Origin of the sequence: Bacillus sp. JNUCC-21, assembly GCF_041222765.1 — a bacterium.
In the GTDB taxonomy this organism is placed as follows: domain Bacteria; phylum Bacillota; class Bacilli; order Bacillales; family Bacillaceae; genus Bacillus; species Bacillus velezensis.
In genome coordinates, this window is sequence record NZ_CP166019.1 from 2,614,917 (window position 1) to 3,072,158 (window position 457,242).

488 protein-coding genes, 3 tRNA genes, 1 other RNA gene, 13 pseudogenes, 2 riboswitches and 8 other annotated features (1 of these 515 cut by a window edge) are annotated in these 457,242 nt (G+C 46.1%); of the genes and pseudogenes, 93 read left to right on the forward strand and 412 right to left on the reverse strand.

Annotated elements, in window-relative coordinates:
• Window positions 1-9: 9 nt before the first annotated feature.
• The 14 genes from accC to JNUCC21_RS13020 form a co-directional block, all read right to left on the reverse strand.
• On the reverse strand, window positions 10-1,362 hold the full coding sequence (gene accC, locus JNUCC21_RS12955) for an acetyl-CoA carboxylase biotin carboxylase subunit (RefSeq protein WP_007408348.1): 1,353 nt from the start codon (window positions 1,360-1,362) through the stop codon (window positions 10-12).
• 14 nt (window positions 1,363-1,376) lie between these two features.
• Entirely contained in the window at window positions 1,377-1,856 is a 480-nt protein-coding gene (accB, locus tag JNUCC21_RS12960; protein ID WP_007408347.1) for an acetyl-CoA carboxylase biotin carboxyl carrier protein, read from the reverse strand.
• Window positions 1,857-2,009: 153 nt separating this feature from the next.
• Complete coding sequence (locus tag JNUCC21_RS12965) at window positions 2,010-2,660, reverse strand: SpoIIIAH-like family protein (RefSeq protein ID WP_025284989.1); 651 nt, start codon at window positions 2,658-2,660, stop codon at window positions 2,010-2,012.
• A 3-nt stretch (window positions 2,661-2,663) separates the two neighbouring features.
• Window positions 2,664-3,356, reverse strand: a complete 693-nt coding sequence (gene spoIIIAG, locus JNUCC21_RS12970; protein ID WP_033574142.1) for a stage III sporulation protein AG — start codon at window positions 3,354-3,356, stop codon at window positions 2,664-2,666.
• Window positions 3,349-3,969 carry a stage III sporulation protein AF gene (gene spoIIIAF, locus JNUCC21_RS12975; RefSeq protein WP_003153146.1) on the reverse strand — a complete coding sequence of 207 codons (621 nt, stop codon included), beginning with the start codon at window positions 3,967-3,969 and terminating at the stop codon, window positions 3,349-3,351. Before spoIIIAF ends, spoIIIAG begins: the two co-directional genes overlap by 8 nt.
• A gap of 16 nt (window positions 3,970-3,985) precedes the next feature.
• Window positions 3,986-5,194, reverse strand: a complete 1,209-nt coding sequence (spoIIIAE, locus tag JNUCC21_RS12980) for a stage III sporulation protein AE (protein WP_003153145.1) — start codon at window positions 5,192-5,194, stop codon at window positions 3,986-3,988.
• A gap of 32 nt (window positions 5,195-5,226) precedes the next feature.
• Window positions 5,227-5,616 (reverse strand): stage III sporulation protein AD, encoded by a 390-nt coding sequence (gene spoIIIAD / locus JNUCC21_RS12985; protein WP_071392571.1) that lies wholly within the window; start codon window positions 5,614-5,616, stop codon window positions 5,227-5,229.
• Between the two features lie 12 nt (window positions 5,617-5,628).
• Complete coding sequence (spoIIIAC, locus tag JNUCC21_RS12990) at window positions 5,629-5,835, reverse strand: stage III sporulation protein AC (protein ID WP_003153142.1); 207 nt, start codon at window positions 5,833-5,835, stop codon at window positions 5,629-5,631.
• Window positions 5,836-5,857: 22 nt separating this feature from the next.
• A complete protein-coding gene (gene spoIIIAB, locus JNUCC21_RS12995) occupies window positions 5,858-6,373 on the reverse strand; it encodes a stage III sporulation protein SpoIIIAB (RefSeq protein WP_216061740.1) in 516 nt (171 codons plus the stop codon).
• A complete protein-coding gene (gene spoIIIAA, locus JNUCC21_RS13000; protein ID WP_007408342.1) occupies window positions 6,367-7,290 on the reverse strand; it encodes a stage III sporulation protein AA in 924 nt (307 codons plus the stop codon). The genes spoIIIAB and spoIIIAA overlap by 7 nt, the downstream gene beginning before the upstream one ends.
• A 77-nt stretch (window positions 7,291-7,367) precedes the next feature.
• Window positions 7,368-7,649 carry a YqhV family protein gene (locus JNUCC21_RS13005; protein WP_003153124.1) on the reverse strand — a complete coding sequence of 94 codons (282 nt, stop codon included), beginning with the start codon at window positions 7,647-7,649 and terminating at the stop codon, window positions 7,368-7,370.
• A 145-nt stretch (window positions 7,650-7,794) separates the two neighbouring features.
• On the reverse strand, window positions 7,795-8,352 hold the full coding sequence (efp, locus tag JNUCC21_RS13010; protein WP_003153123.1) for an elongation factor P: 558 nt from the start codon (window positions 8,350-8,352) through the stop codon (window positions 7,795-7,797).
• Between the two features lie 24 nt (window positions 8,353-8,376).
• Entirely contained in the window at window positions 8,377-9,438 is a 1,062-nt protein-coding gene (locus JNUCC21_RS13015; protein WP_216061741.1) for a Xaa-Pro peptidase family protein, read from the reverse strand.
• Between the two features lie 131 nt (window positions 9,439-9,569).
• Window positions 9,570-10,100 (reverse strand): YqhR family membrane protein, encoded by a 531-nt coding sequence (locus JNUCC21_RS13020; RefSeq protein ID WP_108655007.1) that lies wholly within the window; start codon window positions 10,098-10,100, stop codon window positions 9,570-9,572.
• 221 nt (window positions 10,101-10,321) lie between these two features.
• On the opposite strand from JNUCC21_RS13020, the gene JNUCC21_RS13025 reads away from it, so the two are divergent.
• Window positions 10,322-11,278 (forward strand): DUF1385 domain-containing protein, encoded by a 957-nt coding sequence (locus JNUCC21_RS13025; protein ID WP_003153120.1) that lies wholly within the window; start codon window positions 10,322-10,324, stop codon window positions 11,276-11,278.
• Between the two features lie 34 nt (window positions 11,279-11,312).
• Window positions 11,313-11,708, forward strand: a complete 396-nt coding sequence (locus JNUCC21_RS13030) for an SA1362 family protein (protein WP_007408340.1) — start codon at window positions 11,313-11,315, stop codon at window positions 11,706-11,708.
• Here the strand turns inward: JNUCC21_RS13030 and JNUCC21_RS13035 are convergent.
• From JNUCC21_RS13035 to JNUCC21_RS13045, 3 genes are all read right to left on the reverse strand, one after another.
• The gene (locus JNUCC21_RS13035) at window positions 11,705-12,580 is read right to left on the reverse strand and encodes a patatin-like phospholipase family protein (protein ID WP_012117971.1); all 876 of its coding nucleotides are present in this window, start codon (window positions 12,578-12,580) and stop codon (window positions 11,705-11,707) included. The two genes, JNUCC21_RS13030 and JNUCC21_RS13035, sit on opposite strands and share 4 nt — an antisense overlap.
• A 114-nt stretch (window positions 12,581-12,694) precedes the next feature.
• Window positions 12,695-13,123 (reverse strand): transcriptional regulator MntR, encoded by a 429-nt coding sequence (gene mntR / locus JNUCC21_RS13040; protein WP_007408338.1) that lies wholly within the window; start codon window positions 13,121-13,123, stop codon window positions 12,695-12,697.
• A gap of 99 nt (window positions 13,124-13,222) precedes the next feature.
• Window positions 13,223-14,059: a biotin/lipoate A/B protein ligase family protein gene (locus JNUCC21_RS13045; RefSeq protein ID WP_003153114.1), complete on the reverse strand. Its 837-nt coding sequence runs from the start codon at window positions 14,057-14,059 to the stop codon at window positions 13,223-13,225.
• A gap of 193 nt (window positions 14,060-14,252) precedes the next feature.
• Here JNUCC21_RS13045 and JNUCC21_RS13050 point away from each other — a divergent pair, with 193 nt between their 5' ends.
• On the forward strand, window positions 14,253-14,633 hold the full coding sequence (locus tag JNUCC21_RS13050; protein ID WP_007408335.1) for a rhodanese-like domain-containing protein: 381 nt from the start codon (window positions 14,253-14,255) through the stop codon (window positions 14,631-14,633).
• Window positions 14,634-14,685: 52 nt separating this feature from the next.
• Here the strand turns inward: JNUCC21_RS13050 and gcvPB are convergent, their stop codons facing one another.
• Genes gcvPB through gcvT form a run of 3 tightly spaced genes read right to left on the reverse strand, consistent with a single transcriptional unit; the run spans window position 14,686 to window position 18,615 of the window.
• Window positions 14,686-16,161 carry an aminomethyl-transferring glycine dehydrogenase subunit GcvPB gene (gcvPB, locus tag JNUCC21_RS13055; protein ID WP_007408334.1) on the reverse strand — a complete coding sequence of 492 codons (1,476 nt, stop codon included), beginning with the start codon at window positions 16,159-16,161 and terminating at the stop codon, window positions 14,686-14,688.
• The gene (gcvPA, locus tag JNUCC21_RS13060; protein ID WP_072589379.1) at window positions 16,154-17,500 is read right to left on the reverse strand and encodes an aminomethyl-transferring glycine dehydrogenase subunit GcvPA; all 1,347 of its coding nucleotides are present in this window, start codon (window positions 17,498-17,500) and stop codon (window positions 16,154-16,156) included. Before gcvPA ends, gcvPB begins: the two co-directional genes overlap by 8 nt.
• A gap of 14 nt (window positions 17,501-17,514) precedes the next feature.
• On the reverse strand, window positions 17,515-18,615 hold the full coding sequence (gene gcvT / locus JNUCC21_RS13065) for a glycine cleavage system aminomethyltransferase GcvT (protein ID WP_032866432.1): 1,101 nt from the start codon (window positions 18,613-18,615) through the stop codon (window positions 17,515-17,517).
• A gap of 178 nt (window positions 18,616-18,793) precedes the next feature.
• A riboswitch (glycine riboswitch) is annotated at window positions 18,794-18,894 on the reverse strand.
• 144 nt (window positions 18,895-19,038) lie between these two features.
• Between gcvT and JNUCC21_RS13070 the strand changes: the two genes are divergently transcribed.
• From JNUCC21_RS13070 to sinR, 4 genes are all read left to right on the forward strand, one after another.
• Window positions 19,039-20,709: a DEAD/DEAH box helicase gene (locus JNUCC21_RS13070; RefSeq protein WP_031378948.1), complete on the forward strand. Its 1,671-nt coding sequence runs from the start codon at window positions 19,039-19,041 to the stop codon at window positions 20,707-20,709.
• 21 nt (window positions 20,710-20,730) lie between these two features.
• Window positions 20,731-21,525 carry a YqhG family protein gene (locus JNUCC21_RS13075; protein ID WP_014418368.1) on the forward strand — a complete coding sequence of 265 codons (795 nt, stop codon included), beginning with the start codon at window positions 20,731-20,733 and terminating at the stop codon, window positions 21,523-21,525.
• Between the two features lie 176 nt (window positions 21,526-21,701).
• Window positions 21,702-21,875, forward strand: coding sequence for an anti-repressor SinI (gene sinI, locus JNUCC21_RS13080; RefSeq protein WP_003153105.1), 174 nt, complete (start codon window positions 21,702-21,704; stop codon window positions 21,873-21,875).
• Window positions 21,876-21,908: 33 nt separating this feature from the next.
• Window positions 21,909-22,244: a transcriptional regulator SinR gene (gene sinR / locus JNUCC21_RS13085; protein WP_003153104.1), complete on the forward strand. Its 336-nt coding sequence runs from the start codon at window positions 21,909-21,911 to the stop codon at window positions 22,242-22,244.
• A gap of 47 nt (window positions 22,245-22,291) precedes the next feature.
• Here the strand turns inward: sinR and tasA are convergent, their stop codons facing one another.
• The 3 genes from tasA to tapA form a co-directional block, all read right to left on the reverse strand.
• Window positions 22,292-23,077, reverse strand: coding sequence for a biofilm matrix protein TasA (gene tasA, locus JNUCC21_RS13090; RefSeq protein ID WP_007408329.1), 786 nt, complete (start codon window positions 23,075-23,077; stop codon window positions 22,292-22,294).
• 64 nt (window positions 23,078-23,141) lie between these two features.
• Window positions 23,142-23,726: a signal peptidase I SipW gene (gene sipW, locus JNUCC21_RS13095; RefSeq protein ID WP_015240205.1), complete on the reverse strand. Its 585-nt coding sequence runs from the start codon at window positions 23,724-23,726 to the stop codon at window positions 23,142-23,144.
• Window positions 23,698-24,369 (reverse strand): amyloid fiber anchoring/assembly protein TapA, encoded by a 672-nt coding sequence (tapA, locus tag JNUCC21_RS13100; RefSeq protein WP_150941310.1) that lies wholly within the window; start codon window positions 24,367-24,369, stop codon window positions 23,698-23,700. The genes sipW and tapA overlap by 29 nt, the downstream gene beginning before the upstream one ends.
• Before the next feature lie 258 nt (window positions 24,370-24,627).
• On the opposite strand from tapA, the gene JNUCC21_RS13105 reads away from it, so the two are divergent.
• Entirely contained in the window at window positions 24,628-24,957 is a 330-nt protein-coding gene (locus tag JNUCC21_RS13105; protein ID WP_012117979.1) for a DUF3889 domain-containing protein, read from the forward strand.
• 40 nt (window positions 24,958-24,997) lie between these two features.
• Here JNUCC21_RS13105 and JNUCC21_RS13110 read toward each other — a convergent pair whose 3' ends face one another.
• The 9 genes from JNUCC21_RS13110 to JNUCC21_RS13150 form a co-directional block, all read right to left on the reverse strand.
• On the reverse strand, window positions 24,998-25,177 hold the full coding sequence (locus tag JNUCC21_RS13110; protein ID WP_003153093.1) for a YqzE family protein: 180 nt from the start codon (window positions 25,175-25,177) through the stop codon (window positions 24,998-25,000).
• A 56-nt stretch (window positions 25,178-25,233) separates the two neighbouring features.
• A complete protein-coding gene (gene comGG, locus JNUCC21_RS13115) occupies window positions 25,234-25,611 on the reverse strand; it encodes a competence type IV pilus minor pilin ComGG (protein WP_012117980.1) in 378 nt (125 codons plus the stop codon).
• Window positions 25,612-26,112: a competence type IV pilus minor pilin ComGF gene (gene comGF / locus JNUCC21_RS13120; RefSeq protein ID WP_257474763.1), complete on the reverse strand. Its 501-nt coding sequence runs from the start codon at window positions 26,110-26,112 to the stop codon at window positions 25,612-25,614.
• Window positions 26,021-26,335: a competence type IV pilus minor pilin ComGE gene (gene comGE, locus JNUCC21_RS13125; RefSeq protein ID WP_012117982.1), complete on the reverse strand. Its 315-nt coding sequence runs from the start codon at window positions 26,333-26,335 to the stop codon at window positions 26,021-26,023. The genes comGF and comGE overlap by 92 nt, the downstream gene beginning before the upstream one ends.
• Window positions 26,319-26,756 carry a competence type IV pilus minor pilin ComGD gene (comGD, locus tag JNUCC21_RS13130; RefSeq protein ID WP_007612572.1) on the reverse strand — a complete coding sequence of 146 codons (438 nt, stop codon included), beginning with the start codon at window positions 26,754-26,756 and terminating at the stop codon, window positions 26,319-26,321. Before comGD ends, comGE begins: the two co-directional genes overlap by 17 nt.
• A complete protein-coding gene (comGC, locus tag JNUCC21_RS13135) occupies window positions 26,746-27,054 on the reverse strand; it encodes a competence type IV pilus major pilin ComGC (RefSeq protein WP_003153087.1) in 309 nt (102 codons plus the stop codon). Before comGC ends, comGD begins: the two co-directional genes overlap by 11 nt.
• 4 nt (window positions 27,055-27,058) lie before the next feature.
• The gene (gene comGB / locus JNUCC21_RS13140) at window positions 27,059-28,096 is read right to left on the reverse strand and encodes a competence type IV pilus assembly protein ComGB (protein WP_218791295.1); all 1,038 of its coding nucleotides are present in this window, start codon (window positions 28,094-28,096) and stop codon (window positions 27,059-27,061) included.
• Complete coding sequence (gene comGA, locus JNUCC21_RS13145; protein ID WP_007408320.1) at window positions 28,083-29,153, reverse strand: competence type IV pilus ATPase ComGA; 1,071 nt, start codon at window positions 29,151-29,153, stop codon at window positions 28,083-28,085. Before comGA ends, comGB begins: the two co-directional genes overlap by 14 nt.
• 192 nt (window positions 29,154-29,345) lie before the next feature.
• Window positions 29,346-30,296, reverse strand: coding sequence for a magnesium transporter CorA family protein (locus JNUCC21_RS13150; RefSeq protein ID WP_007408319.1), 951 nt, complete (start codon window positions 30,294-30,296; stop codon window positions 29,346-29,348).
• 145 nt (window positions 30,297-30,441) lie between these two features.
• On the opposite strand from JNUCC21_RS13150, the gene JNUCC21_RS13155 reads away from it, so the two are divergent.
• The gene (locus JNUCC21_RS13155) at window positions 30,442-31,743 is read left to right on the forward strand and encodes a hemolysin family protein (protein WP_369878206.1); all 1,302 of its coding nucleotides are present in this window, start codon (window positions 30,442-30,444) and stop codon (window positions 31,741-31,743) included.
• Between the two features lie 37 nt (window positions 31,744-31,780).
• Here JNUCC21_RS13155 and JNUCC21_RS13160 read toward each other — a convergent pair whose 3' ends face one another.
• Window positions 31,781-32,611, reverse strand: a complete 831-nt coding sequence (locus tag JNUCC21_RS13160; protein ID WP_029326073.1) for an STAS domain-containing protein — start codon at window positions 32,609-32,611, stop codon at window positions 31,781-31,783.
• 71 nt (window positions 32,612-32,682) lie between these two features.
• Between JNUCC21_RS13160 and JNUCC21_RS13165 the strand changes: the two genes are divergently transcribed.
• Window positions 32,683-32,753: transfer RNA gene (locus JNUCC21_RS13165), tRNA-Gln, on the forward strand.
• Window positions 32,754-32,817: 64 nt separating this feature from the next.
• Here JNUCC21_RS13165 and JNUCC21_RS13170 read toward each other — a convergent pair.
• Window positions 32,818-33,198, reverse strand: coding sequence for a Spx/MgsR family RNA polymerase-binding regulatory protein (locus JNUCC21_RS13170; RefSeq protein ID WP_038459192.1), 381 nt, complete (start codon window positions 33,196-33,198; stop codon window positions 32,818-32,820).
• Window positions 33,199-33,434: 236 nt separating this feature from the next.
• Between JNUCC21_RS13170 and JNUCC21_RS13175 the strand changes: the two genes are divergently transcribed.
• Window positions 33,435-33,680 (forward strand): DUF2626 domain-containing protein, encoded by a 246-nt coding sequence (locus JNUCC21_RS13175; RefSeq protein ID WP_003153078.1) that lies wholly within the window; start codon window positions 33,435-33,437, stop codon window positions 33,678-33,680.
• A gap of 39 nt (window positions 33,681-33,719) precedes the next feature.
• Here the strand turns inward: JNUCC21_RS13175 and JNUCC21_RS13180 are convergent, their stop codons facing one another.
• A complete protein-coding gene (locus JNUCC21_RS13180; RefSeq protein ID WP_003153077.1) occupies window positions 33,720-34,358 on the reverse strand; it encodes an MBL fold metallo-hydrolase in 639 nt (212 codons plus the stop codon).
• Between the two features lie 154 nt (window positions 34,359-34,512).
• Between JNUCC21_RS13180 and JNUCC21_RS13185 the strand changes: the two genes are divergently transcribed.
• Entirely contained in the window at window positions 34,513-34,686 is a 174-nt protein-coding gene (locus JNUCC21_RS13185) for a DUF2759 domain-containing protein (protein ID WP_003153076.1), read from the forward strand.
• A gap of 32 nt (window positions 34,687-34,718) precedes the next feature.
• On the opposite strand, the gene JNUCC21_RS13190 is transcribed toward JNUCC21_RS13185, so the two are convergent.
• The 5 genes from JNUCC21_RS13190 to JNUCC21_RS13210 form a co-directional block, all read right to left on the reverse strand.
• Window positions 34,719-35,033, reverse strand: a complete 315-nt coding sequence (locus JNUCC21_RS13190) for an MTH1187 family thiamine-binding protein (RefSeq protein WP_003153073.1) — start codon at window positions 35,031-35,033, stop codon at window positions 34,719-34,721.
• A gap of 5 nt (window positions 35,034-35,038) precedes the next feature.
• A complete protein-coding gene (locus JNUCC21_RS13195) occupies window positions 35,039-36,076 on the reverse strand; it encodes a hypothetical protein (protein ID WP_039254477.1) in 1,038 nt (345 codons plus the stop codon).
• Window positions 36,077-36,148: 72 nt separating this feature from the next.
• On the reverse strand, window positions 36,149-37,276 hold the full coding sequence (locus JNUCC21_RS13200) for a M14 family metallocarboxypeptidase (RefSeq protein WP_369878207.1): 1,128 nt from the start codon (window positions 37,274-37,276) through the stop codon (window positions 36,149-36,151).
• Between the two features lie 82 nt (window positions 37,277-37,358).
• Window positions 37,359-38,321 carry a glucose kinase GlcK gene (glcK, locus tag JNUCC21_RS13205; RefSeq protein ID WP_015417825.1) on the reverse strand — a complete coding sequence of 321 codons (963 nt, stop codon included), beginning with the start codon at window positions 38,319-38,321 and terminating at the stop codon, window positions 37,359-37,361.
• A 34-nt stretch (window positions 38,322-38,355) separates the two neighbouring features.
• Window positions 38,356-38,565: a YqgQ family protein gene (locus tag JNUCC21_RS13210; protein ID WP_007612586.1), complete on the reverse strand. Its 210-nt coding sequence runs from the start codon at window positions 38,563-38,565 to the stop codon at window positions 38,356-38,358.
• A 197-nt stretch (window positions 38,566-38,762) separates the two neighbouring features.
• Between JNUCC21_RS13210 and nhaC the strand changes: the two genes are divergently transcribed.
• Entirely contained in the window at window positions 38,763-40,127 is a 1,365-nt protein-coding gene (nhaC, locus tag JNUCC21_RS13215; RefSeq protein ID WP_369878209.1) for a Na+/H+ antiporter NhaC, read from the forward strand.
• 75 nt (window positions 40,128-40,202) lie between these two features.
• On the opposite strand, the gene JNUCC21_RS13220 is transcribed toward nhaC, so the two are convergent.
• The 3 genes from JNUCC21_RS13220 to rpmG form a co-directional block, all read right to left on the reverse strand.
• Entirely contained in the window at window positions 40,203-40,376 is a 174-nt protein-coding gene (locus JNUCC21_RS13220; RefSeq protein ID WP_007408311.1) for a hypothetical protein, read from the reverse strand.
• Between the two features lie 70 nt (window positions 40,377-40,446).
• On the reverse strand, window positions 40,447-41,001 hold the full coding sequence (locus JNUCC21_RS13225; protein WP_085342193.1) for a 5-formyltetrahydrofolate cyclo-ligase: 555 nt from the start codon (window positions 40,999-41,001) through the stop codon (window positions 40,447-40,449).
• Between the two features lie 78 nt (window positions 41,002-41,079).
• Window positions 41,080-41,229 (reverse strand): 50S ribosomal protein L33, encoded by a 150-nt coding sequence (gene rpmG, locus JNUCC21_RS13230; RefSeq protein ID WP_003153056.1) that lies wholly within the window; start codon window positions 41,227-41,229, stop codon window positions 41,080-41,082.
• A gap of 346 nt (window positions 41,230-41,575) precedes the next feature.
• Here rpmG and JNUCC21_RS13235 point away from each other — a divergent pair, with 346 nt between their 5' ends.
• The gene (locus tag JNUCC21_RS13235; protein WP_003153047.1) at window positions 41,576-41,929 is read left to right on the forward strand and encodes a hypothetical protein; all 354 of its coding nucleotides are present in this window, start codon (window positions 41,576-41,578) and stop codon (window positions 41,927-41,929) included.
• Complete coding sequence (locus tag JNUCC21_RS13240; protein WP_007408308.1) at window positions 41,926-42,390, forward strand: endolytic transglycosylase MltG; 465 nt, start codon at window positions 41,926-41,928, stop codon at window positions 42,388-42,390. Before JNUCC21_RS13235 ends, JNUCC21_RS13240 begins: the two co-directional genes overlap by 4 nt.
• 99 nt (window positions 42,391-42,489) lie before the next feature.
• Here JNUCC21_RS13240 and pstB (JNUCC21_RS13245) read toward each other — a convergent pair whose 3' ends face one another.
• From pstB (JNUCC21_RS13245) to JNUCC21_RS13285, 9 genes are all read right to left on the reverse strand, one after another.
• A complete protein-coding gene (pstB, locus tag JNUCC21_RS13245; RefSeq protein ID WP_003153040.1) occupies window positions 42,490-43,272 on the reverse strand; it encodes a phosphate ABC transporter ATP-binding protein PstB in 783 nt (260 codons plus the stop codon).
• Window positions 43,273-43,283: 11 nt separating this feature from the next.
• Window positions 43,284-44,090, reverse strand: a complete 807-nt coding sequence (gene pstB, locus JNUCC21_RS13250) for a phosphate ABC transporter ATP-binding protein PstB (protein ID WP_369878210.1) — start codon at window positions 44,088-44,090, stop codon at window positions 43,284-43,286.
• Between the two features lie 18 nt (window positions 44,091-44,108).
• Window positions 44,109-44,993 carry a phosphate ABC transporter permease PstA gene (gene pstA / locus JNUCC21_RS13255; protein ID WP_032870589.1) on the reverse strand — a complete coding sequence of 295 codons (885 nt, stop codon included), beginning with the start codon at window positions 44,991-44,993 and terminating at the stop codon, window positions 44,109-44,111.
• Window positions 44,993-45,922: a phosphate ABC transporter permease subunit PstC gene (gene pstC / locus JNUCC21_RS13260; protein ID WP_012117997.1), complete on the reverse strand. Its 930-nt coding sequence runs from the start codon at window positions 45,920-45,922 to the stop codon at window positions 44,993-44,995. The genes pstA and pstC overlap by 1 nt, the downstream gene beginning before the upstream one ends.
• 48 nt (window positions 45,923-45,970) lie before the next feature.
• Window positions 45,971-46,873 (reverse strand): phosphate ABC transporter substrate-binding protein, encoded by a 903-nt coding sequence (locus tag JNUCC21_RS13265; protein ID WP_007408304.1) that lies wholly within the window; start codon window positions 46,871-46,873, stop codon window positions 45,971-45,973.
• A gap of 156 nt (window positions 46,874-47,029) precedes the next feature.
• The gene (gene pbpA, locus JNUCC21_RS13270) at window positions 47,030-49,177 is read right to left on the reverse strand and encodes a penicillin-binding protein 2A (protein WP_015240224.1); all 2,148 of its coding nucleotides are present in this window, start codon (window positions 49,175-49,177) and stop codon (window positions 47,030-47,032) included.
• 101 nt (window positions 49,178-49,278) lie between these two features.
• Entirely contained in the window at window positions 49,279-50,568 is a 1,290-nt protein-coding gene (locus tag JNUCC21_RS13275) for an MFS transporter (RefSeq protein WP_012118002.1), read from the reverse strand.
• Window positions 50,569-50,687: 119 nt separating this feature from the next.
• A complete protein-coding gene (gene sodA, locus JNUCC21_RS13280; RefSeq protein WP_003153025.1) occupies window positions 50,688-51,293 on the reverse strand; it encodes a superoxide dismutase SodA in 606 nt (201 codons plus the stop codon).
• A 165-nt stretch (window positions 51,294-51,458) separates the two neighbouring features.
• Window positions 51,459-51,941 (reverse strand): DUF456 domain-containing protein, encoded by a 483-nt coding sequence (locus JNUCC21_RS13285; protein WP_150941318.1) that lies wholly within the window; start codon window positions 51,939-51,941, stop codon window positions 51,459-51,461.
• 158 nt (window positions 51,942-52,099) lie between these two features.
• On the opposite strand from JNUCC21_RS13285, the gene JNUCC21_RS13290 reads away from it, so the two are divergent.
• The 3 genes from JNUCC21_RS13290 (at window position 52,100) to ispG (ending at window position 54,509) form a co-directional block, all read left to right on the forward strand.
• Window positions 52,100-52,864 carry a DUF1189 domain-containing protein gene (locus JNUCC21_RS13290; RefSeq protein WP_014418394.1) on the forward strand — a complete coding sequence of 255 codons (765 nt, stop codon included), beginning with the start codon at window positions 52,100-52,102 and terminating at the stop codon, window positions 52,862-52,864.
• A 91-nt stretch (window positions 52,865-52,955) separates the two neighbouring features.
• Window positions 52,956-53,258 carry a LysM domain-containing protein gene (locus JNUCC21_RS13295; RefSeq protein ID WP_007408299.1) on the forward strand — a complete coding sequence of 101 codons (303 nt, stop codon included), beginning with the start codon at window positions 52,956-52,958 and terminating at the stop codon, window positions 53,256-53,258.
• Between the two features lie 132 nt (window positions 53,259-53,390).
• A complete protein-coding gene (ispG, locus tag JNUCC21_RS13300; RefSeq protein ID WP_169510269.1) occupies window positions 53,391-54,509 on the forward strand; it encodes a flavodoxin-dependent (E)-4-hydroxy-3-methylbut-2-enyl-diphosphate synthase in 1,119 nt (372 codons plus the stop codon).
• 33 nt (window positions 54,510-54,542) lie between these two features.
• Here the strand turns inward: ispG and JNUCC21_RS13305 are convergent, their stop codons facing one another.
• Window positions 54,543-54,920, reverse strand: coding sequence for a DUF308 domain-containing protein (locus JNUCC21_RS13305; protein WP_087920773.1), 378 nt, complete (start codon window positions 54,918-54,920; stop codon window positions 54,543-54,545).
• 133 nt (window positions 54,921-55,053) lie between these two features.
• On the opposite strand from JNUCC21_RS13305, the gene JNUCC21_RS13310 reads away from it, so the two are divergent.
• On the forward strand, window positions 55,054-55,635 hold the full coding sequence (locus tag JNUCC21_RS13310) for a nucleotidase (protein WP_007408297.1): 582 nt from the start codon (window positions 55,054-55,056) through the stop codon (window positions 55,633-55,635).
• 30 nt (window positions 55,636-55,665) lie between these two features.
• Here the strand turns inward: JNUCC21_RS13310 and JNUCC21_RS13315 are convergent, their stop codons facing one another.
• Entirely contained in the window at window positions 55,666-56,076 is a 411-nt protein-coding gene (locus tag JNUCC21_RS13315) for a Fur family transcriptional regulator (RefSeq protein WP_003153018.1), read from the reverse strand.
• Between the two features lie 123 nt (window positions 56,077-56,199).
• A complete protein-coding gene (locus JNUCC21_RS13320; protein WP_007408296.1) occupies window positions 56,200-57,081 on the reverse strand; it encodes a YitT family protein in 882 nt (293 codons plus the stop codon).
• A gap of 118 nt (window positions 57,082-57,199) precedes the next feature.
• Here JNUCC21_RS13320 and JNUCC21_RS13325 point away from each other — a divergent pair, with 118 nt between their 5' ends.
• Window positions 57,200-57,454, forward strand: coding sequence for a DUF2624 domain-containing protein (locus JNUCC21_RS13325; protein ID WP_003153013.1), 255 nt, complete (start codon window positions 57,200-57,202; stop codon window positions 57,452-57,454).
• A 32-nt stretch (window positions 57,455-57,486) separates the two neighbouring features.
• Here JNUCC21_RS13325 and JNUCC21_RS13330 read toward each other — a convergent pair whose 3' ends face one another.
• The gene (locus JNUCC21_RS13330) at window positions 57,487-58,380 is read right to left on the reverse strand and encodes a deoxyribonuclease IV (protein WP_012118004.1); all 894 of its coding nucleotides are present in this window, start codon (window positions 58,378-58,380) and stop codon (window positions 57,487-57,489) included.
• An 11-nt stretch (window positions 58,381-58,391) separates the two neighbouring features.
• Window positions 58,392-59,708, reverse strand: a complete 1,317-nt coding sequence (locus JNUCC21_RS13335; RefSeq protein ID WP_015240227.1) for a DEAD/DEAH box helicase — start codon at window positions 59,706-59,708, stop codon at window positions 58,392-58,394.
• A 165-nt stretch (window positions 59,709-59,873) separates the two neighbouring features.
• Between JNUCC21_RS13335 and vrrA the strand changes: the two genes are divergently transcribed.
• A complete protein-coding gene (gene vrrA / locus JNUCC21_RS13340) occupies window positions 59,874-60,578 on the forward strand; it encodes a VrrA/YqfQ family protein (protein ID WP_043021624.1) in 705 nt (234 codons plus the stop codon).
• Window positions 60,579-60,700: 122 nt separating this feature from the next.
• A complete protein-coding gene (locus JNUCC21_RS13345; RefSeq protein ID WP_012118007.1) occupies window positions 60,701-61,645 on the forward strand; it encodes a 4-hydroxy-3-methylbut-2-enyl diphosphate reductase in 945 nt (314 codons plus the stop codon).
• 20 nt (window positions 61,646-61,665) lie between these two features.
• On the opposite strand, the gene JNUCC21_RS13350 is transcribed toward JNUCC21_RS13345, so the two are convergent.
• The 25 genes and pseudogenes from JNUCC21_RS13350 to rpsU all read right to left on the reverse strand — a co-directional run bounded on the left by JNUCC21_RS13350 (window position 61,666) and on the right by rpsU (window position 84,650).
• Window positions 61,666-62,787, reverse strand: a complete 1,122-nt coding sequence (locus JNUCC21_RS13350) for a Nif3-like dinuclear metal center hexameric protein (protein ID WP_015240228.1) — start codon at window positions 62,785-62,787, stop codon at window positions 61,666-61,668.
• Window positions 62,780-63,484 (reverse strand): tRNA (adenine(22)-N(1))-methyltransferase TrmK, encoded by a 705-nt coding sequence (locus JNUCC21_RS13355; protein WP_032866478.1) that lies wholly within the window; start codon window positions 63,482-63,484, stop codon window positions 62,780-62,782. The genes JNUCC21_RS13350 and JNUCC21_RS13355 overlap by 8 nt, the downstream gene beginning before the upstream one ends.
• Window positions 63,485-63,609: 125 nt before the next feature.
• Window positions 63,610-63,972 carry a cytochrome c550 gene (gene cccA, locus JNUCC21_RS13360; protein ID WP_003152999.1) on the reverse strand — a complete coding sequence of 121 codons (363 nt, stop codon included), beginning with the start codon at window positions 63,970-63,972 and terminating at the stop codon, window positions 63,610-63,612.
• A 350-nt stretch (window positions 63,973-64,322) separates the two neighbouring features.
• Window positions 64,323-65,444: an RNA polymerase sigma factor RpoD gene (gene rpoD, locus JNUCC21_RS13365; protein WP_003152998.1), complete on the reverse strand. Its 1,122-nt coding sequence runs from the start codon at window positions 65,442-65,444 to the stop codon at window positions 64,323-64,325.
• Between the two features lie 192 nt (window positions 65,445-65,636).
• Window positions 65,637-67,448 carry a DNA primase gene (dnaG, locus tag JNUCC21_RS13370; protein WP_007408290.1) on the reverse strand — a complete coding sequence of 604 codons (1,812 nt, stop codon included), beginning with the start codon at window positions 67,446-67,448 and terminating at the stop codon, window positions 65,637-65,639.
• Window positions 67,449-67,469: 21 nt separating this feature from the next.
• The gene (locus JNUCC21_RS13375; protein ID WP_014418404.1) at window positions 67,470-67,976 is read right to left on the reverse strand and encodes a YaiI/YqxD family protein; all 507 of its coding nucleotides are present in this window, start codon (window positions 67,974-67,976) and stop codon (window positions 67,470-67,472) included.
• A 255-nt stretch (window positions 67,977-68,231) separates the two neighbouring features.
• On the reverse strand, window positions 68,232-69,044 hold the full coding sequence (locus JNUCC21_RS13380; protein ID WP_003152991.1) for a pyruvate, water dikinase regulatory protein: 813 nt from the start codon (window positions 69,042-69,044) through the stop codon (window positions 68,232-68,234).
• 25 nt (window positions 69,045-69,069) lie between these two features.
• A complete protein-coding gene (ccpN, locus tag JNUCC21_RS13385) occupies window positions 69,070-69,708 on the reverse strand; it encodes a transcriptional regulator CcpN (protein WP_003152989.1) in 639 nt (212 codons plus the stop codon).
• A gap of 100 nt (window positions 69,709-69,808) precedes the next feature.
• Entirely contained in the window at window positions 69,809-71,848 is a 2,040-nt protein-coding gene (gene glyS, locus JNUCC21_RS13390; RefSeq protein ID WP_025285009.1) for a glycine--tRNA ligase subunit beta, read from the reverse strand.
• Complete coding sequence (gene glyQ, locus JNUCC21_RS13395) at window positions 71,841-72,728, reverse strand: glycine--tRNA ligase subunit alpha (RefSeq protein ID WP_003152984.1); 888 nt, start codon at window positions 72,726-72,728, stop codon at window positions 71,841-71,843. The genes glyS and glyQ overlap by 8 nt, the downstream gene beginning before the upstream one ends.
• Before the next feature lie 301 nt (window positions 72,729-73,029).
• Window positions 73,030-73,797, reverse strand: a complete 768-nt coding sequence (recO, locus tag JNUCC21_RS13400) for a DNA repair protein RecO (protein WP_012118014.1) — start codon at window positions 73,795-73,797, stop codon at window positions 73,030-73,032.
• A 36-nt stretch (window positions 73,798-73,833) separates the two neighbouring features.
• On the reverse strand, window positions 73,834-73,977 hold the full coding sequence (locus tag JNUCC21_RS13405; RefSeq protein ID WP_007408286.1) for a YqzL family protein: 144 nt from the start codon (window positions 73,975-73,977) through the stop codon (window positions 73,834-73,836).
• Between the two features lie 155 nt (window positions 73,978-74,132).
• Window positions 74,133-75,038, reverse strand: coding sequence for a GTPase Era (gene era / locus JNUCC21_RS13410; RefSeq protein WP_007408285.1), 906 nt, complete (start codon window positions 75,036-75,038; stop codon window positions 74,133-74,135).
• A complete protein-coding gene (locus JNUCC21_RS13415; protein WP_003152976.1) occupies window positions 75,019-75,429 on the reverse strand; it encodes a cytidine deaminase in 411 nt (136 codons plus the stop codon). Before JNUCC21_RS13415 ends, era begins: the two co-directional genes overlap by 20 nt.
• A gap of 123 nt (window positions 75,430-75,552) precedes the next feature.
• On the reverse strand, window positions 75,553-75,927 hold the full coding sequence (locus tag JNUCC21_RS13420) for a diacylglycerol kinase family protein (RefSeq protein ID WP_003152974.1): 375 nt from the start codon (window positions 75,925-75,927) through the stop codon (window positions 75,553-75,555).
• Window positions 75,908-76,381 (reverse strand): rRNA maturation RNase YbeY, encoded by a 474-nt coding sequence (gene ybeY, locus JNUCC21_RS13425; protein WP_012118016.1) that lies wholly within the window; start codon window positions 76,379-76,381, stop codon window positions 75,908-75,910. The genes JNUCC21_RS13420 and ybeY overlap by 20 nt, the downstream gene beginning before the upstream one ends.
• A complete protein-coding gene (locus JNUCC21_RS13430; RefSeq protein WP_007408284.1) occupies window positions 76,382-78,514 on the reverse strand; it encodes an HD family phosphohydrolase in 2,133 nt (710 codons plus the stop codon).
• Between the two features lie 80 nt (window positions 78,515-78,594).
• On the reverse strand, window positions 78,595-79,554 hold the full coding sequence (locus JNUCC21_RS13435; protein ID WP_007408283.1) for a PhoH family protein: 960 nt from the start codon (window positions 79,552-79,554) through the stop codon (window positions 78,595-78,597).
• Window positions 79,518-80,742, reverse strand: a pseudogene (yqfD, locus tag JNUCC21_RS13440) (sporulation protein YqfD). The gene JNUCC21_RS13435 and the pseudogene yqfD overlap by 37 nt, the downstream one beginning before the upstream one ends.
• 17 nt (window positions 80,743-80,759) lie before the next feature.
• Window positions 80,760-81,041, reverse strand: coding sequence for a sporulation protein YqfC (yqfC, locus tag JNUCC21_RS13445; protein ID WP_003152966.1), 282 nt, complete (start codon window positions 81,039-81,041; stop codon window positions 80,760-80,762).
• Between the two features lie 56 nt (window positions 81,042-81,097).
• Entirely contained in the window at window positions 81,098-81,532 is a 435-nt protein-coding gene (locus JNUCC21_RS13450; protein WP_015240235.1) for a hypothetical protein, read from the reverse strand.
• Between the two features lie 27 nt (window positions 81,533-81,559).
• The gene (floA, locus tag JNUCC21_RS13455) at window positions 81,560-82,552 is read right to left on the reverse strand and encodes a flotillin-like protein FloA (RefSeq protein ID WP_007408280.1); all 993 of its coding nucleotides are present in this window, start codon (window positions 82,550-82,552) and stop codon (window positions 81,560-81,562) included.
• Between the two features lie 24 nt (window positions 82,553-82,576).
• Window positions 82,577-83,893, reverse strand: a complete 1,317-nt coding sequence (locus JNUCC21_RS13460; RefSeq protein WP_015240236.1) for a nodulation protein NfeD — start codon at window positions 83,891-83,893, stop codon at window positions 82,577-82,579.
• A 122-nt stretch (window positions 83,894-84,015) separates the two neighbouring features.
• Window positions 84,016-84,462 carry a GatB/YqeY domain-containing protein gene (locus tag JNUCC21_RS13465; RefSeq protein ID WP_007408278.1) on the reverse strand — a complete coding sequence of 149 codons (447 nt, stop codon included), beginning with the start codon at window positions 84,460-84,462 and terminating at the stop codon, window positions 84,016-84,018.
• Between the two features lie 14 nt (window positions 84,463-84,476).
• Entirely contained in the window at window positions 84,477-84,650 is a 174-nt protein-coding gene (rpsU, locus tag JNUCC21_RS13470) for a 30S ribosomal protein S21 (RefSeq protein WP_003152957.1), read from the reverse strand.
• A gap of 171 nt (window positions 84,651-84,821) precedes the next feature.
• Between rpsU and JNUCC21_RS13475 the strand changes: the two genes are divergently transcribed.
• Window positions 84,822-85,748, forward strand: a complete 927-nt coding sequence (locus tag JNUCC21_RS13475; protein WP_015240237.1) for a Na/Pi symporter — start codon at window positions 84,822-84,824, stop codon at window positions 85,746-85,748.
• Between the two features lie 37 nt (window positions 85,749-85,785).
• Here the strand turns inward: JNUCC21_RS13475 and mtaB are convergent, their stop codons facing one another.
• The 12 genes from mtaB to gpr all read right to left on the reverse strand — a co-directional run bounded on the left by mtaB (window position 85,786) and on the right by gpr (window position 99,703).
• Window positions 85,786-87,141 carry a tRNA (N(6)-L-threonylcarbamoyladenosine(37)-C(2))-methylthiotransferase MtaB gene (mtaB, locus tag JNUCC21_RS13480; RefSeq protein WP_007408276.1) on the reverse strand — a complete coding sequence of 452 codons (1,356 nt, stop codon included), beginning with the start codon at window positions 87,139-87,141 and terminating at the stop codon, window positions 85,786-85,788.
• On the reverse strand, window positions 87,141-87,911 hold the full coding sequence (locus tag JNUCC21_RS13485) for a 16S rRNA (uracil(1498)-N(3))-methyltransferase (RefSeq protein WP_007408275.1): 771 nt from the start codon (window positions 87,909-87,911) through the stop codon (window positions 87,141-87,143). Before JNUCC21_RS13485 ends, mtaB begins: the two co-directional genes overlap by 1 nt.
• A 22-nt stretch (window positions 87,912-87,933) precedes the next feature.
• Window positions 87,934-88,869, reverse strand: coding sequence for a 50S ribosomal protein L11 methyltransferase (gene prmA / locus JNUCC21_RS13490; RefSeq protein WP_015240238.1), 936 nt, complete (start codon window positions 88,867-88,869; stop codon window positions 87,934-87,936).
• Window positions 88,870-88,892: 23 nt separating this feature from the next.
• Entirely contained in the window at window positions 88,893-90,020 is a 1,128-nt protein-coding gene (gene dnaJ, locus JNUCC21_RS13495; protein WP_003152895.1) for a molecular chaperone DnaJ, read from the reverse strand.
• A 186-nt stretch (window positions 90,021-90,206) separates the two neighbouring features.
• The gene (dnaK, locus tag JNUCC21_RS13500; RefSeq protein ID WP_007408273.1) at window positions 90,207-92,045 is read right to left on the reverse strand and encodes a molecular chaperone DnaK; all 1,839 of its coding nucleotides are present in this window, start codon (window positions 92,043-92,045) and stop codon (window positions 90,207-90,209) included.
• A 24-nt stretch (window positions 92,046-92,069) separates the two neighbouring features.
• Window positions 92,070-92,645 carry a nucleotide exchange factor GrpE gene (gene grpE, locus JNUCC21_RS13505; RefSeq protein WP_015240240.1) on the reverse strand — a complete coding sequence of 192 codons (576 nt, stop codon included), beginning with the start codon at window positions 92,643-92,645 and terminating at the stop codon, window positions 92,070-92,072.
• 59 nt (window positions 92,646-92,704) lie between these two features.
• Window positions 92,705-93,736, reverse strand: a complete 1,032-nt coding sequence (gene hrcA / locus JNUCC21_RS13510) for a heat-inducible transcriptional repressor HrcA (protein ID WP_003152889.1) — start codon at window positions 93,734-93,736, stop codon at window positions 92,705-92,707.
• A gap of 80 nt (window positions 93,737-93,816) precedes the next feature.
• Window positions 93,817-94,956, reverse strand: coding sequence for a radical SAM family heme chaperone HemW (gene hemW / locus JNUCC21_RS13515; RefSeq protein ID WP_151296354.1), 1,140 nt, complete (start codon window positions 94,954-94,956; stop codon window positions 93,817-93,819).
• A gap of 59 nt (window positions 94,957-95,015) precedes the next feature.
• Window positions 95,016-96,851 carry a translation elongation factor 4 gene (gene lepA / locus JNUCC21_RS13520; protein ID WP_025285014.1) on the reverse strand — a complete coding sequence of 612 codons (1,836 nt, stop codon included), beginning with the start codon at window positions 96,849-96,851 and terminating at the stop codon, window positions 95,016-95,018.
• 132 nt (window positions 96,852-96,983) lie between these two features.
• Window positions 96,984-97,319, reverse strand: a complete 336-nt coding sequence (locus JNUCC21_RS13525; protein ID WP_015240242.1) for a YqxA family protein — start codon at window positions 97,317-97,319, stop codon at window positions 96,984-96,986.
• Between the two features lie 16 nt (window positions 97,320-97,335).
• Window positions 97,336-98,529: a stage II sporulation protein P gene (gene spoIIP / locus JNUCC21_RS13530; RefSeq protein ID WP_007612673.1), complete on the reverse strand. Its 1,194-nt coding sequence runs from the start codon at window positions 98,527-98,529 to the stop codon at window positions 97,336-97,338.
• Window positions 98,530-98,596: 67 nt separating this feature from the next.
• Window positions 98,597-99,703, reverse strand: coding sequence for a GPR endopeptidase (gene gpr, locus JNUCC21_RS13535; RefSeq protein WP_007408268.1), 1,107 nt, complete (start codon window positions 99,701-99,703; stop codon window positions 98,597-98,599).
• Between the two features lie 202 nt (window positions 99,704-99,905).
• Between gpr and rpsT the strand changes: the two genes are divergently transcribed.
• Window positions 99,906-100,172, forward strand: a complete 267-nt coding sequence (gene rpsT, locus JNUCC21_RS13540) for a 30S ribosomal protein S20 (protein ID WP_003152876.1) — start codon at window positions 99,906-99,908, stop codon at window positions 100,170-100,172.
• A gap of 16 nt (window positions 100,173-100,188) precedes the next feature.
• Here rpsT and holA read toward each other — a convergent pair.
• Window positions 100,189-101,230, reverse strand: a pseudogene (holA, locus tag JNUCC21_RS13545) (DNA polymerase III subunit delta).
• Between the two features lie 39 nt (window positions 101,231-101,269).
• Window positions 101,270-101,421 (reverse strand): annotated as a pseudogene (locus tag JNUCC21_RS13550) (hypothetical protein).
• Window positions 101,422-101,461: 40 nt separating this feature from the next.
• Between JNUCC21_RS13550 and JNUCC21_RS13555 the strand changes: the two are divergent.
• Window positions 101,462-101,596 (forward strand): YqzM family protein, encoded by a 135-nt coding sequence (locus JNUCC21_RS13555; RefSeq protein ID WP_003152870.1) that lies wholly within the window; start codon window positions 101,462-101,464, stop codon window positions 101,594-101,596.
• Between the two features lie 18 nt (window positions 101,597-101,614).
• On the opposite strand, the gene JNUCC21_RS13560 is transcribed toward JNUCC21_RS13555, so the two are convergent.
• From JNUCC21_RS13560 to JNUCC21_RS13570, 3 genes are all read right to left on the reverse strand, one after another.
• Window positions 101,615-103,966, reverse strand: coding sequence for a DNA internalization-related competence protein ComEC/Rec2 (locus JNUCC21_RS13560; RefSeq protein ID WP_369878215.1), 2,352 nt, complete (start codon window positions 103,964-103,966; stop codon window positions 101,615-101,617).
• The gene (locus tag JNUCC21_RS13565) at window positions 103,967-104,536 is read right to left on the reverse strand and encodes a ComE operon protein 2 (RefSeq protein WP_003152868.1); all 570 of its coding nucleotides are present in this window, start codon (window positions 104,534-104,536) and stop codon (window positions 103,967-103,969) included.
• A gap of 66 nt (window positions 104,537-104,602) precedes the next feature.
• Window positions 104,603-105,217, reverse strand: a complete 615-nt coding sequence (locus JNUCC21_RS13570) for a helix-hairpin-helix domain-containing protein (protein ID WP_369878216.1) — start codon at window positions 105,215-105,217, stop codon at window positions 104,603-104,605.
• Window positions 105,218-105,275: 58 nt separating this feature from the next.
• Here JNUCC21_RS13570 and comER point away from each other — a divergent pair, with 58 nt between their 5' ends.
• Window positions 105,276-106,097: a late competence protein ComER gene (gene comER, locus JNUCC21_RS13575; RefSeq protein ID WP_015240246.1), complete on the forward strand. Its 822-nt coding sequence runs from the start codon at window positions 105,276-105,278 to the stop codon at window positions 106,095-106,097.
• Between the two features lie 68 nt (window positions 106,098-106,165).
• Here comER and JNUCC21_RS13580 read toward each other — a convergent pair whose 3' ends face one another.
• Genes JNUCC21_RS13580 through JNUCC21_RS13615 form a run of 8 tightly spaced genes read right to left on the reverse strand, consistent with a single transcriptional unit; the run spans window position 106,166 to window position 111,171 of the window.
• Window positions 106,166-106,903, reverse strand: a complete 738-nt coding sequence (locus JNUCC21_RS13580; RefSeq protein ID WP_015417856.1) for a class I SAM-dependent methyltransferase — start codon at window positions 106,901-106,903, stop codon at window positions 106,166-106,168.
• Window positions 106,900-107,256, reverse strand: coding sequence for a ribosome silencing factor (gene rsfS, locus JNUCC21_RS13585; RefSeq protein ID WP_007408260.1), 357 nt, complete (start codon window positions 107,254-107,256; stop codon window positions 106,900-106,902). Before rsfS ends, JNUCC21_RS13580 begins: the two co-directional genes overlap by 4 nt.
• Before the next feature lie 17 nt (window positions 107,257-107,273).
• A complete protein-coding gene (yqeK, locus tag JNUCC21_RS13590) occupies window positions 107,274-107,834 on the reverse strand; it encodes a bis(5'-nucleosyl)-tetraphosphatase (symmetrical) YqeK (RefSeq protein ID WP_014418422.1) in 561 nt (186 codons plus the stop codon).
• Window positions 107,824-108,393 (reverse strand): nicotinate-nucleotide adenylyltransferase, encoded by a 570-nt coding sequence (locus tag JNUCC21_RS13595; protein WP_007408258.1) that lies wholly within the window; start codon window positions 108,391-108,393, stop codon window positions 107,824-107,826. The genes yqeK and JNUCC21_RS13595 overlap by 11 nt, the downstream gene beginning before the upstream one ends.
• A 10-nt stretch (window positions 108,394-108,403) precedes the next feature.
• Window positions 108,404-108,694 carry a ribosome assembly RNA-binding protein YhbY gene (yhbY, locus tag JNUCC21_RS13600; protein WP_007408257.1) on the reverse strand — a complete coding sequence of 97 codons (291 nt, stop codon included), beginning with the start codon at window positions 108,692-108,694 and terminating at the stop codon, window positions 108,404-108,406.
• Complete coding sequence (gene aroE / locus JNUCC21_RS13605) at window positions 108,688-109,530, reverse strand: shikimate dehydrogenase (RefSeq protein ID WP_059368084.1); 843 nt, start codon at window positions 109,528-109,530, stop codon at window positions 108,688-108,690. The genes yhbY and aroE overlap by 7 nt, the downstream gene beginning before the upstream one ends.
• Window positions 109,531-109,549: 19 nt before the next feature.
• A complete protein-coding gene (gene yqeH / locus JNUCC21_RS13610; RefSeq protein ID WP_007408255.1) occupies window positions 109,550-110,650 on the reverse strand; it encodes a ribosome biogenesis GTPase YqeH in 1,101 nt (366 codons plus the stop codon).
• A 2-nt stretch (window positions 110,651-110,652) separates the two neighbouring features.
• On the reverse strand, window positions 110,653-111,171 hold the full coding sequence (locus tag JNUCC21_RS13615) for a YqeG family HAD IIIA-type phosphatase (protein WP_007408254.1): 519 nt from the start codon (window positions 111,169-111,171) through the stop codon (window positions 110,653-110,655).
• A gap of 357 nt (window positions 111,172-111,528) precedes the next feature.
• Here JNUCC21_RS13615 and JNUCC21_RS13620 point away from each other — a divergent pair, with 357 nt between their 5' ends.
• A complete protein-coding gene (locus JNUCC21_RS13620; RefSeq protein ID WP_003152850.1) occupies window positions 111,529-111,669 on the forward strand; it encodes a sporulation histidine kinase inhibitor Sda in 141 nt (46 codons plus the stop codon).
• Between the two features lie 132 nt (window positions 111,670-111,801).
• Here JNUCC21_RS13620 and JNUCC21_RS13625 read toward each other — a convergent pair whose 3' ends face one another.
• From JNUCC21_RS13625 to JNUCC21_RS13635, 3 genes are all read right to left on the reverse strand, one after another.
• The gene (locus JNUCC21_RS13625) at window positions 111,802-111,936 is read right to left on the reverse strand and encodes a hypothetical protein (protein WP_003152848.1); all 135 of its coding nucleotides are present in this window, start codon (window positions 111,934-111,936) and stop codon (window positions 111,802-111,804) included.
• A 75-nt stretch (window positions 111,937-112,011) separates the two neighbouring features.
• Window positions 112,012-112,743: an SGNH/GDSL hydrolase family protein gene (locus tag JNUCC21_RS13630; RefSeq protein ID WP_043021686.1), complete on the reverse strand. Its 732-nt coding sequence runs from the start codon at window positions 112,741-112,743 to the stop codon at window positions 112,012-112,014.
• A gap of 69 nt (window positions 112,744-112,812) precedes the next feature.
• The gene (locus JNUCC21_RS13635; protein WP_015240250.1) at window positions 112,813-113,547 is read right to left on the reverse strand and encodes a polysaccharide deacetylase family protein; all 735 of its coding nucleotides are present in this window, start codon (window positions 113,545-113,547) and stop codon (window positions 112,813-112,815) included.
• A 235-nt stretch (window positions 113,548-113,782) separates the two neighbouring features.
• Here JNUCC21_RS13635 and JNUCC21_RS13640 point away from each other — a divergent pair, with 235 nt between their 5' ends.
• Complete coding sequence (locus JNUCC21_RS13640; protein ID WP_012118035.1) at window positions 113,783-114,409, forward strand: TVP38/TMEM64 family protein; 627 nt, start codon at window positions 113,783-113,785, stop codon at window positions 114,407-114,409.
• A 15-nt stretch (window positions 114,410-114,424) separates the two neighbouring features.
• On the opposite strand, the gene JNUCC21_RS13645 is transcribed toward JNUCC21_RS13640, so the two are convergent.
• Window positions 114,425-114,772 carry a GNAT family N-acetyltransferase gene (locus tag JNUCC21_RS13645; protein WP_369878217.1) on the reverse strand — a complete coding sequence of 116 codons (348 nt, stop codon included), beginning with the start codon at window positions 114,770-114,772 and terminating at the stop codon, window positions 114,425-114,427.
• An 84-nt stretch (window positions 114,773-114,856) separates the two neighbouring features.
• Window positions 114,857-116,113 carry an MFS transporter gene (locus JNUCC21_RS13650; RefSeq protein ID WP_072589390.1) on the reverse strand — a complete coding sequence of 419 codons (1,257 nt, stop codon included), beginning with the start codon at window positions 116,111-116,113 and terminating at the stop codon, window positions 114,857-114,859.
• A 46-nt stretch (window positions 116,114-116,159) separates the two neighbouring features.
• Window positions 116,160-116,391 (reverse strand) — a binding site (T-box leader).
• Between the two features lie 178 nt (window positions 116,392-116,569).
• Here JNUCC21_RS13650 and sigK point away from each other — a divergent pair.
• The 4 genes and pseudogenes from sigK to JNUCC21_RS13670 all read left to right on the forward strand — a co-directional run.
• Complete coding sequence (gene sigK / locus JNUCC21_RS13655) at window positions 116,570-117,295, forward strand: RNA polymerase sporulation sigma factor SigK (protein ID WP_020956104.1); 726 nt, start codon at window positions 116,570-116,572, stop codon at window positions 117,293-117,295.
• A gap of 452 nt (window positions 117,296-117,747) precedes the next feature.
• The gene (locus JNUCC21_RS13660; RefSeq protein ID WP_069007156.1) at window positions 117,748-118,590 is read left to right on the forward strand and encodes a sialate O-acetylesterase; all 843 of its coding nucleotides are present in this window, start codon (window positions 117,748-117,750) and stop codon (window positions 118,588-118,590) included.
• The gene (locus tag JNUCC21_RS13665; RefSeq protein ID WP_072589393.1) at window positions 118,587-119,114 is read left to right on the forward strand and encodes a PadR family transcriptional regulator; all 528 of its coding nucleotides are present in this window, start codon (window positions 118,587-118,589) and stop codon (window positions 119,112-119,114) included. Before JNUCC21_RS13660 ends, JNUCC21_RS13665 begins: the two co-directional genes overlap by 4 nt.
• Before the next feature lie 650 nt (window positions 119,115-119,764).
• Window positions 119,765-120,109, forward strand: a pseudogene (locus JNUCC21_RS13670) (helix-turn-helix transcriptional regulator); the annotation flags it as partial.
• A gap of 675 nt (window positions 120,110-120,784) precedes the next feature.
• Here JNUCC21_RS13670 and JNUCC21_RS13675 read toward each other — a convergent pair.
• The 8 genes and pseudogenes from JNUCC21_RS13675 to JNUCC21_RS13710 form a co-directional block, all read right to left on the reverse strand.
• Window positions 120,785-121,321 carry an AAA family ATPase gene (locus JNUCC21_RS13675; RefSeq protein ID WP_060562647.1) on the reverse strand — a complete coding sequence of 179 codons (537 nt, stop codon included), beginning with the start codon at window positions 121,319-121,321 and terminating at the stop codon, window positions 120,785-120,787.
• A 164-nt stretch (window positions 121,322-121,485) separates the two neighbouring features.
• On the reverse strand, window positions 121,486-121,704 hold the full coding sequence (locus tag JNUCC21_RS13680; RefSeq protein ID WP_060562648.1) for a hypothetical protein: 219 nt from the start codon (window positions 121,702-121,704) through the stop codon (window positions 121,486-121,488).
• Between the two features lie 98 nt (window positions 121,705-121,802).
• Window positions 121,803-122,441, reverse strand: a pseudogene (locus JNUCC21_RS13685) (MFS transporter); the annotation flags it as partial.
• Window positions 122,442-122,568: 127 nt separating this feature from the next.
• Window positions 122,569-123,090, reverse strand: coding sequence for a streptothricin N-acetyltransferase SatA (gene satA, locus JNUCC21_RS13690; protein ID WP_043021660.1), 522 nt, complete (start codon window positions 123,088-123,090; stop codon window positions 122,569-122,571).
• A gap of 157 nt (window positions 123,091-123,247) precedes the next feature.
• Window positions 123,248-123,748 (reverse strand): DinB family protein, encoded by a 501-nt coding sequence (locus JNUCC21_RS13695; RefSeq protein WP_012118046.1) that lies wholly within the window; start codon window positions 123,746-123,748, stop codon window positions 123,248-123,250.
• A gap of 217 nt (window positions 123,749-123,965) precedes the next feature.
• On the reverse strand, window positions 123,966-124,319 hold the full coding sequence (locus JNUCC21_RS13700; protein ID WP_369878218.1) for a DUF2651 family protein: 354 nt from the start codon (window positions 124,317-124,319) through the stop codon (window positions 123,966-123,968).
• A 152-nt stretch (window positions 124,320-124,471) separates the two neighbouring features.
• The gene (locus JNUCC21_RS13705) at window positions 124,472-125,275 is read right to left on the reverse strand and encodes an HAD-IIB family hydrolase (protein ID WP_025285030.1); all 804 of its coding nucleotides are present in this window, start codon (window positions 125,273-125,275) and stop codon (window positions 124,472-124,474) included.
• A 32-nt stretch (window positions 125,276-125,307) separates the two neighbouring features.
• Window positions 125,308-126,120 (reverse strand): Cof-type HAD-IIB family hydrolase, encoded by an 813-nt coding sequence (locus JNUCC21_RS13710; RefSeq protein WP_059368072.1) that lies wholly within the window; start codon window positions 126,118-126,120, stop codon window positions 125,308-125,310.
• A 236-nt stretch (window positions 126,121-126,356) separates the two neighbouring features.
• Between JNUCC21_RS13710 and JNUCC21_RS13715 the strand changes: the two genes are divergently transcribed.
• Window positions 126,357-127,082, forward strand: a complete 726-nt coding sequence (locus tag JNUCC21_RS13715; protein WP_015417885.1) for a MurR/RpiR family transcriptional regulator — start codon at window positions 126,357-126,359, stop codon at window positions 127,080-127,082.
• A gap of 84 nt (window positions 127,083-127,166) precedes the next feature.
• Here the strand turns inward: JNUCC21_RS13715 and manA are convergent, their stop codons facing one another.
• From manA to JNUCC21_RS13745, 6 genes are all read right to left on the reverse strand, one after another.
• On the reverse strand, window positions 127,167-128,114 hold the full coding sequence (gene manA, locus JNUCC21_RS13720) for a mannose-6-phosphate isomerase, class I (RefSeq protein WP_015240265.1): 948 nt from the start codon (window positions 128,112-128,114) through the stop codon (window positions 127,167-127,169).
• Window positions 128,115-128,128: 14 nt separating this feature from the next.
• Entirely contained in the window at window positions 128,129-130,087 is a 1,959-nt protein-coding gene (locus JNUCC21_RS13725) for a fructose-specific PTS transporter subunit EIIC (RefSeq protein WP_072589396.1), read from the reverse strand.
• A 151-nt stretch (window positions 130,088-130,238) separates the two neighbouring features.
• Window positions 130,239-132,191, reverse strand: coding sequence for a BglG family transcription antiterminator (locus JNUCC21_RS13730; RefSeq protein ID WP_072589397.1), 1,953 nt, complete (start codon window positions 132,189-132,191; stop codon window positions 130,239-130,241).
• Between the two features lie 229 nt (window positions 132,192-132,420).
• Window positions 132,421-133,338: an MBL fold metallo-hydrolase gene (locus tag JNUCC21_RS13735; RefSeq protein WP_369878219.1), complete on the reverse strand. Its 918-nt coding sequence runs from the start codon at window positions 133,336-133,338 to the stop codon at window positions 132,421-132,423.
• 44 nt (window positions 133,339-133,382) lie between these two features.
• Window positions 133,383-133,865, reverse strand: a complete 483-nt coding sequence (gene ybaK, locus JNUCC21_RS13740; RefSeq protein ID WP_012118054.1) for a Cys-tRNA(Pro) deacylase — start codon at window positions 133,863-133,865, stop codon at window positions 133,383-133,385.
• A gap of 67 nt (window positions 133,866-133,932) precedes the next feature.
• Window positions 133,933-134,817, reverse strand: a complete 885-nt coding sequence (locus JNUCC21_RS13745) for a LysR family transcriptional regulator (RefSeq protein ID WP_015240269.1) — start codon at window positions 134,815-134,817, stop codon at window positions 133,933-133,935.
• Between the two features lie 124 nt (window positions 134,818-134,941).
• On the opposite strand from JNUCC21_RS13745, the gene JNUCC21_RS13750 reads away from it, so the two are divergent.
• The gene (locus JNUCC21_RS13750; RefSeq protein ID WP_251248292.1) at window positions 134,942-136,150 is read left to right on the forward strand and encodes an MFS transporter; all 1,209 of its coding nucleotides are present in this window, start codon (window positions 134,942-134,944) and stop codon (window positions 136,148-136,150) included.
• Between the two features lie 149 nt (window positions 136,151-136,299).
• Here the strand turns inward: JNUCC21_RS13750 and JNUCC21_RS13755 are convergent, their stop codons facing one another.
• The 7 genes from JNUCC21_RS13755 to JNUCC21_RS13785 all read right to left on the reverse strand — a co-directional run bounded on the left by JNUCC21_RS13755 (window position 136,300) and on the right by JNUCC21_RS13785 (window position 143,270).
• Window positions 136,300-139,461: a bifunctional cytochrome P450/NADPH--P450 reductase gene (locus JNUCC21_RS13755; RefSeq protein WP_042635378.1), complete on the reverse strand. Its 3,162-nt coding sequence runs from the start codon at window positions 139,459-139,461 to the stop codon at window positions 136,300-136,302.
• A 27-nt stretch (window positions 139,462-139,488) separates the two neighbouring features.
• Window positions 139,489-140,055 carry a TetR/AcrR family transcriptional regulator gene (locus JNUCC21_RS13760; protein WP_003152789.1) on the reverse strand — a complete coding sequence of 189 codons (567 nt, stop codon included), beginning with the start codon at window positions 140,053-140,055 and terminating at the stop codon, window positions 139,489-139,491.
• A 209-nt stretch (window positions 140,056-140,264) separates the two neighbouring features.
• Window positions 140,265-140,804, reverse strand: a complete 540-nt coding sequence (locus tag JNUCC21_RS13765; RefSeq protein ID WP_007408228.1) for a class I SAM-dependent methyltransferase — start codon at window positions 140,802-140,804, stop codon at window positions 140,265-140,267.
• Between the two features lie 172 nt (window positions 140,805-140,976).
• Window positions 140,977-141,132, reverse strand: a complete 156-nt coding sequence (locus JNUCC21_RS13770) for a hypothetical protein (protein ID WP_007408227.1) — start codon at window positions 141,130-141,132, stop codon at window positions 140,977-140,979.
• A 172-nt stretch (window positions 141,133-141,304) separates the two neighbouring features.
• On the reverse strand, window positions 141,305-141,445 hold the full coding sequence (locus JNUCC21_RS13775; protein WP_003152787.1) for a YrzI family small protein: 141 nt from the start codon (window positions 141,443-141,445) through the stop codon (window positions 141,305-141,307).
• 389 nt (window positions 141,446-141,834) lie between these two features.
• The gene (locus JNUCC21_RS13780) at window positions 141,835-142,635 is read right to left on the reverse strand and encodes a formate/nitrite transporter family protein (RefSeq protein ID WP_007408225.1); all 801 of its coding nucleotides are present in this window, start codon (window positions 142,633-142,635) and stop codon (window positions 141,835-141,837) included.
• 266 nt (window positions 142,636-142,901) lie between these two features.
• Window positions 142,902-143,270 carry a DUF2294 domain-containing protein gene (locus JNUCC21_RS13785; RefSeq protein WP_007408224.1) on the reverse strand — a complete coding sequence of 123 codons (369 nt, stop codon included), beginning with the start codon at window positions 143,268-143,270 and terminating at the stop codon, window positions 142,902-142,904.
• A 306-nt stretch (window positions 143,271-143,576) separates the two neighbouring features.
• Here JNUCC21_RS13785 and fdhF point away from each other — a divergent pair, with 306 nt between their 5' ends.
• Together fdhF and JNUCC21_RS13795 are read left to right on the forward strand one after the other, a co-directional pair.
• Complete coding sequence (gene fdhF, locus JNUCC21_RS13790; RefSeq protein ID WP_369878825.1) at window positions 143,577-146,519, forward strand: formate dehydrogenase subunit alpha; 2,943 nt, start codon at window positions 143,577-143,579, stop codon at window positions 146,517-146,519.
• A gap of 17 nt (window positions 146,520-146,536) precedes the next feature.
• Window positions 146,537-147,028 (forward strand): DUF1641 domain-containing protein, encoded by a 492-nt coding sequence (locus JNUCC21_RS13795; RefSeq protein ID WP_003152780.1) that lies wholly within the window; start codon window positions 146,537-146,539, stop codon window positions 147,026-147,028.
• Window positions 147,029-147,067: 39 nt separating this feature from the next.
• Here JNUCC21_RS13795 and JNUCC21_RS13800 read toward each other — a convergent pair whose 3' ends face one another.
• The 5 genes from JNUCC21_RS13800 to JNUCC21_RS13820 all read right to left on the reverse strand — a co-directional run bounded on the left by JNUCC21_RS13800 (window position 147,068) and on the right by JNUCC21_RS13820 (window position 150,854).
• Entirely contained in the window at window positions 147,068-147,298 is a 231-nt protein-coding gene (locus tag JNUCC21_RS13800) for a YrhC family protein (RefSeq protein ID WP_012118061.1), read from the reverse strand.
• 83 nt (window positions 147,299-147,381) lie between these two features.
• Entirely contained in the window at window positions 147,382-148,524 is a 1,143-nt protein-coding gene (locus JNUCC21_RS13805; RefSeq protein ID WP_032866647.1) for a bifunctional cystathionine gamma-lyase/homocysteine desulfhydrase, read from the reverse strand.
• 1 nt (window position 148,525) lies between these two features.
• Window positions 148,526-149,449 carry an O-acetylserine dependent cystathionine beta-synthase gene (locus JNUCC21_RS13810; RefSeq protein ID WP_015240277.1) on the reverse strand — a complete coding sequence of 308 codons (924 nt, stop codon included), beginning with the start codon at window positions 149,447-149,449 and terminating at the stop codon, window positions 148,526-148,528.
• A gap of 47 nt (window positions 149,450-149,496) precedes the next feature.
• The gene (gene mtnN, locus JNUCC21_RS13815) at window positions 149,497-150,192 is read right to left on the reverse strand and encodes a 5'-methylthioadenosine/S-adenosylhomocysteine nucleosidase (RefSeq protein ID WP_007612774.1); all 696 of its coding nucleotides are present in this window, start codon (window positions 150,190-150,192) and stop codon (window positions 149,497-149,499) included.
• Window positions 150,193-150,212: 20 nt separating this feature from the next.
• The gene (locus JNUCC21_RS13820) at window positions 150,213-150,854 is read right to left on the reverse strand and encodes a class I SAM-dependent methyltransferase (RefSeq protein ID WP_369878221.1); all 642 of its coding nucleotides are present in this window, start codon (window positions 150,852-150,854) and stop codon (window positions 150,213-150,215) included.
• A gap of 183 nt (window positions 150,855-151,037) precedes the next feature.
• Between JNUCC21_RS13820 and JNUCC21_RS13825 the strand changes: the two genes are divergently transcribed.
• Window positions 151,038-151,241, forward strand: a complete 204-nt coding sequence (locus JNUCC21_RS13825) for a YrzA family protein (RefSeq protein ID WP_007612782.1) — start codon at window positions 151,038-151,040, stop codon at window positions 151,239-151,241.
• A 39-nt stretch (window positions 151,242-151,280) separates the two neighbouring features.
• On the opposite strand, the gene JNUCC21_RS13830 is transcribed toward JNUCC21_RS13825, so the two are convergent.
• The 13 genes from JNUCC21_RS13830 to JNUCC21_RS13890 all read right to left on the reverse strand — a co-directional run bounded on the left by JNUCC21_RS13830 (window position 151,281) and on the right by JNUCC21_RS13890 (window position 164,566).
• On the reverse strand, window positions 151,281-151,997 hold the full coding sequence (locus JNUCC21_RS13830; RefSeq protein WP_014418462.1) for a YrrS family protein: 717 nt from the start codon (window positions 151,995-151,997) through the stop codon (window positions 151,281-151,283).
• A gap of 63 nt (window positions 151,998-152,060) precedes the next feature.
• A complete protein-coding gene (locus JNUCC21_RS13835) occupies window positions 152,061-153,815 on the reverse strand; it encodes a penicillin-binding protein 2 (RefSeq protein WP_029326055.1) in 1,755 nt (584 codons plus the stop codon).
• A 53-nt stretch (window positions 153,816-153,868) separates the two neighbouring features.
• A complete protein-coding gene (greA, locus tag JNUCC21_RS13840) occupies window positions 153,869-154,342 on the reverse strand; it encodes a transcription elongation factor GreA (RefSeq protein WP_003152766.1) in 474 nt (157 codons plus the stop codon).
• A gap of 253 nt (window positions 154,343-154,595) precedes the next feature.
• Complete coding sequence (gene udk / locus JNUCC21_RS13845) at window positions 154,596-155,231, reverse strand: uridine kinase (protein ID WP_003152763.1); 636 nt, start codon at window positions 155,229-155,231, stop codon at window positions 154,596-154,598.
• Window positions 155,232-155,237: 6 nt separating this feature from the next.
• Window positions 155,238-156,506, reverse strand: a complete 1,269-nt coding sequence (locus JNUCC21_RS13850) for a U32 family peptidase (protein ID WP_003152759.1) — start codon at window positions 156,504-156,506, stop codon at window positions 155,238-155,240.
• Between the two features lie 17 nt (window positions 156,507-156,523).
• The gene (locus JNUCC21_RS13855; protein WP_007408214.1) at window positions 156,524-157,453 is read right to left on the reverse strand and encodes a peptidase U32 family protein; all 930 of its coding nucleotides are present in this window, start codon (window positions 157,451-157,453) and stop codon (window positions 156,524-156,526) included.
• Window positions 157,454-157,459: 6 nt separating this feature from the next.
• Window positions 157,460-158,113 (reverse strand): O-methyltransferase, encoded by a 654-nt coding sequence (locus tag JNUCC21_RS13860; protein ID WP_007612793.1) that lies wholly within the window; start codon window positions 158,111-158,113, stop codon window positions 157,460-157,462.
• Between the two features lie 151 nt (window positions 158,114-158,264).
• Entirely contained in the window at window positions 158,265-159,356 is a 1,092-nt protein-coding gene (gene mltG, locus JNUCC21_RS13865; protein WP_007408212.1) for an endolytic transglycosylase MltG, read from the reverse strand.
• A 110-nt stretch (window positions 159,357-159,466) separates the two neighbouring features.
• Entirely contained in the window at window positions 159,467-159,748 is a 282-nt protein-coding gene (locus JNUCC21_RS13870) for a DUF1292 domain-containing protein (protein WP_003152751.1), read from the reverse strand.
• A gap of 12 nt (window positions 159,749-159,760) precedes the next feature.
• Entirely contained in the window at window positions 159,761-160,177 is a 417-nt protein-coding gene (gene ruvX, locus JNUCC21_RS13875; protein WP_003152750.1) for a Holliday junction resolvase RuvX, read from the reverse strand.
• Between the two features lie 8 nt (window positions 160,178-160,185).
• Window positions 160,186-160,452: an IreB family regulatory phosphoprotein gene (locus JNUCC21_RS13880; RefSeq protein ID WP_012118070.1), complete on the reverse strand. Its 267-nt coding sequence runs from the start codon at window positions 160,450-160,452 to the stop codon at window positions 160,186-160,188.
• An 84-nt stretch (window positions 160,453-160,536) separates the two neighbouring features.
• Complete coding sequence (alaS, locus tag JNUCC21_RS13885; RefSeq protein WP_369878223.1) at window positions 160,537-163,173, reverse strand: alanine--tRNA ligase; 2,637 nt, start codon at window positions 163,171-163,173, stop codon at window positions 160,537-160,539.
• Window positions 163,174-163,253: 80 nt separating this feature from the next.
• Window positions 163,254-163,461: a binding site (T-box leader), on the reverse strand.
• A 43-nt stretch (window positions 163,462-163,504) separates the two neighbouring features.
• A complete protein-coding gene (locus JNUCC21_RS13890) occupies window positions 163,505-164,566 on the reverse strand; it encodes an AI-2E family transporter (protein ID WP_007408210.1) in 1,062 nt (353 codons plus the stop codon).
• 219 nt (window positions 164,567-164,785) lie between these two features.
• On the opposite strand from JNUCC21_RS13890, the gene JNUCC21_RS13895 reads away from it, so the two are divergent.
• Genes JNUCC21_RS13895 through JNUCC21_RS13910 form a run of 4 tightly spaced genes read left to right on the forward strand, consistent with a single transcriptional unit; the run spans window position 164,786 to window position 167,744 of the window.
• Window positions 164,786-165,514 carry an amino acid ABC transporter ATP-binding protein gene (locus JNUCC21_RS13895; protein ID WP_369878224.1) on the forward strand — a complete coding sequence of 243 codons (729 nt, stop codon included), beginning with the start codon at window positions 164,786-164,788 and terminating at the stop codon, window positions 165,512-165,514.
• A gap of 20 nt (window positions 165,515-165,534) precedes the next feature.
• Window positions 165,535-166,362: a transporter substrate-binding domain-containing protein gene (locus tag JNUCC21_RS13900; RefSeq protein WP_007408208.1), complete on the forward strand. Its 828-nt coding sequence runs from the start codon at window positions 165,535-165,537 to the stop codon at window positions 166,360-166,362.
• Window positions 166,363-166,418: 56 nt separating this feature from the next.
• A complete protein-coding gene (locus JNUCC21_RS13905; protein WP_007408207.1) occupies window positions 166,419-167,069 on the forward strand; it encodes an amino acid ABC transporter permease in 651 nt (216 codons plus the stop codon).
• 18 nt (window positions 167,070-167,087) lie between these two features.
• Complete coding sequence (locus JNUCC21_RS13910; RefSeq protein WP_012118075.1) at window positions 167,088-167,744, forward strand: amino acid ABC transporter permease; 657 nt, start codon at window positions 167,088-167,090, stop codon at window positions 167,742-167,744.
• Window positions 167,745-167,779: 35 nt separating this feature from the next.
• Here JNUCC21_RS13910 and JNUCC21_RS13915 read toward each other — a convergent pair whose 3' ends face one another.
• The 8 genes from JNUCC21_RS13915 to cymR form a co-directional block, all read right to left on the reverse strand.
• Window positions 167,780-167,911 (reverse strand): YrzQ family protein, encoded by a 132-nt coding sequence (locus JNUCC21_RS13915; protein WP_003152741.1) that lies wholly within the window; start codon window positions 167,909-167,911, stop codon window positions 167,780-167,782.
• Window positions 167,912-167,932: 21 nt separating this feature from the next.
• On the reverse strand, window positions 167,933-168,124 hold the full coding sequence (locus JNUCC21_RS13920) for a hypothetical protein (protein WP_003152738.1): 192 nt from the start codon (window positions 168,122-168,124) through the stop codon (window positions 167,933-167,935).
• A gap of 12 nt (window positions 168,125-168,136) precedes the next feature.
• Entirely contained in the window at window positions 168,137-168,595 is a 459-nt protein-coding gene (locus tag JNUCC21_RS13925) for a PRC-barrel domain-containing protein (protein WP_007408205.1), read from the reverse strand.
• Between the two features lie 118 nt (window positions 168,596-168,713).
• Window positions 168,714-171,092: an ATP-dependent RecD-like DNA helicase gene (locus tag JNUCC21_RS13930; protein ID WP_007408204.1), complete on the reverse strand. Its 2,379-nt coding sequence runs from the start codon at window positions 171,090-171,092 to the stop codon at window positions 168,714-168,716.
• A gap of 18 nt (window positions 171,093-171,110) precedes the next feature.
• Window positions 171,111-171,761: a lipopolysaccharide assembly protein LapB gene (locus JNUCC21_RS13935; RefSeq protein WP_007408203.1), complete on the reverse strand. Its 651-nt coding sequence runs from the start codon at window positions 171,759-171,761 to the stop codon at window positions 171,111-171,113.
• Between the two features lie 57 nt (window positions 171,762-171,818).
• Window positions 171,819-172,934: a tRNA 2-thiouridine(34) synthase MnmA gene (mnmA, locus tag JNUCC21_RS13940; RefSeq protein ID WP_012118077.1), complete on the reverse strand. Its 1,116-nt coding sequence runs from the start codon at window positions 172,932-172,934 to the stop codon at window positions 171,819-171,821.
• Between the two features lie 36 nt (window positions 172,935-172,970).
• Window positions 172,971-174,110, reverse strand: a complete 1,140-nt coding sequence (locus tag JNUCC21_RS13945) for a cysteine desulfurase family protein (RefSeq protein WP_151280724.1) — start codon at window positions 174,108-174,110, stop codon at window positions 172,971-172,973.
• An 18-nt stretch (window positions 174,111-174,128) separates the two neighbouring features.
• Window positions 174,129-174,545, reverse strand: a complete 417-nt coding sequence (gene cymR / locus JNUCC21_RS13950) for a cysteine metabolism transcriptional regulator CymR (RefSeq protein WP_003152730.1) — start codon at window positions 174,543-174,545, stop codon at window positions 174,129-174,131.
• A 194-nt stretch (window positions 174,546-174,739) separates the two neighbouring features.
• Between cymR and JNUCC21_RS13955 the strand changes: the two genes are divergently transcribed.
• Complete coding sequence (locus tag JNUCC21_RS13955; protein ID WP_015240288.1) at window positions 174,740-176,008, forward strand: replication-associated recombination protein A; 1,269 nt, start codon at window positions 174,740-174,742, stop codon at window positions 176,006-176,008.
• A gap of 115 nt (window positions 176,009-176,123) precedes the next feature.
• Here JNUCC21_RS13955 and JNUCC21_RS13960 read toward each other — a convergent pair whose 3' ends face one another.
• The 5 genes from JNUCC21_RS13960 to JNUCC21_RS13980 form a co-directional block, all read right to left on the reverse strand.
• A complete protein-coding gene (locus JNUCC21_RS13960) occupies window positions 176,124-176,888 on the reverse strand; it encodes a ThiF family adenylyltransferase (protein WP_015240289.1) in 765 nt (254 codons plus the stop codon).
• 71 nt (window positions 176,889-176,959) lie between these two features.
• Window positions 176,960-177,151: non-coding RNA, 6S RNA (ssrS, locus tag JNUCC21_RS13965), on the reverse strand.
• Between the two features lie 62 nt (window positions 177,152-177,213).
• Entirely contained in the window at window positions 177,214-178,992 is a 1,779-nt protein-coding gene (aspS, locus tag JNUCC21_RS13970) for an aspartate--tRNA ligase (protein ID WP_020956140.1), read from the reverse strand.
• A 14-nt stretch (window positions 178,993-179,006) separates the two neighbouring features.
• Complete coding sequence (gene hisS / locus JNUCC21_RS13975) at window positions 179,007-180,281, reverse strand: histidine--tRNA ligase (RefSeq protein ID WP_012118082.1); 1,275 nt, start codon at window positions 180,279-180,281, stop codon at window positions 179,007-179,009.
• Window positions 180,282-180,344: 63 nt separating this feature from the next.
• Window positions 180,345-180,577 (reverse strand) — a binding site (T-box leader).
• Between the two features lie 60 nt (window positions 180,578-180,637).
• Window positions 180,638-180,808 carry a YrzK family protein gene (locus JNUCC21_RS13980; protein ID WP_020956141.1) on the reverse strand — a complete coding sequence of 57 codons (171 nt, stop codon included), beginning with the start codon at window positions 180,806-180,808 and terminating at the stop codon, window positions 180,638-180,640.
• Between the two features lie 130 nt (window positions 180,809-180,938).
• Between JNUCC21_RS13980 and JNUCC21_RS13985 the strand changes: the two genes are divergently transcribed.
• A complete protein-coding gene (locus JNUCC21_RS13985; protein ID WP_015240291.1) occupies window positions 180,939-182,501 on the forward strand; it encodes an SH3 domain-containing protein in 1,563 nt (520 codons plus the stop codon).
• 26 nt (window positions 182,502-182,527) lie between these two features.
• Here JNUCC21_RS13985 and dtd read toward each other — a convergent pair whose 3' ends face one another.
• The 8 genes from dtd to JNUCC21_RS14025 form a co-directional block, all read right to left on the reverse strand.
• Entirely contained in the window at window positions 182,528-182,971 is a 444-nt protein-coding gene (gene dtd, locus JNUCC21_RS13990; RefSeq protein WP_007408194.1) for a D-aminoacyl-tRNA deacylase, read from the reverse strand.
• 12 nt (window positions 182,972-182,983) lie between these two features.
• Window positions 182,984-185,188 (reverse strand): GTP diphosphokinase, encoded by a 2,205-nt coding sequence (relA, locus tag JNUCC21_RS13995; RefSeq protein WP_003152716.1) that lies wholly within the window; start codon window positions 185,186-185,188, stop codon window positions 182,984-182,986.
• Window positions 185,189-185,344: 156 nt separating this feature from the next.
• The gene (locus JNUCC21_RS14000; RefSeq protein WP_003152714.1) at window positions 185,345-185,857 is read right to left on the reverse strand and encodes an adenine phosphoribosyltransferase; all 513 of its coding nucleotides are present in this window, start codon (window positions 185,855-185,857) and stop codon (window positions 185,345-185,347) included.
• Window positions 185,858-185,862: 5 nt separating this feature from the next.
• Window positions 185,863-188,223, reverse strand: a complete 2,361-nt coding sequence (recJ, locus tag JNUCC21_RS14005; RefSeq protein WP_072589406.1) for a single-stranded-DNA-specific exonuclease RecJ — start codon at window positions 188,221-188,223, stop codon at window positions 185,863-185,865.
• Window positions 188,224-188,278: 55 nt separating this feature from the next.
• Window positions 188,279-188,605 carry a lipopolysaccharide assembly LapA domain-containing protein gene (locus tag JNUCC21_RS14010; RefSeq protein ID WP_014418528.1) on the reverse strand — a complete coding sequence of 109 codons (327 nt, stop codon included), beginning with the start codon at window positions 188,603-188,605 and terminating at the stop codon, window positions 188,279-188,281.
• A 63-nt stretch (window positions 188,606-188,668) separates the two neighbouring features.
• Complete coding sequence (locus JNUCC21_RS14015) at window positions 188,669-189,166, reverse strand: cation:proton antiporter regulatory subunit (RefSeq protein ID WP_012118088.1); 498 nt, start codon at window positions 189,164-189,166, stop codon at window positions 188,669-188,671.
• Window positions 189,167-189,297: 131 nt separating this feature from the next.
• Window positions 189,298-191,517: a protein translocase subunit SecDF gene (gene secDF, locus JNUCC21_RS14020; RefSeq protein WP_072589407.1), complete on the reverse strand. Its 2,220-nt coding sequence runs from the start codon at window positions 191,515-191,517 to the stop codon at window positions 189,298-189,300.
• Between the two features lie 36 nt (window positions 191,518-191,553).
• Window positions 191,554-191,850 (reverse strand): post-transcriptional regulator, encoded by a 297-nt coding sequence (locus JNUCC21_RS14025; RefSeq protein WP_007408189.1) that lies wholly within the window; start codon window positions 191,848-191,850, stop codon window positions 191,554-191,556.
• 115 nt (window positions 191,851-191,965) lie between these two features.
• On the opposite strand from JNUCC21_RS14025, the gene spoVB reads away from it, so the two are divergent.
• Window positions 191,966-193,522 (forward strand): stage V sporulation protein B, encoded by a 1,557-nt coding sequence (gene spoVB / locus JNUCC21_RS14030; protein WP_369878226.1) that lies wholly within the window; start codon window positions 191,966-191,968, stop codon window positions 193,520-193,522.
• A gap of 7 nt (window positions 193,523-193,529) precedes the next feature.
• On the opposite strand, the gene JNUCC21_RS14035 is transcribed toward spoVB, so the two are convergent.
• A complete protein-coding gene (locus tag JNUCC21_RS14035; RefSeq protein ID WP_003152699.1) occupies window positions 193,530-194,186 on the reverse strand; it encodes a DUF421 domain-containing protein in 657 nt (218 codons plus the stop codon).
• Between the two features lie 166 nt (window positions 194,187-194,352).
• Here JNUCC21_RS14035 and JNUCC21_RS14040 point away from each other — a divergent pair, with 166 nt between their 5' ends.
• Window positions 194,353-194,739 carry a TIGR04086 family membrane protein gene (locus JNUCC21_RS14040; RefSeq protein WP_003152697.1) on the forward strand — a complete coding sequence of 129 codons (387 nt, stop codon included), beginning with the start codon at window positions 194,353-194,355 and terminating at the stop codon, window positions 194,737-194,739.
• Between the two features lie 51 nt (window positions 194,740-194,790).
• Here the strand turns inward: JNUCC21_RS14040 and yajC are convergent, their stop codons facing one another.
• From yajC to nadB, 13 genes are all read right to left on the reverse strand, one after another.
• The gene (gene yajC / locus JNUCC21_RS14045) at window positions 194,791-195,051 is read right to left on the reverse strand and encodes a preprotein translocase subunit YajC (RefSeq protein ID WP_012118091.1); all 261 of its coding nucleotides are present in this window, start codon (window positions 195,049-195,051) and stop codon (window positions 194,791-194,793) included.
• 30 nt (window positions 195,052-195,081) lie between these two features.
• Window positions 195,082-196,227, reverse strand: a complete 1,146-nt coding sequence (tgt, locus tag JNUCC21_RS14050; RefSeq protein ID WP_007408186.1) for a tRNA guanosine(34) transglycosylase Tgt — start codon at window positions 196,225-196,227, stop codon at window positions 195,082-195,084.
• 27 nt (window positions 196,228-196,254) lie between these two features.
• Window positions 196,255-197,283, reverse strand: a complete 1,029-nt coding sequence (gene queA, locus JNUCC21_RS14055) for a tRNA preQ1(34) S-adenosylmethionine ribosyltransferase-isomerase QueA (RefSeq protein ID WP_032870552.1) — start codon at window positions 197,281-197,283, stop codon at window positions 196,255-196,257.
• Between the two features lie 25 nt (window positions 197,284-197,308).
• Window positions 197,309-197,509, reverse strand: a complete 201-nt coding sequence (locus tag JNUCC21_RS14060) for a DUF2905 domain-containing protein (protein ID WP_003152687.1) — start codon at window positions 197,507-197,509, stop codon at window positions 197,309-197,311.
• Window positions 197,502-198,506, reverse strand: coding sequence for a Holliday junction branch migration DNA helicase RuvB (gene ruvB / locus JNUCC21_RS14065; protein ID WP_007408185.1), 1,005 nt, complete (start codon window positions 198,504-198,506; stop codon window positions 197,502-197,504). Before ruvB ends, JNUCC21_RS14060 begins: the two co-directional genes overlap by 8 nt.
• A gap of 10 nt (window positions 198,507-198,516) precedes the next feature.
• Window positions 198,517-199,122, reverse strand: a complete 606-nt coding sequence (gene ruvA, locus JNUCC21_RS14070; protein ID WP_003152683.1) for a Holliday junction branch migration protein RuvA — start codon at window positions 199,120-199,122, stop codon at window positions 198,517-198,519.
• A gap of 134 nt (window positions 199,123-199,256) precedes the next feature.
• On the reverse strand, window positions 199,257-199,766 hold the full coding sequence (locus tag JNUCC21_RS14075) for an intercompartmental signaling factor BofC (protein ID WP_025285052.1): 510 nt from the start codon (window positions 199,764-199,766) through the stop codon (window positions 199,257-199,259).
• 132 nt (window positions 199,767-199,898) lie between these two features.
• A complete protein-coding gene (locus tag JNUCC21_RS14080) occupies window positions 199,899-200,018 on the reverse strand; it encodes a hypothetical protein (protein ID WP_369878228.1) in 120 nt (39 codons plus the stop codon).
• A 133-nt stretch (window positions 200,019-200,151) separates the two neighbouring features.
• Window positions 200,152-200,745 carry a YhcN/YlaJ family sporulation lipoprotein gene (locus JNUCC21_RS14085; protein WP_061582037.1) on the reverse strand — a complete coding sequence of 198 codons (594 nt, stop codon included), beginning with the start codon at window positions 200,743-200,745 and terminating at the stop codon, window positions 200,152-200,154.
• A 148-nt stretch (window positions 200,746-200,893) separates the two neighbouring features.
• Window positions 200,894-202,084: a SafA/ExsA family spore coat assembly protein gene (gene safA, locus JNUCC21_RS14090; protein ID WP_369878229.1), complete on the reverse strand. Its 1,191-nt coding sequence runs from the start codon at window positions 202,082-202,084 to the stop codon at window positions 200,894-200,896.
• A 126-nt stretch (window positions 202,085-202,210) separates the two neighbouring features.
• Complete coding sequence (gene nadA, locus JNUCC21_RS14095) at window positions 202,211-203,314, reverse strand: quinolinate synthase NadA (RefSeq protein WP_324636563.1); 1,104 nt, start codon at window positions 203,312-203,314, stop codon at window positions 202,211-202,213.
• Window position 203,315: 1 nt separating this feature from the next.
• Window positions 203,316-204,164, reverse strand: a complete 849-nt coding sequence (gene nadC, locus JNUCC21_RS14100; protein ID WP_033574179.1) for a carboxylating nicotinate-nucleotide diphosphorylase — start codon at window positions 204,162-204,164, stop codon at window positions 203,316-203,318.
• Window positions 204,146-205,711 (reverse strand): L-aspartate oxidase, encoded by a 1,566-nt coding sequence (gene nadB / locus JNUCC21_RS14105; protein ID WP_369878230.1) that lies wholly within the window; start codon window positions 205,709-205,711, stop codon window positions 204,146-204,148. The genes nadC and nadB overlap by 19 nt, the downstream gene beginning before the upstream one ends.
• 105 nt (window positions 205,712-205,816) lie before the next feature.
• Between nadB and JNUCC21_RS14110 the strand changes: the two genes are divergently transcribed.
• Together JNUCC21_RS14110 and JNUCC21_RS14115 are read left to right on the forward strand one after the other, a co-directional pair.
• The gene (locus tag JNUCC21_RS14110) at window positions 205,817-206,968 is read left to right on the forward strand and encodes an IscS subfamily cysteine desulfurase (protein ID WP_369878231.1); all 1,152 of its coding nucleotides are present in this window, start codon (window positions 205,817-205,819) and stop codon (window positions 206,966-206,968) included.
• Window positions 206,965-207,507 (forward strand): transcription repressor NadR, encoded by a 543-nt coding sequence (locus JNUCC21_RS14115; RefSeq protein ID WP_012118101.1) that lies wholly within the window; start codon window positions 206,965-206,967, stop codon window positions 207,505-207,507. Before JNUCC21_RS14110 ends, JNUCC21_RS14115 begins: the two co-directional genes overlap by 4 nt.
• A gap of 26 nt (window positions 207,508-207,533) precedes the next feature.
• Here the strand turns inward: JNUCC21_RS14115 and pheA are convergent, their stop codons facing one another.
• The 20 genes and pseudogenes from pheA to JNUCC21_RS14215 all read right to left on the reverse strand — a co-directional run bounded on the left by pheA (window position 207,534) and on the right by JNUCC21_RS14215 (window position 225,499).
• Window positions 207,534-208,391, reverse strand: coding sequence for a prephenate dehydratase (gene pheA / locus JNUCC21_RS14120; RefSeq protein ID WP_003152668.1), 858 nt, complete (start codon window positions 208,389-208,391; stop codon window positions 207,534-207,536).
• Window positions 208,392-208,404: 13 nt separating this feature from the next.
• Complete coding sequence (thrR, locus tag JNUCC21_RS14125; protein WP_007408173.1) at window positions 208,405-208,848, reverse strand: transcriptional regulator ThrR; 444 nt, start codon at window positions 208,846-208,848, stop codon at window positions 208,405-208,407.
• A 53-nt stretch (window positions 208,849-208,901) separates the two neighbouring features.
• Entirely contained in the window at window positions 208,902-210,188 is a 1,287-nt protein-coding gene (gene obgE / locus JNUCC21_RS14130; protein ID WP_007408172.1) for a GTPase ObgE, read from the reverse strand.
• Window positions 210,189-210,219: 31 nt separating this feature from the next.
• Window positions 210,220-210,798 carry a sporulation initiation phosphotransferase B gene (locus JNUCC21_RS14135; protein ID WP_007408171.1) on the reverse strand — a complete coding sequence of 193 codons (579 nt, stop codon included), beginning with the start codon at window positions 210,796-210,798 and terminating at the stop codon, window positions 210,220-210,222.
• Window positions 210,799-211,115: 317 nt separating this feature from the next.
• Window positions 211,116-211,400, reverse strand: coding sequence for a 50S ribosomal protein L27 (rpmA, locus tag JNUCC21_RS14140; RefSeq protein ID WP_003152662.1), 285 nt, complete (start codon window positions 211,398-211,400; stop codon window positions 211,116-211,118).
• A gap of 12 nt (window positions 211,401-211,412) precedes the next feature.
• Window positions 211,413-211,754 carry a ribosomal-processing cysteine protease Prp gene (locus JNUCC21_RS14145; RefSeq protein WP_012118103.1) on the reverse strand — a complete coding sequence of 114 codons (342 nt, stop codon included), beginning with the start codon at window positions 211,752-211,754 and terminating at the stop codon, window positions 211,413-211,415.
• Window positions 211,755-211,756: 2 nt separating this feature from the next.
• Window positions 211,757-212,065: a 50S ribosomal protein L21 gene (rplU, locus tag JNUCC21_RS14150; RefSeq protein ID WP_003152660.1), complete on the reverse strand. Its 309-nt coding sequence runs from the start codon at window positions 212,063-212,065 to the stop codon at window positions 211,757-211,759.
• Window positions 212,066-212,078: 13 nt separating this feature from the next.
• Window positions 212,079-212,152: a sequence feature (ribosomal protein L21 leader region), on the reverse strand.
• 58 nt (window positions 212,153-212,210) lie between these two features.
• Window positions 212,211-213,077, reverse strand: a complete 867-nt coding sequence (locus JNUCC21_RS14155; RefSeq protein ID WP_007408169.1) for a M50 family metallopeptidase — start codon at window positions 213,075-213,077, stop codon at window positions 212,211-212,213.
• Entirely contained in the window at window positions 213,070-213,873 is an 804-nt protein-coding gene (locus tag JNUCC21_RS14160) for a M23 family metallopeptidase (protein ID WP_072589419.1), read from the reverse strand. The genes JNUCC21_RS14155 and JNUCC21_RS14160 overlap by 8 nt, the downstream gene beginning before the upstream one ends.
• 126 nt (window positions 213,874-213,999) lie before the next feature.
• On the reverse strand, window positions 214,000-214,803 hold the full coding sequence (gene minD, locus JNUCC21_RS14165; RefSeq protein ID WP_016938784.1) for a septum site-determining protein MinD: 804 nt from the start codon (window positions 214,801-214,803) through the stop codon (window positions 214,000-214,002).
• Window positions 214,804-214,805: 2 nt separating this feature from the next.
• A complete protein-coding gene (gene minC / locus JNUCC21_RS14170; protein WP_003152653.1) occupies window positions 214,806-215,486 on the reverse strand; it encodes a septum site-determining protein MinC in 681 nt (226 codons plus the stop codon).
• A gap of 53 nt (window positions 215,487-215,539) precedes the next feature.
• Window positions 215,540-216,058 (reverse strand): rod shape-determining protein MreD, encoded by a 519-nt coding sequence (gene mreD / locus JNUCC21_RS14175; protein ID WP_007408167.1) that lies wholly within the window; start codon window positions 216,056-216,058, stop codon window positions 215,540-215,542.
• Window positions 216,055-216,918 (reverse strand): rod shape-determining protein MreC, encoded by an 864-nt coding sequence (gene mreC / locus JNUCC21_RS14180; RefSeq protein ID WP_007408166.1) that lies wholly within the window; start codon window positions 216,916-216,918, stop codon window positions 216,055-216,057. The genes mreD and mreC overlap by 4 nt, the downstream gene beginning before the upstream one ends.
• A 30-nt stretch (window positions 216,919-216,948) precedes the next feature.
• A complete protein-coding gene (gene mreB, locus JNUCC21_RS14185) occupies window positions 216,949-217,962 on the reverse strand; it encodes a cell shape-determining protein MreB (RefSeq protein WP_003152647.1) in 1,014 nt (337 codons plus the stop codon).
• Between the two features lie 91 nt (window positions 217,963-218,053).
• On the reverse strand, window positions 218,054-218,749 hold the full coding sequence (radC, locus tag JNUCC21_RS14190; protein WP_007408165.1) for a DNA repair protein RadC: 696 nt from the start codon (window positions 218,747-218,749) through the stop codon (window positions 218,054-218,056).
• Window positions 218,750-218,780: 31 nt separating this feature from the next.
• A pseudogene (locus tag JNUCC21_RS14195) lies at window positions 218,781-219,345 on the reverse strand (nucleoside triphosphate pyrophosphatase).
• A gap of 140 nt (window positions 219,346-219,485) precedes the next feature.
• The gene (locus tag JNUCC21_RS14200) at window positions 219,486-220,487 is read right to left on the reverse strand and encodes an SPOR domain-containing protein (RefSeq protein ID WP_012118106.1); all 1,002 of its coding nucleotides are present in this window, start codon (window positions 220,485-220,487) and stop codon (window positions 219,486-219,488) included.
• A gap of 126 nt (window positions 220,488-220,613) precedes the next feature.
• The gene (locus JNUCC21_RS14205; protein WP_012118107.1) at window positions 220,614-221,366 is read right to left on the reverse strand and encodes an A24 family peptidase; all 753 of its coding nucleotides are present in this window, start codon (window positions 221,364-221,366) and stop codon (window positions 220,614-220,616) included.
• A 139-nt stretch (window positions 221,367-221,505) separates the two neighbouring features.
• Window positions 221,506-222,798 (reverse strand): folylpolyglutamate synthase/dihydrofolate synthase family protein, encoded by a 1,293-nt coding sequence (locus tag JNUCC21_RS14210; RefSeq protein WP_069006956.1) that lies wholly within the window; start codon window positions 222,796-222,798, stop codon window positions 221,506-221,508.
• A gap of 58 nt (window positions 222,799-222,856) precedes the next feature.
• A complete protein-coding gene (locus tag JNUCC21_RS14215; protein ID WP_020956152.1) occupies window positions 222,857-225,499 on the reverse strand; it encodes a valine--tRNA ligase in 2,643 nt (880 codons plus the stop codon).
• Between the two features lie 58 nt (window positions 225,500-225,557).
• Window positions 225,558-225,779, reverse strand: a binding site (T-box leader).
• 172 nt (window positions 225,780-225,951) lie between these two features.
• Between JNUCC21_RS14215 and JNUCC21_RS14220 the strand changes: the two genes are divergently transcribed.
• Complete coding sequence (locus JNUCC21_RS14220) at window positions 225,952-226,143, forward strand: hypothetical protein (protein ID WP_003152639.1); 192 nt, start codon at window positions 225,952-225,954, stop codon at window positions 226,141-226,143.
• A 14-nt stretch (window positions 226,144-226,157) separates the two neighbouring features.
• Here the strand turns inward: JNUCC21_RS14220 and ysxE are convergent, their stop codons facing one another.
• The 8 genes from ysxE to hemA form a co-directional block, all read right to left on the reverse strand.
• Entirely contained in the window at window positions 226,158-227,180 is a 1,023-nt protein-coding gene (ysxE, locus tag JNUCC21_RS14225; RefSeq protein ID WP_012118110.1) for a spore coat protein YsxE, read from the reverse strand.
• Window positions 227,181-227,213: 33 nt separating this feature from the next.
• Window positions 227,214-229,055, reverse strand: coding sequence for a LysM peptidoglycan-binding domain-containing protein (locus JNUCC21_RS14230; RefSeq protein WP_369878232.1), 1,842 nt, complete (start codon window positions 229,053-229,055; stop codon window positions 227,214-227,216).
• Between the two features lie 132 nt (window positions 229,056-229,187).
• On the reverse strand, window positions 229,188-230,477 hold the full coding sequence (hemL, locus tag JNUCC21_RS14235; protein WP_021494394.1) for a glutamate-1-semialdehyde 2,1-aminomutase: 1,290 nt from the start codon (window positions 230,475-230,477) through the stop codon (window positions 229,188-229,190).
• A 28-nt stretch (window positions 230,478-230,505) separates the two neighbouring features.
• A complete protein-coding gene (gene hemB / locus JNUCC21_RS14240; protein ID WP_015240312.1) occupies window positions 230,506-231,480 on the reverse strand; it encodes a porphobilinogen synthase in 975 nt (324 codons plus the stop codon).
• A gap of 5 nt (window positions 231,481-231,485) precedes the next feature.
• Complete coding sequence (locus JNUCC21_RS14245) at window positions 231,486-232,265, reverse strand: uroporphyrinogen-III synthase (protein ID WP_032870754.1); 780 nt, start codon at window positions 232,263-232,265, stop codon at window positions 231,486-231,488.
• A complete protein-coding gene (gene hemC, locus JNUCC21_RS14250) occupies window positions 232,255-233,196 on the reverse strand; it encodes a hydroxymethylbilane synthase (protein WP_032870756.1) in 942 nt (313 codons plus the stop codon). Before hemC ends, JNUCC21_RS14245 begins: the two co-directional genes overlap by 11 nt.
• Before the next feature lie 34 nt (window positions 233,197-233,230).
• The gene (locus JNUCC21_RS14255; RefSeq protein WP_007408154.1) at window positions 233,231-234,061 is read right to left on the reverse strand and encodes a cytochrome c biogenesis protein; all 831 of its coding nucleotides are present in this window, start codon (window positions 234,059-234,061) and stop codon (window positions 233,231-233,233) included.
• 7 nt (window positions 234,062-234,068) lie between these two features.
• A complete protein-coding gene (gene hemA / locus JNUCC21_RS14260; RefSeq protein WP_015240315.1) occupies window positions 234,069-235,436 on the reverse strand; it encodes a glutamyl-tRNA reductase in 1,368 nt (455 codons plus the stop codon).
• 194 nt (window positions 235,437-235,630) lie between these two features.
• Between hemA and JNUCC21_RS14265 the strand changes: the two genes are divergently transcribed.
• A complete protein-coding gene (locus JNUCC21_RS14265; protein ID WP_015240316.1) occupies window positions 235,631-236,122 on the forward strand; it encodes a hypothetical protein in 492 nt (163 codons plus the stop codon).
• Window positions 236,123-236,154: 32 nt separating this feature from the next.
• On the opposite strand, the gene yihA is transcribed toward JNUCC21_RS14265, so the two are convergent.
• The 13 genes from yihA to ilvB all read right to left on the reverse strand — a co-directional run bounded on the left by yihA (window position 236,155) and on the right by ilvB (window position 253,255).
• On the reverse strand, window positions 236,155-236,742 hold the full coding sequence (gene yihA, locus JNUCC21_RS14270) for a ribosome biogenesis GTP-binding protein YihA/YsxC (protein WP_003152626.1): 588 nt from the start codon (window positions 236,740-236,742) through the stop codon (window positions 236,155-236,157).
• Window positions 236,739-239,063: an endopeptidase La gene (gene lon / locus JNUCC21_RS14275; protein ID WP_025285061.1), complete on the reverse strand. Its 2,325-nt coding sequence runs from the start codon at window positions 239,061-239,063 to the stop codon at window positions 236,739-236,741. Before lon ends, yihA begins: the two co-directional genes overlap by 4 nt.
• 199 nt (window positions 239,064-239,262) lie before the next feature.
• Complete coding sequence (gene lonB / locus JNUCC21_RS14280; RefSeq protein ID WP_025285062.1) at window positions 239,263-240,921, reverse strand: ATP-dependent protease LonB; 1,659 nt, start codon at window positions 240,919-240,921, stop codon at window positions 239,263-239,265.
• Window positions 240,922-241,071: 150 nt separating this feature from the next.
• Window positions 241,072-242,334, reverse strand: a complete 1,263-nt coding sequence (gene clpX, locus JNUCC21_RS14285; RefSeq protein WP_007408149.1) for an ATP-dependent protease ATP-binding subunit ClpX — start codon at window positions 242,332-242,334, stop codon at window positions 241,072-241,074.
• A 271-nt stretch (window positions 242,335-242,605) separates the two neighbouring features.
• Window positions 242,606-243,880 carry a trigger factor gene (tig, locus tag JNUCC21_RS14290; protein WP_003152618.1) on the reverse strand — a complete coding sequence of 425 codons (1,275 nt, stop codon included), beginning with the start codon at window positions 243,878-243,880 and terminating at the stop codon, window positions 242,606-242,608.
• Window positions 243,881-244,096: 216 nt separating this feature from the next.
• Window positions 244,097-245,101 (reverse strand): DNA damage checkpoint antagonist DdcA, encoded by a 1,005-nt coding sequence (ddcA, locus tag JNUCC21_RS14295; protein WP_012118117.1) that lies wholly within the window; start codon window positions 245,099-245,101, stop codon window positions 244,097-244,099.
• Window positions 245,102-245,220: 119 nt separating this feature from the next.
• A complete protein-coding gene (leuD, locus tag JNUCC21_RS14300; RefSeq protein WP_007408146.1) occupies window positions 245,221-245,820 on the reverse strand; it encodes a 3-isopropylmalate dehydratase small subunit in 600 nt (199 codons plus the stop codon).
• A 15-nt stretch (window positions 245,821-245,835) separates the two neighbouring features.
• Window positions 245,836-247,254 carry a 3-isopropylmalate dehydratase large subunit gene (gene leuC, locus JNUCC21_RS14305; protein WP_007408145.1) on the reverse strand — a complete coding sequence of 473 codons (1,419 nt, stop codon included), beginning with the start codon at window positions 247,252-247,254 and terminating at the stop codon, window positions 245,836-245,838.
• Window positions 247,255-247,303: 49 nt separating this feature from the next.
• Window positions 247,304-248,401: a 3-isopropylmalate dehydrogenase gene (leuB, locus tag JNUCC21_RS14310; protein WP_003152604.1), complete on the reverse strand. Its 1,098-nt coding sequence runs from the start codon at window positions 248,399-248,401 to the stop codon at window positions 247,304-247,306.
• 20 nt (window positions 248,402-248,421) lie between these two features.
• Window positions 248,422-249,978, reverse strand: coding sequence for a 2-isopropylmalate synthase (locus tag JNUCC21_RS14315; RefSeq protein ID WP_072589426.1), 1,557 nt, complete (start codon window positions 249,976-249,978; stop codon window positions 248,422-248,424).
• Window positions 249,965-250,993 (reverse strand): ketol-acid reductoisomerase, encoded by a 1,029-nt coding sequence (gene ilvC, locus JNUCC21_RS14320; protein WP_007408142.1) that lies wholly within the window; start codon window positions 250,991-250,993, stop codon window positions 249,965-249,967. The genes JNUCC21_RS14315 and ilvC overlap by 14 nt, the downstream gene beginning before the upstream one ends.
• Window positions 250,994-251,015: 22 nt before the next feature.
• A complete protein-coding gene (ilvN, locus tag JNUCC21_RS14325; protein ID WP_012118120.1) occupies window positions 251,016-251,534 on the reverse strand; it encodes an acetolactate synthase small subunit in 519 nt (172 codons plus the stop codon).
• The gene (gene ilvB, locus JNUCC21_RS14330; protein WP_032866714.1) at window positions 251,531-253,255 is read right to left on the reverse strand and encodes an acetolactate synthase large subunit; all 1,725 of its coding nucleotides are present in this window, start codon (window positions 253,253-253,255) and stop codon (window positions 251,531-251,533) included. Before ilvB ends, ilvN begins: the two co-directional genes overlap by 4 nt.
• Window positions 253,256-253,374: 119 nt before the next feature.
• Window positions 253,375-253,626, reverse strand: a binding site (T-box leader).
• A gap of 422 nt (window positions 253,627-254,048) precedes the next feature.
• Between ilvB and JNUCC21_RS14335 the strand changes: the two genes are divergently transcribed.
• Window positions 254,049-254,399 carry a DNA helicase gene (locus JNUCC21_RS14335; protein ID WP_169510427.1) on the forward strand — a complete coding sequence of 117 codons (351 nt, stop codon included), beginning with the start codon at window positions 254,049-254,051 and terminating at the stop codon, window positions 254,397-254,399.
• 39 nt (window positions 254,400-254,438) lie between these two features.
• Here JNUCC21_RS14335 and JNUCC21_RS14340 read toward each other — a convergent pair whose 3' ends face one another.
• From JNUCC21_RS14340 to JNUCC21_RS14400, 13 genes and pseudogenes are all read right to left on the reverse strand, one after another.
• The gene (locus JNUCC21_RS14340; RefSeq protein ID WP_007408136.1) at window positions 254,439-254,624 is read right to left on the reverse strand and encodes a hypothetical protein; all 186 of its coding nucleotides are present in this window, start codon (window positions 254,622-254,624) and stop codon (window positions 254,439-254,441) included.
• 251 nt (window positions 254,625-254,875) lie between these two features.
• Window positions 254,876-254,949: transfer RNA gene (locus tag JNUCC21_RS14345), tRNA-Arg, on the reverse strand.
• A gap of 124 nt (window positions 254,950-255,073) precedes the next feature.
• Window positions 255,074-255,147: transfer RNA gene (locus JNUCC21_RS14350), tRNA-Arg, on the reverse strand.
• Window positions 255,148-255,260: 113 nt separating this feature from the next.
• On the reverse strand, window positions 255,261-255,770 hold the full coding sequence (locus JNUCC21_RS14355; RefSeq protein ID WP_015240324.1) for a YfcE family phosphodiesterase: 510 nt from the start codon (window positions 255,768-255,770) through the stop codon (window positions 255,261-255,263).
• Between the two features lie 15 nt (window positions 255,771-255,785).
• Window positions 255,786-256,382 carry an XTP/dITP diphosphatase gene (locus JNUCC21_RS14360; protein ID WP_087920775.1) on the reverse strand — a complete coding sequence of 199 codons (597 nt, stop codon included), beginning with the start codon at window positions 256,380-256,382 and terminating at the stop codon, window positions 255,786-255,788.
• An 11-nt stretch (window positions 256,383-256,393) separates the two neighbouring features.
• On the reverse strand, window positions 256,394-257,131 hold the full coding sequence (rph, locus tag JNUCC21_RS14365; protein WP_007612934.1) for a ribonuclease PH: 738 nt from the start codon (window positions 257,129-257,131) through the stop codon (window positions 256,394-256,396).
• A 109-nt stretch (window positions 257,132-257,240) separates the two neighbouring features.
• On the reverse strand, window positions 257,241-258,326 hold the full coding sequence (locus JNUCC21_RS14370; protein WP_032870767.1) for a GerMN domain-containing protein: 1,086 nt from the start codon (window positions 258,324-258,326) through the stop codon (window positions 257,241-257,243).
• Window positions 258,327-258,431: 105 nt separating this feature from the next.
• Window positions 258,432-259,250 carry a glutamate racemase gene (racE, locus tag JNUCC21_RS14375; RefSeq protein ID WP_012118125.1) on the reverse strand — a complete coding sequence of 273 codons (819 nt, stop codon included), beginning with the start codon at window positions 259,248-259,250 and terminating at the stop codon, window positions 258,432-258,434.
• Window positions 259,251-259,257: 7 nt separating this feature from the next.
• The gene (locus tag JNUCC21_RS14380; RefSeq protein WP_003152580.1) at window positions 259,258-259,698 is read right to left on the reverse strand and encodes a MarR family winged helix-turn-helix transcriptional regulator; all 441 of its coding nucleotides are present in this window, start codon (window positions 259,696-259,698) and stop codon (window positions 259,258-259,260) included.
• 186 nt (window positions 259,699-259,884) lie between these two features.
• Window positions 259,885-259,971: pseudogene (gene gerE, locus JNUCC21_RS14385) on the reverse strand (spore germination transcription factor GerE); the annotation flags it as partial.
• Between the two features lie 31 nt (window positions 259,972-260,002).
• Window positions 260,003-261,529 (reverse strand): recombinase family protein, encoded by a 1,527-nt coding sequence (locus tag JNUCC21_RS14390; RefSeq protein WP_071347927.1) that lies wholly within the window; start codon window positions 261,527-261,529, stop codon window positions 260,003-260,005.
• Between the two features lie 140 nt (window positions 261,530-261,669).
• The gene (locus JNUCC21_RS14395) at window positions 261,670-261,897 is read right to left on the reverse strand and encodes a LexA family protein (RefSeq protein WP_369878233.1); all 228 of its coding nucleotides are present in this window, start codon (window positions 261,895-261,897) and stop codon (window positions 261,670-261,672) included.
• Window positions 261,890-262,117 (reverse strand): hypothetical protein, encoded by a 228-nt coding sequence (locus tag JNUCC21_RS14400; RefSeq protein WP_369878234.1) that lies wholly within the window; start codon window positions 262,115-262,117, stop codon window positions 261,890-261,892. Before JNUCC21_RS14400 ends, JNUCC21_RS14395 begins: the two co-directional genes overlap by 8 nt.
• A gap of 107 nt (window positions 262,118-262,224) precedes the next feature.
• On the opposite strand from JNUCC21_RS14400, the gene JNUCC21_RS14405 reads away from it, so the two are divergent.
• The gene (locus JNUCC21_RS14405; RefSeq protein ID WP_369878235.1) at window positions 262,225-262,413 is read left to right on the forward strand and encodes a hypothetical protein; all 189 of its coding nucleotides are present in this window, start codon (window positions 262,225-262,227) and stop codon (window positions 262,411-262,413) included.
• Between the two features lie 60 nt (window positions 262,414-262,473).
• Here the strand turns inward: JNUCC21_RS14405 and JNUCC21_RS14410 are convergent, their stop codons facing one another.
• The 3 genes from JNUCC21_RS14410 to JNUCC21_RS14420 all read right to left on the reverse strand — a co-directional run bounded on the left by JNUCC21_RS14410 (window position 262,474) and on the right by JNUCC21_RS14420 (window position 265,353).
• The gene (locus tag JNUCC21_RS14410; protein WP_369878236.1) at window positions 262,474-263,667 is read right to left on the reverse strand and encodes a ComF family protein; all 1,194 of its coding nucleotides are present in this window, start codon (window positions 263,665-263,667) and stop codon (window positions 262,474-262,476) included.
• A 13-nt stretch (window positions 263,668-263,680) separates the two neighbouring features.
• Window positions 263,681-264,907: a DNA-protecting protein DprA gene (locus JNUCC21_RS14415; protein WP_369878237.1), complete on the reverse strand. Its 1,227-nt coding sequence runs from the start codon at window positions 264,905-264,907 to the stop codon at window positions 263,681-263,683.
• 215 nt (window positions 264,908-265,122) lie between these two features.
• Entirely contained in the window at window positions 265,123-265,353 is a 231-nt protein-coding gene (locus JNUCC21_RS14420) for a helix-turn-helix domain-containing protein (RefSeq protein WP_369878238.1), read from the reverse strand.
• Window positions 265,354-265,823: 470 nt separating this feature from the next.
• Here JNUCC21_RS14420 and JNUCC21_RS14425 point away from each other — a divergent pair, with 470 nt between their 5' ends.
• Together JNUCC21_RS14425 and JNUCC21_RS14430 are read left to right on the forward strand one after the other, a co-directional pair.
• Window positions 265,824-266,699: a hypothetical protein gene (locus tag JNUCC21_RS14425; RefSeq protein ID WP_369878239.1), complete on the forward strand. Its 876-nt coding sequence runs from the start codon at window positions 265,824-265,826 to the stop codon at window positions 266,697-266,699.
• A gap of 15 nt (window positions 266,700-266,714) precedes the next feature.
• Window positions 266,715-267,092 (forward strand): hypothetical protein, encoded by a 378-nt coding sequence (locus tag JNUCC21_RS14430; RefSeq protein WP_369878240.1) that lies wholly within the window; start codon window positions 266,715-266,717, stop codon window positions 267,090-267,092.
• Window positions 267,093-267,131: 39 nt separating this feature from the next.
• Here the strand turns inward: JNUCC21_RS14430 and JNUCC21_RS14435 are convergent, their stop codons facing one another.
• The 36 genes and pseudogenes from JNUCC21_RS14435 to JNUCC21_RS14610 all read right to left on the reverse strand — a co-directional run.
• Window positions 267,132-268,103: an N-acetylmuramoyl-L-alanine amidase gene (locus tag JNUCC21_RS14435; RefSeq protein ID WP_369878241.1), complete on the reverse strand. Its 972-nt coding sequence runs from the start codon at window positions 268,101-268,103 to the stop codon at window positions 267,132-267,134.
• A 47-nt stretch (window positions 268,104-268,150) separates the two neighbouring features.
• Window positions 268,151-268,573, reverse strand: a complete 423-nt coding sequence (locus tag JNUCC21_RS14440; RefSeq protein WP_369878242.1) for a holin family protein — start codon at window positions 268,571-268,573, stop codon at window positions 268,151-268,153.
• Window positions 268,574-268,610: 37 nt separating this feature from the next.
• Window positions 268,611-268,805 (reverse strand): XkdX family protein, encoded by a 195-nt coding sequence (locus tag JNUCC21_RS14445; RefSeq protein WP_156476237.1) that lies wholly within the window; start codon window positions 268,803-268,805, stop codon window positions 268,611-268,613.
• Entirely contained in the window at window positions 268,802-269,218 is a 417-nt protein-coding gene (locus JNUCC21_RS14450; protein WP_369878243.1) for a hypothetical protein, read from the reverse strand. The genes JNUCC21_RS14445 and JNUCC21_RS14450 overlap by 4 nt, the downstream gene beginning before the upstream one ends.
• 12 nt (window positions 269,219-269,230) lie before the next feature.
• On the reverse strand, window positions 269,231-270,472 hold the full coding sequence (locus JNUCC21_RS14455; protein ID WP_369878244.1) for a hypothetical protein: 1,242 nt from the start codon (window positions 270,470-270,472) through the stop codon (window positions 269,231-269,233).
• A 14-nt stretch (window positions 270,473-270,486) separates the two neighbouring features.
• Window positions 270,487-271,116 carry a hypothetical protein gene (locus JNUCC21_RS14460; protein WP_369878245.1) on the reverse strand — a complete coding sequence of 210 codons (630 nt, stop codon included), beginning with the start codon at window positions 271,114-271,116 and terminating at the stop codon, window positions 270,487-270,489.
• Entirely contained in the window at window positions 271,113-272,297 is a 1,185-nt protein-coding gene (locus JNUCC21_RS14465; RefSeq protein ID WP_369878826.1) for a baseplate J/gp47 family protein, read from the reverse strand. The genes JNUCC21_RS14460 and JNUCC21_RS14465 overlap by 4 nt, the downstream gene beginning before the upstream one ends.
• Window positions 272,281-272,637: a DUF2634 domain-containing protein gene (locus tag JNUCC21_RS14470; protein ID WP_369878246.1), complete on the reverse strand. Its 357-nt coding sequence runs from the start codon at window positions 272,635-272,637 to the stop codon at window positions 272,281-272,283. The genes JNUCC21_RS14465 and JNUCC21_RS14470 overlap by 17 nt, the downstream gene beginning before the upstream one ends.
• Window positions 272,634-272,981 carry a Gp138 family membrane-puncturing spike protein gene (locus JNUCC21_RS14475; RefSeq protein WP_016938720.1) on the reverse strand — a complete coding sequence of 116 codons (348 nt, stop codon included), beginning with the start codon at window positions 272,979-272,981 and terminating at the stop codon, window positions 272,634-272,636. Before JNUCC21_RS14475 ends, JNUCC21_RS14470 begins: the two co-directional genes overlap by 4 nt.
• On the reverse strand, window positions 272,981-273,949 hold the full coding sequence (locus tag JNUCC21_RS14480) for a hypothetical protein (RefSeq protein ID WP_071347913.1): 969 nt from the start codon (window positions 273,947-273,949) through the stop codon (window positions 272,981-272,983). Before JNUCC21_RS14480 ends, JNUCC21_RS14475 begins: the two co-directional genes overlap by 1 nt.
• Complete coding sequence (locus tag JNUCC21_RS14485) at window positions 273,933-274,292, reverse strand: hypothetical protein (protein WP_161512398.1); 360 nt, start codon at window positions 274,290-274,292, stop codon at window positions 273,933-273,935. Before JNUCC21_RS14485 ends, JNUCC21_RS14480 begins: the two co-directional genes overlap by 17 nt.
• Window positions 274,293-274,306: 14 nt before the next feature.
• Window positions 274,307-274,864, reverse strand: a complete 558-nt coding sequence (locus JNUCC21_RS14490; protein ID WP_071347911.1) for a LysM domain-containing protein — start codon at window positions 274,862-274,864, stop codon at window positions 274,307-274,309.
• Window positions 274,865-279,478, reverse strand: a complete 4,614-nt coding sequence (locus tag JNUCC21_RS14495) for a transglycosylase SLT domain-containing protein (RefSeq protein WP_369878247.1) — start codon at window positions 279,476-279,478, stop codon at window positions 274,865-274,867.
• A gap of 158 nt (window positions 279,479-279,636) precedes the next feature.
• Window positions 279,637-279,933 carry a hypothetical protein gene (locus JNUCC21_RS14500; RefSeq protein WP_042635088.1) on the reverse strand — a complete coding sequence of 99 codons (297 nt, stop codon included), beginning with the start codon at window positions 279,931-279,933 and terminating at the stop codon, window positions 279,637-279,639.
• 100 nt (window positions 279,934-280,033) lie between these two features.
• Window positions 280,034-280,429, reverse strand: a complete 396-nt coding sequence (locus JNUCC21_RS14505; protein ID WP_334751294.1) for a DUF3277 domain-containing protein — start codon at window positions 280,427-280,429, stop codon at window positions 280,034-280,036.
• Window positions 280,430-280,445: 16 nt separating this feature from the next.
• Complete coding sequence (locus JNUCC21_RS14510) at window positions 280,446-281,480, reverse strand: DUF3383 family protein (RefSeq protein WP_014470554.1); 1,035 nt, start codon at window positions 281,478-281,480, stop codon at window positions 280,446-280,448.
• A gap of 4 nt (window positions 281,481-281,484) precedes the next feature.
• Window positions 281,485-281,955 carry a hypothetical protein gene (locus JNUCC21_RS14515; protein ID WP_014470555.1) on the reverse strand — a complete coding sequence of 157 codons (471 nt, stop codon included), beginning with the start codon at window positions 281,953-281,955 and terminating at the stop codon, window positions 281,485-281,487.
• Window positions 281,912-282,301 (reverse strand): hypothetical protein, encoded by a 390-nt coding sequence (locus JNUCC21_RS14520; protein ID WP_103042008.1) that lies wholly within the window; start codon window positions 282,299-282,301, stop codon window positions 281,912-281,914. The genes JNUCC21_RS14515 and JNUCC21_RS14520 overlap by 44 nt, the downstream gene beginning before the upstream one ends.
• Window positions 282,301-282,804, reverse strand: coding sequence for a hypothetical protein (locus JNUCC21_RS14525; RefSeq protein ID WP_103042007.1), 504 nt, complete (start codon window positions 282,802-282,804; stop codon window positions 282,301-282,303). The genes JNUCC21_RS14520 and JNUCC21_RS14525 overlap by 1 nt, the downstream gene beginning before the upstream one ends.
• 4 nt (window positions 282,805-282,808) lie before the next feature.
• Window positions 282,809-283,144 (reverse strand): phage head-tail connector protein, encoded by a 336-nt coding sequence (locus JNUCC21_RS14530; RefSeq protein WP_103042006.1) that lies wholly within the window; start codon window positions 283,142-283,144, stop codon window positions 282,809-282,811.
• 14 nt (window positions 283,145-283,158) lie between these two features.
• Window positions 283,159-284,028 carry a phage minor head protein gene (locus JNUCC21_RS14535; RefSeq protein WP_369878248.1) on the reverse strand — a complete coding sequence of 290 codons (870 nt, stop codon included), beginning with the start codon at window positions 284,026-284,028 and terminating at the stop codon, window positions 283,159-283,161.
• Between the two features lie 11 nt (window positions 284,029-284,039).
• A complete protein-coding gene (locus tag JNUCC21_RS14540; protein WP_014470560.1) occupies window positions 284,040-284,243 on the reverse strand; it encodes a hypothetical protein in 204 nt (67 codons plus the stop codon).
• A 13-nt stretch (window positions 284,244-284,256) separates the two neighbouring features.
• Complete coding sequence (locus tag JNUCC21_RS14545) at window positions 284,257-285,117, reverse strand: phage capsid protein (RefSeq protein ID WP_014470561.1); 861 nt, start codon at window positions 285,115-285,117, stop codon at window positions 284,257-284,259.
• Window positions 285,118-285,131: 14 nt separating this feature from the next.
• Window positions 285,132-285,851 carry a DUF4355 domain-containing protein gene (locus tag JNUCC21_RS14550; protein ID WP_369878249.1) on the reverse strand — a complete coding sequence of 240 codons (720 nt, stop codon included), beginning with the start codon at window positions 285,849-285,851 and terminating at the stop codon, window positions 285,132-285,134.
• A 266-nt stretch (window positions 285,852-286,117) separates the two neighbouring features.
• Window positions 286,118-287,551 carry a phage portal protein gene (locus JNUCC21_RS14555; RefSeq protein WP_369878250.1) on the reverse strand — a complete coding sequence of 478 codons (1,434 nt, stop codon included), beginning with the start codon at window positions 287,549-287,551 and terminating at the stop codon, window positions 286,118-286,120.
• Between the two features lie 3 nt (window positions 287,552-287,554).
• On the reverse strand, window positions 287,555-288,760 hold the full coding sequence (locus JNUCC21_RS14560; RefSeq protein WP_014470565.1) for a PBSX family phage terminase large subunit: 1,206 nt from the start codon (window positions 288,758-288,760) through the stop codon (window positions 287,555-287,557).
• On the reverse strand, window positions 288,747-289,475 hold the full coding sequence (gene terS / locus JNUCC21_RS14565) for a phage terminase small subunit (RefSeq protein WP_369878251.1): 729 nt from the start codon (window positions 289,473-289,475) through the stop codon (window positions 288,747-288,749). Before terS ends, JNUCC21_RS14560 begins: the two co-directional genes overlap by 14 nt.
• A 154-nt stretch (window positions 289,476-289,629) precedes the next feature.
• The gene (locus JNUCC21_RS14570) at window positions 289,630-289,848 is read right to left on the reverse strand and encodes a hypothetical protein (RefSeq protein WP_369878252.1); all 219 of its coding nucleotides are present in this window, start codon (window positions 289,846-289,848) and stop codon (window positions 289,630-289,632) included.
• A 200-nt stretch (window positions 289,849-290,048) separates the two neighbouring features.
• The gene (locus JNUCC21_RS14575; protein WP_369878253.1) at window positions 290,049-290,591 is read right to left on the reverse strand and encodes a hypothetical protein; all 543 of its coding nucleotides are present in this window, start codon (window positions 290,589-290,591) and stop codon (window positions 290,049-290,051) included.
• Between the two features lie 141 nt (window positions 290,592-290,732).
• Entirely contained in the window at window positions 290,733-291,104 is a 372-nt protein-coding gene (locus tag JNUCC21_RS14580; RefSeq protein WP_369878827.1) for a YrdB family protein, read from the reverse strand.
• A gap of 335 nt (window positions 291,105-291,439) precedes the next feature.
• The gene (locus JNUCC21_RS14585) at window positions 291,440-291,832 is read right to left on the reverse strand and encodes a hypothetical protein (RefSeq protein ID WP_369878254.1); all 393 of its coding nucleotides are present in this window, start codon (window positions 291,830-291,832) and stop codon (window positions 291,440-291,442) included.
• Window positions 291,833-292,001: 169 nt separating this feature from the next.
• Complete coding sequence (locus JNUCC21_RS14590; protein WP_369878255.1) at window positions 292,002-292,463, reverse strand: sigma factor-like helix-turn-helix DNA-binding protein; 462 nt, start codon at window positions 292,461-292,463, stop codon at window positions 292,002-292,004.
• A gap of 2 nt (window positions 292,464-292,465) precedes the next feature.
• Entirely contained in the window at window positions 292,466-292,669 is a 204-nt protein-coding gene (locus tag JNUCC21_RS14595) for a hypothetical protein (RefSeq protein ID WP_369878256.1), read from the reverse strand.
• A gap of 14 nt (window positions 292,670-292,683) precedes the next feature.
• The gene (locus tag JNUCC21_RS14600; protein ID WP_014470571.1) at window positions 292,684-292,812 is read right to left on the reverse strand and encodes a hypothetical protein; all 129 of its coding nucleotides are present in this window, start codon (window positions 292,810-292,812) and stop codon (window positions 292,684-292,686) included.
• A gap of 200 nt (window positions 292,813-293,012) precedes the next feature.
• Window positions 293,013-293,303: a hypothetical protein gene (locus tag JNUCC21_RS14605; RefSeq protein WP_127010311.1), complete on the reverse strand. Its 291-nt coding sequence runs from the start codon at window positions 293,301-293,303 to the stop codon at window positions 293,013-293,015.
• Between the two features lie 57 nt (window positions 293,304-293,360).
• Window positions 293,361-293,639, reverse strand: a pseudogene (locus tag JNUCC21_RS14610) (hypothetical protein); the annotation flags it as partial.
• A 108-nt stretch (window positions 293,640-293,747) separates the two neighbouring features.
• On the opposite strand from JNUCC21_RS14610, the gene JNUCC21_RS14615 reads away from it, so the two are divergent.
• On the forward strand, window positions 293,748-294,098 hold the full coding sequence (locus JNUCC21_RS14615; RefSeq protein WP_369878257.1) for an Ig-like domain-containing protein: 351 nt from the start codon (window positions 293,748-293,750) through the stop codon (window positions 294,096-294,098).
• A gap of 141 nt (window positions 294,099-294,239) precedes the next feature.
• Here the strand turns inward: JNUCC21_RS14615 and JNUCC21_RS14620 are convergent.
• The 20 genes and pseudogenes from JNUCC21_RS14620 to JNUCC21_RS14715 all read right to left on the reverse strand — a co-directional run bounded on the left by JNUCC21_RS14620 (window position 294,240) and on the right by JNUCC21_RS14715 (window position 304,316).
• Window positions 294,240-294,651 (reverse strand): annotated as a pseudogene (locus JNUCC21_RS14620) (hypothetical protein).
• Window positions 294,630-295,657 (reverse strand): annotated as a pseudogene (locus tag JNUCC21_RS14625) (DNA cytosine methyltransferase). Before JNUCC21_RS14625 ends, JNUCC21_RS14620 begins: the two co-directional pseudogenes overlap by 22 nt.
• A 4-nt stretch (window positions 295,658-295,661) precedes the next feature.
• The gene (locus JNUCC21_RS14630) at window positions 295,662-295,919 is read right to left on the reverse strand and encodes a hypothetical protein (protein WP_369878258.1); all 258 of its coding nucleotides are present in this window, start codon (window positions 295,917-295,919) and stop codon (window positions 295,662-295,664) included.
• Window positions 295,916-296,200, reverse strand: coding sequence for a hypothetical protein (locus tag JNUCC21_RS14635; protein WP_369878259.1), 285 nt, complete (start codon window positions 296,198-296,200; stop codon window positions 295,916-295,918). Before JNUCC21_RS14635 ends, JNUCC21_RS14630 begins: the two co-directional genes overlap by 4 nt.
• Before the next feature lie 31 nt (window positions 296,201-296,231).
• A complete protein-coding gene (locus JNUCC21_RS14640; protein ID WP_003155894.1) occupies window positions 296,232-296,435 on the reverse strand; it encodes an XtrA/YqaO family protein in 204 nt (67 codons plus the stop codon).
• Window positions 296,436-296,516: 81 nt separating this feature from the next.
• Window positions 296,517-296,693, reverse strand: coding sequence for a hypothetical protein (locus JNUCC21_RS14645; protein ID WP_369878843.1), 177 nt, complete (start codon window positions 296,691-296,693; stop codon window positions 296,517-296,519).
• Window positions 296,694-296,767: 74 nt separating this feature from the next.
• Complete coding sequence (locus JNUCC21_RS14650) at window positions 296,768-297,226, reverse strand: DUF1064 domain-containing protein (RefSeq protein WP_369878260.1); 459 nt, start codon at window positions 297,224-297,226, stop codon at window positions 296,768-296,770.
• Window positions 297,213-297,695 (reverse strand): YopX family protein, encoded by a 483-nt coding sequence (locus JNUCC21_RS14655; protein WP_369878261.1) that lies wholly within the window; start codon window positions 297,693-297,695, stop codon window positions 297,213-297,215. Before JNUCC21_RS14655 ends, JNUCC21_RS14650 begins: the two co-directional genes overlap by 14 nt.
• 145 nt (window positions 297,696-297,840) lie before the next feature.
• Window positions 297,841-297,984 (reverse strand): hypothetical protein, encoded by a 144-nt coding sequence (locus JNUCC21_RS14660; RefSeq protein ID WP_369878262.1) that lies wholly within the window; start codon window positions 297,982-297,984, stop codon window positions 297,841-297,843.
• Window positions 297,985-297,993: 9 nt separating this feature from the next.
• Entirely contained in the window at window positions 297,994-298,776 is a 783-nt protein-coding gene (locus JNUCC21_RS14665; protein ID WP_369878263.1) for an ATP-binding protein, read from the reverse strand.
• Window positions 298,766-299,740, reverse strand: coding sequence for a hypothetical protein (locus tag JNUCC21_RS14670; RefSeq protein ID WP_369878264.1), 975 nt, complete (start codon window positions 299,738-299,740; stop codon window positions 298,766-298,768). Before JNUCC21_RS14670 ends, JNUCC21_RS14665 begins: the two co-directional genes overlap by 11 nt.
• A 166-nt stretch (window positions 299,741-299,906) precedes the next feature.
• Window positions 299,907-300,806, reverse strand: coding sequence for a recombination protein RecT (gene recT / locus JNUCC21_RS14675; protein WP_369878265.1), 900 nt, complete (start codon window positions 300,804-300,806; stop codon window positions 299,907-299,909).
• Window positions 300,799-301,749 (reverse strand): YqaJ viral recombinase family protein, encoded by a 951-nt coding sequence (locus JNUCC21_RS14680; protein ID WP_369878266.1) that lies wholly within the window; start codon window positions 301,747-301,749, stop codon window positions 300,799-300,801. Before JNUCC21_RS14680 ends, recT begins: the two co-directional genes overlap by 8 nt.
• On the reverse strand, window positions 301,749-301,934 hold the full coding sequence (locus JNUCC21_RS14685) for a hypothetical protein (RefSeq protein ID WP_369878267.1): 186 nt from the start codon (window positions 301,932-301,934) through the stop codon (window positions 301,749-301,751). The genes JNUCC21_RS14680 and JNUCC21_RS14685 overlap by 1 nt, the downstream gene beginning before the upstream one ends.
• A gap of 101 nt (window positions 301,935-302,035) precedes the next feature.
• On the reverse strand, window positions 302,036-302,239 hold the full coding sequence (locus JNUCC21_RS14690) for a hypothetical protein (RefSeq protein WP_369878269.1): 204 nt from the start codon (window positions 302,237-302,239) through the stop codon (window positions 302,036-302,038).
• Window positions 302,236-302,493, reverse strand: coding sequence for a YqaH family protein (locus JNUCC21_RS14695; RefSeq protein ID WP_369878270.1), 258 nt, complete (start codon window positions 302,491-302,493; stop codon window positions 302,236-302,238). The genes JNUCC21_RS14690 and JNUCC21_RS14695 overlap by 4 nt, the downstream gene beginning before the upstream one ends.
• A complete protein-coding gene (locus JNUCC21_RS14700; protein ID WP_369878271.1) occupies window positions 302,490-303,062 on the reverse strand; it encodes a helix-turn-helix domain-containing protein in 573 nt (190 codons plus the stop codon). Before JNUCC21_RS14700 ends, JNUCC21_RS14695 begins: the two co-directional genes overlap by 4 nt.
• Window positions 303,063-303,204: 142 nt before the next feature.
• Window positions 303,205-303,828 (reverse strand): Bro-N domain-containing protein, encoded by a 624-nt coding sequence (locus JNUCC21_RS14705; protein WP_369878272.1) that lies wholly within the window; start codon window positions 303,826-303,828, stop codon window positions 303,205-303,207.
• A gap of 65 nt (window positions 303,829-303,893) precedes the next feature.
• Entirely contained in the window at window positions 303,894-304,019 is a 126-nt protein-coding gene (locus JNUCC21_RS14710) for a hypothetical protein (RefSeq protein ID WP_326365095.1), read from the reverse strand.
• 54 nt (window positions 304,020-304,073) lie between these two features.
• The gene (locus JNUCC21_RS14715; RefSeq protein ID WP_369878273.1) at window positions 304,074-304,316 is read right to left on the reverse strand and encodes a helix-turn-helix transcriptional regulator; all 243 of its coding nucleotides are present in this window, start codon (window positions 304,314-304,316) and stop codon (window positions 304,074-304,076) included.
• Window positions 304,317-304,460: 144 nt separating this feature from the next.
• On the opposite strand from JNUCC21_RS14715, the gene JNUCC21_RS14720 reads away from it, so the two are divergent.
• The 5 genes from JNUCC21_RS14720 (at window position 304,461) to JNUCC21_RS14740 (ending at window position 307,859) form a co-directional block, all read left to right on the forward strand.
• Entirely contained in the window at window positions 304,461-304,883 is a 423-nt protein-coding gene (locus JNUCC21_RS14720; RefSeq protein ID WP_369878274.1) for a helix-turn-helix domain-containing protein, read from the forward strand.
• Between the two features lie 442 nt (window positions 304,884-305,325).
• Window positions 305,326-306,363, forward strand: a complete 1,038-nt coding sequence (locus tag JNUCC21_RS14725) for a hypothetical protein (protein WP_369878275.1) — start codon at window positions 305,326-305,328, stop codon at window positions 306,361-306,363.
• Between the two features lie 143 nt (window positions 306,364-306,506).
• Window positions 306,507-306,983: an ImmA/IrrE family metallo-endopeptidase gene (locus tag JNUCC21_RS14730; RefSeq protein WP_071347872.1), complete on the forward strand. Its 477-nt coding sequence runs from the start codon at window positions 306,507-306,509 to the stop codon at window positions 306,981-306,983.
• Window positions 306,984-307,150: 167 nt separating this feature from the next.
• Complete coding sequence (locus JNUCC21_RS14735; RefSeq protein ID WP_071347871.1) at window positions 307,151-307,630, forward strand: DUF2975 domain-containing protein; 480 nt, start codon at window positions 307,151-307,153, stop codon at window positions 307,628-307,630.
• Window positions 307,631-307,640: 10 nt separating this feature from the next.
• Window positions 307,641-307,859, forward strand: coding sequence for a helix-turn-helix domain-containing protein (locus tag JNUCC21_RS14740; RefSeq protein ID WP_369878276.1), 219 nt, complete (start codon window positions 307,641-307,643; stop codon window positions 307,857-307,859).
• Window positions 307,860-308,001: 142 nt separating this feature from the next.
• Here JNUCC21_RS14740 and JNUCC21_RS14745 read toward each other — a convergent pair whose 3' ends face one another.
• The 5 genes from JNUCC21_RS14745 to sdhC all read right to left on the reverse strand — a co-directional run bounded on the left by JNUCC21_RS14745 (window position 308,002) and on the right by sdhC (window position 311,962).
• The gene (locus JNUCC21_RS14745; protein ID WP_016938666.1) at window positions 308,002-308,181 is read right to left on the reverse strand and encodes a LuxR C-terminal-related transcriptional regulator; all 180 of its coding nucleotides are present in this window, start codon (window positions 308,179-308,181) and stop codon (window positions 308,002-308,004) included.
• Window positions 308,182-308,301: 120 nt separating this feature from the next.
• Window positions 308,302-308,739: a thioesterase family protein gene (locus JNUCC21_RS14750; protein WP_012118126.1), complete on the reverse strand. Its 438-nt coding sequence runs from the start codon at window positions 308,737-308,739 to the stop codon at window positions 308,302-308,304.
• Window positions 308,740-308,798: 59 nt separating this feature from the next.
• The gene (gene sdhB, locus JNUCC21_RS14755) at window positions 308,799-309,557 is read right to left on the reverse strand and encodes a succinate dehydrogenase iron-sulfur subunit (protein ID WP_003152575.1); all 759 of its coding nucleotides are present in this window, start codon (window positions 309,555-309,557) and stop codon (window positions 308,799-308,801) included.
• A gap of 2 nt (window positions 309,558-309,559) precedes the next feature.
• Entirely contained in the window at window positions 309,560-311,320 is a 1,761-nt protein-coding gene (gene sdhA / locus JNUCC21_RS14760; protein ID WP_003152573.1) for a succinate dehydrogenase flavoprotein subunit, read from the reverse strand.
• Between the two features lie 33 nt (window positions 311,321-311,353).
• Window positions 311,354-311,962: a succinate dehydrogenase cytochrome B558 gene (sdhC, locus tag JNUCC21_RS14765; protein ID WP_003152571.1), complete on the reverse strand. Its 609-nt coding sequence runs from the start codon at window positions 311,960-311,962 to the stop codon at window positions 311,354-311,356.
• A 296-nt stretch (window positions 311,963-312,258) separates the two neighbouring features.
• Between sdhC and JNUCC21_RS14770 the strand changes: the two genes are divergently transcribed.
• Window positions 312,259-312,705, forward strand: coding sequence for a YslB family protein (locus JNUCC21_RS14770; RefSeq protein WP_063094611.1), 447 nt, complete (start codon window positions 312,259-312,261; stop codon window positions 312,703-312,705).
• 46 nt (window positions 312,706-312,751) lie between these two features.
• Here JNUCC21_RS14770 and JNUCC21_RS14775 read toward each other — a convergent pair whose 3' ends face one another.
• The 9 genes from JNUCC21_RS14775 to JNUCC21_RS14815 all read right to left on the reverse strand — a co-directional run bounded on the left by JNUCC21_RS14775 (window position 312,752) and on the right by JNUCC21_RS14815 (window position 323,383).
• Window positions 312,752-313,981, reverse strand: a complete 1,230-nt coding sequence (locus tag JNUCC21_RS14775; protein ID WP_025285071.1) for an aspartate kinase — start codon at window positions 313,979-313,981, stop codon at window positions 312,752-312,754.
• Window positions 313,982-314,106: 125 nt separating this feature from the next.
• A riboswitch (Lysine riboswitch) is annotated at window positions 314,107-314,286 on the reverse strand.
• A gap of 61 nt (window positions 314,287-314,347) precedes the next feature.
• The gene (gene uvrC, locus JNUCC21_RS14780) at window positions 314,348-316,120 is read right to left on the reverse strand and encodes an excinuclease ABC subunit UvrC (protein ID WP_369878277.1); all 1,773 of its coding nucleotides are present in this window, start codon (window positions 316,118-316,120) and stop codon (window positions 314,348-314,350) included.
• 141 nt (window positions 316,121-316,261) lie between these two features.
• On the reverse strand, window positions 316,262-316,576 hold the full coding sequence (gene trxA, locus JNUCC21_RS14785) for a thioredoxin (RefSeq protein WP_003152560.1): 315 nt from the start codon (window positions 316,574-316,576) through the stop codon (window positions 316,262-316,264).
• Between the two features lie 152 nt (window positions 316,577-316,728).
• Entirely contained in the window at window positions 316,729-318,219 is a 1,491-nt protein-coding gene (locus JNUCC21_RS14790; protein ID WP_020954259.1) for an alpha-N-arabinofuranosidase, read from the reverse strand.
• Window positions 318,220-318,432: 213 nt separating this feature from the next.
• Complete coding sequence (locus JNUCC21_RS14795) at window positions 318,433-319,410, reverse strand: electron transfer flavoprotein subunit alpha/FixB family protein (RefSeq protein WP_020956166.1); 978 nt, start codon at window positions 319,408-319,410, stop codon at window positions 318,433-318,435.
• 31 nt (window positions 319,411-319,441) lie between these two features.
• Window positions 319,442-320,215: an electron transfer flavoprotein subunit beta/FixA family protein gene (locus JNUCC21_RS14800; RefSeq protein WP_032866571.1), complete on the reverse strand. Its 774-nt coding sequence runs from the start codon at window positions 320,213-320,215 to the stop codon at window positions 319,442-319,444.
• A gap of 13 nt (window positions 320,216-320,228) precedes the next feature.
• Window positions 320,229-321,008: an enoyl-CoA hydratase gene (locus JNUCC21_RS14805; RefSeq protein ID WP_369878279.1), complete on the reverse strand. Its 780-nt coding sequence runs from the start codon at window positions 321,006-321,008 to the stop codon at window positions 320,229-320,231.
• Window positions 321,009-321,021: 13 nt separating this feature from the next.
• Complete coding sequence (locus JNUCC21_RS14810; RefSeq protein WP_007408119.1) at window positions 321,022-321,606, reverse strand: TetR/AcrR family transcriptional regulator; 585 nt, start codon at window positions 321,604-321,606, stop codon at window positions 321,022-321,024.
• A gap of 88 nt (window positions 321,607-321,694) precedes the next feature.
• Window positions 321,695-323,383, reverse strand: coding sequence for an AMP-binding protein (locus JNUCC21_RS14815; protein WP_369878280.1), 1,689 nt, complete (start codon window positions 323,381-323,383; stop codon window positions 321,695-321,697).
• A 105-nt stretch (window positions 323,384-323,488) separates the two neighbouring features.
• On the opposite strand from JNUCC21_RS14815, the gene JNUCC21_RS14820 reads away from it, so the two are divergent.
• Window positions 323,489-324,163: a DUF2711 family protein gene (locus JNUCC21_RS14820; RefSeq protein WP_072589436.1), complete on the forward strand. Its 675-nt coding sequence runs from the start codon at window positions 323,489-323,491 to the stop codon at window positions 324,161-324,163.
• Between the two features lie 138 nt (window positions 324,164-324,301).
• Here JNUCC21_RS14820 and JNUCC21_RS14825 read toward each other — a convergent pair whose 3' ends face one another.
• The 5 genes from JNUCC21_RS14825 to zapA all read right to left on the reverse strand — a co-directional run bounded on the left by JNUCC21_RS14825 (window position 324,302) and on the right by zapA (window position 329,717).
• The gene (locus JNUCC21_RS14825) at window positions 324,302-324,706 is read right to left on the reverse strand and encodes a DUF350 domain-containing protein (RefSeq protein ID WP_003152541.1); all 405 of its coding nucleotides are present in this window, start codon (window positions 324,704-324,706) and stop codon (window positions 324,302-324,304) included.
• Window positions 324,707-324,722: 16 nt separating this feature from the next.
• A complete protein-coding gene (locus tag JNUCC21_RS14830; RefSeq protein WP_072589437.1) occupies window positions 324,723-327,080 on the reverse strand; it encodes an endonuclease MutS2 in 2,358 nt (785 codons plus the stop codon).
• 20 nt (window positions 327,081-327,100) lie between these two features.
• The gene (polX, locus tag JNUCC21_RS14835; RefSeq protein ID WP_072589829.1) at window positions 327,101-328,813 is read right to left on the reverse strand and encodes a DNA polymerase/3'-5' exonuclease PolX; all 1,713 of its coding nucleotides are present in this window, start codon (window positions 328,811-328,813) and stop codon (window positions 327,101-327,103) included.
• Window positions 328,814-328,918: 105 nt separating this feature from the next.
• Entirely contained in the window at window positions 328,919-329,452 is a 534-nt protein-coding gene (locus tag JNUCC21_RS14840) for a CvpA family protein (RefSeq protein WP_025285079.1), read from the reverse strand.
• Window positions 329,453-329,459: 7 nt separating this feature from the next.
• Window positions 329,460-329,717, reverse strand: a complete 258-nt coding sequence (zapA, locus tag JNUCC21_RS14845) for a cell division protein ZapA (RefSeq protein ID WP_007408114.1) — start codon at window positions 329,715-329,717, stop codon at window positions 329,460-329,462.
• 133 nt (window positions 329,718-329,850) lie between these two features.
• Here zapA and rnhC point away from each other — a divergent pair, with 133 nt between their 5' ends.
• Together rnhC and JNUCC21_RS14855 are read left to right on the forward strand one after the other, a co-directional pair.
• The gene (rnhC, locus tag JNUCC21_RS14850; RefSeq protein ID WP_012118136.1) at window positions 329,851-330,792 is read left to right on the forward strand and encodes a ribonuclease HIII; all 942 of its coding nucleotides are present in this window, start codon (window positions 329,851-329,853) and stop codon (window positions 330,790-330,792) included.
• A gap of 113 nt (window positions 330,793-330,905) precedes the next feature.
• Window positions 330,906-332,056 (forward strand): IS3 family transposase gene (locus JNUCC21_RS14855; RefSeq protein WP_369878281.1). Its coding sequence is split into 2 segments (ribosomal slippage): window positions 330,906-331,179 and window positions 331,179-332,056, totalling 1,152 coding nucleotides; the frame shifts between segments, so codons are not numbered across the junction.
• A 62-nt stretch (window positions 332,057-332,118) separates the two neighbouring features.
• Here JNUCC21_RS14855 and pheT read toward each other — a convergent pair.
• From pheT to JNUCC21_RS14870, 3 genes are all read right to left on the reverse strand, one after another.
• Complete coding sequence (gene pheT / locus JNUCC21_RS14860; protein WP_012118137.1) at window positions 332,119-334,533, reverse strand: phenylalanine--tRNA ligase subunit beta; 2,415 nt, start codon at window positions 334,531-334,533, stop codon at window positions 332,119-332,121.
• A gap of 13 nt (window positions 334,534-334,546) precedes the next feature.
• A complete protein-coding gene (pheS, locus tag JNUCC21_RS14865; RefSeq protein WP_003152530.1) occupies window positions 334,547-335,581 on the reverse strand; it encodes a phenylalanine--tRNA ligase subunit alpha in 1,035 nt (344 codons plus the stop codon).
• A 361-nt stretch (window positions 335,582-335,942) separates the two neighbouring features.
• Window positions 335,943-336,689: an RNA methyltransferase gene (locus JNUCC21_RS14870; protein WP_015417960.1), complete on the reverse strand. Its 747-nt coding sequence runs from the start codon at window positions 336,687-336,689 to the stop codon at window positions 335,943-335,945.
• Between the two features lie 118 nt (window positions 336,690-336,807).
• On the opposite strand from JNUCC21_RS14870, the gene sspI reads away from it, so the two are divergent.
• The 4 genes and pseudogenes from sspI (at window position 336,808) to JNUCC21_RS14890 (ending at window position 341,009) form a co-directional block, all read left to right on the forward strand.
• Window positions 336,808-337,023, forward strand: coding sequence for a small acid-soluble spore protein SspI (gene sspI / locus JNUCC21_RS14875; RefSeq protein WP_003152527.1), 216 nt, complete (start codon window positions 336,808-336,810; stop codon window positions 337,021-337,023).
• A 61-nt stretch (window positions 337,024-337,084) separates the two neighbouring features.
• A pseudogene (locus tag JNUCC21_RS14880) lies at window positions 337,085-338,172 on the forward strand (CdaR family transcriptional regulator).
• A gap of 99 nt (window positions 338,173-338,271) precedes the next feature.
• Window positions 338,272-339,684: a glycolate oxidase subunit GlcD gene (gene glcD, locus JNUCC21_RS14885; protein WP_369878282.1), complete on the forward strand. Its 1,413-nt coding sequence runs from the start codon at window positions 338,272-338,274 to the stop codon at window positions 339,682-339,684.
• Window positions 339,681-341,009, forward strand: coding sequence for a (Fe-S)-binding protein (locus JNUCC21_RS14890; RefSeq protein WP_061890762.1), 1,329 nt, complete (start codon window positions 339,681-339,683; stop codon window positions 341,007-341,009). The genes glcD and JNUCC21_RS14890 overlap by 4 nt, the downstream gene beginning before the upstream one ends.
• A gap of 69 nt (window positions 341,010-341,078) precedes the next feature.
• On the opposite strand, the gene cstA is transcribed toward JNUCC21_RS14890, so the two are convergent.
• The 12 genes from cstA to JNUCC21_RS14950 all read right to left on the reverse strand — a co-directional run bounded on the left by cstA (window position 341,079) and on the right by JNUCC21_RS14950 (window position 355,868).
• Window positions 341,079-342,875, reverse strand: coding sequence for a carbon starvation protein CstA (cstA, locus tag JNUCC21_RS14895; RefSeq protein ID WP_369878283.1), 1,797 nt, complete (start codon window positions 342,873-342,875; stop codon window positions 341,079-341,081).
• A gap of 110 nt (window positions 342,876-342,985) precedes the next feature.
• Window positions 342,986-344,485 carry an alpha-N-arabinofuranosidase gene (locus JNUCC21_RS14900; RefSeq protein WP_369878284.1) on the reverse strand — a complete coding sequence of 500 codons (1,500 nt, stop codon included), beginning with the start codon at window positions 344,483-344,485 and terminating at the stop codon, window positions 342,986-342,988.
• A 21-nt stretch (window positions 344,486-344,506) separates the two neighbouring features.
• Window positions 344,507-345,334 (reverse strand): carbohydrate ABC transporter permease, encoded by an 828-nt coding sequence (locus tag JNUCC21_RS14905; protein ID WP_369878828.1) that lies wholly within the window; start codon window positions 345,332-345,334, stop codon window positions 344,507-344,509.
• Window positions 345,335-345,352: 18 nt separating this feature from the next.
• On the reverse strand, window positions 345,353-346,294 hold the full coding sequence (locus JNUCC21_RS14910; protein ID WP_007408105.1) for a carbohydrate ABC transporter permease: 942 nt from the start codon (window positions 346,292-346,294) through the stop codon (window positions 345,353-345,355).
• Window positions 346,295-346,335: 41 nt separating this feature from the next.
• Window positions 346,336-347,631, reverse strand: a complete 1,296-nt coding sequence (locus JNUCC21_RS14915) for an ABC transporter substrate-binding protein (RefSeq protein ID WP_369878285.1) — start codon at window positions 347,629-347,631, stop codon at window positions 346,336-346,338.
• Window positions 347,632-347,662: 31 nt separating this feature from the next.
• The gene (locus JNUCC21_RS14920) at window positions 347,663-348,847 is read right to left on the reverse strand and encodes a sn-glycerol-1-phosphate dehydrogenase (protein ID WP_369878286.1); all 1,185 of its coding nucleotides are present in this window, start codon (window positions 348,845-348,847) and stop codon (window positions 347,663-347,665) included.
• Window positions 348,844-349,650 (reverse strand): HAD-IIA family hydrolase, encoded by an 807-nt coding sequence (locus tag JNUCC21_RS14925; RefSeq protein WP_369878829.1) that lies wholly within the window; start codon window positions 349,648-349,650, stop codon window positions 348,844-348,846. Before JNUCC21_RS14925 ends, JNUCC21_RS14920 begins: the two co-directional genes overlap by 4 nt.
• The gene (araD, locus tag JNUCC21_RS14930; protein WP_003152509.1) at window positions 349,628-350,317 is read right to left on the reverse strand and encodes an L-ribulose-5-phosphate 4-epimerase; all 690 of its coding nucleotides are present in this window, start codon (window positions 350,315-350,317) and stop codon (window positions 349,628-349,630) included. The genes JNUCC21_RS14925 and araD overlap by 23 nt, the downstream gene beginning before the upstream one ends.
• Entirely contained in the window at window positions 350,310-351,995 is a 1,686-nt protein-coding gene (gene araB / locus JNUCC21_RS14935; protein ID WP_369878287.1) for a ribulokinase, read from the reverse strand. The genes araD and araB overlap by 8 nt, the downstream gene beginning before the upstream one ends.
• 1 nt (window position 351,996) lies before the next feature.
• Window positions 351,997-353,490, reverse strand: a complete 1,494-nt coding sequence (gene araA, locus JNUCC21_RS14940) for an L-arabinose isomerase (protein WP_032866712.1) — start codon at window positions 353,488-353,490, stop codon at window positions 351,997-351,999.
• A 182-nt stretch (window positions 353,491-353,672) separates the two neighbouring features.
• A complete protein-coding gene (locus JNUCC21_RS14945) occupies window positions 353,673-354,638 on the reverse strand; it encodes a glycoside hydrolase family 43 protein (protein ID WP_082998820.1) in 966 nt (321 codons plus the stop codon).
• A 144-nt stretch (window positions 354,639-354,782) separates the two neighbouring features.
• Window positions 354,783-355,868 (reverse strand): M42 family metallopeptidase, encoded by a 1,086-nt coding sequence (locus JNUCC21_RS14950; protein WP_163114039.1) that lies wholly within the window; start codon window positions 355,866-355,868, stop codon window positions 354,783-354,785.
• A gap of 183 nt (window positions 355,869-356,051) precedes the next feature.
• On the opposite strand from JNUCC21_RS14950, the gene JNUCC21_RS14955 reads away from it, so the two are divergent.
• On the forward strand, window positions 356,052-356,444 hold the full coding sequence (locus tag JNUCC21_RS14955; protein ID WP_007408095.1) for a hypothetical protein: 393 nt from the start codon (window positions 356,052-356,054) through the stop codon (window positions 356,442-356,444).
• Between the two features lie 13 nt (window positions 356,445-356,457).
• Here JNUCC21_RS14955 and JNUCC21_RS14960 read toward each other — a convergent pair whose 3' ends face one another.
• From JNUCC21_RS14960 to JNUCC21_RS14995, 8 genes are all read right to left on the reverse strand, one after another.
• Entirely contained in the window at window positions 356,458-356,724 is a 267-nt protein-coding gene (locus JNUCC21_RS14960; protein ID WP_025285088.1) for a DUF1294 domain-containing protein, read from the reverse strand.
• Window positions 356,725-356,781: 57 nt separating this feature from the next.
• Entirely contained in the window at window positions 356,782-357,141 is a 360-nt protein-coding gene (rplT, locus tag JNUCC21_RS14965; protein ID WP_003152495.1) for a 50S ribosomal protein L20, read from the reverse strand.
• 31 nt (window positions 357,142-357,172) lie between these two features.
• On the reverse strand, window positions 357,173-357,373 hold the full coding sequence (gene rpmI, locus JNUCC21_RS14970; protein ID WP_003152493.1) for a 50S ribosomal protein L35: 201 nt from the start codon (window positions 357,371-357,373) through the stop codon (window positions 357,173-357,175).
• Window positions 357,374-357,385: 12 nt separating this feature from the next.
• Window positions 357,386-357,907 carry a translation initiation factor IF-3 gene (gene infC / locus JNUCC21_RS14975; protein ID WP_071543361.1) on the reverse strand — a complete coding sequence of 174 codons (522 nt, stop codon included), beginning with the start codon at window positions 357,905-357,907 and terminating at the stop codon, window positions 357,386-357,388.
• A gap of 58 nt (window positions 357,908-357,965) precedes the next feature.
• Window positions 357,966-358,096: a sequence feature (ribosomal protein L20 leader region), on the reverse strand.
• Between the two features lie 182 nt (window positions 358,097-358,278).
• The gene (gene lrgB, locus JNUCC21_RS14980; protein WP_007408093.1) at window positions 358,279-358,962 is read right to left on the reverse strand and encodes an antiholin-like protein LrgB; all 684 of its coding nucleotides are present in this window, start codon (window positions 358,960-358,962) and stop codon (window positions 358,279-358,281) included.
• 12 nt (window positions 358,963-358,974) lie between these two features.
• Entirely contained in the window at window positions 358,975-359,412 is a 438-nt protein-coding gene (lrgA, locus tag JNUCC21_RS14985) for an antiholin-like murein hydrolase modulator LrgA (protein WP_007408092.1), read from the reverse strand.
• Between the two features lie 129 nt (window positions 359,413-359,541).
• Window positions 359,542-360,276, reverse strand: a complete 735-nt coding sequence (locus tag JNUCC21_RS14990) for a LytTR family DNA-binding domain-containing protein (RefSeq protein ID WP_007408091.1) — start codon at window positions 360,274-360,276, stop codon at window positions 359,542-359,544.
• Complete coding sequence (locus JNUCC21_RS14995; RefSeq protein WP_369878288.1) at window positions 360,254-362,035, reverse strand: LytS/YhcK type 5TM receptor domain-containing protein; 1,782 nt, start codon at window positions 362,033-362,035, stop codon at window positions 360,254-360,256. Before JNUCC21_RS14995 ends, JNUCC21_RS14990 begins: the two co-directional genes overlap by 23 nt.
• Window positions 362,036-362,221: 186 nt before the next feature.
• Between JNUCC21_RS14995 and JNUCC21_RS15000 the strand changes: the two genes are divergently transcribed.
• Window positions 362,222-363,016, forward strand: coding sequence for an HAD family hydrolase (locus tag JNUCC21_RS15000; RefSeq protein WP_015240354.1), 795 nt, complete (start codon window positions 362,222-362,224; stop codon window positions 363,014-363,016).
• A gap of 54 nt (window positions 363,017-363,070) precedes the next feature.
• On the opposite strand, the gene thrS is transcribed toward JNUCC21_RS15000, so the two are convergent.
• From thrS to JNUCC21_RS15045, 9 genes are all read right to left on the reverse strand, one after another.
• The gene (gene thrS / locus JNUCC21_RS15005; protein WP_012118154.1) at window positions 363,071-365,002 is read right to left on the reverse strand and encodes a threonine--tRNA ligase; all 1,932 of its coding nucleotides are present in this window, start codon (window positions 365,000-365,002) and stop codon (window positions 363,071-363,073) included.
• Between the two features lie 409 nt (window positions 365,003-365,411).
• A complete protein-coding gene (gene ytxC, locus JNUCC21_RS15010) occupies window positions 365,412-366,242 on the reverse strand; it encodes a putative sporulation protein YtxC (protein WP_014418606.1) in 831 nt (276 codons plus the stop codon).
• A gap of 65 nt (window positions 366,243-366,307) precedes the next feature.
• Window positions 366,308-366,949 (reverse strand): TVP38/TMEM64 family protein, encoded by a 642-nt coding sequence (locus JNUCC21_RS15015; protein WP_053573225.1) that lies wholly within the window; start codon window positions 366,947-366,949, stop codon window positions 366,308-366,310.
• Window positions 366,950-366,980: 31 nt separating this feature from the next.
• Window positions 366,981-367,916 carry a primosomal protein DnaI gene (gene dnaI / locus JNUCC21_RS15020; RefSeq protein WP_015417980.1) on the reverse strand — a complete coding sequence of 312 codons (936 nt, stop codon included), beginning with the start codon at window positions 367,914-367,916 and terminating at the stop codon, window positions 366,981-366,983.
• Window positions 367,917-367,940: 24 nt separating this feature from the next.
• Window positions 367,941-369,350, reverse strand: a complete 1,410-nt coding sequence (locus JNUCC21_RS15025) for a replication initiation and membrane attachment family protein (protein WP_150941346.1) — start codon at window positions 369,348-369,350, stop codon at window positions 367,941-367,943.
• Window positions 369,351-369,461: 111 nt separating this feature from the next.
• Window positions 369,462-369,920: a transcriptional regulator NrdR gene (gene nrdR, locus JNUCC21_RS15030; RefSeq protein WP_003152473.1), complete on the reverse strand. Its 459-nt coding sequence runs from the start codon at window positions 369,918-369,920 to the stop codon at window positions 369,462-369,464.
• A 248-nt stretch (window positions 369,921-370,168) separates the two neighbouring features.
• Complete coding sequence (gene speD, locus JNUCC21_RS15035) at window positions 370,169-370,549, reverse strand: adenosylmethionine decarboxylase (RefSeq protein WP_003152471.1); 381 nt, start codon at window positions 370,547-370,549, stop codon at window positions 370,169-370,171.
• Between the two features lie 238 nt (window positions 370,550-370,787).
• The gene (locus JNUCC21_RS15040; RefSeq protein ID WP_007408083.1) at window positions 370,788-371,810 is read right to left on the reverse strand and encodes a glyceraldehyde-3-phosphate dehydrogenase; all 1,023 of its coding nucleotides are present in this window, start codon (window positions 371,808-371,810) and stop codon (window positions 370,788-370,790) included.
• A gap of 207 nt (window positions 371,811-372,017) precedes the next feature.
• Entirely contained in the window at window positions 372,018-372,404 is a 387-nt protein-coding gene (locus JNUCC21_RS15045) for a helix-turn-helix domain-containing protein (protein ID WP_003152469.1), read from the reverse strand.
• A gap of 183 nt (window positions 372,405-372,587) precedes the next feature.
• On the opposite strand from JNUCC21_RS15045, the gene JNUCC21_RS15050 reads away from it, so the two are divergent.
• Together JNUCC21_RS15050 and JNUCC21_RS15055 are read left to right on the forward strand one after the other, a co-directional pair.
• The gene (locus JNUCC21_RS15050; RefSeq protein ID WP_015240361.1) at window positions 372,588-373,787 is read left to right on the forward strand and encodes an MFS transporter; all 1,200 of its coding nucleotides are present in this window, start codon (window positions 372,588-372,590) and stop codon (window positions 373,785-373,787) included.
• Window positions 373,788-373,845: 58 nt separating this feature from the next.
• On the forward strand, window positions 373,846-374,688 hold the full coding sequence (locus JNUCC21_RS15055; RefSeq protein ID WP_015240362.1) for an aldo/keto reductase: 843 nt from the start codon (window positions 373,846-373,848) through the stop codon (window positions 374,686-374,688).
• Window positions 374,689-374,726: 38 nt separating this feature from the next.
• On the opposite strand, the gene coaE is transcribed toward JNUCC21_RS15055, so the two are convergent.
• The 11 genes from coaE to JNUCC21_RS15110 form a co-directional block, all read right to left on the reverse strand.
• The gene (coaE, locus tag JNUCC21_RS15060) at window positions 374,727-375,320 is read right to left on the reverse strand and encodes a dephospho-CoA kinase (protein WP_015240363.1); all 594 of its coding nucleotides are present in this window, start codon (window positions 375,318-375,320) and stop codon (window positions 374,727-374,729) included.
• A gap of 15 nt (window positions 375,321-375,335) precedes the next feature.
• Complete coding sequence (ytaF, locus tag JNUCC21_RS15065; protein ID WP_003152461.1) at window positions 375,336-375,968, reverse strand: sporulation membrane protein YtaF; 633 nt, start codon at window positions 375,966-375,968, stop codon at window positions 375,336-375,338.
• Window positions 375,969-376,104: 136 nt separating this feature from the next.
• On the reverse strand, window positions 376,105-376,935 hold the full coding sequence (mutM, locus tag JNUCC21_RS15070) for a DNA-formamidopyrimidine glycosylase (protein ID WP_150123258.1): 831 nt from the start codon (window positions 376,933-376,935) through the stop codon (window positions 376,105-376,107).
• Between the two features lie 24 nt (window positions 376,936-376,959).
• The gene (gene polA / locus JNUCC21_RS15075) at window positions 376,960-379,599 is read right to left on the reverse strand and encodes a DNA polymerase I (RefSeq protein ID WP_042635413.1); all 2,640 of its coding nucleotides are present in this window, start codon (window positions 379,597-379,599) and stop codon (window positions 376,960-376,962) included.
• Between the two features lie 246 nt (window positions 379,600-379,845).
• The gene (gene pnpS, locus JNUCC21_RS15080; protein ID WP_369878289.1) at window positions 379,846-381,585 is read right to left on the reverse strand and encodes a two-component system histidine kinase PnpS; all 1,740 of its coding nucleotides are present in this window, start codon (window positions 381,583-381,585) and stop codon (window positions 379,846-379,848) included.
• On the reverse strand, window positions 381,578-382,297 hold the full coding sequence (locus tag JNUCC21_RS15085) for a response regulator transcription factor (protein ID WP_003152457.1): 720 nt from the start codon (window positions 382,295-382,297) through the stop codon (window positions 381,578-381,580). Before JNUCC21_RS15085 ends, pnpS begins: the two co-directional genes overlap by 8 nt.
• 215 nt (window positions 382,298-382,512) lie before the next feature.
• Window positions 382,513-383,451 (reverse strand): malate dehydrogenase, encoded by a 939-nt coding sequence (mdh, locus tag JNUCC21_RS15090; RefSeq protein ID WP_003152455.1) that lies wholly within the window; start codon window positions 383,449-383,451, stop codon window positions 382,513-382,515.
• Between the two features lie 45 nt (window positions 383,452-383,496).
• A complete protein-coding gene (icd, locus tag JNUCC21_RS15095; protein WP_007408075.1) occupies window positions 383,497-384,768 on the reverse strand; it encodes an NADP-dependent isocitrate dehydrogenase in 1,272 nt (423 codons plus the stop codon).
• A gap of 160 nt (window positions 384,769-384,928) precedes the next feature.
• Window positions 384,929-386,047 carry a citrate synthase gene (citZ, locus tag JNUCC21_RS15100; RefSeq protein ID WP_072589448.1) on the reverse strand — a complete coding sequence of 373 codons (1,119 nt, stop codon included), beginning with the start codon at window positions 386,045-386,047 and terminating at the stop codon, window positions 384,929-384,931.
• Window positions 386,048-386,484: 437 nt separating this feature from the next.
• Entirely contained in the window at window positions 386,485-386,634 is a 150-nt protein-coding gene (locus JNUCC21_RS15105) for a PhrK family phosphatase-inhibitory pheromone (RefSeq protein ID WP_164463356.1), read from the reverse strand.
• Window positions 386,635-387,747 carry a tetratricopeptide repeat protein gene (locus tag JNUCC21_RS15110; RefSeq protein ID WP_369878290.1) on the reverse strand — a complete coding sequence of 371 codons (1,113 nt, stop codon included), beginning with the start codon at window positions 387,745-387,747 and terminating at the stop codon, window positions 386,635-386,637.
• Window positions 387,748-388,034: 287 nt separating this feature from the next.
• On the opposite strand from JNUCC21_RS15110, the gene JNUCC21_RS15115 reads away from it, so the two are divergent.
• Window positions 388,035-388,559, forward strand: coding sequence for a hypothetical protein (locus JNUCC21_RS15115; RefSeq protein ID WP_016938736.1), 525 nt, complete (start codon window positions 388,035-388,037; stop codon window positions 388,557-388,559).
• A 13-nt stretch (window positions 388,560-388,572) separates the two neighbouring features.
• Window positions 388,573-389,511 (forward strand): hypothetical protein, encoded by a 939-nt coding sequence (locus tag JNUCC21_RS15120; RefSeq protein ID WP_234949317.1) that lies wholly within the window; start codon window positions 388,573-388,575, stop codon window positions 389,509-389,511.
• A 289-nt stretch (window positions 389,512-389,800) separates the two neighbouring features.
• Here the strand turns inward: JNUCC21_RS15120 and JNUCC21_RS15125 are convergent, their stop codons facing one another.
• From JNUCC21_RS15125 to JNUCC21_RS15135, 3 genes are all read right to left on the reverse strand, one after another.
• Complete coding sequence (locus tag JNUCC21_RS15125) at window positions 389,801-390,220, reverse strand: hypothetical protein (RefSeq protein ID WP_032871707.1); 420 nt, start codon at window positions 390,218-390,220, stop codon at window positions 389,801-389,803.
• A 348-nt stretch (window positions 390,221-390,568) separates the two neighbouring features.
• The gene (locus tag JNUCC21_RS15130; RefSeq protein ID WP_015240369.1) at window positions 390,569-390,979 is read right to left on the reverse strand and encodes a YjdF family protein; all 411 of its coding nucleotides are present in this window, start codon (window positions 390,977-390,979) and stop codon (window positions 390,569-390,571) included.
• A gap of 404 nt (window positions 390,980-391,383) precedes the next feature.
• The gene (locus JNUCC21_RS15135; RefSeq protein ID WP_003152447.1) at window positions 391,384-391,848 is read right to left on the reverse strand and encodes a DUF441 domain-containing protein; all 465 of its coding nucleotides are present in this window, start codon (window positions 391,846-391,848) and stop codon (window positions 391,384-391,386) included.
• Between the two features lie 97 nt (window positions 391,849-391,945).
• Between JNUCC21_RS15135 and ytvI the strand changes: the two genes are divergently transcribed.
• Window positions 391,946-393,061 carry a sporulation integral membrane protein YtvI gene (gene ytvI / locus JNUCC21_RS15140; RefSeq protein ID WP_007408071.1) on the forward strand — a complete coding sequence of 372 codons (1,116 nt, stop codon included), beginning with the start codon at window positions 391,946-391,948 and terminating at the stop codon, window positions 393,059-393,061.
• Between the two features lie 31 nt (window positions 393,062-393,092).
• On the opposite strand, the gene JNUCC21_RS15145 is transcribed toward ytvI, so the two are convergent.
• From JNUCC21_RS15145 to dnaE, 7 genes are all read right to left on the reverse strand, one after another.
• Window positions 393,093-393,476: an FxsA family protein gene (locus tag JNUCC21_RS15145; RefSeq protein WP_216061792.1), complete on the reverse strand. Its 384-nt coding sequence runs from the start codon at window positions 393,474-393,476 to the stop codon at window positions 393,093-393,095.
• 110 nt (window positions 393,477-393,586) lie between these two features.
• The gene (gene pyk, locus JNUCC21_RS15150; RefSeq protein WP_007613076.1) at window positions 393,587-395,344 is read right to left on the reverse strand and encodes a pyruvate kinase; all 1,758 of its coding nucleotides are present in this window, start codon (window positions 395,342-395,344) and stop codon (window positions 393,587-393,589) included.
• Window positions 395,345-395,383: 39 nt separating this feature from the next.
• The gene (gene pfkA / locus JNUCC21_RS15155) at window positions 395,384-396,343 is read right to left on the reverse strand and encodes a 6-phosphofructokinase (protein ID WP_007408068.1); all 960 of its coding nucleotides are present in this window, start codon (window positions 396,341-396,343) and stop codon (window positions 395,384-395,386) included.
• A gap of 191 nt (window positions 396,344-396,534) precedes the next feature.
• Window positions 396,535-397,512, reverse strand: coding sequence for an acetyl-CoA carboxylase carboxyl transferase subunit alpha (accA, locus tag JNUCC21_RS15160; protein ID WP_007408067.1), 978 nt, complete (start codon window positions 397,510-397,512; stop codon window positions 396,535-396,537).
• Entirely contained in the window at window positions 397,497-398,369 is an 873-nt protein-coding gene (gene accD, locus JNUCC21_RS15165) for an acetyl-CoA carboxylase, carboxyltransferase subunit beta (RefSeq protein ID WP_007613077.1), read from the reverse strand. The genes accA and accD overlap by 16 nt, the downstream gene beginning before the upstream one ends.
• 328 nt (window positions 398,370-398,697) lie before the next feature.
• A complete protein-coding gene (locus JNUCC21_RS15170; protein ID WP_038464145.1) occupies window positions 398,698-399,930 on the reverse strand; it encodes an NADP-dependent malic enzyme in 1,233 nt (410 codons plus the stop codon).
• A 139-nt stretch (window positions 399,931-400,069) separates the two neighbouring features.
• Window positions 400,070-403,408 carry a DNA polymerase III subunit alpha gene (dnaE, locus tag JNUCC21_RS15175; protein WP_369878291.1) on the reverse strand — a complete coding sequence of 1,113 codons (3,339 nt, stop codon included), beginning with the start codon at window positions 403,406-403,408 and terminating at the stop codon, window positions 400,070-400,072.
• Window positions 403,409-403,550: 142 nt separating this feature from the next.
• On the opposite strand from dnaE, the gene JNUCC21_RS15180 reads away from it, so the two are divergent.
• The 3 genes from JNUCC21_RS15180 to JNUCC21_RS15190 all read left to right on the forward strand — a co-directional run bounded on the left by JNUCC21_RS15180 (window position 403,551) and on the right by JNUCC21_RS15190 (window position 404,689).
• On the forward strand, window positions 403,551-403,892 hold the full coding sequence (locus JNUCC21_RS15180) for a YtrH family sporulation protein (RefSeq protein ID WP_003152438.1): 342 nt from the start codon (window positions 403,551-403,553) through the stop codon (window positions 403,890-403,892).
• Window positions 403,889-404,392: a sporulation membrane protein YtrI gene (ytrI, locus tag JNUCC21_RS15185; protein WP_007408062.1), complete on the forward strand. Its 504-nt coding sequence runs from the start codon at window positions 403,889-403,891 to the stop codon at window positions 404,390-404,392. Before JNUCC21_RS15180 ends, ytrI begins: the two co-directional genes overlap by 4 nt.
• Window positions 404,393-404,497: 105 nt before the next feature.
• Window positions 404,498-404,689 carry a hypothetical protein gene (locus tag JNUCC21_RS15190; protein ID WP_007408061.1) on the forward strand — a complete coding sequence of 64 codons (192 nt, stop codon included), beginning with the start codon at window positions 404,498-404,500 and terminating at the stop codon, window positions 404,687-404,689.
• 17 nt (window positions 404,690-404,706) lie between these two features.
• Here JNUCC21_RS15190 and JNUCC21_RS15195 read toward each other — a convergent pair whose 3' ends face one another.
• Complete coding sequence (locus JNUCC21_RS15195) at window positions 404,707-405,648, reverse strand: bifunctional oligoribonuclease/PAP phosphatase NrnA (RefSeq protein ID WP_003152435.1); 942 nt, start codon at window positions 405,646-405,648, stop codon at window positions 404,707-404,709.
• A gap of 116 nt (window positions 405,649-405,764) precedes the next feature.
• Between JNUCC21_RS15195 and JNUCC21_RS15200 the strand changes: the two genes are divergently transcribed.
• Entirely contained in the window at window positions 405,765-406,067 is a 303-nt protein-coding gene (locus JNUCC21_RS15200) for a YtpI family protein (protein ID WP_216061793.1), read from the forward strand.
• Between the two features lie 28 nt (window positions 406,068-406,095).
• Here the strand turns inward: JNUCC21_RS15200 and JNUCC21_RS15205 are convergent, their stop codons facing one another.
• The 14 genes from JNUCC21_RS15205 to sppA form a co-directional block, all read right to left on the reverse strand.
• Window positions 406,096-407,412 (reverse strand): CBS domain-containing protein, encoded by a 1,317-nt coding sequence (locus tag JNUCC21_RS15205; protein ID WP_012118175.1) that lies wholly within the window; start codon window positions 407,410-407,412, stop codon window positions 406,096-406,098.
• A gap of 138 nt (window positions 407,413-407,550) precedes the next feature.
• Window positions 407,551-408,237 (reverse strand): metal-dependent hydrolase, encoded by a 687-nt coding sequence (locus JNUCC21_RS15210; protein ID WP_007408057.1) that lies wholly within the window; start codon window positions 408,235-408,237, stop codon window positions 407,551-407,553.
• 60 nt (window positions 408,238-408,297) lie between these two features.
• Entirely contained in the window at window positions 408,298-409,065 is a 768-nt protein-coding gene (locus JNUCC21_RS15215; protein WP_012118176.1) for an SDR family oxidoreductase, read from the reverse strand.
• A 137-nt stretch (window positions 409,066-409,202) separates the two neighbouring features.
• Window positions 409,203-409,331, reverse strand: a complete 129-nt coding sequence (locus JNUCC21_RS15220) for a hypothetical protein (protein ID WP_007408056.1) — start codon at window positions 409,329-409,331, stop codon at window positions 409,203-409,205.
• A gap of 73 nt (window positions 409,332-409,404) precedes the next feature.
• A complete protein-coding gene (argH, locus tag JNUCC21_RS15225; protein ID WP_039254221.1) occupies window positions 409,405-410,781 on the reverse strand; it encodes an argininosuccinate lyase in 1,377 nt (458 codons plus the stop codon).
• Window positions 410,778-411,989, reverse strand: a complete 1,212-nt coding sequence (locus JNUCC21_RS15230; RefSeq protein ID WP_003152428.1) for an argininosuccinate synthase — start codon at window positions 411,987-411,989, stop codon at window positions 410,778-410,780. Before JNUCC21_RS15230 ends, argH begins: the two co-directional genes overlap by 4 nt.
• 152 nt (window positions 411,990-412,141) lie before the next feature.
• Window positions 412,142-412,654: a molybdenum cofactor biosynthesis protein B gene (locus JNUCC21_RS15235; RefSeq protein WP_369878292.1), complete on the reverse strand. Its 513-nt coding sequence runs from the start codon at window positions 412,652-412,654 to the stop codon at window positions 412,142-412,144.
• A gap of 100 nt (window positions 412,655-412,754) precedes the next feature.
• Window positions 412,755-413,942: an acetate kinase gene (locus tag JNUCC21_RS15240; RefSeq protein ID WP_007408053.1), complete on the reverse strand. Its 1,188-nt coding sequence runs from the start codon at window positions 413,940-413,942 to the stop codon at window positions 412,755-412,757.
• Between the two features lie 310 nt (window positions 413,943-414,252).
• Complete coding sequence (locus JNUCC21_RS15245) at window positions 414,253-415,239, reverse strand: class I SAM-dependent methyltransferase (protein WP_007408051.1); 987 nt, start codon at window positions 415,237-415,239, stop codon at window positions 414,253-414,255.
• A gap of 61 nt (window positions 415,240-415,300) precedes the next feature.
• Window positions 415,301-415,804 carry a thiol peroxidase gene (tpx, locus tag JNUCC21_RS15250; protein WP_007613091.1) on the reverse strand — a complete coding sequence of 168 codons (504 nt, stop codon included), beginning with the start codon at window positions 415,802-415,804 and terminating at the stop codon, window positions 415,301-415,303.
• A 113-nt stretch (window positions 415,805-415,917) separates the two neighbouring features.
• Complete coding sequence (gene ytfJ / locus JNUCC21_RS15255) at window positions 415,918-416,358, reverse strand: GerW family sporulation protein (protein WP_003152423.1); 441 nt, start codon at window positions 416,356-416,358, stop codon at window positions 415,918-415,920.
• A 12-nt stretch (window positions 416,359-416,370) separates the two neighbouring features.
• The gene (locus JNUCC21_RS15260) at window positions 416,371-417,060 is read right to left on the reverse strand and encodes a DUF2953 domain-containing protein (protein WP_174737996.1); all 690 of its coding nucleotides are present in this window, start codon (window positions 417,058-417,060) and stop codon (window positions 416,371-416,373) included.
• Between the two features lie 77 nt (window positions 417,061-417,137).
• Window positions 417,138-417,629 (reverse strand): RDD family protein, encoded by a 492-nt coding sequence (locus JNUCC21_RS15265; protein WP_007408048.1) that lies wholly within the window; start codon window positions 417,627-417,629, stop codon window positions 417,138-417,140.
• 13 nt (window positions 417,630-417,642) lie between these two features.
• On the reverse strand, window positions 417,643-418,650 hold the full coding sequence (sppA, locus tag JNUCC21_RS15270; protein WP_003152419.1) for a signal peptide peptidase SppA: 1,008 nt from the start codon (window positions 418,648-418,650) through the stop codon (window positions 417,643-417,645).
• A 181-nt stretch (window positions 418,651-418,831) separates the two neighbouring features.
• Here sppA and JNUCC21_RS15275 point away from each other — a divergent pair, with 181 nt between their 5' ends.
• The gene (locus JNUCC21_RS15275; RefSeq protein ID WP_041482462.1) at window positions 418,832-419,638 is read left to right on the forward strand and encodes an NAD kinase; all 807 of its coding nucleotides are present in this window, start codon (window positions 418,832-418,834) and stop codon (window positions 419,636-419,638) included.
• A 16-nt stretch (window positions 419,639-419,654) separates the two neighbouring features.
• Here JNUCC21_RS15275 and JNUCC21_RS15280 read toward each other — a convergent pair whose 3' ends face one another.
• The 5 genes from JNUCC21_RS15280 to JNUCC21_RS15300 form a co-directional block, all read right to left on the reverse strand.
• Complete coding sequence (locus JNUCC21_RS15280) at window positions 419,655-421,250, reverse strand: amidohydrolase (protein ID WP_369878293.1); 1,596 nt, start codon at window positions 421,248-421,250, stop codon at window positions 419,655-419,657.
• Between the two features lie 23 nt (window positions 421,251-421,273).
• Window positions 421,274-422,860 carry an acyl-CoA synthetase MbcS gene (mbcS, locus tag JNUCC21_RS15285; RefSeq protein WP_047936026.1) on the reverse strand — a complete coding sequence of 529 codons (1,587 nt, stop codon included), beginning with the start codon at window positions 422,858-422,860 and terminating at the stop codon, window positions 421,274-421,276.
• A gap of 148 nt (window positions 422,861-423,008) precedes the next feature.
• Complete coding sequence (locus tag JNUCC21_RS15290) at window positions 423,009-423,230, reverse strand: alpha/beta-type small acid-soluble spore protein (protein WP_007408043.1); 222 nt, start codon at window positions 423,228-423,230, stop codon at window positions 423,009-423,011.
• A gap of 80 nt (window positions 423,231-423,310) precedes the next feature.
• Window positions 423,311-424,516: a tRNA uracil 4-sulfurtransferase ThiI gene (thiI, locus tag JNUCC21_RS15295; protein WP_032871699.1), complete on the reverse strand. Its 1,206-nt coding sequence runs from the start codon at window positions 424,514-424,516 to the stop codon at window positions 423,311-423,313.
• A 3-nt stretch (window positions 424,517-424,519) separates the two neighbouring features.
• Window positions 424,520-425,665: a cysteine desulfurase family protein gene (locus tag JNUCC21_RS15300; protein ID WP_369878294.1), complete on the reverse strand. Its 1,146-nt coding sequence runs from the start codon at window positions 425,663-425,665 to the stop codon at window positions 424,520-424,522.
• A 193-nt stretch (window positions 425,666-425,858) separates the two neighbouring features.
• Here JNUCC21_RS15300 and brnQ point away from each other — a divergent pair, with 193 nt between their 5' ends.
• Window positions 425,859-427,199, forward strand: coding sequence for a branched-chain amino acid transport system II carrier protein (gene brnQ, locus JNUCC21_RS15305; protein ID WP_015240382.1), 1,341 nt, complete (start codon window positions 425,859-425,861; stop codon window positions 427,197-427,199).
• A gap of 113 nt (window positions 427,200-427,312) precedes the next feature.
• Here brnQ and ezrA read toward each other — a convergent pair whose 3' ends face one another.
• Entirely contained in the window at window positions 427,313-429,004 is a 1,692-nt protein-coding gene (gene ezrA / locus JNUCC21_RS15310) for a septation ring formation regulator EzrA (protein WP_369878295.1), read from the reverse strand.
• Window positions 429,005-429,199: 195 nt separating this feature from the next.
• Here ezrA and hisJ point away from each other — a divergent pair, with 195 nt between their 5' ends.
• Window positions 429,200-430,012, forward strand: a complete 813-nt coding sequence (gene hisJ, locus JNUCC21_RS15315) for a histidinol-phosphatase HisJ (RefSeq protein WP_020956206.1) — start codon at window positions 429,200-429,202, stop codon at window positions 430,010-430,012.
• Here hisJ and refZ read toward each other — a convergent pair.
• Entirely contained in the window at window positions 430,002-430,625 is a 624-nt protein-coding gene (refZ, locus tag JNUCC21_RS15320) for a forespore capture DNA-binding protein RefZ (RefSeq protein ID WP_007408038.1), read from the reverse strand. The two genes, hisJ and refZ, sit on opposite strands and share 11 nt — an antisense overlap.
• Window positions 430,626-430,750: 125 nt before the next feature.
• Here refZ and JNUCC21_RS15325 point away from each other — a divergent pair, with 125 nt between their 5' ends.
• Complete coding sequence (locus JNUCC21_RS15325; protein WP_007408037.1) at window positions 430,751-431,233, forward strand: GAF domain-containing protein; 483 nt, start codon at window positions 430,751-430,753, stop codon at window positions 431,231-431,233.
• Window positions 431,234-431,266: 33 nt separating this feature from the next.
• Here the strand turns inward: JNUCC21_RS15325 and JNUCC21_RS15330 are convergent, their stop codons facing one another.
• Window positions 431,267-433,015 (reverse strand): diguanylate cyclase domain-containing protein, encoded by a 1,749-nt coding sequence (locus tag JNUCC21_RS15330; RefSeq protein ID WP_369878296.1) that lies wholly within the window; start codon window positions 433,013-433,015, stop codon window positions 431,267-431,269.
• A 290-nt stretch (window positions 433,016-433,305) separates the two neighbouring features.
• On the opposite strand from JNUCC21_RS15330, the gene rpsD reads away from it, so the two are divergent.
• Window positions 433,306-433,908, forward strand: coding sequence for a 30S ribosomal protein S4 (gene rpsD / locus JNUCC21_RS15335; protein ID WP_003152406.1), 603 nt, complete (start codon window positions 433,306-433,308; stop codon window positions 433,906-433,908).
• Between the two features lie 141 nt (window positions 433,909-434,049).
• Here rpsD and JNUCC21_RS15340 read toward each other — a convergent pair whose 3' ends face one another.
• The 6 genes and pseudogenes from JNUCC21_RS15340 to hmpA all read right to left on the reverse strand — a co-directional run bounded on the left by JNUCC21_RS15340 (window position 434,050) and on the right by hmpA (window position 440,212).
• Window positions 434,050-434,190, reverse strand: a complete 141-nt coding sequence (locus tag JNUCC21_RS15340; protein ID WP_223254684.1) for a hypothetical protein — start codon at window positions 434,188-434,190, stop codon at window positions 434,050-434,052.
• 142 nt (window positions 434,191-434,332) lie between these two features.
• Window positions 434,333-434,889 (reverse strand): annotated as a pseudogene (locus JNUCC21_RS15345) (SMI1/KNR4 family protein).
• An 18-nt stretch (window positions 434,890-434,907) separates the two neighbouring features.
• A complete protein-coding gene (locus JNUCC21_RS15350; protein ID WP_324647714.1) occupies window positions 434,908-435,012 on the reverse strand; it encodes a hypothetical protein in 105 nt (34 codons plus the stop codon).
• A gap of 279 nt (window positions 435,013-435,291) precedes the next feature.
• Window positions 435,292-435,633, reverse strand: a complete 342-nt coding sequence (locus tag JNUCC21_RS15355; protein ID WP_230245820.1) for a hypothetical protein — start codon at window positions 435,631-435,633, stop codon at window positions 435,292-435,294.
• 853 nt (window positions 435,634-436,486) lie between these two features.
• Window positions 436,487-437,845 carry a collagen-like protein gene (locus JNUCC21_RS15360; protein WP_369878297.1) on the reverse strand — a complete coding sequence of 453 codons (1,359 nt, stop codon included), beginning with the start codon at window positions 437,843-437,845 and terminating at the stop codon, window positions 436,487-436,489.
• Window positions 437,846-439,021: 1,176 nt separating this feature from the next.
• Entirely contained in the window at window positions 439,022-440,212 is a 1,191-nt protein-coding gene (gene hmpA / locus JNUCC21_RS15365; protein ID WP_369878298.1) for an NO-inducible flavohemoprotein, read from the reverse strand.
• A gap of 236 nt (window positions 440,213-440,448) precedes the next feature.
• Here hmpA and JNUCC21_RS15370 point away from each other — a divergent pair, with 236 nt between their 5' ends.
• The 3 genes from JNUCC21_RS15370 (at window position 440,449) to JNUCC21_RS15380 (ending at window position 441,625) form a co-directional block, all read left to right on the forward strand.
• Window positions 440,449-440,676, forward strand: a complete 228-nt coding sequence (locus JNUCC21_RS15370) for a hypothetical protein (RefSeq protein WP_007613133.1) — start codon at window positions 440,449-440,451, stop codon at window positions 440,674-440,676.
• 169 nt (window positions 440,677-440,845) lie between these two features.
• Window positions 440,846-441,355, forward strand: a complete 510-nt coding sequence (locus JNUCC21_RS15375; RefSeq protein WP_007408760.1) for a type 1 glutamine amidotransferase domain-containing protein — start codon at window positions 440,846-440,848, stop codon at window positions 441,353-441,355.
• Between the two features lie 141 nt (window positions 441,356-441,496).
• On the forward strand, window positions 441,497-441,625 hold the full coding sequence (locus JNUCC21_RS15380) for a hypothetical protein (RefSeq protein WP_007613134.1): 129 nt from the start codon (window positions 441,497-441,499) through the stop codon (window positions 441,623-441,625).
• A 15-nt stretch (window positions 441,626-441,640) separates the two neighbouring features.
• Here the strand turns inward: JNUCC21_RS15380 and JNUCC21_RS15385 are convergent, their stop codons facing one another.
• The gene (locus tag JNUCC21_RS15385) at window positions 441,641-442,393 is read right to left on the reverse strand and encodes an SGNH/GDSL hydrolase family protein (RefSeq protein WP_216061801.1); all 753 of its coding nucleotides are present in this window, start codon (window positions 442,391-442,393) and stop codon (window positions 441,641-441,643) included.
• A gap of 208 nt (window positions 442,394-442,601) precedes the next feature.
• Between JNUCC21_RS15385 and JNUCC21_RS15390 the strand changes: the two genes are divergently transcribed.
• Entirely contained in the window at window positions 442,602-442,820 is a 219-nt protein-coding gene (locus tag JNUCC21_RS15390; protein ID WP_369878845.1) for a hypothetical protein, read from the forward strand.
• 21 nt (window positions 442,821-442,841) lie between these two features.
• Here the strand turns inward: JNUCC21_RS15390 and JNUCC21_RS15395 are convergent.
• Window positions 442,842-442,892 (reverse strand): annotated as a pseudogene (locus JNUCC21_RS15395) (hypothetical protein); the annotation flags it as partial.
• A gap of 170 nt (window positions 442,893-443,062) precedes the next feature.
• Window positions 443,063-443,932 carry a cation diffusion facilitator family transporter gene (locus JNUCC21_RS15400; RefSeq protein WP_007408764.1) on the reverse strand — a complete coding sequence of 290 codons (870 nt, stop codon included), beginning with the start codon at window positions 443,930-443,932 and terminating at the stop codon, window positions 443,063-443,065.
• 222 nt (window positions 443,933-444,154) lie between these two features.
• Here JNUCC21_RS15400 and JNUCC21_RS15405 point away from each other — a divergent pair, with 222 nt between their 5' ends.
• From JNUCC21_RS15405 to JNUCC21_RS15415, 3 genes are all read left to right on the forward strand, one after another.
• Window positions 444,155-444,961, forward strand: a complete 807-nt coding sequence (locus tag JNUCC21_RS15405; RefSeq protein WP_007408765.1) for a TrmB family transcriptional regulator — start codon at window positions 444,155-444,157, stop codon at window positions 444,959-444,961.
• A gap of 72 nt (window positions 444,962-445,033) precedes the next feature.
• Window positions 445,034-445,765, forward strand: a complete 732-nt coding sequence (locus JNUCC21_RS15410) for an AzlC family ABC transporter permease (RefSeq protein WP_038464177.1) — start codon at window positions 445,034-445,036, stop codon at window positions 445,763-445,765.
• The gene (locus tag JNUCC21_RS15415; protein ID WP_216061803.1) at window positions 445,762-446,085 is read left to right on the forward strand and encodes an AzlD domain-containing protein; all 324 of its coding nucleotides are present in this window, start codon (window positions 445,762-445,764) and stop codon (window positions 446,083-446,085) included. Before JNUCC21_RS15410 ends, JNUCC21_RS15415 begins: the two co-directional genes overlap by 4 nt.
• Before the next feature lie 40 nt (window positions 446,086-446,125).
• Here the strand turns inward: JNUCC21_RS15415 and JNUCC21_RS15420 are convergent, their stop codons facing one another.
• From JNUCC21_RS15420 to acsA, 3 genes are all read right to left on the reverse strand, one after another.
• Window positions 446,126-446,251 carry a hypothetical protein gene (locus tag JNUCC21_RS15420; protein ID WP_007408768.1) on the reverse strand — a complete coding sequence of 42 codons (126 nt, stop codon included), beginning with the start codon at window positions 446,249-446,251 and terminating at the stop codon, window positions 446,126-446,128.
• Window positions 446,252-446,370: 119 nt separating this feature from the next.
• Entirely contained in the window at window positions 446,371-447,636 is a 1,266-nt protein-coding gene (gene tyrS / locus JNUCC21_RS15425; protein WP_007613147.1) for a tyrosine--tRNA ligase, read from the reverse strand.
• Between the two features lie 50 nt (window positions 447,637-447,686).
• Window positions 447,687-447,919 (reverse strand) — a binding site (T-box leader).
• 53 nt (window positions 447,920-447,972) lie between these two features.
• Complete coding sequence (acsA, locus tag JNUCC21_RS15430) at window positions 447,973-449,691, reverse strand: acetate--CoA ligase (protein WP_369878299.1); 1,719 nt, start codon at window positions 449,689-449,691, stop codon at window positions 447,973-447,975.
• A 158-nt stretch (window positions 449,692-449,849) separates the two neighbouring features.
• On the opposite strand from acsA, the gene JNUCC21_RS15435 reads away from it, so the two are divergent.
• The 3 genes from JNUCC21_RS15435 to JNUCC21_RS15445 are packed head-to-tail and all read left to right on the forward strand — an operon-like array spanning window position 449,850 to window position 452,314.
• The gene (locus tag JNUCC21_RS15435) at window positions 449,850-450,482 is read left to right on the forward strand and encodes a GNAT family N-acetyltransferase (RefSeq protein WP_216061805.1); all 633 of its coding nucleotides are present in this window, start codon (window positions 449,850-449,852) and stop codon (window positions 450,480-450,482) included.
• Between the two features lie 24 nt (window positions 450,483-450,506).
• The gene (locus JNUCC21_RS15440; RefSeq protein ID WP_216061806.1) at window positions 450,507-451,151 is read left to right on the forward strand and encodes an acetoin utilization AcuB family protein; all 645 of its coding nucleotides are present in this window, start codon (window positions 450,507-450,509) and stop codon (window positions 451,149-451,151) included.
• A complete protein-coding gene (locus tag JNUCC21_RS15445; RefSeq protein ID WP_216062331.1) occupies window positions 451,148-452,314 on the forward strand; it encodes an acetoin utilization protein AcuC in 1,167 nt (388 codons plus the stop codon). The genes JNUCC21_RS15440 and JNUCC21_RS15445 overlap by 4 nt, the downstream gene beginning before the upstream one ends.
• Window positions 452,315-452,323: 9 nt before the next feature.
• Here the strand turns inward: JNUCC21_RS15445 and motS are convergent, their stop codons facing one another.
• The 6 genes from motS to JNUCC21_RS15475 form a co-directional block, all read right to left on the reverse strand.
• On the reverse strand, window positions 452,324-453,013 hold the full coding sequence (motS, locus tag JNUCC21_RS15450; protein WP_369878300.1) for a flagellar motor protein MotS: 690 nt from the start codon (window positions 453,011-453,013) through the stop codon (window positions 452,324-452,326).
• Window positions 453,003-453,818, reverse strand: coding sequence for a flagellar motor protein MotP (motP, locus tag JNUCC21_RS15455; RefSeq protein ID WP_007408775.1), 816 nt, complete (start codon window positions 453,816-453,818; stop codon window positions 453,003-453,005). The genes motS and motP overlap by 11 nt, the downstream gene beginning before the upstream one ends.
• A gap of 68 nt (window positions 453,819-453,886) precedes the next feature.
• Complete coding sequence (ccpA, locus tag JNUCC21_RS15460) at window positions 453,887-454,891, reverse strand: catabolite control protein A (RefSeq protein ID WP_012118209.1); 1,005 nt, start codon at window positions 454,889-454,891, stop codon at window positions 453,887-453,889.
• A 278-nt stretch (window positions 454,892-455,169) separates the two neighbouring features.
• A complete protein-coding gene (locus JNUCC21_RS15465; protein ID WP_003152383.1) occupies window positions 455,170-456,246 on the reverse strand; it encodes a bifunctional 3-deoxy-7-phosphoheptulonate synthase/chorismate mutase in 1,077 nt (358 codons plus the stop codon).
• A gap of 235 nt (window positions 456,247-456,481) precedes the next feature.
• Window positions 456,482-456,808: a bacillithiol system redox-active protein YtxJ gene (gene ytxJ / locus JNUCC21_RS15470; protein ID WP_033574218.1), complete on the reverse strand. Its 327-nt coding sequence runs from the start codon at window positions 456,806-456,808 to the stop codon at window positions 456,482-456,484.
• 25 nt (window positions 456,809-456,833) lie between these two features.
• Window positions 456,834-457,242 carry the 3' portion of a YtxH domain-containing protein gene (locus JNUCC21_RS15475; protein WP_003152380.1) on the reverse strand. It continues 5 nt past the right edge of the window, so only the last 409 of its 414 coding nucleotides appear in the window; its start codon lies off the right edge, out of view; it ends in the stop codon at window positions 456,834-456,836.

The following is a 457,242-nucleotide window of genomic DNA, read 5'->3' on the forward strand; positions in this document are numbered from 1 at the left end:
CCGCAAAAATTATGAGCCCATTACATCATATGTTTCTAAAAACTTTGTATTAAACTCTCCGCTGACAAATGTTTCGTGTTCAAGCAGTTTCAAATGGAACGGGATCGTCGTTTCAATACCTTCAATCACGAATTCGCTCAGCGCGCGTTTCATCCGTGCGACTGCCTCATCACGCGTTGTTCCGTATGTGATGACTTTAGCAATCATACTGTCATAGTACGGCGGGATCGAATAGCCGGGATATGCGGCTGAATCCACGCGTACGCCGAGCCCGCCCGGCGGCAGGTACATGTTAATTTTACCGGGTGAAGGCATGAAGTTTTTCGCAGGATTTTCAGCGTTGATGCGGCATTCAATCGCCCAGCCGTTAAATTCAACGTCTTCCTGTCTGAGCGAAAGCTCCTGTCCGGATGCCACTTTGATCTGTTCTTTGATCAGATCCGTTCCCGTCACCATTTCTGTGACAGGATGCTCTACTTGAATACGCGTGTTCATTTCCATGAAGTAGTAGCGCTGTTCTCTGTAGTCATAGATGAATTCTACTGTGCCGGCTCCCGTGTAACCGACGGCCTTCGCTGCTTTTACCGCTGCTTCACCCATCTGCTCCCTGATTTCAGAATCAAGCGCAGGTGACGGTGACTCTTCAAGAAGTTTTTGCAGACGTCTTTGGATAGAACAGTCACGCTCTCCGAGATGGATCGTGTTTCCGTAATTATCCGCAAGCACCTGAATTTCAACATGGCGGAAATCTTCTATGTACTTCTCGATGTACACACCCGGATTTCCGAATGCCGTAGCGGCTTCCTGCTGGGTAATCTCAATGCCTTTAATCAGTTCTTCTTCTGTGCGTGCGACCCGGATGCCTTTTCCGCCTCCGCCCGCAGTGGCTTTTATAATGACAGGATACCCAATTTCACCTGCAAGCGAAACCGCTTCTTCCGTATTTTTTATGATTCCTTTTGAACCGGGCACAATCGGCACGCCCGCCAGCTGCATCGTGTCGCGCGCGATATCTTTTGTTCCCATTTTTGAAATGGCGTCAGCCGTAGGGCCGACAAACGTTACGTTTAATTCCTCGCACAGCTCGGCAAAGTCGGCGTTTTCAGCTAAAAACCCGTATCCCGGATGAATCGCATCCGTGCCGGTCAGCTTTGCGACGCTGACGATGTTCGTTACATTTAAATAGCTTTCTTTTGATGTTTTCGGCCCGATACAAAAAGCCTCATCGGCCATTTGGACATGCAGGGCGTCTTTATCTGCCTCAGAATAAACGGCTACAGTTTCAATGCCCAGCTCTTTGCAGGCCCGGATGATTCTGACGGCGATTTCTCCTCGGTTGGCGATCAATAGCTTTTTAATCATAATAGCAGGTCTCCTTACTCAGCTTTTACAAGAAATAGAGGTTGTCCGTATTCGACCAGCTGGCCGTTTTCAACTAACACTTCAACGATTTCTCCTTTTACTTCGGCTTCAATCTCGTTAAAGAGTTTCATTGCTTCTACGATACAAACAACTGTATTTTCGCTCACTTTTGAACCTTGGTTTACGTAAGGGCCGGCTTCCGGCGATGAAGAAGCATAAAACGTTCCGACCATCGGAGACGTAATTTTGTGCAGGTTTTCATCTTGTTTCGGCGCTTCCTGTGCAGGAGCGGCTTCACTCGCTTCCGGTTTTGCAGCCTGCGGAGCAGGTGCGTAAGCGGCGGGAACGGCTTGGGCTTGTCCCGTTACATTCACTGCCGGCGCTTCATTTTTTTTCAGTTTGAGGCTTACGCCTTCAATTTCGTAAACAAATTCGTCGATGGAAGATTCATCGATTCTTTTTATCAGTTCATGAATTTCGTTGATTTTTAACATCAGTTTCCACTCCTATGTATAAAAAATAGAAATTTATGGGTTGCTACTAAAAGTACATACTATGTTTATCTTACAGGAGCGCTTGTGTAAATTCAACACTGATCTAAAATGACATCAGAAAAGCCCGCAGCGGGTGCGGGCGGTTCAGGTCTCTTACTTTGTCGGTTCAAACGTGACGGCGACGTCTTTCATCGTCTTGATTTCTTTTTCCACCAGGTCAATGATAGCGGAAGCTTTTGCGTTTGAATGTTTGTCAGACATGACGGTAATGTTGATTTTGTCTCCTTCAGCATCCACGAGCGCATCTTTGTAGCCTTGTGTTTTAATCAGCGTTTCCAGCTGTTTTTCCGTCCCTTCAGCATTGCTCAGCGCCGTCATTTTATCGTAGGCTTCGCTTTTTTCCTTTGCGGTCGCATCATCGCTTGAAACAATGCTGTTTAACTGTTCCCTTTCTTTGCTTCTCGCGTCTTCAAGCTCCATGCGGTATGCGGTAAATAAGTTTTCATCAGCTGTTTCTGTGGCGATCGTTCCGTCTTTGTCCGATGCTTCGGCTGATGTTTCTTTATCCTCTTTTGTGCCTTTAGAATCTTTCGTTCCTTTTGTGCCGTCTTCTTTTTCCGTGCCGCTTCCGCTCTTATCTTTCGTTTCAGGAGCCGGCGTTTTTTCAGTGGCGACTTCTCCGCTGCTTTTTTCGCTTTTCATCTGCACGGCATTTTTGCTTTCCGGCGACATAATATAATAAACACTTAATACCACAACGAGACTGAGCATTGTTAAAAGCCAAACCGTTTGTTTTTTCAGCATGATTTATGAATCCTCCTTGATTTTTTTAGGGGCAACCGCTACACGGTAGCTCGGAACATCAAGCACCCTTGTGACGGCATCAATGATGGTTTTTTTTATTTGAACGTTGTCCACTCCCTGAGCGACAACGAGTACACCGCGGATATCGGGCTTTTTCGTCTGGACGACGACCGGGGTTTCCTGATCCCCGTTTCGAATCATGACAATTTGTTCTTCAGAGGTTTGATCGGTTACGCTTCTTTTGCCGCCTTCTTTATCGGTTTCTTCAGTGGTGGTGTCTTTTTTCGTTTTATTTTTCTCAAACACTTTCAAAGATGTTGCGTCTACGTTTACGACAATTGAGACATCCTCCACGCCGATAATCGTTTCAAGGATTTCTTTCAGCTGGTTTTCATAGTCTCTTTCGTAATCATCGATCGTGGTTTTTGCGCTGCCGTCTTTCGATGCCTTAAAAACGGGTGCGCTTTTTTGCCCGCTTTTGTCTTCCGTTCGGCCGGACATGACGGTCTGCACCGCTTGGTCCTTCCCGGTTTTCTCCGGTGAAGAGAACAGCTGGCTGACCAGCATAAAAGATACCCCGAGCACAAACACGAACAGAAAGTAATGATATTTTGTCAGTTTTGGTTTTTCTCCGTCTTTCGCCTGTCCGATCATCAGCTGTTTTTTGAGTATGGTCCATAGTCCGTTTTTATTCATGGCCGTTTTTCTCCCCGCCTTCCATATAAACCGTAATTTTCTCACTGCCGATTTCCCATATATCCGCAAGTTTTTCTTTGATGTCTGCGGCCTCTTTTTTGTCGGCTGCGCCTTCCGGTTCGTATTTGCGGTCTGTGCGGATGTCGATCGGTGCGACGGTTTGCACGGTTTTTTCAGAAGATGGGGCCATATACACGCTGATCGTTTTTACATCTTCTTCTGAACGAACCTGTTCTTCCGCTGTAAGGCGGATGTCGTCTATTTTGTATTCGTCATGACTGAACATCTCCTCCGCTTTCTTTTTTAGTTGGACAGCCATTTCTTCTAAAACATATGCGCGGTTTGATGCTTGTATTTCTTTTTTTTCTGATTTAATTTGATTTTTTATATCAGCGGATTGAGATTGCTCTTGTTTTGTCAAATAATCGAAGATGATTTCCGGGTCTGTTTTGAAAAGTTTGAATATCGGGTTGAGCATGACAATGATTAACAGCAGGCTGACAACCATCTTTGCGTATTTTTGCATACTGGAGCTGGGCAGCAGCATGTCGATGACGATGGCGAATAAGATAAATAAAATAATGCTTGTCAGCCATTCTGTTAAAAAGCTCATATCCAATGGGCCTCCTTTATTTCATCATCATAGTGAGGTTGCCTGCTGTAATAATGACTGTGATGCTGAGGAAAAACATGAGAGAGACGATGGCGAGCGCCGCGAAAATATACAGTACGCTTCTGCTGATGACGCCGAGGCACGTAATGACGGGCCCGCCTCCGAGCGGCTGCAGAATAGCGGCCGCGAGCTTATAAATAAAAGCGAGCGAGAGCACTTTGATCGCCGGAAACGCGGAGATGCAGATCAAAATTCCGACTCCGAGGATTCCCACGGTGTTTTTTAATAGGAGCGAGGCGCTGATGACCGTATCCGTCGCATCCGTAAACATCCGGCCGAGTACGGGAATAAAATTGCCTGTTATAAATTTTGCAGTCCTGAGCGTAATCCCGTCCGTCACGGCAGCCGAAGCCCCCTGTACGGAGATGACGCCGAGAAACACGGTGAGGAATACGGCAAGCGCTCCGATCGCGATATTTCTGAGCAGATTGGCAAGCTGCGTGACTTTATATTGATCCGTCATCGTGCTGACGATGCTTAAAATCGCTGACAGGAAGATAAGCGGCATGACGATGTTTTGAATGAGAAGGCCGCTCGTATTCATCAGAAATAAAATAACGGGGTGAAAAAAAGCTGCGGAGACGGCTCCCCCGGAAGACGCCAAAAGCGCGAGTAAAAGCGGGATGAGCGCGAGAATGAAGCTTGTCATCGTCTGGATCGCTTCACTTGCATAATTGACGGCAACATGAAAGCTGTTTAAAGCGAGAATAATCAGCACCATGTAGACGATTGCATAAGCCACTTTGCTGACGGTGCTCTGCTGGAACGCATTTTGCAGGAGCTGCAGAATGACACAAAAAATGGTGAGAAGAATCAAAGTTCCCAGAAGCTTTCCGTTTGCGAGCACTTCATGAAACAAGTATGAAAATAAAGCCTTTAGCCATGCCTCCGGCGAGAACGTTTTTTCTCCGTTAATAAAGTCGATGATGCTTCCCTTTTGGCTTTCAGGCAGAAGACCGCCGTATTCTGTCATGATGTCGTCCCAAAACTTTCCGATGCCTTCTGTTTTCAGCGCTTCGGCCTGCTTTTTCGCCACTTCATCAGCAGATTCTTGGTGAACTGCGGTTTCCTGCGACGCACCGTCTGTTCCGGCAGCTTGTACACATTCAGTCTGAAAAAATAAGAGGATGAACAAAAAAGCTCCCGCCCACCGAAAGCGCTTCATTTTTTGTGCCCCCCTTTCCATTTTATTTTTGATCAAGAAGGAATAAGTCCGAGAATCGTTTCAATAATGACGGTGAGTATCGGCACGGCCATTACCAGTATCAAAATTTTTCCGGCCAGCTCTATTTTCGAAGCAATCGCTCCCTGGCCCGCATCCTTTGTAAGCTGCGCTCCGAATTCAGCGATGTAGGCGATGCCGATAATTTTTAAAATGGTTTCCACATAGACCATATTGACATTTGCATTGACGGCTATTTTTTCTATCATTCTGATAATGTCGTAAATCTGGTCGATGAGATAAAGAAAGATCACGCAGCCGCTGAAGACGACAATCATAAACGCGAAAGTCGGTTTCTGTTCTTTTACGATCAGGGAGAGAAATGTGGCGATCAGGCCTAAACCTACAATTTGAACAATCTCAATCTGTAAGCCCCCCTATCCTTGGAATAGAAACACAGCTTTGATCTTTTTGAACAGGTCATCGACAATCGTCGCCACCATAAATAAAATATAGATAAAGCCAAGCAGCGTCACCCATTGGGCGTATTCTTTTTTTCCCATTTGGTCAAGTATGGTGTGCAGAAACGCAACCACGATACCGACTCCGGCGATTTGAAAAATGACATTTACGTCGACTCCCATTTTATGTTTGCTCCCCTCATGTTTACATCAATAGAAGAATGAGTAACAGTCCGGCTAAAAATCCTAAGCTTTTCACCATTTTTTCATTTTTCGCCTGCGCCCGTCCGGCATCCGCTTCCGCCGCTTCCAAATGTGTAAGCGCAAGCTTGATATGTTTCTGCTGAGAAACACGGTCATGGAGCCCGAGCGTCTCTCCGAATTGCTTCAGCACATCATATTCGCTTTTTTTCATCGCCATGGACGACCAATTATGTTTCAAGCTCTGTTCCCAAGCCGTTTTGGCGGAATCGCATCCCTGCTCAAGCCTTCTGCTGAAAGCTTGAAACAATAACGATACAGGTTTGGAAAGCTGTGCAGCAATTTGTCCCGAGGCGGTATGCAGCGGTGTATGCCCGAACATGATTTCCGCTTCAAGCGATTGGAGCGCCGCGCGCAGCTGACGGATCTGCCTCGGCCTTTCTATATACATTTTGGCGATCTCAAATCCGGTCCAAGTCGTCGCTGTCAGAATAAACACGGCACCCAAAAGCTTCAGCATGTCATCACGCTTTCAGCATGTGGAACAGGTTCCCCATCCTTTCCGTACATCCTGCTGATCGTTCCCGGACCGCGGCGCCTTGACAGTTCAACATACCGGTCAAACACGTTTTCCTCCCAAAGCATTTTCAGCGACGGCCTCTTGACCAAGTCTTTCATATTCCACCCGTGCGCAGATACGATGACGGATACGCCCGCATGGAGCGCCTCCAGCAGCGCTTGTGAGTCTTCCATTCTCCCGATTTCATCCACAATTATGACATCAGGACTCATAGAGCGAATCATCATCATCAGCCCTTCCGCCTTCGGACAGGCATCAAGGACATCGATTCTGCGGCCGAAACTGTGCTGGGGAATGCCCCGCAGGCAGCCGGCAATTTCCGAACGTTCATCTACGATACCTGTCTTTTTTGCGGGAATGCGTTTTGATCCGGTGCTGGAAAGCCGGGCCAAATCACGAAGCAAAGTCGTTTTCCCCGTTTGCGGAGGACCGATGATCAGCGTATTCAGCCAGTTTTCTTTCCATAAGAAAGGAATGAGCGGTTCTGCGATTCCCAGCTTCTCCCGGGCGATTCGGATATTAAAAGAAGTAATATCCCGGAGTCCTTTGACGGCTCCGTTTTCGACGATGACTCTTCCGGCCAGCCCCACACGGTGGCCTCCTCTGATTGTGATATATCCTTTTTTCAGCTCTTCTTCCAGCGTGTACATACTGTAATTGCTGAGCCGGCTGAGGATCAGCTGTGCGTCGCCGGCCGTACAGACATATGACAAATACAAAGGTTGTCCTTTTTGGATCAGTTCAACCGGCCTGTCGACGCGGATTCTGATTTCTTCTGTATCCCGCCTCGCTTCTTCGGGCACGGCGGAGATGGCATCTCTCAATAATTCAGGGAGAACCTCTGTAATCTCATTCAATAGAGTCTCCTCCTTTTTTACCGATTGGCTTCTTTAAAATGTATGATCCGGGACAGACTTTATGACACCCCGGCCCTCTATTTATGCACACCGGCCAAAATCAGCACCACTCCCGCAAAAATCAATATTAATTTTGCATATGAGAGCTGTCCGGCAATCTGATAAATGCCGATCGTCATTGTGATGATAAAGATCAGCGGGCCGACGATTGCCAAAATACTATTCACCACAACCGCCTTTCTGATGTCGTTTGTCAAAAGCATGATAATAGCGGCCGATAATTCAATGAGCGAGGACAAAACTCGTAAACCGGCCATCGTTAAAACAGTAGAATTGATTGAACCAAACAAAAATTTCATTGCAATCCCCCAACTTCAAGCATTTTGTTACACTATATGCTCTAGCTGACGGAAGTAGTCTCACTATTTTCATATAGAAGAAAGATTCAGGCAGAACGCAAAAAAAGCCTGCCCCGTAAAAGGAGCAGACTCCGAATTTCTTTGACTACGCTCTTGACACGTAAGAGCCGTCTGATGTATTTACAACCAGCGTATCGCCTTCGTTCACGAAAAACGGTACGTTTACGACAAGACCTGTTTCCGTTTTGGCAGGTTTTGTGCCGCCTGACGCCGTGTCGCCTTTAATTCCCGGCTCTGTTTCAACAACTTTCAGTTCAACTGTGTTCGGCAGTTCAATACCGAGCGTTTCAGACTGATACATCATGATGTGCACAGACATATTTTCCAGAAGATATTTCAATTCTTCTTCGATTTGGTTTTCGTTCAATTCAAGCTGTTCATATGAGCTTGTATCCATGAACACGTGCTGATCGCCGTTGGCATAAAGATACTGCATCGTTTTTGTTTCGATTTGAGCTTTCGCGACTTTTTCACCTGCACGGAATGTTTTCTCCTGAATAGCGCCCGTGCGGAGGTTACGCAATTTAGAACGGACAAATGCCGCTCCTTTTCCCGGCTTTACGTGCTGGAAGTCAACGACGCGCCAAATGCCGCCGTCTACTTCAATCGTTAGTCCTGTACGAAAATCGTTAACTGAAATCATGTTTGATGTCCTCCTATATTCCGATCACAAAATAATTAATTCTTTAGGGGAATGCGTAATTGTCCGGTTGCCGTCGTCAGTGATGATGATATCATCTTCGATTCTTGCGCCCCCAACTTCCGGTATGTATATGCCCGGCTCAACCGTTACCGCCATGCCCGGCTCAAGAACGGCCGATGACCTGAGAGACAGCCCCGGTGATTCATGGACTTCCATTCCAAACCCGTGTCCTGTCGAATGGCCGAAATACTGTCCGTAGCCTTTTGCGGTGATGTGATCCCTCGTCAGGGCGTCCGCTTCTTTTCCCGTCATGCCGGGTTTAATATGCAGGACACCAAGCGCTTGGGCATCGTATACGACCTGATAAATCTCTTTCAGTTTATCACTTGGCTCTCCGACCGCGACGGTGCGTGTGATATCAGAACAATAGCCTTTATAATAAGCGCCGAAATCGAGCGTGACCAAGTCTCCCTTTTCAATCAATTTGCCGCTTGCCACTCCGTGGGGAAGGCTGGATCTGACTCCCGAGGCGACGATCATATCAAAGGAAGAGCCGTCTGCTCCTTGACGTCTCATATAAAATTCAAGCTCGTTTGCAACTGAAATCTCTGAGATGCCTGGTTTGATAAACGTCAGAATATGTTCAAACGCATCATCCGCAATCTTCGCAGCTTCCTCTAATATCTTAATCTCTTCACTTGACTTAATCAAGCGCAACTTTTCAACGGAATCCGCGACGGGAACCATCTCCGCTTCCTGCAGCACAGCTTGGTAGGATGCATATGTTCCGTACGTCATGCTGTTTTGCTCGAAGCCGAGTTTTTTAATGCCGTACTCAAGAATCGTATCCGCAGCCGTTTGGATTAAGCTTCCGCCGTGCTCGATAATGTCAAAACCCTTCACTTGCGTCTTCGCCTGCTCGGTGTAACGGAAATCCGTGATAAATGCCGCACGTTCTCTCGATATGACCGCAAGGCCTGACGAACCCGTAAATCCCGTCATATACTGCAGATTGGCGGAGCTTGTCACCAACATTCCGTCTATATCCAGCTGACCGAAAAGATTTCGCAATTTCTCAAGTTTCATTCCCTTTCTCCTCCTCGCCGATTCTTGACTGCCGCCTGACAACGCGGGAGCATCCCCGCCCGGTTTTCAGCATAAAAAATGTTCACTTCTCGTGAACATTTTACCATACCGGACAGGGATTATACACTTATTCACTTGTTGCCGAGCGCCCTTGCAAGCTTGTCTGACGTAAGTTCATTGTAGTTGAAGGAAATTGAGTAGCCGACAAACAAACCGTACAGAATGTAAAGGCAAAGCGTCGTCACGATTGTATCTGATTTCAATTCAGTGACGGATTTCACATCTTCGAAAATCGGATTGAATAAGAAAAAAACCGCACACCATAAAATGATGCCGTACACCATCCCCGGCCACATGGTTTTAAAACGTTTCAGGCAGACGAAATAAATGAACGCCCCGGCAATTGAAATGAATCCGATGACAACGATGCTGACCATCGTGCCGAGCCATTGTTTTTTCCATTCTCCGATCATAAACGGCTGAAGAATCATGTTGGGGCTGATCTCTGAAAAATGAAAGACATACCCGAGATAGCCGATCAAACTCCAAAATACACCGCCGGCAAATCCGATACCGCAAATTCTGCCGGTAAATGAAACAGGCTGCTGATCATCATCCTGCTTCTTTTTTTCTTCCTGTTCTGAATGTTTTTCGCTTGTCATCATGGCACCTCCAGTCATAGACTGCCCCAAAATTGAAAAGTCATAAAAAGCTGCGCCATATTTTCATTCAATGAGTAAAATCTAAAGAAACGGGGTATACTGCCTGTAGAAAAAGCATTGATTTTCCGGCTGTCTAACTAGAGGTTTACCGAGGTTTCCTGTACAATAGAGTGAAAGGAAATGGTTAGTAAATCCTAAGAAAACAGGCAGGTTGATAAACAATGTCCAAACAAAAAACGCCCCCTGCATACGGCGGGCAGGCTGTCGTTGAAGGAGTCATGTTCGGCGGCAGAAAAAATTATGTTACCGCCATCCGCAGGAATGACGGAAGCATTGATTTTTTCAAGCTTCCGAGAGTGCCGAACGCCAAGCTTTCGGCTTTAAAAAAGATTCCTTTTTTGCGGGGAATCGTCGCCATCATTGAGGCGAGCGCCAACGGCACAAAGCATTTAAACTTTTCCAGCGAACGATACGGGCTTGATCCTCAGGATGACGCCAAGCTGGAGCAGGAAGATAAGAAGGGTTCTGGCTTATCGATGTTTTTCAGCTTGGCGGTGATCGGCGTTCTGTCGTTTTTGTTCAGCAAATTCGTTTTTACGCTCGTCCCGGTCTTCTTAGCGGAGCTTGTAAGGCCCGTATTTTCCTCAGACGCCGCACAGATCGGAATCGAAAGTCTGTTTAAGCTTATTCTGCTTCTCGGCTACATTTATTTTTTATCAATGACGCCGTTAATTAAAAGAGTGTTTCAATATCATGGAGCCGAACATAAGGTCATAAACTGTTATGAACAGAATTTGCCAATTACAATAGAAAATGTTCAGAAGCAGTCACGGCTTCATTACCGTTGCGGTTCAAGCTTTATTTTATTTACGATCATTGTCGGCATGTTCGTCTATTTACTCGTTCCGACAGATCCTCTTTGGGTGCGGATTTTAGACAGGATTGCGCTTATACCGGTCGTTCTCGGCATCTCCTTTGAAGTGCTCCAGCTGACGAACAGAGTGCGGAATATCCCCGTTTTGAAAGTGCTCGGTTATCCCGGCCTGTGGCTGCAGCTTTTAACGACAAAGGAACCGGCGGATGACCAGGTCGAGGTTGCCATAGAAAGCTTTAACGAGCTTCTCAGACTGGAAGACATTTCAGAACAGAGCGAAAAACCGTCTCACAACGTAATCTGAACCGTTACCGTTATTATTTTGGAGGTGGGCAGTTATGAATCATCGTGTACAACCTTTTTTTGCTGTATTGATAGCGCTTGGCGCATTCGGTTTCATTTATGCGGCGGTAACCAACCCCGGGCAGATGATTTCAAGAGCGATCACCGTTATTATCGCAGGCATCATTATTTATTTTATCGTGAGGACGGTCCTGAACCGCCGCACCGGCCGTGACGGAACCGCTTTCAGAAAAGCGGCCAGACAATCGCGGCTCCGAATGAAGGAGCAAAAAGCGAAGCACCGCGCCGGACACAGAGGCCGGGTCAGCCATTTGCGGAGCGTGCCGAGCAGCAGCAGACCGAAGCCGATGATTCTTAAGAAAAAAAGCCAGACCCAGCTTACCGTCATAGAAGGCAAAAAGAATAAAAAGAAAAACAGAGCGCTTTTTTAATAGCTCCATTGCTTCAAAAATTGCTCTGTTCTGCTTTTTCCTAGCTCAATGAGAGCTAGTTTTTTTTGCGGTGTGAGATGAAACTCCGTCGCCATCACATGTTCCACCGGAATAAAAATAATATTCTGTTCGTACTTTGTCGCGATATGCCTGGCATCATGAGCGTCTTTCATCGTTTCAAACAAAGCCCCGAACAGCTCAAAAGCGTTGCGGATTGATTTTTTCGGGCGCTCTTTTTCGTTGGGCGAAAGCGAAATTCCGATGACCGGCCGTTTGCGTTCTTTTGAATACAGCCAAATCGGGAAATTGCTTAACACGCCGCCGTCAACGACCGTTGAGGTGCCTTTTTCTGTCTTCAGTTTTATCGGTTCAAAAAAATAAGGAATGCTGCAGCTCATTCTGACGGCTCTGGCAACCGGGAACATCTCCGGATTTAATCCGTAGCGGGGAAGATCGTCAGGAAGCACGATCATCGTTCCGTTCGTCAGATCTGAAGCGATGAGACGGAGCGAGCCTTTTTTCAAATCGCCGAACGCGATGATGCCCTTCGCTTTTAATTTATCCGCAATCCATTTTTCCAGCATATCGCCTCTGTATAGTCCGAGGCGCCAATATATCGACACCCACCGCAGGATTTTCAGCGGGAGGAATGAGTATCTCTGATCAAGCAATTGCCTTCCGTCAACCTCATCTATGATGGAATGAACCTCTCTGCTCGTATAGCCCGCAGCGATAAATGCGGCAATAATTGCGCCGGCGCTTGTTCCGGCGAGTCTTTCAAAGCGAAAGCCCTTTTCTTCCAGCGCTTCATAAGCGCCGGCAAGCGCCACCCCCTTTATCCCCCCGCCCGAAAATACGCCGTCAATCTGCATAGCGCGCCCTCTCCCTTCCATCTCAAGGTGTATTATTATTTTAAGAAACGGCTGGGCGAAATAGACCAAAGAATGAAGACATTAAAAAAAGGGCGCCCCATTTCGGGCTGCCCTTTATTCACCGGGATTTTCGGTTTTTTTCTGTACGGATTTCAATTCTTTTTTCCGGCTTTCGTCATCTTCGAAATACTGAACGAGGTCGCCGATGCGGTCAATGCTGTTCCAGCTAAGATGATGTTCGATTCCTTCAACATCATTGTAAATCTTCTCTTCATCAACACCAATGATTCTTAAAAACTGCTCAAGCAATTCGTGTCTGTATACGAGCCGTTTGCCGATCTTTTTGCCTTTTGACGTCAATACGAGCCCGCGATATTTTTCATAAATCAAATACTCGTCTTTATCTAGTTTTTGAACCATTTTCGTTACAGAGGAGGGGTGGACTGCCAAAGCTTCCGCGATATCAGAAACCCGTGCATATCCTTTTTCTTCTATCAGCATATAAATCTGTTCAATATAATCTTCCATACTTGGTGTTGTCATAAGTAACCCTCCCAAAAAGCACCTTAACTTTATAAACCATTACAAGTTTACACTAACGGTCATGAAAAAACAAGGATGCTTCCGGTCTGTCAAGCCTTATCAGCGCTTATAATTCCATTCATCAGACGCGTATTTCGTCTCAGCCAGCTCATTGACAAATGCAAGCTCTTCAGACGTGAGTGTGTAAGGCTCAAGATGAATGTTCAGCCCTTCCTCAAAACCGGCTTTAAAAGCGATTCTGGCCTCATCCATCGTTACCCGTTTCGGCGCTAAGGCGTTGATGGCTACCGCTTTGTTTTTGAAATTCCGCTGCATGCGCTCACGGACTCTGTCGCTCGGATATAAAAACAGATCAAACAGCTTATCCTCATCAATGTCAAGCAGGATGGAACCGTGCTGAAGAATGACGCCTTTTTGGCGTGTCTGTGCGCTTCCGGCAACTTTCCGTCCTTCGACGACCAGTTCATACCACGAAGGCGCATCAAAGCAGACGGACGAGCGCGGATTTTTCAAGCTTTCTTTTTCTTTCTCCGTTCGCGGAATCGCAAAGCAGGCATCAAGTCCAAGGTTTCTGAATCCCTGCAGAATACCTTCTGAAATCACCCGGTACGCCTCTGTCACCGTGGCCGGCATTTCCGGGTGATCCTCTGAAACGATTACGCTGTATGTCAATTCTTTATCATGCAGAACACCCCGTCCGCCTGTCGGTCTTCTGACAAACCCGAGGCCGTGTTTATGTACTGCGTCAAAGTTAATTTCCTTCTTAATATTTTGAAAATACCCGACAGACAAAGTTGCCGGATTCCAGCCGTAAAAACGGATCACCGGAGGAATTTTTTTTTGGCTGTGCCAATATAAAAGCGCTTCATCCAGCGCCATGTTAAATGCCGGGCTTTCATTCCCTGAGTCAATAAACCGCCATGTTTCTTTTTCCATACACTGAACCCTTCTTTATCGTTTTAATAAAATCAGTTTAACAAACTGCCTTGAAAATGAAAAATATTTCGTTTCATTAAGGATGACAATCGCTTCATGCTTTACTATAATAGTATTTGTCCCAAAACGTCCGGTAAGCCTTGTTTTCAGGAAGCGGGGCTTTGATTTTATAAGCTAAAGGAGTAGAATCGCATTGTCTAATATGATTGCTTTAATTATTGTTGCGGCGTTTATCGTTTATATGATCGTGTCGTATTTTTACCAGCAGCGTTTAATGAAAACACTTACGGAAGAGGAATTCCGCGCGGGCTACAGAAAAGCGCAGCTGATTGACGTCCGTGAACCGAATGAATTTGAAGGCGGCCATATTCTCGGCGCGCGCAACATTCCGCTGTCACAGCTGAAACAGCGCAAAAGTGAAATCCGTCCTGATAAACCCGTTTATCTGTACTGCCAAAACAATGTCCGCAGCGGACGCGCGGCACAGACGCTCCGCAAACACGGCTGTAAAGATATTTACAACCTGAAAGGCGGATTTAAAAAATGGGGCGGAAAAATTAAAGCAAAAAACTAATCATAAAAAAGAGCTTCCGTATAAAACGGACAGCTCTTTTTTTTACACCGTGTCAGCGGCTGCCGTCAAGTGTACGTTCGTATTTTAAAACGGGCTTTCTTGCCGCCTTGGTTTCATCCATTCTTTTGACAACTGTTGTATGCGGCGCCTCCTGAACGATTTCAGGCGATTCCTCCGCTTCCCGCGCAATTTGAATCATGGCATCTATAAACGCATCTAGCGTTTCCTTTGATTCCGTTTCCGTCGGTTCGATCATGATGCTTTCTTCAACATTGAGAGGAAAATACACAGTCGGCGGATGATAGCCGAAATCCAAAAGCCGTTTGGCAATATCAAGCGTTCGTACGCCGAGCTTTTTCTGCCTTCTTCCCGATAACACAAATTCATGCTTGCAATGACGGTCATACGGGAGATCATAATAAGGCGCGAGTCTTCTCATCATATAATTTGCATTTAAAACCGCGTTTTCGGTCACAGCTTTTAAGCCGTCAGGCCCCATGGACCGGATATACGTGTAGGCTCTGACATTAATGCCGAAGTTGCCGTAATAAGGTTTTACACGCCCGATCGACTGCGGCCGGTCATAGTCAAAAGTCAAACGCCCCTCTTTTTTCGTGAGAACGGGTTTCGGCAGATACGGAATGAATTCTTTTTTCACGCCGACCGGACCTGAGCCCGGTCCTCCCCCGCCGTGCGGCCCGGTAAATGTTTTATGCAGATTAAGGTGAACGACGTCAAATCCCATATCTCCCGGTCTTGCTTTACTTAAAACGGCATTTAAATTCGCTCCGTCATAATAAAGCTTTCCGCCGGCCTGATGGACGATTTCAGCCATTTCCGTAATGTTTTCCTCAAATAACCCGAGGGTGTTCGGATTCGTCAGCATCAGCGCCGCTGTTTCTTCGTTTACCGCTCTTTTCAAATCTTCAATGTCAACCAGCCCGTGCTCATTTGACTTAACGGTAATCGTTTCAAAACCGGCGACCGTGGCGGATGCCGGATTCGTACCGTGGGCTGAATCAGGGACAATCACCTTCGTCCGTCCGAAGTCTCCCCGCGCTTCGTGATAGGCGCGGATCATCATCAGGCCGGTCCATTCGCCGTGAGCGCCCGCCGCAGGCTGCAGCGTCACCTCGTCCATGCCCGTAATCTCCTCCAAGTGTCCGCTTAAATCGTATAAAAGCTCAAGCGCCCCCTGAACCGTGTCCTCGTCCTGAAGCGGATGAATGGCGGAAAAACCTGCGATCCGGGCAATTTTTTCATTTAATTTCGGATTGTATTTCATCGTACAGGAGCCGAGCGGATAAAAGCCTGAATCAACTCCGTGGTTCCTCTTAGAAAGAGCGGTATAATGCCGCATAATATCGAGCTCTGATACTTCCGGCAGCTTTGCGTCTTCATCGCGGATATAGTCACCGGGAAGAAGGCTTTCAAGCTCTGTTTCCGGCACATCAAGCTCCGGAAGGCTGTAACCGATACGCCCTTCGCGGGACATTTCAAAAATAAGCGCCTGATCTTGATTATTCATGTTGATCCCCCAATCCCGCAATAAGCGAATCGATCTCTTCTTTTGTTCTCAGCTCTGTGACGGCAATGAGCATATGCTGATTCAGTTCCGGATACGCAAGGCCTAAGTCATATCCGCCGATTATGCCGTCTTGCAGGAGCCGCCGGTTTGCTTCCTTGACGGGAAGATTCAGCCTGACGGCAAATTCATTAAATATCGGGCCGTCAAATGCTACGTGCAAGCCGGCTTTTTCCGCTTGGCGTCTCGCGTAATCAGCTTTCAATATATTTTGGCGGGCCATGTCTTTGACGCCGTTTTTTCCGAGCGCCGTCATCGCGGCTGAAGCCGCTAAAGCATTCAGCGCCTGATTTGAACAAATGTTAGACGTGGCTTTGTCTCTTCTGATATGCTGCTCGCGCGCCTGAAGAGTGAGAACAAAACCTCTTCGCCCGTTTTCATCCTCCGTTTGGCCGACAAGCCGGCCCGGCACCTTTCTCATCAGTTTTTTCGTTACTGCAAAATAGCCGCAGTGCGGGCCGCCGAACGCCGCAGGTATGCCGAAAGGCTGCGCGTCCCCGACGACGATATCAGCTCCGTATGCCCCGGGCGGTCTCAAAATACCGAGCGCGAGCGGGTTTGAAGAAACAATCAGCTGGCTGTTTCCTTTATGTGCGAGCGGCTCAATGTCCTTTAACGGCTCGATTTGTCCAAAGAAGTTCGGATACTGGACGATCACGGCGGCCGTTTCATCACAAACGGCATGTTCCAATGCTTCAAGATCTGTGACGCCGTTTTTCGCGGGCACCTCTACAACCTCAATATATTGGCCCTTTGCGTATGTTTTCAAAACATCCCGCGATTCCGGATGAACGGCTGCGGAAATGACGATTTTTTTCTTTTTCGTATGTCCCGACGCAAGCATCGCCGCTTCCGCCAGCGCCGTTCCCCCGTCGTACATAGAGGAGTTTGCGATATCCATTCCCGTTAATTCACAGATCATCGTTTGAAATTCAAAAATCGCCTGCAGCTCTCCTTGTGAGATTTCAGGCTGGTAAGGCGTATATGCCGTGTAAAACTCTGATCGGGATATCACATGATCGACGATAACCGGCTGGTAGTGATCGTACACTCCTGCACCCAGAAAAGATGCATATGTAACAGCGTCTTTATTTTTCGCCGCAAGCTTCGTCAGCTCTCTCGTCAGCTCTGTTTCTGATTTTGCTTTTTTAATTTGGTAGTCTTTTTGAAACCGTACATTTTCCGGAATATCGGCAAACAGTTCATCAATTGTTTCTGCGCCGATGGCTTTCAGCATTTCTTTTTTATCCTGTTCTGTCGCGGGCAAATATCGATGCTTCATATGACTCTCCTTTTTCAGCTCTGTTTTGGACGTTTATAAAACGGTGTGCGGACAATCTTCGCTTTTACCGTTTTTTTACGGATTTCCACTTCTACTTCCGTTCCGACTTCACTGAATTCCGTTTTGATTAAGGCAAGGCCGATATTTTTCTTTAAAGTCGGAGATTGCGTGCCTGTCGTGATTTCACCGATCGGAACACCGTCTTTTTTCACGGCGTACCCGTGTCTCGGAATCCCTTTTTCAATCATCTCAAGTCCGACCAGCTTTCGCGGGGCTCCTTTTTCTTTCTGTTCGCGCAATACAGACTTCCCGAAAAAATCGGAATCTTTCTTGTGTTTCACGGCAAATCCGATTCCGGCTTCAATCGGTGTAATATCTTTCGTCAATTCCTGACCGTATAAAGCAAGCTTCGCTTCAAATCTCAGCGTATCACGGGCGCCGAGGCCGCACGGAACGAGGCCTTCATGCTCTCCCGCTGCAAGTATCTCCTTAAATAGATGAACCGCATCTTCATTGCGGCAATATAACTCAAATCCGTCTTCACCGGTATAGCCTGTTCTTGAAAGCAGGACTTGTCGTCCGGCAACGTCCGCCCCATCAATAAATGTAAACGGCTTTAAGGAGGACAAATCACATTCAGTCAGCTTCGTAAGAACCGACTGAGCATTCGGCCCCTGAACAGCAAGCAGTGAAATCCCGTCAGACTGATTCGTCAGCGTGACATCGCCTTCCGCATGTTCCGTCAGCCAGGCGATGTCTTTTTCAATATTAGACGCGTTAATCACGAGCAGATAGCAGCTCTCGCTTTTCTGATAGATCAGCAAGTCATCGACCGTACCGCCGTCAGGATAACACATGGCGGTATAAAGCGCGTTTCCCGGCTTTAAATCGGCAACGTCATTTGTCATCATTTTTTGCAGAAAAGACAGGGCGTCTTTACCGGATACTTCAACTTCTCCCATATGGGACACATCAAACAGGCCCGCTTTTGTGCGGACGGCTTCATGCTCCTCTTTAATAGAAGAAAATTGAACCGGCAGCTCCCATCCTCCAAAATCAATCGTTTTTCCGCCGTATTCTTTATACACGTCATAAAGCGGTGTTCGTTTCAGCATCATCTTCCCCCTTCAGTCATTGGCGCATTGTAAAAACATATAAAAAAGGACAGAGAAACACCTCATGAAAATGAAGGTTTCTCTGTCCCGGCACCTGAAAGTTTACTTTATGAACATATCATAAAGACGTCCTCTTTGGTGGCCTGCTTCTTCTAAGTGCAGACACTCTCCAGAGTTGCGTCGAGCAAGAGTTCTTTTGCCTGAGAGATTCACTCCGCAGTTTGCTCCTTCGGCGCCCGGACGCCCATCTTTCGTCCGAGTCTCTCCCCTTGCTGTCATTCGCTCATATTTACCAATTTTATGGACATACTAAAGCAATATCTTTTAGTGAAATCATTACTTATATCCTACCACCCTCATTTACGTCCGGCAACAAAAATTATGATAAATCAGTTTTTTAAAAGAAAGGCGGTTTTGTTACATATGACAGCAGAGATCATATTTGATGCAAACTGGCCGGGAGAGTTTTCTGAGCGGCTGAAAACGGACGGTCCCTGGTCAAATTGGGAGATGTACAAACTGTCGGCTGAAGTCCAGCAGACCCTTGCCATTCCTGAATTTGAAGGATTGAGGGCTCCTTTATACCTGCCCGATTTCACTCCGCTTCCCCATCAGCTTGAGGTCGCGCAGAAAGTCGTTGAAAAAATGAACGGCAAGGCGATTTTGGCTGATGAAGTGGGGCTCGGAAAAACGGTGGAAGCGGGCCTGATTTTAAAAGAATATATGATTCGCGGGCTGGCCAAAAAAATCCTGATTCTTGTGCCGGCATCACTCGTTTCCCAGTGGGTGAAAGAGCTTCAGGAGAAGTTTTTAATACCCGCTGTTGAACAGAAGAAAAGCTATGTGTGGGAACAGTGCGATATCGTCGTTTCTTCTATTGATACGGCCAAACGCTCGCCTCACAAAGACATTGTGCTTTCTATTCCGTATGATCTCGTCATTATTGACGAGGCGCACAAGCTCAAAAACAGCAAAACGAAAAATTATGAATTTGCGAGAAGTCTTGTGAAGAAATACTGCCTGCTTCTGACGGCGACGCCGATTCAAAACCGGATCGAAGAAATCTTCAATTTAGTGTCACTGTTAAAGCCCGGCCATTTAGGAAACGAAAGCGGATTTCAAGAAACCTTCAATCAGAAGGACGGGATTGACGCTCATGAGCATTTGAAAGAACTCGTCAATAAGGTGATGATCCGCAACACGCGGAGCGACACCGGCCTTACATGGACGAAGCGCCATGTGGAAACAGTGCCGATCACCTTTTCACCGACGGAACAGGCGCTTTACGATGACATCGCCGCACTGAAAAACGGCACGGAAAAGCCCGCAAGCGCATTTTCCATTATGACGCTGCAAAGAGAGTGCTGTTCAAGCAGGGAAGCCGTGTATATGACGCTCAAAAAAATGCTTGACCAAAAAGACAAACAAGCGCCCGCATTCGATGATCAGACGATCGCTAATTTAATGGACCGCATCAATCAAGTCACGCAAAACTCAAAAGCGATTCAAGTTGTTGACTTGATCCAAAAGATTAATGATAAAGTCATTATTTTTACTGAATACAGGGCGACACAGATTTACCTGCAATGGTTCCTTCAGCAGAACGGCATAAGCTCCGTTCCGTTCAGAGGCGGATTTAAGCGCGGAAAAAAAGACTGGATGAAGGATCTCTTCCGCGGCAAAGTGCAGGTGCTGATCGCTACAGAAGCCGGAGGCGAAGGGATCAACCTGCAATTCTGCAACCATATTATCAATTATGACCTCCCGTGGAACCCGATGCGGCTTGAACAAAGAATCGGAAGGATTCACAGACTCGGTCAGGAAAGAGATGTCCATATCTACAATATGGCGACAAAACATACGGTGGAAGAGCATATTTTAAAACTTCTGTATGACAAAATTCATTTATTTGAAAATGTCGTCGGAGAATTAGATGACATTTTAACAAAAATCAAAGTGAGCAATTTTGAAGACCATTTGCATGATATTTTATGCCATTCGCTGACAGAGGAAGAAATGAGAATCAAAATGGACAATCTCACCTCTTTTCTGTCGTACGGTACGGAAAAGCCCGCCAGAAAAAAAGGATCTTAATCTAAAAGGAGGAAGCGCGACATGAGACAGCAGGAGGTTCACGAATTTTTACTGCGCTTTTTTGAAGCGAACCACTGTCCGATTACAGAACACGGGCCGGGTTTTATGACGGTTCAGTTGACGGTCGAGATGGACAAACAAATTATGAACCGCCCGTTTTATTGGCATTGGCGTGAAAAAACGGGCGGCGAACCGAACCCGATGAAGATCACGTTCATCACTGATAAAGAAACGGCTCCGGAGGATATGGACGGCGAATTTATTTACTTTGGAGCCCCGCGCCTCTTTCAAATCTTTCAAGCAGTTAAACAAAATGGGAGATTTACAAGAATATATGAGAAAATTGTATCAGCCGGAGCCAGAGTGCCGCTTCAGCCCTGGCTTGGATTAAATGTAGTGATTTCATACCAATCCGACATGAAAAAAGACAGACTTTTGTCTTTAGGCCTGCATCTTGTTTCTGGAACAATTATAGAAGGGTTTCAGCAGAAGCTTGCACCGCTTCCGCTGACCTCGCAAATATCAGACTATTGCTTTACCATATCGCCGATGATTAAGCCGGAAAGCGGAATTAAAAGAATGGAGCATTACTTAAAAGACGCTGCCGCCAAAGAGCCGTCAGACTGGGCTGACAGCGCGATCGCCAGATGGAAAAAGGACCTCAGGCTGCTCGATCAGTTTTATGAGCAGACAGAGGAAAAACCTGAGGAATACCATTTGGAAAAACAAGCGCTGAAAGCCTTATATCAGCCGAAAATTCACATTCAGATCGAAAACGGCGGTTTATTTTTCCTGCAAAGTAATTTTTCTGGATAAGCGTTATCCATTCGACACCTTTCCCGTTTTTTCTGGAAATTCTATATTATAATAAAAGTATATAGAAAAAATTTCTGGCGTTTCGCATGCGATGAATCACTTCCAGACATGTAAAGATAAGGTCATGGGCGGATTGGCTGAAATACATAAACAAGTATTTTAGGAGGAGAAAATGCATGAAAAATGCAAAAATGGAATTTTCGCAATTAGATAAGGAATGGGTTGAGCTGATATTAGAAGCCCAAAAAGCAAATATCAGCCTAGAAGAAATACGCAAATACCTGCTTTCGCATAAAAAGTCTTCTCAACATATCCAGGCAGCCAGAAGTCATACCGTAAATCCTTTCTGAATGTGCTATAATATCACAAGGAAGGTGATGACATTGATTGGCCAGCGTATTAAACAATACCGAAAAGAAAAAGGCTACTCACTATCAGAACTAGCTGAAAAAGCTGGGGTAGCGAAGTCTTATTTAAGCTCAATAGAACGAAATTTACAGACGAACCCCTCCATTCAATTTCTCGAAAAAGTCTCCGCTGTTCTGGACGTCTCGGTTCATACTTTACTTGATGAAAAACATGAAACCGAATACGATGGTCAATTAGATAGTGAATGGGAGAAATTAGTTCGCGATGCGATGACATCCGGGGTATCAAAAAAACAATTTCGTGAATTTTTAGATTATCAAAAATGGAGAAAAGCGCAAAAAGAGGAGTAGTGCCGCCATATGTGCACAACTCCTCTTTTAACTGTCCGACTTTCGGATTAGTTTTTATCCTCACTGTGAGCCTTTTCATTTTCCTTGACGTAACCGTCTTTATCCGTATGATCTTTCGTAATGGTCAAGCCGTTCCATTGCGTTGCTTCAAAAGAGAATTGAAGAGAAATCGCATTGCCTTGGAACTTGTTTTGCACACTTAATCCGTCCGCAGTTTTTGCGGTGTCATTTTTAAATTGGATTTCCATTCTCACCTGGTCATAATCAGCAGGCGTTTTCGGAACTCCGTCGTACTCAGGAGCTGTTTTGCCGTTAATGGTTGCTACATTGACTTTTCCGCTCTCACTCAGGAATTTCGGATCAATGTGCTTGCTGATCGCTTCGGCAGCTGCTTTATCCTGTTTTGTTGACATTAAGTATAAGTCTTTCAGGCTGGCCGCCTTCAAAATGATATTTTTAGGATAGCCGTTGCCCCCTTCTTTACCGACTGTCAGAACCGTAATTTCAAACTGACTGAGGAAATCCTCCGCAGATTCATTTCCTTTCTTTGCTCCTTTAAAGTCAGTAAAATTCAAAGCCATCAGCACTTCTTTAATAGCAAGTGAACCATTGTTTCTGAATTCAAAATCTTTCGTCAATTTATCACCTGGTTTTAAGTTTGACAAATTGACATTGGCTGATTGTTCTTTAGCCGATAAATCAAGTGTTCCTGACGCAAATGTAGCGTCTGTCGACTTCACATCATTAAATGCGGCCCATGTGCCTCCTCCTACTAATGCTAAACCGAGTGCGGCTGAGGCAACGCCCAAGCTTAATTTCTTTTTCATACCCATGTTTGTACTCTCCCCTTACTTTTTATTTTTGTTATCAAATCCTGTCGCCAGGTTGCAACCGTATTCATGTGGAGATGGTTCCCTTTTTCGCATGTTCTTCCAGCGCTTTCGTTTTCCGCTCAATATCGCGGAGGGCGCTGACGATGACTGTTATTGAGTAAATCAAAAGCATGACGCCGGGAACGATTAACAGAATCGCCGTTCCGATCGGCTGGCTGGCCAAATGGATGACATATCCGGCATACGGAAGCTGATATCCCGTATACTGGGCCGCCACTTTTTCAGCTTGAACGGGTGCGGCATCCGGGGCGGCATTATGGTCCCCTTTTGTCTCAAACAGCAGGTTCCCGTCCTTTTTTGTGATACCGATTATTCTGTGTGTGACGGCTGTTCCGTCATCTTGCGTAAAGGTGATCACATCCCCTTTTTCTAAGTCATTCACGTCAGAAATTTTCTTTACCGCTATGAGCGAACCCGTCTTAAATTCCGGGTCCATTGAACCCGACAGCACGGATTTCAGCGTATAGCCGAAGATGGCCGGCTCACCCCCGGAAGCCCGGGTCGAAATCACCGTTAACGTCAGCACAATAATCAAGCTGAAGATGACGGCATACAAAATATTACTGATCAGTTTCAGCGTTTTTTTCATGTTCTTCCCCGCTTTCTTTTACCGGCTCAGCCGGCTCTTTCTCCGTTTTCTTTAGATCGGAAACGGTCGCCTGTTCCCGGCATTTGACGAGTTTCATCGGTTTTGACCACTCAAATTTTTCTTCGTCCGCCGGATACCCTTCAGGCTTGTAAACCTTGAATGCGTATATGCCTGGCTTCAAAGACCGCTTTGACTTAATTTTATAAATCGTTTTGCTTTTTTTATCAGTAATAAGCCCTTTTTCCACAACATTGCCGTTTCGTAAAGGCTGCTGCTGAGAAGCGATTTTATGGAGCTCCCATTTCCAGTCAGAAACAGTCCGCTCTTTTCCCTTATTCTCCAGCTCGGCATAGAGCTGAAGCGGCGCACACACGGTGCCTGACGTATCAGTTTGATTTGTTATATGTAAATCACTTTGATCCCAGCGTTCGTCATAACGGCAATCGTCATCCGCATATTGAAAATCTCCGCACGTTTGAACCTGGAGACTGAAGCTTTTCACATCATTGAAGGAGGAACTTGTATCACCTGTGAACTGAGCACATATCGTCACGGACAGGCAAAAAATGAACGAAAGCCGTAAAAATAGCATCATCCGCCATCTCACCTTGCCCTTTTTTTCCATTCGCAACAATCGGAACATGCCTTACCCCCTGTAAAACTGTTAATAAATATGACAACCGTTCTCTTTAAAGAACTGTATGAACAAAGTATAATCAAGGATTATCGTCTTGAAAAATGTCAAAATCGGTCAAATTGTTCGTTTTTGAGAATGGTATCTTTTAAAAACAGCGTTTTGCTTCAAATTACACACCTTTTTGGAATTTTTTCTAATAAAACGTGAGAAAATAACGATGTGCCTAGAACAAAATGGAAAGTATATACAGCGAAAGGACGAAGAATGATGATCAAACAAAGTCTGATTTGCCTTTCTCTTCTTGTTTTCGGGGTTTCAGGAACAGCTCAGGCGGAAACGGTGCCTTATTATGCTGTTCACCATAAATCAAAATGGGAAAAGTTAGCAGAAAAGGAAGCTAAAAAAAGATATCCTCTCGCCCAAACGTTATTTATTCAAAAGGTGTGGGATCGGAAAAGAACGGACGAAGCAGTCAAGCAATACCACTTGACATTGCGGGATGGCGCAAAAGAATTTGGCGTGTTTGTTACGATTTCTTTTAATCCCTACAGCCAAAAGGTAAATAAAATTGCCGTCATTGAGGAATACCAATAAGGCCCTCCTGTATCAGGAGGACCTTTCGTGTGATTCAACTTTATTTTTTCCGCTGCATCCACAGCTTAAAACTATACGGCAATATTCCGAACCAGTGCTGAGAAGCCGGCACTTTCTTTTCTTTCCGCACTTCTTTTCGCTCTCTCCGTTCCTGTTTCGGCGTATCGAAATATTTAACGAATTGCTCAGTCATATATTTTACATAATCATTTGTTTTCACGGCTCTCACCTCATAGTGCTGTCTTTACTATGAAGTGTTGTCCCGCCGCCTCTTTTTTATACTTCCGTCCATTGAATCAGCTGTTTCTTCTTCTGATCGAACAAAAGGTGAGCCTCCCGTCTCGTTCCTGTCGTTGTTTCCGCCTGAATTGTAACCTGAACCGTTTCCCGGCGATCACTCCCCGTGATGTGAAAAGAAACGGTGCCATACGGAAAACGCTGTGTACCAGTTTGGACCTTTTGTCCCTGTGTCATATGGCGGCTTGACAGCAGCACGCCGTTTTGGAGCAGATTCTCTCCGATCCAGTACTCCCCGGCCTCTTTTGCAAATGTTTTTCGGGTGATGAAATCAGACGAAGTATAACTGATGACAAGTAAAACTGCGGCAGAAACAAACAGAACCGCGGGATATATAAAACCGTCAGATTTGTACATTTAATCACCTTTAAAAGAGCTGTAAACCGGAATGACCGCCTGATTCTTTTGACCTGCAACGCTTGAGATCTCTAATAAGAGCAGGCCGTTTTTCACATCAGCCGTTAATGATGCCGCGTTTTGAAGGATCGGCACGTGGCCTTTTCCGTTTACTCTTTTCCTTATCATCTTATGATAAATTTCAAAACGCACTTCTTCGCCTCCTGTTTTCCGGCATGCTAACGCCCGTCCGCCGTCCGCCGGCTTCACAGCCTCAGCCTGTTTACATTCGTTCATGATCTGCTGAACGGCAATTTGATGCTCCCGGCTGTCTAATCCGCCGTTATCGGCCCGGTTTGATAAAAACAGATGTAAAATCGGGCCCAAGGTGCCTGATAGGAAAAGACAGACTGCCAAGGAGAACAAAACATTAAGAAGCGTAAAGCCAGTCTGTTTTGAGAATGCTGAGGCACATTTCTTTTTCGCTGCGGTCAGCCGTACACACTTTGTAATACTCACCATCCTCCTTCCACTTCACACCGGGAGAGGGCGGCTTTTTTCCGGTCATCATATAAGTGCTGATATGTTTCTGAAGAAGCTGGTACGCTTCCTGGCGATCTTCTATTTTCAGACCATCTGTCAGCATGCCCGTCCAGACCGGAATGATAGACGTCATAAGGAACAGCCAAATGGCCATTGCTGATAGTGTTTCAATAGTAGAGAACCCCTTATTTCCGTTTAGCATGGACATTTCCGCTCCCTAAGTAAACTGTGATCTCATAGGTGAACCCGGCGCTCTTCAATTGAATCTTTCCTCCCGAATTCGGATGGCCTTTTTCGTTAAATTCAAGGCTCTCCGGTAAAGTCACAAGTGTAATGTGAAGCGAGTCAAAAGAACGCTCGACAATCCTTCCGCCTGACTGCAGTTTGTATTTATGCTCTTTTGGAAGAAAAGTGATTTTTGTTCTTTTATGTTCTGCGATAGCCGTTTCCTGAGCAAGCTGAATATCTTTTTGGAGCTGCTCTGTTTTTTGCCGCACGGCAAGGTGGGTGCAGACCGGCGGAACCGTCGTGAACAAAACCGTCAGCAGGACGGACGCCAGGCTTAACACAATCAGGCTTTCAAGAAGGGTAAACCCATTTTCTGTCCGCCTGTTATTGTTCAACTGTAACTTCTCCGCCACTAATTAAGATCTGTTTACCATTCGGGCAGGCTGTATTCTTTTTGATATACCCCTCTGATTGTAAATCGTTCATATCCGGCATTTTACCTTCATGATCGATTTCGTACGCCGTCACTTGGGCTTTCACCATATTCTGCAGTCCTTCACAGCCTTTATGCTGAATGCTTTGATTATGTTTTGTAACGTTAGGAATGGTGATTAAAAGCAGAATGGAAACGATAAATAAAACGATCAGCATTTCAATTAAAGTAAATCCATCTTGATTTTTCAGACGAAGCACTCCCTTACATTTGGTTCATCATCTGGTACATCGGCATCAGCATTGACATGTAGACAATTAAAATCATACCGGCCACAACACCGTAAATGACAGGCTGGAGAATGCCGGTATACTTCGCCGCGTTTTGTTCAAGACGCTCCATCATAAACTGGCTGTACGTATAAAGTTCGCGGTGAAGCCGGCCGTTTGCCTGTCCGTGGCTGACTGCAGCCGCAAGGTCTTTTTCATAACACGGATGCCCGGAAAGAGCGGATTCTATGGTTTCTCCGGCTTTCAGACGTGTAATGAGCATCTCTGCTTCTTCACGATAAAAAGGCAGAAAAGATTGTTCTTTAAAAGCTGTTAAGCTGTCATAGATAGATAGGCCGGATTTCAGAAGACTGCTGAGCTGTAAAGAGAAAAAGTAGCTGTTAAAAAGAACGGCCGCTTTTCCCAAGAGGGGTATTTTCACAACAATCAGCATTTTATCTTGCGGGGATTTTTTCTTACATAAGAACCAAACATACAAAAACAAGCAGAAAGCGGCGGACAGCGCCAGTGCGCAGGCTTCATGAAAATGCCCAAAAAATGCAAAGATGAAAGCAGTCGCACCGGATGTATTCATATTCATTGATTGATAAATCCCAGAAAACTGCGGAATAATTAAAGTTTGCAGGATATAAAACATGACGCAGACGGAAGATATTAAAAACATCGGATACCGGAGCATTTTTTTGATTTGATTCGTCTGCATAAGCTTTCTCTGTAACAAGTCGCCGCTTTGTTTCATCGCCCCCGGCAATTCCCCGTGTTTCTCCGCGAAATAGCAGATAGAGACGGCTTCTTTGTGAAAAGACAGTGCCTCAAGCACTTGGTAAAACGCATCACCTTCCCTCAGCCGGCGGATTCCGTCCGTCAGCTCTGCAAGCTGACGTTTATGCAGCTGGAGTTTCAGCAGCCTGAGCCCTTCAATCAGACTGTATCCTTTTTCTGTCATTTCACCGAGCCTTTTCAAAAAAGCCGCTTGATCCTTCAAGGGCCAGGTTCGTTTAATCCGCTTCATGATACACCCACCGATCGTAATTGTCGGTCGTGACATAGCCGAGTGCAATTCCTTTTCTGATCAGCCTGCGGAGCGTCTGATATTGAAAATTGGCGTGCTCTCCCTTTGCTTCCTGAAAGCATTGGGTGAGGTTTTTCCCGTAGAGCAGTTCATAAATGCCCGCACGGCGTGTCTGCCTGTACATCCGGCAGTACACGGAACAGTTTTCCTCTTTGCAGAACGGACATGTTAAATCAACCAGACGCTGAGCGGCAATGGCAATGACGGTTTGTTCAATTTCTGTCATGTTCACGCCGAACTCCAGCAGCCTGTATATGGCGCCCTTAGCATCTCTTGTATGCAGGCTTGAAAGAACGAGGTGTCCCGTCATGGCCGCGCGGACTGCGATTTCAGCCGTCTCGGCATCCCTGATTTCCCCTAAGATGATCATATCGGGATCATGTCTTAAAATCGCTTTTAAACCGGCGGAATATGTGACTCCGGCTTTTTCATTCACCTGAACTTGCAGCACATCCTCATCTCTTGTTTCTACGGGGTCTTCAAGCGTGACAATCCGCCGGTTGAAATGCCTTTTTGCATAGTTGACAAGCGAGTAAAGAGTGGTCGTTTTTCCAGATCCGGTGGGGCCGGTAAACAGAAGCAGACCGTGCGAATGCTTCAGAAAGGACAATAGTGCGGCGCCCGCCCCCCGAAATAAGGACAATTTATCCAGAGGGGGAATCTGCCGCTTAGGCAAAAGCCTGATGACAAGACTTTCATCATTCATTGTCGGCAAGGTTGACATTCTCAAATGAACGGTTTCCGTCGGAAGCGGCAGAGACAATGACCCGTTTTGCGGCTTACGTCTTTCTCCTATATCCATGGCCGATAAAAACTTAAAATGAGAAATTAGCCTTACGCATTCCTCTTTTTTTAAGACTCTTTTTTTCACAAGAGCATGGCCGATGCGAAAATGAATGAAAGCATCCTTTTCTCTCGGCACAATGTGTATATCTGAAGCCCTTGCCGTATAGGCCTCGTTTATGATGTTCCTGCTGTATGTTTCTATATTTTCCACAAGACTTCCCTCCTTCCGCACGTATTGTAAATCAGATACACAAAAGCCGGCAAAGGAGAGATTATGCGTTTTACAGTGTGTAAAACGTAAAAAAATAAAAAATAAGCCACCTGACATTGATTTACCGAATGAAATCCGGAACCATTCGGCCATTTTCAGCCATCAAAAAAAGCAGGCGTATGCCTGCTCTTCTTAGCGTTTCTTTTCTTTCCGCAAATATTTTTTTTGATGCTCCCTCAAAATGTCCCCTGTCCAGCCTTTCTGCCGCAGATAAATATAAATCAGCAGGGTTGATACAATAATGAGCACGATGGAACAGATATACGCATATTTCCAATGAAGCTCCGGCATGTTATCAAAGTTCATCCCCCAGAGAGCTCCAAGCGCCGTCATCGGTGTAAAGAGAGTTGTAAAGATTGTCAAGGCTTTCACAATTTCATTTCCTCTTTGGGAGGTAATGACTTCCTCGGCGTGCAGCAGATTGCTCAATTCCTGATCAAACTCATTGATATATGTAATTCCTCTTTCCATCTTTTGATGGGCTCTGAGGTAATCTTTCTGCCTGTCATTCTTCGGAAGAAAAGCTTCTTTTAAAGCCATTTCCACTTTTTTAGCCCCCAGTGTAAGGCCTTTCCAAATGAACAGCTCATGGCGCAGTTTATGCACATTTTCCAAGATTCCTTTGCTGTTGTCATCATGAATCTGCCATTTCAGCGTCCGCTGCTTGACTTCAAATTCATCCAGTCCGATCAGATAGGAATTCATCAGCTCTCCCAGCAGAACAAAAAAGCCTTCAATCGGATTTTCACAGGTTTGGATCTGCTGTGTGGCATGCTTTTCTTTTACACCGCGCAGCAGCGAAAAATCAAAATTAATTGTAAAAAAGAAGTCTCTCGTAATATAAAAGTGAAATACGGTATGGTTTTTTTCATCATCTAATCCTTGATGATAGATTAAAGAACCGAAAACCGCTTCATTATTCTGATCATTTGTATCTGAGCGCAGAAAGTTTATATGATTTTCATGTTCAAACCACTTTTCGCATTGCGGCCAGTGATTGTGATGAATCATTTTTTTCGCTTCTGTTTTTTCATGCGGCCCGAGCTGGTACCACAGCCAGTCCGCACCCGAATGTACCTTCATCTCTTGTCATCCTCCAGTATCGCTTTCTTGTTTTATTACCGTAAATGAAGCAGGCTAAACCAGGTTCGATGTTTGAGCAGCTTTCTACAGTGGTATTATTCCGAAAAAAGGGAGGTGCAAGCCTTCCTTCGCGGAAGGCGTTACATTGTATATCATCAAACTGTCTGCCATCGTACTATTTATTTTATTAACGGCGTGTTTTGTCGCCATAGAGTTTTCAATCGTTAAAGCAAGGCGCTCCCGCATTAATCAGCTCATTGAGGAAGATGTAAAAGGAGCAAAAGCAGCCAAGCATGTCATTACACACCTCGATGAATATTTATCGGCGTGCCAATTGGGTATCACCGTCACCGCTTTGGGAATCGGCTGGCTGGGTGAACCGACAGTCAAAGCAATGCTTCAGCCGTTATTTTTAAAGACCGGAGTTCACGAAGCGGTTGCCCAAGTACTGTCATTGATCATCGCCTTTCTGCTGGTTACATATGTGAATGTCGTCATCGGCGAACTCGCCCCGAAAAGTTTTGCTATCCAAAAAGCCGAGCGGATTACACTTTTGTCTGCCAGACCGATGATTTTGTTTTATAAGTTAATGTTTCCGTTCATCTGGCTGCTCAATCATTCCGCCCGCCTGATTACAGCTATGTTCGGCTTGAAGCCTGCTTCCGAACATGAAATGGCTTATACGGAAGAGGAATTGCGGGTGCTCCTTGCCGAAAGCTATCGAAGCGGCATGATCAAAAAAAGCGAGCTCCATTACGTAAATAACATTTTTACATTTGATAAGCGCACTGCCAAAGAAATTATGGTGCCCCGGAATGAAATGGTGAGCCTGCCGTTAGACAGCGGATCGGGACATATGCTCCGGGGCATTATTAAAACAAATAAATATACCCGGTATCCCGTAGTAAAAGGAGATAAAGATCATGTAGTCGGCATCATCAATATAAAAGAAGTTTTATTCAGATTCCTGTCAGAAGGAGCGGCGTTTACAAAACACGAACTCAGCCCTTACATCCAGCCGGCGATCCATGTGATTGAGACGATTCCGATTTATCAATTATTCGTTAAAATGCAGCGGGAACACGCCCATATGGCCATTCTCATTGATGAGTACGGCGGAACCGCGGGATTAGTAACGGCGGAAGATATCATTGAAGAGATCGTCGGCGAAATCCGCGACGAATTTGATACGGACGAAACACCTTCCGTTCAAAAGCTTGGGGAGAACCGCTATCTCCTGAACGCCAAATTGCTGATCAGTAACGTCAATGATTTACTCGGAACAGAGATTACGGCTGATCAAGTCGATACACTCGGGGGCTGGTTTCTTACTCAGCATATTGACGCGAAGCCCGGGAGCACCATTGATTTTGAAGGCTACACATTTACGGTAAAAGAAATCGACAGCCATCATATCATTACGATTGAAGCTGACAAAGCTGAATAGCTGAGGGAGAAATCCCTCCCGGCCATTCAGCTTTTTATCATCTTAATGATTCTTTTACGATAAATCCGTTTTTTGCCAGTGCTTTCGCCAGACTCTGCTCCGTTTTCACCTGAGAAAAATCGATGCCGAGCTTCACGACGGTCTGCGCGATTTCCGGCCTGATGCCTGAGATTGTCGTTTCTATGCCAATAAGTTTTGTGCTGTCAATCACTTTAAAAATCTGATAAGCGACCATCGTATCCACAATCGGCACACCTGATATATCTAAAAATAAATAAGAAAGACGGAGTGAAGAACATTGATCAAGCACCGATTCCAAAATCATTTTTGCCCGGTAGGTGTCAATTTCACCGACGAGCGGCAAAATTCCAATACCGTCGGCAATCGGCATAATCGGCGCGCTTAGTTCGTTAATCATTTCTTTTTGGGCGTTTAATTGTGTAACCGTCACTTTATAATATTCCTCTGTAAACACTTCAATCATATGGTCAATTGCTTTGTTCAGCTTCTCTCCCCAATGGAATACCGCATTCGCCCCAGGCTTCTCAGACATCGTTTCACAGCATGTCTGTATGCGGTTCCAGACCAATCTCCGGAATTCTTTAAAGCTCGTGACGCTTTCATAGACCGGTACTTCATGGACGGCCCGGTCCCTTGCGAACTGAAGCGCCCACTTTGTCAGCTCCTCTTCCCCGCCGTCTTTTTCGGATAGAATGCCGGCAACGATTTCAATTAACAAACGGTGCTGCATTTCCGCTTTCTGATCATCTGAAGGCCGCCCCGATTTTGGTATGAGCAGCCACTGGCGTGTGATTTCACCTGATTCTTCAATTAAGGTTCGAGATAATGTTTCATTCAAATGTTTCACAGGTCTCCTCCATTCAAATTCCTTTGTATGTATAAATCGGCGCCTGACGCACATACTGTAATTACATCCGATGGGCTATAGCCAAGCGGTAAGGCAATGGACTTTGACTCCGTGATCGTTGGTTCGAATCCAGCTAGCCCAGTCCCGCAACCGCAAAAAACGAAGATTAGCTGATAAATTTTGATCAGCGGATCTTCGTTTTTCTCTTATGATACAGATTGATGTATCGTTTTTTTCTTCGTCAGCTTCATCAGTTCTCCTGGATTGTATCCGATAACGAGCTTATTGCGATCGATCAGAATCGGACGCCGCAGCAGTTTCGGCTTCTCAGTCAAAAGCTTCAGCACTTCATTTACAGTCATTTCTTCAATGTTCAGGTTGAGATTTTTAAATGTTTGGCTTCTCGTCGCCAATATTTCATCAATTCCTTCGGTCGTTAATGATAGGATCTGCTTCAATTCATCAATTGTCGGTGTCTCCCTGAATAGATGGCGCTCTTGAAAGTCAACATTGTGGGCTTTTAACCAATGTTTCGTTTTTCGGCATGATGTGCAGCTCGGGTATGAATAAAAAATAAGTTCTTTCATTTTTAAAAATTCCTCCCTCGGATAATCCGTCTCTTTGTTAACATAAGTACCCTGAACTTTTTTTCATTAAACATATTTCAAAAAGATTTTTCGGATCTTTTTCAGAGAGCGGCATAAGATATAAAACACAGGGAAAGACATAAATTCCACAATAAATATAATCATGAAAATGTTTACATTTTGAGTGCCGATCTATTATAATAAACTTCAGATAGACTCTCGGGAGGGGATAAGGAATGAATCGCATGTTCCGGGTGTTAGGATTTTGGACGGGGATATTTGCAGTCATGTTTTTTTTAGGGGGCATGAAAGACGCTTCACTTTTGTTTTTTGGACAGACGATCTTTTTCGTATTTCTTTCTTATTTGAATCTGACTGAGCGGATGTATATTTATATTTTCGGAGCTTACTTAACCGTATTTTTCGCCGGATTTACATATTACTCTATTTTTATTATGACACCGGGCGGCGGAACCCACTGACAGAAAAAGACAGACCGATTATGGTCTGTCTTTTTTCATTTACAGTGAAAAACCATTGATAAACGGGTTTCGCTCCTGCTCTGTCTGGATATCCGTTTCCGGCCCGTGCCCGCTTAATACAAGTGTATGTCCGGGAAGCGTGAGCAGTTTTTGATGAATGGAATCAAGCAACACGTCCTGACTTCCGCCGTGTAAATCAGTGCGGCCGATGCCTCCCTGAAAGAGCACATCACCTGAAATCACCAGATCAGCGTCCTTCACATAATAAGAAACGCTTCCCGGTGAATGTCCCGGCGTAAACAATGTCTCCAAATGGAAAGGCCCGATGTCCAATATGCCGTCGCCTTCAATCAGCCGTTCGGCGGGCCGTGCCGTTACGGCGATGCCCCGCAATATGCCTGATCCGTTTAAGGAAGAGTCCTCCAGCCACTTTTCTTCATTTTTGTGAAGATATACGGGAACATCCCATCTGTCTCTTACTTCGTCAAGCGCGCCGATATGGTCAAAATGGGCGTGCGTCAGTAAGATGGCCAGCGGCTTCAGATTGTTTTCTTTTATGTAATTGTTGATTTTGTCCGCTTCTCCGCCCGGATCAAAAATAAGACAGGACTGATCCTCACTGACAAGAAAATACGCGTTTGCCTGAATCGGACCGGCCGGCATTCGTCTCCATTTCACTTTCATCACCTCTTTATGTATATGCCCTTATTATGAAGGTTTTCTGCGGAAGATTCAATGAATGCGGCCGGGAAAACGCTATCGACAAACAAAATGAAAACGGTTAAAATGAAATGGAAAGATTTTCAGGTTCCAATGACAAAGGAGGAGCATGATGTTACTTGTTGTAATCTTCGGCCTTGTCGCATTATTAGCTGTATTAGGAGTCCTGCGGGCTGTCAGACAGAGAAATATCCTGGGATTTTTGTTAGCCGCCGCCACGCTGGGCGTGTTTGGCTGGTTTACCGTAATGACCGTTGTAACCAGCGGCTATCCGACTGCACATTAAAAGCCTGTATCCAATGGATACAGGCTTATTTTTTATTGCTGCAAATGTTTGCTGACACTTTTGATTTTGCTCTCCAGTGTCGTTTCTTTATCACGTCTGTCATCAATGCGGATATTTGTCGCCACTCTGTGCAGCCCTTTTTGGAACGGGGCTTCGTGAATGTCCTGAATGACTGCGAATAAGTCGCTCAGCTCACCTTCAATCAAAGTGTTCATCGGCGTGAGCTGAAATTTGATTTTGCCGGCAGCTTTGTAACCCTCCAAAATGTTTTGCACATCCGCTACGTACTCACTGACGCTCGGTGTTTTTGTTCCGATCGGAATGATTGTCACATCTGCAATTGCCATTTGGTTCAAACTCCTTTTTCATTTGTTATGATTGGTTCTGTCATGCCTGTTTTCAGTGAAATCAGACGGTCATACGTAAAGCCGTATAAAGCGTATTCCCCGTTCGGAGAGATCTGAATCGGCTCCATTTCCGTGTTTTTGAGCACCGTCCGCTCCCGTTCGTCTCCTAAGTCAAAGCTGATCAGATTGTAAGAGCGGCCTTCAGGCTTAAATATGTAAAAACGCTTGTGTGTCTGATCGTAATCATATTCCATCGGCGCGAAGCTCTCATACTTTTTTTGGAGAGGAAAGCGGTGCGTCACGGATGCCGGCTTTTGGAAAAGGAACTCGCCGTCTCCGTCCGATTGATCCGTTTGTCTGACGGCAATCGTCATGCCCGGGCGGGAATCGGCCCAGATGACGTGATGAAGCACTCTTTTTTCTTTTTTCGTCTGCAAGTCATAAGAATATAAAGGACCCTCTTCCTCCGTTTTTCCTTGCTTGATATATTGGAATTCATCAGTGGAGGTCCAATGGACAAAAGGGGCCTGAACGGGACTCTTTTTTAAAATGCCGTTGTTCATATCGGCCGTATAGGCAGTGAAGTCCCATGTTTCAGTAAAAACGGTAATCATCATTTGATACGGGTCATACGGATTCCAAGCCGTCTCCAGCTCATAAGAGTTAAAGGCTTTGTGATAAAGTCTTTTCCCCTGCTTGTTCATAAGCACAAGCTCAGTCTGACCGCTGCTTGTCACCTGTACGAGAATCAGCTGTTTTTTCCGGCTGATCTTTACATTGACAATATTGCCCTTTGTTTCATAGAGCCGTTCGGATTTTCCGCTGAAAAGATCATATTTCATCAGCTGATGATGTGCTGTATACAGAATCGTTCTGTTATCCAGCCATCCTTCCGTTTTCTCCGCTTCCTTTTTACTGAGCGGAACGATTTTCTGTTCTGCCGATTTTGCCGAAACGCCTGTGTCTTGCTGCTGATGAGATGGTTCACAGGCCGCTAAACACAGAACGAATGCGGACAGCAGAACACAAACCAAGTATCTCACCAGCCTTCCCTCCATTCTTTTCTATTGTCCCATATTTGTTTATGTAAACAAATGAGAAATTTCACAGATGTCTCAAAAAACAAGCGACCTCCACAAAATACCTTCCGTCGCTTGATAAATATCAGCAAACTGATGAAAAGGCAAAGGGTTTTTTCCCTTTCCGAGCTCAATGGTATAGCCCTCTTTTCCATACTGCTGTATAAACCAATCCCTAAAACCCGCATGGCTGTCAATGGTTTTAACGCCTTGATAGCGGTTTCCGCTTATCGCTTCAAACTCCCGAATCATCCGGGATGATTGCTCCGGTTCACATCCTTCGTATCCCCAATAAATCTCTTCTCCCTGCGTATGAAGCGCGATCAGCCTGTCAGGCGGCTGCTCCGTTATCAGCCGGTGCATCGCCTGCGCCTCCGGTTCAGTGAGCGGCGCCGTCCCTGGAAAATCACGGTATGAAGGGGCCTTCGGTTTGCGCCTCTGTTCAATATCCCAATTGGATGGGAAATGTTTATTTAAATCCACACCGTTAATATTCGCCTTCCATTCGCGGAAATCCGGACGGTGTTCATTTAATCGATTAAAAAATTCATTTTTTTCTGATAAATCTTCACATCCGTAAAGTACGAGATCAACACCGTCGGGATTTACGAGCGGAACGAATGACAATGATGTCAGGCTGAATATATCAAGCGCAGAGTGCCCGAAAACGGTTTTATTTTCGCATAATGCCGCGCAATATTCTTTACACCATTTAAGCGCGACCGAGGTGGTGATCCATTCATTGGCATGAAATGAGGCGTTTACATGGACTTTTCTTTCAGCCGTATCCGCACCTATTTTCAGCTCATAAAGCGGCTTTCCCAATACGGAACTGCCGATTTTACGGCACGTGACAAACGGAAAGACATCCGTTATTTTCTCAATTTCTTCATAAACCGATTGGGACCCGTACACCTTTTCTTCCTTCACCCATTGATCAGCGGAAAGAATCCTTTCACAGTGCCGGATGTATCGCGAAAGCCCGCTCAGCGTCTCAAGCGGCGGACCCTCTGACTGCCCGCTCACGGCAAAGCCGGGGCAAAATAATTCATCGTTTTCCGCCGTTTTATCAGCGGCTTTCAACAGTTTTTCATCAATTGAAAGCACCTTTGCAATATCTTTCATATGCTGTTTCAATTCAGGTTTGACACGAATTCCCGCCATGTTCATCCCCCTTTTTTAAAAACTATATGACAGGGGAGATAAAAAAAGAAAGCCGCCCGCGATATGGGCAGGCAGACTTTCTTCAGCAGTTTTGATGTTTGAGCCATTCATTTTTGGCAATCCACGCCCCGCCGATGACTCCGGCGTCATTTCCAAGTGCCGCAATCGAAATATCCGCCGCTTCCGCAGAACGCGGGAATGCGGTGATTTTGAAAGTCTCTTCCACTTTTGACCGCAGGATTTCACCCGCTTTAGACACGCCTCCGCCGAGCACGATTTTCGTCGGATTCATGGCGCTTGCCAGATTTCCGAGCACGAGGCCTAAATGTTTTGCGACATAATCGACGACTTCAAGCGCTGTCTTATCCTGCTGTTTAGCCGCTTCGAACACGTCACGTGCCGTCAGATCATCCACTTGTAAGAGCGAAGAGTCGGAAACCGCCGCAAGCTTTTCTTTCGCGATGCGGACGATGCCGGTTGCGGACGCAATCGTTTCGATGCAGCCGGATTTTCCGCAGTTGCACGGAGCTCCTCCTTCCGGAATACTGCAAATATGACCGATTTCTCCGCCGGCCCCGTTTTTACCGTGAACGATTTCTCCGTTGACGATGATGCCTCCGCCGACTCCGGTTCCGAGCGTCACTAAAATGACATCTTTGGCCCCGTCACCTGCACCCTTCCACATTTCTCCGAGCGCCGCGATATTGGCATCGTTTTCAATGACGGCCGAAATACCCGTTTCCGCCTCAAGATGGTCTTTCAGCGGATAGTTTTTCCACCCCATATTTGTCGTCTCATAGACCATCCCCGTCGCCATTTCCACGGGTCCGGGCGCTCCCATTCCGATCCATTTTACGATCCGTTTCGGCTTGTTCAGTTCTTCCAGCTTCTGATCAAGCGCTTTGGCGATCGTGACCGTAATTGTGTTTCCTGATTTATCGGTCGGAACTTCCCATTTATGCTGAATTTCACCGTACATGTTGATGAAGGCCAGCTTGATGGTTGTCCCGCCAAGATCAATCCCCGCAAACCATGTATCTTCCATAATAATCTCCTTTTCTTATTAAAATCCTGCTTTGTTATCTGCCTTTGATCCGCTCCGATTCTCTCTGAAGAACACCGGCGGCTTTTTGCCATAATTCTCTTTCAATCACGTTTGACAAGTACATTTCCTTTAATTCATCTTTCATAAAGTCAATTTCGGCTTGTCTGTCACCGAAATAAACGATATGTCCGAATGACTTAAACAGCTGCTGCACGTCATAAAATGAATTCATCTGCTTCACCATTTCTATTCTTCTTAGTATAAGCGTATTTCATCACTGATCCGGGCGTCAAGCAAAAAACGATTGGAGAAAATATCCTTGTATTATTTTCATAAATTGTATATTCACAATTGTAAAAAAACACTCATTTAAGCGTTTTTCTGTTACAATACTTTCGTGCCCAAAAGCACAAAAGGATTAAAGTTTGATGGGGTGTTGTTTTGAAACAAGAAAAAAGGCTGACGTTCATCTCAGCCATCAGTTTATTTGTCTTGATGTTAGCAGTCATTATGTCCTGCCTGTTTTTCTTTCATACAGAGCCGCATATGCCGCTGTTCTTTTGCGTCATTATTCTGTCTCTGGCAGGTTTGTGGCTCGGTTTCTCGTGGGAGAGTCTTGAAAAAGGAATTGTCAGCGGATTGAAAAACGGTGTGCAGCCGATTATCGTACTGGCTTTGATCGGTATGCTGATCGGCGCCTGGATGTACAGCGGCGTCATTCCCACCGTCACCGTTTACGCTTTGTCAATTATACAGCCGAGTCAGCTGCTTTTGACCGCATTATTTTCCTGCATGATTATCAGCACGCTTGTCGGCTCAAGTCTGACAACTGTCAGTACAATCGGCGTCGCGCTGTTAGGGGTAGCAAGCGCGGCGGGAGTTCCGCTCGAATGGACGGCGGGAGCAGTCATTTGCGGGGCTTGTTTCGGTGATAAAATGTCACCGATGTCCGACACGACGAATTTTGCCGCCGGAATCGGCGAAATTCCGATTTTTAAGCATATTCGCCATATGATGGGCACTACCGTTCCGGCACTGCTGATCACGATTGTTCTTTTTTATATTCTCGGTTCATCGGTTTCAATAAATGCCGCTTCAACGCAAAATATTGATGCTGTCATTTCCGGAATGAAAGAGGCCGTGCACGTTACGCCTTGGTCGCTTCTTTCACCTCTGTTGGTGATCATTTTAGCTGTGAGACGGGTTTCCGTGATTCCGGTGCTTACCGCCGGTATTATTTCCGCAGGGCTTCTGACTGCTGTTTTTATTCCTGACAGCAGCATTCAAGGATTTATATCCGCCCTGCAAAGCGGGACGGCGTTTAAAACCGGCGACCAGGCTGTGGCCAGCATTATCAACAGAGGCGGGCTCCAATCGATGATGGGTTCAGTCTCTCTGATTATGATCGCCTTTGCGCTCGGCGGCCTGATGGAAAAAACGGGCCTGATCGCGGCGCTGCTTCAAGGATTGATAAAAGGCGTGCATACGAAAGGACGTCTTGTCATGGCGACCGTCTTCTCAAGTATAGGCGTAAACCTTGCGACAGGTGAGCAGTATTTGTCGATCTTAATTCCGGGTCAATCTTATAAACCATTATATGACAATCTCAGTATTAAGCGGATTCACCTTGCGCGGTCGCTTGAGGACGGCGGAACATTGATCAACCCGCTGATTCCCTGGGGAGTAAGCGGTGCTTTTATGGCAAGCGCATTAGGGGTTTCCGTCATCGACTACCTGCCGTTTACCTTTTTCCTGTACATTTCTCCTATGATCTCAATTCTGCTCGGTTTCCTGAAAAAAAGCTGACAATACGAGAAAACCTGCCGTTTTTTACCGGCAGGTTTTCTTATGCAAAAAATCCCGCTGAAAAACGGGATTGGTTTAAAATGCCTGCTGAATGAATTTGTTTCTGATAAACGGTATTTTTAAAAAGAAATGAATGAATGACCGTCTGATCCCCGGCTGGCTGAGCACGCTGTTCATCAGACGGTAGCGGTTTTGGTAAACGGCTAAAACAGATACGGCGCATAATGAGTAGATCAACAATTTTTTCATCTTATCCCTCCTGCCCCTATCGTTTGTCAAACAGCGAGAATTATACCGGTGCAAGAAGTTTTTTATGCGATTAAGCGATGGTTTCAGATTCAGTCACGATCATATCGACCGGAATATCGTGGGGCATGCGGGGAATGCGGTCTGTCAGCTGGCAGTCAAAGAGAAGCGACACGGTACGGCCTTTATAACCGGAGAGGTACCGATCATAATATCCTCCGCCGTATCCGATTCTGAAGCCTTCCCGGTCAAAAGCCACGCCGGGCACAATCACAAGGTCAATGTCTTTTTGGGCGGCTTTTTCCGTCTGGCTCTCGATCGGTTCACTGAGGCCCGCATATACGGTTTCCAGCTGATCATACGCAGAAAATGTACGGAACTCCATCGCTCCCGTCTGCGGAAAGCATTTTGGGATACAGACTTGTTTTTTCTCTTTCCAGGCCTGTTCAATAATCGGCTGTGTCGGAATTTCCAGGCGTGTCGAGATGGTAACGGCGATCACGCGGGCCTGTTTCCATTCTTTTAAAGAAAACAGCGTTTCACGCATGCTGCGGCATTTTTTCTCCCATTCACTTTCTGTCATGTCAGAAAGCTTTGCTTTTATAGCGGTTCTGATTTGTGCTTTCACGTTTCTCAAACCTCCCTGAAAGACAAAAAAGCCAGAACTTTATTGAAAGCTCCAGCTTTTTCCGCTGTTTTAAACAGCTTATTTTGTTTCACGGTGTAACGTAGATTTTTTATCACGTGGGCAATATTTTTTAAATTCAACGCGGTCCGGATTGTTGCGTTTGTTCTTTTTAGAAATATAGTTACGCTCACCACATTCAGTGCAAGCCAAAGTAATATTAACGCGCATTATTTTCCCTCCAAACTAAATATCATTTACTTATTCAGACTTATATATAATACCACTATAATGGACGGAATGCTAGAGTGATTTACATGAAATGTTGTTTAAGTACAGAAAACATCAGTTTATGCTTCTGATCCTCTGAATGAGCTTGCGTCAGATGAAGGGAAAATATGACGAAACAGGACAAAAAAGGACTTTCTGATACGAAATCTATAGAGAAATAACCGTTTGCTCCCCGAATAAAAAAGATTTCCCGACAAAATTCCGTTTTTTTCTCTATTTCCTTTAGAATGGCGGCGTTTTATGGTATAAAAAAGAAGGGCAAATTAATAATAGAAGGTGATGAAACGTGGAAATTGCTATTATTGCGTTGTTTATCGTCAGTATAGCGCTTATTGCATTCTCATATTCTCAAAGAGATCCGATGAAAGACGTGGAACAGGAGCTTGAAACGCTTCAGCTTTCCGCCATGCAGGAAATTTACAAGTTGAAAAAGAAAATGACGGTGCTTGAAGAAGAATTGCTGGAAACCAACCTCGTGATCCGCAAAGCCAAAAGCAGCGGCATTAACCAAAAAATCGCCAAACAAATCATTTCAAAATATAACAACGGAATGTCTGCGGAAGCCATCGCAAAAGCGGAGCACGTGTCTGTCGAGGACGTCAATACCATTATTAAAGATAATGAGAAGGTGCTCGTATGACAAAACGGGGCATTCAGGCTTTTGCAGCAGGCATGATTTTAGCGACGGCCGTTCTCGCCGCTGTCTTCTATTTGACTGACCATGACCAGGCAGCCGCCGTTAAAACCGAAAAAACAGCATTGACAGAAAAAGAAGTAAACAGCTACCTCGACGATCAGCAAAAAGTCTCCGTCAACCGAGATGACTATCAAAAACTGCTTGATTCTAAAGAAAAATCGTTAAACAACGACCAAAACACAGACGCCAAAAAGAAAAAAGTAACATACAAACTGACGATTAAAGACGGAATGAGCACTGCTGATGTGTCATCCATTCTTGAAAAAGAAGGGATTATTCCTTCAGCGAAGGACTTTAATGATTACGTCATTGACGCAGGCTACCATAAAGAAATCCGCGCCGGCCATTTCAAAGTCGACTCAGATATGAGCTTTAAAAAAATCGTCAAAACATTAACCCGCTAAAAAAGCTTGCAGGCATCGTCCATTCAGATGGATACGGCCGGCAGGCTTTTTTAATAGGCAGTATAAAACGGACCCGGTCAATGGCCGGGCCCGTTTTTTTCATCCGAATTTTCCGGTGATATAATCATGTGTTTTTTGATGATCCGGCTGAGAAAATATTTTGCCCGTATCGCCCCACTCTACCAGTTCGCCCATATAGAAAAACGCGGTTTGATCAGAGACCCTCGCAGCCTGCTGCATGTTGTGCGTCACAATGACGATTGTATACTTTTCTTTCAATGTCAAAATCAGCTCTTCTATTTTCCGCGTGGACACGGGATCAAGAGCAGACGTCGGTTCATCCATCAGAAGGACGTCCGGTTTTGTGGCGAGCGCCCTTGCGATGCACAGCCGCTGCTGCTGACCGCCTGACAGTGAAAGCGCCTGCTGGTGAAGGCGATCTTTCACTTCATCCCAGAGCGCAGCTGCCTTTAAAGATTCCTCGGCGATTTCAAGCAGTTTCTTTTTATTTTTTTCGCCGTGAATTCTCGGACCGTACACGACATTCTCAAATATTGACTGGGGAAACGGATTGCCTTTTTGAAACACCATACCGATCTGTTTTCTTAATTCTGCCGCATCCGTCTTTTCTTTCAGCAGATTGCGCCCGTTATAGATCATGTCGCCTGTCACTTTGACATTCGGGGCCATTTGCAGCATTAAGTTTAATGTTTTAATAAAAGTGGATTTCCCGCAGCCGGACGGACCGATGATCGCAGTTACCTTCCGCTCCTCAAAACCGATCGTAATGTCTTTTAAAGCCTGGTGGGCTCCGTACCATACGTTCATGCCGTGAATATCAAATAAATTCTGTGTGTGCACCGCTTCCTTCACAAGGCTCACAGTCCTTCCCCCTATCCGAACTTTCCGTTAATGTAGTCATCTGTCTTTTGCGCTTTAGGACTCGTGAAAATTTGTTCTGTCTGCCCGTATTCCACCACTTCCCCGTTTAAAAAGAAAGCCGTTCGGTCAGACACCCTAAGCGCCTGCTGCATGTTATGCGTAACGATAATAATCGAATAATCTTTTTTCAGTTCTGTCAAAAGCGTCTCGATTCTGGCGTTTGAAATAGGGTCCAGAGCTGAGGCCGGTTCATCTAAAAGTAGCACGGCAGGTTTCATCGCAAGCGTACGGGCGATGCAAAGACGCTGCTGCTGGCCGCCTGATAACGAAAGAGCCGATGAATGAAGCCGGTCTTTAACTTCCTCCCAAAGCGCCGCCTTCGTTAAGCTTTCCTCGACCGCATCATCCAAAACGGCTTTCCTGCGTTCCCCCGCATACTTCAGCGCATGTGTGATGTTATTGTAAATGGATTTCGGGAACGGATTCGGTTTTTGAAACACCATACCGATCTCCCGTCTGAGAGACACGACATTAATCGCTTCCCCCAAAATATTCAGCCCTTCATAAAGGATCTCTCCCTCGCTTCTTGCCGAAGGAATGGCATCGTTCATTCTGTTAATCTGTCTCAAAAATGTTGATTTCCCGCAGCCGGACGGACCGATCAGAGCCGTCACCGCATGTTTTTCAATATCCATGTTTACATCTTTAACCGCTTGTTTGTCACCGTAATAAATTGATAAATGCTTCACTTCCAAAATTGAAGACTCCGGCGAACGCTTTGTCTGTTCCGCTTGTTCCCTGATGATGTAATCAATCATGTTTTCGCCTCTTTCTGATTAATTTGCCGTAAGCTTTTTATAAATGACAGACCCGAGCCATCTTGCACAAAGGTTAAACAAGAGCACCGAAATCACCAGCACCGCCGAGCCGCCGTTTGCAATCGCTTCGGCGTCAGGGATGATTCCCTGCGTATTGACACTCCATATATGAACCGCCAGCGTCTCAGCCGGCCTGAAAATGTTGAAAGGAGATGATTCAGAAAACGGGTTCAAATCCGTAAAGTTCAGCCGCGGCGTTGTCAGTCCCGCTGTAAATAACAATGCGGCCGCTTCTCCGAATACTCTTCCGGATGCGAGAATGGCTCCGGTTAAAATCGAAGGAACCGCACTCGGAACCAGCACCGTTTTGACGGTATGCCATCTCGATACGCCTAAAGCGAGAGAAGCTTCTTTCAGCTCCTTAGGAACTGCAGTGAGCGCGCCTTCCGTCACCCGGACCATAACGGGAAGGTTAAAGACCGTTAATGCGAGCGCGCCCCCGATAATCGTGTAACCCCATCCGGTCAGGTTTACAAACATCAGCATGCCGAACATCCCGATGACAATGGACGGAAGCGAAGACAGCACCTCAATACACGTTCTGATAAAATTAGTGATTTTATTTTGGGGCGCATATTCAGCCATGAAGACGCCGCCTCCCACTCCAAGCGGTATTGTGATCAGCATGGTGATAAACAGAATGTAAAAGGAGTTAAAAAGCTGATCCCGTATTCCGCCGCCTGACGCAATGGCGCTCGATTTTGACGTAAGAAAATGCAAGGAGATTTCAGAGACGCCGTGAATAAGAATGTACAAAAACAATCCTGCCAAAATCGCCGCGATTACAGCGGCGCATAACCCGAATACACCGGTGGCCAATTTATCCGTTATTTTCCGGTTCATTACACTTTCCTCCTAGACGACAAGTAGCGTATGAGCAATATAAACAGAAACGACATGATGAGAAGAACAAGCCCCATAGACCATAACGTATTATTTTCAATACTGCCGTATGTGGTATGGCCCATGTTTAACGTAATAATCGTCGTTAATGTTCCCGCCGTATCAAGCAGGCTTTCCGGCAGAAGCTTTGTATTTCCGATAACCATCTGTACGGCGAGTGCTTCTCCGAACGCTCTTGCCATCCCGAGCACGACAGCGGTCAGCAATGTCGGAAACGCCGCCGGGATAAGCACCTTTCTGATTGTCTGCCACCTCGTCGCACCAAGCGCATATGAACCGTCGCGAAGGTGTTTCGGAAGTGACGCAAGCGCATCAGCGGAAATCGATGTCACAGTCGGCAGAATCATTACCGAGAGCACGATCGTCCCCGCCAGAAGGCTGTGACCCGTTCCGCTTGATTTAAATGAGCCGATAAACGGAACCAATACTGTAAGACCTATGAATCCATAAACGACGGACGGAATGCCGACAAGCAGCTCAATTACCGGCTGCAGCACCTTTTTTCCCCAAGTCGGCGCAATTTCCGTCATAAACACGGCACCCGCAATACCGAGGGGCGCTGCGATCAGAGCGGACAGAACCGTGACCGCAAATGATCCGAAAATAAAAGGCAGCGCGCCGAACTCAGGTTTTGCCTGGGTTGGATTCCAATTCAGACTTGTTAAGAACTCAATCGGGCTTACACCATTTACAAAAAAAGATTGCAGCCCCTTTATGCCGAGAAAAATTGTGATCGCCGCTGATGCCGCAATGATAATCGCGGCACACACAGACACAATCACCCTTCCGCGGACTTCATCCATTTGCCTGTTTTGTTTTGAGCTTATTAAGCGTTCGCTTACAGACTCTTTTTCTCTGTGATTTATCATTTGTTTACACTCCTATAAGGAAGAAGAGGCGGGGAGCCCGCCCTCCCCTCAGCTTTGCTTGCCGTTTGCGTCACGTGTGACTTTCATATCAGAGATCGGAATGTAGCCTTGATCTTTTACGATACTTTTCTGTACTTCATCGCTGTTCATATAGTCAAGAAACGTTTTTGTAAGGCCTGACGCTTCACCTTTCGTATAAGAGTGCTCGTAAGCCCAAATCGGATACTCGCCTGTGACGACGTTTTTCTCTTCCGGTTTGATGCCTCCGATCGATAAAGGCGTTACTTTGTCATCGTTTATATAAGAGAATGCCAGATAACCGATTGCTCCCGGCGTTTCCGCAATGATTTTTTTGACTGTATTGGAGGAATCCTCTGTGATGCCCTCTGCAGGATCTGCTCCGTCAAGCGCATATTTGACGAACGTAGCGCGCGTTCCTGATGAATCAGGACGGTTCACGAGTGTAATTTTTTGATCTTTACCGCCAAGCTCTTTCCAGTTTTTAATTTTGCCTGTAAAGACGTCTGTCAGCTGTTTTTTGGTTATATCCTTTACGCCCGCACCGGGGTTGACCGCAGCCGCCATCGCCACTACCGCGACTCGGTGGTCTTTTAGGGCTTTTGCATCAATGCCTTCTTTTTCTTCAGCAAAGACATCTGAGTTGCCGATTTGCACTGCCCCTTCAGACACTTGCGAAAGACCTGTTCCTGAACCTCCCGCTTGCACCTGCACATCAGCATCCGGATGTTTTTCCATAAACTTTTCCGCCGCTGCCAGTACTAACGGCTGCATGGCTGATGAACCAGAAATGGTTAAAGAACCTGATGCTTTTTTATCCTCACTTGCAGATTGACTGTCTGTCTTGCCGCTTTCCTTTGCATTTCCGCATGCTGCAGCAACAATCATAACAGCAGCCATCAGAAGCATAAGCATCCATTTGTTTTTTTTCATTTCCTGAATTCCCCCTGCATTTAATGTGTAATTTGTCCTACAGGTCTAGAGTAAAGGGTTCTTGTAAAATGCGTATAAATCAAGTGTTAAGGTTTTGTAAATCCGGATGTTTTTTTGTATATAAAAAAACGCTCACAAGTTGTGAGCGTTTTTCTGTTAGTGATTTGTATTGCCGTTTTCAGCGTCTTCCTGAATTTTATCTTCGTTTTTCTGCTTCGTATTATTATCTTCTTGTTTCTTTTTCAGCTCAAAGTATTTGTCCAGAGCTGCTCTCCCTATATCATTCGTAATCGAATATCGATCGCTGTAATCAATATAGGCCCAAGGAACGACTACAGAAATAGCCACTTCCGGATTATCCGCAGGTGCATAAGCGACAAGAGTCGTATTATACGTTCCTTCACCCGTCTCTGATTTGTCCGGACCGTCATAGAAAGATTGCGCCGTACCCGTTTTACCGGCAGGACTGTATGTCGCCGTCGCAAAATCAGTTGCGGCTGTCCCTTTTGTCATGACACGTCTGAAACCTGCCTGCACTTCTTTAATGTCTGCATTATTCATATCAATCTTGTTCAGTACTTGGGGCTGAACAGACTCTACAACGGCTCCGATTCCTTTTTTCGAATCAGGCTGCCTGACCTCTTTTACAAGCTGAGGCTTCAAACGATAGCCTCCATTGGCAATTGTAGATACATACTGCGCCATTTGCAGCGGTGTAAACGTATCATACTGTCCGATGGCAAAGTCTAACAGAAGACCGGAAATTCGCTGTGACCCTTGGTACCCGGTCGCTTCATTCGGGAGATCAATTCCCGTCTTAACTCCGAGTCCGAACTGATTGAAGTAATATCTGAAAGTATCGAATGCCTTCATATCAAGCGGCAGGGACTGGCCTTTTTTGTATTCCCCTTTACCGACGGCAATCGCCGTTTTGAACATGAACACGTTTGACGATTCCTGAAGCGCTTTTTGGATATCTACGGGACCTAAATTCGTCCATGATTTTTTCGGGTTTTTGCTTCCCTTGAAATACATAGGTTCATCCTGGAAAACGGTGTTCAAATTAATCGCGCCCGTCTGCAGTCCGGTCAACACCGTCGCTCCTTTGACCGCCGATCCCATTGCGTAGGAGGAAGTCATTGCGCCGAGGGCATAATCATTAATTTTGTACTTTCCATGGTCATTCGTAATCTGTTTGCCGGCCATCGTCAGCACTTCTCCGTTTTTCGGGTTCATCATGACGACGAAGGCCCGATCAAGAAGCTTCGTGCTCGGTCTCGCTTTTGCCGATCTTAAATTTTTCTCAATGATTTTTTCAACGGATTTCTGCAGGTCCATATCAATGGATAAAACAAGGTCTTTGCCGGCCTGTCCTTTTGAAATCACTTTGCTGCCCGTGACATTTCCGGATGAGTCGGTTAAGTTCTGCACTTTCTCTTTTTGACCCTGCAGCAGGCTTTCATATTGATATTCTAAATAGCTTTTTCCGACCCTGTCATTCCGGCTGTAGCCGAGTGACAGATAGTGATCCAGCAGGTTGGACGGAAGACCTTCGTTCGAACTGGATACACTGCCGAGCAATGTCCGGATCAGGCTTTTATAAGGATAAGACCGTTCCCAGTCAGACGTCACGTCAACTCCCGGCAGTTCATCTAAATGTTCGCTGACGACGGCCATTTCTTTTGCCGACACGCCTTCATTTTTGATGTATTGAGGCGTCAGGGAGTAGCCTGAATCCATCTGCCTTTTGATCGCAAGAATCTGCATGTCTTTAGAAGTGAGCTCATTCAGCTGTTTGTCTGTGATGCGTTTCAGCTGAAGCTGATATAAATCATCGTCAGACAGTTTTTTGTCTTCAGCTTTTTGCTTTTCTTCGGCCGTAATCAGTTTTTTCGCTTCATCAGGCCTCGTTAACATCCAATAGTCTTTTTTATCCCGCTCAGTCACCTTTTTGGTGCTTACCTTAATCATACCCGACAGTTTTTTTGCGATTTTCAAACGCTGCGCCTGGGTGGTTGAGGCTGAACGTGTATATGTAATCGCATTTAATGCTTTATTCGTTACGATGGGATTTAGGTTCCGGTCGTATATTTTCCCTCTCGGAACCGCCGTGCTGACATCAGACTCCTCTTGCTTATTAGCGGCGTTTTTATAATCATCACCCTGAACGATCTGCTTGATGCCAAGCTCGACGATAATCCAAGTGAAAATAAGAAACGCGGCCAAAAACAAAAAATTAAGCCGGATCGGCAGTGATTTTTTCTTTTCTTTGTTTACAGCTATTTTCTTTTTATTTCTCCTCATGACATCACCTTTTCTTATTTACAGAAAGAAATGACACCTTCTGTTCAGGTGCCATTTTTCATTCTAAAGGTTTTTTCGATATTTTTCTACAGATAACCCTTTTATCTTTCTCCTTTTATAAAATTCGGTTCCGCCGCCTGTTTTTGTCGGTCTTCTTCTACTGTTTCATCAGAAGTTTCCGTATCCAGTTTGATGTCTTTTATAAAGTAATAAATCAGCGGATGGCCGGCTCCGAGCAGCACGAGCGCCGCCGGTATTCCCACTTTTTCCTTGAACAATGTAACGATGACAAGGAAACAAAGGATGGAAACGATCCGGCCCGCATTTAAAAATAACTCCCTGAGCACAATGTATTCAATTCTGGCTTTTCTGGCAAGCCGCGCCCGGCCTATCACATCATATGTAAGCGAGACATACGGCACGAGCAGAACTGGATAGCCGATCGCAATAAACACTCCGTACAAAAGGAGCGTCGTGAAGCTCATTTTAAAAATTATGAGAAACAGGGCGCCGTACAAGATCAATCCGCCGATAAGAATCGCCTTTTTCCGCGCTCTTTTTTTGATGAGCCTTGATGCAAAATAATAGGCAAAAAAAGAAACCGCGGAATTGACGAGACCGAATGTTCCGAGCGCCAGCTCACTGTTTGTCGCAATGAATACAAATACGCTGATTAAAAAAACAAAAATCCCTTCTCTCAAGCCTTGAAAAAAGTGCGCGTTGGTAATCCGGCGCCAATTCAGATTCGTGTGGCGCTCATCAAAAACTTTTTTCAGCATAAACCGGCCTTTCGACTCCCTCCGCTTCAGAAAAAAGCTCATGACCACGGCAAGGGCAAATAAGCCGAGCGACAGGCTGAAAATGATTGTATAACCCGTATTGTTTTCAAGTCTTGAAATGACATATCCGGCCACAATCGGACCGATCATGCCCGCCGATGAAGACAAAATGCCTAAAAACCCGTTAAAAAAATCTCTCGTTTCCGGTTCCGTGATTTCGAAAGTCAGCACATTAAAAGCCAGCCAGTAAAAGCCGTATCCAACTCCAAGCACGGCCCCTATCAAAACGAGACGGGAAGCCGCAGTTTCTCCGGCAAGCAGCACACTTAAATAAAAAGCGGCCAAAAAGATAACGCCGAACCTGAGAATAAACACCCTGTCAATTTTTTTAGCCAGCCGGCCCGCCAGCAGAAAGGTAACCGGCTGCATCGTTACGACCGACAAATTGTATATGGCCAAATCAATAAATTTTCCCGACTGCTTCCACAAATACACGTTGACAAATGTATTTGACAGCGCGATGCCCAATGAGTAAAGGCCGCCAATCGTCAATAACAGCAGCAGCCCTTTATTTATTTCGATGTCGCCGATAATTTTTTTTATTTTGCTCATCATTGACTCCCCTTTACTACACATTAGTTTGTCTCACTCAAACTGAGATATGTAAAAGGAATCAAAGTCAATAAAAAAACAAGGCCTCCCGCGGGAGACCTTGTGATCATTCAACTCAATTATTTTGCTTCGCTGTAAAGACGGGCAACTTCATCCCAGTTCACAACATTCCAGAAAGCTGAAATGTAATCAGGACGGCGGTTTTGGTAGTTCAGGTAGTACGCGTGCTCCCAAACATCAAGACCGAGAACAGGTGTTTTACCTTCTGAAAGCGGTGAATCTTGGTTTGGCGTGCTTGTAATTTCAAGTTTGCCGTTGTTTACAACGAGCCAAGCCCAGCCTGAACCGAAACGGCCTGCAGCTGCTGCGGCGAATTTTTCTTTAAATTGATCGAAGCTTCCGAACGTGCTTTTGATCTCTTCAGCAAGCTCACCAGTCGGTTCGCCTCCGCCGTTCGGAGATAAAAGAGTCCAGAATAAAGAGTGGTTTGCATGTCCGCCGCCATTGTTGCGGACTGCCGTGCGGATGTCCTCCGGCACTGCATTCAAATCAGCAACAAGCTCATCTACAGATTTCTCTGCAAGCGCTGATCCTTCGATCGCTTTGTTGAGGTTTGTCACGTATGTGTTATGGTGCTTCGTATGGTGAATCGTCATCGTTTCCTTATCGATATGAGGTTCTAAAGCATCATAAGCGTAAGGCAATTCTGGAAGTTTGTAAGCCATAATTTTTTCCTCCTTTAAATATATGTACTGAAATGCCGCTTAACGCGAACTTTTCTAATCTCAATGTAACAAAAGAAAGCGTGGTAATCAATGAAAAAGCTCACAATCCGGCGATTCCAGCAGACATATTACACTTTATCCGTTCACGGCCGAAATTAAACCTTTCTAAAGCACCGTCCATAAGAAATATCCGATCATAAAGAGCTGAATGACGCCTTTTGCCGCCACGCTTGTTAAAAAGCCGATTAACGAGCCGAGCCCCACTTTTGCCGCGGACTTGATATCCTTTTGATGAACAAACACCTCAGCGCAGAGAGCACCGATAAACGGGCCTAATATAATGCCTGCCACGGGAATAACGAAGGGCCCGATCAATAATCCGATCGTGCTTCCCCAGATTGCCGCCCTGCTTCCTCCGTACCTTTTAACGCCAAATAAATTTGACACATAGTCAGCTGCGAATAAAACGGCCGCAAATACCGCCTCAATGAGCCAAAACAGGTAAGAATAAGGGCTGAAGGAAAACAAAAATCCGTAGAGAAGAAAACCGGCCACAATAAAAATAACGCTTGGAATCACCGGATATACAAGTCCGATAAAAGCAATGACGAAGACCGCAATGATAATCAGCCAATACAAAACACTCATGACAAAAACACCCTCCTTTGTTTTGCGGGCGATCACAGCTTCCCGCTTTGTCTTATTATGTATGATTCCTTATCACCGCTTTAAATACTCTCACTTGTGTTCATCCCCTGTGAACGATACAATAAGCAACATATACCAGTTTAGGCTAGGAAGTGAAGATGTTGAACATATTTACGGCTTTATTGAAAAGTACATACTCTCCGGCGGATATTGCAAAAACACGGTTTCAGGGGATAGGAAAAGCGATCCTTTATGTATTTTTGCTGTCTGTCCTTTTTACGCTGCCAAGCGCTTATTACCTTTGCTCCGGCACCGTAAACTCAATGAACGGTTTCAAAACCGTGTTAAAGAAAGATTTCCCTGATTTCAGCATTTCAAACGGAGAATTGCAGACGAAAGCGTCCGCCTCTAAGGAAACGGAAGCGAACGGGTTCGTCATCGTGTTTGATCCGACAGATGCTTACGGCGCGAAACAAATAGCGGCGAAACAAAACGCGATCGGCATTTTGAAAAATAAAATGGTGCTTGCTGTAGACGGACAGGCGACAGAAATGAATTATTCGCTGATGCCTGCTGATATCACAAAAAAAGAAATCATATCAGCATTAAACCAAAATAAAACAATGATCGTCACCGTCCTGTCCGTTCTGCTGTTCATCATGACAGCGGCCGGAAAATTCATTGAAGTATCATTTCTCGCCGTCATCGGACTGATATTGAAAAATGCGCAAAGAAAGACATTGAATTACCAGCAGCTCTGGAAGCTTTCGGCTTATTCCATTACACTTTCGACCATATTCTTTACAATCATGCGCGCGCTTGTTATTACGGTGCCGAGTGAATTTTTAGTGAATTGGTTTGTAAACTTTATCATCCTTTTCCTCGTCTTAAAAGAGATACCGCCAAGAAAAACAGCTGTGTAACAAAGACTGCCCCCGGCGGTCTTCTTTTTTGTCATGAACAAAATGGGACAAGCATACAATGAAGTAAAAATGTATGCGGGAGGCGGTTGGAATGAAGCGGCTTACTTTTGTATTCGGCAGTTTATTTGTGATATTCATTATCTTTTACGATCTTAAAATCGGTACGATCCCTTCTCAAGACCTTCCAGCATACGCAGCGGCGGCACAGCCAGCCCGACAGGAATCTTCATACAGAACGGTTACGGTCAAAAAAGGCGATACGGTGATGTCGATAGTCGGCGCACATAAAGCGCCAGATGATATTGCGCAAGATTTTGAAGCGCTGAATCCGAATGTAAAAGCAAACGCCATTCAGGCAGGCACCGCTTATAAATTCCCCGTCTACCGCAATTAAACGTTAATTTCTTGTCAGTTCGGCAAATACACTGTTACAATATAACATGTAAATAGAAGTTGCCTGACATGTAAAAGGCTCAGCCTGCAAAAGCGGTAACTACAATTAAGGAGCGATTGACAAGTGAGTGAAATCACACATCGTACAAAAACGCGTCCCGTCAAAGTGGGACCTTTAACAATAGGCGGAAATAACGAAGTCGTCATTCAGAGTATGACGACGACCAAAACACACGACGTAGAAGCAACAGTTGCGGAAATCAACCGTTTAGCCGAAGCCGGCTGCCAAATTGTCCGGGTGGCATGTCCGGACGAACGCGCCGCTAACGCGATTGCCGACATCAAAAAACAAATTTCCATCCCTCTCGTTGTCGATATTCATTTTGACTACAAGCTTGCATTAAAAGCAATTGAGGGCGGGGCCGACAAAATCAGAATCAACCCGGGAAACATCGGCCGCCGCGAAAAAGTGGAAGCCGTCGTAAAAGCAGCGAAAGAAAAAGGAATTCCAATCCGGATCGGCGTAAACGCGGGTTCTTTGGAAAAACGCATTTTAGAAAAATACGGCTATCCGACTGCTGACGGAATGGTTGAGAGTGCGCTTCATCATATCAAAATCCTGGAAGACCTTGACTTTCACGACATCATCGTCAGCATGAAAGCGTCTGACGTCAATCTAGCCATAGAAGCATACGAAAAAGCTTCAAAAGCATTTGATTATCCGCTCCACCTCGGAATTACAGAATCGGGCACGCTGTTTGCCGGAACGGTAAAAAGCGCGGCCGGACTCGGAGCGATTTTAAGCAAAGGAATCGGAAACACGCTCCGGATCTCTCTGAGCGCCGACCCGGTTGAAGAAGTAAAAGTAGCCAGAGAACTGCTGAAATCATTCGGTCTTGCTTCAAACGCGGCTACGCTTATTTCATGCCCGACATGCGGACGGATCGAAATTGATCTCATCAGCATCGCAAATGAAGTGGAAGAATACATTTCTAAAGTCAAAGCGCCGATTAAAGTAGCCGTTCTCGGATGTGCCGTTAACGGACCGGGCGAAGCAAGAGAAGCTGATATCGGGATTGCCGGCGCGCGCGGCGAAGGACTTCTTTTCCGCAAAGGCCAAATCGTCCGCAAAGTCCCTGAAGAAACCATGGTCGAAGAGCTGAAAAAAGAAATCGACAAGCTGGCAGAAGAACACTACGCAAAGCTTGAAGCGGAAAAAGCAAAAGCAGAACAAGAAACACAAAAAGCTTGACGGATATTCCGCCAAGCTTTTTTTTGCGTTGTGTTAAAAAAACGGTGTAATGAAGATGCCGAGGACAAGGGAAACAATACCGATTCCCATCGCCCATCCGCCTAAAGCGCCTGCTCCTCTTCTTCTGGCGATATAGCCGACGATAATGCCGCATGCCCCTAATAAAACAGGGAGCACAAACAGGGAAATGATAGAAATAGCCAATGCTGCATACCCTATCCCCCGGCCTTCACTTACTCCGTCCCGGTTATCATCACGGTCTGCTGCCCGGTCAGAAGCACGATATGGCTCTGAAATTTCGGCCGCTGTTTCTTCTGAATAAACATCACGCGTGATATCGGTTCCTTCCGATCCATGATCCACGTAGTAGTCGTTGCCTTTTCGATTTTCGTAATCGTATGCCACCTTCAATTCCCCCTTTTTCTTTTATGAAAGGAGCTTTTTTAGTTTCCGCGTTTTTTACGGATTCATGTTTGCTAAACTTTTCTGGTATTGTTAATTGTTTATGTTACACTTGAAGGGATGAATTTATAGGAGTGTGGACATGTTACGGTTAGGTATAGATATTGACGGCACAGTTACGGCACAGGATACATTTGTCCCTTATTTAAACCGCTCATTTCATCTTTCCATTACCTTGGATGATATGACTGATTATGATCTGACGAAGCTTTTGAACATTACAGACGAGGAATTTTGGGAATGGATGAACGTTCATGAAGCAGCCATATATAAAGAAGCGAAGCTCGCGGAATTTGCCAAGCAGGCACTGGACGGACTGAAAGAAGAGCACCGTCTGATCTACATTACGGCAAGACGCGGCCACTTAGAAGATGTTACGCTGGACTGGTTTGCAAACCGGGACATTCATTACGATCACATTGAGCTTGTCGGAGGCCATCACAAAGTGGAAGCCGTCAAAAAACACGGCATTGATTTATTTTTCGAAGATCACCACGGCAATGCGACAATGATCGCAAAAGAAGCAGGCATTCCGGTTATCCTTTTTAACTCCCCATATAATCAGCTCCCCATCGATTCCAATATTATCAGGGTGCAGAATTGGCTTGAAGCCGTCGCCTGGATTAATAAAAACAAACATAGCTTTCAGCATGTCAAAAGCTGAAAAAAACCTCCTGTATAAGCAGGAGGTTTTTTATCGGCACGCCGGACAGGTGCCGTAAATTTCAAACTTATGGCCGCTGATTTCATACCCTTCCAAATCATCGTGCAGCTTATCCATCGGACAGGACTCAATTTCCTTCGTTTTCCCGCAGGTTAAACAGATAAAATGGTGATGATGATGGGTATAAGAGCATGTAAAACGGAACAGTTTTTCTCCGGAAAGCTCCGTCGTTTCCAAAATGCCGAGTTCTTCATATAACGAAAGATTTCTGTATATGGTATCAAAGCTCAGACCCGGATAGTCGTCATTTAATGCGGCAAGCACGTTTTTGGCGGTCAGATATTTATCAGAATCAGCAAAAAGCTGCAGCATGTCTTCTCGCTTACTCGTATATTTATACCCTTTTTCTTTCAGCAGGTTCAACGCTTCTTGTACGTTCATGAGGACCTCCCCTTTACAACACGGTATCGCTCCAAAAAGAAAATGGCAGCTGTCTGAACAGCAGGCCATTTTCTTATGATGTATCAAATTATACCTATAAAATGATGAAAAGTAAATGAAAGCCTAGTGAATCGCGGTTTTGAACTTACCGCCCCTCGTTTCATGGGTATTCATGATCGTAATAAAGGCGTTTTTATCAATTTCAAACACAATGGATTTCAATTTAGTCACTTCAAGCCTTGTCACGACCGCGTAAATGACTTCTTTGGTTTCATCCGTATATCCGCCTTTCCCCTGAAGTTTGGTGGTTCCCCGCCCAAGCCGGTGCAATATTGCATCTGAGATCTCAGCATATTGCTCTGCAACAATAATGACCGCTTTTGTTTCATCAAGCCCCTGGATGACGGCGTCAATCGTTTTCATGGCAATATAATAAGTCATGAAAGAATACATTGCCTGCTCCGGACCGAACACAAAACCGGCCCAAATGAAAATAAACACATTGATGAGCATAACGAATTCCCCGACTGAAAAGGGCAGCTTTTTCGTGAGAAGGATACCGAGGATTTCAGTACCGTCCATCGAGCCTCCGTTTCGGATGACAAGGCCTACCCCGAAACCGAGCAAAAGCCCCCCGAATACCGTCGCCAAAATAGGCTGGGTCGTAATGGCCTCCACATGGTGCAATGAGGATTCAATCAGCGCTAAACCGACGATTCCGATAACAGTAGAGATGAGAAATGTTTTTCCGATATATTTATATCCGAAAATCATAAATGGAATGTTGAGTAACACAACGAATAAGGCAAAATTGAGGAGGGGATTGGACATAAAGAGGTGGTCTAAAATTAATGAAACACCGATAATGCCTCCGTCGATAAAATTATTAGGGACCAGAAACAATTCAATACTTACGGCGGCTGAACCCGCCCCGATCAGAATCATAATGACCCTGAAGATAAAGTGTAAAAATGATTCTCTTTTATGCTGTTTATTTGGGGTCATAAAATCTCCTTTCCTATAATAACTATTTTAAACAGTAAGCAACTTTATTTTACCATTAAAAGCTGTAACATTTTAATGATCTGCTCAATACATTATGTCTAAAGAGGTGAAAGTATCGATGATTTTAATACAAAGAATTATTTTGCAGCGGCTCAATCAAGTCACTGCGGACGATCTGCTGAAATATTCCAAGCAATACGGGATCAGCATTACAAGAAGTCAAGCGGCTGAGGTAGCGGCTCTGATGCACGGAAAAAACATCAATATTTTTGATGAACAGGAGCGGCTGCGCCTGCTGAAAAAAGTGGAAACGATAACCTCAAAAGAAACGGCGCGGAAAGTTGACGAACTTTTCAATCAATTCTCAGGGTAAGAAAGGAGGGACACCCGCCCCTCCTTTCTTTCTTATTGAGCTGATATTTTTTCAAGAAGCTCCTTATCAAACTGTTTTTCTTTCAGCATTTCGATTTCAAAACGGTACGGCGGCTTCTTATTTTTCTTGTCTTCGCCTACATACGGTGTTTCGAGGATTTTCGGAATATCGGCAAGCTGCTCGTGATGAACGATGTACTGCAGAGCGTCAAAACCGATCTCTCCGAACCCGATATTTTCATGGCGGTCTTTCCGGGCGCCTTTAATATTTTTACTGTCGTTAACATGAAGGACTTTTATCCGATCGATGCCGACGATTTTATCAAACTCGTTAAGAACACCGTCAAAATCATTAGCGACATCATACCCGGCGTCATGGGTGTGGCAAGTGTCAAAGCAGACGGATAGATGTTCATTATGCGTGACTCCCGCAATGATCTCGGCCAGCTCTTCAAAGCTTCTCCCGCATTCTGATCCTTTGCCCGCCATTGTCTCCAGCGCAATCTGCACGTTTTGCCCGGGAACAATCACTTCGTTTAAACCTTCAATGATTTTTTTGATGCCCGTTTCAGCTCCGGCTCCGACATGCGCCCCTGGATGAAGCACGATCTGTCTCGCGCCGATCGCTGCCGTTCTTTCAATTTCAGAACGCAGAAAATCAACGCCCAGCTCAAATGTTGCCGGATTTGTCGTATTTCCGATGTTAATGATGTACGGCGCATGCACGACAATCTCGTCGATACCGTTTTCCTTCATATGGGCGCGGCCCGCTTCAATATTCAAGTCTTCAATTTTTTTGCGGCGCGTGTTTTGGGGAGCGCCCGTATAGATCATAAATGTATTCGCCCCGTACGAAACAGCTTCCTTGCTTGCGGCAAGGAGCATATGTTTTCCGCTCATTGAGACGTGTGAACCTATTTTCAGCAACCCGATTCCCCCTACTTTCCTCTGTTAGATTGGTTTCTTCTCTGCTTCTTTTTAATTTTTTCCATTTCGTAGCTCATTTTCTTTTTATAGCCCGGCTTTACTTTTTTCGGCTTTTTTACGAGGCGTTTCGCAATTTGGTCAGCCTCATTTGCCGTCTTTTTGCGATTTTTACGGCGGTGGCGGTCATCGCCTTTCTTCCATTCCCCGTTTACAAGCTCCGCATAGTCAAACACAATGCCCATCTTTTCAAGTCTTGCGAGCGCATCTTCGTCAGAAAGCTCATAAATGGTCAGTGCTTGGCCTGATGAACCGGCGCGTGCAGTTCTTCCGACACGGTGAACATAAAAATCCAAATCGTCCGGAAGCTCGTAGTTGATGACGTGGCTTACGCCTTTAATGTCAATTCCTCTAGCCGCAAGGTCTGTCGCAATGACATAAGTGAATTCCAGATCATTAATCTGCTTCATTACCTTTTTGCGCTCACGCGGCGTTAATCCCCCGTGCAGAAGACCGACCCTCATTCCTTTTTCAGTCAGGTATTTCGCAATATGGTCAGCCGTGTTTTTCGTATTTGCAAACACAATGCCCAGATAAGGATTCAGATGAGACATCATATCAAAAAGCAGTTTGTCTTTATCACGCTGTTTAGAAGGAACCAACACATGTTCAATCTTTTCGGCTGTGATTCTTTTCGGCTCAACATGCGCGTACTTCGGATTTTCCATATACTTTTTCAAAAACGGCTTCAGCTTTTCCGGAATCGTAGCTGAGAACACAAGCATCTGCAGTTCTTCCGGCATACGCGATCCGATATAATCAACGTCTTCTAAAAAGCCCATATCAAGCATCAGATCAGCTTCGTCAATGACGAGAGACTGCGCTTTATAGACGTTCAATGCCTGCGCCTTAATCAGATCCGCGATCCGGCCCGGCGTTCCGACGACGAGATGAGGCTGTGTTTTCAGCTTATCAATTGATTTTTGCTTGTCCGTCCCGCCGATGAAGCATTTTGTCCGGATCGGCTCATCTTCCGCACCCTGTGTGATTTTGAGCGCTTCCTGATGAATCTGATTGGCAAGCTCTCTCGTCGGCGCCGTGATAACGGCCTGTACCGTATCAGAACCCGGATCAATCCGATTCAAAATTGGCAATAAATAGGCGTGGGTTTTCCCCGTCCCCGTCTGGGACTGCCCGATCACGCTTTCGTTTTTCAGTACGGCAGGTATCAGACGCTTTTGAATATCTGTCGGTTCATAAAAACCAAGGCGGTGAACTGCATCTATAATAAACGGTTTTAAGTTGTATCCATCAAATTTAGTTTCTTTCATTTTTCCCAGCTCCTTAAAGCGGCACATTCTGTGTCCATCATCACATTATAACCGATTTTACTTAAAAACACCATGTCTTGGGGGAATCCTGTTTTCGAGACAGAAAAGCAAATGCCCCCTCCGATGCATATTGTAATAGCAGAGAGACAGAAAGGAGGTACAAGTATGTTTCCACAGCAGCCGATGAGAAATATGGCGCAGCAGGGCCGGCCGTTTATGAATCCGCGTATGATGATGGGAGGAAGACCGTCATTGCCGGGACGGCAGCTAATGCAGCAGGGACGGCAGCTTTTCCCTCAGCAGCAGATTGCCGGAGCGGGCCTGAGAAACGCAGGCACGGGCGGCGGAGGGGGCTTAAAAGGGATGCTTTCCCGTTTTTTACCCGGTTCAGGAGGAGGAAGCGCTGCCGCGTCGGCACCGGCGGCGGCCAGCGGAGGAGCAGGTGCAGGACTGCAGGGAATACAGAACCTGGCAAGTCCGGCATCCCTGTCGAGCATGCTCGGCAACGTTCAGAAGGTGCTCGGCGTGGCGCAGCAGGTTACGCCGATGATTCAGCAGTACGGTCCTTTAGTACGGAGTCTGCCCGCCATGATGAAGCTTTACAGCCAATTAAGCAGCAGTGATGACGAGAATGAATCTGACGAGACGAAAGAAACAGACGAACAGAACAAAAAGGATGAAGCTGAAAAAACAGATGAAACAGATGAAACAGAAGATGAAAACAAATCAGACGCCTCATCCAAAACATCAAAGAAGACGTCTGAAAAAGCATCCGCTTCAAAAGAAAAAGACGCCGCACAGGCAGACTCAGCGGAACAGCCGCGTCCAAAAAGAACATCGGGCAGATCAAAGCCGAAATTATATATTTAACATTCTTTGATATCTCACGAAAGATTAGCTATAATGAGATCAGAAGAATGCAAGATTTGAGCCGTTTAACTACGGCTTTTTATATTGCCTCTACACTCACTTTTGATAGGAGGACATCTACATTGGACGTTATCAAAATATCGCCGCGCGGCTACTGTTACGGCGTTGTTGATGCCATGGTCATAGCCAAAAACGCGTCACTCGATAAAACACTGCCAAGACCTATATATATACTGGGAATGATTGTTCATAATAAGCATGTCACAGATGCGTTTGAGGAAGACGGCATTTACACGCTTGACGGCACAAACCGTCTGGAGATTTTAAAGCAGGTGGAAAAAGGAACCGTTATTTTCACGGCTCACGGGGTATCTCCGGAAGTAAGAAAAGCCGCTGAGGAAAAAGGGCTTGTTACGATTGACGCCACATGCCCGGACGTCACGAAAACACATGACTTAATCCGAAAAGTAAAAGCTGAAGGTTATCACGTCATATACATCGGTAAAAAAGGCCACCCCGAGCCTGAAGGAGCCGTCGGCGTCGCTCCTGAAATCGTTCATCTCGTTGAAACAGAGGAAGACGTGAGAAATCTCGATATTCAGGCTGAGAAATTAATCGTTACAAACCAAACGACAATGTCCCAGTGGGACGTCCACGATATTATGGAATCAGTCAAAGAAAAGTACCCGTACGTGGAATACCATCAGGAAATCTGCCTGGCCACACAGGTTCGTCAAGAAGCTGTATCAGAGCAGGCAAAAAAAGCGGACTTAACCATTGTTGTCGGTGATCCGAAAAGCAATAACTCCAACAGACTGGCACAAGTGTCAGAAGAAATCGCCGGAACAAAAGCCTACCGAATCGGAGACATCAGTGAACTGAAGCTCGAATGGCTGAAAGACGTCAATACCGTCGCCGTTACCGCAGGCGCATCAACACCGACACCGATTACAAAGGAAGTCATCCGCTTTTTAGAGCAGTTTGACCACAACGATGAATCGACATGGCAGCTTGAACACAGTGTGCCGCTAAAAAAAATCCTTCCGAAAGTAAAAATAAAAAACTGAGGCCGGGGGCCTCAGTTTTTTTATAAGAAAGTAAATGGGTTTGTATCTGTTTCGGAAGCGAAAATGCGCACATCATAGTTTTTCTCCCCGGCCATTGCCGTAAGCTTCTCAGCCGTGCCTTTTCTCATGATTTTTTCAGCATAATGCCCCGGGTCCACGACGTTTAACCCCATCATCATCGCATCATGCGCTACATGGAAATAAAGATCGCCCGTCACGTAAACATCTGCACCCTTCCGCTTTGCCTGATAAATATATTTATTTCCGTCACCGCCAAGAACCGCGACTTTTTTCACCTTGCTGTTTCGCTCTCCGACCATCCGGACTCCGTTAACGTCAAACTTTTCTTTCACAAACAGAGCAAACTCTTCAAGCGTCATGTCTTGCTGAAGTTTTCCGATGCGGCCGAGCCCTTTTTCAAGCGGAGACTGCTCCACTGGATAAATATCATATGCCACCTCTTCATACGGATGGCTTTTTTTCAGCGCTTTTACGACGGTTTTCTCCATACTTGCCGGAAAAACGGTCTCAAGTCTCACTTCATGGACGAGCTCCAGTTCTCCCGTCTGTCCGATAAACGGTTCTGCCCCGTCCAGCGGCTTAAAGCTGCCGATTCCCTCAGAGGAGAACGCGCAATGGCTGTAATTGCCGATATGTCCCGCTCCGGCGTTGCCAAGTGCAGTTCTTACAGCTTCTTCATAGTCTTTCGGAACATATACGGCAAGCTTTTTCAGCGGATCCGAATATGTCGGGACGAGCACTTCTGTGTCTGTCAGGCCGAGAGCTTCGGCAAGCAGATCATTCACACCGCCGTCCGCTACATCAAGATTCGTATGAGCCGCATATACGGCAATATCATGCTTTATACATTTCTCAATCAGTCTTCCGCCAGGCTGATCAGTGGTGATCTGTTTAAGCGGCCGAAAAATCGGCGGATGGTGGGCGATAATTAAGTCAACTTTTTTCTCAATGGCTTCATCTACCGTTTGTTCCAGAACATCCAGTGTCACCATGACATTTTTCACCGGCTTATTCAATGTACCGATCTGCAGGCCGATTTTATCTCCTTCCACCGCAAAAGCCTTCGGTGAAAATTGTTCAAACAGCTGGATGATTTCCTGTCCGTTTACATGTTTAGGCATGTCCGATTACCTCCTTCAGCAGAGAAATCCGCTCTTTCAATTCAGCTAATTTTTCATGACTTTCATGCTTTGCGCTGCGGCTGATCTGTTCATAAATTTGTTCAGTATGCTTAAGTTCCTGGCTCCATTTCCGAAGAAACACTTCATTCCTCTCTTTTAATAAAAACGGACCCGCAAGCATTCCGGCAGCCATCGGCACGTCCCGATACGGCGCATCACGGTCGCCAGTTTCCGCAACGAGGATTTCATAACACTTTCCGTCTTCTTCGAGAATCACTTCATCAATCAGTTCATAGCCTTCCTGATACAGCCACTCTCTTATATGAACGGCATGAATATTCGGCTGCAGAATCAGCCGTTCACGCCCCGTCAATTTCGTTTTTCCGGACTCCAAAATATGAGCGATCAGCGCTCCGCCCATGCCAGCGATTGTAATGGCGCCGGCTTCTCCTTTTTCAAGGACGCTCAGCCCGTCACCTTTCCTTACGGAGATAAGAGTGCTTAAGTCCAGTTTTTCCACCTGCTGTTTGGCGGATAGAAACGGTCCGTCTGTAATTTCACCGGCGATTGCCCGGCTTGCCAAATGATTCAAAACGGCATAGCAAGGAAGATACGCGTGGTCCGACCCGATATCAGCAACCAGGGCACCCGGAGGGATATATTCCGCCACAGACTGCAATCTTTTAGATAACTTCATTTCATTCACAATATCACAACTTTTCTCAGGTTCTTTTTCCTTTACTATCATATAAAAAAACCGCCCGGAATCCAAGCGGCGGATAGAGTTTTTCATATGTCTTTTATATAGGGACCGGTAAAGCTTTATTTAATGTCAGAAACCCATTTTGCCATGTCATCCAGCTTTTCGGCCGGCACAAGGCCCGCGGGCATCCCGTTGCCGCCTTTTTCAATTTTTGTTTTAATCTCAGCGACATCTTTTCTTTTGCCGACGCCTTTTAAGTTCGGCCCTGATACACCTTCATAGTTTTCCCCGTGACAGGTGATGCAGTTCGCTTTATAAATCTCTTCAGGTGAAGCGTTTGCAGTTTCCTTCTCGGCATTTTTGCTTTCACCGCCGCTTGCGATCTGATGCGCATCTCCATTGCCTTTTACAGCTAAAAAGAAAGTCAGCCCTATTCCCAGCACTGCAATGAGCAAAAAAGGAATCAGCGGATTCCACTTCATATCTCCATCCCCCTTTTTCATTCTCCCCCTATGTAAACACTTCTAATTCTAACTTATTTTTACAAAAAGTAAATGGTCTTGCTCAGCAATTTCATTGATTTCACAATTTATACAAAAAGCAAAAATAACTGTTTTGTTTATCACAAAATTATCTTTATTCTATTGTATAATGAATTGTATACGCTTACAATAAAGAATATAAATAAACTTATCTCATTTTCCCCCTTTCAGGACATGCCGCATTTTTTCCAAACTCATTTGCAAAACATATGCTTATCCAGTAAAATAAAGGTATATTATCCATATATCTTATACATAAAAAAGAACGGATCAAAAAGACCCGTTCCATTCTATTCGAGAAAATCCTTCAGACGTTTGCTTCTGCTCGGATGTCTCAATTTGCGAAGCGCTTTTGCTTCAATTTGGCGAATACGCTCTCTCGTTACTCCAAACACTTTGCCTACTTCTTCCAAAGTTCTTGTGCGTCCGTCATCCAGACCGAAACGGAGACGCAGCACGTTTTCTTCACGATCTGTCAACGTATCCAGCACATCTTCCAGCTGTTCTTTTAAAAGCTCATATGCCGCATGATCCGACGGAGATGTCGCTTCCTGGTCTTCGATGAAATCACCGAGATGTGAGTCGTCCTCTTCACCGATCGGCGTTTCTAAAGAAACAGGCTCTTGAGCAATTTTTAATATTTCACGGACTTTTTCAGGCGTAAGATCCATGTCTTCAGCAATCTCTTCCGGTGTCGGCTCTCTGCCAAGATCCTGAAGAAGCTGACGCTGCACCCGGATTAATTTGTTGATGGTTTCCACCATGTGAACCGGGATACGGATTGTTCTCGCCTGGTCAGCGATGGCGCGTGTAATCGCCTGTCTGATCCACCAAGTCGCATACGTACTGAATTTATATCCTTTACGGTAGTCAAACTTCTCGACGGCTTTCATGAGACCCATGTTTCCTTCTTGGATCAAGTCTAAGAAAAGCATGCCGCGGCCGACATACCGTTTAGCAATGCTGACAACTAAACGAAGGTTTGCTTCAGCCAGTCTGCGTTTAGATTCCTCGTCACCCTCTTCAATTTTTTGAGCGTAGGTGATTTCTTCTTTAGCAGAAAGAAGATTTACCCGTCCGATTTCCTTAAGGTACATGCGGACTGGATCATTGATCTTTACGCCAGGCGGTACGCTGAGGTCATTAAGGTCAAATTCTTCTTCGGCTTTGGCAAGCTGTTGAATATTAGGATCTTCCGTTTCTTCATTTTCACTAATTAATTCAACACCTTGTTCTCCTAAAAATTCATAATACTCATCCATTTGGTCTGATTCAATTTCAAAGCTGGACATGCGTTCAGCAATTTCTTCATATGTTAAAACGCCACGTTTTTTTCCAGTTTCAGTAAGCTGCTCTTTTACCTGGTCTAATGTAAGTTCTGTTTCTGTTTCGTGGGTTTGTTTATCAGCCATTATGGATCCCTCCTTCCAAAGCTTGCAACGAATTCTAAAAGCGGTATGTTTCTTATCCGACCCGGAAGCCTTCTCTCTTTTTCAGCATGCAGGGCTGCGGATAATAAATGACAATTCATGATGAGGTTAAGCGATCTATTTGCTCCTCCGCAAGGAATCATTGCCAATCAGAACGCAAGCCTCTTTGTGGTGTTACTTTAATGATCGGTTCAATGCAACAATTTCTTGAGCCAGAGACGCAGCTTTCACGAAGTCTTTCTGCCTCTCCGCATCCGCTCTTTCTGCTTCTTTTTCCTTTATCATTGACCATTTTCGGTGATCCAACACTTTTTTTACGTAATCGGATAACTCGGCCTCTGAGAGCTCCTCGTTTACTTGGAGCATCCCTATATCTGAAAGCAGCTGGCTGATTTCCTCATCCTGCATTCTCGCCATAAGATGCTGCGGCGTCATGTCAGCGCCCTCTTCATAAACAGCGTACAGGTATGCTGCCAGCGCACGATGTCCGTCAATGTTAAATTCAAAGCCGACACGCTCAATCACTTTCTTTATGACGTTTCGGTCTCTCAGCATATGAGCGAGCAGAAGTCTTTCCGCGTTCTCATAGGCGGGACGGAGACGGCGCCGTTTCGCTTTTGTCGTCACCCGGGCCCGCCTTGTCTGCGGTTCGGCGTTTTTGTCGCCGGGGGCGTTTTGTCTGGCGTAGATGGAAAGCTGTTCCGTCAAAGATTCTACCGAAAGAGAAAATTCTGAGGCGAGCTGCTTCACATACATTTCCTGCTCAAGCGACCCGGAAAGAGCGCTGATTTCTTTCAGCACTTCTTTCATGTAAGCGAGCCGGTCTCCTTCGTCAGATAAGTTTTTCCCTTTGCGGAAATACTGCATTTTAAAAGCCATGACCGTAACGCTTGCATCAATGATATCGGTCCGGAATTTTTCTCCGCCCCGGGTTCTGATATAATCATCAGGATCAAGTCCGTCAGGCAGCATGCTTACTCTTACCTTACAATCGGCTTTCTGGAGCAGGCCGGCCGCTTTCAGCGTAGCTTCGTACCCGGCTTTATCCGAATCGTAGCAGAGAATGACCTCCTGAACATTTCTCCTGAGGATTTTCACATGTTCTTCGGTGAGCGACGTCCCCATTGTGGCGATACTTTCTTTTACGCCTGAGCTGACGGCGGATATGACGTCAGCGAAGCCTTCAAACAGAACGGCTCTCTCCTCTTTCCTGATCGGCAGGCGCGCCTTATGAAAGTTATACAGCAGCTTAGATTTATGAAACAGCGGCGTTTCCGGGCTGTTCATATATTTCGGCTGCTGGCTTCCGAGCGCCCTTCCTGAAAAAGCCGCCACGGCTCCGTGGTGATCATGAATGGGAAACATAATTCTGTTTCTGAAACGGTCAAAATACCCGCTGCCGTCTTCCCTTCTGATCAGCAGACCCGCTTTTTCCATCAGTTCTTCCTCAAAACCGCGCTTTTTCAAGAATTTCGTCATGAAATCCCAGGAATCCAGCGCGTAGCCGATTTCAAACTCATCTATGAGCTCTTTCGTAAAACCCCTTGATAAAAGGTAATCTAACGCTTCCTGGCCTTCCTTTGTATTTATTAGCAAATGATGGTAAAATTTCTTCAGAAGCTCGTGGGCTTCCGCCATCTTCTGCTCTCCGGAAGATTCCGGCCTGGATGCAGAGTGAATCGTTATATCATCAGGAAAATCAATCTGATATTTATCCGCAAGGTGAGAAACAGCTTCCGTAAATGAATAACCTTCCATCTGCCGTAAGAAAGAGAAAACGTTCCCGCCCGCACCGCATCCGAAGCAATGAAAGATCTGCTTATCGCTGGAGACGGAAAACGAGGGCGTGTTTTCCCCGTGAAACGGACAGAGCCCAAAGTAGTTGCGGCCTTGCTTTTTCAATTGGACATAATCACCTATGACTTCAACAATGTCTGCTGACTGCTGCACCTGATTAACTACTTCATCTGGTATGCGGTTTCCCATCTTATAACACTCCGTCGTACATTATTCGATGTTTTGATTTGAAATCCCTTCATCATTCGACAGGATTTTTTTAAGCAGGGTAACAAATCGATTCCGATCTTCTTTATTTAATTTTTTAGGTCCTTTGGAATGAATGCCGCTTCTTCTCATTTTGCCTGACATATGACGGCTCATCAGAGCGAAGTCAATCGTGTCTTCAGTATAAGAACGGCCCCTTTCCGATAAGACGGCAATATTTCTGTTCAGCAAAAGAGAGGCTAAACCGATATCCTGCGTGACTACGACGTCTCCCGATCTCACATGGTTTGCGATATATAAGTCTGCCGCTTCTTTATGAGGGTCAACGTATACCCAGTTCTCGTCTTTGCTTCTGGAAAGCTGGTAGTGTTCAAATGATGCGACGAAAATAACCCGAACGCTGAATTGCGATGCAATGAGCATTATTTCCTCTTTTACGGGGCATGCGTCTGCATCGACAAAAATCGTCTTTTCTTTTTCATTTAGAAGACTAATTCTCCATCCCTCCATCAATCTCCTGCATAAAAACAAGCGAAATCGCATATGCTCCATGACTGCGGATCTATTTTGAGCTTTGTCGAAAAATTTCCGGGAGTTATTCTTGACATCTTACCCATAATAGTTTATTCGTATCACACGAAGCTTAAACCTAAAAATAAACATTTTATCACAATTTTTTATTATAATACAAACTTCGCGAAGATGCCATCCTTTTTGTTTATTCCCTATTTGCATACCCAAAAACCCAGGATAAAGCGTCCTGAGTTATCGGCCCTTTGTTTTGAGATGATGAATGATGTTCGCTGTTTCCTCGACCGCTTTATTCGAAACGTCAACGACTTGGCAGCCGATCCGGTCCACGATTTTCTCAAAATACTCCAGCTCTTCTTTAATTCTGTTGATATTGGCGTAAATGGCTTTGTCATTTAAGCCGAGAGATTTTAACCGTTCTTTTCGTATATGGTTCAGTTTATCAGGGCTGATTTTTAAGCCGATGCATTTTTTCGGATCAACGCTGAACAGTTCTTCCGGCGGATCGACCTCAGGAACGATCGGCACATTGGCCACTTTCAGACGCTTATGGGCAAGATATTGTGATAATGGGGTTTTAGACGTTCTGGATACTCCGAGCAGGATGATATCGGCTTTTAAAATGCCTCTTGGATCTCTGCCATCGTCATATTTGACGGCAAACTCGATCGCCTCGACCTTTTTGAAATAATCTTCATCAAGCTGGCGGACGCGGCCCGGTTCATATTTGGCGGTCAGACCGTAAGCCGATTCCATTTTATCGATGAGCGGACCGATAATATCGTAATACAGCACATTCGCTTTTTCCGCTTGTTCAACCAGGTATTTGCGCATTTCAGGAACAACGAGTGTAAAACAAATAATGCCGCCGTCCGCTTTGGCGAGAGACACGACTTCATTAATGGTGCCGATATCTTCCACATAAGGTATTCTTCTGATATGCGTATCATCGGCTGAGCCGTTAAACTGGCTGAGCGAGGCTTTTACAACGAGTTCGGCGGTTTCTCCGACTGAGTCTGATACTACATAAATGATGCGATTGTCCATGTTATCCCCCCGTTAGTTTTCAAGCTTATATGATTTCATTTTCTGATAAACTGACAAGTATCTTAGTCATATTCGTTTTGGTAAACCGGCCGATGACCTCAAAGCCTTTATCCGTATCTTTAATAACGGGCAGGGCATCGATCTGTTTTTCAATTAAATACTTGGCGATGTCCATCACATAATCGTCACGCCGGCAGACGGCGATATTCGGCATTCTTGTCATGATAATATGAACCGGTATTGAGGCAAGTTCCTGCTGGCCGATGCTCGCCCGCAGCAAATCTTTGCGTGACAGCACACCGACTAAGACAGCATCACGATCTACGACAAATAACGTGCCGACATCTTCTAAAAACATGGTGCAGATGGCATCGTATACCGAGACATTCTCATTGATGACAACAGGGATCGATTGAAAATCTTTCACTTGCAGCTTTTTCAGTTTATCCGCAAGCAGCTGATTTCCCGTTTTCCCCGTATAAAAATAACCGACCCGCGGACGGGCCTCTAAGAAGCCTGACATGGTGAGTATGGCCAAGTCCGGCCGCAGCGTGGCCCTCGTTAAATTGAGCTGTTCTGCGATATGCTCTCCGGTAATCGGGCCGTTTTCCTTTACAATCTGTAAAATTTGTTCTTGCCGTTTATTTAATTCGATCGTACTCACCACCTTTATGGAAGGGTTTCTTTATCTATGTTTTCATTCTGTGATGTTTATGTAAAAGGGGAAAAGACGATTGCCGATCACACAGCAACCGTCTTTTTCTTTATTTTACAATAAGATGATTCATATTAGCAAAAGACTTGATCACATCTGCAAGAGCGGTCATTTGCGCTAAACGGTTGGTTTTTAATGCTTCATCGTCCGCATTTACCATCGTGTGATTAAAGTAGTCTTCAATCGGCTCCTTTAATCCGCTGAGCACGGCAAGCGCCTGTTCATAGTTTTTGGAGGCAAAGCTTTCCGCGACACTGTCTTTTGTTTTTTGATAAGCGTCAAACAGCTTTTTCTCCTGTTCATTTTCAAACAGATCCGGATTGATATCGCGGCTCTCGCCTTTTTTGCTGATGGAGATGACCCGGCCGAGTGATTCAGCCGTTTCTTTAAAGCCGGGTGTGCCGAGGTGCTTCTCAAGCACTCTTGCCTTATGAACGGCTGCATACGGCTCAAGCTCTGTGCTGTCCAGAACGGCTTCAATAACGTCATGACGGATGTCTTCAGCGTTTAAGACGTATTTCAGACGCTGTGTAAAGAAATCGAGGAGCTCATTTTCTTTTTCCGTTTCTGTCAATGACAGCAGCTCTTTAAAAGAAATGCCCCAGTTGCGGTCGATCAGAATGGAAACGATGCCGCTTGCCTGACGGCGCAATCCGTACGGGTCCTGAGAACCTGTCGGAATCACGTCAATGCTGAAGAAGGAAGCAATCGTGTCTAGTTTATCAGCTAACGCCACAACCGCGCCGGTAAAGGTTGAAGGCACTTCTCCCCCGGCCGCTCTCGGCATATAGTGCTCATTGACAGCGGCAGCGACGGCTTCATCTTCACCGAGCATGCGCGCATATTTTTCTCCCATCACGCCCTGAAGCTCAGGGAACTCATAGATCATATGTGTAACCAGGTCAAATTTAGAAATTTCTGCAGCGCGCTTCACAAGTTTTTGCGTCTGTTCATCCGCTTTCAGGCGGACGGCAAGTTTGCCCGCAATGGCGGCCACTCTTCTTACTTTATCTCCAAGGGAGCCGAGCTCTTCATGGAAAACGATATTTTCCAGTTTCTTCACGTTTTCATCAATGTTCAGCTTTTGGTCTTCTTTGTAGAAGAACGCAGCATCTGAAAGCCTTGCTCTCAGCACTTTCTCGTTTCCGCGGGCAACATTTTCAATTGCATGGCTGTTCCCGTTTCTTACCGTAATAAAATGAGGCAGCAGATTCCCGTTTTCATCTTTTACCGGGAAGTAGCGCTGATGCTCTTTCATTGTTGTTACAAGCACTTCTTCAGGGATAGAAAGAAACTCGGATTCAAAAGATCCGTAAAGCGCCGTCGGGTATTCCACCAGATGGTTGACTTCGTTCAGCAGATCCTCATCTATCGGAATGTTCCATTTCTTCTCGGCTGCAAGCGCGTCCAGCTGGCTTTGGATCATTTGTTTGCGTTCTTTCGGGTCAGCAATGACGCTTTGTTCTTTCAGCAGCTTTTCGTATGATGACGGTGCATCAACAGATACTTCTTGGCCGAGAAAGCGGTGTCCCTGTGTGTTCCGGCCCGTCTCGACATTTGTGATTTTAAACGGAATGACGTCTTTTCCAAAGAGAGCGATAATCCATTTGATCGGACGGATATAGCGCAGATCCTGCGTGCCCCAGCGCATGTTTTTTGGGAAATGCATTCCGGCAATCAAATTTTCCAGCTGCGGTAAAAGTGTCTTCGTCTCTTGTCCCGCCTGGAATTTTTGAACGAAGACATATTCCGTGCCGTTTACATCTTTTATATACAGGTCATCCACTCCGGCGCCTTGGCCTTTTGAAAATCCGATAGCGGCTTTTGTCCAGTTTCCGTCAGCATCCAGAGCGATTTTTTTCGCAGGGCCTTTTGCTTCTTCCTGAATATCAGCCTGTTTTTCTGCTACGTCTTTTATATATACTGCCAGACGTCTCGGCGTATTAAAAAGTTTCACTTCGCCATGGGCGATATTTTTTTCAGCCAGCCAGCCGGTCAGCTTTTCACCGAGCTGCACCATGCTGTCATGTAAAAACCGCGCCGGCATTTCCTCGAGTCCGATCTCTAAAAGCAAGTCTTGTTTACTCATGGGAAGAGCCCTCCTCTTTAAGCATTGGGAACCCTAATTTTTCCCGTTCTTCATAATACGTTTTTGCCACTTTTCTCGCTAAGTTGCGGACACGGCCGATATAACCCGTCCGCTCCGTCACCGAGATCGCGCCTTTTGCATCGAGCAGATTAAATGTGTGAGAGCATTTCAGCACATAATCATAGGCCGGATGCACGAGCCCGTTATCCATTTGTCTGATCGCTTCTTTTTCATAGGTGCTGAACAAATGGAAAAGCATATCCACGTCAGATGTTTCAAAAGTATAAACGGAATGCTCATATTCAGCCATCATAAATAAATCTTTCACAGTAAATCCTGACGTCCATTCAAGATCAAAGACGTTTTCTTTATCCTGAATATATGACGCGAGACGTTCAATACCATATGTGATCTCAACGGATACCGGTTTACATTCAATTCCGCCCACCTGCTGGAAGTATGTAAACTGAGTAATTTCCATCCCGTCAAGCCATACTTCCCAGCCGAGACCTGCACAGCCTAAAGACGGGTTTTCCCAGTTGTCTTCTACGAAACGGATATCATGTTCAAGCGGGTCAATGCCGAGCGCACGCAATGAATCAAGATAAAGCTCTTGAATGTTATCAGGCGACGGCTTGATAATGACTTGGAATTGATGATGCTGATAGAGCCTGTTCGGGTTTTCACCGTACCGTCCGTCCGCAGGCCGTCTGGACGGCTCAACGTAAGCCACTCTCCACGGTTCCGGCCCGATGCTTCGTAAAAATGTATACGGGCTCATTGTGCCTGCGCCTTTCTCCACATCATACGACTGCATGAGCACACAGCCTTCATTCGACCAGTGCTTCTGCAAGGTTAAAATCATATCTTGAATGTTCATTTCAAGCACCTCCACTTTCTCCATTCTTTTACAAGTGCGGCGGCAACCAAAAAACTCCCGTCTCTATGCTTGCCGGCCGCAAACATAGGGACGAGAGTTCTCCCGCGGTTCCACCCTAGTTGCTGAGGATGTGAATCACTCAGCCTCTTTTTAAAGGGTTGCTCGAGAATGCCTTTCGTTGCGCGCTCATCCTTAGCTTACACTGCCCTAAGGTCGCTTGTATGAGTTGGACGCAAGTACTTCTTTCTGTCACTGCAACATATTTTATAATAAATGATCATATAAAAAGATGGGCAGAATGTCAACTTTTGTTTTCATCCAAAAGGTTCTTCATGCTTTCCATCTGATCTAAAAACCGTTTTGACTTTAAATAAAGTCCTGAATATTCCTCGTAATACAGATCAATGACCCGTTTAATTTCGTTTTTGGTTTCCTGTTTTAACGAGACGCTGCCGAGCCTTCCGATATCAAAGTAATAAAAAAGCCTTAGCAGCCTTGCCGTTTGCGGCGACATCGGAACTCTGTACGGATCCTTTTCAAAGCAGCGGTGGCAGATAAACCCGTTATCTCTTATCGAAAAATGAAACGTCCCTTCCCCGCTTTTGCAGTGGACACAATGATTCAGCTCCGGATACAGCCCCATGACGCCGAGCATTTTCATCTGCACGATGAAGGTGATCACGTCCGGGTCAGTCCCGTCATTCAGCCTCTTAAAGGATTCGAGAATCAATTCGAATAAATAGGGGTTCGGTTTCTTCTCTTCCGTTCCTTTGTCAGTGAGTTCAGCGATAAAAGCGGCATACGCCGTCAAAAATAAATCTTCTCTGATCGTTCTCATGCTGAGAATCATTTCACCCTGCTGGAGCGTGCCGAGTCCGGATGTTCTTTGCATTAAAAATGACCCGTACAAAAACGGCTGGCTGACTGCTGACAGCCGGCTGGCTGACTTCCTGGCGCCCCTTGCCATGACGCCGATTTTGCCGTGTTCCCTCGTCAGCAATGTCACGATTTTATTCGTCTCCCCGTAGTCATTCGTACGGAGCACGATTCCTTCACATTTAGTCAGCATTTCCGCACCTTCCAACAATGGGAGGGGCCAAGAGGTTTACAAAATTGGAAAATCAATTCGGGCTAGCTCATCTTCCGGTTCTTCGGGTCTTTCCAGGTTCTCTTTTTCCAGTTCTTTAAAAAGAAGGTACGTATCAACACTTCCTGTTTGAGAAAATACGTTCCAGGTAAAATTCAACACAAAAAACCCACCTTTCGTCATTAAACTAGCTTGCAAATCCAAATTCTTACCCTTATCTTGACCTGATGTCCTCCTTTTCATGTTAAACAAATTTTGCTAACGAATCCCTGCTTCTGTGAGGTAATCTCACACCTCAGACATGCGCCTTAGATGAATTAATATTCATCCTCTTTGAAGCCGAAATCACGCAGCTGAGACATTTTATTCCGCCAGTCTTTCTGCACCTTCACCCATAATTCCAGGTAAACGCGTGAGCCCAAAAGAGCTTCAATATCAGCCCGCGCTCTTTTGCCGACTTCTTTCAGAAGCGCTCCTTTTTTACCGATGACGATGCCTTTTTGAGAATCCCGCTCGACCACAATGGTGGCGGCGACATGGACGGAGCCGTTTTCCTGCCCTTTAATGGACTCGATGGCGACAGCGATGCTGTGCGGCACTTCTTCCCTTGTCAGATGGAGCACCTTTTCTCTGATCAGTTCAGAAATAATGAACCGCTCGGGGTGGTCAGTCACCTGATCGCTCGGATAGAACTGAGGCCCTTCCGGTAAATACGCTTCAATCTGCGCGAGAAGGGTTTCGACGTTGTTCCCTTCCAAAGCTGAGATCGGCACGATTTCTTTAAACGGATAGCGCGTACGGTACTCATCAATTAAAAGAAGCAGCTGGTCAGGGTGGATCTTATCAATTTTGTTAACGATCAGAAAGACCGGTGTAGACGTCTGTCCGAGCTTTTCAATGATAAACTCGTCGCCTTTTCCGTACCCTTCTTCGGCGTTAATCATAAATAACACCAAGTCAACTTCTTTCAGCGTATTCTGCGCCACTTTCATCATAAAGTCGCCAAGCTTGTGCTTTGGTTTGTGAATGCCCGGTGTATCAATAAAAATGGTCTGCGACGTGCCGGTTGTCAGCACCCCTTGGACTTTATTTCTTGTCGTCTGGGGTTTGTCGCTCATGATGGCGATCTTTTGACCGATGACCCTGTTTAAAAAGGTAGACTTTCCTACATTCGGCCTTCCGATGATAGATACAAATCCTGATTTAAAGCTTTCGTTCGTCATGTAAATCCTCCGATGAAAATGCGCCCGGTAATAATTCTTCCGCAGTCATTTCTTTTATTTGTCCTTGTAAGTTGGTCAGAATAACAAGCATATCCTTTGAGCACAGCTCGGAAATTACTTGTCTGCAGGCTCCGCACGGCGAAACCGGTCCCGGAGTATCCGCAGCCACGGCGAGCATCGCAAATTCCGTATCCCCCTCGGAAACAGCTTTGAATATCGCCGTGCGTTCAGCACAGTTGCACATGCTGTATGCCGCATTTTCGATGTTGCAGCCTCTGTACACTTTTCCGTCTTTGGTAAGAAGAGCGGCTCCCACTCTGAAATTTGAATACGGCACATACGCTGTGTCCCGCGCTTTTAATGCTTCTGCAATCAATTCTTGTCTGTTCATGTGTACTTAATTCCTCTCTTACCTTTATCCTGTATGATACCGCTGTCACTTTTATTTTACATAATTATGATTGGTTTTTCACGCCCATTTTTGGCAATGTAAAATAATTGTAAGAAATTTCTGCTAACATATCTTCGGCAAGAAGATGAGTAAACCAATGATACACGATATCACGGCAAAGACGCAAACGGCTCCGGCGGCCGCGTCCTTTGCCGCTTTTGCGAGCGGGTGATACTGATCGGTAACTAAATCCACAACATGCTCTATCGCCGTATTTAAAAGCTCCAAAGCAAGCATCCCTCCGATCAGCACCAAAACAACGGCCCATTCGGCTGTGCTCAGCCCGGTGAGAAAACCGCAAACGATAACGGCGCAGGCCGCGGTAATATGAAATTGAAAATTCCGCTCTGACCGCGCCGTTTTCCAGATTCCCCTCCATGCATGGACAAAGCTCTTCAGGAACCTGCTCCACTCGTTTTTATGATCTCGTGAGTCCATACTCATCCAGCAAATCCTTTTGCTTTGAAAACATTTCTTCCTCTTCTTCTTTTGTCATGTGATCATAGCCAAGCAAATGCAAAAAGCCGTGCACGGCCAGAAAACCGAGCTCTCTCATAAACGAATGGCCGTACTCTTCCGCCTGCTCTTTCGTTCTGTCTGCGCTGATGATAATATCTCCTAAAACAGGCGGCATGTCGGCGCCTACGATTTCAACCTCGTCTTCGCCTTCTTCTTCAAGCGCAAACGAAATGACGTCAGTCGGAGTGTCTTTTCCCCGGTAGTCTCTGTTGATTTCTCTGATTTCCTCATTTGTCACAATCGTGACCGATACTTCAGCCTGGTCCTGAACGCCTTCTTTTTCCGCCGCGAATTGGAGCAGCTTCTCCACTTCTTGGAGCGCATCAGCTGAGACGCTGTTCGTTTCATCAACAATATCTATGAGTAAACTCATTTATTTCACCTTCTTCGTAGCCTCCGGATATTCAATCCGGGAGTGGAAAATTCCTTTTAAAGTCGCACATAGTGTTTTTGCGATCGTATCCAGTTCTCGGAACGTGAGATCACATTCTGAGAATTGTCCGTCCTGAAGCTTATCGGATATAATTCCCCGCACCAGTTTTTCGATCCGCTCGGGATTGGGATTATGCATGGAACGGACGGCGGCTTCAACGCTGTCGGCCACTGAGATAATAGCCGCTTCTTTCGATTGCGGCTTCGGCCCCGGGTAGCGGAACTCTTTCTCTGTAATCTGGTCGCCCTTTTCTTTCGCTTTATAATAAAAGAATTTTAAAAGGGACGTTCCGTGATGCTGCTCCGCGATATCCACAAGCTCTTTCGGAAACTTATAGCTTCTGAGCATATTCGCACCGTCTGTCGTATGTGCGATAATGATATTTTTGCTGAGCTGCGGAGACAGCTTGTCATGCGGATTATCCATATTCATCTGATTTTCAATAAAATATTGCGGACGTTTCGTTTTGCCGAGATCGTGATAATACGCTCCGACCCGTGCTAAAAGACCGTTTGCCCCTACGGCTTCACAAGCCGCTTCCGACAGATTTGCCACCATGACGCTGTGATGATATGTACCGGGTGTTTCCGTTAAAATCTTTCGAAGCAGGGGATGATTCGGATTAGACAGTTCAATCAGCCTCATTGTTGAAAGAATGCCGAATCCCGTCTCAAAAAACGGCATCAGACCGATAATCAAAACGGATGAAGCAAGTCCCGAGACGACCCCCATCAGCATAAGCGTTCCGATTTCAACCGGTGACAGCGCCGTATTTTGTATTAATAAAAGCGACAGCACGATAATCATATTAATAAATGAGACGAACAGTCCCGTCTGCAATATTTTTGACCTCGCATTATGTTTTCCCAAAAACAGAATGCCTGAAATGCTGCTGATTAAATAGTAAATGCCGATGACGTAATTAAATGTTCCCGTCACACCCTGATTAAACATCATACTGCCGCAGATCGCCAGAATGATGCTTCCTAAAATGGCGAGCCTTTCATTGAGCAGCAGCCTGATTAAAATCGCACCGGCGGCGATCGGCACAAGATAGCCGATATTGGTGTATTCAATCTTCTGAAAGAGACTGACGACTTCCATAATGACGAGAATAAGCGTTGTAATGATAGAAAACAGCAAAAGAGATTTATTTTTCAGCTTAAGCTCCTGCTGCTGTTTCTCAAAATAGTAGACAAGCGTGGCAATAAACAGGCCGATCATCAGAAGAAGACCGCTGATCGGTTTTAACAGGTTGGAATTATTCAAAAGACCCGTCAGTTCAAGCTTCCTGTATACTTCCCGGTCAATCAGATCATTCTCTTCCACGAGAACCTGTCCCTGTTTGATCTGTACCGGCTGGACGCTGTCTGACGCTTCCTGGCGTTTTTCATCGGTCGCTTTCGGATCAAAAACGTAATTCGGGATGACCGCGTATTTTCCGATTTCAGTCGCAGCCGCTAAATATTTTGACGGCACAGAAGCACTTTTCAGCTCTTTTGCGACCTTATCCTTCGCTTCAGCAAGCTTTTCAGAAGGAATTTCACTGCTCATCACCGTATTCACCGCGGTAATGACGGAATCCCTCACAAATGAGAAATCTTCATTGTTTGCATGGAGAAGCGATTTAATGGCATCTTCCGAGACGGATTCATTGACATCCTGTGTCAGCTTGTTTTTCACCGATTTTACCAGTGATTTTTCCGAAGGTGACTTTTTGTCTTTTTCCGCATCTTTTTTCACTTCGCCGATGCTGTCAAAAATGGAAGTGATCAGGTCAAGCCGATTGTCGGTATAGCCTTTTTTCAGAGTGTATTGATCTTCCACCGCATCTTCGGCTGCCTGTTTTTTCGATTCCGTCGCCTGCTGATCTTCCACTGTGGCGGGCGCGTAAATCGTTTTATCACTGACTGCAAACAAATCCAAATTAAGTGATTCAGGTTTTACATGAATAAAGAGCAAACCAAACATGATCGCTGAAAGCAGCAGGTACAGCAGCACATGGGCTGAGCGGGCATGTCTGAAACTGCGGAACCGTTCCCGGGCGCTTTTGCCCTTTCCCTTCTTTTTCAAAACAAGAACCTCCTCCCTGAAACATCAGGAACACATCATATAAAAATGACCCGATAACGGGAGATCGGGTCATTTTTGCATTACTTTTGCTTATCATAAGCTTCAATAATTTTTGCAACAAGCGGATGCCTGACCACATCTGTCTGGTCAAGTTCAATCACGGAGATGCCGTTTACGTCCTTCAGCATGTCCTTCGCTACTGCAAGTCCCGATGTGACGCCTTTCGGCAGGTCAATTTGGCTTACGTCGCCCGTAATGATCATTTTAGAGCCAAAACCCAATCTCGTCAAAAACATTTTCATTTGAGCGGGAGTGGTATTCTGGGCTTCATCAAGAATCACATACGCGTCGTCAAGCGTCCGCCCTCTCATATAGGCAAGCGGGGCGATTTCGATAACCCCTCTTTCCATAAGACGCTCCGTATGGTCGCTTCCGAGCACATCATGGAGCGCATCATACAGCGGGCGCAGATAAGGATCTACTTTTTCCTTTAAATCTCCGGGCAGAAAACCGAGGCTCTCGCCGGCTTCCACAGCGGGTCTTGTTAAAATAATTTTTTTAATGTGGCCGTTTTTTAAAGCGTGCACTGCTTTTACGACCGCCAAATAAGTTTTGCCGGTTCCCGCCGGCCCGATGCCGAACACCATGTCGTTTTTCTTCATCGCCGCCACATATTCTCTTTGGCCGATGGTTTTGACACGGATCGGTTTGCCTTTTGCCGTTTTCGTTATTTCCTCTTCATACATGCTTTCAAAATAGTCCAGTTCATCTTTTTTTGCCATTTTCACGGCATACAGCACATCACGTTCCGAAATCTCGATCCCCTTGCGAATTAAAGTAAGGAGCGAGCCCAATAATCTGTCAGCGATCTCAAATGTTTCATCATTCCCGGAAACGTAAATGGTTTCACCGCGTGTGATGAGGCTAATGCCCAGATCCTTCTCCATTAAATGTAAAAAGGCATCTTGGCTGCCGAACAAAGAAAGTGCTTCGTCCGGGCTTTTCAGTTTGTGATTAATCGCAAGTAAATGTTCTGCCATTCTTTAGTCTCCCTGAACAATAGGTGTGGTTTGAACGATATCTTCTATAACTTGGTAGAGAATAATCAACTTTACTTTACCATTCTCAACGGATTGGTGCAAAACTTTTTCACTTTCCACCTCTCCGCTGCCGTTTAATCGCTTTTCTACATCTTGTCTTCCCATTTTGATACCGGCCTGAACCGCTTCGCCTTTCGTATAAGTCCGCACGGATGTTTCACTTTCTCTTGTCTGTTCTGAAACGTAAGAAACCGGAAGCTTCATCCCCAGAAATTGAAACGGATGCTTTTCTTCCTCTGTTTTCGGATGTTTCAGCGGCTCCTCATTAAACCCGAAGCCCCAAAAAGGCACCCCCCATGATCCGAAAGACAGCTTGTGCTTCGTCCTTACTTTACCCGTATATAGCGTAAATGATGTTTCAAGGGGCACGGTTACTTCTGACTTGTACCATGTTTCTCCGTAAATTTCCGCTTTTGAGGCGACTTTCCGGTCTTCATTTCCGATCAGTCCTGAGACGAGGAGCTGTCCTTTGTCAACATGATCGTTCACAAAAGCCATCGGCTGCCCCTTTTGCACGAACATCCTTTTGATGACCGCCTTCTTTTTGGCAACGATATGGCGGGGGCTTACGTACTTTTCTTTTGTCGGTTCGTTTTTTTCGACCACTTTCATATGAAGGGCTGTCCCGTTCAATTCCACACCGACCCACGTAATATTATCGATGCCGTTTGTTAATGATTTTTGAATTTTCTCCGGCGTCATCATTAAAAATTGCAAACGGCCTTTTTTCACACCGATTTCTTCAAGGTGCTTTACCATCTGATGCTCGGTTTCGGGCTTGGCCCCTTTAATATCAATTTCCCAAATCATGTTGGACAAAAGAAACAATATAACAAAAAATATCACAAATCCCGCAGTGAAGCCCAGATTTAATTTTGATTTGAGAAGCAGAAAGGGAAGACCCTTTCTTTTTGTAAAGCTTGCTTTGCATTCATGTTTTCTGATGACTCTTCTGAAAGCATGTACATCTTGAAGCTGAATCATCAGCAGAACACAGTCTTGCTTTTTTTTCACCGCAAAGATGGCGATTCCGTTTCTCGTGCATTCATTCAGCAGCCGTTCAATCCCTTTTCCTTTGACTTCCATTTGGACTTTACCCGAAAAAAATGACAGCCATTTGTTTTTCACATTATTTCCCCCCGGCTTTATGAATCGACATATCGTACGTGATCTATCGTGCCTTCCAAAAGGATTTCCTCAGGAAGGATTGCCTTAATGACCAAGTTTTTTCCTGATATGATACACTGCCCCTGCTTGAGCATCAGCCTGACTTCTTCTTCACTGAACAGCAGGAGGCCTCTGTGATTCTCTATGTAGATATGAAGTCTGCCGACCATCGTAATACGAGGCAGATCCATCATAACGTCCGGGGGAATTTCCAATGCTCTTGTCAGCCATGCCTTTACACGATTCTTTCTTTGCCCCATAAAAAAAGAACCCCCTTTCATCTCATATGTATGATTTGAAAAGGGGTTCTAACACTTTATTTTTTACCGATGTTCCGCATGGTCCGGTGCGGTTTTTTTGCACGGGGCGGACCCAAAACCTCACTGAATATAATGCCTTGGACCGCAGTTTCTTTATTTATTTTGAGGGCTGATTTCTTCAGAGACGCGTTTCGTGCGCGTGCGGATGTCAGCTTATGTTCGAGCCCGTTAAACATCTGCTCCGTCTTCGCTAGGCGCTTTTCAGCTTCCCTTCTTTTTTGCTCAAAAGGGTTCTCTTCTGAAACGGCAGGCAATTCTTCCGCTTCCGGCTTATGCTCTTTCTGCGGCTGTTTTTGATCCTGCTTTTTTGCCTGATTTCCGGGACGTGTACCCGGCGGACGTTTTTCATCTTTGTTTTTCTTGCCGAATATTGCCGATATAATGCCGATGACGGCGGCAATGACGAGCGGATTTGTCAGAATCTCGTGCATATAGCGGCTCCCTCCTTAATAGAGAGGTTATTGTTGGTCTTCATCTTGCTGGTCATTCGTCAGCTTGCCGATAGAATCCCTCATGTCCGTATCCGCGTCGATATTTTTTATGTTCATATAGTCCATGACGCCGATGTTTCCTTCACGCAACGCTTCTGCCATCGCAAGCGGCACTTCGGCTTCTGCTTCCACGACTTTTGCACGCATTTCTTCTACGCGAGCGCGCATTTCCTGCTCTTGGGCGACCGCCATGGCGCGGCGCTCTTCGGCTTTGGCCTGCGCAATGTTTTTGTCTGCTTCTGCCTGATCCGTCTGAAGAATCGCTCCAATGTTTTTGCCGATATCAACGTCGGCGATGTCAATCGAAAGAATTTCAAATGCGGTGCCTGAATCCAGCCCTTTGCCAAGTACGGTCTGTGAAATCATATCAGGGTTTTCAAGCACTTTTTTATGATTGTGTGAAGAACCGATTGTCGAGACAATCCCTTCTCCGACACGGGCGACAACCGTCTCTTCTCCCGCTCCTCCGACAAGGCGCTCAATATTGGCTCTTACTGTGATTCTGGCTTTTGCTTTTACTTCAATTCCGTCCATGGCGACACCCGCGATAAACGGTGTTTCAATGACCTTCGGATTAACGCTCATCTGTACGGCTTCCAATACGTCACGCCCGGCCAGGTCAATGGCTGCGCAGCGTTCAAATGACAGTTCAATATTGGCGCGCTGTGCCGCAATCAGGGCATTGACCACCCTGTCGACATTACCTCCGGCCAGATAATGGCTTTCGAGCTGATTTGTTGTTGCGGACAGGCCGGCTTTGTGCGCTTTAATTAACGGATTGACAACGCGGCTTGGTATGACGCGCCGCAGCCTCATCCCGACCAAAGTGAAAATGCTGATTCTGACTCCTGCCGCAAGCGCCGAAATCCATAGCATCACCGGTACAAAGGTGAAGAATATGGCTAACACAATAATGGCAGCAGCAACTAATGCTAAAATCGCCAAACTTGACAGTTCCATCTAATTCCTCCTCAAGGTTATCATCTATATTTCTCTCACGACAATGCGTGAGCCTTCCGCTTTCACTACTTTCACCTGTCTGTCTTTTTCAGTGAATGATCCTTCCGAGACGACATCCAGACGTTCATCATCAATAATGACGGTGCCTGACGGTCTGAGGGCTGTAGCGGTAACGCCGACTTTTCCCAACAGCTCCGTCCGGTTCTGATTTGAAACATAACCGCTCTCCGTGCTTGTTGAATCAGTTAATATTAATTTTTTAAAGAATTTCATTCGTTTCCCCAACACCCTTGTTAATATGATAAAGGCTGTAATAGACACAGCAATGGCGATCAAGAGAGAAACCGCCATTACGGTAAAGCTGCCCGCAGCGAGAAAGAGGCTCGCGATGACGCCTGCAATACCGATAAGACCGATTATGCCTCCGGGCAGAAATATCTCTAAAAGGATAAAAACCAAGCCCGCGCAAAATAAGAATACGCTGTCATAGCCGGCGAATCCGGCAGCGATATGCCCGGTGAAAAACAGCAGCATGGCCGTCAGTCCGACGGCACCCGGTATCCCGAGGCCCGGCGAGAACAATTCAATGGTCAAACCAAGCAAAGCAAGCGTTAATAAGACGGGGACAACAAACGGATTTGTCAGCCATCTGCCCAGTTTGCCGACGAAACCTTCTTTTGCATGGTGAACATCCGCTTTGTCAAAACCGAGCTTTGTATATAAAGCATCAAGGTCTGAAACCGTGCCCTCCGAATATCCGACTTCCTTGGCTTTTTCAGCGATCAGTGTCAGCAGTTTTCCCTTTGGGGCGCCCGCTTCCTTTGCATTAATGGCGGGATCTGCCATGGCCAGGGCGTATTTCGGATTTCGGTTGTTTTTAACCGCTGCGTCCTCCATTTCTGCATGCCACAGTGATTGGGCCTTTTTGTCTGCCGCGTTTCCCTTTCCGTCGATGATGGCTGCGGCACCCATTTTTCCGCCCGGCGCCATATAGATTTCATCTGCCTGAAGCGCTATATACGCTCCGGCAGAAAGCGCCCGTTTATTAACGTAAGCGGTAACAGGCACATCCGCGCGGCCGATGATATCAGCAATATCCAAGGCTGATTGAACGGCGCCTCCCGGTGTGTTGATGTCAAGAATAATGTGTGACGCGCCGGACTCCTTCGCTTCTTTGAAAGAACGCGATAAAAACGAGGCGAGCCCCTGTTCGACATTTTTCTCAACCGGGATGACATAAACCGATGGATGATCAGCTTTCGCGTTCAATTGAACCCCTAATAAAGATAATACAAATAAGCCCAATAGAGCAACAGCAATTCCGGTTTTTTTTCGGAACAAGGCAAATATACCCTCCTTCCCGTTTCGTTCTTCTTTATATACGTAACAAATGTACTTTAGTTTCATTTTTTTATGTATAAAAAAAGACATCTCTCAAGGAAAGATGTCTTTTTTCTTGTCAATTAAGATAATTGACTGCTGACAAGTCTGTTAATTACGCTGCCGTCAGCTTTACCTTTTACTTTAGGCATAATAGCACTCATCACTTTGCCCATGTCCGCTTTGGAGCTCGCACCGACTTCAGCGATGGTTTCATTTACGATTGTCTGCAGCTCTTCTTCAGAAAGCTGCTTCGGTAAATAAACTTCTAAAATGTCCAGCTCTTTTTGAACTTTATCTACTAAATCTAAACGATTAGCGTTTGAAAATTCATGGAGGGAGTCTTTACGTTGCTTAAGTTCACGAGATAGGACAGTAAGTTCCTCATCCTCGGTCAAACTGTCTTTCTTAAGCTTAATTGCTTCGTTTTGAAGTGAAGCTTTCACCATTCGAACGACAGTCAGTTTGTCTTTCTCACGGCTTTTCATATACAGCTTCATATCTTGGTTAAGTCGCTCAAGAAGACTCATAAATCCACCCTCTTTTAGAATTTGCGTTTTCTAGCAGCTTCTGACTTTTTCTTGCGCTTTACGCTAGGTTTTTCATAAAATTCGCGCTTTCTTGCTTCTTGCAAAGTACCTGTCTTTGATACACTGCGTTTGAAGCGACGAAGAGCATCTTCAAGCGATTCGTTTTTTCTAACGACCGTTTTTGACATTCTCTTTCCCTCCCTCCGAATACACCAATCGACTACCTTTAAAAAGATACATATATAAACATGTACTTTGACATTATAATATAAGCCATCAGTCAGGTCAACTAAGCGAGCTCACTTTTCCGTCATGAATAAAGCTGCTTGTCTATATAATGATGGAAAGGGGTGTTTCATTTGATGATACTGATTCTCTTTACCGCACTTATCCTGATTTTTTTACTCGGAATGAGCCTGCTCAGGCAGGGGCTGATCGCCTTAACGTATTCAAAAATTGAGAAGAGCCTGCTCTTATTTACCGACCACCCTTTGAAAGCTTTTCTCATAAGCATCGTATTCACTGGTTTTCTTCAGAGCAGCTCAGCCTTCATGGTCATTGTCATCGGCTTTGTCAGCGCAGGCGCTTTATCTTTTAAACGGACCATTCCGATGATTCTCGGCACGAATGTCGGCTCCACGTTTACGACGGAGTTTTTAGCCATAAAGATGGATGTGCTCATTTGGGTGCTTTTTATCGGAGGCCTTGTGTTTATCCTCCTCCGTAAATATCCGTTCAGGCAGATCGGCATAAGCTTCCTCGGTCTCGGCATCATCTTTTTTTGCATCACATGCTTCAGCCGGCTCGCCGTTCCGCTGACAGAAATGAAGGCGGGGGCGGAGGTTTTGCGACATGTGAATGATTCGAGCTGGTCCGCTCTTTTTATCGGTATGATATTGACGGCAATCATTCATTCAAGCTCCGTCTGTATCGGCATTTTGATGAGTTTTATGAACGAAGGGGTGATCGGCATTGAACAAGCGGTCAGCGTCGTTCTGGGATCTAATATCGGGACATGCGTCACGGCCGTCATGGCTGCTGTTTCAGGCGGTTATGCCGCCAGACAGACCGCCGGTGCTCACGTTGTGTTTAATATTCTCGGCGTGCTGCTCGTATTTCCCTTCCTGTCCGCATCAGCAGGTTTTACGGAGCGCCTGTCTGATGATCCCGCGCAGATGATTGCGCATTTCAGCCTGTTATTTAACGTAGTCACCGCCTTATTGTTTCTGCCGTTCACACATTTGTTTTACCGGCTGATTGACAGGCTGATTCCTCCGAAACCGTAAAAAAACCGATGCGGGAAGGCACCGGTTTTTTTATCAGTTATGAAGACATGCGCATGTTTCGGGTCATTTCATCCTCAACGACGCGGACGAATTGTCCTTCGTTATACGGATAGCCCGCTTTTTGAATTTTGACTTTGACAAGTTTGCCGATTACATCTTCCGTGCCTTTGAAGACGACTTTCATGTAATTGTCCGTATAGCCGACGAACATGCCCTCCTCATCAGACTCTTTAAACGCCTCTTCCGGAATGATTTCCAGAACCTCTCCTTCATAATCGGAGGCGTATTCTTTTGCAAGCTGGTCAGACAGCGCGATCAGCTTATGCACCCGTTCGTTTTTCACGTTCTCGTCAACCTGGTCTTCCATTCTGGCCGCAGGTGTTCCGGTGCGTTTGCTGTAAGGGAATACGTGAAGCTCTGAAAACTTATGTTCTTTAATGAACCGGTATGTTTCCATAAATTCTTCTTCCGTTTCTCCCGGGAAACCGACGATGACATCAGATGTGACGGCAAGACCCGGCAGCGCTTCTTTCAGCTTATTTAAACGGTCCGCGAAAAATTCCATCGTATATTTGCGTCTCATCCGTTTCAGAACGGTGTTTGATCCTGACTGAATCGGGATATGAAGGTGACGGACGATTTTATCAGACGCATCCAGCACTTCAATCACTTCATCAGTGATTTGGCTTGCTTCAATAGATGAAATTCTGATCCGCTTCAGTCCTTCTACACGTGTATCAAGCTCGCGGAGAAGCTTGGCGAAATTATAATCTTTCATATCTTCGCCGTAGCCGCCCGTATGAATCCCCGTCAGGACGATTTCTTTATAGCCGGCATCCACCAGCTGCTGCGCCTGTTTAATGACTTCTTCCGGATCGCGCGAACGAAGCAGGCCGCGCGCCCAAGGGATAATGCAGAACGTACAGAAGTTGTTGCAGCCCTCTTGGATTTTTAACGACGCTCTTGTGCGGTCAGTAAAAGCGGGAACATCCAGCTCTTCAAACACGCGTGCTTTCATAATATTGCCGACGCCGTTGATCGGCTGGCGCTCTTCCCTGTACTGCTCAATGTAACCGAGCATTTTTTCACGATCCTGCGTGCCGACGACGATGTCAACACCCGGGATGGCCATAATTTCCGCCGGAGAGGTTTGCGCATAGCACCCTGTTACGCAGATGACGCCGTCAGGATTTTGGCGGATCGCCCGTCTGATGACTTGACGGCTTTTTTTATCTCCCGTGTTTGTTACCGTACATGTATTAATGACATATACATCTGCTGTCTGTTCGAATTCTTTTCGTTCATAACCCGCATCTTTAAACAGCTGCCAGATTGCTTCTGTTTCATAATGGTTGACCTTGCAGCCAAGGGTATGAAAAGCAACAGTTGCCATTACTGATCACCTCTTAATAACTCTGTATGATAGGAAACTGCGCTTAACGCGTAAAGAGGCGCAGTTTCAGTCCGTAAAATTCTCGGTCCGAGGCCGCATAAGACGGCGCCTTTTTCTGAAAGCTGATGAACTTCAGACTCAGTTAGACCGCCTTCAGGGCCGAATACGATTAAAAGAGACGAACCTTGCGGAAGGCTTTTGAGCTCCGCAGCGAAAGCGCCCGTTTCTCCCTGCTTTGATGACTCCTCGTATGCAACGACACATTTATCGACATTCTCCGCCATTTCAAGCAGCTGCCGGAACGTATGAACGGTTTTCACTTCGGGAATTTCATTGCGGTACGATTGCTCCGCCGCTTCCTTCGCGATTTTCGCCCATCTCTCCCGCTTTTTCTTTGCCTTTTTGTCGTCTAGCTTAACGACGGATCTGGCGCCTTGAAAAGGGATGAACATACTTGCCCCCAGCTCGGTCCCTTTTTGGATAATCCATTCAAGCTTATCACCTTTCGGGAGGCCGCTGGCGATCCTGATCTTCAAAGGCAGTTCACGGTTTTCACCCGTCCACTCAGCAATGCTGCATGATATATGATCTTTAGAAACCTCTTTAAGCAGGCATAACGCTTCATGGCCGTCTTTCGAACAGCAGATAATCCGGTCTCCCGCACTCATTCTCATGACGTTCGCTATATGGTGGACGTCTTCCCCCGTGATTTGAAAATCAGGAGTTTCGTCCATCTCCTGCTTCGTGAGCTCGATAAAATATCGTTGCATACGCTGTGACACCTACTAACTGTTATTTTTTCGCGATGATGCTGACCCAATCTTCCATAGACAGAATTTCTATGATGGTAAAGCCGGCTTTTTCCAACGCTTCTTTTACTTCCTGTTTTTTCTGGCCGATAATGCCTGAAGTAATAAAATGGCCTCCGTCTTTGAGCAGGTCGTACGCCTGTGATGTAAAGCGGAGAATCACTTCCGCCAAAATATTTGCGACAATGACATCATGTTCGCCCGTGATGCCGTCTAACAAATTGTTCTGCTTCACTTCGGCCGTATCACTCACTTTGTTCAATTTCACATTCAGACGCGCGCTTTCAACAGCGACCGGATCAAGGTCATACGCATGAACCGATTCGGCCTCAAGCATGGCGGCCGCGATGCTTAAAATTCCTGAACCGGTGCCGACATCAATGATACGGTCGCCTTTTTGAACGATACGCTCAAGCGCCTGAATGCACAGAACCGTTGTCGGATGCGTTCCCGTACCGAATGCCATACCCGGATCCATTTCGATAATCAGTTCATCTGTATGAACAGGTGTGTACGTTTCCCAAGTGGGAACAATCGTGAACTTTTCAGAAATTTTCACAGGATGATAATACTTTTTCCAAGCTGTCGCCCATTCTTCTTCATTAACTTCAGAAATGGTGATTGTGTTTCTGCCCAAATCAATGTCGTACAAAAGCAGATTATTAATCGTCTCTTTTATGCCGTCCACCGTTTCGCCGAGGAAACTGTTGATCGGCAGATACGCTTTGACAATGACACCCTCATCGGGGTAATCATTGGGGTCGAGCTGGTAGATTTCCCCGTAAACATTCTCACGCTCTTTCATTAAATCAAGCGGATCTTCGATGACAACCCCGCTCGCACCAGCTTCATGCAAAATATTTGAGATGGGTTCGACCGCTTCATGTGTTGTGTGAATGCTGATTTCGGACCATTTCAAAACTACCAACTCCTATCCAATCATTACTCGCCTTTAAATGCGCGTTTTACTTTGTCAAAGAAACTCATTTCTTGTTCATCCGGCAGATTTCCGCTGACTTCAGCGAACTCGCGGATGATGTCTTTTTGTTTGTCTGTCAGATTCGTCGGTGTGACGACGCGGACGACAATGTGCTGGTCGCCTTGTCCGTAGCCCCGGACGTTCTGAACGCCTTTGCCTCTTAATCTGAATTTCGTGCCTGTTTGTGTGCCGGCAGGTATTTTCAATTTCACTTTTCCGTGAAGCGTCGGCACTTCCACTTCGTCTCCGAGTGCCGCTTGGGCAAACGTTAACGGCATTTCGCAATAAATATCGTCTCCGTCGCGCTCAAAGAACTCGTGGGCGCGCACATGGAATACGACAAACAGATCTCCCGCCGGCCCTCCGTTTACGCCCGGTTCACCTTGGCCCGGAACGCGCAGCTGCTGTCCGTCATCCACACCGGCAGGAATCGTGACATTGATTTTTTTCCGTTTTTTCACTTTGCCCGTGCCGCCGCAGTCAGAACACTTGTTTTTGATGATTTTTCCTGTTCCTTCACAGTGGTGGCAGACTCTGCGGTTAACCACTTTGCCAAACGGCGTGTTCTGTTCGACGTTCAGCTGGCCTGAACCTCCGCAGTGCGAGCACGTATCCGGCTTTGTTCCCGGCTTCGCGCCAGACCCTTTACATGTTTCGCAATTCTCTTCGCGCGGAATTTCAATGATCGTTTCTTTCCCGAAAGCCGCGTCTTCAAATGACAGGGTCATTGTATACTGCAGATCCGCGCCTTGCCGCGGCGCATTCGGGTCACGGCGTCTCGTGCCGCCTCCGAAGATGCTTGAGAAGATGTCATCGAAACCGAAGCCGCCGAAGTCTCCGCCGCCTCCGAAACCGCCGCCGAATCCCTGGTTAGGGTCTGTATGGCCGAATTGGTCATATTGAGCGCGTTTTTGGTCGTCTGAGAGCGCTTCGTACGCTTCTTTTACCTCTTTGAATTTTTCATCTGCTCCGGATTCTTTATTGATATCAGGATGATATTTTTTTGAAAGCTTCCGATAGGCTTTTTTGATTTCATCCTTTGAAGCGCTCTTACTTACCCCAAGCACTTCATAGTAATCACGCTTACTCATCTCGCTTCACTCTCCCGAATTTCTCACATAAATTAGATTGTATCATTTTGAATTATGTTTTTTCAATTCCTTTTATCCCGGGCAAGAAAAAAAGTCAAAGCCAAGAGATGCCTGACTTTGACTTTCTGTCTGTTGAATCAGAATATGCTGTGTGTTCTTCCGCCTATAGTCTGTGCGGGAAAGAACTTATTTTTTCGTTTCGTCGTCTTTTACTTCTTCGTATTCCGCATCGACAACGTTGTCGTCCGCTTTTTTGCCTTCAGCGTTTGCCCCGCCTTCAGCCTGCTGCGCTTTCGCCGCTTCTTCGTAAAGCTTCATAGAAAGCTCTTGAACGATTGTTTGAAGCTCATCTTTTTTCGCTTTGATGTCTTCAATTTCGTTTTTCTCGATAGCGGCTTTCAGCGCGTCTTTCGCGTCGTTTGCTTTTTTCACTTGCTCTTCGTCCACTTTGCCTTCCAGATCTTTTAATGTTTTTTCCGTTTGGAACACAAGCTGGTCAGCTTCGTTGCGGACTTCGATTTCTTCTTTTCTCTTCGCATCAGCGTCAGCGTTTTCTTCCGCTTCTTTTACCATGCGTTCGATCTCATCATCAGAAAGACCTGAAGAAGATTTGATTGTAATGTTTTGTTCTTTTCCTGTGCCTAAGTCTTTCGCTCTTACGTTTACGATACCGTTTTTGTCAATATCGAAAGAAACTTCGATTTGCGGTACGCCGCGCGGTGCAGGCGGGATATCAGTAAGCTGGAAGCGGCCGAGCGTTTTGTTGTCGGCAGACATCGGGCGCTCACCTTGAAGCACGTGAATGTCAACAGCCGTTTGATTGTCAGCTGCAGTTGAGAATACTTGAGACTTGCTCGTCGGAATTGTCGTGTTGCGATCGATCAGTTTCGTGAACACGCCGCCCATTGTTTCAATACCGAGAGAAAGCGGTGTAACGTCAAGAAGAACAACGTCTTTTACGTCTCCCGTGATGACGCCGCCTTGAATCGCTGCACCCAGCGCTACAACTTCATCAGGGTTTACGCCTTTATGCGCTTCTTTACCCGTTTCTTTTTTGATTGCTTCCTGTACGGCTGGAATACGTGTTGATCCGCCGACAAGGATAACTTTGTCGATTTCGCTCGCAGAAAGATCCGCATCTTGAAGAGCCTGACGGACAGGAGCCATTGTGCGCTCAACAAGGTGAGCGGAAAGCTCTTCGAATTTAGCGCGGGTCAGTGTCAGCTCAAGGTGAAGAGGACCTGCTTCTCCCGCTGTGATAAATGGTAAAGAAATTTGTGTGGATGAAACGCCGGAAAGATCTTTTTTCGCTTTCTCAGCCGCATCTTTCAAACGCTGAAGCGCCATTTTGTCTTTTGAAAGATCAATGCCGTTTTCTTTTTTGAATTCTGCTACGAGATGATCGATGATGACTTGGTCAAAGTCGTCTCCGCCAAGACGGTTGTCACCGGCAGTTGAACGGACTTCAAACACGCCGTCGCCAAGTTCAAGAACAGATACGTCAAACGTACCGCCGCCAAGGTCGTAAACAAGAATTGTTTGGTCTTCGTCCGTTTTATCAAGTCCGTATGCAAGCGCTGCTGCAGTCGGCTCGTTGATAATACGCTCTACTTCAAGACCGGCGATTTTACCAGCATCTTTTGTCGCTTGGCGCTCTGCATCGTTGAAGTATGCAGGTACCGTGATAACGGCTTTTGAAACTGTTTCGCCGAGGTAGCTTTCAGCATATGCTTTCAGATGCTGAAGGATAATAGCTGACACTTCTTGAGGCGTGTAGTCTTTTCCTTCGATTTCCACTTTATAGTCAGTACCCATATGGCGTTTGACAGACATGATTGTGTTAGGGTTTGTGATGGATTGGCGTTTTGCCACTTCCCCTACTTGGCGCTCGCCGTTTTTAAATGCAACGACTGACGGAGTCGTACGGTTTCCTTCAGCGTTGGCGATAACTGTAGGCTCTCCGCCTTCAAGCACTGCCACACATGAGTTTGTCGTACCCAAGTCAATTCCGATTACTTTACTCACTTTGAATTACCTCCTGCTATGTAGTTATTGATTCACTTTTACCATTGAAGGACGAATGACGCGATCCTTCAGTTTGTAGCCTTTTTGCAGTTCTTCGATAACGATATTGCTGCCGAAGTTTTCATCTTCCACCTGCATGACGGCTTGGTGAAGGTTCGGATCAAATTCCTGACCGACAGCTTCGATGGCTTCAACGCCTTCTTTTTCAAGTGCGTCCATCAGCTGGCGGCGGACCATTTCCATACCTTGCAGCAAGCTTTTTGTCTGCTCGCTTTCAGCTTCTACCTGTAGCGCCCGTTCAAAGTTGTCGAGCGCCGGAAGGATTTCCGTTACGACGTTTTGAGAACGGTATTTCTGAGCAGCTTCCATTTCAAGGCGGCTGCGTCGTTTATAGTTTTCAAAGTCTGCTTGAACACGCAAAAGCTTGTTTTCTTTTTCATCAAGCAAACCCTGCAATTCATCAATTTGGTGCTGAAGGGCTTCTTCCTGACCTGCCGTTTCTTCATGCTGCTCTTGTGAAGCGGCTTGTTCTGCCTGTTCTGTCACTTCTTCTTGTTCTGCTTCTTCAACCTGTTCTGCGGTTTGTTTTTCTTCTGACATTGTGTTCACCTCCCTCAAATGCTGTAAAAAGATGACTGAAAATGATTGCCAAAATTCCCTTATTCATCATACAAACTTGTGAATGCTTTTGACAAGTCCGAAGTCACGTGCTGCAGCAGGCTGACGACTCTTGAATAATTCATGCGCGTCGGCCCGATAATGGCGATTGATCCGATCTGTTTCGTATCAACTGTATAGGTGGCCGTGATTAAACTGCAGTTTTCCATTTCTTCGTAGTCATTTTCTTTCCCGATTTTGATTGAAATCCCGGCTTTTGATGACTGAAACAGCTTCAGAACATCCTGCTCTTTTTCAATTAAAGATAAGAGCGAGCGGACCCTTTCAATATCATGGAACTCCGGCTGATTCAGCATGTTGATCTTTCCGCCGAAAAACAATTTCTCAACGTGGGCCGCCGGATGGAATGTGGAGCGGAGCGATTCAAGTATGCTGTCATAGTTGGCGATATGCTGCCTTAAATATGTGACAACCTCTTTGAAAATGCGCTCATTCAGTTCGTCCATCGGCACGCCCGCTAATCGATCGTTTAGTATATTGACCAGTTTTTCAATATCGGCCAAATCCACTTTAGCCGGGAAATTGATGGTGCGGTTTTCGACATGCCCCGTGTTCGTGACGAGGATGGCAACCGCCTTATCCGGCTGGATCGGAACGATTTGAATCTGTTTAAGATAGTTCTCGCTCAGCGTCGGCCCGAGGACAATCGATGTGTAGTTTGTCAGATCGGACAGGATTTGCGCTGATTTTTGGACTGTTTTTTCCAGCTCGAAGATTTTTTCTTTAAATATCGAGTGAATTAAATCCAGATCGGTTTTTGTCAGCTTGACGGGTGACAGCAAATGATCGACATAATACCTGTACCCTTTTTCCGACGGAATCCGTCCTGAGGATGAATGGGTTTTTTCAATAAAGCCCAATTCCTCCAAGTCAGCCATCTCGTTTCTGATCGTTGCAGAGCTGAATGTAATCTCGTCTTTTTTTGAAAGAGTTCTTGATCCTACAGGCTGCGCTGATTGTATAAAATCATTAATAATCACTTGCAGGATCAACAGCTGACGATTTGTTAACATCATCATCACCCCTGTTAGCACTCAAGGTCAGCGAGTGCTAATTCTATATCAAAAGTAACAAACCAAAAGAAAAATGTCAATTATAACTCACCCAAAAAAGCGCCAAAAACCTCATTTCCTAATAATTTGCCCTCATGCGTTAATGCAACCGATTCTTCCGTGTCACAGATCAGGCCTTTTTCGGTTAAATCTTTGAGAACATCGGGAAACAGTTCGTCGACCGAGCGTCCGAATTTATCGAGAAAAGCTTGCTTTTGTACGCCGGACATTTTTCTGAGACCGAGGAACATTTCTTCTTCAATCTGCTCCTCACGTGTCACCTTGTGCGTGTCACGGTAAGGCAGCCCCTTTTCTTCGATGAGCTGCATGTAATGTTTCACAGGCCCAGCGTTGACGGTGCGCGTGCCGCTGATATATCCGTGAGCGCCTGCGCCAAAACCGAAATACTCTTCATTGCTCCAATACGTCAGATTATGCTGCGACTCGTATCCGGGCTTTGCAAAGTTACTGATCTCGTATTGACGGATGCCCGCTTCACTCATCTGCCTCATGACTGTTTCATACATCTCGGCCTCTTGTTCTTGCGCGGGGAGATGCAGGCGGCCTTTTTGCATTAAATTATAAAACACCGTTTTCGGCTCTACGATCAGCGAGTAAACGGAATAGTGCTCCGCATCAAGAGACAAAGCCGTTTTGACGGAATTGTCAAGATCGGCCAGCGTCTGACCCGGCAGGCCGAACATCAAATCGAGACTGATGTTGTCGAAGCCGAGAGCCCTCGCACGTTCAAAGGAAGTGAATACGTCCTTTTGTTTATGCACTCTGCCGATTTTTTGTAAAAGCTCATCTTCAAAGGTTTGAACGCCGAAGCTCAGCCGGTTGACACCGGCATTTTTCAGGATTTTTAATTTTTCCGGAGACAAATCATCCGGATTCGCTTCCGCGGCAAATTCTATGAGTCCGTCAGAAGGCTTCAGCACGCGGTGAATGGAATCCATCAATTTTTCCAGCTGGACGGGTGAGAGCGATGTCGGCGTGCCTCCCCCGATAAAAATCGTGCGGAGATCAGGGCGTCCCGTCCGTTCTATTGTATTTATCATTTCCTTTTCGAGTGAGTTTAAGTACTCATCGACAGGCTGGCTCTGAATAAAATATTTATTGAAATCGCAATAGTGGCAGATATGCTCACAAAACGGAATATGAATATAAGCTGATTTCATTATGAAACACCTTCTTCTTTACAGAAAGAAGCCGCAGCGCGGGACTGCGGCGGCTTCCGTTATTTTTTCGGGCTGTCATCCATTTTAAGAACGGCCATAAACGCTTCCTGCGGCACTTCTACTGAGCCGACCTGCTTCATCCGGCGTTTTCCTTCTTTTTGTTTTTCAAGAAGCTTCCGTTTCCGCGAGATGTCTCCTCCGTAACATTTTGCAAGGACGTTTTTCCGCATGGCCTTAATGGTTGAGCGGGCCACGATTTTCTGTCCGATCGCCGCTTGAATCGGTACTTCAAAGTGCTGGCGCGGAATAAGCTCTTTCAGTTTTTCCACAATTACTTTTCCGCGTTCGTACGCGTAATCGCGATGCACGATAAATGAAAGGGCGTCGATTTTTTCTCCGTTCAGCATAATGTCCATCTTGACAAGTTTAGACGGTTTGTAGCCGATCAGTTCGTAATCAAAGGACGCGTAGCCTTTTGTGCTTGATTTCAGCTGATCAAAAAACTCATAGACGATTTCCGCTAATGGCATGTCATATACAATGCTGACCCGGTTGGCGTCTAAGTACTGCATATCGATAAAGTTGCCCCGTTTCCCCTGACAAAGCTCCATAACCGCTCCGACGTAATCGTTCGGAACCATCATCGTCGCTTTGACATAAGGTTCTTCCACCCGCTCTATTTTTTGCGGGTCAGGCATGTTTGACGGGTTATCCACGATGATCTTTTCGCCGTCCGTCATATAAACGTCATAAATAACGCTCGGCGCGGTCGTGATAAGGTCAATTTTAAATTCCCGTTCAATCCGCTCCTGAATGATTTCCATGTGAAGCATACCTAAAAATCCGCAACGGAAACCGAAGCCGAGGGCTTGTGACGTCTCCGCCTCGTATTGAAGAGATGAATCGTTCAATTCAAGTTTTTCCAGAGCCTCGCGCAAATCATTATATTTGGCTGTGTCAATCGGATAAAGTCCGCAGTATACCATCGGATTGAGTTTGCGGTAGCCCGGAAGCGCTTCTGCCGCAGGCTTAACCGCGCTCGTGATCGTATCACCGACACGGGTGTCGCCGACGTTTTTGATTGCGGCTGTCAAATAGCCTACGTCACCGACTGTCAATTCGTCAGCCGGCTGCGCTTTCGGCGTGAAGACGCCGACTTCGATGACTTCAAACTCTTTTCCGGTTGCCATCATTTTAATTTTCTGGCCCGGTTTGACTGTTCCTTCTACGACTCTGATATACGCGACGACTCCGCGGTACGCGTCATAAAGCGAGTCAAAGATGAGCGCTTTCAGCGGAGCTTCCGGATCTCCCGCGGGAGCCGGCACTTTTTCTACGATCTGTTCTAAAATGTCTTCGATGCCGATGCCCGCTTTCGCTGAAGCGAGGACGGCGTCTGAAGCGTCAAGGCCGATAACGTCCTCAACCTCTTGACGCACACGTTCTGGCTCTGCGCTCGGGAGATCGATTTTATTAATGACAGGAAGAATCTCAAGATCATTATCAAGCGCCAGATAGACGTTCGCCAATGTCTGCGCTTCTATTCCCTGAGCCGCATCAACAACGAGAATCGCGCCTTCACAGGCAGCCAGGCTTCGCGAAACTTCATATGTAAAGTCGACGTGTCCGGGCGTGTCGATGAGATGAAATATATATTCTTCTCCGTCTTTAGCTTTGTATTTCAGCTGAACGGAATTTAATTTGATGGTAATTCCCCGTTCGCGTTCAAGGTCCATTGAATCAAGCAATTGTTCTTTCATTTCCCGCTGGGTGATCGCCGATGTTTTTTCTAAAATCCGATCCGCCAAGGTCGATTTGCCGTGGTCTATGTGGGCGATGATGGAGAAATTCCGGATTCTTGACTGCCTCTCTAAACGCTTTTCTTTATCTGTCACAATCTATCACTCCTACTATTAAACGCAAAATACACTAGCTTAGATTATATCAATAGGATTGTAAACATTCAATTAAAACAAGAAAGAGAAAAGCTTCCTTTAAGGAATCATCCGCTTTTCTCTTCATCAATGCTAACGGTTCAGTTTCGAAACCCACTCATACATCGCTTGCGCCGAGTCCGTCACGGTATTTGAAAGGGTTTCTCCGGCTTTTGAAAACAGGTTGAAGGTTTCCGCCTGTTCCAGCTGTTTTTGTTTTTCTTCCAGATCTTTCGCCGTAACGGTTTGCCCCAAAATGGAAGCTTCTTTTTCCTGTCCTTCTCCGCCGAGCGTGAATGCTCCTTTTAAGGAGGGATCTTTGTATCCTTTCATATCAAGCATTCCGCTGTTTGCCTGCTGCATGCCGAACAAAACGCCGAAAAACATGACAATGGCGATCAGCAGGCATTTGCCGGTAAAACGGATCATTCGAATCACCTGATTTCTATTGTTTTTTCTTCTCTCCTGATTGCGAGCTGACCTTTTCTGCATCCCAGTACAGTTCGCTGAACACATCGGCCACGGCATCTGATGCGCGCCTCAGTTCTTCAAGATTGTTATCCACGCCCCCGAATTCCAGCAGAAGCGACCGGTCGTTTAAATCTTGGTTGTATACTCCATTATCTCCCGGAGAGCCTTTTGATAAAACACCGACGCTTAAGCCGGGGTATTTTTTCTCCATGAGCTTATGAAGTTCACTTGCGAGTTTATAGTTTTCTTCAAAATTAGCGCTTTTTTTGCCGACGACGATGGCGACTCTGGCATAGCTTTTTCCTTTGATGTCGGCTGTCGTATTTTTCTTGCGGCGGGAATCCCGGTGAATGTCTATGGTATATTGCAGGTTTTTATTTTTGGCGAGCGCGCTTTTTACGACCGGCCTTGATTCGTCGTAGCTTCGCGCATAATTTAAGCCGTCTTTGTTCAGGCGGGCCTGAATGTCGGTTTTATCTACGGTCGCTCCTACACCTTGCGCTTCAAGCGCTTTTCCGAACATATCTCCGACAAGCGTGACATTGGCCTTCGAATGGCGGGCGTTATCCGGATTTGTTTCCCCCTTTAACAGAGGAAGATAGGATTCGGTATTATGAGTGTGGTAAATAAAAACGACTTTTTTGCTGCCTGTTGAATGTTTCGGCGGCGCCGTTTCTTCTTTTTTCGTTTTGTTTTCGATTTCTGCCAGGTTCACTTCTTTTTCTTTTTCCATCACCTTTGACGGCGGCGGAGATTCAGCCGGCATATTCGTATAATCCGTCCCCTGCCCCGCCAGAAGGATCTCCGTATCGTATTGGGCAAATCCCGGCAGCTCACGTCCCAAGAAACTCCGCGGGTCTTCCATATTAATGCTTGTCGCCAGTTTTAAGGAAAGCCGGGACAGCTGAAAAGAGTCTTTTTCAGGAAGCTCTGAGGCGAAATAATGATTTTCCATGCCGAGGAGGTGTGCAAACGCGTCACCCGGAAGTTCTCCGGCAATTCCGTGAAGAGAATCCGAAGAAAGCCTCAGTTCAGGGCGAAGCGATGTGAGCACACCCGATAATACGAAAATAACGATAAGGCTTGTCATAAACAAAAACATGCCCTTGAGCGCATTTCCACCGTTTACTGCAACGACAATTTGACGGTTTCTGCGTTTTTTTCTCATGATTTGAATCCCTCCAGCGCTTGTCTAGTAATTACTCTATGAACAAGCTAGAGGAGGTAGAACCATTTTAATGATTATAAGAACCTTTGTTATCTTGTGACACTTTTTCATGAAGGGCGGTGTTTAACCCGTTTGCAAGCACGTTCGCCATATCATCAATAAAGGTGTCAATCTCCTTCGGCGTGACCATCAGATTATGGCCGAGCGGAGAAAGCACTTCGTGAATCAGCTGGCGTTTTTCGTTTTCGTCCAGCGTGCCGACAATACCGAGAAAGGATTGGCGTTCTTTTTCTCCGGGAAGGTCTTCGTCTGTCAGCACCTTCTTTTTGCCGAAGTTCATTCCGGCGGGCACCAGAGATCTTGACGGGCTGTCATCTTTCATCTCTCTTCCGAAATGTTTTAATATATAATCCACCGTATCGCTTGCGATCGTAACCGCATCAACGACAGTCGGTACCCCGATTGCGATGACGGGAATGCCGAGCGTTTCCTTGCTTAATTCTTTTCTCTTATTGCCGACGCCTGATCCCGGGTGAATGCCCGTATCAGAAAATTGGATGGTCGTGTTCACCCTTTCAACGGCTCTGGCCGCAAGAGCGTCTACCGCGATCACAAAATCCGGCTTTGATTCTTTGATCACACCTTGAATAATATCGCTCGTTTCAATTCCCGTTAATCCCATCACACCGGGAGCAAGCGCGCTGACCGGCCTGTACCCTTCCTGCACGTTTTCCGGCTGAAGCCTGAACAGATGCCTTGTCACAAGAAGGTTTTCGGTCACGAGAGGGCCGAGCGCATCCGGCGTCACATTCCAGTTGCCGAGACCCACGATCAAACAGCTTGCATCCTTTGGAATCTTTAATGCCGACAGATAGGCGGAAAATTCCTCGGCAAACACTTCCGTTACTTTTTCCTGCATGTCAGAGTCGTGTTCCCGAACCCCTTGAGCCTCGATCGTGACATAGCGTCCCTGCTTTTTCCCCGATAGCTCGGCGCCTTCTTTGGTAATATCGACGGTTCTGACTTTAATGCCGCCCTTGTCGCGTTCTTTTTCAATAAACCCGTTTATTTCTTTTTTCTGACCGGCTTGTCCGTCTTTTACCGCCTGTTTCGTTTCTACCGCTAAATCCGTCCGTATCAGAAATTGATTGACATCCAGTTCGTTGTTTTTCACAGGGAAGACCTCCTTCAATCATCGTGGTACATAGTGTGGCCATTTACAAAACGAATCATGCGAATTTACCCATCAACGAAAAATACTTTACATTTATATTGCAATCTAAAGTTCTGTTTGATAGAATACAATTTGTTCTATTGTGAAGAAGATTTAACCTTAAGACACTGTGCTACAGGTTGTATCTTAGGAGGTGAAACACATGCCAAACATTAAATCAGCGATTAAACGTACAAAAACAAACAACGAACGCCGCGCTCATAACGCGACAATCAAATCTGCTATGCGTACTGCAATCAAACAAGTTGAAGCTTCTGTTGCTAACAACGAAGCGGATAAAGCGAAAACTGCTCTTTCTGAAGCAGCGAAACGCATTGATAAAGCAGTGAAAACAGGTCTTGTACACAAAAATGCCGCAGCTCGATACAAATCTAGACTTGCGAAACAAGTGAACGGACTTTCTGCATAATACAAAAACGATCCCTTTAACGGGGATCGTTTTTTTCATTCAGTCCGGAGAAGCTCAAGGAGAAAGAGCTCCAGCAAGAGCTGCTTGTCCTTTTTCCCCGTTTTCATTTCATAATCCATCACTGCGAGTCTTTCTATAATACGCCGCAGCTCTTCTTCAGAAAAAAGCCTCGCCTGATCCATCGCCAGCTTTACCCGGAAGGGGTGCACCTTTAAGTTGGAAGCGATTTGCTTTTGGCCGTATCCTTGTCCCGCAAAATACTTCGTCTGCATAATCAGACGGAATTGGTTGGCGATCAGCGCCATAATTTTGATCGGTTCTTCGTTTTGTTTTAAAAGATCATAAAATATTTGAAGACTCTCCGTCCGTTTTCGATTCACGATTTTGTTGATCAGCTCAAAAATATTCTGCTCCAAACTTCTTGCGACGAGCTCCCGGACATCTTCAAGTGTGATCTCATGTCTGTCACCGGTGTAGGCGGAGAGTTTTTGTATTTCCTGATATATGGAAGACAGATGGCCGTTTGCAAGCAGAACCAAATGCTCGGCAGCTTCTGTATCGATCATTTTATTTTCGGATTTCGCCAGATTAATCGTAAAATCAGTCGTCTCCTTTGCATTCAGCTCCTTAGCTTCAATCATAAGGGCTTTTTGCTTCAGCGCTTTCGTCAGCTTTTTCCGTTCGTCCAGCTTCTCGTACGGAGCCACAATCACAAAGACCGTATAAGGCGCAGGCTCCTTCAGATAAGTCTCCAGAGCGGCTGTATTATGCTCTATTTTTTCTTTCTTTTTTTCCCCTGTTAAAAAAGACGGATTTTTTACGATGACCAGCCGCTTCTCTCCCATAAACGGAAACGTTTCCGCATCGGTTACGGCCTGGTCAAGCGGATCTTCTTCAAGATCAAAAACAGACAGGTTAAAATCCTTTGTCTCCTCATCAACGACAGCTTGTCTGATCCGGCTGACAGTCTCTTGGAGCAGATACGTTTCTTTTCCGTATAAGCAATAAACGGAGCGGACATCCCCTTTTTTCAGGGCTTTCCAAACATCAAATACCATGATCGTATGACTTCCTCTCTTTCTTGATCCCCTTCTATCCTAAATTGAGTTCGGCAAATAGTAAAGAGGAAGCTTTAAGGACAGCTTCCTCATTTATAATAAACGCCTGATTCACAAGCTCCCGGGTCTGCTTGTAAAAAGGCGATAATCACAAGAACAGAAAACGTTACCATCACTTCTAGATTTTTCAAAACAATTCCAGTATACTTAGGGAAGTCAGGAGGGATGAAATTGAATGATTTTGAAAAAAACGTTCAAAGCAAACGAAATGATGCTGTTGACTCAGCTGTCGGTTTTGTCGTGTCCTTCGGATTTTTCGCCTTTTTGTTCGTGATGGCAACAGCCATCCATCTTATCGGCTCTTAGCCGCATTCCGGGCTGCTGTCAATCGGCAGTCTTTTTTACTTCTTGCGCCCTGGTTTCTTCTATATCATATGGAGGGAAGACGGAAAACGTTCCGGCGCCTTTTTTAAATCTGTATTGAATCGTTCCGCTGATATCGGTGCGAAGCACATTGACAGAGTACGCCTTCAAACGATTCAGCACTTCTTCATGCGGATGATGGTATCGATTCTCTTTTCCTGCTGAAATCAGCGCTGCTTCCGGCTGAAGCTGCTTCAAAAAGGCTTCACTCGTTGAGCTTTTGCTGCCGTGATGACCCGCCTTCAATATATCAGCCTTCAGATTCGGATACGTTTTCAGCACTTCTGTTTCGCCGTCCGATTCTAAATCTCCCGTCAAAAGCCAGCTCACTCCGCCAAAAACCGTCCAAAGCACCAGTGACGAATCATTTTTACTCCTTCCGTCAGACGACTCCGGAGACAGCACCTGAAACTGAAGATCCCCGGCTGTAATGGTGTCGCCCCGCTTTGCTTCGGCAACGGGAATGTTGTTTTCTTTCGCCATATTTAATATGTTCTGATCTTTCGGTTCTTTTACGAATCCTACGGGGACAATTAACCGTTTGACTCTATGATTTTTGATTAACACTCCGGCTTCCCCGATGTGATCTTGATCCGCATGGGTTAAAATCAGTGCATCCAGCTTTTTCACCCCTTTTCCGTTTAAAAATGGAATCAAAACCTTCTCGCCGATAGAATACGGGTGACGTTTTTCTTTCCATGATTCTCCGGGATAAGCAATCACTCCCCCTGTATCAACCATTACGGTCCCTTTGCGGTGCGGCGCGCTTATAAACAGTGAGTCTCCCTGCCCGATATCAAGCATATCCGCTTCTCCCCATGGACTGAAATACGGACGGCATATTAAATAAGCCAAAACCGCGCAGAAAAAAAGAGCCGATTTCCTGAGTTTTAAAAAACCTCCCTTTTCCAAAGCCGCAAAAAGCGTAAAAACGGAAACCGCAAGCAGAAGAAGGGAAAGAAAGTCAGGCTTTGACACAATCATAGTAAATAAATCAACGGATGCCGCATATGTAATGAAATCATGCACAGGCTTCATCACAAGGTCAAACATACCAAACAAACATTCTCCCATCTGCCTTGAGAGTAAAAGAAGAAGGAAACCGATGACAGAAACCGGAATGACAAATAACGTATAAAAAGGCACCATCACCATATTCATCGGAAAACTGACAAGTGAAATCTGCTGAAAATGATAGAGAAGAAACGGAAGTGAGCTGAGCTCTGCAATCAATGAAGCCATCGCAAGCCCGGCAAGTCTGCTTTCCCCTGTTTTCTTTAAAATGGAGGATGACAGAATTAAAGAGGCGCTTACCGCAAAGGAAAGCTGGAAGCCCGCCTGCCAAAGGAAGTAAGGATTAAACAGCAGGAGCAGCAGATAAGACAGGGACAATGCAACAGAGGAATGAATGCCGCGTTTAACAAGAGTTCCGGCGATATAAAATCCCAGCATGAGGGATGCGCGCAATACGGATGGGGCGGCACCGCTCAGCAGTGTATACACCGGCAAAAACAGCAGCAGCAAAATTCCTGCTTTTTCTCTTGCCAGCCCGATTCTGATCAGAGCATAAAATAATCCCGCCGTAATAAGACCGACATGCATTCCGGAAATCGCCATTAAATGAACGACTCCCAAATTTTGATATGCACTCAGTATATCGTCCTCTATAGAAAATCTTTCACCTAAGGTCAGCGCTTCAACAATTCCGGCGGAAGATTCAGGCACGTGATTCCGAATGATCGAAATCAAATTTTTTCTGATGTTCAGCAGTTTAAACAGCGGCTGTTTGGATTTTTCACACTGCTGAATGGAAGTCACGGAAAATAACCAGTGAATCTGCTGAGAGTGAAGATATTCCTTATAATCAAAACCTCCGGGAACCGTCGCATGTGCAGGCTGTTCCAGAGAGCCTGTAAACGTGCAGCGCATCCCCGGTTCAAGCTGTTCAATGAGTCTCTTTTCCTCAAGAGACCGGATTTTGTACGAAGCCGCCCATTTTTCCTTGTCATGTGTACGGATAACGGCTGACATTTTCGCTCCGTCAACCTTCGGAATATTAGTGATGACGGCCTGTTCAGTAAAACTGCCGGCCTGATACCGCGTTACATTCGCAGCGTCACAAACCGTATAAAGAAAGAAATAAAGACAAAAAGAAACGAGGCAGACGATAACCGGAGCATGCTGCTTTGTTTTTACAATGATAAAGAGAAGATACAGAAGAAAAAGGAGCAGAACCCAGAAGACATGAGCGGCGGCAATTCCCGCAGTTGCAGAAACCGCCGCCAGAGGCAGAAGAAGGTATTTATATTTCATTTATACGTAACTGGTAAACAGCTCATTGGCCTGTTCATGAATTTTTTTCAGTTCATCTGCCTTAACCCCCGCATCAGATAATTGCTGAATCAGACCTGCTACAAAAGACAATTTTTCGCGGTTTTTCAGATCGATGATCATTTCATCAAGTTCGACCTGCTCCACCTTGACTCCGGCTTGGCTGAACAGCTCTTTTGCATAAGGCTGTGTTTTGTAATCTTCCGCATAATAAACCGTTTTGATGCCTGCCTGGATAATTGATTTACAGCATTGAATACAAGGATAATGCGTCACATAAATTTCGGCACCCTCCGTCGGAACACCGAACTTAGAACATTGCAGAATCGCATTCATCTCTGCATGTATGGTCCGCTGGCAATGATTATCTATTAAAAGGCATCCTTCATCAGCGCAATGGACGCCGCCGGCGATTGAGCCGTTGTATCCGCCGGCAATCATCCGCTTGTCTCTGACTACGGTTGCCCCGACTGACAGTCTCGGGCATGTGCTTCTCAGCGCCAGCAAATGGCTTTGCGCCATAAAATATTGATTCCATGAGATTCGTTCCACAAGTGTTCCCTCCAAAAAGTCTTGTTGCTTTTCTAAGTTTACATAGATTTAAGCAAAACCGTCAATTCACTTTACCGTAATGGAAGTTTTTATCCGCTCAAATGACTTCTCTCCAAAGCCTGATACATTCATCAAATCTTCAGCAGTCTGAAACCGTCCGTTTTCTTCTCGGTAGGCGATAATCGCTTCCGCTTTTTTCTGCCCCACCCCGGAAATTGCCTGAAGTTCGTCCAGAGATGCCGTATTGATATTGACAGCTGCATTCTCCTTTTCACCCGCCGCTGTTTTCGGGCGATTCTCCTCTTCGCCTTCACTCGGAATATAAACAATCGTCCCGTCCTGCAGCTGCTCTGCTAAATTAACATTCAATTCATCCGCCTTTTTCTTCAGGCCGCCGGCTTTTTCAATGGCTTGCGTCACCCTGTCTCCCGCTTTCATTTCATATACGCCGGGATTTCGGACCGCGCCTTTCACATCAATCATAATCTTGTCGGCTGCGGTGTCTTTTTTGTCCGCGACGGATGTTGAGGCTGTTTGGCCGAGCACGGACTGCTGTTTGACCGGCTCTTCCTTGTCAGAACGAAACAGCCAAATACAGATAAAAGCCGCCCCTGCCGCAAGACAAGCGCCCAGAATTTTCAGGTTCCGCCGCAGCCGCTCCGTCATCATCGCTTTCGTCATATTGCATTGCCTCCCCGCATAAGGTTTAGAGGATTAAGGGAAAAAGGAGGGGAATTCATTGAAAATAGGCTTTATCGGCACCGGAAACATGGGAACGATCCTGATTGAATCGTTTATCGAATCAAACGCTGCCGATCCCTCACATATCACCATCACAAACAGAACAATCGAAAAAGCATTAAAACTAAAAGAACGTTTCAGCGGCATCCATGTCACCGAGGATCAGGAAAAGCTCGTACAGGATAATGAAATAATATTCATTTGTGTAAAACCGCTGGATATATATCCTTTGCTGAAGAAACTCACACCGCATTTACGGAAAGATCACATTTTAATCTCCATTACCAGTCCCGTTCAGACGGATCAGATTGAACATACGGTTCCGTGTCAGACGGCCCGCGTCATTCCGAGCATTACGAACCGCGCCTTGGCCGGCGTCTCGCTTGTTACGTTCGGCAAAAGCTGCAGCGAGGCTGCAAAAGCGGATATTCAAACGCTGTTCACTCATATTTCAAAACCTGTAGAAATCAGCAGCGGCATTACAAGAGCGGCGTCAGACATTGTCAGCTGCGGGCCCGCTTTTATGAGTTATCTCGTTCAGCGCTTTATTGACGCGGCAGTGGAAGAAACGGACATCACCAAAGAAGAAGCCGTGATTATGTCGACGGAAATGCTTGTCGGTCTCGGAAAGCTTCTGGAAACAGGGCATTACACGCTTCCCGCCTTGCAGGAAAAAGTATGCGTAAAAGGCGGCGTCACCGGGGAAGGACTGAAGGCTCTCGAAAGCGGTGTTCAGGATATGTTCAACCGTGTCTTTCAGCGTACACATGACAAATACGATGAAGATATATCGTTAGTGAAGAAGCAATTTCACGTGTAACTGAGTATGCCATAAAGTGCTTTATCTCGCCAATCGCAAAAAATGCATTTTAAAAACCATCGTTCCGTTTAAACGATGGTTTTTGGTTTGCCTGCCGTGAAGAAAAGACGTTCAGACTCTGTTGAAGGAGGCCGGTCTGTAAAATCGGCCGTCACTTTCTTCAGTTCAAACCCTGTCTCTGCAAGCATTTGTTCATATTCTTCAATGTAAAATGTTTTTTGCTCATGCGTCTCGTCATAGCGGTCATAAGATTGTCCGTTCCATACGAAAAAAGACATATCATGGATGACAGAAAGCTCTTCATCGCCGGCAAAGCTTTGCCAGATATAGCTGATCTGCTCATCCTGATCCGCATGGGTGCTGTCCGGAAAAAGCTCCGTCATTTTAAATGGGGAATGGACGTCAAACAGAAGCAGGCCGCCCTCCTTCAAAACTTGAAAAACACTTTTGAAGGTGCTTAAGACATCATTTTTCGTTTTTAAGTAATTTAGGGAATCACAGCAGATGACAACGGCATCAAACTGTTCTTCAAAACCGGAAAGCTCTCTCATATCCTGCTGGAGAAAAAGAATCGGCTTTCCCGTTTTTTTCTGCTGGGCACAGCTCAGCATATCTTCACTCAAATCAATCCCCGTGACTTCGCAGCCTTTTTCAGCAAGCCTGATGGATATTTCTCCGGTTCCGCAGGCAAGATCAAGCACCCTTCCCTTTTCCGGAAGAGACGCTTCGATCCAGCCCGCCCATTCATCATACGGCGCATGTGACATTAACTCGTCATATACGCCGGCGAAGCCTTGGTAAATCATGAGTTCAAGCCGAGTTCAAGCTCTGCGAGCGGCGCGTCGCCCCATAGCTTTTCAAGATTGTAGTAGCTTCTTTCATCTTTATGGAAAACGTGGACAATGACGTCGCCGAGATCAACTAAAATCCAGCGGGCCTCATCAAACCCTTCCATCTTTTTGACATCAATGCCGTTTTCTTCTGCCTGATCTTTAATTTCACGCGCAATTGCCTGAACCTGCTTATCAGAATTCCCGTGGCAGATTAAAAAGTAATCCGCTATAAGTGAGATTCCTTCCATGTCCAGCGCTAAAATATCTTCTGCACGTTTATCGTCGCATGCTTTTGCCGCGATTTTTAATACGGAAGCTTGATTCATTCTTTAAATTCCTCCTGTCAATTTTGAGACACCAGCCAATTATAGGTTGCAAACGTCTCCGGAAAGACCGGCTGGTTTTTTTTCATCAGAAATATCATTGTATTTTTCATTGCTTGTATGAGCGCTTCGTTCAGATCTGTTTCCGCCAGACGGCGCACCTCTTCCACTCCTGGGAAATGGCGTCCGGGTTCAATGTAATCCGCAACGTAAATGACTTTGTCTAAAAGGGTCATTCCGGGACGCCCTGACGTGTGATAGCGGATTGCATCCAAGATCTCAGGATCAGTGATCCCCGCTTCTTTCTCAGCCAGATACGCTCCCACAGGGGCATGCCACAGCTCGGCATTGTAATCCAAGAGCTCAGCCGGCATTTTTTCCCGCACGATGATCTGCTTCATTTCTTCTTTCGGCCGGAATTTCGCATAATCATGAAAAATAGCAGCCATTTCTGCTTTTTTCGGGTCTGCTCCGAACCGGCCTGCGAGAATAACCGCCGTATCTGTCACGCCGATTGTGTGGATGTAGCGATGCTCGGTCAGCTGTTCTTTGACGCAGGCAAGTGCTTCCTCACGATTCATATAAATCATTCTCCTCTATATACTGCCTCACTTTATCCGGCATTAAGTATTGCGTCGGCTTTTTTGCTTTGAGACGTTCTCTCAGCATCGTTGACGAAACGTCAAATTCCGGAACGTCGGCAAAAAGCAGCGGGTACGGGGTCTCAATATGATACCCCGGGCGCCGCACTCCGATAAATTGAATGAGCGTGAGCAGTTCGTCCAGTTTGTACCATTTCGGCAGATATTCAATCATATCCGCCCCGATAATAAAGAAAAGCTTGTCGTTCGGGTGCCGCTCCTTCAGTAAACGGACGGTATCATAGGTATAAGAAGGGCCTTTCCGGTCCATTTCCGCAAGCTCAAGCTTAAAGCCGGAATTAGAGCTGATGGCAAGCTTCAGCATCTCCACCCGGTGCCGGCTGTCTGTAAAGTCTTCATTCTGCTTATGCGGAGGGATTTTATTGGGCATAAACCAAATCTCATCGAGCTCCGCCTGATGAAGGACTTCATTAGCCATCAGAAGATGTCCGTTGTGCGGAGGGTCAAATGTGCCCCCGAATATTCCGATTTTCTTCATGTCAACCACCTTACGGAAGCTCGATTTGTTTATTTTCCTTTGATTCCTTATACAGTACGATCGTATTTCCGATCGTCTGCACCAATTGTGAGCGGGTGCCTTTCACAAGGGCTTCTGCGACATCATTTTTATCGTCTTCGCAGTTTTGAAGCACGCTGACTTTAATCAGCTCTCTTGCTTCTAAAGCCTCGGCAATCTGTTTCACCATGTTTTCGTTGACTCCGCCTTTTCCCACTTGAAAAATAGGCGTTAAATGATGCGCTTTTGAACGCAAAAACCGTTTTTGTTTTCCTGTTAACATTGTGTTCCTCCTAGTTTTCCTTCAACAATCGCTCTCATTAAGCCGCTGTCAGGCTCTTGTTCCGTCCACAGCTTGAAAGACAGTGCGGCCTGTTCCACAAACATGCCGACACCGTCAAGGGTTGTTAAACCTCTTTTTTCAGCTTCTTTTAAGAACGCCGTTTGAATCGGGTTGTATACGATATCACAAACGATGGCGCCCGTTTTGGCCCGTTCCAATGAGAGCGGCACGGCATCCGTTTTCGGATACATGCCGACAGATGTTGTATGAATAATGACGTCATATTGTTCAAGCTGATTTTCAGCTTCTTTTAAAGTAAGGGCGCGTTTCTGCTGAAAAGAGGGAGCAGCCGCAATCAGGCTTTCCGCTTTTTCCGGCGTGCGGTTGCAAACGTCAAATTGTTTCGGCTCTCCGCGGACGATCGTCGTAAAAATCGCTCTTGCCGCTCCTCCCGCCCCAATCATGAGGATGGAGAGCTCTGATATCGGTTTGTCCAATACTTTGACTAAGGATTTATAAAACCCATCTCCGTCAGTATTATACCCGATGAGCCTGTCTCCCTCTCTTTTGACGGTATTTACGGCCCCGAGTACTTTCGCGCTTTCATGTATTTCATCCAGATGCTCCATGATCGCGACTTTATGCGGGACTGTGACGTTCACTCCGCAGATGCCAAGCGCCTTGATTCCGTTAACGGCGTCCTTGAGATGATGAGGTTCCACCTGAAACGCAAAATACTGCCCGTTGATGTTCTTATCTTGCAAAGCCGCGTTATGAATATCGGGTGACATTGAATGCCCGATCGGATTACCGATTACTCCGTACAATTGTTTCATGCTCCCTCTCCCCTTCTCTCTATATTAATGAACGGCGGACAAATACGTGTACGCCTTTCGGAGCGTATGCCGTTATTTTTTTATCTGCTTGCTGCACCGTGACCCAGCCGAGACCGGAAAAAACGATATCCGTCTTTCCTTCTTTAATCGTAAACGTGTGGGGCGTAAGCTCCGGAAATTCATCCAAATGATCTTTTCCGGGCGGGGTAAGCAGTTCTCCCGCATGCTTTTCGTATAAGGCATCAGCATTTTCAAGCTTTGTTCTGTGAATCATCAATTCATTCGGCATATAGCAGACAAACGCCGTTTTATCGCCTGATACATAGTCAAACCGGGCAAGCCCGCCGAAATAAAGCGTTTGTTTTTCATTCAGCTGAAAAGTGCGCGGCTTCAGTTCTTTTTTCGGTGTCAGCACCTTTAAGTCACGCTTGTCCACGTAATGCGCCATCTGGTGATGGTTAATGATTCCCGGCGTATCGTAAAGCGCAGATCCGTCATCGAGCGGGATTTCAATCGCGTCAAGCGTCGTGCCCGGAAATTGAGAGGTGGTAATAATATTCTCTTCCCCTGAGACCTCTTTAATAATCCGGTTGATAAATGTGGATTTGCCGACATTGGTACAGCCCACCACATACACATCGCGCCCTTCGCGGTAATGTTCAATGGCGTCAATGACTTCCTTCATCCCTTGTCCGCGGGAAGCGCTGATTAAAAAGACATCAAGGGGTTTTAAGCCGTATTCTTTCGCTTCGCGTTTCATCCATTGAACGAGCCGTTCCCGTTTTACGGATTTCGGCAGGATATCGGCCTTATTACCGACAAGAATGATCGGATTACCGCCGACAAAGCGGTTCAGCCCGTTTATCCAGCTTCCGTTAAAATCAAAAATATCAACGACTTTGACAATAAGAGAGTCAGTATCGCCGATTGTGTGCAAGATATTTAAAAAGTCATCATCCGTTAATGAAACATCTTGAATTTCATTGTAATTTTTCAGTCTGAAGCAGCGCTGGCAGATGACATTCTCTTTCGTGAGCGATGCCTTTGGCGCGTATCCGAGACCTTGTTTATCCTCGGTCTGGATCGTTACTCCGCAGCCGATGCAAACAACCTTTTCCATTTCTAATCCTCCCACTGAATATGGCCTTTACGTTTCAAAGAACTCAATATTCTCCGTTCAATCCGGCGGTTAAAGCGCGTCATGACTCCGTCAGAGGAAGCGACAGGCACGACGAGGATCGTATGATACCCGTTTCTGTTTCCGCCGAGAACATCAGTAAGCAGCTGATCGCCGATGACCACACAGTCTTCTTTTTTCAGATCCATGCTGCTGACGGCTCTTTTAAAGGCGCGTCCCATCGGTTTTCTTGCCTTATAAATAAACGGTATGCCAAGCGGCTCCGAGAATAATTTCACTCTTCGTTCATTATTATTGGAGACGATCGTGACTTTAATGCCGTGCTCCTTCATTTCTTCAAACCACTCGATTAATCGAGGTGTCGCACTCGGTCTGTCCCACTCCACAAGCGTGTTGTCAAGGTCTGTAATAATCCCTTTCACATTGCGTTCTTTGAGCTTTTCCGGTGTGATATGAAATATATTTTTCACAAATTCGTCAGGTAAAAAAAACTTTTTTAACAAAACCCGCACCCTTCCTTTTCTTTCTATCATCTATATGTCGAAACCTGTCAGATTTAAAAACAAAGTCGGACTCAGTAAAAAAATTTCGACAAAAATTGGGTTTCTTCACCAGTTGTGGATAAAATTACACACATTATCCACTCTTATTACATCCGGATTTATCCAGATTATAAACAAGATACTAACAAGTTATCCACTTACGAGTGTGGATAACAGAACGATTGTTCTTATTTGTATTTCATGGTAGATTAAAGATAACCTCACCATGATTGAAACGCAACCTTCCATCATATGCTTGCGTCTGATGATTGATTACAATTATAAGGAGGTGCCACTCCCATTAATTGGGTCCCCGGCATGAGAAAGCTTTCTGATGAATTACTAATAGAATCTTATTTCAAAGCCAATGAAATGAATTTGAGCCGTGAATTTATCGAGTTAATTGAAAACGAAATCAAAAGAAGATCGCTCGGACACATTATTTCCGTTTCTTCTTAAACAGAAAAAAATTCCCGGGCGAATTTCCTTTTTTTACTCAGATGACTGATATTATATCACTTCGGTTATGCGCATTACTACCACTTTCAACAAAAAACACCCCTAAAATAGAGGTGTTTAAGAGGACGGCTGCTATATATTGAACCAATACAGACCGCCCAGGACGAGAATGACGACGAGCAGCACAACAAAAAATGCGTACCAGTACCCCGCATTCACCCGAGGAGGCGGGCATACAGGATATTGCGGAGGGAAACCGCGGTTCATAGCAATCGCCTCCAAAAAGATGTTTTTTCTACAGCCTATGAAGCAGAAGCAAAACGGTTTAGGCAGCTGACGGCGTCAGCGTTCCAAAACCCGCCCATTTTTTATGCCTTCAATTAAGATTCTGGCGCCTTTTGGCGTCATATGATTTCCGGAGGGATCTATCAGTCCGGATTGGATCAGCGCCCGGTCTGTATCTTTGCCGCCGTCCGCGCGTATAAAGTGTTTCCAGTTATCCACCAGCGGCACTTTCAACTCAGCTGCAACCTGCCTCGTAACGCCGTTATAGGAATTATGCCATTTTCTCGCGCCGCCTTTTTCTTTAAAGGCTGAGGCTTTATATCTCGCATAGTAATAGAGATGATGCGTTCCGTTTCCTTCTATAACCGGGATGCACGTCATTAAAATCGGCTTTATGCCGTGATTTCTGCTTTCGTTTATGAAATAAGTCAGGTTTTCTTTAAACCGTTTCTTTGATACCCGCGGCTGATCGCCCGTCAAAATGCCCGCATCATTTGTTCCGAACATGATAAATAAATATTGGGGCTTACGGTCCAGCACGTCGCTTTGAAAACGCAGGCGCGCATCCTCAGTCGTCTGGCCGCCTATTCCCGCATTTATAACTGTAAGACGGCCGCGTTCCGCTGTTTTTAAAATGTTTACCCACTGCTGCGCCTTCGGATAATCACGATAATCCCAGTTGGAACCGCGCGTATTGCTGTCGCCGAACGCGACAACACTTTTTTCTTTGCCCGCGGCGCATCCTGATAACAGACAGATTATCGTAATAAAAAGAACAGCAAACTTCATTTTCTCTCCCCCCAAACCTTACCTCCTATGGTACACATCTCTTTGGCGGCTTTCAACGCGGCGCTCTCTTTACTGGATATGAAAAGGGCCGGAATCCTGTCCGATCAAATCCGAAACCTTAACAAACGTGTAGCCCTGCTTTTTCAGCTTGGGAATGATTTCTTTCAAAGCCTCAACCGTCTGGCGCCGGTTTCCTCCGCCGTCATGCAGAAGAACGATATCTCCATCTCTGGCATGTGAAACAACGTGCCTGACGATTTTTCCTTTCCCGGGCCTTTTCCAGTCCCTCGGATCTTGGTTCCATGACCACATGATGATATGATAGCCCTCTTTTAAGATGCTTTTGAAAGCCGTATGATTCAGCGACCCTCCCGGCGGGCGGAATAACTTGTCCCCTTCCGGCTGCAGCGATGTAATATGATGCGCTGAGCTGTGAAGCTCTTGTAAAATGTCTTTGCGTTTCAGTCGGTGAAAATAAACATGGTTCATCGTATGGTTGCCGATTTCATGCCCTTCTTCAACGATGCGTTTTGCCGTTATGGGGTATTTGTCTATACGGCTCCCGACACAAAAAAAGGTTGCTTTAACATTGTGCTGTTTCAACACGTCTAACACAGCCTCCGTATAGACAGGATGGGGGCCGTCATCGAAGGTTAAAGATAGTTTCTTTTTTTCAGACCTTATATCCCAGTACACGTTTCCCGTCTTCTCCATGTCACTTCTTTTTAAAGATTTCGCCTCGGCGGACACGGCAGTGAGACTCGTGAGGACGCATATCATGATGATCAGATGAAAGCATCTCAACGTTTACACCTCCAGTAAACACTACTGTTAACGTGTCCCCTTTTATAAAAAATCATTCTCTGCATCAAATGATGCACATCACCCGCTTCCCGCTTGTTTTTGTCCAAATCCGGGTGCCAGCCGTTTCTCATCAAACGGCAAATGCTGATAAACAAGTACGCTTATCGGACAGCTTATTTTAATAGAAGGAGATAGATTTGTGCTGTATACTAATTGAAAAGAGGTGAACGTGCAGATGATAAAAAAGGGATTCAGTCTTGCCGTCATCATTGCTGTCGTGATGATCGGCTTTATGCAAAAAGACGTCTGGCTCAGCATGATTCGCGCGGGCGGCATGTACGCCGTGCTTATGAGTATCCTTCTGGTCGCAGCTGACGTATTTTTTCCGATCGTTCCATTCGCCATTATCGCGGCCTTAAACGGAGCGGTTTTCGGGATTGTAAACGGGGTGTGGATTACATTGTCAGGCGCGATGCTCGGAACAATGGCATTGTTTTTTCTCGTCCGGTACGGATTCAGAGACTGGGCCAGAAAAAAGCTGCTGGCTTACCCGGCAGCGGCCCAATATGAAGATTCATTTCATCAGCACGCGTTTACGGCGGTGCTTTTCGGGCGGCTGATTCCGATTATACCGTCGCTTGCCATGAATACCGTCTGCGGGCTGAGTAATATCCGATGGCCGATCTTTTTTTCTGCGTCGGTGCTCGGCAAAATTCCGAACATTGTGATCGTGACCGTCGCAGGCGCTTCATTTACAAGCAACAAACTGCTGTCTTTCGGGATTTACGGAATGTATATGCTCGTCTTAATGGCGGTCATTTATAAGAAGTTTCCCGGCCTTTTAAAAACAACGAAAAAATGAAGCGCGTACCGCCCCCTATTCCGGCGGTACGGCTCCTCTCATTCTGAGAACTTTTCCGTTACATTCTGAACCGATCACTTCCATGTTTTTCTTTCTGTAAAATGACAGAGCCTCTTCATTGCCCGGCGAAACTCTCAGGTGATATTCCGAAACACCGTTCGCTCTGAAAAACTGATTCGCGTATTGATGCAGTTTCGTTCCGCACCCCCTTCCCCTCTGCTTCTCAGTCATATAGTAAAGGTGCACATAACCGATTTTTTGGCTGCGGTAAAATTTGATGGAAGCTTCAAGCTGTCCGATCGGCTGCCCGTTATGAAAAAGCGGCATAAAACCGTCGGGAATTTGATTTGGGATGACAGCCACCTGAGATATTCATCCTTATTAAAATGATCCGCCGTGCCAAAGCTGGCGAAAAACGAATCCTCACGAAATGAAACGGCCGTCTCTTTATGTTTGTTTAAATTGATCCGCTTGAAATACATCAGGAGTCCTCCTTTTTGCGGCCGCAAATAAGAACGAGCATAAAACGGCTGCCAACGCCAGCATAACAGCAGCGCCTGCGATGACGATGCCGCGGACAGAAGAACTGACAGAAGCCGCTCCGAATACCGCCGTTACTACTATAACGAAGACGGCTTCGATTAATGAATAAAAGCTCCCCACTCTCCCCATGATGTCCACCGGAACATTCTTTTGATAAAACGTCAGAATGCCTGTATTGGCAAACGCCAGAAAAAAAGCGAGAAGGAAAAATCCGAAAGCAGCCGTCCAAAAAACGTCAGAAAACGCATAAATCATATATCCGGCCGCTGTGAATAAAGAGCCCATTCCCATCAATAAAGAAGCCGGCATTTTTTTATTAAAGAACACATTGACAAGCGCCCCCGCGATAATGCCTGCCCCTGAGACACTGACGAGAAAACCGTAATCGGCATCAGTCAGCTGAAGAACCTCTTTTGCAAAAGCGGCTTCAAGCGAATCAAGCGCTGATGGCATAACGGTCATGACCAGACTGAATAAAAAATAAATGATCATGACGTTTCGCGCCGTTCGGCTGAAGCGATAGACGAGCTTCCAATCTTCTTTGCACACTGCCAAAGAAAGCTTCTGTCTGGGAGAATGTACGTGAGGCTCATTTTCAAGGTTCGGCAGCATCATCGTGATGAAACCGGACAGCACTAAAGCCCCCGCATTCACCCAAATCGCAAAAATCGGCGTGCCGGCGATAAAAAGCAGCCCGGCCGCAGCCGGCCCGAGGAGAAAAGCCCCTGATTCCGACAAAGCCCTTAGTGAATTGAATCGTTTTCTCCTTTCAGCCGGAATAAGCATCGTCACATACGCCATGGAACACGGACGAAACATCGCATTGGCCATTTGAATCAAAAACACGATACAATAAACGGAAAACAAAGACCGTACAGTAAACATCAGCGGCAGAACGGCAATGAATGCAGCCCGGATGAAATCAAGCGACATCATCATATTCCGTTTGTTACACCGGTCGATGATGCTGCCCGCCCACCCATTTGTCATCAAAACAGCCGCAGGCCTGATTAAATAAAGGATGGAAACCGCAAAAGCAGACCCCGTTTCTTTTAAAACAATAAGATTAAGAGACAAAAAATAAATCCATTCACCAATATTTGCTATCCCGATTCCGGTTAACAGAAGCATCAGGTACCGCCAAGACTTCAGGTTTTTCATCTTATCCCTCCCTTAAAAATAAAAAACGCCCTCAAGACAATAAAGTCTTGAGGACGGGAAACAGCCCGCTATGCCACCTCAATTCGGTTTGGTGCCGGCCTAAGCCGGGTACAAAGCTTACTCGGTAACAGGAGTATCCGCCGCATCATCCTCGTGTTGCATGATTCCGATGCGAAGCTAAGAGGTTTGTTTCAACACATCCATTCATACTCCTTCACAGCTCCCGGAGCTCTCTGTCATGAATGATATCTGTCTACTCGTCTCTTCAGCGCTTTTCGGTTATATTGTTTTCACCCTTACTTTTTTTAACAATATACAGGCTCAATCAGCAAAAATCAAGAGGCTGTAAGAAATAAAACCTGCCTTTGATTAATTTCCCTGTACAGACACAAACAGCCTGACTGCCACATACAGTTACATATAGGCTTTTGCCTACATAACTTTGTGGAGGTGAGGATGGTGACAGGTGTTTTTGCAGCGCTCGGGTTTATTGTGAAAGAACTCGTGTTTTTAGTATCATACGTGAAAAATAATGCCTTTCCACAACCGCTCTCAAATAGTGAGGAGAAAAAATACTTAGACCTTATGGCTGAAGGAGATGAACACGCCCGCAACATGCTGATCGAACACAATCTCCGTTTAGTCGCCCATATTGTGAAAAAATTCGAAAACACGGGAGAGGACGCAGAAGATCTGATCTCCATCGGTACAATCGGGCTGATTAAAGGAATTGAAAGCTACTCAGCCGGAAAAGGCACGAAGCTTGCCACATATGCTGCACGATGTATTGAAAATGAGATTTTAATGCATCTGCGCGCATTGAAAAAAACGAAAAAAGACGTCTCCCTTCATGATCCGATCGGCCAGGATAAAGAAGGGAATGAAATAAGCCTGATCGATGTCCTCAAGTCGGAAAGCGAAGATGTGATCGACACCATTCAGCTCAACATGGAACTTGAAAAGGTCAAAAAATATATCGATATTTTAGACGACCGCGAAAAAGAAGTCATCGTCGGCCGCTTCGGGCTTGATTTAAAAAAAGAAAAAACGCAGCGCGAGATCGCAAAGGAGCTCGGCATTTCAAGGAGTTATGTGTCGCGGATTGAAAAACGCGCATTGATGAAGATGTTTCATGAGTTTTATCGGGCGGAGAAGGAGAAGCGGAAGAAGAAGGGAAAGTGAGCGAAAAGCCGGATCTGACATCCCGGCTTTTTCTGCATTTTAGGACATTGCTCTTCAAGTATAACTTCAGGATTTAGAAATAAAACATAACAAATGAATAGAATTGGTACAATCGTTAACCTTTTTAATAATTTTTTATTGATATTTAACCCCTTCAACACAGCCCCCCTTTATACCCCCTCATCATTGAATGTATTTCCTATGAAAAATGATTTTGAACCTCATAGGAACCCTTACATCACAGGGTTTTTGTTGTTTTTTCATTGTTTATCAAGACCTAAAGCAAAAGAACTTGCTAATTCTCAAATACATCCACCAAATGTTCAATGTTAGTTTGTTTTTCATACATACTAATAATAAAAATAAAACCTAGTTGAAACTTTACAAGACAAGCTGAATGGACTATAGTCTAATTAGACTAAAATATTGATGTAAAGAAGTGAAAAAATTAGATGATAAAGTCTTTTTTAATGTTAGGGCAGTCGAATATGGCAGGCCGTGGATTTTTGAATGAAGTAGACCCTATTTATAATGAAAAAATAAAAATGCTGCGCAATGGACAGTGGCAGATGATGACAGAGCCGATTAATTACGACCGTCCGGTTTCCGGCGTTGGCCTGGCGGCATCTTTTGCAGATGCATGGTCGAAAGCTCATCCCGATGAAGAAATTGGCTTGGTCCCTTGTGCGGAAGGTGGCAGTTCATTGAATGACTGGCATCCGGAAGGCATCCTTTTTCAGCATGCTTTGTCCGAAGCCCGCTTCGCCCTCCAGTCCAGTCAAATTTGCGGAATTCTTTGGCATCAAGGTGAGAGTGACAGTTATCGTTCGCTGCATGAAACTTATTACGAGAAATTAACTCTTATCATCGGGACGCTAAGAAACGAGTTGGAATTAGATGAGGTACCGTTGATTATTGGAGGGCTTGGTGACTTTCTTGGGAAGACTGGTTTTGGACAGCACGCGACTGAATTTCGACAGGTTAATGAACAATTGCTGCGTTTTGCTGATGAACAAGAGAATTGTTATTTTGTTACTGCAGCAGGTTTGACTGCGAATCCTGATGGCATTCATTTAGACGCAGCTTCACAACGCAAATTCGGTTACCGCTATTTCGAGGCTTTTTCGAAAAAGCACCATATCCTGAAACCCATTTCGGGAGAGGAGCAATCACTGAAAGTGAATGGTGACTATTCTAAAACAGAACAGATCTACCTTCATAGTATGGATTTGGCTTCGGGTAAAATCACGTACGCGGAATTTGAGGCGCGGATGGCGAAGGTGATGAAACCATGATTCCCTTACTTATCCTTGGCTTGCTCATCCAAAACCCCGGAGCTCACGGCTATGAACTTCTGGCCTTAATGGAAAAACGTCATTACAAGTACATCGTTAACTTCACGAAAGGTTCATTTTATTACAATCTGCAGCAACTTGAAGAAAAGTGTTTGATTGAACAGATTCAGCAGAAACCCTCAACCGGCGCGCGTGAAATCCGTAACTTTAAAGTCACAGATTCGGGAAGGGCAGAATTCGAAAAATTAATGATCAAATACGGCACCAAATCGGAATATGTGAACCTGCAATTTTATGGGGCGTTACTCTTTGCCGATGAATTCGACAAAAATAAATTACTGGATCTGATCCAATCACAAATCGATCAGACTAAAACTCGAATCGAGCTCCTTGACGAATACCTGTCCATCACTCAAGAAATTCCCGGCACAATCAATTACTTTCGCCGTATGAACGAAAATTCCCGTTCACATCACTTGGTTAATTTAGAGTGGTTCGAAAAATTGAAAGCAGAAATAGAGTGAACTATTGCATAATAAAAAATGCAATGTTACATATATCAGAATATTAGTTACCTACATATAAAACCTGTGTCGCAGATATCTAGTAACACCATTGATACAGGTTTTATACTCCTTTTTAATTAAACCAGTATAGGGTTGTCAACACTTGCCCCAAACAAGAGCAAGTGAATCTGCTGCGTGTTCTTCTTTTTCAATCCGTATGAATAACCACTTTACACCTATTCAGTATTCAAGTAAGTCAACTGATATTTCTCCATCTTCCGCTGAACTGCTGCTTTCGTCGAATAAGAAAAAGTGATCTCCCTTAAGGAAGAATCACTTCCTCTAATTGAACAAGCAGTGAAGGTGAACACCGTTCTCGACATAACTAAAATTTTTTATCTACCTCTGCGTAAGCAACTTTCAATTGATTGATAGTAAACCCCTCCAACAAGAAAACTCGGCTTTTTCTATTTTTTTCAATATAAAACAATGATAACTTTCTTTCATCTTATGCAACCCCAAGCAGTTATGAGGTGTTTTCTTTATCTGTACAAATACAGGTGAATTACTTAATTTATTACATATAAGTTATCCTGCAAAACTGTGCACGAAATGTCGGGCAGATACATTTCGCTCCTGTTATTCTTTTGTTAAAGGAGGTCAAATAAATGGATTCGCTTAAAAGGATGAATAGCGCATTAACGTATATTGAAGAAAACCTCACGAACGATATTGATTTTAAAGAAGCAGCAAGGCTTGCTTTCTGCTCTGAATATCATTTTAAAAGGATGTTTTCCTTCCTTACAGGTATTTCATTATCGGAATATATTCGTCGCAGACGTCTTACTCTTGCAGCTTTTGAACTTAAAGACAGCAGCGTAAAGGTGATTGATATGGCCATAAAATACGGTTATCACTCACCAGATTCTTTCGCACGAGCATTTCAAAATCTGCATGGCATAAGCCCATCAGAAGCTAAACATAATGGCCATTCACTTAAAGCTTATCCGCGAACGATAGGATTCGCAATATTTTCCCTGCAATGTCAGGTGCCGAACCTTGAGCAGCCTGGGCCATTGCCTGCTTTCCCATTTGTATTAATTGACAGTGCAAGCCCCAAGCTGTCGACGAACCTAAATGTACCGTCATTGCATCGATATGATAATCATCCACTTCAGGGTATTGTTCCGCCACTTCTCGGCACGTATTCAAAAAGAGTCCCGAGCCATGTAACCTTCTTACGGCGGCTGCATGCGCAATACGTGTAATCGCCTTTTTAGTGAAAACTCCAGTCAATACAGCCACTTCCGGGGTTACCTGCCATACATATTTCGGCCAGCGTAAAAGCCTTCCGTATTTTCACGGAAAATGACCAAATTAGCTTTCCCTGCAATACTTTTCATTCCAGGTATTGTCTTTGCCGGCGGCAATGGCTTTTCACTCAATCGTAACCAGCTTAAACGCTGGCTGGACAGGTTTCAGGGTGTATCTATTCATTGGAGTTCCGTCTCTTGCAACTTAACCAAAAACTTCCTCACGAAGAACAAATCACTTCTCTATTGTGGGATACTGCCGAAAATAAATCACTTCACAACAGAGAAACTGAAAGCGGTATAAAAAAACAGCTCCGTTAAAATGGCCGGAACTGTCTTTGAATTTTGGTTTTTCAGTTATCTCCATCCGTTAGTTTAATTAGAATTCAGATAATCCAAGACACGATCAACTCTTTCATTGACTGAGTAATCTCCTTCAATTTTTAGCAATGGACAAGATAAATCTGCCATCCAATGTTCGTGTAAAGCTTTGCTTCTAACTTCCATTCCAGCATTATCATATAAAGAAGCCCACTCTAAAAATGTTTTTGATTGTTCATATTTACTGCCGCCGGCTAACACTTCGTTTCCATAACGCTGAAATTCCCTATGCCTTAATCTCTCAAGCCGTATATCTTGCGGAATCCATAAGAAGATGACAAGGTCAAAGTAACTTTTTAGATCATCGCCCCAGCCGCACACCGCGCCAGAAAGAATCCATTTCTCATTTATTGTCAAGTCTTTTTCAAGCAACTTTCTTCTTTCAGGAATTTCTCTTTTCTTAGTGAATTTGTCTGACCAATAGTAATCATCAGTATCAAGATGCGTATGAGGCAAATGCTTTGATAATGCAACACCCAATGTTGAAGTTCCGACTCCGGAGGCTCCCAGTATGTGAATATTTTTTTTCATAGTTCCCTCTCCTTATAAAGCAACGAAACTCCCTGTCCGCTGCACAAGGTTCTTACTATTATTTTAACATAAATCCCCAAAAACCTTTACTTTGCCAGGGAAATCCAAATGCGTGTTAAAACCATACTGCTTACGAACATCATGGTCATTTTCAAACAGAATGATTAACTTTCTCTCCGGCCTATTTTAATATCCTCATACACTTTCTCAAAAGTCTCGATTGGCAGTGAAAACTTGGTTATTTTCTCGTTACGATAATTGATCATGATCTCAATTTGATTATTTTTTTGTTCAAACTCAATAAGTGCATTCTCCCATTTATCTCTGATTGAAATGATACAATTTCCATTTTTCTTTTCCTTTTTCTTATAAATGTAATTCACTTTAACTCCCCTTTCATTGATCGAAAAAAGGTTTCGGAATAAGGAAGCTCCTCAAAAAAAGGATCAAAACTTTTATCAAGTTTGATCCTTTTCCCTTTTTAGTCATTCCTTTGCGAACGTTTATAGACATTCATGTTTACCAGCCAGCTCATAACGATGATTCCTGCAAAAAGAATGAGCATATTACTGTACAAATAAGCGGAATGATCAGCGTTAACAGGCAGCAGCCTTTGATCCAGCAAGCGGGTCGATAATAAACCGCCTGCAATCGAAATACCCGTTCCCTCTGATAGAAAGCTGGTAAAATTAAGCAGACTCATTCCGGCGCCGGCTTCCTTTTGTTTCAAACTGCCAGATACCATTGTAGATATAACCGTTTTTGTGAAGGAGAGCCCCCCAAAAACAAAAACGATGATAACGGTCATGAGCCAAGGTGTCGCATCTATAAAAAAGGCAGCGATTAAAAAGCTGGAAGACATCAATGCAATCCCAATGGTCAGCACATATAAAGAACCTTTCCGATCAACAAGCCATCCTCCAATGTAACCGAAGATGATGACGCTCATCGTTCCAGGAAACATAATCCCGCTTCCAATTGCCGCAGTACTTAAATGGTGAACATCTTTCATCATATAAGGAACCATAGACACAAATCCTGCAGCAGTGCCGAATATCAGGCCTCCGCAAAGGACGCCCATCATAAACAAGACATTTTTCCCCAGTGCAGGGTCAACAAAGGATTTTGCACTTCATCCATAACTCCCCCTGCATTGATTGATATACCTTATTATAAATCCTCAAGCCGATGTTTTGAATACTTCGCGACACACCCGCTGAATGACGAAACATCAAATACTGTTATATTTAAAATTTACAGTACCAAAAAACCGCAATTTCATTTGCTGTTGAAAAATTGGAATAAAGCATTGTATCGACCGCTCCTATGACAAAGTTATTTTTGGCATAAAAATGACAAGCTGAAACATTAATATCTTGTGTTTCAAGCATAAGACCGCATAAATGATTCTCCTTTGCCCACTCAATCGCTTTATGTAATAAAGCCGTCCCGACACCATTTTTTCTATAATCTTCTGCAACGGCAATGTCTTCAATCAGTGCGTATCCATTCCAATTAGAACGAAGCTTACTCCGGCCGACACAGTCGTTCTCTGCGTAATAAAAAAAGACAACTTTATCCTCTTCTTCAATATAACTGACATCAATGTCTTCATCGTCATATTTTTTGACATAAGGTTCAGCAAATTTCTCCTCTGTATATGTCCAAACATTGTTTTCAAATGAAGGGATGATTCTCCCTGAAACAACGAAAGGTTCGTTTGGTTTATTGAAGTCTTTCATATTGAATCGCGTCATTTTAGTTATCATCATAATCACCTTTCTGCATTTATTGACCTTAATTTACATCTTTTGAACTGTTGATTCGTCTGCATGTCATGGATACCGGTTTAATAACTCTAAAAAACAAAAAAGATACCAACATCGATTGGTATCATCTATTCATTCGAGCCCTTACAACAATATCCTATTTCGGAGCTTCCAAACCGAATTTAATCCATTCCTCTTTTGCCGGACCGTAAATACCCGGAACAGGTAAACCTGCTTGTCTCATAAGGACAGTCATTTGTCCTCGATGATGGTTTTGATGTTGAATTAAAAACATCAAAAGTGAACCATTTGGCAATTGCTGACCAATAAAGTTGACACATTCTTGAAGTGTATCGTCAGTCCATTGCGTTTTTAACGCCTGTACAAATGCATTACTGGCTTGATGATAACTCTCAGCAATAAACCGCGCCGATGCAGGAACAGGATAATCTTCAGCCGGAGCGTGAAACGTTAAATCTGTGTTTGAGGTAATGATGTGAATGGCAGCGACAGTATGCCATGCAATACGGCCTAAAGTCCAATGTTGTGAAGTGATTTCTTGTTTAAGTGATTCATCAGTCAGATGATTCAGCAGTTTTTGTGTCGCATCGGCTTCGAATTCCCAAGATTTCAAAAAATGGTCTAAGGTTTGAAACATAAAAATCCTCCTTATCCTTTTTTGTTTTTCTATGTATCTACAGTTCAATTATAGTGCTCCGTTTAGTTAAAAAAGAACAAAACGATAGACAGACATTTTTAACAGAAAGCCCGATCTGACAACAACAGACAAAATATAAGAACATAACGGATAACTCTATACTTCTTTTTCTTCAATCGACAAAAAAAGGATAGCTGTTCAAACAGGATTCTTCTGTCTAATATTTTCTCTTTGCGAAAGTCCATATCGTCTTAGTGATTGAACCGGAGACAAAACAGCTCCCCGTCATCATAGCCACCCAAATGAAAAATGTCGGTTCGGCACCTATTACAATAAACATGAATATCAAGGACAAAATGAAGACAATAACAACCATCATCCATACTTTTTTAAAGATGAAATACCCTAAAATCCCTAACAGAAAAGAAGCTGCCGGAAGAAAAATGAGAATGATATACGCGGGGCTCAACAGCGGGCTAATACAAACACCTCCCAATTTCAAAACGAGGCAGTTCCTGCTTTTTGTCTGATATGAAGTGATTTTTTTCATCTTGATATTACACTGCTTCATTCATTTTATACATATTATACCAATACCATCGAGTCAAATATAGATATTTATTCATTTTTAACATACTTTAGGAAAATCAGGAGTGAATTAAAGTCTGAGGATAGCCCGCTTTTTCTATCCCTAGTAAGTCCTGCCGCATTAATTTTAGCCCATCATTGTTTTTGCAGCGCTAATATTCTCATAATCGTGTGCATGACGCTGCTTTCCTCATTTGATTTGATGACAAAGTGCGCCGCATCTTTTATTTCGTCAATGGCATTCTTAACCGCAAAGCTGTAGGATGCCGCTTCCATCAATTCTTTGTCATTGCGGCCGTCTCCGAACGCCATTGTTTCATCAGCCGAAACCCCTAATAATCGCTGCAGTTCTTGTACTGTTGTTCCTTTATGTATTCCGATATTTGCTATGTCCATCCAGGTATCCTCTGATGCTACGATATATAATTGGTGAAAAAATTCATGCAGCTTTTCTCTCGTTTCCGGACAGTTGGCGTCGGGGTCATGAACCGTAATCTTGATAAAATCGTCTTTTATCTCAGTAAAATCAGTTATTTTCGTTACATGTGCATAAGAGGCATTTACATATTTCATCTCACTTTCAGACAGATTTTCTTTTACGATCGCGCCATTTTTTGTGCATGCGATAATGCTATGCCCGCAGCTGATTTTTTCTAAAGCGCCTATAATTGACAGTCCCGCTTCATTGCTGATCAAAGATTCATATACGAACTTGCCGTTCTTTTTTATACGTGTGGCACTGTCTCCTAAAATCCAAAAATCTTTCGCATCTTCTCCGAATAAAGCTTCCACTCTTTCACACTGCTTCCCGGTGCAGATGGCGAAAGCGACATGCTGTTCCTCCATTACTCGTTTTGTCTTTTCAAATAACGTTCTGTCAAAATCGCCTTGATTATTTAAAAATGTACCGTCTAAATCCGTAATCACTAATTTAATCATCGTTCAGCACCTCCGCAGTTAAAACGTCTTTTTCAGACAAAGGGTTTTTCACATTTTAGAATGGAATCAATCGCATTTAAGACCCCTTCTTCATTGTTTGATTGCGTGATATGCGCCGCAGCCTGTTTAATACTTTCATGCGCATTATCCATGGCGACCCCGTATTTCACGGCGGACACCATCTCCAGATCATTGCCGCTGTCTCCGAAGGCCGCACACTCTTCATCACCCATCCCCCATTGTTTCTGGAGAAGCTTAATCCCGCTCGCTTTATGAAGCCCCGGTATGATCAGATCTATGTCACCGTGCCCGCTTGATACAGGCGTAACGAAAGACCCGATTGCATTTTTTAAATAGCTCAGAAGTGCGGAACAATGTTCGGCGGGAAAGCTGATGGAAAATTTCAAAATGTCATCATCGATGTTTTCAAAATGCGGCACCCTTTTTAACACATAATAATACTTACTGGCATGCAGATATTCATCTTCACCGGCATTTTCATGAATATACGCGCTTTTTTTTCCGCAGACAATGACGTTTTTCACCTCATACTGCTCTAAAGCAAGGATCACTGCTTTTATAGTGTCTTCAGACATGTTACCCGCGAATAATTCTTCTCCGGCATTCACGACGAAAGCGCCATTCTCAGCAACGAAAGCGATTTCACTTTTGATTTCCGGAAAGAAGGATGTAAGCTGCGCATATTGGTTTCCGCTTGCTACGGCAAATTTAATCCCCCGCGATTTTAATTCACGATACTGATTCATAAAACGCTCTTTGTTATAGGCCATTTCATCATTCAAAAACGTTCCGTCCATATCAACCGCTATCAGTTTGATACTCATATTGTCCTCCTTTTTTCGGCCGCTTTTGTCAGAGACCCTTGAAGAGATCATGCATAAAGCGTATGAACGAATTATATCCGCAGTTGTTTTGCGCCGTAAATCATTGGCTGACGTCTTGTTTTGAATGACACAAAAAGTGATTTGTCACATAAATATAACACTATGTTTCTTTTAAAAATGATATGTTACGATTAGATGTACATTCACCATTCTCATAAAAAGGAGAATCCCCCTGCATGTTCACACACGAAATGATTGCTTCATTTAACGAGCTTGAAACTTCTTTATACAACTACATCTCCCAAAACAGCGAGAAAGTCGTCTATATGCGAATCCGTGAATTGGCAAATGAAACCCATGTATCTACGGCTTCTATTTTACGTTTCTGCAAAAAAATAAACTGTGAAGGGTTTTCGGAGTTTAAGGTGAAGCTGAAAATGTATACGGAGGCAAATAAAAAAACGATTTTAAAGAGTCCCCATCATTCCGTTGCCGAGTTTTTTGAAAGAACAGTGAGCGGAGGGATGGAAGAAAAGCTGAAGGAAGCAGCAGCCCTTGCGGCCGATGCAGAAAGCGTTATTTTTATCGGAGTGGGAAGTTCAGGAATTCTCGCCGAATACGGGGCCAGATATTTTTCGTGCTTAGGGAAACTTTCAATGTATATTAAAGATCCTTACTTTCCGGCCCATTCCCATTTCCGTCATAACAGTATCACGATCGCATTATCGGTTTCAGGTGAAGGAGATTCTACGGTGACTCATCTGAATCAGCTGAAACAAGAAGGCAGCCGGGTCATCAGTATTACAAATCATAAACATTCAACCATTGCCAAAATGGCCGATGTGAATATTTCATATTACGTGACGGAAGAATGGGTTGAAAATGCGAATATCACCACCCAAATCCCCGCTATGTACATACTTGAATCAATGGCTCGGGAGATATACAAATTGAGAGAATAAATTCAGGAACGAAAACACTGATACACTGGAAATTTCGCCCTTTTTGTAAAACCCTTCTCTGATGCCAGAGAAGGGTTTTGAGGATCACAGATGAGACACAATACAATTTGCATGGCCTGCCAGTTTATATTCTCCCAAACCGGAAGGCAGGAGAATATGATCTCCTTTTCTAAAGGGATATTCATGCCCGCCTGCAATCATTATTCCGTCTCCTTCGATCACGCTGACAAGAAGGAAGGGATGATGCTGGAATAGATTTGCTTCACCTTTTACAACCCACTTTTCGACTGAAAAATAAGGACATTCTATTAAAACAGCTGCCAGCAGATCATCTGTTTGTTTATATTGAACGGTCGGCCGTTCACGGACAGATGGAACGTCTATCACTTCTATACTTTTTTTCAAATGGAGCTCGCGCATCCTGCCGTCCGCATCTTTTCTTCCGTAGTCATACAATCTGTAAGTCGTATCTGAATTTTGCTGCGTCTCTAAAATAAGTGTGCCCTTTCCAATCGCGTGTACGGTGCCGCTTGGGACAAAGAAGAAATCTCCCGGCATTACCTTAACTCTGTTCAGGAGCCCGTCCCATTCTCCCCGCTCAATCATGGACATCAGTTCTTCTTTTGTTGTTGCGTTGTGGCCGAAAATGATCTCCGCATCTTTTTCACAATCAATGATATACCAGCATTCGGTTTTTCCAAGTTCCCCGTTTTCATGCATTTTGGCAAAGTCATCATTCGGATGCACCTGAACGGACAGGTCTTGGTCCGCATCCAAAATTTTTGTAAGAAGAGGAAAACGGTCTCCTTCAAGGTTTCCGAATAAATCTCTGTGATGCTCCCACAATTCACCGAGCGTACATCCTTTATACATGCCGTTTCGAACTGTGCTCTGTCCATTTTGATGAGCGGCGAAGGCCCAGCACTCCCCTGTCCGCTCGGACGGAATATTATAGTGAAAATCACGCAGGGCGGCGCCTCCCCAAATTCTCTCTTTGAAAACCGGATTGAAAAATATCGGTTCAGTAGACATGATCATCCCCCGCTTTATTCGATTTCTTCCAGAAGCTCATACGCCTCTTCTTTTGTCTGAACGGAGAGCAGCCTTTCCCGATAGCTGTCATCCATCAGTTTTCGGGATAACATCTGCAATATTTTCAGATGCTGATTTCCGCCGCTTTCCTTCGGTACGGCAATCATAAAAATCAGTTTTGCATCAGAACCATCAAGGCTGTTCCAGTCAACACCCGAACGTCTTATTCCGAATGCGACACCCGGCGTTTTGACGGCTTCAGACTTTCCGTGCGGAATGGCGATATTCATACCTATCGCCGTGGTTCCCTGCTGTTCCCGGCTCAAAATGGCCTGCTTAAATCCGCTGTCAGACAGCAGCATACCTTTACGGGACATTTTCTCGATCATTTCATCGATAATGTCATCCCTCGTTTCGCCGGATAAATGCGGTTCAATCAAGTCCGTACTGATAATGTCAGTCAGTTTTTTGATTTCGGTCATCCCGGCTTTTCGGCTGTCAGCCTGAGATGGTTCCTTTGTTTCTTTTGCCGCTGCAGCTTCATTTGGTGCGGCAGACGGCAGCACCTCGCCGGGCGCGGGGGATTTCGCCATATCTTTCTTCAGTACATTAACCAACAGAGCGGTGACAAGAGAGCCTGCTGTTACAGCGATAAAAAACATCAGTACATGATCTACTGCTCCAAGTACAGCAACGATGGGGCCGCCGTGTGCCACTCTGTCCCCCACATGGCCGATCATCGCTATCACCGATCCGGTCATAGAACCCGCCATAATACTCGGGATCACACGAAGGGGGTCTTGGGCCGCAAATGGAATGGCTCCTTCCGTGATACCGAAAAGGCCCATCGTAAATGATGCTTTTCCCATTTCTTTTTCTGCGGCGGCGAATTTTCTTTTTCCTAAAAACGTTGCAATCCCAAGCCCTATCGGCGGTATACAAATGGAAACGGCAATCGGGCCCATGATTTCATAATTTCCTTCTCCGATCATTGCCGATCCGAAAAGAAAGGCCACCTTGTTTACGGGTCCTCCCATATCAAAGGAGATCATCGCTCCTAAAATCAATGCCAGAAGAATTGAACTCGAACCTTTCATTCCCGCAAGCCAAACCGTTAATGATGCGAAAATATGAGCGACGGGGGCGCCGATCAGAAATACAAACGCCAAACCGACGATCAGTGAGGCAAACACCGGAATAATAATGATCGGCATAATCGGCTGTATTGCTTTAGGAACTTTACATTTTTTGATTCCAAGCGCCGCATATCCCGCCAAAAATCCCGCAATGATTCCTCCAAGAAATCCTGCGCCGCTTGCACTGTCGTAAAAGCTGCCGGATGCCGCAATATATCCGCCGATCATTCCGGGGACAAGACCCGGCTTATCAGCGATGCTGAACGCGATGTACCCGGCTAAAATCGGGATCATGAATGAAAAAGAAGCACTGCCGATCTGTTCAATCGTTTTCCAAAAAGACTCATCCGGAATGACTAAGCCCTTTGGTGTTTTTTCTCCTCCAAGCGTCAATGCAACCGCTATCAATAATCCGCCGACGACAATGAAAGGAACCATAAAAGAAACGCCGTTCATTAAATGACGGTAAATCGGGTTTTGTTTTTTGCCCTGCTGACTTGCGGATTCAGCTTTTGAAGCAGATTGATAGACCGGCACTTCACCGCTAAGCGCTTTTTGAATTAATTCTTCCGGTTTGCGGATGCCTTCCTGAACCCCGACAGCCAGCAGCTTTTTTCCCGCGAATCGGTCTTTGTTCACCGAACGGTCCGCCGCGATAATGATTGCGTCTGCTTCCCGGATTTCCTCTTCGGTCAGCCTATTTTCCACCCCGATTCCGCCCTGGGTTTCCACTTTGATCTCAACGCCTAATCTGCCGGCTGCTTTTTGTAAATTTTCAGCAGCCATATACGTATGGGCAATGCCGTTCGGACATGATGTAATCGCTAACAGTTTCATATAAATCCTCCTTTGCAGTCTGAATTTCAAGATCTTGTCTCAACTTTATACTGAAATCAGCCTGTGATAAGCGCGTTTTTTTACCATAAGTTCCGGAAATAACGGCATTTTTCCCTATAAACAGAAAAAAGCAGGGAGATATTCCCTACTTTTAATAGTTTAAATACGATAAAAACATCATCACATTTTTTTCTTCCGTCAGTTTTTGAATAAATGCCGGCTGCTCGCTAAGATAGGAAAGCTCACTGAATAATTGCTTTACCTTGTTTTGATCTTCGTGTTTGACTGCAAGCATAAAAACGAGCGACACCTTTTCTGTCCCCCATTCAATCGGCTCTTTTAAGGTGGCGATTGCAATGGCTGATTGTTTGATATATTTAGAGTTCGCGTGAGGGATGGCAATACCCGCCCCGATATTTGTCGCCGACATTTTTTCTCTCATTACTGCATGAATGCCATACTCTTTTTCTACATAGCCTTTTTCATACAAAGCCTGCGCCAGCTTTTCAATGACCTGATAACGGTGCTCTGTCTCTTGCTGTAAAAAAACGAGAAACGGAGTCGTGTCGTTCAGCATTTTAAACGTTTTTTGCTCCCGGCGATGTGATGTATCAAGCTGTTGCATAAATGCGCTGAGCTTCTTTTCATCAGCAGACTCCAAAAGCGGTGATACGACAATATGAGGGATCGTTACATTTCCAAGCCCTATCGTAGAAATGACGAAATCTATATCTTTATGCTTTTTGATATACTCTGTCAGCTCCGCTTTTGCGATACAGTCTTTTACCGTAATGTAATGAAATTTGCGTTCAATTTTAGTCCGCAGCAATTGTGACATGCCAATGCCCATATGGCAGACGATGATCGTCCCTTTAGGGTTATGACTGCTTCGGCGCAGCCGTTCGATCGCTGCCTGAAAATGAAGCGTCAGATAGGCCGCCTCTTCTTCAGGAATACAGAGATCAAATGTTTGATTGATGTCTTCTAAAACGTCAATGATAAGATGAAACAAATAAGGGTACATTTTTTTGATGTCGTGAAGCATGGGGTTTGAAACAGAGAGATCATAGCTCAGCCGCTTCAACACCGGATCGAGATGAATGTTCAATCCGTTGATCAGTTCCTGGTCTTTATGAAAATCCAGCATTTGCAGTTCTGAAACACGATTGATCAAATGCCTGACGACTTTGGAAAGCTCAGAATCTTCAAGATCAAGCTTCTTTTCTTGCTGCGATGGATAGCGGACTTTCCCGCCTATTATATGTAAAGTTAAATAGACGGCTTCTTCCTCAGGAAACCGGATGGCAAATACCGGCTCAAGCCGTTTTAAACAAGCCAGTGTCCATTCATATTCTTTCTTCTTTTTTACCGCGTCCAGCTGTCTTGCAGAAATGGCGACCGGCTGTTTCATTTTGATACGGCGGATAGTCAGCAATGTATGCAGCAGCAAACTTTCAAATGTTTCATCCGTAAAATAGATAGAATGTTTTTTTTGTAATAACTTGATTTCTTTTCTCACAAAGTCCGCTTCATAACTTAAAAACTTACTTTTTATAAATTGGCTTGTAAATTCCGCATTATCAATCAAATCTGAAATTCGCGCCAATGCTTTTCTTTTGTTTTTTTCGTCCCCTTCAATCTTTAAGCCAAGCCGCTGTTTAGAAACCAGTATGAGATCAAATCGCTTCAGCCACTCCTCAACCGCACTTACATCCTTTTTAATGGAAGCTCTGTTTACAAAATGCTGTGCGGCAATTTCTTTTGCGGAAACGGGCTTTGAATTCATTAATAAATCATAAGCGATGTGAAGTATTCTTTCTTCATCGGTCTTGTGCCTGCATGTAAAGTGCTCATTATAAATTTGCCGGCTTAACCGTGACCTTTCCTGTTCAGATATATGTAAATAGACGCCTAATCCCGGTTTGCGGATCAGCTGAGCTTGAGCATGTTCATTCAGGAAATCTTCAATCGTTTTCAAATCATTCCTGATCGTTTTTTCAGAACAGCGGACCCTGTCTGCGAAATCTTGCACAACTAAGTAGTCATCAGGTTCAGATAACAACAGATACAAAATCTTTTTCTGCCTTGAATTCATGTATATCATCTGTTTTTCTATCCTTCCTGTCCGTTTCTGCTGGAGCAATTGTGATAGGTTAAATATACTGCGCATACGAAACCGTTTTCATTTTATAGTGAAACAAAAGAGTAAAAAGTTTTGTTTTTTACCGCAGGTTCCGGAAAAATCATGTTTTATACAGAGACAATTCACCTTTGATTGACGTCAAAACACCAACCGTTTTTAAACGATTGGTGTCGGCAGCGAAAACCTGCTGTTACAGCCAAAATGTTTCGCCAAGCGCTAATGCTTTCAGGTTTTCAGGAGATAATGCAAGCCGATCCCACTCGCCGTGCAGTCTGCTTAATGCTTCCGGGCCTGTATCATCAGCAAGCCGGAATGCCCCGTAATGCATGGGAATGAAGCTGTCAGCCTTCAGCTCCAAAAACGCTTTTACGGCGTCTTCCGGATTGATATGTGACACTTGCATAAACCATTCCGGTTCGTATGCTCCGATCGGCATCAGCGCCGCATTAATACGAAACCTCTCTCCGATTTCTTTAAAGCCTTCAAAATAGCCTGTATCTCCTGCAAAATAGATGGACTCGCCGTTTTTGCTTTCTATGACCCAGCCTCCCCAATGAGAGGTATCGGTATCCCAAAGCGTTCTCCGTGTCCAGTGCTGGGCCGGAACAAATGATATATTCACCCCCCGCATCTCAAAACGATCCCACCAATTCATTTCATGAACGTTTTTGCGGCCTTTTTTGTTGAACAGCTTTTTCAATCCCGCAGGCACGTAAAAATCCGGGTTTCCTCTCAGTTTTTTTATACTCGGAAAATCAAGATGATCATAATGCCCGTGTGAAATGAGCACGGCATCAATGTCAGGCAGTTCGCTCAATTCATATCCCGGCTCTGTCAGCCGTTTTTGAAAACCCATCCGCCGCGCCCATACAGGGTCGGTCATTATGTTAAGCCCCTGTATTTGGATCAGAAATGAAGAATGGCCGATCCAAGTTATGGCGGTTTCCGTCCGATTGACGGCAACATCACGGACATCCCTTGTGACCGCTTTCGGAATGTTCTCGCTCAAGTCTTTACTTTTTTCTCTTCGTTCTTTCATCCATTTCCACATGTCCCTGAATCCATGTTCATTCTTCACGCCATTCAAGTTTTCATATCTTTTTTTCATTATCATTCTCCCTTGACACGTGTTCTATTAGATTCATCGGACATTTATACAATGTCTGTAAATACCGCCCCGCTTGCTTCGGCTAAATCTTGAGGCGCTGCTTTCAGCTGCATTCCGATTTTCCCCGCACTGACAATCATAAACTCCAGTGTTTCAGCGGATCTATCAATAAAAGTCGGAAACCTTTTTTTCATGCCGATCGGAGAGCAGCCGCCGCGCATATAGCCGGTTACTCCCAAAAGGTCCTTCATGGCAATCATTTCTATTTTCTTCTCACCTGCCGCCTTCGCAGCTTTTTTCAGATTCAGTTCTTTTGCAACGGGAACGACAAAGACGTAATAACGATCAGTACCTGCAGATGCCACTAAGGTTTTATAAACATATTCGGCAGCGTATCCGATTTTTTGTGAAACGGAAAGACCGTCTGCGGGCTGTCCCCCTTCTGTTTTGTAACCTAATAGCTCATAGGGAATGTTTTGCTGCTCAATGATACGGACAGCATTTGTTTTCACTGTTTTTTTCGCCATGGTTTTCCTCCGTTTTCTGTATTTCTTTCTGCTTTATTTTCAACTTCGATTTTAATAAAATGACCGCTCAGTTGCGTGCTTTGTAATACTCAAGTGCAAACTGTTTAAAACGCTCAGCAGCGGGAGAAAGAGCATGGTTTTTCAGCTGGGCTAGCGCTATGGTGCGTTCGCATTGGTAATCTGCAACCGGTAGAAAAACGACCGGAAAGTATGAATGCTCCGCGGTTTTCGGCAGCACTGCAGCCCCCAGACCCGCGGCGGTCAGCCCTAATATGGTTGACACTTCCTCTCCTTCAAATGCGAGATGCGGGTGTATATTCAAATCCCGGCACATCAGATCAAACATATACCTCAGCCCGTATCCCGGTTTAAAACCCACAAAATCCTCGTCCTGCATCTCTTTCATTTGAATGCTTTTATTTCCTGCAAGCGGGTGGTTCTCAGGTAGCACCGCATAAAGAGGCTCTTTCTCCAGTACTGTCCATTGTAAAAGCTCGCTGGGAAGCGGCGGGGAGCTGAGACAGATATCCGCATCTCCCGTTTCCACCATTTTGCGAAGCGTTTCATTTGCGCCTTGATAAAGCCGGAAGGTCACGTTTGGGTATAGCTTTTTAAATTCGGCAATCAGCTGAGGCATTAAGCGCAGCCCGAGCGTATGAAGAAAAGATACAGATATTTCGCCGTGCTCCAGGCTCATATTCTTTTTCACTTGTTCAACGCCTTCATTTAAAGCTCGTCTCGCTTGTTTTGCTTTTATTAAGAACTGCTCTCCGTGCCTTGTCAGCCGGACGGCTTTTGTCTCTCTGTAAAATAACGGCGCGCCTAATTCTTCTTCGAGCCTGATAATCGATCGGCTTAATGCCGGCTGAGAAATCATTCTTTCTTTTGCCGCATTTGTGAAATGCTGATGAGCTGCCGCCGCAATGAAGTTGTCAATTTGATGAAGCTCCATTTTCTCCTTCTCCCCTTTCTTCATAACCTACACGCATTAATTCTATAGTTATTATAAATTAGACACATTGAAATGAAAAGCGTACGATACATATATAACCAACAGTGAGAAAAGAGGGACATTCATGACGTTTATTCAGCCTCATACAAAGGCTTACAGAAAGGCCAGCTTGGCTCTGTTTATCAGCGGCTTTGTGACCTTCGCCACGCTTTACACGACACAGCCGCTTCTGCCTTTGTTTTCGGAAGAGTTTCATATTTCCGCTGCGGCTGCCAGCTTAACTTTATCCATCTCAACAGCCGTTTTGGCATTTTCATTATTGGCCGCCGCTTCGTTGTCTGACGGATTCGGCAGAAAAAAATTAATGGTGCTGTCGTTAACAGCTACTTCTGTTTTAGGTCTATTAACAGCGTTCAGTCCGGCTTTTCCCGCGCTTTTGGCGATGAGGGCGCTGCTCGGTATTTTCCTGGCAGGCGTTCCGGCTGTCGCTATGACATATGTAGGCGAGGAGTTTGATCCGAAGGGCCTCGGGAAAATGATGGGCTTGTATATCAGCGGCACAAGCATCGGGGGAATGAGCGGCAGGCTGTTAACGGGGCTTCTGACCGATGTATTCGGCTGGCGGCCGGCGCTTGCCATCATCGGCATTCTTTCTATTGTATTAAGCTATTTGTTTTGGCGTTTTCTTCCGGCTCCGCGCCATTCATCTCAGCGGCATGCGGGCGTAAAAGCGGCATGTAAGGAATACGGAGCGGTCCTGCACCGCAAACGGCTGCTTTTGTTAATATCTCTGGGATTTATATTAATGGGGAGTTTTGTGACATTATATAATTATATCGGCTTTCATTTAATGGCGGCTCCTTATCATTTGTCGCAGACTGTGATCGGTTTTATTTTTATTGTCTATCTTGCGGGAACGTTCAGCTCGGTCTATATGGGGAAAAAAGCAGATCTTTTCGGAAGCGCGAAAATGATTAAGATTGCGATTTTTGTTATGCTTGCCGGCGCAGCGGTGACACTTTTGCCCCAGCTTGCACTCAAAATCGCGGGGATTGCCGTCTTTACCTTCGGCTTTTTCGGCGCGCATTCGATCGCAAGCGCCTGGGTCGGCCGCGCAGCCGGTGATCATCGCGCGCAAGCCTCTTCATTATATCTGCTTGCATACTATATCGGTTCAAGCGTGGTCGGGTCTTGCGGCGGTTTCTTTTGGACGCATTTTCATTGGATCGGTATCATTTCATTTATTTCGGTTTTGCTATTGCTGTCTTATCCGGTTTTATTTCTGGCGGAATTCAGAAAAAAGGGACATAGCCGCCTGCATGTGAATCAATAAAAACATTAAAGATTTGTGCCTTTTGTCCGATACTAAAGATAAGGCCGGCACGATACTCCCTATAACTATTCCTTTTGATTCAGTAGATTTCAAATATCGTGCCGGCTTTCTTCAATTAAAAAACATTCTTCAGTTGTCTCACTCTTCTGTTACATACCTGCCCAAACATCTTTCGCATATCTTCCTTCCGCCTGCAGCTGTTCAAGCCACTCCAAGGAAACTTTTGAATCAGTGTTATGTACCTTTTCATACGCCTGAAGCAGTACATTTTCGACAGCCGGAGCCATTTTGCTTCCGTCACCGCATATATAGAGATGGCCGCCTTGGTCAAGAAGGGCAATAATTTGTGCAGCCTCGCGAAGCAGAACATCTTGTACATATACTTTACAGTCCTGATCTAACCTGGAATACGCCCGATGCACGGTGACAAGGCCGTTTTTCTCCGCATGGTCGAATTCATCTTTGTACAGATCGTCTTCTTCAGGATGCCGGCAGCCGAAGTATAAATGAGCTTCACCCAGGCTGTTACCGGACATTTTTTCGGCAGCCCGCGCCTGGATAAATCCCCTGAACGGCGCAATTCCTGTGCCTGCTCCGACCATAATGAGAGGCGTTTTCGGATTTTCAGGCAATGCGAAACCCGACTGTGGCGAGCGGATGAAACAGACGGCAGAATCGCCTTTTTGTAATCCGGCTAAATAGTTCGAAGCCACGCCCCGGTATTCCCCACGGCCGCTCCATGCCGGAGCCGTCACAACGCCGACCGTGATACTGAGCTCCCCGCTGGTTGCCTTCGGTGAGCTTGAGATTGAATAATAGCGCGCCTTTAAGGACGGCAGAAGTTCTAAAAAGCGCTCAAACGGCAGTTCACATGCAGGATAATCTTCCAGCAGGTCCAGCATGGTCATTCGTTTTTTCAGCACGTTTTCTTTATATGCCGCATCATCAGAATAAAGATGCTCCAATTCTTTTTGGTGCGGCGGGCACACGGTATGTGCGGCAAGTTCGCGAAGCTGGGCTCTCGTTGCCGGCTCCTGCAGCTCTACATAGGACGCCAAAAGCTCCGGCGCATTAACCGGCCGGTCCATCGGCAGATGAGGCAGCTGTCGGCCCTTGATCTTAAAGTGCTGGTTCGGATCAAGACCGAATCGGCGAATGACACGGCTGATCAGTTCCCCGCTGTTTTGCGGAAGCACCCCGAGATGATCTCCTTCCTGATACGTTTCTGTTTCGGGGAGACGCAGCTCAATATGCCGGACTGAGCGCTTGCTGCTTTCGGTATGAAGCTCTTTGTTCGTGATGACCTCCGCCTCAAATGCTTTGTACGTTTTGGCAATCGGCGTCTCGGCTGCTTCACTTACGTATTCGATTGATAACTGTGATTTGTTTGTCTGTTTTGGAGCGGCCTCTATATGAAAAGCCTTCATGATGTCCTTCCAGAATGAGTCTTCCCAGGCTTCCTGACTGTACTCAAAATCATCGGCATTGTCGCCCTCCCCGATAGAGGTCAGCCGTTTTGCCCCTTTTTCTTCAAGCACTTTGTCTATCAGGCGGGGGATCCTTTGGTAAGTGGCGGCCCAGTTGCGGTCTCCGCAGCCGAAGACGGCGTAAGAAACACCCTTTAATTCCTGATCTTCAAGGGTTTCCATCCATTTCACAAAACCCGCCGCATTATCAGGCGGCGCCCCGTTATAAGAAGCCGTAACAATAACGACCGCGCCTTTTACAGGCAGTTTCCCGGCATAATCATCGAGCGGGCCGGTTTCAGTTGAAAATCCTTTGCTTCTTCCGATATCAGCCAGCTCTTCCGCGATTCCTTCCGCAGTTCCTAAATTTGATCCGTAAAGAATGAGAAGCGGCGTTCCGTGGGACGGGATTTCTTTCGTTTCTTCTTTGTGACCGCTTCCTTCAGCTTTATGGTTTTGTACGGGCTGATGATTGGACACGTCCTTGTTTTTCACACGGATTTTAAAATCACCGGGCTTAATGGTTAGAGCTTCTTTAATCGTAAGCTCATAATCAGTATGATCAATCAGTTCAAAATGTTTCAGGACAAGGCCGAGCACCATTGTCGCTTCCTGCAGGGCAAACTGCATCCCGATGCATGCGCGCTGTCCGTTTCCGAACGGCTTATACGCATCAGCCGGAATTGCCGCGGGATCACTGAACCTTTCCGGACGGAATAACTCGGCATCTTCTCCCCACGCGCTTTTATCCCGGTGCAGCTGAGGAGTCAGAATCGTCACCGGCTGTCCCTTCGCAATCGGATATTTCCCGCCGAGAACCGTATCTTCCTTCGCGTACAGAGAAAATGCCGGGGCAGTCGGATACAGCCGCAAAGTCTCATTTAGCACCATGCGGATATATGTCAGCTGCTGAATCTGCTTATATTCAGGGGTCTCTCCCGTCAGCACCCGCTCGGCTTCCTGAACGGCTTTTTTCAATTTATCTTTATTTTTCAGCAGGCAGTATATCGCAAAAGAAAGCAGCCCGCTTGTGGTTTCATGCCCAGCGATCAAAAAGGTAATGATTTGATAACGGATATTTTCATCATCCAGCCTTTCCCCTGTTACAGGGTCTTTCGCTTCAAGCATCAATGCTAAAAGGTCAGACAGATTCTCATCCGGATTTTCCCTCCGCTCAGCGATGATCCGGTCTACAAGCGAATTCATCTCTTCAATATCCTGCTGGAACTGATGTCTCGTTTTGATCATCAGCTTGTCCTGCAGGCTGTGTCTTTGTGATTGGCGCATTGCCTCCTGCAGCGCACGAAGCATACTTGTGATAAAAGGATGCTGTGTGTCGCGGTAAAAGCTGTTAAAGCGGTAATGAAATCCGCACAGGCCGATTGTATCCAGCGTCAGGCGCGTCATATCTTCGGCAACGTCAATTTCTTCATTCGGATTTAATCTGCTCCACTTCTGCACGAGCTGCATGGCAATATCCAGCATCATTGAATGATAGCCTTTCATCGCCTTCTGGCTGAAGCTCGGCAATAAAATCCGATGCGCTTTCTGCCAATTCTTTTCGTGAGTCCAGCTCGTAAATAGTCCGTCACCGCCAAACTCACGGACTTTCAGCAAGGCTTTGCTGAGATTTTTGTCAAATCGCTTTTCATCACAGACTTCTGCCGCGAGCTCGCGGCCTGAGACGAAGACCCCGACAGAGCTCGGAAATTCAAAACGAAAGATCGGGCCGTATTCTTCGGCAATTTTCCAAAGCGATTGTGACAGTTTTTCTTTTTCCAAGTGAGGGAGATTTTTCAGAGGCCCGTATGTTTTCGGCTGCGGTATAGCGCTTAGCTGTTTCATATCGATCTTCCTTCCTTCGGCGAATAATTAATGAGTTCTGATGGCATCCCAAGAACATTGTTCCAATTCTTTCAAAAACGGTTTTGTTATTTCGACGCTTCCCGTCCGGATAAGCTGATAGAGTTTGAGATATGCCCCGAGCAGCAGCGCCATCAGCACATTGGACGGCAGATTGCGGAGCACACCTTCAGACTTGCCGCGCTGAAAAAAGACGTCAAGCATCTGTGTTATTTCATCAAGAAGCTTACGGCTCGTTTCATTCAGAAAGTAGGCGTCCTTATTCGTTTCAAGAAAAAACAATGCATACTCACTTTCCTTCGTAAAATCAATCAGACAATAAAACAGGTGATGAAACCCTTCTCTTACAGATATCCCCTGAAAGTCCGTTTTGACTTTTTTCATAAAACGCTGCGCACTTTCCTGATACAGTACGTTCACAAGTGTCTCTTTACTGTCAAAGTAACGGTAAATTGTGCCGGTTCCAACATCGGCCTGAGCGGCAATCATCGGAATCGTCGTGGCGTCAAATCCTCTATCTGTAAACAAAGTAAGCGACGCTTTCATAATGAGTTCAACCTTATTTGAAGCTGTCATTTCATCCCCCTTTCTAAATGCGGAATGAATATTCATTCCGTTTGTTCAAAATATTTAAAATGTACGGTCATCTGATTACTATTGTATAAGAAAAAAACTTTTTTTAATATAAAATATATGTGAAATAACCAAAAATAAGGAAATATGCCCAATTTCACAAAAAGAGCTGCAGTGACTTAAGCAGCTCTTTTTATTTCCCAAGAAATATTCTATTTAATGGCAGTAATAAAATGGAATGAATCTCTGCTGACAACTGAAATGTCTCTGAAATGCTGATCATAGAGCACCTCAATCACATCCTTTTCACTCATCCGCGAAGGTTTCAAAACCATATAGAAACACCCGTCAATTTGAAGAACGCGGTACACTTCTTTACATGCCGTCCGGTAATCGCTGACTGTTTCAGCAGTATGTAACGAGAAGACTTTATGAAAACTGCGGTCGCGGAACGGTATACTTTCCGGCCTCCCCTGCTGAATGTTTCCGAGCCCGGCTTTTATAACCGAACGGTTTGCGCGCTGTGTTTTCCGTATTTTACGTTTCGATGTTTCTATGCTTTTAAGACTGCCCTTTTCAAGCTGCCCGATGATTTGTTTAAACATTGAGCCGTTTCCGGTCCCGATTTCCAAAATGCGGTCGTATTCCTGTATGTCCATCAAAATTTGCTGAATGACTGACTCCGCCGGTTCTGATGCAGCAAAGTATTTCGCGCGCATTCGTTTTAATGCTGAAGATGTATGTTGCAACATTGTATAACACCCGCTTTTCCATTCCTGTGATTTATTATTCAGAAATAATATTACCTCGTATTAGTATGAGGTACTAACTAGACGCACTTCTCTTCATGAACGTTTCGATTTATTTGAAATTTATATTTGTTTTCATAAAAAAAAGACGGAAAACGTAGGTTTTCCGCCTGCTCTAGTACCAATAATACGGTGCTATATATCTTGTCTGCCGGGAAAGCGCCGCCATTCTCTGCCGGCGATACGGGTTGCCGTAGCCGTGTTTAAATGAATGGGGCATTGACGCATACCCGTGCCCGATGGATGGAATTCTGTTCTGACCGCCTTGCATGCTATCACCCGCTTACCAATTTTTCTTTCTTTACCATGGTATGCAGGCCGTCTGCGACGTGACAGCAACATCCTCGCTAAACCTGGTCCTTCTCCATTGTGTAATGATTCAGCAGTTCAATTCTGAACATGATGATCTCCTCCTTCTCCTCCGTTTTGGCCCTTCGTGTCCGTTAGTTCATATAAAAGTGTTTCAGCTGGCGTTCTTTCGCTTCATTATAAAACTCTTCGACCTGCTGTTCTCGTTCATACTCTTCCGCACTTTTAAAACGCTTTGAAATGGTCAGTGTTAAAAAGAAAAGATTAATGGTCATTATCGCTCACCCCCTTTCAATATCCGCACAAGCGAAAATAACCCGCAGCAAAGTTCATATGCGCTGCGGGCAGACTAAATCCGCAGACAAAAGAAGACGGTGCTTCTTTCCCTGCGGGGAGCTGCGAATGTCCTGATACTCCGAAATTAACGTGCTTGACGGGCAGAGGTTAAGGAAGGACACGAACTCTTCCACAGGCTGAATAGGTTCAATTGTAGATTTTGATTGCCGTTTAACGTCGTCATGTGATTCAACCTCCCTTTGCTTTTTTCTTACTTTGTAAGTATATCCATCAGCTTCCATTTTGTAAACATTTTTTTCAAGATTTGGACGGAAAATGTGCTGGCATTCCGCTTCAATTGTCCGTGTTTTCCGGCATCTTTCTTACCTCAGGAAACTCTTTTCATCCCTTGCTTTTTCTGATCTTTTTTTGAATATGCAATAAAATAAATAAGGCCGACAAACACTGCCCCGCCGATGACATTCCCGATAAAGGCCGGAATGAGATTGCCAATCAGATCACCCCACGAAAAAGAACCTGCAAATATCGCAGCCGGGATGATAAACATATTGGCTACAACGTGCTGAAAACCAATTGCGACAAACGCCATAATCGGAAACCATATACCCGCGATTTTTCCGGCTCCGTCTTCTGCGCCGAAAGAAAGCCAGACGGCCAAACAGACAAGCCAGTTACAGCCGATCGCCGAAACAATGACTTTTCCAAACGGCATATCCAATTTGCCTTGTGCGACCGCAATCGTTTTTTCCAAGTAAGGTCCTGTTTCGGTTAATCCGACAACATGTCCGAAAAAGTAAGCGACAAACAGTGCGCCGACAAGATTCATCAACGTCACGATCACCCAATTTTTCACTAATGCACCGGCGGATATTCTTCTGGAAAACAGCGCCATGGATACCGACATCATATTTCCCGTAATCAGCTCCGCGCCGGCAAGAACAACGAGCACCAATCCGATGGGAAACACGGACGCCCCGATTAAACTCGACAGGCTTCCCCATTCTTTCGGAAGGTCGCCGATGACACGGATATCAAGCAAATAACCGAGTGCGATAAACGCTCCTCCCAAAAATCCTAATACAATCAGTGCTGAAAGCGGTGAATGCACCTTTTTTACCCCTGATTCGACCGCAAGCTCCGCTATTTCGTCCGGTTTACGAAAAGCCATAATAACCCCTCCATTTATCATTTCAGCCCGCAGTTTCCAAAGACGCCTAACAAAAAAGGCAGCATTCAACTAACCCGTCTGAAAAAACGGGGTTTGAATGCTGCCTAACTTGTATGCATACCCATACAACAATATCAAGCAGAATGAAAATATGCGGTATAGAATATGTACAGATCATGCACACATTCCATAAAAAATCGTCCTTAGGCCACTGCTGGCAGTTCATATCATATCAAATGTGACAATTTCGTGTCAATTGAATATTGTCAGCTTTTGATTTCTTCTTTATGCTCTTCAATTGAGCGGTCAAAGACAAACACCGATACGGCAATATTTTCCTCTATTTTAATATCTGAAAACAGATGCACAAGCTTTGCTCCGATGAGCTCTTCCATTCCGTCAGGCGTTTGTTTTGAATACAGCTCCTGAATTAAGCTGGTCCGAGCCGCATGAACCATTTCTCTTCCTTCAGGCGTGCGTGCGATAAACTGCTCACTTGCGCTTAGATTGCCGTAAAGCGTAGATACCGCCATGTTATCCACAAAAACGGTGTGAATTCGTTCAGGCCCCTTTCCAAATAATTCTTTGCGCAATTTCCGGATAATATCGTTAAATTCATGAATTTTTTTAGACATATTGTCCCCTCCGATTTTAGCCTATGAAAGACATTCCCGGTTCCCCTTTGTGACATTTCACCTGGTTAAAGTTTTCCTTTCGTATTGTATTATAATAAATATCACCTTATAATAAAAGCAGTGAAGATGGATTTGTAATAGGAAACGTGTTATGAGTCTATCGTTTTATACAAATAGGATTGGTCTGTTAGTAAGACTTGCTAGTGAACTATTCCGCCATGCGTATTTATACCGTTCTCCGTACAGGAGGCCGGTATCTATGTGCATGGCTTTTTTTCGAGTTTAAAAGATGGAGGGGAATTGGAAGTGACAGACGTTCAGTCTATCCGTGTCAAAATTGACGGCACGGAGTATGAAGCACCAGAGGGGTCTAAGATTTTAGATGTTTTAAACCAAAACGGAATTGAGATTCCGCAAATATGCCATGTACCGGAAGTGGATCCGATTCAAACATGTGACACCTGTATTGTTGAAGTAAACGGGAAATTGCAGCGCTCTTGTTCCACGGCTGCAGAAAACGGGATGTCCATCTCGCTTACGTCGGGAAGGGTAAAAGAGGCTCAGACAGAGGCCATGGACCGCCTGCTCGAGAATCACCTGCTTTACTGTACGGTATGCGATAACAACAACGGCAACTGCACACTGCATAATACAGCGGAAATGATGGGAATTGAGCATCAGAAATATCCGTATACACCGAAAGATGATTCAAAGTGCGCGGTTGATATGTCTCACCCGTTTTACCGCTATGATCCGAACCAATGCATCGCCTGCGGCCAATGTGTGGAAGTGTGTCAAAACCTTCAGGTGAATGAGACCCTTTCAATTGATTGGGAGCGCGACCGCCCGCGGGTCATTTGGGATGAAGGCGTCGCCATTAATGAATCTTCCTGCGTCAGCTGCGGCCAGTGTGTCACTGTCTGTCCTTGTAACGCACTGATGGAAAAATCAATGCTCGGCCAAGCCGGATTTATGACAGGAATAAAAGAAGATGTCATGGAACCGATGATTGATTTAGTGAAAAATGTTGAACCCGACTATACAAGCATCTTCGCCGTGTCTGAAGTGGAAGCGGCTATGCGCGATAAACGGACGAAAAAAACAAAAACAGTCTGCACGTTCTGCGGCGTCGGATGCTCTTTTGAAGTATGGACAAAAGGACGTGACATCCTTAAAATTCAGCCTGTTTCCGATGCTCCGGTTAACGCGATTTCCACTTGTGTGAAAGGGAAATTCGGCTGGGACTTCGTGAATTCGGAAGAACGGATTACAAAACCGCTTATCCGGAAAAACGGCGCATTTGTTGAATCGTCATGGGAAGAAGCTCTTGATCTTGTCGCTTCAAGACTCGGTTCGATCAAGGCCGAACACGGAAATGGTTCTGTCGGTTTTATTTCTTCTTCTAAAATTACGAATGAAGACAACTACGTCATTCAAAAATTGGCACGTCAAGTATTTGAAACCAACAACGTGGATAACTGCTCACGCTACTGCCAGTCACCGGCAACGGACGGCTTATTCCGCACCGTCGGTATGGGCGGAGACGCCGGCACAATTAAAGATATCGCAAAAGCGGGCCTCGTGCTCATCGTCGGCGCCAATCCGGCGGAAGGACATCCGGTTCTGGCCACACGCGTGAAACGCGCCCATAAACTGCACGGCCAAAAACTGATTGTTGCCGATCTGCGCAGAAATGAAATGGCTGAACGGTCCGACCTCTTTATCAGCCCGAAACAAGGGACTGACCAGGTCTGGCTCATGGCAGTAACGAAATATATGATTGACCAAGGCTGGCACGATCAAGCGTTTATTGATGAAAATGTCAACTACTTTGATGATTATAAAGAAACGCTGGAAAAATACACATTGGAATATGCGGAGCGCATCACCGGACTTTCTCAGAATACGATCATCCGCATTGCCGAAATGATTCGTGATGCAGACGGCACTTGTGTTCTTTGGGGCATGGGCGTTACTCAAAATACAGGCGGCTCTGATACATCAGCGGCGATTTCCAACCTGCTGCTTGCCACAGGAAACTACCGCCGTCCGGGCGCCGGAGCCTATCCGCTGCGGGGACATAACAACGTTCAAGGCGCTTGCGATATGGGAACTCTTCCAGGCTGGCTTCCGGGATATCAGCATATTACCGATGATGCGGCACGCGCTAAATTCGAAAAAGCTTACGGTGTTGAAATTGACGGCAAGCCGGGTCTTGATAATATCGAAATGCTCCATGCGATTGAAGAAGGAAACATGAAAGCCATGTATCTCGTCGGTGAAGATATGGCGCTCGTCGATTCAAACGCCAACCATGTTCATAACATTTTATCCAGCCTTGATTTCTTTGTTGTGCAGGATATTTTCCTTTCAAGAACGGCGCAATACGCGGATGTCATCCTGCCTGCGGTTCCATCTCTTGAAAAAGACGGAACATTTACAAACACAGAGCGGCGTGTGCAAAGATTGTATCAGGCGCTTCCGACACTCGGCGATGCAAAACCCGACTGGTGGATTATTCAGGAAGTCGCCAATCGTTTAGGCGCTGATTGGAATTACACGCATCCTAGCGACATTTTCTCAGAAATGGCGAGCCTTTCTCCGCTGTTCGGAAAAGCAAGCTACGACGTTCTTAGCGGCTGGAACAGCTTCCTATGGGGAAGCTTTACGGGAGAAAGCACTCCGCTTCTTTATGAAGACGGCTTTAACTTCCCGGACAAAAAAGCCCGTTTTGCGCTGAGCGATTGGGTGGAGCCTGCTGTATTCCCTGAAGAATATGACCTGCATATTAACAACGGACGGATGCTTGAACATTTCCACGAAGGAAACATGACAAACAAGTCAAAAGGCATTCAGTCTAAAGTTCCGGATGTATTTGTTGAAGTATCGCCGGAGCTCGCGGCTGAACGCGGAATTTGCGACGGGACAATGATCCGGCTCGTCTCTCCTTTTGGGGCGGTTAAATTGAACGCGCTTGTGACAGACCGCGTCCGCGCAAATGAGCTTTATCTGCCGATGAACTCTACAGATAAAGATTCTGCGATTAATTTCCTGACCGGGCCTGCGTATGATTCACGGACACATACACCTGCCTATAAGCAGACAAAAGTCCGCATGGAAGTGCTTGGTTCCTGTGATACTCCGCCGCTTCCGAAAACAAATCCGCGGAACAAAAAACGTCATCCGCAAAACGGTGTGGAAGCTCAGCGAAAATGGAACCGTCCGGGCTATGTGCACTTAACTGATTAAGGAAAGGAGGAAACATTATGGCAAGCCCGATTACTGAAATTCAAAAAGAAACGAAAACAGAGGAACAGCTGAAAGCTGAAAAACTGGAAGAACTGAAGACGCTTCTCGCAGAAAATGAAGAAGCTGTCGCGAAAACGATGTCCATCATGGCAGAGCTGAATGGCTTGGGCATTTTTGATGCCGCCGGCTATATGCTCCAGGCAAAAGAGGAGATTGCCAAAATCGCACTCGGACAGATTTCCCGGGAACCTGTCACCAATCTCCTGAATACGATGATGGCCGCGGGAGGCGCGCTGTCAAAAGCCGATCCCGAATTTATGGGCAGACTTTTAGAAAGCGCCATGGCCGGGACGGATCAGGCGCAAAGATTTTTAAAAGAGGACAGGAAAGTCAGTATGTTTGAACTGATGAAAGCCGTCGGTGATCCTGATATTAACCGCGCGCTCGGCTTCGGGCTGCAGTTTTTAAAAGGAATGGGAAAAGAATTACGCGAAACCCCGTCTGAATAAGAAACGAAAAAGCCATTGTCAAAAGACAATGGCTTTTTTTTATTCATCGGCCTCTTCCAGCCTCTTTTTATAAATAAGTGAACGGTCAACGCAGAAATAAGCGCCCGCTAAAAATACACAATCCGTTACAAACATCAGCATTTTCTGGCCCGCAGTCAGCCCTTGTCCGGGAAGAACCGCGCCGATATAAATGAAGGTGCTGACTGCAAGCAGAATAAATGCGTAATGCTTAAAATCTTCTATTAATGATTTCAGTCTTTTCTTCTCCATATAAAGTCACCTGCCAGTTTTATAGTCTACCAACATTATAATACAAGCTGACAGCCGACAGAGAATGTAAATCTATCCATTCTTTATAAAAGTGAATCAAGCGCCTGTTTCACATCCGCCGTTAAATCCTCAGTATCCTCAATACCGACCGAGATCCGCACGAGCCCGTCGGTAATGCCAAGCGCAAGCCGGCGGTCGCGCGGGATCGATGCGTGCGTCATTCTGGACGGCACGGAGATTAAGCTTTCAACCGCTCCTAAACTTTCCGCGATCGTAAACAGGTTCAATTTTTCTAAAAACGCGTCGACGCGTTCGCTGCTGCCGACATCAAAGGAAATCATTCCGCCGAAACCGGAGCTTTGCGCTTTTGTCAGCTCATGGCCCGGATGTTTCGCTGATCCGGGATAGTAGAGCGTCTGAACGGCATCATGTGCTTCAAGCAGCTCGGCGATTTTTCCGGCGCTGTGATTGATGGCATCCATTCTGAGTCCCAGCGTTTTAATCCCTCTCATCAAAAGCCATGAATCCTGCGGTCCTAAAACGCCGCCCGTTGAGTTTTGCACATAATGAAGCTTTTCGCCCAGTTCTTTATCAGCCGTGACGACTAAGCCGCCGACGACATCGCTGTGGCCGCCGAGATATTTTGTCGCGCTGTGAAGCACGATGTCCGCGCCGAAGCTGAGCGGCTGCTGGAAATACGGCGTGTAAAACGTATTATCGACGATAAGCAATACGCCCGCTTCTTTTGCGATGTCAGACATCAGTTTGAGGTCAGTCACTTTCAATAGCGGGTTTGTCGGTGTTTCGATATAAATGGCTTTCGTATTCGGACGGATGGCTTTTTGGACTTTTTCTTTGCTGCTCGTATCGACAAAGTCCGCTTCAATGCCGAAGCGGTTCAGCACGCCTGTCATCACCCGGTAAGTGCCGCCGTATACATCATCCGTCATAATAACATGATCGCCGCTGTCAAACAGCATCATGACGGCAGTAATCGCAGCCATGCCTGAGCCGAACGCATATCCTGCCGCGCCGCCTTCAAGCTCCGCAATTAAGCTTTCAAGCGCCGTCCGCGTCGGATTGGCCGTTCTTGAATATTCATAACCCGTGTGCTCGCCCGCTTTCGGCTGTTGGTACGTGCTTACTTGATAAATCGGTACGGAAACCGCTCCTGTTTTTTCATCTCCCGTAATTCCTCCGTGCACCATCAGCGTTTTTTTCTTCATCTTACTGGCCTCCTTGAAAAATGTTTTTGCTTATATATCGATCGCTGCCGTCAGGGAAAATAGTGACGATATTTGATCCGGCGGGCGCTTTTTTCGCTTCTTCAAGCGCTGCATAAAGAGCCGCCCCTGAAGAGCTTCCGATTAAGAGGCCTTCTTTCTCAGCCGCTTCTCTGACAAGCGAAAACGCCGTATCGTCTTCCACCGTGTAAATGGCGTCAAAATGGTTCTCGTCCATATAATCCGGGATAAACTCCATGCCGATGCCTTCCGTTTTATGGGCATGCGGCTCTCCTCCGTTCAGGATCGAGCCTTCTGGTTCAACGATCACCGTTTTGACGGCAGGATTTTTCTCCTTTAAATAAGCTGCCGTACCGGCAAAGGTGCCGCCGGAACCCGCTCCTGCGACAAAAGCGTGGATATCCCCGCCGAGTGCGTTCCATATTTCGGGTCCGATCGTTTTATAGTAAGTCAATGGATTTACTTGGTTTTTAAATTGCAGAACGGCATAAGAATTATTAATCTCTCTCTCCAGTTCAAGCGCTTTTCGGATGGCTCCCTGCATGCCTTCTTCTCTCGGCGTATGCACGATGTCCGCTCCGAGAGCTTTCATAATTTGCTGCTTTTCTCTGCTGAAATGCTCCGGGACGCAAAAAACGGCGCGAAGCTGATGCTTTCTGGCGCACAGAGCGAGTCCGATCCCGGTGTTTCCGGCAGTCGCCTCAATGATAACGCCGCCCGGTTTCACCTTTCCCGTGCGAAGCGCATCTTCAATGAGCATCCCGCCCAGCCTGTCTTTAATGCTTCCGCCCGGATTCATCATCTCAAGCTTAGCATAAACCGCTGTTCCCTCCGGTATATCAAAATGCTTGAGACGGAGCAGCGGTGTATTTCCGATCAGTTCTGTAATATCTGTTATCACGTTCAATATATGTCCTCCTCCTGGAAAAGCGGAGGAGAACGAGAATCCCCCGCTTAGTGAATTCGTTTGATGACATTCAGGACAAGCTCAGTTGAATGAACAGCAGCCTGTTCTAAAAATTTATCAAATGAAACGTCAGATTCTTTTCCGGCAATATCAGATAAAGCTCTGATGACAACAAAAGGCGTTTTGAACTGGTGGCACACCTGCGCGACAGCCGCAGCTTCCATCTCAACTGCGTACAAATCCGCAAATTTGGCGCGTACGTCTTCAACCCGCTTCGGATCATTCATAAAAGAATCTCCCGTAGCGATTGTGCCTTTGGCGACTTGAATGCCGTTCAGTTCAGAAACCGCTTCCTCAGTAATGCTGATCAGCTTTTCATCAGCTTTGTATGCTGCCGGAAGACCCGGCACCTGTCCGTATTCATAGTCAAACGCCGTCACATCCACGTCATGATGGCGGACATCTGTTGAGATGACGACGTCGCCTACATTCAATGTATGATGAAAACCGCCCGCTGAGCCTGTGTTAATCACATAATCAGGTTTGAAACGGTCAAGCAGAAGCGTCGTGCTGATCGCCGCGTTGACTTTCCCGATACCTGATTTCAGCAAGATGACTTCGATGCCTTCATAGCTGCCAGTTGTAAACTCACAGTGAGCGATCATCTCTTGTTTTGCGTCTTTCAGTTTGCTTCTTAAAATCGTAACTTCCTCTTCCATTGCTCCGATGACTGCCAGTTTCATTTATACACAATCCCTTCGATTTACCGTTTAATCGCCTCCATTATCCAGACAAAGTCATTTTGCTGCGTAAACCGCGCGGCAAATCCCTCTTCTGAAAAGATGTTTTTCATTGTCGCGAGTGTCGGATAATGTTCCGTCTTTAAATCGTCCGCTAATTGATGATAGCCCTTTCGGCTTGCTTTTTGAATGGCTTCATTATAAGCTTCATGATCTTTAAAGACAGTATCGGCAAACACTATTTTATCATGCTTCTGAAGGATTGCGCCATACTGCTTTACAGCCGTTCGCTTTTCTTCATCGGTTAAATGATGAAAGGCGTACGAGCTGACGATGGTATCTATTTGAAAAGGCGGAGCGGGAAACTCCAGAAAATCTCCGTCACTGAACACGGCTTTGTCAGAAAGCTTGTCAGCCGCCAGTTTTCTCATTGACGGAGACGGTTCTACACCAAACACCTTTTTGTGCGCGGCGGCTAATTTCGCCGTTAAATTCCCCGTTCCCGGTCCGAACTCTAAAACGTTTGAACCTGAAAGTGCGACAATGCTGTCAAGAATATTGTCATATCCTTTAAAAACAGCAGAATATTGTTTGTCAGCCCCGTGCACTGTGGCGTCATAAGTCGCAGCCCAATCTTCAAATAAAGGAATAAATTCACGGCCCATATTTTTCACTCTCCATATTTTATAATTCCTATGAGTATAGTATGGATTAATCGTGGAACAGTTCCTATCCTATCACAAAAAAGAATGGAAGGGTACTAAAATACTTTGGGATTATTGCGCAATTACGGCAGAAAGGCTTATACTTTCATTGACTCAGAAGAAAAATCAGGAGGATCTGTACTGATGAATTTTCAATTGGATTTAATCAAAGATAAAGTAGAATTTTTCGAAGCGACATCTTTGCAGGAGCTTGAAAAGAAAATAAACGTTCAGATTGAAAACAACCAGGCGATTATGCTTCGCGTCCGTTCCGTATCCCATCAGGTGACGGCCGTTGACGGCAGAATCCTTTACAGCGCGTCGGTGCATTTTTCAGCTGACGTATGACAGAAAAAAGCAGCTGAATAATCAGCTGCTTTTTTGCGGTTATTTTAAGGTTTCTACTTTTGTCGGCTTCCAGCCTTTTTTGTCTTTCCAAGTGATGGTGACCTGATACTTTTTGCCGTTCGTTTTGTCTAAAACTTTACCCTTCGCATCTTGCGGACTTCCATTGTTTCCGAGCCACAGCACTGTCATATGGTCTTTTGACACGCCGGTTGCGTAAGAGATGGCGTCAAGCATTTCGGCCCAGTCTTCAGAGCTTGAGTCATACGTCGCCGCATGTTCTCCCGTCTGCTTTGTGCCGACCGCTTTCCATTTTGGGTTAACAATTGTTTTCTCGACATCGCTTGATGAACCGCCCTCTGTTATTTTTGCGCCTTTAAAAGGATCGCTTGAATCAGAGTCTTTTTTGCTGCTGTCATCACTTTTCGATGAATCATCGTCTTTTTTGCTGTCAGAGTCTGAAGATGAATCAGATGTGTCCTTATCTTGTTTATCTTTTTTGTCATCGTCTGATGCCGTATCTTTTTTGCTGTCTTTTATGTCTTCATCCGATGTCTGCTTCGTCTTGCCTGATGCAGGTGTTTCCTGCTTCTGGCTCGTGTCCGCTTTTTCGCTCACGTCGCCCGACGGACTGTTGATGAAGAGGCTGACGGCAACGACGACAATAAGAATAGATACGATAGCAATTAAAATGTTAAGCACCATATTTGCTTTTCTGCGCTTATCACGGTTTTCAAAACGAGATTGTTTATTGCTCAATCATTCTGCACTCCTTTATCCCTCTTGCTCAGCATATATTTTAACATGGGCTGAGCGGTTGTTCTATGTCTGATTTATTTCATTTTCATGTACCTTTTTAACAATATCATAAAACACTGTATTTGTCAGAGCCTTATCCCCCGGCGTGTCCATGTGCAGCACCACGAGAGCGTATTTCGGCTTGTCCGCGGGAAAGTATCCCGCAAACCATTTGTGGTAAAGCGTCTGTTTTTCTTTTGTGAACATTCCCGTCTGGGCCGTTCCCGATTTGCCTGCTATCTCATACGGCAGATCCTGAAACCTTCGGCCGGTTCCTTTCGGTGAGGTGACGACTTCTCTGAGAATTTTTTGAAGCTGCTGAGCCGTATATTTGTCGATGTTTTCCCCTTTTAACGGCTGATCTTTGAATGACGCCATCGTCGTTTTGTTTTTGTATTCAATTTTGTCCGCGATTTTGACTTGTTTTTTTTCACCGCCGCGCGCGATCGCCGCCATCATATTGGCGACTTCAAGAGGCGTGACTTTCACGTTTTTTTGCCCGATCGCCGTCTGTGCGACGGCTTTTTTTACGGTTTTGTCTTTGTCATCTCCCCAAATGACCCCGTTTTTTTCATTATACAGCTGCCTGAATCCGTCTTCCCGGTACAGCTTGCCTTCCCAGCCCGCCCGCTGGGTGAGACCGAGTTTTTCCGCCATGTTTTCAATAACGGAATCATCTTTTTTGATCAATTTTTCCGCAAGACTTGTAAACGTATAATTGCAGCTTTGGGCAAAGCTTTCTCCAAAACTGAGCGTGCCTTTGTCATCCCCCGGCTCTCCGTACAGGTTGAGATTGCAGTTAAAGGATGTGCCCGGCTTCACTTCGTTTTGTTCTATTGCGGCTGCGGCGATCACCGTTTTAAATACTGATCCCGGATAAATCGGCGTCAGCATGTAATTTTGCAGTGTCTGCTGCTTTGACATGTCGGCGTCAGGCTTTGATACCATTCCGAGCACACTGCTTTTTTCAATGTCTAAAAGGACGGCTCCCCCCTTTTTTAACCCGCGGTCTTTCAATACATCTTCCATTGCTTTTTGAATATTGCGGTCGATGGAGGTTTTGACTTGCAGCGGATAAAACGCGTTTGCTTCAGCCGTATATTTGACGTCCATTCCGAATAAAGGGTTTCCCCTTCCGTCGACATGATACAAAAGTTTTGTGTCCTGATCCGCCAGTAAAAACTCATCAAACGTCCGCTCCATCCCGCTTGTCCCGATCTTTGCCGTGATCGGCAGTTCCTTCCTGCCGGGGTATTTCTTTTTCAAAAGCTCAGGGTCCTGGTTTGTCGCGCCCAACAGATGAGCGGCTATGTTTGTTTCCTTGCTGTCTTTCATATATACGCCGTAAATGCCGGGATATTTCAAAGAATTGATATTTGACACGGATTGTTTCGTCAAATGTTTTATTTTTCTGCTGTTCAGGACCACCGGTTTTTTCGCTTCCGTGAGCAGCTGCCTGAGCTCCCCCTGTTTCATTCCGAGAATGTCTGATACCCGGTCAACCGGCCAATCCTGCGTCACGAGAAAGGGAAACAGTATGACGGCAGGCTGCTTTTTTCCGGTCAGTTCTTTGCCGTTCCGATCAAGAAAAGAGCCGCGTCCGTCTGAAATAAGGACTTCTTCCGTCCGCTGCTTGACGCTTTCCTGAATCAGATTAATATTGGATTTTGAAAAAGATTCTGTAAAAAACAGCTGAATTTCAGCCAGCCTCGCAAGCAGAAAGAAAAACACGAGCAGAAAACAAATCACGGCCGCTTTCAGCCTTTTTGATACGATCATAAAAAAACACCTCATCCACATTTTGGACGAGGTGTTTCATTGTTAAACGGATCTTATGAAATTTTCACAATTTTCACGAGCATTTCTCCGCCCGGCGTCTGAACTGTCACTTCTTCGTCCACTTTTCTGCCGAGCAGGCTTTTGGCGATTGGCGAGTCGTTTGAAATTTTCCCTTCAAACGGATCAGCTTCAGCGCTTCCGACAATCGTGTAAGATTCTTCTTCACCGTCCGGCAATTCGATGAATGATACGGTTTTTCCCAAACCGACTACATTTGAACCGCCGTCGTCCTCGATGATTTTCGCATTGCGGATCATGTTTTCAAGCGTCGTGATGCGCCCTTCCACAAATGCCTGTTCTTCTTTTGCAGAATCATACTCAGAGTTCTCTGACAGATCTCCGAAGCTTCTTGCGATTTTAATGCGTTCTACTACTTCTTTACGTTTAACCGTTTTCAATTGCTCTAATTCTTGTTCTAGTTTTTGTTTTCCTTCGTGAGTCATCGGAAAAACTTTTTCTTGTGCCATGTTCCTTCACTCCTTGGTGGTTGTCCCTCAACAATAACGTGTGATTATGTATGAGAGCATAAACGAAAAAATCAAGAATGAGAACACAGGGCAGTCCTCGTTCTTCTCTCCCATATAGGTACTGTTTATCTTAAACTGAATGTGTGTTTTCTGCAAATGTTTCGGTTTATAAACAGGGAAAGAAGGGAACTGTCTCATTCCCTTCCAGCCTATACATAATATGGTCTGAGTTATTTATGTCTATGCTATGGTATTACAAAATTGCATTTTGTTCAAGGATCGTTTGAATCTTCGTGACCATCAGATCAATCGCGACGTGGTTTTGTCCGCCTTCCGGAATAATGATGTCCGCGTAGCGTTTCGTCGGTTCAACAAACTGATTGTGCATCGGTCTGACGACGGACACATACTGCTCAATGACAGAATCGATTGAACGGCCTCTTTCGTTAATATCTCTCATAATCCGTCTGATGATACGGAGATCCGCGTCCGTGTCGACATAAAGTTTCATATCCATGAGGTCGCGAAGTCTTTTATCTTCGAGAACGAGAATGCCTTCCAGAATAATGACATCCTTCGGCTCAACCGGAATGGTTTCCTCAGAACGCGTATGCAGTTTATAATCATAAATCGGCTTTTCTATCGGCCGGTAATTCAAAAGCTCTTGAATATGCTCGATTAAATAGTCATTATCAAATGCGAGCGGGTGATCATAGTTTGTGTTCAGCCTTTCTTCAAACGGAAGATGGCTTTGGTCTTTATAATAAAGGTCTTGCTGGATCATTAAAATCGAGTGTCCTTTAAACTGTTCATAGATGGAACGGGTGACGCTTGTTTTTCCTGATCCGGAACCTCCTGCGATGCCTATAACTACAGGACTCTTACCCATTGGTGATTACTTCCCCTTTCTCATCATGTTGCTCGGATAAATCTTTTTGTCTACTTTAAATGTAACGATTTGCAGGGGATGGCGGGCAGCATCAAGCTCGTTTCCGTCTTCGTCCCAAATAGTGCCGATTGTGAATGTGAAATTGTCGATTTCAGGACCGAAAAATTCCACTTCGTCACCTTGTTTAAAGAAATTGCGCTGCTGGAGCGTCACCATTTGAGTTTCCTCGTTATACGCGAGCACGAGACCGGCAAAATCAAATGTTGTTTTCTTTCCGTGTTCACCGAACATCTGCTCTTCATACCCGGGCGTGCCTTCAAAGAAAGCAGGCGCGGTATCCCGGTTTGCACATTTGTCCAGCTCATCCAGCCATTCTTTTTGAATGACAAAGTTTTCAGGATCAGCGCAGTATGCGTCGATGACTTTGCGATACACGCTGACAACCGTCGCAACGTAATGAATCGATTTCATCCGGCCTTCAATTTTCAGGCTGTCGATACCCATCTCGATCATTTGCGGAATGGATTCAATCAATTTTAAATCTTTCGGGCTCATCGCAAACGGAGCGTCTTCTTCGTCATAGAGCGCGACCGCGTTTGCACCGTCTGTCTGATACAGATCATAATCCCAGCGGCAGGACTGACAGCAGCCGCCGCGGTTGGAATCCCGGGCCGTCATGTGATTGCTCAGCACGCATCGTCCTGAATAAGCGATACACATAGCGCCGTGGATAAAGGTTTCAATTTCAATATCCACCTTTTCCTTCATTTCTTTAATTTCCAGTCCGCTCGTTTCACGGGCAAGCACCACGCGGTCAAGCCCTTCTTCTTTCCAGAACTGCACCGCTTTCCAGTTGGAAAGGGACTGCTGTGTGCTGAGGTGAATTTCTACGTCCGGGGCCACTCTCCGGCATGTTTCAATAATCAGCGGATCAGCGACGATAATTCCGGCAACTTTTGCGTCTCCCAACGCTTTTAAGTATTCTTCCAGACCGTCCATATTTTCATTATGGGCGAAAATGTTTGTTGTCACATATATTTTTGCCCCGTATTTTTTGGCAAATTCTACGCCCTCTGCAATTTCTTCTATTGAGAAGTTATCCGCATTTGAGCGGAGTCCGTATTCCTGTCCTCCGATAAAAACCGCGTCCGCTCCGTAATGAACGGCAATTTTTAATTTTTCAAGGTTTCCTGCCGGAGCAAGGAGTTCAGGTTTTTTCGTAATGACGCGTTTTCCGTTTACGACTTTGGAAATGGTTTGATTTACGGCTGTCATCCGTTGCACCCTCCTTTTTAATAGACCGTTTCTTTAAAGAAGAATCCTGTGTCGATGCTTCTGTTCACAGGCTGAATGCTTTCAATCCGCTCTATCCAGCTCTCTTTTTTCTCTTCGTATGTCTCTCGGCTTTCGAAGCACAAATCGATTGCTTCTCTGTACATGCGGGTCACTTCAGTTAAGTATTCAGGAGACTTCAAAACTCCGTCGATTTTGAAAGAATCGATGCCGGCGTCCATCAGGTCCTCTAGTTCATCAATCATGCACACATCGTTCGGGCTCATGATGTGCGTGCCGTTTTCATCTTCAAAAATCGGGTATTTATTGCCCCGTTCCTTGTCATGCAGAAACATCCCCGCTTCTTTTTTCTTCTGTTCGATGTCCATGACTTTACCTTGATATTCGAAGTAATGGCCCACTAAAGAACGCTTCGATTGGAACATGCACGTCATGCCGTGGATTTGAATTTCAATTTCCACTTCGGCGTTTTCTTTTATGTCAATGATGCTGTCCATATTTAATTCCTTAGCCAGCACTGCCCGCCGTGCGCCTTTGCGTCCCCAGTAATTGCAGGAATAGTAGTTGGTTCCCGTTGTTTCCGTGCTCCAGTGCAGTTTAAGCTCGGGAGCCGCTTCACGCGCCGCCATTAAAACGGCCGGATCACCGAAAACAGCCGCATCAACGCCGGCCTCCTGCAAAAAGGCAAGATAGCCGTTCAGCTCGTCCACTTTTTCGTTGTGAAAAATAGCATTGACGGCGGCGTACACTTTCGCGCCTTCCTGATGAGCTGTCTTTACGGCTTCTTTTATATCTTCTCTTGAAAATTCACCGGCCAGTCTCAGGCCGTATCTCTGTTCTCCGACCAACAGGGCCGTTGCGCCCGCTTGAATGAGCGGAAGAATATCCTGTACAGAAGTCGGAGTCACCAAAAGTTCAGGTTTTTTCATGATCCTTCACCTCTTCTTTTTACTGATGGCGATGCCGTCTCCGACCGGCAGTATGACCGTTTGATAGTCAGGCCGGTCCATCAGCCATTGGTTATATTGATCAATTTTTTCAACAAGCTTCCGTCTTCTTTTCGGCTCAATGTCCGAGTGATTTTGTGCCACCAGCCCTTTAAACAGAACATTGTCCGTAAAAATGACTCCATCCGGCGCAAGCATCGGTTCATAGAGCTCAAAAAAGTTCGTGTACTGGCCTTTGGCCGCGTCGATAAAAATGGCATCATAAGGAGCCGTGACACGGACAGACTCAGAAAGTTCCAGCGCATCCCCGTGCATTACGTGAATCCGGTTTTCCATTTCAAAGTCTTTTATATTGTTCACAGCTTCTTCATAGCGTTTGTCGTCCCGTTCAATCGTGTAAATATTCGCATCCGGAAGCTCAAGCGCCATCCGTATGGCGGAATATCCGATTGCCGCGCCGATTTCCAAAATGTTTTTCGCCTGTTGAATCGACAGCATTTGAAGCAGCACTTCAATGCCCGCTTCTTCCATAATCGGAACATGGTGCTCTTTTGCATAGGCTTCAAGCTTTTTCACTTTATCAGGCCGAGGCTTCAGCATCGCGTTTATATACTCGTTTATTTGTTCATACCGATCATTCACGGCAAACAGCCTCCGTTCTAAAAAGGAGTGCCCCTGACGAATCCGCGGGGACACTCTCTTAAGACACTTCTTTATCCATAAGTAAACAACCCGATATATTTTATCATAAAACCTTTCAGAATGGAATAAAAGGAGAGCTTTTGCCCTCCTTTTATTCGCTGTCTTTTTTGGAAATATACTTTTCCTTCGCTTTATTATGGTCTTTTAATGTTTTGGTGAAAACAACCTCACCGTTTGATTTTGCAAGGAAATAGAGATAATCCGTTTTGTCAGGGCGGAGAGCCGCTTCCCATGATGAATCACCGGCATTTGCAATCGGTCCCGGCGGCAGCCCCTTATGTTTATACGTATTAAACGGAGAATCAATTTTCAGGTCTTTGTAGTAGACCCGGCTTTTATGCTTACCGGCCGCATATAATACCGTCGGGTCAGTCTGCAGCGGCATTTTTTCTTCGAGCCTGTTGTAAAAAACGCTGGCGATTTTGTGACGGTCGGCTTTGGCGGTGGCTTCTTCTTCAATTAGCGATGCCATTGTCAGCGCGTTATGGACGGAAAGTTTCTTTTTTTCCAGTTCAGATTTATATGTTTCGATACGGGTGTTTGTTTCCTGAACCATTGCCGTCAAAATCGTGTCAAGCGATGCATCCGGATCATTAAAAGGATATGTGGCCGGATACAGATAGCCTTCGAGCGGATGCTTGAGCTTCTTGTTTGAAAGCGCGTCCGTTATCGTATCAGGAAACTGTTTCTTCAGTTTGCCGATGAATGTTTTGTCATCCAGTTTCGCCATGATCTCTTCTTTTGAATATGATGTTTCTTTTGCGATCGCATCCGCAATCTGCGTAAGCTGTTTTCCTTCAGGAACGGAGATCTGAAAAGCATATCCCGTTGATCCCGCGGTCAGTTTTTTGATAATCGCATCCGCATCCATTCCTTTATTCAGGTGGTAAAATCCCGCCTGAAATCCGGAAGCGCCTTTATACTTCACATACAGCTGAAATGCTTTTTTGCTTTTGATGACATGCTGATCCTCAAGAATTTCAGCGATTGCCGAAACGGAAGAACCGCTCGGAATATTAATATTGACTGCCGTTTTGCTGCCTTTGTCAACCGGAGACAGCAGAGATTTTCCATAGAAAAAAGCACCGCAAATGATGATAAGCAGAGCGATCACGGAGGACAGTATTATCGTCGTTTTTTTGTTTTTACGCGGAAATGAATGTTTAGTCTGATTGATATTCATACAAGTATTTTCCTCCCAACAGCTCTTATACTACATGATTCATGTGCATTCGGCAATTTATTACAAAAAAAAGCCGAAGCACATATGCGCTCCGGCTTTTTCCGTTCATTTTATTCTTCGTCTTCTTCCGCTAAAAACGTGTTCAGCGTTTCTTCGATCATTTCCCACTCTTCATCGGTTTCAATCGGCATCAGTTCGCCGTCTTCACCATTTTCGTTCGGTTCGAAGCTTGAAGCGTGAATTTCGATTTCATCATCGTCTTGAGCATCAATCGGATAATAAAGTACGTAAGATTTGTTGAATGTGTCGTTTTCAAATGTGAACAGCACTTCGCAAAGCTGTTCGTTGCCTTGATCATCGACAATTGTAATGTGTTTTTCGCCGTGTTCCATTTTTTTCACCTCTTAGTTTAAACTGTCCAGATATCCTTGAAGGATCATGACAGCCGCCATTTTATCAATGACTTTTTTTCGTTTTTGCCTGCTGACGTCAGCCGCGATCAGCATTTTTTCAGCCGCCATCGTCGTCAGACGCTCGTCCCACAGCACAACAGGGACATTGTACGCTGTTTCAAGCAGTTTCGCAAATGTTTGGCTGGCTTCGCCTCTCGGACCGATCGTCCCGTTCATGTTTTTCGGAAAACCGAGCACGATCTTCTCTACATTATAGTCTTTCATCAGCTCGGATAAACGGTCCAGACCGTAATCTCCTTCAGCCTCGTTTATTTTTATCGTCTCAATGCCTTGAGCGGTCCAGCCCATTTCATCGCTTAAAGCTACGCCGAGTGTTTTCGTTCCAAGATCAAGTCCCAATATTCTCATGAATGTATTTACGCCTCTTTATGCTGTTCTAGATAGGATTTTACCAATTCCTCAATTAATTCGTCACGTTCCAGTTTGCGAATTAAGTTCCGGGCGTCGCGATGCCTAGGAATGTATGCAGGATCTCCAGACAGCAAGTATCCGACAATCTGGTTGATAGGATTGTACCCCTTTTCCTGAAGCGCATCATATACCGTATTCAGCACTTCTTCGACGTTTGTTTCAGCAGAATCATCGGAGAAATTAAATTTCATCGTTTTATCAAACGAGCTCACCGTTTTGCACCTCTTTCCCAAATTCGCAGGCAAAGTTCAGCCTGAGGTCCTCATCTTATCATCATTCTACACTACTTGAAAGGATTATAAAACGGATTTTATCCAATCTACCGCAGATGCGAGCGCCTCTTCCAATTTTTCAGGCTGCTTTCCGCCGGCCTGTGCCATGTCCGGACGGCCTCCGCCTCCGCCTCCGCAGACTTCAGCCGCTTGTTTGACCATTTTGCCGGCATGAAGGCCTTTTTCGATCAGGTCTTTCGTCACGCCTGCTGAAAGGTTGACTTTCTCATTTTGCACGGCGCCGAGAATGATGACCGCAGAACCGAGCTTCGCTTTCAGATCATCCACCATAGTGCGAAGGTGGTTCATGTCTTTCGCATTTACTTTTTCAGCCAGCACTTTTACGCCGCCGATGTCTTTTACTTTAGACAGAATGGCTCCGGCTTCCACATTGCCGAGTTTGCTGAGCAATGATTCATTTTCTCTTTGCGCTTCCTTCAGCTCCGCTTGAAGAGACTGAATTCGCTTCGGTACGTCTTTTACGTTTGATTTCAGCTCGTCCGCAGCGTGCTGCAGAAGGGTGAGCTGGCTGTTCATTTCCTGATAAGCGCCTTTTCCTGTTACGGCTTCAATTCTTCGCGTCCCTGCGCCGATCCCTGATTCGGATACGATTTTAAACAGGCCGATTTCAGCCGTATTCGTGACATGGCATCCGCCGCAAAGCTCAAGGCTGTAATCTCCGACTTGTACGACGCGGACGATATCGCCGTATTTCTCGCCGAACAGGGCCATCGCGCCCATTTCTTTCGCTTCATTGATCGGTTTCAAATCAATCGCTACCGGAATGCTCTCCCAGATTTTTTCGTTGACGATTCCTTCAATGCGTTCAAGTTCTTCTTTCGTCACTTGACCGAAATGAGAGAAGTCAAAACGCAGGCGATTTTCGGTAACGAGTGAACCCGCTTGGTTGACATGTGTGCCGAGAACGTCTTTCAGCGCCTGGTGCAGAAGGTGGGTAGCCGTATGGTTTTTCACCACGCCGCTTCTCATTTGATCTTCAACTTCAGCCGTCACGCTTGCGCCTTTTTGAATCGTGCCGCTATCCACCGTGCCTTCGTGTACATGCTGACCGTTCGGAGCTTTTTTCACGTCTTTAATGGTTACGACAGCCTGCTCGCTTCTCAGCACTCCTCTGTCACCGATCTGTCCGCCGCTTTCAGCATAGAAAGGCGTTTTGTCAAGAAGGATTTGGACGGTATCCCCTTCATGCGCATCGCTGATTAATTGCCCGTCATGAAGAAGCTCGATCACCTTCGCTTCAGCTTTTACGGCACTGTAGCCGACAAATGTGCTTTCTGCGGTAATGTCGCGCAACGCGCCGCCCTGAACCTGCATGCTTCCTACATCTTGGCGCGCATTTCTCGCCCGTTCACGCTGTTTTTCCATTTCGGCTTCAAAGCCTTTATGGTCAACCGTCATTTGCTCATCTTCCGCGTATTCCTCCGTCAATTCAACCGGGAATCCGTACGTATCGTACAGTTTGAATACGTCTTTTCCGGAGATGATGCCGCTGCCTTTTTCCTTCTCTTTCTTTATCACGTCGGATAAAATGGCCAGACCTTCGTTTAATGTTTCGTGGAAGCGCTCTTCCTCCGTTTTGATGACTTTGGCGATAAACTCTTGCTTTTCTTTCACCTCCGGATAGAAAGCGTCCATAATTCCTGCAACAGTCGGTACCAGCTCGTACATAAACGGACGGCTGATACCGATGGTTTTCGCGTATCGCACTGCCCGGCGCAAGAGGCGTCTCAGTACATACCCGCGCCCTTCGTTCGAAGGCAGCGCCCCGTCGCTTACCGCAAATGCGACCGTTCTGATATGATCGGCGATCACTTTAAAGGCCGTATCCTTCACTGCGTCCTTTCCGTAAGCATCTCCGGAAATGCGCTCTGTTGCTTCAATAATCGGCATAAACAAATCAGTGTCAAAGTTTGTCGGGACATCCTGAATCACGGAGACCATCCGTTCAAGCCCCATGCCCGTATCAATGTTTTTCTTCGGAAGCGGTGTGTACGTGCCGTCCGGGTTGTGGTTGAACTCTGAGAATACCAGGTTCCATACTTCAAGATAACGATCATTTTCGCCGCCCGGATACAATTCAGAATCTGACGGGTCATTGCCGTATTTCTCGCCGCGGTCATAGAAAATTTCCGTATTCGGTCCGCTCGGGCCTTCGCCGATATCCCAGAAGTTCCCTTCCAGACGGATGATTCTTTCTTCCGGAACGCCGATTTTTTCCGCCCATAGCGTATAAGCTTCTTCATCCTCAGGGTGAACCGTTACAGACAGCAGCTCCGAATCAAAGCCGATCCACTTTTCGCTCGTTAAAAACTCCCATGCCCATGTGATCGCTTCTTCTTTAAAATAATCACCGATGGAAAAGTTTCCGAGCATCTCAAAGAACGTGTGGTGGCGCGCCGTTTTCCCCACATTTTCAATATCATTTGTTCGGATTGATTTTTGCGCGTTTACAATTCTCGGATTCTCCGGCACAACGCGGCCGTCAAAGTATTTTTTCAGCGTCGCAACGCCGCTGTTGATCCATAATAAAGACGGATCTTCATGCGGAACCAATGAGGCGCTCGGTTCAACGGCATGGCCTTTTTCTTTAAAGAAATCTAAAAACATTTGACGCACTTCAGCAGAAGTTAAGTGTTTCATCTATATTCCTCCTTATCACTACCCGAAATTCTCTTTTGCGACAGCAAAAAAGCTCTCTCCCTATGCAAACCATGCGTTCACACAGGGACGAGAGCTGTCTCGCGGTACCACCCTGATTACAGGCCGAAAAAGGCCTGTCACCTTTCATCCCGTAACGCAGGACTGCGGCAGCCTTTAACTGCACTCAGGATTAGCTTCCGCCGATCTTCTGCTGAAGCTCCTTTCAGCGTATCGGAGCTTCTCTCTTAAACAGGGCTTCGGCGTACTCATATCCGTCACTCGAGATTCGTATGTATTCTACTCGAAATTATAGACAAGCAGAACCCGAATGTCAATGTTCCGTCCTGATCCGCAAAAAGTGTATGGCCGTCACTTTTAAAACGGCTGCCGCCGGAACAGCGAGAATCATGCCGGGAATGCCCGCGAGCTCTCCGCCGGCAAGGAGCGCCAGCATGATCACGACGGGGTGCATTCTGAGACTGCGCCCGACAATAAGCGGGCTCAAAATGTTTCCTTCTATAAATTGCAGAATAAAAATCGTGACGATTACGATGATCACAGCTTTAGCAGAAATCGCCAGCGCAAGGAGCAGCGCCGGTACAGCGCCGATAAACGGACCGAAATACGGGATGACATTCGTAATCCCGATGGCAAGACCCAAAATCAGCGGATAAGGAAGCCCGAACAGCCAAAATGAAACGCCGGCTATTAGCCCGAGCAAAAAACAAACGAGAAGCTGACCGCGGATGTAATCACCGAGAGAGTCGTCTACATCCCGCAGAAATTCACTCCCCCTTTTTCTCCAGGACTTCGGCGTCAAATACCAGACTGTCTTTTTCATGACGTCTATATCCTTCACCATATAGAACACGAGAAAAGGAATCGTCGCCGCGATCAGGATATAATCAAGCACGAAACGGATGCTTCTGATCGTGCTTTCAATCGTGCCGGCAAGAAACGTTTCTGTCTGCTGAATCATTTTGTCCATTCGATGGTGCATGCCGTCAGGCCAATGATCCGTGTGATTATGCAGATGCTTCAGCATGCTGTTGTAGTTTTTGGCAAGACCGGGAATGCTCTCAGACAGATCCTGCAGCTGTTCAATTAAAACAGGAACCCCTTTATAAACCCCCCAGCCGATTCCGCCGAAAAACAGGCAATAAATCAGAAGCAGGCTTAAAGTTCTAGGCATCCCTTTTCTATGAAGCCATTCAGTAATCGGAAGTAAAAGATAAGCAATAAATACTGCGATGAATATAGGAATAAAGAGAGATTTTATAACAAGCCAAATGGGAGACCATAACATATCGAGCATGCAAAAGACATACACTGTTAACAAAACGAGCAGACATACAGCCGTCCACATTAAGAGCTGCAGCGGTTTTTGAAGCATGACGTTTCACCTCTTGCTTTATCTTTTGACAGAAAGCCGGAATTATTCCCGTTTCATAAACTCCGCCTTATGACGCAGACCTCTTGACGGAAATAATTATCAGAAATTACGAAATAATCTAAATAATATTCATAAAAATCTGTATAACCATCGTAATGTGTTAAAGGATTTCAAAAACTGCCCAGTCAATATGACTCATGTTTTTTAAGGAGGATGGCCATGATTTCATTTCAGGATGTAAATAAGCACTACGGACATTTCCACGTGCTGAAAAACATTAATCTGCACATTAAAAAAGGGGAAGTCGTCGTTATCATCGGACCTTCAGGATCGGGAAAAAGCACGCTTCTCCGCTGCATTAATCAGCTGGAAACAGTTGATGGAGGCGCCTTAACGGTAAACGGCGTCTCCATCCATGACAAGAAAACGGATATAAATAAGGTCCGCCGCAATATCGGCATGGTGTTCCAGCATTTTCATCTGTACCCGCACAAAACCGTTCTGCAAAACATCATGCTCGCACCGATCAAAGTGCTTAAGCAATCAAAAGAAGAAGCAAAAGAAACGGCCTTATACTATTTGAAAAAAGTCGGTATACCGGAAAAAGCGGACGCTTATCCTTCACAGCTTTCCGGCGGCCAGCAGCAGCGTGTCGCCATCGCCAGGGGGCTTGCGACGAAGCCCGAAATTATGCTGTTTGATGAACCCACATCCGCGCTTGACCCGGAAATGATCGGGGAAGTGCTGGATGTCATGAAAACACTCGCAAAGGAAGGCATGACCATGGCAGTCGTCACACATGAAATGGGATTCGCAAAAGAAGTGGCGGACCGCATCGTGTTTATCGACGGCGGAGCCATCTTAGAAGAAGCTGCACCGGCTGAATTTTACGAAAGCCCCCGTGAAGAGAGGGCGCGTTTATTCTTAAGCCGTATTTTAAATCACTGAAAAGAAACGGAGGAGCGCTTATGTCACGCGTAACAAAATGGTTGTCATTCGGGTTGATATCACTGCTGGCCGTCTTTATGCTGGCCGCCTGCGGAGGGAAAGAAACGTCCGGAGATTCAAAAGGAACGGGAAAAGACACGTTAGCCTCTATTAAAGACAGAGACAAAATCATCTTCGGCGTCAAAACCGACACGAGGTTATTCGGGCTGAAAAACCCAAGCTCCGGTGATATTGAAGGCTTCGATATTGATATCTCAAAACAGCTCGCAAAAGATATTCTGGGGGATGAGAAGAAAGCGGAATTTAAAGAAGTGACGTCAAAAACGAGAATTCCGATGCTGCAAAACGGCGATATCGATGCCATCACCGCCACGATGACAATAACGGATGAGCGGAAAAAAGAAGTTGATTTCTCAGATGTTTATTTTGAAGCCGGGCAATCCCTGCTCGTCAAAAAAGGAAGCAGCATCAAAAGCACCGAAGACCTGGGAAAAGGCTCAAAAGTATTGGCGGTAAAAGGCTCTACTTCCTCACAAAACATCAGAGAAAAAGCGCCTGACGCCTCAGTGCTGGAATTTGAAAATTACGCCGAAGCGTTCACTGCGCTTAAAGCAGGACAGGGAGATGCGCTCACAACTGATAATGCGATTTTATACGGCATGGCAGATGAAAATAAACAATATCAGCTGACAGGCGAAACCTTCACCGATGAACCTTACGGAATCGCCGTCAAAAAAGGCCAATCCGGACTCATCAAGGAAATCAACGCCTCTTTGAAAAAAATGAAAGCCGACGGCAGGTACGAAAAAATCTATAAAAAATGGATTAAAGAAGAACCGGCAAAATAGAAAGGACCGCGGGATGAGCAGGCATGCTCATCCCCGTTTTATAAGGAGTGACATAGATGAACTTTTCAATTTTAACGGAAAACTTCGATATGTATATGGACGGTTTCCTGCACACATTGCTTGCGAGCTTCATCGCGCTGGCAGGCAGCTTTGCGCTGGGCGTTCTGATCGCAGTCATGAGAATCACGGCTTTCAAACCCCTTCAATGGATCGGCACTGCGTATGTGGAATTTATCCGCAACATCCCGCTTCTCCTCATCACATTCGTTTTTTATTTCGGACTTCCGAACGCCGGGCTGAGACTGGACGGCTTTCAGGCGGGAACGATTGCGCTTACGATATACACGTCGGCCTTTATCGCAGAAGCCATCAGAGCCGGAATTCAGACTGTCTCCAAAGGGCAGATGGAAGCGGCCAGATCGTCAGGCTTCACCTACAGTCAGGCGATGAGATACGTCATTCTTCCTCAGGCCGTAAAAATCGTGATTCCCCCGCTCGGAAACCAATTTCTCAACCTTGTCAAAAACTCATCAATACTCGGAGTGGTGGCGGGACTCGATTTGATGTATCAGGCGGATCTCGTTTCCTCAAGCACTCTTGTCGTGTTTGATGTCTATATTTTCGTCGCGCTTTTTTATTTGATAGTAACGATCCCGCTCAGCATCGGGGTTCACTATTTGGAAAGACGTCTCGGAAAGAGTTATTAGAGAAGGAGAGTGAAAAACATGGATTTTAGCGGCGCCTATACACCTGACCATCTGCTGTTTTTATGGGACGGCTTTTTGGTCACACTTTATGTTGCGCTGATCTCCATTGTCCTGAGTTTTATTTTCGGGCTTGCCGCCGGCACTTTGCGCTATGCGAAAATTCCTATCGTCTCGGGCATTATAGCGGCCATTGTGGAAACCATCCGCAACCTGCCGCTGTTATTAATCATTTTCTTTACGTTTTTTGCCCTACCGGAAATCGGGATCAAACTGGAAATTACCGCGGCCGCCATCACGGCGCTGACGATTTTTGAATCGGCCATGCTGTCAGAAATCATCAGAAGCGGTTTGCAATCCGTTGACAAAGGACAGATTGAAGCGGCGCGTTCTTCAGGACTGACGTACACGCAGACTCTTTTTCTCGTCGTCATGCCGCAGGCGCTCAGGCGTATGGTTCCTCCGATTGTGAGCCAGTTTATCTCCTTATTAAAGGATACGTCACTTGCGGTCGTCATCGCTCTGCCCGAACTGATTCATAACGCGCAGATTTTAAACGGACAAAGCGCTGACGGGGGATATTTTTTCCCGATCTTTCTGCTGGCGGCCCTGATGTATTTCGCGGTCAATTACTGCCTGTCTCTCGCAGCCAGACGGCTGGAAGCGAGACAAACGTAAAAAGGATACTTCCGGAGAAGTATCCTTTTTTCTGCTTAAAACATTTTCATGACTCGTCTTCTCATCCGTTTCATACCTTTTTTATTCAGCATATCGGACTGAGAAGCCATACGATACATAACGGCTCCAGCTCCTAAAGCCAACAGAGAGGTCATTGTTCTGCCCATCGCGCGTATCTCCTTTCAACTTTAAAAATTGATACTGCGTTCGTCTTCAGAAAACAAATCATCAAGACTGCTTAACGTGCCGTCTTCCTCTACTTGATGTGTCGCAATTTTGCCTTTGGCCACCGTCAGCTCAATGAAGCAGCCCCAGCAATAGTATTGGTTTACGCCGATTTTGCCGATATCTTTACTTTTGCAGTTCGGACATACAAGCACAGACTACACCTCTTATCCGTTCAGGACGATGCCTTCTTTCCCCGCTTCAATAAGCGTATCGGCGGCGCGGCGCACTTGGCGTCTGCCAGCCAGATCTGAAAAGAAGCCGTCCGAGAGTTCATATGCTACGATTATGCCCCTGTCCAAACAAAAGTATACATCTTCCAGCAAACCGAACATTTCACCATCAGGCGATTTCACCGGCTGCATCTTAATCTGTTCAAAGGTGAAACAGCTCTTCGGCAAAGGCTGCAAATGAGCATGACCGGCAGCTACGGCTTCTTGATCCATCTCTTTTATATCACTTGCCTCTAAAAAAAGATGGCGGTTATGAAACAGGCGTTTCTGCTCCAGCACGAAACCGAGAAACCGGCCGTCAAGAGAGAAACATACATCCGATATCATCCCGAGACTGCGCCCGGTGTTTTCGTCATATACTGTTCGTCCTTCAGCTGCATGGCATGTTCTCAAAGTGTGATCAACCACCTTTTGTTGAACACGTATAGGTTTTGCCAAGAAGCCGGGCAGCATACTTTGAAATGACTTCCACAGGCGAAAACCCGGCGCATGTTTATGCTCCGGGTTTTATTTACGCTTTTTCTTCCATAAAGTCAAACGGCGTGATGCCTTCCATTCCGATGTTCGCATCATATACACTGAACGGCAGCTCTTTTTGCAGGGCGGCCAGTTCTGCATCCATCTCTTCAGTCTGCTCTGTGAGCCTGTTTTTAAGCGACGTCTGTCTGACGGTGGCATCATTGTTTTTGACGCCCCATTCAAGCGCTTCTTCTTCTCCGCAAAGAATCAGAAATTTTTTCGCTCTTGTTATGGCGGTATAAAGCAGATTTCTCCTGAGCATTCGATAGTAGCCTTTGACGACAGGCAGGACGACAATAGGGAATTCGCTTCCCTGCGACTTATGAATCGAACAGCAGTAAGCGTGGGTGAACTGGCTGAAATCCTTTTTCGTAAAGGTGATTTCGTTGCCGTCAAATGAGACGACGACCATGTCTTCTTTTTCCGTATTTTCTTTGGCATAAAAAATGGATACGATTTCGCCAATATCGCCGTTAAACACATTGTTTTCCGGCTGGTTGACAAGCTGTAATATTTTATCGCCCGTCCTGTAGACGACATCACCGAATTTCAGCTCCCGCCTTTTTTCTTTCGGCGGATTCATGATGTCTTGAAGAAGCATATTCAGCTCGTTAATTCCCGCTTTTCCCCTGTACATCGGGGCAAGCACTTGAATATCCCTGGAGGTATACCCCTTTTTTAACGCGTTCGAAACGACCTGATCCACGACTTCTTTAATCTGTGAAGAATTACAGCGGATAAATGAGCGGTCCTTTGTCGGCGCGGTCAGCCCCTTTGGAAGCAGTCCTTTTTTCATATCATGCGCAAGTTCCACAATGGATGATCCTTCAGCCTGACGGTAAATATCTGTCAGGCGCACGGTCGGCAGCACCTCAGAAGCCAAAAGGTCTCTGAGCACCTGCCCCGGTCCTACTGAAGGAAGCTGGTCTTCATCACCGACGACAATGAGCTGAATGTGCTTAGGAAGCGCCTTAAACAAATGGCTGGCGAGCCAGATATCGAGCATACTCGCTTCGTCTATAATGATCAGTTTCCCTTCTATCGGCTGATCTTCATTGTAGGTAAAGCCTTCAGCGCCATTCCAGCCGAGCAGCCTGTGTATCGTAACAGCCGGCAGACCCGTAGATTCGCTCATCCGTTTTGCGGCTCTTCCCGTCGGCGCGGCAAGCAGCACCGGGAACGCCTCGTCTTTTTTATAATCACCGGGGTCAAGCGATACTCCGTGCAGTTCACTGTATAATTCCACGATTCCTTTAATAACGGTCGTTTTCCCCGTCCCAGGTCCTCCGGTCAGTAAAAGCATCGGTGAAGACAGCGCTTTTTGAATGGCATCCTTTTGGCTTGGTGCGTATTGAACATTCATCCGTTCTTCCAGTTCACCGAGTGCAAGCAGAAATTCCGATTCAGGAAATTGATCGGCATACTCCGTCTGAGCCGCAATGTCGAGCACGCGTTTTGCGACATTTTGTTCGGCGTAAAACAAGGACGGAAAATAGCAGCGTTCTCCTTCTATGACGATATCCTTACTCTCCCCGAGGGCGATGATGCCGTCAGCCGCATCCATTTCCGTGACGCGGCCGCCTTCAGCTGACTGATTCAGGAGCGTTTGCGTATTGATTATCAGCTGCTTTGTTTCTATGTACGTATGGCCCTCTGAAAGACAGGTCGATTCAATTGTATATAAGATAGCCGCTTTGATCCGCTCCGGGTGGTTTCCTGACAGACCCATTTTTCCGCCCAGCTCGTCAGCTTTCACAAAGCCGATGCCTTCAACGTCTTTTACAAGCTGATAAGGATTTTCCTGAATTTTCTCCAGTGTTTCCGTTTCGTAGGCCTGATATATTTTCATGGATAGCTGAGGCCCGAAACCGTATTGGTTCAGAGAGATCATAATCTGCTCAAGCCCCTGATGCCGCTGCAGCTCTCCGGCAAGCTTATCCGCTTTCTTTTTCGACATTTTCGGCACATCGTAAAGCACCGACGCATCCGTCAGAATTTTATTGAGCGCGCCATCTCCGAGCTTTTTGACGATTTCTTCCGCCGTTTTTTTTCCGATTCCTTCAAACAGATCACTTGATAAATAGTGAATGATCCCTTCTTTTGTGGTCGGAATTTCTTTTTTAAAGTGCTCAGCCTGAAATTGCAGGCCGAACTTAGGATGCGTGGCGGTTTTTCCGTAAAATGTGTAGGTCTCATCTTCTTGCAGCAGAGGGAAGTAGCCCGTTACGGATACGACCTTGTCTTCGATCGCCTCAGACGTTTCTGCAACCTTGACTTTCAGCACTGTATACAGGTTGGTGTCATTATGATAAATGACCGTATGAATGACGCCTTTTACATACGGCTGTTCCTCGATGTTCAGCTGATCCACGAGCCTTCCCTCCTTTTGTTATGACTGGGTGATAAGCTGTTTCGCATGAAGCGCAAGCATATGATCAGGCTGTATGCCGATTGCGCCTTCCAGCATCTCAAGCGCCTTTTCACGATTTTCTTTGTACGCGTAAGCGACCCCGGCATTATAAAATGCGTCCGCGTGGCTTGGGTCCTGCTCGATCACCGTCTCAAACTGCGCCAGAGCTTCATCCAGCATTTCTTCGTTTGCGAGGCACATTCCGAACTGGAAGCGTGCTTCCGTGTCATTTTCGTTTAATTCAACGGCACGCTGCAAATATGGCAGTGCAAGCTTCGGCCGCTCTAATTTAACGAGAACGGTCCCCAGCATATAAAACAAATCTCCGTTTTCCATTCCGGAGCGAAGCGCTTTTTCAAACATATCCTTCGCTTCGGAAAACGATTCTTTCATCACATATACGTTTCCCGCACCGTAATAAGCGGCTGCCGCCGAATTGTCCAATTCGAGCGCTCTGTTATAGAATGCAAGCGCCCGTTCGAGTTCGTTCACAGAAGAAAGCAGATTTGCGAAGTTGATATATGGCACCGGATCTTGCCCGTTTTCCTCAATCGCTTTCGTAAAAGCCTCTGCCGCTTTTTCAAAATCGCCCTCCTGCATGGCGTCAATCCCGATTTTATTATAATCCATTTTTAACTTCCTTTCGCTAAAAAACCCCAACATGCGAGTTGAGGTTTTTTACATGTGTTATACGTACCACAGTTTTGTTCCGTCTTTATAAACGTCATCTATCGTTCCGCCGCCGAGGCACTCTTCTCCGTCATAAAAAACGACGGCTTGTCCCGGCGTAACGGCGCGTACCTGCCCGTCAAAAATGACTTCCGCTTCATCATCACCCGTCATTTTCACCGTTACTTTGTGATCTTCCTGACGGTAGCGGAATTTCGCCGTGCATGTCATTTCGCCGCCGTCCATCAGACCGGGACGCGTCCAGCTGACATTTGTCGCCGTGATCTTATCAGAATACAGAAGCGGATTATGGAACCCTTGATCAACATACAAAATGTTTTTTTCAAGATCTTTACCGACGGCGAACCACGGCTCGCCGCTTCCGCCGATTCCAAGACCGTGGCGCTGTCCGATAGTATAATACATCAGACCGTCATGACGCCCTTTTACTTCTCCGTCCATTGTCATCATATCGCCCGGCTGAGCGGGGAGATATTGGCTGAGAAACGTTTTGAAGTTGCGTTCACCGATAAAGCAGATTCCCGTGCTGTCTTTTTTCGCAGCTGTCGCAAGTTCCGCTTCTTTGGCGATTTCCCGCACGCGGCTTTTTTGCAGATCACCGATCGGGAACATGACTTTGCTGAGCTGTTCCTGATTGAGCTGATTCAGAAAATAAGTCTGGTCCTTGTTTTCATCCAGACCGCGGAGCATGCGCACTGTACCTGCGCTTCTGTCCACGCGGGCGTAATGGCCCGTCGCAAGATAATCCGCGCCGAGTGACAGAGCATGATCCAAGAAAGCCTTAAACTTAATTTCTTTATTGCACATGACATCCGGATTGGGGGTTCTTCCGGCTTTATATTCATCAAGGAAATATTGAAATACCTTTTCCCAATATTGCTTCTCAAAATTGACGGCATAATACGGAATTCCGATCTGGTTGCAGACCCGGATGACGTCTTCATAATCTTCCGTCGCCGTGCAAAAACCGTTTTCGTCCGTATCATCCCAGTTTTTCATAAAGATTCCGATTACATCGTAGCCCTGCTCCTTCAGCAGAAGGGCCGCCACGGAAGAGTCCACGCCGCCGGACATGCCGACTACGACTCTTGTATCCTCCGGCCGTTTTTCCATTTGCATTCACTCCATTAAAAACGTAAGTCCGCCGTTTTAAGCAAGCCGTTTAACGACGGCGGCAAGCTTTTCGGCGGCTGTTTCGATTTGTTCCGCCGTATTGCCGAGGCCGAAGCTGAGGCGGATTGACGAAGTCAGCCTGCCGCTCTCACTTCCGAACATGGCCGTAAGCACATGGGACGGAAGAACGGATCCCGCTGTACAAGCAGATCCGCTGGAGACGGCAACGCCTTCCATGTCAAGATTGACCAGCAGCGCTTCCACCGGCACACCGGGAAAGTAAAGGTTTAAAATATGAGGCAGGCATTTCTCGGCATCTCCGTTCACCTCCGCTGTGACGCCGGATTTTTCCAGCGTGCTCATGATGATGTTCTTAAACTCCTTATACTTCGCTGTTTTCTCTTCCCTCTCACGGTTTGAAAGGACGACCGCTTCTCTTAAGCCGGCGATGCCCGGTACATTTTCCGTCCCCGCGCGGCGCTTTCGTTCCTGCTCTCCCCCGAGAAGAATCGGTGACAGCTTCACCTCTTGATTTACATATAAAAAGCCTGTCCCTTTAGGCCCGTTAAGCTTGTGACCGGAAACAGACAGCATGTCAATTCTGCTTTTTTTCACGTCAATCGGCATATAACCGAATGCCTGGACGGCATCTGTGTGAAAATAGGCCTGATGCCCGCTTAACAGCTCTCCGATTTCGTCAATCGGCTGAATGGTACCGACTTCGTTATTGCCATACATGACGGTAACAAGGATTGTATCATCACGGAGCGCTTCTTTCACCTGATTTGCACTGATCCGTCCTGAAGGGCCGGGGATGAGGTATGTCACCTCAAAGCCGTCTTCTTCCAGCTTTTCGCAGGCGTGCAATACAGCATGATGCTCAATAGCGGTCGTAATGATATGCTTACCTTCATTCTTCCGGGCGGCAGCCGTTCCGAAAATCGCTAAATTATCAGCCTCCGTGCCGCCGCTTGTGAAAATAATTTCCTGTTCTTTCGCACTGATTTCGCGCGCGATGTCCGCTCTCGCTTCATCGACCCATTTCCGGGATTCTCTCCCGAATGAATGAATGCTTGACGGGTTGCCGAAACTGCCGAAGAAATGGGGCTTCATTTCTTCGAGCACACGCTCATCCATCGGGGAAGTCGCGGCATGATCTAAATAAATCCGTTCCATTGTCTGTACACCTCTGGTTTAAATATAGAACATATAAGCTTCCTGCTCGCCGTCCGTGTAGCTCGCAAGGTCTTCTAACGTCGTGCTGTCCAGCACGTCTTTTACAGCGTCGCGGATGCGGATCCATAACTCCCGCTTGGCAGGCTCTTCATCCTCAAGCACTTCTACCGGGCTGATCGGCCCTTCCAGCACTCTGATAATATCTCCGGCCGTTATCTCTTCAGGCTGGCCCCCGAGCACGTAACCCCCGTAAGCGCCTCTGATGCTTTTTACGAGTCCGGCGTTTCTGAGCGGTGATACAAGCTGTTCCAAGTAATGCTCAGAAAGGCTGTTTGTTTGGGCGATGCTTTTGAGCGACGTCGGACCGTCTCCGTGCTTTTTCGCCAATTCAATCATAATGGTGAGCCCGTATCTTCCCTTTGTCGATATTTTCAATATGAACACCCCAGTCAATTCTAATTGTTAATTTATACAAGTAAATGGATATGAATAATCTGTTTAGTATCTTATAGACCAACTGTTATTATAACATAACTTATCCTAATTTTCATTGAAACACGGGGCCCGCCGCAATTCGCTTTTCTAATCGTCCGTTTTCCGTTACCCTGTATATGTAAGGAGAGATGTTCATGAAACCATTGGCGTATCGGATGCGGCCTGCCAATATCGAAGACATTATCGGCCAGGAACATTTGGTCAAAGAGGATAAAATCATCGGCAGAATGGTGCGTGCAAAGCACTTATCATCCATGATCCTGTACGGACCGCCGGGCATCGGAAAAACGTCCATCGCCACAGCGATCGCAGGATCGACAAGCATCGCATTCAGGAAATTGAATGCCGTCATTCATAATAAAAAAGACATGGAGATTGTCGTACAGGAAGCGAAAATGTCAGGCCAGGTCATTTTAATCCTTGACGAAGTGCACAGGCTTGATAAGGGAAAGCAGGATTTTCTGCTGCCCTATTTAGAAAACGGCATGATTATTTTAATCGGCGCGACGACCGCCAACCCTTATCATGCCATTAACCCGGCCATCAGAAGCCGGACCCAGATATTTGAGCTTGAACCGTTAACACCCGATCTGATCAAGCAGGCATTGGAAAGAGCGCTCACAGATGAACACCGGGGGCTCGGTTCCTACAGCGTTTCGGTGGACGACGACGCGATGGATCATTTCGCGCAAGGGTGCGGAGGAGACGTCCGCTCCGCTTTGAACGCACTTGAGCTTGCCGTGCTCTCCACAAAGGAATCAAGCGACGGCACGATCCGGATTACACGGGAGACGGCGGAAGAATGTCTGCAGAAAAAAAGCTATACTCATGATAAAAACGGCGATGCGCATTATGACGTCTTATCCGCCTTCCAAAAATCGATCCGAGGCTCGGACGCAAACGCCGCCCTTCATTATCTGGCCCGTCTGATCGAAGCCGGCGACCTTGAAAGCATATCAAGAAGGCTTCTCGTGATCGCCTATGAAGATATCGGCCTCGCAAGCCCGCAGGCAGGCCCCCGGGTGCTGAGCGCGATTCAGACCGCAGAACGGATCGGCTTTCCGGAAGCGAGAATTCCGCTGGCCAATGCGGTAATCGAATTATGCCTCTCGCCAAAATCAAACTCCGCCATCTCAGCCGTTGATGAGGCGCTCAAAGACATCAGGACGGGTAAAATCGGCGATGTGCCGAAACATTTAAAAGACGCCCACTATAAAGGGGCCCAAGAGCTCGGACGCGGGATCGGCTATCAATATCCTCACGATTTCGAGAACGGATGGGTCGAACAGCAATATTTGCCTGATCCGTTAAAAAACAAGCAATACTATAAACCGAAACAAACGGGGAAATTTGAAGCCGCCATAAAGCAAGTGTATGAAAAACTGATGAAGCAGAAAAAATAACCGGACAAGGACACCCTATGTGTTCTTGTCTTTTTTGATACCGGCCAAAATCTTTCGTGTAAACGGAGGATGCAAATAAAAAAACAGCCTTTCCTGAAGAAGGCTGTTTTTCTTTTTATTTATCTTTAACCCGTTTAATGTCGATGTCCTTTAAGAGCTCCATGACAACATGTCCGCCCATAATCAGACCGGCCACTGACGGAACCCAGGCGTTGGAAGACGGCGGCATTTGCGCTTTGCGGATTTTCGCTTCATCATTCCCGACTTCTTTTCTGACGTCCTCACGGATGACGATCGGGCTTTCATCAGAAAAAATGACCTGTACGCCTTTTTTAATGCCCTCTTTGCGAAGCCTTGTGCGGACGACTTTGGCAATCGGATCGGTATGGGTTTTTGAAATATCAGCAATCTGAAAGCGTGTCGGGTCTGTTTTATTCGCCGCTCCCATGCTTGAAATCAGCGGAACATTCCGTTTCAGACATTCTTTCATCAGATGAATTTTATAATGAATCGTATCCGACGCGTCAATGACGTAATCAAGCGGATGCTCAAAGAACTGCTCATATGTCTCTTCTGTATAAAACATTTTTAAGGCGACGACATCGCAATCCGGATTAATATCCGCGATCCGCGCTTTCATCAAGTCTGTTTTCGGCTGTCCCACCGTCGACAAGAGCGCATGCAGCTGGCGGTTTACGTTTGTAATGTCAACATCATCTTTATCGACAAGCACGATCCGCCCCACTCCGGACCTCGCCAATGCTTCGGCTGCGAATGAACCGACTCCGCCGACGCCGAGAACGGCCACCGTGCTGTTTTTTAACGTGTCCAGCCCTTCTTTTCCAATCGCTAGCTCATTTCTGGAAAACTGATGTAACAAGAACCTCACTCCACATTCTGGTTTTATAAACTCGGCTTGTCAAAAAGCCGCTGGTTTTAGCGCACAAAAAATAAAGTCCCAATTGTGCCGTTGCAGCTTTCCTTCGTTTTGAACCCGCTCTCAGCAGGTGGGTGCCCTTTTTTAAATCTTGTAAGTCCTCTTAACGAATGAAAAGAGGCATGTACGCCATTTAAAAATGCGGGCTCCCAAATCAAAAAAATGTTCGGTCAAAACTAGGTGTACAACTAACACATCAGGACTTTATTTAACTTGTCAAAATCATATCACAGCAGATTTTGATTTTCAAGAAACAAACTGCTGATCTTTACTGTTTCACTTTTCTTTTGACAGAAAGGTGAAGTTCTTCAAGCTGGGCGTCGCTCACTTCGCCGGGCGCTTCCGTAAGAAGGCAGCTTGCGCTTGCCGTTTTCGGGAAAGCGATCGTATCTCTTAAGTTTGTGCGGCCTGCAAGAAGCATAACCAACCGGTCTAAGCCGAGCGCGATTCCGCCGTGCGGAGGGGCGCCGTATTCAAAGGCTTCAAGAAGGTATCCGAACTCCTCCTCCGCTTCTTCTTTTGTAAAGCCGAGAAGCCCGAACATTTTTTCCTGAACGTCTTTTTCAAAAATACGGATTGAGCCTCCGCCGAGTTCATAGCCGTTTAAAACAAGGTCGTAAGCCTGCGCTTTCATATCTTCAGGCGCCGTTTCAATCAGGTCAAGATCTTCACGGACAGGCATTGTAAACGGATGGTGAGCCGCATAGAAACGGCCTTCTTCCTCGTCATGCTCCAGTAACGGCCAGTCCACAACCCACAGGAAGTTGAAGAGGCTTTCGTCAATCAGGCCGCGTTCTTTGCCGAGCTTTAAGCGAAGCGCGCCGAGGGATTGGGCCACAACCTCAAACTTATCAGCGCCGAACAGGAGCAGATCGCCTTCAGAAGCATCAAGCGCTTCAGCCAGTTTTGCCTGCTTCTCTTCATCAAAGAATTTCGCAATCGGGCCTTTTACGCCGTCGGCTTCAACTTTCACCCAGGCGAGACCTTTCGCGCCGTAATTTCCGGCAAAAACGCCGAGCGCATCGATATCTTTTCTGGAATAGTCGCCGGCAGCGCCTTTGACATTGATCGCTTTTACAACGCCGCCGTTTGCCACGGCTGATGAGAACACCTTAAATTCAGTATCTTTCACTATGTCTGACACGTCCGTCAGCAGCATGCCGAAGCGGGTGTCAGGCTTGTCGGAACCGTAGCTGTTCATCGCTTCTTCATATGTCATTCGCGGAAGCGGAAGCGGTACTTCAACACCTTTTGTTTCAAGCATGACTTTCGCCATCATCTCTTCCGCCAGAGCCATGATGTCCTCTTGACTCATAAAGGACATTTCGATATCAATCTGCGTAAATTCCGGCTGGCGGTCGGCACGCAAGTCTTCATCGCGGAAGCAGCGGGCCACTTGATAATACCGTTCAAAGCCCGACACCATCAGAAGCTGTTTAAAAATCTGCGGCGATTGCGGAAGGGCGTAAAATTCTCCTTCATGCACCCGGCTCGGCACTAAGTAATCACGGGCGCCTTCGGGAGAGCTTTTTGTTAAAATCGGTGTTTCAATATCAAGAAATCCGTTTTCATCCAAGAAATGGCGGATGGATTTTGTGACTTGGTGGCGCATTTGCAATGTTTGAAACATCGCCGGGCGGCGCAAATCCAAATAGCGGTGTTTTAACCGGACGTCTTCAGAAACCTCAGCCGCCTGGTCACTGATCGGAAACGGAGGCGTTTTCGCCGTACTGAGCACCGTCACCGCTTCAGCTTTGATTTCAATTTTACCGGTTTTCAGGTTGGGATTCACCGTGCCTTCTTCACGGGCAGAAACCGTGCCTTCGATATCAAGCACATATTCGTTTCTGATTGCTTCCGCTGCGGCAAGGGCTTCCTTCGATACGTCAGGGTTGAACACAACTTGCACAATACCCGAGCGGTCGCGCAAATCAATGAAAATCAAGCCGCCGAGATCGCGCCGCTTCTGCACCCACCCTTTCAGTTTGACGGTTTCGCCAATCGCTTTTTCAGTTATCTCGCCACAATAATATGTTCTTCCAAACATAGCGTTCCTCTCCTTCACTGCTTTTGATCTGCCTTTAACACTTGTATCAGCTCGTCTAACACCACTTCACGCTGCTCTCCTGTTTCCGCATCTTTTACATTGATTTTATTTTGGGCAAGTTCATCTTCCCCTAAAATCGCAATAAAACGTGCGCCGAGACGGTCAGCTGTTTTAAATTGGCCCTTCATCTTTTTATTTTCATAATCGATTTCACTTGAGATGCCCGCTTCTCTCAGTTTGTACACGAGGGAAACGGAATAATCCTTCGCTTTTTCTCCGAGCGTCACGATGTAGCAGTCAATCCCCTGATTGACGGGAAGCTCTGTTTTCTCAGCGTCAATGGCTGCCAGCAGACGTTCGATGCTCATCGCAAATCCGATACCCGGCGCCTCAGGTCCGCCGATCTGTTCAACAAGCCCGTCATAGCGGCCCCCGCCGGCAAGTGTTGTAATCGCTCCGAATCCTTCGGCATTGCTCATAATTTCAAAAGCGGTATGGTTATAATAATCAAGCCCTCTGACAAGGTTCGGATCTATTTCGAACGGGATGCCGAGATCGTTTAAGTATTGTTTTACTTTTTCAAAATAAGCGGCTGATTCTTCATTTAAGTAATCAAGAATGGACGGAGCCGTTTTCATCAGTTCATGCTCTCTGTCTTTCTTGCAGTCAAGAATTCTGAGCGGGTTTGTGTGCAGGCGCGACTGGCAGTCTGAGCAAAACTCTCCGATGCGCGGTTCAAAATGTTTGACGAGCGCCTCCCGGTAGGATTTGCGGCTGTCCTGGTCACCAAGGCTGTTCAGCACAAGCTTGACATGTTTCAAACCGGCTTTACGGTAAATACTCATCGCAAGCGCAATGACTTCTGCATCCACGGCCGGATCTTTGGAGCCGATCGCTTCAATTCCGAATTGATAGAATTGGCGGAAACGCCCCGTCTGCGGACGTTCGTAACGGAACATCGGTCCGACATAATAAAGCTTCGTCGGCTGCACCGGGTTCGCAAATAATTTATTTTCATTGAACGCGCGGACTGCGGCGGCTGTTCCTTCCGGCCGAAGCGTCAGGCTTCTCCCTTTACGGTCTTCAAACGTGTACATTTCTTTCTGCACGATATCTGTAGACTCACCGACGCCTCTTGCGAACAATTCCGTATGTTCGAAGATCGGCGTGCGGATTTCTTTATATTGATAAGTGCGGCACGTCTCCCTCATAATTTGTTCGACGAACTGCCATCTGTCTGATTCACCCGGCAGTATGTCCTGTGTGCCTCTTGGAATGTGATATGCCATGTTACAGGCCTCCTTAATGTCTTTCTTCAAATAAAAAAACTCCCGCTCCTACTATACATGTATAGTAGGGACGAGAGTTATACCCGTGGTGCCACCCTAGTTGGAATGCCGAAGCATCCCCGCTCTGACCTTTAACGCAGGTTCACGTCCGCTGCCTAATGACTTACAAAAGCGTTCAGCAGGGAACCTCCGGAGTGTTGTTTCGAGAAAGATGCAGTGCGGATCCGCTTTCAGCCCGGGACGGTTCCTCTCTTCTCCATGCATTCTGACCTACTCTTCTCCATTATCGGTTCAAAATCGTTATCATGACTTATGTACATCAATTTCTATTATAATAATGGGATTGCACTCCCCTGTCAAGTTTTATTCCGTCTGTTTTTCCTTGCGACCGCATCTTTCGATAAAAGACCGAACTCCGTCGCCGTCTCTTCAAGAAAACCCGCCTTTTCTCTATCGCTCTGATCACTGAAGTGCAGATTTCCTTCCGCATCGTGCAGCGCGCGTCCCATTTTTGGTTGATATTTCATGATTTGCACACCTTTTCGCTGTATTTATGACTAGTATAAACAAACCATTTTATTTTTATTTAACATTCAGCAAGGAAAATACGATATTATACAAGAATGTATTTTAGTTAGTTCAGAAAGGAGGACAGCCATGAAGAAGAGAACTCTTGCTCTTATTTTATGCGGCGTCATCATCACAGCGCTTCTTCCGTCATTCCACACCGCAATCGCCGCAGAGGGAGAAGCGGTCATCGCGACAGACAAGATCAATGTCAGAGGCGGTCCCGGCCTGAGCTATGGAATTAAGGCTGAAGTAAAAAAAGGGGAAAGATACCCGATCGCTAAAGAAGAGGGAGACTGGGTGCAGCTTCAGCTGAGCCCCGGTAAAACCGGATGGGTCGTTTCCTGGCTGATATCAAAAACAGCCGGAGGAGCAGACCATTCATCCGCAACAAGCGGAACGGTCACTTCCACCGATCCTGACCTCCGCATCAGAAAAGGCCCGGGGACATCATATGAAGTCATCGGCAAACTTCCGCAAGGCGCACATGCATCCGTGCTGGACAAGAACAGCGGATGGGTGAACATTTCTTATCAAGGCACAACCGGATGGGTTTCTTCCGAATACGTCACCGCGGACAGCGGCGGATCGGATACGAAAGCAACTTCGGCCCGAAGCGGGTCAAAAAACGGGACTGTCGGCGTTTCTTCATTGAATGTCAGAAGTGCAGCGTCACATGATTCAGCGATTATGACTAAATTATCACGCGGAACAAAGGTTTCCATCTTAAGTGAAGACCACGGCTGGCTGAAAATTGAAGCAAACGGGCAAAAAGGCTGGGCAGCAAGCCACTACATCATAAAGGATTCTGACTCATCGGACAGCGCATCCGGCTCGGGAGACGGTTCTGCGGGCTCAGGCTCCTCGAAAAAAGCGTATATTGTTTACGGCGGCACCAACTTAAGGAGCTCGGCCTCGACTTCCGCTTCTATCGTAAAAAGAGCAGATAAAGGCGCAGCCTACCCGATTGTCGGCTCAAGCGGCAAATGGTATGAAGTCCGGCTTGAAAACGGACAAACCGCATATGTGGCAAACTGGGTCGTACAAACGTCAAAAAGCGGTGAGGAAACAGGTGAAGCACCTTCTCCCGACACGTCAGGCGGCAGCGGCTCACTTAAAAACAAAACGATCGTCGTTGATCCCGGACACGGAGGAAAAGACAGCGGAACGATCGGCTACTCCGGAAAGTTTGAGAAAAACGTAACCATTAAAACCGCTAAGCTGCTGGCCCAAAAATTGCGGGCGGCCGGTGCAAACGTGTATATCACCAGACAGGATGATACTTTTATCAGCCTGCAGGCTAGGGTTTCAACCTCTCATTACCGGAATGCGGATGCCTTTATCAGCATTCACTATGACAGCTATGCCGATACGTCAACACGGGGAAGCACGGCTTATTATTACAGTCCGTCTAAGGATCGCCAGCTTGCCTCAGACGTCCATTCTGAAGTAGTGAAGCGTTCCCCTATCCCGGATCGCGGCGTTCTGTTTGGCGATTATTACGTCCTGAGGGAAAATAAACGGCCTGCCATGCTGTATGAGCTCGGCTATCTCAGTCAACCGCAAGAAGAAACAATCATACATAGCGGCTCTTATCAGGAAAAAGTGACAGACGGAATTGAAAGCGGATTGGAACATTATTTTCAATCATAAAAAAAAGCTGCCGAACGGCAGCTTTTTTATTGTTTAGAATCCATAATCAATGTAATCGGCCCGGAATTCGTCAGCTGAACATCCATCATGGCTCCGAATATTCCGGTTTCCACTTTGACTCCTTTTTCCCGAAGGAGTTCGTTCCACTTTTCATAAAGGAGCACAGCCTGATCCGGTTTAGCCGCATTCATAAAATTCGGGCGTCTCCCTTTCTTCGTTTCGCCGTAAAGCGTAAACTGTGAAACGGATAAAATCTCCCCGCCCGTATCCAAAAGCGATAAATTCATCTTGCCGCTTTCATCATCAAAAATCCGAAGATTCACGATTTTATCCGCCAAGTAAGCGGCATCTTCTTCTGTATCTTCATGAGTGATGCCGACAAGCGCCATAATACCGGGTCCGATCCGGCCGGCAACAGCGCCGTCAACCGTCACACTCGCTTCTGTTACACGCTGAACAACTAATTTCATAGCAAGCTCCTTTTAGTTCATTACCCGGCGGACTGAATAGATGTCTCTGATCTGCTTAATCCGCTCGACCACTTTATGCAGATGATTGATGTTTTGAATAAAAATCGCCATATGAATCGTAGCGACTTTATTGCGGTCGGATTTGCCGGAGACAGAGGAGATGTTGGTTTTCGTTTCATTTACGGCTTGGAGCACCTCATTTAAAAGCCCGAGACGGTCATACCCCAAAATCTCAATCTCAACGTTATATTCTTTGCGTCTTTGAACCTGTGATTCATGCTCCCATTCAACGGGGATCAGACGTTCCTGCGCTTCATTCGTTTTGACGTTCGGACAGTCATCCCGGTGAACGGATACACCGCGCCCTTTTGTAATAAAACCGACGATATGGTCGCCCGGCACCGGGTTGCAGCATTTCGACAAGCGGACGAGAAGGTTGTCAATGCCTTTTACGCGCACACCCGCTTCCCGTTTTCTCCCTTGCGGATAATGTTTCGGCTCGGAAGTGACTTCCTGAACGATTTTTTCCTGCTCTTCCTGGTCACGCAGCTTCCGTTCTTTTTCGGTGAGCCTGTTGGCCACCTGAAGAGCGGTAATGCCGTTATACCCGACCGCCGCGTACATATCCTCTTCATTTGAGAAATTGAACTTGTCGGCAACTTTTTGAAGATTTTCGAGTGTTAAAACATCTTTCACTTCAAAATCAAGATTTTTAATTTCTTTCTCGACAAGCTCACGGCCTTTTTCGACGTTTTCTTCACGGCGCTGTTTCTTAAAGAATTGGCGGATTTTGTGTTTCGCCTGGGACGTCTGCGCCAGTTTGACCCAGTCTTGACTCGGACCGTATGAATGCTTGGACGTCAGAATCTCGACGATGTCGCCCGTCCGGAGCTTATGGTCAAGCGTCACCATTTTTCCGTTCACTTTCGCCCCGATTGTTTTGTTGCCGATCTCCGAGTGGATCCTGTAGGAAAAATCAATCGGCACAGAGCCTGACGGCAGTTCAATGACATCGCCTTTTGGCGTAAATACGTATACCATGTCAGAAAACAGATCGATTTTCAGCGATTCCATAAATTCTTCCGCATCGGTAGACTCGTTTTGGAATTCCAGAATTTCACGGAACCAGGACAGTTTTTTCTCAAATGTCGCTTCTTCGTTTGCAGCCTTGCCTTCTTTATATGCCCAGTGTGCGGCCACCCCGTATTCAGCGATCTCATGCATCTCAAATGTTCTGATCTGCACTTCCAGCGGATCGCCTTTAGGCCCGATTACGGTCGTATGCAGGGACTGATACATATTCGGCTTAGGCATTGCAATATAATCTTTGAATCTGCCCGGCATCGGCTTCCAGCACGTGTGAATAATGCCGAGTACGGCGTAGCAGTCTTTAATGCTTCCGACAAGAATACGGACGGCGAGCAGATCATATATTTCATTGAACTGTTTATTTTGCAGCGCCATCTTGCGGTAAATGCTGTAGATGTGCTTCGGACGTCCTGAAAAGTCCGCTTTGATATTCACTTCTTCGACGCGTTTTTTCACTTCATTGACAACCTCTTCGACATAAAGTTCGCGTTCCGCGCGCTTTTTCTTCATGAGGTTGACGATTCTGTAATATTGCTGAGGATTCAAATAACGGAGAGCGGTGTCTTCCAGCTCCCATTTGATTTTAGAAATCCCGAGCCGATGGGCCAGCGGAGCGAAAATTTCCAGCGTCTCATTTGAAATTCTCCGCTGCTTTTCCTGCGGAAGATGCTTTAACGTCCGCATATTGTGAAGGCGATCCGCCAGCTTGATCAATATGACTCTGATATCCTGAGCCATAGCGACAAACATTTTTCGATGGTTTTCCGCCTGCTGCTCCTCTTGAGATTTATACTTAATTTTACCGAGCTTCGTCACGCCGTCGACAAGCATCGCCACTTCTTCAGAAAATGCTTCCTTCAGGTCGTCGAGGGTGACATCCGTGTCCTCTACCACATCATGCAGAAATCCGCCCGCAATTGTGGAAGGGTCCATTTCCAGATCGACGAGGATCCCCGCCACCTGAATCGGATGAATGATGTACGGCTCACCTGATTTGCGGTACTGTTCGCGATGCGCGTTTTGCGCATACAGGTAAGCTTTCTCAACAAACGCAATCTGCTCCTCCGGCAGATAAGTGCGCGCTTTATCTATTACTTGCTCGGCAGTCAATACTTGTTCGTTCGCCATGGAATCACCTTTTTTAAATGTAAACTGTATTAGTTTATTATCAAGAAAAAAACGAGAGATGTAAAGGGCAGAAGTTCAAAACACCTAAAGAATCTGTCAGGATGATGAAATAATAGGAAAAAGCACCCTGACACGAGTGCTTTTTTCCATATGCGGTTAATATTTCATTAATGTTAAAATATCGTAATCGTCAAGCTTGTCTCTGCCGTCAAGGTAAGAAAGCTCGATTAAGAACGCAATACCGGCTACAACGCCGCCCAGTTCTTCGACCAGCTTAATTGTTGCTTCGATCGTGCCGCCTGTTGCAAGCAAGTCATCAGTAATCAGCACGCGCTGTCCCGGCAGAATTGCATCTTTATGAATCGTCAGTACGTCTTTTCCGTACTCCAAACCGTAATCGACTTTAATGACCTCACGCGGAAGTTTTCCTTCTTTCCGAACCGGCGCAAAGCCGACTCCGAGAGCGTATGCAACCGGACAGCCGATAATAAAGCCGCGCGCTTCAGGCCCGACAACTAAATCAATTTCTTTTTCTTTTGCATATTCAACAATTTGGTCAGTGGCGTAACGATATACGTCGCCTTTGTCCATCAATGTCGTAATATCTTTAAATTGTACGCCTTCTTTCGGGTAATCGGGCACAATTGTTACGTATTTTTTAAGATCCATCTGTTCTATGTCCTCCTCGTACTTTCATAAGCTTCTGAACCTTGGTTCATCAGCTTATTCAGCCATTCCTTCAGCTCATGGGCTGCGGAATAATTGAGCTTCTGGTCTAATTCCATCAGCTGCTGTTTTACCTGATAGGTTTGCGAATCTGCCAGGTCGCGTTTTTTCGCGCCGCTCACGACAGACAGCACACCACCTTCTATTTTAACAAAACCGAGATCAAAAAACACCTTTGTCATGAAATTGATTGTGTCAATTGACCATCCTCTGTGTCTCGCAAGCTCTGAACCATGCTTGCCGAAGTCAAAAGCGCCCCTTTTCAAGAGAAATGCGTAAAACCACTTGAAATCATTCCGCGATGGAAATGAGGACAGGAAATGTTCTTCATGATTGATAAAAACAAAATAAATCCGTTCCGGCTTCTTTCCGTCAAGCAAATGCTGCAGGCGATCCGCTGACGGCGGCACATCCAGAAAAACGGCATATTTTCCGTCAAGCTGGAGAGCTTCCGCCTCGGATTCCGAAGTGATACCGGCCAGCTCGCCCGACAGCTCTTTTGCATGGAGCTTCTGAGCGGTTTTTTCGTTAAAGCTGATGAGCACCCGTTTTTCCTTCGGCAGCGCGGTGACCGTGTCTTCCCACGTCCGCTTGCCCCTGATATCAAAAAGCTGCCATTCCGGCACCGCAGCGTCTTTAATCATCAGCTGGGGCTTCTTTCTGTTGTTCCATTCATTAATAGACATCTCGCCGACAATGGAAATCGTTGATCCGGGGACAACTCCGGCTTCAAGCTCTCCTTTGTTAAAGCCGACACAGTCAAGGACGGCGGAATCACTTTTTACCGTCATTTTCACGTGGTTTTTATTCGCTCCGATCAGGCGCACATCATCAAGCACCGCATTTTTCACCATCACATGCGGTTTAGGGTTAAGCATGCCGAACGGCGACAGCATATTCAATTCTGTAATGCTTTCAACGGTTATGTCTTCAACGCCGCAGACAAGATCAACCTCCTGAACGGGAATAAAATCCTCTTCCGTAAGGGTTTCTTCAGCCATTTGATTCAGCCTGTCCCTTAATTCCGCCACATCTTCAGCCTTCAACGTCATTCCTGCCGCCATCGGATGCCCGCCGAAATGAGGAAGAATGTCTCTGCACTGTGAAAGGCTCGTAAACAGGTTGAAGCCTCTGATGCTTCGCGCCGACCCTTTAGCGATTCCCTGCTCCTCATCTATCCCAAGCACAACAGCGGGCCGGTAAAAACGTTCAGCCAGCTTCGATGCGACAATACCGACGACTCCCGGGTTCCAGCCGGCTTTTGCCACTACAATGGCAGACGGGTTTCCGCCTTGCTGCTGAACCATTTCAACAGCCTCTTCGGTCATGGTTTTCACCATTTTCTGCCGCTCTTTATTCAGCCGGTCAATATCCGAAGCCAGTTCCTCCGCTTCAAACTGATCTTCGGTCATCAGCAGATGGACGGCGGGATCGGCCTGTTCTATTCTTCCGACGGCATTGAGCCTTGGCGCGACCTGAAATCCGATCGTTTCCTCATCAGCTTGTCCGATATCTCCGCCGGAAAGCTTAATCAGGGCTTTGAGGCCCGGCCGATTTGTCGTCCGAAGCCTTTCGATTCCGAGTGACGCAATTAATCTGTTTTCATCATGAAGAGGCACCAGATCTGCAACCGTACCGATTGCCGCCAAGTCCAGCATAGCTTCCGGCAAAGAACCCGTAAGCGCGTGGGCAAGCTTAAACGCCACACCGACGCCGGCCAATTCTTTAAACGGATAGCCGCAGCCCGGCTGCTTCGGGTGGATGATCGCAAATACGTCAGGAAGCTCGGGTCCCGGCTCATGGTGGTCGGTAATAATGACGTCTAAGCCCAGCTCTTTTGCGACTTCAGCTTCATGGACGGCGGCGATTCCCGTATCCACTGTAATGATCAGCGAAAATCCCCGCTCTTTTATGGAGCGGAAAGCTTGTTCATTCGGGCCGTAGCCTTCTGTGAAACGGTCGGGAATATAAAAGTCAACGTCCGCCGACAGCTGTCTGAGTGCCGTCAGCATCACCGACGTGCTTGTAACGCCGTCTGCATCGTAATCTCCGTAAATCATAATCGGTTCCCCTTGAGAAACCGCCAGTTTTATCCGATCAACTGCTTCCCGCATTCCCTTTAATTCATACGGGTCATAAAAGTCTGCATCCTTTGTATGTAAAAACAGCCTTGCGCTTTCGGCAGTATCAAAACCTCTTTTTACAAGCAGTGATGCCACAAGAGGTGTTATGTCCAATTGTTCTGTGAGTGATTTGACTTTTTCCTGATCCGGCTGCTGGATTTCCCAGCGCATTTTTGACGCTAACATAAATTCACCCCTCAACCACCCTATTATACTAGAGCGGACTGAGGGGTTTCAAATGTTATTCTGATCCTTTTTTCTCTTCAAGCATTTCTTCCGGCGGCGCGGCTGTTTTTTGGCCGTCCGAATCAGCCGTCAATTCACCTGCGGATCTGTTTTCTTTCCGCAGCATTTTAATTTCGCGCTTCAGCTTCATCACTTGAAAGATACCGGCCGAAAACACGATCAGCGCTCCCATTAACACAGAGCCTAAAATGACTAAAATCAGCGGCCATTCAGCGGTTCCGAACAGATAATCAACCTCAACCGCCCGCACGTTAATGACAGCAAAGATGGCGACAATCAAAGTAAATAGTAAAGCGAATATAATAGTCCATTGTTTATTCATGCGTCTGCCCCCAATTGTTCATTCTTATCTTTTCCCCCATTTTCCCGGGAGTAAACCCCGGTCTCAGGAAATCCGGGCCGTTAACTGCTCGCGGACCAGCTTTTTCAGTCCGCTCCTTTCTCCCGATATGACGAGGGTGTCCCCTTCTTCAATTACGGTATCAATGCCGGGGCTCAGCTGTTTTTGCCGGTTTTTCTTTACGATCGCAATAATCTGGACGTTGTAATGTTTCTTGATCTCCAAATCTCCGATTGTACGGCTGACAGCCGGTGCATGAGATTCGGCTTTAAACCACTCAATGACGAGGTCATCAAGCGCAACTTCCACAGATTCCAGCGCTTTCGGCTTATACGTCATACCGCCTAAAATAGCGGAAATCTGCCTCGCCTCTTCGTCGTTAAATTCAACGGATGCCAAGCATTCGTCATGATCATTCTCATCGAAGTAATAGAGCTCTTTTCTGCCGTCATCATGAAGAATAATACTGATTTTATCGTGATTTTTCGTAATGACTTCTACTTTCTGGCCGATGCCCGGAAGCTCCGACTCACGAACGTTCATAAGAACCCTCCTACATGTTTTTACAATGATGATTGATTATGTAAGCGTATGTCATTATAGCAAATGCAGGTTTTAAGTTCAATGCGGCCTGAAAAAACAGGCTGCCTTCCGGAAGACAGCCTGTTCCCATTTTACTCTTCGATTGATTTTTTCCCTTTAAATTCTTTACCTTTCCATACAAGCCACAGCTGCGCGGCGATGTAAAGAGAGGAATAAACGCCCGTCAATAAACCGACCAATAAAGCGACGGAGAAGTTTGTAATTGACGATGAGCCCAAAATGAGCAGCACGACGACAACAATCACAACGGTCAAGACCGTATTGATCGAACGTGTAAAGGTTTGCTGCAAGCTCAGATTCACGATATGTTCCAGATCGGCAAATGACTTCGGCTTACGTTTTTTCATCTGCTCGCGTATCCGGTCAAATGTAACGATCGTATCATTTATCGAGTAACCGATTATGGTGAGAATAGCGGCGATAAAGGTGACATCGACCTCCAGCCTTGTAATGCTGAAAAACGCGACGATAAAGAAAGCGTCATACAGCAGGGATACAATCGCGGCGATAGCCATTCTGTACTCGAAACGTATTGATACGTAAATAATGATGCCGATTGATGCAATGGCGACAGCATATAAAGCATTACGGGCCAGTTCTTTTCCGACTGTCGGCGATACCGTGCTGACGTTCGGTTCAGATCCGTATTTGTCCTTAAAGTACGTTTTGATTTCAGCGATTTTTTCTTTAGATGGCTCTCCGACAAACCGGGCCGCGGCAACATGGTTCTCTTTACCAGAAAGCACGATGTTTTCCGGATCCATGCCGAGAGAGTCAAAGTCCTTTTCAACCTGCTGCGCCGTCAATGCATGATTGCTCTGCACGTCAATCCGTGCGCCGCTTGCAAAATCGATTCCCAGGTTGAGTTTAAAGACCATTAAGATGATAATTCCCGCAATGGTTACAGCGCTTGAGAAAATAAAGAAATATTTTCGCTTGCTCGTGAAATCCCATTTTTGGAATGCCGTATGCGGTTCAGTATTTTCGTCGGTCTTCTGAATATCCATAATGTGTTTTTTCTTGACGCCGAACCAGCTTTTTTTCCGGTCAAGCCATCTGCTTTCCACAAGAAGGGCGAGCAGGAATCTTGAAAGGAAGACAGCTGTAATAAAGCTTGTCAGAATTGACAGAATCAGCATCGTCGCAAACCCTTTTACAGAGCTTGTCCCGAAAATAAAGAGCACGACCGCTGCGATGATCGTTGTAATGTTCGCATCGAAAATCGTCGCGAATGACCGTCTGTTCCCTGAACGGAAAGCTGAGCGGACGGATTTGCCGAGTTTCAGTTCTTCTTTTATCCGTTCATAGGTGATGATGTTGGCGTCAACCGCCATCCCGACACCCAAAATGAGCGCCGCAATACCCGGAAGCGTCAGCACCGCCTGCATCCAGTCAAACACTTGAAGCGTAATATATACGTATACAGAAAGCGTAATTACCGCTATGAGTCCAGGCAGTCTGTAATAAAGCAGCATAAATAAGAAAACAATTGCAATACCGATGATGCCGGCCTCTACCGTATCATGCAAAGCCTGCTGTCCGAATTGCGCCCCTACTGAAGTAGAGTATTTTTCGGTCAGTTTCACAGGCAGCGCGCCCGCGTTTAAAATATTGGCCAAGTCCTTCGCTTTTTGAACGGTAAACTGGCCTTCAATTGTGACATCCTTCGTGTTTAATTCCTGGCTCACATTCGGAGCGGATACATATTTCGGATGTTTTTTGCCGACTTCTTTTTTAAATGAATCGCCTTTTTGGTAATCAAGCCAGATCACAAGCTGATTATTAGGCGCCATTTTCTTGACTTTTTTCGTCACTTCGCCGAACTTATCCGCATCCTTCAGCTTAACGCTGACAATCGGTTCGTTCGTCGTCGGATCAAAGGTTTGCTTCGCGCCGTTTTCCACGAGATCAGAGCCGTTTAACAGCTCTTTATCATTCGTATCCCTGAACGAGAGCTGCGCTTCCGTTGACAGAATTTCGCGCGCCCTGTTCTGATTCGTGACGCCCGCCAGCTGTACGCGGATGCGGTTATTTCCTTCAATCTGAATGTTCGGCTCGCTTACGCCGAGAACGTTAGCCCGGCGGTTCAGCGCCTGCACCGTGCTGACGAGCACGTCTTTTGTGATTTTATCGCCTTTTTTGACGGGCTGCACATCGTACAGAACTTCAAACCCGCCGCGTAAATCCAATCCTAACGTAATATTATTGGCAGCCGGTTTTGTAAAATACCCCAGCCCTGTGCCGATCAATAATACGATCAGGAAAAACGCAATCAAGCGTCCTTTTTTCATTATGTATTTCCTCCTTAAACCTATGCCGTCAAATCATTATCTCAGCAGTTCATCTAAAGCTTCCTGACCCTCATCGCTTTCCAGCCAATTAGACGACTTAAAAGCTTCAACGGTTGCATAGTTCATAAAATCGCCAATTTTAACTGATAAAATATGACCGGCCAATTCATGCAGCGGCAGTTCCTTTTTCTGTTTCCACTTTTTATGTATTAAGTATGACCATAAACTCTCGTGCTCAACATCATCGTATCCGAGGATTTTGAACTCTTCAAGTTTACTGTACAAGAAAGGCCGCAAATGATCTTTGTACATTTCGGCGGGATGTTTCTCCACTGGGCGCTCGCTCCTTTTTCCATTTTTCTCGAAGACTTGTCATGCTCGGACGACATCGGCGCATATCTTTATTGTATATGATTCCAGGTAGTTTGAGAAGGCAGGGGTTTATAAAATGGCAAAACAGACTTTTTTAAGGGGCACTCTTATTCTCATCGCAGCCGGGATGATTACGAGAATGCTCGGCTTTGTCAACCGGGTGGTTATCGCCCGGTTTATCGGTGAAGAAGGGGTCGGTTTATACATGATGGCTGCCCCGACATTTTTCTTGGCCACCACTTTGACTCAATTCGGCCTCCCCGTTGCCATCAGCAAACTTGTCGCTGAAGCGAGCGCGCGGGGGGACCGGCAGAAAATGAAACATATTTTAGTGATGTCGCTTACCGTCACCGGGATATTAAGTCTCATCTTCACGCCGCTGTTTTTATGCTTTGCGCCGATTATGTCCGAAACGATGCTGACGGATCAGCGCACGGTTTACCCGCTTCTGGCGATTACGCCCGTCGTGCCGATTATCGCGATCTCCAGCGTGCTGCGCGGTTACTTTCAGGGCAGGCAGAATATGAACCCGCTCGCATTATCCCAAGTGCTTGAGCAGATCGTGCGGATTTCACTTGTCGCGGTCTGCACGACGGTGTTTCTGCCGTACGGGATTGAATATGCCGCAGCCGGAGCCATGATTTCGTCTGTCATCGGGGAGCTTGCCTCTCTTATTTATTTATTCATTTGTTTTAAAGCAAATAAAACAATCAGAATCAGAAAACAATTTTTCAAGTCGATCACAAATGGAAAAGAAACATTCCGCCAGCTGATGAGCGTGTCGCTCCCGACAACCGGAAGCCGCTTCATCGGAAATTTATCTTGGTTTTTTGAACCTATTGTCGTCGCGCAAAGCCTTGCGATTGCAGGAGTGGCCACCGCTGCCGCCACCAGCCAGTACGGGGAGCTGACCGGATTTGCCATGACGGTTTTGACGCTGCCCAGCTTTATAACCTATTCTCTGTCAACGGCGCTTGTTCCTGCGATCAGTGAAGGAATGGAGCAAAAAAAGCTGCAAGTTGTCGAATACCGTCTGGAACAGGCGATGCGGCTGTGTCTTTTAAGCGGAGGCATTTCGGTGGTTATTTTATTCTCTTTCGCTGATGAACTGATGTCCGTCATGTACGGATCAACTAATGCGGCGGTATTTGTTAAAGTGATGGCGCCGTTTTTTCTGCTTTACTATTTTCAGGGGCCCCTTCAGGCGGTGCTGCAGGCTCTCAATTTAGCCGGGGCCGCCATGATGAACAGTTTTATCGGCGCCGCTGTCAAAACTGGCCTAATTTTTGTTTTGGCGACCAGGCCTTCCTTGGGCATCATGGGCGCCGCACTTGCGATTGTAACGGGGATGGTCCTTGTCACCCTGCTGCATGCGGCCACCGTAAGCAAGGTGCTTCCGATCAGCATTAAAATAAAAGAATACGCGCTCTGTTTTGCCGTCATATTCATTTGCGGTTATGTCAGCCGCATCATCAAGCACACCGTTCATTTTTCAGGGTCAGAGGCTGTTAATCTCACAGGCTGGATTGCAATGACCGCGATTTTGTATATAGCGCTTCTTCTGTTATTCAGGCTGATTAAAAGGGAAGAGCTGATCCGGATTCCGGTCATCGGCAAGTTCGTGACGCGGTGAAACCGATTCACGGCTCCCCTTTTTCATCTTTAAGATCAATAAAAAAAGCGCCGTCCGTAAACGTGCAGAATGATATAACCGAAAGATCGCGATATCCTCTTTTTGCTAAATTTTTTTCGAGCCAGTGTTTATCTTTCCCGATTCTGTCCAGATGCTCGTTCTGAATGACCCCGTCAACGATAAGCGATGTTTCCATCTGCTTATCCTTATTGTTTTTCTTTTTGACGATCGACAGTTTGCCTGAAGACTCCAAAATGGCATATGACACGTCAGAGATTCTATCGATGTTATTCTCCCTCAGCTGCATAAGAAGATCGTCAAAATTGTAGCGCTGCGATCTCATCGCCCGTTCATCAATTTTCCCCTGTTTTATAATAATGGTGGGCTTTCCGTCAAGCAGCTGCCGTATTTTTTGGCTTTTGAGCGAAATAAAAGCAAGGCTTACTTGAATAATCATTAAAACGACAATCGGCACAATCGTATGCAAAAGCTTATCTTTTACATTTTCAATTGCCAATACGGCAATCTCGGCAATCATAATGGAGACGACAAGGTCTAAAATGCTCAGTTCTCCGATTTCCCGTTTTCCCATCAGTCTGAAAATCACAAGAATGATAAAATAAAGCACAATCGTACGAAACGTAATAATGAAAATATCTTCCATATCGCACCTCCAACGGTCATAGCATTTGCCATCGGCTCTGAATTATGTAAGAAACGGGCTGAACATCATGCATTTACGTCTAATTCGAACATTCAGAGAATACATTTAGAAAAAGACGGGCTCCGGCTTGTCATATATCAGGCCGCAGAGCGGAGAGGAGATAAAAATGGAAGAAACGAAACAAGTGGGAAGAGGCGTCTTGTACGGCTTAGTGGCTATCTTTGCGGTGATGCTTCTTACGAGTTTGGCGATTTCGCTTTTACTGACGGTTACCTCAATGGAAGAATCATCTTTCAGCTGGCTGATCACCGCGCTTTCTTTTCTTTCTTTATTTGCGGGCGGTTTTATATCGGGCGGCAAAGCGAAGGAAAAAGGCTGGATGATCGGAGCGTTAACCGCCGTCTGTTTTTCATTAATCATCTTGCTGTTTCAATATTTAGGGTTCGGAAAAACGTTTACATCCGGTCAGCTTTTGTTTCATCTCGGCTTTTTGGGAGTCAGTATGCTGGGCGGCATTTTCGGAGTGAATTTGAAAGGAAGCAGATCAGCGTAATAAAAAAAGAGCGGATTCTCCGCTCTTTTTTTGTATGTATGAGCTTCGCTGTTATTCAGCGGAAGCTTCTCTGATTGCGCGGCGGTCAAATGTTAAACGGGTGTTATCACCTGTTTTAATGACGACCTTGCTTTCATCAATTGACTCAACAGTGCCGTGCAATCCTCCGATTGTCACCACTGAATCCCCTTTTTTCAGCTCTTCCTGCATCTGGCGTACGGCCTTCTGCTGCTTTTGCTGCGGACGGATGAGCAGAAAATAAAGCACTGCAAACATTAAAATAATAGGAACGATTGTACCTAAAGTACCCATCTGTTTCCCTCCCTTCAAGAATGGTTTTATTTAGAAGCTTTTCGCATTTGGCTTATTATAGCCGTAACGCTCAAAGAACTCTTCTCGGAAATCACCAAGACGATCCTCCCGGATGGCTTGTCTGACCTGCTCCATTAAGTGTAACAGAAAATGAAGGTTATGGTAAGTTGTTAATCGAATTCCAAACGTTTCATTACAGCGGATCAAATGTCTGATGTAAGCGCGGGAGTAATTTTTGCATGTATGGCAGCTGCACTCTTCATCAATCGGACGGAAATCACGCTCATATTTGGCGTTTTTCATATTCAGACGCCCTTCATTCGTAAACACCGTGCCGTTTCGGGCAATCCGGGTCGGCAGTACGCAGTCAAACATATCCACGCCGCGGATGGCGCCGTCAATTAAGGCATCCGGTGAACCCACACCCATTAAATATCTCGGCTTGTCCTTCGGTAAAAGCGGAGTTGTAAACTCAAGCACTCGGTTCATGACGTGCTTCGGCTCGCCGACAGATAATCCGCCTATGGCATACCCCGGAAAATCAAGCGAAACCAAGTCTTTTGCACTTTGTGTCCTCAGGTCTTCGTATTCTCCGCCCTGTACGATTCCGAACAGCCCCTGCTCATCTGAGCGCCCGTGCGCCTCCAGGCAGCGTTCCGCCCAGCGGCTGGTCCGTTCCACAGAGCGTTTCATGTAATCATACTCTGCCGGATACGGCGGACACTCATCAAACGCCATCATGATATCAGAGCCGAGGGCGTTTTGAATTTCCATCGCTTTTTCCGGAGATAAAAACAGCTTGTCTCCGTTTAAGTGATTGCGGAAATGAACGCCTTCTTCTTCTATATTACGAAACTTGCTCAATGAAAAGACCTGAAAACCGCCGGAATCCGTTAAAATCGCGCGGTCCCAGTTCATAAACTTATGAAGCCCGCCCGCTTCTTTTACAATGTCGTGTCCCGGGCGGAGCCATAAATGGTACGTATTGCTTAAAATAATGCCCGCATCCATAGATTTCAGCTCGTCCGGAGACATCGTCTTTACCGTAGCAAGCGTGCCGACCGGCATAAATACAGGCGTCTCAAAGGAGCCGTGGGGCGTATGGACTCTGCCCAGGCGCGCTCCCGTTTGTTTGCATTCCTTTATAAATTCATAACGTATCGGTTGTTCAGCCACTTTGTATGAGGCCTCCTGTCATTCAAATTAGATAATCAGCATGGCGTCGCCAAAGCTGAAGAAACGATATTCCTCTTCTACCGCATGACGGTAGGCGGATAGAACATGCTCTCTGCCTGCAAGCGCAGAAACGAGCATGATAAGGGAAGATTTCGGCAGATGAAAATTGGTGATCATACCGTCAATCGCTTTAAATTCATATCCCGGATAAATGAAGATGGACGTCCAGCCGCTTGAAGCGGTAAATACGCCGGCATGCTCGCCGGCAATGGTTTCCAGGGTGCGCGTTGATGTCGTCCCGACCGACACGATACGCCCTCCCGCCTTTCTGACCTCGTTTAAAGAGGCGGCGGTTTCTTCCGTCATTTCATAAAATTCCGCGTGCATGTTATGCTCTTCCACATCATCCGCACTGACCGGGCGGAATGTGCCGAGTCCCACATGAAGTGTGATAAATTCAATCCGCACACCTTTTTGCTTCAGCTCGTCCAGAATCTCTTCCGTAAAATGAAGTCCGGCCGTCGGAGCTGCGGCAGATCCGATTTCTTTTGAAAAGACGGTCTGATACCGTTCTTTATCATCAAGCTGCTCTTTAATATAAGGAGGCAGCGGCATTTCACCGAGTGATTCAAGCACTTCGTAAAAAATCCCGTCATACCGGAATTCTATTTTTCTGCCTCCGTGATCAAGCTCCTCCGTGCAGACCGCTGTCAGCCGGCCGTCGCCAAATGTCAGGACCGTTCCTTTTTTTACGCGTTTCGCCGGCTTTACGAGCGTTTCCCATGTATCATTTTCTTCCTGTTTTAATAACAGAAGCTCCACTTTCGCTCCCGTATCTTCTTTTGTGCCGAATAATCTTGCAGGCAGCACACGGGTATTGTTCAAGACGAGGCAATCCCCTTCATTAAAAAAGCTTACAATCTCTTTAAATGAACTGTCCGTCAGCCCGCCCGTCTGTTTGTCGAGCACCATCAGCCGCGATGCGTCACGCTCTTTAAGCGGCACTTGGGCAATGAGGCGTTCAGGCAGTTCAAAATCAAATAAATCGACTTTCATCATTTCACCTTAATTCTGTCTATTGTTATTTCATTCTGCCGAAAAAATTAAGCAGAATGGATAGTATCACACTGATCACAATACAAGTGACAACGGGAAAGAAAAATGTAACATTTCCCTTCTTAACGAAAATATCTCCGGGCAGCCTTCCGACAAAGTGCCAGACTGCGCCGGCAATAAGCAAAACGGCACCGAGAACCATGAGAACCTTCGGAAAGTCAGTCACGGGCGGGCGCCTCCAATCGAAAATGTTCATACACAGCCGGAGTCACGACCCGTCCCCTCGGCGTCCTCTGAAGAAATCCGATCTGCAGCAGATACGGTTCGTACACATCCTCTATTGTATGCGGTTCTTCGCCGATTGTCGCGGAAATCGTATCAAGGCCGACGGGACCCCCGCTGAATTTTTCGATCATGCCCATCAGCAGCTTATGGTCGATATGGTCAAGGCCGAGCGCATCGACTTGAAGACGTTCGAGCGCGTCGTGAGCGATTTCTTCCGTGATGCGGCTGTCGCCGAGCACCTGGGCAAAATCTCTCACCCTTCTGAGAAGCCGGTTTGCAACCCGCGGCGTTCCCCTTGACCGTCTGGCGATTTCCAGAGCCGGTGCTTTTTCGATATCCACTTCAAAAACGTCAGCCGTTCTTGACACGATATCTGTCAGCTCTTCCTGCGTATAGTATTCAAGGCGCGACAGCACCCCGAACCGGTCTCTGAGCGGTGCGGTCAATAATCCGACCCTTGTCGTTGCTCCTACAAGCGTAAAAGGGGGAAGGTCGAGACGGACGGAGCGGGCGGACGGGCCTTTTCCAATGACGATATCAAGGCAGAAATCCTCCATCGCCGGGTACAGCACTTCCTCAATTGAGCGGTTCAGCCTGTGAATTTCGTCTATAAACAGCACATCCCCTGGTTCGAGCGCCGTCAAAATGGCTGCCAAATCTCCCGGTCTTTCGATGGCGGGACCTGATGTCGTCCGCATCTCCACACCCATCTCATTGGCCACGATAGACGCAAGCGTTGTTTTCCCGAGACCCGGAGGCCCGTATAAAAGAACGTGGTCCAGCGTTTCCTGCCTCATTTTCGCCGCATCGATAAACACGCGCAGATTTTCTTTCACCTTCTTTTGGCCGATATACTGGGCGAGATTCTGCGGCCTGAGGCTTTGCTCGATTATTGATTCATGGCTGTCTGCTTCACTTGAAACGAGCCGTTCATCCATGAACATCACCTTACTTTAATAATTTTTGCAATGCTTTTTTCACATATTGATCTGTTGAAAGCGCCGTTTCCTCTTTTAAGTGAGGAAGCACTTTTTTAATTTCTTTTTCGGCGTAGCCGAGAACCCGGAGCGCTTCAAGCGCCTCGTCAAGCGCCGTTTCAGCCTCTTGTTTTTCAATGCGCGCTTCATGATTGAACAGGTTGTCAATCATTTCAGGCACGACGTCGGCCAGTTTGCCTTTCAAATCAAGAATAATCTGCCGCGCCGTTTTTTTGCCCACACCCGGAAATTTCACCAAAAAGGCTTCATCTTCCTGTTCGATCGCTTCGATGACGGCTCCGGGATCACCGGAACCGAGGATGGCGAGCGCCCCTTTCGGCCCGATGCCGGTGACGTTCAGCAGCTTTGTGAAAAGCGCTTTTTCTTCCCGGGTTGAAAAACCGTACAAAGAAAAGGCATCTTCTTTTATATGATGATACGTAAAAATGGTCTCTTGATTGCTTACCTTATAAATAAACGGATTCGGAGTGAAGACCTGATAGCCGATTCCGCCGTTTTCAATCACGATGTATTGGGGAGATACATAATCAATCGTCCCCTTCACGAATTCAATCACACCTATTCACCTCTTTGACTGCTTATCATTGTAACACAAAAACAGCCAAAGTCTTATAGAAAAGTTAACGTATGTTCGCTTTGACACCTTCCATTCAGAAAAAAAAGACATGTGTCACATGTCTTGCGTCAAAGTCAGCCGCTGTAAGTCTTAATATGATCGATCACGCTCTCAAACTCCGCTTTTGTCCTGTACGGTATGCCGTGTTCCAAGTGCTTTTGCAATCGGCTTTCCAGCCTTTCTATATCAATCTGGAAGAAAGACTGAATCGGCTCGGCCAGCGATCCGGGACGGCCGTGAAAAGTGGAGATGACGCCCCCGTCCGTGACCCCGATATAACCGTTAACCTTACTGAGCGGAGAAATGTCATCAACATGCTTACGGAAAAGGACGAAGCCTTTTTTCTGCTCAACGAGCGTCCAGCCGGCATATGCGGCCCAAAAATCCTCCATCGCTAAAACGGTTTCATCCGTATGTTCAATGCCGACATCACCGTCAAGATAGACCTTTTCCAGCTGGACGTGCACCCGAAGCGGCCCGTAATGCTCAACCTCCGCCCCGTATGCGCCTTTTCCTCCGCAAATCAGGACTGCAGCCGATAAGACAAGCATAAACAATAGACGAGCACCGCAAATTCGTTTCACCAATAACACCTCTTTATTCAATCAAACTCTTGATGCTAGTTTGACCAAAGATGCCGGTGCTTAATCGTTTTCTTTCATTTGTCTGTTTCAGCCGAAAAAAAGCAGCTCTCTAAATGAGGGCTGCTGCGATGATTATGCCCGGCCGGCTGAAATCAGTTTCATTTGTCCGGGCGTCAGTTTGAGCCGGTATCCCCTTACGGTCAGATACACAGTTTTTGCTCCGCGGCTTTTGTTATGCTCCGTTTTTTTCATTCCGGCCCCTCCGTTACGTTTTATTACTTTTATGTTAACACCGCAATATAAAGAGCGTTTTAAGAATATGTAAAGAAATGATGAAGCTTTATTCATAAAAATACTGCCGGATGAAATCATCCGGCAGTCCCGTTTAACGGCTGTTTCGGTTCATGTCTTGCAGCTTTGTAAAAGTAGCGTTGTCGGTAAACACTTGAATTGTACGGCCGTCCGCGAATTTTTTGGCCGCATGTTTGACATGTTTATCATCATTTTTCGTAAAAGGATGATTTGTTCTGACGGCAATGACGACTCTCGTGTCAGTCACGATAACCTGACTATCCTGTACGCCTTTTACTTTTTTCACGCGGTTTGCAACTTTTGCCGCCAACCTGATGTTTTCGGCGTTGTCATACCCATTATAAGACATTGCTGCCGGCGGCGTATTGGCATTTCGGCCGTTATATGTGCCGTCCGTCGTTAACGGAACCCCGTCATTAGGCGCGTACTGGTCGGACACGTTTGTCGTATTATGACGGCCGTTTCGGTTTTCCATCATTTCAGAAACGGGTCCTTGATGGTCCATTCCGTACTGGCCTCTGCCGTTACCATTATCATTCGAATAATATCCGACCGGACGTGTTGACTGGTTGTAGCGTCCGTCATTCATGGCATTATTTGCTCCGCATGCCGTTAAGCTTGCCGTCACGGCTAAAACGCCCGCGATCGTCATCAGTTTTTTACCCAATGGAAAAACCCCCCGTGGATTCATCGCTGTTTTGAGCGTTTTCCGCTCATGTTTAGGATGCGCGGCGGGCGGCGGGTTTAAGCTTGTCAGTTATGTCCATTCCTCGGTTGGACATAAAAAAAGGAACGACATACATCGTCCCGAAACATTAATCTTCTTCTTCCTCCGGCCGTCCGAATACTTGATTTGGACTCGGCTGATTCGGCGCGGCACTAGGATTTGCTCCGCCGTAAGGGATAAAATATCCGGCGTTTGCACCCATATTCGGATACGGCTGCACAGGCATATTTGCGTGATGGTGATGTGAACCGTGGTGATGGTGGTGGTGATGATGTGAATCATGGCAGCCGCAATCATCATCCTTATATTTTCCATCATGATGAGGCGCGTTTGCGTAATGTGACGAATATCCGCCGTAATACGGCATTTGACCGTACGGAGCACCGCCGAAACCAGATGCAGAACCATCATAATGCTCTGCATTTTCATGGGCCTGGTTTTCATATTCACCGTAACCCGCATGCGGCCCAAATCCCGGATGATGGAATCCGTACGGTAACGGCATCGGCATGACCGGAAAGCCTCCAAAACCTCCTCCAAAACCGCCGAAACCTCCGCCTACCGGGAAGCACGGATGGCATAGTCCCGAACCCGGCAGCATCGGTGTCACCGGAACCGGACAAGGACAAGGCATGCACGGCATCGGGTAATGCATAAAAGACGGTTCAACGGCCGGCATATTCGGAAACGGGACATTCGGAATGTTTGGCATGTTCGGCAGATGATAAGCGGCGTTTTCTTCTTCCATCTTTCCGGCTTCAGGCGCCTTTGGCATATTCGGGTAATTCGCGTTTTCCATGTTGATCATTTCCTCCTGTTGTGGAATGTTATTGTCATGCTCTTTTTCTTTCGGCTCGACAAAATGTGTCACCGGTTCCTCCGGCTTAGGAGGCGACCACGGCTGAAACAGCTGATTGGACGGGTAATATTGGTTCATATCAGCTTCCGGCAGCACATTTTCATGCTTTTCAGGGATTGGCGGCACATACGGAATTGACGGCTTTGGTTCTTCCGGTATGGTGTCTTCAATGTCCACAACTGATTTCGGTTTTTCTTTGGCATATGGATGCTCATGCTTATGCGCAGACGTTCCGAAGCCGGCCTTAGGTTCTTTTCTGACCGGAACGGCTTCTGAAGGCACCTTTATCTTCATTCCAGGCATAATTAAGTCTGGATTGCTAAGCTGATGATTCAGTTTTTTTAACTCTTCAAGATCAACTCCGTATTTTTCAGCTATTTTCCAGAGCGAATCGCCTTTTTGAACGATATGAATTTTCAACGTTTTCCCCTCCTATGCACAAAACGTGAACGGTACATTTGTCATTACAATACGTTTCTTCACACTATATGCCGATGGACTGGGCATGATGATAAAAAATTTGGGAAGGAGGGGAAATTTTTATGATTACGTATGACTCAGCATTCTGTTCAAAGCACGAAGCGCTTCTGTCCGAACCGCTTCCGGAACTTTAATGACACCTTTCGGCTCGCCTTTTTCAAGCTGCTCAAGCGACCACAATAAATGCGGCAGGTCGATTCTGTTCATTGTCAGACACGGACACATATCGGGATTCAATGATTCAATCTGTTTATCCGGATGCGAGTGAATGAGGCGCTGAACAAGATTCATTTCCGTGCCGATCGCCCATTTGCTTCCCGGTTCAGCCTGTTCGATCGTATCAATAATGTATTTGGTAGACCCGCTGTCGTCACTGAGCGAGACCACTTCCCGCGAACATTCCGGATGAACGATAATGCGGATGCCGGAATCCCGCTGCCGCAGCTGAGAAATATTTTCCGCTGTAAACTTTTCGTGTACGGAGCAATGCCCTTTCCAAAGGATAACCTTAATGTTTTCCGGATGGTCAGTAAGCAATCGGTTCTGCACCGGGTCCCATACAGCCATTTCTGTCAGCGGAATGCCGAGGTCATAGGCCGTATTTTTGCCTAAATGCTGATCCGGCAAAAATAAAATTCTCTCTTTTTGTTTAAAAGCCCATTTCAGCACACTCCGGGCATTCGAAGAGGTGACGGTCGCTCCCCCGTGCCGTCCGACGAATGCTTTAATTTCCGCCGTCGAGTTAACATATGTTAACGGAATGATGGTGTTACCGTACAGTTCTTGAAGCTCTTGCCATGCTTTGTCCGTCTGCTGAATATCTGCCATATCAGCCATCGAGCATCCGGCGCGCATGTCGGGCAAAATGACGGTTTGGTTATCATCAGTCAGCATATCAGCGGTTTCCGCCATAAAATGCACGCCGCAAAACACAATATATTCCGCCTCTTTATTTTTTTCTGCCACTTGAGCAAGCTGCAGAGAGTCACCTGCCGTATCGGCGAATTGTATTACTTCGTCTTTTTGATAGTGATGCCCCGGAATGAACAGGCGCTTTCCGAAAGCCCGTTTAATGGCGGCGACCCGCTTTTCCATTTCTCCTGTGCTCATGTCTTTATAATGGCTCGGCATCATTTCGGCTGATGCAGTTAGCACGTCAAAAATAGACATCTTAAAAATCCCCCTGTTCCGCTGCCTCAACATCCATGCTGATGTCGGCGCTTTTTACTGAATGAGTCAGAAATCCGAGTGAAATATATTGGACCCCCGTTCCTTTATAAGCGGGCAATGTGTCGAGCGTTATGCCTCCGGATGCTTCCGTTTTGATATGGCCCGGTGTCATACCTGCAAAACGCCGGACGGACTCAGGCGGACAGTTGTCAAACATAATAACGTCTGCACCCGCTTCTATTGCCTCGAGCAGCTGCTGTTCGGATTCGATTTCGACTTCCACCGCAAGCATCTGCCCCGCCGTTTTTCTTGCCCGCTCCATGGCCGCCCTTATCGATCCGCAGGCGGCAATATGATTATCTTTTATCATGATGCCGTCATATAAGCCGAAGCGATGATTAAAGCCGCCTCCGACCCGAACGGCGTATTTTTCCAGCATTCTGAGCCCGGGTGTCGTTTTTCTCGTATCACAAAGCTTGATAGTCGGATCATCAAGACGCCTTTTGGCCTCATCCGTCATTGTCGCAATGCCTGACATTCTTTGTATGAGATTCAGAATGACCCGCTCCCCCGTAAGAAGTGCCGCCGCCTGGCCTTCTATTTCAGCGAGCACGTCTCCTTTTTTCATCCGTTCTCCGTCTTTTTTCAGGGAGCGGATGCGGATATCATCGTGTAAAAGCTTCCATCCTTCACGGATAACGGCTTCTCCGGCAAACATGCCGTCTGTTTTTGCGATGATTCGCGCTTTACATTGCTGATCAGAAAAAATCGCTTGTGACGTCGCATCACCCGTTCCGATATCTTCCTGAAAAAAATGAGTCAGCATTTGTTTCAGCTGCAGAATGTCCATAGTTCCCCAATCCTTTCGTTTTTTCTGATAGCTGTTCCAGATGTTGAATGAATGATTTGTTTTCCGTGCCACTTTTTCTCCGTCCCGGGAAAATCAGCGCGAAAATGAGCCCCCCTGCTTTCTTCCCGAATAAGGGCTGAGGTCACAACAAGTTGCGCAGTCTTCCATAGGCAGGATAGCTCGGCTTGTTCTATTGTGATTTCCTTCACATTTATATGACGCACAGATACGTTGTTAAGCCAGGATGCCAGCGCCTGCATGTTTTCTTTTTCCCTGACAATGCCCGCTCCGGTTGTCATTTTGGCTTGGAGCACATGAAGCGTTGTGTCCGGCACTTGTAAGATGACGTCAGATTTCTTCGGGGTTTTTTTATATCTTCCGTTTAACGGCGTTTGAGTGATATGTTCAGCACATCGTTTCCCGCTTGCCAGCGCTTCCAGCAGTGAGTTGCTCGCAAGGCGGTTCGCCCCGTGCAATCCTGTGCAGGCGGTCTCGCCTATGGCGTACAAATCAGGCACGGACGTTTTCCCCCAGGTATCGGCTTTTACTCCGCCCATTAAAAAATGCATTCCGGGTGCTACAGGAATCCCGCTTTCAAGATCAACACCGGCTGTTTGACAAATTTCTGTTATGGTCGGAAAACGTTTCTTAAAATCGGCTATTCGGCTGCAATTTATAAAAACAGGATTTTCTTTCATCATTTCTTCATAAATCGCCCGTGAAACCACATCCCGGGGCGCCAAATCTTCAAGCGCGTGTCTGCCAGCCATGATCCTGCGCCCGAAGCGATCCGCTAAATATCCGCCTTCTCCCCTCACTGCTTCAGAAACCAGGCCGTACACAGTCCCGTTTTTCACAAGGAGGGTCGGGTGGAACTGGGTGAACTCCATATCCGTGATCTCAGCTCCCGCGCGGAAGGCAAGAGTGATGCCGTCTCCCGTTATGGCGGAATCATTTGTGTGATATTGGTACAGACTGCCGCAGCCGCCTGATGCAAGCACTACACAATCCGCTCTTCTGTAAGAAACAGCGCCTGAAGCATCCTTTACGGCAACGCCTGCGCATCGTCCGTGTTCAATCAGCAGATCAACAACCGTCTCGTGTTCAATGATCCGTATGCCGTCCCTCAGCTGCTGAACCAGAAACTCAACTAACATCCGTCCGGTCGCATCTCCCCCGGCGTGCAGAATTCTCCTTTTGGAATGAGCGCCTTCCCTGCCGAGACAAAACGTCCCGTCCGACTTCGTATCAAAAGGGAAATGGCCTTCTATCAGCCTGTTTATCATGCTCTGCCCGCTTTTCAGCAAATGCCGCACGGCTGTCACGTCATTGTGTCCGCACCCCGCATACAGTGTATCGTTCACATGGGATTCTAAGGAGTCATCTTTTGCGTATGAAACAGCAATCCCGCCTTGAGCATAATGCGAATTGCTGTTCGTTACGTTTCTCTTCGTGATGACGGTCACTTGGTATGACGGAGGAAATGAGGAAGCACAGGCAAGAGCCGCCGTCCCCGAACCAATGACGATAATTGTTTTTTCAGACATACATCACCCTCCTGTTATGTTTACACCTGTCTTGACACCTATATTTACATAACGATAAAATAAACTCAAGCTTTTTTTAACATAAACGGATAGGAGACGGGCTGTATGATTTATCTTGATTACGCGGCGGGAGCGCCTTTAAGCAAAGAAGCCGCGAAAGTCTTTCAGCATCTCAGCACAGAGGTATACGGCAATGCAAGCAGCCTTCATGACGCCGGAGGAAGAGCGGCAGACGTGCTGGAATATTGCAGACATTCTGCAGGCAAATTGATCGGCGGAGCGGCAGACGGCATTTACTTTACAAGCGGCGGAACGGAAGCGAACATCTTGGCCGTCCAATCATTGCTGCAGGGTCTGCCCGATCACAAAAAACATTTTATTACGACCGCAATGGAACACCATTCGATCCATAATGCCGCGGCGTTTTCAGCTGACCGGGGAATTGATGTCACCATCATATATCCCGACGAAAACGGCCTTATAACCGAGGACATACTGGCGGCTCATATCCGTCCTGACACGGGGCTTGTTTCCATACAGCACGCCAATTCAGAAACCGGCCTCATCCAGCCTGTGAATCGTCTGGCCGCTTTTCTTCACCAGAGAAACATTTTGCTGCATTGCGATTGTGTTCAAAGTTTCGGCAAACTGCCGATTGATGCGGATCAGGAGGGAATCGACGCCCTTTCCGTCTCCGGTCATAAAGTATACGGCCCGAAAGGCACCGGGGCTGTTTACATTCGGCCCGGTGTCAGCTGGAACCCGGTTTATCCGCATACCGTGCATGAAAACGGGTTCAGGCCCGGTACGGTGAATGTGCCGGCCATCGGCGCTTTTACCGCTGCTGCCGAGTATGCAGTGAAACATATGGAGGAACACCGTGAGCATGCTGACAGGCTGAGGAATTATTTGTATGACCAAATTCGGCGTCAAGGCCTCCCCATTTCATTTTCAGAGGAAGAAACCGGCGGTGAATGCCTGCCCCACATTGTCGGGTGTTTTTTTCACTCCTTTGAAGGACAATATATTATGTTAGAATGTAATCGTAACGATATTTGCATCTCAACCGGGAGCGCATGTTCCGCCGGCAGCCACGGCCCTTCTTCAGCTATGAAGGCGCTGAGAAAAACCGAACGGGAAGCGCGGCAGTTTTTCCGGATCTCATTCGGAAACGAAACAACATGTGAACAGCTCGATATGCTGATACATACATTTACGGCGCTATGGGAGCAAAAGAAAGGAGAATCAGCAATTTGACAGAAGGAACGAAGCTTACTGGGGAGAAAAGACGCGACATGCTGCTTCATTGGCTGAAAGAAGCCGGCTCGCCATTAACAGGAGGCGAATTGGCCAAAAAAGCAAATGTCTCAAGACAGGTGATCGTGCAGGACATATCGCTTTTGAAAGCAAAAAACGAGCCGATTATCGCGACGAGCCAAGGCTACTTATACATCAGCATGAATGCCGGCGGCGAAAAAAATGCCGAACGGATTGTCGCCTGTCTGCACGGCCCGGAGCGGACGGAAGAAGAGCTTGCACTCATTGTCGATGAAGGCGTCACCATAAAGGACGTCATAATTGAACACCCCGTATACGGCGATTTAACCGCCGCCATAAGAGTCAGTACACGGAAAGAAGTCAAACAATTCATGGATCACATTAACTCGACAAATGCCGCTTACCTTTCACAGCTGACCGGAGGCGTGCACCTCCATACGTTAAGCGCCCCGACAAAAGAGCGGATTGACCAAGCCTGCCAAGCGCTGGACGACGCGGGTATTTTAATAAAAGATTAAAAAAAAAGCCCCCTGAAGGGCTTTTTTTATATCGAATAGGATTGATATGTTCCCAGAAGCTTGACCCGGCAGCCGAGGGCTTCCATCTCTTGAACGGCACCGGGAATGAGAACCTGATCCATCGCCTGTTCAATATCAATAATAAAGAAATAGTTGCCGAGACCCGTTTTTGTCGGGCGCGATTCGATCTTTGATAAATTCAGGTTTCTCCATGAAAAAGCGGACAGCACCCTGTGCAGCGCACCTGATTGGTCATCTTGGGGAAGCGTTACCATCATCGTCGTTTTCGGCCGTGAAGACAGTTTCGCATTCACTTCGAATGAGACGTCTTTTTCAGGTGAAAGAATGACAAATCTCGTGTGGTTGTCCTGATAATCCTGAATATCCCGCTTCACGATGCTCAATCCGTATGTAGCGGCGGCCATTTCATTTGCAATCACGCCGATCGGAAGGTCCGAATGCTCACTGACATACTTGGCAGCCGCACCTGTTGACTTCGCATACTCATAAGGAACGGACGAAAAATGCCGGTGAAGAAATTTGTGGCATTGCGCAATCGCATGGGAATGAGAATAAATTTTCTCAAGCTTTTTCCACTCATTTTCTCTCGAAGGGTGAACGAGCAGATGCTGGTGAATCGGCAGCGTCATTTCCCCCACGATCGCAAGAGGCTGCTCATGAATCAAATAGTCAATCGTTAAGTTAACCGAGCCTTCCAGCGCGTTTTCCAAAGGAACAAATGCAAGATCAACTTCTCCCGCAACCGCCGCATCCATGCATGCCGGTATTGTTTGATAAGGTGCTTGTGTCACGCTGTTTTGAAAGCAGGAACTGACTGCTAGATGTGTAAATGTGGCTTCTGGCCCTAAATAACCGACTTTCATGTCTCTTCTCTCCTTACGCGCCTGACCCTAAGATCTCAACTTTTTCTATAAAATCAAATTTTCTCAGTTTATTCATTAACGTATGAATGTTTTCTTCCATTGCGGACGTACTGATTGAGAGCGTGACATTCGCCCTGCCCTGAAGCGGAATCGTCTGGTGAATGGAAAGCACGTTGCTTCCTGAGTCAGCCACCGCCTGCAAAAGCTGGGATAACGCGCCTGACCGATCCTCCAAATGAAAGAAAAGTGTGATTATTTGTTCTTTAACCATCGTGTAAAAAGGGAAAACCGCATCTCGGTATTTGTAAAAAGCGCTTCTGCTTAAATCAACTTTCTGCACAGCATCTGCAACCGATTCAGCCTTTTTTCTGTCGAGCAGCTTTTTGACTTCAAGGGTTTTTCGCATCGCATCAGGCAGAACGTCTTCACGCACTAAATAAAATGTCTCTTCTTTCACCTGCACCCCTCCCTTTTACATCAGAGAGCCTGCAACGCAAGCTCTCCGTTTTTTTAATCAATAAATTCAAATTCAAATTCCAGAAGCCGGATGATATCGCCGTCTTTAGCACCGCGTTCTCTGAGCGCTTCATCAACGCCCATACCGCGCATCTGTCTTGCAAAACGCTTGACGGATTCGTCACGGGAGAAATCAGTCATTTTAAAGAGACGTTCCAGGCTGTCACCTGAAAGCACAAACGCGCCGTCCGGATCACGCGTAATGTTAAATGGAATTTCTTCATCTTCCATCGTGTACATTACGCGGTTTTCCGCCAGTTCTTCTTCATCATACAGCGGGAATTCAGGCGTTGTTTCCAGCTGGTTGGCGACTTCAAACAGAAGATCGCGGAGCCCTTCTCTCGTCACAGCGCTGATCGGGAAGACAGGATGGTCATCCTGAAGCTTTTCTTTAAACGCTTTAAGATTTTCAGCCGCCTCGGGCATGTCCATTTTATTCGCAACGATAATTTGCGGACGCTCCGTCAGCCGCAGATTATATTCACTGAGCTCCTGATTAATGGTGACATAATCCTCATACGGATCACGGCCTTCCATCGCTGACATGTCAATGACGTGAACGATGACGCGCGTCCGTTCGATATGGCGGAGAAATTGGTGGCCTAAGCCGACTCCTTCATGCGCTCCTTCAATCAAACCGGGCAGATCCGCCATGACGAAGCTTCTTCCGTCATCCGTTTCCACCATGCCCAGATTCGGAACAAGCGTTGTAAAATGATAATCGGCGATTTTCGGCTTTGCCGATGAAACGACAGACAGAAGCGTAGATTTTCCGACGCTCGGGAAGCCGACGAGGCCTACGTCTGCAAGCACTTTCAGTTCAAGCACGATATAGCGCTCTTTTCCGGGCTCTCCGTGCTCTGACAGCTGCGGTGCCGGGTTGGCCGGTGTCGCAAAGCGGGTATTTCCGCGTCCGCCGCGTCCGCCTTTTGCGATGACGGCACGCTGCCCGTGCTCAGTCAGATCGGCAATGACCTGTTTTGTATCGTCATCCGTTACGACTGTGCCGGGCGGAACTTTAACAACCATATCGTCCGCATTTCTGCCGTGCTGGTTTTTAGACATGCCGTGCTCGCCGCGTATCGCTTTGAAATGCCGCTGGTACCGGAAGTCCATGAGCGTGCGCAGTCCTTCATCAACCTCAAAAACGACGTCGCCTCCATTACCTCCGTCACCGCCGGCAGGCCCGCCTTTCGGCACATATTTTTCACGGCGGAACGCAACCATTCCGTTACCGCCGTCGCCGCCTTTTACATATACTTTCACCTGATCTACAAACATAATATCCTCCGTTCTAAACCGTAAAAAACCGCTAGTTCATTCCAATTTCGGCCACACATTCATGGCCGGTCAGCTCAAATTGCATGACATCAAAGTCCTCATGCCGGGATTTGCGAAATTCATCAAACACATCTGCATTTGCAATCGTTCCATGAAAATCGAGATATACAATAAGCTGTCTGTCAGGGTGATCCGTCTGCAGCGATACGGTCAGATGATTTTCACTTTCATTGTTTACCGCCAGACCGAACAGATGAAACAGTTTTCTCATCAGGTTCGACAGCTTTTGATCATATGCCGATAAATCTTTAATTTCTCCGAGCACTTCGTATTCGAGCCTCATATAACGGGACTTCCAATTAAATGTAAGAAAGTCAAACGCCAAGTGCGGGGTTTTCAGGTTTGAGAGCTTTGATTCGTGCTTTGCATCTATGACCATTTCGTCAATAATTTCAACGACCCTGTCATACTTCTGCAAACTTAAGTTTCCTTTTATCAGCTGCAGCTTATTCATCCAATCATGACGGAAATGGCCCATTAATTGGATCAGCTCATTGATCAGAGCCGCATCGCTTACAGGTTCTTCTTGTTTCTTCGATACATCCTTCATTTTCGCACTCCCAATCGTTTAATTTCTTTTTAGGAGTCTTGATAAGTGTGTACTATGAATTATAACAGAGAAGGCTTTGTTAAAAAAACACTTGTTTTTCCTGGTTCATCATGTTCCTTTTTCGGATCGCATACAATGCGGATGCCAGGCAGAAACATTTTTGGTATCACTGCTTGGGGAACATATCCAGTGGGTATGGGAAGCTGATGTCCTCATTCAAGGCGGGGTTCACTCACGCATCCTCTGCTTTTCATTCTTGATGTTACTCCGCTTACTGCAAAAAAAACTCCAGTCAACGACCGGAGTTTTTTGTGTCATTATTGAGCTACAGGATATACGCTCACTTTTTTGCGGTCACGGCCGAAACGTTCGAATTTAACAGTTCCGTCGATTTTAGCAAAAAGAGTGTCATCTCCTCCGCGGCCCACGTTTTCACCTGGGTAGATTTTCGTTCCGCGTTGACGGTAAAGGATAGATCCGCCTGTTACGAATTGACCGTCTGCACGTTTAGCGCCTAAACGTTTAGATTCAGAGTCACGTCCGTTCTTTGTAGAACCTACACCTTTTTTAGAAGCGAAAAACTGAAGATCTAATCTAAGCATGTAACTCACCTCCTATATTTGGTTTGCAGTCAACCGTAAGTGTTCACTGTAATCCCGCTCGATCGTTTCAAGAGAAACAATCATGCCTTCAATCAGCAGCTGCGCTTTTTGCAAAGCTTCCTGATCAGCGGCTTCAGGGAATTCAAAGTAGAAATAACCCCCGTCCTCGCCTATATCAAGAATCGGTTCGAGAGGAGCCAGCGCGATAACCGCATTGACCGCTCCGAAAACGACAGCCGTGACCCCGGCGCATACGAGATCTCGTCCATGTTCAGCAAAATCGGCATGTCCCGTCATTTCAAAGGACAAAATGCCCCCGTCATTCCGGGATCTTCGAATTGTTGCCTCAATCATGCTTACGCGTTGATTTTTTCGATTGTCAATTTAGTATAAGGCTGACGATGACCTTGTTTTTTATGAACATTTTTCTTTGGCTTGTAACGGAAAACAGTGATTTTTTTCGCACGGCCTTGTTTTTCAACTTTAGCTGTAACTGTCGCGCCTGCAACTGTTGGGTTGCCGACTTTCACGCTGTCTCCGCCAACAAACAATACGTCTTCAAACGTCACTGTTTCACCTGCTTCAGCAGCAAGTTTTTCGATGTAAACAGTTTGACCTTCTTCAACTTTGATTTGTTTTCCGCCTGTTTTAATGATTGCGTACATTCTCTGCACCTCCTATTAGACTAAGACTCGCCAGCAACAGGGGGCTTTAAAGCTCTTATCACCTGTCCCGAGCGGTTGTAGCATTGGTGCTACATCCATAACATTAAAAAATATATCAGAACCAAAAGGATATGTCAATCTATTTCTAGTAAGGCAGCAGCAGGTCTTCCATAGAGGAATCTGTCCGTTTATCGGCAAAATACGCATGAAGCACTTCATTTTCATCGAGCTGGCTGAGCTTTTCGCCGGCTTTTTCAACGATAATGGGGTGCTTGCATCCCCGTTTGAATTCGGCCATGACATGCTTTACTTTGGCATCGGCCGCGACCGTCAAAGGATGCAGCATGGCGACATCGCGGTTTTTGCCGTAGTATCTCTCCAAAAGAAACCTCAGCTGAATATAATGCCGCTTCCGGTATTCATCCCATAAAGAAGCGGCGAGAAAGACGAACAGCACCCATGCGCTGACCTGAAGGGGGACGGCCAGCACAATCCAGCAGCAGAGCAAAAGCGCGGAAACGGCCGATGTCTGCAGGCTGAGGAGATGCGCTTTTTGAAAAGCCATTTGTTTAGAGAAGTATAAAAACACGAACTTTCCGCCGTCAAGCGGCCAGATCGGCAAAAGATTGATGAAAAGAATGGAGAGATTATAAAAGGTAAACATCTCAAATGTCTGCTCACTTGCAAAGCCTGACATGAAAAAGAGCCAGGCTGCCGCCTGAAGCCACACATGCTGAAGCGGGCCCGCCAGGATGACCGCGAATTCCTCTTTAAGCGGCCGGTTTCCGTGTTCCTCCACCTCAACCGTCCCGCCGAAAGGGAGCAGAAAGATTCGTTTAATGCGCCACGAAAAAAACACAGCCAGAGCAGCATGCCCCAGCTCATGAACGGATACGACCAGCAAAAGACACAGCAGCGCTTTGATGTGCCCCGTCATAAGACCAAGCCCCATGATAATCCAAAGAAAAGGATGGACATGAATTTTAAAAAGGAGGATGAGCCATTTATTCATCAAATGTGATCACCTGGATCGGATCTATGAATTTATCGCCATCCTGGATCGCGAAATAGTACTGGCCTTTACTTTTATCGTTGAGCTTGATCGAACCGATCTTTTTCCCTTTATCGACAAAGTCGTACAATGAAACGTTAACATCTTTTAGCCGGCCGTAAATGCTGCTGGTATTGTCGGCGTGCTGCACCTTCACCGTCAGCCCTGTTTTTTTATCTTTGCTCACTTCCATAATGTAGCCTTCTTTTACGCTGTCAATGGCTTCGCTGGCGGTTTCGACGACGACGCCTTCTCCGTTATTTTGAAAGTCCTGCTGGATTTTCCCCGCGGCAGGAACGGCCATATCCTGACTGACCGCCACCTGACCGTCCTTCTTTTTCGTTCCCGGCGTAAGAAAAGCGAGCGGGTTTCCGAAGGAAGATACGAACCAATTGCTTACGGCAGCAAACTGAAATTCTTTTTGAAAGGTTTGTGCGATCACCGGTTTGATCTGACTCAGCGGCTGTTTGTCAGTTTTATAGGCAATAGCGGAGATCAGTACGAGACAGGCGGCCAGCAGGCATTTTAAAATAATAGAATGAGCGCTGATCAATGGATGCCGTCCGTTAAATTCGGGCGGGTGTTCCGTTTGATATTCGTAGTCCGGAAGAAGTTTGTGCTTTTCCTGCTCCTTGACCGTCTGCCACGCGGGAAAATTCTGCGTTTGGGCGTTTTGAACGAAAGTCCGTTTTGATTCAGGCCGCTGTTTTCTTCTTTTAGCCAGTCTTTTTCTAATTTCATCAGCTCTGTGACTCATCGCCATCATCCTTTGCAATCGTTGGGTTTGTACATCCTATGTCTTGTCCATTGCAAATATGCGCTCTTGAAAAACAAAAAGACCTGATAAGCTGGGCTTCATCAGATCTTTGTATTCTGGTATATATTATGAACGCACGCCGAAAAATGACTTGATTTTCGCCATCATCCCTTTTTGCTGCTCTTCAAGCACCTGCAAAGGAACGGATTCTCCTAAAATGCGCCGGGCGATATTGCGGTACGCAATGCTGGCGCGGTTTTTGGAATTCATGGCAATCGGTTCGCCGATATTTGAAGCCCTGATCACTTCATCATCGTCAGCAACGATTCCGAGGAGATCAATAGACAGATGATGAACAACTTCATCCACATCCATCGTGTCACCGTTTTTCATCAGGTGATTTCTGATGCGGTTCACGATAAGGCGCGGCGGTTCGATATCTTCCTGCTCCAAAAGTCCGATAATGCGGTCAGCGTCCCGCACCGCTGATATTTCCGGCGTCGTCACAACAATCGCCTTATCAGCTCCGGAGACGGCATTTTTATAGCCTTGTTCAATTCCGGCCGGACAATCAATAATGACATAATCAAATTCCTGCTTAAGCTCCTGCACAAGCGATTTGATCTGCTCAGGGACAACAGCCGTCTTGTCGCTTGTCTGGGCAGCCGGCATTAAATGCAGCAGATCATCAAAACGTTTGTCTTTGACAAGCGCCTGATGCGTCTTGCATCTGCCTTCAATTACATCTACTAAGTCGTAAATAATTCTGTTTTCAAGACCCATTACGACATCAAGGTTGCGCAGTCCGATATCTGTGTCTACCAAACAGACGCGCTTCCCTAAAATGGCTAAGGCGGTACCGAGGTTTGCAGATGTTGTTGTTTTACCTACTCCGCCTTTTCCCGAAGTTATTACGATAGCCTCACCCAATTTCACATTCCTCCCTCAAGCCTTGTTAGATCAGGTCTTAAATGAGCCAATTGCTGAAGGCGTTCAATGACCATATTTCCGTCAGTATCTAAATAAGCACATTCCATGTCGTTCCCTTTTTGAATGTGGTCTGGGGAGCGATTTAACACGTGATTGATCCTCAATTGTGTCGGCATCATTTCTGATGCGGCGATCACAGCCCGGTTATTTCCGTTATAACCCGCGTGGGCAATCCCTTTTAATGAACCGAGAACAAATATATTTCCTCCGGCTCTGATCGTACCGCCGGGATTCACATCTCCGATTAAAAGCAAATCTCCCGTCACGTGAAGCACCTGGCCCGAACGGACGATTTTGGAAACAGAAACAATTTCCTGCTCCTCTTTCATCCGCTGCGCTTCTTCTTTGGCGATGACTTCACTGTCAATTGAATGCACGACTAAATCTTTCTTTGACGCGATCAGATCAGTCAGCTGCTCTGCCTGTTCCTGATACAGATACCGATGCCCGAGTTTAATATGAACACTGATTTTTTGGCCTTTGCCATCAGTATATTGTTCAATCGACAGCATGTTTTGAAGACCATCGAGAAGCTCATCAAAAGAACACGCATCATCCAGATGCAATGTTAAGCCGTTTTTTGTTCCTTTTATTGTTACATATTGCTGCTTTTTGGTCTTCATCAATGTTCACCTCAACAACATACTCTTTTCGTCAAAAAAAGATAAAATCCTTTTTACTCATCTCTTAATTCTTTCTTCAGACTTATATAAAACAGCCTGAAGGGCAGGACTAATATAACGGCTCCCGCAATATTCAGCAAAGCGGTCGGCAAGAACCTCTGAATGACAAAATCGTTAAATGTCATTGTGCCGCTGCGGATTAACGTCTGAATGCCGTAGACGTAAAATTCAAGCACACATACGCTCAGCACCGCGACCAGAATGACCATCAGGGCGTTTGTCTGCAGCACTTTAAACGCTTTGGCCGCCAGATAGCATAAACCGGCAAAACCAAACATATAAACGCCTAAAACACCCGTATAATTGATGTCATAAAGAAATCCGAAAATCAAACCGTAGATCACCGCATGCTTTTGGTTGATATAAGCGGACATAAAAATCAGCGCAAGCAAAAGAAAATGCGGAACGACCTGCTGCTCGACGGAAACGAAAGGAAAACGCACCAGATCCGTATAGATGCTTTCCGCACAAAAGACCAAAATCATAATCAAAGGGAGAAGGAAACGTTTCACGATCCTTCCTCCCCTGTTGCTACGCTTCGGTTCACGACGATGACATGGTCAAGATCGTACAGGTCGGCAGCCGGTTTCACGTAAGCGATTTTCGTCAGGCCGTAAGCATCTGATTCTACATCGGTCACTTCCCCGACCGTCAGCCCTTGAGGAAATACGCCGCCCGTTCCGGATGTCTCCACGAGGTCACCTTTTTTCACTTCACGTTTTTCATCCGGCTCAAGGATGGTCATTTTCAGAGTCTGTTTCTTTTTATCATACCCTTCAATTAAACCGTAGCCTTTGCTGCCCTTTTTGCCGGAGATTTTGGTGGCCACTCTGTTATTGCGGTCAACATCGCTCAGCAGCTGAACGGCGGATGTGAAACTGTTGAGTCCGCTGCTTTTGATCTTTCCGACCAGCGCACCCTTTTCGTTCGTGACAGCCATGTCTTTGGCCACTTTCTGCTTCGTTCCCTTATTGATCATGATCTGCTTGTACCATTGATCAGGGTTTCTGGCGATAACGGTCGCTAAAATCGGATCATAGTCGGAAATTGATTTGACATGCCCGAGTTCATCACGTAGCTTCTTGTTTTCATCTTTGAGTTCTTGGAGCTTCGCTTCATATTGTGTCTGTCCGTCCAGCTTTTGTCTTAAGCGTTCGTTTTCCTTGTACGTGTTTTTCAGGTCTTTTATGTCCCCGAAGAACCCTGCAAAATATTCGGCAGGCGTGTGAAAAATGTTTTGAAATACTCCCGTCGTATCACCGATCAGCTTTTCAGGCCAGGTGGTATTACGGCCGTTCTTCAGCGAGAATCCAATCATAGCCACCAATATGATAATACACAGAAGTAATAGCATTAACCGTTTGTTCGGCATCGTGATACACCTCTTCTATTTAACTCCTGATTATCTTGTTTTTCCTTTGAAAAGATGGATGTGCTCCAGTGCTTTTCCAGTGCCGATCGCAACACAATCCAGCGGATCTTCAGCGATAAGAACAGGCATTTTCGTTTCGTCGCTGATGACTTTGTCGAGATTGCGGAGCAGGGCGCCTCCCCCTGTTAATACAATACCTCTGTCCATAATATCAGCGGCCAGCTCAGGCGGTGTTTTTTCAAGCGTGCTCTTCACCGCGTCAACGATTGAGAGAACTGTATCACGCAGTGCATTTGCAATTTCCGTTCCCGTGATTTCGATCGTTTTCGGCAGACCTGTCAGAAGATCGCGGCCGCGGATTTCCATTGACGCATTTTCTTCACCGGTTTCTGCTGAACCGATCTCCATTTTAATAGCTTCCGCCGTACGGTCACCGATCATCAGATTATATGTTTTTCTGATATAGCTGATGATTGAATCGTCCATTTCGTCACCGGCTACGCGGATTGACTGAGACGTGACAATGCCGCCTAAAGAAATGATCGCCACTTCAGTTGTTCCGCCGCCGATATCAACGACCATACTGCCCGTCGGCTCCCATACCGGAAGATTCGCGCCGATTGCTGCTGCAAACGGTTCTTCAATCGGATAAGCGTCACGTGCGCCCGCTTGTCTTGTCGCGTCGATGACCGCCCGTTCTTCAACGGCCGTAATACCTGACGGCACACACACCATAACGTAAGGCTTTCTCGCAAACAATCCTTTATTTTTCACAGCCTGATTAATGTAGTATTTCATCATTGTCGCAGTTGTTTCATAGTCAGCAATAACGCCGTCTTTCATCGGACGGAGCGCTACCACGTTGCCCGGAGTTCTTCCGATCATGTTTTTCGCATCGTTACCGACCGCAACGATGGACTTCGTATCCGTTTGCAGAGCAACGACAGACGGCTCTCTCACTACGATTCCTTTTCCTTTAACAAACACAAGCGTATTCGCGGTTCCCAAATCTATACCAAGGTCTCTTGTACCAATTCCGAACATATGTATGTATCTTCCTTTCTTAAAGCAAAAATACCCTAAAGGGAAAAACTCATAAAATCTATTATATCTTAAATCAACGAAAAAAAAAGTGTTACAAATATCCTTTTTCCTTTAAACTCACAAATTTTTTGTCACCAATGACCAAATGATCCAGCAGCTCGATGCCGATTAAATTTCCGCACTCAAAAAGCCGCCTGGTTACCTCTATATCTTCCCTGCTCGGTGTAGGATCTCCTGAAGGATGATTGTGAACACAAATGAAGGACGCGGCGGATCGTTTGAAAGCTTCTTTAAACACCTCCCGCGGGTGGACAATAGATGAATTCAGACTTCCGATAAAAACGGTGCGTTTATGAATGACTTGATTTTTGGTATTTAAATATAAACAGACAAAATGCTCCTGGGATAAAAAGCGCATATCCTCCATCACATACTTCGCCCCGTCTTCCGGAGAGCGGATGACGCAATGCTCCCCGGCGGATGTCTTATGAATGCGGCTCCCCAGCTCAATTGCGGCAAGAATCTGAACGGCTTTCACCGTGCCGATTCCCGGAATGCTGGAAAGCTCCTGGGCAGAGGCGCCTTTTAACAGTCGCAGCCCGTCAAACGTCCGCAGCAGCCGGTGAGCGAGGTTCATGACGGACTCATGTTTCGTTCCCGTCCGCAGCAGGATGGCGAGCAATTCATTGTTAGAGAGATGTTCGGCTCCGAAGTGCAGAAGCCGCTCTCTCGGTTTTTCTTTTTCGGGGAAATCTCTTAATTTTAACGGCAGATCACGGATGATCAACCCCTCCTTGTTCCCCTTCCCGGTTTGAACATCAAGCTTTTATATTAAATTCTTTCAAGGCTCTCATTGTTTTAGCGACTGGAAGCCCGACGACAGAATAAAAATCACCGTCTAATTTTTTCACTAAAAGCGCGCCTTTTCCTTGGATGCCGTATGCACCTGCTTTATCCATCGGTTCTTTTGTTTCAATGTAGAGCTGTATGTCCACTGAGCGGCCAAAACGTCACTTCCGTCGTGTCACAGAACGTTTCTTTCCGGTCATGCGTCTGAATGCTGACCGCCGTAATGACTTGATGGCTTCGGCCGGAAAGCCTCCGCAGCATGTGTGCCGCTTCTTCTCTGTCATGCGGTTTGCCGAGGCACTCGCCGTCTATGCACACCATCGTGTCAGCCCCGATAACGACTGCATCGGGATTTTCGGCCAATACAGCACCAGCTTTTTGCTCGGCCAAACATTGGACGTTTTCTTCCGGCGAAAGGTTTCGATTTAATTTTTCTTCTGTGCGGCTTGCAATAATGCTGTAAGGAATCTGAAGAAGAGTAAGGAGTTCTTTTCTTCGCGGAGATTGTGATGCGAGTATTAAGCGTTTTGTCATGATTGTCATCCTTTCAGGGTTTGCTTAAGAAAAAAAGATACTTGTCTATCCTACCAAATCAAACGGGCAACCACAATTTCAGAAAAATAACTTTTTGATGACAAAATAAAAAATCCCGCCGGATGACGGGAAATGAGATACTATTTTACAACACTTAAAAGCTCTTTTTGGGCTTTCCAGCCGGATTCCGAACCCGACGTTTCCAGTTCTTTCAGCGCTTGAAGCACGGCCTCTTTCTGCTTTTTGTCAGCGGCGTCTGCACCGTCTGCCGCTTTTGCTGCTTCAGCCACTTCCGTTTTTGAAAGATCTTTGCCGGTAATCGCTTTGGCGGAGAGCTCAGATGCTTGTTTAAAAGAGTCTTCCAGTCCTGAATCGACCGCAAAGCTGAGCTCTTTTCCGCCCCAAGCCTCAAAATCATGGTCTATCAGTGTCTGACCCAATTGCTGTGATAGGCTTTTTTCCGCTGCAAGCCCGGCGATCACGTATGTGTATCCGTCTTCTTTAGCCAGAGAGACGGCCGAGTATCCTTTTTCAGTCAGCTGGTCAACAAGCGTTTGCGCTCCTTTTTCTGATGAAAATTTTCCGGCCTGCACCGCATATGTTTTATAGTTTCCCTCTGAAGATTCCGCATCTCCTGTGCCGGCTGTTTCAGATTTGTCTTTAGAAACATCTCCCGCTTTCGCCGTCTGCCCTTGTGAACCTTTGTCAGCTGATGCCGGAGCGGAGGCTTCTTTACTTCCCGACATATTTAAGGCGACAAGGCCGAGCCCGGTGCCTAAAACAGCCGCAACGGCAATTGTCGTGACCGCTTTTTTAACTGGAGAAGACGGCTGCTTTTTTTTCGGAAAGTGAGGGCCGTTTTTTTTCTTCTGGTATGGCGGAACGACTTTCGGGTCATCTTCAAATACCTCAGAATTCTTCTCATGATCCCAATTGAAATCTTCTTCTTTCGGATCTTCATGGGATGCGGCGGTCTCCTGCTCCGCCTTTTTTGTTTCCTCCCAATTTGAAAATGTGACGGTTTTCTCCCCGCCTTCTTTCACATCTTCTTGTCCATACATCGTTTCTTCTTGTCCGTTAATGGTTACTTTAAGGGCATTGTTTTTTGCTTTGCTGTGCTTTTTGCTCTTCCTTTTTTTCAACGTCTCTTCCCCCTTGCATTCGTCTTGGCCGTACCTTGAACTGATCATGGTTCACACTTTAGCATAGGCGAAAAAAAAAAGAACAAGACTTTTGTCGTCTTGTCCAAAAAACGTTCGCCAAATTTTTCAAGCCCCTCCTGAAGCGAGCTTGATGTAAAACGAAAACAGCTCTTCACCGTATAAATAACTCAAAGCGCTCCCGGCTGAGATGGCCGGCGCAAACGGAAATGGCTGCTTTTTACCAAGCCTGCCCCGGGCTGCGGCGCACATACCGTATACGGCTCCGATCATAACGGAAAGAAAGAATGCAATGAGCACGAGCTTCACGCCGAGCGTCAGGCCGATCACCCCAAACAGTTTCACATCACCTGCGCCGATGCCTCCTTTACTGACAAACATGATAAAAACAAGCAGAAAAAATCCGCAAACGGCTCCCGCAAACCCTGCATACCATGAATCCAGCGGAGAAAACATACGGCCGGCGATGAAAAGCGGAAGAAAAAACAGCAGAACCTTGTCAGGAATCAGCATATATTGCAGATCCGTCATAGTAACAATCATGAGCAGAGACAGAAATAACAGCGCGACTAACAGTTCTTTTGAGAAACCGAAATGAATGCCTGCAGCCGTGAATAAACACGCCGTCCAGCATTCCGCCGCCGGATACATAACCGACAGCTTTGCACGGCAGTTTCTGCATCTGCCTCTTTGCAGAATATAGGAAACGACGGGCACAAGCTCCCCCCAGGAGAGCGGCAAGCGGCAAAACGAACAGGCTGAACGCGGCGAAATAACCGAGATTCGCAGCGGGATACGGCACGCTGCTGTATAAAAAAAAGAACCGAAAATCAAGCCGAGAAAAAACAGAATCAAAAGCACTCAGACCACACCTTTACTATCAATCTGGCTCAGATTATAGCAAAGAAAAACACCATGACTGAAATGGCTGAAAATATATTTTCAGCATAAAAACACCCGGCAAAACCGGAAAATGGTCCGTCGGGCATCCGAGGGGCTGTCAGATAAGCCGCTTTCTCATTTCTGAAATAAAATATAAGGAGCCGGTAATGATGATGACATCATCCGCACCATCTTTTTGTTCAATCCACTCTTTCACACTGTCCGGGTTCTCATCGAAACTCTTATCCGCTAGACTGCTTGCGTTATAAAGGGCTTCGGCGCTTGAAGCACGCGGAAAGTCAAATGATACAAAGTGAATGGAATCCGCTTCGGTTTCAAGCTTTTTAATCATTTCCTGATACGGTTTGTCTTTTAATGCGCTGAATACGACATGGACGTTTTTATCGGCAAAGCGCTGGCGGATCGTTTCTATCAGCGTTTCAACGCCCTCTTCGTTATGCGCGCCGTCCGCAAACACTAAAGGGCGGCTTTGAAGACGTTCAAACCGGCCCGGCCACGATGCTTTTTTCAGACCGTTTCGCATCGCTTCTTCAGAAATGGCTGCGGCTTCCAGACGATTCAGCCATTCAGCGGCCAATATCGCCAATGCCGCATTCTGCCTTTGGTGAATGCCGATCAGCGACGTTTGAATGTTTTCATAGCATTTCGTTTCCGTTTCCAGCGAAAAACTTTCACCGGACGGAAGCGCCGCTTCATTAAACAGTCTGCACGTTTTATATAGTGACTGATACGGAGCCTGCTTTTTTTCGGCTTCCGCTTCAATAACGCCGAGTGCTTCCGGCTGATTGACGCCCGTAATGACCGGAATGGAATTTTTAATGATACCGGCTTTCTGCCCGGCGATCTCCTCGATGGTATTGCCTAAAATCGCCATATGGTCATGTCCGATACTTGTAATGACCGACAGGAGCGGATTCACAATATTGGTTGAATCAAATGTGCCGCCGAGCCCCGCTTCAAAAATGACAAAATCGATATCAGCCCGCTTCGCAAAATATAAAAATGCACACGCTGTAATGATTTCAAATTCTGTCACCGTTCCGGCATCGGTCTTATCAAGCTCATCGACTATCGGTTTTATGTCATTAACGAGCGTTCTCCATTCCTCATCAGAAATCGGCGTGCCGTTGACGCTGATACGCTCATTAAACGTAATGATGTAAGGCGATGTGAACGTGCCGACTTTATAACCGGCTTCTTGAAGCACGGAACGGATAAAAGCGACGGTTGATCCTTTGCCGTTTGTGCCCGCCACATGAATGGCGCGAATGTTCTTTTCCGGGTGTTCCAGTTTTTCCATCAGCTTTTCCATACGGAGAAGGCCCGGCTTAACGCCGAACTTGAGTCTGCCATGAATCCAGCTGATCGCTTCTTTGTACGTATTAAACAATGAAATCCCCTCTTTTATACGACAAGGCGGTTTCTTAGGAAACCGCCCCGCTGTTTTATCAGCCTTTCAGCTCTGCAATCCGCTGCCGGACAGCTTCGCGTTTTGCCGTGTAGTCTTTCTCTTTTCCGCGTTCTTCTTCAATGACATGCTCAGGAGCTTTTTTAATGAATCCTTCGTTGCCGAGTTTTTTCTGAACGCGTTCGACCTCTTTTGTCAGCTTGTCGAATTCTTTTTGCAGACGGGCGATCTCCTCATCAATGTTAATCAGCCCTTCAAGCGGCAGAATGACTTCCGCTCCGGTGACGACCGCTGTCATCGCTTTGTCTGCCGCAGTGATATCCGTCCCGATTTTCAGCGTGCTCGGATTCGTAAAGCGTTCAACGTAAGAACGGTTCTTCTCAAGGCGGCCGGCAATGTCTTCGGTAGCTGTTTTAATATAAAGCTCAACCTGCTTGCTCATCGGCGTGTTGACTTCGCTCCGGATATTGCGGACAGAACGGATTAATTCAACGAGCAGTTTCATATCCGCCGCTGCCTCTTTATCCGTATGCTCCGGCACCGGAACCGGCCAAGAGCTGATCGTGATTGACTCGCCTTCATGAGGAAGGTGCTGCCAGATTTCTTCCGTTAAGAATGGCATAAACGGGTGAAGAAGACGCATCGTCTGGTCAAGAACGTATGCCAGAACAGAACGGGTTGTTTTCTTCGCCGCTTCATCTTCCCCGTACAGCGGAAGCTTCGCCATTTCGATATACCAGTCGCACACATCGTCCCAGATAAAGTTGTACAGGTGGCGTCCGACTTCACCGAATTCATAACGATCCGCAAGCTGTGTTACGTCTTCTATCGTTTCATTCAGTCTTGTGAGGATCCACTTATCAGCAACTGATTTTTCACCGGACAGATCAAGCTCGTCATACGTCATGCCGTCCATGTTCATTAATGCAAAACGGGAGGCGTTCCAAATTTTATTTGCGAAATTCCATGTGGATTCCACTTTTTCATAGCTGAAACGGAGATCCTGTCCCGGTGAACTTCCGGTTGCCAGGAAATAGCGCAGGGAATCCGCTCCGTACTTGTCGATGACATCCATCGGGTCCACGCCGTTCCCAAGGGATTTACTCATTTTTCTGCCCTGCTCGTCACGGATTAAGCCGTGAATCAGCACGTCTTTGAACGGACGCTCGCCGGTAAATTCAAGACCTTGGAAAATCATCCGGGATACCCAGAAGAAAATGATGTCATATCCCGTAACAAGAACATCGGTTGAGTAATACCGCTTAAAGTCTTCAGCGTTTTCATCAGGCCAGCCCATTGTAGAAAACGGCCAAAGCGCGGAGCTGAACCATGTATCAAGCACGTCTGAATCCTGTTCCCAATTTTCACTGTCCTCAGGCGCTTCAAGGCCGACGTACACTTCTTTTGTTTCTTTATGATACCAAGCCGGGATGCGGTGGCCCCACCACAGCTGACGGGAAATACACCAATCACGGATATTTTCCATCCAGTGCAGGTACGTTTTCTCGAACCGGTCTGGAACGAAGTGAACTTTCTCTTCTTTTGACTGAAGGTCAACCGCAGCATCGGCCAGCGGCTGCATTTTGACAAACCATTGTGTGGACAGGTACGGCTCAACAACGGCGCCGCTTCTCTCACTATGTCCGACAGAATGCATATGGTCTTCGATTTTAAAGAGAACACCGGATTCCTGAAGATCTTTGACGAGTTTTTTGCGGCATTCAAACCGGTCCATGCCGTTATATTGCAGCGCTTTTTCATTCATTGTTCCGTCTTCATTCATGACGAGAATCCGCTCTAAATTGTGGCGGTTTCCGAGTTCAAAATCATTCGGGTCATGGGCAGGCGTGATTTTAACGGCGCCTGATCCGAATTCCATATCAACATAATCATCGCCGACGATCGGAATTTCGCGGTTTGTAATCGGCAGAATCACCGTTTTGCCGATTAAGTGCTTGTAGCGCTCATCTTCAGGATGAACCGCGACAGCCGTGTCGCCAAGCATCGTTTCCGGACGGGTGGTCGCGATTTCAATTGAGCCTGAACCGTCTGCTAACGGATAGCGCAAATGATAAAACGCACCCTGTACGTCTTTGTAAATTACTTCAATATCGGATAAAGCCGTTTTTGTGGCAGGGTCCCAGTTGATGATATATTCGCCTCTGTAAATCAAGCCTTTTTTGTACAGCTTGACGAATACTTCCCGCACGGCTTTGTTCAGCCCTTCATCAAGAGTGAAACGTTCGCGCGAATAATCGAGTCCGAGTCCCATCTTGGCCCATTGGCTGCGGATGAAATCAGCATACTCTTCCTTCCACTTCCACGTTTCTTCCAGAAACTTTTCACGGCCGAGGTCATAACGGCTTGTGCCCTGTTCACGGAGTTTCGCTTCGACTTTTGCCTGAGTGGCGATGCCGGCGTGGTCCATGCCCGGAAGCCAGAGCACGTCATAGCCCTGCATGCGTTTCATACGCGTAACGATATCTTGCAGCGTCGTATCCCACGCATGTCCGAGGTGCAGCCTGCCCGTCACGTTCGGCGGCGGAATGACGACAGAATACGGCTGTTTCGTTTGATCACCGCCCGCTTCAAAATATTTTCCTTTCAGCCAAAAATCATAGCGGCCTTTTTCAATCGCAGACGGATCATATTTTGTCGGCATTGTTTGTTCGTTTGTATCCATGATAACCCTCCAGCATGTTTAGAAATGGCTGAGCAACTAAAAAAGAGCCTTCATCCTGATAAAGGACGAAAAGCTCTTTCGCGGTACCACCTTTTTTCATGAACAGATTTGTTCATGCACTTAAACGGATAACGGGTGCGGCCCGAATTTCTCTACTGTATGTTCAAGAAATTATGCTCCCGGGCGACCTTCCAATGAGACGGCATAAGAAGCCTTTCAGCACAGTAGCTTCTCTCTCTTCATGCGTCTTTCTTGTACTCTTCCCGTTCAAAGCAGGTGTATTTATATCAGCTCATGATCTTATTTATTATGTTCTTTATTATAGTAAAAGTGTTTTTGATTCGTCAATCATCTTTTCCAAAAACCGCTGCCGTCATACATAAATGGGCATGCACCCCGCCCTTTCCCTTACATACGATACATAGAAAGGCGAATGTGAGGAGGAATTGCCCGTGAGAAAAAAATTCAATTCTTATTCGCTCCCCCAGTGGGCCAGACAGGTCCGCCTTGTATCCGTGCAAGTCATTATCCCGATTACGATCTTTCAGGGGATCAGGACGATTTTCTTTCCGACGACTTTTGATGTCCTGCTGCTTGCCATCCTGCTGTTTTTAGCGTGCGCCCTGCATTTGGAATGGATATAAAAAAACGAGTCCCGTTATGAAGAGGACTCGTTTTCCGCTTTTATTTTTTTCTCCCGCTCAATCTGATGAACCTTCATGAGAAAAGGCTCAACATTTTTCATCTGCCAAAACGCTCTTAATAATTGCGTGCACTCTTCTTTTTCAGAGCCCCTTTGGCCGGTCTGATACCGTTTCAGCACTTTGTACATGGCGGATGGATAAGCCATATAGCTGAGAAACAGGCTGATTTCCGCTTCACGGAGCGGGAATGATTTGTGATACGTATAAAACCAGTCCAGACATTCCGGGCATGCTTTCGGATAGCTTCTGAACATTCTGGAGTAAAAGCCGAGCAGGTCGTTTTGCGGAGGGCCCAGCGCAGCTTTCTCGAAATTCGTGAAAAAGCCCGATCCCGCATCATTATACAGAAAGTGGCGGCTCGATAAGCTGCCGTGGTTGATCACCGCTCTCGTCTTGTCATGATCCTTTGCCGCGTCAAACCATTCTTCCAGACGTTCCAGAGCAAAATTGACGGCGGAAACCGTTTCTGTAAGATACGTAACAGCCTGCAGTTCAAAAGGTGAAAGATACCACTCTTTTTCCGCCCGGTCGGCGAATTGTTCATAGACAAGCTTATCATTTTCCCAATCTCTTTTCGTTGCTTCATAAAAGCCGCTGATATCTTCAGTCCGGATTTGGATGTCCCGCACAGTCGCAGAATGGAGCTTCGCGACCTCTTTAAAAAGGTAAACATGTTTTTGATCCCGTTCCTCTTCCTGATCGTACTGAAGCCAAGGCATTAAATAATAAGAATTCTCCGTCTGTCTTCCGGCAAAAAAATCGCCGGCATACGTTCGGCAGATCGGCACAAATGATCGGTAGCCTTTCTCCTCAATCTCAATCATAAGATCTGTAAATTCACTGCTGCGGGCCGGCTTGAGCTGTTTCAAAGCAAAAATGCCGTAGTTTGAGTAGACCTTCCAAACATGCGGGCTGACAGGCTCAATATACTCAGCCGCCAGCCCGTATTCCTGAAGCACTGATTGGACTGCTTCCATTCCATTCACCACATTTTTACGGCCTCTTTGTGCTTACGCATGGCTGTTATTATATTCAGGTATATACAGAAGCTGACCTTCTTCAAGCTCGTCATCAAACGATAAAGCATTCGTTCTGATGAGCTGCTGGGATGTTATGTCATATCGTTCACACACCCGGTCGATAGTATCTTGCTGCTGTACGATACAAATTTTCATTCTTGAAAACTTTTCTTCTTCCCTTGTAAATAATTTTGTCAAGTAATGAGAGTTGTCATTTTCCTTCTGCTCGGTTCCCGGTGCCGCTTCTTCATTCTTTCTTTCAGGCTTAAGCGGCTCAGGCTGTTCAGCTTGCGCCGGCTCCTCAGGCGGCAGTTTGGAAAACTGAAATGACAAATCGATAGGTTTCCCGGTTTCCTCCTCCGGCGGCGCCATCTTCCTTACCTCAATTTCAAACCCTTCTTCATCCTGAGCCTCTTCTTCAAGCAGCTTAGGAGCGCTGTAAAACTCCTCTTCCTGCCGTTCCGGAACGAACTCGCGATAAACGGGCGCCTGCTCTTCTTGAAAAACCGCAGGCTCATCTTCGTCTTCTGCCGCCTCATGATCGCTCTGACGGAGAAGCGGCTCGGCCTCTGGCTGCTCTTCTTTTTGAAGGAAGGGCTGTTCCGCAATTTTTGGTTTTTCTGCATGCGGAGTCAGAGTGAACGCAGGGAAAACCGGCTCGTTATCATCTTTTGGCTCTTCCTGCACTTCTGCTGAATCATCCTCAAATACAGGTTCATTCCTCACAGCCGACATGATTGCAGGCTCCTCAGCTTCTTCCGGCTCTTCTTCGTGTTGGAAGGAAACGGGAGGAGGAGGCTCAGTAAAGGAAACAGGTTTCGGCACTTCTTCCTGCTCCCTCAGAATCGGGGCGGTCTCCTGCTCTTCTTCTTCCCGCTCCCGCAGAATCGGGGCAGTTTCCTGCTCTTCTTCTTCCCGCTCCCTCAGAATCGGGGCTGCTTCCTGCTCTTCTTCTTCCTGCTCTCTCAGAATCGGGGCTGCTTCCTGCTCTTCTTCTTCCCGTTCCCTCAGAATCGGGGCTGCTTCCTGCTCTTCTTCTTCCCGTTCCCTCAGAATCGGGGCAGTCTCCTGCTCTTCTTCTTCCCGTTCCCTCAGAATCGGGGCAGTCTCCTGCTCTTCTTCTTCCTGCTCCCTCAAAATCGGGGCAGTTTCTTTCTCTTCTTCCCGCTCCCTCAAAATCGGAGCTGCTTCCTGCTCTTCTTCCTCCTGCCTGAGTAAAGGCGGGGTTTCTTCCTCGTTCTTCTCGGTTTCTTGTGCTGCTTCTTTTGATACACTCAAAGGTATTTCAGGCTCATGGCGTATCATTAATTCTGGTTCGTTTTCGTCCTCCGAATGATGTCCGGCAAGATTGATCATTTCTTCTCTGGCAAATTCAGGCGCCACGTACAAAGGGATCTCCGGCTCTTTTGGCTCGGATTCCTCAAGCAGCCCTTCAATTGCCAAATCAGCCTGAATGGTTAAGATCCTTGAATCCGTCAGCTGATAATCAAAGGCATCGATAAATACGAAAACATCATTGAGGTGGCTCACTTTATTTTTCGGAATCGTAATGTCCACCGGGAAACAATGAATGAGCTCGGCCGTGCCATCCTCCCTCGCCCTCACTTCCTCTACATGCCTCAGCTCCCTATTAAGCTCTTCAAAATGACTGCTGTGATCTATGTTGTACTCGCCAGTAAGTTCTAATGATCCTTTAATTGAGACATAATCATTTACTTCCTGCACCCTGATGTCAGGGTCTAATGAAATCGAAAGTAATTCAGAAACTTCCTGTCCTTTTTGGAAACAGATTGATTCTTCAACAGAAAATTGCAATCGGTGATTATGCGGCAAGTTCATATCCTCCTTTCATCTAATCCATACAATTAGATGTCACTAAAGGTGTATGCCGCAATCCGGGAAAATATGATAATGGAGGCATTGAAAAAAGCCGATACAAGTCTTGCTTGCATCGGCTTTTCTGTATCAGCGGCTGATCGCCTGGAACACTTTCTCAGCGGCTTGAATGGTTTTTTCAATATCCTCCATTGTATGCGCAGTGGAGAGAAACAATCCTTCAAATTGAGACGGCGGCAGAAATACGCCTGCATCAGCCATCCCTTTATAATATTTGGCGAACAGCTTTAAATCAGAAGATTTGGCTGCTTCATAGTTAATGACAGGCTCATTTGTGAAAAAGAAGCCGATCATTGAACCCGCCCGGTTAAACGTGTGCGGAATGCCATGTGCTGCAGCTGCTTTTGAAATGCCTTCTTCAAGCATATCGCCTTTTTTCACAAATTCTTGGTAAGATTCAGGTGTAAGCTGCTGTAACGTCTCAAGTCCCGCTGTCATGGCAAGCGGATTTCCTGACAATGTTCCAGCCTGATAAATCGGACCGCTCGGCGCGATTCGTTCCATAATGTCAGCTTTTCCGCCATACGCACCGACAGGAAGACCGCCGCCGATGACTTTGCCGAGACACGTTAAGTCAGGCGTCACGCCGAAATACCCTTGCGCACAGTTATAATCCACGCGAAAACCGGTCATGACCTCATCAAAAATGAGCAGCGCACCATACTGTTCCGTCATGTCGCGAAGTCCTTGTAAAAAGCCTTCCTGCGGCGGAACAACGCCCATATTGCCTGCTACCGGTTCAACAATGACCCCGGCAATATCTTCACCGTACTCCCGGAATGCGAGTGCAACGCTTTCCAAGTCGTTGTATGGAACGGTAATCGTATTCATTGCTATTCCTTCCGGCACGCCCGGGCTGTCCGGAAGGCCGAGTGTCGCCACTCCGGATCCCGCTTTGATCAGCAGCGAATCACCATGGCCGTGGTAACAGCCTTCGAATTTCAAAATTTTGTTGCGGCCGGTATATCCTCTTGCCAGACGCAGGGCGCTCATTGTCGCCTCTGTGCCGGAGCTGACCATCCGCACGATTTCAACAGACGGCACACGGTCAATGACCAATTTGGCCAGTTCGTTTTCCACTTCAGTAGATGCCCCGAAACTTGTCCCGTTCTCGGCTACTTTTTTCAGGCTTTCAACGACCCGGTCGTTCGTGTGGCCCAAAATGAGCGGCCCCCAGCTCAGGACGTAGTCGATATATTCATTGCCGTCAATATCAAAAATTTTCGATCCTTTTCCGCGCTGCATAAAGATCGGGTCCATATCGACTGATTTAAACGCGCGCACCGGGCTGTTCACTCCGCCCGGCATCAGTTTCTGCGCTTCTTTAAAAGCGGCTTTTGATTTTTCATAGCTTCTCATCTGCCTCAGCTCCCGTCAAATGAAATCGTTACTCAGCAAGCCATTTTGCTGCGTCTTTTGCATGATACGTCATAATCAGATCGGCTCCTGCACGTTTCATGCTCGTTAAAATTTCCAGCACCATTTCTTTTTCTTTAATCCAGCCGTTTTGGGCTGCCGCTTTCACCATGGAATACTCCCCGCTCACATTATATGCGACCAGCGGCAGGTGATGGCGGTTTTTCACATCACGCATAATATCTAAGTATGACATAGACGGTTTGACGATTAAAAAGTCAGCGCCTTCTGCCGCGTCTGATTCAGCCTCACGGAGCGCTTCCAAGCGGTTGGCCGGATCCATCTGATATGTTTTTCGGTCTCCGAACTGCGGCGTGCTGTCAGCCGCGTCGCGGAACGGACCGTAAAATTCACTTGAATATTTCACGGCATAAGACATGATCGGAATATTCGTGAATCCTTCTTTGTCGAGCGCTTCCCTGATCACTGTGACAAAACCGTCCATCATATTTGAAGGAGCGATGATGTCAGCGCCGGCTTTGGCCTGGCTGACGGCTGTCTGAGCCAGCAGTTCAAGCGACTCGTCATTGAGAATTTCTCCGTCTTTCACGACCCCGCAATGGCCGTGATCCGTGTATTCACAGAGACACGTATCAGCGATTACAATCATTTCAGGATAATGCTTTTTAATTTCAGCAATCCCTTTCTGCACAATGCCGTGATCGTGAAAAGCCTGGGTTCCGCAGGCGTCTTTTTCTTCCGGCACGCCGAAAACGATGACCGACTTAATGCCGAGCGATATCAGCTCAGCCATTTCATCCTTTAACAAATCGAGTGATACATGATAAACCCCCGGCATGGAAGGAACTTCTTTTTTTCCTTCGAGCCCTTCAACGACAAATAACGGGTAAATAAAATCTGAGGGGTGAAGACGTGTTTCTTTTACTAAATCTCTCATCGCAGCGTTCGCACGCAAACGGCGGTGTCTGTTAAATGTTTGATTCATCATTATCAATCCTTTCCCGACATGCTGCACATGACGTCCAGCATGCCTTCAATCGTATAAGTGTCAGGCACATGGGATGAGATCCCGTATTCCAAGAGCGCTTTCTCTGTCAAAGGGCCGATGCTGATATAGCTCGCACCGCTGTTTTCCCACGCTTTTTCTCCGTCTCCGACCGCGTGCATAAACGTATGCACCGCCGATGAGCTGGTAAACGTAATAAAATCAAAATGAGAGCGGGATGCAGCCCGTCTCAGCTCGTCCATGCCTTTTTCATCCTGAATGGTATTGTATAACACCCATTCCCTTATTTGATAGCCAAGCGGCTCAAGCTCCGCTTTTATGACATCGCGTGATAAATTGCCCTTTATCACTGAAATGGGTTCGGCAGCTGATGCGTGCCGTTTTAAAGTATCAGCCAGACATTCCGCCACATACTCGTCAGGCATCGCATCCGTCCGGGCTCCCCGCTCTTTCAGGGCGCGCGCAGTCTTTTCACCGACGGCTGCGATTTTTTTCCGTCCCGAAAGCGCAAGATCGTGACGATCAAGATAGGAAAAAAAGAACCGGACACCGTTTACGCTTGTAAACACAAGCCATCCCGGCTCAGAAAGGTCTTCCCGCAGACTGTCCGCACATTCATCCGGGAGCGCTTCCTGAAAAGCGATCAGCGAAGCGGAAACAGCCGTTCCGCCGAGCGCCTCCACTTTTTTTCGGAACGGAGCGGCCTGTCTTTTGTTCCGGGTGACAAGCACGGTCTTTCCTTGTAAAGGAAGGTCATTTGCCATCCTGATCGAGCTCCTGTTTCACGCTGTCGATTAATGCTTTGGCTCCTTTGTCAGACATCATCGCCGCACAGCGTTTTCCGATTTCTTCCGGATCATGTCCCGCCGCTGTTTCTTTATAAATCGTCTTTCCGTCCGGAGACGCGACAAGACCGACCAATTCAACCTCATCCCGGTCATTGACGGACGCATACCCGGCTATCGGCACTTGGCAGCCGCCTTCCATCGCGTGTAAGAAAGCCCGTTCGGCTGCCACCGTGCGCTGCGTATACTCATCGGTAAATTGCGCAAACAGCTTCAAAAGCTCCTCATCTGACTCTCTGCATTCAATGGCAAGAGCGCCTTGGCCGACCGCAGGCAGACAGCGGGCCGGTTCGAGAAATTCAGATACGACATCATCTTTCCAGCCCATTCTTGAAAGTCCCGCAGCCGCTAAAATAATAGCATCGTAATCTTCCGTTTCAAGCTTTTGAAGTCTCGTATCGATATTGCCTCTGATCCACTTAATTGTAAGATCAGGGCGTTCAGCAAGAATCTGGGCGCTTCTTCTTAAACTGCTGGTGCCGATGATGCCCCCTTCTTTTATGTCGTCCAGCTTTTGATGCCCCTTTGAAATCAGCGCATCACGCGGATCCTCACGTTTCGGTATGCAGCCTATGACAAGACCCTCAGGCAAAACGGCGGGCATGTCTTTCATGCTGTGAACCGCCATATCAATCTCCTGATGCAGCAGCGCCTGTTCAATCTCTTTGACAAACAAACCTTTGCCGCCCACTTTTGACAGTGTAACATCGAGGATGCGGTCGCCTTTTGTGACAATCTCCCGGATTTCAAAGTTATAGGAAGGGTTCAATTCCTTCAGTTTGTTAATCACCCATTTTGTCTGGGTCATAGCCAGTTTGCTCCGTCTGGAACCTACCTTAATCGTTCTCATTTTCTTTCCTCCCGAATCTGTTTGGGCGCGTGCGTTAACTGAACCAATGGAACTGCGACAGGCTTCCGAGCAGGAAGTAATTAATCATCAGCACGAGAAAACATGCTGAATTCCATAACGCCGCCACTTTTCCCTGCAGTTCCTTAATCATTCTGATATATAAATAGTAGCTGTATAAAAGCAGCACAATAAACGAGCCGAGCACTTTTGAATCAAACCAGTACAGCGTTTCCAGCGACACATACGCCCAGATCACGCCTAATATCAGGCTCAACAGCAGCATCGGAACCCCGATGACATTTAAAACGTAAGCCATATAATCAAGTTTTGACAAATCTTCAATTCTCAACAGCCATTTTCCCCACTTTTTCTTCTTTAATAAAGAGTATTGAAACTGATAAAGAAGCGAAAAGACAAAAGAAAGGGAAAAAGCGCCGTAAGACAGAATCGCCATTGTAATATGAATGACCAAAAGCTCCGAGACCAGCTGGCCGGAAAAAGCGGCCGAATGCTGATCCGTCGGTGAAAACGTATGGATCGCAATCATCGAGAAACCGATGACATTCGTGAAAAACACGATAAAATCAACGCGCAGAATCTGCGTGACCACAAGTGAGAGCGTGACAAGCACCCACGCATAAAAGTAAAGGGCCTCCGTAATATTCAAGACCGGAAATCTGCCCGTCTGCCACATGAAATAAGAAAGATAGACGGTTTGCAGAGTCCAGACAATAGAAAGCAACCAGAAGGCCATTTTCCCAGCCTTCCGGTTGTGTTGAAGAAAATCTATAAAGTAAAAAAGGACGCTTACTGCATAAATAACAATTGTCGCTTCATTAAGTCTTGCCATTGCTGTATCAATCATACAGCCCTCACTCACTTACAAGCGGACGTAAGCCCGTTTTTGCTTCTGCCTTTTGAAACGAATGAACCGTCTGGCGGTTATCCAGGCTTTTGTCCAGCTGGCGGCCGGCCTCTTCCTCAATATCGAATATCTGCATAAACAGCTTCAGCTTTTCATCTGAATCCGCTTCAGCCGCAAGCTCTTTCGCTTTCAGAATCGGGTCGCGCAGCATTTGGTTAATGATGCTTTTCGTATGTTTGCTGAGAAGTTTTTTCTCTCTTACCGTCAGATGAGGCAGCTTGCGCTCAATGCTCTGCATCGTATCGGACTGGATGGACAGCGCCTTTTCACGCAGCGCCGAAATGACCGGCACGACGCCGAGCGTATTAAGCCACTGCTTAAACTCAACAATTGCCGCTTCAATAAACAGCTCGACTTTTTCAGCGGTTTCACGGCGTTCTTGTAAGTTGGCTTCAACGATTCCTTCAAGGTCATCAATATCGTACAGAAAAACACCTTCAAGATCGTTCAGCGCCGGATCGAGGTCCCTCGGCACAGCGATATCCACCATAAATAACGGGCGGCCTTTCCGCTGTCTGCCCGCTCTCTCCATCATTTCTTTAGACACGACGAAATCACTTGCGCCTGTCGAACTGATTAAAATATCAGCTTCAGCAAGTGCATGTTCAAGCTGGTTTAAGCTGCGCGCTTCTCCGGAGAAACGGTCAGCAAGCGCTTTTGCCTTCAAAAACGTTCTGTTGATGACCGTTACTTTGCCGATGCCCTGACCGTGCAGGTTTTCTGCGGCGAGCTCGCCCATTTTTCCCGCACCGAGAATCAAAATGTGCTTATTTGACAATGAGCCGAAGATTTTTTTCGCGAGTTCAACGGCGGCGTAACTGACGGAAACGGCATTGGCGCCGATATCGGTTTCGGCATGCGTGCGTTTGCCGACGGTCACCGCCTGTTTAAACAGCTCATTGAAAATGGTGCCGATCGTCTTCTCTGCCTGCGCCGTTTTAAAGCTTGAGCGGACCTGGCCGAGTATTTGCGTTTCTCCGATGACCATGGAATCCAAGCCGCACGCCACACGGAATAAATGCTCGATCGCCGCGTCGCTCTCATAAAATTTCAGAAACGGAGACAGCTCTTCTTTCGGCAGCGAGAACCATTCAGATAAAAATGTCTTTATATAATAACGGCCGGTATGAAGCTGGTCGACCACCGCATATATTTCGGTGCGGTTGCAGGTTGACACGATAATGTTTTCAAGAACGCTTTTTTCTCCTTTTAAACGGAGCATCGCTTCTGCAAGCTCATCCGGCTGAAAACTTATTTTTTCGCGTATTTCAATAGGGGCGGATTTATAATCTACTCCCACAACAAGAATATGCATCGCTTTCATGCACCCCCGTACATCGCAATTTATTTATAATCATTCTAACATAGAATTTATTATTTATAATAATTATAACATAGTTTCTTCAGGAAAATGTGAACAGATTTCAAAAATGTTATGCTATAGTATAAAAAGCTCGTTTCCACTGTAATCATCATACTAAAAATCCTTTACTGCGGGTAGGTGACAGGATGAAAAAAACATCAATTTTATTACCGGGACTTCTGCTTGCCGCTTCATTATTCGCATGGCTTCAGAGCGGACAGGTTCACCTGTTTGCGAATCAGGGGGAATGGCCGGTGCTCCTTATGCTTTTGGGTGCCGTGCTCTTGTATCAGGGCAAAAAGGAAGCGGCCGGGCCTCACGTCCTGATCGGCATGCTTCTTTTCGGTATAGGTTTACACTTTTTCGCCAAACCTGAGCTCTCATGGTGGCCGGGAGATTTTGAAATGATTCTCTTCGTCTTCGGATTCTCCTTATTTGCGGCAGCCAGAAAAGAATATGTATACGAAGCGGTTGCCATGATTGGTTTTTCCCTCTTTTTATACTTCTTTAAACAAATTACGGCGTGGCTGGAGTCCGTCCATATTCCGACGGAACACTTCAAAACATACTGGCCGTATGTTTTCATCGGAATCAGCCTTTTATTATTGTTTATCAAGCGGAACAAAACTATACGATAAAACCCAAAACGCACTGCGTTTTGGGTTTTTCATTACCGGCTGATCATTTTTTTAATGGCTCCCCATGCTTCATCTTTGCCTTTTTTCGTTTCAGAGGAAAATAAAATCAGCTCATCTTCAGGATCCATATCAAGCGTCTGTTTGACAACCTTTAAGTGCTTGTCCCATTTTCCTTTTGGAATCTTATCCGCTTTTGTCGCGATAACGATGACGGGAATGCCGTAATACTTCAGGAATTCATACATGTTCACGTCTTCAGCAGACGGCGCGTGCCTGAGGTCGACAATCTGCACGCAGGCTTTCAGCTCTTCGCGGGTCGTCATATAGGTTTCAATCATTCTCCCCCATGCTTCCCGCTCGCTTTTGGAAACTTTCGCAAATCCGTACCCGGGAACGTCGACAAAATGCAATTCATCATTGATGATGTAAAAGTTTAGGGTCTGTGTTTTCCCCGGTTTTGATGACGTTCTGGCCAAGTTTTTCCGATTGATTAATGAATTGATAAAAGATGACTTTCCTACATTTGATCTTCCCGCCAGCGCGATTTCCGGAAGCCCCCCATCAGGGTACTGTTCGGGTTTGACCGCGCTGATCACGATTTCTGACTTTGTGACTTTCATTTCTTCTCTCCTACTAAGGCATGTTCCAAAACGTCATCCAGGTGAGAAACGAATATAAACTTCAGTCCTTCTCTGACGCTTTCTGGAATATCCTCTATATCTTTTTCGTTATCTTTAGGCGCAATAATAGTGGTCAGGCCCGCTCTGTGCGCGCCGAGCGCCTTTTCTTTCAGTCCGCCGATCGGAAGCACGCGGCCCCGCAGCGTGATTTCTCCCGTCATACCGACTTCGCGTTTTACCGCACGGTCCGTTAATGCTGAAACGAGCGCCGTGGCCATCGTAATTCCGGCAGAAGGGCCGTCTTTCGGCACCGCTCCTTCAGGGACATGGATATGAATGTCATACTTCTCATGGAATTTCGGGTCGATTCCGAACTGTTCCGCTTTCGAGCGGACATAACTGAAAGCGGCCTGCGCTGATTCCCGCATGACATCTCCAAGCTTCCCGGTCAGAATCAGCTTTCCTTTTCCCGGTGACAATGACACTTCGATTGACAGCGTATCTCCGCCGACCGTCGTATACGCGAGCCCCGTGACAACCCCGATTTGATCTTCGGTTTCCGCCTGTCCGTATCTGAATATCCGTTTTCCGAGATAGTCGGCCAGATTTTTCTCTGTAACGGTAATGCGTTTTCTCTCCTCAGACACAATGGCTTTTGCAGCCTTTCGGCAAATGGCGGCAATCTGGCGTTCAAGCGTTCTCACGCCGGCTTCCCTCGTGTAGTAGCGGATGATGTCCGTAATCGCCTGGTCCCGAATCTGCAGGCTGCTCTTTGTGAGCCCGTGCTCTTTGATTTGTTTCGGAAGCAGGTGGTCCTTCACGATCTCCAGCTTTTCGTTTTCAGTGTAGCCTGACAGGCTGATAATCTCCATTCTGTCTCTGAGAGGGCCCGGGATGGAAGCAAGGTTATTCGCAGTCGCGATAAACAGCACTTTCGATAAATCGAACGTCTCTTCAATATAGTGGTCGCTGAATGTGCTGTTTTGTTCCGGATCCAGCACCTCAAGCATCGCTGAAGACGGATCGCCTCTGAAATCAGACGACATTTTGTCGATCTCATCCAGGAGAAAAACCGGATTTTGTTTGCCGGCTTTTTTCATCCCCTGTATAATACGGCCCGGCATCGCTCCGACGTATGTACGCCGGTGCCCGCGGATTTCAGACTCATCACGCACTCCGCCCAGTGAAATTCTCACAAAACGGCGCCCCATGCTCGCACTGATTGATTTTGCAAGAGATGTTTTACCGACTCCCGGAGGTCCGGCCAGACAAAGAATCGGCCCTTTCAGCGTTTTCGTCAGCTGTTTCACGGCCAAATACTCCAAAATCCGCTCTTTCACTTTCTCTAAGCCGTGGTGCTCTTTATCTAAGATTTCCCCGGCTTTTTTAATATCAAGTTTATCTTCTGTTTCATCCGACCACGGAAGGGCGATGAGCCAGTCAATATAGTTGCGGATAACAGAGCTTTCCGCTGAGCTTGACGGCACTTTTTCGTAACGGCTTAATTCCTTAAGCGCCGTTTCTTTGACACGCTCAGGCATGCCTGCTTCTTCTATCTTTTCCGTGAGCGACTGAACTTCGCCGGTTTTTCCTTCTTTGTCGCCAAGCTCCTTCTGAATGGCTTTCATCTGTTCACGCAAGTAGTATTCCTTTTGAGTGCGTTCCATCGAACGTTTGACGCGCTGACCGATTTTTTTCTCAATCTCCAGCACTTCTTTTTCATTATGAATGGAACGGATGACCTTATTCAGACGTTCTTTAATATCCGCCGTTTCTAAAATGTCCTGCTTGTCCTTTAATTTCAGCGGGAGATGAGAAGCGACGATATCCGCCATTCTGCCGGGCTCTTCAATATCAGTCACAGCCGCATACGTTTCTGCGGAGATTTTTTTAGAAATTTTTATGTACTGGTCAAAATGGTCCAGCAGCGTCCGCATAAGCGCTTCGTCTTCCACGTCTTTTGAATCATCCTCATGCATCAGCTGTATATCGACCGAAGTATAATCTTCGAGCTCGGTGTATTCAAGGATCTGCGCCCGCTGAATTCCTTCTACAAGCACTCTGATCGTACCGTTGGGCAGCTTCAGCATCTGTTTAATTTTTGTATAAGTGCCGACGGCGAAAATATCCTCTTCACCCGGTTCGTCTATCGAAATATCCTGCTGAGTGGCTAAAAAAATCATATGATCATGCATCATTGCCTGTTCAAGAGCCTGAACCGACTTGTCACGGCCTACATCTAAATGTAAAACCATTGTCGGGTATACCAATAAGCCTCTTAAAGGGAGGAGCGGGATGCTGCGTTTTGTATCTTCTGCCATGTGACTGACACCTCCGTGACTTTAGTATGAACCATTATAATACAACTTTTTCATCGTTGTACAATTCCGGGATCGGGCTTTAATCGGCTTATCCGCCTGCCCTGTATATAAAACAGTCTCTTCGTAGTATACCCTTTCTTTCTGTTCTGAAAAAGGAAAAGATGTCCTCCATAAAAAAACCCCATTATAAAAATGGGGTTTATACGGATTCTTTATTCATTTGGATATCAAACGGTTTTTGTTCTGAAGGAGGGTCAACCAATATGACGTCCAGCACTTCCTGGAACGTTTTTACCGCTTTAATGGTGATTCCGTCTATTCGTTTCAGAATGGACTGCTGATTTTCATATGGGATAATGACCGTTTTTGCTCCGGCCTGTTTTGCGGCTTTAATTTTCGGAATGACGCCGCCGATCGGTTTGACAAGCCCCGTCAGGCTGATTTCTCCCGTCATCGCCACCGTATGGTCGATCGGGATGCGGTGAATCGCGGAAAAAATCCCCGCGGCCATCGCGATACCTGCTGAAGGTCCGTCAATCGGGCCTCCGCCCGGAAAATTGACGTGAATGTCATAGTCTGAAGGTTTGATGCCCATTGTGCGCAGAACCGTCAGAACATTTTCCACAGATCCCTTCGCCATGCTTTTGCGGCGGATCGACTTCGATTGGCTGCCGATGCTTTCTTCCTCTGCAATTCCCGTGATATTCAGGCTTCCTTTGTCCTGCGCAGGTGTGACATTCACTTCGATTTCCAGCAATGCGCCGCTGTTCGGCCCGTAGACAGCAAGTCCGTTCACGATGCCGACTTGCGGTTCATCGGCGATTTTCTGCTCATTTTTAGGTGTAAGCTGACTGGAATGAACAACCCATTCTATATCTTCTGTCGTAATTTCTTTTCTGTCCTCAGTCACCGCCATGCCGGCGGCGATCTGGATCATATTGACGGCTTCACGTCCGTTTCTCGTATATGTGGTCAGCACATTGAGAGCTTCGTCAGAAATCTCTTTCTGAATTTTGTCGGCTGCTTTTTTCGCAACGATTTTAAGTTCATCCTTTTCCAGCTCGCGGAAAAACACTTCAAGGCAGCGCGAACGGATGGCCGGCGGAATTTCATTCGGCATTCTCGTTGTCGCTCCGATCAAACGGAAATCTGCCGGAAGCCCATTTTGAAAAATATCATGAATGTGATTCGGTATTTGCGTATTTTCTTCACTGTAATACGCACTGTCTAAAAATACTTTTCGATCTTCAAGCACCTTCAGCATTTTATTCATCTGAATCGGGTGAAGCTCGCCGATTTCATCAATAAACAATACCCCGCCGTGAGCATGGGTCACAGCCCCCTGTTTTGGCTGCGGAATGCCTGCTTGGCCCATCGCACCCGCTCCCTGATAAATGGGATCATGCACTGAACCGATAAGCGGATCGGCAATCCCCCGTTCATCAAACCGCGCGGTCGTCGCATCAAGTTCAACAAAAACAGCCTGCTTTTGAAACGGTGACTGTTTATGTTTTTTCGCTTCTTCCAATACCAGCCGCGCCGCAGCCGTTTTTCCGACTCCCGGAGGACCGTAAATAATGACGTGCTGCGGGTTCGGTCCGCAAAGCGCTGCTTTTAACGCTTTAATTCCATCTTCCTGGCCGACAATGTCCTGAAAGCTTTTCGGCCGCACCTTTTCTGATAAAGGTTCTGATAAACTGATGGCGCGCATTTTGCGCAGCTGTTCCATTTCTTTTTTTGATTCTTTATCTATCGTCACTTTTTGTGTACGCTGGTTTTTGAGCAGATTCCAAAAATATAATCCGATGACTATCCCGAAAAACAGCTGTACAAATAATGCGATCCCTGTCCAACTCATGCTGGTCCCTCCTGAAAAAACGATTTATGTATCCAATTCATTCCTCTGTCCGCTAGTATCTCCCAGCAAAGCCCGGAATAAACATTTTCAGAAGGGTCAGGACAAGAAAAAAAACCTCCTGATCAATTCGAGTCAGGAGGTTTTGTCATGTTATGCTGATGTTTTATCTTGGCCGACAACTGTGCCGTCTTTTAATACAAGACGCGGTGCTTCACCGTCTGCGACTGTCGCTCCGGTAATGACACATTTTTCAATATCATCGCGGGACGGCAGATCAAACATGACGTCAAGCATGATGCCTTCAATGATAGAACGCAGGCCGCGTGCGCCTGTTTTACGCTCGATCGCTTTTTTCGCAATTTCAGATAATGCCTCGTCTTCAAATTCAAGCTCGACATCATCAAGTTCTAACATTTTCTTGTATTGTTTGACGAGTGCGTTTTTCGGTTTAGTCAGAATTTCAACCAGTGCCGTTTCGTCAAGCTGCTCAAGGCTTGCAATGACAGGAAGACGGCCGATGAATTCAGGAATCAGACCGAAACGGAGCAAGTCTTCAGGAAGAACTTTAGAAAGCAGTTCTTCTTTTTCCAGGTCCGCCGCTTTATTATCTGAGCCGAAGCCGATGACTTTTTGTCCGAGACGGCGTTTGATGATTTGTTCAATGCCGTCAAATGCACCGCCGCAAATGAACAGAATGTTCGTCGTATCGATCTGGATGAATTCCTGATGAGGATGTTTGCGTCCTCCTTGAGGCGGCACGCTTGCAACCGTTCCTTCAAGAATTTTCAGCAGCGCCTGCTGAACGCCTTCGCCTGATACGTCGCGTGTAATGGACGGGTTTTCAGATTTTCGCGCTACTTTATCGATTTCATCGATATAAATAATGCCTTTTTCTGCTTTTTCCACATCATAGTCTGCTGCCTGAATCAGCTTGAGGAGGATGTTTTCTACGTCCTCACCGACATATCCGGCTTCAGTCAGAGATGTAGCGTCCGCGATCGCAAACGGCACGTTCAGAATACGCGCAAGCGTCTGGGCAAGAAGTGTTTTCCCGCTTCCAGTCGGTCCGATTAAAGAAATATTACTTTTAGAAAGCTCGACATCATCCACTTTACTGTTGGAGTTGATGCGTTTGTAATGGTTGTATACCGCAACCGCAAGTGATTTCTTCGCCTGATCCTGTCCGATGACATATTCATTCAGAATCTCACGGATTTCCTGCGGCTTCGGAACGTCTTTAAATTCGACTTCTTCTTCTGTACCAAGCTCTTCCTCTACGATTTCTGTACAGAGCTCAATACATTCGTCGCATATATATACACCCGGTCCTGCAACCAGCTTACGAACCTGATCTTGCGTTTTTCCGCAGAACGAGCATTTCAATTGTCCTTTTTCCTCGTTGAATTTAAACATTCTTTCACCCCTTAATCTTGTCTCACTTTTTCTTTTACCTGAAGGGCAAAAGAAAACGGTTCTTGCTACGATCGAGTATGTATTGCATTTTACCATACTTTCCAGTAAGACGGTAACAATGTGTTTCGCACTTGCACATTCTATATGTATGACGAAAAACAGCCCGGCAATGACTATCTTGCCCCAAGAAAAAGAGTTATATCATAATTGTACAAAACAAGGCACGAATTAATCGCGCCCTGTTTTATTATGTCTATTATTATGAACCATATTAACGGTTTTCTACAAGAAAATCAATTGCTTTTCGAACTTTTAAATCTTCTTTCATCGCGTCAGTTGACCCGATTGCCTGCTTAATGTTTTCAACCGGCATGTTGTAAGCTTCAGCCATTTTAGTCAGCTCAGCTTCAACTTCTTCGTCCGTTACTTCAAGGTTTTCCGCTTGAGCGATCGCTTCAAGAGTCAGGTTTGATTTTACGCGTTTTGCGGCATCTTCTTTCATTTGCTCTTTTAACGCGTTTTCGTCTTGGCCTGAGAATTGAGTGTAAAGCTCAAGGTTCATGCCTTGCATTTGCAGACGCTGTTCGAATTCTTTCAGCATGCGGTCAAGCTCAGTATCGATCATCGCTTGAGGAACATCAGCTTCAGCGTTTTCAGATGCTTTCAGAACAAGCTCTTCACGCAATTTAGCGTCAGCTTCGTTTTCTTTTGCTTCTTCAAGGCGTTTTTTTGTTTTCTCAGTTAATTCAGCAAGCGTTTCAACTTCTTCGTCAATGTCTTTTGCGAATTCGTCGTTAAGCTCAGGAAGCTCTTTCGCTTTGATTTCATGAATTTTCACTTTGAAAACAGCTGGTTTTCCGGCAAGCTCTTCAGCGTGGTACTCTTCAGGGAATGTTACTTCAACATCCTTTTCAGCGCCTGCTTCAAGGCCTGTTAACTGCTCTTCGAAGCCCGGGATGAATGAACCTGATCCTACTTCAAGTGAGTAGTTCTCAGCTTTTCCGCCTTCAAACGCTTCGCCGTCAACGAAACCTTCGAAGTCAAGAACGACTGTATCGCCGTTTTCAACAGCGCCTTCTTCTTTCACGACAAGCTCAGCCTGACGCTCTTGAAGCGCTTTAAGTTCGTTTTGTACATCTTCGTCAGTAACGGCAGTGTCATCTTTTTCGATTCCTAAGCCTTTGTAGTCGCCAAGTTTCACTTCCGGTTTTACAGTCACTTTTGCAGTGAAAATCAAGCTTTCGCCTTTTTCGATTTTTTCAACATCGATTTCAGGGCGGTCTACAGGCTCAATGCCGGCTTCTTCAACCGCTTTAGGGTATTCTACAGGAAGTAAAATATCTAAAGCATCCTGGTAAAGAGCTTCAACGCCGAAACGCTGTTCGAATAAACCGCGGGGAACTTTCCCTTTGCGGAATCCAGGAATAGAAACCTGTTTTACTACTTTTTTAAATGCATCATCAAGAGCTGTTTTGAACGTATCGGCATCAACTTCAACCGTTAATACGCCTTCGTTGCCTTCTTGTTTTTCCCATTTTACAGACATGTGTTTCCCTCCAAAAATCTATTCAGGTTGTGTCGGTCTTCCATTCTAAAGCAATCCGCGGCTTTGTCAAAGAAAAAACCGCTTTGAATCAGAATCATTATGTAATGAACTGGCAGCCTGTCCAACCGTAATTCTCATTTCAGTTAAACCGCTATACATAAATACAACCACTATATTATAACATAACGCCTACCGCTTTCAACTATATGGTGTGATTTACAAATAAGAAATTTCTTCAATATCCTTAATCATCGTGCAGGCTTCTTCAAGTTCGCGGCTGTCAAACTCGTACATCATATGAAGTTCCTCCGGCTCAATGTCAATGCCGTGCATCTCGTAACCGACCTTATGAAGCGCCGCCGCCCATAAATCTGCGTTCAAAAACTTCGGCATAAAAGGGTGCAGGACGTACAGATGCCTTCTCCACAGCTCCTCGACGGCAGCGTATAATGTAGGGTTTTCATTGCCGAGCGTTTCATCAAGCACCCGGAGAACGCGATGCAAAATCGGAGCCGCATCAGGCTGAACCGTTTCACTCGGAACCGCGGTCATTGAATCGCCGAATTTTGTAATATGGACCGGCTTGCTGTAGTCGTGCTCCGCCATCAGCGTTAAAATCATCGTCTTGATAAGCGGATGTGCGCCCGGATCTTGAAGAATCGTTTTTAAGAGACCCGTGTATTTTGCAATATTGCGGTCTTTGAGAGAATGAATCAGATTCATTTGTTCAGCGGGGCTGTTCAGCACTTTTTCCGCATCAAGAATGTCCTCGTATTCCTCCTCCCACGCTTCATCCTGCTGGTCGGGATCGGTCATTTTGCGGCTGAATTCGAGCAGCCGGTAGAATTGCTCCGCACTTTCTGCGGGCAGCTGGTTTTCTTCCAGCACAGCTTCAATTGTGCTTTTGACTTCTTCATATTGTTTCAGCTGAATTAAAATGGTCATGTACACCTGCAGCACGGTGAAATAATGGCCGTACCCTTCATTCAGCATTTTCTCGCAAACTTGTTTTGCTTCTTCCAATTCCCCGAGTTCCAGAAAACAAATCGCCATGCCTAAATGTACGTCGGACTCGGTATCGCCGTGGCTTACCGCCTCTGAAAACAGTTCGAGGGCCTCCTGATACTGTTTATCCTTCATGGCGGCCATCCCTTTATCAACCAAGCGTTCTTTCAGACGGGGGAAAGGAATGATATCAGCTTTTTTCTTGTCATGCGTCATACTTTATTTCCTTTCAGGCGCTATTTTTTTCAAGTGTATCAACACGCGTCATGAAACACAAGAAAGGATGGTGCGCACGGTAAAAAAAGCCGCCGGACAGATGCCGGTCGGCTTTTTTTTCAGGCTTGAAGCCATGAACTTCTTTTCGATTCAAACTGCTGAATGTCGTCCTCCAGCAGAAGCGTTAATGAAATTTCATCATAACCGTTAATCAGCATTTCCTTCCAGTGCGGATCGACTTCAAATGAAATCTCTTTTCCTTCACTGTCGTGAATGAGCTGGTTTTCCAAGTCAACCGTCATGTTAAGAGACTGATTTTCATATTGACCGGCGAGTTTTTTCCACTGATCATACGGCATACGGATGGGAAGCATACCGTTTTTAAAACAGTTTTGATGAAAAATATCGGCAAATGACGGAGCAATGATGATTTTGAAGCCGTAATCATCCAGCGCCCAAGGAGCGTGCTCACGGGATGATCCGCAGCCGAAATTCTCTCCGGCAATTAATATGGACGCGCCTTCATAGACTTTGCGGTTTAATTCAAATTCAGGATCAGGCTCACCGTTCTCAAGGTATCTCCAATCAAAAAACGCGAATCTGCCGTATCCTGTTCTTTCAATTCTTTTCAAAAACTGTTTCGGAATAATCTGGTCCGTATCGACGTTGATCCGGTTTAAGACAGCCGCTTTTCCCGTATGCGTTTTTAAAGGTTCCATCTTTTCGCGCACTCCTTACACAACTGTTTTTTCTTGATAAAACTTTCTTACATCGACGAAATGCCCGTGAATGGCCGCCATTGCCGCCATCGCCGGACTGACAAGGTGTGTTCTCGCGCCTTTTCCCTGTCTGCCTTCGAAGTTGCGGTTGGAAGTGGAAGCGCATCGTTCCCCTTCAGGCACAACATCATTGTTCATACTGAGGCACATGCTGCAGCCTGATTCTCTCCATTCAAACCCGGCCTCGAGAAACACGCGGTGCAGCCCTTCTTCTTCGGCCTGCTGTTTCACGCTTTGAGAACCCGGCACCACAATGGCTCTGACGCTGTCGGCGACTTTTCGGCCTTTGATCATATCCGCAGCCTGGCGAAGATCGGTCATCCGCGAATTTGTACAGGAGCCGATAAACACATGCTCGACTTTAATATCTTCAATTTTTTGATTCGGTGAGATTCCCATGTATTCGTACGCGCGGATGGCTTCTTTTTTACCGTCTTCAGAATCAATCGTTTCCGGCGCCGGTATTTGGGCATCGACCGGAAGAACCATACCGGGATTGACGCCCCATGTTACCATTGGAGAAATCTCGCTGCCGTCTAACACGATGGAATGATCGTATACGGCGCCCGGATCGGTTTTTAACGCTTTCCATTCTGCGGCGGCTTTTTCAAATTCCTCGCCTTTTGGCGCGTATTTACGGTTTTTACAATATTCAATCGTCGTGTCATCCGGAGCGATCAGTCCCGCCCGCGCTCCCGCTTCTATTGACATATTGCAGACCGTCATGCGTTCGTCCATAGACATGTTTCTGAATACTTCCCCGGTGTATTCAATGACATATCCGGTACCGAATTTCACCCCGTATTTTCCGATGACCGACAAGATGACATCCTTCGCGGTCACTCCTTTTTGGAGCGTTCCGTCAACGCGGATTTCAAGCGTTTTCGGCCGCTGCTGCCACAATGTCTGAGTGGAAAGAACATGTTCCACCTCACTTGTGCCGATACCGAAGGCAAGCGCTCCGAATGCGCCGTGAGTCGATGTATGGCTGTCTCCGCAAACGATCGTTTTCCCCGGTAGTGTCAGACCAAGCTCAGGCCCGACTACGTGAACGATCCCCTGGTCTGCGCTGTGAAGATCCGCAAGACGGACGCCGAACTCCTCGCAATTCCGTTCAAGCGCGGTTACTTGGCGCTTTGCGACTTCATCTTTAATGTCAAAACGGTTGACGGTCGGAATATTGTGGTCCATCGTCGCGAATGTGTTCTGCGGCCGTCTGACCTTTCTTCCCTTCTGCCTTAACCCTTCAAACGCCTGAGGAGACGTCACCTCATGAATGAGGTGCAGATCAATATAGAGAAGGTCGGGTTTTCCTTCACCGCTTTTTACAACATGCCGATCCCAAATCTTTTCGATGATTGTTCGAGGCATCATCTTTGTTTCCTCCCTCTACCTATGAACTAAGACCGCTTTCTTTAAAGCGTCACACTATAGATTTTGTATTCGAGCCGGCTAATGCGGCTTTTACTTTTTCAGTAATGTCATGCGTTCCGGCATATTGGCCGTCCCGGGCGATATCACGTGTACGGCTGCCGTCTGCAAGCACCTTTGCGACCGCTTTTTCCACCGCCTGAGCTTCGTTTTCAAGCCCGAAAGATGTTCTCAAAAGCATCGCCGCTGATAAAATCGCCGCAAACGGATTGGCCATCCCTTTACCGGCGATGTCAGGCGCAGATCCATGCACGGGTTCAAACAAGTGAAGACCTGAACTTGATAAGCTGGCTGACGGCAGCATGCCGAGCGAGCCTGTCAGCATGGAGGCTTCATCGCTTAAAATATCGCCGAACATATTCTCAGTTACGATGACGTCAAACTGGCTCGGAGCGTAGATGAGCTGCATCGCGGCATTATCGACAAGCATATGTTCAAGCGTCACATCAGGAAATTCTTTTGCGATTTCATCCGCTGTTTCCCGCCAAAGCCTGCTTGAAGAAAGCACATTCGCCTTATCAACGGACGTCACTTTTCCTTTTCTGCCGGCAGCCATCTTAAAGGCTTCTCTGACAACGCGTGCGATTTCTTCTTTCTTATAAAAAAGGGTATCGACCGCTTCCTTTTCTCCCGCTTCATTGACATACTGTCTGCTCGGTTCTCCGAAGTAGAGGCCGCCCGTCAGTTCCCTGACGATTACAAAGTCGACGCCGCTGATATATTCTTTTTTCAGCGGAGATGCCTCAGACAAGCTTTCAAATACGGTCACGGGACGCAAATTGGCAAACAGGCCGAGTTTTTTTCTGATGCCGAGCAGGCCTTTTTCCGGTCTGAGCTCCGGAGGATTTTGGTCCCATTTCGGCCCGCCGACTGCCCCGAGCAGGATGGCGTCGGATCTTTCACAAAGAGCCACCGTCTCCTCAGGAAGGGGGTTTTGATGGGCGTCAATGGCCGCTCCCCCGATCAGTCCGTTTTCAAATTCAAATTCATGTCCGAATTGTTCGGCAACGCTTTTCAATACATCTGCCGCTGATTCCGCCACTTCCGGTCCGATTCCGTCACCGGGCAGCAAAGCAATGCGTTTTTTCAAATCAAACGTTCTCCTTTCTATTACGAGCCGACCGCAGTCTGTCTCTTTAATCCGTCTAAATTGCAATCCAGCACCAGCTGCCGGTTCACGGCGTTCAGATAAGCTTTAGCAGAAGCTTCCAGAACATCCTGCGCGATTCCCCGCCCTGATGTTTCTTTTCCGTTCACGGTCACTCTGACAAAAACTTGAGCCAGCGCGTCTTCGCCTTTCCGGTTGGATTGGATGCGGTAGTCTGTCAGTTCAATATTTTTATCGATGCAGCGCCCGAGCGTATTATAAACGGCTTCTACGCTGCCCGCCCCCGTTGCCGCCTCTTGAATCAGCTGTTCGTTTTCCTGATTTTTCAAAGAGACTGTTGCAGTCGGCACCTGAGACGTCCCGTAATGCACTTGCAGAGACAAAAATTCATAGCCGATTTTTTTGTCTGTCACTTTTTCTTCTAAAATAAGAGAAATCAAGTCATCATCGGTGATTTCTTTTTTCTTTTCGGTCAGTTCTTTAAACATCGTAAAATATTTATTGATTTCATCACTATCAAACTGGAATCCAAGCGTATTCAGGCGGTCTTTGAACGCGTGGCGCCCGGAATGCTTTCCGAGTACAAGCGCATCAGCAGTCACGCCGACAAGTTCCGGTGAAATGATTTCATATGTTGATTTTTCTTTCAGGAAACCGTCTTGGTGAATGCCGGACTCATGTGCGAAAGCGTTATCTCCGACGATTGCTTTGTTGCGGGGAACGGCCATACCCGTCAGTTTGCTGACAAGATCACTCGTCCGCTTCAATTCATGAAGATTAAGAGATGAATCGGCTTGATGCTGGTCATTTCTGACATGAAGCGCAACGGCGATTTCCTCTAGCGCGGCATTCCCGGCTCTTTCTCCTATGCCGTTAATGGCGCATTCAATTTGATCAGCGCCGTTCTCAATTGCCGAAAGCGAGTTGGCAACCGCCATTCCGAGATCATCGTGGCAATGGGCTGAGAGCTTTACCCGGCTGATATTCGGAACGTGTTCCTTCATATATTTAAAGATGTTTCCGTATTCATCCGGCGTCAGGTAACCTACAGTGTCCGGCAGGTTGATGACGCTCGCGCCGGCATCAATCACTTCTTCAACGATTTCAGCCAGAAACGGAAGTTCGGTGCGGCATGCGTCTTCTGCTGACCATTGAACGATCGGAAAGCGTTCTTTTGCATACTTCACCATTTCAACCGCTTTTTCCTTAACCTCTTCCCGCGTCATTTTCAGCTTATGCTTCAGATGAATGTCAGAAGTGGCGATAAAGATGTGAATCCGCGGGCTGGCCCCGTCTTTCAGCGCTTCCCAGGCTGCGTCGATGTCACCTTTGACAGATCGGGCAAGCCCTGTTACCGAACAATTTTTAATCGTTCTTGCGATTTCCTGCACGGCTAAAAAATCACCTCGGGATGAAGCGGGAAATCCCGCTTCAATAATGTCCACCCCGAGTCTTTCAAGCTGCTTGGCTATCGCCAGTTTCTCCCGGGAATTGAGGTTGACCCCGGGGGATTGTTCACCGTCACGAAGGGTCGTGTCGAAAACATTAATTTTGCGCAACGGAGACCACCGCTTCCTTCTTTTTGCCTTGTTTGACAAACGGCATCATTTCACGGAGCTGTCTGCCGACCTTTTCAATCTGATGCTCGTTTTCACTTGCATTGATCGCATTGAAGCGAGGACGGTTCACTTGGTTTTCCACGATCCATTCTTTCGCGAATGTACCGTTTTGAATATCCGTTAATACTTGTTTCATCGATTCTTTTACCTTCGCATCGACTACGCGCGGCCCTGAGACAAAATCTCCCCATTGAGCCGTATCAGAGATAGAGTATCTCATGCCCGCCAATCCTTCTTCATACATCAAGTCTACGATCAGCTTCAGTTCGTGCAGACACTCGAAGTATGCGAGTTCAGGCTGGTAGCCGGCTTCTGTCAGCGTTTCAAAACCCGCTTTGACAAGCGCCGTTAAACCTCCGCACAGAACGGCCTGCTCACCGAACAAATCCGTTTCCGTTTCTTCCTTAAATGTTGTTTCAAGAACGCCCGCACGCGCTCCGCCGATTCCTTTTGCATAAGCAAGAGCCGTATCTTTCGCTTCGCCTGATACATCCTGGTAGATGGCAAACAATGCCGGTACGCCCGCGCCTTGTTCATATGTTCTTCTGACAAGGTGTCCAGGCCCTTTAGGGGCGACAAGGAATACATCCACATCAGCAGGAGGCACGATCTGATGGAAATGGACGTTAAATCCGTGTGCGAATACCAATGACTTGCCCGCCGTCAATTCATCTTTGATTTCAGCTTCATATACTTTTTGCTGCTGTTCATCCGGAAGAAGAACCATAATGATATCAGCCTGGGCAGCCGCTTCTCTTACCGAAAAGACTTGATGACCGTCTTCTTGGGCCTGTGTAAATGATTTTCCTTGTCTGACGCCGACAATGACATCAATTCCGCTTTCTTTTAAGTTCAGCGCATGTGCGTGACCTTGTGAACCGTAACCGATAATCGCTACTTTTTTACCTGCCAATACGTTCTCTTTGATATCACCGTTATAATATACTTTTACCATTTTAATCTCTCCCTTTTTTGTGTTATACAATTGAAATTGTTTTATTGGATGACGTCTTCTGCTGGGTTCCCCTCGCAAAAGCCGTTGTGCCCGTTCTCGCGATTTCTTTAATGCCGTAGGGTTTGAGCAGCTCTATGAGCGCTTCGATTTTATTAGATTCGCCGGTAACCTGAACGACGACGCTGTCTCTTGAGACATCAACGACGGAAGCTCTGAACGGCTCAATGATTCCATTGATTTCCGTTCTGGCCGACGGTGCGGAAACAACTTTGATTAATGCCAGCTCACGCTGTACAATCGATTGGTTTGTAATATCCGTCACTTTCAGGACGTCAATTTGTTTGTTAAGCTGCTTTGTCAGCTGCTCTACGTCATTTTCGCCTTCCACATGGACGACAAATGTAATCCTTGAAACACCGCTTGTTTCCGTGTGGCCTACAGTGATGCTTTCGATATTATAGTGTCTTTTTGTAAACAGGCCGGTGATCCGGTTTAATACTCCCGAGCGGTTGACCACCGTTAATGTGATAATGCGTTTCAAGGTTTCACCCCCACCATTTCATGAAGTCCTTTACCCGGCGCAATCATCGGGAATACTTTCTCGCTTTTGGCGACCCGGACGTCAATAACGGCCGGTTCTTTTGATGAAAGCGCCTTTTTAAGCTCTTCTTCCGCCTCTTCCTCCGATGAAATTCGGACGCCTTTAATGCCGTAGGCTTCTGACAATTTGACAAAGTCAGGCTGCGCCGAGAATTTGGATTCAGAATAGCGCTCTTCATAGAAGATTTCCTGCCACTGTCTGACCATGCCCAGACATTCGTTGTTCAAGATAACCACTTTGACAGGAAGATTCAGCTGCCGGATGACATCTAATTCCTGAAGGGTCATCTGAAAACCGCCGTCTCCGAGGATGGCAACAACCGTGGCGTTACGATCGGCCAGCTGCGCTCCGATAGCCGCCGGAAGGCCGAAGCCCATTGTGCCGAGCCCCCCCGAGGTAACCCACTTATCAGCCTTTCGGAAAGGATAAAACTGAGCCGCCCACATCTGGTGCTGGCCGACATCCGTCGCCACAATCGCCTCACCGTTTGTGAATTGGTGAATATACTCAATCAGCTTTTGGGGTTTCAAGCCCTCTTCTCTGTTGTCTGTATACCAAAGCGGATATTCTTCTTTCCATTCTGAAAGCTGCTGTTTCCATTCCTCTGTCTGTCCCTGTTTTCCGTTTTGCTTCAATAATTCCTGAAGGACGATTTTACTGTCGCCGACCACCGGAATCTGCGTTTCGATAATTTTTCCGATTTCAGCAGGATCAATATCGATATGCGCTACTTTGGCCGATTTTGCAAAATGCTTCAGATTTCCGGTCACACGATCATCGAACCGCGCTCCGATGCTGATCAACAAATCACAGTGGTAAAGCGCCATATTCGCTGTGTATGTGCCGTGCATCCCCGCCATTCCCAGAAAAAGAGGATGGTCTGCCGGGAAACCGCCCAGACCGAGAAGCGTGTGGGCTACCGGAATTTGCTGCTGTTCGGCATAATTTTTTAAATCTTCTGAAGCTTTACCGTGCAAAACACCCGCTCCGGCTAAAATAACCGGCTTTTTCGCACTGCTGACAGCTTCCACGAGCTTTCGGATCTGCAGATAGTTAGGCTCTTTTACAGGCTGATAACCCGGAAGGCTGATCTCGTGATCATATCTGAACTCTCCTTCAAATGCTGCGACATCCTTCGGTATATCAATTAATACCGGGCCCGGTCTTCCCGTCGTGGCGATATGGAACGCCTCTTTAATCACACGGGGGAGATCTTCCGGACGGCGGACTTGGTAGCTGTGTTTCGTAATCGGCATCGTAATTCCTAAAATGTCGGCTTCCTGGAAAGCGTCGCTGCCGATGACCGAAGTGGCCACCTGACCGGTAAACACTACGAGCGGCAATGAATCTATCATCGCATCCGCAAGACCGGTAACTAAATTTGTCGCTCCGGGTCCGGAAGTAGCAATCACAACCCCCGGCTTTCCGGAGACTCTCGCATACCCTTCTGCCGCATGAATCGCGCCTTGCTCGTGGCGGGGCAGGATGTGAACCAATCCTGACTGATACAGCTTATCGTAAATCGGAAGGACGGCTCCCCCCGGATAGCCGAAGATCATCTCGACATTTTCTTTCTTTAATGATTCAATCAGCATCAGAGCCCCGTTCATTGTTTTTGTACATTCGGCAGACAAAGAATCCGCCTGTACATTTGTGCCCATTTTCAGTTCCTCCTTTTCAATGTTCCCTTCTAAAATCCAATTCATAAAACGCAGAGCCGGCTGACGCAAATAAAAAAGCCTTCCCACCCACATTCAGCCAAGCATTTCATGCGATAGCCAAAAGGGGCGAAAAGGCTTTGCTTTCCGCGGTACCACCCTTGTTTACGGTCATATGCAGACCGTCTCATGGATAATGATTATCCGTTTTGATAACGAGTAAACATTGCGTTCACTCGGCCGAGTCCTACTCTTTACATTTCAGACCGGCACTCTGAGGGGAGTTCACTTTGATTTGTTTTACCGGCTCTCAGCGTTACCGGCTCTCTGTGAAAAACTTCAGCAAAGCTACTTATCCTCTTCTGCGCTTTTTATTATGGCAGCTCTTTTATTAAAAAAGAACCTTCATTTGTTTGTTTTTTCAGTGTTTTATGATTTTTCTTTTTAGCGTGAATCATTTATTTATTTTTGTTTGAACTCATATTACGCCCGTTTGCAGACAGTGTCAACAGCATTTTTATAATTATTAGACAATTTAGATTAATCAATCTACTTTGTATACGCTTTCATTACTGGTACAAAGGGATCTGTAAATATTAAAAGTTTTTATCATTTTTTTATTAATCTCTCAAGATTACATGAAATTTTTCCGTTCATATACGAATATGTCACATTTTATTACACGATTTTTCTCTGTCCTTCCGGCATGCTTGTCAGATATTCCGTTCAATTGAACAGGCTCTTTCTACAGACATACGCATAGACTGTTCTTATCTCGTAAGAAATGAGTGATGTCATGAATAAGATGTTATCAGGCATGCAGGGCCTGCCTCCTGGATTTCCGCCTTTACCGGTCTTACCGCCGCAGTCTTACTATCCTCCGGCCCCGATGCATACAGCACCATTTCAAGGCGGCCCTTCTTTTCAGCAGGGATTTCCGCAATCCGGATACGGACAGCAGACCCCGCAAAGCACGCTGTCATTCGCCGGGCAGCAATTCGTTCCGTACCCTTATACAACCGGGTACTACGGCCAATCCTTCAGTGACGTCGGCGGAAGCCTCGGCGCCGGGGCGCATCCCGGCGCGCTCGGGGGCGGTTTCAGCGGCCATGCCGGGGGCTTCAGCGCTCCGAGCGGATTCAGATGATACAAAAACCGGCCTCCCACGGCCGGTTTCTTTTCTTATTCACAGGGTATAACGGTCATTCCACTGATTCATTTCCTGCTCCGTATAGTAATCAGCCCTTGAAACCTCAACAATGATTAAACCGCATTGAGTGATTAAAAATTGTTTCAGTTCCTCAAACAGCTCGTCTTTTCCGCAAAAGATCGTTTCTATATTGTGATTTTTATATGCAAATGCGTACTTCAAAAGCTAATTCCTCCTGCTGTCTTTCTATCATTCATTGACAAAATGCATGATAGAAATTAGATAATTTATCACTCAAGGGCGCCTTAAGTATCTTTATACATATATTTATTACGGTAAATATTACATTAAGTTTCATTTATATTAAAATTACTTTACAATTTTTCATCAAATACGGAACTTTTGTTTCGTAAAATAAAAAAATAAATACAAAAAAACCTCAAACCCATTGTCAGGGCTTGAGGTTTTTTATACGTCCCAGGAGAGATTCGAACTCCCGACCGACGGCTTAGAAGGCCGTTGCTCTATCCGGCTGAGCTACTGGGACATGAAAATCAAATTGTTCTGCTGATCATTTTACCATGATTTCAGCGATTTGACAATATAGTCATCCGATAAAAAAGGCCAGCGGCATCAGTTTTCACTCTGATGTCACCAGCTCTTTTTTTGTACGTCCCAGGAGAGATTCGAACTCCCGACCGACGGCTTAGAAGGCCGTTGCTCTATCCAGCTGAGCTACTGGGACAGCTTTTGCATTATGTATCAGCGACAAGATTTATTATATACAGGTTCAAATCATAAGTCAATATTTTTTTAAAAACTTTTGATGGGGAAGAATGAAATCTCCCCCATCACTTGTTAAAAACTGATTGTAGTCCCCAAATCCTTCAATTCCCGACCCGTTTCGTCGTAAAATGTCACGGCGACTTCTCTTTCTGTAAGAGTAAGAATGGCATAGCTTTTCACATTGCGGACTCTTGGAAGACGGATGCTGCCCGGATTAATCAAAAGCTTGCCCCGAAGCTCTTCACTCCCGGCAATATGTGAATGGCCGAAGCAGACGATATCCGCCCCAAGCTCTTCCGCCCGGTAAAAAACAGTTAAAAGTGACTGTTTAATGCCGTGAAGATGCCCGTGAACGGCCAGAATTTTCTTTGAACCTGCGTCCAGAAGGAGTTCATCCTGAAACCCGCCGCCAAAGTCGCAATTGCCTTTCACCGTGTGATACGGCGTGAGCGCCGGATGTGCGGCGTCAAGCTCTGAATCACCGCAATGAATCATCAGATCCGCTTCGTCTTCGTGCCGCTTTGCAATCGTCTCCAGCTCGTCTTCAAGGCCGTGACTGTCACTTATTATCAGCACTTTCATTGCATACGCTCCCCCTTATGAATCAAGCAGCTTTGACAGTTTCTTGAGCGCCTCAGCCCTGTGACTGATTTTGTTTTTCTCAGCGCTTGTCAGCTGGGCCATGGTTTTATCTTTATCTTTTACAATAAAAATGGGATCATAGCCGAACCCGTTATCCCCCTCGGGTCCTTCCGCAATATACCCTTCAACATGACCTTCGACCGTTTTTGTTTCCTGCCCCGGCATGCTGACGGCAAGGGCGCAGCGGAAACGGGCCGTGCGCTGCTCTTTTTCGATGCCTTTTAATTCTGACAGCACCTTGTCCATGTTCGCCTTATCATCTTTTGCTTCTCCGGCATAACGGGCTGAATAAACGCCCGGTCTGCCTCCAAGGTTGTCCACTGATAAACCGGAGTCGTCTGCAATGACCATTTTGTTGACGGCTTTTGCCACGGCTTCCGCTTTTAAGATGGCGTTTTCTTCAAAGGTATGTCCGGTTTCTTCAATTTCTTCCGTAAATCCGATTTCCGCCAAAGAAGAGACGCTGTAGCCTTTCGGTTCGAGAATTTCCTTGAATTCTTTCACTTTTCCCTGATTGTGTGTCGCAATAATGGCTTCTTTCACGGTGATCAGGCCTCTCTTTCTTATTTCAGTTCAGGCAATGTTTCTCCCAGCACTTCTTTTTGCTTTTGAATAAGCGTCTGGATTCCTTTTTCAGCAAGGCTTAACAGTCCGTTTAAATCTTCACGGGAGAATGTGGCTTCTTCGCCCGTCCCTTGAAGCTCTACAAAACGTCCGCTTCCCGTCATGATAATATTCATGTCGACTTCAGCCGCCGAATCCTCTTCATAATTCAGATCCAAAAGAAGGCCTTCTTCTTTATCCATCCCAACAGAAATGGCCGCGAGATAATCTGTCACAGGAGAGGTTTTGATAACGCCGCTTTTTACGAGTTTGCCGATCGCAATGGCCATTGCCAAGAAGGCGCCGGTAATGGAAGCCGTTCTTGTTCCGCCGTCAGCTTGAATGACGTCACAGTCGATCCAGATCGTCCGTTCGCCAAGCTTCTCCAAATCAACGACGGCCCGGAGCGCGCGCCCGATCAGCCGCTGAATTTCCATCGTTCTGCCGGAGACCTTTCCTTTTGAAGATTCTCTTATCGTTCTTTGATTCGTCGCGCGGGGAAGCATGCTGTATTCCGCTGTGATCCAGCCTTTTCCTCCGCCGCGTAAAAATGGCGGCACCCGGTCTTCCACAGATGCATTACAGATGACCTTCGTATTTCCCGCTGTAATTAAAACAGAGCCTTCCGGGTGAGTGATAAAATCCAAATCAAATGTGATAGGGCGCAGCTCATCGTGCTGTCTTCCGTCGTGTCTCATATTTTACCTCCGATTATATGTACATAAACCTTTTGTTCCGGATTGTGAATAAAGAAAGAGGCAGCCGGAACGCTAACCTCTTTTTTACTAGTATATCAAAAATCGCAAATTAAAAACTACCCGTATTCACTTGTGACGGCCTCGAAACAGGTTTTGAAAGGGATTCTCCTTTCTCATTCACCAGTTCTGATTTTCCGTTTACTTTTATAGAAACACTTTTGATCGACGGCTGTTCGGTTAATGTGAGAACGATGCTGTCCAGTACGCCCGATGATACCATTTTTGTTTTTTCGTCGGCGCTTCCGTAAATGGAGCTGTTAAAGTCCAGTGTAACTTGGCCGTCTTTTACTTTCGGCTTGCCGAGAAGCTTAACATCGTTATTAAAGTCCGTCAAAAGCCCGCTTGCTTTGCCCGGTCCGTCGGCGAGCTGTTCAACGGCAGCGGTGATGTCATTTGTTTCCGAATTGTCAATCCGCTTTGTGACAGGCACGTAGTATTCGCTCGTCTCTGTTTCCGCCAGATAATAGACAGTCAGCGGATGGGTGTCTGTCAGATCATTCACTCCGGCCGTTTCAATATTAATCCCGTCTTTTCTGCTTAAATCGCCCGTAATCGGCGTGCCGCCCACAGGCATTTCTTTCAGTTCGTGCCCGTTGATTCTGATTTTGACTTTATCTATTGAGCTGAATTGGGTAAGCGTCCATGTAATCGATTGCAGGATTTTTTGTTCGTCTTCTTTTTTATAGTTTTTAAATTCCTTCGAAAAATCAGCGACGGCAGTGCCGTCTTTTTTAATATCGACATTTACCGTCGTATCCGCAGGGAGCACCGCTCTGAAGCCGTTCGGCAGGATTTCTGACACAGGCCCTCCCTGAACCAAATACTCAAGGGCCTGCTTTGCGGTTCCCTCACTGTTCGGAAGAGGCAATGTCTGTGCTGCGACATAGCCGTTTTTATCAATCAGATACAGCTCTCTCATGACTGTATTGGCCGGCTGGTCGGCTTTAGAAGTGCCGTTTTTCTCTGACTGCTTTGATTTTGCCTGAATTCCCGCTTCATCCTTTACATATGAAATGTCTTGAGGCGGGTCAATTTCCCCGGCTGTTTTATCGGATTGAAACAAACCGCATCCAGATAACACAAAAGCCGAAGTAAGACATGTTGCAGCAATGACTGCAGGTCCTTTTTTCAGCATACTTTTCCCTCCTAAGGCTGTTTGTACTATGATGTATACGAGCCCTGTCCGGGAAATAGACCGGGAAGCGCAAAAAAACCCGCCGTAAACAGCGGGTTTTTTGATTTATTTTCTGACCGGCTCTTGAAGGGAGATGCACTCGACATGGCCGATTTCGTGGCCGAACCAGTCTTCGGCAATTTTTGCGAAGCCGTTCCGCTCTCCCGTTGTAAGAAATTGATGCTCCGGTGCATGTTTCGATTGGTTTAACAAACCTTTATAAGACAAGATGGTGCTCACTTCTCTCGCCGTCTCGTCTCCGGAGGAAATGATTTTCACATGCTCTCCCATATAGTTCTGAATCGGATCTTTTAAAATCGGATAATGCGTACATCCTAAAATCAAGGTGTCAATTGATGTACCTTTTAAAGGCTCAAGCGATGCTTCAACCGCTTCCTCCGCTGATTCCTGAAGAAACCGTCCGCTTTCCACAAACGGCACGAGCAGCGGACAAGCCGTGTTCTCAACTTGAAGTTCTGCGTTTAACCCGAGCAGCGCCTGCTCATACGCTCTGCTTTTAATGGTATTGACCGTGCCGATGACGCCGATATGCTGGTTTTTCGTGACCTTTATCGCCGTTCTCGCACCCGGCTGAATGACGCCGACAACCGGAATATCCGTTTTGCGCTGAATATCCTCCAAGGCAATGGCCGTGGCCGTATTGCAGGCGATCACGAGCATTTTGATATGGTGGTTTTCCAGCAGGTAATCGGTCATTTCCCACGTGTATTGAAGAACTTCTTCTTCAGGACGCGGGCCGTACGGGCAGCGTTTTGTATCTCCCACATAGATGATATTTTCCTTCGGTAGCTGTCTCATGATTTCCTTAGCAACGGTTAACCCGCCAACCCCGGAATCAATGACTCCTATCGGCTGTTCCAACAAAATCGCCTCATTTTCTTTTCATTTCATGCTGCAGTTTCAATAATGATTTTTCGAAAGCGGCTGTTTCTTCTTCGGAAAATGTCGCAAACATATCCCGCAAATAAGCCTGTCTTTTCAAAATCACTTCTTGGATAATGCGCTCTCCTTCAGCGAGAAGATGAATTCTGACGACCCGTCTGTCAGCCGGGTCTTTCACCCGCTCGACAAGCTTATTTTTTTCCATGCGGTCTATCAGATCCGTCGTCGTGCTGCAAGCCAAATACATTTTGCCTGATAATTCGCCTATTGTCATATCCCCCAATTCATAAAGCCATTGAAGCCCCACGAATTGCGGCGGTGTAATTGCATATTGGTTAAGGATTTCTCTTCCTTTTTGTTTAATGATCGCAGCGATATGGCGGAGTGATTTTTCGATATCCGCAACATGCTCTACAGATTTTGATGTCATTTGTCCATCCCTCACTCAAGGATCTTTCTGGGCTATGCGCTCCGTGTCTATTTTCCTTCTTTTTTTAAGAAAATGCAAGACTGACGGAGAAAAAGGAAAAACCGGGATTTTCACCGCATGCCCATCAGCCCGGGCGCCAACGCAAATAACCGGCTCCTTCTCGAAAAGAAGGAAAACCGGCAAGAATCAGAGCTCTAGCTCACCCATTCTAAGAAGCTCGACAACAGCTTGCGAACGCCCTTTCACACCTAACTTCTGCATGGCATTTGTTATGCATATCTTTTGCAAACATAAATGAGAATGATCACTGGAATTTATAATGAAAATCAACGGTTCCATCTTCATGAATAACCAATTTTTCGATAAGCGCATGAAACGCCTCATACAAATCCTGGTCCTTTTTCTTTAGAAGACTAAAGGCAATTTTAATGTTGGTAATGTCAATTGATTCTTCTTCTTCACGCTCAAGCAGAAACAGCTTATCATTTAACTGTTCCAATTGATCCTCGATCTCTTTCCGCTTGGATTGGAATTCGGCTTTTGAGATCATTTGGTCTTCGAGGAATAATTCCAGCAGCCGTTTATGTTTTTTCTCAGCTGCTTCAATTTGAACTTTTGTTTCTCTGATCCGCCGTTTCTTTTTCTCTTCATAATCTGATTTCACATTCAGTTTTAATTTGCGGCCCTTCTCTTTTAGCTTTTCAATAACTATTTCGCGTAAATCTTTATACTGGATGGGCGGGTGAGAAATACACATGTTTTTCCCTCCGCGTCGGTAGGCGCTGCACTTCACATAATTGTGCTCCACTTTTACGCCGTCTTTCTTCCTGCGTCTATAACTAAACAGGATGACCATGTTCGCACCGCAAACACCGCACTTCATTAAGCCGCGAAGTTCGTTTTTCGGATTGAAACGCCGTTTTTTCAGCACATGCTTTTTATTATTCGCCTTTTCGTAATCTTCCAGTGTAATGATCTTCGGTGCCCAATCTTTATAAATCGTCCATTTTTCCTCTGGATTACGGATGAATTTTTTTCGGCCCCCGATTTTCACTTGAGTATACCGGTTTGCAATGAACACACCGCAATAGATCGGATTTTGTAAAATCCTCTGAACAGTTGATAGTTGCCATCGCTCATTCTGCTGAGGCTTGGGAATATTGCCGAGCAGCAATTCTTCATTTAATTTGTGCACAACTCTCTTCTGGCCATAACCGTGATTATTGTACAAATCAAAAATCATGCGAATCACTTTTGCTTGTTCTTCGTAAATTTCAAGAAACTTGCCGTTTTTCTTATACCCATACGGAACCCGGCCTGAATGTTCCCCACGCCTTGCTTTCGCTGCGAGCGCGCTACTTGCTGAAACCGATATTGTCTGTGGGTATTGAGCAGCAAACATGGAAAACATTTCGAACTTCATTGAGTTTTTTCCTTCATATAAACTGTCATATCCCTCTTCCAGCGTAACTACACGAACGCCGTGCGCCAGCAAAACCTCTTTTATATCCAGCGCATCCTTCAGATCCCTTGCAAGCCGGCTGATGGATTTAAATACAACCATTTTCAATTTGTGATTCTTGGCCTTGTTTAAAATTAACTGCATGGCTTTACGGTCGAGAAGAATTGTTCCGCTTATACCATCGTCCAGCTGGATAGCCTCGTCTTTCCATTCATAGTTGTTTTTTTCAATCCAGTGATGGCATATGTCAATCTGGTTTTGTATGGATGTTGTTTGGCTATCCTTTTCAGACGAAACCCTGGCATAAACCGCGTAGGGATAATCTTCATATCTGATCAATTCCTCTGTATTTTTTTCCTCAAAAAACAAAATATCACCCCGTTTGCAAAAGGTACATTTTTCAAAATTATATCATAATGGTTGCGGGCAGCCTACAATTTTTACGAACGTCAGTTCTTGTCCAATTCGTGGGACTGGCCGAAAAAAGTGCAGTCAATAAAAAAAGAGCTTCAAGATTGCCGAGCTCTTTTTTCTAATTTCAGCGTACGCGGACAACCATTCTGCCACGTTATGTAATTCTTCTCCTTTAATTTATCCAGCAGCCCTTTGACTGTACTTGTAGAGCTCAAACCGAAGTCTTCCATCAATTCTCTATATGTTGGCGCCACTCCGTACTCGTTAATGAAATTTGTAATTGCTTGCAGTGTTTCGGATTGCCTTTTCGTCATATCACGCATGCTTGCTTACCCCTTTTTTATAATTGGCCGGGGCAACGGCAAGAATATTGTCTATCCTAAATGTTTTTGTCTGCCTACTCTTAAAACAAAATGCCCGGATAAAATTCTGTTTTACCTGATGCACTATGATGGTTCTTTTCGAGACTGTCCCATCAGCTTTTATATAGATCATGTCCAGTGTTGACTTTTCATTTAACGAACGATTTAACAATGCTTTCATGCCGATATCCCTCCTTATTTACTATCATCATATAAGAACTTTTGTTCTATTTCAAGTTGTAAAGAGAATATTTGTTCTGGTATTATTCTCTTCAGGAGGTAATTTGAATGAATGACTTTGAGAGGAAAGTATACAGGATCATCTTTAATATGACCCGCTTCGGGAAAAATCCCTCCTTGGATGAACTGAAGAGAAAAACTGGTAAGGATGAACGCGCTATCCGGGAAGCAGTGAAGAACCTCATGAGGTGGCGTATGCTGAAGTGGGATAAGCATAAAAAGGTGTGGATTTTATAGAAATAAAAAAGCCCTCGACTTAAGAGGACTGGTGGACAAGTCATATACAATATTTTTCATTCAGAATTCTTCATTTGTATTCACTAAATCAAATGAATTTTCAGTCACCATTCTTTTCAATCCGTCTCCATAAGAATGAGTGGGACACTGGTGTTCTTGATACTCTGTACAACCATAAAAAGCTGAATAATTCCTTTTATTAAGAAATAAATGTAGTTTTCCTCCGCATTTTTCACACGAAATAGACCTGTCCATAAACTCATCAGCAAATTGATTCACACCTAAAACTACACCAGTTACTTTTTTTATCCCAACGTTATGCAATTCCTTTGCACATTCAAGCATAGTTGCGCCAGTAGTGAATACATCATCGATTAAAACTACATGATCTAAAGAGTTATGTAAACTTGCACTAAATTGGTCCTTCACATTTATAAATCGCTGTTCCTTATTAAGATTTTTATGAGGCGGATAGTTGTGTTTACAACTTAGATTAGGAGATAGGTCGACAGCCCCTAATCTTTTTGATAACAGGCTTACTATAGGGGCAAGCCTGTCTTTTTTTTCCGGCCTGCTCGGTACTCTTGTTATACCGTTTACATTTTGCAGCTCGTTAATATGTTTAATGATTGAGTAAAAAATTTCATTAAACAAGTTGTCTTGAGAAGTTTCGTTCTTACTTTTTCTTATTCTTTTAGATAATTGTGATGATTCATACAGGGAATGCTTGGGACCAAAATATCTTCCTCCAGATATTATCTCTAAGTTAGTTTGATCTGAATGTGCAAAGAATTTAAAAATATAGCCTGATTCACTCCACTTGCTCTTTCTCGATAAATAAGTGGAGAATACCTCTGAAAAATAACCAGTTGTTTTTTTAAATAACTCAGGGATCTCCCTAATATTCCCTAATTTTAAGTCAGGTAGATTTCCGATATCATTGTAACGTATATGTGGATTTTCATTAAATAAAACTGTACTTATTGGCAAATGAACTGCTGATTTCAATTTCAAATGATTCTTAGAAACTAAAATCATTTGATATGAAGCTAAATCAGTTAGTCTCATTGCACTTTCAATTATCTTCCTCGGACCAAACGCCTTATCCTGAAAAGTTTCTTGTATTAGTAAAGAATTGTTTGGTGCCTTGAATGTTTCTTCTGTCTGAATAAAAATAATCCGCTTTCCCATATTAGTTATTTTTTCATTGAGATAGTTAATTTCTTGATATGAAAATGCATCTAAATAAACCAATAGGCACTGTAACTCATTCGTCTTTAGAAACATACTTAACTGTTACCTCACTTATATTTACTGGCGAATCTTCAGCCTCATTATTAAAACTCTGAAAAATAGAGTTATTATTCTCAGCTAATTGCTCTAATAAGTCATTAATTTTGGAAAATTTAAATGCTCCTCTTTTTAATATATATTTGTTAGGCCATTTTAACTTCGAATCTTCGATTGCACTCTGTGGTATAAAGACTGCTCTCCCTTGTTTTAAGGCATAATCAGCTTGTATTAATGATCCACTTGTTTCTCCCGCCTCTATTATCACTGTAGCAAGTGAAAGCCCACTCATTACAGCATTTCTCATTGGAAAATTCCAGCGTTGAACAGACATTGAAGGCGCAAACTGAGATATAACTAAACCAGTTTCTTCTATTTTTTTTTGAATGTCTCTATTTTCTTTAGGATAGTACTTGTTTAATGGAGTCCCAATAACAGCTATAGTAGGGTTCCCCATACTTAAAGCACCCTTATGGGCATTTGCATCTATTCCTTTAGCTAAACCAGAAGCAACAACTATTCTATTCAAACCTAATTTTTCAGCCAATTTCCTAGCTCTTAAAGCCCCGTTTTCTGAGGGATTCCTAGTTCCCACAACAGAAATCGCATTAAACTTTAATAAATTTGGATTTCCACGCATAAATAGGAACATAGGAGCTTGCTCCGTTTGTGCAAGCAGAGGTGGATATAAATCTGTTCCTATTTTTACTATTATATCATCTTTTTGTAAGGTTTCAAATCCTGCTTTAACTTTATTAGCTTCAAACTCTATATCATTCTTAGAAAAACCTACAATCTCTGATAGTTTTTTACTAATCATTGTAATATCCAGACTAAGATTTAATTCATTTTCTAGATGATTGTATATAGGGTCACATTTTTTCACTTTATTCTTAAATAAAGCTAATAGGGTAAAATAACAAATTGCTTCATTAATTACTTCTTTACTATTAATGCCATCAATATTACTGATGTTTTTATGATTTCCGTATGTTTTTTCTATTTCAAACTTTCTTTCGTATAACTCTTCTTTCAAAAAAAGCGATCCAGCCCTTGAAGTTTTTATTGGACTAATTTTCCCTGATTGTGTTAATTGGTGTAATCTTTGTGTACTAACATCTAAATATTCTGCAGCCTCTTTAGTTAGGAGAACTTCTTTAGAAATGAATTTTTTTAATTCATCAATATTTTCAAATTTAATCATATTATACCTCCTACAATATATAATGATTTTACACAAGTTCTTGATAATTAACAAGGTGATTATAATCAAGAACTTGCTTGTTTTCTTAAGATTTTTTACTGTATAGCGCTCTAAGTTTCACTTTCGTTTTCGGTCCGTATATGTCGTAGCAGTCAGGAAACCGGAACAGATTAATATTAAATTACAAAAAAACCCGCCTTAAAACAGGTGGGCTTTTACTGATCATACGGACGATACTTCTTCCGCTCTGCCTCTAATTCTTTTTTTAAAGCTTGTACATGCTCCACCAAGAACAAAGCCACAGTTCCTACCTTCTTAACCGCTGTTAGCCGGCCACCGCCGACAAGCTGGCTTACGCGCTGTCGGCTAACAGCAAGCAACTCGGCGACTTCCGCAGCCGTCAAAACTTCGTCCTGGATGAACCTAATTTTTTCACTTTCTTTCATGTCGGCTTTCTCTCCACATCATAAAAAATCCTTTTAACAAAATAACCATTACAGCCAAGTATAAAACAAACGTTGTGATTTTCCCAAGGGTACCGGCTGTTTCGTAATCAATAGCCACAATACCAGCAATAATGATAATAAGTGTGCTTCATATCCATGTTCATTTCTCGCTTTTCGCTTTCCTTCGTCGATTTGTCGTAGATGTGTTCAATGGAGATCACCATGCCAGTGATAGTAAGAATCTAGATCTTACCCTAGTCCACTTCAGTACCTCCTTTCTTCCCACAGTCAATAGATAGAGAAAATAAACTCTTTCTTCTTAAAAAAGTTACTTTTCTTATTAATTTAGTTTGTTAAGGAAAATTTAAGGTAATCACCAGCAAAATTATGGTATTATAGTTCCCGTTGCTTTATACCTTATATTATAAGGGTCAAAAGTAATAGAATTAACAAGAATTGAGGTAATAAGAATGAAAAAGCGCAGTATTATTCTAATTTTAATGCTCGTATCTATTTGCTCTGTTATAATACCAATGCACACTAGAGCAGAAGAACAAATTGATTATAAAGCAATCTATAATCAAGCAATTAAAGAAGGAGTAATAAATCAATTTGAATTAAGTTACGATGATTGGTTAAAAGAAAATGTAGGTTTTAAAAAAATTTACGATGAAGGCATTCAAGAAGATGTTTTAGAACCCACTCTTAGCTACGAACAATGGATTAAACTAAATAATTATGGGCAAGAACCTAAAGATGACAATACAGAGCTCGTATCATATACAATAAAGGGATCACCCAACGCCAAAGTAACTCTATTGTCAACAACCAGCTCAAGTGTTAAGGTAACATCATTGTCCAGCTTTTCAGTAAAACCAGGAGACATTTTCATTACAAATTCTACCTCATCAGCTGGAATTATAGGCCACAGTGCTATTGCTAATGGCTCAAATCACATCTTAGATATGCCTGGTTATGGAAACAAAAGCGATAATAATAGACAGCTTACTGTGTCACAATGGGTATCAAAATATAACAATGGTTGGATCAAAGTTTATCGATTAAAAAATAGTAGCTTAGCAGCCCAAGTAGGAAAATATGCGGACAGACATTATTGGTCTACTACAGGGTCTTCAAAAAAAAATATACATATTCCTTATAAATTAACTCCGCATCTTTATAGTGTATCGCCCAGTTATTGTTCAAAATTAGTCTATGATGCTTATTGGTTTGGTTCTGGCTCAGCAAGTGTTCTAGTGAAACGTTCTGGATATGTTATGCCATTTAATTTAATCAATAATGATTTTACTTCGAAGTACAGACCATCCTTAGTTCATAGATATTAAATGGAGGAACATAAAATGTTTAAAAAAATAGCTCTTGTTCTTTTAGCATTAGTTGTTATAATTGGTGGCGTTTCTTTAATAGTTCATTTTCACAATAGAAAAGTGGCCGAAGATAAAATTGATCAATACATTTCGGATTATGGTATCCCCAAAAATGAGATTCAATCTGAAGAGTATCCTTTATTTACATCTGTAAGTGCACCAGCTGGCTTTTTCAAAACTGTTTATGTGAAAAATGAAAATGATAAACAAAATTATTATATTTTTCACTATGATCCATCTAGCAAAAAGGTAAAGTTTTCAGCAGTAGTAGAAGGAAATGAAATATCCATGCGTGATAAGTTGATCAAAAAATTGAAATACCAACCTTCTGATAAAGTATTAAATCAATAAATTAAGTGAAATAAAAGCCCTCAGATGAGGGCTTTTTTATTAGACTATTAATAATGCAAGCTTCGTTTTTGTTTTAGGCCCATAAATCCCATCAGCTTTTAATCCATTCATCAACTGGAATCGTTTAACCGCGTTTGCTGTTTTCGGTCCATAGTACCCGTCAATGCCGTTGTTGGGTGCCCCTTTGTCCGGATAGTAATAAAGAGCCGCCAACGCTGTTTGAATCTGTTTTACGGCCGTTCCCTTAGTTAACGGGCTTGTCACTTTAAAAGTGCCTGACGGCAGCGGGTAAGATGATTTCTTGCCGTTTGTTGGAGAGCTGGCCGTTCCAGTCAGCTTTAATACTTGGCCGACTTTGATCAGGTTCGGGTTCTTGATGCCGTTCAAGCTTTGCAGGGTAGCCACGCTTACGCCTTCATTCTTGGCGATTCCAGACAGCGTATCCCCTTTTTTAACGGTATACGTCGCCCCGCCTGTCTTTGTTTCTGTTTTCGTTGGTGAAGTTGCTTTTTTACCACCCAGCCTTTCTAATTCGGCAGCGATGGCTGTTTTCACTTGATTCCATCGCCCTTCTGACAAGATTCGGTGTGGACAGTATTTGCCGTTCCAGTCCTGATGCTTCCGCACTCTATCAATGCCCCATCCGCGTTCTTTAAGAAGCTGCGCTACAAACTTAATAGCCAGCGCCTCCGCTGCCTTATATCGTGGACCTCCTGACTTACTGTAGCAGATTTCCACCCCGATAGACTTACGGTTCCCGGTTCCGTTTGTACCGTCGCCAGAATGCCAAGCATTACGGTCCAGAGGAATTCCCTGAATAACTTCTTTATCATCGACTGCAAAATGATAGCTTGTTGACTCAGGATTTCCCGTCATAAAGCTGATTTCATTGGCGGCGCATGCGTCATTTGCCGTGTTGTGAATGGTGATATACTCCGGCGTCATTGGGTTAGGGCATTTCAGGCTGTATTCGTTACTTGGAACTAATCTCTTTTTGACTGCAATTGTCATGATAAATCTCTCCTATTCTATTTTTTATATAAAAAAAGCCGCTGGATTTACTCAGCAGCTTGTTCCTCTTTTTCTGTTTTCTGATCGTTGTCACTTTCGATTACATGCAGCCTTTCGGTGATAACGGCCGGAATCTTAACGCCGATCTGCGCCAAATTCTCTGTGATAGACAGCCCTTCATTTGCGATATAAAAAAGAACGGTCCCAAAGGTCAGGACACCGTTCAAATTTGTTATCGTATCAATAATGTTGGCCACGATGACCACCATAAAACTGAGCATCTTACGAACATACCCAAACCATGCACTGCGGCTCCGGAGTTTCTTCATTTTCCATGCTTTTATAATGCCTGTGATAACATCCAAGATGCTGAGGATCAAAAGCAAGTCAAGGTATTTCACCTCCCCGAAAAGATATATTCTTGCGATCTCTAAGCTCTCAAAATTCATCCACACATGTATTCCCTCCATTTTGTTTTCACCTCCTTCGAGGCAAAATAAAAAAGCCTTATTTATTGGCTTCTGTTTGTTCCTCGTATGGTTGCCCTGTTACTTCCTGAAACTGATCCGGTGTAACATATGCAGCCGCCACACCCTCTTTCATATCTTTGACGGTACAATCGTTAAAACCCATTGCCTGCTTTACCATTGCTGTTGTCGCCCACTTGTAGAACAAGGCATATACCCAGAAATTAAGATTCACTGGTCACCCCCTCCTTCCATTTCCAACAATTTAAGCTTTAAGGCGGCAAGCTGTTTGCCTATTGAAATATTTATTGCTTCAGCCTGCTTTCGTGCTATGATTTCATTTGTAAGCTGCATCCCAAGAGCCTGCTGGCCTTCTTCAGCTTGCTTTCTTGCAAGCTCTTCGGCTGATAGTTGTTTACCGAGTGCAGAAACCTGTTCCATTAAGGGATTGGGTTCAGGATTACCTTTTATTTGATCAATGTACTCCCGAGTTGCAGTTTCAACCCATTCACCCTTAATCTCGTCAAATTCCGGGTCGAACATGCCAGGTTTTAATTGTGCTTTTGTACTATTCGGTGGCAGTTCTTTTCCCTCAATATCAGCTTCACCTATATACTTTTTATTCTCGTCGTAAAATAGAACATGCATATTCTCCCCTCCTTACCATAATGGGATTGGTTTATCAAATGATACCCGGGTTACCGCTGAGTTATCATTTGCCATCATACCGTCATACCTCAACTCACCATTTGTTGTGAAAGCAAACCGGGCAGTCCCGTATGATCCAATTGTCGGAACAACAAAATCAAGTAGGCGGGTCGGTTTATATGCGAATTTTGCCACAACGGTTCCTATAGATGGCAGGGAACCAAATGATCCAGCCAGCCACAAGGTATTATTTACTACCGAAAACATAAACGGGAAACTTAAATCCTGCTTCGCCCCGTTAATAAGTGATACAGTATTCCAAGACGGTGATAAATCACCATCTGACAAAAGACGTTTCCACCCGCTCCAAGTCAGGCTGCCGTCTACATAATTGGAAAAAACATTATTTTTGAAGTCTACCGCGATTACATAACCGTATGTCCCCATTCCGTTGCTGTCTAATGAGGTTAAATGAAAAAACCCCCTTGTAGAGCTTGTGCTGGGGGCATTTACTGCTTTTCCCGTTGAATAAAAAGTACCGAATCGCTTCCCACTTTGAACAATTTTGCTGTAAAAGTCATCTGTATCACTAATAGATACAAGAGCGCCTCCCGCGTCATCAGTTATTTTCGATAATTGCCCATTGTTCCATTTCTCCCGTTCTGCCTTTGATGTGTGGCGTTCTCCGTTGTTGTCATGTTGGCGAAACGCATAATAGTCGGCCTGTTTCACATTATCAACGTTATTAAGCCCGATCTGCTCCTTTGTAACCTCATGTGGGTTGTTTTTATCGGCGATATGTTTATCGGCGTATTCCTTGGCATTCCTTTCGGCCGTAGCAGCTTTATTTGATGCACCTGTTGTTGTCTCCTTGGCATCCCAGTTTACGCGCTCTGTAGCTGTAATATGGCGGTCATTGTCATTGGTATGTGTATCAAAATCGACTTTGGAAGCCTGCTGCACATTGTCAACGTTACCCAGCCCCACTTGTGCTTTTGTTGTCTTGTGCGGGTTGTCAGTCCGTCTTTCGTGCTTGTCAGTATAAGCTTCGGCATCAGATACAGCAGAAAAAACATCTTCCTTCGTTGCTCCGATCGTTTGCAACTCTTTCAAAGCCTGATAGGCCGTATATTGATACCAGTTAAACCAATCGGCCGGCGGGTGGTCCATCGGCTTATACCCTTGATCAATGGACGTTTGCGGCGGCCGCTGACCGGGGTTTCCCCATTCTGGTAATTCTTTTGTAAAAGGCATATGCTTCACACTCCTTAAATTGGTAACGGGTAATCATCTTCTGGCCGGAAGATGCCCCCCAGGGTCCCGCCGTCTTTTCCATCAGAAGAAAACCCATATTCGCTTGTTTCTATGGTGCTGGCTGATGATGAAAAACAGAAAGTGCCATTTAAATCCACGTAAGCAACTCGAACCCCCGCAGCCACCGTTTTTTGAACGATGTTCGAAAATTGCGTTTCGCTCATTCCTACCTTACTTAATGCCTCGATCGGCGCCTTTTTCACAATGATTGCAGCTGGTTCATCCTGGTTGTTTTCTTTGCTGCTCACAATGTTTATTTCACTCGGCTTGCAGTTCAATGTTTTCGCCAGCGCTTCAATAATCCGGTTTGTTGTCCCATCTGACGCATTCCGGGCTACCTTTCCACGAATGAGCACGCGGTATATTTCATCAGTAGCCCGGCCCCGATCCTGGGCAACGTTATCCCCGAGAAGGTCCAGCGATTTCCCGCGCGCCGCGTCAATATCCCGCCATAGTTCCGCCGTTATCAGTGAATTTTTTAATGCTGTCAATTGTTCATCAACAATTAAAAAAAGCTTCCCGATATTGCTCTTTTCATCTTTCAAGAACGCATCAGTAAGCTTTCCTATTAAATCCTTGATCATATCAAATTCACCACTATTTCAGAGTAGTGAACTTGCGCAACTTCTCTCGGTTCAATTGTAATATTTGACTGACCGAGAGCCGCCGCATCCTTCCCGATTTGTATAGTCACATCTGAAACCCCATTCACCTGATATACAGCGTTAAAAAGTTGCGACAGAATAACGTCATCACCCATCTGTGAGCCAGTAAAAGATGAACCATTTTCATCAATCCCGCCAATTTTATATACGAGATTGTTTTTGATCTGACTCACACCATCGGCAGGGAATGAAGCGTTTGTTTTTAAATCAAGCTGCACATAAATTTTTACTTCTTTTGCAAAATCAAATTTCACATCATGATCCAAACCGCTTGCATCTGTAATGACAACCGATTGTTCTCCGACTGTTTCAATACCGGCCGCCACGCTGTCAAACAGAGCTTGCGCCACGTCTACTTTGGTTCCCCCGAGGACATAAGCATGAATGCTTTTCGGTGGATTTCCGTCCGCATCCGTTTGCATGGTATTATTCGCGACTATATTCGCTGAACGAACGCCCGAAACGGCAAGCAATGCCGAAATGATGCCGCTATTCGTAGAAGCAGAACTGCCTTCAACTGATTTTTTGATTCGCGCCCGAAATTCCGGATCAGATTCCTCGTCAGTGCCGCCGGCAGCTGCTTCCGGATTATTCACTGAATAAACTCCCTCTAACGTCTCAGCCTGTTCAGTAATGGTATTGGCCGCGACATTGTTAATAATCCCTTTAGACAGCGATACAGCCGCCCCTGTGCCCGTTCCATCATCCCCGATTACAACATCTTCGATTAGTTCAAAATAAATACCAGATTCCGTTGTATATTGGGTTTGTTCTTCTATGACGAATCCGGGTTCCCCGGTAAAAAACAGAGTTGTGACCGCCTCAGCCGCCGGCTCCCGGCTTATACCGAAATTACTTCCCAACCTGTCCAACTGAACACCCTCCGACTTACTGACAAAGCCGCTATTATAAACCCGCTCTGCAATGTCCCAAATTCCCGCTAAAAACCAAGCGAAAATACGCAGGATAATGCCTAATGGTGTTTTGCTTGACGTGTTTATGTCTTCGCCAAACAGCTCCTTCGCTTTGTCCTCCATGCCGTCAAGAAGCTCCGAATAGGTTTGACGTTGGAATCCTGTTTCATTAAGCAAGATCAACACCCCCAAGCTCGATTGTTTGATCATCCTCTTTCTTCATTTTCAAGTGGACAGATAGATTTCGTGTCTCTTTATCATGAGAAAACTCAACTGATTCAACGCTAGCAATTCGCTCGTCTTGTGTTACAGCATTAATAATGTCGTATTGCGCCTCTTCTTGGTCAAAGCCTTTCCCGAGAATGTTACTCCAATCCAAGCCGAAATGTTCATCCAGAGTAAATTCCCCTAACCGTGTTTTTAAGGTTAATTCGACTGATTGAGCAATTTCCTCGTCCCCCTCGACCATCTGAAGAGTGCCGTTTTCATAACATAGATCACCATCTACAAGCTTGAGCGTTTTCATCCTTCCCACACTCCTATGACCACCGGATCATTGATACTGTGCGTTCGTCGAGAATCAGGATCAAACGTTTTGTTTCCATCCAAGTTATCAAGGGATCTTTCAGCGAATGAAACAAAGACCGAGGAACCAACCTTTATATCAGGCTCAACATGCTTTAAAACTGGTGCATGTTCGATCAACGGGTATTCATGAAGGTATTCACCATCATTCATAAGAAACAACAATTGCAGATCAGCAGTATGCTTTTCTGCATTGTATTTCACAACGCGAGCCGGGGCCAGTGTATGGATGGATAGTTTGATTCTTTTCTCAAAAGCATCGAAAAACCTCGTCGCTTTACTCATTACATCACCTTGCATTCTGTGAAAAAGTCTCTTCCATCAAACGAATGAGTACCCTCTTTCACTCGATATTTTCCTTTTGCTGTTTTGCTGTTGATTTCAATAATTGAAGCAACAGCGATACGGTGCTGAAGAAGACACTTCGCCTTATAACCTTTGAAATTATCTTCCTCAACCTGCTCAGGTGTCTCAATTAGCCCAGTGGCCTCTTCTAATTTGAAACGCTCATCATCGCCCTGATTAAGTGGGCGAATAACCGGTTTCCCTCGTCTATAGTACATAACGGCTCCGGCATCATGTATGACTTCTTCTAAATTATTTTCTATTAAGCCAGTCACCCGGTAACCCTTTTTGTACACCTTATTTTTCGGCAGGATAATGTTTTTCACTTTAATTCCGAGAACACGCAGCAGTTTATCTACAATTTGCCTCGATGTGGTTCCTGCTTTAAAAGTAATCTTCATGTATCGTTTGCGATACCTAACCTCTTCCCGCGTCCCGTAATTCCTGACAGTCTTGTACGTTCGACCGTTTTTGTCTTTCCTGACAGTAACAACCGGCTTTGCAAGCTTATATCTTTTTTTGACGTAATATTTCTCGGCTGGATCAGCATTGGCAGTTGTCACTTTCATATGAGTATAATCGTCGCCGTCTTTTGAATAAATCGACGTTACCTTATCCAAACCGTTCCAGTTATTCAGAACCTTTGTCACTTTGCCAATCGTCAAAACGCCGTAGTCGTCTCGATATCCGGCCTGAACCGTTATTGTGCTGCCTTTTTTTATCTTGTTGATCGAATCTTTGCTGAGATTGTAAATCTCAACTTTTGTTTCATTGGGTTTGAAATCATCGTCGAAGGGCACTTCAAAATGAATTTCTAAATCCTTGTAATCAAATGTGGTCTGCGAACTGCCGTTATCAATGGTTATTTTGACAACCCGGCCAAACAACTTTTTATTCGTCGTCGCCAATGTCATCCCCCTCCGATCCGTCAGCTACATCATCAATATAAAGAAACACGGTTTCCATGAAATTCTTATATGTAACCCGTGTTTCTGAATTTGATTCATCTAAAGGGATAAGGGCGGGAGCCGGCAGATTTTCATTTACAATTTCATCCCACAAAGGAACATTGAGTATAAGCTTCTCGCCCAGAACGATAGGCGTCATATCCTGCTCGTATAAATCCAGTGAAAAACTATCATCGGATTGATTGTAATTTATACGCAGAATAAACGTGTCATCCGCTAAATCAAATTCGAACTGCTGCGGAATATCCTCTTTATCAAAAGGAATATAGTCCCTCGTAGCCATTTCCCGTACCCTCCCTATTTAATCCGCATCTTTACCCCGATAGGTATTCTCCTGTCAGGCCATGGATTGAGCCGCCTCAATGCGCTGACAGTAGTTCCGTATTTGCGGGCGCAGCCCCAATACGTATCACCCTTTTTCACCTTGTGATAAACCTTACTAGATTTTTTTGTGGTTTTTTTCTTGTTGGCCTTTTTCTTTTTCCCGGCAGTTTTCACTTTTTTCTTAACCCACGGACTTTTTGCAATACGGATTTCTTGTAAAGAGATTGTTATCGCAAACCCATTTGAAAATTCCCCTGTATCACGGTCGATTTTCGTAATGATCACGTCTTTTGCGACCTTTCGCCCGGTATAGGTTAGGAGATTGCCAGCATATGCTTGCTTTTTTAAATATTCATAGTCGCTGTTTGCCGTCTTCCCAAGCAAATAACCGGAAACACTTGTGGTTTCCGGTTTTCTCTGCACATGGTCGGTAATCGGCACACCTTTTTCAACGGGATAAGATGTGACTTCCACATCCGCCCCGTCTGATTCTTTTTCGTTAACAAGATTGACCTTCCCAAGCTTCGCCAATTAATAAACCCCCTCCGCTTGAAAAAGAGCCGCCAGGCTGTCGTAAGAGTCTTCCAGTGATTGGGTGATAGCCTTTGAAATATCAGTTTCAACTTTTGCACTTCCGCCCTCAACTTTTACATTGATAGACGGGCTGAATGTAATATTCACAGACGTTCCACCGCTGCTGCTTGCTGCTTTTTCTGGTGTATATCCAGTTTCAGCCCCAAGCTCTTTGCCGAGCGCAGCATACATTCCCAGTGATTGACTCCGGTAACGCGGTTCAGTCGTGATGACATATTCCCGCCAGCCGTTTTCCCCGAGTGCCGCAACTTGCGGGCTATTGATTACGCCGCCTGTCGCATACCCTCTGTACGGCCCGCCGTGCGCCATTGATACCAAGCCGGGATGTTTCATGATACCGCCATATCTGCTGTTCAGATAGTTAATAGACGCTAGAATTTGATCAACCGGATTTTTAATATTTCCGTGTCCAGGTTCTTTATGGGCGTTAAAGGTGCTTGGGATGAACTGCATTAACCCCTGTGACGGGTGGCCGGCTTTCGCATTGGAATCCCAATTGTTAACAACATTGGGGTTTCCGCCTGATTCTTTCATTGCGATTGTTTCGAGTGCCCCTGCGTATTCAGGGCCTAAATGCTTAATTGACAGCGCCTGAGCTACCCACTTTTTAACGGCTTTCGAGCCGCCGCCTGAAAAGCTGGCAGAGTAACTGGACATTTTGCCTTTGACAAAACCTACAGCCTTATTTTTGACAAAGTTAAAAGCCCCTTTTGCGAGATCACCGAACGAGCCAGCCATAGAAGGTGCAGAGACACCCATTTTTTCTAACACTTTTGTTAAAAGCTTAGAGGGGTGCCCGATGTAATCAAAAACATCAAGAGCAACATCTTTCACTTTGCCAGCAACGGATTTTACACCATTCCATGCATTTGTGAATATATTTCCTTCTGTGCCTTTCGCGTATGCTGGAACTCCCGCTAAAGCAGCTCTTGTCTGTTTTGCAGATAAGACCGCAGTGCCTTTCGGAAGGTTCATCAGTGTATCTGTTGCAGGGCTGAGCCCTACTTGTCCTGAAGGTGTCCGATACATTTCAGGGCCAGCGTTTGCCCCTTTACCGTCTCCCAGTATCGCCGGACCTCCTGGGTGTCCTCCGGTTCCGTGTGCATATTTAGGCACTTCCCATTTTGGGATATGCTTATCTTTCAAACCGATCTTATCGAGTACCCAGTTTACTCCGCCGATTACACCATTTACGCCTTTTCCGAGTGCGCCGGAAAGTTTGTTCGCTAAGCTAGTCACACCAGATACAGCCTTGTGAGCCATGTTCTTAATTCCATCACCGATTCTGCCCGGTAATTTCTTGGCCCCGTCAACTAAATCGTTGAAACGATCCATGACTTTCTTACGCAGATCATATGCCAATAACGCGACTTTATTTTTTATATAAAGCCATCTGTCAGTGATTGCTGCACCCATATTGCTTACAAGCTTTTTCACCATTCCGACTGCACTAGAGAAGATTTGCTTCACTCCGTCCCACATCATGCGGAAATTCCCAGTGAATAAGCCTTTGAAAACCTTCACTATTCCCATAATAATGCCGATTGCACCCTGTATGATCGCAATGATATTTTTAAGTGCAACTTGAATTATCGAGAGCACAACCGGAAACACAGCAGTCACGATATTTAGGATGAAACGGATCGCCGGAATTACAACCGTAGTAATGATGTTCGCCAAGGCTTGCAGTAGAGAAACAACAATAGGCAGCACCATCTGAATGATCTGCACAATTTGCGGAAAGACCTGCTGGACCACCTGAATTAAAATTGGTAAAGCCGCCTGCGCAAGCTGCAAAATAATATTTGCTGCTAAAGTAAGAAGCTGGGCGACAACCGGGAGGACCGCCAGAATGACCTGCCCTATGATCGGAAACACCTGTTGCACCGCCGTTAAAATCAACGGCAGAATTTGCATGGCAATTTGTCCGATCGTTGATCCGAGTAATTGAATCAGTTGAACCACAATCGGCAGAGCCTGCTGGATGATATTCATAATCAAAGGAAAGACCATCTGAATTGTCTGAACCAGGATAGGCAGAACAGTCTGGATTATTGTAACGATAACCCCTGAAAAACTGCTGACTAATTGAATGATGATAGGTAAGACCGCATTTATCACGCTTAGAATGACCGGAAAAACAGTCTGAAATCCTTGAACAAGTAACGGCAAAATCGAACTGACAATTTGCAATACGCTCGTCATTAATTGCCCTGATACCTGCATCCATGCAGTTAATAGCTGCTGGATCAATGGAATCAATTGTGGGCCAATCGTTGAAAGTGTTTGTGAAACGGCTGCGGCTAAAAGAACAAGATTTCCTGCAAGCTGAATGAACGTCTGTTGCATTTGACCAGCTAATTGCTGAAATTGCGGTGTCAGTTGTGCTACCAGTTGACTGAAAACTTGCTGTACTGTCGTGATAATCGGCTGAATGGCCGTGAATACCGTTGTCAGCACAGATTGAACAGTCGCCCACGCCGAATGAATTGCACTGCTGACCGCTTGGTTTGCATCTTTCAAACGATACAAATACCCTACAAAACTGAGGATCGCCCCAATTGCTATTCCTATCGGTCCGGTGACTCCCAAGAAAGAAAGACCAATCGACGCAATAATAGGAGCAATTATTGACACAATCCCTTGAAAGCTTGATAAACCAATCTTGAGTTGATTCATAAAGCCTTTAATAAATCTGTTCAGCCCTTCGGTTAATCCCTTTCCGAAAAAGTCGGTTACTCGTTTTCCTGCATTCTGAACAAATGAGGAGACAGTATCAACTGCCGTTTTGTAAGCAGCCTCAATCCCGGCGACTAAATGAGGGTGTGACTCGCCCAACCGATCCCATAACTTTAAGGATTCGGCTTGCATCTTATGAATCGCGGATACAGCTACCTTTTGCGAATCCTCAAAGCCTTTCATAAATGCAGGTTTAAGCCCCTGTACCTCTTTAATCATGGTGTGGAAGGCACTGACTACCGCAGTTTTTCCGGTATCCGCAAAGCGCTTCATGGCATCCGTAGCCGGTTTGAATCGCTCTTGAAGCTTGTCAAAATTCTTGTAAAGCATATAAATGCTTGTTACAAGCAAGACAATTGAGCCGGCGACTACATAGACTGTTCCGGACATGGCAGCAAGCCCCGTTACTACCGGGCCAATGAACATCCAAAGACTGCTCAGAGCCCCGAGAAACCCATTAAATAACCCCACTCCTATTGCCAAAGGCGATAAAAGCAGGGTTAAAACAGGGATGAGCAATAAAAATCCTTGGATCATTTTCGCCAGCACCGGATGAGCTTTGTTGAACTGAATAATCATTTTTCCGATCGCGGTAACGCCTTTATAAATTGACATGGCAACGGTTCCGAACACTTCAAGGGCTGGCTGAATGGCTTTTAAAAGAGTGCTGCACATCTGTTCCCAAGCCTTTGAATAACCGGGAACGGTCTGTGTGGCCGCCTTGTGTAACCCTTGGAATAGGAAAAAGTTTGTGAAGGCTGCGCCAAGCGCTACCATCTGAAAGCGCATATACCCCTGTGTTATCATGGCTGTCATATCTTGAAGCTGTTTCATATTTGCAGTAGGCCCGAGCATCTTCAAGGCCAAGTGTGCCGCAGTTCCCTGCTTCGCCATATTTTCAAGGGTATTTGAGACGGCAAGCCCCGCTTTGTTGACTTGGTATAACGGGTTCGCCATCCTGTCATAATTGGCAGCAATCTTTTCCGATTGGGTTGACATTGCCATAATCGTTCCGATGGACTGCAACATGCTCATGCGCATCATTTTATTATTCTTGATCATGTTGTCAGTAACCGCTTTATGCTCCCGGCCTAGCCTGTACACTTCATCCATGAACTGTTCATTTGTCCCGGTCCAGTTGTCCATTTCTTGGCCTAACTGAAAGAAGCCATATCTTGCCCGTATCAGCTCGTTACGGAAACCGTTCATTCCGTATCTTTCCTCATTCCAAGCCTGCCGCATTTCATTGACCATTTGAATAGTATCTGCTTCAAGTCCGCGTGTTGAGCCGCGCAAAAAGTCCATTTCCCGCCCGTAATATCGCATACCCCTGTAATCAGGTGCAGGCATGGCCGCCGCGCTTTGTGATGATCCCCCGTTAACCCGGCGCATGTCCACATTATGCAAATTGTTTCGCAGCCTATCAACTTGATCATTTGCATTGTTTAATGATGATTGGTCAACGTCGATGCTCACGCGTGACGGTATATTTTGCACTAATCTGTTCGTTTGTTGAATGGTCTGGTTTAGACTTTCCACATGAGACGTCATAAGGTCAAATGCGGGGCCAAGATTTTCAATTGTCCGCACAGCAGTTTGTAGCGAAGAACTGTCAAGAATCATGCTCATGTTCCTGAACCTTCGCTGCTCCCTGTGCATGTTGGACATTTGCGTTCGCATTTGAGAAAAATGGCCGGCCGCATTATCCGTATGATCAACAAGTCTATCAATCTGGCGATTTGCTCGTTCAAGAGGGGAGGTATCAACGTTTAATTCCACATCAATATGCGTACTCCGTAATGCGTCTGTCAACGTTTAACCCCCCTTATTTCTTTTTGTTTCGTTTGTTTTCTTCGGCCAGATGAATGTCCAAAGCCGCATTGGCTTCGAGTAACGTATCGAGGTCCATTGCTGAAACCTCTGTGAAAGAAAACTTCTCAGACATCACAAGCCGATACATAGGCCAGTTGTCACTCGCCTTCTTTTTGTAGAACTGTTTCGGCTTCATTTTCGGCGCTAAGAAAGGTCTGAACCTCTTTCATCAGCTCAAGGAAACCAGGTTTTTCATCAAAATAGCCATAGCTTACTTTGGGTTCAACAACGACTTCTTTCATGTACAGTTCATACAGTTTCGCAGACGAAAACATTCCTGTATTGATATTGATAGCCTCATCGTTAAATTCAATTGAACGACGCGTTCCTGGGTGTTGAAGAGTGTACTCAGTTCCTTGGATTGTTACTTTCTTTTGTTTACCGAATTTTGACATAGGTTTTCCCTCCGATTGTTTGGTTTGCATATATTGAAAAGCAGCCCGAGTGGACTGCTTTTTTGCATTTGATTTTTTTCTTTTCGACATGATTAATACCTTACTGCTCTAAAACTGTATAATCGAAAACTTGAATTTCAAATTCACGATCTCCGATTTCGTCACCGAATTCAGCATCAGCAGGCTTTTTCACCATGGCTTCAGTGCCGCCGATTTTCTCTTGTCCGCCAGTAACCCAGATCGGAAAGGTTTTGGCCGTGTTTGCCAATCCATTTAAATAAGGCACAAACGGCGAACCCATGGAAAGAGTAAGCGTAATTGTGCCTAACGGATTGTTTTTTGTTGCAACGCTCACATCACCTTTAGCGCTGACTTTTGTTGAAAACTTTTCTTCGTCTTTAGCACACGAAACCATGGTACCCTCTGAATAACCAGTAACGATTTTCCCGTCGATATTCGTGTTGACCTCGTTCGCATCGTAAACATAAGCAGCCATTGACTATTCTCCCCCTTTAGATTGAAATTTCGCCTGTAATTGAGGCGGAATGAACCGCGCCGGCTAATTCGAACGTGAAAGAAAGGCCGTCATACACGCGGTTTTTTCTGTTCTCGTCTGATACTTCAGAGCGTTTTTTTGTGCTGATGGTGTAAACGGGCAAACCGTCTTCATCAGAAGCGACAATCCCATTTGAAAAGGCTTTTTGAAGTACATTCGTAACCTGAACACTCAACAATGAAAAACCGGCATTCGAGAACGGGATTTTACCGTTATTTGAGAATGCCGATTGAATGGATGTTTCAATATTTAATTTCACCCAGTCCTTGCCGTGCAGGACGTCAATGTACTCACCTGAAGCAGTAATTCCCTCTGACGTCTCGCTGTGGCCTGCTTTGGTCACGTAAGCGATAGCTCCCTCTTTGTGGAGCTTTTGCAGCTCGTCCGCCTTCAGGTCTTGCGGGGTGACTCCCACAATGTTTTTGAACTTCCAAGTAACTGAACCCACTGTCAGGGAGCCTACAGCACCAACCAGTCCGGCGTCTGGATGCTCGCTTGTTATCGGGTGATAAAAAACGATTGTCCGGTCCTTCCCGGTATAGGAAGTGACTTCTTCCCGATCTGTTACTTGCAGAACGAGGAATTTGTATGATTTTTCTTCCATCGCCTTTGCTGCTTCCAGCTTCTCGTCTGCCGTCGCATCAGCAAGAATGAGGAAGTGCCAATCATTATCAAAATACTCGTCAAAAGCATTCCGAATCGTAAATGTGGCAGCCGCTCCCGCTCCGTCGCTTTCCCCGTTTTCCGGGTTACCTCCGTAAGTACCGATGGCTACTTTTGATGGAGCATTGTCGCCCTGTGCATAAATAGCAGCAGCCTTTTTATATGCGGGTGTTCCTTCTGGGTAATCCGCTTTGACAGCTTCTATTGAGCCATATTCTTTATAGGTGTTGTGTCCGGCAACCTTCGCAAGAATTAGGGGTGTTCCTAACCCTTTAAGGTTCGACGGTTTCACCAGGTCGATTTTGACCGTTACATCACTAAGTGGCATGTGTTTAACCTCCTATGGTTTCTATTTGCGCGGAATCAAAAAACTCCGCTTGTGTCTCGCCATAAGCCGCTCGCGTTCTAAGACGCATATCAAAGCCGTGACGGCGTTCTGTGTCTATCGTGATAAATGTATCCCGATTACCGAAACCGTCGTTTCTCACCCACGCCAAGCCGTTGTCATGAAGCGTCTGGCGCGCGTCAGCAGTTTTGAAGTAAGAAGCTGTTTCTTGAGCAAGAGAAATGACTTCAATGTGACTATTTGAAATCCATGTAAAAGAAAAAACCAGCTCAATGTCTTCCGTTAACACTCCTTGTTCCTCAACACCCCTGTGTTGCGGCAAATACGGAGAAGTAACGGTATACGTGCAAAAAGGGTATTCAGGCTGTTTACCTGTCCCGTTTGCTTCGATAACGACATGGCCGGTTTTCTCTTTAATCATTCTGAGAACCGTTCTGATTATGCTGTTGTAATCCATCTGAATTGCTCACCGCCTTTAAGATATAGGAATTGAAATCGGCGTATGTCCCGTATGGCGTCATTGCTTCCACCAAAAAGGTTACTCCATCAAAAACCACTTGAGCTTTGAAAGGGATTTTCCTCTGGAAGTACAGTTGCCTGTCCATCTGTGTAAGCCGTCCGCCGGATTGATAAATTAATTGCGCCTGCAATGGGACAATAGCGCCTTTTTCTTCCGATTCCACCGGCTTGCCCTCTACCCATTTTCCGAGATCGTCATAAAACCCCTCAGACGCCGGGAGCAACAATGTAAAATCAACGCTGTATTTCTCAATCAGATCACCGAACTGAAAGTGATTTTTCATTAGCTTTCAACCTCGTAATCCATAGAACCGATCATTTCCCCGGTATCTACTAACGGATTTGAAGAGCCTTTTTCCTCCGTTGTAAAAGGATGATTGGCAGGACTCCGCAAGTCTCTTGCATAAGTCTGCAACCGGCCCTTTGCCAGTAATCCGACCGCGTTCATGATGTCATTAATAGAATCGCCGTTCTCTATGGCTCTATTGACCAGTTCCTCTACCTTTTGTACAATCTCAGCTTCATTTTCATCCCAGCCAGCCCGTAAGAATGACCGTTCAGGGATATTAATAAATTGTGTATCCTTCTTGAGATAAAGACCTTTGGCAGCAAGATAATTCCGCATGCGCTCAGTTACAGCAATACGGCAACCGAACTCGTGAACAGCCGCGATCATTTGGCGGTCGCCGTCCAGCACACCGACTTTCATTTTTCCTTTTGGTCCAAGGTTCCTAAGTAATTCCGGTATACGGTTTGTATCCCGCACCCGGATATTTCGGCGCCCCATTTGATCACCTCAATGGTTTAAAACGAATTTTTTTGTATGGCCGAAAAAAATCAAACGCAGGTTTATACCTTACGTCATCCGCCGTGTATGTCTTGCTCATTCCGCCAATTGATTCAGACTGAACACCTTTCGGGCTGTCCCGATCAATTTCAATCATGAGAGCAATTCCTTTCTTCACAGGACCTGGTAATGATTCAACCCCGTCTGGTCCGACAAAAGAGTTATTACACTCCTCCTTAACGAAAGAAATTGCGTCTTCAAGGTCAATTTGTAGCTTTGCATCCTGCGAGGTGTCATCCTCGGGAATTCCCAACCGTATTTTTAATTCTGACAGGTCCATTTCTCTCAGTCCTTTCAAAGCACGGGTTCATATGTCGCGAAGCACCTGCAATTTATATCATTTGAGGGATCTCCGCTTTGTCCCGGTGCCGGCGCCCTCACAGACTTGCCGTTTTTATCTTGACCGAGATCAAACAGCTCATTTACAAACCTGGCCTGGCCTTCTAAATGAACATGATCCGCGTTTCTTCCCTCACGAACCCGCTCGTCACCCATGTTGTGCCATATCTTTCTCATGGCAATACCGTTAGAATCGGCTTTCGTAGCTGCATCCAGTGTCGCTTTCTCCCGCACTCGATGCATTTCTGTTCTGGCAATGCGCTGCGCACGGTTATAACTGACGCCCACATCAGCTTCCAGCTCCTTCGCTACCTGAACAAAGCGTTTCCGCTCAATAAAGCCGCGTTCAATCGTATGATTGATCTTCTGAACTGTCTTTTTACGGTCCGTTTCGATTGCTTTGAGCATATTTTTGCTTGTGATAGTCTGCGAGATTGACGCGGACGCCGCCCATGTGACAGTCAATTTTCCTTTCGATGAACGGGACAATTTAAAGCCGACGGCCGATAGGATACCAAGCATGAGCCAGTTATACGATGACTCGTAGGTTTCATTCAGAAAATCAAGAACAGCCGTTTTAACCTTTGCAGAAAGGGCAGTAATCAATGACGCTATATCCTTCTTAATCTGAGAAAGATCATTACTCCGATTCGCGTCAGCAAGGCTGATTTCGCGCCCTTTATCAAGCTTGACAAACAGGGCAGTCAACTTGGAAAGTATTTTTTCGGAAGTACCACGAAAAAGCCGCTTCAGCTTCCGTAAAAACTCCTGCATCTTACGGGTTAACGGCTTCAAAAGCTCTTTTTCAGTTTGTTCTTTATCCACCGCTTTCCCTCCTATTCGTCAGATGCTTTTTCACCAGCGTCAGCAGATTCTTGATTCTCTTCATCTGTTGTTTTGTCCGCTGCCTTTTTGCTGTTTTTTTCAGCTTTTTTAATGGGCGACTGTACTTTTTTGTATCTGTCCTCTTTCAAAAGCTTATTACCGTGTTCATCCTCAACAAACCAAGTTGAACCGGTATCAGTATTTTGAATCCACATAAAAAAGCCCCTCCTATTGTGGACGGGCTGCGCTTAATACCGCGAGCGCTTCCGGTCTTGTTACTTTCGCGCCGTACAAGTGAAGCCCTTTTACTGCATCAGCAAAACGTTTCTCTGGGCGATAAGCCTCGACTTGGGTTGCTTGGTCTGCATAAGACCACGCCATGCCATGACCAGCAATAATCTTATGATTTTCTGTGCCACCCTCTGGTTTAGAAAGTGGAGCATTGTTTGATTTTAATACCGTAAATCCGGCCGCTTGTCCGATAACACCATTTAAAAGGCGTTGTTCTGAAGACATGTTCCCAGCCTTTACAAAACGGTCATCTTTTAGCATTAATCCTTCATACCAAGGCGTTACAACTACCCAGCGCCCCTGTTCCGGCACGTCTGCTTCATCCAATTTCACCGAAAGATCAACCAGATATTCGTACGCGTCGTTTTTTGTTGGTGAAACAACTTTTGTATCGCTGCCGATCGTATGAGCTGCATCCACATAATGAGAAGCAATATATGAATCAGCAGTATTTTTCAGAGCGTATGCTGCCTCTTGCATAGCCGCGTCCATCAACTTTGGATTTTGTTGAATTTTATCAACGTCATCAATCTGAAAGTTGAAATATTTTGACTGGTCAATGAGAAGCTTACGGCTTGTAGAATCAAGTGTTTGCGCGTTATCCATGTCTTGATTTTTAGTGTAGTCGCCCACACTAACGCGCCCCATATTGTTGATTGTCACAGAGTCACCAGCAGCAGTGATTTCTCCCTCGTAATCTCTGTTAATGACTCCCGTTTGACCATAAACCAAAGTTCTTTGTAAATTGCTCAGCAGTCTTGCACTCCATAATACCGGAATAAAATTATCTAATGCCATGTGTTTTTATCCTCCTATTGATTCTTATAAAGAGCTTGGATGCGATCCCAGTTTTGATTGACTTCCTCGGGACTCATCTTTTTAATGTCTTCTTCTGTTAACGGGGCTGATGCTCCGCCTGATGGTGTCGGCGTGCTGCCGTTCTTTTTGAAATGATCGTTTACGATGCTTTGTTCAAAAGTCTTGAAGGCTTCGGCCAAGGTATTCAAATTTTGTTCTGTGGTCGCATCGTCCTGACCGATAAAAAAGTCCACAAGATTAGTAGGCAAACCCTTTTCCGTTGCAATTGAAAGGGCCGTATTTCTCAACGACTCCCGCGTTTTCTCTTGCTCAAGGTTCTGGAATTTTTCCTGCAACTCACGTAATTGCTTTTGTTCCTCTGTTTCAGGAGGAAACCGCTTTGAAATCTCTTCCTCAAGTTTCTTTGGCAACGTATTTTTCTCATACGTCTTGATCGCCTCTGTCACCCTTGCATCAGATGTTGATTGAAGCAGCTTCTTTCCCTCGTCATTTGTTTCTAGGAAAGCCCGTACTGCATCCAGCGTGAGTTCTCCGCCGCTCGGCTGTGATGCTGGATCGTTACTGGTTCCACCTGCTGGCTGGGCTCCTGGTGTTGGATCAGCCGCGCCCCCAGGTTCGGAAAAATGCTGAAGGTTAATGCGCAGTGGCAGCCTTTCTTTTTTCATGAAATTCATTGACGGACTGACTGACTTATCCGTGTTTAATCGTTTCATTTCTGTGTGTCCTCCTTGCCCTTATCAGTTGCCGAAGCCCCTAACAAGTTCAAAAGTATTTCGGTTGCTCTTTAACGCCTACAACGCGAAAAAAAGGCATAAAAAAAGCCACTCAAAAGAGTAGCTTGCTGCTCAATTAATCAGAAACGTTATCCTTCTTCCTGTTTAGAAACAGAGACTTTTTCACTTCAGCATATATTTCTTCAGATTCATGTAGCAGGTTTTCGTTTTCCAGCATACTCAACAAAGAATTAATCCTAAACTCTTCATTCAGATGGCTGTTTTTTTCTTTCGTCCTTTTGAAAAGCTTCTTCATCCTCATTCGCCTCTTGTTCCTCGTCTTCATCCTGATTATCATCAATGGTGTAAGCATCTGCTTCCGCTTTCATTCTTTCAATCTCAAAACGCACATCATCAATGAATGATAATAGAGCAAGCCGCGTTTCTTCGCTTACCAGCCCTTTGAGTTCCGCGGATGCTTGAGCCTCTTCGAGAATGTTTGCAGGAAGATTCCGCTTGAATTGAAACCATAGTTTCAGATACGCGTCTTTGTCGGCCAGTATCCTTTTGGACCATGCCGAGCAGAGTATTTTATACTGATACCGGAATGCCGCTGTCATTTTGCGTTCCATGGTAATTGCCTTGTGTTCCAACGCCATAAGCTTATACCGCATGGCAACGCCTGTAATAGTGCCCCCGAAAGAGCCGTCAGAAAAATTGACTGTCTTCGCAAAACGTAAAATATTTTCTTCCAAACGGTTCAAATGATTTTCGATCATGGCGTCGTTTATTTCCTTGGATAAAAATTTCACGTCTCCGTTATCGTCGAAGACTTCAAACACACCATTCTTTTTTAGCTTTTCCATATCCTCATCATCGAGTGAAGCACCTTTGACAATCAAGTATGCAAGCCGGAACTGTTCGATTTCGTTCGATGCGTCAGACAAAGTTCTATCGTATGCATCAATTAAAGAAATGACTTTTTCAGTGTCACCTTTCATTTCTTTATTGTTCGGAACACCAAACAACGGGCATCCATTGAAAAGATGGGGCTTCGTCTCAATAAGATCGTACTTCGCTTTATCAGACGACTTAAACGAATAAATGAACGTTTCATCGTAGAAATCAGCCCGATATGACTCGACTTTTTTCCCGCTCACCCACTCAAACACTGAATAATATCGCAAAGCGTACGTAGGCTCTGTTATATCATCTAATGCGAGAATAATGCATTCCCACGGATCAACGTTTCTCAGGCATTCGTTTCCTTCTTCATTAACAAACAGCAGGCGGGCGCCGTAACCGCAGATGGAAGCCATTTTCCCGAGTTCGGAATCGGCGTCCTCGATGTTATTTCTCGTATTGAAAGTGCTCACTTGGTCTTTCAATTGCTTATCTTCAGTTTCATAAGAAATGGGGTGTCCAAACATATAGCCTGTCTTAGTATCAATGATTTCAGAGTCAAATGAGTTGTTCAGCTTATTGTTTACCTTGTCATCAATACGCTGCACCTTATCGGTTCCCGCGCTGCCATAATCAATGATGGACCGTGTTAATATGGGAACGCCTGCCGGATCAGCCTTATATCTTGCATATAGCTTCATCAATTTTTCACGAACAGGGACGTGTTCATTAATCATCATCTTGATAATGTCACCGTTGATTCCACTCTGGCGAATTAGATTTATATATTCCTTCATTGGTCACTCCCCCTTTCTGTGTTTCGGCTTGTTGTGGGTATACAGAGCGTACCGGAGAGCATCCAGCACGTCGTCCCATTCCTTCACAGGGTCGCCGGTCTTGGGATTCCATACATACATGAAAATTTCTTTTTTGAAGCGCTCAACCTTGTCTTTCACGACGAATAACTCATTTCGTTTAAACAGCCGGGCCACTTCTTCAATACCGGATATGATCGCCTTATCGGCGTTCAGGGCTCGCAACTTCTCCCGCCTAAAGCGCTGCACATGCTCTGGCCGCGCAGAATCGCAGTAGAAATTAATATTGCCGTACCGCTCCTTTACGCCTTTTGCTACTTTCACCCAGTAGTCAATTTCCTCATGCTGCTTGGCATGTTCTTCGAGCAAATAAAAACACCCTTGGTCATCTTGCCCGATTACGACAATAGAACCCGGGTGCTCATATCCCCAGTCAACGCCGGCGAAATACTTCTTGAAGTTGACGCGCCTGTTCTCCAATTCCTCAGAACTGATATAGTGAATGTCCTTATTGAAGTCCCGGTAAATGACTCCTTCAGACGCCACCCAATAACCGTTTATATCTCGATCGGTAAACATGCCGCTGGGCGTCGATGCCACGATACTCTCCACATATTCCGGATCGAGAAAATTGTTATCGAACAGCGAGAAATGAAATGACCGGATGTTCAGCCGGCCGCTCTTCAACTTTTGCCCGTCTTTATCGATATAATCGGTTTTTACGGTGTGCATCGGGTTTTCGGGGTTTGTATCCATCATGACCACAGCGCCTTTGTATGAGCACCGGGAAATGACTTCTTTTACAAATGAATCATGCAGGGCGGTCGCCTCATTCAGAAACGCGCCGGCTGACGTGAACCCCCGCGCCTTTTTCCATGAATTTGCGTTTGCTCCGTCAAAGCAATATACCTGATTACCGAATATCTCAACAGCGCTCGACTTATTGAGTTTCAATTCCTTGCCGAGAATCTGTTCTAAATCATTCAGAACGTTCCGCCTGATAGTTCCCAGGTTCGCCCCGCCGATAACAAAATTCAGTCCCATGTTTTGATACTTGCTGACGTGAGCAAGAAACGCCAAAAGGAGCACGAATGTTTTTCCTGCCCTCTTTGCGCCGCTACAAATTAAAATTTTGGGCTGCTCTTTTATGAAGCTGTCCCAAACTTCCTTTTGCTTTTTATTCAGTTCCATCGGCATCCACCATTTTTCTCAACATTGTAGCAATCTCATTTTCTTTGGTGTTTTCGTCGCCGCCGTTAATGGCCTTCTTCGTCTTCTCGATATTCAAGCGCATTTGTTCCAATTTAAGGCGGCGCTCATCTTGTTCATGCGCCAACTGGTCAAATTGCTTGATCAAGCTCCGGAGCTCCCCCATTGCCCGAGATTGAGCATTCAGGAATGTTGCATGGCGATCCCAAGCGAATTGGAATTCATATTCTTCCTCGTCAACTTCATTTACATCAGATACGAAGGATTTTTTCTTCTTCAGTTCTTTAATCATTTCTTCTTTATCCTGCACAAACATAATGCGTTGCGCCCGGAGGATGGCTGCATATTGTATCTGTATTTGATCCCATATCATATTAGCAGGGGAACGCTCTTGAATCTCTTCCATAATGGACAGCGTTTCCTCTGGTAGATACTTTGAGAAGAATCCATGCGAAACCGCATTTCGATTTCTCTCTGGGGCACCACCGTTGTTTCCCAATGCGTTTTTGTTGCCAGGTTGACCGCCTTTTTTTGTGTGCACACTTTTTTCAGAGGGTGCACCCTTTTCCCTTTCCCAACCATGCCGCTGCTTCCACGATTTAATGGTGTTCACTGACACTCCGTATTTCTCGGCAAGGTCCTTGTATTTCATGCCTTTGACGTAATCCTTATACGCCTGAATGTGCTTCTCGGCCATCTACATTCACCGCCGCCCCCTTCTGATTCGTGTTGTTTTGGAAAAAATAAAGACGCCTTAAGGCGCCTTTATTTCAACTAATTTAATTGAAGGCTATCATCAGGGCCATAACCACTTGGATAATTAATATTCAAGATGGTAATCGCTCCTAAAATTAATCACATGTTCTACGTACGACAACCGCCCAGTGATCTCCGCCATGCTGACTATTATCATGTTCTGTTGCATCGGTTAAAGCATCTGAACGATTCTCATAACATGTACCATACCATCCACCAATATGACCATTACAGACAGCTTGGTATTTTTGGGTTAATAACTCACCTGTAAAAATGGGTATATCCATCACTGATTTCTTCTCTTTTTTATCCATCTATTACACCTCCTTTGTACATAAATTAAGATTCCCACTGTTTTGTTTAACATATACTTTTTTAATATTCCTTCTAAACCACCACCGTGCTCAAGCCGTTAACCGCCAATTGTCTATCCTGAGACTTACCGGAAGCAGTTTACAGAGAATATAAAAAAGCATCATCCCGTAGAATGATGCCAACTGTTCATTGCCTATCCTTAAACTACTTCTTTTAACTCTTTCAATACTTCGTCTAATAACAACTTAAAACCCCGCTGCTGTTCATAATATCTCTTACTTTTAGTTGTGATCCACCCCCACATCCCAAACATTATAAAAGCCATAATGATACTAAAATAAAGTATTGGTGAAACTATTTGCTCTCCACCTTGAACAACAGTATTAAGGAGTTCTCCAAAATTTATCTTACTTTCTTTATCCTTTTGTAACATAGTGGTGGAAAAACTATTCATAGTATTGAAATAGAAAGTGAACATAACAACAAAGACACTAAGCACTGCGGCAAGAACTGATGTAAGTAATGTAAAAGGAATAGTTTTAAGAGAGCTTAGATCATTTGAAACATCGAGATTCGAATCTAATCTATTAACCATCAGTTTCAATTGCTCTTCACTGTGATCTCTTTTTAATGCTTCTTTAACAACTTGCTGAATGGTCAGATTTTCTTTATAGGGTTTCCCGTATCTTTTTTCTAGGTATTTCGATATTTCTTTTGCTTCCATCAACGAATGGTTTTGCATATTATCACCTCAATCCCTTTTATCGGCAAAAGAGCATGACAATGAAACCGTCCGCAAACTTTGTCGAACGATTTAACCGAATCCAGTTTACAGAGAACATAAAAAGCACCCTATAAAGGGTGCTGAATCTATAATGATGCTTTATTGATTTAGAAGCCATTTTATACGTTCAACTGAAGCTATGTAGTGTAGTATTATTAAACAAAAAAAGATAATACTAACTGTTTTTAAATCACTAAAGTAAATCGCCGCAACAGCTATTGCGAAGATCAGTAATTCAATAATCAATCTTATAACTCCATTTACGGCTATTACAGTTTGACCACTTCGGCTTGGATCGTTAGGTACTGCAAATACAGTCCAAATTAGCATTGCTACTATCGGCAATACTAAAGTTAAAACATATCTTAAAAAACCATGGAAATGACTCCATGCAAACACCCCTATGCAGATTAATGCAGCAATTTCAAGGGCGAATCTTAAAAGTAAATTAGTTTGGTTCAGTTTTTCCAACTCCTCTGTATTAAAAAGCCCTCCCGCAGGATGCTCTTTCACAAATTTATTTCATTGTATAGAAGCTTTTTTGTTCTTCCTCTTTTGGGTCTCTCGGAGTTTTTAGAGAAATCGTCTCCACTTTTGAAGATATAATACCGACTGCTGCTGTTACTAATGCACCAATTATTGCTACGACTATGAGTATTATGAAATATGACAAATTTCTCCCTCCTATCCAGATAATTATCCAAATAGACAGGAATTTGTCTACAATTTGCAGAATTTGTCGAACGAAAGCGCCCTTCATAAATAGGTGGCAGTCGTAAAACGAAAAAACACCCCGAAGGATGCTTTTAAATATCATTTTCATTCAATTTGAAATTCCCCAGCCTATCAATTTCTAGTTGATAAGCACTTTTAGAATAAAGGTATTTTAGAATGTCAATTACTTCAGTATGCTTTATTCCTGATTCATGTTCTAATTCCAGTCTAAATTGGGAAAAAGATGGCATATCACTGATATCTTTTTCATTAGTGTAATAAGGATTTAGTTTATCGCAAACAGCGTTTACTTTATCCTCACTATAGAAGTTAAGGCCCTCAAATTCTGACTTTAATTCTTCTTCAAAACCATTAAGCAGACCGAAAATTCGATTATCAGATTTATCACAAATTCCTTGTTGCTTTTGTATTCTGTAAATCTCTCCAAATAATTTTCCTAGAGATAATCTTAATTCGTTATCCATTTCTTATCGCCTCCCACCTTATTATCGGTTAAGGAGTAAGAGAAAGGAACAATTCGCGAAATTTGTCGAACGAAAGCCCTACACCCAATAAGGGCATAGAGCTTTATGATCACTATATGAAATTGGTGGGGACGCAGGAATATTTCGCCTCCCCGTCCTGCCTTCCAGTTTACACTGCGGATTTAATCTGATTCAACAATTGCAAAAGCTGACACGTTTCGCACATTTGGCACAAATGGCACACAATATCATTTTTAATGCGTCTGACTGTTTCGCGGGAAACGCCAAGATGCAGCGCGATTTCACGAAACCTCATCCCTTCTAACATGCAATCAAAGACAATCCGGCTTTTCTCGTCCTCTATTTCTTCAGTAGAGCGCTCAAGAAAATCAACGATAATTTCGTATTTGCGGAGCCGCTTCTCCCGACGGTCCATCTGACGTAACTCCGCCTGGCTTTTTCCGGCTGATCCCCTCGGCATTCCTGCTTCGTCACCGTAAGTAGCCACAAGCTTCTGCCCGGCAAACTCCACTTTGTTGAGAATGCGGCTTAATCGACTGATTTCCCGCAGCATAAAATTGTAATCACGAATCCATTCTTCGATTTCCCAAGCCATCATTTGATCAGACATTATTAACTCTCCTTCTGTCCGTAAATAGAATATTTCTCATTCCAACCGTTCTTTTTTTGTTCTGCCAGATATTCAGTTTTAGATACTTCCTGAATTGTTAGGCTGCACTTTTCCATCAAGAAACTTTTCATATTCTCAAATAAATCTTCTTTTCCGCACAAAAGATTCACGATTTCCCCATTTTGATAGGCGAATCCATACTTCACACCAAACACTCCCTTTATTTGCGTCTCAAAGCGCCGCCCTTGCCTCTTTTCAGAGTTTGCATATTTTGTCCCATCATCCGCTGCCAAAAGCGATCTGATCGCTCAGAAACGTTTTTATCTGGCTCCTTTTTCTTCCGCTTCATGTCATCCCTCCTGATAACAAAAAACGGACACCAACCAGAGCGCAGAAAAAATTCTGTGCAATGATCAGTGTCCGCAGGCTTTCCGTCTTGGACGTATTTATTTTTAAGCTCCTTGGCTGCGTAATGCCAACAGGCTCATTTTTAACTCTTCATATGCTTATATTTTACCATAATCCGGGTTCAATAGGGTTACCAAACCATTAAAGGCCGGCTTTCTCTTTATATTGCTCCCAAAAACCGTTCACTTCATCCAAGTATCTTGTGGCCTCAGGGCTTTTGGTTTCAGCCTCTTCTCGAATTGCATCAAAAGCCTCTTCGAATTCATCGGCAGGCGTCTTTAATATCTGATATTCGTTGGTAGCGAGGGCAGTTGCAAGCGCGACAGGATCAACGCTGTTTAACGGGGCCCATTCTCCTTGCCAATTCCCTAAGCTAACACTTTTCCGTAGGCTCTCGAAAGCCGCAGCCTGTTCTTTTGTTAATTGTAGCATTGTATTTTCCTCCGCTTCTTCTTTGAATTTATCTTACTTCACAATGAATTTTGCTGAGCTGCCCCGCTGTACCAGATTCGTATCAGTAAGCCCACCGCCGCTACGCTTCTTGTAAACGCCGGCTGTGTAATAAAGTGTGCTTGATCCTTTTTTCTCGGCTTTCCAGTCCACCGTTGAGGCGCTGCCCGTGTATGTCGCGGCGTCCGTAAACACCCGGCCGCTGTACCCGGATTCGTTTTGCCAGCCAGACCATGCAGCGGAAGCAGATGGCGCAACGACCGCCGCTCCCGTAAGTAATGCAGCTGATAAAATGATTGATTTGAATAGTTTTTTCATTATTTTCCCCTTCCTAATTCACAAATAATTAACATTTATTTACAAGGATAATTGTTATTTTGCTCGAATTCTTACTGTGTTCCATAAAAAACCAAGGGAGTGTTTAAAATGAATTTCAAAAAGATTGCTGTGACTGCACTATCGATTCCTGTATTAGCTTTTTCAATTAGTGGTATGGCTTCAGCTAAGGAGATAACTCCTCAAAAAAATGAAACGCAAACATCTATATCTCCTGGTCCAATTAAAGCCTATTACGATACTTTTGAAGTGAGAGCTGGGGGTTCTAAACAATTAGATGCAAAATATTTAGGATCAGGATTCGCTTATCATTCAGATAATAGCGCTGTTTTCACAGTAGATACCAATGGACTTGTCCGTGGCAATAAAGCTGGAAATGCATATTTAACCATATTCAAAAATGGATCAGTATACGGTCAGTTACACGTATTTGTCTATTAATTTTCGAATAGAAGAGCATTCTAATATGCTCTTCTATTTTTCCACTTTATCACCATACCGCGCCCCCAATGAGGGCAGCGGACACTGCACGGATTTCTAAATCAAGTATTTTATAATCGCAGTCCGGGCAATGGTATTCGATCATTTACTATCCGCCCATTCATCAAAGCTATAGGCGTAATCAACGCTTTCAATGAAACCGATCTCCTTCGCCTTCTGACGGATTTTCATACATCCTTCATAGCTGTAAGCCCATATTTCTTTATCATCTCTCAGCTCGCCGCATTTCCCTGTTATGATGAATTTTCTAAAGCTTGACCAGTTGCCACATGTTGCCCCCATGCGAAAAGCCGTTTGCACGACCGTATCCCAATTCATACGGGTAAACATCATCCCCCGTGTAATCATCAACGAAGAACAATTTTTTCTTAAACCTGAAATACGCTGTCCGATTCTTTGACTTACAGTAGAAAATACATCTATTAATGCTTGCGATAAGCTTGATCAAATCGTTTATGTCGTTCATTCTTTTCAATTGCTCTGCTGTAGGCATCTCGTAGCCTCCTGATCCATAATCGCTTTAAAAATTGGGTAAATCTGTTGAGGCACAACCGCGTTGCCTAATCCTTTAATTCTGTCCACCCGATCGGGAACCCCATGAGCCACTCGACCCACGTCGGGTTCAGCTGACCAGCATTGCCCGCCGTCATCTGTTTCCGTTCCTGTTCCGAAATAACTCCCTTTTCCTGTAGTTCGATCATCGTTTGAAATGATCCGGTGCCGCCGCACATCCCTTTGGTTCTCGGAGTGGGCCACATTACAGCATCGTTTAGGTTCAGACTCCATCCCTGCTCCGCCTTCCTGTGTGCGCGTTTTGAATTGGGCTTGTCCCCCGATCTGTGATCCCTTGATTGCGGGGTCGGAAAAAACTGAACATACCTCCCCAGGCCTATTGAACCGTCTGTTCCGTTGCCTGTCCTCTTCCGCAACGTTCCTGATGAGTTGATTGTGAAATTGTCGTTCTTCCCTATTATTTTGCCTGTTGTGCCGTCCGAAGCTGTCGGAGTAGGCAACAACGAAAGTTCGATCTCTTCGATGTTTGGCGTCGACGGCACAAGCCGGTATAATAAACGATTGCCCTTTGTAACCCGCACTTTCCAAGTCAAATAGCGTGCGGTCGAGTTCCATGTTTGCGAAGTTAGCAACGTTTTCACCAACAACCCAAGTGGGTCTGAGCTCTTTGATGATCCTAAACATTTCCGGCCAGAGGTCGCGGTCATCTTCCGTGCCTCTTCGCTTCCCGGCAATACTGTAAGGCTGGCAAGGGAATCCCCTGAAATAATGTCAATTGTTCCATCTGGTTCAATCACTCCTTTTTCTTCTAAAAGCTGTTTATTCAAGGTGCATACATCATCGAAGATGGGAACGTCCGGGAAATTTTTATTTAATACCTTCTGACAAAAGGGTTCACGCTCACAGAACGCAACTGTCTCAATGCCAGCCCATTCAGCCGCAAGAGCAATCCCTCCAATGCCGGCGAACAATTCAATACTTTTCATCCCGTCACCCCAACATTCCCGGCAGGACACAAACAGCGAAGAAGAAAAGCCCCACGCATGCCCCGACAAGCCAGATATTTGTTTTATCCCGTTTAGCGATAATGGTATGGTCGCCGATCATTTTTAGATCGTCAGACCGAGCGACCAGCGTCGGGATGTAGTCCGGGTGAACCTTTAAAAGCTCGGCCGCCTGCTCGACGGTCATCGCTTCGTCCTTCGTGGCCTTCACGTTCCGCTGAAGTTCTACTTGTAATGGCATCATTCTGCTGCACCCTCCAATTCGTTTTGGGCAACTGTTATCGCGAAACTCATATTAGTAATGATCTTTTCTAATGCCTGTTTGTATCGTTTTCTATCCCCGCTTAGATGCTGAATGTCCTTTTGTGCCTGTCGGAATTGATGAACGGTTACTTCCTGCTGAAGCTTGTTTTCCTCGATGATTTCCTGCTGCTTAACAGTCAGTTCAGCTTGCTCAATAAGCCAAGCAATTTCCTTCTGAGGAATGTATGTCAGTTTTTTCAGACGTTCAATTCTCTCTTTCATGCCCGTTCCTCCCCAGCAAGGGAAACCCCTGCTATTTGAATTTATGGCCGATCTCGTAATCACAACGAGCCAGGCCGCCTTTTATTGTTTGAATGATTGTTTTACCGTGTTCCGGGGCGTCCATTAGATGAGCAGTCCCTTCAGTGCCATCTAAAACGATGATACGGACTTTCCCCGGCTCGATGCTTTGCTGAATAGTTGTTTCATGATTTTTTATTTCTGTTGGCTTGTTCACTCTAGCCGCCCCCTGTGCTATGATAGAAGTACCAGTTCATATCAGAGCATCGGGGCTTCGGCTTCGGTGCTTTTTTACGTTTTACGACGGAAGCCGCATCGTTAAGCCGGCAGATGGCTTTAATTCCTCACGGTAGATGATTGGATGCTTTTCGATGTAAGCCGCCAACTCCTCCGGCGTCATTTTCCATTCTTCAACCGGTCCTGGCTTGTATGGATTGATTTTTTCTTGTATAGCTATAACCTTCTGAACCTCCAAGCTTTTTGCAATCCGCTCCCATCCGGCTGGCGCATCGTTTGTATTCGGAACAGAGCGTCATGCAGGCCATGAGCTTATCTTCTTCCTGCACCCACAACGGCCGATCGTCTGCGATTACCACGTTTTACAGTGGTCTTCCCCGCCTTTCTTTTGAGTTTTTTCAGCTCGTCCAGCTCAATGAAGCCGAGTGCCTTATCCAACGCCAGCACCTTGAGTGGCGTCTCGTAAAGCCGCTCATACAGCTTGCGTTTGATGGCAAATTCCTTCGTTTCCATGCCCTTAATGTCGATGACTTCAACGCTGCCATCAAGGTTATGAATCTCAAAGTCTGCAATATATTCAATCTTCCGAAAAGTTTTGCCGTTCTTTTTGAATGCCTCTTGAAGTAGGAACCGTGGCTGCAGCTTAAAATCTTTGATCTGCTTGCTCACCTTGAGCCATTTCAATTGCTCATAGTATTTGGCTTCGGCCCGGCTGTCGAACGTGATGCCGTCTACCTGTGTTTTTCTGGCGCCGTATTTATTGGCTGACATGTGATGCCTCCAAAAGCTCAGGATTTTGATAGACTGTTCCGAGAAATTCAGAATCGGGCCCGCAATCACCAAGAGACTCATAATGCCCGTTAGTATATTCTCCGTAAAATGCGGCCAAATCATTGTCGTAAACAACCTTAAATATTCTCCCCAAAGCGTCTTTTCGAATGTCTCCCTCCCAAATCTCCTGCCTGGCCTCGCTTTTGTCCTTCAATCCGGTGTATTGCATCAAATAAAAGGGTTCATCATCTGGATTTTGGCTTAAAGAAGCAACGCGTCCATCAGATGACTTTGTAAAATCTACACGGCCTATCCAACAAAACGGACTTTCAAAATCCGGTTCAAATTCATTTTCAAACTCTTCGTCTACAATTCCGTGTGTATAGCCGCTTCTATCTTGTGCAATTTCGCTCACTCTGAACATGTGCTGATATTTATTACTCCAAGCCCGAAACTTAATCTCTCTCATTCTTCCGCCTCCATATCTCTGACTATTTCCTTATCGGCCCGTTCCCGCGTGCCGTCGTTACCTACCGTCAATTTGTTCCCAGTGCTGAATCTGCTTTTCCTTGTACGGCGCTGTGAGGATGAGGGCCGGTAGCAGGATAACAGCTTTAAGCACTGTGCATCAGCTCCATTTGTTTGATTTTTTCCTCAAGCACCCTTATTGCCGGGGTAAGGTCCTGGCCGACCGTTTGCTCGGCGGGCCCGAACAGATACATGCCGCCGGACACCATAACGTTTGTTTTCTCTTTCATAACAATCTCCTATTCGTATAGTGATTGGAGCAGTAGATCATTTTCCTGCTTGGCTTTTTTGCTCCTGATCTTTTCATCGGGCATACGAATTGGAAAGGTCATTTTCTCAATCCGGCTGCTGATACGCCCTTCAGGATATTTAAGGTCTAATTCATCAATGCTCAGGTTACTTGTGAAGATGGTCGGTTTCTTATTTTGCAGTCTGTAATCAAGAATGCGTGTGAACGTTTCCTCAACCCAATCGCTGACTTTTTCAACGCCTATATCATCCAGGATGGCAAGGTCAGCCGTTTTAACAGCCTCTATAATGTCCGAGCTCTTCACCTTTGACTCTCCATCAAAGGTTTTTTTGATTTCACCGATTAGATCAGCAGTTGACGAATAAAGAATCTTCATAGGGCTTTCCGGCTTATCATGCATTTTTATGATGGCCTTTAGGATACTTGCAGCAAGCCGTGTTTTCCCGCTGCCCTTCTCATGACTGTGGAAATAAAGCCCTTTTCCTTGCTCGCGCATCATATCGAATTTAAGCACATAGTTTTTTGAAGCCCTTTTGGCATTGGCTGCCCGCTCTTTAGAAATGTCCTGATCGTAAACATCAATTTCAAAAGAGTTTAATGTGACATCCTTAAACTCTTCCGGCAGCCGGGCGCCGATCAATTTATTTTCTAGTGCCTTAACGGCTTTGCAACGGCACTCTTTCATAAACTCAGTATTTTCTTTGTGATCCTTCACCCATATGAGCCCTGAGCCGTCGCATTGTTTATGAATGCAGTTTTCCTCAGAAATCACAGTGAGTGTCTCGTATCTTTCCTGAGAGGCCCTTTTCACGGGCAAGCGCTTCGAGTCTTTCAACTTCTGCGCTAGATGTGGATTGGCTTTCTCCAACTGCTTTAGGGCGGTTGCTAAACTGTTCATGATTTCCTCGTCCTCCCCGGTTCATTAATTTCATAAGCCCTTGCCGCGCTTTATGATCACTCGTTCCGCGTAGGATACCGAGTGTATACGCCTCTTTACGGTCGTCGTATTTCTCAGCATGTTCCCACATAGCGTAATGGAGCTGATCGACGCTGTACTTGCTCATTTTTTCTATATGATTTGCAAGCAACTTGGCGGAAATTTTGCAATGCGAACGTGTAAGCCGGATGCAGTCAAGATATTGAACAAGTATGCCTTTTTTGATGCCTTTCGGAAGCGCGCCCATTTTAATAACCATGTCAGCGAATTTTTCAATTTCTTTTTCACTCGCCAGATTCATATTTTTTAATTCTGCTGCACTTAATGCGTCCTTTAGTGTGTCTTCGTTGCTGATCTGTTGCGGCATTAAGTGATCAGCGTAATCAGGAATGTTTTTGAATTTACCTTGGTCTTGCATGTCCTCACCCTTTTTTTGTTCTTGTTCCGAATCCCCGGTTTCCACTGGCGGAAATGAATCTGCTTTCTTTCCGTAATTCTTTATGTTTTGAAGCTTCTCATAATCAACAATCGTGATAATAGTTGCTTTGTTCTGCTTCATTCGTCTTGTTTTGATCAATCCTGCTGTCTCAAGTTTGCCGAGAGAGTACCGCATTTTTTTAAGATCAATAGATAGGTCCCTCGCAAGCTCCGCCACATTAATCATTGCTTCACCTGTTTTTAATGATCCAACGGGAGCGAAAACGGCCTCTTCGAGCAAACACATATAAAGAATCTTTTCGCGCCTATTTGCAAACTGCTGGCGGGGCTGAATAACATACCCCATGCCTTGCATTTCCAAGCCGCTCACCTACTTCCTTTCACACAGTGCTGTCATGCCGCTGATGCGGACTAAACGCCAGCCCGGTTCATTTGTTCGGATATAACCCTGAACATAATCACGGAACAGTTGCGCCCGGTTAGGCGTCCCTTCTGTCATCCACTTGTAACAGAAGGGTATGCTAACCTCAATCAAATGGCAGGTCATTTTCGCTAATGTCTACAGGCTTACCGTCAAAGAGATCGACATCCTGCGCGCTTGGCTTTTCTTCCTGCTGTTCAGTTTCACTCAGAAATTGATTTCCGCCTAAATCTAAAACATTTTCGTCATATACTGACTGGGCTTCTGCTGTTATATCCTTTCTGATCGTCTCGTCTTGAGCAACTTGTTGCTGAATCTCAATACTTATCGGTAGATACTTCCACATACGGCGGATTACGGTTTTCTTAGCCATTTCTTCATAGTCTGTTTTCCATGGTCCGTTATCACTTGCTTTACTTCGTTTTCGTGTTTTTTCTATATCATCTTTGCTGAAAACCTCGAATTGATAGCCACCATCTTTAAAGTGAGCTACTGCGTAAACGTGGGTTATCGCTCCTCTTTGTCCGGTAGCCGGCTTATGAACCAGCTTAGGATGCAAGCCCAGTTCGTAGTCGAATTCATCTGTTTCATAAACGGCATGAGCATAAATACTTTCGATATGTCCCGATCGTCTTGCAAGGTCAATCATTCCTTTGTAACCGATGATGAATTGTACATCTCTTCTTTTTTCTTTGTTATTCCAAAAAGGAACAAAATAACAATGACCGATAAGCCCGGGTTCCAATCCTAATTGAGCTGACTGCATTACAGCCCCGAGCAGCGAAGGGATAGTGCATTCTAATAAAGCCGGATTGGTCCGAATTGTCGTTAAAGCAATACGCGCTAGTCGATCAGGTTTCACGTGATCTGGCAAAGCTTTTTGAATCTCAGGCGCCATCTTTTCAAGGTAGGCTGTTATGGTTTGCGCTGGAGTAGGCGGCCTTTCGGCGGGGGCTCCACTTGCTTTGTTTTGTAGTTTGCTTTTAACATCATCGTTTTTAGCCATTGTCTTTTAACTCCTTTACATTGAATCTTCTATGAGTCGATACTTTATTGAACTTTTCAAAGAGTTCAGGGTGTTCAGCAGCAAATGCTTTCGAGTCAAACCGATTTGTCGTGACGGTTTTCCAAGTAACAAGAGCTTTTTCCGCACTTCCTACCTCATGCTCCCCGAGCATCCCTTTCAGTTTGTGTTCAGCTTCTTTTAGCCTTTCTGTTGCTTCTTTCACCTCAGCCTTAGCTGATTTGTATTGATCAATAAGCTCATTTGCCGCAAGAGGAAGCTCTGTTTCATCCTCGAACCCTACAGGGTACAGCTGCGTTAAAAGCTCCGCAGAAGCCTCAGAACCATCAAACATAGGCGGTATTTCATTCTCGACATGGTTTTTCCAGAAGTCTTGTTCAATTTTAATCAGATATGCAATGAGCTCTTCGTCTCGCTCAATCTTTTTATAAACCAATTTATTTCCGCCGATCAGGACAGCTATCCACCAAGCGTTTAAGCCGGTGACTGCCATATAATGCTGGCATTGAACCAGATACGCGTCCGGCACTTCTTCGCCGTCCCATTCACCTTTCAGGTATTCTGAAGCTGTTTTACATTCAAGTCCTGCTCGTTCGCCGACTATTAATCTATCAACGTTCGCAAGCATAAACGGGTAATCAGGATGCTGTAAGATTGCCTTCCGCCGCCGGACCTTTTTGCCAGTCCGCTTTGAAAATTCCCGGGCAACAGTTTCTTCGTGAATATGCCCCCAGTATGCCGCCTCACTGGTTATATGCTCCTGGGGTGACTGCCCAAGCTTGTCCAAATAAACTGATATTGGCGTTTTCCACTTACTTAGGCCAGCAATTGCCGCAGCATCGGAACCCCCAATCCCCGCACGCCGCGCCTCAAGCCATTGCTCTTCTGTCATGTTGTCTGTAGGTCTATAAACTTTTGCAAGCATCAGAGCAGCCCCACCTTTCTTTTGTACGCTTCTGCGCCAAGCTGCTGCCATTCTCGGTATGCATCCATTGACGGGAAAGAAAATACGGGTTTGCCTTTACTGAACATGATTGAGCCGCCGACTTTCCTCAAACGCTTCTGATCGTCCGCTCGGTCACTGAAAGATGCTGTTATTCGTTTAGCCATGTGTAAAACCTCCATTGTCTTTTATGAGGTGATTTGGTATAATAAAGGAACTAATCTTTACCAAAAGACCTTTTGAAGTCCACTTTGCCGAGTGGGCTTTTTTATTGCTCATTTTTAAATTCAAAACCAAGATGCTCCTTCAAGTACCGCTCAAGGTTTTCCCGCAAGATGACTTCCCCTTCAGCACTATCTATCACGTAATCATCGAAAGCCGTTACTTCATCCCCAAAGAAATCCTTTTGCATTTCCGGCTCAGTCAGCTTGTCATGCCAGTTGTTAAGAACCATCGGATTTTCAACGTTCATCCCAAACACCTTCTTATCACTGTCAAATTAATTCCACGCTGTTGCATTTTTACTGCTGTGTCATACAGCTGCCCTTTATTCGCCAGTCGGCTGATATCCTCTGTAATAACCTTGATGCTTCCTGCCAGACTGATAGCTTCTTCGTAATCGCCATCCCGTAACGCCTCCGAAAGCATAATAGAGAGCTCTTCCGCTGACTGAATTTTTCTTTTTGCTGAATCTACATCCGATTTAAGAAACTGATTGATTTTCATACCAGAACCGCCTGCCTTCCCTCTTGTTTTGCCATTGCAACCTGACTCATTAGCGCTTTGCGCGTCCACCTGTCAGCCAGGTCCTTCATGTTCAGGCCATGACTACGGGCCAGCGAATATATCAGCGTTTTGTTTGCAGGAATCAGATCAAAAATCTGTTTAATATCAGCCATTGGCAGTTCCTCCGCCTGTCGGCCCGGTCTATCATTTGCCAGCCAGCGCGCTAGATGCTGTGTTGCTTGCAATGCTTCTTCAAGCTGGTGAACCATATTAATTACCGCCGCACTGGCGCTCTCGTTTAGTGCTGGATCAATTGGCGCTGCCGCTGTCGGATGCAGCCGGAAAAGGTAATGTACGAGATCAATATGTTCGTATGCGCCGCACGCTTCAAACCACTTGATACACAATTCAGGTGTTAAAGGAAAAACACCGTTCTCAACGTTGGAAATAAACGATTGATTTCTTTTTCCAATGATCTTCCCCATCTGGTACTGTGACAGCTTGGCCCTTTGCCGCTCAATTTTAAGAAGGGTGGATAAATTGTCCATATTGTATGGATTGTTCGACATATGTTCGCCCCCTGATATATTTAGTTTTCGATGTTAAAATTTAATTAATGAAGGAACTTGAAAGGCTTTAGGAAACCTTTCGAGGAATCCAATTTTCTATATATTTGATTGCGGATAACAGCTCCCGGCGCTTTATGTCTTTCTAGCTTGCAACGCCGAACCGGTCTTTTATCTCACGGTGTATTTCTCTGAAAAGCCTGGCCGCTTCTGTCTTACCTTCCGTAATGCTATAAACCCGGCGCGCGACTACTTTTTGAAAACGGCGCTGTTCTCCGGAATCCAATGTGATTTGCTCGTCCACTTTTTGACTGAGCTCATCAAGCTGTTTTTCATGATCGGACAACACATTTTGCATTTTTCGTTGTTGTTCTGCTGTTGCTAAAGTGAGTTTCAGCGATTCGATTCGCTGTTCATCTTCAGATAAAACTCTTGGGCCGCCGTACTGGCCTGTTTGGCGTAATGTTGGTAACACGTCATCAAACACCCATGATTCGAACTGAGTTGCGGCGGGAAGCCTTGATTTCACAATTAGCCGATACAAATTTCCTTCGGTGATAAATTTTTTCTGTTGTGTCCGATCCATTGAATCGGTGACCTCGTGAAACGCGACCCCACTCTCCAAGCAATGTTTTGATATGGCATCATGTGGATTTGCGTAGCCGAGTGCCTCAGCCACTTCAGTTGCGCCGAAATAGTCTTTGTTGTTAATTCGAATGATTGACAGTTCACCAAACTGCTGATGGGAGAAGTTTTGTAGTTGATTCATGTTGTTATGGCCTCCTTTGCTTGTCCACCAAAAAAAGGTGAAGCTGAAATTTTACGCGTTTAACTTCAAGTCTTTTTAGAAGTGAAATACGGTTCCAGAGCTTTACGGAAGCATTCTTCTCTGTCCATTGTTCCGTAATACTCTTTGCCGATTTTGATGTTTGTTGTTTTAGTCTTTGTTTGTTTAGCCATTGCACTCACCTCACGACAGTGTATTCATGTTGGACAGATGGACTACCCAAGGAATTAAGCAGAATATGTTTTTGAAATACACAATTCGTGACACTCATCCTCAAAAAAATATATCCAGCTGAAATTAAGCACGCCTGCAATTCCTTTTGCAACTAGCGGTGTTGGGTTACGCGCTCCGGATTCAATCATTGCATATGTTGTCCGAGCGATATTTGCTTTTTCTGCAACTTCTTTTTGTGTCAATTCGGCTTCTTGTCTAATCTTTTGTAACCAGTGACGTTTATTTTTATTTCTCACTTAATCACCTCCGTGTCACACATCGTGTATCCATATAATAATACACATATCGTGACTTGTAAAGTGTTGATTACACGTTTTGCGAAATAAAGTTTATTTGTCACAATCTGTGACGTTATAATAATCAGGAAAGGAGCGTTTATTATGCTTGGTGTGCGATTAAAAGAACTCCGCAAGTCAAAGAGCTTAGTACTTAATAGAGAAATTAAGCAAGAAGAAGTGGCTAAAAATATAGGAGTGGGCAGGACAACTTATGCTATGTATGAACAGGATAAGCGCCAGCCTGATTACGAAACCTTGATTAAGCTCGCTGATTATTATGAGGTTACAACAGATTACCTTCTTAGAGACGAGCCCCGAGAAATGAAAAAGAAAGCTTTTGAAGATGAGGCTCGGAAGATTTTAGAGGACCCTGACACATTAATTGCCGCTGCTGATGGTAAGATCACTGATTCGATCCTAAAAGCAGCACAGAAGATAATTGCGCAGCAATTAGAGGCAGGCCGCAAGCCGGGGGATATTCGCAACAACAAATATAAGCCGGACAAGCCAACTGATGAAAGTTGATTTTTTTTTGGTCTGTAGTGACACAAATAATTACATAATTTCATCACCTTGATAAACCGATCTTTTGTTTATCAAAAAACGACGTCTTTGTTATTTTAGTTATCTTGAGTTATTTAGTTATCTAATAGAAGAAACCCAACAAAAACGAATGGAAACTAATGTAATCCAATCCGTGTCCCAATGTTAAATATTACAAGCGTATAAACCTACGTTTATCAAGGGTTCGCGAAATATCCCGTATCCCAATCGTGTCCCTCCCGTGTCCCAATGGTATACCAGAGTTGTACCAAAAAAATCAGAGGAAAATACGGTATTAAATCGCATTGAAAAGCGCTTATATAGAGATAAAGTTGCAGCTTTTATACAGAGAAAACAATAAAAATTTCGGCTTCTGCCGATATAAATAAAGTGTATTCATTTCTACAAAAAGGGGAAAATTGCTTTGAAAAAATGGTTGTTAGGTATTGGGGCTTTAACATTAAGTTTTTCTTTAGCTGCATGCAATTCTGACTCAACATCTTCTAAAGGGGATGACTCTTCGAGCAAAACAAAGTCACTTTCTTTAGAAGAACAGTTAAAAAAAGATGCAAAGTCATATGATTACGCTCAAGTTAATAGCGCCGGAATAAAAAAGGGCACCAAGATTGTTATTGAAGGTGACGTAACATATGCAGATAACGTGGATGATGACGGGAAGACAGTTTCAAAAAATGTAGCGTTCACTGTGAGCAAAAACAGTGATGGTTCAGAGGCTTATACTGTCAGCAATAAAAGCTCTGACAAATTCAAACTGCAAGATACTGTGAAAATCTATGGTACATACGAGGGTCGTGAATCAGGCACGTCCATGCCTAAAGTCAAAGCCGTTGTAGTGGAAAAAGTCGATAAGAAAAAAGAGCAAGCAAAAAAAGACGCTGCAATTAGAGACAAATTCCAAAAAACAGGCGAAGGCGATATTGAAGGATTAGGGCATGTAAAGACTATTGGCATCGGATATAGCGATGAAGTAGGTATTGACGGAAAAGACACACCGCTGAAGCCTGTTAAAATGGGTGATATGAAACTGTATATCGAAAGCGTCAGAGTGTTGGAGATTACGCCAACGGAAGACGCCAAGTCCCTTTATTTTAATGATCAAGACAAGGTACGATCAGTTGTAATGGAATTGAAGGCTGAAAACACTTCTTCAAAGGATATTACATTCCATCCGAATCAATCTGTCATCGTAACAAATACAGGCGAACAAGTCGAGACTGATATGGGCTTAATGGGCGAAGTAGGCGGAGACTTTTTAGGAAAAGTAAAGAAAGAAGATCAGACATGGTGGGTTTTAAAGGATAAATCAAAGGATATTAAAAATATAAAAATGGTTATTCCGGCTCCGACCGATTCCAAAACATTTGATGAGCTCGGAACAGAAAAAAGGATCGATTTCAACATTCTTAGCTTTGAGGATGCGAAGAAAAAAGATGAAAAATAAAAAATGCCCTCTTGCGGGGGCTTTTCTTTTTCACTTAAAATAGAACATACGTTTGCAATTTAATTTTCAATAGGCTTTTAGTCACGTTTACCATAGGAAGATTGTACACATTTTAATTTCCACAATTTAAGGGGGCGTTCATCTTGGTATACACACAAAGTCATCTGGAAGATTGGATTGAAAGGCTTTATAGAGAAATAAACATTCTCCATCCATATGACATTAATTTTGATCATATCGCTCATGCGCTGGATATTTTAATCGTATACAATCCGGTAACAAGTTTTGCGCTGCGCTTTAATGGAATGTTCACCATCTCTTTAGATTCACGAAAGTCCAGAAAAGAACAATGGCTTGATTTTTCTCATGAGGTCTGCCACGAGTTAAGACATGTAAATAACGATAAGATCATGCCGATTTATTGGAAGGAATATTTAGAGTGTCAGGCGAATTATTTTGCATATCATTTCTGCATTCCTACATTCATGCTTCGGCAAATTGAAATCCCTCATAACCAATACTTCGCGGCGCAGGTCATTGCCGACCTATTCAAAGTGCCTGAATCATTTGCCTATCTCCGCTTAAATATGTACTTAAACAAAGCCAGGCTGATCATATAAAAAGAGCCTTAAAATTATAGATAGGAACTTTTGTCTGCTTTCTTGGAGGATATAAATCAAAAGTGCATAGCAATAAAAATATAATCAAAAACGATATTATTTTATCGTAAAGCGATAAAAAATGTGTTAAAGTCATTTTATCATTAAAACAAGGTGAGGTGCTTTTTTTGAAAAAAGCTACGACATTCTTTTTAAAGTTAGCTGTTATTCTTATCGGAATCCCCGTTCTTGCATTTTGTATATTTTCAGCTCCTAAAATCGGGGATTTTGCTGGAGACTTGTATCCAGAATTGGCTTATATGAAATCTCTCATTTTAATCCTGTTGTATGGGGCGGCTGTGCCTTTTTACTTTGCACTCTATCAGGCTTTCAACCTTTTGCGGTACATTGACCAGAACACAGCATTCTCGGAACTATCCGTAAAGGCGTTAAAGAACATAAAATGCTGTGCAATTACAATAAGTATTTGGTATGTATTTGGTTTGCCACTCTTTCATTTTATAGGGAAGAAAGTCGACCCTCCTATTGGATTCGTGGGACTCATCATCATTTTTGCTTCGTTGGTTATCGCCATTTTTGCTGCTGTTCTTCAAAGACTTTTACAAGAAGCGATTAATATAAAATCAGAAAATGATTTAACGGTCTGAGGTGGAAGATATGGCAATTATTATTAATATTGATGTGATGTTAGCAAAAAGAAAAATGAGCGTAACCGAGCTTTCGGAGAGGGTTGGAATTACTATGGCGAATCTCTCCATTCTAAAAAATGGAAAAGCAAAAGCGATTCGCTTTTCAACATTAGAAGCGATATGTAAAACTTTGGACTGTCAGCCAGGTGATGTTTTAGAGTATAAAAGCGACAAGACCACTCAATAAAAATACAACAAGCTTATTTAACTAACGGTATGCTTTAGTTGAAGAAGACAATAAAATTGGACCACTCATATTAGACATATCTAAAATGTGTGGTCCTTTTAATATCAACAATTTCACTTATCTTACCTAAATATAATAAGTTTCAGGCTCTTTGTTTGCAACAGGTATGCATCTCATTTGAAATGTGATTCCGTACAGTTTTTTCACTGATAAATAGCTCGCTTGCAATTTCCTTTGTTGTCTTGTCTTGAACGAGCAATTCGAATACTTCTCTTTCTCTTTTGGTCAGCAGCGGCTTTGATTGAAAATCTTTCTCCTTCAAGTATTGTAACCCTCCTTGCTAAGGTGAGAGCGAATCTGAAACGAATGGGTTTATATAGTCAAGATATCATATGTAAAGGGCGCTTCGGAGGTGACGTCTCTTAGAGAAATAGTTATCCGTTCAGGCGAGCAGAATGCCTTTCTCCCGCTCCGTCCAGCTGACCGCTTTGCCGCTTTTCTTCGACACTTGAACCATAACGACGGAACCTGTAAAGCACGGCAGGCCCGACTCATTTTCTCCAAGGTAATGAAGGGTGACGGACGCATTTCCGGCAGCGCTTGCTTTCACATAAATCCGCAGATTTTCATACGGCATCACCTGACGCATATAGTCGCACTGCTGGCTTGCGACGACCGTCATCGTTTCCGAGTTTTGCGCCGTTATGCCTCGCTGTTTGAAATAAGCGATCCGCGCTTCTTCAAAATAGATGAAAGGGGTTACATTATTCATATGGCCGAACATATCCGTTTCTGAAAAACGAACCGATACTTCAGTAAAGAAAGAAAACGACTGTCTCCATTCTTCAAACGGGATATCAATATATTGCGGCTGTTTCATCACCTTCAGCTCCTTATAAAAAAACCTCTCCCGTGCGGAAGAGGCTCTTTTTCTCTTTCTTATACTCTGTCGCTTCCGAAGAAATTACGGAATGCTTGTAAATTGGTATCTCTGTTCAAAGCGGCGATTGAAGTCGTAAGCGGAATGCCTTTCGGGCAGGATTGAACACAGTTTTGTGAATTCCCGCAATCTCCGAGGCCGCCGTCTGTCATTAACGCTTCTAAACGTTCTGCTTTGTTCATCGCGCCCGTAGGATGGGCGTTAAACAGACGGACTTGCGACATCGGGGCAGGCCCCATGAATTTCGACTTGCTGTTGACGTTCGGGCAGGCTTCGAGGCAGACGCCGCATGTCATGCATTTAGATAATTCATATGCCCACTGGCGGCGTTTTTCCGGCATTCTCGGCCCCGGCCCCAAATCGTAAGTTCCGTCAATCGGCACCCATGCTTTCACTTTTTTCAGTGAATCAAACATTCTGCTGCGGTCAACCTGAAGGTCACGGACAACCGGGAATGTTTTCATCGGCTTCAGACGGATCGGCTGTTCCAGCTTATCAATCAGCGCCGTACATGACTGGCGCGGTCTCCCGTTGATGACCATGGAGCAGGCGCCGCATACTTCTTCAAGACAGTTCATGTCCCATGCGACCGGAGTGGTTTTCTCTCCTTTTGCATTCACGGGATTTCTGCGGATTTCCATCAGGGCGGAAATCACGTTCAGATTCGGGCGGTAATTGATTTCGAATTCTTCATCGTATGGCGCGCTTTCGGGCGTATCCTGACGTGTAATGATAAACCGTATCTTTTTCTCACTCATGATTATTTCGCCACCTTCTTCTTCGAGTAGTCGCGTTTACGGGGCGCAATCAGTGATACATCGACATCCTGATATTCAAATTCCGGAGCTTCAAACGGACCGGCATGTTTAGCCATCGTCGTTTTGAGCCACTCATCGTCATTTCTTTCAGGGAAATCCGGTTTATAGTGCGCTCCCCGGCTTTCATTTCGGTTATATGCGCCGAGCGTGATGACTCTGGCAAGCTGAAGCATATTGGAGAACTGGCGGGTGAACATCGCGCCTTGGTTGCTCCATTTTGTCGTATCGTTGATATTGATTTTCTTAAAGCGTTCCATCAGCTCTTGGATCTTGTCATCCGTTTTCAAAAGCTTGTCGTTGTGGCGGACCACCGTGACGTTGGCCGTCATCCATTCTCCGAGCTCACGGTGAAGCACGTAGGCATTTTCGTCGCCGTCCATCTTCATGATATCGGCCCATTTTTCTTCTTCTTTTTTCACATAGGAATCAAATAATGAAGAAGACAGGTCTTCCGCTGATGTTTCAAGTCCGGAAACATATTTCACCGCATTCGGTCCGGCCACCATTCCTCCGTAGATGGCGGAAAGCAGAGAGTTCGCCCCTAAACGGTTTCCCCCGTGCATTGAATAATCACATTCACCCGCTGCGAACAGTCCGCGGATGCTTGTCATCTGATCATAATCAACCCACAGTCCGCCCATTGAATAGTGAACGGCAGGGAAAATTTTCATCGGAAGCTTGCGCGGGTCATCGCCCATGAATTTTTCATAGATTTCGATAATGCCGCCAAGCTTAACGTCAAGCTCTTTCGGATCTTTGTGCGACAGATCGAGATACACCATGTTTTCTCCGTTGATGCCGAGTTTCTGATTCACGCACACGTCAAAGATTTCACGTGTCGCAATATCCCGCGGCACGAGGTTTCCGTAAGCCGGATATTTTTCCTCAAGGAAGTACCAAGGTTTTCCGTCTTTATACGTCCAGACTCTTCCGCCCTCGCCGCGCGCCGATTCACTCATCAGACGCAGTTTATCGTCCCCCGGGATTGCTGTCGGGTGAATTTGGATAAATTCGCCGTTTGCATAATAAGCGCCCTGCTGATAGACGATTGATGCGGCAGATCCCGTGTTGATCATGCTGTTTGTTGATTTTCCGAATACGATTCCGGGACCTCCCGTCGCCATAATAACGGCGTCAGAACGGAATGACTCGATTTGCATATTGGTCAGATTTTGGGCTACGATACCGCGGCACGTGCGCTCATCGTCAAGAACGGCGCCGAGGAATTCCCAGCCTTCATATTTTGTGACGAGACCCGCCACTTCATATCTGCGCACCTGCTCGTCCAGTGCGTAAAGAAGCTGCTGACCCGTCGTCGCTCCCGCGTATGCGGTTCTGTGATGCTGTGTACCCCCGAAACGGCGGAAGTCCAAGAGCCCTTCCGGCGTTCTGTTAAACATAACCCCCATGCGGTCCAATAAGTGGATAATGGACGGCGCCGCTTCACACATCGCTTTTACAGGAGGCTGGTTTGCCAAAAAGTCGCCTCCGTATACCGTGTCATCAAAATGCTCAAACGGAGAGTCTCCTTCCCCTTTTGTGTTGACAGCTCCGTTTATCCCGCCCTGCGCGCAGACCGAGTGAGAGCGTTTGACCGGAACGATGGAAAACAATTTAACGGCCGTGCCTGATTCCGCTGCTTTAATTGTCGCCATGAGGCCGGCAAGACCCCCGCCGACTACGATAATGCTTGATTGACTCATGATAGCCCCTCTCCCTCTAGTAATCTAGTTCTCTTACACAAACGCAAAAATCGCTTTTAAACCTACGTATGAAAGCGCTAAAAATATAATCAGCGTCACGTAAGTCGAAATTCTTTGAGAACGCGGCGTGACCGTGATCCCCCATGTGACCGCAAAAGACCATAAGCCGTTTGAAAAGTGAAAAATGACCGATAAAACGCCTACAATGTAAAAACCGAGCATAAACGGCGAGCTCAAAATATTCGCCATCATATCGAAGTTGACTTCAGCGCCCATCTGCGCGGCAATCCGCGTCTGCCACACATGCCAGCTGACGAAAATAAGGGTGAGAATACCAGTGACACGCTGAAGCACAAACATCCAGTTTCTGAAATAACTGTAGTGGCCAGCGTTGTTTTTCGCAGTAAATGCTATGTACACACCGTAAACCGCATGATAAATTAAAGGTAAGAAAATAATAAAAATTTCTAACGCATACCTGAACGGCAGACTGTCCATAAAGCCGGCCGCCTTGTTAAACGCATCCGCTCCCCTTGCGGCAAATTGGTTGACGACTAAATGCTGGATCAAAAAGATGCCGACCGGAATAACACCGAGCAAGGAATGCAATCTTCGAAAATAAAACTCTCTGTTCCCAGACATTACTTTACCCCCTGTTTGATTTAAGTGCGAAATGTACTAAAATCTCTGCCCCCACTTCGTTTCAATTGTAAGCACTTTATTAAAATTTATTGACAATTTCATTTTACTCCTCCCTCAAAAGGGCGTCAAGAAAACGTGTACATAAATTATAATTTTCGGAATTGATTATCTGGAGGGAAAATTTTATTTTCCTGCGATATCTTTCTCACATTTTTTCGCGTGTTTTATAGGATCATCCTGTAATCCTCCCCCCTGTTTAAGCTATAATAAACGAAGGAGAGAGGGGAATACATAATATGAAGAATAATTATGAAGCAGCTTTAGAACCTTTAACTGAACTCGGCGTCAGCGCATACGGCTACGAATTAATCCGGGAAATCGTGCTTCCGGATATCCTCGGCCCGGAGCATTCATCGATGATGTATTGGGCGGGAAAACGCCTCGCCCGCAAATTTCCTCTTCAATCGTGGGAAGAAATCCCCGCCTTTTTTGAAAAAGCCGGCTGGGGAACTTTGACAAACGCAGGATCAAAAAAACAAGAACTGGAATTTGAACTGGAAGGACCGCTTGTATCCAGCAGGCTCAAACATCAGAAAGAGCCTTGTTTCCAGCTTGAAGCCGGTTTTATAGCCGAACAGATTCAATTGATGAACGATCAGATTGCAGAATCTTATGAACAGGTAAAAAAGAGAGCGGATAAAGTCGTCCTGACTGTAAAATGGGATATGAAGGACCCTGTATAATTGAAAAAAGGCGGTGACTCCAAGTCCCGCCTTTTTGCCTGCCCGTTTACACGGCAGACGGCTGTTTAGAAAGCTCAAACGCATCATGAAGCGCTTCGACCGCTTTCACCATATCATTTTCGCTGACAACCGCTGATACTTTTATTTCAGATGTGCTCACCATTTTGACTTGTACATTTTTTTCCGCCAGTACGGCAAACATGTCCGCGGCGACGCCGGGATTTGAAACCATGCCCGACCCGACAATAGAGACTTTCGCCAGTTTTCTTTCGGTTTCAATTTTTTCATAGTCAAGCGCGTTTTTATATTCTTCAAGCACGGCGACCGTTTGCGCGGCATCTTCCGTTTTCACTGAGAAAGAAATATCCGCTTCCCCATCGTCCGACTGTGTCTGAATAATAATGTCAACGTTGATGTTTCGTTTTGCCAGCGCGGTGAAGATTGTTGAAAGTGTTGTCAATCCGCTTGCAAGGCCTGTAACGGACACCCTCGTGATCTGGTCTTCAAATGCAATTCCTCTGACGATTAAATTCTGCTCCATTGATGATTCCTCCTCAATTAATGTTCCCGCTTCATGTTCCGTACTAGACCGCACTTCTAAAGGCACTTGGTAGTTTTTCGCGAACTCAACCGCCCGCGGGTGAAGAACACCCGCTCCCAGATTTGCAAGCTCCAGCATTTCATCATAAGAAATTCCCGCCAGTTTTCTCGCTGACCGGACATACCGCGGATCTGTCGTAAATACGCCCGGAACATCTGTATAAATGTCGCATTTATCCGCTTCCAGCGCTGCGGCAAGAGCGACCGCCGTCGTATCGGAACCGCCCCGTCCGAGCGTCGTGATGCCTCCGTCTTCCGTTACGCCCTGAAAACCGGCAACGACTGTAATCCTGCCTTCTGCAAGCTGCGAACGAATCGCCGTGATATCAATATCCGTAATTCTCGCATTGCCGTGAACGGCTTCCGTGCGGACACCCGCCTGCCAGCCCGTATAAGAGACGGCGTCATATCCTTTTTCCTGAAGCGCCATGGCCAAAAGCGAAATCGTGACCTGCTCTCCCGTAGACAAAAGCATATCCATCTCGCGTCTGCTTGGTTCAGATGTGATTTCAGCCGCGAGGTTAACGAGCGCGTCGGTTGATTTTCCCATTGCCGAAACGACGACTACGACATCATGGCCTTTTTGCTTTTCAGCAATGGCGCGATTTGCGGCATTTTGAATTTTTTCGGCAGAGCCGACGGAAGTGCCTCCGAATTTTTGTACGATAAGACCCATACTAGACCACCCTTTACATTTTGGTTCGTGCGGGTGAGGAGAAAAGAGCGTTTTGTCCACAATAAAAAAAGCAATGAGAGGAATAGCTCTCATTGCTTTTTCATATCATTACGATTGATTATGAACAACGAGATAGCCCTCCAAGAAAATGAATTCTTGACAGCCTTACATTTATTTAATGCAAGGCCAGCGAATCACACCGATGGGATGTGATACACTTCGGCGACACTCCCCTTTCAGCCTTTTTCGCAGAATCCATCATTCTCCAAAGGCTTACTATTGAAGTTCGCACCTCTATCTTCACCATATAACACGATCTTATGAAATTAGTTCACATTCTAGCAGATTTTTCAGAAAAGCACAATACTATTTTTTTAATTTTTCAAACAGCAGCTGGGCCGCCGCGGCCGGCACACCCGCTTTTTTGAGATCGTCAAGGCTTGCTTCCTTCATCTTTTTGACAGATCCGAAATGTTTTAAGAGCATTTTTTTGCGTTTTTCGCCGATTCCGGGGATATCGTCCAGAACGGATTGAAAGACGCTTTTTCCCCGGATCTGTCTGTGAAAGCTGATCGCAAAACGGTGAACTTCGTCCTGAATGCGCTGAAGCAGGTAAAACTCTTGGCTGTTCCGCTCCAGAAACACCGGTTCAAGCGGGTCGCCGATCAAAAGGTTGGATGTTCGGTGTTTATCATCTTTCGCCAATCCCGCTACCGGGACATCAAGGCCGAGCTCATTCTCAAGCACGTCGCGCGCCGCGTTAATCTGCCCTTTTCCGCCGTCAATGATGATTAAATCCGGCAGCGGAAGATTTTCGCGGAGCACCCTCGTGTACCTTCTTCTGACGACTTCCCTCATTGAGCCGTAATCATCCGGCCCTGTTACGGTTTTAATTTTATATTTGCGGTATTCCTTTTTATTCGGTTTTCCGTCAATAAAGACAATCATGGCCGATACGGGGTTTGTGCCTTGAATATTGGAGTTGTCAAACGCTTCAATCCGATGCGGCGTATAAATATTCAGCGCTTCGCCGAGCCGTTCGGCTGCACCGATTGACCGTTCCTCATCCCGCTCGATTAACGAGAATTTTTCCCGCAGAGCGATTTTCGCATTTTTGTGCGCAAGCAAAAGCAGCTCTTTTTTCGGGCCTTTTTTCGGCTGATGCACGGCGGTTTCCAACAGCTCGGTGATCATGTCCCTGTCAACGCTGTCAGGCACCAGAATTTCCTTAGGCAGAAAGTGATTGTTTTTAGAGTAGAACTGGCCGATGAAGGTCAGAAATTCTTCATCCGCTTCCTGATACATCGGAAACATGCTGACGTCGCGTTCGATCAGTTTTCCTTGGCGTATGAAAAAGACTTGGACGCACATCCAGCCTTTATCGTAGGCATATGCAAACACATCGCGGTCCAGAAGGTCATTCATGGTCATTTTTTGCTTCTCCATCGTCGATTCGATGTGAGCAAGCTGATCGCGGAATTCTTTAGCCCGTTCAAATTCAAGCTTTTCCGCCGCTTCTGCCATTTTCGCTTCGAGCTCTTTTTTGATTTCGTTATGCCCTCCCTTTAAAAAACGGGTAATGTCTTCAACAATCTCGCGGTTTGTCTCCTCAGATATATCCTTTACACATGGAGCAAGGCATTGTCCGAGATGATAATAGAGACAGACGCGGTCCGGAAGCTTTGAGCATTTCCTGAGCGGGTAAAGGCGGTCCAGCAGTTTTTTCGTTTCCCGCGCCGCCTGCACATTCGGATACGGGCCGAAATAGCGTCCTTTGTCTTTTTTGACATTCCGGGTGACAATCAGCCGCGGATGGCGTTCATGGGTGATTTTAATAAAGGGATAGGTTTTATCATCTTTCAGCATGACATTGTATTTCGGATCGTATTTTTTAATCAGATTCATTTCCAAAATAAGCGCTTCAAGATTGGAGGAAGTCACGATATATTCAAAGTCCTCAATCTCCGTCACAAGCCGTTGGGTTTTTGCGTCGTGAGAACCGGTGAAATAAGACCGCACCCTGTTTTTCAAGACTTTCGCTTTCCCCACGTAGATGACTGTTTTTTGGCGGTCTTTCATTAAATAACAGCCCGGCTGATCGGGAAGGAGGGCCAGTTTTTCTTTCAGTTGTTTATTCATACGTTACCCTTCCTTACATTCATTTCTCGTGTCCATTCAGTGTATCACGAACATTTGTTTTTCTCCATTCTCAGCTTTTGGAAGATCAAAAAAGGCGATTCCCTTCAAAGGAATCGCCCTGCCGTAACGGAAGCTTTCGGCTTACAGATGTTTGTTTACAAGCTCTTCAAGAGCTTCTTTCGGTTTGAAACCGACAGATGTTTCAACGACTTCTCCGTCTTTTAGCACGAGAAGTGTCGGGATGCTCATGACGCCGTATTTACCGGCAGTTTCTTGGTTTTCATCCACGTCGATTTTGACGATTTTCAGTTTGTCTCCCATTTCTTGATCAAGCTCTTCAAGAACGGGCGCGATCATTTTACAAGGTCCGCACCAAGGAGCCCAGAAATCAGCCAATACGACACCTTCACTTGTTTCAGCTGAGAACGATTGATCAGTTGCTTTTACGATAGCCATTTGTTATTCCTCCAATTGTCAAATGATGATTTTTAGTATAGCATCTCCCATTCGTTCATGCTAATTTAATGCTTATATTATTTTCTCCCGATCCCGCCGAAAATAATCTTATTTATACAGTGTATTATAACCGGGCGGCAGGCGTTCAAAACTTAAGATGGATTCGCAGGCAGCGTGATTAGTACAACCGCCATCGGAGGAAGCTCCGCCTCAAGTTTTCCGCCCTTTTGAGAAAACCCGGAAAACGGCTTAGGTTTGACGTTTTCCGGACTGCTGAATGTATTATGGGCATTCATTTTTTCCGCGTGCAGAATCGTTCCCGAAGGCTTCCCTGCCTTTTTCATGCCCCGCAGTTCAATCTTCACATCAGCTTTGTGCAGATGATCGATATTGCAAAGGCTGATATGTATGTCTCCGTTTTGCTGTTTGGACGCTGAAATGCTGACTTGCGGGAGCCGGCCGTCATTCCATTCGTACCCGGCTGCTTTTGTTTCTGTCGCCAAAAGAGAAGCGTCCTGATGCACCTTAAACATATCAAACACATGATACGTCGGCGTCAGCAGCATGTCTTTCCCTTCTGTCAGGATCATTGCCTGAAGCACGTTGACGGTTTGCGCGATATTGGCCATCTGTACGCGGTCTGCGTGCTGATGAAAAATGTGAAAATGCGTGGCTGCGACAAGGGCGTCGCGGATCGTATTCTGCTGATACAGAAAGCCCGGATTCGTGCCCGGCTCAGGATCAAGCCACGTGCCCCATTCATCAATGATCAGCCCGACTCTTTTTTCGGGATCGTACTGATCCATGATGGCGCTGTGCCTTGTGATCAATTCATCCATATGCGCCGCTTTTTTCATCGTGATGAACCATTCATCTTCCGTAAACTCCGTCGCTGATCCTTTCCCCTTCCAGAAGTCGCCCGGTATTGTGTAATAATGCAGGCTCAGCCCGTCCATGAGATCAGCGGCTTTTTTCATTAAAGTTTCAGTCCAGCGGTAATCGTCGACATTCGCGCCGCCGGCAATTTTATAGATTTCATTACCGCTGTAATTGCGGACATAGGTTTGAAAGTTTCTGTAAAGGTCGGCATAATACTCAGGATGCATGTTTCCGCCGCAGCCCCAGTTCTCATTCCCTATTCCGAAATATGTCAGCTTCCACGGTTTTTCCCGCCCGTTTTCTTTTCTCCAGTCGGACATCGGCGTGCCCGCTTCAAACGTCATGTATTCAATCCAATCAGCCATTTCTTTAATCGTTCCGCTGCCGACGTTTCCGGCGATGTACGGTTCGCAGCCGAGCAGTTCACAAAGCATCATAAACTCGTGCGTGCCGAATTCATTGGAATCAATCGTCCCGCCCCAATGGGTATTCAGCATGGTTTTGCGTTTCCCTACGCCGTTTGCCCAATGGTATTCATCTGCAAAACAGCCGCCCGGCCATCTGAGGACGGGAATCTGAAGCTGTTTGAGGGCGGCGGCGACATCCGTCCTGACCCCGCCGGTATTCGGAATATCGGAATCTTTTCCGACCCAGATGCCCTCATATATGCCTCTTCCCAGGTGTTCCGCGAAATGTCCGTATATGTTTTTATTAATGGTTCCCCGTGTGATATCAGTTTGAATAACTGCCGTATTGTGAGACAAACTTGATCATTCCTTTCCCTTAATAAGAATGAAAGCACTAAAGCCGATCTATGTATCTGGGATGTATGCTGAATGGATAAGTTTGTAAGCGCTTTACAAAAGCTTATTATATTGGTTCGTACATGTCAATCTCTTATTTTATCAACCTTTAATTTGTACGAACCAATTAACACAAATTAAAACCCTCTGACAAATAAGCCAGAGGGTTTATGATTATGAATGAATATTGGCATTTTTAAATTCTTGGGTCAGAAGCGGAACCACTTCGAACAAATCGCCGACAATTCCGTAGTCCGCTATTTTAAATATTTCCGCTTCCGGGTCTTTGTTAATGGCAACAATGACCTTACTGTTTGACATGCCCGCCAAGTGCTGAATCGCTCCGGAAATGCCGCAGGCGATATACAAATCCGGCGTGACGACTTTTCCCGTCTGGCCGATTTGAAGGGAATAATCGCAATAGTCCGCGTCACACGCGCCGCGTGAAGCGCCCACCGCTGCTCCGAGCACCTCGGCAAGTTCTTTTAACGGTTCAAATCCATCTTTGCTTTTTACACCGCGGCCGCCTGCTACGATAATTTTCGCTTCTGATAAATCCACGCCGTCCGCCGTTTTTTTGACTACTTCTTCAATGACCGTCCGCAAATCTGCCGGCGGCGGCGCAAGCTCTTCAATATCACCCGTCCGGTTCGCGTCTTTTTCTAATGCCTGAATATTATTCGGACGAATTGTCGCCATAATGAACGGATCGGTTGAAATTACCTGTTCAAAGGCTTTGCCGGAATAGATCGGTCTTGTAAAAACGATGTTGTCTCCGGTAACGCTTACATCCGTGCTGTCTGAAATCAGCCCCGTTTCAAACCGGGCCGCAAGCTTAGGTGACAAATCTTTTCCCATAGAAGTGTGGCCGAAAATGACCGCATCAGGCTTTTCATTTTCGATCAAATCCCCGAGAACCGCGGCATATCCGTCCGCCGTATACTGAGAAAGCCCCGGCGAATCGGCCGTAAATACTTTGTCGGCGCCGTACTGAATGAGTTCTGGTGCTGCATCAGCTGCGCCTTTTCCCATCAGCACGCCGATGACATTTCCTCCGCCGGAAATGGTTTTGCCTGCGGCTATGGCTTCAAAGGTGACGTTCCGTAAGGCGCCGTCACGAATTTCTCCGAGTACGATCACTTTTTTTCCCATTCTGACATCCCCCAGTTTCTTTAATATCGGTTTATACGACTTTGGCTTCTTTTCTCAGCAGTGACACAAGCTCTTTCGCCTGCTCAGCGGCTTCTCCTTCGATCAGTCTGCCCGCTTCTTTTTGCGGCGGCAGAAAACGTTCGATCGTTTTGAGCTTCGGTGCGGCATCATCTTCATCAATGTCGAGGTCATCGAGCTCAAGTTCTTCCAGCGGTTTTTTCTTCGCCTTCATAATGCCCGGAAGCGACGGATAGCGCGGCTCGTTTAAGCCTTGCTGTGCCGTGATGACTAAAGGAAGTGAGGTTTTAATGATTTCGGTATCCCCTTCATTGTCTTTCTCTGCCACAGCTTCATCGCCGCTGATTGTCAGTTTTGTGATCGTTGTGACGCAAGGAATGTTCAGCAGTTCGGCAAGCCTTGGAGCCACTTGGCCTGAACCGCCGTCAATCGCGACATTTCCGCCGAGAATCAGATCATATTCCCGGTCCTTGAAATAATGATATAAGATAGTTGAAATGGAGTATTGGTCAGGATCGCTCAGATCATCTTCAATATTGATTAACACCGCCTGGTCACAGCCCATCGCAAGGGCGGTTCTCAGTTCTTTCTCCGCATCTTCTCCGCCGACGGTTACGGCGGTAACGCTTCCGCCGTGCTCTTCCTTCAGCTGAATGGCTTCTTCAATGGCGTATTCATCATACGGATTAATGATAAATTCGGCCCCGTCCTCCTGAATCTTTCCTGCTTCAATGACGATTTTCTCTTCTGTGTCAAACGTCCGTTTCATCAGTACAAATAGATTCATATTTTTATCCCCTTTATCTTCGCCCACCGAATTGAGGCTTTCTTTTTTCGAGAAATGCCTGAATGCCTTCTTTTGCGTCATCTGATGCAAATGCTTCCCCAAAGCGCTTTGCTTCAAGCTTTAAGCCGCCGTCATAAGAATAGATCTTGTTTGAATAAAGGAGCTCAAGCAGATAAGCCATCGACTGCGGGCTTTTTTCCGCAAACTTGCCCGCGAGCGTTTTCGCCTTTTTCAGCAGCTCTTCCTCATGTTCGGCGCCTATCGTGACAAGGCCGAGGCTGAGCGCTTCTTCTCCGGTCACAGGTTCTGAAGTGCCGATCATTTCAAGCGCTTTCGCCGTACCGACGTACCGGGGAAGCCGCTGCGTCCCGGCAAAGCCCGGAATAATGCCGAGATTCAGCTCGGGCAGGCCGAGCTTTGCATCCAATGTGGCGATTCTGATATGGCAGGCCATGGATAGCTCAAGACCGCCGCCGAGCGCAGCGCCGTGAATCGCTGCGATAACGGGCTTCGGAAACCCTTCAATTCTTTCCATCAGCTGCTGGCCTTTATCCGCCATGGCAGAAGATTGCTCAAGATTTTCAAGCGACGTAAATTCCTTTATATCGGCGCCCGCCGAGAAAAATTTCCCCTCACCGCGAATGATGATGCTTCTGACGCTGTCATCTGTTTCACACCTGTCGAACAGACCGGACAACTCATCTAAAACCGCACCGGACAGCGCGTTGGCCGGCTGATGATTAATGGTGATCACCGCAACAGATTGTTCTACCGCCATCGAAAGGCTGTTCATCCGTCAACCCCCTTTAGTTTTGATGAATTCCTGACACCAACAGCTCCAATACCTTGTCTGACAAATCCGGAAGATCATATTTCTGATCGTTCATCACCCATGTTGTCACTGTTTCATCTATCGTCCCGAATATCATCTGCCGGGCGAGGCGGACGTCGAGATTGTCTTTCCATTCCCCCGACTTGATTCCTTCGGTCAAAATGGTGTCCAGCATGTTTAAATAACCTTTTAAAATATCATTGATTTTCAGGCGCAGCTTGATATTTGACTGTCTGAGCTCAAGCTGGGTCACAATCGCGAGGTGGCGGTCATTGCCGAGCAGTGTGAAATGCTGCTTAATAACGAGGGCGAGTTTTTCTTTTGCCGTCGTTTTTTCTTTCACTTCTTCTTCCATGCGTTCAATGAACTGGCCCATCTTTTCTTTAAAAAGAGAAATGAGTATATCCTCTTTGTTTTTGAAATATAAATAGATGGTGCCGTCCGCAACGCCGGCCTGCTTGGCGATTTTGGACACCTGTGATTGGTGATAGCCGTTTTCCGCTATGACTTCTACTGCTGCATCAATAATCTGCATATACTTTGGCCGTTTTTGGTTCAATGTCATCGTTCCTTCCTTCGATAAATGAATGACTATTCATTCATAACTTCATGATAAAAAGGAATCCGGATTTTGTCAAGTTTTTCTTTTAAGGCACCTTGTTTTCACGGGAAGCATCTTCCTCTTCGACTAAACGCCTTCTTAATATTTTTCCGACGGCCGTTTTCGGAAGCTCTTTTCTGAATTCGTAAAGCTTCGGGACTTTGTACGGCGCAAGCCGCTCTCTTGCAAACGCATCAAGCTCATCGGCATCTGCCTCGGCGCCTTTTTTCAAAACGATAAATGCTTTCACCGTTTCCCCTCTGTAGGAATCAGGGACGCCCGCTACGACGATTTCCTGAACGGCTTCATGCTCATAAAGCGCCTCCTCCACCTCCCGGGGGTAAATGTTGTATCCGCCGGCAATGATGATGTCTTTTTTCCTGTCGGCGATGTAGAAAAATCCTTCCTCATCCATATATCCCATATCTCCGGTAAACAGCCAGCCGTCTCTGATGACACGCGCCGTCTCCTCCTGCTTATTCCAGTATCCTTTCATGATCTGAGGGCCTTTTACGATCAGCTCGCCGTGCTCATACGGCCCCGCAAGCCCGCCTTTTTCTTCTGAATAGATTCCGGCATCGGTATTGGGCCAGGGACAGCCGATGCTGCCGGGTTTATTTTTTCCCCAAATGAAGTTTGAATGGGTAACCGGTGATGCTTCGGATAATCCGTAGCCTTCCACAAGCTTTCCTCCGGTCACTTTTTCAAATTTCTGTTTGACCTCAACCGGCAGCGGCGCTGAACCGCTCGGACAGTTTTCAATGGAGGACAGATCATATTTATTCAGCTCCGGGTGATGCAACAGCCCGATGTAAATCGTCGGCGCCCCGGGAAAAACTGTCGGCTTCAGCCTGTCGATTGTTTTCAGGGTATCCAAAGGATTGAATTTGGGAAGAAGGATCATTTCACATCCCTGCATAATGGAAAAATTGAGCACGGCGGTCAATCCGTACACATGAAAAAAAGGCACGATGCCGAGCACCTTTTCGGCTCCCTTTTTCATTTTGTACATCCAGGCGGCGCACATTTCTGTATTGGCCTGAATGTTCCGGTGTGTGAGCATGACGCCTTTCGGATAGCCGGTTGTTCCGCCCGTGTATTGAAGCACGGCGATGTCATGCGCAGGGTCAATATCAAATGGCTCCGCTTCCTCCGCTCTTTCGTTTTTTAAAATATCCGCTAATTTGTGAATTTGTTCGCAGCCGTCATAATCAATATGAACCTGCTGTTTTTGCGTGAGCGTATACAGCATATTTTTCGGAAACGGCAAAAAGTCTTTTATACTTGTTGTAATAATGCCTTCGACGAGTGATAACGTTTTCATTTTTATCACCTTCGGAAACAGCATATCAAGGGTGATGATCACGCGCGGCGCACTGTCTTTCAGCTGATACTCAAGCTCGTGTTCCGTGTAGAGAGGATTGGTCTGAACGACAATGCCGCCGGCAAACAATACGCCATAAAAAGCGATGACCGACTGCGGACAATTGGGCAGCATAATGGCGGCTCTGTCACCTTTTTTCAGGCCTGTTTTGCGTAAAAAAGCGGCTAGCTTTAACGAATCTGTGAGAACGTCCTGGAATGTGAGTTTTTTTCCGAGAAAATAAATGGCGGTATGGTTCGGGAATTGAGCTGCGGAGTTTGTCAGATTGGATGGCAGGGTTTGATCAGTAAATTCAAGCTCATGCGGAATCTCTTCGGGATATTGAGAAAGCCATGGCTTTTCAGACTGCATAATACCTCTCCCTTCTGTTTTCCTATACGCTATTATTATAGCAGAAGGGTGATTGGAATTGGAAAGCGTTTCATGTGAAATTTCGAGTTTCAGGAGGTGTTGAGCTTGCTGGAAACGCTGCATTTTGAAGAGGGAGTTCCTATCCTGGGCCAGCTGCCGAAGCCGTTTACGTCGGCCGCCTTTTTGCTCCATCCCTTTGTCCGGATGCCTGATGGGTGGGAAGAGCAAAAGCGCAAACGGCCTTATGAACATATTTATCCGAGTGATGAGGAGATCATCGCGATGGGCAGACCCGTTTCCTGGCAAACCGTCATGACCGTTTGCGGATTGCGCTCTGAAAAAGAGACGGCGCTTGCGCTTATGACTGCTGTCACGGCACTGCGGGAGGAATATGCACATCCTGAATCCGCCAGGCTGTTTAATCGGCTTCATCCCGATCTGTACTTGCCGAGCGATGATGTCACTTCACCATTTTTAATTCCGGGACTTTTGGATGTGTTCCGTTCAAAAGGCATAAAGCACTGCACTTATTATGAGCCGGTCGAAGAGAAAGGCATATTTTCACTCAATCAAACGGCGGCTTCGGATGTATGCGGACTGCTGCGGGCTGACATGATCATTGCCGACGAAAAACGGCGCGCCGCTTTTATGAGCATATATGATTCTTTTACGACACTCTTTCTCATGGAAGATCAAGACATGCCGTCTGTCATCCGCGCCATGAGTTGGGAAGCCGTCATTTGCTCTGATACGGCCTGCATAAACTGGTATTCTCAATAAAAAAGGCCGCCGATTTAAGTTCGGCAGCCTTTTTTCAGTATTAAGATGTCATGACCAGATAAATAAGTCCGATGAACAGAAAAATTCCCGCTGCCGACAGCAGCACTTTCGCAAGCTTCTCCATTTTTCCCCGTCCCCTTAAATCCCGGCGGCCACCACAAATGACAGGCCGACTGAGATGACAAATGAAATAAAGCCGACAGCTCTGTTATCTTTTTCAATTTCTTTATCAATTTTAAACCGGGGCGTCAGAAATTCAAAGATAAAATAGCTGATTAAAAGCATAATAAATCCGTATACGCCCCAGCCGATCATTTGCAAAAGCGAATTATGCTGGGCGATGCTGTGCTGAAAGACATTTGCGATACCGAGAATTTTCCCTCCGGTCGCCATTGCCACCGCAAGATTGCCTTTTTGGATTTCCACCCAGTTTTTATAGGATGTCACCAATTCAAACACGGTCAGAAAAATGACGAGACACAAGACGGCTACACTGTAATAAGCCGCGATTTCAACAAGCTCATTTTCCCAAAAAGCATTCATGACGTTTACTCCCTTTTTATTTTAGTTCGACAATCGTTACGCCTGATCCTCCTTCTCCCGCTTCCCCGAACCGCGAGCTTTTCACGCTGCGGTGGTTTTTCAGAAGATCCTGCACCCCTTTTCGGAGGGCGCCCGTGCCTTTTCCGTGAATAATGGACACTCTCGGATAGCCGGCAAGCACCGCGTCATCTAAATATTTTTCGACGCGGCTGAGGGCGTTTTCGTAACGCTCTCCCCTGAGGTCAAGTTCAAGGGATACGTGATAATCCTTCCCTTTTACGGCGGTGATTGCTTTTTCTTTTTTCGGTTCAGGAGCCGATTTGAGAAACTCAAGATCTTTTTCCTTCACCTTCATTTTGAGGATGCCGATTTGGACGTTCCATTCTTTCTCGCCGGTTTTCTCAAGCAGCGCCCCTTTTTGTCCGAATGTGAGCACCTTTACTTCGTCGCCCGGCTTCAGCTCGCGTTTTTTCTCTGTTTTTCTTTCCGGCTGCTTTGATTTTTCAAAAGCCGGCATCGCGTCTCCGAGACGTTTTTTGGCGTCAATCAGCTCGTGTTCCTTAAAGGATCTGTGTTCTTGCTTGATGGACCTGAGCTCGCGGATAATCTGTTCTGCTTCATTTGCGGCGGCTTCCAGTTTTTCCGCAGCTTTCTGCTCGGCTTCTTCCATCATTTTATCTTTTTGGGCGTTCAGCTCAATAATTTGCTGCTGAAGATCTTTGTGCAGTTTTTCTGCTTCTTTTCTGATTGATTCGGTTTCAGAAAGCTCTTCATCCGCTCTTTTTTTGCTTTTTTCAAGCGATGCGATCATCAGATCGACTTCGTTATGTTCGGCGGTCATTTCTGACTTCGCCTGGCCGATGATATGCTCCGGAAGCCCAAGGCGTCTTGAGATTTCAAATGCGTTGCTTCGGCCCGGCACTCCGATCAGAAGCTTATAGGTAGGCGAAAGCGTTTCAATGTCAAATTCAACGCTGGCATTCATGACGCCTTGTCTGTTATATCCGTATGCTTTCAGTTCCGGATAATGGGTTGTCGCAAGCACTCTGGCGTTTGTCCGGTGAACTTCGTCAAGGATGCTCATGGCAAGCGCCGCTCCTTCCTGCGGATCTGTTCCGGCACCGAGTTCATCAAACAGCACAAGACTGTTTTCAGACACGTCTTTTAAAATATTGACGATATTGACCATGTGGGATGAGAACGTACTCAGACTTTGTTCGATCGACTGTTCATCGCCGATATCGGCAAACACATTGTCAAATACTGCTGCTTCCGATCCCTCATCAGCCGGTATGTGCAATCCTGCCTGCGCCATTATCGTCAGCAGCCCGAGTGTTTTTAACGTAACGGTTTTACCGCCCGTATTCGGTCCCGTGATAACGATCGTTGAATAATCTCCGCCCAGTTCAATATCGTTGGCCACGACTTGATCTTGGGGCAGCAGCGGATGGCGCGCTTTTTTCAGCCGGATAAAGCCGTCTCCGTTCATGAGTGGTTTTGTCGCCTTCATTGCTTTTGCGTATCGCGCTTTGGCGAAAATGAAATCCAGTGTCTGCAGCACTTCCACATTTTGAGCGATTTCTTGTGTGTGTTCAGCCGTATGCTCCGTCAGCATCCGGAGAATCCGTTCGATTTCCTGTTTTTCTTTTACTTTCGCCTGCTGAAGCGAGTTGTTCATATCTACGATCGCCTGCGGTTCAATAAACAGTGTCGCACCGGATGAAGATGTATCGTGGACAATTCCGCCGTAGCTTGATCTGTATTCCTGTTTGACCGGGATGACAAAGCGGTCATTCCGAATCGTAACGATGGTGTCAGACAGCATTTTAGAAGCGGAAGATGAACGCAGCATCGATTCAAGCCGGTCTCTGACTCTTGATTCAAGTGTCCTGAGCTGTGTGCGGATTCCCCTTAAAGCGGGGGATGCATGATCAAGCACTTCGCCGTGATCATCAATGCAGGAGTTAATCTCCCTTTCCAAATCGCCCAATGTAATCAGTTCTTCTGCATGGGCCTGTATCAGCGGAATGTCGACGCCGTCTTCTGTCATTTGGCTGATAAAGTGCTTCATTTGTTTAACGGCATACAGCAGCCCGGACAATTCGGTAAATTCCGCCGGCGTCAGCACACTGCCGATTTCCGCCCGCCGTAAAGCGGATCTTATGTCGGTCAGGCCGCCGAACGGAGCATGGCCTCTCAAGCGCATGACCGCGGATGCTTCTTCGACTTCATCCAGCTGTTTTTGGATGTCTGAGAGATCCGTCAAAGGTTTCAGCTGCAGAAGCTTCTCCCGGCCGAGCGATGAGGCGGCATGTGCGGTAATCTGTTCTTTTACTTTATGAAATTCAAGTGATGATAACACTTTTTGCTGCACGGTTTTGTGATCCTCCTTACTTAATCATTGCGCGTCAGAAATGCTTTGACCTCGTGTAGCGGCCGGGCGTTTAACACATGTTTTGTTTCCGTCCAGCCTTTGCGCGCAGCGGTCACGCCCGTTTTCATATCATCGAGCATCTCGATATTATGGGCATCGGTATTAATGACCAGAGTCACACCTTTTTCATTTGCTTTGATCAGGTGCTCAGTCCGTAAATCGAGGCGCGCGGGGTTTGCATTCAGTTCAAGCGCCGTATTTGTTTTGGCGGCGAGTTCAATCAGCATGTCGATGTCGACTTCATAGCCGGCCCGTCTGCCGATCAGGCGTCCCGTTGGGTGGGCGATAATGTCCACGTGCTTATTCGTCAGCGCCTGTTCAAGCCGTTTCATAATGACATGTTCCGGCTGGCTGAAGCTTGAATGAATAGATGCGATGACAAGATCCATTTCAGACAGAACACTGTCATCATAATCGAGCGAACCGTCGGGGAGAATATCCATTTCTACGCCTTTAAAAATATGAAAATTTTCAAATTCAGCATTTAACGCGTCAATTTCTTCCGCCTGTTTTTTGAGCCGTTCGGCCGTTAACCCGTTGGCTACCTTTAAATATTGGGAATGGTCGGTGATCGCCATGTACTGATAGCCTTTTGCCATACACGCTTCTGCCATTTCTCTGATGGAAAAAGCGCCGTCACTCCAGGCTGAGTGCATGTGGAGATCGCCTTTTATCGCTTTATGCTCCACAAGATCCGTTTCTTCCCGGTACGTGTCGACCTCCTGCCCGCTTTCTCTGAGCTCAGGAGGAATAAACGGCAGACCGAAGTGGGCGTAAAACGCTTCTTCGCTCGGGAATGTTTTGACGTCTCCTGTTTCTATGGTTTCTACTCCGTATTCACTGATCCGTTCACCGCGCTCTTTCGCCAGCTGGCGCATTTTAATGTTGTGATCTTTAGAACCGGTAAAATGATGCAGTGTGGTGGCAAACTGTTCCTCTGTCACAAGCCGGAAATCCACACTCGTCTCATATTCAAAGGTCAGGATGACTGATACTTTTGTGTCCCCGCTCGCTATCACGTCTTTTACGTTCGGGAGGGAAAGAAGCTGTTCTCTGACAGCCTCCGGATGATCTGTAGCGATAATGTAATCCAGATCTTTTACGGTTTCCCGCGCTCTTCTGAGACTGCCGGCCCGGGAATATTTCTGAATATCCGTCAGCCGGGCTAAATGTTCTTCAATTACTGAAGCAATGCCGAGCGCATAGCCGATCGGAAACCGTTCCGGCTGTTTTCCGGCTTCTCCGAGAGCCTGAAGGATTTTCTCCTCCGTTTTTTTGCCGAAACCGGCGAGCCCCTGTACTTTTTGCTGCTCGCACGCTTCTTTCAGCGATTCCGCGTCATGAACGCCCAGTTCCTGATACAGCTTGGCGATTTTTTTGCCGCCGAGGCCCGGAAGCTTCAAAAGAGGAACCAAGCCTTCCGGAACTTCTTTCTGCAATTGGAGAAGCGTGCCGGACACACCTTCCTGCATATATTCACGAATGACGCCGTAGGTGCCTTTTCCGATTCCGGATAAAGACATCATGTCGTCGATTTCCGACAGGCTGCGGTCATCCTGCTCAAGCGCCGCTGCCGCTTTTCGGAAGGCTGATATTTTAAACGGGTTGTCCCCTTTCAGTTCCATATAGACCGCAATCGTTTCAAGCAGCCTGATGATATCTTTTTTATGCATACTGTTAACCCCCAGTCGTTTCCTGCTTTTCATCATACAAATTTTTCTCCTCCGGCACAACTGACGCAGAGCTTGAAAAAAACTTCTCCGGTCAAGAGAAGTTTTTTATGCCCCGTACTGGGCCCACAGTTCTTGCAGGAGCCCTGACAGATACGGCGTATGATGTGTGATGATATTTGCAAGCGTCGATTGTGCGAGCATACCCTGAAGCGCGCTTACCGGCAGTACGGATGCGACGTATAACAGGATAAACGCAAATAAATAGACTTCCAGAAACCCAAGCACCCCGCCCAGCAGTTTGTTGATCTGTTTAATAACCGGAATGCTGGCGATGATATTAAGCGCCGCTCCGATAATCCGAAGCAGAATCTTTGCGATGATAAACAAAATGACAAACGCGATCGCGTTGTAATAAGCCGTCTCTACGTTTCCTTTAATAAAAGACAGAGCCGCCTGCCCGCCGGAAAAATCAGGCGCGGGTATAAAGCTCAGATGCGGGGCCAGATTTTTGTAAAAAAGCGCCGCAAACGCAATCGAGAGGATGAAACTCGTTAAATATATAAATTGGAGGATAAATCCTCTTTTTAATCCAAGCAATGTGCCCATTAAGAGCAAAACTAAGATGATGATATCTATCATATGGTGTTCATTCCTTTTCTTTAAGCTGCCGCTCCAGTATTTCATATTTTTCTTGCAGTTTCATATAATCATGCACGACATTGACCGCAGTCAATACAGCGAGCTTATTTATATCAAGATATGGATTTTTCTCGTTGATTTCTCTCATTTTATCATCAACCACTCCGGCCACATGGCGCATATGCGCTTTGCTTTCTTCCCCGATAATGGTGAAGTGCTGGCCGTAAATGTTTACTGTCGTTTTGGTTTTTTTGCCGTCAGACAACGTTTCTCCTCCATTCCGCGAGAATCCTAGTTCCTATCATACCACGATTATCGTTTGAATGGAAAGACGAGCCTCGGGCTGTTATGATACACTGGTATATACAGTGAAAAGTGCCAAAAAAGGAGATTATATCGTGTCCCATTCTGTTATAAAAGTATCCGCTTCCGCTATGGAACAAATGAAACAATCCTATGCCGGCTCCCTTACTCCCGCCGTTCCGCAGGGCGCCGTCTTCCAGGCCAAGCCTCCGGGCTGTACCATTACAGCCTACCGCTCGGGCAAGGTTCTCTTTCAAGGAAAAAACGCCGGCACAGAAGCGGCCCGCTGGGGAACGGCTGAGGCGCCGAAAGCAAAGAAAACCGTCAAAAAAGCGGCCGACCCGCTCTACGCTCCCCCGGCGGGCATTGCCTCCATGTCAGTAATCGGCTCTGATGAAGTCGGAACAGGCGATTACTTCGGGCCGATAACGGTTGCCTGCGCCTACGCCGACAAAACAAAGCTTTCTTTAATGAAAGAACTCGGTGTGAAGGATTCGAAGGATTTAAAAGATCCGCAGATTATTGAAATCGCCAAACTGTTAATTAAAACCATTCCTTACAGCCTGCTTGTGTTAAAAAACGAAAAATACAATCAGATGCAGGAAAAAGGCATGAGCCAAGGAAAAATGAAGGCGCTCCTTCATAATCAGGCGATTTCCAATCTGCTGAGAAAAATGAACGGCGTTAAACCGGAAGCGATTCTGATTGACCAATTCGCAGAGCCCGGCATTTATTTTAAGCATCTTTCCGGACGGGATATCGTAAAAGAAAAAACGTTTTTCAGCACGAAAGCGGAAAGCATACATCTTTCCGTCGCCGCAGCCTCTATCATTGCGCGATATTCTTTCTTAATTGAAATGGATAAGCTTTCCCGAGAGGCTGGGATGACGATTCCGAAAGGCGCGGGGCCGCACGTCGATGAAGCTGCCGCCAAGCTGATCATCAATAAGGGAGAAGGTGCGCTCAGAACGTTCACCAAACTTCATTTTGCCAATACGCAAAAAGCGAAACGCCTTGTTGAACGGAAGCGGTCATAATAAAAAAGCTTGCAGAGTGGGGACTGACCCCATAAGATGAGACAAATAAAAACACCTTCAAGTTTGAATACGGATGATTGTTATCCGAAATTAGACTTGGAGGTGTTTTTTCTATGGGGACAAGAGTGAGTTATCCGGTTGAAGCGAAACAGAAGGCTGTAGAAATGAGATTGGCAGGCGTACCTATGAAAGAGATCATGCAGGAGTTGAATATTAAGAATAAGACACAGGTTCAGACATGGGTTAGATGGTATAAGGCTGGTGATACACATCGATTCGAACAGCCTGTTGGAAAGCAATACACTTACGGAAAAGGTCCGGAGTATTCTTCCGATTTAGAGAAACTGCAGGCAGAGATTCGTTACCTGAGACAACAGAATGAAGTTTTAAAAAAGTACAACGAATTGGAAAGGAAGTTGATAGCGAAACGTCAGTCGAACTTGTAGAAATATTGCACAGCACAATGACCGTACAGGATATCTGTATTCATTTAGGTATCTCTCGAGCGTCTTATTATCGTTGGAAGAAGAATCTGATGAAGGATCATCCCAAGCGCCATTTGGAAAAACAAATCGGCACGTTGTGCCGAGAGCACAAGTATCGATATGGATATCGAAAAATCACAGCCATACTAAAAAAGAGAATGTGTATTAACCATAAAACGGTTCAACGTATTATGCAGAAAAATCAATGGCAGTGTCGGGTTAAGGTGAAAAAGCGCAAGAAGGATGGGCAGCCATATGCCGTGGTCGATAATATATTGGATCGGAACTTTCAGTCTGATCGTCTTCTTGAAAAACTAGTAACGGACATCACATATCTGCCTTATGGACAGAAACAATTGTACCTTTCCAGTATATTAGATTTATACAATGGAGAAGTGATTGCTTTTACTATTGAGGATAAGCAGGACACAGCCTTTGTCTTAGACACACTTGATCAGCTACCAATGCTGCCTGAGAACTGCGTGTTACATAGTGACCAAGGTTCTGTGTATACATCTTACGAGTATCAAAAAGCTGTTAAAACAAAAGGCATTACCATGAGCATGTCCCGCAAAGGGACGCCCGCTGATAATGCCTCCATCGAATCGTTTCATTCCTCGCTAAAGTCTGAAACGTTCTATCTTAACAGCATTGATCGAACTACGACTGCCATCGTAGAACGCACTGTCATAGAATACATTCATTATTATAACAATATTCGTATTCAAACCAAACTAAACAACCAATCACCGATAAACTATCGGCAATTGGCTGTTTAAAAGGTGTTTTGACCCCTGTCTCAAAAACGGGGGGCAGTCCCAGTGATCTGCAAGCTTTTTCTTTATCCTCTTAATACGGCCTGATACGTTTCTTCCAGCGCTTTCAGCACGTTTTCATGTACTTTTGTCACTTCTTCTTCTGTCAATGTTTGTTCAGGGTTAACATATTGGAGCGAGAAGGCGACGGATTTTTTGCCTTCTTCCATATGCTCACCTTCGTACACATCAAATACGGTGACTTCTTTCAGCAGCGCACCGCCGGCTTCTTTGATCACGGCTTCGAGCTGTCCGCTTGTAACAGTTTTATCTGCCACAAGCGCAATGTCGCGCGTGACGGACGGGTACTTCGGAATCGGCGTATACACGACAGGTTCTGTTTCCTCGGTCAGAAGCGCGTGCAGATCAAGCTCGAACACATACGTTTCTTTGATATCCAGCTCTTTTTCCATTGCCGGATGCACCTGGCCGATAAATCCGGCAAGCGAACCGTTCAACAGAATGTTTGCCGTCCGGCCGGGATGCATGTTTTTGCGTTCTGACTGGACAAATTCAACCCGGTCTGACACATTCAATTGATGCAGCAGGCCTTCAACGATTCCTTTGGCGACGAAGAAATCAACCGGCTTTTTCTCACCCTGCCATAAATTTTTGCGCCACAATCCGGTTACAGCTCCGGCAACCCGTTCTTTTTCAACCGGTTTTGTGTTTTCTTCTTTCGTCAGAAATACAGAACCCGTTTCATATAAAGCAACGGAATCAGTCTGTCTGGCCAGATTGTATGAAACGGCTTCAAGAAGATTCGGCACGAGGCTGTGTCTGAGAATGCTTCTTTCTTCGCTCATCGGCAGAGCAAGCATCGTGTTGAATGATTTTTCGATCGCAAAAGCGGCCGCTTTTTTATCATTCGTTAATGAATAAGTGGTCGCTTGTGAAAGACCCGCTCCTTCAAGGAAACGTCTCACTTTCCGGCGTTTTGCCTGATACGGTGTCAAGCCGCCTGTCGTGCCGGCCGTTTCCGGAAGCGTGGACGGGATATTGTCATACCCGTACAATCTCGCCGCTTCTTCAATCAGGTCTTCTTCTATTCTAATATCTCCGCGGCGCGACGGCACTGTTACGACGAGAACGTCTTCAGCTTCACCGACTGCAAACCCGAGGCGCTTGTAAATGCTGATGATTTCTTCTTTAGCGATTGTCATGCCGAGCACGGCGTTCACTTTTTCAACAGACACGTGAATATTGTTTGCTTCGATTTTCAAATGGTTTTCTTCAACCGTGCCTGAGAGCACTTCTCCGCCGGCATATGCCTGAATGAGACTGCAGGCCCGTTCAGCCGCCAGCAAAACGCGGGCCGGATCAATGCCTTTTTCATATCTGGCGCTCGCTTCGCTTCTCAATCCGAGGTCTCTCGACGCTTTGCGGACGGTCTGTCCGTCGAAATAAGCGGCCTCCAGTAAAATCGCAGTGGTGTCTTCACGGACTTCAGACTCAGCTCCGCCCATGACTCCCGCAACGGCTTGCGCTTTTTTTCCGTTTGTGATGACCAAATGGCTGCTTGACAGCTTTCGCTCTTGTTCATCCAGCGTTACGATGGTTTCGTTTTCCGCCGCTTTTCTGACGACGACCTCTTTTGAACCGAACCGGTCGTAATCGAAAGCGTGAAGCGGCTGTCCGTACTCAAGGAGGACGAAGTTTGTAATGTCCACGACGTTGTTATGCGGGCGGATGCCTGCATTCATCAGCTTCGTCTGCATCCAAAGCGGTGACGGGCCGATTTTGACGTTTTTAATGATTTTTGCGGCATAATGCGGATTGGCCTGCGTATCTTCAACCTTAACGGAAACAGCATCCGCCGCTTTTTCTGCCGCTTTTTCATATGAAGCCTCCGGAAGCTTTACCTCTGCGCCGAGGATAGCCGCAACTTCATAAGCCACGCCAAGCATGTTCATCGCGTCGGCGCGGTTCGGCGTTAAACCCAATTCTAAAATCGCATCATCAAGCTGAAGGGCCGCCATTGCGTCAGCTCCCGTTTCAGCATCATTCGGAAAAACGAAAATGCCTTCCGCATATTCTTTCGCCACGAGCTTGCTTTCAATGCCGAGCTCCTGAAGGGAACAGATCATGCCGTGAGACGCTTCGCCGCGCAGCTTGGCTTTTTTAATTTTGAAATTGCCGGGAAGCACGGCTCCGACCGTTGCAACGGCAACCTTCTGTCCTTTATCAACATTCGGGGCGCCGCAGATAATCTGCACGGGTTCCTCCGCACCGATATCAACAAGGCATTTGTTGAGTTTGTCGGCATTCGGGTGCTGTTCGCGCTCAAGCACGTGTCCGATGACAACGCCTTTTACGCCCTCCCCTTTATACTCGATACCCTCAACTTCAATACCGGCTCTCGTAATTTTTTCTGCAAGCACGGCCGGGTCGATTCCCTGCAAGTCAACGTAATCTTCTAACCATTTATAAGAAACAAACATGTGTATCCTCCTCTTACGCCTGTTTAAACTGCGAAATGAATCTGACATCATTGGTATAGAAATGGCGGATATCTTCAATGCCGTATTTCAGCATCGCGATACGTTCCACACCCATTCCGAAAGCGAAACCCTGGTATTCCTCAGGATTGAATCCAGCCATCTTCAGCACGTTCGGGTGAACCATGCCGGCGCCGAGAATTTCGATCCAGCCTGTTTTTTTGCAGACGGAGCAGCCTTGTCCGCCGCACTTAAAGCAGGTCACATCCACCTCGACAGAAGGCTCTGTGAATGGGAAAAAGCTCGGACGGAGCCTGATTTCACGATCTTGGCCGAACATTTTTTTGGCGACCAATTCAAGCGTGCCTTTCAGGTCGCTCATGCTGATTTTGCGGTCGACGACGAGACCCTCGATCTGCATGAACTGATGGGAATGTGTCGCGTCATCGTTGTCGCGGCGATACACTTTACCGGGACAAATGATTTTGACGGGGCCTTTTCCTTTATGCTTTTCCATCGTGCGCGTCTGCACCGGTGACGTCTGCGTTCTCATCAGCATTTCTTCTGTAATGTAAAAGCTGTCCTGCATGTCGCGGGCCGGATGTTCCTTCGGCAGGTTCAGCGCCTCAAAGTTGTAATAATCCGTTTCCACTTCAGGGCCTTCTTCGACGGTATATCCCATGCCGATAAATAAATCTTCAATTTCTTCAATAACGACCGTCAGCGGATGGCGTCCGCCGATGTTTACCTGACTGCCCGGCAACGTGACGTCAATCGTCTGGCTGCTGAGTTTTTTATTCATTTCTTCTTGTTCAAGCTGTTCATTTTTCGCCGTAATGGCTGCTGCAATGCGCTCTCTCACTTCATTGGCGAGCGCTCCCATTTTCGGGCGCTCTTCGGCGGACAGTTTGCCCATGCCGCGGAGAACTTCTGTAATCGGCCCTTTTTTTCCGAGATATTGCACCCGAATGTCGTTAACTTCTTTTAATGAACCCGCCGCTTCTACTTTTTCTGCAGCTTCCAGTTCGAGCTGTTTAAGCTTCTCTTCCATCATGCATCCTCCTTTTATGTAAACCAAACCGTTCTATGCCTTTTTCAGAAAACAAAAAAACCCGTCCCTTGAGAGAAGGGACGAGTTGTGGCCGCGGTACCACCCTTTTTAAGGCAGACTTCATCTGCCGACAGCTTCATTGACATAACGGAAACGATCGTTCCGGTTCACCTTTACGCGCGTTTGGCGCGGTCCCGGTGACAACTCGAGAGGTGAAAATCAATTTTTGTGCTGCGATAAAAATGCTCTCAGTCAGCGGCATTTTCTCCCTGGAAGGCAGTGTGTGCAAAAATTGACGTCCTCTGTCACGGTTTTTACATTATTGCTATCTATTATAGTGAAATCCAAGGCTTTTCGCAACCTATCCTCTGAGATGATAAACGAGGATGGCGGCCGCTACCGCTACATTCAGCGATTCCGCCTGTCCATACAGCGGAACGTACAGGTTGAGATCGGTTTTTTGCAGAAGGCCGGCGTCCACTCCCGCCCCCTCGTTCCCGACGATCAACGCGAACGATTCTTCAGGCTTCACGCTTTGATAAGCCGCACCGTTTTCAAGCGCCGTGCCGTAGATCGTGACGCCTTGTGATTTCAGCTCAGCGGTGAACTCATCAAGCGGACGTTTCAAAATGGGAATATGAAAATGAGATCCTTGTGCTGAACGCAGCGTTTTTCCATTGTACGGGTCTGCTGTTCCCTCACCAAGGACAACGGCGTCGATTCCCGCCGCATCTGCCGTTCTGATCATTGTTCCTAAATTCCCCGGATCCTGCACGGCATCAATCAGAAGCAGCCGCTTCAGCTGATCAGGCTGCCTATCCGGCATATGGCAGACCGCGGCGATCCGCTGCGGCGTTTCTGTTTCCGTCACGGCTGAAAACGCGTCTTCGCTCAGCACGTAGCACGGAATGCTCATGTCCAGATCGGCCGGGATGGCGCTCTCATCGTTTACGAGAATTTCTTTTACGGTTCCCTTTGATTTGAGCGCTTCTTCTGCCAGATGCTCTCCTTCTATCAGAAATGTATTCGTTTTAAGTCTCTCTTTTTTTGTGTGAAGTTTTTTCCAGTCCTTCACTTTTTGGTTTTTTGCAGAGTCGATTCGTTTCACTTATGTCTGTGCTCTCCTTTTTTCATGCATGTTGTTATTATATCTTAAGAACAGCACATAATAAACCGCGTGCGCGGTAAGAATATGCGTATCACATTCAGAAAAAGGAGCGGTTGTAATGGATCTTAATTTACGCAATGCCGTTATTGCCAATGTAACCGGCAATAACCAGGATCAGCTGGAGCATACGATCGTTGACGCCATCCAAAGCGGTGAAGAAAAAATGCTTCCGGGCCTAGGCGTCTTATTCGAAGTTCTTTGGCAGCATGCGTCGGACTCAGAAAAAAATGAAATGCTCAAAACACTTGAAGGCGGGTTAAAACCTGCGCAATAAGCATGAACCGGGTGATGGGACACCCGGTTTTTTTTGTATAATAATGGCGAGGGGGATCGCCATGCAGTTACAGCCGGAACTGGCAAAGAAATTGATTGCCGAAGTCAAACATATGTACAGCCGCGAAGTGATTATTGCCGATACAAAAGGCATGATCATCGCGGGCACCAACGAGGCGCGCGCCGGATGGTTTCATGAAGGCGCACTGATCTGCGCGCGCGAAAAACGGAATGTCATCATTACGAAAGAAGATGAAAAACGGCTCGAGGGCGTAAAAGCAGGACTGAACCTCCCCGTTTTTTCAGGTCATGAAGTGATCGGAGTATTCGGCCTGACAGGAGACCCTGACGATATCCTGCCTTTCGGAGAATTGCTCAGAAAAATGACGGAGCTGTTTATTAAAGAAACGCGCCATATGGAAGAAGCGCAGTGGCGTGCGAGAATGCTTGAATCCTTTATGGTTGATTGGCTGCAGCTGAAAGAATGGTCTCCGGGCTTTTTAGAAAAAGCAAAGCTCATCGGCGCAGACCTTCACGCATACCGCCGGATCATACTCATTCAAGGCCGTTATGAGCAATATAAAGCGGAGGAGCTCGGGCGGCTCTGGCAGTACGAATGCCCTGAAGACCTGTTTGTCCGCTGGGGAAATGAACGAATTCTCATTAATCATGAAGCAAATTCGGCTTCCAAAACACAGCTCATTAAAAAGATCGGCGCCGTTTTTGTGGGCAGCCTGTCACCGCCGGCATCGGACGGATCGTTCCGGGAGAGCGCCTCACGGAATCAATACGAACAGGCAGATAAAGCACTTTCAGCCGGCATCGGTGACAAGCAGGCCGTCTTTGAAGAAGATTTAAAACTGGATATGTGTCTTGCCGATATCACACCCCGCACGAGGTCGGAATTTTCACGGCGGGTTCTCGAGCATATACTGGCCGGGAAGAACTTCTGGATACGCTGCGCGCCTTTTTCGACCGGCAATTATCGTTAAAGCGCACCGCCGACGACATGCATATTCATATCAACACATTGCGCTACCGTCTTTCCAAACTGGAATCACTGACAAATATGAAGCTGGACCGCCCTGAAGACATAACGGCTTTTTATTTGGCGCTGCGCTTTTTAGATCAACATACAAAAAGCACGTAATCATATCATCATTTTTCATATGTTTCTCCATAGTGTGCGGAATCGTTTTTCTTTACAATTAAATGAAAACGCTTTTCTTATCAGGGAGGTTGGGAGAACATGATTTCACGAGAGGCAAAAGAAGCGTTCATCCGGACGGTCTGGAAGGAGAATTATGATGATTCGGCGGCGGGCCGTCTGGTGTATTCTTATGATGCGGCTCCTCAGCTGCAAGCCATGCCGGATGCGGTAATCGCCCCCCGCAGCGCGGATGACGTGTCCCGTATATTAACGATTTGCAGCAGGCATGACATTCCGATCGTGCCGAGGGGTTCAGGCACAAACTTATGCGGCGGCACATGTCCGTCTGAAGGCGGGCTTGTGCTTTTATTCAAACATATGAACCGCATTTTAGAAATCGATGAAGAAAATTTGACGGCAACCGTCCAGCCGGGCGTGATTACGCAAGATATGATCCGTGCGGTTGAACAAAAAGGTTTATTTTATCCGCCTGATCCGAGCAGCATGAAAATATCGACAATCGGCGGGAATATTAATGAAAATTCCGGCGGGCTGCGCGGTTTGAAGTACGGCGTCACTCGGGATTATGTCCTCGGCCTTGAAGCCGTCTTGGCTTCAGGCGATATCATCCGCACAGGAGGAAAGCTGACAAAGGATGTCGCCGGTTATGATCTGACCCGGCTTTTCGTCGGATCAGAAGGGACGCTCGGCGTTGTGACGGAAGCGACTTTAAAGCTGGTTCCGAAGCCGGAAACGAAAAAAACGCTGCTTGCACTCTATGAACATATTGAAGCGGCTGCGGAATCGGTTTCTGCCATCATCGCTGAAAAAATCATTCCGGCGACACTCGAATTTCTGGATCAGCCGACACTGCAGGTCATTGAAGATTACGCCAAGATCGGGCTTCCGACCGACGCAAAAGCGGTGCTGCTGATCGAACAGGACGGTGACATCGAAACGGTCAGACGAGATATGGAAAAAATCGAAGCGATCTGTAAAAACGGAGCAGCCGTATCCGTCCAAACGGCTGAAACCGAGGAAGAGGCATTCGCGCTTACAGAGGCCAGACGGTCCGCATTATCAGCCCTTGCCCGGCTGAAACCGACAACGATTCTGGAAGATGCGACCGTGCCGAGATCACAAATTGCCAGCATGGTCAAAGCCATTAACGAGATTGCAGAAACATACGGCCTGTCCATCTGCACATTCGGCCATGCCGGAGACGGCAACCTCCATCCGACGTGCACCACCGATATCCGAAATACAGAGGAGATGGAACGTGTCGAAAAAGCTTTTGCCGCCATTTTTGAAAAAGCGATTGAGCTGGGCGGGACGATAACGGGTGAACACGGGGTCGGCATCGTAAAAGCGCCGTATTTAGAAATGAAGCTGAAAACAGAAGGCATCACCGCCATGAAAGCGATCAAACAAGCGCTTGATCCCCAAAATCTGCTGAATCCGGGAAAAATATTCGCCAATTCATCAAGGAAACGCGTGGTGGTGATGAAATGACAACGGCTAAAGAGCAGCAACAAATTCAAACAGAATTCAAAAACCGCATGGATGAAGGTGAATTGCTGAACTGTATGCGCTGCGGCTTCTGCCTTCCTTCCTGTCCGACCTATATTGAATCGGGATTTCAAGAATCCCATTCGCCGCGCGGCCGGATCGCCCTGATGAAAGCCGTCACAGACGGACTGATCGAGCCGGATGAAGATGTCGAGCGCTCACTTTCGCTGTGTCTCGGATGCCGGGCATGCGAGCCCGTTTGTCCGGCAGGGGTCAATTACGGACAGCTGCTTGAAGAAGCGAGGGATATCATTCATCAAAATAAAAAGCATAAGCCGGGCGTGCGCCTCTTGCGGAAAGCCGCCTTCACCGGGCTTTTCCCTCATCAAAACCGCATGCAGACAGCCGTGAATCTTCTCGGAATATACCAAAGATCGGGACTGCAGACCGCCGTCAGAAAAACCGGTATGCTGCGCGTTTTGCCTGAACATCTGCGCACAATGGAACAAGTGCTCCCGCCCGCCCCGAAACGGAAAGACATGAAGGAAAGGCCGCGTTTTCTTCCTGCCGCGGGTCCCGTCCAAAAACGGGCCGCTTTTTTCTCGGGCTGCTTAATGGATACGATGTTTTTAGCGACAAATCATGCGACAACGGCGCTTTTACAGGCGGCCGGGTGTGAAATCGCGGTCCCGGACGGCCAGGCGTGCTGCGGCGCGCTTCACGGGCACAGCGGAGAAAAAGAGATGGGAAAAGAACTGGCCAAGCGGAATATCGCGGCTTTTGAGGCGCTTGACGCTGATTATATCATTACAAACGCCGGCGGATGCGGCGCCTTTCTTCAGGAATATCCGCATTTACTGAAAGATGAACCTGGATGGGCGGAACGTGCCGAACAATTCGTCCGGAAGCTCAAAGACTTTTCATCCGTACTGGTTGATCTGAAGTTCCATCAAAAAAACCTGCGGGCGCAATCTCCTCATATCGTCACATATCAGGACTCCTGCCATCTCCGCAATGTGATGCATACGTCAGAGGAACCGCGCACGCTTTTGAAAAGCATTAAAGGGGCTGAGTACAGAGAAATGGAAAAGGCCGACAGCTGCTGCGGGTCGGCGGGAATTTATAATATAACAGAGTCAGAGATGTCTATGAAAATATTAGACAGTAAGATGAAAGCCGCCGGAAAAACGGAGGCGGCCGTCATCGTGACAGCCAATCCCGGATGCCTTCTGCAAATGCAGCTCGGCATTTTACGCGAAGGATTAACAGGCCGTGTCCGCGCGGTTCATTTGGCGGATTACCTTTTGGAAGCGGCGGATTTGTCATAAGATGAAAGCAGAGAGACCGATCGGCTCTCTGCTTTTTTATGATGCTGCAATGTTCGGACGGCCGCGGATTTATCCGGGTATTGAAGCTTCCAGTCTGGCACTCGGATCACGCCATACATTCGCCCATTTTTTCACAGCCGCAATGATAATCACAAGCCCGAGAATGAGCATGATAATGGATAAAACGCCATTCAGCACGTTGTATCCCGCCGCTTCGGGGTTCAAATACACATACCGCACCATCCAATAACCCGCATAGTTGACGGTCACGTACAAATAAGCGAGAGGAATCAGGCATGTCAGCATATAGCGCCGCTTATCGGCTATTTTTAATACGACGGTCGCACCGATAATTAAGCCGACAGACGCCATAAGCTGATTGGATACGCCGAACAGCGCCCAAATGGAGCTGATGTCGCCCGAATACAGAAGATAGCCCCACAGCAGGCAGGCGAGCGCGCTTGAGAAAATCGAGCCCGGCAGCCAGTCTGTTTTTTTCAGCGGCTTATAGACCTCTCCGAAAAACTCTTGAATCAAGTACCGGGCGACACGGGTTCCCGCATCAATCGCCGTTAAAATAAACACCGCTTCAAACATAATGACGAATTGAAAAAAGTATGAAGCCAAATGACTGAAAAACGGAATCTCCGTAAAGATATACGTCATTCCGACGGCAAGCGTAACAGCGCCGCCCGTTCTTCCTTCCAGACTGAGCCCGATTTCTTTACTCAATTCAGGCAGATGGACGACATTCATCCCGAGGGTGCGGAATATTTCAGGCGTGCTGTTTATAGCAAAATAGTCGGCGGGCTCAAGAGCGGCAGCTGCAATGAGCGCCATAATTCCAACGAGACATTCCACAAGCATTGCTCCGAAAGCAACCGGCTTTATATCACTCCATTTATCCAGCATTTTCGGCGTTGTGCCGGAACCGACAAATGCATGAAAGCCCGAAATGGCGCCGCAGGCAATCGTTATTGAAATAAACGGCCAGACAGGACCCGCGATCACCGGCCCTCCGCCGTGAATAAACTCCGTTACGGCCGGAAATTTAATGGCGGGATTGACGAAAAAGACGCCTGCGATCAAAGCGGCAAAAACCCCGATTTTCATAAAACTGCTTAAATAGTCACGCGGAGCCAGCAAAAGCCAAACCGGAAGCGCCGCGGCGAAAAACGCATAAACAGGAAGCGCCACTGCAAGCGTTTTCGCATCCAGTGTCAGCATGTCCCCGAGAGCCGTTGTCTGCAGCCGCGGCCCGATGACAACACCGGCCATTAACAAAAGAAACCCGACAGTTGATGCGAGTTTGAGATTGCCCGTTTTTTTATAGTAGACGCCGACCCCCATCGCGATCGGAATCGTAATCCCCACCGCAAACGTTCCCCACGGGTTTTTCTCAAGCGCGTGCAGCACAACCATGGACAGCCCCGCCATCGTGATCGTAATGATAAACAGCATCGAGAGACCCGTGCAAAAACCCGCCACCGGGCCGAGCTCTTCTTTGGCGACTTCAGAAAGCGTTTTCCCTTTTTTCCGCATTGATGCAAACAATACGACAATATCGTGCACGGCTCCTCCGATCACCGCCCCGATTAACAGCCATAAAAGCCCGGGCAGATAGCCGAACTGAGCTGCCAGAATCGGTCCGACAAGCGGGCCGGCAGCGGCGATTGCCGCGAAGTGGTGGCCGAATGACACCCACTTATTCGTCGGCACATAATCTTTCCCATCCTCAAGCACATGGGCCGGAGTCGGTGTCTGATCATTGATTTTTAAAACTTTGACCATCATAAAGGTACCGTAAAGCCGATAGGCGATCGCCAGAATACATATAGACGCTATGACGATTGTAATCGCATTCATTTAATCCCAGCCCCTTTTCTCTTTTTCTAAATATTATCACAATTATCAGATAACAGGAGATGATTTTTACGTAAAAAAAAGCCGGCGGCTAAGCCCGGCTTTTCGGAACATTATTTGCCTGATAAACGGATGACATTCCAGGACAGCGGAGTAAAATGAGCCGTTATCCCTTCAGCATTTGCCGAAGACGTTCCGTTTGAGTGAGGCGTAACTTCTTTTCTGTTTTTTTGATTGGTCGCTTTCATATCCTGATGCTCCAGCACGATATGCTCAATGATGCGGTAATCTTCAAACCCCCTCAGTTTGATCTCCGTTTCCATCAGTTCCTTGCTTTTGTTGACGGCAAAAATGGTCAGGGCTTCATCCTCTTCGCGGTAAACGGCCGCAGCATCAACATACGGCACATCCGTAAAGTCCGCCGAGTCGTATTTCGGGGAGGTAATCAGCAGCTTCATCGAAGTCCCTCTCCCGTAGACAGAGGCGTGCATGTAAGGGTAAAAGATCGGCTGCCTCCATGCTTCTCCGCCCTTTTCGGTCATGATAGGCGCAATTACGTTGACAAGCTGGGCGAGACAGGCGATCTTTAGTCTGTCCGCATGCTGCAGCATGGTAATCAGCAGTGAACCGATCAACAGCGCATCTTCAAAATTGTAGATGTCTTCAAGAATCGGCCGGGCCGTAATCCACGGCTCCACTTTTTTATCCGCTTCATTTGAGTGATACCACACATTCCATTCATCTAAAGAAAGGTGAATCGTTTTTTTGCTGCGTTTTTTCGCTTTCATATAATCACATACGGCTGTGACGGATTTAATAAAATGGTCTAAATCCATCGACTTCGCCAAATAGTTCTCAAGATCATTTTCATGGTTGCCGTAATAGGTATGCAGTGAGATGTAATCCACATGCTCGTACGTATGCTCAAGCACCTCGGCCTCCCACTCAATGAAGGACGGCATGCCGCTGTTTGAGCTTCCGCAAGCCACCAATTCGATCGTCGGGTCCGTCCATTTCATCACCTTTGCCGTTTCAGCGGCGAGCCGTCCGTATTCATGCGCCGTTTTATGACCGATCTGCCAAGGGCCGTCCATCTCATTTCCTAAGCACCATGTTTTGATGCCGTAAGGTTTTTCATATCCGTGCGATTTTCGTAAGTCGCTCCAGTATGACCCTTCAGGATGGTTGCAGTATTCGACGAGGTTCCGGGCGGCATCGATCCCTCTCGTCCCGAGATTGACCGCCATATTCACTTCGGCGTTCACTTTTTTCGCCCACGTTAAAAATTCATTCGTCCCCACTTCGTTCGTTTCTGTCGTCTGCCATGCCAAATCTAGCCTCCGCGGGCGGTCCTTCACCGGCCCGACGCCGTCTTCCCAATTGTAGCCCGAGAGAAAATTCCCTCCCGGATAGCGGATGAACGGCACTTGCAATTCCTTGATTAACTCCTGCACGTCTGTTCTGAAGCCGTCCTTGTCGGCTTTCGGGTGTCCTGGCTCATAAATGCCTTCATACACCGCCCGGCCCATATGTTCTATAAATGATCCGTACATCCGTTTGTTCACTTCACCGATGATATATTCTTTATCTGCTGTAATCCCCGCTTTTTTCATTATTATATTTCCTCCCTCTCTCTATCCCTTCACTCCGCCTACTGTGAGTCCGGAAATGAAGTATTTTTGGAAAAACAAGAATATGATGATCACCGGAAGTATCGCAAAAACGGACCCGGAAATCAGCATGTCATAGTTGTTGCCGTACGGACTCAGCAGGCCTGAAAGTCCGATTGGAAGCGTAAACATTTCTTTCGACCGAAGCACGATCAGCGGCCATAAAAAGTTATTCCAGCTGTTTAAAGATTGAAGAATGATCATTGCCCCGAATGCCGGTTTCATGAGCGGCGCCATAATTCTGAAAAAAATGCCGAATTCGGTGCAGCCGTCCATTCTCGCTGAATCAAGCAGATCCTTCGGAAGTCCGAGCGCATATTGCCGGAAAAAGAACACAGCGACAGGCGACACAATAAACGGCAGAATCACTCCCGTATAAGAATCGATCAAATGAAGACCCACCGTCAATTTGAACAACGGAAGCATCATCACTTCAAGAGGCACCATCATAATGATCAGCACAAGAACGAAAATAATATTTCTGCCTTTAAATTCGTAGACACCGAGTCCGTAGCCGATCAAAGAGGAAAAAAACAGCGTGAGAACCGTGGTGAGAACGCCGAGAAGCAGGCTGTTAAAAAACCATTTGAAATAAATGCTCCCCCCGTTGAACAAATAGGTGTAGTTATCAAGGCTCATCACATCCGGATCAAGGCGCAGATTCAGCCCGATACGCATCAGCTCAGATGACGGCTTTAAAGAACCGAGAAATAGACAGATCATCGGAAAGATATACAACAGGCTCAGCATGATAAAAAACAAGGTAAACGCAACTCTGTACACGGAAAACATGTGATTGTTACGCAACGCTTATCCCTCCCCTTTAAACGAACCGGACAGTTTCAGTGAAACAAGACTGACTAGTAAGATGACAAGCAAAAGGACAATTCCGATTGCGGCCCCGTACCCCATTTCGTTGTATGCAAGCCCCTGCTGATATAAATAACCGACAAGCGTGAGGCCGATATTGCCCGGGGAATTATTCTGCCAAAGCACATAGCTTTCCTCAAACATTCTGAAACCGCCGATAATACTGATCGTTAACACATAAACGGACACCGGCTTTAAAAATGGAAGAGTAATATGCCGGAACTTTTTCCACGTACTCGCCCCGTCAATTTCAGCCGCTTCATACAATTCTTTCGGCACGTTTTGCAATCCCGCCAGAAAGTAAAGAATGTTAATCCCCATCCACCTCCATGACGCAAGCAGCACCATTAAAAACATGCCGGTGCCTTTGTTGTTGAGCCAGTTTTGGGGTGATGCGCCAAGCTTCATCATCAGCTCGTTTGCAAGCGACGTATTCATTTCTCCGAACATCAGACGGAAAATAATCCCCGCTACGATCGTCGATGTTAAAGCCGGTACAAACAGAGCCGATTTAAACACATTTCTGAACCTGACGAGCTTCGAATTCAGAATCACCGCCAAAAGAAGCGGCACCGGAATCAGCACAATCAGCGTCCAGAAGGTATATTCCAATGTGTTAAATAATGCCGTATAAAAGGTTGGATTAAGAAGAGCGGTATAATTGGAAAACCCGACAAATGTAATTTCTCCCGGCAGTATCCGTTGAAAGCTCATGATAAACACGCTGATAATCGGATACAAAAAGAAAACGAGAAACGAAATGATAAATGGCGCCGTAAAAAGATAAGGCGCCGCTTTTTTTGAATACAGCACATTGCGCCGGCGCGGCTTCTTCCGGACTGCAGAAACGGTTTGCGCTGTCTCTGTCTTTACAGGTCTCATAAAAGCTCCCCCGCTTTCACTGTTAAATAGGGCGGCTTCTCCTATTTCTCTAATTGCTCTGCCGCCTCGTCCAAGGCTTCCTTAGGTGTTTTTTCCTGCGTCTTCAGCGCATCGAACAGCACTTGTCTGACAACGAGATCAGCCGCTTTAGAGAAGTCTTCATGCAGATAAATCGGATTGATCTCATCTTTTATTTCAAGGAGCGAGGAAAAAATTGACGTACCGTTCCGGAAGAAATCCGTGTACTTGTTTTTCTCCTTCAATTCTTTTGAATTCCACACGTCCCAGCGGAGCGGGTCAAAGCCGAGCACCGTCCAAAGCTTTATATTCCCTTCCTTCGAACCTTTCGCAAAACCGAGAAATTCTTTCGCGAGCTTCAGATGTTCAGCCTGCTTCGGCACGACGGTGGCTGTTCCGCCTAAACCCGCTGATCTGTCACCGCCTTCTTTCCAGGCCGGCATAGGGTAAATCGCCATTTTTCCTTTTAAATCAGGCATATAATCGATAAACCGTCCCATGTACCAAATGGGCATCAGCACTGAGGCTGCCCCGCCCTGATTCATAAAACCGTAGTATTCTTCGCTGTGATGGCCGCCGCCGGGAGCCGGCAGAAGGGTTTTATCATTTACCATGTCCTTTACATAATTCAGTGTGTCTGTATTCGTCTTGCTGTTCAGAATCAATTTTCCGTTTTTGCTGTAGTAGCCTGACCCTTGCTGCGAAATCATGGATAGGAATGTGGCGGAGTCGTTTGTTTCAACCGTTCCCATCGGTTTCCCAGCGGCCTCACGCACTTTTTTCCCTGCCCGCCGGTAATCTTCCCATGTCTTAATGGCGGCGGGATCAACGCCCGCTTTTTTCATGATATCCATGTTGTAAAACATGACGGTCGTCCCCACATGTGTATCAAGGCCGTACAATTTTCCGTTTTTGCTGTATAAGGCCAGACGCGCTTCCACAAACTTATCGCGGTCTTTTTCAATCAGCGGCGTCAGATCGGCAAGCGGGATATCCTTCCCCTTCAGAAAGTTCGAGAACCGGCTTAATTCCACGTCGGCTATATCGGGAAGCCCCTCACCCGCGATCAGCGAAACCGATAAATTATCATGCATTTGTCCATAAGGATAAACAACGGTATTCAGCTTGATTTTGCGATCCGGATATTTCTGATTCCATTCTTTGACCATTTCCTGATAAAACTGTTCGTGCAGACCGTTAAATGTCCAAAACGTCAGCTCTGTTTCTCCCGGCCGGCCGGCAGTCCGTTCTTGTGAACAGCCGGCGGTAAACAAGAAGAGCATCATCAGCACCAAACATACAGCGGTCGTTTTTTTCATGTCATTACCCCTTCCACTTTAGGCCGTGCGGCTATTGATGCAAATGATGTGCAAAGAGCGCTGCATTTTCATTTATGATGGTTAAACCGGTATAACGGTCTCGCAGTGTGTGCGCATGCTTAAGCGCATCGCTGACAAGGTCCTGTTTTACACCGATCTCATCGAAACAGGCGGGACCTCCCGCAGATGCGAGCCACCCGGCAATTGTCTTGCCGTCGGGAAGCCCTTCATATGCAGATTGAATCGCCTCGCGAAAGTGCGGCGGCAGTTCAGCAAGCTTTTCGTGACAAGCCAGTTCTTTGTAAATATCACTCAGCACCGCGCACGCACAGCCGACCTTCGCACCGTGGAGAATCGGAGGTTGTTTTGCCTTCAGCATTTCCATCTCAATCCAATGCGAGATGTGATGTTCTCCTCCTGAGGCGGGGCGGGAGTGGTCAAGCGCAAGCATGACAAGACCCGAAACGATCAGCGCTTCCATCAGTATATGAATGCCGGCCTCCGTTCCCATGGCAATGTCAGCGCGGTGATCAATGCACTGCCAAAGCGCGTCTTTCACAAGCTTCGCCCCGGCTTCTGAGTACGGCTCACCCGCAAGCCTGCGGGAAATCTCCCAATCTGCCAGCGATGTTATTTTTCCGAGCATGTCTCCGAAGCCCGCGGCTGTCATTGAACGGGGCGCTTCTTTTAATACATTCGTATCCGCAAATAAGGCGATCGGCGCTTTCGTTTGAATCGTCGTTTTGATTCCGTTTAATATGAGCGGCGCTCCCGCCGACGTAAAACCGTCGACTGACGGAGCGGTGGGGAATGAGATAAACGGCAATCCGCGCTGGCAGGCGGCAAACCGCGTAATGTCGTGAATCGTTCCTGAACCGGCCGCAATGATGACATCCGTCTCTTCCGCGAGGTTGATCAGCGTATAGACCAATGTCCTCTCATCAGCCGCGGCGGCCCCGGCTTCATGCTCCGGAATGATGACTTTTGACGCTTTGATCCCGCCTGCCCTCAATTCGTCCGCAAGCAGACGCCCCGCCGCCTCGTACGTGTTCCGGTCACAGACGATGACCGGATGATTCCAGCATTTTTTTTGCAGAAATCTGAGAAGCTCTTCTTTTGCATTCGCCCCGATCACGATATCTTCTATTTGAATCGGTGAGCGGCTGGCCCCTTCCTTGTCAAACTCGGATTGAATGTCCTCAGGAGAACGTTTCATGAAAGGATTCCCTCCTTCGCTAATTCTGTCAGGTCTTTAATAGAATCAAGGACGATGTCAGGTTCATATAGACGGGGCTCCCCAAGTTTGGCCGACCCCGCCAGAACCAATACGCTTTTCATCCCGTACAGGCTGCCCATTGCGATATCTGATTCGAGGCTGTCTCCGATAATGGCGCATTCCTCAGAGGGAAGTCCGAGCGCTTCACATGCCGCCTCAGCCATCAGCCAAGACGGTTTGCCGATGACAAGCTCCGTTTTTGCTCCGGCGGATGCTTCAATGGCCCCGATCATTCCCGCGACGTCCATGGCATGGCCGCCTTCATTCGGAAAGGAGCGGTCCCGGTTCGTGGCGATGATGCGCGCGCCGGAGGAAGCCGCCTTAAAAGCGAGATTCAGATCCTCATAGGTGACGGTTTCATGCAGGGAGATGACAAGCCAGTCTGCCGCCTGCGGGTTTTGCGCCAGGGCGACACCCGCTAAAGCGAGTTCATCAGTCAGCCCTTTTTCCCCTAACACCCACACCTTTGACATAGGATAATGCTTCTTTAAAAATGATGCCGTCACACTGGAGGACAGCACGATGCTCCGTTCATCCGTGCGGATACCGGCACCCAGCAGTTTCTTTCGGCACATTGCTCTTGATAGATTGCCGCGGTTACTTAAAAAGACAACGGCTTTGCCCAGTGACTGAAGGGTATGAACGGCTTCTTTTGCGCCGTCAATCAGCTCCCGCCCCCTGAATACGGTTCCGTCTAAATCAATCAGAAACCCGGCTGCGTCAAGTTTGGCCATAATAAGCATTCGCCCCGTGTTTTCTGTAAAAATGCTTATCATGCAGCACTCTGTCGATCGGACTGAGCTGTTTGTTCAGCATAAGCGAATGGTAGGCCATTTCCGCTACCGTTTCGAGCACAACGGCGTTATGCAGGGCATTCAGCGCGTCCGTTCCCCAGCAGAACGGGCCGTGGCTGTGGACGAGGACACCCGGATTTTGTTCATACGGTTCGTTTTGAAAAGTTTCGGCTATGACTTTGCCTGTATGATATTCGTAATCTTTCACAATTTCTTCTTCATACATTTCCCTCGTGCAGGGTATAGCGCTTTCAAAGTAATCCGCGTGAGTCGTTCCGAGAGCGGGTATGTCTCTTCCGGACTGAGCCCAGCTCGTCGCCCAGCGGGAGTGCGTATGAACGATTCCGCCGATAGCCGGAAACGCTTTATACAGATAAAGATGGGTCGGCGTGTCAGAAGACGGTTTCAGCGAGCCTTCGAGAATGTCTCCGTCCTCATTCAGGACGACCAGTTTGTCAGCGGTCAGCTCACTGTAATCGACACCGCTCGGTTTAATGACGATTCTCCCGCTCTCTCTGTCAATGCCGCTGACATTCCCCCATGTAAACGTGACAAGGTTATGTTCCTCAAGCTTCAGATTGGCGGCGAGCACTTCTTCTTTTAACGCTTCAAGCATGGCGGCTCCCCCCTTTCGCAAAATCACGGTTTTTAATGGCTTTCAGGCGTTTCATGACATTGTTTTCTTTGCCGAAGTAGTGTACGAGCTCTTTATATTCAGCATATAAGCTGTCATAAATCTCAACTCTTTCCCGGTTCGGGGCATAAAAGCCGTCTTTTAATTTCCCCATATGCGCACATGCTTCGGCAATATTGGAGTATCCCCCGTTTTCCCGTCCCGCGGCGAGCGCTCCGAAAATCGCGGAGCCGAGTGCAGGCGCCTGCGGAGACCCGGATAATTGAATGTCCATATTTGTGACGTCTGCATAAATTTGCATGATAAATGGATTTTTCTCAGCGATTCCTCCGGCTGCGTAAAGCTCCTCGACCGGAACGCCGTTTTCCCGAAACGTTTCGATAATCATCCTCGTTCCGAACGCCGTCGCTTCAATCAATGCCCTGTAGATTTCTTCCGGCTTCGTGTGCAGCGTCATGCCGAGCATCATGCCCGTCAAATCGGCGTCCACCAAGGTTGACCGGTTTCCGTTCCACCAGTCAAGCGCGAGAAGGCCGCTATCCCCCGGAACAAGTTCAGCTGCTTTTTTGCTGAGCAGCTCGTGGATGTCTATTTGTTTATCCTCAGCTTCCTTCTCATAGTCTCTCGGAACGCACGTTTTGACGAACCATTCAAAGTGGTCGCCGACACAGGACTGCCCCGCTTCATATCCCGCATATCCGGGCAAGATGCCGTTATTGACGACCCCGCACATACCGGGGACGATATGTTCTTCCTCGCCGAGCAGCACATGGCAGGTAGACGTTCCCATAATCATCAGCATTTTCCCCGGCTCTGTAATACCGACCGCGGGCACTGACACGTGGGCGTCGACATTGGCGACGGCAACGGCCGTCCCCGGCAGAAGCCCGGTCAGCTCCGCCATTTTTTCGGTCAAACCTCCTGCCTTTTCCCCGACTGAATAAATGGTGCCGCTTAATTTATCCTTTGTAATCGCTTTCATTAACGGGTTGAGCTTTTCAAAAAAATGATCCGGCGGATACCCCGTCTCCTCATTCCAGATTGCTTTGTAGCCGGCCGTGCAGTTGCTTCGCTTCAATGAACCGCACAATTGATAGACGATCCAGTCTGCCGCTTCCACAATCCGATCTGCCGCCTTGTATATATGCGGCGCTTCTTCCGCGATTTGCATGATTTTCGGGATCATCCATTCAGAAGAAATTTTACCGCCGTATCTTTTAAGGAATGTTTCTTTTGTGTCTTCGGCAATCGTGTTCAAACGGTCTGCATGTTTTTGAGCCGCATGATGCTTCCACAGCTTCACATAACTGTGGGGCTCCCGTTCAAATTCCGGCAGCATACAAAGCGGCTGCCCCGCGACGTCTATCGGCAAAATCGTGCAGGCGGTAAAATCAATTCCTATGCCGATCACGTCTTTTGGATCAGCGCCCGCCTCTTGAAGCAGGTTCGGAATCGCCGTTTCCAGAACTTCGATATAATCGGCAGGATGCTGAAGCGCCCAGTCCCGAGGGAGTTTTTCACCCGTCTTCGGCAGCGTGCGGTCAATGACAGCATGAGTATATTCTTTTACCGCAGACGCGATTTCTTCGCCCGTGCGGACATTGACAAGCACCGCCCGGCCGGACAATGTGCCGAAATCAACACCAATCGTATACGCCATATCAATTCCCTCCCAGCCGGTATAATACGTCATTCCATTTCAACTCTTTTTTCAGCTCATGTATTTCGGTATTGCGGGAAATAAAGATGCTTTCAATGCCTGCCATCTCAGCCCAGTCAAGCATCTGTTCAGCCGTAAGCCGGAAGGACATACAAGTATGATGGGCGCCTCCCGCCAAAATCCATGCTTCCGCAGCTGTTTTCAGCGATGGCTCCGGCTTCCATAGCACCCGCGCCACAGGGAGATTCGGCATATCATGATCAATTTCCCTGCCTTCCGCTTCATTCAGAATGAGACGGAATCGCCCGCCGATATCAATGATGCTGGCGATGATGGCTGAACCGCCGATTCCGTTAAAGACCAACCGGGCCGGATCTTCCTTCCCTCCGATTGAGAGAGGATGGACTTCGATTTTCGGCTGATCAAGGGCGATCGTCGGACATACTTCAAGCATATGTGATCCGAGAATCATCGCACGCCCCGGTTCAAAATGGTACGTATAATCTTCCATGAAGGAGGTTTGTTCTCCGTCCGCCATTATTTTCATCATTCGCACAAGGGCAGCCGTTTTCCAATCGCCTTCGCCGGCAAATCCGTACCCTTTTTCCATGAGACGCTGAACGGCAAGACCCGGAAGCTGCTTCATTCCGTGCAAAACTTCAAACGAGGTCGAAAACGCTGTATATCCGCCCCGTTCGAGAAAGGCCGTTAATCCGAGTTCAATTTTCGCCTGTTCTTTAATGGAAGCAACTTTTGCTTCATCCCGTTTTGTTTCGTCGCTGATGACATACAATTTGTCGTATTCCTCATAAAGCGCCTCAATTTCTCCGTCGGTGACGTTGTTCATCACCTCGGTAAGATCGCCGATTCCGTACCCGTCAACCTGCCAGCCGAATTGGATGTGGGCGCCGACTTTGTCTCCGTCAGTAACCGCCACATTCCGCATATTGTCGCCAAACCGGGCTACTTTAATATTCCTGCTTTCATTCCAGGCGGCAGCAGTGTTCATCCATTGCGAAATGTCATGTTTGACTTCCTCATCATCCCAATAGCCTGCGATGACTTTTCTCGTCTGCCCCATTCTTGACTGGATATACCCGTATTCCCGGTCTCCGTGAGCGGATTGGTTGCTGTTCATAAAGTCCATATCAATCGTTTCCCACGGGATGTCGCGATGATATTGGGTATGCAGATGAAGCATCGGCTTTTGAAAAGCGGAAAGACCTTCAATCCACATTTTCGCAGGGGAAAATGTATGCATCCACGTCACGACCCCGGCACAGTTTTCTTGATACTGCGCTTCCCGCAAAACCTCTCTGATCGTTTCAGATGACGTGACAACCGGTTTATGCCTGATCTTGTATCTTGATGACACCCCGCTGAGGCCGTCACATATCCCCTTTGCGTGTTTATCGACAAGCTGCAGCGTTTCCTCTCCGTATAAGTGCTGGCTTCCCGTTACAAACCAAAATTCATATTCTTTGTTCTGAAGCACATTCATTTCCCCTTCCCATCAAAATAAAGCGCTTGCATTTTTAAAAATATACGTACGAATATAAAATATAAAACTTTTACCCTTTTATTTGTACGAACAATTTTATTATAGTTAAGGAGGAATCAAACTGTCAATCTTTTATTGCAAGTAAAAAAGCCGGACACACATGCCCGGCTGATCAATTAATAGGAAGGCCAGCCTGAACTCCAATCGATATCATTGATGAGCATCTTCGGAATTCCGCTGTTTTCGGCATCATACGCATGACGCACTAAAATATTTCCGTTCACAATGTCTTGGCCGCCCGGGCCTTTCCAGCGGTTATTGCCGGAGTCAAGAATCGTTCCTCCGCCTTCTGACATGCTTTTCCCGCTTTTATCGAGATATGGGCCGGTGATGCTTTTGGATCTTCCATAAGCGATTTTGTACGTACTATTCACGCCTGAACAGCATTTATCAAACGACACCATTAAGTAATAGTAGCCGTTCTGGTAGGTGATGGCCGGCGCTTCCAAAGCTCCGCCGTTATTCGGTCTGGCAGCGATGGAATAAAGTGATCCCGTCGGTTTCATTGTATTTTTATCCAGCTTTGTCAGCTTAATGCCGCTCCAAAAAGAACCGAAGGCAAGCCAAGGGTTTCCGTCTTTATCAATTGTCAGCTCCGGATCAATTGCATTGTAGTTATCGGCGCTTGTTGAACGGATGACGAGCCCTTCGTCCTTCCAGTTTCCCGAACTGAGGCTTGTAGATGATGCAAGACCGATCGCGGAGGTATTTTTGCCGAATGAAGAAACGGCATAATACAGCCAATACTTTCCGTTAAAATATTGAACATCGGGGGCCCATTGATTCAGCCCGTAATTCGGCACATAATTGCCCCACCATGACAGCGGGGAAGTAAAGATTGATTTCTGAACGGTCCATACGCCGCCGCTGCCCGCCTTTAAGACGCGAAGCCCCCTCTCCCCTTCCAAACCGGTTCCGAAAGCGTACCACGTGTTTCCTTCCTTCGCCATTGTCGGATCGTGAAGCAATTCATTTGATGCCCCCCAAAACGCGGCAGATGCCGGTGATGAAGACATCAGCAGCAGACCGGCTGTAACGGCTGCGCATGAAAAGCGGATCATGCGTCTGAATCTGTTTTTCATTTGTAAACCCTCCCCCTTTTTTAAAGCGCTTTCAAAAACGTGTTGTCAGATTTTTCTATGTCTTCTCTTATTGTAGACGCAGGGTTCGTATTTGTACAGACAAAAAAAAAGAATCTGCTTAAAAAAGCAGATTCTTCCGTATCTTTATTGATAAGTAATACGGTCAACTGTTTCCCGGTCTAATTTTTTAATCACTTCTGTGATCAATTTTACCGTATTCTCATAATCATCCCGATGCAAAATAGCGGCATGAGTGTGAATGTAGCGCGTCGCGATCGTAATGGACAGCGCCGGCACTCCGTTTGCGGTTAAATGAATGGAACCTGAATCCGTGCCCCCTCCGGCAATGGAATCGAATTGATACGGAATTCCCGCTTCTTCCGCCGTGTTCACGACAAGGTCGCGCAGCCCTTTGTGAGATACCATTGACGCGTCATACAGAATAATTTGCGGCCCTTCGCCGATTTTGCTTTGCGCCTCTTTTTCGGAAATTCCCGGTGTATCTCCGGCAATTCCGACATCCACACCGAACGCGATATCAGGCTGGATCGTATGTGCCGCTGTTTTCGCCCCGCGCAGCCCGACTTCTTCCTGAACCGTTCCGACCCCGTATACTTCATTCGGATGATCGCTGTTTTTCAGTTTTTTTAATACATCGATGGCAATCGCACAGCCGATACGGTTGTCCCATGCTTTCGCCAATAAATGTTTTTCATTGTTCATCACTGTAAATTCAAAATACGGCACAATCTGGTCACCCGGAAGAACGCCCCATTCCATTGCTTCTTCACGGCTCGACGCCCCGATATCGATGAACATCTCTTTAATATCGGCGGCTTTTTTTCTGGCGTCAGGAGGCAGAATGTGAGGCGGTTTCGAACCGATGATCCCCGTGATGTCCCCTTTTTTTGTCACGACGGTGACGCGCTGGGCCAGCATGACCTGAGACCACCAGCCGCCGACGGTTTGAAAGCGGAGAAAGCCTTTATCAGTGATTTGCGTCACCATAAAACCGACTTCATCTAAATGCCCTGAGATCATGATTTTCGGACCGTTTTCTTTGCCCGTTTTTTTGGCGATTAAGCTTCCCAGCCGGTCTGTTGTGACATCATCAGCAAATGGTTCTATGTATGATTTCATCACTTGTCTTACTTCTCTCTCATTTCCCGGTATCCCTTTTGCATCCGTTAACGCTTTCAGCATGGTGAGCGTTTCATCTAATTTTGTCATCAATAAACCTCCTTTTTTTCACTACCCTTCTTATTATACAAAACCAATGCTGAAGCATACGATTAATTCGCCTGAAAAACGGGTAAATGTTTTTATCTATTTCTTTTAAAAAAATGAAACCTTTTGTTTTGTTTTTCGTATTACATCAGATCATGACAAAGGTGAGGAGGTGCCTTCACACATATGGCCATTACAGTATTGAGGATTGTCTTGCTTGCACTTCTTATTTATTTTATTTACATGGGCGTCAAATTCTACGCAAACCCGAAAAGAAGGCTCAGACTGGCGCAATCAAAAGAGAATTTTTATTTTATTGACGAACAGAAAAACACGCGAAAAAATCTCCAGCTTACTTATAAAGGAGTGCTCTTTGAAGGAGAAAAGCATATCCCTTCCAAAGATCATCCGCTGTTTATTCATACGATATTTGTATGGACCGAAAATCCGGAAAAGCTGAACCGCTTTTCTGCAGGTGATTTTGAAGAAGTCGAAAAAAAGGTATTGGAGCGGTACCCGAATTGCAAGATTGATTGGGACCAGCCCATCAAAAAAGCGAAAAAAGCAGGCGAGCGATAAGCTCTCCTGCTTTTTATTCTTTATACACCAAATACATCAGCACAAGGGCGGCTTCAGTGAGAAAAAGCAGCGGCACCCCGTATAAAAAGGATTTGTGTTTCGTTTTATGCCTGAAGGTGCGCATGCCGATCCATACGCCGAGTGAGCCGAACATGGCGGCTGTGAGCCATATTTGTTTCTCTGATATTCTCCACCTGTGCGCCTTTGCTCTTCTTTTATCAGCGCCCATGATCCAAAAGCCGTATCCGTTTATCAATACGGCGTAAATGAAGAGAGCCATTGATTGTCACCCTTTACGTAAAAAAACCGCTCCCGGAAAGAGAGCGGCTTTTTCAACTTACTTGTCTAACTGAGCTTTAGCAGCATCAGCAAGCTGATTGAAAGCAGTAAGATCGTTTACAGCAAGATCAGCAAGCATTTTGCGGTTTACTTCGATGCCTGAAAGCTTAAGACCGTGCATTAAACGGCTGTAAGAAAGACCGTTCATACGTGCAGCAGCGTTGATACGAGTGATCCAAAGCTTACGGAAATCACGTTTTTTCTGACGGCGGTCACGGAATGCATAGTTTCCTGATTTCATGACCTGCTGGTTTGCTACTTTGTATAATGTATGTTTTGAACCGAAATAACCTTTTGCTAATTTAAGAACCTTTTTACGACGCTTACGTGTAACAGTTCCGCCTTTTACTCTTGGCATTAGATTTCCCTCCTAATTGTTCCTTGTCCGATTACTTGATGTTGGCAAGCTGTTGTTTGATGCGTTTGAAGTCTCCTGCGCTCACAATAGCACCCTTGCGAAGCTTACGCTTTTGCTTTTGGGATTTGTTGGCGAATAAGTGACTTGTGTATGCATGAGAACGTTTTAACTTCCCAGAACCTGTCTTTTTAAAACGTTTAGCAGATCCGCGGTGAGTTTTCATTTTTGGCATGGGATTTCCTCCTTATTGCTTTTCGTTTTTCGGCGCGAGCATTAAGAACATGCTGCGGCCGTCCATTTTTGGTTTTGTTTCGACTGTCGCAACTTCCGCACATGCTTCAGAGAAACGGTCCAATACGCGCTGGCCGATTTCTTTATGAGTGATTGCGCGCCCTTTAAAGCGGATAGAAGCTTTCACTTTATCGCCTTTTTCAAGGAATTTAATCGCATTGCGCAATTTCGTGTTAAAGTCATGCTCATCGATCGTCGGACTTAATCTAACTTCTTTTAAGTTAATGATTTTTTGATTTTTGCGTGCTTCTTTGTCCTTTTTCTGCTGCTCGAATCTGAACTTACCGTAGTCCATGATGCGGCAGACAGGCGGTTTTGCATTTGCTGCAACTAACACAAGGTCAAGATTTGCGCGGCCGGCGATTTCAAGTGCTTCCTGACGGGACTTGATGCCGAGCTGATCGCCATTTTGTCCGATCAGACGAACTTCACGTGCACGGATACCCTCATTAACCAATTGATCTTTGCTAATAATGAGCCACCTCCATAGTTTCTTCGAATTGATTCACAACGCTTGTTGACTGCATTCTGCAGGCAAACAAAAAGTGCGGGCATGACAACACACCCACACTACGAACATCTGCATAAATAAAAATGTACGGTCAACCTGCCAACTACATGAATGTGTCAATCAGGTGAGAAGCGGGTGCCTCTGCTTGTGATTTATATTCAATTCAATAACTATTCTACACAATACCGGATCATTAGTCAAGAATGACTTCTCCGGATCAACTTTTTCATTTTAACACGATGCCATTGTGAGCGCAAGGAAAAATGTGAAATTTCGTTCTTTGCCGCACGCGGACGTGCCAACACAATAAAAAAACCCGGGTCTATGATCCGGGTTTATCCTCCGATGAGCTGAACGAATACCGGAATAACCAGCACCGTCACCACTCCTACGACGACAACCGCGATACTTGCCATTGCCGCTTCTACTTCCCCCATCTCAATACCGACCGCAACACCGAGTGCGTGTCCTGATGTGCCGAGAGCCAGTCCCTTAGAGATCGGGTGTTTCACTTTAAACAATTTTAAGAATAGAGCGCCCAGAGCATAGACGATAACGGCGTTGAAAATAACGGCGAAAGCGGTGATGTCGGTGATGCCGCCGATTCCTTTTGACAGCGGAAGGGCAATTGCCGTTGTCGCCGCCTGCGGAAGCATGCTTTTCATAACGGCTGCGTCAAGATGAATGCCTTTTGCGATCAAATAGACAATCGTGACTGAGCAGATAGAGCCGACAATGATAGAAGACATGATCTGCCACCAGTATTTTTTCAGTTTGTCACGCTGTTTGTATAAAGGGATCGCAAAAGCGATCGTCGCGGGCTCCAGGAAGAATTTAATAATGTCTCCCCCGCTTTTATAATCTTCATATGAAAAACCGCCGAGCTTCAGAAAAAGGATTCCAAGCACCATCGCGACAAACAGCGGGGTGAAGAGGAAAAAGCCTCTCGTTTTTTTAAATAAATACGTGCCGATGCCAAAGGCCGCAAGTGAAACGACAATACCGAAATATGGACTCATCCGATTTCCCTCCTAATGCTGCACAAGTTCTTTTTCCTGATTGGAACGGCGCACCGTTTGTTTTTCAGGGGCTGCCTTCTGACGTTTTTGGCTGACAGACAAGATCAGCTGAGAAAAAAGGCCCGTCGCCCCTAACAGAATGATGGTGGCGAGTAAAATGACGAGTGCGATCTGCACGCCGTACTGCTGCATGACGCCAAGTGAATTCATCACGGAGATGCCCGACGGGACAAATAAAAATCCGATCAGTGACGTTAATGATGTTCCCAGCGTTTCTACTTGTTCAAGCTTAATCACTTTCAGGCATAAGAGGACAAATAATAACACCAAACCTACTACGGAAGCGGGTATAGGAATGGGGACAATCGCTGCAATCCCATTAGATATGAGCATAATTACGGCAAAAATAAATGCTTGTGTCAGAAATCCGTACACTTTTTTCGCACTCATTTTCTTCACCTCTTTCTCTTTGTTAGGTCCATTATAAAAGAGAAATCGCCTTTTAAAGCGCTTTCATAACAAACGGCTGAATATTCATTCTGAAATGCAAAAAACGGCTGCTGAAATGCAAAAGCCGCCTCATATAATATGAAGCAGCTTTTTTAAGTCCTTGGCGTATGTACGGCTGACGGGAATTTTAGAGCCGTCTTTTAAGATAAGATTGTACGTCGAATTAAACCACGGATGAATTTCTGTAATATGCTCCGTATTCACGATGAACGCGCGGTGCACTCTCAAGAAACCCGTATCAGGCAGTTTTTTCTCAATGACCGCCAAAGTTTCGTGAACGGAATAAGACGCGGCAAACGTTTTAACGGAAACGTGTCCGTCCTCCATGCCGGCGAAAATAATGTCCTTCGTATCTAAAATGACAATAGATTCACCGGCTGATACAGCCAGTTTATGCGCTCCGGCTGCGGACGGCTGCTCTGAGACGGCTCCTGCCCTGTCCCGCTTCACTCTTTTAAACTTTCTGATCGTCTGGCGCACTCTTTCTTCATCAAAAGGCTTCGTTAAATAATCGAGCGCGTCGACTTCAAAGGCTTTTAAAGCAAATTGGTCATACGCCGTCGCAAAAACGACGGCCGGCGGATTTTTCATGTTTTTCAGCCGTTTGGCAATGTCAAATCCGTTTTCTCCTGACAAATCAACGTCCAAAAACAGCAGATCCGGTTTTTGATCCATCATACTGTCAAAAGCGGATTCAATATTTTCAGCTTCGTTTATGTCACTTACTTCATTCGTCCGTTTCAGCAAATAAGCTAATTCATCTCTTGCCAGCATTTCATCATCAACGATTAACACCTTCAGCATGTTCTTCTCCTTTAGTCATCAGTTTCAAAGGCAGCTCAAATGATACGTCCGTACCTTTGCCGGCCTCACTTTCCAATCGCAGGGCTGCTTTGGGGCCGAACAGCCCGATCAGCCGCTGATTTAAATTGTAAAGCGCGGTTCCCGTCCCTTCTTTAGACGGCAGCGGACGGTTTCCGAGCACGGACAGCAATTCCGGATCAATTCCCCGCCCGTTATCTCCAACCCGCATTAAAACCGACTGACCGGAGGATACCACGCTGACATTGACGGCACAGCTGTCCTGCTTTCTTGAAAATGCATGGCGGAGCGCATTTTCGACGAGAATCTGCAGCACAAAAGGAGGAATTTCGATGTCCTCCAAACCGCGTTCGATTTCAAGACTGATTTTATATTTCCCGGGAAAACGGGCCTGCTCCAATGATAAATACGCCTGCAGATGGTTCAGTTCTTTAGAAAGCGGGATGAGCAGCTGCCTTGCCCCCTGCAGATTGGAACGGAAATAGACGCTGAGCTGCAGCAGAAGCTTTCGGGTTTTTTCCACATCCGTACGGCAAAGAGCAGAAATCGTATTGATCGCATTAAACAGAAAATGCGGATTGACCTGTGCCTGAAGCGCCTTTATTTCTGCGTCTTTCAGCAATTTGCTCTGCAGTTCCGCCTCGCCGAGTTCAAGCTGGGTGGAAAACAGCATGGCGAGTCCTTCTGCAAGCTCTTCTTCAACCCGGCTTAAACCTGACGGGCTTTTAAAGTACATTTTCAGCGTCCCGATCGTATTGCCGTTTGACGTCAGCGGCAATACGATCGCCGCATGCAGCGGACAGGGATCGTGCGTGCATTCAATTTCTTCCTTTGATGTCGCTTTCATAATATGACCCGTTTTAATGACGCGTTTTGACAATCCGGTGATCAGGCTTTCAGACGGAATATGATGGTCGGCACCCGCGCCGACGTGCGCCAAAATCTTTTCGTTATCCGTAAGCGATACCGCGTCCGTTCCTGTTTGCCTGTGAATGATGGCGGCGACGCTTTTGCATGAGCTTTCATTCAGCCCCTGGCGGAAAAACGGAAGCGTCTGATCGGCAATCATCAGCACCCTATGGGTTTCAAGGGCTCTCGCCCGTTCTTCCTTCCGGATAATCGACTGAATGATCGAAAGAAAAATAAAAGTCCCTGACCCGTTTACCAATATCATCGGGATGCCGATGATGCTCACAAGCGTCCAAGCATCAGAAAACGGCTTGGCCATCAAGAGGATGAGCAGCATTTGCAGCGATTCCATTCCGAGTCCGACAAGCGCGGCCACCCGCGGTGTCGGCATCGCATAGCGTTTTCTGAAATACCGTCCGATCCATCCGGACAAAATGCCCGCTAAAACGGATGAGACGGCACAGCTGACTGCGGTCGCGCCGCCGAGTGATAAACGATGCAGGCCGGCCAGTATGCCGACGCCGATCCCCACATACGGGCCGCCTAAGAGTCCGCCGATTTCAACGCCCATAATTCTTGTATTGGCAATTGAACCGGACGGATTAATTTGAAACACCCAGTCATTATTCATGATTGTATTCCGCTGAATTTCTATTCCCGTATAGTTGCTGATGATACTGAACAGCGAGAAAATTGAAATCAGCACCGCTTTGCCTTTATAGCTCTCAGGCTGCTGGAGCGCCTGTCTGAACAATCTGGTATGAGCCAGAACAAATCCCAATATGACGATAATTCCGACTCTTTCCAGCATCATGATGATCAAATGCAGCATACTTTTCACCTGTTCTTTCAAATTTTATTTTATCACGTTTTAGAGCCTGAGACAGAATCTGACACAAACCTGCCTGTTTTTTTCAAATCATCTGAAAACAAATCTTTCACAGTCTATATATCTATTGTAGAATAAACGGGAGCCTTGCGGCAGAGAGTTTCAGAATATAACAAAGAGGAGAAGATCATGAAAGCCGTATTTTTTGATTTGGACGATACACTGTTATGGGATGAAAAAAGCGTCAGAACAACATTCAGGGAAACATGTTTACAAGCGGAAAAAAAATATGGCCTTGACCCGCATACATTTGAAGATGCGGTTCGGAAAGCGGCACGGGAATTGTATATGTCATACGAAACCTATCCTTATACGGTCATGATCGGCATTAATCCGTTTGAAGGATTGTGGGCGAATTTTTCCGAGCCGGTCAGCGAAGGATTTAAACAGCTGAATCGGATTGCGCCGGAATACAGACGAAACGCCTGGACGAACGGCTTAAAAAGCGTCGGTATAGACGATGCGGCTTACGGCGAATATTTGGCGGAGTTTTTCGCGGCGGAACGCAGACAGCGTCCGTACGTGTATGATGAAACGTTTGCGGTGCTTGATAAGCTGAAAGGTGTTTATGAATTGCTTCTTCTGACAAACGGCGATCCCAGCCTGCAGAAAGAAAAACTCGCCGGCGTTCCTGAGCTTGCGCCTTATTTTAATGAAATCGTCATCTCAGGCGCTTTCGGAAAAGGGAAACCCGACGCCTCCATATTCGAACATTGCCTCGGCCTCCTGAACCTGAAAAAAGAAGACGCCATTATGGTCGGAGATAACCTCAATACTGATATATTGGGAGCGAAACGGGCAGGCATTACGACAGTCTGGGTAAACCGGACGCAAAAGAAAAATGATACGGACATTGCGCCTGATTACGTGATCAGCGATCTTCACGAGCTGTTTGCGATTATAGAGAAACAAAAAGAAAGATAATTTTATACGCAAAAAAACCCCATTCTGAATGAACGGGGTTTTTTGTATTTCCGGTTATTTTTTCGCTTCGGCTACAGCCTTTTTCACAAAATCGTCCAATGAGACGGTTTCTGATTTCTGCTCGCCGTATTTCCGGACGTTTACCGCGCCGTTTTCCGCTTCTTGGTCACCGACCACAAGCATGTACGGGATTTTTTGCATTTGCGCTTCACGGATTTTATAGCCGATTTTCTCATCCCGGCTGTCAAGCTCGACACGCAGGCCTTCACGCTGCAGGCGCTCCTGCACTTTTTTCGCATAATCAAGATGCACGGACGGTGATACAGGAATGACTTGGAATTGCACCGGCGCAAGCCATGTCGGAAGGGCGCCTTTGTGCTCTTCGATTAAGAAAGCAACGAAACGCTCCATCGTTGACACGACGCCGCGGTGAATAACGACAGGACGGTGCTGTTTGCCGTCTTCTCCGACGTAAGTGAGATCAAAGCGTTCCGGAAGAAGGAAGTCAAGCTGTACAGTTGACAATGTCTCTTCTTTGCCGATCGCCGTTTTCACCTGCACGTCAAGCTTAGGGCCGTAAAACGCCGCTTCGCCTTCCGCTTCATAGTAGTCGTGCCCCATCTCATCCATTGCCGCTTTCAGCATGGACTGCGCTTTGTTCCACATCTCATCATCATCAAAATATTTTTCCGTATCTTCAGGATCGCGGTAAGACAGGCGGAATGTGTAATCATTCAGGCCGAAGTCTTCGTATACGTCTTGAATCAAACGGACCGTGCGGATGAATTCTTCTTTAATCTGGTCAGGGCGGACGAAAATGTGCGCGTCATTTAACGTCATGCCGCGTACGCGCTGAAGACCTGAAAGCGCCCCGGACATTTCATAACGATGCATCGTTCCCAGCTCTGCGATGCGGATCGGAAGCTCGCGGTAGCTGTGAATGTCCTGTTTGTAAATCATCATATGGTGAGGACAGTTCATCGGACGGAGCACGAGTGTTTCATTGTCCATTTCCATCGGCGGGAACATCGTATCCTGATAATGATCCCAGTGCCCTGATGTTTCGTACAGGTCTTTGCTTCCGAGAACAGGCGTATAGACGTGCTCATAACCGAGGCTCAGCTCTTTATCCACAATGTAGCGCTCGATCACGCGGCGGATGGTTGCGCCTTTCGGCAGCCAGAGCGGCAGGCCTTGTCCGACTTTTTGAGAGTTGGCGAACAATTTTAATTCTTTGCCCAGTTTTCGGTGGTCACGTTCTTTCGCTTCTTCAAGCATCCGCAAATGCTCTTTCAGGTCATCCTTTTTAAAGAAGGCCGTGCCGTAAATGCGCTGAAGCATTTGGTTTTTGCTGTCGCCGCGCCAGTATGCGCCCGCAAGGCTCAGCAGCTTAAATTCTTTAATTTTGCCTGTAGACGGCACGTGCACGCCGCGGCACAGGTCAAAAAATTCGCCCTGCTCATAAATGGAGACCGTTTCGTCTTCAGGGATGGCATCCAGCAGTTCAAGCTTCAGATTATCGCCGATTTCCGCAAACATGGCTTTTGCTTCATCACGGCTCACTTCTTTTCGGATAATCGGCAGATTTTCACCGACGATGCGTTTCATTTCTTTTTCAATCTTCGGAAGGTCATCCGGCGTCAGCGCCTGCTCCATTTCAACGTCATAATAGAACCCGTTTTCAATGACGGGGCCGACTCCGAATTTCACATCTTTATAAATGCGTTTAATCGCCTGGGCCAATAAATGCGCCGTGCTGTGCCGCATGATGTTCAAGCCTTCTTCTGTGCCTTCTGTAATGATTTCTACGGCACCATCCTCTTGAATCGGCGTTCTTAAATCAATTTCCTGTCCGTTCAGTTTTCCGGCTAAAGACTTTTTCTTTAATCCCGGACTGATGGATGCCGCGATATCTTCTGTTGTTGTTCCTTTCGGAAATTCCTTTACCGCTCCGTCCGGAAATGTGATGTTGATCATATCTGACATCTTCGTCACTCCTTTTTTTATGCAAATCAAAAACCCCGCCCCCTATGAAAGGGACGAGGTTAAATAAACGGAATCGTGGTTCCACCCTTTTTTCCGCGCGGCCGATTGTTTCGGCACCTGCGGCTCTAAACTCTGTAACGGGAGTTCCCGTCAGCTATTACTGGCGCTTCTCCCGGCGTTCACAGCTGAAGTTCAAAGGCGGTAAAGACAATGATCCATAGCTGGAAAGCTTTCAGCCTGGGCTCTCCTCTCTTATAAAGCCGGTATCAATGCTTCATGTCCTTATCAATACGTGTAGCAATCATTAATCTTTTATGTATTATAAAATGTCTGTGAGAAAAATGCAACTCGGTTTTCCGTCTGATTTCGCAAAGACAGCCCTGCCGCTTACACAAGGCCGTCCGTGCGGCTATCCTTCCGTCTTCTCGGCGGCAAACGCGCCCAGCGGAAAAAGGCGCACCCTCTCCTGAAACACGTTTTGAATCGTTCTGGACATCATATGCTCCGGTTTGTCCGTATACAGTTCTACCGTCTCAGGCGCAATGGAGATCAGCGGCGCAAGGAGATGGGAATCTATATACATCGGGTGCTCCCGCACAAACCGTCTGTCTATGTATTTTTTCTGTTCCCGTTCTGACAAATAGCGCAGCTCCCACAGCGTAAAAGCCCGGTCATGTACGATGCGGACTTTCTTCATCCGCGGCGGATTGGATGTCACATAATCTCTCAGAGACTGGATAAAGTTTTGATATTCCTGTTCCATCCGGTATTCATCTATCGCAGCCTCCGCGTATTCTCTGAGCCGCTCATAATACCTGCCGAGCCGGAACGTCTGAAACGAACGCACGGAAAAAACACCCGCATCAAGTGAAATCGTCCGGAGCGCATCTGAAATAAACTGTGTGCGCGGCTCTTTCTTCGGCTCGAACGGATGATCCTCAAGCTCTCCTTCCATAATGCTGTGTGCAAGCTGAAGGATTTGCTGCTGTTCATCCTGATCGGTGAAGCAGTATGCGTCCTCAATAAGCGAAAGCATATGCTCGTCTTCTTTGCATTCCAAAAAAAACCTGACAAGTATCGGCTCAATAAAGCGCTGAACGCAAAAAGCCGTTTCAGACCTTGCGATTCCGACTTTTTTTATGCCTTCACGGACAATAAAATGTCTCCGGTCGTCCGATTGCTGAATGAGATGTAAAAAAGCGGCGGTATCGTGGTCATCTTCAAAGATCACTTCAAGCATATTTGTCCCCCCTTACGGCATCTGTTACAAGTATATGGGGGATGTTTTTAAAATAGACGTAAAGGTTAGCTTTCACCGCCGAACAAATGACGCACCTTCTTTTTAAATATAACGGGAAGCGATAAAAATACGATGTAAAGACAGATCACGCCGAGTACGGTCAGCACATTGCCGGACATAAAGCTCGCGCCGAGCACATTCAGGACGATCGTCCCCGGAATGATGCCCGCTGCGGTCGCCAAAAAATACGTCATCGGCCTGACTTTCGATAGGCCCGCGGCATAGCTGATCACATCAAAGTTAACAGGCAGAATACGCAGGATAAAAATATAAAAGAAGCCATTGGTTTTCATCTGCTTTTGAATGACTTCCATTTTTCCATGGCGGCTTTTCTCATTAAAGGCAAACAGCCCCGCCGCAAAAAAAGACGCGGCGGCAGCGCCCATTGAGCCCGCCAGCGTATACACGGTGCCGAAAAACGGGCCGAACGCCAATCCTCCGGCGACGGAAACGATTGATACGGGAAACAGCACAAAAGGCCTGACGATGGAAATTCCGATAAACACAAGCGGCGCAAAAACACCGAACGATAATACCCACAGCCGGATCTCCTTAGGCGACAGATTCAGATATTTGCGGTTTGCCCACAGCAAAAGGCCCGCTCCCGCCGCAGCCGCAGCCCAAGTGACAGCCTTCTTATTCCTCATTCCCTCAAATCCTTCCCATTGGACGCCGGCATCATGAACGGCGGCGGTTTTCCCCGTCAAGACGGACGGGCGAAGCCAAATATAAAATCCGCTCCATCAGTCTTGCCGCTTTTACTTCTTCCTTTTCTCCCCGCTGTGAATACGTAAAATGATGCTTCAGCTCGTCAGGTGAGAAATTAGACGAGAAGAAAGTGGGAAGCTGCTGGCTCATTCTGTGCTGAAGCACGGTGCCGATGACCTCATCTCTGACCCAGCTTGTCATTGACTCCGCTCCGATGTCATCAAGCATCAATACGGGCGTCGTTTTCACCATATTCAGTTTCGCCTCCAACGACTGATCCTGGAGCGAGTTTTTCAGCTCTCTGACAAATTCGGGAACATATACGATCATTGATGAATACTCTTTTTCCGCCAGTTCGTTAGCAATGGCGGCTAAAATAAATGTCTTTCCGATTCCGAATTTTCCGTACAGATACAGCCCTTTGCCTTTTCCTGTTTCATTATAGCTCTTCAGAAAATCCGTCACATGCTGGAAAATGCCGACTCTGCTCGGATCGGTAATGTCGATCTGCTGAAACGTCGCGCCGAGAAGATCCTGCTGGATATACATGCTCTTCATCAGGGACTTTTGCCTTTTCTGGCGGTCGAGCTTTCTCTTTTCCGGACATTCGTAATATTCAATATCGATGGAACGCCCGTTGATCACAAGCTTCGGATGATAGCCTTCAAGCAGGCTGTTCGTCCGGCTGTCTTTCGAACAGAAGGCGCACTGTTTGCTTTGCTGAACGAATTCGTACAGTTTATTTAACCCTCTGTCAATCATGCTTTGATCAATTACATCTTTCTGTTCCTTCAAAAAAGCCTGGACGTCTTCGTCGGCCATGACTTGCTGCTGCATTCGTTCCAGGCGTTTTTGAAAGTCAGGTCTTTTCGTCACGCCTTCTAAGGATCGGCTGATCGGTTCCATTCAATATCACCCCGCTTCTCTGTCTCAATAGGCAGAGTATTTTTTCAGTTTTTTCATTTCTTCCATCATTTTTTTCTTCTGTTCCTCAAGATCCTGCGCGGAAAGAGCCGGCTGTTCTTGTTTCTTCCCGGTTTCTTCTTCTTTCATCCAATCAGGACGCTTTTCTTCCCGGACGGTTTTTTTGCCGCGCGCCGCGCCGTTTGTTTTGCCGTCCGCCCAATCAAGATATTGCCTGTGCTCTTCTATTGCGAGCTTCATTGCTTCCCGTACCGTTTTGACTTTCTTTCTGGCCCAGTGGGCGGCGATTTTTTGGATATAGTTTTTGGACAGCTTCATATCCGTTTTCAGCATGACATAATAAATCAGCACATTGGTGACGCCGGGCTCAAGCTTTTGTTCGAACATAATATCGGCGATAATCTGCAAGTCGGCTTTTGACGGCTCGGTCCCGTCCGCAATGTCCTGAAGAAGCTTTCTCGGTGATATGGTCTCAAGCTGTGCGATGAGTTCGCCGTTCAATGAATCGTCCTTTTCCGTCCGGTTTTCTCTCAAAGTGACAGGCTGTGTTTTATCAATCAGTTCCGGAAGCTTACCGCTTCTTTCAATTTGGTACCAGTCGCTGGCCGCTTTCCTCAGCGCTTCGGCCGTTATCGTATCCTGTTCATTAATTGCGGTCATGACGACGTGCTGCATGGAGATAGGATCTATTCCGTATAAATATGAAAGCTTTTTAATGCTCTCCCGCACGTCCTGCGTGATTGATTTACGCGGTATCATCGTTTCTGACAGTCCCGCCATGAAAAGCTCAAAATCAAATACTTCCTCCGTCACCGTATAGGAAGGCGCTTGTCCGACAGACGCCGTCTCATAGTCCTCGGGGAGCTTCATCGCCTCTTCCATATCAGGCGTCATTTTCCATTCACTCGGCTGAAAAGAGGCAAAGGCGTGATTAAACGGACGGGTAATTTCCCTTGCGTCCGCGCCGACGGAAGGGTGCGTGTAAAATTGTCTCAGCTGCTGGTATTTCGTTTTACCGACTCTGTTATAAAGAAAGACATTCATCATGCCGTCTTCAAAAAAATCATTCGGTCTGAGCGGGGGCAGCAGCTCATAAATAAACATCCGCTCTTTTTGCTCGGACTCCCGGATATACACTTTCAGCAGCCCGATTCCTTCAAGCTTTCCCTGTTCATGATGAATCTTTTTTAAATTTGACTGCATCATGCCCATCAGCTGCCTGTGCGTGGATTCCGCTCCCCACAAGCGGTTCTGCTCAAGCTCCCCCCATAAGGTCATATAAAGGGAGAATGCAAAAGAACCGATCAGCGGCTGGTACAGATGTGTCAAAACCTGTCTGTCGACATCCTGAAGAAGCGAACGGCTTTTGACCGTATAAGGATCTACAGGCAATACGTCATTCCAATAGTCAGCCATGATTCTCAAACCTTCCGATATGTTTCTACTCTCATTTTACACCGTTTCTGCGATCTATCAAATGCCAATTTTGCTCATGAGAAAAGAGCCAGACACAATCTCTTAGCTCTCTCAGCGTTCTTTCTTTATTAAATCTTTCAATTCATCGATAAACACGTTTATATCCTTAAACTGCCGGTAGACGGAGGCAAAGCGGACATAAGACACCTCATCGATTTTCGCCAGACGGTCCATTACCATTTCTCCGACAAGTTCGCTTTTGACTTCAGATACACCTTGGTTTCTCAGCTCTTTTTCAATGTCAAAGCACATGTCTTCCAATGTTTTTAAAGGAACGGGCCTTTTTTCACAAGCTTTAATTAACCCGCGCAGCATTTTTTCACGGCTGAATTCTTCCCGGACGCCTTCTTTTTTCACGACGATCAGAGGCATCTCTTCAAACTTCTCAAATGTAGTGAAGCGGTAATGGCAGGCTTCGCATTCCCGCCTTCTGCGGATTGATTTCCCTTCGTCCGCAGGCCGTGAATCAAGTACGCGGGAACCGTTGTGCTGGCATGAAGGACATTTCAAATTGGATCAGCTCCCATCTGTTTCGTTGCTGTAATGCGGTTCGCAAGCTTCCGGTAAATGCCCGCCAACGTTTCTAGGATGAGCCTATTTGTTGGGAGAGCCGATAGACCGGCCTTATCTTTTCTATTTTACAAAAAAAATGCTTAAAGAAAAAGCAATGCTGTTTTTTTACATTAGAAAAGGAGCATCAGCTTCAAAGCGCGTAATGGCTTTTTCAGCTTAGCTCCCTTGTGTTTGCGTTTTGAAAATTACAGTACTTTCGCTTGTGCCTGTTTAATCTGTACAGGCCCCATTCCTCTCGGTATTTCAATGTTTTCTCTTGTATCTGCATGTAATGCGTCCGCAATGTAATCCGCAGCCACATTAGGATCCAGGTCTCCACAAGTATAAACATCAATGCTTGCATATCCGTGTTCAGGAAAACTGTGAATCGTTAAATGTGACTCAGAGATAATAACGACTCCGCTTACGCCTTGCGGTGCAAATTTGTGAAATGCGACCTCGCGCACTTCAGCTCCTGATTTCAAAGCAGCATTTACAAACGTTTTTTCAATAAAATCCATGTCATTGAGCTTATCAAAATCGCATCCCCACAGCTCGGAGATGACGTGACGCCCCATTGTTTCCATAATCATGGACCCCCCTTAACAAGAATTAAAAAAGTGAATTTCCGAGAACTGACCCGGCCATTTACCACGGGGGAAAGTTAGTCCGGAGAGGTCCTAACCCTTTAAGTAATTCCGAAGCAGTCACGAGCAAGAAGTTCACGAAAGATAGTATACTGTGTTTAAGTTTATTTTGCAAGGTGTGTTTTTTGCGAATATGCCGTTAAGGGTTTTTTTCTAACAAATGTCCATGATCTTTAGTCTACACAGCTGACGGGTGTTTCATTCGCGCGGCGACGTGACGGATAAGATCAACGACCCGGCAGGAATATCCCCATTCATTGTCATACCAGGCGAGCACCTTTACTTTTCGGTCTTCCATCACCATCGTTGTCAGTCCGTCGATGATCGCAGAGTGTGAATTCGTATTATAATCCGAAGAAACGAGCGGCTCATCCGAATAATCAAGAATTCCGTACATCGACGTTTTTGCGGCTCTTTGGAAAGCGGCGTTTACTTGCTCGGCCGACACATCTGTTTTCAGATCGCAGACAAGGTCCACTAATGACACATTCGGAACGGGAACACGCAAAGCGAGACCGTGAAGTTTTCCTTTCAAATGAGGCAGCACGAGCGACAGCGCTTTGGCGGCGCCTGTAGAAGTCGGAATGATGGATTCTCCGCAGGCTCTCGCCCTCCGCAGATCTTTATGCGGATTGTCGATATTTTTTTGATCATTCGTGTAAGCGTGAACAGTCGTCATCAGGCCGCTTTCAATCCCGAATTCCTGATCAAGCACTTTGACGACCGGCGCAAGACAGTTTGTCGTGCAGGATGCATTTGAAATAATGACATGTTCATCGGGATTGAACTGCTCTTCATTTACTCCCATGACAATGGTAACGTCTTCATTTTTGCCCGGGGCCGTTAAAATGACTTTTTTCGCCCCTGCTTCAATATGGCTCATCGCTTTTTCTTTTGAATTAAATTTCCCCGTTGCCTCTACGACGATGTCTATTCCGCATTCTTTCCACGGAAGCTCTCTCGGGTCCCGGCGATTGAACAGCATAATATGTTTTCCGTTGACGATCAGACTGTCGTCGGAGGTCTCAACTTCTTGATCGTATTTGCCGTGAATTGTGTCATACTTTATCAAATGAGCAAGCGTTTCCGGGGGATAGCTTGCATTAATGGCTGTTATTTGAATTTGATCATCTTCCATTGCTTTTCTGAACACCATTCTTCCGATTCTTCCAAACCCGTTGATTGCTACTTTTACCTTCATGCTCAGGTCACCCCTTTTTAATATGCCACTCTAATTTACCTTTATTTATATATAGTATAACACATTAAAAGAAATCCGCCAGTACAACTTGATAAAAATCCACCCTTATACCGATCAATATGTTGTTCAATCGGTTTTTTTGCATATAAAATGATCTTTCTTCCATAAAAAAAGCAGGATCAGCGTCTCAGGCTGCCTGCTTTTTTCTTATATTTGTCCCGGTTCTTTAAATTTGTCATTTAAAATGCTGTCCTCTAAAACGGAAGACACCTCGCCGTACCGTTTAGCAATATGCATCGCGCCCCAGTCGCACAGCGCGTTTAAAATTCTTTCCAGACTGTGCCCGTATTCACTCAGCTCGTATTCCACTTTCGGCGGCACCTGATTGTACACGATCCGGTTGATGACGCCGTCAGCTTCCAGCTCCCGCAATTGCTGTGTCAGCATCTTCTGGGTGATGTCCGGCATAAGCCGCTTCAATTCGCTTGTCCGTTTTTTCCCGCGCATGAGGTGGCAGAGGATCACACACTTCCATTTTCCGCCGATCACTTCAAGCGCCGCCTCTACGGATATATTGTATTTTTTCTTCAGCAACGGTAATTCCTCCTCATCTATAGGAACTAAAAAGTGCCTACGGCACTTAAAAGTACGTTCTTTTCAATGACACTTCTATCGATCATAATGACATTTGCCGGCTGAAAAGGAATGTACTCTTATACTTATATCGTTTACCCGGCATCATTTCAACCATACATTATCGTTCAAGGAGGAAAACAGATGTCTTCACATCGCCAAAGCTATTTACCAGCGCTGCTGGCATTAGCCGTCAGCGCTTTTGCGATCGGCACAACCGAATTTATCAGCGTCGGGCTGCTGCCGCTTATATCTCAAGATCTGCATATACCTGTGACAACGGCGGGACTTACCGTTTCCATGTATGCTCTGGGCGTGACATTCGGCGCGCCGGTTTTAACGTCTCTCACATCCGGCATGTCGCGGAAAACGCTGCTGCTCTGGGTGATGTTAATTTTTATCGCCGGAAATACACTCGCAGCGAGCGCTTCCTCAATCGGCGTCTTACTGGCGGCACGGGTTATTTCGGCTTTTTCCCACGGCATTTTCATGTCAATCGGGGCAACAATCGCCGCCAATATCGTGCCGGAGCATAAAAGAGCAAGCGCGATTTCCATCATGTTCACGGGGCTGACGGTGGCTACGGTGACCGGCGTTCCGTTCGGCACCTATCTCGGCCAGCAATTCGGATGGAGAATCGCATTTGCCGTCATTGTGGCGGTAGGAATCATCGCATTCCTCACAAACGCGCTCCTCGTTCCGTCGCATTTGCGCAAAGGGACGAAAACCGCATTTTCCGAGCAGGTCAAACTCGTCACAAACGGCCGGTTATTGCTTTTATTTATCATTACCGCGTTAGGCTACGGCGGAACGTTTGTCGTGTTTACGTATTTATCTCCGCTTCTTCAGGAGGTAACCGGTTTTCAGAAAGAAACCGTCGCGGCCATCCTGCTCGTTTACGGAATTGCGATTGCCATCGGAAACATGATTGGCGGCCGTTTATCAAACCGAAATCCGCTGAAAGCCTTGTTTTATATGTTCATTGTCCATGCTGCTGTGCTGTTTGTTCTGACTTTTACCGCACCGTTTAAAACAGCCGGGCTGATCACCATTATTTTCATGGGGCTGTTGGCGTTTATGAATGTGCCGGGGCTTCAGGTATATGTTGTGATGCTGAGTGAACGTTTTGCGCCAAGCGCCGTTGATACAGCATCAGCCTTAAATATCGCGGCATTTAATGCCGGAATCGCGATCGGCTCATTTGCCGGCGGAATCATTACAGACTCAATCGGAATCATTCATACCGCTTGGATCGGGGCGCTGATGGTGCTCAGCGCGGTCGTATTAACCGGATGGAGCAGGAAGCTTGAAAAGCGGGATCGCACTGCCCTTGAAAGGAGGTGAGTTTTTCTTCAGCGCATTTTGATTGTTTCAACAGACAACTAATAGGAGGAATATATACATGACAACACATTTACAAGCAAAAGCAACATTGCATAACGGAGTAGAGATGCCTTGGTTCGGCATCGGAGTTTTCAAAGTAGAGGAAGGCGCGGAACTCGTCAACGCGGTGAAAACGGCATTGGTGCACGGCTATCGCAGCGTTGATACCGCCGCGATTTACGGAAATGAAGAAGGTGTCGGCGAAGGCATCCGCCAAGGGCTGCAAGAAGCGGGATTAAAACGTGAAGACATTTTTGTCACGTCAAAAGTATGGAATGCCGATTTAGGATATGAAGAAACGTTAAAAGCGTTTGACACAAGCTTAGAAAAACTCGGTTTAGATTATTTGGATTTATATTTGATCCATTGGCCTGTCGAAGGAAAGTACATCGATGCGTGGCGGGCGCTCGAAACTCTCTACCGGGATGGACGCATTAAGGCGATCGGGGTCAGCAATTTCCAAATTCACCATCTGAAACATCTCATGAAAGAGACGGAAATCAAGCCGATGATCAACCAGGTGGAGTACCATCCTCGTCTGACACAGAAAGAACTGCTTGCTTTCTGTACTGAACAAGACATTCAGCTTGAAGCGTGGTCGCCATTGATGCAAGGGCAGCTGCTTGATCACCCCGTCTTACAGGAGATCGCTGAGAAGTACGGCAAATCAGCCGCTCAAGTGATTTTGCGCTGGGATTTGCAGAACGGTGTCATCACCATTCCGAAATCAACGAAAAAACACCGTATTGAAGAAAATGCAAATGTCTTTGATTTCGAACTGTCAGCTGACGATATAAAGCGGATTGATGATCTGAACGAAAACCTCCGTGTCGGTCCTGATCCTGACAATTTTGATTTTTAACCAGAAAAACACCGTTCGGCTTTCCGAACGGTGTTTGTTTATGCCCAGCTGCTCAATATTTCCTCCAGCTGATGCTTCGTATATTCAAGACTGCCGCTGTTATCAATGACGGCGTCAGCTTTTTTTGTTTTGTCCGCTAAAGGCATTTGCGACGTTATCCGGCTCATCGCTTCTTCTTCTGTAAGGGAATTCCGCTTCATCAGCCGTTTGAGCTGAATGTCTGCCGGTACGGTGACGACGAGCACTTTGCCGACCAGATAGTCAAGCCCGCTTTCATACAAAAGCGGTATATCCAAAACGACGAACTGCTCTTTTCGCGCAACGGCTTCATCCCGCTGATTCAGCATTTCCGCACGTACCGCCGGATGAACGATCTGATTCAGCTTCAGACGCTTCTGTTCGTCAGTGAAAACGATAGAACCGAGTTTTTTTCTGTCGATACCGCCATTTTCCAGAAGGATGTCTTTTCCGAATGCTTCCACAATTTGTCCGTAAGCCGGCATTCCTTTTTCCACCGCCTGTTTTGCGATGACATCCGCATCAATGACTGTTATTTTTTTGTCGATCAGCATACGCGCTACCGTGCTTTTGCCGCTTGCGATGCCTCCCGTTAAACCGATGACCAAGCTCAAAAAGCCCACTCCTTCTTACATTTTCCAAATCCCGATGATAATCAGCAGGACTCCCGGCAAAAATGTCATTTTATCTATCCAATTCCATCTTGAAAGCAAATGCCCCGCGTTTATGCCGAGTGAAACAAACAGCGAGCTCATCAGCCCGACAGTCACGCTCATCATAACCGGAGAAAAGCCGAGAATGGCCGCTCCCAGCCCGGCGCCAAACGCGTCAATGGATAAGGCGATACCGAGCAGAAGCGCCTCGACTCCGTTAATGGTTCCGGATTGATCAATATCGGCGCTGGTCGGTTTTTTCAAAATATGAATGACGATGCCGAGCGATTTCACTTCAAGATTAAGTAACGTTTTTTCATGCAATAAGTAATCCGGCTCTTTAGCCGGTTTGAAAAATTGCCAGATGACCCATGCCCCGATTCCGATTAAGATCAGCCCGCCCAGTTTTTCCGTGACGGATACGGGAAAAATCTTTGTCAGAAAATGGCCGATCAGCATGGATATAAACATCACAGAGGCTGAACAGCAAGCGATCACGGCAATCGCTTTGAACGGGATTTTCATTTTTCTCAAACCATACGTAAACCCGACTGAAAAACTGTCCAAGCTGACAGCAAAAGCCAAAAGCAGCAAAGAAACAATCTCCATATCCGTTTCTCCCTTTCTCTTGATCGGCAATTGTGACATATGCCTATTGGGTGAATCACAATATATATATGGAGAAAGGTCATCAACTGTGTTAGAAAAAAGTCATTCTGCTGCCGCCTGCTTGAACCGCTTCAGTTTATGATTTTTTTTGGCAGCGGGCGCAAAAATGCGTCCCCCTTCCGCCGACCACGATTTTAGAAATCATCGTGCCGCACGTTTTGCACGGTTCATCCTTTTTGCCGTATACGTAATGTTTGAGCTGAAACATTCCGATTTCCCCTTGAGAATTGATATAAGACCGGACGGTGCTCCCGCCCGCGTCAATCGCTTCCTGAAGGGTGTCTTTAATTTCTGTATGAAGCGTTTTTATCTGCCCGTCTGACAGACTGCTCGCTTTTGTCTCAGGATGAACACGCGCCCGGAATAAAGCTTCATCGACATAAATATTGCCGAGGCCGACGATCGCTTTTTGGTCGAGCAGGGCTGTTTTCACCGCGCGGTTCGTTTTTGCAAGCCGCTCTTTTAAATAAGCAGCGGTAAATGATTCATCATCGGGTTCGGGCCCGAGCTGTGAAAGCGGTAATGCATTCTGTTCCTCTCCCGGCGCAAACAAATGCATCGTGCCGAATTTCCGGACATCCCGGTAGCGGAGCTGTGTTCCGTCCGTCATGTGAAACACGACGTGCACATGTTTATCGTCAGGCTCATCGGCCTGATGAAGACCGTATTTCCCCTCCATCCGCAGGTGGGACACCATGACATAATGATCCAGATGGAAAAGCAAAAACTTTCCCCTTCTTCCGATGGATCGGATTGTTTCTCCTGCAATCTGCCGCGCGAATTCCTCCGGCTCGGCGGGTTTTTTGATGATATTCGGCCACCTGATATCCGCCGATTCAATCGTTTTCCCCTTCACAAGACCGGTCAGAGTGCGCCGGACCGTTTCAACTTCTGGTAATTCCGGCACAATCATCACTTCCTTTTTTTCTGTTTATTTTGCATCGTACCAAGACGGCCCTGAAGCATAATCCGCCTTCAGCGGCACGTCTAATGCCAAAGCATGCTCCATCACTTCAGGAACCAGCTTCTCTAATATTTCAATTTCTTCCTTAGGCGCTTCAAAAATCAATTCATCGTGCACCTGAAGCAGCAGTCGCGCCTTCAGGTTTTTCTCTTTTAGCTCAGCTGCCATGTCAATCATGGCTTTTTTAATAATATCGGCGGCGCTTCCCTGAATCGGCGTATTCATGGCCGTCCGTTCCGCAAAGCTCCGCAGGTTGAAGTTGCGGCTGGTCAGCTCAGGAATATAGCGGCGGCGCTGCATAAGTGTCGTGACATATCCTTTTTGCTTCGCTTCCTGCACCGATTCTTCCATATATGCCTTGACGCCCGGGAAGCTCTCCAAATAGCGGTCTATAAAAGCGCCCGCTTCTTTCCGGGTGATGCCGAGGTTTTGCGACAGCCCGTAATCACTGATGCCGTAAACAATGCCGAAATTGACGGCCTTTGCCTGGCGGCGCATCGCTTGTGTCACTTCATCTTCACTGACATGAAACACGTCCATGGCGGTTTTTGTGTGAATGTCCATGTCATTCGTAAACGCTTCGATCAGATTTTCATCTTTTGAAATATGCGCAAGCACCCTTAATTCAATTTGTGAATAATCGGCGGCGAAAATAAGCCAGTCCGGTTCGGACGGTACGAAAGCCTGACGGATTTTCCGCCCTTCCTCCAGCCGGATCGGAATATTTTGCAGGTTCGGGTCCGTTGAGCTGAGGCGTCCGGTTTGAGTCAACGCCTGATTGAACCGTGTATGCACCTTATGAGAATCCTTGCGCGTGACCTTCAGCAGCCCTTCAATATAAGTCGATTGGAGTTTGCCGATTTGTCTGTATTGCAGAATGTGCGCGACGATATCATGTTTGTCTGCGAGCTTCTCAAGCACATCAGCTGAAGTGGAATAGCCTGTTTTTGTTTTCTTTACTGGCGGCAGGCCGAGCTTTTCAAACAGAATGACGCCGAGCTGTTTTGGTGAATTGATGTTAAACGGCTCACCGGCGATGTCATGGATTTTTTCTTCATATTCTTTCAGCTTTGCCTTGAGCTCTTCGCCCATTCGCTTCAGTCTTTCAACATCCACTTTGACGCCCATTGATTCCATTTCTCCGAGAATTAGCGCAAGCGGGAGTTCGAGATCTTCATATAATTCAAGCTGATTATTTTCTTCCAAAGCGTCGAGCAGTTTGTCACGGAGGCTGTTAACAGCAGACGCTTTCCGCGCGAGATGATCGGCAAGCTCTTTTTCAGCCGGAACGGCGCGCTTTGCGCCTTTTCCGTATACCGCTTCATCTTTTGAAACGATATTCAGCCCGTATTCTTTCGCTACGCTCGCGACATCGTCGTACGAATTGCCCGGGTTTATAATGTAGGCAGCAAGAAGTGCGTCAAATTCCGTTCCCTTCAGCTCAATTCCCTGCCAGCGCAAAGCGACGACGGAACGTTTGCTGTCGAACACCCATTTTTTCATCGATTCATCTTCAGCCCAAGATTTAAAAGCTTCAGACTGAATGGCGATTTCTTTCGGAATATAATAAAGACCTGTTTCATTCACGATGGAAAAGCCGAGGATCGGTTCTTCGTGATAGTTATCACCGATTTGTTCGACCACCAAAGCGGACGGTGAAACGAGCATATCTTCGGTGATTTCTTCTGCCGTTTCGACATTGATGTCTTCAAAATTTTCTTCCGCCGTTTCCCCGCTTTCTTCACCGAGCCGCTCAAGAAGCGTATTAAAACCCAGGTCTTTAAAAATGGCAACAACTTGTTCACGGTCAAACCCTTGGTAATCTAAATCTTCGGGCTTGACTTCAATCGGCGCATTTGTCATAATCGTCGCCAGCTCTTTGCTCATCAGGGCTTGTTCCTTATATTCTTCAAGCTTTTCTTTTAATTTTTTTCCGCTGACTTCATCAATGGAATCAAGCAGTTTCTCAACCGAATGGAACTGCTTTAAAAGCTTAATCGCGGTTTTTTCTCCGACGCCGGGGACGCCCGGTATGTTATCGGATGAATCCCCCATTAATCCCTTCATATCAATGATTTGCAAAGGGGTCAGACCGTACTTTTCTTGCACGTGCTCCGGCGTGTAATCTTCCACGTCGGTAATGCCTTTTCTCGTAATGGCAACGGTCGTTTTCCCGGTTGCAAGCTGGGTTAAGTCCTTGTCCCCCGAAACTACCTTTACTTCGAAGCCTTCTTTTTCAGCAGATACGGCAAGGGTGCCGATAATATCGTCCGCTTCATATTCAGGAAGCTCGTAGCGGCTGATGTTATAGGCATCAAGGAGCTCGCGGATGAACGGCATCTGTTCTGAAAGCTCCGGCGGCGTTTTTTGTCTTCCGCCTTTATATTCTTTAAACGTGCTGTGGCGGAAAGTGGTTTTTCCCGCATCAAAAGCCACCAGCATGTGGGTTGGCTTTTCATCTTCCAGCATTTTCATTAAAATCATCGCAAACCCGTATACGGCATTTGTATGGATGCCTTTTTCATTGCTTAAAAGCGGCAATGCAAAAAACGCCCGGTACGCCAGACTGTTTCCGTCGACAAGCACTAATTTTTTTCGTTCCGTCATTCAATATCCTCCTAAGAGCAAAAGCTCGTCATTCCTCTATTTTTTAATCTCACAGCTTCTCTTATTTTAACAAAGTTCAATTTGAAAGGAAAATGAGCGAACCCCGTGAAAACGCAAAAAAGGACGGGAACAAGAAAACACGTTCCCGCCGTCAAAATTGGCTCCTTGGATGAAGGGGTTCTGTTATATCCTAACAAGATAGGTTTAACAGGTCATGAAGAAATTGTTAATCCTTTGTAAAGCTGGTCACGCTTCCGGCTGCCGCTTCAGCGTCACGGTAAATACAGTCCCCTGTCCCGGCTCGCTTGTGACCTCGATTTTACCTTCATGGGCTTCTATTAAGTGCTTCACGATGGCGAGGCCGAGCCCGGTTCCTCCCGAGTTGCGGCTTCTGTCTTTATCCACGCGGTAGAATCTCTCAAATATCCTCGGGATCTCTTCCTTCTGAATGCCGATTCCCGTATCGGACACTTTGATATCGACAACGGTTTCTTTCACATGTACCGAAATCCCCACCGTCCCTTTTTCAGGCGTGTAGGTCAGGGCATTGTTCGCCAGATTCAAAAACACCTGCTTCAGCCTGTGCGCGTCACCCGTCACAAAAATCGGCTCTTCCGGGAGATCGAGCTGAAAGCTGATGCCTTTTTCCTCAGCCTTATGCCGCAAAAGCGCTTCAATTTCATGCAGAATTTTTGCGGCGTCAAAGGACTCTACGCGCATCGTAAAGTTTTGCTGCTCCATCTTGGATAAATCCAGTAAATCCTGCACGAGAGATTGGAGCCGCTCACTTTCTTTCAGAATGATAGACAGAAAGTCTGAAAGCGCCTTTTCGTCTTTCATCGCTCCGTCTAACAGAGTTTCCGTAAAGCCTTTAATCGAGGTGATCGGTGTTTTCAGTTCATGGGAGACATTGGCGACGAAGTCCTTTCTCATCTGCTCCAATTTTTTAATTTCCGTCATATCGTGAAAGACGAGGACGATGCCCTTCCATTCATCGTCAGGCCCCATGATCGGAACGCCGTCAACTTCAAAGTAGCGCCGCTCAATGTTGATGGGAAGTCTGAGCAGCTGGCATTTTTTCGTCTCCGTCATAAAAATGTCTTCGACAAGCCGAATGATCTCCTCATGTTCAAACGCATCATGGTAAAGACGCCGAAGCAGACGTTCAGGCTTTGTATGAAACTGCTTCGTGTATGACCGGTTCACGAGATTGATAAAACCTCTCCCGTCTATTAAAATCAAACCGGATCCGATATTTTCAATGACGGTTAACAGACGATCGCGCTGCATATCCTGCGTTCTCGTCATTTCCATTAAATCGACCGCCAGGCTGTTCATCGCACGCCCGAGACGGTCCGACCGCCTTGCGTAACCGCTGTAGGAGCGGGCGTCATAATTCCCCTTGGACAGCTCCGTCGCCACTTTTGTCGCGGCGTCGATTGATTTTTTGTAACGTGACGTCATGTTTGTATAAAAGAAAACGATAATGATAAAAGCGGTACAAAGACTTGCTGCCAGCATGCCCCACATTTCTCCGGTAACGCTTGAACCGCCGTTGATCTCAGAGGAAACGAGTACATACCCCGTAATTTTCCCGGCGTCATTTTTTACGGCAGTGCCGCGGATGACTTTGCTTTTCGACTGTACGGCTTCCTCACTTTTATTGTGAGAAATGAACTCCTTTACGGCTGAATCATCAGCACGACTGCCGGAATGGTATACGGCGTCACCCTTCTCGTTGAGCACGGCGACGTTTATACCGAGGGTGCGGCCGGCGTCACGGATTACCGTTTCATTGCTTTTATTGCCGATTCTGCCGGCGTCAAGAAGGCCCGCTATGTATACCGATTCCTTTTTCAGCTGATCCGCCGTTCTTTCTTCAGCGGATGAAGAAAGAAGCTGCTGTAAAAAAAGGCCGAGAACACTGAAAACCAATATGATACATACAACGAGTAAAGCGAACAGACGCACACGGACTTTATTCATTCATTTTTGGCTCCTCCAGTTTATACCCCAAACCTCTGATTGTTTTAATATAGATGGGTTTTTTGGTATTAGATTCGATTTTGTCGCGCAGATGACTGATATGAACGTCAACAATCCGGGTATCCCCGGCAAAATCATAGTTCCAGACCGCGCTCAGCAGAAGATCTCTCGTCAGCACTCTTCCCTTATGTTTTCCCAAATACAGAAGCAGTTCAAATTCTTTAGGCGTCAATTCCAGCTGTTCTGACTTGAAGTACGCTTCGTAATGCTCCGGAAGAATTTTCAGCTCGCCGATGAGGATCTGCCCGTCCTTTTCCTCTTCTCTGCCTTGTGACAGCGAAGAAATGTCAGCCCTTCTTAAAATGGCTTTCACCCGCGCAGTGACTTCCCGCGGACTGAACGGCTTTGTCATGTAATCATCCGCTCCGAGCTCCAGTCCCAGCACCTTATCAAACTCCTCATCTTTTGCTGTCAGCATCAAGATCGGAACCATCATTTTCTGCTGTCTGAGCTGTTTACAGACGTCGATTCCGTCCACTTTCGGCAGCATGACATCCAGTACGATTAAATCCGGATTTTCATTCTCTGCCAGCTCCAGAGCCTCTTCACCGTCTGATGCGGTAATGACATCATAGCCGGACCGTTCCAGATTATACTGTAAAAGAGTAACGATAGATTGTTCATCATCTACAACTAAAATTTTTTTGTTCATGCTGCGCCCTCCGCTGTCTATTTTCCCCGACATCCAATTTTCTCTATTTTATGTGCTGCATATCACTTTATGATTTCATTTTATCCAATACTGCCCGTTCAGACAATTCGCCTTTTTGATCATTTTCAGAGAAAGGATCGCTCAGGGAAAAAGAAAACGCTTTCATTAATTGTAAAAAGAGGAAGGCTTCTGATTCGGAAGCCTTCCCTTTTTTCTTATGACAATACTTTCATCACGTTTTTGACAGATTCAACTGATTTACTCAGCTGCGCTTTTTCATAGTCTGTCAGTTCAAGCTCGATGATTTGCTCTAGGCCGTTTCCTCCGATAATCGTCGGTACGCCTAAGTAAATGCCTTCATGACCGTATTCGCCTTCTAAGTAAGCGATGGTCGGAAGCACGCGGCGCTGATCTTTCAAAATGGCTTCTACCATTTCAGTCAGTGATGCAGCAGGCGCGTAGTAGGCGCTTCCGTTTCCGAGAAGGTTGACGATTTCCCCGCCGCCTTTTCTTGTGCGTTCTACAATCGCATCAAGACGGTCTTTCGGGATAAGCGTTTCAAGCGGAATGCCGCCCGCATAGGAATAACGGACGAGAGGAACCATGTCGTCACCATGTCCGCCAAGAACAAAACCGGTCACATCTTTTACAGACAGGTTTAATTCTTCAGCGACGAATGTTCTGAATCGCGCAGTGTCAAGCACTCCGGATTGTCCGATGACGCGTTCTTTCGGGAAGCCTGATTCTTTGTACACCGCATATGTCATCGCATCAACAGGGTTTGTCAATACAACGATAATGCAGTCAGGAGAATATTTCACGATCTCACGTGTGACGCTTCTCATGATTTTTTCGTTTGTAGATACGAGATCATCACGGCTCATGCCCGGTTTTCTCGCAATTCCGGCTGTGATGACGACGATATCAGAACCGGCTGTGTCCTCGTAGTTGGACGTGCCTGTGATTTTCGCGTCAAATCCTTGAACCGGACTTGCTTCGAGCATGTCTAGCGCTTTTCCTTTTGTCGGGTTTTCTAATTGCGGAATATCAACGAGCACAACGTCCGCAAGCTCTTTTTGAGCTGTAAGAAAGGCTGTTGTCGCTCCCGTAAATCCTGCTCCGATAACAGAAACTTTACTGCGTGTTTTTCCCATGATTCTCTTCTCCTTTTTTGGCTTCATTAGAAGTCTGCTTTAGGTTCAGTCCATGTTTTTAATTAGCTCTTCACCAAACTCTGAACATTTCACTTCAGTTGCGCCGTCCATTAATCTAGCAAAATCGTACGTTACTACTTTTGAAGCAATCGTTTTTTCCATAGATTTAATGATCAAGTCGGCAGCCTCATTCCAGTTCAGGTGTTCAAGAAGAAGCACTCCTGAAAGGATGACGGATGACGGGTTGACTTTGTCAAGGCCGGCATACTTAGGAGCCGTTCCGTGAGTCGCTTCGAATATCGCATGCCCTGTTTCATAGTTGATGTTCGCTCCCGGCGCGATTCCGATTCCGCCTACCTGAGCGGCAAGCGCATCAGAGATATAGTCTCCGTTTAAGTTCATTGTCGCCACGACGTCGAATTCGCTCGGACGGGTTAAGATCTGCTGAAGGAAAATATCAGCGATGCTGTCTTTGACGATGATTTTTCCTGCCGCTTCCGCATCGCTCTGCGCTTTATCAGCCGCTTCTTTTCCGTCTTTTTCGACAATGCGGTCATATTCAGCCCAAGTGAATACTTTATCTCCGTATTCTCTTTCGGCAAGCTCGTAGCCCCAGTTTTTAAATGCCCCTTCAGTGAACTTCATGATGTTTCCTTTGTGGACAAGCGTGACAGACTTACGGCCGTTTTCGATCGCATACTCAATGGCGGCTCTGACTAAGCGGCTTGTGCCTTCTTCAGAAACAGGTTTGATGCCGATTCCTGACGTTTCAGGGAAACGGATTTTGTTAACACCCATTTCATTTTGCAGGAAGCTGATCAGCTTTTCAACTTCTTCAGAACCTTTCGCATACTCAATTCCGGCGTAAATATCTTCCGTATTCTCGCGGAAAATGACCATATCCGTATCTTCAGGTCGTTTGACCGGAGAAGGCACTCCCGTGAAATATCTGACAGGGCGCAGGCACGTAAACAAATCAAGCTCCTGTCTCAGCGCCACGTTCAGAGAACGGATACCGCCGCCGACCGGTGTCGTCAGAGGACCTTTGATGGCGATGAAGTACTCTCTGATGTCTTCCAGCGTTTCGGCAGGAAGCCACTCACCTGTTTTATTATAAGCCTTTTCACCGGCATAAACTTCTTTCCATGTGATTTTTTTCTCGCCTTTATATGCTTTTTCAACAGCGGCTTCCAATACTTTAGAAGCGGCGTTCCAAATATCAGGGCCTGTGCCGTCGCCTTCAATAAACGGGATAATCGGATTATTTGGTACGTTTAATACTCCATTAGAGACTGTAATTTTTTCACCTTGTGACACAATATTACCTCCCAGTATGTAATTCATATTTAGAAAACATTTTATTTTTCTTGTATAGAAAATAAAATGACTTTTCTCAAGATTCTATCAAAATTGTAAACCAATCCGGGCTTGATTAACAAGAGGCTAACGACATGAAAATCACCAGCCTCCCGTTTGATCAGGCTCTTTCATCAATCGGAACAAAAGTCTGCTTATCCGGACCCGTGTAATCAGCGCGCGGGCGGATGAGGCGGTTGTTATCGTACTGTTCAAGAATATGGGCGATCCATCCTGACATTCTGCTGACCGCAAAGATCGGCGTGAACAGATCGTGATCAATGCCGAGACTGTGGTATACAGATGCGGAATAGAAATCAACGTTAGGCGGGAGTTTTTTCTCCGACGTCACGATTTCTTCGACACGGATTGACATGTCGTACCATTTGCTTTCACCCGTCAGATTCGTCAGGCGTTTGCTCATTTCTTTTAAGTGTTTGGCGCGCGGGTCTCCATGCTTATACACACGGTGTCCGAAGCCCATTACTTTTTCCTTTTTCTCCATTTTGCTGCGGATATAAGGCTCGGCGTTTTCCACTTCGCCGATTTCTGTCAGCATTTTCATGACGGCTTCATTGGCTCCGCCGTGAAGCGGTCCTTTTAAAGCGCCGATGGCGGCAGTGATGCCTGAGTAAATATCGGATAAGGTGGCGACACATACTCTCGCCGTAAATGTTGATGCGTTCAGCTCATGATCCGCATGAAGAATGAGCGCTTTGTTAAACGCTTCCACTTCGATCGGAGAAGGCTCTTCACCGTTTAAGGTGTAAAGGAAGTTCTCCGCGATTCCGTACTCTTCCTTCGGTTCAACAGGATCAAGTCCTTTGCGGATTCTTGAGAAAGCGGCGACAATGCCCGGCACTTTCGCCTGCAGACGGATGGCTTTTCTGTAGTTCGCTTCCGGATTCATAACATCGGCTTCACTGTCAGTCAGACCGAGTAATGAAATCGCCGTCCGGAGCGCAGCCATTGGATGTACGTTATTGAGGGGATAGGATTTGAAGTGCTCAATGATTTCTTGTGGAACGGCAGCTTCTTTCGCAAGCTGTTTTTTCAGTTTAGCAAGTTCCGTTTTATTCGGCAGGCGCAGATGCCACAGCAAATAAATGATTTCTTCAAAACTTGCATTCTCTGTCAAGTCATCAATATCGTACCCTACATATGTAAGGGTATCGTCGATAATAGAGCTTACAGATGATGTTGTTGCTACAACCCCTTCAAGACCGCGTGTTGCTGTCATATTCAACCTCTCCTTTTCAATCAAAATTCCCCTTTAAAGAGTATATAAAACATACGGCTTACTTAAAATGAGTCATGCAAACAATCCCTTTCCCCTTTAAGAAAATGCTTACATTTCACTGATTGCGGTTACATAACCGATATGCTTATAGAAGAACATAACAAATTCTTATAAGCTTATTTAAGTTTAAGCCTATTCTTATTATAAACAATAATCTGATTAATTTGTAGACTTTTAACTAAAAATGTTTTAAAAGCCCTATATATCAAGGTTTTGCGTTGATAAATTTAATCGCTTGCTTTCAGGCGCTTTGTAAAACCATGTATTCTTATTGGGGGAGTTTTAGGGGAGTTTAAAAGGACAACGCACCACTACCCGGGTTATTCACAAATGAACGCCAGAAAGAGCGCAAAAAAAAGCCCTGTCTGGGGCTTTTTTTATGTGCCTACTGGCCGCTCTGCTAATTTTAGAGTACCCACCGGGCGCTCTGTTATCTTAACATCTGATGATGCTTGATTAATCTTGACTACAGCTAAACCACTTAACGTAACAAAGGTTAGGGCTGCACAAAGAATAATTTTTTTCAATTATAATCCCTCCAGGTGCTTCATTTTCTTCTCGGCTAAAATAGCATGTTTAGAAAATTCAAGCGCCTCTTTAAAGAGTCCATGCTTCTCACAGTGTTCTGAAATAATCAAAGAAAGATCAAAAACGCTATCAAGGTCATTTACTTCGTACAAGTAAGAAATACCACCTCGACAAGTTTCAATGCTTTTCCTCTGATCCTGCTGCAGAAGTCCGTAAATAATATTTATTTTAGCCTCATACACCTTATTCTCTTTTCGTTTAAAATATTCCTTTGTCTTTTTATAATAATATGGCATTTTATTTACATCCCCTATTTTATAAAGCTCTTTCAAAAACATATACAGGGAATTTATATAATATACCGAGCCCCTCCACTCTTTATTTCTGATGGCTTTTTTCAAGGCATTTATACAGTCTTGGGGGCGGTTTGCTGCAGAATATGTAAGACTTAAATTATGATGTATTAAAGCTGTGAAAAGTGAATCGTGAAGAACTCTCGAAATTCTGATTGCTTCTAAAAAACTTTCCTCCGCTTTTTCGTAAAGCCCTAAATCAGTGTAGTTTTGCCCGACAATCATAAGAGACGTGGCAAGCTTTCGTTTATAGCCTTCGTTCTCTCTATAAATTTGTACAGAGTCATTGATATAATTCAAAGAAATTAGACTCTGCCGCAGCATCATATACATAGACGCCACTTTCGAATAAAATTCAGCCCGCTCTATACAATCGGGTATATCTTTCAATTTTTTCTCGGCTATTTTGAACAAAGTAATTGCTTTCTCAAAATTCCTTTTGTGCGACTCATATAACGCTTCAAATAGAAAGAAATAATATTCAATCATATGGTCTGTTTTTTTTATTTCCTCAGCGTGGTTTTCATTAAAATATGAATGAGGCGGAAGCTCCTCCCCTTTCACCTGATACAAAAGCATTTTATGCCTTTCCTCCAACAAAGAATAATACATCAAAACTTCCTGATCCTCTTCCATCTCATCAAACAATGGTTTGACCTCTTCAAAATATCTCTCAGCAGACTCAGCGTCTTGTTGTTTTATCGCGATATACCAATCATTTAATATATTTGCAACACATTCAGAAGCCAGTTTACTCATAAGATAAACCCCTCTTTCTACAAATATTCTAAATTTTCTCAAACAATATTCTAGCATACCTTTAACATAAAATGTAATTAATAGGATTTTTTTTCGACATCACGCAATTTCCCGTTTCGATATCACGCAATTTTAAAAAAAGGCTATTTACCCACTTTTTCAGAATGATATTATAGCGGACTATTTCTCTCTATTGTCGAATCTACAGATGTTTTTCCCCATTCATAAAAAAATGTAGACCTGTATAATTGGCGCTGTAACAAAATAACAAAAAAGGAGATGTTGAGATGAAAAAATTTGTTTTACCTTTCCTGGCTACCTTTACTTTAGCTTCCGGATCATTGCTTTCTTATCAAGACACCGCCTCTGCTGCATCTATTAAGACCGATGAAGAATGGATTACAATTGAAGACAGTACGGAAAGCTCTGGCTCTATTCTTCAGACAGCAACCGAAAGCCCGTATACTGTAATGGCGTCAAAACCTGATTATAAGACCAATTGGAATTTAAAAAAGCGCAGACAGGGACTGGACTTTTTCGCATGCAATTACGCCATGTTGACAAAGGCCAGCGCCAAAATGAGAATAAATACAATCGAGGCAAAATCACGATTGTACTATAATAACGGCGCGCTTTCAAAAAGCAAAACTGACACAAATAGTAATTCAAACTATGCCGGGGCGGAAGCTGTGGGAACAGTAACCGGGGGATATGGATGTAAAGGGAAAGCATATGGTAACTCCAAATACGTAAGGAAAAAATATAAAACTGTAACGCATCAGAAAAAATGGAACATAAAAGACGTTCTTTAAAATATAAATGAGAATGAAAAAGATTCTTTTAATTTGTGTTCCCTTCGTAATTTTGGCAGTTGCCGCATCCCTTTACTTTTTTAACAAAGATCAAAACAAACAGACTTCTGCAGTTACAGATGATGAAAAGTACAATGATGAACAAGAAGATGTGACCGGCCCCGGCACTGACACCGTTTCATACGGTTTATATGAAGAGGACGGGCAAATTTTAGACTCTTTGGATATTGGAAAGAAAAACGGGAAGGGATACAAAAAAGTATTATCTTTTAGTCATTATTTTAATGACAAAAGAACATATGGATTGGTTATCCTCTCAGACTTCAAGACAATTCCTTTCAAAGCAAATGGCGGAGGGTACAAAAAATCTTATACATTCAAAATGGATAAAGATTCGGTAAAAAAAATCAAGCTGGAATTTGAGCCGCCTTCTAATTTCAGCGAGTTAAGTTTCATTGTTATTCCTGAGCCTGATTACAAACAAGAAAGCAATAACCTTGATATAGCATCTGGTTTACAAGAAAACTTTACTCTCCGTTACATCAGGAAAAGCCGGGATGAAAAAGAAGACCTAAAACCCCAAAAAACAACTGATGAATTAACGGGCGAACAAGTATTTTTAACGTCAAAACAAACCGGAAATAAAATCCTATTCAAATCAAAAAGCAACCAAAAAACATACTTGCAAATTTTCAATTCACATGATACGAATCTTGATTATGCCTTAGTCGCCTTATCAGGGACAGAACAAAGCTCAGTTAATGGGAAACCTGTTTCATTTACCAGTGTTAAAGAGAATGCCACAAATATATATGAAATTGACATGCCGAAAGTTGAGGATAAAGAAAACTATCAAATTGTCCTATTTCCAACTCCATACAAGACAAGTACAATGTATGAAGGTCTAAACAATACAAGTGATTCGACTTTCAGGACGGTAATAACACCTTAGGAGGTATGGCCTTGTGTGGATTATAATTTTTCTGCTTGTCATTTTGATTGGTTTCACAGGGAATATTGTTTCGTTGTTGAGAGCGCAAAAACAGGCTAATCAAAGAATTATTCAACTATTAGAAGAGAAGAAAAAGTAATCCCCCAAAACGGGGGATTTTTTCATTTCAATAATGATTTCAGTTTCGCTTTCGTACTCGGCCCGTAAATTCGCATCTGCTCTGTTTATTCGTGATAGACAGGAACCTTTTTACCAAAAGAGGACATCCTATGTAGAGTATCCTGTTTTATCAATTTTGCCTTGTGGAGTTGTTATGCTTTAAATGCAGGAATGTAACTGCTGAATTTCTGTCCCTTGAACCAGAACCCAAAAGGAAGGGGTCTACTCTGAAAGTCAATGTATCGGTTCCTGAAATCTTGCCTTTTTTACCCAGAAGCTTTGAATGAGGGATAATTATGAACTTCACTATATACCTGCCTTCTTTTTCTTCGGATAATTTAACGCCTCCTTTAGTGGTAACAGAGAGTGTGTCATCCTTATAGAATTCACGGGCACTGTCTAATATATTTTTACAGAAAAGCTCATGCATAAAAACACCAAATAGCTCCTGAGAAACTTTTGGGTTCTGGCCGTGTTCTTGTTTAGCAGCAGCCACTGTGATAGAGCTTAACGAAAAACATAAGATCACCAATACAATTATTTTTTTCATAGTAATCATCTCCCTTCACTTTAACATTTGCATTCCTTTATTTTTTATTACATCTTGAATATCTAATAACTTCGAAAAGTCTTCTCCCTTCATAAAAGAGAGAGCTTATTATTACTTCAGCTAAGACAAGATTTTCGCTTTTGTACTCAGCTGTAAATATCCTTATCAAACCGTTCATCAATTGAAACTGACTCATTTACTGATGTAAGTGATTTTAAATAAATGGCAGAAAAACCCTCCTCATCTCGAGAAGGGCTCTGACTTATACTTTTTTTCTCTAAATCAGTCCGAAGAAACTAACTGATGCCGCTCAACTTTTCAATCGAAGGGCTTCATCGGGCTCTCCAACTATTTTCCCCTATGCTTTTCTTTTGCTTTTTGTTTTCTGATTAAATATTTTTGTTCCTTTATTTTTTCTCTTTGTTTTCTATTCAGTTGTTTTTTCTTTTCTTTTCTTGCTTCAAGCTCCTGTTTTATCGCTTTTTGTGCCTTAGTTGATATCCCGATATTTTTCATCTCTTTAGAAGCTTGTCGCTGCAATCTTTTTGGGTTTAATTTCTTAGATTTTGCTTTAACACAAACCCCTTCTTGTTCAGTGTGGGAGAGAGTCTGTAAAAGTTGATTATTAACAAAATGCATTATTTCTGAATCCTTTGGCTCTTGTCCAAACAAATGACGAATTGCTCTTAATTTCCCATCATTCACAACTTCAATGACTCCTACCCAAAACTGACCATCGTAGTAAACCGTTAATTTCATAACGATTCCCTCCTCCTAAATTTACTGAAGAATGATGGACATCCCGAGGAGGGGAAGGTTACTGACATTTTAAATCATGCATCCGGACTACCAACCGAATTGTGTTTTTTCATTCTCATTATAAATTTAACAAACTTTCAAATTGAAGGAAAGGGTCTCCGCTTATTTTGACAACACTTCAAGTTTTGCTTTGGTATCAGGCAGGCCCATAAATCCCATCAGCTTTTAATCTACTATCGCTGTTTTCGCTCCATGTGCGCCGTCAATCCCGAAGTTCTTTGTTACATGATAAGCCGCTTCATTCATCGGAATAATGCAAATGGCATTTGTCTGAACTACAAAATGCGCAAGTGCAAACTCTAATTTTCTCCACAAAAAAAGCAGCTTTACGCCGCTTTTTTACTTTACGAAGTGAATATTTTAACGATTTGCATGGCCAAGTAGGCGATTCCGGCGCCGATTAACGGGCCTACGGCGACGCCTCCGAAAAGCGCGACGGCAAGTATCGTGCCGATGACCAGCGCCGTTGTAATATGAGGGTCGTTTTCCAATAAGGTGAGACCGTTTTTGGCGATTAAGGCAACCGCGATCCCGGCACCGAGAGCGATCCACGCATAATATGATTTCATCGCTTCTCCGAGCTGTTTAAAACCGATATCACCTGTGGCAATCGGCACTAAAACGGCGATTGTAATGACGGTGACCCCCCAGTTGATGCCTTTTGACTGAATAACCGGAAATAGTTTCTGATCAAGACCGACAGCTTTTATCACAATGAGAAAGCCGACGGCAAAAAGCAATGACTGATTTTTGGCTACCAATGCGATGGCCAGCAATAATAGTAAAAATAAATTCGCCTGTGTAAACATCCTGAAAGCACCTTCTTTCATCATATCTGTATTCATATCCTTTTTTTTGACGAATAAACTAATGTAATAGGACGTGCCGACCGAGAGGAGGATCGATGTGAATCCGCACTATGCAACTGTTTTTTTCCGCGCGCTGTTTGTACTCGCTGCGGCCGGCGGCGCTTTAGCGGCCGGTTACGCCTCATTTCCGTTAACTTATCCGTTTCTGATCGCCCTTATTCTGTCATCAGCGATCATTCCCGTAGTTGACTGGCTGGACAAACTGACGGGGCTGCCCCGGTCAGTCAATACTGTCATTGTCCTGGTCTTCTTTTTGCTTATTCTTCTTGGCGCGGCGACATTTCTCGTTGCGGAAATCATTTCGGGAACCGCCTATCTGGCCAAAACGCTCCCTCCCCATATCAGCGCCTTTATGACGTATTGCGAAGAGCTGTTCACTTCCCGCATTCAGCCATTGTACCACGAGCTGACCGTCCTATTTAACGGACTGGAAACCAATCAGCAGGCATCCATCGTGACGCATATTCAGACCCTCGGTGATACAGCCGCTAAAAATGCGGGGCTGATGCTTTCACATCTTTTAGAGCTGGTGCCGAAATGGATTGCCTTCCTTCCCAATACAGCTGCCGTCTTCATTTTCGCAATGCTGGCGACTTTTTTTATGACAAAGGACTGGCATAAGCTGAAGGCGCTGCTTTATTCCATTCTTCCGGAACGGGTTTCGGCAAACGCCAAGGCCGTATCGGGAGAGCTGAAAAAAGCGATGGCAGGTTTCATTAAGGCGCAGGCCGTGCTCATACTTTTCACGATGATCATTGTCTTTATCGGACTTTTTCTTTTAGGGATTGAGCATGCGGCAACCATCGCCTTTTTTATCGGCCTGGTGGACCTGCTCCCGTATCTCGGCGCCGGGTCGGTCTTTGTTCCCTGGATTATGTATTTAGCCATTGCCGGTCAGCTTCCTCAAGCGATCGGTCTCGGTGTTTTATATATTGTGGTTCTTATCCAGCGCCAGCTGACGGAGCCGAAAATTTTAAGCAAGTCAATCGGACTTGATCCGCTTGCGACCTTAATCGCCCTGTTTGCCGGTTTTAAACTGTTCGGAATTTTAGGACTGGCTGCGGGGCCCGCGCTGCTCGTTTTCATTCAGGCCTTTATCACAACGGGCGCTTTAAAAGAAATATGGGCCTATATTACTGTTCAGTCCAAATAAAAACAGCAGCCCTGTAAGAAGGCTGCCGTTTTTATTTGATAATGATCCGCTTGTTTTTTGACATTCCTCTCAGCCATTTGAACAAAAGCGGCTTCATGCGGTTCCGAGTGAACGGAATCAGAAGACAGGCCCCTGCAATATCGGACAGAAAACCCGGAAGCATCAAAAGCAGGCCTCCGAAAAAGACGCATATTCCGTCAAGAAGCGCTTCCCCCGGCATTTTGCCGTACTGCAGGTCGCGCATCACCCGATGATACACATCGGTTCCCTGTCTTTTTGCCACCAAGGCGCCTAACACGCCTGTCAAAATGATGAGAAGGAAGGTCGGAAAAATACCGAGCCATTTTCCCGCCAGCAGAAACAAGCCGATTTCAATTGCCGGACACACGATAAACAGTAAGAATAACACTCTCATTTTTCTGCCCTCCTGCCCTTCTAAAAGCCCGTCACCGCCCGCATGGGAATAGGAAAATCAGCCTAAAGACAAAAGAGAAGGGAGAACCCCCCTCTCTTTTTTAAAGCTGTTTAAAGAACGCTTGCGCGGCCTTCATACACAGCGCCGCGGGCAGCGTCAACTGTGATAACCTGTCCTTCTGTTAAAACTGAAGTTGCGTTCTCCAGACCGACGATAACCGGAATGCCCAAGCTTAAACCGACAACGGCTGCATGGCTTGTCAGACCGCCTTCTTCAGTGATGAGCGCTGATGCTTTTTCAAGTGAAGCGATCATGTCGCGGTCAGTGCTTGAAGCAACCAATACTGCACCGTCTGTCATTTTTTGTTCAGCTTCTTTCGCATTTTTTGCAACAACGACCGGCCCGAATGCAGATTTGCGTCCGATGCCTTGTCCTTTTGCGATAATGCTGCCGACAGTGTGGACTTTCATCAGATTCGTCGTGCCTGATTCACCGACAGAACCTGCTGTAATGACAATCAGATCACCGCGTTTCACGATGCCGCTGTCAAGTGATTTTTGAACCGCGTCTTCAAGCATTTCATCGGTTGAAGTCGCGTTTTGGCCGCTTGCCGGGAATACACCGAATACAAGGCCGAGTTTGCGTGATACAGACTCATTGACCGTAACCGCTACAATCGGAGCCTGCGGACGGTATTTCGCGATCATACGCGCCGTATGGCCGCTTTCTGTAGGGGTAACGATAGCTGCCGCACTCAGATTGATCGCCGTGTGCGCAACTGATTGGCCGATCGCATCGGTAATCGTCATGCCGACCTGATCTCTGCGTTTAGACAGAATTTCTTTGTAGTTCAGAGATTCTTCCGTGCGTGTGGCGATGTTAAACATTGTTTGAACCGCCTCGACAGGATATTGTCCCGCAGCCGTCTCACCGGAAAGCATGATAGCGTCTGTGCCGTCGAAAATGGCGTTGGCAACGTCACTTGCTTCAGCACGTGTCGGACGAGGGTTGCGCTGCATGCTGTCAAGCATTTGTGTCGCAGTAATAACCGGTTTGCCCAGTGCGTTGCATTTTTTGATCATTTCTTTTTGCACGAGCGGCACTTCTTCGGCCGGAATCTCTACGCCGAGGTCTCCGCGCGCTACCATTAAGCCGTCAGATACTTCCAGGATCGCATCCAAGTTGTCCACGCCTTCTTGGTTCTCGATCTTAGGAATGATTTGAATGTCAGACGCGTTATGCTCTTCAAGCAGTTCGCGGATTTCCAGGACATCCGTAGAACGGCGTACAAATGACGCAGCGATGAAATCAACGCCTTGCTCGATACCGAATACGATGTCTTTGGCGTCTTTTTCAGTAATTCCCGGAAGGTTGACGCTGACGCCGGGAACGTTTACGCCTTTTTTATTTTTCAGCGTGCCGCTGTTTAAGATTTTTGTTTTGATTTCGTGTTTTTCCGGATTTGATTCTAGCACTTCCAATCCGATTAAACCGTCATCCAACAGGATGATAGACCCTGCTGACACGTCGTCTGCCAGGCCTTCATAAGAAACTGAGAATTTTTCAAGCGTTCCCAGCACCTGTTTCGTAGAAACGATAATTTCATTTCCCGCCTGAAGCTCAAGCGCGCCGTTTTCCATATCGTGCGTGCGGATTTCCGGACCTTTTGTATCGAGGAGAATCCCCACGTTTTTGCCGAGCTTTTTGCTTGCTTCTCTGATGTTTTTGATTCTTGCGCCGTGCTCTTCGAAATCACCGTGTGAAAAATTCAGACGAGCAACGTTCATACCCGCTTCCATCAATTTTGTCAGCATTTCTACACTTTCACTGGCCGGACCGATTGTACAAACGATTTTTGTTTTTTTCAACTCGTTCACTTCCTTCTGAAATCTTCAGCTTCTTCCGCCTTAAATAGACAGTTCTTTTGAAAGCTGATACATGTTTGGTTCAACAGTATGTTTTGATTCTAAAATTTCTATAATATCATGGTCTACAAGCTTGTTGTTTTGTATACCTACGCAGCGTCCGCCTTTTCCTTTAAGCAGAAGCTCAACCGCGTAAGCGCCGAGGCGGCTTGCAAGAACCCGGTCAGAAGCGCTTGGAGATCCGCCGCGCTGGATGTGCCCTAAAACGGATACCCGTGTTTCAAGGTTCGTTTCTTCTTCGATGCGTTTTCCGAATTCAACCCCGCTGCCTACCCCTTCTGCAACGATGATGATACTGTGTTTTTTGCCGCGGTCGTGCCCTCTCTTCAAACGGCCGATAATTTCCTGCATATCGTAGTCCGCTTCAGGAATTAAAATTGATTCCGCTCCGCCTGCAAGACCTGCCCATAAAGCAATGTCGCCCGCATGGCGCCCCATCACTTCAATAACGTATGTACGCTCATGAGACGTAGCGGTGTCACGGATTTTATCAATCGCATCAATTACGGTGTTTAACGCCGTATCAAATCCGATCGTAAAATCAGTTCCCGGGATGTCATTATCTATCGTACCCGGTACACCCACACACGGAAACCCGTGTTCCGTTAATTTTTTCGCACCCATGTATGAACCGTCTCCGCCGATGACGACAAGACCTTCAATGCCGAGTTTCTTTAAATTTTCGATTCCTTTTTCACGGCCTTCAACTGTTTTGAATTCAGGACATCTGGCCGTGTACAGCTTTGTTCCGCCGCGGTGGATGATGTCACCGACCGAACCAAGCTCCAGTTTCTCTATTTTACCGCTGATTAATCCTGAATAACCGTTATAAATTCCGTACACTTCGACGTCGTGGTAGATAGCTTTCCGCACAACCGCGCGCACCGCAGCGTTCATACCCGGGGAATCCCCGCCGCTCGTTAAAACTCCTATACGCTTCATTTCCTATTCACCTCAGCAACATATATATGTTAAACATATCATGATCATTGCCCTAAAACAATGAAAAGGGACGCCTGAGCTCCCATGAAACCTTACCTATTATACAATTAAATAAATTGTTTTTAAATAAAATTTAAGGAATATCACAAAAATCACAAAAAATAAACGTGAGCCATAGGCTTCACGTCTATTCAGTTTACCCCGATATATTGATCCTCAACCGAAACTTTCCCGATTGCTTTATATTTTTCATAGCGCTGTGAGATCAATTCTTCGGCGTTCAATTGAAGAAGAGATTTTAACGTTTCTTTAAGAATACCGTCAATGTAGCCCGCCTGCTGCTTAATATCATGGTGAGCTCCGCCCTTCACTTCTTTAATCATATCATCAATAATTCCTAATTCTAATAAATCGGGCGCAGTAATCTTCATGGTTTCGGCCGCTTTTTTCGCAAGGCTGGAGTCTTTCCACAAAATGGATGCGGCTCCTTCAGGAGAAATAACGGAATACGTCGAGTTCTCAAGCATCAGCATGCGGTTGCCCACACCTAACGCAAGCGCGCCTCCGCTGCCGCCTTCCCCGATGACGATACAAACGACAGGCACTGTCAGGCCGGCCATCTCGAACAGGTTCTTGGCGATGGCTTCACTTTGTCCCCGCTCCTCCGCCGCTTTACCCGGGTACGCTCCCTTCGTGTCGATGAAGCAGATAATCGGGCGGTTGAACTTATCCGCCTGCTTCATGAGACGAAGCGCTTTGCGGTAGCCCTCAGGGTGAGGCATCCCGAAATTGCGGACAAGGTTTTCTTTCGTGTCTTTTCCGCGCTGATGTCCGATGACGGTGACCGGCATGCCGTGATATTTGGCGACTCCGCCGACAATCGCAGCATCATCTCCGTATGTTCTGTCTCCGTGGCACTCAAAAAAGTCGGTAAACAGGTATTGAATGTAATCTAGCGTCGTCGGCCGGTCGGGAAGGCGTGCGATCTGCACTCTGTCCCACGGCTTCAGGTTTTTATAAATCTCATCCTGAAGCTTGCTGAGCCGGTCTTCAAGCCTTGCGATTTCAGCGCTTAAATCCATCTCCGAATCTTGGGTGAATTTTTTCAGTTCGGCGATTTTCGTCTGCAGTTCAATCACCGGTTTTTCAAATTCTAATCTTGCAGCCACTCATGCTCACCTCCTGTTTGGTGCATGTCCAGCAGAAATGCGAGTTTGTCTTTCATGTCGTTTCGGTGAATCACCGCATCAAGCTGGCCGTGCTTTAATAAAAATTCCGCCGTCTGGAAATCTTCCGGCAGTTTTTCCCCGATCGTCTGTTCAATAATACGTCTTCCGGCAAATCCGATCAAGGCGCCCGGTTCAGCGAAATTATAATCACCGAGAGACGCGAAACTGGCCGATACGCCGCCTGTCGTCGGATGGGTCATGACAGAAATAATCAGTCCCTGCTCCTCACTGAACAGTTTTAATGCAGAGCTTGTCTTTGCCATTTGCATAAGACTTAAGACCCCCTCCTGCATACGTGCGCCGCCGGAAGCGGTAAAGATGATAAACGGGACTTTTTCCTCTTTTGCTTTTTCAATTGCAAGCGTGATTTTTTCGCCGACAACCGAACCCATGCTGCCCATTCGGAATGTTGAATCCATGATCGCGATCACGGCCGGGAATCCGCTGATGGTTCCTTTTCCGGTAACCACCGCTTCATTCAGCGATGTTTTCTCACGGTCTTTTTCGATTTTTTCTAAGTATTCCGGGAAACCGAGCGGGTTTTCAGATATCATTCCCTGGTTGAATTCTTCGAATGAATCTTCATCCAGGAGGCTTTCAATGCGCTGCTTTGCATTCATCGGGAAATGGTGCCCGCAGTTCATGCAGACGCGCAGGTTTTTATCTAACTCTTTTGTGAGCATGATTTTTTTACATTTGGAGCACTTTGTCATAATGCCTTCCGGAACATCATGTTTTGCCTGCTCAGACGGCACGGAAGCATATTTTTTCTTTTTTGTGAATATATCCTTTAACAAATGATTACCTCCCTTTTGTGAAGGGTTCTCTTCACTGCATGTCTTCCGATTAGATAGACTTAATAATAACTTTACCGAAACTATTGTACTTTTTTTGTCAAACGGTGTCATCCTCCATTCGACATTTTTTGCTGCAAAACAGACGGAAACGGACGGATTTCATACCGTGAAAAGCGTTGTTCAGCCTTATCTGTCAGCGTTTTCAAAAGAAATAAGGATTCTGCTGAAATTTTTTTAAGACCTGCCCTTAAAAAAATGCCAGCAGTCCGTATATTGAACAGCAGCGCGTTGTTTTTTTCCAACGCGCTGCCATTTCATTTTTGTGTTATTATTCGCCGATAACCGTGAGCTGTCTTGTTTTTTCAGCCACTTCCTCAGGATCGACCGTAATTCTGGCGACGCCCGTTTCCATCGCTGCTTTCGCAACAGCTTTCGCAACGGCAGGAGCCACACGTTTGTCAAATGGAGCCGGGATGACATAATCAGCGCTTAAGTCTTCCTCTGAAACAAGGGAAGCAATCGCTTCAACCGCAGCAATTTTCATTTCTTCGTTGATGTGAGTCGCGCGAACGTCAAGCGCCCCGCGGAAAATTCCAGGGAATGCCAGAACATTGTTGACCTGGTTCGGGAAATCAGAACGGCCTGTTCCGATTACGCTTGCGCCGGCTGCGCGCGCGTCTTCAGGCATGATTTCCGGATTCGGGTTGGCCATTGCGAAGATAATCGGATCTTTCGCCATGCTTTCCACCATTTCTTTCGTCAGCGCGCCTTCGACTGATACGCCGATAAAGACGTCTGCATCTTTAATGACATCCTGAAGCGAACCGTCGTTGCGGTCTTGGTTTGTAAACTTCGCCACTTCGTTTTTCACTGCGTTCATGCCGGCCGGACGCCCTTCGTAAATCGCCCCTTTAGAGTCGCACATTACGATGTTGCGTACGCCGAAATGGTAAAGAAGCTTGATGATCGCGATGCCTGCCGCTCCCGCTCCGTTTGCCACAACTTTAATGGATGACATGGATTTTCCTGATAATTTCAGCGCGTTTACAAGTCCGGCAACGGTTACGATGGCAGTGCCGTGCTGATCATCGTGGAAAACCGGGATGTTTGTTTCTTTTTTCAGGCGCTCTTCGATAATGAAGCAGTTCGGCGCCGCAATATCTTCAAGGTTGACACCGCCGAATGTCGGTGCAAGCAGCTTTACAGTGTCAATGATTTTGTCCACATCGTTTGTGTCAAGCGCGATCGGGAATGCATCCACGCCCGCGAAACTTTTGAACAGCACCGCTTTCCCTTCCATGACCGGAAGTGAAGCTTCAGGCCCGATATTACCGAGACCGAGAACGGCTGATCCGTCTGTTACGACTGCTACCATGTTCCCCTTCATTGTATAATCATATACTTTGTTTTTATCGTCATAAATCTCTTTACAAGGCTCAGCTACTCCGGGAGAGTAGGCAAGGCTTAAGTCGTCCGCGTTTCTGACTTCTACCTTTGCTTTTGATTCCAGCTTTCCTTGATTTACTTTGTGTAAATGTAACGCTTCTTCTCTTAATGACATTCTAAACACTCCTTTTAAGTACTTTGTTACATATTCTGCCGCATAGACTGGTACAATCGCTGGAGGTGAAAAATTTCAGAATCTTTAAATAAGATAGCACAATTGTTTCAATTGTATAACAAAACGATTATTGTTACCACTATTTTAACACGACGTTTTCGCGGCCCAGCAGCTCTTTTAAACGGTATAACGCCTGATAGTCCGCCTGAATATGAAAAGTATCCGGCAGCCTGATCGTCTGCTTGTCTTTTTCATAATAAAGATAAACGCCGGTTTCCCCTTTATGCTCCAGTAAAATACGCTTCATTTTTTCCAAAAACTCCTGATTGTGCCGGCTGCCTTCGATTTTGATGTAAACAGACGGCGCTCTGTCTGCCTCCGTCTGCTCAAGAAGAGAGGCGGATGACATGATGAATTGTGTCTTCTCCTGACGCTCTTCCATTTTTCCGGCGGCGAATAATAGCGCGCCTTCTTCTAACAGCGGAGACAGCCTTCTATATTGGTCAGGAAACACGACGGCTTCCATTTCTCCCGTTTCATCGCTTAATGTGAGAAACGCCATATGCTGACCTGTCTTTGTCCGAATCGTTTTGATGCCCGCGAGCAAAGCGCCGATTGACAGCTGCCCCTTCGGCATCTGCCGCGCTGCTGTGATCGCTTTCGCCCCCCGTTTTTTCAGGAGATCCCTGAAAGCAGACAAAGGATGGCTTGAGAAATAAACACCGAGAGCTTCTTTTTCGAACCGAAGCTTGTCCACGAGCGGAAATTCCTCAGCCTCTACATATTTTGGCTTAATGGAGAACGATTCTTCCAAAAACAATCCCATTTGGTCATCGTCTGCACGAAAAAGTTCAGCGTGCTCTAAAGCCACATCAACGGAGGCCAGCAAGGCGGCGCGATTTTGATTGAATTCGTCCATGGCGCCAGAAAATATAAGGGCTTCGATGGTTTTCCGATTCACGCTTTTTGCGGGTACGCGAAAGCAGAAATCGAAAAGATCCTCGAACGGTTTATGTGTTCTTGCTTTATAAATATCTTTCACTGCCGAGACGCCTACGTTTTTAACGGCCCGCAAACTGTATCTGACGGCTCCGTTTTCCGGCGCAAACGGAAAACCGCTTTTGTTTATTGACGGCGGAAGGACTTGAATCCCGCTCCCCTTCGCTTCATGCAGATATTGCGATATTTTGTCCTCATTGCCGATGACGCTCGTCAACAGCCCGCACATAAAATATAACGGATAATGCGCTTTTAAATAGGCTAGCTGATAGCCGATCATGCTGTATGCGACAGCATGGCTTCTGTTGAATCCGTAGTTAGCGAATTTTACAATCAGATCGTAGACCTCGTTTGCAGTGACTACAGAATACTCCTTTTTTAAGCACCCTTCAACAAAATGGCTTCGCTCTCTGTCCAGAATGTCCTTTTGCTTTTTGCTGACAGCCCGTCTGAGCAGATCCGCTTCACCTAATGAAAACCCTGCCATGCGCGAGGCGATCATCATTATCTGCTCTTGATAGACGATGACGCCGTAAGTGTCACTGAGAATATTTCTTACGTCCTCGTGCGGCACTTCCACACGCGCGCGGCCGTGCTTCCGCTCGATAAATAACGGAATATTTTCCATCGGTCCCGGCCTGTAAAGCGCGTTAACCGCGACAATGTCTTCCAGTCTTGACGGCTTCAGGCGCTTCAGCACGTTTCTCATTCCTGATGATTCCAGCTGGAAAATACCCGTCGTATCACCGTTTGACAATAGCGAGAACGTTTTTTCATCCTGATAAGAAATCTCGGAAAAATCAATTTTCGTATTCGTCTCTTTTTCAATCATCGTTTTAATGGATTCAATAAGCGTCAAGTTGCGCAAACCTAAAAAGTCCATTTTTAAAAGACCGAGATCTTCCAAGTGATCCATCGCATACTGCGTTAAATACACGCCGTCATGCCCTTCTTGAAGAGGGACAACTTCAGAAAGCGGCTCTTTACTGAGAACGACCCCCGCCGCGTGTGTTGACGTGTGCCGCGGAAGACCTTCAATTTTCCTTGCGATCTGAAACACTTTATGAAGAACGGCGGATTCGGACAGCCTCCTGTTCAGCTGAGCGGACTGCCGCCTCGCTTCATCAAGCGTCATTCCCGGTTTTGACGGAATCAGGCGGGCAAGCTGGTCGGCTTCTTTCGGGCTGATTCCGAACACTCTCCCGGTATCCCTTAACGCCGCCTTTGCGGCCAATGTCCCGAAGGTGATAATCTGGGCGACGTGCATGGCCCCGTACTTATTTTGTACATACTGAATGACCTCATCCCTTCTCGTGTCAGGGAAATCGATATCAATATCCGGCATGCTGATCCGCTCGGGATTAAGAAATCTCTCAAACAGCAGAGAATGTTTAAGCGGATCCACGTCGGTAATGAAAAGGGAGTAAGCGACAAGCGAGCCTGCCGCGGACCCCCTTCCCGGGCCTGTCACAATGCCCTTTTCATGCGCGTACTTCATAAAGTCCCATACGATGAGAAAATAATCACTGAATTTCATGCGCCTGATGACGTCCAGCTCATATTCAAGCCGGCGGACAGCGCGCTCATCAGGAGTGCCGAAACGGAGGCGCAGCCCCTCATGACAGATCTCCGCCAAATAGTCATCGGCTGATTTGCCGTCCGGCGCCGGAAAAGACGGAAGCTGTGTCTGTCCGAGGCTGACATCGACCCGGCATTGCCGGGCGATACGCGCGGCTGCTTCAATCGCTTCCGGATGCCGCGTGTAAAGCTCTGCCATTTCTTCAGGCGCCCTCAAGTATAAGTCCGGCAGATTCCCGCTCTGATCCTCCCACTTCTCTCCGGCTTTAATAGCGCACAGACAGCGGTACGCATCTTGATCTTCTTTCTTGATATAACGGACATCCCCCGCAGCGCAGACAGCGATTTCCGTCTCGGCTGACAGGCGGAGAATCTCTTCTGATAACGTCTCATGTCCTTTAAACGGCTGATACCCTAAATAAAAACGGCCGTCTCCGAACAGCTCCCGGAATCCTTCGGCAGCCCGGACCGCTTCTTCAAACTTCCCGGCTTGAAGCAGGCTTTCAATGTAGCCGTTTTCACCGGGCGTAATGGCGATCAGCCCCTCATGATAGCTCTTCATCCATTTTCGCTTCATGCCGCCCTTTGCCATGGATTGCAGCGCACTTGAGATTTTCACCAGGTTCTGATATCCGATGTTTGTCTCTGCTAAAAGAATGAGCGGATGTGCTTCAAGCTCCGTATCGTCCGTGTATATAGAAGCCGTCAGACCGATAATCGGCTTAATTCCGTTTGATTTGCATGCTTTATAAAACTCAATGGCGCCGTACATCACATTTTCGTCCGTCAGCGCCAATGATGAATATCCGAGTTCCTTCGCTTGTGTAACAAGCTCTTTTACAGAAGCGGCGCTGTTTAACAGACTGTAGCCGCTATGTACTTGCAGGTGAACAAAAGACAATGCCGCCACTCCTTTCCCATACGTTCATTTTGCCTTTCTACATTATAAGACGGGTTTTCTTAAGAAACAAATGTTCTTTTTTGACTCATCATCATACTTGTCCGTTTCGCTCAATATGATAGAAAAGTGAGGTGGTGTATATATGGATCAGGAAGCCGGATTTATGGCGAATTTCATCAGCAGTTATTTTATCGCCCTCGGTGTGTTGCTCGGCGGCGCGCTGATCGGCGGCCTCGGAGCTTATTTATCAGGCGAGCCTCCGCTGACGGCGATCACAAAATTGGCGAACAGGCTGAAGATCTGGGCGCTTGTCGCGGCCATCGGGGGAACATTTGACGCGGTATACAGTTTCGAGCGGGGGCTGTTCGAAGGCAACACGCGCGACATCTTCAAACAGCTTCTTTTAATTATTTCAGCAATGGGCGGCGCGCAGACCGGCTGGCTGATCATTTCATGGCTGACCCAGGAGAATATGTCATCATGAGAATTCCCGAGTATTATAAAAAACCGGGATGGCAGCGTTTTTTCGCGGGAATGATGTGCGGAGCCATCGTCAGCTGGCTGTTCTTTCTGTTTACATACGGAACGTTTCAGGAAGAACAAGTGACGTTAATTGAAAAGCAGCGTGAGCACGCGCGGGATTTAAAAAACCAAATCTCCATCTATCAGAAGGATCTTCATAAATTAAATGAGGATAATAAGCAAAGACTTCTCATCCAAAGTGTTGATGTGAAGCTGATCAATGGGGAAAAATACAGAATCGCCCAGCCTGACAAGATGAAATTTGAGGAACAAGTGAAAGATAATATTTCTGAAGTCATCACAAAAGATATTGAAAGCGTGTATAAAACAAAGGAGCTTTTAAAACGGACGATCGAAAACAAAATATACACCATAAATGAGAAGGAATTTAAAGCTGAAGTAAAGGAACTGACGATTTATACGAGATTGTCTGTCGAAATTCATATTTCTTTTGCGACGTAATTATGTCATTTTTAAAAATTTTCCATAGATCTGTCGCTTTTTTCTCCGCTTTTTTATAAACTGTAGATGAGACATTTTCAATGATTCTGAAGGGAGGAAGGGAAAATGGAGGTTTTTAGTGAACGACGCTTGGCAAAAGATCATGCAGCCCGAATCAGACAAGGCTATTCCGCATATGCAGAAACAGACACACTCGCTTCCCTCATAAAAAAAGAACTCCAAATCTGTAATCTCCGCGTCTACGAAGACCTGACTGATTTCGGCTGCTGGTTCATCCCCGTGACAGATGAACACTAAGAAAGAGGGTCTCCCCTCTACTTGTGTTCGTTACATACCTCTTCCAGATCAGCAAGAATCTGATCGGTTTCATCCCAGCTGAAGATGGATGCGCCGGCCGCAAGCGGATGTCCGCCGCCATTGTATTTCCGGGCAATTCCGTTGATGACCGGACCTTTTGAACGGAACCGGACTCTGATTTGATCGTCTTCTTCTACGAAAAACACCCAAGCGCGGATACCCGAAATATTTCCGAGTGTCCCGACAAGCTGCGACGCTTCAGAAGCGGTGGTTCCATATGTCTCCAAAATGTCTTTTTTAATGAACACGGAAGCGACGCCGTTTTCAGACAGTGACACATTTTGATAAATAAAGCCGTTAAGCTTCACCACATTTAATTTTGTTTCATACAATTGATTGAACAGCTCTGACGATGAAAATGGGAACTCAATGAGCTCTCCCGCGTATTTTAATGTCTTTTTTGTGGTGTTCGGGAATAAGAAGCGCCCCGTATCACCGACGATACCCGCGTAGATCAGCTCAGCTGCTTTCGTATTCAGTTTCCAGCCGTGCTGCTTTCCTTCCAGGTACAGCTCATAGATCATTTCGCTTACGGAGCTTGCATTCGTATCGACCCATAACAGATCGCCATACGGATCTTCATTTGGATGGTGGTCTATTTTCATGAGCTTTGCGCCGGAATGGTAGCGCTGATCGTCGACCCTGCCTTGGTTTGCGGTGTCGCACACGATGACAAGAGCATCTTTATAGGTTTCGTCATCCACCTCATCGAGGGAATATAAAAAAGACAAGGACGGCTCAGGCTGTCCGACGGCAAAAATATTTTTTTCGGGATACGTTTCCCGCAGGATTTCCGTAAGGCCGCACTGTGAACCGTAGGCGTCCGGGTCAGGCCTCACATGTCTATGTAAGATAATGGTGTCATATAATGATATGGTTCTGATCAGTTCGGATTTCATCGCTTTCTCCTTTTCGTTTTTATTCATTTAATCATACTCTTTATCCATGGAAAAGGAAAATCTTTCAGCAACGGTATAAACGGTTTTGCAAACTCATATAATGGAGGATTTCATTTATGCTGGTTTTTGTTTTTCTCATCGGGCTTTCTGCCTGCTTTTACGTGTATTACAAAGTAAAAGGAATCCAGACGAAACGGGCGCTGGAAAAAGAATGTTTTTCGGCTAAATCAAGTATGGCATTAGGCGCGCTGGTGTTTTTGTACGGAGTAAACCAAATGATTCTGTTTCACTCCGTCCTGACCCTGGTCATCGGCGGCGTCTTCATTTTAATCGGAGCAGGCAGCACATGGGCCGGGTATAAAGCCTATAAGCATTATGAGCCCATCCACGCAAAGGAAGCGGAGAGGGACCACGCATAATGAATGCCAAGGGACCCGGGTGCGTCCCTTAACTTCTCTCCATCAGCTGCACCATGAGCATTGCTTTTGAAACGATGCCGCTCTGGCTTGACACTTCCACTTCCATTTTCCCGAATTTCCGGCCCGCCTCTAAAATGCGCGGTTTCACTTCAATGACCGACTCCATCTGTACGGGCTTCAGGAAGAAAATCGTAATGCTTTCAATGACCAGCTCGCCGCGTTTGCGGGAACGTAAAAATCGGCTGGCGGCCTGGGTTAAAATCGTCGTAAACACCCCGTAAGAAATCGTGCCGAGCTGATTGGTCATTTGCGGCGTGACTTCATATTGATAAACGGCCGGCGTTTTGTCATCTTCGTCTTCTTTAAATCCCCTTGAAACAATATCATCCAGCTTTTCCCCGACCTGAGGCTGCTTTTGAACCATTTGAAGCGCTTTTAAGACATCCTGGCGGCTGATCATTCCGATCAGTTTGTGATGCCCGTCTGTCACCGGAAGCACTTCAATTCCTTCCCAAACCATCATTTGAGCCGCTGAGGCGACAGATGTTTTCCCGATCACCGTGACAGGGTTTTTGGTCATTACTTTTTCAATCGGAACTGACCGGTCATGCCCCGCGATATCTTTCGATGTGAGGATTCCGTGGATTTTCATCTGCTGATCGATCACCGGGAAGCGGCCGTGTCCGGTTTCATAGTTTTTTTCGTACCATTTCTCCAGCTTATCCTTAGGGGACAGCGTCACTGTCCGATCTGCGGGCGTCAAAATGTCTTCCACGAGCACAATCTCTTTTTTTATGAGCTGATCATAGATCGCCCGGTTGATCATCGCGGCTACCGTAAAGGTATCGTAGCTCGTGGAGAGAATCGGAAGCTCAAGCATATCGGCCAGCTCGATAATGCTGTCGTCGGTATTAAACCCTCCCGTTACCAAAACAGCCGCGCCCGCTTCAAGCGCCTGGCGGTGGGCGTTGATTCGGTTCCCGACGATTAACAAGTTCCCCGCCGCCGTATAACGCATCATCGCGTCAAGCTCCATCGCGCCGATCACAAACTTATTCAACGTTTTATGCAGACCGGCTTTTCCGCCGAGCACCTGGCCGTCTATCACATTGACGACCTCGGCGTATGTCAGCTTTTCAATATTTTCTTTTTTCTTCTGTTCAATCCGGATGGTCCCCACACGTTCAATAGTGGAAACGAATCCTTTGTTTTCGGCTTCCTTAATGGCTCTGTAAGCCGTTCCTTCACTGACTTTCATTTCTTTCGCAATTCTTCTGACCGAAATTTTTTCACCGACAGGAAGCGAATCTATGTATGATAGGATTTGTTCATGCTTTGTTGCCAAGCGTTTCACCTCTAAGGACAGTCTTCTGCTTTTATTATAAGGGTACGGGGGATTCATTCGCAATGAGACGCCCGAAAAAAGGCGGCATCACAAAAAGACCTTCTGAATGCTTGATTCAGAAGGTCTTTGACACATATGTCAGGCAAGCTCAATGGTCTCGCCGACCGCCATGACTTTGCCGACGCCTCCGGGCAGACTTTCGGCGAAAGCGTCAGGGTCCTGTTCAATGACGGGGAATGTATTGTAATGGACGGGAACGACCTGTTTCGCTCTCAGCCACTCAGCCGCGAGTTTCGCATCTTCAGGGCCCATGGTGAAGTTATCACCGATCGGCAGAAACGCCAGGTCAATGTGATTCAGTTCCCCGATCAGTTTCATATCAGAGAACAGCGCCGTGTCCCCGGCGTGGAAAATCGTTTTGCCGTCAATCGTCAATAAAATCCCAGCCGGCATCCCCGTGTACGTAATGGTTTTGTTTTCTTCATCAGTGACCGCCGATCCGTGGAATGCCTGTGTCAGTTTCACTTTGCCGAAATCAAATTGGCGCGCCCCTCCGATATGCATCGGGTGGACCTTTAAACCTTTAAAGCCGAGATAAACGGCCAGCTCGTTCGGCGCAATAACGAGCGCATCGTTTTGTTTAGCGATCTGCTCTGTATCTCCGACATGGTCATTGTGTCCGTGAGTAAGCAGGATGACATCCGCTTTCACTTCTTCCGGTTTCAAATTTGTCAGACTGTTTCCGGTCAGAAACGGATCAAAAATAATGTTATGGGTTTTCGTTTCCACTTGAATGACAGAATGTCCGTGATAAGTCACTTTCATCGTTTTCACCTCATAAAAAATTAATATTTATCAAGTTCCCTTTTTGACAAACGAAAAAACTTACAGGGATTGATGCCTGTTAATCACATTCAGCCCGCCTGTTGCTTCAATGACCGTTCCGGTTACAAGATCGGAATCATCTTCACATAAAAAGGCGATGATTCTCGCAATGTCCTCTCCGGTTCCGGACCTGCCGATCGGCGTCTTTTCTTTGCCGATTTTCCGTCTTGCTTCCTCTATAGACGCTTCTTTCATATCTCCTACAATATCACCCGGGCAGACCATATTGGCCGTAATGCCTGATTCAGCTTCTTCAATCGCAATGGTTTTCGTTAACGAAGCCAATCCGACTTTAGCCGCTCCGAAAGCGGAACGGTGAAGCCAGCCGGGGGCATGGTCCGCTCCTTGAAAACCGTATGTAATAATCCGGCCGAACCGCTGCTGTCTCATGACCGGGATAACCGCTTTAAACAGATGGAAAACGGCGCTTAAATTCCCTTCAAGCATGTCATACCATTCGTCATCGGAGTAATCGGCAAGCTTTTTGCGCTCAAATATGTACGGCCCGGCATTGTTAATCAGTATGTCAATCCTTCCAAACCGCTGAAGGGCTGCATCGGCGATCCGCATGAGATCTTCTTTCCGGGTTACATCGCCCTTAACGAATTGCAATCTGTCATGGCACCCGGGATAATCCGCCTTCAGACAGGCGACCGCTTCTTCGTCTTGTCTGTAATTCACTGTGACAGAAAAGCCTTTTTCCAGAAGCATTTCAGTCACTTTTCGGCCCAATCCCTTTGTACCGGCAGTGATTAGAGCATGTCGCACATTGAATACCCTCCCCAGGCAACGTTGCCGCTTCAATAAAATCAAGACGTTTCTCCCTCTACTTTACTATAAACAAACGGCAATATCACTTTTTTGCACTTCGTCCGCACGAAAAAAAAGCCGTCTTTACAGACAGCTTAATTTTCTGAAGGAGCAGAGGCTTCCTCCATGCCGACATAACCGCTTTCGTATGCCTCTGAGATGAGCCTGGCCGTTTCTTCACTTTCTTTTTCATCATAGATGTAACGGTCTTGTTCTTTGCGCATTCCTTCTACCTCCCATCTTTATAGATGTAGGGTGTCTGATATGACGGGAAAATATGAAGGAAATTTCAGCAAATTAAATGCCGGCGCAGGCTTTTGCTTTTACGAGCGCCTGTTCTACCTGCTGAAAACCCGTTCCGCCGGCGCTCATTCTTTTTTCAACCGCATGATGCGGATCGAGCACGGTATAGATGTCTTCTTCAAAGAGACTGCTGGCTTGAAGGAATTCTTCAAATGCCATATCACTTAAATAGATTCCTTTTTCAATGCAGCTGTACACAAGCTTGCCGACCACTTCATGCGCTTCTCTGAACGGCATGCCTTTTTTAGCTAAATAATCGGCAAGTTCCGTCGCGTTTGAAAAATCTTGTTTTGTCGCTTGTTTCATGATGTCTTTGTTTACTTTCATCGTTTCAATCATGCCCGTGAAAATCTGAAGGCTTCCTTCAACGGTTTTCACCGTGTCAAACATGCCTTCTTTATCTTCCTGCAGGTCTTTGTTGTAAGCGAGCGGGAGCCCTTTCATAATCGTGAAAAGCCCCATCATATCACCGTATACGCGTCCGGTTTTACCGCGGATCAGCTCCGCCATGTCGGGGTTTTTCTTCTGCGGCATCATGCTGCTTCCCGTCGCATACGTATCATCCAGTTCAATGAATCTGAATTCCTGCGAGCACCATAGAATGATTTCTTCTGATAAACGCGAAAGGTGCATCATCAGCATGCTGCTGCCGCTTAAAAACTCGAGAATAAAATCTCTGTCACTGACTCCGTCAAGACTGTTCTCATAAATGGAGTCAAAACCGAGCAGCTCCGCCGAATAGTTACGGTCTATCGGAAACGTGGTTCCGGCAAGCGCCCCGCATCCGAGCGGCGATATGTTAATCCGCTTCATAGCATCGCGAAAACGCTCTTTATCCCGTTCAAGCATCCAAAAATAAGCAAGCAGATGGTGGGCGAAAGAAATCGGCTGAGCCCGCTGCAAATGGGTGTACCCCGGCAGAATGGTCTCGACATTGGCCTCCGCTTTTTCGATCAGCGCTTTTTGGAACTGTTCAATCAGCACGATGATATGTGAGACATGATCTTTCAAATACAAATGCATGTCGGTCGCCACCTGGTCATTCCGGCTTCTGCCGGTATGGAGCTTGCCGCCTAGCGGTCCGATTTCTTCGATCAGCATTTTTTCAATATTCAAATGGATATCTTCATAATCAACAGAGAATTCAAGCGTTCCTTCATCTGCTTTTTGCAGGAGGGTCTGCAGCCCCTGTCGGATGGCGCCTTCTTCTTCTTCCGTCAGAATGCCGCATTTTTTCAGCATTGCCGCATGAGCGAGAGACCCTGTAATATCCTCTTTGACTAAGTTTTGGTCGAATGTGATGGATGCGCCGAACTCATCGACCCACTTTTCCGGTGTTTTTTGAAAACGGCCTCCCCAAAGCTTCTTCATGCTTCAATCTGCTCCTTCTTTTTCACAATGCTGTTTACTTTTGTCGGCAGCCCCCAAAGCTCAATGAAACCGATTGCCGCGTGATGGTCAAAAGCATCGTCTTTTGTATATGTCGCAAGTTTTTCGTCGTAGAGTGAATATTCCGACTTACGTCCTTCTACAATGGCATGGCCTTTAAACAGCTTGACGCGCACGACGCCGGTGACGTGTTTTTGGGTTTCTTTCAAGAATGCAAGCAGCGCGTCTTTTAACGGCGAGAACCATAAACCGTTATAGATGATTTCAGACAGTTTTTGTTCAATTGCCGGTTTGAAATGGGCCACTTCTTTCACTAAAGTCAGATCCTCAAGTTCTTTGTGAGCCGTAATCAAAGTCATGGCGCCCGGGCACTCATAAACTTCACGGGACTTAATGCCGACCAGGCGGTTTTCCACATGGTCAATCCGGCCGATGCCGTGTTTTCCGGCAGTCTCGTTCAGCTTGAGAATTAAATCAGCGAGCGGGTAGGTTACGCCGTCGATTGAAACCGGAACACCGGCTTCAAATGCGATTTCGATGATTTCCGGAACGTCCGGCGTGTTTTCAAGAGATGCTGTCAGGTCATATGCCCCTTCAGGCGGCGCCGCCCACGGGTCTTCTAATATACCGCATTCATTGGCGCGTCCCCATAGGTTCTGGTCGATGGAATACGGGCTGTCAAGATTGATCGGAATCGGTATGCCGCGGCTTGCGGCATATTCAATTTCTTCTTCACGCGACCATTGCCACTCACGGACCGGAGCAATGACCTCCAGATCAGGATTTAATGATTTAATGGATACTTCGAAACGCACCTGATCGTTGCCTTTTCCCGTGCAGCCGTGCGCTACAGCCACCGCGTTTTCCTTTTCCGCGACTTCAACGAGTTTTTTCGCGATCAACGGACGGGATAGTGCAGATACGAGCGGATACTTGCCTTCATACATTGTATGGGCCTGCATAGAAATGAGCGCGTACTCCCGGGCGAATTCTTCTTTCGCATCAATCACATAGGAATTTACGGCGCCTACTTCCAGCGCTTTTTGCTGAACGAATGCCAAATCCTTTCCTTCCCCTACGTCTAAGCAGCAGGCAACAACATCGTATCCCTGTTCTTGCAGCCATTTTATCGCTACAGAAGTATCAAGACCTCCTGAGTATGCCAATACAACCTTTTTTTGTTCTGCCATGTTAAAAGCTCCCTTTTGTATAAAAATTAGTTTTAATTAATAAAAATGCATTTTGTATGTATACACTGTAACAAGTAAATTCTGTTTTTTCAAGCCTTTTATAAAAAAAACCCCACCCAATTTTTTGAGCGGAGCAGAGCCTTTTTATACATTTATAAATCTTTTCGGATTTCCCGGAGCACATGGGGCAGTTCAGGAATAATCAGTTTACTCATTGCAAGCTTTACGGCGCCTGAGGAGCCGGGCGTGCAGAAGACTGCGGTATTTTGGATCACACCCGCTGCCGCCCTGGACAAAATGGCGGCGGAACCGATGTCCTCCGTATAGCTCAGCATGCGGAACAGCTCGCCGAATCCCGGGAGTTCTTTTGAAAACAGCGGCGTGACCGCTTCAATTGTGACATCCCTTTCGGCAATGCCCGTCCCTCCGTTTAACAGCACCGCATCTGTATATTCATCCATACAGCCGGATGAAACGGCTTTCTGCAATTCATCTTTTTCATCTTTAACAATGTCATAAGCGACCGTTTCAAATCCCGCTTCCCTGAGGAAGTCCATCATGACGCGCCCGCTCTTGTCGGTTTCTTTCGTTCTCGTGTCGCTGACTGTAATCACCTTGCAGCGCACGGCTGACGGGGCTTCTTGTTTATGTTCATGCACACTCATTGCTTCACCTCATCGTTTATGTAATAAACATATCGTAACGTTTGATTCTGGGGCATTCAATAAAAAAGCACACCCTAAAAGGATGTGCTTTTTTTGATCATTACTGTGCAAGGCGGACAACGTCGCGTGCGATCATGACCTCTTCGTCAGTCGGAATGATCATGACTTTGACAGGAGAGTGAGGGTAGCTGATAAACGCTTCCTCGCCGCGCACGTTGTTCAGCGCAGGATCCCAATATACACCCATGAATTCTAAGCCGCGAAGCACGCGTTCTCTGACTTCAACGCTGTTTTCACCGATACCCGCAGTGAAAATAATCGCGTCAACGCCGCTCATTCTCGCAGCGTAAGAACCGATGTATTTATGGATTCTGCTTGCAAACACTTCAAGAGCCGTTTCCGCTCTTTCGTTTCCTTCTTTTGAAGCTTCTACGATATCGCGAAGGTCGCTGGAGAAACCGGATACGCCAAGCAGTCCGCTCTTTTTATTTAACGTATTTAATACTTCATCTGCCGTCTGATCCGTTTTTTCCATAATGTACGGAATCAATGCAGGGTCGATGTTTCCTGAACGTGTTCCCATCGCGACACCCGCAAGCGGTGTGAAGCCCATTGACGTATCAATGGATTTTCCGCCTTCTACCGCCGCGATACTTGCGCCGTTACCGAGGTGACAGGAAATCAGACGCAAATCTTCAAGCGGGCGGCCGAGAAGCTCAGCTGCGCGCTGTGTCACGTATTTATGAGATGTGCCGTGGAAACCGTATTTGCGAATGCCGTATTTCTCGTAGTATTCGTACGGTAGGCTGTACAGGTAGGATTGTTCAGGCATCGTTTGGTGGAACGCCGTATCAAACACTGCAACCGCAGGCACATTCGGAAGCACTTCTTTAAAGGCTTTAATGCCGACGATGTTAGCCGGGTTGTGAAGCGGCGCTAGTTCTGAAATCTCTTCAATCTCACGGATTGTTTCATCCGTAAGCAAAACAGAATCGCTGAATTTTTCTCCGCCGTGAACCACACGGTGGCCGATTCCGTCAATTTCATTTAGATCCTTTATAATACCGAATTCAGTCAGCTTGTGAAGCAGCATCTTCACCGCAACCGCATGATCCGGAATATCTGTCACTTCTGTATTTTTTTCGCCGTTAACAGAGATTGTGAAAACGCTGTCGGCGATACCGATCCGTTCTACTAAACCTTTTGTTAGCACCTTTTCTGAAGGCATTTCGAATAACTGAAATTTTAAAGATGAGCTTCCTGCGTTAATTGCAATAATTTTAGACATAAATGACGCTCCTATCAAAATTCTTCTTCGTTTGTTCGTTCTTTTTTCCCAGACCATAACTGCAGTCCAAAAAATATCTGACTTTTCCATTTAAACATTGTCAACTCAGCATTTCAAGTCAACATCCACATTGGTACCGCTTACAATATGAAGTCGATATTTTCTGATAAATTTCATTTGTGCCAAATGGACGGCACGGTCTTACGGAATGTTATTTTCTTTCCTTAATTTGTGTTATCGTCCTGATTCCCATTCATTTTAAAAAGCAAAAGCAGCGCGGGATTTTGCATCTCACACTGCTTTTTCGCCATTATTTTTCTTTTTGAATCCATTGATCCAATTTTGCCGTCATCTCCCGCATCGCCTGCTGGTTCGCAAAAGAAGGAAGATTCGCCAAAAGCGCTTGTTTCGGTGGCTTTGCGTCTTCGCCTTTTTTCTGCAAGATTAAAATGCTCTTTGCCTGCGCTTCGTCTTTAAACATAGTAGCCGGCAGCTGAAGAAGGGCGTTGATATACACTTTTTCCGCAAAAAACCGCTTCAGTTTATCGCTTTGCGCGCTGTCAAACAGATGGTTCGGAATCATAAAAAATAAGTATCCGCCCGGTTTTGTATGTTTGACGCTCTGCTCAATAAATAAGTGGTGAGCGAAAGAGTGGCCTTCATCCGCTTTCAGCTCAAACGCTTCAGCGCCTTCGTCATTCGGATAGTAGCCGACCGGCAAATCGCAGATGACCGCATCGGCCGGTTCGATAAATAACGGCTGAAGACTGTCCTGGCAGAACAGCTCCATTTCTTTTTCCTGCAGATTCGCCTGAGCATAAGCGATCTTCAGAAGGACATCGTCGATTTCAATGCCGAAGCTTTTTGCCGCTTTGTCAGAAAGCTGGTTTGCCGCGGTCAGCAGAAGATTTCCGGTGCCGCAGGCGGGGTCCAGCAATGTCAGGCCTTTTCGGCCGCCCGTAAATTTATTCACGAGGTAACTGATGAAAATGCCGATCGTATCAGGCGTCATCTGTCTGTTCGGATGGGACTTATCTTTCAGCCCTTTTAAAATGGCGAGCTGGAACGCCTTGCGGATCCATTCATGCTCCCACTTTCTGAAGTCTGCTTTCGCGAGCAGGCTGTTAAGCTCGCCGGTTTGCTTTTCCTGAAGCGGAAGCTGGTCGGCCTTTTCAAGAAAATACATTTCTCCCGCTTCCGCAAGCCCCTCAATATAAGAAATCTGAAGGCCTTCTGCTATCACTTGGGCGGCTTCATCTAAAAGTTCATAAATCTGACCGACATGGTCGTGTTGCATGCTGTTTCCTCCTTGCCATGAAAAGAGCTCCGCGGCAGCACCCGGAGCTCTTTTTCTCTCTTTACTTGATTAACGCTTTTGCAGCTTCGATAGGCTTTTCATAATTCGGGTGGTTTGTCGCTTCGCTTACGTATTCCGCGTAAACGACTTTTCCGTCCTGATCAAGGACAAATACGGAACGTGCCAAAAGACGAAGTTCTTTGATGTGAACACCGAATGCTTCACCAAATGACATCTCTTTATGATCCGATAATGTTTCCACTTTATCAATTCCGTTCGCTCCGCACCAGCGCGCTTGTGCAAACGGAAGGTCGGCGCTGATTGTATAAACGTTCACATCACCGAGTTTTGCGGCTTCTTCGTTGAAGCGGCGTGTCTGCGCGTCACATACGCCTGTGTCAATGGAAGGAATAACGGATATGATCGTTACTTTCCCTTTCATATCTGCTAATGTCTTCTCTTCTAATCCGTTTGTCAGAACCGTGAAGTCAGGAGCTTGGTCCCCCGGTTTCACTTCTTGTCCGATCAGCGTCACGGCTCCGCCTTTAAATGTAATTTCAGCCATTCTGATTCCTCCCTTTATATGTATAGCTCTATCATAGTCGAGTTTTATGCAAACTGCAAAGGTTATGCCGCATCGTAAAAAAAGCTAACTGCGGGCGGCAGTTAACTTTTCTGTTATAAATCGATATCCGTTCTTTTTTGGTTCCGGCCTTTTTCATTCTTTTTAAACATATGCTGGATGCGTTCAATCGTTTGAGGCGCGGAGTCTAACAGTTTATCAATCAGGTGGGTGTTTTCGTCTAAATGAAGCATGCGCACGCCGTTTGTTCCGACAATCAGAAACGCAATCGGCGTAATGGATACTCCGCCGCCGCTTCCGCCGCCGAACGGGAGCTTCTGCTCTTTTCTTTCATCATCATCGGTTCTTTTTTCAGCCGGCTTTCCTCCAAACTCGCTTCCGCCCGCCGCAAATCCGAAGCCGACCTTTGAAACCGTTAAGATTACGCTGCCGTCAGGCGTTTCAACAGGATCGCCGATGATTGTATTCACGTCAATCATTTCTTTTAAATTTTCCATAGCGGTTTTCATTAAACCTTGAATGGGATGGTCTGCCATATGCGCTCCTCCTTAAACTGATGAATCATTCTTTGAAGCAACCGGAACCGGCTGTTTCTTTCGTATGATAGAAAGTCCGTTCCGCCCGTATTTGAGCAATTTGAAAGCTGCACCTATAAGATGTCCAAAACGAAAAAAGAATATACACTGCAAATGCGTCTTGGATGCAGGCACTTGAAAAGACGGAATGACTTCGCACACCGGTTTATGTATGAAACGCAGATGATCATACAGCATCGCCGTAAGTCCTCCCTTTACGGCCCACAATCCGCCGGCGGCGATTCCAGTAACGGCGGCGTCCTTTATTCCGATAACCGTCACCCATTCGAACTTCGTAACACGGACTCCCGCAAGAAATGAAGCGACGATTTGGCGCATCTGAAAGACTTGGTGCAGAATCATTTCTATTCTGTGAATGCTCTGTTTGACATCTTCATATGTGATTTTTTTCTTCTCTTTTTTCTGACCTTTCATTTCTGATTTTGTGTCCTGTTTGACATCAATTGACGCGTCTTCGCTGTTTACTTTAATGACGGGCAGCGTTTTTTTAATACGGATCAGCCCGTATAAGGCCGAGATTTTAAACGTCAGTTTGTCGTTATCTTTATCGTGAAGATATTCGAAAGTCAGGTGGATTTTCATCCTCATGAGCAGCCAGGCTAAAATGAGAATGAGAATAACAGCTGCTGCGGCATATCCCATAAGCTTCACTTCCTTAGCAGCATTATCGCCAAAACCAAAAAAAATAAACCCGGACGTTTATTCCGGGTTTACTGCTTTTATTTGCGGTACAGCGCTTCGTGAATCACCGTTGTGTCGGCGATCAGATCATGAATGCCCTGCTTTTTGGGCGTAAACGCAATGACGATATAGAGAATCCAGATTTTATCGATATAACGCCCCACCGCTTCTCTGAAAATGACGGTGCTCCAAGTCAGCGGCTTTCCGGGCGTCAAAGAAGTGACCTTTAACCCGAAGACCATCTTGCCGAGTGTCTGATGAAACCATTTCGTCATGAACACAAAATAGGCGAGGTAGACGATCAGGGTTGTGACGGAATAAGCTGAGATTGTAAACATTCCGCTTGTTGCCGGGAGCTTCATCAGCGTGAAAATCGGTGAAACGATGAGATGGTTAAGTCCCCAGACCACCAGCCAATCAAGAAGAAACGCCCAAAACCTGATCCAAAAGCCCGCATATGCCTGCTCGGGCGCCCTCTGTTGTTCGGCTTCCTCTTCTTTGCCGTGAAAGCCTTCGTAAGTCGCGTCCATTCTTTCTTCCCCCCTACTTTGCATAGAGATACATCATCCGCGGCGAACCGGATTGCGAAATGAGTTCTTTCATATTCAGAAAATCAATTTCGCTTTTAAACATTTTCGCTGCGCTCATGGAAAAGAGCGAGCCTAATCCGAATCCTTCCTCGTATGTGATGACTGAAGCGTTTTTCATATTTTTATGGTCCTTTTTCATCGCGCTGATCGTATCATCGTAAAAACCGAGCTCATCAACGAGGCCGATTTTTTTCGCTTGTCTGCCGTCGTAAACACGGCCGTCGGCAATTTTTTTCACATCCGCTTTTGACATGTGCCGGCCTTTTGAAATGACATTGACAAATCCTTCATAAGAATCGTTGACCATTGTCTGCATGATCTTTCTTTCTTCCTTCGTCATGTCGCGGGTCGGGGACATGATGTCTTTATGCGCGCCGCTTTTAATGGTTTCAAACTTGATGCCGAGTTCATCGGCGAGCTTGGAATAATTGACGCTTTCCATGATGACGCCCAGTGAACCCGTGAGCGTTTCCGGTGAAGCATAGATTTTATCGGCGGCCGTTGAAATATAGTAGCCTCCCGATGCCGCCATGGAGCCCATGGATACATAAATCGGTTTCTTCGTTTCTTTCTTTAGTTCTTCCAGTTTTTTATGTATTTCCGCGCTTTCGTACACGCCTCCGCCGGGGGAATTGATTTTCAGCACAATTCCTTTGACGCTTTTGTCTTCTTTCGCACGCTCAACCTGTTTTAAAAATGATCTGTGATCATACCCGCCTGAGCTGAGCAGGCCAGCGGACCCGCCGTTATCCTCAATCGTGCCGTCCACTTCAAGCACGGCGATTTTACTGCCGGGGCTGCCCTTATCCAGCGTCACTTCCTCTGTGTCATCTGTCAGTGATGCAAAGTCAGACCCTGTATCCCCGATATTCTTCAGCACCCCGACGGTCACACTTGCAATGACTGATACGCCGAAAATGCCGAGCGCGATGACGAGCGCAATCCATCTTTTTGCATTCATTTGTTCTCCTCCTTTTCTGTCAATATTCGTACGTTCCCCCGTAAAAAAAGATTCATTTTTTTCATGAAGCGCTTTCCCTTAACGGATAAACAGGAAACATGTTACACTATTGCCACAGGTATTTTAACACAATACCTGCTGGGAGAAAAACGTAAATATGACAGCAAAGGGGAATGGGGATATGACCGATCTTCGCCGCAATGTTTATTTTTTTCACAAACAAAACAACGAAACAAAAGAACAAGTCAGCTCTTTGAAGCAGCTTGCTGAATCGCACGGTTTTACAGTTGCGGCTCAACCGGAGGATGCCGGAATTATCGCCAGCGTCGGCAGCGACGGCTCATTTCTGCAAGCCGTCAGAAAAACCGGATTCCGTGATGACTGCCTGTATGTCGGCATCGCTAAAAAAGGGAAAGCCCATTTGTACTGTGATTTTCACAGCGATGAACCTGAAAAAATGGCGGCCAGCATGACCGCGGAACAGCTTGAGGTCAGAAAATACCCGCTCATTCACGTAACGGTGGACGGCAGCAATCATTTTCACTGTTTAAACGAGGTTTCCATCCGTTCAAGCATTATTAAAACGTTTGTGATGGATGTGTTAATTGATGATCTTCATTTTGAGACGTTCAGAGGAGACGGGATGATCATTTCCACCCCGACGGGCAGCACTGCCTACAATAAATCTGTTTCAGGCGCCGTTGTTGATCCTTTGATTTCCTGCATGCAGGTATCCGAACTGGCGTCGTTGAACAACAACACATACCGTACACTCGGATCTCCGTTTATTTTAAGCTCAGACCGGAAGCTGACACTGCAGGTGGTGCAAGACGGCAATGAGCATCCGATTATCGGGCTTGATAATGAAGCGCTCAGCACGCGGAATGTCAAAAAGGTTGAGATTAGACTATCCGATAAAAAAATCAAAACGGTGAAACTGAAAGACAACTCTTTCTGGGAAAAAGTAAAACGATCATTTTTATCATAAAAAAAGAGGACGGGCATCACTGCCTGTCCTCTTTTTCATATACGATACGGCCGCCGACGACGGTTTTGACAGCTTCCAATTCATGAAGCTTTTTCGGGTCCGTCCTGAACGGATCACCGCTGAGTACGGTAAAGTCGGCATCATAGCCGGGGGCGATCCGTCCGCGGCTATGTTCTTTACGGATGATGGCCGCGCTTCCCTCCGTGTAAAGCTGAATGGCTTCGTACACGGTCAGACACTCTTTTTCATAATAGGCCGGACCTTCCGGGTGCTGCTTGCTCGTACGGAGCACAGCCGATTGAATGCCCAGAAGCGGATCGGCCGGCTCAATCGGGGCATCTGAACCTCCGGCGCACAGCAGCCCTTTTGACAGCAGTGTTTTCCAGGCGAAAGCCGTTTTCATCCGCTCTTCTCCGAGCCTGTCAATCACCCACGGAAAATCACTGGCCACAAAATGCGGCTGAAGATCAAGTCCGATCGGCAGCCGGGCGGCTCTTTCAATCAATCCGTCATCTAATACTTGCGCATGAATGAGCCTATCTAGCTGTCCGGGCTTTGCCGGGTATCTTTCGATAACATCCAGCACCTTTTCAAATGCAAGGTCGCCAATCGCGTGCACGGCGATCTCCAACCCTTTCTCTCTCGCTTTATAAACAAGAGCGGCAAGGATTTCGTCATCATGCACCTGAACGCCGGAAACTGACGGATCATCATGATAAGGCTTTTTCAATAGAGCGGTTCTGCCTCCGAGCGCGCCGTCAGCAAAAATTTTCATCGCTCCGTATTCCAGATAAGGTCCGGTCGATTTATCCAGAGCGCTCCAGCTGTCGACGGCTTCGTGATGTACGAGCAGATGGGCGCGAAAAGGATAAAGGCCGCTGCCGGTTAATGACTCGTACGCGGCAACGGGAACGGACGCGTCTCCGTAGTATGCCAGGTCTTCTGAATGCCCGCCGGTCAGGCCTTTTGACCAGCAGTCCGTAATCGCCGTTTGAAGCGCGCGTTTGACATAGTGAAGTGAGACGGGCGGCAGGGCCTGTGTCACAAGCTCTTGGGCTTTATCCAGCAGGAGGCCTGTCGGACCGGTGCCGTCCCGGACGATAATCCCGCCGTTTGGATCAGGTGTTTCGTTTGTAATTCCCGCCGCGCGCAATGCGGCCGAATTAACCGCCGCGGCGTGCCGGCATACCCGCTTCAGCAGGACGGGGCGGTCGGGAAAGAGCGGGTCAAGGTCATGCTTGGTGACGTAATCCGGCTGTTCAAACAGATTTTCATCCCAGCCTTCGCCGATCAGCCATTCGCCATCTTCCAATTCACGCTCTGCTTCTTTTGCGGCCCGCAGTATCGCTTCTTTTGACGTCAGCTGCGACAAATCGAGGCGAAGCTGTTTTTCCCCGTGTCCGATTAAATGCATATGACTGTCCGTAAACCCCGGGAACATGACAGCCCCATGTAAATCGATTTCCTCCGTATCAGGCGAACCGTATGTTCCTTGGAGCTCCCGGAAGCTGCCCGTCTGCCTGACGACGCCTTCTTCGGTATAAATGGCTTCAGTGACATGATTCTTGTCCAGCATTGTATAGATGGTGCCGCCGTGCCAAATCGCTTTCATCCCCGCTCACCCTTTATCCTGTATTATGCTTTTTTATCAGCCTTCAGCCGTTCTTCACGCTGTCTCAGCTCCACACGTCTGATTTTTGCGGACGCCGTTTTCGGCAGGCTTTCGACAAACTCAATTTCTCTCGGATATTTGTAAGGCGCCGTAATCGTTTTTACGTGGTTTTGCAGTTCTTTGACAAGTTCATCACTGCGCTTTTCATCGTCTTGTAAAACGACATAGGCTTTTACGATTGAACCTCTGATTTCATCCGGGCTCGCCACGACGGCACATTCTTTCACTTCCGGATGCTTCACGAGCGCGTCCTCTACTTCAAAAGGCCCGATTGTATATCCGGAGCTGACGATGATGTCATCATTGCGGCTCTCAAACCAAAAGTAGCCGTCTTCGTCTTTTTTCGCGCGGTCTCCTGTAAGAAAGTAATCTCCGCGAATCTGCTTTTTCGTTCTTTCGGGATCTTTATAATATTCCTTGAATAAGGCCGGTGTGCTCAAATGCACGGCGATATCGCCCGTTTCGCCAGTTTCGCATATTTCGCCTTTATCGTTTATAATCTCCACTTGATTTCCAGGGGTCGGTTTGCCCATGCTTCCCGGCTTAATATCCATATCCTTCAGGACGCCGACTAACAGGGTGCTCTCCGTTTGGCCGTATCCGTCTCTCACTTTAATGCCGAAATGCTTTCGGAATACGTCAATGACTTCCCGGTTTAATGGCTCACCCGCAGAAACTGCGCTGTGAAGGCCAGAAAGGTCATATTTGTCTAACTCCTCCACTTTTGCCATCAGGCGGTATTCCGTCGGGGTACAGCAGAAGACATTTACTTGATGGCGCTCCAGCAGCTCTAAATACGTCTTGGCGTTGAATCTGCCGTGATAAATGACTCCTGTCGCGCCGCTTCCCAGAATTGCGAGCAGCGGGCTCCACACCCATTTCTGCCAGCCGGGCGCCGCGGTGGCCCACACTGTATCGTCTTCAGAAATATCCAGCCATGCACCGGCTGATGTTTTTAAATGGGCAAAGGCCCAGCCGTGTGTATGTACAACGCCTTTAGGCTGGCCGGTCGTGCCTGAAGTATAGGACAAAAACGCCATGTCTTCTCTTGTTGTATCAGCTGTTTGAAAACTGTCTCCATCCGCTTCAATCGTTAGGAGGTTTTTCCAGCCGGCATCATTTTCACCGATTGACAATGTCACCAGCTGTTCGGTATTCACCTCGTCAAACGCGTTTATAAATGAAGGATAAACGATAGCGCCTTTCACTTCGGCGTGTTTGATCCGGTATTCAAGGTCTTTGGCGCGCAGCATTTCCGAGCAAGGAATGACGACCATCCCCGCTTTTAAGATCGCTAAATAAACGGCATACGCTTCAAGCACTCTCGGAACCATGACAATCAGCTTATCGCCTTTTTCAAATCCGAGACCTTTCAGACGGGCTCCGATTTTATTCGTTTCTTCCATCAATTTTTCATACGTCCAGACTTTCTTGCCGCCTGTTTGATCTTCCCAAATAAGCGCGTTCTTCTCTTTGGAACGGCTGAACTTTTCGATTTCATTTACAAGGTTATAGTTCTTTGGGGCGATTAAATCTTCTCGTTTTAACACGAACAACTCCTCACTTTCTTTCCCCATTATACATAAACATAGGCCATTACAATAAAAATATGCATAAATTGCTTCCCGCCTTCTATCTATACTCATGAAAAAAGAGCGGGGAATTCCCCGCTCTCTTAGCCATTATGTGAAGTTGTGATTAAAACTGCTGCTGGCTGCTTCCGCCCATGCTTTGCTGAGCAAAAGAGACAAGACGTTTTGTGATTTCTCCACCGACAGAACCGTTGGCGCGAGAAGTTGTTTCCGGTCCAAGGTTTACACCGAATTCAGAAGCGATTTCATACTTCATTTGGTCGATAGCTTGAGCAGCGCCTGGCACTAAAAGCTGGTTGCTGTTTCCGCTGTTTGATTGTTGTGACATGTGTATCACCTCCTTGTGAGTATAGAATGTGATAAAACACATGTCTTCATTCAAAAAAACTTTGGTAATTGTATACAGTTTTAAAACAGGCCGGCAAACTTATCGTGAGCTTCCTGCTCTGAGTAAACAGTGATGGTTTCGATGCCGGCGGCCGCCTCTGCAATCAGCGGTTCAAAATCAACGAAGCTTTCGAAGTGCTCGATTTTTTCTTTTTTCGGGCGTGTTTTCGGACTTGGCGGCGTAAAGATGGTGCAGCAGTCCTCAAACGGCTGAATGCTTGTTTCATAAGTGCCGATTTCTTTTGATTTCTCGATGATTTCTGTTTTGTCCATTCCGATTAAAGGGCGCAAAATCGGCGTTGCCGTCACCGCATTGATCGCATACATGCTTTCAAGCGTCTGGCTCGCTACCTGCCCGAGGCTTTCTCCCGTAATGATCGCGAGCGCTTTCCGTTCTTCTCTGATTCTGTCCGCGATTTGCAGCATAAGACGCCGCGTCGCCGTCATCGTATAGTTCTCCGGGATTTGTTTTTGGATGAGTTCCTGCGTCTTTGTAAACGGCACAATATGAAGTGTCATACTGCCGCCGAACTTCGCGAGGCATCCCGCGAGATCCATGACTTTCTGCTTTGCCCGTTCACTCGTATACGGCGGACTGAAGAAATGTACGGCTTCAACTGATAATCCCCGTTTCATCGCGTAAAAACCGGCGACCGGACTGTCAAAACCGCCGGAAAGCATCAGCATCGCTTTACCCGCGGAACCGACAGGAAGGCCTCCGGCGCCTTTTTCGTTACGAATGGTCAGGAATGTCGCTTCCTCCCTGATTTCAATCCGAAGCGGAATATCGGGATTTCTCACATCGACGGTTAATCCATCCGTGTTTTTCAAAATATGGCCGCCGATTTCAGCGTTCATCGCATTCGTATCTAATTCAAACTGTTTGTAAGCCCGTTTGGTCTCGACCTTAAACGTATTCCCCGGTTTATATTCGCCTTCTATCGCGGCTAAAGCCGTTTTTTTAATGTCTTCCAGCTTGCTTTCGCATTTAATTGCGAGACTAAAGCTTTGAATGCCGAATATATTCTTTAATAAGGAACAAATTTCCTCCGGGTTTTCTCCATTAAGTGTAATTGACATCCGGTCCCGGTTTGAAAAGTATTTTACTTTTTTATAATCCTTTAATACCAGGCGGATATTCTGTTTTAATCTTTCAATAAAACTGCGTCTGTTTTTTCCTTTTGTGGATATTTCACCAAAACGGATTAAAATATGATCGTAATTCATATGCTACCTCATCATTTTTTTTAGTTTTTGAACAGCCGGCGCCAGCGCGGCCATAAACGGCTCCGTGATGTCAGCCGTATGGCTGAAGTTCAGGCTGACTCTTATGCTGCTTGATGCAATCTGTTCGCCTTTATTCATTTGCAGAAGAACACGGCTCGGTTTGTGCTCTCTTGCCGAACATGCCGCGGTTGTGGAGACATATATTCCTTTTTCCTCAAGCATGTGCAGCAGCACTTCCGCCTTCACGCCCGGAACGGAAAAATTAATGATATGCGGCGCGCTGCTTTCAGCGGGGGTGTTGATGACGACCCCGTCCGTCCCGCTCAGCCTTTCCATGAGCGCATTCTTGGCAGCCTCCACGGAAGAAAGCTGCTCGTTCATGTCACGCGCGGAAAGATTGATCGCTTTCGCAAGGGAAACGGCGCCTGCCGTGTGTTCCGTTCCGGCGCGGACGCCTTTTTGCTGCGAGCCGCCTGTTATAAGCGGAATGAGCCGCGTTCCTTTTTTGACGATAAGCGCTCCGGTCCCTTTTAAGCCGTGAAACTTATGCCCTGAAACGGTGCAAAGGTCAATGCCCGCTTCTTCTATAGACAGGGGAACTTTATGAATGCCCTGCACATGATCAACATGAAACAGAATATTCCGGTGCTGCTTTAAAAACCCGCCGATTTCCTTTACGGGCTGAATGGAGCCGACTTCGTTATTGACATGCATGACGCTGACGATTATCGTATCCGGCCTGACAGCCGATTTGACGTCTTTCAAAGAAACGAAGCCGTTTTGATCGGCCGGAAGATATGTGACTTCAAAGCCGAACAGCTCTGTCAGCTGATCAAGCGTCTCCGTCACAGAAGGATGCTCAATCGCCGAAGCAATGATATGTCTTCCTTTACTCATGTTTGCCCAGGCTGCTCCCTTTAACGCAGCGTTATTCGCTTCAGTCGCGCCTGATGTAAATACAATATCATAATTTTTTAAACGCAAGGTTTTTTTTATTTGCTGAGCGGCCGCTTCAAGGAGCTGTTCCGTCTCAGTTCCTAACTGGTGCAGAGACGAAGGATTGCCGAAATAACGGCTGCTCGTCTGTTTATACACTTCCAAAACCTCTTCATACGGCTCGGTCGTTGAGCTGTTGTCTAAATATATCATTTTTTTTACTCCTTTAATGAAAACGGTACATCGTATGATATTTATGCTACCATAACAAAAGTAAATATAAATTCGCAATAAATCGAGTATTGACTTCTCTGTACATTGCCATATAATAAGTAATGTTCGTTTTGTTATATTATCTGACAATTAATTGACAGAATATTTCAACATAGTATTTAGGAGGATTTTTATGAAACACTCACTACCTGTCAAAGATACCGTTATTATCGGTTTCATGCTTTTCGCACTTTTTTTCGGGGCAGGAAATATGATATATCCGCCGGAGCTCGGGCAAGCGGCGGGGCATAATGTCTGGAAAGCGATGGGCGGTTTCTTACTGACCGGCGTTGGTCTGCCGCTTTTGGGTATTATCGCCATCGCATTAACGGGCAAAGACGCGAAAGGGCTTGCCGATAAAGCTCATCCGGTATTCGGGACTATTTTCACCGTTGTGCTTTATTTATCAATCGGGCCGCTTTTCGCGATTCCGAGAACCGGAACCGTTTCATATGAAATCGGTGCAGTTCCGTTTTTAAGCGGCATTCCGGAAAGATTATCTTTATTTGTTTTCACGTTGATCTTTTTTTCTATTACGTATTATTTAGCTCTTAACCCGTCCAAAATCGTGGACAGAGTCGGAAAGATTTTGACTCCTATTAAATTCGGTATTATTTTAATCATCGTCGTAAAAGCCATTGTCACTCCGATGGGCGGACTGGGCGCCGTACATCAGGCATATTCCGGAACGCCGGTGTTCAAAGGATTTTTGGAAGGCTATAAAACAATGGATGCGCTCGCCTCAATCGTCTTCGGCGTCGTTGTCGTCAACGCTGTTAAAAGCAGGGGCGTCACCCAGCGTAAAGCGCTCGCCGCCGCTTGTATTAAAGCGGGTCTGATTGCAGCGGCAGGTTTGACATTCATTTATTTATCTTTGGCCTATTTGGGAGCGACAAGCACGGACGCTGTGGGGCCGCTCGGCGAAGGCGCAAAGATTTTATCAGCTTCATCTGATTACCTGTTCGGTTCACTGGGAAACATCGTTCTCGGCGCCGCCATCACCGTTGCGTGTTTAACGACAAGCATCGGGCTTGTCACATCTTGCGGCGAATATTTTTCAAAATTGATTCCAGCTTTATCATACAAAATGGTGGTTACGATTGTCACGCTGTTCAGTCTGGCGATTTCAAATTTCGGACTTGCTGAGATTATTGCATTTTCAGTTCCTATTTTATCAGCCATTTACCCGCTGGCGATTGTCATTATCGTCCTTTCCTTTATTGATAAAATCTTTAAGGAAAGACGCGAAGTCTATATCGCCTGCCTGATCGGAACGGGGCTGTTCAGTATCTTGGACGGTTTGAAGGCAGCAGGCATTCCGCTCGGATCATTAGATTCATTCTTAAACGCAAATCTTCCGCTTTACAGCATGGGAATCGGCTGGGTGCTTCCGGGCATTGCCGGAGCGATCATCGGCTGCATTATCACGTTTTTTACCAGCCCGCCCATCGAATTAAATAAAGCAAAATCGTAACATTCAGCGCCTGCGGTTTGATGTAGATCAGCCGCAGGCGCTTTTTATATTCCGTGAGAAACTAAAAAACTGCACCTCTGATTTCCATCAGGGTGCAGTTTTTGCTTGTGCGTCTATGAAGCAGATTGATCAGCTTTAATTTTTTTCACGGCGCCGGGAGCTGCTTTTTCAACAGCATCTGCCGCCATCTCATAAGCTTCATTATAGCTGTAAGCGTAAAACAGCCGTTCCGCTTCTTTCAGCTGTTCGGATAAAATATGATTCTGGCTTCGGAAGCGGTTGCCGTACTGGATGATCCGCTCAATCAGCTTCACCTGAATCACAAGATCTTCCGCCTCTTCGCTGACTTCCTCAACCGCCTTTTCGGCTTCAGCCAGATGTTTGGCGGCTTCCTCCATGTTCAGCGGCAGCACTTCCAATTGGCTGACGGTTTCTTCTATATGATGATTTGCCGTTTCGAGCTTGTCCTTGACTTGTTCAGGAATTCCCGGCACGTTGCTTTTTTGCAGCATTCGGGCCGTGTCAGAAATGGTTTTCCGAAGATGCATCAGCGTTTCCCGCGCCTGCAGTTCTTCTTTTCTGAGCGCCTGCAGATTTTCACGGTATTCGGCATGTTCTTTCTGAGCCTCTTCCATCTGCTTTTCGATGGCCTCGACTTCTTCAATCAATAGAGAGTAAGCGACATGCTCACCATCAAGCTTTTCTCTCGCCTGCTCAAGGAGCCGGCCGATCGTTTCCAGCTGTTTTTCGAAGGCATGCTGTCTGCTGATTTCTCCCGCCGTCAGCTGATAGCTTTCCTTGACGAGCTCCGTTTCGGTTTTTGTGCGGTCTTTTTCTTCCTCAAGCTTCTCATACGCGATGATCAGCTCAGGCATTTTGCCTAATACGGACTGTCCGGCTTCCACTTCGCCTTCCAGCTGTTCATACATCGATTGAATGGTTTCATCAATCAGCTGAAGAATGGCGGACGCTTCGTCAACATCCAATTCTTCCAAAAGCGCGTTTTCGGCCCGTTTCACTTGATTTGTGAGGGTCTCCAGCTCTTTTTCGATTTGAATATGCTCCAATTTGTAGCCTTTTTCCGTCATTTCCCGGTAGCCGTCTTTCAGCTTGGCAATTTGGTTCGGCACGGTCTGTTTACAGTCGGCGAGCAGTTTCGGAACGTCATCTATGTATGTCTGAAGCTGATCCAGTCTGCGGTCCTGTTCAAGCAGCACTTTTCTCGCTTTGATGTAATTGCCGCTTTCCGTCTCTTCTTCGAACTCTTTTATGCCGCTCCAGATTTCGTCGAGATCCGTCTCCAGGCTGTTATAAAGCTCTCCGTAGAGATGGCTGTACGCCAGAAGGTTTTTCCGCGCTTTTGAATACCGCTCACGCACCTGTTCAATCTCTCCGCGGCTTTTTTCCTCGCTCGTCACAAGGTCGCTGATCTCACGCAGTATGCCTTCTATATTTGATTCGGCTGCAGTGAGGAGGTCGTCGATGTGGACAAGCACCTGATTCGCTTTTTTAAACCGGTATTTGTCGGCGTTCTCTTCGGCATCATAAAGGAGCTCTTCTACTTTCGGCAGATGGGCTGTGACAATTTCATCCCACTCCTCGCGCCATCTTTCAAAGAACTCTTCCGTCTCTCCGGTCATTTTCAGATGTTTGATCTTGGACATTTCTTCCACTATCGAACGGTTTAAAATTTCAATCTTCCATGACTCCAGCCGGTCAATTTCCGTATAAATTTTTTTCCTGAAAAAGTAGCCCGCCGCAAAGAGCGCGAGCAGTATAACCAATAATCCGATGACTAACTCCATAATGAGCCCCCTTGTTGTTCTCTTAATCTGTCAGGGTGTTTTATGTATTCAGAAAGATTTCAATATATGTATTGAGAAAATCTGTCGTTTTCATTGTTATTATGATACCATGTAACCAACATTTTTTGACCAGAAATCAAAAACTTTTTGCATAATTTCGGCAGGATTCTGCAATTTTTTAATGGAGTGACACAAATGGAAAAACGAGACGCTCATATCCACACCCCTTTTTGCCCTCACGGCTCGAAGGATGCGCTGAAACAATATGTCGAAAAGGCCCTGGAAAGAGGCTTTGACTCGATCACATTTACAGAGCACGCCCCCCTTCCTCCGTCATTTCAAGATCCCGTACCGCTTCAGGACAGCGCGATGGATCTCAGACAGATGGAGGTTTATTTGGAGCGGCTGTCACAGCTGAAAAAGGAATACGATGGACAAATCAGCATTCTGACTGGGCTAGAAACCGATTTTATCACAGGGTATGAAGAGGAAACTGCGGCGTTTCTGAACACGTACGGCCCCTCACTGGATGACGGCATTTTATCCGTTCATTTTTTGAAAACCGGTCCGTCTTATATATGCCTCGATTTTGACGAGCACGCCTTTCAGCAGCTTGCCGACCGCTTCGGAAGCGTTGAAGCCGTATATGAACAATACTATGAAACCGTGTATTCTTCCATTGTAACACCGCTCGGCCCCTTTAAGCCAAAACGGGTCGGCCATATCACGCTCGTCAAAAAATTCGCGCGCCTTTTCCCTTACAGCATGTCACCTCAAATAAGAGAGCTTGCGGCCCGCTGTCTTGACGCCGTGAAAGAACACGGAATGGAGCTGGATGTGAATACATCCGGGCTCAGAAAGAAGTTTGCCGGGGAAGTATACATGGAGGATTGGATGGCTAAGACGGCGAAGCAAAAAAAAATCCCGCTCATATTCGGGTCGGACGCCCATCAAGCGGAAGATGTCGGCAGTTCCTACGAAACGTACAAAAGCATCATTACTTCATAAGCGCCGCATCAGGCCGTCGGAACACGCTTTCGATCCAGATCTTCACCTCTTCAAAATACCTTTTATAAAAGTACGGTTCATGAGGCTGCATATAGAGCACCTCTGTAATATATTGAGGCTGAAGATACGGCATCATCAAGAGGGATTTCAATTGCAGAATAAAATGCGGGACGGGCAGTGTCAGCCGTCTGTGACGTGACTGCCCTTCTTCAATCACCAGCTGGAAAATATATTTTTCTTTCATTAAGTAAGTAGACATAATTTCCCTGATCAGCACGGAATCAATCGTCACTTCCCGGTATACAAACCGCGTTAATTGACGGTTATCGTGCTGATAGGATAAAATATCGAAAATCACCCGCAGGATGCGTTCCTGCGCGTCTTCACCGTTCATACTGACGGCGGCTTTTTCCAGCGCTTCAGTATAGCCTTCGTAAAACTCGGAAACTAAATGTTCCATTAATCCGCCTTTCCCTTTAAAATAGTAGGAGATGTGCGCAACATTTACATCAGCTGACTTTGCGATTTCACGGACGGACGTGCCGGAATAACCTTTTTGGTTAAACAGCTGGACAGCGGCGTTAATAATTTTGTCTTTGGTGCTTACTTTCATACGGCTCACCCCTTTATGTGTAACAATTCAAGCAGAAAGGCGCCGTTCCTGTAAGAACTTCTCGACAAATGCCGGCAGAACGGCCGGAACTTTGTTTGATATTATAGAAAAAGTGAGGGTTTTCCATGTTTCATGTCGAAAAACAATCCGGAGATAAAGAAAAAAGTTATCAGCTTCTGCTTAAACAGCTCGAAGCCATGACAGAAGATGAAACGGATGCGATCGCAAATTACGCGAATGCGTCAGCGCTTTTATACCATTCATTACATGAAGTCAACTGGGCGGGGTTTTACTTCGCTAAAGAGGGCGAGCTCGTGCTCGGACCGTTTCAAGGACTTCCTGCCTGTGTGCGCATTCCGTTCGGCAGAGGCGTATGCGGCACTGCCTACTCTAATGGCGACGTGCAGCGGATTGCCGATGTGAATGCGTTCCCGGGACATATCGCCTGTGACGCGGCTTCCCAGTCAGAAATCGTCCTCCCGATCCGCGTAAACGGTGAAGTGATCGGTGTGCTGGACATTGACAGCCCTGTGAAAAACCGTTTTGATGAAACGGACGAAACCTATTTAGCAAAGTTTGTTGAAACGCTTGAAAAACGATTAGGATAAAAAAGGAGCCCGGCCGGCAGGCCGGCTCCTTTTTTATGTCGTCGTGCTGTTTTGATGGATGATCAGCCGGTTTTTGCCGTTCCGTTTGGCGATATAAAGCGCCTCATCCGCTTGCTGAACGAGCAATTTCAACGGCATCGGGCCGGTCTTTGACCAGCAGGAAACGCCGCAGGAAATCGTCACGCGCGGCTCGGTATTTTCCCGGATGGCGCGAACCAGCCTTTTAGCGATGCGTTCTCCGGATGACACGTTGATATTCGGCAGATAGACAGCCAGCTCCTCGCCCCCCCACCTCGCAGCGACATCATGCTCACGAATATGGTTCTTCATAACGGTGGCCACCTGAATCAGGATCGAATCTCCCGTTTGATGACCGTATGTATCATTAATGGTTTTGAAATTATCGATATCAACGAGGATGAATACACCCCGTTTATGAATTTTCATGCTGTATTGAATTTTCTCATCCAAATAGGTTCTTGAATACAGCTCCGTCAGCTGGTCTGTCTGAACAAGATGCTCAAGCCTGTCGCGCAGCATGGAGTTCGTGACCGCCAATGTCGCATGGTGAATGAGCGCTTGAAAAAGCTTATACATTTCAAACGTAAAAGCATACAAATCCTTTTTCAATAAAATCGCGAACCCGAAGACGGTGTCATTTTCGATCATCGGCACCGCCATCAGCGAGCCGAAGCCGTTTTCGCCGAATACAGTCTTTCCGCTGCCGATAAACACGCCCTTTTCTCCCTCGAACAGCTTCTCTTTCACAATGCTGATATAGGGGTTCGCACGTTCTGTCTTAAAAAAAGCGGTATGTCCCGGAAGCAGATTTTGCGTCTCAAAATGATCAATATGAAAAAAAGCCACTTCTTCCGCATGAAACGATTGGGTCATAATGGCGGCGAGCTCCCGCATCGTGTCAGTGAGTCTGAGGCGCTGATTCAGCTGGCGCGATGTTTCATTAATGAGCTCCAGATTCGCAATGCTTTTTTTCGATTGCTCATAGAGCTGCGCATTTTCAAATGCTTTTCCCGCCGCGCCCGCAAGCAGCAGCATTTCACTGAGAGTACTGCACGAAAGAACGGCATCCTGCAGCCCCTCCGTCTTCAGAACCCCGTAAGTCCCCTGCTGGCCTTTGATCGGCAGATAAGCAGATGACCTGCCTTTTCTGAGCAGTCTCCCCGATAAATAAACCTTCAGGGCAGACGGATCGGCATCTTTTCCGTCCATATGTAATTCTTTTGCGGGAAGCTGTCTGTCCGTATCCTGATCCTGCGTGATAAACAGTGAAAAACGGAAAGACCGGAAAGCCGTACTCAAACTTGCCTGCAGTTTTTCCAAAACCTCATTTTGGTCCAAAAGCGAATGGAACATTTCTGTCATTCTGTGAATTTTCCGCTGATGCTTCGTTTTGTCAAACAGCCCGCTTTGTCTCACAGATTGATTAATAAACTGAGTAACGATCTCAGGCAATGATTCCGGGATCGGCAGCCCGCCTTCCGAGCACAGATAAAAGGATCTGCCGGATGTCTGATTCCTGATCATAAAACGGCCGTCACTCTCTTTCAGCGGAGCATAATGCGGTTCATCTTCTGTTTTTATGGTGAAACGTGTTGATTCTGCCGGTGAAAGGGTCAATGAAAGAGATGTAAAGCAGGATTCTAGAGCTGAGGCCAGCCATAACAGCGAGTCGGATAATGAGACGGATTCAGATTTCGTTAAGAAAAAAGAAAGCATTTTCTGATGAAAGGCCGTCACTTCATCAATTGTTTGTTTTTTCATTTTTATCACCTAAACATGTACTACTCATTTTTGTACATTATATCATAAACCGGCACTCTTCATGGAGAAATGGTTGACGGCGGCGGAGAAAAATCATATAATGTTCTTTGTGTGAAATATTGCAGCCTTTTTGTTCAGCTTCTGTGTTTGCATTTTGTTCCTTAGCTGTAAGGTGTATCGTGTAACTCTCTGCTGCTGGAGCGAGGATACATGAAAACAAAATGTGCACGGTCGGATCGAACAGACGGTTTTTATTTTCCACAAAATAAAACCAAAGGAGGAGTCACATTATGGCTCGCTATACAGGTCCATCTTGGAAACTGTCTCGCCGTTTAGGAATCTCTCTTAGCGGTACAGGTAAAGAATTAGAAAAACGCCCTTACGCACCAGGTCCCCACGGTCCGGGACAGCGTAAAAAACTATCAGAATACGGTTTGCAATTGCAAGAAAAGCAAAAACTTCGTCACATGTACGGTGTAAACGAACGTCAATTCCGCACATTGTTTGACAAAGCTGCAAAAATGACTGGTAAACACGGCGAAAACTTCATGATTCTTTTAGATGCACGTCTTGATAACGTTGTGTACAAGCTCGGTCTTGCACGCACTCGCCGTCAAGCTCGCCAATTAGTTAACCACGGTCACATCCTTGTTGACGGAAGCCGCGTTGACATTCCGTCTTACCAAGTAAAACCTGGTCAAACAATCGGTGTTCGCGAAAAATCAAGAAACCTTTCTATCATCAAAGAATCTGTAGAAGTAAACAACTTCGTTCCTGAGTACCTTACTTTCGACGCTGAAAAGCTTGAAGGTACATTCACTCGTCTTCCAGAGCGCTCTGAGCTTGCTCCGGAAATTAACGAAGCGCTTATCGTTGAGTTCTACTCTCGTTAAGTAAAACGCTCTTTAAAGAGCATTGGATTAAACCCCGGACATGTTGTGATGACAATGTTTCCGGGGTTTTTCTTTTGGGCTGTCAGAATAATGGACAGATGCTCCCTCTCTTTATTAAAAAAGCCCTGTCCGGGGCTTTTTTTATGTACCTACTGGCCGCTCTGCTAATTTTAGAGTACCCACCGGGCGCTCTGTTATCTTAACATCTGATGATTCTTGATTAATCTTAACTGCAGCTAAACCACTTAACGTAACGAAGCTTAGGGCTGCACAAAGAATCATTTTTTTCAATTATAATCCCTCCAGGTGCCTCATTTTCTCCTCGGCTAAAATAGCATGTTCAGAAAATTCAATGCTTCTTTTATAAGGCATTATTGTTCCTGCTGTTTATCCTGCTGGGCTGAAATCGGTCGTATACGAATGATTAAAGCTCATCACTCTGGTGAGTTCTATAATAATTCTCAGCAGTATAGATATTCCATTCCCAAAAACTTGATCCTTGAGACAAAATATACCTATCTAAAAATATCTCAAAATTAAGTTGCATTGGTTCATACTCAATAAATCTGCGGAACCATAAATAGTTTGGATCTGTGGCATTTTGGTTTTGTGAATTAACAAATAACATCCGTCTAACAGATGTGCGACGGGAATAAACTGAGGCTCTAAAAAACCATTTTGCATATACTTTTCAATCTCTTCTAAATTAAGAATATGCAAACCCCCACCTGCATTCTCACCGTAAATCAACAAATCAAATATTCTGGCTCCGTTATGCAATTTTAAAAAGGTTTTATAATCTTCAGGAAGTGAGACTTTTATTTTCTTCTCAAAACTCTCAATCTCCAGATCTGTTGCACCTTTAAAGAAAGTACATTCTGTTTCTAAAAGAGCTCCTTCATTCCCTAAAATTTTCAAGCGGCCTTTTTCATCAATTAATTCTTTTAGACCTTGGAGCGTTTTTTCAACAAAAACTGCCATTGAGCCACCTCTTACTTATTAATATTTATCCCACCAAGGATTTAATAGATTTTGGTGCATATCACGAGGGAGAGGATACAAATTATTAAAGTTATTTTTTCCCCCATACTTTAGCGGAATCACATGGTGAATATCGAATCAACTCCAATTCCACTTTGGATCAACTTTGTCTTTTTAGGATAATACGACTTTGAATATGATTTACCTACTTTAATGTCTTTTCCTAAAAATTCTCTGTTATGGAGAAAAACCCTTCCATATTTTCCGCTATAAGTGTTACTTTCATATAAATCGTTTCTTGCTTCGATAACTATCGGCTTTTCGCCAACTATGCTTGCTATTTTAATTGTGGTTGTGTGGATTTTTTGTTGGGGTCATATATTGTTGTGTAGGACATCGTAACTAAGCTGGCTGCTTTAGTGTGCGCTTTTCTTCTTTTTTCTCAACGTCTGGCACATTAACAATGTTGTTTTCTTCTTTGGCTAAGGGGTTCTTATAGGTTATTTCATTGTGGCTATCCTGTTTGGCAAGTTGTCGTGCCTCCTTAATGATGGAAGCCTGGCCATCATTATTGCTCTTAGCCACTTCATTCTTATCTACTGTTAAAGTTTCTTTTTCTTCAAAGGTTACTGGTTTTGCTAATCCAAACGAGTCCTCTTGTGTTGCTTTCGTTTGCGGCGAAAATCCAATAGCAATCAATAGAGTTGCGACAAGTAAACAGATTGAGTTTTTTAACAACCTCATACAAATCCTCCTTCATTTGTTTTCTGGTCTATCATGCTATATTTTTACTTTTATTTAAACAATTTGAAAATTAACCCTGCTCCCTTTAATAGGAGTTCCTTTTTGAGAAGTCCTAAAGTAACTGTTTAGTAGAGATTCGCGCTTTGCTTTTGTTTTAACCCTAAATGCCGTCAGGAGTCATGGATTGCATATGCCGTTTGTGAGCCATATACGCCGTTAATAAGTTCTTTACCTTTTTATCTAGGCAATGATGGAGATCTGCTGACAAGCCTAAATCCGAACTGAATTCCTGTAGTTGCGCTGCCATGTCTTTTTTATGGATAATAACAGGGTTGAGATTTGGCACCCTTTCAGCCGCACACCTCACATTCTTTCCTAATTCCTCTAAGGCTTGACTAATTATTTTATGTAATCCCTCCAATCATATTCTTTCTAAACTGCCCCCGTACTCAGTCGTTAACCGCCAATCGTTTATCCCGAGATTTACCGGACGCAGTTTACAGAGAACATAAAACTTTTTTCATTACTCGAGAGACGAATACTGCCATAACTTTCTGGGAATATTTGATTTGTAAGAGAATACTGCTGCTGTACCACCCATAAGAGAAAAGCCTCCTACTGTGTTGACTCGCTTAACAGTTGGAGGCTTTTGTCCTTAAATTTAAAGCACCCTCCCCTGCGGGAAAGCGCCTGCCTGTTTATTACCTATTACCATAATACCTTATATAAAAAAATTAGATGAGTTTGCTTATATTTTAAATTTCTTCATCCTTCTAAAGCTGTATATTAAGCTCTATAAGCTTTTTTAAGTCATTCGCATTTCTTGTTTAATATGGAGATTTAAACCACTTATCTAATTTAATTTTTTGAGAACAATAGAAGCGTTTACGTTTGTTTGCGTTCCCCCTGCTAAAGTTTGAAGAGTAACTGCTGCTGCAGAAGTATGATTTACAAGAGTAAGAATGTCACCTGCTGCTAGAGTAATTATGGCCTGACCATTGTTCTGTTGAGTACCAGCTCCTGAACCGTAAACTGTGTTCGTCACCGGCCCTCCATTTACAAATAAAGTGAATTGGTTAGGCTCTACACCCGAGACTGAAAAAGTGACCTCGTAATCTCCTGGAGTGGTTACTATAATTTGAGCTGTTCCAGGGGCATGTGTAATGCCAGCAGTAGTGATTCCAGTTGAGTCAAAAATTACCGGAGCCTCTATAGCTACCGTTTCTGCACTTAGATTGTACACATAAGCATATTCTGATAGCCCAGATCCTGTGGCTCCGGTCACTCCTGTGACTCCCGTCGCTCCAGTTACCCCGGTCGCTCCTGTGGCTCCTGTGACTCCGGCTGGACCGATATCTCCGGTGGCCCCGGTCGCTCCAGTGACTCCCGTGGCTCCGGTGGCTCCGGCTGGTCCGGTTGGACCGATATCTCCTGTGGCTCCGGTCACTCCTGTGACTCCCGCCGCTCCAGTTACCCCGGTCGCTCCTGTGGCTCCGGTCACTCCAGTGACTCCCGCCGCTCCAGTTACCCCGGTCGCTCCCGTGGCTCCGGTCGCTCCGGTTGGACCGATATCTCCTGTGGCTCCGGTCACTCCAGTGACTCCCGCCGCTCCAGTTACCCCGGTCGCTCCTGTGGCTCCGGTGGCTCCGGCTGGTCCGGTTGGACCGATATCTCCTGTGGCTCCGGTCACTCCTGTGACTCCCGCCGCTCCAGTTACCCCGGTCGCTCCTGTGGCTCCTGTGACTCCGGCTGGACCGATATCTCCGGTGGCCCCGGTCGCTCCAGTGACTCCCGTCGCTCCAGTGACTCCCGTCGCTCCTGTGGCTCCGGCTGGTCCGGCTGCTCCCGTGGCTCCGGTGGCTCCGGCTGGTCCGGTTGGACCGATATCTCCTGTGGCTCCGGTCACTCCTGTGGCTCCCGCCGCTCCAGTTACCCCGGTCGCTCCCGTGGCTCCGGCTGCTCCCGTGGCTCCGGCTGGTCCGGTTGGACCGATATCTCCTGTGGCCCCGGTCACTCCAGTGACTCCCGCCGCTCCAGTTACCCCGGTCGCTCCGGTGGCTCCCGCCGCTCCAGTTACCCCGGTCGCTCCTGTGACTCCCGCCGCTCCAGTTACCCCGGTTGCTCCTGTGGCTCCGGCTGGACCGATAGCTCCTGTGGCCCCGGTCGCTCCGGCTGGTCCGGCTGGTCCTGTAACCCCTGGAATCCCTCGCAACCCTCGTAATCCTCGTTGTCCTACAATAACTTTTGTATAACAGATGGGACAGCAGTTACAGCAGTTTGGTTTCGGTAGTTTTTGTTTACATTTAGGGCATCTTCTATGCTGATCATAACCCATCAGCTGCTCATCTCCCTTAATGATTAATATATCATTATAATATGTTTAATTTATAAATAAGTGAGCACTAGTTTGATCCTCATTAAGTTTGTCAGCTGATCTTATATTATTTATCAATTTCTGTTTATAAATAACTCTTCACATTATTGTAATCCCTATTTGAATCGATGGGGACGCAGAAATATTTTGCCTTCCAGTCTACACTGCTGATTTTATCTGTTTCAACAATAAAAATTACATATTTGGCAAAAAATCTTCTCTTTGATGCGTCTGACCGTTTCGCGGGAAACGCCAGAATGCAGAGCGATTTCACGATATTTCACCCCGTCTACTACAAAGACAGTCCGGTGTTTCTCGTCAACTATTTCTTCATTAGCTCAATCAAGAAAATCAACAATAGATTCACATTTCCAGAGCCATTTTTCTCGGCGGTCCACTTGGCGTAATTCTGCCTGACGTTCGCCCTCTGATCCCCTCGGCATCCCCGCTTCATCTCAAATCGATTCTCAGATAAAAGAGCATCCCCAAACCTTTTGTTTAATATCAGTAAGCATAGATACAACCCCTCCCTGTACCGATTCCTCAAAAAAGTTACTCACTCTATTATTCCCCTCCCTATACTGCTATCACAAAACCCGAATATATAAATCCCATTGTATCCTGAAACTTTCATTTCTATCAGTTGTTATTTTTAATTTTAAAATACCGATTCCTCTTTTTGCTTTTGCCGCTCGTACACTAGCAAATAAGCGTTCATCCTGTCTTTAAACTTCTTTTACAAGTAAAAGGTCAGCGTCTCTTCCGGATTATGCAGCCGTACCGTTTTTTTCTCACACACCAAAAATCCGAGCAGCAGGATAAGTGAGCAATAAACTCGCGGGCCATGTGTTTTTAACATGCGGCACTTATTTCATTCGATAATTAAGCGAGTTGAGACAAAAAGTGGTTTTCCTCTACAGAGTGATTCCTCAGCAACCCTTCCTTGCAAGAGAATAAAAAAAGCACCCAGTCCGGATGCTTCATACATTAAAATCATCGGCCTTCCTTCTTCAATCACACCATACTCAGCTGCGGTTCGAATAATTCATAGTGAATGGATTCCGGCGGTGTATTGAATTCAGAAATCAGCTTTTTCATTTCTTTAATGAACGACGGTGATCCGCACAGGTAAAAATCAGCATCTTTATCTGTCATCACTTCTTCTAACAGCTGTTTGTCAATCCGGCCTTCCCGAAAACGAATGTTTTCTGAACGGTCTTGCTCGGACGGCTCGCTGTAAATAAAGAGGGTGTCAACGGATGAGTGTTCCGCGGCTTCTTCAGCTTCATGCCGCAACGCATGATACTCTCCGCTCCTTGCTGCATGGATAAAGAGAACGTTTCGCTGCGGCTGGGTTTTGGCAACCGTCTTTAACATGCTGATCATCGGGGTAATTCCGACACCGGCACTGACGAGAACGAGATTCTTTTTGGAATCAGGGTCTAATACGAAATCCCCGGCCGGAGCGCTGATTTCAATTGAATCCTTTTCGTGTAATTGGTCATGCAGATATGAGGAAACAACCCCTTCTTTTTTCACGGAAATCCGGTAATAATCCTTACCGGACACGTCGGATAAGCTGTACTGGCGGATATGCGTATAGCCCGTGTCCGGAATGTATACTTTTACACTGATATACTGCCCCGCTTTGAATTCGGGGAGAACTTGTTCGTCTTCCGGTTTTAAATAAAACGACGTTATCTCTTTGCTTTCTTTTACCTTTTTATCAATTTTAAACGCCTTATAGTCTTTCCAGCCGCCTTTTTGCGTTTCCGCTTGTTCATACATGTCCTTCTCAATTCCGATAAAAGCGTCTGCAATGGCGCCGTATGCTTTTTCCCACGCCTGAATGACCTCAGGAGCAGCTCCGTCTTTTAGCACATCCTTTATCGCGATTAACAAGTATTTTCCAACGATTGGGTAATGCTCGGGCTTAACACCTATACTCCGGTGTTTATGGCTGATTTGTTTGACGACGGGAACGATGTTTTCCAGCCTGTCAATATTGGCTGCGGCTGCAATCACAGCATTCGATAAGGCCGTACGCTGTGTTTTTTTCTTTTGATTCGTCTGATTAAAGATATTCAGCAGCTCAGGGTGATGCTGAAACAGGAGGTCATAAAATCGGCCTGTGATTTCTTCACCATGCTCTTCTAAGACCGGCACTGTGCTTTTAATGATTTCAATCGTTTTTTCATCGAGCATTCTGAAATCCCCCTAAAGATGTATGCATCTCGATTGACCTGAGAAAAGAATCGTTTTTGAATTCTTTTTTATAGATTTCCCCGCTTAAAAAGGGTTAGCCATTCCAATTTGAGGCGGATTCAGGAAAAACCAGAAAAACGAAATTGCATATGAAAAATTGTGGACTTGCCATGGGGTACTTGTCCGATGCAAAATCCTCCTTGTCAGCATTTAATAAAGTACGGGAGGTGAGATGAATGGGTAAAAAATCGAAAGTGTATTACTGTGACCCTAAGTATATTGTGACTGACAAGTATACTGACAAAGAAGTGGTTTACGTCCATCCCATCAAACACATTAACAGAGAGCATATCCGTTATGTTCCCCGCCACGTTTATCAGGAAGAAACAATTCACGAAGTCATTGATCCGGGAGATCCGGGGAAATGCGGGTGTAAAAAGAATAAAAAAAGACACAAAAAGTAATTGGTTCGATTTCTTGCCTTATCTCAGGTTAAACACGTAAGTTTCAGCAGACCTCCGTACCTTTTGGCTCCTCTTTTTCAGAGGGGTCTTTTTTCATAAGCAAATACGTTGTGAGGCGGGAATCTGCCTGATATTCTTGTCATATACAAATTCACAGGAGGCATGATGTATGAGCAAAAAAATCGCAGTTCTGATGACAGATCAATTTGAGGATATTGAATATACAAGCCCGGCGGAAGCATTTAAAGAAGCGGGCCACAGTGTGGTGACAATAGATTTGGAAGCAGGGAAAGAAGTGACGGGCAAGCACGGTGAGAAAGTAAAGATCGATCAAGCGATCTCAGACGCAGACGCCAAGGAATTCGATGCGTTATTGATTCCCGGAGGCTTTTCACCGGATCTTCTGCGCGGAGATGACCGCCCGGGTGAATTCACTAAAGCATTCGTGGAAAATCAGAAACCCGTTTTCGCGATCTGCCACGGCCCGCAGCTGCTGATTGATACCGACCTTCTTAAAGGAAAAGATATCACGGGATTCCGCAGCATCCGCAAAGACTTAATCAATGCCGGCGCACATTATAAAGATGAAGAAGTCGTCGTGAGCCATAACATCGTAACGAGCAGAACACCTGACGATTTGGAAGCTTTTAATCGTGAATCATTGAACCTGCTGAAATAAGAGAAAAAAGCACAGACCCGTTCAGTCTGTGCTTTTTTACGGACTCTTAAAGAAACACCGTTCGTTTAGACCTATTCTCCGGCCCATCCATAATAAGTAAAATAAAAAGAGAATGTTTTAAAACCCGACAGGAGGTTCGCTATGTGGATGATCATTTTGCTGCTTTTCATTTTAATCGGTTTTACCGGTAATATCGTCTCGCTTTTGAGAGCGCAAAAACACGCATCTCAAAGAATAATTGAGCTTTTAGAAAAGCAAAGCCGAAAATAATCTGTTAGCGCTGTGTTACCCATAATAGTAATAATAATTCCGGCAGATTTCCTGAAATATGATTTGATGCCCTTTCTCGTTCGGATGAAGACCTTCTGACATGCACATGCTGCGGAAAGCGGGATTATACGGGTCGATGAGATCAGTATCAAACAGATCGGCATATGGTACAGAGAGGAGTGTGCAGGCTTCTTTTTGGGCTTTCACATAGTCAGCCAGCTTCAGGCCCAGTTTATTTTTATCAGTATCACGGCGGACGATTTTTCCTTTTGATATTTTTGCTTGTCTCGTTGGGGTCACCACAATGATGCTCGCGCCTTTATTTCCGCTCCGCAGCTGCTGGATCACTTGGCAGAAGCCTCCGTAAAATGTGGTGATATCCTTTTCATCTGTGTCGATGGGAATGTGGTTGCACCAATCATCATCTGTTCCCTGGACAATGATGACATCATGTCCCTTTGTTTTAAGCGCCTGCTGATAAATGTTATCGCTTCCGTTGTTGCTCATATTAACGCCGCTGACAGACAGATTGGTTATTTCAGCGTTTGTCCGGTCTTTCAGAATGTCACCAAAGCCGTATTCCGCACGCAGCCCCCGGGCGACGCTGTCACCTAAGATCGCGATTTTTGAAGCCTTCCGCAGCCTGCTTATGCTGATGAAGTCAACGCTGATATGCCCGCTGTCCGTGATATGCAAAAGCTTGCTGCTTATGTTTGGCAAAGAGACTGTCTTTCCTGCAGAGTTATAAAAATCCTCATTCAGCTTCATTCGGCGTCATCCCTTCCTTTTTATCCTCCGGCATCTTTGTTGACATAAAAAACGGACACGAACAAACAGCGCCATGTTGTCAGTTCAGTGTCCGCAGATGATGATACTGGATCTTTTATGCAGTTCTCTTGCCATTATAGCAGATCTCCGTTACTTGTAATAGAGTCTGCTGTCAGCATTTAAAACAGCGTTTGCGGGTACGTTTTTGATGGGACCGTCTCGTGCGATGTGTCCGACGGTGTGTCCGGCGATCTGTCCGACGGTGTGTCCGGCGATCTGTCCGACGGTGTGTCCGGCGATGCGTCCGTCTTCTGCTGCGGGAGCGGTGTGTCCGGTGATGCGTCCGTCTTCTGCTGCGAGAACGGTGTGTCCGTTTTCTGCTGCGGGAACGGCGCGAACATTTTTTAGAAACCGGTTCTTGGTATAAATACTCCCCTAAACCTTCTCTTTCCGCAACGGCAACTCCATGTTCAATTTCTTTAACAGAAATAGCGTTCATTCTGTTCACCTCCCTTTTTCTTTACAACATAACGTATGAAATGAACCCCTCACGTGTATAAGCTTATCTCTCATATGAGCGAGAAATAGTCATTTATACAACAAAAAGACCCGTGGGAACGGGCCTTTTGCAGACATTTTGCCGGGAACAAAAGCAAACTTAAGATCGATTTATTTCTTCCTCTCGCTCTCCGGCTCGGGGTGAATCATTACCTGTGCTTGTTTGAATTCATTCGTAATATCTCTTTCAATGCGGTCACACAGGTCATGCACGTCTTTAATCGTCACGTGAGAGGCTACGACCAGGTGAAAATCAATATACTCCTGCGGGCCGGAGCGCCTTGTACGAAAATCGTGAATTTCAATAAATTCCTGTTGAAATGTTTCAATAATCTTTAAAATTGTTTTTTCTTCCTCTTCCGACAAACGGGTATCAATCAGCGGCGGGAATGCTTCTTTCATTAACTTAAACGCTTCATATATGATATACACCGCCAGCACCATACCTATAATGGGATCAAGTATGTACCACTCCGTTAAGGTAACGACCAAAAGGCTTGCCGCTACGCCTAATGATGTGTACACGTCAGTCAGTAAATGCAGGGCATTTGATTTCATTGCCACGGAATTAACCTTTTCGGCTTCTCTTTTTACGAACTTCGAAACGATCAAATTAATGAGAGCCCCCGCAAGCATCACAACAATTCCCAATACAGGCAGATGAACCGGCGCGGGGTTGACCAGTTTTTGAACGCATTCATATATCATCCAAATCCCTGCCGCAAAAATCAGAATCGTCTCGATAGTCCCCGACAGATTCTCGACTTTTCCATGACCGTACGGATGCCCTGTATCAGCCGGCTTTTTTGAAATCCTGACGGAGATAAAGGCAATGAAGGCGGCGATCAAATCTAAAAAAGAATGGATGGCTTCAGAAAGTATCGCGACAGATCCGGTTATTATCCCCACCACTATTTTGAGCATGACGACCAGGGAATTGCTTATAACCGATAAAAAAGCGATTTTAGAGGTGTTTTCCACCGTGATCCTCCTCTTTTTTACTTCTTGAATTTATCGTATCAAACAGCATTCGTGTGGGTCTACGGCAACGTTTTTCACAAAAGCCATACATGTAACTCACCATAAACTAAGTTGGAAAGCGACAAAACGGGCGCACCTTTCTTTCAGCACTCAAGTCCCATTGACAAGATATAACCGCTTACATTATAGTAGTTTCATGAATAACCACTACGGAGGATGCTTATGGAGGATGTTCTGAAAGAATTACAGAAATTTGGATTTTCTCAATATGAATGTAAAGCATATATCGGCTTGTTGAAACACTCGCCTGTTACCGGATATGAAATCAGCAAAAGGTCAGGCGTTCCCCGCTCAATGATCTATGAGGTATTGGGGAAATTAGTTGATAAAGGCGCTGTCCATATTGTGCCGTCTGATCCTGTTACATATGCCCCGCTGGCCGGAAAAGAATTAATCGACCGGCTCCGGCACGATTTCGAGAGCTCATTCGGCTACCTTGAGGAAAAGTTATTGGCGCTGGAAAGCGAGCAGGAGATGAATGTCATCCGCCGCATCAGCACAAATGATCATGTCATCAATGAGATGAAGGATATGATTGAAAAAGCCGAGGAAGAGTTGTGGCTGTCTGTCTGGGAACAGCAGATTCCCTTTATTCAAGAAGCCGCTAACAAACGCGCCGCCGAACAATTGCCCGTCTTTTCGATTGTGTTCGGCCCTCCGGAAGTGAAGCTCGGAAATACGACAAATCATAATATGTCTCCTGAAGTGGCGGAGAAACGGATGGGCGGAAGATTAACGATAGCTGCCCGCGATAATAAAGAAGTCTTAATCGCCAATTTTTCTCCGCAGACGAATGCCTGGGCCATTAAATCAGAAGATCCCGCTCTCGTTCTCGTGGCCATGGAATATATGAGACACGATCTGATGTTCGCGGAGCTTGTGAAAGAAGTAGGGGCTGAGAAAGTTGAAGGCCTGATGAAACAAAACCATTCGTTATTTCATGTCGTCACCGGAAATCGGTTCATATAAATGTGAACCGTATTTTCTTTGATTTTTTCATTAGTCGTTATCATTATAATCTCTATGAAAGGAGTATAAAAAATGATTAACACAGAAGTGCAAAAAACCGCCGTTTCCCGGGAAATGAACGATACGTTTTTACAGGGGGTGCGGGATTGTGTGCCTACGCTGCTGGGCTATATGAGCATCGGTTTTGCTTTCGGCATCGTTGGCGTTGCCTCTCATCTAAGCATTCTTGAAATTTGTTTGTTATCTTTGTGTGTCTATGCCGGCGCCGCCCAATTTATTATTTGCTCGCTCCTTGTTTCCGGGAGTCCGATTTCCGCCATTATTTTAACGACGTTTATCGTCAATCTGCGGCACCTTCTGCTGAGCCTGACCATCGCGCCGTATTTCACGAAATACTCTTTGGCGAAAAATATCGGCTTCGGGGCTTTGCTTACTGACGAATCTTTCGGCGTAGCAGTGAACAAAGCGGCTCAGAACGGCAGGTTATACGATAAGTGGATGAACGGCCTCAATATAACCGCTTACATGTGCTGGGTTATTTCCTGCGTGATGGGCGGGCTTCTCGGACAATGGATATCTGATCCTTACGCGCTCGGCCTGGACTTTGCTTTGCCCGCTATGTTTGCGGCGCTGCTTGTGCTGCAATTGCAGTCGTCCGCTTCGGAAAAGCTGAAGCACAGCCTCTCCTTAATTCTCTATATGATCATTTTCATGGTCTTGTTATCGTATTTCGTCCCGTCACACATCGCGGTCATCGCCTCAACCGTGATTGTGGCAACGATCGGGGTGGTGACTGACAAATGAGCATCAGCACACAAATGATCTGGATTATACTCGGCTGCATGATTGTTACACTTGTGCCGCGCATTGTTCCGTTTATATTTGTCCGGAACATTCAGATGCCTGAATTGGCTTTAAAATGGCTCTCCTTTATTCCGCTTTGCATTTTGACGGCTCTGGTAACGGAAAGCATGATTGTGAAAACAAACAGCGCTTTGACCTTTGATTGGAAAGCAATGATCGTTCTTATCCCGACATTGCTTTGCGCGATGCGGACAAAAAGCTTATCCATCACGGTCATCACAGGAGTCTTGCTGATGGCCGCCGTCAGGCTGATATGGTGACAATCAAAAGCCTCCATTCCGCAGAATGGAGGCTTTCCCTTTATGATGTCGGATTTTCTTCTTCCGTCTCTGATTCCTCGGCTTTGGCTTCGGCGTTTATGCTTTGCTGCTGTTCCCAATGATCCCGCTGCAATCTTTCTTTTGCGATGGTAAACATGAAATTCACGGCGCAGCACCCCTTCCCTGTTTTGCTTATACTATGTACTGTACTCATTTCCCCGTGCAGTATTCACAAAACATAAAAAAGCAGCCTGCCGCATTGAGCGGCCGGACTGCTTTTTATTTTCAGTACGTGATCAGGAAGTATTTTTTCTTTCCGCGGCGCAGTACGGTAAATTGATCTTCAATGCGGTCTTCCGCAGTCAGAAGATGCCCGATGTCCGTCTGGCGCTCGCCGTTAATGTAAACAGCTCCGTTTTGAATGTCTTCGCGGGCCTGCCGTTTTGAAGGCGACAATTTAGATTCCACAAGCACGTCTACTAAAGACAGTTCTTCAGAGCGGTCTTTTTCAAACGAAGGTACATCTTTAAATCCTACCTTGACGTCTTGAGCGGAAAGCTCTTTAATATTGCCGCTGAACAGCGCCTGGGAGATATGAACGGCCTGCTCAAGCGCTTCGCGGCCGTGTACAAGAACAGTCACCTCTTCAGCGAGACGTTTCTGCGCTTCTCTTTTCTCAGGAGCCGTCTCCGTTTTTTCAGCATAAGCTTCAATTTCCTCTTTTGATAAGAAAGTGAAGTATTTTAAGTATTTGACGACGTCGCGGTCATCTGTATTGATCCAGAACTGGTAGAATTCGTACGGCGATGTTTTTTCTTTATCAAGCCAAATGGCTCCGCCTTCCGTTTTGCCGAACTTCGTGCCGTCAGCTTTTGTGACGAGCGGAATGGTAAGACCGAAAGCTTTCGCCCCTTCTTCTTCTGATTTTCTGATCAGTTCAAGACCGGCCGTGATGTTGCCCCACTGGTCACTGCCTCCAATTTGGAGTTTGCAGTTCTTTTCTCTGTACAGATTCAGAAAATCGTAGGATTGCAGGATCATGTAGCTGAATTCCGTGTAAGAAATCCCGGTTTCAATTCTTGAGCTTACGGTATCTTTCGCAAGCATGTAGTTAATTCCGAAGTTCTTTCCGACGTCACGAAGAAATTCAATAATGCTCAGCTTTCCGATCCAGTCAAAGTTGTTCGCTATGACAGCGGGGTTTTCTCCGGCCTCGAAATCTAAAAATCGGGAAAGCTGATTTTTAATTTTTTGCGACCATTCGACAACGATATCCTGAGTATTTAACGTACGTTCCGCTTTTTTGCCGCTCGGATCGCCGATCAGTCCCGTCGCGCCGCCTACAAGCGCAATCGGATGGTGGCCTGCAAGCTGGAAACGGCGCAGTGTCAATATCGGCAGAAGGTGTCCGATGTGCAGGCTGTCAGCCGTCGGGTCAAACCCTGAGTATAAACGGATTTTTTCTTCGTTCAGCTGTTTATTCAGTCCTTCTTCATCCGTCATTTGCTGGATTAAGCCGCGGAATGATAAATCCTCTAATAAGTTAGTCATTTTGTCTGCTCCTTTGTTTATGAAAATAAAAAACGCCCCTTCGTTTTAAACGAAGGGACGATATAATCGCGGTACCACCCTACTAATAAAAGCATAAAAAAGCTTTTATCACTCTTTTTGATAACGGACCGTGTCCGTTCTTTCACTACTGAAAGCCTTGGAATGGCTTTGTTCGCAAAAGCAGTTCATGAGTGTATTCGGCATATCTTATGTGCTGATTTTCACCGGCCATCAGCTCTCTTGAACAATCAGATACCCTACTTGTCTCAATCAAAACCTTTTCGTATGAAGCTTACTCATTTTTAACATAAATAAGATACGATGTCAACGCCGTGTTTAATCTTCCATTGTGGACAGGTCGCCTGCCGGCAGGTTCAGCTCCCACGCCTTCAGCACACGTCTCATAATCTTTCCGCTCCGTGTTTTCGGAAGTTTATCTTTGAATTCAATTTCCCGCGGAGCGGCATGCGCGGCAAGCCCCTGTTTTACAAAGAGGCGAATGTCCTCCTTCAGCTGATCGGATGGCTCATGCCCTTCTCTAAGCGCGATAAACGCTTTAATAATTTCTCCCCGGACAGGGTCCGGCTTTCCGATGACGCCGGCTTCGGCAATCGCCGGATGTTCAACAAGTTTGCTTTCGACTTCAAACGGGCCGACGCGCTCGCCGGATGTCATGATGACATCATCGACTCTGCCTTGGAACCAGAAATAACCGTCTTCATCCATATAAGCAGAATCTCCGGAAACATACCAGCCGCCCGGCATGAAATAAGAATCATATTTCTCTTTGTTGTTCCAAATGGAATCCATCATCGACGGCCAGCCCTTTTTAATGGCGAGATTTCCCATTCGGTACGGCGGAAGCTCATTTCCCTGATTGTCAACGATCGCCGCTTCCACTCCCGGAATCGGTTTCCCCATTGAACCCGGCTTGATCTCCATGCAAGGATAATTGCAGATGAGCTGTCCGCCCGTTTCTGTCATCCACCACGTGTCGTGGATACGCTTGCCGAATACTTTATGTCCCCACTTGATGACCTCGGGGTTCAAAGGTTCTCCGACACTCAGGACGTGACGAAGTGAAGTAAGATCAAATTTGGATGCCATTTCATCTCCGGCGCCCATAAGCATTCTGAAAGCCGTCGGAGCGCTGTACCAGACGCTGACACCGAGCTTCTCGATCGTGCCGTACCAGTTTTCCGGACTGAATCTGCCGCCGACGATCACATTCGCCGCTCCGTTCAGCCACGGCGCAAATATCCCGTACACCGTCCCGGTCACCCAGCCCGGGTCCGCAGTGCACCAGTAAATATCGTCTTCTTTAAGATCAAGCACCCACTTGCCGGTCTGGTATTGCTGAATCATGGCTTCATGAACGTGGAGCACACCTTTAGGCGTTCCGGTAGATCCTGATGTGTAGTGAAGCAGGTAGCCGTCTCTTCTGTCCATCCATTCAATATCAAGTCTCGTGCTTTCTCCCTCAGCCGCTTTATCATAATGGATGATTTTATCTCCCGCTTCTTTGCTGCCGCCGACAATGAAAATATGCTCGAGGTCGGGCAGGCTGTCCACCGGAATCCGTTCGGCCAGTTCAGGTGTCGTCACGACAACCTTCGCCTGACTGTTCAAGAGGCGGTCTTTGACGGCGCCTTCCATAAACGCTTCAAATAAAGGGCCGGCGATCGCACCGATTTTAATTGCGCCGAGCATGATAAAGTAAAGCTCCGGCGAACGCGGCATGAAAATAAAAACGCGGTCCCCTTTTTCCACGTTTCCATACCGTCTCAGTACATTTCCCGCCCGGTTCGATTCCTCCATCATTTCTTTAAATGTGTATTTTTCATCCCGGTTTGCGTCCTTGTAATACAGCGCTACTTTGTTTTTTCGAAATGATTCGGCATGACGGTCAATCGCTTCGTACGCCGCATTCAGCTTCCCCGTCTGATGCCAGGAAAACTCCGCTTCGACCTCTTTCCAATCGAAGCTGCGGTACGTTTCCTCATAATTTCGCAGATGATAATTCCCCTTTTCCGCCGGCAACGCTTTCAAATTCATGCAACATCCCCCTTTGCTTATCTATAGACTAATTATAGTAGATGTTCACAGTTTTCTCAATTTTTAAAATATAAATTACAACACTATTGAAAACGCTTTATATTTTGTTATGCTTAAGAGAGATGTGTTTTTATTAAGAACCGACAGGCGGTGAATCAGTGAAACATCATAAAACGTACCATTCTTCATTAATTCAGACAGCAGTCGGCCCTCTTTTAGTAGAAGGGCCCGTACCTCCAGAGGACCTAGCACAGTATGAGTTTCATGAAGGCCTGACAGCCTTTCGCCTTCCTCATGAACAGCACAAAGCGTTAATCGAGATCGCCGGGCTTCCTGAAGGTCGGATCATTATCGCCAGGGACGGACAGACGATTATCGGCTATGTGACGTATTTATATCCTGATCCGCTTGAACGGTGGTCTGACGGAAATATGGAAGACCTCCTTGAACTCGGGGCGATCGAGGTCGCTCCCGGCTACAGGGGCTGTTCTGTCGGAAAAACGTTGCTGACAGTCAGCATGATGGATGAACAGATGGAACGGTACATCATCATGACGACGGAATATTACTGGCATTGGGATTTAAAAGGAATGAAAAAAGATGTGTGGGAATACAGAAAAATCATGGAAAAGATGATGAATGCCGGGGGTCTTGTCTGGTTCGCAACGGATGAACCGGAAATCAGCTCTCACCCGGCCAATTGTCTGATGGCCCGCATCGGCAGGCACGTCAGTCAGGAGTCAATTGAACAGTTCGACAGGCTTCGTTTTTATCAGCGATTTATGTATTGACTGACATACAAAGGGGATAAAAAGATGATTGCAGAACAAATCATGAAACGGGACGTCATCACCGTCTCAAAACACGACTCCATTGAAACAGCCGTCCGTAAAATGAAGGTATATCATATCCGCCATCTCCCTGTCATCGACGACGAGCTGCACGTCATCGGTATTGTCACAGACAGAGACATTAAACAGGCCGGCCCCGGCAGCTTTGAACAAAAGGAACGCGGCGCATTTCTGACAAACAAAGTGGAGACCATTATGAAGCGGAATGTCATCTGCGCTCATCCGCTTGACTTTGTGGAAGAAATATCCGCTTCCTTTTATGAGCACGGCATCGGCTGTCTGCCGATTACGGTAAACCATAAGCTGACGGGCATTTTAACGAAAACCGACGTGCTCCGGACTTTCGTCAGCCTGACAGGCGCAGGCCAGCCGGGATCACAGGTGGAAATCCTGGTGACGGATATGACAAAAAGCCTTGCTGATCTCAGCTGCATGTGCCGTGATCTTCAGCTGCAAATCCTGAGCGTGCTCGTCTATCCCCATGATTCCGCCGGGTCGAACATTCTCGTCTTCCGGGTGAAGACGATGAATCCGCTCCCTTTTATCCGTGCCGTTCATGAAGCCGGATACAATGTCTTATGGCCGAAACATTTGAGGGATCAGCCATGAGAGACAGCGTTTTTGTTTACTCGCCTTCTTATCAGACGTATCAATTTCATCAGGAACATCCGTTCAATCAGCGTCGCGTGCTTTTAACATACGATCTGCTTCAGGCGGCGGATGCGTTTGACGAAGGAGAAATCGTCACACCGCGCACGGCCGCTAAAGAAGAGCTGGCTCTCGTTCATACGGAGGATTATATACAGGCGGTGGAACTAGCGGGTGCGGGCCGGCTCCCTGCCGCAGAAGGAGAAAGCTACGGTCTCGGAACGGAAGACACCCCCGTTTTTGCCGGCATGCATGAAGCCGCGTCACTTCTGGTGGGCGGCACCTTAACGGCGGCTGATTATGTCATGACGGGACAAGCTAGACACGCCTGCAATTTAGGAGGCGGCCTTCACCACGGCTTCCGCGGCAGGGCCTCAGGCTTTTGTATCTATAATGACAGCGCCGTGGCCATCCAATACATCCAGAAGAACTACGGGGCAAAAGTGCTATACATTGATACAGACGCCCATCACGGCGACGGCGTTCAATTTACGTTTTATGACAGGTCTGATGTCTGCACTGTTTCTTTTCACGAGACCGGGCGTTATTTATTTCCCGGGACGGGACAGGTACTGGAAAAAGGAAGCGGGCAAGGCTACGGCTATTCTTTTAACATTCCGCTGGATGCTTTCACAGAGGACGATTCCTTTCTGCACGCTTACAATACGGCCGCCTCAGAAATCGCGGCTTTTTTTAAGCCGGATGTGATTCTTACCCAAAACGGTGCCGACGCCCATTATTACGACCCATTGACACACCTGTCCAATACAATCTCCATTTATCAGGAGATCCCGCGGCTCGCTCATTCATTAGCCCATCAATATTGCAGCGGCAGATGGATCGCGGTCGGCGGCGGCGGATACGATATTTGGAGAGTCGTCCCGAGAGCATGGAGCCGCATTTGGCTTGAGATGAAAGGGATTGATCCCGGGGAGCGCATACCGCAGAAATGGATTGATAAATGGCAGAAGCACTCTCCCTGCACGTTGCCCGCTTTTTGGAGTGATCCTGAACAATTATATCCTCCGATTCCCCGCAAAGAAGAAATTTCAGAAAAAAATGCCCAAACCGTGGAAAAAGCACTTTTTGCCATCCGGTCTGAGCAGCGGTATAAAACTAAATAAAAAACGACCTTATGAGGAGGTCGTTTTTTTGATCACAATTTCTACACGGCGGTTTTCTTTCATATGTCCGGGACTTTTGTTGTCCTTCACAGGTTTCGTATCCGCATACCCGGCAGAGATAAACCGTTTGGCGGAAAAGTCTTCATTCGCGGTAAAATACCGGATCACACTCGCCGCTCTTGCAGACGACAGCTCCCAATTTGACGGAAATTGATAGGTGGAAATCCGGCGGCTGTCCGTATGGCCTTCTACCTGTATGTCATTCGGAATTGTTTTTAAAAGCACCGCGATCTGATGCAGAACCGGCTCGGCGTTTTTCAGCACATCCGCTTTTCCTGTCTGAAACAGAACGGCCTCCTGAAGCACCAGAACCACTCCGCGCTCATCGCGCTTCGCCGTCAATTTCGAACTCAAATGATGCGCTTTTATGTATGTCTTCACGTTTTGTAACAGCAAATCCTGTTCTTTATTTTCGTTTGCTTTGTTTGATGACGACGGTTCACCCCCGCTGCCGTTTGTATGAATCGATGAAACGGCAGATTGAAATTTTTCCGCGTCTATTTGCGACATCGAAAAAAGCAATATAAAGAACACGAGAATGAGCGTGATCAAGTCAGCGAACGTCACCATCCATCTCGGTGAACCGCCGGAATGTTCCGGTTTGTTTCTTCTTTCAAAACGCTCTTTTCTAAGCTTCATGGACAGCGCCCTTTTTCTTGTTCGCAGGCTGTCCTTTACGCCAGTCTTCTCTTGAGCTGAAGACGACGAGCTGACTTTCGAGGTTGCGGGGATTTTTGCCCGATTGGATGCCGACAACCCCTTCGATCATGACCTGTTTGATGAAAATTTCACTTTCCGTTTTTTCTTCAAGCTTTGCCGCGATTGGGATAAACACCAAGTTGGCAAGCAGCGCTCCGTACAGCGTCGTCAATAGCGCAACGGCCATGTTCGGTCCGAGGGTGTGCGGGTCATTTAAGTTTTTGAGCATGAGAACGAGTCCGACGAGCGTCCCGATCATTCCCCAGGCAGGTGCGAAATCACCGGCTTTTTCAAAAACGCGTCTTCCTTTTCTGTGTCTTTCTTCCATCGCGGCGATCTCAGAATCCATCACCAGCCGGATCGTTTCCTCGTCCCAGCCGTCAATCGCAAGCAAAAGGCCTTTTTTTAAAAACGGATCCTTGATCTCACGCGCCTGGTCATCCAGAGACAGAAGCCCCTGCCTGCGCGCCTGCTCCGAAAGGCTGACAAATACTCTGACAAGCTCTTTCACATTGTCATCCTGACGGGAGAATACCTGTTTCAGAACAGAAGGGGTTTTCTTTAAATCCCTCGGCGGAAAGCTGATAAAGATCGCCGCAGCAAGGCCGCCTGTGACGATTAAAAAAGAAGTCAGATCTAAAAATGAACTGATTCCCGCCAGTCCCGTCCCTGACAGAATACCGATTGCGACAATAATACAGCCTAACATAAAGCCAACGGGCGTCAGATAATCAAAACGTTTCATATCTTCTCCTTACTCAAGTAAAAAAGCAAGATTCCACCCCTCAGAGTGAAGCTTGCTTTTCCGTTTTTTTATGACTTGGTTGATTGTCTTAATTCGATGCGGTGAGGCAATTCGACGATCTGCTCTTCAACCGGCTCTTTGTTCATCAGTTTTGTCAAAAGTCTCATCGCCACGGCGCCGATATCGTACGTAGGCTGCACGACTGTTGAAAGCTGAGGGCGGACCATCAGGCTCAATCTCGTATTGTCAAAACCGATAATATCAAGATCATCAGGTATCGAAAGACCTTGATCTTGGGCCGCATGGATAATGCCGAGGGCCATTTCATCCGTCGCAGAAAGAATCGCCGTCGGTTTCCGGTCAAGGCCCATCAAGCTTTGAAGCGCCTCCATACCGGAATCATAGGTGTAATCGCCTTCCGCTACGAATTGCTCGTTAAACGGAATCGCCGCTTCTTCAAGCGCCCGTTTGTACCCTTGCAGTTTTTTCGAACGGTTGATCGGCTCTTGCATCGGTCCGGAGACGAATGCAATATCGCGATGCCCTTTATCAATGAAAAGCTTAACGGCATCATAAATCGCCTGTTCATAATCAATGGCGACAGAAGGCGTCTCGCCCTGTTCTTCCACTGATGCCGCCAAGACGATCGGCACAGGAGAGCGCTTAAATTCTTCGACATGCTCGTCCGTAATGTTGCCGCCCATAAATACGATACCGTCCACTTGTTTGCCGAGCATCGTATTTAACAGATGCAGTTCTTTCTCAAGATTTTGGTCCGAGTTGCTTAAAATAATATTATATTTGTACATCGTCGCGATATCTTCAATTCCACGCGCAAGTTCAGAGTAGAAAATGCTTGAGATATCAGGGATGATGACGCCGACCGTAGTCGTTTTTTTGCTTGCAAGCCCTCTTGCCACCGCATTCGGGCGATAGCCGAGCCGGTCAATGGCTTCCAATACTTTTTTTCTGGTCGTCGGTTTTACATTCGGGTTGCCGTTCACGACGCGGGAAACAGTCGCCATACTGACATTTGCTTCTCTGGCCACATCGTATATCGTAATGTTGCTCACTGAAACCACTCCTTTTACTGGATACACTTATCCTTATCTATAGCATAAACACTTTATGTAAAGAAATGTCGTACGATTTCGCATTCTGTCGTTTATGATTGTAAGCGTAAGTCAGTAGTGTACATTATTTTTCATTATTCATCAAATTTAAATATCTCTCATGAAATTATACACGTTTTTCCCAGTGATGAAAACGTTCACTTTCATTTTATAATTAAATAAAATGAAGATACGAAAAAAAGCCGCGCGAGGCGGCCTTTAAAGAGCGAAACGTTGTATTATGCTTTTACTTTCAGCATTGGCTTTAATTCGTTCAGCCATTTCTCGAATTCAGGTATATCCATCTGCTGCGCAGAGTCTGAAAGGGCAACGGAAGGATCAGGGTGAACTTCGGCCATCACGCCGTCAGCGCCGATCGCAAGCGCCGCTTTTGCTGTCGGAAGCAGGAGATCGCGGCGGCCTGTTGAGTGTGTGACGTCAACAAACACCGGCAAGTGAGTTTCCTGTTTCAAAATCGGCACGGCAGAAATGTCGAGTGTGTTTCTCGTTGCCGTTTCGTACGTTCTGATACCGCGCTCACAAAGAATGATTTGGTCGTTTCCTTGTGACATGATGTATTCAGCTGCATTGATGAACTCTGAAATTGTTGCGGCAAGACCGCGTTTTAACAATACCGGCTTTTTAACGGAACCGGCGGCTTTCAGCAATTCAAAGTTTTGCATGTTCCGCGCGCCGATCTGAATGACGTCAATGTAATCAATCGCTTGCTCAATGTGGGCGGGCGTTACGATTTCACTGATCACCGCGAGGTCATATTCATCAGCGACACGTTTAAGAATTTGCAGGCCTTCAACGCCGAGACCTTGGAAATCATACGGACTTGTGCGGGGTTTAAACGCGCCCCCGCGCAGGATTTTAATGCCTTGTTTTTTCGCTGCGGCCGCTACTTCGGCAACCTGCTCATAGCTTTCTACGGCACAAGGTCCGACGATGAATCTCTGATCGCCGTCACCGATTTTTTCGCCTTTAATGTCAACGATCGTATCTTCTGCTTTTTTCTTCCGGGAGACGAGCAACGCTTTGCTGTGATCCTCTTCTTGAAGTTCAAGTCCGGCTTTGAAAATTTCTTTGAAAATATGCTGGATCGTTGAGTTTTCAAATGGGCCGTCATTGCTTTCAATAATGCGGTTAAGCATTGTACGCTCTCTGACAGGGTCAAATCGGTTGACACCCTGTGCTTCCTTTGCTTTACCGATTTCTTTTACAACGGCTCCGCGTTCATTGATTAATTTAAGGATTTCTAAGTTTAGTGCGTCTGCCTGCTGTCTTAGGCTCTCTAATTCCTTGTTGCTCATCTTTTTCATCCCTTCTATGCTATGTTTTATTTTAATGGTTAACATGCATCTTACTACAGTTATGCGAAAATAGGAATATGAAACAATAAATTTTTTCACATTCGGCTTTATCACTAAAACGCTTTTAAGCTTTTATGCGTTGAAGCAGTATATATTGATATCCTACATGATCCGGCTGAAATGATCAATAGTTTTTTCAAAAAAAAAACCGCCGGTATCAACCGGCGGCCAGCAATTATGAAAGGTGCTGCTCTATTGCGTTTTTTGTGATTTGTGAATGAGACGCGTGCCATTTCACTTCGCCGTTTGCAATGACGAATACTTGCGGGCTTTCATGTTTCACGCCGTATGTCTCGGCGATATAGTTTGAAAGCGGCCGGCTGTCCTGCACCTGCAGGTAATAAGAAGGCACTTCCGAATGCGCCGATGCAAAGGCGTCAAACTCCTGAAACGCGGCTTGGCTGATCGGGCAGGTTGTGCTGTGTTTCAAAAACACGAGCTTGTTTTCTTTCTCAACGGCATTTTTGAACTCTTCTTCAGACGATATCAGCTGTTTTGTCATGTCGGTTATCTCTCCTTATTGAAGATCAGCGATTTGCCTGACCGGCTTTTTCCCCGGCGTCTTCCGCTTCGGCCTTGATGCTTTGGGCCGTGTCCTGCATTTCGCTTCTCGTCTCTTCGGCTTTCTCGGTTAGTGTGCTCTTAGAACGGTCTTTTAAATCCTTCACTTTATTCATAATCTGGCCTGACTGATCAGCTACCAGCTGGGTGATATTAGATGTTTTGTCTTTGGCGATGCTGACATATTGAGAGCCTTTTTCTTTCGCGTCGGCCGTCATTCTGTCCGTCTTATCCTTTAACGCAGAAGCCTGACTGCCGAGATCGTCGCGCAGCTCCTTACCTGATTTAGGCGCCAGAAACAACGCCGTTGTCGCGCCGATAATTCCCCCGATCAGCGTTCCGATTAAAAAATCCTTACTATTGATTCCATCTTTG

Coding starts and splice junctions, on each gene's coding strand:
- accC (WP_007408348.1), bottom strand. CDS start 1,362: ATGATTAAAAAGCTATTGATCGCCAACCGAGGAGAAATCGCCGTCAGA.
- accB (WP_007408347.1), bottom strand. CDS start 1,856: ATGTTAAAAATCAACGAAATTCATGAACTGATAAAAAGAATCGATGAA.
- JNUCC21_RS12965 (WP_025284989.1), bottom strand. CDS start 2,660: ATGCTGAAAAAACAAACGGTTTGGCTTTTAACAATGCTCAGTCTCGTT.
- spoIIIAG (WP_033574142.1), bottom strand. CDS start 3,356: ATGAATAAAAACGGACTATGGACCATACTCAAAAAACAGCTGATGATC.
- spoIIIAF (WP_003153146.1), bottom strand. CDS start 3,969: ATGAGCTTTTTAACAGAATGGCTGACAAGCATTATTTTATTTATCTTA.
- spoIIIAE (WP_003153145.1), bottom strand. CDS start 5,194: ATGAAGCGCTTTCGGTGGGCGGGAGCTTTTTTGTTCATCCTCTTATTT.
- spoIIIAC (WP_003153142.1), bottom strand. CDS start 5,835: ATGGGAGTCGACGTAAATGTCATTTTTCAAATCGCCGGAGTCGGTATC.
- spoIIIAB (WP_216061740.1), bottom strand. CDS start 6,373: ATGCTGAAGCTTTTGGGTGCCGTGTTTATTCTGACAGCGACGACTTGG.
- JNUCC21_RS13005 (WP_003153124.1), bottom strand. CDS start 7,649: ATGAAATTTTTGTTTGGTTCAATCAATTCTACTGTTTTAACGATGGCC.
- efp (WP_003153123.1), bottom strand. CDS start 8,352: ATGATTTCAGTTAACGATTTTCGTACAGGACTAACGATTGAAGTAGAC.
- JNUCC21_RS13015 (WP_216061741.1), bottom strand. CDS start 9,438: ATGAAACTTGAGAAATTGCGAAATCTTTTCGGTCAGCTGGATATAGAC.
- JNUCC21_RS13020 (WP_108655007.1), bottom strand. CDS start 10,100: ATGACAAGCGAAAAACATTCAGAACAGGAAGAAAAAAAGAAGCAGGAT.
- JNUCC21_RS13025 (WP_003153120.1), top strand. CDS start 10,322: ATGTCCAAACAAAAAACGCCCCCTGCATACGGCGGGCAGGCTGTCGTT.
- JNUCC21_RS13030 (WP_007408340.1), top strand. CDS start 11,313: ATGAATCATCGTGTACAACCTTTTTTTGCTGTATTGATAGCGCTTGGC.
- JNUCC21_RS13035 (WP_012117971.1), bottom strand. CDS start 12,580: ATGCAGATTGACGGCGTATTTTCGGGCGGGGGGATAAAGGGGGTGGCG.
- mntR (WP_007408338.1), bottom strand. CDS start 13,123: ATGACAACACCAAGTATGGAAGATTATATTGAACAGATTTATATGCTG.
- JNUCC21_RS13045 (WP_003153114.1), bottom strand. CDS start 14,059: ATGGAAAAAGAAACATGGCGGTTTATTGACTCAGGGAATGAAAGCCCG.
- gcvPB (WP_007408334.1), bottom strand. CDS start 16,161: ATGAATAATCAAGATCAGGCGCTTATTTTTGAAATGTCCCGCGAAGGG.
- gcvPA (WP_072589379.1), bottom strand. CDS start 17,500: ATGAAGCATCGATATTTGCCCGCGACAGAACAGGATAAAAAAGAAATG.
- gcvT (WP_032866432.1), bottom strand. CDS start 18,615: ATGCTGAAACGAACACCGCTTTATGACGTGTATAAAGAATACGGCGGA.
- JNUCC21_RS13070 (WP_031378948.1), top strand. CDS start 19,039: ATGACAGCAGAGATCATATTTGATGCAAACTGGCCGGGAGAGTTTTCT.
- JNUCC21_RS13075 (WP_014418368.1), top strand. CDS start 20,731: ATGAGACAGCAGGAGGTTCACGAATTTTTACTGCGCTTTTTTGAAGCG.
- sinI (WP_003153105.1), top strand. CDS start 21,702: ATGAAAAATGCAAAAATGGAATTTTCGCAATTAGATAAGGAATGGGTT.
- tasA (WP_007408329.1), bottom strand. CDS start 23,077: ATGGGTATGAAAAAGAAATTAAGCTTGGGCGTTGCCTCAGCCGCACTC.
- sipW (WP_015240205.1), bottom strand. CDS start 23,726: ATGAAAAAAACGCTGAAACTGATCAGTAATATTTTGTATGCCGTCATC.
- tapA (WP_150941310.1), bottom strand. CDS start 24,369: ATGTTCCGATTGTTGCGAATGGAAAAAAAGGGCAAGGTGAGATGGCGG.
- JNUCC21_RS13105 (WP_012117979.1), top strand. CDS start 24,628: ATGATGATCAAACAAAGTCTGATTTGCCTTTCTCTTCTTGTTTTCGGG.
- comGG (WP_012117980.1), bottom strand. CDS start 25,611: ATGTACAAATCTGACGGTTTTATATATCCCGCGGTTCTGTTTGTTTCT.
- comGF (WP_257474763.1), bottom strand. CDS start 26,112: ATGGTGAGTATTACAAAGTGTGTACGGCTGACCGCAGCGAAAAAGAAA.
- comGE (WP_012117982.1), bottom strand. CDS start 26,335: ATGCTAAACGGAAATAAGGGGTTCTCTACTATTGAAACACTATCAGCA.
- comGB (WP_218791295.1), bottom strand. CDS start 28,096: ATGAAGCGGATTAAACGAACCTGGCCCTTGAAGGATCAAGCGGCTTTT.
- JNUCC21_RS13150 (WP_007408319.1), bottom strand. CDS start 30,296: ATGAAGGTACATTCGGGTGCGGACTGGCTGTGGTACCAGCTCGGGCCG.
- JNUCC21_RS13170 (WP_038459192.1), bottom strand. CDS start 33,198: ATGAAAGAACTTATTTTTTATTCATACCCGAGCTGCACATCATGCCGA.
- JNUCC21_RS13175 (WP_003153078.1), top strand. CDS start 33,435: ATGAATCGCATGTTCCGGGTGTTAGGATTTTGGACGGGGATATTTGCA.
- JNUCC21_RS13185 (WP_003153076.1), top strand. CDS start 34,513: ATGTTACTTGTTGTAATCTTCGGCCTTGTCGCATTATTAGCTGTATTA.
- JNUCC21_RS13190 (WP_003153073.1), bottom strand. CDS start 35,033: ATGGCAATTGCAGATGTGACAATCATTCCGATCGGAACAAAAACACCG.
- JNUCC21_RS13200 (WP_369878207.1), bottom strand. CDS start 37,276: ATGGCGGGAATTCGTGTCAAACCTGAATTGAAACAGCATATGAAAGAT.
- glcK (WP_015417825.1), bottom strand. CDS start 38,321: ATGGAAGATACATGGTTTGCGGGGATTGATCTTGGCGGGACAACCATC.
- JNUCC21_RS13210 (WP_007612586.1), bottom strand. CDS start 38,565: ATGGTGAAGCAGATGAATTCATTTTATGACGTGCAGCAGCTGTTTAAG.
- JNUCC21_RS13220 (WP_007408311.1), bottom strand. CDS start 40,376: ATGAAAAAATTGTTGATCTACTCATTATGCGCCGTATCTGTTTTAGCC.
- rpmG (WP_003153056.1), bottom strand. CDS start 41,229: ATGCGCGTTAATATTACTTTGGCTTGCACTGAATGTGGTGAGCGTAAC.
- JNUCC21_RS13240 (WP_007408308.1), top strand. CDS start 41,926: ATGACAAAACGGGGCATTCAGGCTTTTGCAGCAGGCATGATTTTAGCG.
- pstB (WP_369878210.1), bottom strand. CDS start 44,090: ATGATTGATTACATCATCAGGGAACAAGCGGAACAGACAAAGCGTTCG.
- pstA (WP_032870589.1), bottom strand. CDS start 44,993: ATGAACCGGAAAATAACGGATAAATTGGCCACCGGTGTATTCGGGTTA.
- pstC (WP_012117997.1), bottom strand. CDS start 45,922: ATGATAAATCACAGAGAAAAAGAGTCTGTAAGCGAACGCTTAATAAGC.
- JNUCC21_RS13265 (WP_007408304.1), bottom strand. CDS start 46,873: ATGAAAAAAAACAAATGGATGCTTATGCTTCTGATGGCTGCTGTTATG.
- pbpA (WP_015240224.1), bottom strand. CDS start 49,177: ATGAGGAGAAATAAAAAGAAAATAGCTGTAAACAAAGAAAAGAAAAAA.
- JNUCC21_RS13275 (WP_012118002.1), bottom strand. CDS start 50,568: ATGAGCAAAATAAAAAAAATTATCGGCGACATCGAAATAAATAAAGGG.
- sodA (WP_003153025.1), bottom strand. CDS start 51,293: ATGGCTTACAAACTTCCAGAATTGCCTTACGCTTATGATGCTTTAGAA.
- JNUCC21_RS13285 (WP_150941318.1), bottom strand. CDS start 51,941: ATGAGTGTTTTGTATTGGCTGATTATCATTGCGGTCTTCGTCATTGCT.
- JNUCC21_RS13290 (WP_014418394.1), top strand. CDS start 52,100: ATGTTGAACATATTTACGGCTTTATTGAAAAGTACATACTCTCCGGCG.
- JNUCC21_RS13295 (WP_007408299.1), top strand. CDS start 52,956: ATGAAGCGGCTTACTTTTGTATTCGGCAGTTTATTTGTGATATTCATT.
- JNUCC21_RS13310 (WP_007408297.1), top strand. CDS start 55,054: ATGTTACGGTTAGGTATAGATATTGACGGCACAGTTACGGCACAGGAT.
- JNUCC21_RS13315 (WP_003153018.1), bottom strand. CDS start 56,076: ATGAACGTACAAGAAGCGTTGAACCTGCTGAAAGAAAAAGGGTATAAA.
- JNUCC21_RS13320 (WP_007408296.1), bottom strand. CDS start 57,081: ATGACCCCAAATAAACAGCATAAAAGAGAATCATTTTTACACTTTATC.
- JNUCC21_RS13325 (WP_003153013.1), top strand. CDS start 57,200: ATGATTTTAATACAAAGAATTATTTTGCAGCGGCTCAATCAAGTCACT.
- JNUCC21_RS13335 (WP_015240227.1), bottom strand. CDS start 59,708: ATGAAAGAAACTAAATTTGATGGATACAACTTAAAACCGTTTATTATA.
- vrrA (WP_043021624.1), top strand. CDS start 59,874: ATGTTTCCACAGCAGCCGATGAGAAATATGGCGCAGCAGGGCCGGCCG.
- JNUCC21_RS13350 (WP_015240228.1), bottom strand. CDS start 62,787: ATGCCTAAACATGTAAACGGACAGGAAATCATCCAGCTGTTTGAACAA.
- JNUCC21_RS13355 (WP_032866478.1), bottom strand. CDS start 63,484: ATGAAGTTATCTAAAAGATTGCAGTCTGTGGCGGAATATATCCCTCCG.
- cccA (WP_003152999.1), bottom strand. CDS start 63,972: ATGAAGTGGAATCCGCTGATTCCTTTTTTGCTCATTGCAGTGCTGGGA.
- rpoD (WP_003152998.1), bottom strand. CDS start 65,444: ATGGCTGATAAACAAACCCACGAAACAGAAACAGAACTTACATTAGAC.
- dnaG (WP_007408290.1), bottom strand. CDS start 67,448: ATGGGAAACCGCATACCAGATGAAGTAGTTAATCAGGTGCAGCAGTCA.
- JNUCC21_RS13375 (WP_014418404.1), bottom strand. CDS start 67,976: ATGGAGGGATGGAGAATTAGTCTTCTAAATGAAAAAGAAAAGACGATT.
- JNUCC21_RS13380 (WP_003152991.1), bottom strand. CDS start 69,044: ATGGACAATCGCATCATTTATGTAGTATCAGACTCAGTCGGAGAAACC.
- glyS (WP_025285009.1), bottom strand. CDS start 71,848: ATGAGTAAACAAGACTTGCTTTTAGAGATCGGACTCGAGGAAATGCCG.
- glyQ (WP_003152984.1), bottom strand. CDS start 72,728: ATGAACATTCAAGATATGATTTTAACCTTGCAGAAGCACTGGTCGAAT.
- recO (WP_012118014.1), bottom strand. CDS start 73,797: ATGCTGACTAAATGTGAAGGAATCGTGCTCCGTACGAATGACTACGGG.
- era (WP_007408285.1), bottom strand. CDS start 75,038: ATGACGAACGAAAGCTTTAAATCAGGATTTGTATCTATCATCGGAAGG.
- JNUCC21_RS13415 (WP_003152976.1), bottom strand. CDS start 75,429: ATGAACAGACAAGAATTGATTGCAGAAGCATTAAAAGCGCGGGACACA.
- JNUCC21_RS13420 (WP_003152974.1), bottom strand. CDS start 75,927: ATGGACTCACGAGATCATAAAAACGAGTGGAGCAGGTTCCTGAAGAGC.
- ybeY (WP_012118016.1), bottom strand. CDS start 76,381: ATGAGTTTACTCATAGATATTGTTGATGAAACGAACAGCGTCTCAGCT.
- JNUCC21_RS13435 (WP_007408283.1), bottom strand. CDS start 79,554: ATGGCAGAACATTTACTTGCGATTAATCACAAACTGAAAAGCCCGGAC.
- yqfC (WP_003152966.1), bottom strand. CDS start 81,041: ATGGGGCAAAGAAAGAATCGTGTAAAGGCATGGCTGACAAGAGCATTG.
- JNUCC21_RS13450 (WP_015240235.1), bottom strand. CDS start 81,532: ATGCACGAGATTCTGACAAATCCGCTCGTCATTGCCGCCGTCATCGGC.
- floA (WP_007408280.1), bottom strand. CDS start 82,552: ATGGAACTGTCAAGTTTGGCGATTTTAGCATTAGTTGCTGCTGCCATT.
- JNUCC21_RS13465 (WP_007408278.1), bottom strand. CDS start 84,462: ATGAGTCTTCTTGAGCGACTTAACCAAGATATGAAGCTGTATATGAAA.
- rpsU (WP_003152957.1), bottom strand. CDS start 84,650: ATGTCAAAAACGGTCGTTAGAAAAAACGAATCGCTTGAAGATGCTCTT.
- mtaB (WP_007408276.1), bottom strand. CDS start 87,141: ATGGCAACTGTTGCTTTTCATACCCTTGGCTGCAAGGTCAACCATTAT.
- JNUCC21_RS13485 (WP_007408275.1), bottom strand. CDS start 87,911: ATGCAACGATATTTTATCGAGCTCACGAAGCAGGAGATGGACGAAACT.
- dnaJ (WP_003152895.1), bottom strand. CDS start 90,020: ATGAGTAAGCGTGATTACTATGAAGTGCTTGGGGTAAGTAAGAGCGCT.
- grpE (WP_015240240.1), bottom strand. CDS start 92,645: ATGTCAGAAGAAAAACAAACCGCAGAACAGGTTGAAGAAGCAGAACAA.
- hrcA (WP_003152889.1), bottom strand. CDS start 93,736: ATGTTAACAAATCGTCAGCTGTTGATCCTGCAAGTGATTATTAATGAT.
- hemW (WP_151296354.1), bottom strand. CDS start 94,956: ATGAAATCAGCTTATATTCATATTCCGTTTTGTGAGCATATCTGCCAC.
- JNUCC21_RS13525 (WP_015240242.1), bottom strand. CDS start 97,319: ATGATCCGTTTTACCGGCAAATGCCTGCTGATCGCCATTGTCATGTTT.
- spoIIP (WP_007612673.1), bottom strand. CDS start 98,529: ATGAGAAAAAAACGCAGAAACCGTCAAATTGTCGTTGCAGTAAACGGT.
- rpsT (WP_003152876.1), top strand. CDS start 99,906: ATGCCAAACATTAAATCAGCGATTAAACGTACAAAAACAAACAACGAA.
- JNUCC21_RS13560 (WP_369878215.1), bottom strand. CDS start 103,966: ATGAAATATAAATACCTTCTTCTGCCTCTGGCGGCGGTTTCTGCAACT.
- JNUCC21_RS13570 (WP_369878216.1), bottom strand. CDS start 105,217: ATGACGAAAGCGATGATGACGGAGCGGCTGCGGCGGAACCTGAAAATT.
- JNUCC21_RS13580 (WP_015417856.1), bottom strand. CDS start 106,903: ATGATTTACCAAGGCTTCGCCGGCGTATATGACGAGTTAATGTCACAT.
- rsfS (WP_007408260.1), bottom strand. CDS start 107,256: ATGAATCAAGCTTCCGTATTAAAAATCGCGGCAAAAGCATGCGACGAT.
- yqeK (WP_014418422.1), bottom strand. CDS start 107,834: ATGAATCGTGAGGAAGCACTTGCCTGCGTCAAAGAACAGCTGACCGAG.
- JNUCC21_RS13595 (WP_007408258.1), bottom strand. CDS start 108,393: ATGAAGAAAATCGGAATATTCGGGGGCACATTTGACCCTCCGCACAAC.
- yhbY (WP_007408257.1), bottom strand. CDS start 108,694: ATGTTAACAGGAAAACAAAAACGGTTTTTGCGTTCAAAAGCGCATCAT.
- aroE (WP_059368084.1), bottom strand. CDS start 109,530: ATGAAACAATTGTACGGAGTAATCGGTAATCCGATCGGGCATTCAATG.
- yqeH (WP_007408255.1), bottom strand. CDS start 110,650: ATGGAAAAGGTTGTTTGCATCGGCTGCGGAGTAACGATCCAGACCGAG.
- JNUCC21_RS13620 (WP_003152850.1), top strand. CDS start 111,529: ATGAGAAAGCTTTCTGATGAATTACTAATAGAATCTTATTTCAAAGCC.
- JNUCC21_RS13625 (WP_003152848.1), bottom strand. CDS start 111,936: ATGAACCGCGGTTTCCCTCCGCAATATCCTGTATGCCCGCCTCCTCGG.
- JNUCC21_RS13630 (WP_043021686.1), bottom strand. CDS start 112,743: ATGAAGTTTGCTGTTCTTTTTATTACGATAATCTGTCTGTTATCAGGA.
- JNUCC21_RS13640 (WP_012118035.1), top strand. CDS start 113,783: ATGATAAAAAAGGGATTCAGTCTTGCCGTCATCATTGCTGTCGTGATG.
- JNUCC21_RS13650 (WP_072589390.1), bottom strand. CDS start 116,113: ATGAAAAACCTGAAGTCTTGGCGGTACCTGATGCTTCTGTTAACCGGA.
- sigK (WP_020956104.1), top strand. CDS start 116,570: ATGGTGACAGGTGTTTTTGCAGCGCTCGGGTTTATTGTGAAAGAACTC.
- JNUCC21_RS13660 (WP_069007156.1), top strand. CDS start 117,748: ATGATAAAGTCTTTTTTAATGTTAGGGCAGTCGAATATGGCAGGCCGT.
- JNUCC21_RS13665 (WP_072589393.1), top strand. CDS start 118,587: ATGATTCCCTTACTTATCCTTGGCTTGCTCATCCAAAACCCCGGAGCT.
- JNUCC21_RS13675 (WP_060562647.1), bottom strand. CDS start 121,321: ATGAAAAAAAATATTCACATACTGGGAGCCTCCGGAGTCGGAACTTCA.
- satA (WP_043021660.1), bottom strand. CDS start 123,090: ATGATAACTAAAATGACGCGATTCAATATGAAAGACTTCAATAAACCA.
- JNUCC21_RS13695 (WP_012118046.1), bottom strand. CDS start 123,748: ATGTTTCAAACCTTAGACCATTTTTTGAAATCTTGGGAATTCGAAGCC.
- JNUCC21_RS13700 (WP_369878218.1), bottom strand. CDS start 124,319: ATGAAGCAGTGTAATATCAAGATGAAAAAAATCACTTCATATCAGACA.
- JNUCC21_RS13705 (WP_025285030.1), bottom strand. CDS start 125,275: ATGATTAAATTAGTGATTACGGATTTAGACGGTACATTTTTAAATAAT.
- JNUCC21_RS13710 (WP_059368072.1), bottom strand. CDS start 126,120: ATGAGTATCAAACTGATAGCGGTTGATATGGACGGAACGTTTTTGAAT.
- JNUCC21_RS13715 (WP_015417885.1), top strand. CDS start 126,357: ATGTTCACACACGAAATGATTGCTTCATTTAACGAGCTTGAAACTTCT.
- manA (WP_015240265.1), bottom strand. CDS start 128,114: ATGTCTACTGAACCGATATTTTTCAATCCGGTTTTCAAAGAGAGAATT.
- JNUCC21_RS13725 (WP_072589396.1), bottom strand. CDS start 130,087: ATGAAACTGTTAGCGATTACATCATGTCCGAACGGCATTGCCCATACG.
- JNUCC21_RS13730 (WP_072589397.1), bottom strand. CDS start 132,191: ATGATATACATGAATTCAAGGCAGAAAAAGATTTTGTATCTGTTGTTA.
- JNUCC21_RS13735 (WP_369878219.1), bottom strand. CDS start 133,338: ATGAAAAAAAGATATGAAAACTTGAATGGCGTGAAGAATGAACATGGA.
- ybaK (WP_012118054.1), bottom strand. CDS start 133,865: ATGGCGAAAAAAACAGTGAAAACAAATGCTGTCCGTATCATTGAGCAG.
- JNUCC21_RS13745 (WP_015240269.1), bottom strand. CDS start 134,817: ATGGAGCTTCATCAAATTGACAACTTCATTGCGGCGGCAGCTCATCAG.
- JNUCC21_RS13750 (WP_251248292.1), top strand. CDS start 134,942: ATGACGTTTATTCAGCCTCATACAAAGGCTTACAGAAAGGCCAGCTTG.
- JNUCC21_RS13755 (WP_042635378.1), bottom strand. CDS start 139,461: ATGAAACAGCTAAGCGCTATACCGCAGCCGAAAACATACGGGCCTCTG.
- JNUCC21_RS13760 (WP_003152789.1), bottom strand. CDS start 140,055: ATGACAGCTTCAAATAAGGTTGAACTCATTATGAAAGCGTCGCTTACT.
- JNUCC21_RS13765 (WP_007408228.1), bottom strand. CDS start 140,804: ATGTTGCAACATACATCTTCAGCATTAAAACGAATGCGCGCGAAATAC.
- JNUCC21_RS13770 (WP_007408227.1), bottom strand. CDS start 141,132: ATGCAAGGCGGTCAGAACAGAATTCCATCCATCGGGCACGGGTATGCG.
- JNUCC21_RS13775 (WP_003152787.1), bottom strand. CDS start 141,445: ATGACCATTAATCTTTTCTTTTTAACACTGACCATTTCAAAGCGTTTT.
- JNUCC21_RS13780 (WP_007408225.1), bottom strand. CDS start 142,635: ATGGCTTTTCGTAAACCGGACGAAATAGCGGAGCTTGCGGTCGAATCA.
- JNUCC21_RS13785 (WP_007408224.1), bottom strand. CDS start 143,270: ATGTCTAAAAAAATTCATGAATTTAACGATATTATCCGGAAATTGCGC.
- JNUCC21_RS13795 (WP_003152780.1), top strand. CDS start 146,537: ATGGCAAGCCCGATTACTGAAATTCAAAAAGAAACGAAAACAGAGGAA.
- JNUCC21_RS13800 (WP_012118061.1), bottom strand. CDS start 147,298: ATGGAGAAGAAAAGACTGAAATCATTAATAGAAGATTTTAAGCATTAC.
- JNUCC21_RS13805 (WP_032866647.1), bottom strand. CDS start 148,524: ATGAAGAAAAAAACGCTGATGGTGCACGGAGGAATTACGGGAGATGAA.
- mtnN (WP_007612774.1), bottom strand. CDS start 150,192: ATGAAACTGGCAGTCATCGGAGCAATGGAAGAGGAAGTTACGATTTTA.
- JNUCC21_RS13820 (WP_369878221.1), bottom strand. CDS start 150,854: ATGGGCCGTGAATTTATTCCTTTATTTGAAGATTGGGCTGCGACTTAT.
- JNUCC21_RS13825 (WP_007612782.1), top strand. CDS start 151,038: ATGAATTTTCAATTGGATTTAATCAAAGATAAAGTAGAATTTTTCGAA.
- JNUCC21_RS13835 (WP_029326055.1), bottom strand. CDS start 153,815: ATGATCGTATCAAAAAGGCTGAAAGCGGCCGTGATTTGTTTTCTGCTC.
- greA (WP_003152766.1), bottom strand. CDS start 154,342: ATGGCACAAGAAAAAGTTTTTCCGATGACTCACGAAGGAAAACAAAAA.
- udk (WP_003152763.1), bottom strand. CDS start 155,231: ATGGGTAAGAGTCCTGTAGTTATAGGCATCGCAGGAGGTTCCGGATCA.
- JNUCC21_RS13850 (WP_003152759.1), bottom strand. CDS start 156,506: ATGACAGCCGTAAATCAAACCATTTCCAAAGTCGTAAACGGAAAACGC.
- JNUCC21_RS13855 (WP_007408214.1), bottom strand. CDS start 157,453: ATGAAAAAACCTGAACTTTTGGTGACTCCGACTTCTGTACAGGATATT.
- mltG (WP_007408212.1), bottom strand. CDS start 159,356: ATGAATATCAATCAGACTAAACATTCATTTCCGCGTAAAAACAAAAAA.
- JNUCC21_RS13870 (WP_003152751.1), bottom strand. CDS start 159,748: ATGGAACACGGCGAAAAACACATTACAATTGTCGATGATCAAGGCAAC.
- ruvX (WP_003152750.1), bottom strand. CDS start 160,177: ATGAGAATATTGGGACTTGATCTTGGAACGAAAACACTCGGCGTAGCT.
- alaS (WP_369878223.1), bottom strand. CDS start 163,173: ATGAAACACTTAACTTCTGCTGAAGTGCGTCAAATGTTTTTAGATTTC.
- JNUCC21_RS13890 (WP_007408210.1), bottom strand. CDS start 164,566: ATGCTTCAAAAACCGCTGCAGCTCTTAATGTGGACGGCTGTATGTCTG.
- JNUCC21_RS13895 (WP_369878224.1), top strand. CDS start 164,786: ATGATTTCATTTCAGGATGTAAATAAGCACTACGGACATTTCCACGTG.
- JNUCC21_RS13900 (WP_007408208.1), top strand. CDS start 165,535: ATGTCACGCGTAACAAAATGGTTGTCATTCGGGTTGATATCACTGCTG.
- JNUCC21_RS13905 (WP_007408207.1), top strand. CDS start 166,419: ATGAACTTTTCAATTTTAACGGAAAACTTCGATATGTATATGGACGGT.
- JNUCC21_RS13910 (WP_012118075.1), top strand. CDS start 167,088: ATGGATTTTAGCGGCGCCTATACACCTGACCATCTGCTGTTTTTATGG.
- JNUCC21_RS13915 (WP_003152741.1), bottom strand. CDS start 167,911: ATGGGCAGAACAATGACCTCTCTGTTGGCTTTAGGAGCTGGAGCCGTT.
- JNUCC21_RS13935 (WP_007408203.1), bottom strand. CDS start 171,761: ATGGATTATAATAAAATCGGGATTGACGCCATGCAGGAGGGCGATTTT.
- mnmA (WP_012118077.1), bottom strand. CDS start 172,934: ATGGAAAAACGGCCGGAGGATACAAGAGTCGTAGTCGGCATGTCCGGC.
- JNUCC21_RS13945 (WP_151280724.1), bottom strand. CDS start 174,110: ATGGAACGGATTTATTTAGATCATGCCGCGACTTCCCCGATGGATGAG.
- JNUCC21_RS13955 (WP_015240288.1), top strand. CDS start 174,740: ATGAAACCATTGGCGTATCGGATGCGGCCTGCCAATATCGAAGACATT.
- aspS (WP_020956140.1), bottom strand. CDS start 178,992: ATGTTTGGAAGAACATATTATTGTGGCGAGATAACTGAAAAAGCGATT.
- hisS (WP_012118082.1), bottom strand. CDS start 180,281: ATGGCATATCACATTCCAAGAGGCACACAGGACATACTGCCGGGTGAA.
- JNUCC21_RS13980 (WP_020956141.1), bottom strand. CDS start 180,808: ATGAAATATCAACCAAAAATGGGACGCGCGCTGCACGATGCGGAAGGA.
- JNUCC21_RS13985 (WP_015240291.1), top strand. CDS start 180,939: ATGAAGAAGAGAACTCTTGCTCTTATTTTATGCGGCGTCATCATCACA.
- dtd (WP_007408194.1), bottom strand. CDS start 182,971: ATGAAATTAGTTGTTCAGCGTGTAACAGAAGCGAGTGTGACGGTTGAC.
- relA (WP_003152716.1), bottom strand. CDS start 185,188: ATGGCGAACGAACAAGTATTGACTGCCGAGCAAGTAATAGATAAAGCG.
- JNUCC21_RS14000 (WP_003152714.1), bottom strand. CDS start 185,857: ATGGATCTTAAAAAATACGTAACAATTGTGCCCGATTACCCGAAAGAA.
- recJ (WP_072589406.1), bottom strand. CDS start 188,223: ATGTTAGCGTCAAAAATGCGCTGGGAAATCCAGCAGCCGGATCAGGAA.
- JNUCC21_RS14010 (WP_014418528.1), bottom strand. CDS start 188,605: ATGAATAAACAATGGACTATTATATTCGCTTTACTATTTACTTTGATT.
- JNUCC21_RS14015 (WP_012118088.1), bottom strand. CDS start 189,166: ATGAACGTTCGTGAGTCGGAGCTTCCGGGCATCGGCCAGAAAGTAGAA.
- secDF (WP_072589407.1), bottom strand. CDS start 191,517: ATGAAAAAAGGACGCTTGATTGCGTTTTTCCTGATCGTATTATTGATC.
- spoVB (WP_369878226.1), top strand. CDS start 191,966: ATGGCAAAACAGACTTTTTTAAGGGGCACTCTTATTCTCATCGCAGCC.
- JNUCC21_RS14035 (WP_003152699.1), bottom strand. CDS start 194,186: ATGGAAGATATTTTCATTATTACGTTTCGTACGATTGTGCTTTATTTT.
- JNUCC21_RS14040 (WP_003152697.1), top strand. CDS start 194,353: ATGGAAGAAACGAAACAAGTGGGAAGAGGCGTCTTGTACGGCTTAGTG.
- yajC (WP_012118091.1), bottom strand. CDS start 195,051: ATGGGTACTTTAGGTACAATCGTTCCTATTATTTTAATGTTTGCAGTG.
- queA (WP_032870552.1), bottom strand. CDS start 197,283: ATGAAAGTCGATTTATTTGATTTTGAACTGCCTGAACGCCTCATTGCC.
- ruvB (WP_007408185.1), bottom strand. CDS start 198,506: ATGGATGAACGGCTCGTTTCAAGTGAAGCAGACAGCCATGAATCAATA.
- JNUCC21_RS14080 (WP_369878228.1), bottom strand. CDS start 200,018: ATGAAAAAAACGGAGCATAACAAAAGCCGCGGAGCAAAAACTGTGTAT.
- nadA (WP_324636563.1), bottom strand. CDS start 203,314: ATGTCTATTTTTGACGTGCTAACTGCATCAGCCGAAATGATGCCGAGC.
- nadC (WP_033574179.1), bottom strand. CDS start 204,164: ATGGACATTCTGCAGCTGAAACAAATGCTGACTCATTTTTTTCAGGAA.
- nadB (WP_369878230.1), bottom strand. CDS start 205,711: ATGTCTGAAAAAACAATTATCGTCATTGGTTCGGGGACGGCGGCTCTT.
- JNUCC21_RS14110 (WP_369878231.1), top strand. CDS start 205,817: ATGATTTATCTTGATTACGCGGCGGGAGCGCCTTTAAGCAAAGAAGCC.
- pheA (WP_003152668.1), bottom strand. CDS start 208,391: ATGAAAGTCGGTTATTTAGGGCCAGAAGCCACATTTACACATCTAGCA.
- obgE (WP_007408172.1), bottom strand. CDS start 210,188: ATGTTTGTAGATCAGGTGAAAGTATATGTAAAAGGCGGCGACGGCGGT.
- JNUCC21_RS14135 (WP_007408171.1), bottom strand. CDS start 210,798: ATGAAGGATGTATCGAAGAAACAAGAAGAACCTGTAAGCGATGCGGCT.
- rpmA (WP_003152662.1), bottom strand. CDS start 211,400: ATGCTTAGATTAGATCTTCAGTTTTTCGCTTCTAAAAAAGGTGTAGGT.
- JNUCC21_RS14145 (WP_012118103.1), bottom strand. CDS start 211,754: ATGATTGAGGCAACAATTCGAAGATCCCGGAATGACGGGGGCATTTTG.
- rplU (WP_003152660.1), bottom strand. CDS start 212,065: ATGTACGCAATCATTAAAACAGGCGGAAAACAAATCAAAGTTGAAGAA.
- JNUCC21_RS14155 (WP_007408169.1), bottom strand. CDS start 213,077: ATGAATAAATGGCTCATCCTCCTTTTTAAAATTCATGTCCATCCTTTT.
- JNUCC21_RS14160 (WP_072589419.1), bottom strand. CDS start 213,873: ATGAGTCACAGAGCTGATGAAATTAGAAAAAGACTGGCTAAAAGAAGA.
- minC (WP_003152653.1), bottom strand. CDS start 215,486: ATGAAGACCAAAAAGCAGCAATATGTAACAATAAAAGGAACAAAAAAC.
- mreC (WP_007408166.1), bottom strand. CDS start 216,918: ATGCCGAACAAACGGTTAATGCTATTACTTCTGTGTATTATCATATTG.
- mreB (WP_003152647.1), bottom strand. CDS start 217,962: ATGTTCGGAATTGGTACAAGAGACCTTGGTATAGATTTGGGAACCGCG.
- JNUCC21_RS14215 (WP_020956152.1), bottom strand. CDS start 225,499: ATGGATACAAACGAACAAACAATGCCGACAAAATATGATCCGTCTGCG.
- ysxE (WP_012118110.1), bottom strand. CDS start 227,180: ATGGAAGCAGTCCAATCAGTGCTTCAGGAATACGGGCTGGCGGCTGAG.
- hemL (WP_021494394.1), bottom strand. CDS start 230,477: ATGAGAAGCTATGAAAAATCAAAAGCCGCTTTTAAAGAAGCGCAGAAA.
- hemB (WP_015240312.1), bottom strand. CDS start 231,480: ATGAATCAAACATTTAACAGACACCGCCGTTTGCGTGCGAACGCTGCG.
- JNUCC21_RS14245 (WP_032870754.1), bottom strand. CDS start 232,265: ATGGCAAATGACCTTCCTTTACAAGGAAAGACCGTGCTTGTCACCCGG.
- hemC (WP_032870756.1), bottom strand. CDS start 233,196: ATGAGAACGATTAAGGTAGGTTCCAGACGGAGCAAACTGGCTATGACC.
- JNUCC21_RS14255 (WP_007408154.1), bottom strand. CDS start 234,061: ATGATTGATACAGCAATGGCAAGACTTAATGAAGCGACAATTGTTATT.
- hemA (WP_015240315.1), bottom strand. CDS start 235,436: ATGCATATTCTTGTTGTGGGAGTAGATTATAAATCCGCCCCTATTGAA.
- JNUCC21_RS14265 (WP_015240316.1), top strand. CDS start 235,631: ATGAAAAAAACATCAATTTTATTACCGGGACTTCTGCTTGCCGCTTCA.
- yihA (WP_003152626.1), bottom strand. CDS start 236,742: ATGAAAGTCACAAAGTCAGAAATCGTGATCAGCGCGGTCAAACCCGAA.
- lon (WP_025285061.1), bottom strand. CDS start 239,063: ATGGCAGAAGATACAAAACGCAGCATCCCGCTCCTCCCTTTAAGAGGC.
- lonB (WP_025285062.1), bottom strand. CDS start 240,921: ATGAGTTGGACAGGGATCGCATTATTTGTACAGCTGTTTTTCGGGATA.
- clpX (WP_007408149.1), bottom strand. CDS start 242,334: ATGTTTAAATTCAACGAGGAAAAAGGACAATTGAAATGCTCGTTCTGC.
- tig (WP_003152618.1), bottom strand. CDS start 243,880: ATGTCTGTAAAATGGGAAAAACAAGAAGGCAACGAAGGCGTATTAACG.
- ddcA (WP_012118117.1), bottom strand. CDS start 245,101: ATGACGCATGACAAGAAAAAAGCTGATATCATTCCTTTCCCCCGTCTG.
- leuD (WP_007408146.1), bottom strand. CDS start 245,820: ATGGAACCTTTAAAAACGCATACGGGAAAAGCGGCTGTCTTAAACCGG.
- leuC (WP_007408145.1), bottom strand. CDS start 247,254: ATGATGCCTCGAACAATCATCGAAAAGATTTGGGATCGGCATGTTGTA.
- ilvC (WP_007408142.1), bottom strand. CDS start 250,993: ATGGTAAAAGTATATTATAACGGTGATATCAAAGAGAACGTATTGGCA.
- ilvB (WP_032866714.1), bottom strand. CDS start 253,255: ATGGGCACAAATGTACAGGCGGATTCTTTGTCTGCCGAATGTACAAAA.
- JNUCC21_RS14335 (WP_169510427.1), top strand. CDS start 254,049: ATGAATAAGATGTTATCAGGCATGCAGGGCCTGCCTCCTGGATTTCCG.
- JNUCC21_RS14355 (WP_015240324.1), bottom strand. CDS start 255,770: ATGAAAGTGCTGATAATAAGTGACAGTCACGGCCTTGAAGACGAGCTG.
- rph (WP_007612934.1), bottom strand. CDS start 257,131: ATGAGACACGACGGAAGACAGCACGATGAGCTGCGCCCTATCACATTT.
- JNUCC21_RS14370 (WP_032870767.1), bottom strand. CDS start 258,326: ATGCTGAAAAAAGGACCTGCAGTCATTGCTGCAACATGTCTTACTTCG.
- JNUCC21_RS14380 (WP_003152580.1), bottom strand. CDS start 259,698: ATGACATCAAAATCTGTAGAGCATGTTGCGGATATCGAAAAATCACTC.
- JNUCC21_RS14395 (WP_369878233.1), bottom strand. CDS start 261,897: ATGCGTGATATGACGAAAAGGCAATCCGAAACACTGCAAGCAATTACA.
- JNUCC21_RS14400 (WP_369878234.1), bottom strand. CDS start 262,117: ATGAAAGCATTGTTAAATCGTTCGTTAAATGAAAAGTCAACACTGGAC.
- JNUCC21_RS14405 (WP_369878235.1), top strand. CDS start 262,225: ATGAATGACTTTGAGAGGAAAGTATACAGGATCATCTTTAATATGACC.
- JNUCC21_RS14415 (WP_369878237.1), bottom strand. CDS start 264,907: ATGATTAAATTTGAAAATATTGATGAATTAAAAAAATTCATTTCTAAA.
- JNUCC21_RS14420 (WP_369878238.1), bottom strand. CDS start 265,353: ATGAAAGAAAGTGAAAAAATTAGGTTCATCCAGGACGAAGTTTTGACG.
- JNUCC21_RS14425 (WP_369878239.1), top strand. CDS start 265,824: ATGAAAAAGCGCAGTATTATTCTAATTTTAATGCTCGTATCTATTTGC.
- JNUCC21_RS14430 (WP_369878240.1), top strand. CDS start 266,715: ATGTTTAAAAAAATAGCTCTTGTTCTTTTAGCATTAGTTGTTATAATT.
- JNUCC21_RS14435 (WP_369878241.1), bottom strand. CDS start 268,103: ATGACAATTGCAGTCAAAAAGAGATTAGTTCCAAGTAACGAATACAGC.
- JNUCC21_RS14440 (WP_369878242.1), bottom strand. CDS start 268,573: ATGGAGGGAATACATGTGTGGATGAATTTTGAGAGCTTAGAGATCGCA.
- JNUCC21_RS14450 (WP_369878243.1), bottom strand. CDS start 269,218: ATGCATGTTCTATTTTACGACGAGAATAAAAAGTATATAGGTGAAGCT.
- JNUCC21_RS14455 (WP_369878244.1), bottom strand. CDS start 270,472: ATGCCTTTTACAAAAGAATTACCAGAATGGGGAAACCCCGGTCAGCGG.
- JNUCC21_RS14460 (WP_369878245.1), bottom strand. CDS start 271,116: ATGATCAAGGATTTAATAGGAAAGCTTACTGATGCGTTCTTGAAAGAT.
- JNUCC21_RS14470 (WP_369878246.1), bottom strand. CDS start 272,637: ATGAAAACGCTCAAGCTTGTAGATGGTGATCTATGTTATGAAAACGGC.
- JNUCC21_RS14475 (WP_016938720.1), bottom strand. CDS start 272,981: ATGAGTAAAGCGACGAGGTTTTTCGATGCTTTTGAGAAAAGAATCAAA.
- JNUCC21_RS14485 (WP_161512398.1), bottom strand. CDS start 274,292: ATGGCTACGAGGGACTATATTCCTTTTGATAAAGAGGATATTCCGCAG.
- JNUCC21_RS14500 (WP_042635088.1), bottom strand. CDS start 279,933: ATGTCAAAATTCGGTAAACAAAAGAAAGTAACAATCCAAGGAACTGAG.
- JNUCC21_RS14505 (WP_334751294.1), bottom strand. CDS start 280,429: ATGGCTGCTTATGTTTACGATGCGAACGAGGTCAACACGAATATCGAC.
- JNUCC21_RS14510 (WP_014470554.1), bottom strand. CDS start 281,480: ATGCCACTTAGTGATGTAACGGTCAAAATCGACCTGGTGAAACCGTCG.
- JNUCC21_RS14515 (WP_014470555.1), bottom strand. CDS start 281,955: ATGGATTACAACAGCATAATCAGAACGGTTCTCAGAATGATTAAAGAG.
- JNUCC21_RS14520 (WP_103042008.1), bottom strand. CDS start 282,301: ATGAAAAATCACTTTCAGTTCGGTGATCTGATTGAGAAATACAGCGTT.
- JNUCC21_RS14525 (WP_103042007.1), bottom strand. CDS start 282,804: ATGGGGCGCCGAAATATCCGGGTGCGGGATACAAACCGTATACCGGAA.
- JNUCC21_RS14530 (WP_103042006.1), bottom strand. CDS start 283,144: ATGGACCTGTCAGAATTAAAAATACGGTTGGGAATTCCCGAGGATGAC.
- JNUCC21_RS14540 (WP_014470560.1), bottom strand. CDS start 284,243: ATGTGGATTCAAAATACTGATACCGGTTCAACTTGGTTTGTTGAGGAT.
- JNUCC21_RS14545 (WP_014470561.1), bottom strand. CDS start 285,117: ATGGCATTAGATAATTTTATTCCGGTATTATGGAGTGCAAGACTGCTG.
- JNUCC21_RS14550 (WP_369878249.1), bottom strand. CDS start 285,851: ATGAAACGATTAAACACGGATAAGTCAGTCAGTCCGTCAATGAATTTC.
- JNUCC21_RS14555 (WP_369878250.1), bottom strand. CDS start 287,551: ATGAAGGAATATATAAATCTAATTCGCCAGAGTGGAATCAACGGTGAC.
- JNUCC21_RS14560 (WP_014470565.1), bottom strand. CDS start 288,760: ATGGAACTGAATAAAAAGCAAAAGGAAGTTTGGGACAGCTTCATAAAA.
- terS (WP_369878251.1), bottom strand. CDS start 289,475: ATGGCCGAGAAGCACATTCAGGCGTATAAGGATTACGTCAAAGGCATG.
- JNUCC21_RS14570 (WP_369878252.1), bottom strand. CDS start 289,848: ATGGATAAAAAAGAGAAGAAATCAGTGATGGATATACCCATTTTTACA.
- JNUCC21_RS14575 (WP_369878253.1), bottom strand. CDS start 290,591: ATGCAAAACCATTCGTTGATGGAAGCAAAAGAAATATCGAAATACCTA.
- JNUCC21_RS14585 (WP_369878254.1), bottom strand. CDS start 291,832: ATGGATAACGAATTAAGATTATCTCTAGGAAAATTATTTGGAGAGATT.
- JNUCC21_RS14590 (WP_369878255.1), bottom strand. CDS start 292,463: ATGTCTGATCAAATGATGGCTTGGGAAATCGAAGAATGGATTCGTGAT.
- JNUCC21_RS14600 (WP_014470571.1), bottom strand. CDS start 292,812: ATGAAGCGGAAGAAAAAGGAGCCAGATAAAAACGTTTCTGAGCGATCA.
- JNUCC21_RS14605 (WP_127010311.1), bottom strand. CDS start 293,303: ATGCTACAATTAACAAAAGAACAGGCTGCGGCTTTCGAGAGCCTACGG.
- JNUCC21_RS14615 (WP_369878257.1), top strand. CDS start 293,748: ATGAATTTCAAAAAGATTGCTGTGACTGCACTATCGATTCCTGTATTA.
- JNUCC21_RS14630 (WP_369878258.1), bottom strand. CDS start 295,919: ATGATGCCATTACAAGTAGAACTTCAGCGGAACGTGAAGGCCACGAAG.
- JNUCC21_RS14635 (WP_369878259.1), bottom strand. CDS start 296,200: ATGAAAGAGAGAATTGAACGTCTGAAAAAACTGACATACATTCCTCAG.
- JNUCC21_RS14650 (WP_369878260.1), bottom strand. CDS start 297,226: ATGTCAGCCAATAAATACGGCGCCAGAAAAACACAGGTAGACGGCATC.
- JNUCC21_RS14655 (WP_369878261.1), bottom strand. CDS start 297,695: ATGAGAGAGATTAAGTTTCGGGCTTGGAGTAATAAATATCAGCACATG.
- JNUCC21_RS14660 (WP_369878262.1), bottom strand. CDS start 297,984: ATGAAAGAGAAAACAAACGTTATGGTGTCCGGCGGCATGTATCTGTTC.
- recT (WP_369878265.1), bottom strand. CDS start 300,806: ATGGCTAAAAACGATGATGTTAAAAGCAAACTACAAAACAAAGCAAGT.
- JNUCC21_RS14680 (WP_369878266.1), bottom strand. CDS start 301,749: ATGCTTGCAAAAGTTTATAGACCTACAGACAACATGACAGAAGAGCAA.
- JNUCC21_RS14685 (WP_369878267.1), bottom strand. CDS start 301,934: ATGGCTAAACGAATAACAGCATCTTTCAGTGACCGAGCGGACGATCAG.
- JNUCC21_RS14690 (WP_369878269.1), bottom strand. CDS start 302,239: ATGAACGTTGAAAATCCGATGGTTCTTAACAACTGGCATGACAAGCTG.
- JNUCC21_RS14695 (WP_369878270.1), bottom strand. CDS start 302,493: ATGAAAATCAATCAGTTTCTTAAATCGGATGTAGATTCAGCAAAAAGA.
- JNUCC21_RS14700 (WP_369878271.1), bottom strand. CDS start 303,062: ATGTCGAACAATCCATACAATATGGACAATTTATCCACCCTTCTTAAA.
- JNUCC21_RS14705 (WP_369878272.1), bottom strand. CDS start 303,828: ATGAATCAACTACAAAACTTCTCCCATCAGCAGTTTGGTGAACTGTCA.
- JNUCC21_RS14710 (WP_326365095.1), bottom strand. CDS start 304,019: ATGGCTAAACAAACAAAGACTAAAACAACAAACATCAAAATCGGCAAA.
- JNUCC21_RS14720 (WP_369878274.1), top strand. CDS start 304,461: ATGCTTGGTGTGCGATTAAAAGAACTCCGCAAGTCAAAGAGCTTAGTA.
- JNUCC21_RS14740 (WP_369878276.1), top strand. CDS start 307,641: ATGGCAATTATTATTAATATTGATGTGATGTTAGCAAAAAGAAAAATG.
- JNUCC21_RS14750 (WP_012118126.1), bottom strand. CDS start 308,739: ATGAAACAGCCGCAATATATTGATATCCCGTTTGAAGAATGGAGACAG.
- sdhB (WP_003152575.1), bottom strand. CDS start 309,557: ATGAGTGAGAAAAAGATACGGTTTATCATTACACGTCAGGATACGCCC.
- sdhA (WP_003152573.1), bottom strand. CDS start 311,320: ATGAGTCAATCAAGCATTATCGTAGTCGGCGGGGGTCTTGCCGGCCTC.
- sdhC (WP_003152571.1), bottom strand. CDS start 311,962: ATGTCTGGGAACAGAGAGTTTTATTTTCGAAGATTGCATTCCTTGCTC.
- JNUCC21_RS14770 (WP_063094611.1), top strand. CDS start 312,259: ATGAAGAATAATTATGAAGCAGCTTTAGAACCTTTAACTGAACTCGGC.
- JNUCC21_RS14775 (WP_025285071.1), bottom strand. CDS start 313,981: ATGGGTCTTATCGTACAAAAATTCGGAGGCACTTCCGTCGGCTCTGCC.
- uvrC (WP_369878277.1), bottom strand. CDS start 316,120: ATGAATAAACAACTGAAAGAAAAACTGGCCCTCCTTCCCGATCAGCCG.
- trxA (WP_003152560.1), bottom strand. CDS start 316,576: ATGGCTATCGTAAAAGCAACTGATCAATCGTTCTCAGCTGAAACAAGT.
- JNUCC21_RS14795 (WP_020956166.1), bottom strand. CDS start 319,410: ATGGGAAAAAAAGTGATCGTACTCGGAGAAATTCGTGACGGCGCCTTA.
- JNUCC21_RS14800 (WP_032866571.1), bottom strand. CDS start 320,215: ATGAATCTATTTGTACTGATGAAACGGACGTTTGACACAGAAGAGAAA.
- JNUCC21_RS14805 (WP_369878279.1), bottom strand. CDS start 321,008: ATGAACAGCCTTTCGATGGCGGTAGAACAATCTGTTGCGGTGATCACC.
- JNUCC21_RS14815 (WP_369878280.1), bottom strand. CDS start 323,383: ATGCAGTCTGAAAAGCCATGGCTTTCTCAATATCCCGAAGAGATTCCG.
- JNUCC21_RS14825 (WP_003152541.1), bottom strand. CDS start 324,706: ATGAATGCTTTTTGGGAAAATGAGCTTGTTGAAATCGCGGCTTATTAC.
- polX (WP_072589829.1), bottom strand. CDS start 328,813: ATGCATAAAAAAGATATCATCAGGCTGCTTGAAACGATTGCGGTCTAT.
- JNUCC21_RS14840 (WP_025285079.1), bottom strand. CDS start 329,452: ATGATAGATATCATCATCTTAGTTTTGCTCTTAATGGGCACATTGCTT.
- pheT (WP_012118137.1), bottom strand. CDS start 334,533: ATGTTTGTTTCTTATAAATGGTTAGAAGATTACGTTGACTTGCAGGGA.
- pheS (WP_003152530.1), bottom strand. CDS start 335,581: ATGGAAGAGAAGCTTAAACAGCTCGAACTGGAAGCTGCAGAAAAAGTA.
- sspI (WP_003152527.1), top strand. CDS start 336,808: ATGGATCTTAATTTACGCAATGCCGTTATTGCCAATGTAACCGGCAAT.
- glcD (WP_369878282.1), top strand. CDS start 338,272: ATGATTTCACGAGAGGCAAAAGAAGCGTTCATCCGGACGGTCTGGAAG.
- JNUCC21_RS14890 (WP_061890762.1), top strand. CDS start 339,681: ATGACAACGGCTAAAGAGCAGCAACAAATTCAAACAGAATTCAAAAAC.
- cstA (WP_369878283.1), bottom strand. CDS start 342,875: ATGAATGCGATTACAATCGTCATAGCGTCTATATGTATTCTGGCGATC.
- JNUCC21_RS14900 (WP_369878284.1), bottom strand. CDS start 344,485: ATGAAAAAAGCGGGGATTACAGCAGATAAAGAATATATCATCGGTGAA.
- JNUCC21_RS14905 (WP_369878828.1), bottom strand. CDS start 345,334: ATGTTTTCCGTGTACAGAGTTGCGTTTACCTTGTTTTTTATCATGCTG.
- JNUCC21_RS14910 (WP_007408105.1), bottom strand. CDS start 346,294: ATGAGACCTGTAAAGACAGAGACAGCGCAAACCGTTTCTGCAGTCCGG.
- JNUCC21_RS14915 (WP_369878285.1), bottom strand. CDS start 347,631: ATGAAAAAAACGACCGCTGTATGTTTGGTGCTGATGATGCTCTTCTTG.
- JNUCC21_RS14920 (WP_369878286.1), bottom strand. CDS start 348,847: ATGAAACGTTCTCCTGAGGACATTCAATCCGAGTTTGACAAGGAAGGG.
- JNUCC21_RS14925 (WP_369878829.1), bottom strand. CDS start 349,650: ATGCTTATTATGGCCAAACTTGACGCAGCCGGGTTTCTGATTGATTTA.
- araD (WP_003152509.1), bottom strand. CDS start 350,317: ATGCTTGAAGCGTTAAAAGAAGAAGTGCTCGCCGCCAATCTGAAGCTT.
- araB (WP_369878287.1), bottom strand. CDS start 351,995: ATGGCGTATACGATTGGTGTTGATTTCGGCACATTGTCCGGCCGGGCG.
- JNUCC21_RS14945 (WP_082998820.1), bottom strand. CDS start 354,638: ATGAAAAACAGATTCAGACGCATGATCCGCTTTTCATGCGCAGCCGTT.
- JNUCC21_RS14950 (WP_163114039.1), bottom strand. CDS start 355,868: ATGACAAAATTAGATGAAACGCTCACCATGCTGAAAGCGTTAACGGAT.
- JNUCC21_RS14955 (WP_007408095.1), top strand. CDS start 356,052: ATGGCCATTACAGTATTGAGGATTGTCTTGCTTGCACTTCTTATTTAT.
- JNUCC21_RS14960 (WP_025285088.1), bottom strand. CDS start 356,724: ATGGCTCTCTTCATTTACGCCGTATTGATAAACGGATACGGCTTTTGG.
- rplT (WP_003152495.1), bottom strand. CDS start 357,141: ATGCCAAGAGTAAAAGGCGGAACTGTTACACGTAAGCGTCGTAAAAAG.
- rpmI (WP_003152493.1), bottom strand. CDS start 357,373: ATGCCAAAAATGAAAACTCACCGCGGATCTGCTAAACGTTTTAAAAAG.
- lrgB (WP_007408093.1), bottom strand. CDS start 358,962: ATGAGTCCATATTTCGGTATTGTCGTTTCACTTGCGGCCTTTGGCATC.
- lrgA (WP_007408092.1), bottom strand. CDS start 359,412: ATGAGTGCGAAAAAAGTGTACGGATTTCTGACACAAGCATTTATTTTT.
- JNUCC21_RS14990 (WP_007408091.1), bottom strand. CDS start 360,276: ATGCTGAAGGTGTTAATCGTTGATGATGAAATGCTGGCAAGAGATGAA.
- JNUCC21_RS14995 (WP_369878288.1), bottom strand. CDS start 362,035: ATGCTGCATTTGATCATCATGATGCTGGAAAGAGTCGGAATTATCGTC.
- JNUCC21_RS15000 (WP_015240354.1), top strand. CDS start 362,222: ATGAAAGCCGTATTTTTTGATTTGGACGATACACTGTTATGGGATGAA.
- thrS (WP_012118154.1), bottom strand. CDS start 365,002: ATGTCAGATATGATCAACATCACATTTCCGGACGGAGCGGTAAAGGAA.
- ytxC (WP_014418606.1), bottom strand. CDS start 366,242: ATGCTTGAAGTGATCTTTGAAGATGACCACGATACCGCCGCTTTTTTA.
- JNUCC21_RS15015 (WP_053573225.1), bottom strand. CDS start 366,949: ATGAGGAATAAGAAGGCTGTCACTTGGGCTGCGGCTGCGGCGGGAGCG.
- dnaI (WP_015417980.1), bottom strand. CDS start 367,916: ATGGAACCGATCAGCCGATCCTTAGAAGGCGTGACGAAAAGACCTGAC.
- JNUCC21_RS15025 (WP_150941346.1), bottom strand. CDS start 369,350: ATGGCTGACTATTGGAATGACGTATTGCCTGTAGATCCTTATACGGTC.
- speD (WP_003152471.1), bottom strand. CDS start 370,549: ATGGAAACAATGGGGCGTCACGTCATCTCCGAGCTGTGGGGATGCGAT.
- JNUCC21_RS15040 (WP_007408083.1), bottom strand. CDS start 371,810: ATGAAGGTAAAAGTAGCAATCAACGGGTTTGGAAGAATCGGAAGAATG.
- JNUCC21_RS15050 (WP_015240361.1), top strand. CDS start 372,588: ATGTCTTCACATCGCCAAAGCTATTTACCAGCGCTGCTGGCATTAGCC.
- JNUCC21_RS15055 (WP_015240362.1), top strand. CDS start 373,846: ATGACAACACATTTACAAGCAAAAGCAACATTGCATAACGGAGTAGAG.
- ytaF (WP_003152461.1), bottom strand. CDS start 375,968: ATGGAGATTGTTTCTTTGCTGCTTTTGGCTTTTGCTGTCAGCTTGGAC.
- polA (WP_042635413.1), bottom strand. CDS start 379,599: ATGACGGAACGAAAAAAATTAGTGCTTGTCGACGGAAACAGTCTGGCG.
- pnpS (WP_369878289.1), bottom strand. CDS start 381,585: ATGAATAAAGTCCGTGTGCGTCTGTTCGCTTTACTCGTTGTATGTATC.
- JNUCC21_RS15085 (WP_003152457.1), bottom strand. CDS start 382,297: ATGAACAAAAAAATTTTAGTTGTAGATGATGAACAATCTATCGTTACT.
- mdh (WP_003152455.1), bottom strand. CDS start 383,451: ATGGGAAAAACACGCAGTAAAGTTTCTGTTATCGGAGCAGGATTTACG.
- citZ (WP_072589448.1), bottom strand. CDS start 386,047: ATGACAGCAACACGCGGTCTTGAAGGGGTTGTAGCAACAACATCATCT.
- JNUCC21_RS15110 (WP_369878290.1), bottom strand. CDS start 387,747: ATGAGTAAACTGGCTTCTGAATGTGTTGCAAATATATTAAATGATTGG.
- JNUCC21_RS15115 (WP_016938736.1), top strand. CDS start 388,035: ATGAAAAAATTTGTTTTACCTTTCCTGGCTACCTTTACTTTAGCTTCC.
- JNUCC21_RS15120 (WP_234949317.1), top strand. CDS start 388,573: ATGAAAAAGATTCTTTTAATTTGTGTTCCCTTCGTAATTTTGGCAGTT.
- JNUCC21_RS15125 (WP_032871707.1), bottom strand. CDS start 390,220: ATGAAAAAAATAATTGTATTGGTGATCTTATGTTTTTCGTTAAGCTCT.
- JNUCC21_RS15130 (WP_015240369.1), bottom strand. CDS start 390,979: ATGAAATTAACGGTTTACTACGATGGTCAGTTTTGGGTAGGAGTCATT.
- JNUCC21_RS15135 (WP_003152447.1), bottom strand. CDS start 391,848: ATGTTTACACAGGCGAATTTATTTTTACTATTATTGCTGGCCATCGCA.
- JNUCC21_RS15145 (WP_216061792.1), bottom strand. CDS start 393,476: ATGAGAGTGTTATTCTTACTGTTTATCGTGTGTCCGGCAATTGAAATC.
- pfkA (WP_007408068.1), bottom strand. CDS start 396,343: ATGAAGCGTATAGGAGTTTTAACGAGCGGCGGGGATTCCCCGGGTATG.
- JNUCC21_RS15170 (WP_038464145.1), bottom strand. CDS start 399,930: ATGTCATTAAGAGAAGAAGCGTTACATTTACACAAAGTAAATCAAGGA.
- JNUCC21_RS15180 (WP_003152438.1), top strand. CDS start 403,551: ATGGATCAGGAAGCCGGATTTATGGCGAATTTCATCAGCAGTTATTTT.
- ytrI (WP_007408062.1), top strand. CDS start 403,889: ATGAGAATTCCCGAGTATTATAAAAAACCGGGATGGCAGCGTTTTTTC.
- JNUCC21_RS15190 (WP_007408061.1), top strand. CDS start 404,498: ATGGAGGTTTTTAGTGAACGACGCTTGGCAAAAGATCATGCAGCCCGA.
- JNUCC21_RS15195 (WP_003152435.1), bottom strand. CDS start 405,648: ATGAAATCCGAACTGATCAGAACCATATCATTATATGACACCATTATC.
- JNUCC21_RS15200 (WP_216061793.1), top strand. CDS start 405,765: ATGCTGGTTTTTGTTTTTCTCATCGGGCTTTCTGCCTGCTTTTACGTG.
- JNUCC21_RS15210 (WP_007408057.1), bottom strand. CDS start 408,237: ATGAAAGTGACTTATCACGGACATTCTGTCATTCAAGTGGAAACGAAA.
- JNUCC21_RS15220 (WP_007408056.1), bottom strand. CDS start 409,331: ATGCGCAAAGAACAAGACCGTTACATCTATGATGAAAAAGAAAGTGAA.
- argH (WP_039254221.1), bottom strand. CDS start 410,781: ATGAAGAAGCTTTGGGGAGGCCGTTTTCAAAAAACACCGGAAAAGTGG.
- JNUCC21_RS15230 (WP_003152428.1), bottom strand. CDS start 411,989: ATGGCAGAACAAAAAAAGGTTGTATTGGCATACTCAGGAGGTCTTGAT.
- JNUCC21_RS15235 (WP_369878292.1), bottom strand. CDS start 412,654: ATGAGTGTGCATGAACATAAACAAGAAGCCCCGTCAGCCGTGCGCTGC.
- JNUCC21_RS15240 (WP_007408053.1), bottom strand. CDS start 413,942: ATGTCTAAAATTATTGCAATTAACGCAGGAAGCTCATCTTTAAAATTT.
- JNUCC21_RS15245 (WP_007408051.1), bottom strand. CDS start 415,239: ATGCAACACGACCATGTCGGTCAGATTTATGAACTTTTAGATGAAGCC.
- tpx (WP_007613091.1), bottom strand. CDS start 415,804: ATGGCTGAAATTACATTTAAAGGCGGAGCCGTGACGCTGATCGGACAA.
- ytfJ (WP_003152423.1), bottom strand. CDS start 416,358: ATGGCAGACCATCCCATTCAAGGTTTAATGAAAACCGCTATGGAAAAT.
- JNUCC21_RS15260 (WP_174737996.1), bottom strand. CDS start 417,060: ATGGGATATGCCGCAGCAGCTGTTATTCTCATTCTCATTTTAGCCTGG.
- JNUCC21_RS15265 (WP_007408048.1), bottom strand. CDS start 417,629: ATGGACGCGACTTACGAAGGCTTTCACGGCAAAGAAGAGGAAGCCGAA.
- sppA (WP_003152419.1), bottom strand. CDS start 418,650: ATGAATGCAAAAAGATGGATTGCGCTCGTCATCGCGCTCGGCATTTTC.
- JNUCC21_RS15275 (WP_041482462.1), top strand. CDS start 418,832: ATGACCGATCTTCGCCGCAATGTTTATTTTTTTCACAAACAAAACAAC.
- JNUCC21_RS15280 (WP_369878293.1), bottom strand. CDS start 421,250: ATGAAAGCGATTTGGCACGGCGGCACCATCTATACAATGCTGGACAAG.
- JNUCC21_RS15290 (WP_007408043.1), bottom strand. CDS start 423,230: ATGTCACAACAATCAAACAGCGGAAACAGCAACCAGCTTTTAGTGCCA.
- thiI (WP_032871699.1), bottom strand. CDS start 424,516: ATGAATTACGATCATATTTTAATCCGTTTTGGTGAAATATCCACAAAA.
- JNUCC21_RS15300 (WP_369878294.1), bottom strand. CDS start 425,665: ATGATATATTTAGACAACAGCTCAACGACCGAGCCGTATGAAGAGGTT.
- brnQ (WP_015240382.1), top strand. CDS start 425,859: ATGAAACACTCACTACCTGTCAAAGATACCGTTATTATCGGTTTCATG.
- ezrA (WP_369878295.1), bottom strand. CDS start 429,004: ATGGAGTTAGTCATCGGATTATTGGTTATACTGCTCGCGCTCTTTGCG.
- hisJ (WP_020956206.1), top strand. CDS start 429,200: ATGGAAAAACGAGACGCTCATATCCACACCCCTTTTTGCCCTCACGGC.
- refZ (WP_007408038.1), bottom strand. CDS start 430,625: ATGAAAGTAAGCACCAAAGACAAAATTATTAACGCCGCTGTCCAGCTG.
- JNUCC21_RS15325 (WP_007408037.1), top strand. CDS start 430,751: ATGTTTCATGTCGAAAAACAATCCGGAGATAAAGAAAAAAGTTATCAG.
- JNUCC21_RS15330 (WP_369878296.1), bottom strand. CDS start 433,015: ATGAAAAAACAAACAATTGATGAAGTGACGGCCTTTCATCAGAAAATG.
- rpsD (WP_003152406.1), top strand. CDS start 433,306: ATGGCTCGCTATACAGGTCCATCTTGGAAACTGTCTCGCCGTTTAGGA.
- JNUCC21_RS15340 (WP_223254684.1), bottom strand. CDS start 434,190: ATGATTCTTTGTGCAGCCCTAAGCTTCGTTACGTTAAGTGGTTTAGCT.
- JNUCC21_RS15355 (WP_230245820.1), bottom strand. CDS start 435,633: ATGAGGTTGTTAAAAAACTCAATCTGTTTACTTGTCGCAACTCTATTG.
- hmpA (WP_369878298.1), bottom strand. CDS start 440,212: ATGCTCGATGAAAAAACGATTGAAATCATTAAAAGCACAGTGCCGGTC.
- JNUCC21_RS15370 (WP_007613133.1), top strand. CDS start 440,449: ATGGGTAAAAAATCGAAAGTGTATTACTGTGACCCTAAGTATATTGTG.
- JNUCC21_RS15375 (WP_007408760.1), top strand. CDS start 440,846: ATGAGCAAAAAAATCGCAGTTCTGATGACAGATCAATTTGAGGATATT.
- JNUCC21_RS15380 (WP_007613134.1), top strand. CDS start 441,497: ATGTGGATGATCATTTTGCTGCTTTTCATTTTAATCGGTTTTACCGGT.
- JNUCC21_RS15385 (WP_216061801.1), bottom strand. CDS start 442,393: ATGAAGCTGAATGAGGATTTTTATAACTCTGCAGGAAAGACAGTCTCT.
- JNUCC21_RS15390 (WP_369878845.1), top strand. CDS start 442,602: ATGGGACCGTCTCGTGCGATGTGTCCGACGGTGTGTCCGGCGATCTGT.
- JNUCC21_RS15405 (WP_007408765.1), top strand. CDS start 444,155: ATGGAGGATGTTCTGAAAGAATTACAGAAATTTGGATTTTCTCAATAT.
- JNUCC21_RS15410 (WP_038464177.1), top strand. CDS start 445,034: ATGATTAACACAGAAGTGCAAAAAACCGCCGTTTCCCGGGAAATGAAC.
- JNUCC21_RS15415 (WP_216061803.1), top strand. CDS start 445,762: ATGAGCATCAGCACACAAATGATCTGGATTATACTCGGCTGCATGATT.
- tyrS (WP_007613147.1), bottom strand. CDS start 447,636: ATGACTAACTTATTAGAGGATTTATCATTCCGCGGCTTAATCCAGCAA.
- acsA (WP_369878299.1), bottom strand. CDS start 449,691: ATGAATTTGAAAGCGTTGCCGGCGGAAAAGGGGAATTATCATCTGCGA.
- JNUCC21_RS15440 (WP_216061806.1), top strand. CDS start 450,507: ATGATTGCAGAACAAATCATGAAACGGGACGTCATCACCGTCTCAAAA.
- JNUCC21_RS15445 (WP_216062331.1), top strand. CDS start 451,148: ATGAGAGACAGCGTTTTTGTTTACTCGCCTTCTTATCAGACGTATCAA.
- motS (WP_369878300.1), bottom strand. CDS start 453,013: ATGAAGCTTAGAAAAGAGCGTTTTGAAAGAAGAAACAAACCGGAACAT.
- motP (WP_007408775.1), bottom strand. CDS start 453,818: ATGAAACGTTTTGATTATCTGACGCCCGTTGGCTTTATGTTAGGCTGT.
- JNUCC21_RS15465 (WP_003152383.1), bottom strand. CDS start 456,246: ATGAGCAACAAGGAATTAGAGAGCCTAAGACAGCAGGCAGACGCACTA.
- ytxJ (WP_033574218.1), bottom strand. CDS start 456,808: ATGACAAAACAGCTGATATCGTCTGAAGAAGAGTTCAAAAATGCCGTT.